The organism is Sulfitobacter sp. F26169L (genome assembly GCF_026410285.1).
Classification (GTDB): domain Bacteria; phylum Pseudomonadota; class Alphaproteobacteria; order Rhodobacterales; family Rhodobacteraceae; genus Sulfitobacter.
In genome coordinates, this window is sequence record NZ_JAPMLP010000001.1 from 457,103 (window position 1) to 903,425 (window position 446,323).

The 446,323-nt window shown below is 56.8% G+C and carries 433 protein-coding genes, 10 tRNA genes, 1 other RNA gene and 3 pseudogenes (1 of these 447 only partly in view); 240 read left to right on the forward strand and 207 right to left on the reverse strand.

Going from position 1 to position 446,323, the window contains the following annotated elements; translation table 11 throughout:
- On the forward strand, positions 1 to 51 hold the final stretch of the coding sequence (locus OS189_RS02130) for a hypothetical protein (protein WP_267165625.1). The gene continues 444 nt to the left of window position 1, outside the view; 51 of the gene's 495 nt are visible here — the last part of the coding sequence; the start codon falls outside the window, past its left edge; its stop codon occupies positions 49 to 51.
- A gap of 121 nt (positions 52 to 172) precedes the next feature.
- Complete coding sequence (locus tag OS189_RS02135; RefSeq protein WP_267165626.1) at positions 173 to 742, forward strand: YceI family protein; 570 nt, start codon at positions 173 to 175, stop codon at positions 740 to 742.
- A 56-nt stretch (positions 743 to 798) separates the two neighbouring features.
- On the opposite strand, the gene OS189_RS02140 is transcribed toward OS189_RS02135, so the two are convergent.
- Positions 799 to 2,001 carry a cytochrome b/b6 domain-containing protein gene (locus OS189_RS02140; RefSeq protein ID WP_267165627.1) on the reverse strand — a complete coding sequence of 401 codons (1,203 nt, stop codon included), beginning with the start codon at positions 1,999 to 2,001 and terminating at the stop codon, positions 799 to 801.
- Between the two features lie 143 nt (positions 2,002 to 2,144).
- Here OS189_RS02140 and fabD point away from each other — a divergent pair, with 143 nt between their 5' ends.
- The 25 genes from fabD to cysE all read left to right on the forward strand — a co-directional run bounded on the left by fabD (position 2,145) and on the right by cysE (position 23,317).
- Positions 2,145 to 3,077, forward strand: a complete 933-nt coding sequence (fabD, locus tag OS189_RS02145) for an ACP S-malonyltransferase (protein WP_267165628.1) — start codon at positions 2,145 to 2,147, stop codon at positions 3,075 to 3,077.
- Between the two features lie 109 nt (positions 3,078 to 3,186).
- Positions 3,187 to 3,924, forward strand: a complete 738-nt coding sequence (gene fabG / locus OS189_RS02150; RefSeq protein WP_267165629.1) for a 3-oxoacyl-ACP reductase FabG — start codon at positions 3,187 to 3,189, stop codon at positions 3,922 to 3,924.
- Between the two features lie 206 nt (positions 3,925 to 4,130).
- Positions 4,131 to 4,364 carry an acyl carrier protein gene (locus OS189_RS02155; RefSeq protein WP_005852881.1) on the forward strand — a complete coding sequence of 78 codons (234 nt, stop codon included), beginning with the start codon at positions 4,131 to 4,133 and terminating at the stop codon, positions 4,362 to 4,364.
- Between the two features lie 165 nt (positions 4,365 to 4,529).
- Positions 4,530 to 5,063: a GNAT family N-acetyltransferase gene (locus tag OS189_RS02160; protein WP_267165630.1), complete on the forward strand. Its 534-nt coding sequence runs from the start codon at positions 4,530 to 4,532 to the stop codon at positions 5,061 to 5,063.
- A gap of 350 nt (positions 5,064 to 5,413) precedes the next feature.
- Positions 5,414 to 6,673, forward strand: a complete 1,260-nt coding sequence (gene fabF, locus OS189_RS02165) for a beta-ketoacyl-ACP synthase II (RefSeq protein WP_267165631.1) — start codon at positions 5,414 to 5,416, stop codon at positions 6,671 to 6,673.
- Positions 6,674 to 7,864 (forward strand): endolytic transglycosylase MltG, encoded by a 1,191-nt coding sequence (gene mltG, locus OS189_RS02170; RefSeq protein ID WP_267165632.1) that lies wholly within the window; start codon positions 6,674 to 6,676, stop codon positions 7,862 to 7,864.
- 160 nt (positions 7,865 to 8,024) lie between these two features.
- On the forward strand, positions 8,025 to 8,375 hold the full coding sequence (locus OS189_RS02175) for a hypothetical protein (RefSeq protein WP_267165633.1): 351 nt from the start codon (positions 8,025 to 8,027) through the stop codon (positions 8,373 to 8,375).
- Entirely contained in the window at positions 8,284 to 9,654 is a 1,371-nt protein-coding gene (locus OS189_RS02180) for a DNA-packaging protein (protein WP_267165634.1), read from the forward strand. The genes OS189_RS02175 and OS189_RS02180 overlap by 92 nt, the downstream gene beginning before the upstream one ends.
- Before the next feature lie 177 nt (positions 9,655 to 9,831).
- Positions 9,832 to 11,001, forward strand: coding sequence for a phage portal protein (locus tag OS189_RS02185; protein WP_267165635.1), 1,170 nt, complete (start codon positions 9,832 to 9,834; stop codon positions 10,999 to 11,001).
- On the forward strand, positions 10,994 to 11,221 hold the full coding sequence (locus OS189_RS02190) for a GTA head formation protein, RCAP_rcc01685 family (RefSeq protein ID WP_267165636.1): 228 nt from the start codon (positions 10,994 to 10,996) through the stop codon (positions 11,219 to 11,221). The genes OS189_RS02185 and OS189_RS02190 overlap by 8 nt, the downstream gene beginning before the upstream one ends.
- Positions 11,222 to 11,242: 21 nt before the next feature.
- Positions 11,243 to 11,872, forward strand: coding sequence for an HK97 family phage prohead protease (locus OS189_RS02195; protein ID WP_267165637.1), 630 nt, complete (start codon positions 11,243 to 11,245; stop codon positions 11,870 to 11,872).
- Positions 11,869 to 13,038, forward strand: a complete 1,170-nt coding sequence (locus OS189_RS02200; RefSeq protein ID WP_267165638.1) for a phage major capsid protein — start codon at positions 11,869 to 11,871, stop codon at positions 13,036 to 13,038. Before OS189_RS02195 ends, OS189_RS02200 begins: the two co-directional genes overlap by 4 nt.
- 180 nt (positions 13,039 to 13,218) lie before the next feature.
- Positions 13,219 to 13,818, forward strand: coding sequence for a head-tail connector protein (locus OS189_RS02205; RefSeq protein WP_267165639.1), 600 nt, complete (start codon positions 13,219 to 13,221; stop codon positions 13,816 to 13,818).
- Positions 13,815 to 14,153, forward strand: coding sequence for a phage head closure protein (locus OS189_RS02210; protein WP_267165640.1), 339 nt, complete (start codon positions 13,815 to 13,817; stop codon positions 14,151 to 14,153). Before OS189_RS02205 ends, OS189_RS02210 begins: the two co-directional genes overlap by 4 nt.
- Positions 14,150 to 14,560, forward strand: coding sequence for a DUF3168 domain-containing protein (locus OS189_RS02215; RefSeq protein WP_267165641.1), 411 nt, complete (start codon positions 14,150 to 14,152; stop codon positions 14,558 to 14,560). Before OS189_RS02210 ends, OS189_RS02215 begins: the two co-directional genes overlap by 4 nt.
- A gap of 62 nt (positions 14,561 to 14,622) precedes the next feature.
- Positions 14,623 to 15,051: a phage major tail protein, TP901-1 family gene (locus tag OS189_RS02220; protein WP_267165642.1), complete on the forward strand. Its 429-nt coding sequence runs from the start codon at positions 14,623 to 14,625 to the stop codon at positions 15,049 to 15,051.
- A gap of 2 nt (positions 15,052 to 15,053) precedes the next feature.
- Positions 15,054 to 15,368 (forward strand): gene transfer agent family protein, encoded by a 315-nt coding sequence (locus OS189_RS02225; RefSeq protein WP_267165643.1) that lies wholly within the window; start codon positions 15,054 to 15,056, stop codon positions 15,366 to 15,368.
- Positions 15,365 to 15,574, forward strand: coding sequence for a rcc01693 family protein (locus OS189_RS02230; RefSeq protein WP_267165644.1), 210 nt, complete (start codon positions 15,365 to 15,367; stop codon positions 15,572 to 15,574). Before OS189_RS02225 ends, OS189_RS02230 begins: the two co-directional genes overlap by 4 nt.
- Positions 15,564 to 16,229 (forward strand): RcGTA-type gene transfer agent tail tape measure protein, encoded by a 666-nt coding sequence (locus OS189_RS02235; protein WP_267165645.1) that lies wholly within the window; start codon positions 15,564 to 15,566, stop codon positions 16,227 to 16,229. Before OS189_RS02230 ends, OS189_RS02235 begins: the two co-directional genes overlap by 11 nt.
- 16 nt (positions 16,230 to 16,245) lie before the next feature.
- Entirely contained in the window at positions 16,246 to 16,878 is a 633-nt protein-coding gene (locus OS189_RS02240) for a DUF2460 domain-containing protein (protein WP_267165646.1), read from the forward strand.
- Positions 16,878 to 17,765 carry a phage/gene transfer agent baseplate hub protein gene (locus tag OS189_RS02245; RefSeq protein ID WP_267165647.1) on the forward strand — a complete coding sequence of 296 codons (888 nt, stop codon included), beginning with the start codon at positions 16,878 to 16,880 and terminating at the stop codon, positions 17,763 to 17,765. Before OS189_RS02240 ends, OS189_RS02245 begins: the two co-directional genes overlap by 1 nt.
- Positions 17,762 to 18,202, forward strand: coding sequence for an NlpC/P60 family protein (locus OS189_RS02250; protein ID WP_267165648.1), 441 nt, complete (start codon positions 17,762 to 17,764; stop codon positions 18,200 to 18,202). Before OS189_RS02245 ends, OS189_RS02250 begins: the two co-directional genes overlap by 4 nt.
- Entirely contained in the window at positions 18,202 to 22,137 is a 3,936-nt protein-coding gene (locus tag OS189_RS02255) for a baseplate multidomain protein megatron (protein WP_267165649.1), read from the forward strand. The genes OS189_RS02250 and OS189_RS02255 overlap by 1 nt, the downstream gene beginning before the upstream one ends.
- Positions 22,134 to 22,472 carry a DUF7742 family protein gene (locus OS189_RS18755; RefSeq protein ID WP_502226659.1) on the forward strand — a complete coding sequence of 113 codons (339 nt, stop codon included), beginning with the start codon at positions 22,134 to 22,136 and terminating at the stop codon, positions 22,470 to 22,472. Before OS189_RS02255 ends, OS189_RS18755 begins: the two co-directional genes overlap by 4 nt.
- A gap of 32 nt (positions 22,473 to 22,504) precedes the next feature.
- On the forward strand, positions 22,505 to 23,317 hold the full coding sequence (cysE, locus tag OS189_RS02260) for a serine O-acetyltransferase (RefSeq protein WP_267165650.1): 813 nt from the start codon (positions 22,505 to 22,507) through the stop codon (positions 23,315 to 23,317).
- A 134-nt stretch (positions 23,318 to 23,451) separates the two neighbouring features.
- Here cysE and OS189_RS02265 read toward each other — a convergent pair whose 3' ends face one another.
- The 5 genes from OS189_RS02265 to OS189_RS02285 form a co-directional block, all read right to left on the reverse strand.
- Positions 23,452 to 24,768, reverse strand: coding sequence for a pyruvate dehydrogenase complex dihydrolipoamide acetyltransferase (locus OS189_RS02265; RefSeq protein ID WP_267165651.1), 1,317 nt, complete (start codon positions 24,766 to 24,768; stop codon positions 23,452 to 23,454).
- A 12-nt stretch (positions 24,769 to 24,780) separates the two neighbouring features.
- A complete protein-coding gene (locus tag OS189_RS02270; RefSeq protein ID WP_267165652.1) occupies positions 24,781 to 26,160 on the reverse strand; it encodes a pyruvate dehydrogenase complex E1 component subunit beta in 1,380 nt (459 codons plus the stop codon).
- 3 nt (positions 26,161 to 26,163) lie between these two features.
- Positions 26,164 to 27,183, reverse strand: a complete 1,020-nt coding sequence (gene pdhA / locus OS189_RS02275; RefSeq protein ID WP_267165653.1) for a pyruvate dehydrogenase (acetyl-transferring) E1 component subunit alpha — start codon at positions 27,181 to 27,183, stop codon at positions 26,164 to 26,166.
- Between the two features lie 132 nt (positions 27,184 to 27,315).
- Positions 27,316 to 27,606 carry an FtsB family cell division protein gene (locus OS189_RS02280; protein ID WP_267165654.1) on the reverse strand — a complete coding sequence of 97 codons (291 nt, stop codon included), beginning with the start codon at positions 27,604 to 27,606 and terminating at the stop codon, positions 27,316 to 27,318.
- Between the two features lie 156 nt (positions 27,607 to 27,762).
- Positions 27,763 to 28,956, reverse strand: coding sequence for a phosphoglycerate kinase (locus OS189_RS02285; protein WP_267165655.1), 1,194 nt, complete (start codon positions 28,954 to 28,956; stop codon positions 27,763 to 27,765).
- A gap of 135 nt (positions 28,957 to 29,091) precedes the next feature.
- On the opposite strand from OS189_RS02285, the gene OS189_RS02290 reads away from it, so the two are divergent.
- The 3 genes from OS189_RS02290 to OS189_RS02300 all read left to right on the forward strand — a co-directional run bounded on the left by OS189_RS02290 (position 29,092) and on the right by OS189_RS02300 (position 31,614).
- Positions 29,092 to 29,598, forward strand: coding sequence for a peptidylprolyl isomerase (locus OS189_RS02290; protein WP_267165656.1), 507 nt, complete (start codon positions 29,092 to 29,094; stop codon positions 29,596 to 29,598).
- The gene (locus OS189_RS02295) at positions 29,591 to 30,145 is read left to right on the forward strand and encodes a peptidylprolyl isomerase (protein ID WP_267165657.1); all 555 of its coding nucleotides are present in this window, start codon (positions 29,591 to 29,593) and stop codon (positions 30,143 to 30,145) included. The genes OS189_RS02290 and OS189_RS02295 overlap by 8 nt, the downstream gene beginning before the upstream one ends.
- 332 nt (positions 30,146 to 30,477) lie before the next feature.
- A complete protein-coding gene (locus OS189_RS02300; RefSeq protein ID WP_267165658.1) occupies positions 30,478 to 31,614 on the forward strand; it encodes a Hint domain-containing protein in 1,137 nt (378 codons plus the stop codon).
- Positions 31,615 to 31,900: 286 nt separating this feature from the next.
- Here the strand turns inward: OS189_RS02300 and OS189_RS02305 are convergent, their stop codons facing one another.
- The 4 genes from OS189_RS02305 to OS189_RS02320 form a co-directional block, all read right to left on the reverse strand.
- Positions 31,901 to 32,410: a bactofilin family protein gene (locus OS189_RS02305; protein WP_267165659.1), complete on the reverse strand. Its 510-nt coding sequence runs from the start codon at positions 32,408 to 32,410 to the stop codon at positions 31,901 to 31,903.
- Positions 32,400 to 33,716, reverse strand: a complete 1,317-nt coding sequence (locus tag OS189_RS02310; protein ID WP_267165660.1) for a M23 family metallopeptidase — start codon at positions 33,714 to 33,716, stop codon at positions 32,400 to 32,402. The genes OS189_RS02305 and OS189_RS02310 overlap by 11 nt, the downstream gene beginning before the upstream one ends.
- 181 nt (positions 33,717 to 33,897) lie before the next feature.
- Positions 33,898 to 34,707 carry a ferritin-like domain-containing protein gene (locus tag OS189_RS02315; protein ID WP_267165661.1) on the reverse strand — a complete coding sequence of 270 codons (810 nt, stop codon included), beginning with the start codon at positions 34,705 to 34,707 and terminating at the stop codon, positions 33,898 to 33,900.
- On the reverse strand, positions 34,704 to 35,165 hold the full coding sequence (locus tag OS189_RS02320; RefSeq protein ID WP_267165662.1) for a peroxiredoxin: 462 nt from the start codon (positions 35,163 to 35,165) through the stop codon (positions 34,704 to 34,706). Before OS189_RS02320 ends, OS189_RS02315 begins: the two co-directional genes overlap by 4 nt.
- A gap of 129 nt (positions 35,166 to 35,294) precedes the next feature.
- Here OS189_RS02320 and OS189_RS02325 point away from each other — a divergent pair, with 129 nt between their 5' ends.
- The 9 genes from OS189_RS02325 (at position 35,295) to uvrA (ending at position 48,684) form a co-directional block, all read left to right on the forward strand.
- Positions 35,295 to 38,690: a YhdP family protein gene (locus OS189_RS02325; RefSeq protein ID WP_267165663.1), complete on the forward strand. Its 3,396-nt coding sequence runs from the start codon at positions 35,295 to 35,297 to the stop codon at positions 38,688 to 38,690.
- A 10-nt stretch (positions 38,691 to 38,700) separates the two neighbouring features.
- Positions 38,701 to 39,765, forward strand: coding sequence for a tRNA preQ1(34) S-adenosylmethionine ribosyltransferase-isomerase QueA (gene queA, locus OS189_RS02330; protein WP_267165664.1), 1,065 nt, complete (start codon positions 38,701 to 38,703; stop codon positions 39,763 to 39,765).
- A gap of 73 nt (positions 39,766 to 39,838) precedes the next feature.
- Positions 39,839 to 41,110, forward strand: coding sequence for an MFS transporter (locus OS189_RS02335; RefSeq protein WP_267165665.1), 1,272 nt, complete (start codon positions 39,839 to 39,841; stop codon positions 41,108 to 41,110).
- Positions 41,111 to 41,266: 156 nt separating this feature from the next.
- Positions 41,267 to 41,851, forward strand: a complete 585-nt coding sequence (locus OS189_RS02340) for a DUF924 family protein (RefSeq protein ID WP_267165666.1) — start codon at positions 41,267 to 41,269, stop codon at positions 41,849 to 41,851.
- A 61-nt stretch (positions 41,852 to 41,912) separates the two neighbouring features.
- The gene (locus OS189_RS02345; RefSeq protein WP_267165667.1) at positions 41,913 to 42,113 is read left to right on the forward strand and encodes a hypothetical protein; all 201 of its coding nucleotides are present in this window, start codon (positions 41,913 to 41,915) and stop codon (positions 42,111 to 42,113) included.
- A gap of 79 nt (positions 42,114 to 42,192) precedes the next feature.
- A complete protein-coding gene (gene lpdA / locus OS189_RS02350) occupies positions 42,193 to 43,587 on the forward strand; it encodes a dihydrolipoyl dehydrogenase (protein WP_267165668.1) in 1,395 nt (464 codons plus the stop codon).
- 410 nt (positions 43,588 to 43,997) lie between these two features.
- The gene (locus OS189_RS02355; RefSeq protein WP_267165669.1) at positions 43,998 to 44,561 is read left to right on the forward strand and encodes a class I SAM-dependent methyltransferase; all 564 of its coding nucleotides are present in this window, start codon (positions 43,998 to 44,000) and stop codon (positions 44,559 to 44,561) included.
- A gap of 13 nt (positions 44,562 to 44,574) precedes the next feature.
- A complete protein-coding gene (locus tag OS189_RS02360; protein ID WP_267165670.1) occupies positions 44,575 to 45,729 on the forward strand; it encodes an MFS transporter in 1,155 nt (384 codons plus the stop codon).
- Positions 45,730 to 45,810: 81 nt separating this feature from the next.
- Positions 45,811 to 48,684 carry an excinuclease ABC subunit UvrA gene (gene uvrA / locus OS189_RS02365; protein WP_267165671.1) on the forward strand — a complete coding sequence of 958 codons (2,874 nt, stop codon included), beginning with the start codon at positions 45,811 to 45,813 and terminating at the stop codon, positions 48,682 to 48,684.
- Here uvrA and OS189_RS02370 read toward each other — a convergent pair whose 3' ends face one another.
- From OS189_RS02370 to OS189_RS02390, 5 genes are all read right to left on the reverse strand, one after another.
- Entirely contained in the window at positions 48,685 to 50,022 is a 1,338-nt protein-coding gene (locus OS189_RS02370; RefSeq protein ID WP_267165672.1) for an MmgE/PrpD family protein, read from the reverse strand.
- A gap of 71 nt (positions 50,023 to 50,093) precedes the next feature.
- A complete protein-coding gene (gene mmsB / locus OS189_RS02375; RefSeq protein ID WP_267165673.1) occupies positions 50,094 to 50,975 on the reverse strand; it encodes a 3-hydroxyisobutyrate dehydrogenase in 882 nt (293 codons plus the stop codon).
- 12 nt (positions 50,976 to 50,987) lie between these two features.
- Positions 50,988 to 52,019, reverse strand: coding sequence for an enoyl-CoA hydratase/isomerase family protein (locus tag OS189_RS02380; protein ID WP_267165674.1), 1,032 nt, complete (start codon positions 52,017 to 52,019; stop codon positions 50,988 to 50,990).
- 12 nt (positions 52,020 to 52,031) lie between these two features.
- The gene (locus tag OS189_RS02385) at positions 52,032 to 53,174 is read right to left on the reverse strand and encodes an acyl-CoA dehydrogenase family protein (RefSeq protein WP_267165675.1); all 1,143 of its coding nucleotides are present in this window, start codon (positions 53,172 to 53,174) and stop codon (positions 52,032 to 52,034) included.
- 114 nt (positions 53,175 to 53,288) lie between these two features.
- Entirely contained in the window at positions 53,289 to 54,788 is a 1,500-nt protein-coding gene (locus OS189_RS02390; protein ID WP_267165676.1) for a CoA-acylating methylmalonate-semialdehyde dehydrogenase, read from the reverse strand.
- A 119-nt stretch (positions 54,789 to 54,907) separates the two neighbouring features.
- Between OS189_RS02390 and OS189_RS02395 the strand changes: the two genes are divergently transcribed.
- The 3 genes from OS189_RS02395 to coaD all read left to right on the forward strand — a co-directional run bounded on the left by OS189_RS02395 (position 54,908) and on the right by coaD (position 56,900).
- Positions 54,908 to 55,864, forward strand: coding sequence for a LysR family transcriptional regulator (locus tag OS189_RS02395; RefSeq protein ID WP_267165677.1), 957 nt, complete (start codon positions 54,908 to 54,910; stop codon positions 55,862 to 55,864).
- 35 nt (positions 55,865 to 55,899) lie between these two features.
- Entirely contained in the window at positions 55,900 to 56,334 is a 435-nt protein-coding gene (locus OS189_RS02400) for a CBS domain-containing protein (RefSeq protein WP_267165678.1), read from the forward strand.
- A gap of 74 nt (positions 56,335 to 56,408) precedes the next feature.
- Positions 56,409 to 56,900 carry a pantetheine-phosphate adenylyltransferase gene (gene coaD, locus OS189_RS02405; protein WP_267165679.1) on the forward strand — a complete coding sequence of 164 codons (492 nt, stop codon included), beginning with the start codon at positions 56,409 to 56,411 and terminating at the stop codon, positions 56,898 to 56,900.
- Positions 56,901 to 57,181: 281 nt separating this feature from the next.
- On the opposite strand, the gene OS189_RS02410 is transcribed toward coaD, so the two are convergent.
- Entirely contained in the window at positions 57,182 to 57,325 is a 144-nt protein-coding gene (locus OS189_RS02410; protein WP_267165680.1) for a hypothetical protein, read from the reverse strand.
- Positions 57,326 to 57,383: 58 nt separating this feature from the next.
- On the reverse strand, positions 57,384 to 58,385 hold the full coding sequence (gene gap, locus OS189_RS02415; RefSeq protein WP_267165681.1) for a type I glyceraldehyde-3-phosphate dehydrogenase: 1,002 nt from the start codon (positions 58,383 to 58,385) through the stop codon (positions 57,384 to 57,386).
- Between the two features lie 188 nt (positions 58,386 to 58,573).
- Between gap and OS189_RS02420 the strand changes: the two genes are divergently transcribed.
- Positions 58,574 to 59,545 (forward strand): DUF808 domain-containing protein, encoded by a 972-nt coding sequence (locus OS189_RS02420; RefSeq protein ID WP_267165682.1) that lies wholly within the window; start codon positions 58,574 to 58,576, stop codon positions 59,543 to 59,545.
- Positions 59,546 to 59,613: 68 nt separating this feature from the next.
- Here OS189_RS02420 and OS189_RS02425 read toward each other — a convergent pair whose 3' ends face one another.
- A complete protein-coding gene (locus tag OS189_RS02425; protein WP_267165683.1) occupies positions 59,614 to 59,790 on the reverse strand; it encodes a hypothetical protein in 177 nt (58 codons plus the stop codon).
- Between the two features lie 296 nt (positions 59,791 to 60,086).
- Positions 60,087 to 62,102: a transketolase gene (gene tkt / locus OS189_RS02430; RefSeq protein WP_267165684.1), complete on the reverse strand. Its 2,016-nt coding sequence runs from the start codon at positions 62,100 to 62,102 to the stop codon at positions 60,087 to 60,089.
- Positions 62,103 to 62,343: 241 nt separating this feature from the next.
- On the opposite strand from tkt, the gene OS189_RS02435 reads away from it, so the two are divergent.
- On the forward strand, positions 62,344 to 62,835 hold the full coding sequence (locus OS189_RS02435; protein WP_267165685.1) for a hypothetical protein: 492 nt from the start codon (positions 62,344 to 62,346) through the stop codon (positions 62,833 to 62,835).
- Positions 62,835 to 63,227, forward strand: coding sequence for a cell division protein ZapA (locus tag OS189_RS02440; protein WP_267165686.1), 393 nt, complete (start codon positions 62,835 to 62,837; stop codon positions 63,225 to 63,227). Before OS189_RS02435 ends, OS189_RS02440 begins: the two co-directional genes overlap by 1 nt.
- Before the next feature lie 112 nt (positions 63,228 to 63,339).
- Here OS189_RS02440 and OS189_RS02445 read toward each other — a convergent pair whose 3' ends face one another.
- Entirely contained in the window at positions 63,340 to 64,194 is an 855-nt protein-coding gene (locus tag OS189_RS02445; protein ID WP_267165687.1) for a DUF481 domain-containing protein, read from the reverse strand.
- Between the two features lie 175 nt (positions 64,195 to 64,369).
- Positions 64,370 to 65,257: a LysR family transcriptional regulator gene (locus tag OS189_RS02450; RefSeq protein WP_267165688.1), complete on the reverse strand. Its 888-nt coding sequence runs from the start codon at positions 65,255 to 65,257 to the stop codon at positions 64,370 to 64,372.
- 152 nt (positions 65,258 to 65,409) lie between these two features.
- Here OS189_RS02450 and OS189_RS02455 point away from each other — a divergent pair, with 152 nt between their 5' ends.
- Positions 65,410 to 65,607: a hypothetical protein gene (locus OS189_RS02455; RefSeq protein WP_267165689.1), complete on the forward strand. Its 198-nt coding sequence runs from the start codon at positions 65,410 to 65,412 to the stop codon at positions 65,605 to 65,607.
- A gap of 87 nt (positions 65,608 to 65,694) precedes the next feature.
- On the opposite strand, the gene grxD is transcribed toward OS189_RS02455, so the two are convergent.
- Both grxD and OS189_RS02465 read right to left on the reverse strand, forming a co-directional pair.
- Positions 65,695 to 66,057 (reverse strand): Grx4 family monothiol glutaredoxin, encoded by a 363-nt coding sequence (gene grxD, locus OS189_RS02460; protein WP_267165690.1) that lies wholly within the window; start codon positions 66,055 to 66,057, stop codon positions 65,695 to 65,697.
- A 141-nt stretch (positions 66,058 to 66,198) separates the two neighbouring features.
- Complete coding sequence (locus OS189_RS02465; RefSeq protein ID WP_267165691.1) at positions 66,199 to 66,435, reverse strand: BolA family protein; 237 nt, start codon at positions 66,433 to 66,435, stop codon at positions 66,199 to 66,201.
- A 152-nt stretch (positions 66,436 to 66,587) separates the two neighbouring features.
- On the opposite strand from OS189_RS02465, the gene OS189_RS02470 reads away from it, so the two are divergent.
- The 5 genes from OS189_RS02470 (at position 66,588) to OS189_RS02490 (ending at position 72,541) form a co-directional block, all read left to right on the forward strand.
- Positions 66,588 to 67,556: an XdhC family protein gene (locus tag OS189_RS02470; protein ID WP_267165692.1), complete on the forward strand. Its 969-nt coding sequence runs from the start codon at positions 66,588 to 66,590 to the stop codon at positions 67,554 to 67,556.
- Positions 67,553 to 68,545: a molybdopterin-binding protein gene (locus tag OS189_RS02475; protein WP_267165693.1), complete on the forward strand. Its 993-nt coding sequence runs from the start codon at positions 67,553 to 67,555 to the stop codon at positions 68,543 to 68,545. The genes OS189_RS02470 and OS189_RS02475 overlap by 4 nt, the downstream gene beginning before the upstream one ends.
- Positions 68,546 to 68,649: 104 nt before the next feature.
- The gene (locus OS189_RS02480; RefSeq protein WP_267165694.1) at positions 68,650 to 69,135 is read left to right on the forward strand and encodes a (2Fe-2S)-binding protein; all 486 of its coding nucleotides are present in this window, start codon (positions 68,650 to 68,652) and stop codon (positions 69,133 to 69,135) included.
- A 103-nt stretch (positions 69,136 to 69,238) separates the two neighbouring features.
- A complete protein-coding gene (locus tag OS189_RS02485) occupies positions 69,239 to 71,602 on the forward strand; it encodes a xanthine dehydrogenase family protein molybdopterin-binding subunit (RefSeq protein WP_267165695.1) in 2,364 nt (787 codons plus the stop codon).
- A gap of 144 nt (positions 71,603 to 71,746) precedes the next feature.
- Positions 71,747 to 72,541 (forward strand): FAD binding domain-containing protein, encoded by a 795-nt coding sequence (locus OS189_RS02490; RefSeq protein WP_267165696.1) that lies wholly within the window; start codon positions 71,747 to 71,749, stop codon positions 72,539 to 72,541.
- 225 nt (positions 72,542 to 72,766) lie between these two features.
- On the opposite strand, the gene OS189_RS02495 is transcribed toward OS189_RS02490, so the two are convergent.
- Positions 72,767 to 73,345 carry a hypothetical protein gene (locus tag OS189_RS02495; protein ID WP_267165697.1) on the reverse strand — a complete coding sequence of 193 codons (579 nt, stop codon included), beginning with the start codon at positions 73,343 to 73,345 and terminating at the stop codon, positions 72,767 to 72,769.
- 96 nt (positions 73,346 to 73,441) lie between these two features.
- Here OS189_RS02495 and OS189_RS02500 point away from each other — a divergent pair, with 96 nt between their 5' ends.
- Positions 73,442 to 74,347, forward strand: coding sequence for an OmpA family protein (locus tag OS189_RS02500; RefSeq protein ID WP_267165698.1), 906 nt, complete (start codon positions 73,442 to 73,444; stop codon positions 74,345 to 74,347).
- Positions 74,348 to 74,421: 74 nt separating this feature from the next.
- On the opposite strand, the gene infC is transcribed toward OS189_RS02500, so the two are convergent.
- The gene (gene infC / locus OS189_RS02505) at positions 74,422 to 74,994 is read right to left on the reverse strand and encodes a translation initiation factor IF-3 (RefSeq protein ID WP_502226660.1); all 573 of its coding nucleotides are present in this window, start codon (positions 74,992 to 74,994) and stop codon (positions 74,422 to 74,424) included.
- A 178-nt stretch (positions 74,995 to 75,172) separates the two neighbouring features.
- Between infC and OS189_RS02510 the strand changes: the two genes are divergently transcribed.
- Entirely contained in the window at positions 75,173 to 76,138 is a 966-nt protein-coding gene (locus tag OS189_RS02510) for a translation initiation factor 3 (RefSeq protein ID WP_267165699.1), read from the forward strand.
- Between the two features lie 52 nt (positions 76,139 to 76,190).
- Here OS189_RS02510 and OS189_RS02515 read toward each other — a convergent pair whose 3' ends face one another.
- The 7 genes from OS189_RS02515 to cysG form a co-directional block, all read right to left on the reverse strand.
- Positions 76,191 to 76,871 (reverse strand): M50 family metallopeptidase, encoded by a 681-nt coding sequence (locus OS189_RS02515; RefSeq protein ID WP_267165700.1) that lies wholly within the window; start codon positions 76,869 to 76,871, stop codon positions 76,191 to 76,193.
- Positions 76,872 to 76,944: 73 nt separating this feature from the next.
- The gene (locus OS189_RS02520; RefSeq protein ID WP_267165701.1) at positions 76,945 to 77,793 is read right to left on the reverse strand and encodes a ferredoxin--NADP reductase; all 849 of its coding nucleotides are present in this window, start codon (positions 77,791 to 77,793) and stop codon (positions 76,945 to 76,947) included.
- A gap of 97 nt (positions 77,794 to 77,890) precedes the next feature.
- Positions 77,891 to 78,292: a DUF934 domain-containing protein gene (locus tag OS189_RS02525; protein ID WP_267165702.1), complete on the reverse strand. Its 402-nt coding sequence runs from the start codon at positions 78,290 to 78,292 to the stop codon at positions 77,891 to 77,893.
- Positions 78,289 to 79,011, reverse strand: a complete 723-nt coding sequence (locus tag OS189_RS02530) for a phosphoadenylyl-sulfate reductase (RefSeq protein ID WP_267165703.1) — start codon at positions 79,009 to 79,011, stop codon at positions 78,289 to 78,291. Before OS189_RS02530 ends, OS189_RS02525 begins: the two co-directional genes overlap by 4 nt.
- Positions 79,001 to 80,665, reverse strand: coding sequence for a nitrite/sulfite reductase (locus tag OS189_RS02535; protein WP_267165704.1), 1,665 nt, complete (start codon positions 80,663 to 80,665; stop codon positions 79,001 to 79,003). Before OS189_RS02535 ends, OS189_RS02530 begins: the two co-directional genes overlap by 11 nt.
- Entirely contained in the window at positions 80,665 to 80,961 is a 297-nt protein-coding gene (locus OS189_RS02540) for a DUF2849 domain-containing protein (protein WP_267165705.1), read from the reverse strand. Before OS189_RS02540 ends, OS189_RS02535 begins: the two co-directional genes overlap by 1 nt.
- Positions 80,961 to 82,355, reverse strand: a complete 1,395-nt coding sequence (cysG, locus tag OS189_RS02545; RefSeq protein WP_267165706.1) for a siroheme synthase CysG — start codon at positions 82,353 to 82,355, stop codon at positions 80,961 to 80,963. The genes OS189_RS02540 and cysG overlap by 1 nt, the downstream gene beginning before the upstream one ends.
- Positions 82,356 to 82,496: 141 nt before the next feature.
- Between cysG and OS189_RS02550 the strand changes: the two genes are divergently transcribed.
- From OS189_RS02550 to OS189_RS02575, 6 genes are all read left to right on the forward strand, one after another.
- Positions 82,497 to 82,958 carry an Lrp/AsnC family transcriptional regulator gene (locus OS189_RS02550; protein WP_267165707.1) on the forward strand — a complete coding sequence of 154 codons (462 nt, stop codon included), beginning with the start codon at positions 82,497 to 82,499 and terminating at the stop codon, positions 82,956 to 82,958.
- Positions 82,959 to 83,118: 160 nt separating this feature from the next.
- Complete coding sequence (locus tag OS189_RS02555; RefSeq protein WP_267166055.1) at positions 83,119 to 84,861, forward strand: sensor histidine kinase; 1,743 nt, start codon at positions 83,119 to 83,121, stop codon at positions 84,859 to 84,861.
- Positions 84,858 to 86,087 carry a sigma-54-dependent transcriptional regulator gene (locus OS189_RS02560; RefSeq protein ID WP_267165708.1) on the forward strand — a complete coding sequence of 410 codons (1,230 nt, stop codon included), beginning with the start codon at positions 84,858 to 84,860 and terminating at the stop codon, positions 86,085 to 86,087. Before OS189_RS02555 ends, OS189_RS02560 begins: the two co-directional genes overlap by 4 nt.
- A gap of 246 nt (positions 86,088 to 86,333) precedes the next feature.
- The gene (locus tag OS189_RS02565) at positions 86,334 to 87,329 is read left to right on the forward strand and encodes a DctP family TRAP transporter solute-binding subunit (protein WP_267165709.1); all 996 of its coding nucleotides are present in this window, start codon (positions 86,334 to 86,336) and stop codon (positions 87,327 to 87,329) included.
- 93 nt (positions 87,330 to 87,422) lie between these two features.
- Complete coding sequence (locus OS189_RS02570; RefSeq protein WP_267165710.1) at positions 87,423 to 88,103, forward strand: TRAP transporter small permease; 681 nt, start codon at positions 87,423 to 87,425, stop codon at positions 88,101 to 88,103.
- Positions 88,104 to 88,107: 4 nt separating this feature from the next.
- Positions 88,108 to 89,484, forward strand: coding sequence for a TRAP transporter large permease (locus OS189_RS02575; RefSeq protein WP_267165711.1), 1,377 nt, complete (start codon positions 88,108 to 88,110; stop codon positions 89,482 to 89,484).
- A gap of 116 nt (positions 89,485 to 89,600) precedes the next feature.
- On the opposite strand, the gene tpiA is transcribed toward OS189_RS02575, so the two are convergent.
- Complete coding sequence (gene tpiA, locus OS189_RS02580) at positions 89,601 to 90,350, reverse strand: triose-phosphate isomerase (RefSeq protein ID WP_267165712.1); 750 nt, start codon at positions 90,348 to 90,350, stop codon at positions 89,601 to 89,603.
- Between the two features lie 116 nt (positions 90,351 to 90,466).
- Between tpiA and OS189_RS02585 the strand changes: the two genes are divergently transcribed.
- Entirely contained in the window at positions 90,467 to 91,372 is a 906-nt protein-coding gene (locus tag OS189_RS02585) for an isopenicillin N synthase family dioxygenase (RefSeq protein ID WP_267165713.1), read from the forward strand.
- A 7-nt stretch (positions 91,373 to 91,379) separates the two neighbouring features.
- Here OS189_RS02585 and OS189_RS02590 read toward each other — a convergent pair whose 3' ends face one another.
- From OS189_RS02590 to OS189_RS02620, 7 genes are all read right to left on the reverse strand, one after another.
- A complete protein-coding gene (locus tag OS189_RS02590) occupies positions 91,380 to 91,709 on the reverse strand; it encodes a TfoX/Sxy family protein (protein ID WP_267165714.1) in 330 nt (109 codons plus the stop codon).
- Positions 91,706 to 92,068: a HesB/IscA family protein gene (locus tag OS189_RS02595; protein WP_267165715.1), complete on the reverse strand. Its 363-nt coding sequence runs from the start codon at positions 92,066 to 92,068 to the stop codon at positions 91,706 to 91,708. The genes OS189_RS02590 and OS189_RS02595 overlap by 4 nt, the downstream gene beginning before the upstream one ends.
- A gap of 54 nt (positions 92,069 to 92,122) precedes the next feature.
- Positions 92,123 to 92,845 (reverse strand): DUF3307 domain-containing protein, encoded by a 723-nt coding sequence (locus tag OS189_RS02600; protein ID WP_267165716.1) that lies wholly within the window; start codon positions 92,843 to 92,845, stop codon positions 92,123 to 92,125.
- Between the two features lie 42 nt (positions 92,846 to 92,887).
- Positions 92,888 to 93,496: a hypothetical protein gene (locus OS189_RS02605; protein ID WP_267165717.1), complete on the reverse strand. Its 609-nt coding sequence runs from the start codon at positions 93,494 to 93,496 to the stop codon at positions 92,888 to 92,890.
- 135 nt (positions 93,497 to 93,631) lie between these two features.
- Complete coding sequence (locus OS189_RS02610) at positions 93,632 to 93,994, reverse strand: SUF system Fe-S cluster assembly protein (protein ID WP_267165718.1); 363 nt, start codon at positions 93,992 to 93,994, stop codon at positions 93,632 to 93,634.
- 81 nt (positions 93,995 to 94,075) lie between these two features.
- Positions 94,076 to 94,375 carry an NfeD family protein gene (locus OS189_RS02615; protein WP_267165719.1) on the reverse strand — a complete coding sequence of 100 codons (300 nt, stop codon included), beginning with the start codon at positions 94,373 to 94,375 and terminating at the stop codon, positions 94,076 to 94,078.
- Complete coding sequence (locus OS189_RS02620) at positions 94,372 to 95,238, reverse strand: SPFH domain-containing protein (protein WP_416237449.1); 867 nt, start codon at positions 95,236 to 95,238, stop codon at positions 94,372 to 94,374. Before OS189_RS02620 ends, OS189_RS02615 begins: the two co-directional genes overlap by 4 nt.
- A gap of 136 nt (positions 95,239 to 95,374) precedes the next feature.
- On the opposite strand from OS189_RS02620, the gene tgt reads away from it, so the two are divergent.
- On the forward strand, positions 95,375 to 96,502 hold the full coding sequence (gene tgt, locus OS189_RS02625; protein WP_267165721.1) for a tRNA guanosine(34) transglycosylase Tgt: 1,128 nt from the start codon (positions 95,375 to 95,377) through the stop codon (positions 96,500 to 96,502).
- Between the two features lie 1,436 nt (positions 96,503 to 97,938).
- Here tgt and OS189_RS02630 read toward each other — a convergent pair.
- From OS189_RS02630 to OS189_RS18685, 3 genes are read right to left on the reverse strand one after another with little or no spacing between them, the layout of a single operon-like run.
- Positions 97,939 to 98,133: a hypothetical protein gene (locus OS189_RS02630; RefSeq protein WP_267165722.1), complete on the reverse strand. Its 195-nt coding sequence runs from the start codon at positions 98,131 to 98,133 to the stop codon at positions 97,939 to 97,941.
- A gap of 8 nt (positions 98,134 to 98,141) precedes the next feature.
- Complete coding sequence (locus OS189_RS02635; protein WP_267165723.1) at positions 98,142 to 98,285, reverse strand: hypothetical protein; 144 nt, start codon at positions 98,283 to 98,285, stop codon at positions 98,142 to 98,144.
- A 22-nt stretch (positions 98,286 to 98,307) separates the two neighbouring features.
- Positions 98,308 to 98,529 (reverse strand): DUF1499 domain-containing protein, encoded by a 222-nt coding sequence (locus OS189_RS18685; protein WP_416237437.1) that lies wholly within the window; start codon positions 98,527 to 98,529, stop codon positions 98,308 to 98,310.
- A 67-nt stretch (positions 98,530 to 98,596) separates the two neighbouring features.
- Between OS189_RS18685 and OS189_RS02640 the strand changes: the two genes are divergently transcribed.
- The 3 genes from OS189_RS02640 to OS189_RS02650 all read left to right on the forward strand — a co-directional run bounded on the left by OS189_RS02640 (position 98,597) and on the right by OS189_RS02650 (position 103,424).
- On the forward strand, positions 98,597 to 99,193 hold the full coding sequence (locus OS189_RS02640) for a TetR/AcrR family transcriptional regulator (RefSeq protein ID WP_267166056.1): 597 nt from the start codon (positions 98,597 to 98,599) through the stop codon (positions 99,191 to 99,193).
- Between the two features lie 194 nt (positions 99,194 to 99,387).
- Positions 99,388 to 100,329, forward strand: a complete 942-nt coding sequence (locus tag OS189_RS02645) for an efflux RND transporter periplasmic adaptor subunit (protein WP_267165724.1) — start codon at positions 99,388 to 99,390, stop codon at positions 100,327 to 100,329.
- Positions 100,326 to 103,424: an efflux RND transporter permease subunit gene (locus tag OS189_RS02650; RefSeq protein ID WP_267165725.1), complete on the forward strand. Its 3,099-nt coding sequence runs from the start codon at positions 100,326 to 100,328 to the stop codon at positions 103,422 to 103,424. The genes OS189_RS02645 and OS189_RS02650 overlap by 4 nt, the downstream gene beginning before the upstream one ends.
- Positions 103,425 to 103,661: 237 nt before the next feature.
- Here OS189_RS02650 and paaZ read toward each other — a convergent pair whose 3' ends face one another.
- The 8 genes from paaZ to pcaF are packed head-to-tail and all read right to left on the reverse strand — an operon-like array spanning position 103,662 to position 111,067.
- The gene (gene paaZ, locus OS189_RS02655) at positions 103,662 to 105,695 is read right to left on the reverse strand and encodes a phenylacetic acid degradation bifunctional protein PaaZ (protein WP_267165726.1); all 2,034 of its coding nucleotides are present in this window, start codon (positions 105,693 to 105,695) and stop codon (positions 103,662 to 103,664) included.
- 10 nt (positions 105,696 to 105,705) lie between these two features.
- Entirely contained in the window at positions 105,706 to 106,773 is a 1,068-nt protein-coding gene (locus OS189_RS02660) for a 2Fe-2S iron-sulfur cluster-binding protein (RefSeq protein WP_267165727.1), read from the reverse strand.
- Positions 106,774 to 106,780: 7 nt separating this feature from the next.
- Positions 106,781 to 107,239, reverse strand: a complete 459-nt coding sequence (gene paaD, locus OS189_RS02665; RefSeq protein WP_416237438.1) for a 1,2-phenylacetyl-CoA epoxidase subunit PaaD — start codon at positions 107,237 to 107,239, stop codon at positions 106,781 to 106,783.
- Positions 107,236 to 107,994, reverse strand: coding sequence for a 1,2-phenylacetyl-CoA epoxidase subunit PaaC (gene paaC, locus OS189_RS02670; protein WP_267165728.1), 759 nt, complete (start codon positions 107,992 to 107,994; stop codon positions 107,236 to 107,238). Before paaC ends, paaD begins: the two co-directional genes overlap by 4 nt.
- Complete coding sequence (gene paaB, locus OS189_RS02675) at positions 107,994 to 108,338, reverse strand: 1,2-phenylacetyl-CoA epoxidase subunit PaaB (RefSeq protein ID WP_267165729.1); 345 nt, start codon at positions 108,336 to 108,338, stop codon at positions 107,994 to 107,996. The genes paaC and paaB overlap by 1 nt, the downstream gene beginning before the upstream one ends.
- A gap of 5 nt (positions 108,339 to 108,343) precedes the next feature.
- Positions 108,344 to 108,820 (reverse strand): DUF3291 domain-containing protein, encoded by a 477-nt coding sequence (locus tag OS189_RS02680; RefSeq protein ID WP_267165730.1) that lies wholly within the window; start codon positions 108,818 to 108,820, stop codon positions 108,344 to 108,346.
- A complete protein-coding gene (gene paaA / locus OS189_RS02685; RefSeq protein WP_267165731.1) occupies positions 108,820 to 109,812 on the reverse strand; it encodes a 1,2-phenylacetyl-CoA epoxidase subunit PaaA in 993 nt (330 codons plus the stop codon). Before paaA ends, OS189_RS02680 begins: the two co-directional genes overlap by 1 nt.
- 46 nt (positions 109,813 to 109,858) lie before the next feature.
- Positions 109,859 to 111,067 carry a 3-oxoadipyl-CoA thiolase gene (gene pcaF, locus OS189_RS02690; RefSeq protein WP_267165732.1) on the reverse strand — a complete coding sequence of 403 codons (1,209 nt, stop codon included), beginning with the start codon at positions 111,065 to 111,067 and terminating at the stop codon, positions 109,859 to 109,861.
- Positions 111,068 to 111,397: 330 nt separating this feature from the next.
- On the opposite strand from pcaF, the gene lon reads away from it, so the two are divergent.
- Positions 111,398 to 113,809: an endopeptidase La gene (gene lon / locus OS189_RS02695; RefSeq protein WP_267165733.1), complete on the forward strand. Its 2,412-nt coding sequence runs from the start codon at positions 111,398 to 111,400 to the stop codon at positions 113,807 to 113,809.
- Positions 113,810 to 113,912: 103 nt separating this feature from the next.
- Here lon and OS189_RS02700 read toward each other — a convergent pair whose 3' ends face one another.
- Entirely contained in the window at positions 113,913 to 114,095 is a 183-nt protein-coding gene (locus OS189_RS02700) for a hypothetical protein (RefSeq protein ID WP_267165734.1), read from the reverse strand.
- A gap of 37 nt (positions 114,096 to 114,132) precedes the next feature.
- Positions 114,133 to 114,336, reverse strand: coding sequence for a hypothetical protein (locus OS189_RS02705; protein ID WP_267165735.1), 204 nt, complete (start codon positions 114,334 to 114,336; stop codon positions 114,133 to 114,135).
- A 25-nt stretch (positions 114,337 to 114,361) separates the two neighbouring features.
- Here OS189_RS02705 and OS189_RS02710 point away from each other — a divergent pair, with 25 nt between their 5' ends.
- The 6 genes from OS189_RS02710 (at position 114,362) to OS189_RS02735 (ending at position 116,292) form a co-directional block, all read left to right on the forward strand.
- On the forward strand, positions 114,362 to 114,694 hold the full coding sequence (locus tag OS189_RS02710; protein ID WP_267165736.1) for an HU family DNA-binding protein: 333 nt from the start codon (positions 114,362 to 114,364) through the stop codon (positions 114,692 to 114,694).
- A 139-nt stretch (positions 114,695 to 114,833) separates the two neighbouring features.
- The gene (locus OS189_RS02715) at positions 114,834 to 115,409 is read left to right on the forward strand and encodes a histidine phosphatase family protein (RefSeq protein ID WP_267165737.1); all 576 of its coding nucleotides are present in this window, start codon (positions 114,834 to 114,836) and stop codon (positions 115,407 to 115,409) included.
- A 41-nt stretch (positions 115,410 to 115,450) separates the two neighbouring features.
- A tRNA-Val gene (locus OS189_RS02720) sits at positions 115,451 to 115,526 on the forward strand.
- Between the two features lie 54 nt (positions 115,527 to 115,580).
- A tRNA-Asp gene (locus tag OS189_RS02725) sits at positions 115,581 to 115,657 on the forward strand.
- Between the two features lie 128 nt (positions 115,658 to 115,785).
- Positions 115,786 to 116,106: a hypothetical protein gene (locus OS189_RS02730; RefSeq protein ID WP_267165738.1), complete on the forward strand. Its 321-nt coding sequence runs from the start codon at positions 115,786 to 115,788 to the stop codon at positions 116,104 to 116,106.
- A gap of 109 nt (positions 116,107 to 116,215) precedes the next feature.
- A tRNA-Asp gene (locus OS189_RS02735) sits at positions 116,216 to 116,292 on the forward strand.
- Between the two features lie 43 nt (positions 116,293 to 116,335).
- Here the strand turns inward: OS189_RS02735 and OS189_RS02740 are convergent.
- A complete protein-coding gene (locus OS189_RS02740) occupies positions 116,336 to 117,139 on the reverse strand; it encodes a hypothetical protein (protein ID WP_267165739.1) in 804 nt (267 codons plus the stop codon).
- Positions 117,140 to 117,217: 78 nt separating this feature from the next.
- Between OS189_RS02740 and OS189_RS02745 the strand changes: the two genes are divergently transcribed.
- Positions 117,218 to 118,090, forward strand: a complete 873-nt coding sequence (locus OS189_RS02745) for a glycosyltransferase family protein (RefSeq protein ID WP_267165740.1) — start codon at positions 117,218 to 117,220, stop codon at positions 118,088 to 118,090.
- 41 nt (positions 118,091 to 118,131) lie between these two features.
- On the opposite strand, the gene OS189_RS02750 is transcribed toward OS189_RS02745, so the two are convergent.
- Both OS189_RS02750 and OS189_RS02755 read right to left on the reverse strand, forming a co-directional pair.
- Complete coding sequence (locus OS189_RS02750) at positions 118,132 to 118,875, reverse strand: DsbA family protein (RefSeq protein ID WP_267165741.1); 744 nt, start codon at positions 118,873 to 118,875, stop codon at positions 118,132 to 118,134.
- 7 nt (positions 118,876 to 118,882) lie between these two features.
- Positions 118,883 to 120,214: a M48 family metalloprotease gene (locus tag OS189_RS02755; protein WP_267165742.1), complete on the reverse strand. Its 1,332-nt coding sequence runs from the start codon at positions 120,212 to 120,214 to the stop codon at positions 118,883 to 118,885.
- Positions 120,215 to 120,238: 24 nt separating this feature from the next.
- Between OS189_RS02755 and OS189_RS02760 the strand changes: the two genes are divergently transcribed.
- From OS189_RS02760 to prfB, 4 genes are all read left to right on the forward strand, one after another.
- On the forward strand, positions 120,239 to 121,381 hold the full coding sequence (locus tag OS189_RS02760; RefSeq protein ID WP_267165743.1) for a pyridoxal phosphate-dependent aminotransferase: 1,143 nt from the start codon (positions 120,239 to 120,241) through the stop codon (positions 121,379 to 121,381).
- Between the two features lie 77 nt (positions 121,382 to 121,458).
- Positions 121,459 to 122,676, forward strand: a complete 1,218-nt coding sequence (locus OS189_RS02765; protein WP_267165744.1) for an N-acetylmuramoyl-L-alanine amidase — start codon at positions 121,459 to 121,461, stop codon at positions 122,674 to 122,676.
- Positions 122,677 to 122,814: 138 nt separating this feature from the next.
- Complete coding sequence (locus OS189_RS02770) at positions 122,815 to 125,358, forward strand: penicillin-binding protein 1A (RefSeq protein WP_267165745.1); 2,544 nt, start codon at positions 122,815 to 122,817, stop codon at positions 125,356 to 125,358.
- A 112-nt stretch (positions 125,359 to 125,470) separates the two neighbouring features.
- A complete protein-coding gene (prfB, locus tag OS189_RS02775) occupies positions 125,471 to 126,595 on the forward strand; it encodes a peptide chain release factor 2 (protein ID WP_267166058.1) in 1,125 nt (374 codons plus the stop codon).
- A gap of 421 nt (positions 126,596 to 127,016) precedes the next feature.
- Here prfB and OS189_RS02780 read toward each other — a convergent pair whose 3' ends face one another.
- Entirely contained in the window at positions 127,017 to 127,790 is a 774-nt protein-coding gene (locus OS189_RS02780) for a VPLPA-CTERM sorting domain-containing protein (protein WP_267165746.1), read from the reverse strand.
- 514 nt (positions 127,791 to 128,304) lie between these two features.
- Here OS189_RS02780 and OS189_RS02785 point away from each other — a divergent pair.
- On the forward strand, positions 128,305 to 129,714 hold the full coding sequence (locus OS189_RS02785; protein WP_267165747.1) for an amidase: 1,410 nt from the start codon (positions 128,305 to 128,307) through the stop codon (positions 129,712 to 129,714).
- An 8-nt stretch (positions 129,715 to 129,722) separates the two neighbouring features.
- Positions 129,723 to 130,499: a DUF2189 domain-containing protein gene (locus OS189_RS02790; RefSeq protein WP_267165748.1), complete on the forward strand. Its 777-nt coding sequence runs from the start codon at positions 129,723 to 129,725 to the stop codon at positions 130,497 to 130,499.
- Here the strand turns inward: OS189_RS02790 and OS189_RS02795 are convergent.
- The 7 genes from OS189_RS02795 to OS189_RS02825 form a co-directional block, all read right to left on the reverse strand.
- Positions 130,496 to 130,714 (reverse strand): hypothetical protein, encoded by a 219-nt coding sequence (locus tag OS189_RS02795; RefSeq protein WP_267165749.1) that lies wholly within the window; start codon positions 130,712 to 130,714, stop codon positions 130,496 to 130,498. The two genes, OS189_RS02790 and OS189_RS02795, sit on opposite strands and share 4 nt — an antisense overlap.
- Positions 130,711 to 131,862 (reverse strand): aromatic ring-hydroxylating oxygenase subunit alpha, encoded by a 1,152-nt coding sequence (locus OS189_RS02800; RefSeq protein ID WP_416237439.1) that lies wholly within the window; start codon positions 131,860 to 131,862, stop codon positions 130,711 to 130,713. The genes OS189_RS02795 and OS189_RS02800 overlap by 4 nt, the downstream gene beginning before the upstream one ends.
- Before the next feature lie 132 nt (positions 131,863 to 131,994).
- Positions 131,995 to 132,555 carry an acetolactate synthase small subunit gene (gene ilvN, locus OS189_RS02805; RefSeq protein ID WP_267165751.1) on the reverse strand — a complete coding sequence of 187 codons (561 nt, stop codon included), beginning with the start codon at positions 132,553 to 132,555 and terminating at the stop codon, positions 131,995 to 131,997.
- Positions 132,556 to 132,629: 74 nt separating this feature from the next.
- A complete protein-coding gene (locus OS189_RS02810; RefSeq protein WP_267165752.1) occupies positions 132,630 to 133,055 on the reverse strand; it encodes a hypothetical protein in 426 nt (141 codons plus the stop codon).
- Positions 133,056 to 133,072: 17 nt separating this feature from the next.
- Positions 133,073 to 134,824 (reverse strand): acetolactate synthase 3 large subunit, encoded by a 1,752-nt coding sequence (locus tag OS189_RS02815; RefSeq protein WP_267165753.1) that lies wholly within the window; start codon positions 134,822 to 134,824, stop codon positions 133,073 to 133,075.
- Positions 134,825 to 135,191: 367 nt separating this feature from the next.
- Positions 135,192 to 135,836: a response regulator transcription factor gene (locus OS189_RS02820; RefSeq protein ID WP_267165754.1), complete on the reverse strand. Its 645-nt coding sequence runs from the start codon at positions 135,834 to 135,836 to the stop codon at positions 135,192 to 135,194.
- Entirely contained in the window at positions 135,833 to 137,263 is a 1,431-nt protein-coding gene (locus OS189_RS02825) for a cache domain-containing protein (protein ID WP_267165755.1), read from the reverse strand. Before OS189_RS02825 ends, OS189_RS02820 begins: the two co-directional genes overlap by 4 nt.
- Positions 137,264 to 137,527: 264 nt before the next feature.
- On the opposite strand from OS189_RS02825, the gene OS189_RS02830 reads away from it, so the two are divergent.
- From OS189_RS02830 to OS189_RS02840, 3 genes are all read left to right on the forward strand, one after another.
- Positions 137,528 to 138,616, forward strand: coding sequence for a TRAP transporter substrate-binding protein (locus OS189_RS02830; RefSeq protein ID WP_267165756.1), 1,089 nt, complete (start codon positions 137,528 to 137,530; stop codon positions 138,614 to 138,616).
- Between the two features lie 138 nt (positions 138,617 to 138,754).
- Entirely contained in the window at positions 138,755 to 139,723 is a 969-nt protein-coding gene (locus OS189_RS02835) for a TRAP transporter small permease subunit (protein ID WP_267165757.1), read from the forward strand.
- A 17-nt stretch (positions 139,724 to 139,740) separates the two neighbouring features.
- The gene (locus tag OS189_RS02840) at positions 139,741 to 142,092 is read left to right on the forward strand and encodes a TRAP transporter large permease (RefSeq protein WP_267165758.1); all 2,352 of its coding nucleotides are present in this window, start codon (positions 139,741 to 139,743) and stop codon (positions 142,090 to 142,092) included.
- Between the two features lie 204 nt (positions 142,093 to 142,296).
- Here the strand turns inward: OS189_RS02840 and OS189_RS02845 are convergent, their stop codons facing one another.
- From OS189_RS02845 to OS189_RS02855, 3 genes are all read right to left on the reverse strand, one after another.
- Positions 142,297 to 143,118, reverse strand: coding sequence for an arginyltransferase (locus OS189_RS02845; protein ID WP_267165759.1), 822 nt, complete (start codon positions 143,116 to 143,118; stop codon positions 142,297 to 142,299).
- Between the two features lie 100 nt (positions 143,119 to 143,218).
- Positions 143,219 to 143,647 carry an RDD family protein gene (locus tag OS189_RS02850; RefSeq protein WP_267165760.1) on the reverse strand — a complete coding sequence of 143 codons (429 nt, stop codon included), beginning with the start codon at positions 143,645 to 143,647 and terminating at the stop codon, positions 143,219 to 143,221.
- 78 nt (positions 143,648 to 143,725) lie between these two features.
- Complete coding sequence (locus OS189_RS02855; RefSeq protein ID WP_267165761.1) at positions 143,726 to 144,148, reverse strand: DUF2852 domain-containing protein; 423 nt, start codon at positions 144,146 to 144,148, stop codon at positions 143,726 to 143,728.
- A 239-nt stretch (positions 144,149 to 144,387) separates the two neighbouring features.
- On the opposite strand from OS189_RS02855, the gene glnE reads away from it, so the two are divergent.
- The 5 genes from glnE (at position 144,388) to OS189_RS02880 (ending at position 150,157) form a co-directional block, all read left to right on the forward strand.
- Positions 144,388 to 147,189 (forward strand): bifunctional [glutamate--ammonia ligase]-adenylyl-L-tyrosine phosphorylase/[glutamate--ammonia-ligase] adenylyltransferase, encoded by a 2,802-nt coding sequence (gene glnE / locus OS189_RS02860; RefSeq protein ID WP_267165762.1) that lies wholly within the window; start codon positions 144,388 to 144,390, stop codon positions 147,187 to 147,189.
- A complete protein-coding gene (locus tag OS189_RS02865; protein ID WP_267165763.1) occupies positions 147,189 to 147,458 on the forward strand; it encodes a hypothetical protein in 270 nt (89 codons plus the stop codon). Before glnE ends, OS189_RS02865 begins: the two co-directional genes overlap by 1 nt.
- A 154-nt stretch (positions 147,459 to 147,612) precedes the next feature.
- Entirely contained in the window at positions 147,613 to 148,356 is a 744-nt protein-coding gene (locus OS189_RS02870) for a DUF6778 family protein (RefSeq protein WP_267165764.1), read from the forward strand.
- Between the two features lie 39 nt (positions 148,357 to 148,395).
- Entirely contained in the window at positions 148,396 to 149,607 is a 1,212-nt protein-coding gene (locus OS189_RS02875) for an RSP_2647 family RNA methyltransferase (RefSeq protein WP_267165765.1), read from the forward strand.
- Positions 149,608 to 149,611: 4 nt separating this feature from the next.
- The gene (locus tag OS189_RS02880) at positions 149,612 to 150,157 is read left to right on the forward strand and encodes an RSP_2648 family PIN domain-containing protein (protein ID WP_267165766.1); all 546 of its coding nucleotides are present in this window, start codon (positions 149,612 to 149,614) and stop codon (positions 150,155 to 150,157) included.
- 35 nt (positions 150,158 to 150,192) lie between these two features.
- Here the strand turns inward: OS189_RS02880 and OS189_RS02885 are convergent, their stop codons facing one another.
- From OS189_RS02885 to OS189_RS02915, 7 genes are all read right to left on the reverse strand, one after another.
- Positions 150,193 to 150,876 (reverse strand): M48 family metallopeptidase, encoded by a 684-nt coding sequence (locus tag OS189_RS02885; protein WP_267165767.1) that lies wholly within the window; start codon positions 150,874 to 150,876, stop codon positions 150,193 to 150,195.
- A 93-nt stretch (positions 150,877 to 150,969) separates the two neighbouring features.
- Positions 150,970 to 151,398 carry an OsmC family protein gene (locus OS189_RS02890; RefSeq protein ID WP_267165768.1) on the reverse strand — a complete coding sequence of 143 codons (429 nt, stop codon included), beginning with the start codon at positions 151,396 to 151,398 and terminating at the stop codon, positions 150,970 to 150,972.
- A gap of 73 nt (positions 151,399 to 151,471) precedes the next feature.
- A complete protein-coding gene (locus OS189_RS02895) occupies positions 151,472 to 152,659 on the reverse strand; it encodes a vWA domain-containing protein (RefSeq protein ID WP_267165769.1) in 1,188 nt (395 codons plus the stop codon).
- Positions 152,659 to 152,826, reverse strand: coding sequence for an apolipoprotein acyltransferase (locus OS189_RS02900; protein WP_267165770.1), 168 nt, complete (start codon positions 152,824 to 152,826; stop codon positions 152,659 to 152,661). Before OS189_RS02900 ends, OS189_RS02895 begins: the two co-directional genes overlap by 1 nt.
- A gap of 22 nt (positions 152,827 to 152,848) precedes the next feature.
- Positions 152,849 to 154,207, reverse strand: coding sequence for a DUF2927 domain-containing protein (locus OS189_RS02905; protein WP_267165771.1), 1,359 nt, complete (start codon positions 154,205 to 154,207; stop codon positions 152,849 to 152,851).
- A 259-nt stretch (positions 154,208 to 154,466) separates the two neighbouring features.
- A complete protein-coding gene (locus OS189_RS02910; protein ID WP_267165772.1) occupies positions 154,467 to 154,754 on the reverse strand; it encodes a hypothetical protein in 288 nt (95 codons plus the stop codon).
- 92 nt (positions 154,755 to 154,846) lie between these two features.
- Complete coding sequence (locus tag OS189_RS02915; protein WP_267165773.1) at positions 154,847 to 155,686, reverse strand: AAA family ATPase; 840 nt, start codon at positions 155,684 to 155,686, stop codon at positions 154,847 to 154,849.
- Between the two features lie 169 nt (positions 155,687 to 155,855).
- Between OS189_RS02915 and dksA the strand changes: the two genes are divergently transcribed.
- Together dksA and OS189_RS02925 are read left to right on the forward strand one after the other, a co-directional pair.
- On the forward strand, positions 155,856 to 156,278 hold the full coding sequence (gene dksA, locus OS189_RS02920) for an RNA polymerase-binding protein DksA (protein ID WP_267166059.1): 423 nt from the start codon (positions 155,856 to 155,858) through the stop codon (positions 156,276 to 156,278).
- 78 nt (positions 156,279 to 156,356) lie between these two features.
- A complete protein-coding gene (locus OS189_RS02925) occupies positions 156,357 to 157,520 on the forward strand; it encodes an FAD-dependent monooxygenase (RefSeq protein WP_267165774.1) in 1,164 nt (387 codons plus the stop codon).
- Here OS189_RS02925 and ocd read toward each other — a convergent pair whose 3' ends face one another.
- A complete protein-coding gene (gene ocd / locus OS189_RS02930; RefSeq protein WP_267165775.1) occupies positions 157,521 to 158,564 on the reverse strand; it encodes an ornithine cyclodeaminase in 1,044 nt (347 codons plus the stop codon).
- Between the two features lie 18 nt (positions 158,565 to 158,582).
- Positions 158,583 to 159,503, reverse strand: coding sequence for an arginase (gene rocF / locus OS189_RS02935; protein ID WP_267165776.1), 921 nt, complete (start codon positions 159,501 to 159,503; stop codon positions 158,583 to 158,585).
- Positions 159,504 to 159,611: 108 nt separating this feature from the next.
- On the opposite strand from rocF, the gene OS189_RS02940 reads away from it, so the two are divergent.
- A complete protein-coding gene (locus OS189_RS02940; protein ID WP_267165777.1) occupies positions 159,612 to 160,037 on the forward strand; it encodes an Lrp/AsnC family transcriptional regulator in 426 nt (141 codons plus the stop codon).
- On the opposite strand, the gene OS189_RS02945 is transcribed toward OS189_RS02940, so the two are convergent.
- From OS189_RS02945 to OS189_RS02955, 3 genes are all read right to left on the reverse strand, one after another.
- Positions 160,034 to 160,486, reverse strand: a complete 453-nt coding sequence (locus OS189_RS02945; protein ID WP_267165778.1) for a disulfide bond formation protein B — start codon at positions 160,484 to 160,486, stop codon at positions 160,034 to 160,036. The genes OS189_RS02940 and OS189_RS02945 overlap by 4 nt on opposite strands.
- Positions 160,483 to 161,061: a YqaA family protein gene (locus OS189_RS02950; protein ID WP_267165779.1), complete on the reverse strand. Its 579-nt coding sequence runs from the start codon at positions 161,059 to 161,061 to the stop codon at positions 160,483 to 160,485. The genes OS189_RS02945 and OS189_RS02950 overlap by 4 nt, the downstream gene beginning before the upstream one ends.
- Before the next feature lie 124 nt (positions 161,062 to 161,185).
- Positions 161,186 to 161,908 (reverse strand): DUF6270 domain-containing protein, encoded by a 723-nt coding sequence (locus OS189_RS02955; protein ID WP_267165780.1) that lies wholly within the window; start codon positions 161,906 to 161,908, stop codon positions 161,186 to 161,188.
- A gap of 276 nt (positions 161,909 to 162,184) precedes the next feature.
- Here OS189_RS02955 and OS189_RS02960 point away from each other — a divergent pair.
- From OS189_RS02960 to OS189_RS02970, 3 genes are all read left to right on the forward strand, one after another.
- A tRNA-Leu gene (locus OS189_RS02960) sits at positions 162,185 to 162,268 on the forward strand.
- Between the two features lie 1,166 nt (positions 162,269 to 163,434).
- Positions 163,435 to 167,625 (forward strand): Ig-like domain-containing protein, encoded by a 4,191-nt coding sequence (locus OS189_RS02965; RefSeq protein WP_267165781.1) that lies wholly within the window; start codon positions 163,435 to 163,437, stop codon positions 167,623 to 167,625.
- A 289-nt stretch (positions 167,626 to 167,914) separates the two neighbouring features.
- Positions 167,915 to 168,643, forward strand: a complete 729-nt coding sequence (locus tag OS189_RS02970; protein ID WP_267165782.1) for a Hint domain-containing protein — start codon at positions 167,915 to 167,917, stop codon at positions 168,641 to 168,643.
- Here the strand turns inward: OS189_RS02970 and OS189_RS02975 are convergent.
- On the reverse strand, positions 168,640 to 169,239 hold the full coding sequence (locus tag OS189_RS02975; protein WP_267165783.1) for a nucleotidyltransferase family protein: 600 nt from the start codon (positions 169,237 to 169,239) through the stop codon (positions 168,640 to 168,642). The genes OS189_RS02970 and OS189_RS02975 overlap by 4 nt on opposite strands.
- Before the next feature lies 1 nt (position 169,240).
- Positions 169,241 to 171,658, reverse strand: coding sequence for a GcvT family protein (locus OS189_RS02980; protein ID WP_267165784.1), 2,418 nt, complete (start codon positions 171,656 to 171,658; stop codon positions 169,241 to 169,243).
- 144 nt (positions 171,659 to 171,802) lie between these two features.
- Between OS189_RS02980 and OS189_RS02985 the strand changes: the two genes are divergently transcribed.
- Entirely contained in the window at positions 171,803 to 173,086 is a 1,284-nt protein-coding gene (locus OS189_RS02985) for a DUF2254 domain-containing protein (protein WP_267165785.1), read from the forward strand.
- A 104-nt stretch (positions 173,087 to 173,190) separates the two neighbouring features.
- Positions 173,191 to 175,614: a GcvT family protein gene (locus OS189_RS02990; protein ID WP_267165786.1), complete on the forward strand. Its 2,424-nt coding sequence runs from the start codon at positions 173,191 to 173,193 to the stop codon at positions 175,612 to 175,614.
- 87 nt (positions 175,615 to 175,701) lie between these two features.
- Here the strand turns inward: OS189_RS02990 and OS189_RS02995 are convergent, their stop codons facing one another.
- The 4 genes from OS189_RS02995 to OS189_RS03010 form a co-directional block, all read right to left on the reverse strand.
- Positions 175,702 to 177,009, reverse strand: coding sequence for an HlyC/CorC family transporter (locus OS189_RS02995; RefSeq protein ID WP_267165787.1), 1,308 nt, complete (start codon positions 177,007 to 177,009; stop codon positions 175,702 to 175,704).
- Between the two features lie 268 nt (positions 177,010 to 177,277).
- Complete coding sequence (locus OS189_RS03000) at positions 177,278 to 178,243, reverse strand: tyrosine recombinase (protein WP_267165788.1); 966 nt, start codon at positions 178,241 to 178,243, stop codon at positions 177,278 to 177,280.
- A complete protein-coding gene (locus OS189_RS03005) occupies positions 178,240 to 179,826 on the reverse strand; it encodes a hypothetical protein (RefSeq protein ID WP_267165789.1) in 1,587 nt (528 codons plus the stop codon). The genes OS189_RS03000 and OS189_RS03005 overlap by 4 nt, the downstream gene beginning before the upstream one ends.
- A 19-nt stretch (positions 179,827 to 179,845) precedes the next feature.
- Positions 179,846 to 179,998, reverse strand: coding sequence for a hypothetical protein (locus OS189_RS03010; RefSeq protein ID WP_267165790.1), 153 nt, complete (start codon positions 179,996 to 179,998; stop codon positions 179,846 to 179,848).
- A gap of 77 nt (positions 179,999 to 180,075) precedes the next feature.
- On the opposite strand from OS189_RS03010, the gene OS189_RS03015 reads away from it, so the two are divergent.
- Positions 180,076 to 180,669, forward strand: a complete 594-nt coding sequence (locus OS189_RS03015; RefSeq protein ID WP_267165791.1) for a shikimate kinase — start codon at positions 180,076 to 180,078, stop codon at positions 180,667 to 180,669.
- Positions 180,666 to 181,781, forward strand: a complete 1,116-nt coding sequence (aroB, locus tag OS189_RS03020) for a 3-dehydroquinate synthase (protein WP_267165792.1) — start codon at positions 180,666 to 180,668, stop codon at positions 181,779 to 181,781. The genes OS189_RS03015 and aroB overlap by 4 nt, the downstream gene beginning before the upstream one ends.
- Before the next feature lie 2 nt (positions 181,782 to 181,783).
- On the opposite strand, the gene OS189_RS03025 is transcribed toward aroB, so the two are convergent.
- Positions 181,784 to 182,089: a hypothetical protein gene (locus tag OS189_RS03025; RefSeq protein WP_267165793.1), complete on the reverse strand. Its 306-nt coding sequence runs from the start codon at positions 182,087 to 182,089 to the stop codon at positions 181,784 to 181,786.
- A 9-nt stretch (positions 182,090 to 182,098) separates the two neighbouring features.
- On the reverse strand, positions 182,099 to 182,617 hold the full coding sequence (locus tag OS189_RS03030) for a single-stranded DNA-binding protein (protein ID WP_267165794.1): 519 nt from the start codon (positions 182,615 to 182,617) through the stop codon (positions 182,099 to 182,101).
- 192 nt (positions 182,618 to 182,809) lie between these two features.
- Between OS189_RS03030 and OS189_RS03035 the strand changes: the two genes are divergently transcribed.
- Positions 182,810 to 183,409 carry a lytic transglycosylase domain-containing protein gene (locus tag OS189_RS03035; RefSeq protein ID WP_267165795.1) on the forward strand — a complete coding sequence of 200 codons (600 nt, stop codon included), beginning with the start codon at positions 182,810 to 182,812 and terminating at the stop codon, positions 183,407 to 183,409.
- Positions 183,410 to 183,631: 222 nt separating this feature from the next.
- Complete coding sequence (locus OS189_RS03040) at positions 183,632 to 184,048, forward strand: hypothetical protein (RefSeq protein WP_267165796.1); 417 nt, start codon at positions 183,632 to 183,634, stop codon at positions 184,046 to 184,048.
- A gap of 55 nt (positions 184,049 to 184,103) precedes the next feature.
- Here OS189_RS03040 and OS189_RS03045 read toward each other — a convergent pair whose 3' ends face one another.
- The 5 genes from OS189_RS03045 to miaA all read right to left on the reverse strand — a co-directional run bounded on the left by OS189_RS03045 (position 184,104) and on the right by miaA (position 190,992).
- Positions 184,104 to 186,197 carry a dipeptide ABC transporter ATP-binding protein gene (locus OS189_RS03045; RefSeq protein WP_267165797.1) on the reverse strand — a complete coding sequence of 698 codons (2,094 nt, stop codon included), beginning with the start codon at positions 186,195 to 186,197 and terminating at the stop codon, positions 184,104 to 184,106.
- A gap of 110 nt (positions 186,198 to 186,307) precedes the next feature.
- Positions 186,308 to 187,774: an ABC transporter permease gene (locus tag OS189_RS03050; protein ID WP_267165798.1), complete on the reverse strand. Its 1,467-nt coding sequence runs from the start codon at positions 187,772 to 187,774 to the stop codon at positions 186,308 to 186,310.
- Between the two features lie 14 nt (positions 187,775 to 187,788).
- Positions 187,789 to 188,835, reverse strand: a complete 1,047-nt coding sequence (locus tag OS189_RS03055; protein ID WP_267165799.1) for an ABC transporter permease — start codon at positions 188,833 to 188,835, stop codon at positions 187,789 to 187,791.
- A 308-nt stretch (positions 188,836 to 189,143) separates the two neighbouring features.
- Positions 189,144 to 189,989 carry a helix-turn-helix domain-containing protein gene (locus tag OS189_RS03060; protein WP_267165800.1) on the reverse strand — a complete coding sequence of 282 codons (846 nt, stop codon included), beginning with the start codon at positions 189,987 to 189,989 and terminating at the stop codon, positions 189,144 to 189,146.
- Between the two features lie 121 nt (positions 189,990 to 190,110).
- Positions 190,111 to 190,992, reverse strand: a complete 882-nt coding sequence (gene miaA, locus OS189_RS03065) for a tRNA (adenosine(37)-N6)-dimethylallyltransferase MiaA (RefSeq protein WP_267165801.1) — start codon at positions 190,990 to 190,992, stop codon at positions 190,111 to 190,113.
- 107 nt (positions 190,993 to 191,099) lie between these two features.
- Here miaA and pyrH point away from each other — a divergent pair, with 107 nt between their 5' ends.
- The 13 genes from pyrH (at position 191,100) to lpxB (ending at position 203,424) form a co-directional block, all read left to right on the forward strand.
- Positions 191,100 to 191,825 (forward strand): UMP kinase, encoded by a 726-nt coding sequence (gene pyrH / locus OS189_RS03070; RefSeq protein WP_267165802.1) that lies wholly within the window; start codon positions 191,100 to 191,102, stop codon positions 191,823 to 191,825.
- A gap of 186 nt (positions 191,826 to 192,011) precedes the next feature.
- Positions 192,012 to 192,575: a ribosome recycling factor gene (frr, locus tag OS189_RS03075; RefSeq protein WP_267165803.1), complete on the forward strand. Its 564-nt coding sequence runs from the start codon at positions 192,012 to 192,014 to the stop codon at positions 192,573 to 192,575.
- Positions 192,576 to 192,726: 151 nt separating this feature from the next.
- Complete coding sequence (gene uppS, locus OS189_RS03080; RefSeq protein ID WP_267165804.1) at positions 192,727 to 193,479, forward strand: polyprenyl diphosphate synthase; 753 nt, start codon at positions 192,727 to 192,729, stop codon at positions 193,477 to 193,479.
- An 8-nt stretch (positions 193,480 to 193,487) separates the two neighbouring features.
- Positions 193,488 to 194,279, forward strand: a complete 792-nt coding sequence (locus tag OS189_RS03085; protein ID WP_267165805.1) for a phosphatidate cytidylyltransferase — start codon at positions 193,488 to 193,490, stop codon at positions 194,277 to 194,279.
- Between the two features lie 3 nt (positions 194,280 to 194,282).
- Complete coding sequence (gene dxr, locus OS189_RS03090; RefSeq protein WP_267165806.1) at positions 194,283 to 195,455, forward strand: 1-deoxy-D-xylulose-5-phosphate reductoisomerase; 1,173 nt, start codon at positions 194,283 to 194,285, stop codon at positions 195,453 to 195,455.
- A gap of 4 nt (positions 195,456 to 195,459) precedes the next feature.
- Complete coding sequence (rseP, locus tag OS189_RS03095) at positions 195,460 to 196,812, forward strand: RIP metalloprotease RseP (protein ID WP_267165807.1); 1,353 nt, start codon at positions 195,460 to 195,462, stop codon at positions 196,810 to 196,812.
- 136 nt (positions 196,813 to 196,948) lie between these two features.
- The gene (locus tag OS189_RS03100) at positions 196,949 to 197,080 is read left to right on the forward strand and encodes a hypothetical protein (RefSeq protein WP_267165808.1); all 132 of its coding nucleotides are present in this window, start codon (positions 196,949 to 196,951) and stop codon (positions 197,078 to 197,080) included.
- A gap of 141 nt (positions 197,081 to 197,221) precedes the next feature.
- On the forward strand, positions 197,222 to 199,579 hold the full coding sequence (gene bamA / locus OS189_RS03105) for an outer membrane protein assembly factor BamA (protein WP_267165809.1): 2,358 nt from the start codon (positions 197,222 to 197,224) through the stop codon (positions 199,577 to 199,579).
- Positions 199,580 to 199,582: 3 nt separating this feature from the next.
- Positions 199,583 to 200,158, forward strand: coding sequence for an OmpH/Skp family outer membrane protein (locus tag OS189_RS03110; protein ID WP_267165810.1), 576 nt, complete (start codon positions 199,583 to 199,585; stop codon positions 200,156 to 200,158).
- A 71-nt stretch (positions 200,159 to 200,229) separates the two neighbouring features.
- Positions 200,230 to 200,700 (forward strand): 3-hydroxyacyl-ACP dehydratase FabZ, encoded by a 471-nt coding sequence (fabZ, locus tag OS189_RS03115; protein ID WP_267165811.1) that lies wholly within the window; start codon positions 200,230 to 200,232, stop codon positions 200,698 to 200,700.
- Positions 200,700 to 201,479 (forward strand): acyl-ACP--UDP-N-acetylglucosamine O-acyltransferase, encoded by a 780-nt coding sequence (gene lpxA / locus OS189_RS03120; RefSeq protein ID WP_416237440.1) that lies wholly within the window; start codon positions 200,700 to 200,702, stop codon positions 201,477 to 201,479. The genes fabZ and lpxA overlap by 1 nt, the downstream gene beginning before the upstream one ends.
- Entirely contained in the window at positions 201,476 to 202,261 is a 786-nt protein-coding gene (locus OS189_RS03125; RefSeq protein WP_267165812.1) for an LpxI family protein, read from the forward strand. Before lpxA ends, OS189_RS03125 begins: the two co-directional genes overlap by 4 nt.
- 5 nt (positions 202,262 to 202,266) lie before the next feature.
- The gene (lpxB, locus tag OS189_RS03130) at positions 202,267 to 203,424 is read left to right on the forward strand and encodes a lipid-A-disaccharide synthase (protein WP_416237450.1); all 1,158 of its coding nucleotides are present in this window, start codon (positions 202,267 to 202,269) and stop codon (positions 203,422 to 203,424) included.
- Here lpxB and mnmA read toward each other — a convergent pair.
- Entirely contained in the window at positions 203,421 to 204,563 is a 1,143-nt protein-coding gene (mnmA, locus tag OS189_RS03135; RefSeq protein WP_267165814.1) for a tRNA 2-thiouridine(34) synthase MnmA, read from the reverse strand. The two genes, lpxB and mnmA, sit on opposite strands and share 4 nt — an antisense overlap.
- Positions 204,564 to 204,695: 132 nt before the next feature.
- Between mnmA and sciP the strand changes: the two genes are divergently transcribed.
- The 5 genes from sciP (at position 204,696) to OS189_RS03160 (ending at position 210,323) form a co-directional block, all read left to right on the forward strand.
- Positions 204,696 to 204,974, forward strand: a complete 279-nt coding sequence (gene sciP / locus OS189_RS03140; RefSeq protein WP_267165815.1) for a CtrA inhibitor SciP — start codon at positions 204,696 to 204,698, stop codon at positions 204,972 to 204,974.
- A gap of 101 nt (positions 204,975 to 205,075) precedes the next feature.
- Positions 205,076 to 205,783, forward strand: coding sequence for a response regulator transcription factor CtrA (gene ctrA / locus OS189_RS03145; RefSeq protein ID WP_267165816.1), 708 nt, complete (start codon positions 205,076 to 205,078; stop codon positions 205,781 to 205,783).
- Positions 205,784 to 205,902: 119 nt separating this feature from the next.
- Positions 205,903 to 208,011: an NAD-dependent DNA ligase LigA gene (gene ligA / locus OS189_RS03150; RefSeq protein ID WP_267166061.1), complete on the forward strand. Its 2,109-nt coding sequence runs from the start codon at positions 205,903 to 205,905 to the stop codon at positions 208,009 to 208,011.
- The gene (gene recG / locus OS189_RS03155; RefSeq protein ID WP_267165817.1) at positions 208,008 to 210,098 is read left to right on the forward strand and encodes an ATP-dependent DNA helicase RecG; all 2,091 of its coding nucleotides are present in this window, start codon (positions 208,008 to 208,010) and stop codon (positions 210,096 to 210,098) included. Before ligA ends, recG begins: the two co-directional genes overlap by 4 nt.
- A gap of 96 nt (positions 210,099 to 210,194) precedes the next feature.
- Complete coding sequence (locus OS189_RS03160; protein WP_267165818.1) at positions 210,195 to 210,323, forward strand: hypothetical protein; 129 nt, start codon at positions 210,195 to 210,197, stop codon at positions 210,321 to 210,323.
- Positions 210,324 to 210,541: 218 nt separating this feature from the next.
- Here the strand turns inward: OS189_RS03160 and OS189_RS03165 are convergent, their stop codons facing one another.
- Positions 210,542 to 210,988, reverse strand: a complete 447-nt coding sequence (locus tag OS189_RS03165) for an iron-sulfur cluster assembly scaffold protein (RefSeq protein WP_267165819.1) — start codon at positions 210,986 to 210,988, stop codon at positions 210,542 to 210,544.
- A gap of 75 nt (positions 210,989 to 211,063) precedes the next feature.
- Between OS189_RS03165 and hisI the strand changes: the two genes are divergently transcribed.
- The gene (hisI, locus tag OS189_RS03170) at positions 211,064 to 211,420 is read left to right on the forward strand and encodes a phosphoribosyl-AMP cyclohydrolase (RefSeq protein WP_267165820.1); all 357 of its coding nucleotides are present in this window, start codon (positions 211,064 to 211,066) and stop codon (positions 211,418 to 211,420) included.
- 3 nt (positions 211,421 to 211,423) lie between these two features.
- On the opposite strand, the gene gluQRS is transcribed toward hisI, so the two are convergent.
- The 5 genes from gluQRS to OS189_RS03195 form a co-directional block, all read right to left on the reverse strand.
- The gene (gene gluQRS, locus OS189_RS03175; RefSeq protein WP_267165821.1) at positions 211,424 to 212,272 is read right to left on the reverse strand and encodes a tRNA glutamyl-Q(34) synthetase GluQRS; all 849 of its coding nucleotides are present in this window, start codon (positions 212,270 to 212,272) and stop codon (positions 211,424 to 211,426) included.
- Positions 212,269 to 212,874, reverse strand: coding sequence for a class I SAM-dependent DNA methyltransferase (locus OS189_RS03180; protein WP_267165822.1), 606 nt, complete (start codon positions 212,872 to 212,874; stop codon positions 212,269 to 212,271). Before OS189_RS03180 ends, gluQRS begins: the two co-directional genes overlap by 4 nt.
- Positions 212,875 to 212,892: 18 nt before the next feature.
- Positions 212,893 to 214,242 carry a methylenetetrahydrofolate--tRNA-(uracil(54)-C(5))-methyltransferase (FADH(2)-oxidizing) TrmFO gene (gene trmFO / locus OS189_RS03185; RefSeq protein WP_267165823.1) on the reverse strand — a complete coding sequence of 450 codons (1,350 nt, stop codon included), beginning with the start codon at positions 214,240 to 214,242 and terminating at the stop codon, positions 212,893 to 212,895.
- Positions 214,243 to 214,558: 316 nt separating this feature from the next.
- Entirely contained in the window at positions 214,559 to 215,881 is a 1,323-nt protein-coding gene (locus tag OS189_RS03190; protein ID WP_267165824.1) for a cytochrome-c peroxidase, read from the reverse strand.
- Between the two features lie 95 nt (positions 215,882 to 215,976).
- Entirely contained in the window at positions 215,977 to 216,762 is a 786-nt protein-coding gene (locus OS189_RS03195; protein WP_267165825.1) for an enoyl-CoA hydratase, read from the reverse strand.
- A 74-nt stretch (positions 216,763 to 216,836) separates the two neighbouring features.
- Here OS189_RS03195 and OS189_RS03200 point away from each other — a divergent pair, with 74 nt between their 5' ends.
- Positions 216,837 to 217,274 carry a PaaI family thioesterase gene (locus OS189_RS03200; RefSeq protein WP_267165826.1) on the forward strand — a complete coding sequence of 146 codons (438 nt, stop codon included), beginning with the start codon at positions 216,837 to 216,839 and terminating at the stop codon, positions 217,272 to 217,274.
- Between the two features lie 96 nt (positions 217,275 to 217,370).
- On the opposite strand, the gene OS189_RS03205 is transcribed toward OS189_RS03200, so the two are convergent.
- On the reverse strand, positions 217,371 to 217,604 hold the full coding sequence (locus tag OS189_RS03205) for a DUF1127 domain-containing protein (protein WP_267165827.1): 234 nt from the start codon (positions 217,602 to 217,604) through the stop codon (positions 217,371 to 217,373).
- Positions 217,605 to 217,701: 97 nt separating this feature from the next.
- Here OS189_RS03205 and OS189_RS03210 point away from each other — a divergent pair, with 97 nt between their 5' ends.
- From OS189_RS03210 to OS189_RS03230, 5 genes are all read left to right on the forward strand, one after another.
- Positions 217,702 to 219,111, forward strand: a complete 1,410-nt coding sequence (locus tag OS189_RS03210) for an aminotransferase-like domain-containing protein (protein ID WP_267165828.1) — start codon at positions 217,702 to 217,704, stop codon at positions 219,109 to 219,111.
- A gap of 189 nt (positions 219,112 to 219,300) precedes the next feature.
- Positions 219,301 to 219,762, forward strand: a complete 462-nt coding sequence (gene rplM / locus OS189_RS03215) for a 50S ribosomal protein L13 (protein WP_267165829.1) — start codon at positions 219,301 to 219,303, stop codon at positions 219,760 to 219,762.
- 2 nt (positions 219,763 to 219,764) lie between these two features.
- A complete protein-coding gene (gene rpsI, locus OS189_RS03220) occupies positions 219,765 to 220,253 on the forward strand; it encodes a 30S ribosomal protein S9 (protein ID WP_267165830.1) in 489 nt (162 codons plus the stop codon).
- A gap of 136 nt (positions 220,254 to 220,389) precedes the next feature.
- On the forward strand, positions 220,390 to 220,749 hold the full coding sequence (locus tag OS189_RS03225; RefSeq protein ID WP_267165831.1) for a hypothetical protein: 360 nt from the start codon (positions 220,390 to 220,392) through the stop codon (positions 220,747 to 220,749).
- Between the two features lie 75 nt (positions 220,750 to 220,824).
- A complete protein-coding gene (locus OS189_RS03230) occupies positions 220,825 to 221,820 on the forward strand; it encodes an LLM class flavin-dependent oxidoreductase (protein WP_267165832.1) in 996 nt (331 codons plus the stop codon).
- On the opposite strand, the gene OS189_RS03235 is transcribed toward OS189_RS03230, so the two are convergent.
- The 8 genes from OS189_RS03235 to guaA form a co-directional block, all read right to left on the reverse strand.
- Positions 221,817 to 222,434, reverse strand: a complete 618-nt coding sequence (locus OS189_RS03235; RefSeq protein WP_267165833.1) for a TetR/AcrR family transcriptional regulator — start codon at positions 222,432 to 222,434, stop codon at positions 221,817 to 221,819. The two genes, OS189_RS03230 and OS189_RS03235, sit on opposite strands and share 4 nt — an antisense overlap.
- Positions 222,427 to 223,296 carry a polyphosphate kinase 2 gene (gene ppk2, locus OS189_RS03240; RefSeq protein ID WP_267165834.1) on the reverse strand — a complete coding sequence of 290 codons (870 nt, stop codon included), beginning with the start codon at positions 223,294 to 223,296 and terminating at the stop codon, positions 222,427 to 222,429. Before ppk2 ends, OS189_RS03235 begins: the two co-directional genes overlap by 8 nt.
- Before the next feature lie 48 nt (positions 223,297 to 223,344).
- Positions 223,345 to 224,304, reverse strand: coding sequence for an alpha/beta fold hydrolase (locus tag OS189_RS03245; protein ID WP_267165835.1), 960 nt, complete (start codon positions 224,302 to 224,304; stop codon positions 223,345 to 223,347).
- 1 nt (position 224,305) lies between these two features.
- Positions 224,306 to 225,223 (reverse strand): homoserine O-succinyltransferase, encoded by a 918-nt coding sequence (locus OS189_RS03250; protein ID WP_267165836.1) that lies wholly within the window; start codon positions 225,221 to 225,223, stop codon positions 224,306 to 224,308.
- Between the two features lie 82 nt (positions 225,224 to 225,305).
- Entirely contained in the window at positions 225,306 to 226,154 is an 849-nt protein-coding gene (locus OS189_RS03255) for an ATPase (RefSeq protein ID WP_267165837.1), read from the reverse strand.
- 29 nt (positions 226,155 to 226,183) lie between these two features.
- Positions 226,184 to 227,092, reverse strand: coding sequence for a DMT family transporter (locus OS189_RS03260; protein WP_267165838.1), 909 nt, complete (start codon positions 227,090 to 227,092; stop codon positions 226,184 to 226,186).
- A 55-nt stretch (positions 227,093 to 227,147) separates the two neighbouring features.
- Positions 227,148 to 228,011: a DMT family transporter gene (locus tag OS189_RS03265; protein WP_267165839.1), complete on the reverse strand. Its 864-nt coding sequence runs from the start codon at positions 228,009 to 228,011 to the stop codon at positions 227,148 to 227,150.
- A gap of 130 nt (positions 228,012 to 228,141) precedes the next feature.
- Positions 228,142 to 229,704, reverse strand: coding sequence for a glutamine-hydrolyzing GMP synthase (gene guaA, locus OS189_RS03270; RefSeq protein WP_267165840.1), 1,563 nt, complete (start codon positions 229,702 to 229,704; stop codon positions 228,142 to 228,144).
- Positions 229,705 to 229,926: 222 nt separating this feature from the next.
- Between guaA and OS189_RS03275 the strand changes: the two genes are divergently transcribed.
- Positions 229,927 to 231,465, forward strand: a complete 1,539-nt coding sequence (locus tag OS189_RS03275; protein ID WP_267165841.1) for a trimethylamine methyltransferase family protein — start codon at positions 229,927 to 229,929, stop codon at positions 231,463 to 231,465.
- Here the strand turns inward: OS189_RS03275 and OS189_RS03280 are convergent, their stop codons facing one another.
- A complete protein-coding gene (locus tag OS189_RS03280) occupies positions 231,466 to 231,768 on the reverse strand; it encodes a DUF6477 family protein (protein WP_267165842.1) in 303 nt (100 codons plus the stop codon).
- A 233-nt stretch (positions 231,769 to 232,001) separates the two neighbouring features.
- On the opposite strand from OS189_RS03280, the gene OS189_RS03285 reads away from it, so the two are divergent.
- On the forward strand, positions 232,002 to 233,105 hold the full coding sequence (locus OS189_RS03285) for a DUF6456 domain-containing protein (RefSeq protein WP_267165843.1): 1,104 nt from the start codon (positions 232,002 to 232,004) through the stop codon (positions 233,103 to 233,105).
- 98 nt (positions 233,106 to 233,203) lie between these two features.
- Positions 233,204 to 234,157 carry a lipoyl synthase gene (gene lipA, locus OS189_RS03290; protein WP_267165844.1) on the forward strand — a complete coding sequence of 318 codons (954 nt, stop codon included), beginning with the start codon at positions 233,204 to 233,206 and terminating at the stop codon, positions 234,155 to 234,157.
- Positions 234,158 to 234,192: 35 nt separating this feature from the next.
- Here lipA and OS189_RS03295 read toward each other — a convergent pair whose 3' ends face one another.
- Together OS189_RS03295 and hpt are read right to left on the reverse strand one after the other, a co-directional pair.
- Positions 234,193 to 234,375 carry a hypothetical protein gene (locus tag OS189_RS03295; protein ID WP_267165845.1) on the reverse strand — a complete coding sequence of 61 codons (183 nt, stop codon included), beginning with the start codon at positions 234,373 to 234,375 and terminating at the stop codon, positions 234,193 to 234,195.
- An 8-nt stretch (positions 234,376 to 234,383) separates the two neighbouring features.
- On the reverse strand, positions 234,384 to 234,929 hold the full coding sequence (gene hpt / locus OS189_RS03300; RefSeq protein ID WP_267165846.1) for a hypoxanthine phosphoribosyltransferase: 546 nt from the start codon (positions 234,927 to 234,929) through the stop codon (positions 234,384 to 234,386).
- Positions 234,930 to 234,997: 68 nt separating this feature from the next.
- On the opposite strand from hpt, the gene OS189_RS03305 reads away from it, so the two are divergent.
- Together OS189_RS03305 and OS189_RS03310 are read left to right on the forward strand one after the other, a co-directional pair.
- On the forward strand, positions 234,998 to 235,441 hold the full coding sequence (locus tag OS189_RS03305) for a type II toxin-antitoxin system RatA family toxin (protein WP_267165847.1): 444 nt from the start codon (positions 234,998 to 235,000) through the stop codon (positions 235,439 to 235,441).
- Positions 235,442 to 235,467: 26 nt separating this feature from the next.
- Complete coding sequence (locus OS189_RS03310) at positions 235,468 to 236,739, forward strand: MmgE/PrpD family protein (protein WP_267165848.1); 1,272 nt, start codon at positions 235,468 to 235,470, stop codon at positions 236,737 to 236,739.
- A gap of 1,023 nt (positions 236,740 to 237,762) precedes the next feature.
- On the opposite strand, the gene OS189_RS03315 is transcribed toward OS189_RS03310, so the two are convergent.
- From OS189_RS03315 to OS189_RS03325, 3 genes are read right to left on the reverse strand one after another with little or no spacing between them, the layout of a single operon-like run.
- Complete coding sequence (locus OS189_RS03315) at positions 237,763 to 238,239, reverse strand: CinA family protein (RefSeq protein WP_267165849.1); 477 nt, start codon at positions 238,237 to 238,239, stop codon at positions 237,763 to 237,765.
- Positions 238,229 to 238,714: a phosphatidylglycerophosphatase A family protein gene (locus OS189_RS03320; protein WP_416237441.1), complete on the reverse strand. Its 486-nt coding sequence runs from the start codon at positions 238,712 to 238,714 to the stop codon at positions 238,229 to 238,231. Before OS189_RS03320 ends, OS189_RS03315 begins: the two co-directional genes overlap by 11 nt.
- Positions 238,711 to 239,841 carry a bifunctional 2-C-methyl-D-erythritol 4-phosphate cytidylyltransferase/2-C-methyl-D-erythritol 2,4-cyclodiphosphate synthase gene (locus OS189_RS03325; protein ID WP_267166063.1) on the reverse strand — a complete coding sequence of 377 codons (1,131 nt, stop codon included), beginning with the start codon at positions 239,839 to 239,841 and terminating at the stop codon, positions 238,711 to 238,713. Before OS189_RS03325 ends, OS189_RS03320 begins: the two co-directional genes overlap by 4 nt.
- Positions 239,842 to 240,049: 208 nt before the next feature.
- Here OS189_RS03325 and dusB point away from each other — a divergent pair, with 208 nt between their 5' ends.
- The 10 genes from dusB to OS189_RS03375 all read left to right on the forward strand — a co-directional run bounded on the left by dusB (position 240,050) and on the right by OS189_RS03375 (position 252,485).
- Positions 240,050 to 241,027 carry a tRNA dihydrouridine synthase DusB gene (dusB, locus tag OS189_RS03330; RefSeq protein ID WP_267165850.1) on the forward strand — a complete coding sequence of 326 codons (978 nt, stop codon included), beginning with the start codon at positions 240,050 to 240,052 and terminating at the stop codon, positions 241,025 to 241,027.
- Positions 241,024 to 242,148: a two-component system sensor histidine kinase NtrB gene (locus OS189_RS03335; RefSeq protein WP_416237442.1), complete on the forward strand. Its 1,125-nt coding sequence runs from the start codon at positions 241,024 to 241,026 to the stop codon at positions 242,146 to 242,148. Before dusB ends, OS189_RS03335 begins: the two co-directional genes overlap by 4 nt.
- A 2-nt stretch (positions 242,149 to 242,150) precedes the next feature.
- Complete coding sequence (locus OS189_RS03340; RefSeq protein WP_267165851.1) at positions 242,151 to 243,527, forward strand: response regulator; 1,377 nt, start codon at positions 242,151 to 242,153, stop codon at positions 243,525 to 243,527.
- Positions 243,528 to 243,680: 153 nt separating this feature from the next.
- The gene (locus OS189_RS03345) at positions 243,681 to 245,870 is read left to right on the forward strand and encodes a sensor histidine kinase NtrY-like (protein WP_267166065.1); all 2,190 of its coding nucleotides are present in this window, start codon (positions 243,681 to 243,683) and stop codon (positions 245,868 to 245,870) included.
- On the forward strand, positions 245,863 to 247,257 hold the full coding sequence (gene ntrX, locus OS189_RS03350; protein ID WP_267165852.1) for a nitrogen assimilation response regulator NtrX: 1,395 nt from the start codon (positions 245,863 to 245,865) through the stop codon (positions 247,255 to 247,257). The genes OS189_RS03345 and ntrX overlap by 8 nt, the downstream gene beginning before the upstream one ends.
- A gap of 175 nt (positions 247,258 to 247,432) precedes the next feature.
- Complete coding sequence (gene trkA / locus OS189_RS03355; protein WP_267165853.1) at positions 247,433 to 248,809, forward strand: Trk system potassium transporter TrkA; 1,377 nt, start codon at positions 247,433 to 247,435, stop codon at positions 248,807 to 248,809.
- A 10-nt stretch (positions 248,810 to 248,819) separates the two neighbouring features.
- The gene (locus tag OS189_RS03360) at positions 248,820 to 250,349 is read left to right on the forward strand and encodes a TrkH family potassium uptake protein (protein ID WP_267165854.1); all 1,530 of its coding nucleotides are present in this window, start codon (positions 248,820 to 248,822) and stop codon (positions 250,347 to 250,349) included.
- A gap of 126 nt (positions 250,350 to 250,475) precedes the next feature.
- Complete coding sequence (gene hfq, locus OS189_RS03365; RefSeq protein WP_007119530.1) at positions 250,476 to 250,715, forward strand: RNA chaperone Hfq; 240 nt, start codon at positions 250,476 to 250,478, stop codon at positions 250,713 to 250,715.
- Positions 250,712 to 252,010, forward strand: a complete 1,299-nt coding sequence (gene hflX / locus OS189_RS03370) for a GTPase HflX (protein WP_267165855.1) — start codon at positions 250,712 to 250,714, stop codon at positions 252,008 to 252,010. Before hfq ends, hflX begins: the two co-directional genes overlap by 4 nt.
- A gap of 70 nt (positions 252,011 to 252,080) precedes the next feature.
- Positions 252,081 to 252,485, forward strand: a complete 405-nt coding sequence (locus OS189_RS03375) for a DUF2177 family protein (protein WP_267165856.1) — start codon at positions 252,081 to 252,083, stop codon at positions 252,483 to 252,485.
- An 85-nt stretch (positions 252,486 to 252,570) separates the two neighbouring features.
- On the opposite strand, the gene OS189_RS03380 is transcribed toward OS189_RS03375, so the two are convergent.
- A complete protein-coding gene (locus OS189_RS03380; protein ID WP_267165857.1) occupies positions 252,571 to 253,137 on the reverse strand; it encodes a pseudouridine synthase in 567 nt (188 codons plus the stop codon).
- Entirely contained in the window at positions 253,134 to 255,602 is a 2,469-nt protein-coding gene (locus OS189_RS03385) for a penicillin acylase family protein (RefSeq protein WP_267165858.1), read from the reverse strand. Before OS189_RS03385 ends, OS189_RS03380 begins: the two co-directional genes overlap by 4 nt.
- A gap of 70 nt (positions 255,603 to 255,672) precedes the next feature.
- On the opposite strand from OS189_RS03385, the gene OS189_RS03390 reads away from it, so the two are divergent.
- Positions 255,673 to 256,575: an NAD(P)-dependent oxidoreductase gene (locus OS189_RS03390; protein ID WP_267166066.1), complete on the forward strand. Its 903-nt coding sequence runs from the start codon at positions 255,673 to 255,675 to the stop codon at positions 256,573 to 256,575.
- Positions 256,576 to 256,630: 55 nt separating this feature from the next.
- Here OS189_RS03390 and OS189_RS03395 read toward each other — a convergent pair whose 3' ends face one another.
- The 3 genes from OS189_RS03395 to hemB form a co-directional block, all read right to left on the reverse strand.
- Positions 256,631 to 257,197: a lipid-binding SYLF domain-containing protein gene (locus OS189_RS03395; protein ID WP_267165859.1), complete on the reverse strand. Its 567-nt coding sequence runs from the start codon at positions 257,195 to 257,197 to the stop codon at positions 256,631 to 256,633.
- 191 nt (positions 257,198 to 257,388) lie between these two features.
- On the reverse strand, positions 257,389 to 257,853 hold the full coding sequence (locus tag OS189_RS03400) for an MgtC/SapB family protein (RefSeq protein ID WP_267165860.1): 465 nt from the start codon (positions 257,851 to 257,853) through the stop codon (positions 257,389 to 257,391).
- 91 nt (positions 257,854 to 257,944) lie between these two features.
- Positions 257,945 to 258,943, reverse strand: coding sequence for a porphobilinogen synthase (gene hemB, locus OS189_RS03405; RefSeq protein ID WP_267165861.1), 999 nt, complete (start codon positions 258,941 to 258,943; stop codon positions 257,945 to 257,947).
- 130 nt (positions 258,944 to 259,073) lie between these two features.
- On the opposite strand from hemB, the gene OS189_RS03410 reads away from it, so the two are divergent.
- Together OS189_RS03410 and mfd are read left to right on the forward strand one after the other, a co-directional pair.
- Positions 259,074 to 259,601: a component of SufBCD complex gene (locus OS189_RS03410; protein ID WP_267165862.1), complete on the forward strand. Its 528-nt coding sequence runs from the start codon at positions 259,074 to 259,076 to the stop codon at positions 259,599 to 259,601.
- Between the two features lie 33 nt (positions 259,602 to 259,634).
- Complete coding sequence (mfd, locus tag OS189_RS03415) at positions 259,635 to 263,129, forward strand: transcription-repair coupling factor (RefSeq protein ID WP_267165863.1); 3,495 nt, start codon at positions 259,635 to 259,637, stop codon at positions 263,127 to 263,129.
- Here mfd and OS189_RS03420 read toward each other — a convergent pair.
- The 4 genes from OS189_RS03420 to OS189_RS03435 form a co-directional block, all read right to left on the reverse strand.
- Positions 263,126 to 264,346 (reverse strand): multidrug effflux MFS transporter, encoded by a 1,221-nt coding sequence (locus OS189_RS03420; protein WP_416237443.1) that lies wholly within the window; start codon positions 264,344 to 264,346, stop codon positions 263,126 to 263,128. The genes mfd and OS189_RS03420 overlap by 4 nt on opposite strands.
- A 99-nt stretch (positions 264,347 to 264,445) precedes the next feature.
- A complete protein-coding gene (locus tag OS189_RS03425; protein ID WP_267165864.1) occupies positions 264,446 to 264,973 on the reverse strand; it encodes an adenylyltransferase/cytidyltransferase family protein in 528 nt (175 codons plus the stop codon).
- A 161-nt stretch (positions 264,974 to 265,134) separates the two neighbouring features.
- A complete protein-coding gene (locus OS189_RS03430) occupies positions 265,135 to 265,776 on the reverse strand; it encodes a DsbA family oxidoreductase (protein WP_267165865.1) in 642 nt (213 codons plus the stop codon).
- On the reverse strand, positions 265,773 to 267,278 hold the full coding sequence (locus tag OS189_RS03435; RefSeq protein ID WP_267166068.1) for a class I adenylate-forming enzyme family protein: 1,506 nt from the start codon (positions 267,276 to 267,278) through the stop codon (positions 265,773 to 265,775). Before OS189_RS03435 ends, OS189_RS03430 begins: the two co-directional genes overlap by 4 nt.
- A gap of 63 nt (positions 267,279 to 267,341) precedes the next feature.
- Here OS189_RS03435 and OS189_RS03440 point away from each other — a divergent pair, with 63 nt between their 5' ends.
- Positions 267,342 to 267,965: a helix-turn-helix domain-containing protein gene (locus OS189_RS03440; RefSeq protein ID WP_267165866.1), complete on the forward strand. Its 624-nt coding sequence runs from the start codon at positions 267,342 to 267,344 to the stop codon at positions 267,963 to 267,965.
- Positions 267,966 to 267,995: 30 nt separating this feature from the next.
- Here the strand turns inward: OS189_RS03440 and OS189_RS03445 are convergent, their stop codons facing one another.
- Positions 267,996 to 269,714 (reverse strand): extracellular solute-binding protein, encoded by a 1,719-nt coding sequence (locus OS189_RS03445; RefSeq protein WP_267166069.1) that lies wholly within the window; start codon positions 269,712 to 269,714, stop codon positions 267,996 to 267,998.
- Positions 269,715 to 270,136: 422 nt separating this feature from the next.
- Here OS189_RS03445 and OS189_RS03450 point away from each other — a divergent pair, with 422 nt between their 5' ends.
- On the forward strand, positions 270,137 to 270,922 hold the full coding sequence (locus OS189_RS03450) for a 3-hydroxybutyrate dehydrogenase (RefSeq protein WP_267165867.1): 786 nt from the start codon (positions 270,137 to 270,139) through the stop codon (positions 270,920 to 270,922).
- A 55-nt stretch (positions 270,923 to 270,977) separates the two neighbouring features.
- Complete coding sequence (locus tag OS189_RS03455; protein ID WP_267165868.1) at positions 270,978 to 272,012, forward strand: patatin-like phospholipase family protein; 1,035 nt, start codon at positions 270,978 to 270,980, stop codon at positions 272,010 to 272,012.
- Here OS189_RS03455 and OS189_RS03460 read toward each other — a convergent pair.
- The 4 genes from OS189_RS03460 to OS189_RS03475 form a co-directional block, all read right to left on the reverse strand.
- Positions 272,009 to 272,749 carry a DUF502 domain-containing protein gene (locus OS189_RS03460; protein WP_267165869.1) on the reverse strand — a complete coding sequence of 247 codons (741 nt, stop codon included), beginning with the start codon at positions 272,747 to 272,749 and terminating at the stop codon, positions 272,009 to 272,011. The genes OS189_RS03455 and OS189_RS03460 overlap by 4 nt on opposite strands.
- Before the next feature lie 79 nt (positions 272,750 to 272,828).
- Positions 272,829 to 273,740: a pseudouridine-5'-phosphate glycosidase gene (locus tag OS189_RS03465; RefSeq protein WP_267165870.1), complete on the reverse strand. Its 912-nt coding sequence runs from the start codon at positions 273,738 to 273,740 to the stop codon at positions 272,829 to 272,831.
- A complete protein-coding gene (locus OS189_RS03470) occupies positions 273,737 to 274,615 on the reverse strand; it encodes a PfkB family carbohydrate kinase (RefSeq protein WP_267165871.1) in 879 nt (292 codons plus the stop codon). The genes OS189_RS03465 and OS189_RS03470 overlap by 4 nt, the downstream gene beginning before the upstream one ends.
- Positions 274,616 to 274,663: 48 nt before the next feature.
- The gene (locus OS189_RS03475; RefSeq protein WP_267165872.1) at positions 274,664 to 275,431 is read right to left on the reverse strand and encodes a DUF4198 domain-containing protein; all 768 of its coding nucleotides are present in this window, start codon (positions 275,429 to 275,431) and stop codon (positions 274,664 to 274,666) included.
- 52 nt (positions 275,432 to 275,483) lie between these two features.
- Here OS189_RS03475 and OS189_RS03480 point away from each other — a divergent pair, with 52 nt between their 5' ends.
- Entirely contained in the window at positions 275,484 to 276,653 is a 1,170-nt protein-coding gene (locus OS189_RS03480; RefSeq protein WP_267165873.1) for a HupE/UreJ family protein, read from the forward strand.
- 4 nt (positions 276,654 to 276,657) lie between these two features.
- On the opposite strand, the gene OS189_RS03485 is transcribed toward OS189_RS03480, so the two are convergent.
- Entirely contained in the window at positions 276,658 to 277,281 is a 624-nt protein-coding gene (locus tag OS189_RS03485; RefSeq protein WP_267165874.1) for a thiamine phosphate synthase, read from the reverse strand.
- A gap of 117 nt (positions 277,282 to 277,398) precedes the next feature.
- Here OS189_RS03485 and OS189_RS03490 point away from each other — a divergent pair, with 117 nt between their 5' ends.
- From OS189_RS03490 to OS189_RS03500, 3 genes are read left to right on the forward strand one after another with little or no spacing between them, the layout of a single operon-like run.
- Positions 277,399 to 278,145: an RNA methyltransferase gene (locus OS189_RS03490; RefSeq protein WP_267165875.1), complete on the forward strand. Its 747-nt coding sequence runs from the start codon at positions 277,399 to 277,401 to the stop codon at positions 278,143 to 278,145.
- Positions 278,146 to 278,205: 60 nt separating this feature from the next.
- Positions 278,206 to 279,357, forward strand: a complete 1,152-nt coding sequence (gene ctaA, locus OS189_RS03495; RefSeq protein WP_267165876.1) for a heme A synthase — start codon at positions 278,206 to 278,208, stop codon at positions 279,355 to 279,357.
- Positions 279,354 to 280,829 carry a carboxypeptidase M32 gene (locus OS189_RS03500; RefSeq protein WP_267165877.1) on the forward strand — a complete coding sequence of 492 codons (1,476 nt, stop codon included), beginning with the start codon at positions 279,354 to 279,356 and terminating at the stop codon, positions 280,827 to 280,829. Before ctaA ends, OS189_RS03500 begins: the two co-directional genes overlap by 4 nt.
- 137 nt (positions 280,830 to 280,966) lie before the next feature.
- On the opposite strand, the gene OS189_RS03505 is transcribed toward OS189_RS03500, so the two are convergent.
- Both OS189_RS03505 and gyrA read right to left on the reverse strand, forming a co-directional pair.
- On the reverse strand, positions 280,967 to 281,767 hold the full coding sequence (locus OS189_RS03505) for a hypothetical protein (RefSeq protein ID WP_267165878.1): 801 nt from the start codon (positions 281,765 to 281,767) through the stop codon (positions 280,967 to 280,969).
- Positions 281,768 to 282,111: 344 nt separating this feature from the next.
- The gene (gene gyrA / locus OS189_RS03510) at positions 282,112 to 284,865 is read right to left on the reverse strand and encodes a DNA gyrase subunit A (protein ID WP_267165879.1); all 2,754 of its coding nucleotides are present in this window, start codon (positions 284,863 to 284,865) and stop codon (positions 282,112 to 282,114) included.
- A gap of 276 nt (positions 284,866 to 285,141) precedes the next feature.
- Between gyrA and OS189_RS03515 the strand changes: the two genes are divergently transcribed.
- Positions 285,142 to 286,206 (forward strand): DUF2855 family protein, encoded by a 1,065-nt coding sequence (locus OS189_RS03515; RefSeq protein ID WP_267165880.1) that lies wholly within the window; start codon positions 285,142 to 285,144, stop codon positions 286,204 to 286,206.
- Positions 286,207 to 286,214: 8 nt separating this feature from the next.
- Here the strand turns inward: OS189_RS03515 and OS189_RS03520 are convergent, their stop codons facing one another.
- The gene (locus OS189_RS03520) at positions 286,215 to 287,162 is read right to left on the reverse strand and encodes a radical SAM protein (protein ID WP_267165881.1); all 948 of its coding nucleotides are present in this window, start codon (positions 287,160 to 287,162) and stop codon (positions 286,215 to 286,217) included.
- Between the two features lie 248 nt (positions 287,163 to 287,410).
- Between OS189_RS03520 and zwf the strand changes: the two genes are divergently transcribed.
- Genes zwf through pgi form a run of 3 tightly spaced genes read left to right on the forward strand, consistent with a single transcriptional unit; the run spans position 287,411 to position 291,137 of the window.
- The gene (zwf, locus tag OS189_RS03525) at positions 287,411 to 288,880 is read left to right on the forward strand and encodes a glucose-6-phosphate dehydrogenase (RefSeq protein ID WP_267165882.1); all 1,470 of its coding nucleotides are present in this window, start codon (positions 287,411 to 287,413) and stop codon (positions 288,878 to 288,880) included.
- Positions 288,859 to 289,551 carry a 6-phosphogluconolactonase gene (gene pgl / locus OS189_RS03530; RefSeq protein WP_267165883.1) on the forward strand — a complete coding sequence of 231 codons (693 nt, stop codon included), beginning with the start codon at positions 288,859 to 288,861 and terminating at the stop codon, positions 289,549 to 289,551. The genes zwf and pgl overlap by 22 nt, the downstream gene beginning before the upstream one ends.
- Positions 289,548 to 291,137 carry a glucose-6-phosphate isomerase gene (pgi, locus tag OS189_RS03535; RefSeq protein ID WP_267165884.1) on the forward strand — a complete coding sequence of 530 codons (1,590 nt, stop codon included), beginning with the start codon at positions 289,548 to 289,550 and terminating at the stop codon, positions 291,135 to 291,137. The genes pgl and pgi overlap by 4 nt, the downstream gene beginning before the upstream one ends.
- A gap of 86 nt (positions 291,138 to 291,223) precedes the next feature.
- On the opposite strand, the gene OS189_RS03540 is transcribed toward pgi, so the two are convergent.
- Together OS189_RS03540 and OS189_RS03545 are read right to left on the reverse strand one after the other, a co-directional pair.
- Positions 291,224 to 292,480: a cation:proton antiporter gene (locus OS189_RS03540; protein ID WP_267165885.1), complete on the reverse strand. Its 1,257-nt coding sequence runs from the start codon at positions 292,478 to 292,480 to the stop codon at positions 291,224 to 291,226.
- A gap of 66 nt (positions 292,481 to 292,546) precedes the next feature.
- Positions 292,547 to 293,020 carry an acyl-CoA thioesterase gene (locus tag OS189_RS03545; protein WP_323380215.1) on the reverse strand — a complete coding sequence of 158 codons (474 nt, stop codon included), beginning with the start codon at positions 293,018 to 293,020 and terminating at the stop codon, positions 292,547 to 292,549.
- A gap of 607 nt (positions 293,021 to 293,627) precedes the next feature.
- Between OS189_RS03545 and OS189_RS03550 the strand changes: the two genes are divergently transcribed.
- Positions 293,628 to 293,960: an arsenate reductase family protein gene (locus tag OS189_RS03550; RefSeq protein ID WP_267165887.1), complete on the forward strand. Its 333-nt coding sequence runs from the start codon at positions 293,628 to 293,630 to the stop codon at positions 293,958 to 293,960.
- A 21-nt stretch (positions 293,961 to 293,981) separates the two neighbouring features.
- Here OS189_RS03550 and OS189_RS03555 read toward each other — a convergent pair.
- From OS189_RS03555 to speB, 3 genes are all read right to left on the reverse strand, one after another.
- Positions 293,982 to 294,055 (reverse strand) — tRNA-Gly (locus tag OS189_RS03555).
- Between the two features lie 100 nt (positions 294,056 to 294,155).
- A complete protein-coding gene (locus OS189_RS03560) occupies positions 294,156 to 296,198 on the reverse strand; it encodes an ASKHA domain-containing protein (protein ID WP_267165888.1) in 2,043 nt (680 codons plus the stop codon).
- Between the two features lie 109 nt (positions 296,199 to 296,307).
- Positions 296,308 to 297,267 carry an agmatinase gene (gene speB / locus OS189_RS03565; RefSeq protein WP_267165889.1) on the reverse strand — a complete coding sequence of 320 codons (960 nt, stop codon included), beginning with the start codon at positions 297,265 to 297,267 and terminating at the stop codon, positions 296,308 to 296,310.
- A gap of 140 nt (positions 297,268 to 297,407) precedes the next feature.
- Here speB and guaB point away from each other — a divergent pair, with 140 nt between their 5' ends.
- The 3 genes from guaB (at position 297,408) to OS189_RS03580 (ending at position 302,463) form a co-directional block, all read left to right on the forward strand.
- Positions 297,408 to 298,856, forward strand: a complete 1,449-nt coding sequence (gene guaB / locus OS189_RS03570; protein WP_267166070.1) for an IMP dehydrogenase — start codon at positions 297,408 to 297,410, stop codon at positions 298,854 to 298,856.
- A gap of 3 nt (positions 298,857 to 298,859) precedes the next feature.
- A complete protein-coding gene (locus OS189_RS03575; RefSeq protein WP_267165890.1) occupies positions 298,860 to 300,023 on the forward strand; it encodes an RsmB/NOP family class I SAM-dependent RNA methyltransferase in 1,164 nt (387 codons plus the stop codon).
- Between the two features lie 127 nt (positions 300,024 to 300,150).
- Positions 300,151 to 302,463 (forward strand): ATP-binding protein, encoded by a 2,313-nt coding sequence (locus OS189_RS03580; protein ID WP_416237444.1) that lies wholly within the window; start codon positions 300,151 to 300,153, stop codon positions 302,461 to 302,463.
- Here the strand turns inward: OS189_RS03580 and OS189_RS03585 are convergent.
- A complete protein-coding gene (locus OS189_RS03585) occupies positions 302,460 to 303,059 on the reverse strand; it encodes a gamma-glutamyl kinase (protein WP_267165891.1) in 600 nt (199 codons plus the stop codon). The two genes, OS189_RS03580 and OS189_RS03585, sit on opposite strands and share 4 nt — an antisense overlap.
- 201 nt (positions 303,060 to 303,260) lie before the next feature.
- Between OS189_RS03585 and recA the strand changes: the two genes are divergently transcribed.
- The 3 genes from recA to OS189_RS03600 all read left to right on the forward strand — a co-directional run bounded on the left by recA (position 303,261) and on the right by OS189_RS03600 (position 307,423).
- Complete coding sequence (gene recA / locus OS189_RS03590) at positions 303,261 to 304,331, forward strand: recombinase RecA (RefSeq protein WP_267165892.1); 1,071 nt, start codon at positions 303,261 to 303,263, stop codon at positions 304,329 to 304,331.
- Between the two features lie 141 nt (positions 304,332 to 304,472).
- Complete coding sequence (gene alaS, locus OS189_RS03595; RefSeq protein ID WP_267165893.1) at positions 304,473 to 307,130, forward strand: alanine--tRNA ligase; 2,658 nt, start codon at positions 304,473 to 304,475, stop codon at positions 307,128 to 307,130.
- 5 nt (positions 307,131 to 307,135) lie between these two features.
- Entirely contained in the window at positions 307,136 to 307,423 is a 288-nt protein-coding gene (locus OS189_RS03600; RefSeq protein ID WP_267165894.1) for a DUF1330 domain-containing protein, read from the forward strand.
- A 127-nt stretch (positions 307,424 to 307,550) separates the two neighbouring features.
- On the opposite strand, the gene typA is transcribed toward OS189_RS03600, so the two are convergent.
- From typA to OS189_RS03620, 4 genes are all read right to left on the reverse strand, one after another.
- Entirely contained in the window at positions 307,551 to 309,368 is a 1,818-nt protein-coding gene (typA, locus tag OS189_RS03605) for a translational GTPase TypA (RefSeq protein ID WP_267165895.1), read from the reverse strand.
- A 71-nt stretch (positions 309,369 to 309,439) separates the two neighbouring features.
- Entirely contained in the window at positions 309,440 to 310,351 is a 912-nt protein-coding gene (locus tag OS189_RS03610; protein ID WP_267165896.1) for a mechanosensitive ion channel family protein, read from the reverse strand.
- Positions 310,352 to 310,387: 36 nt separating this feature from the next.
- Positions 310,388 to 310,720, reverse strand: a complete 333-nt coding sequence (locus OS189_RS03615; RefSeq protein WP_267165897.1) for a DMT family transporter — start codon at positions 310,718 to 310,720, stop codon at positions 310,388 to 310,390.
- A 134-nt stretch (positions 310,721 to 310,854) separates the two neighbouring features.
- Positions 310,855 to 312,069 (reverse strand): NADP-dependent isocitrate dehydrogenase, encoded by a 1,215-nt coding sequence (locus OS189_RS03620; RefSeq protein ID WP_267165898.1) that lies wholly within the window; start codon positions 312,067 to 312,069, stop codon positions 310,855 to 310,857.
- 84 nt (positions 312,070 to 312,153) lie between these two features.
- Here OS189_RS03620 and OS189_RS03625 point away from each other — a divergent pair, with 84 nt between their 5' ends.
- Positions 312,154 to 313,206 (forward strand): glycosyltransferase family 2 protein, encoded by a 1,053-nt coding sequence (locus OS189_RS03625; RefSeq protein ID WP_267165899.1) that lies wholly within the window; start codon positions 312,154 to 312,156, stop codon positions 313,204 to 313,206.
- Here the strand turns inward: OS189_RS03625 and OS189_RS03630 are convergent.
- Genes OS189_RS03630 through OS189_RS03640 form a run of 3 tightly spaced genes read right to left on the reverse strand, consistent with a single transcriptional unit; the run spans position 313,153 to position 314,623 of the window.
- Positions 313,153 to 313,734, reverse strand: coding sequence for an HD domain-containing protein (locus tag OS189_RS03630; protein ID WP_267165900.1), 582 nt, complete (start codon positions 313,732 to 313,734; stop codon positions 313,153 to 313,155). The two genes, OS189_RS03625 and OS189_RS03630, sit on opposite strands and share 54 nt — an antisense overlap.
- Complete coding sequence (locus OS189_RS03635) at positions 313,731 to 313,970, reverse strand: hypothetical protein (protein WP_267165901.1); 240 nt, start codon at positions 313,968 to 313,970, stop codon at positions 313,731 to 313,733. Before OS189_RS03635 ends, OS189_RS03630 begins: the two co-directional genes overlap by 4 nt.
- Positions 313,970 to 314,623: an alpha/beta hydrolase gene (locus tag OS189_RS03640; RefSeq protein ID WP_267165902.1), complete on the reverse strand. Its 654-nt coding sequence runs from the start codon at positions 314,621 to 314,623 to the stop codon at positions 313,970 to 313,972. Before OS189_RS03640 ends, OS189_RS03635 begins: the two co-directional genes overlap by 1 nt.
- Before the next feature lie 174 nt (positions 314,624 to 314,797).
- Here OS189_RS03640 and iscR point away from each other — a divergent pair, with 174 nt between their 5' ends.
- From iscR to OS189_RS03700, 12 genes are all read left to right on the forward strand, one after another.
- Positions 314,798 to 315,256 carry a Fe-S cluster assembly transcriptional regulator IscR gene (gene iscR, locus OS189_RS03645; protein ID WP_267165903.1) on the forward strand — a complete coding sequence of 153 codons (459 nt, stop codon included), beginning with the start codon at positions 314,798 to 314,800 and terminating at the stop codon, positions 315,254 to 315,256.
- Positions 315,257 to 315,289: 33 nt separating this feature from the next.
- A complete protein-coding gene (locus tag OS189_RS03650) occupies positions 315,290 to 316,390 on the forward strand; it encodes a cysteine desulfurase family protein (protein WP_267165904.1) in 1,101 nt (366 codons plus the stop codon).
- A 25-nt stretch (positions 316,391 to 316,415) separates the two neighbouring features.
- Positions 316,416 to 317,942 (forward strand): Fe-S cluster assembly protein SufB, encoded by a 1,527-nt coding sequence (gene sufB, locus OS189_RS03655; protein WP_267165905.1) that lies wholly within the window; start codon positions 316,416 to 316,418, stop codon positions 317,940 to 317,942.
- Positions 317,942 to 318,127 carry a hypothetical protein gene (locus OS189_RS03660; RefSeq protein ID WP_267165906.1) on the forward strand — a complete coding sequence of 62 codons (186 nt, stop codon included), beginning with the start codon at positions 317,942 to 317,944 and terminating at the stop codon, positions 318,125 to 318,127. The genes sufB and OS189_RS03660 overlap by 1 nt, the downstream gene beginning before the upstream one ends.
- Positions 318,124 to 318,411: a hypothetical protein gene (locus OS189_RS03665; protein WP_267165907.1), complete on the forward strand. Its 288-nt coding sequence runs from the start codon at positions 318,124 to 318,126 to the stop codon at positions 318,409 to 318,411. The genes OS189_RS03660 and OS189_RS03665 overlap by 4 nt, the downstream gene beginning before the upstream one ends.
- Before the next feature lie 316 nt (positions 318,412 to 318,727).
- Positions 318,728 to 319,483: a Fe-S cluster assembly ATPase SufC gene (gene sufC, locus OS189_RS03670; protein ID WP_267165908.1), complete on the forward strand. Its 756-nt coding sequence runs from the start codon at positions 318,728 to 318,730 to the stop codon at positions 319,481 to 319,483.
- The gene (sufD, locus tag OS189_RS03675) at positions 319,483 to 320,763 is read left to right on the forward strand and encodes a Fe-S cluster assembly protein SufD (RefSeq protein ID WP_267165909.1); all 1,281 of its coding nucleotides are present in this window, start codon (positions 319,483 to 319,485) and stop codon (positions 320,761 to 320,763) included. The genes sufC and sufD overlap by 1 nt, the downstream gene beginning before the upstream one ends.
- Before the next feature lies 1 nt (position 320,764).
- Entirely contained in the window at positions 320,765 to 321,244 is a 480-nt protein-coding gene (locus OS189_RS03680; protein ID WP_267165910.1) for a YIP1 family protein, read from the forward strand.
- A 5-nt stretch (positions 321,245 to 321,249) separates the two neighbouring features.
- Positions 321,250 to 321,840: a YIP1 family protein gene (locus OS189_RS03685; RefSeq protein WP_267165911.1), complete on the forward strand. Its 591-nt coding sequence runs from the start codon at positions 321,250 to 321,252 to the stop codon at positions 321,838 to 321,840.
- Entirely contained in the window at positions 321,833 to 323,053 is a 1,221-nt protein-coding gene (locus OS189_RS03690) for a cysteine desulfurase (RefSeq protein WP_267165912.1), read from the forward strand. The genes OS189_RS03685 and OS189_RS03690 overlap by 8 nt, the downstream gene beginning before the upstream one ends.
- 158 nt (positions 323,054 to 323,211) lie before the next feature.
- Positions 323,212 to 323,288: transfer RNA gene (locus OS189_RS03695), tRNA-Arg, on the forward strand.
- Positions 323,289 to 323,524: 236 nt separating this feature from the next.
- Positions 323,525 to 324,571 (forward strand): YeeE/YedE family protein, encoded by a 1,047-nt coding sequence (locus OS189_RS03700; RefSeq protein ID WP_267165913.1) that lies wholly within the window; start codon positions 323,525 to 323,527, stop codon positions 324,569 to 324,571.
- 86 nt (positions 324,572 to 324,657) lie between these two features.
- On the opposite strand, the gene OS189_RS03705 is transcribed toward OS189_RS03700, so the two are convergent.
- From OS189_RS03705 to OS189_RS03715, 3 genes are read right to left on the reverse strand one after another with little or no spacing between them, the layout of a single operon-like run.
- Positions 324,658 to 325,737, reverse strand: coding sequence for a methyltetrahydrofolate cobalamin methyltransferase (locus tag OS189_RS03705; RefSeq protein WP_267165914.1), 1,080 nt, complete (start codon positions 325,735 to 325,737; stop codon positions 324,658 to 324,660).
- Positions 325,738 to 325,750: 13 nt separating this feature from the next.
- On the reverse strand, positions 325,751 to 326,674 hold the full coding sequence (locus OS189_RS03710) for a methylenetetrahydrofolate reductase (RefSeq protein ID WP_267165915.1): 924 nt from the start codon (positions 326,672 to 326,674) through the stop codon (positions 325,751 to 325,753).
- A 37-nt stretch (positions 326,675 to 326,711) separates the two neighbouring features.
- Positions 326,712 to 327,008: a virulence factor gene (locus OS189_RS03715; RefSeq protein ID WP_267165916.1), complete on the reverse strand. Its 297-nt coding sequence runs from the start codon at positions 327,006 to 327,008 to the stop codon at positions 326,712 to 326,714.
- A gap of 264 nt (positions 327,009 to 327,272) precedes the next feature.
- Here OS189_RS03715 and OS189_RS03720 point away from each other — a divergent pair, with 264 nt between their 5' ends.
- The 3 genes from OS189_RS03720 (at position 327,273) to OS189_RS03730 (ending at position 332,411) form a co-directional block, all read left to right on the forward strand.
- Positions 327,273 to 328,394, forward strand: a complete 1,122-nt coding sequence (locus OS189_RS03720; RefSeq protein WP_267165917.1) for a Ppx/GppA phosphatase family protein — start codon at positions 327,273 to 327,275, stop codon at positions 328,392 to 328,394.
- On the forward strand, positions 328,394 to 329,131 hold the full coding sequence (locus OS189_RS03725; RefSeq protein WP_267165918.1) for an RlmE family RNA methyltransferase: 738 nt from the start codon (positions 328,394 to 328,396) through the stop codon (positions 329,129 to 329,131). Before OS189_RS03720 ends, OS189_RS03725 begins: the two co-directional genes overlap by 1 nt.
- 1,408 nt (positions 329,132 to 330,539) lie before the next feature.
- Positions 330,540 to 332,411 carry a calcium-binding protein gene (locus OS189_RS03730; RefSeq protein WP_267165919.1) on the forward strand — a complete coding sequence of 624 codons (1,872 nt, stop codon included), beginning with the start codon at positions 330,540 to 330,542 and terminating at the stop codon, positions 332,409 to 332,411.
- Positions 332,412 to 332,791: 380 nt separating this feature from the next.
- On the opposite strand, the gene OS189_RS03735 is transcribed toward OS189_RS03730, so the two are convergent.
- The 3 genes from OS189_RS03735 to OS189_RS03745 all read right to left on the reverse strand — a co-directional run bounded on the left by OS189_RS03735 (position 332,792) and on the right by OS189_RS03745 (position 335,819).
- Positions 332,792 to 332,914 carry a hypothetical protein gene (locus tag OS189_RS03735; protein WP_267165920.1) on the reverse strand — a complete coding sequence of 41 codons (123 nt, stop codon included), beginning with the start codon at positions 332,912 to 332,914 and terminating at the stop codon, positions 332,792 to 332,794.
- Positions 332,915 to 333,851: 937 nt separating this feature from the next.
- Positions 333,852 to 334,889: a GSCFA domain-containing protein gene (locus OS189_RS03740; protein ID WP_267165921.1), complete on the reverse strand. Its 1,038-nt coding sequence runs from the start codon at positions 334,887 to 334,889 to the stop codon at positions 333,852 to 333,854.
- Between the two features lie 12 nt (positions 334,890 to 334,901).
- Positions 334,902 to 335,819, reverse strand: coding sequence for a hypothetical protein (locus OS189_RS03745; RefSeq protein WP_267165922.1), 918 nt, complete (start codon positions 335,817 to 335,819; stop codon positions 334,902 to 334,904).
- Between the two features lie 738 nt (positions 335,820 to 336,557).
- On the opposite strand from OS189_RS03745, the gene OS189_RS03750 reads away from it, so the two are divergent.
- From OS189_RS03750 to OS189_RS03805, 12 genes are all read left to right on the forward strand, one after another.
- A complete protein-coding gene (locus OS189_RS03750) occupies positions 336,558 to 337,841 on the forward strand; it encodes a tyrosine-type recombinase/integrase (RefSeq protein ID WP_267165923.1) in 1,284 nt (427 codons plus the stop codon).
- Positions 337,838 to 338,470, forward strand: a complete 633-nt coding sequence (locus tag OS189_RS03755) for a hypothetical protein (protein WP_267165924.1) — start codon at positions 337,838 to 337,840, stop codon at positions 338,468 to 338,470. The genes OS189_RS03750 and OS189_RS03755 overlap by 4 nt, the downstream gene beginning before the upstream one ends.
- Positions 338,471 to 338,535: 65 nt before the next feature.
- Complete coding sequence (locus OS189_RS03760) at positions 338,536 to 338,724, forward strand: helix-turn-helix transcriptional regulator (protein ID WP_267165925.1); 189 nt, start codon at positions 338,536 to 338,538, stop codon at positions 338,722 to 338,724.
- A gap of 145 nt (positions 338,725 to 338,869) precedes the next feature.
- Positions 338,870 to 339,265, forward strand: coding sequence for a hypothetical protein (locus OS189_RS03765; RefSeq protein ID WP_267165926.1), 396 nt, complete (start codon positions 338,870 to 338,872; stop codon positions 339,263 to 339,265).
- Positions 339,262 to 340,434: a helicase RepA family protein gene (locus tag OS189_RS03770; protein ID WP_267165927.1), complete on the forward strand. Its 1,173-nt coding sequence runs from the start codon at positions 339,262 to 339,264 to the stop codon at positions 340,432 to 340,434. The genes OS189_RS03765 and OS189_RS03770 overlap by 4 nt, the downstream gene beginning before the upstream one ends.
- A gap of 203 nt (positions 340,435 to 340,637) precedes the next feature.
- Entirely contained in the window at positions 340,638 to 342,170 is a 1,533-nt protein-coding gene (locus tag OS189_RS03775) for a terminase large subunit domain-containing protein (protein ID WP_267165928.1), read from the forward strand.
- Positions 342,161 to 342,523 (forward strand): hypothetical protein, encoded by a 363-nt coding sequence (locus OS189_RS03780; RefSeq protein ID WP_267165929.1) that lies wholly within the window; start codon positions 342,161 to 342,163, stop codon positions 342,521 to 342,523. Before OS189_RS03775 ends, OS189_RS03780 begins: the two co-directional genes overlap by 10 nt.
- Before the next feature lie 64 nt (positions 342,524 to 342,587).
- A complete protein-coding gene (locus tag OS189_RS03785; protein ID WP_267165930.1) occupies positions 342,588 to 342,863 on the forward strand; it encodes an HNH endonuclease in 276 nt (91 codons plus the stop codon).
- Positions 342,850 to 344,121 carry a phage major capsid protein gene (locus OS189_RS03790; RefSeq protein WP_267165931.1) on the forward strand — a complete coding sequence of 424 codons (1,272 nt, stop codon included), beginning with the start codon at positions 342,850 to 342,852 and terminating at the stop codon, positions 344,119 to 344,121. The genes OS189_RS03785 and OS189_RS03790 overlap by 14 nt, the downstream gene beginning before the upstream one ends.
- Positions 344,121 to 344,702, forward strand: a complete 582-nt coding sequence (locus tag OS189_RS03795) for an HK97 family phage prohead protease (RefSeq protein ID WP_267165932.1) — start codon at positions 344,121 to 344,123, stop codon at positions 344,700 to 344,702. The genes OS189_RS03790 and OS189_RS03795 overlap by 1 nt, the downstream gene beginning before the upstream one ends.
- A gap of 1 nt (position 344,703) precedes the next feature.
- A complete protein-coding gene (locus OS189_RS03800; protein WP_267165933.1) occupies positions 344,704 to 345,243 on the forward strand; it encodes a hypothetical protein in 540 nt (179 codons plus the stop codon).
- Positions 345,243 to 346,289, forward strand: a complete 1,047-nt coding sequence (locus tag OS189_RS03805; RefSeq protein WP_267165934.1) for a phage portal family protein — start codon at positions 345,243 to 345,245, stop codon at positions 346,287 to 346,289. Before OS189_RS03800 ends, OS189_RS03805 begins: the two co-directional genes overlap by 1 nt.
- 20 nt (positions 346,290 to 346,309) lie before the next feature.
- On the opposite strand, the gene OS189_RS03810 is transcribed toward OS189_RS03805, so the two are convergent.
- On the reverse strand, positions 346,310 to 346,621 hold the full coding sequence (locus OS189_RS03810) for a hypothetical protein (RefSeq protein WP_267165935.1): 312 nt from the start codon (positions 346,619 to 346,621) through the stop codon (positions 346,310 to 346,312).
- 174 nt (positions 346,622 to 346,795) lie between these two features.
- Positions 346,796 to 346,885, reverse strand: a tRNA-Ser gene (locus OS189_RS03815).
- Positions 346,886 to 347,037: 152 nt separating this feature from the next.
- Between OS189_RS03815 and OS189_RS03820 the strand changes: the two genes are divergently transcribed.
- Positions 347,038 to 347,874: a DUF2059 domain-containing protein gene (locus tag OS189_RS03820; protein ID WP_267165936.1), complete on the forward strand. Its 837-nt coding sequence runs from the start codon at positions 347,038 to 347,040 to the stop codon at positions 347,872 to 347,874.
- On the forward strand, positions 347,875 to 348,684 hold the full coding sequence (locus tag OS189_RS03825) for a DUF2059 domain-containing protein (RefSeq protein WP_267165937.1): 810 nt from the start codon (positions 347,875 to 347,877) through the stop codon (positions 348,682 to 348,684).
- Positions 348,685 to 348,830: 146 nt separating this feature from the next.
- Here OS189_RS03825 and OS189_RS18690 read toward each other — a convergent pair.
- A pseudogene (locus OS189_RS18690) lies at positions 348,831 to 349,297 on the reverse strand (Hint domain-containing protein).
- Between the two features lie 640 nt (positions 349,298 to 349,937).
- On the opposite strand from OS189_RS18690, the gene OS189_RS03830 reads away from it, so the two are divergent.
- From OS189_RS03830 to OS189_RS03860, 7 genes are all read left to right on the forward strand, one after another.
- Positions 349,938 to 350,651, forward strand: a complete 714-nt coding sequence (locus OS189_RS03830; RefSeq protein WP_267165938.1) for a 50S ribosomal protein L21 — start codon at positions 349,938 to 349,940, stop codon at positions 350,649 to 350,651.
- Positions 350,652 to 350,662: 11 nt separating this feature from the next.
- Positions 350,663 to 350,932, forward strand: coding sequence for a 50S ribosomal protein L27 (gene rpmA / locus OS189_RS03835; protein ID WP_267165939.1), 270 nt, complete (start codon positions 350,663 to 350,665; stop codon positions 350,930 to 350,932).
- Positions 350,933 to 351,120: 188 nt separating this feature from the next.
- Positions 351,121 to 351,723 carry a LysE family translocator gene (locus tag OS189_RS03840; protein ID WP_267165940.1) on the forward strand — a complete coding sequence of 201 codons (603 nt, stop codon included), beginning with the start codon at positions 351,121 to 351,123 and terminating at the stop codon, positions 351,721 to 351,723.
- Between the two features lie 3 nt (positions 351,724 to 351,726).
- On the forward strand, positions 351,727 to 352,260 hold the full coding sequence (locus OS189_RS03845; RefSeq protein WP_267165941.1) for a GNAT family N-acetyltransferase: 534 nt from the start codon (positions 351,727 to 351,729) through the stop codon (positions 352,258 to 352,260).
- Positions 352,261 to 352,275: 15 nt separating this feature from the next.
- Positions 352,276 to 353,310, forward strand: coding sequence for a GTPase ObgE (gene obgE / locus OS189_RS03850; RefSeq protein ID WP_267165942.1), 1,035 nt, complete (start codon positions 352,276 to 352,278; stop codon positions 353,308 to 353,310).
- Positions 353,298 to 354,404, forward strand: a complete 1,107-nt coding sequence (gene proB / locus OS189_RS03855) for a glutamate 5-kinase (protein ID WP_267165943.1) — start codon at positions 353,298 to 353,300, stop codon at positions 354,402 to 354,404. Before obgE ends, proB begins: the two co-directional genes overlap by 13 nt.
- Positions 354,405 to 354,414: 10 nt before the next feature.
- Positions 354,415 to 355,683, forward strand: a complete 1,269-nt coding sequence (locus OS189_RS03860) for a glutamate-5-semialdehyde dehydrogenase (RefSeq protein ID WP_267165944.1) — start codon at positions 354,415 to 354,417, stop codon at positions 355,681 to 355,683.
- Here the strand turns inward: OS189_RS03860 and OS189_RS03865 are convergent.
- A complete protein-coding gene (locus OS189_RS03865) occupies positions 355,680 to 356,273 on the reverse strand; it encodes a histidine phosphotransferase family protein (RefSeq protein ID WP_267165945.1) in 594 nt (197 codons plus the stop codon). The two genes, OS189_RS03860 and OS189_RS03865, sit on opposite strands and share 4 nt — an antisense overlap.
- Before the next feature lie 33 nt (positions 356,274 to 356,306).
- Between OS189_RS03865 and OS189_RS03870 the strand changes: the two genes are divergently transcribed.
- The 5 genes from OS189_RS03870 (at position 356,307) to tsf (ending at position 360,260) form a co-directional block, all read left to right on the forward strand.
- A complete protein-coding gene (locus tag OS189_RS03870) occupies positions 356,307 to 356,489 on the forward strand; it encodes a DUF3553 domain-containing protein (protein ID WP_267165946.1) in 183 nt (60 codons plus the stop codon).
- Between the two features lie 146 nt (positions 356,490 to 356,635).
- The gene (gene olsB / locus OS189_RS03875) at positions 356,636 to 357,400 is read left to right on the forward strand and encodes an L-ornithine N(alpha)-acyltransferase (RefSeq protein WP_267165947.1); all 765 of its coding nucleotides are present in this window, start codon (positions 356,636 to 356,638) and stop codon (positions 357,398 to 357,400) included.
- The gene (olsA, locus tag OS189_RS03880) at positions 357,397 to 358,230 is read left to right on the forward strand and encodes a lyso-ornithine lipid O-acyltransferase (protein WP_267165948.1); all 834 of its coding nucleotides are present in this window, start codon (positions 357,397 to 357,399) and stop codon (positions 358,228 to 358,230) included. The genes olsB and olsA overlap by 4 nt, the downstream gene beginning before the upstream one ends.
- A gap of 182 nt (positions 358,231 to 358,412) precedes the next feature.
- Entirely contained in the window at positions 358,413 to 359,285 is an 873-nt protein-coding gene (gene rpsB, locus OS189_RS03885) for a 30S ribosomal protein S2 (protein WP_267165949.1), read from the forward strand.
- Positions 359,286 to 359,384: 99 nt separating this feature from the next.
- Positions 359,385 to 360,260: a translation elongation factor Ts gene (tsf, locus tag OS189_RS03890; RefSeq protein WP_267165950.1), complete on the forward strand. Its 876-nt coding sequence runs from the start codon at positions 359,385 to 359,387 to the stop codon at positions 360,258 to 360,260.
- 404 nt (positions 360,261 to 360,664) lie between these two features.
- Here the strand turns inward: tsf and OS189_RS03895 are convergent, their stop codons facing one another.
- Both OS189_RS03895 and aroQ read right to left on the reverse strand, forming a co-directional pair.
- Positions 360,665 to 361,420: a LuxR family transcriptional regulator gene (locus tag OS189_RS03895; protein ID WP_267165951.1), complete on the reverse strand. Its 756-nt coding sequence runs from the start codon at positions 361,418 to 361,420 to the stop codon at positions 360,665 to 360,667.
- Complete coding sequence (gene aroQ, locus OS189_RS03900; RefSeq protein WP_267165952.1) at positions 361,417 to 361,857, reverse strand: type II 3-dehydroquinate dehydratase; 441 nt, start codon at positions 361,855 to 361,857, stop codon at positions 361,417 to 361,419. The genes OS189_RS03895 and aroQ overlap by 4 nt, the downstream gene beginning before the upstream one ends.
- A 284-nt stretch (positions 361,858 to 362,141) precedes the next feature.
- Between aroQ and OS189_RS03905 the strand changes: the two genes are divergently transcribed.
- Together OS189_RS03905 and OS189_RS03910 are read left to right on the forward strand one after the other, a co-directional pair.
- Positions 362,142 to 364,325 (forward strand): dehydrogenase E1 component subunit alpha/beta, encoded by a 2,184-nt coding sequence (locus OS189_RS03905; protein WP_267165953.1) that lies wholly within the window; start codon positions 362,142 to 362,144, stop codon positions 364,323 to 364,325.
- Entirely contained in the window at positions 364,322 to 365,353 is a 1,032-nt protein-coding gene (locus OS189_RS03910) for an ACP S-malonyltransferase (protein WP_267165954.1), read from the forward strand. Before OS189_RS03905 ends, OS189_RS03910 begins: the two co-directional genes overlap by 4 nt.
- A 28-nt stretch (positions 365,354 to 365,381) precedes the next feature.
- Here the strand turns inward: OS189_RS03910 and OS189_RS03915 are convergent, their stop codons facing one another.
- The 3 genes from OS189_RS03915 to OS189_RS03925 are packed head-to-tail and all read right to left on the reverse strand — an operon-like array spanning position 365,382 to position 367,435.
- Positions 365,382 to 365,903 carry a gamma carbonic anhydrase family protein gene (locus OS189_RS03915; RefSeq protein ID WP_267165955.1) on the reverse strand — a complete coding sequence of 174 codons (522 nt, stop codon included), beginning with the start codon at positions 365,901 to 365,903 and terminating at the stop codon, positions 365,382 to 365,384.
- Positions 365,900 to 366,541, reverse strand: coding sequence for a guanylate kinase (gene gmk, locus OS189_RS03920; RefSeq protein ID WP_267165956.1), 642 nt, complete (start codon positions 366,539 to 366,541; stop codon positions 365,900 to 365,902). The genes OS189_RS03915 and gmk overlap by 4 nt, the downstream gene beginning before the upstream one ends.
- A gap of 3 nt (positions 366,542 to 366,544) precedes the next feature.
- Complete coding sequence (locus OS189_RS03925) at positions 366,545 to 367,435, reverse strand: YicC/YloC family endoribonuclease (protein ID WP_267165957.1); 891 nt, start codon at positions 367,433 to 367,435, stop codon at positions 366,545 to 366,547.
- Between the two features lie 311 nt (positions 367,436 to 367,746).
- On the opposite strand from OS189_RS03925, the gene OS189_RS03930 reads away from it, so the two are divergent.
- Entirely contained in the window at positions 367,747 to 368,403 is a 657-nt protein-coding gene (locus OS189_RS03930; protein ID WP_267165958.1) for a PAS domain-containing protein, read from the forward strand.
- Between the two features lie 41 nt (positions 368,404 to 368,444).
- Here OS189_RS03930 and OS189_RS03935 read toward each other — a convergent pair whose 3' ends face one another.
- Positions 368,445 to 369,815, reverse strand: a complete 1,371-nt coding sequence (locus OS189_RS03935; protein ID WP_267165959.1) for a class II 3-deoxy-7-phosphoheptulonate synthase — start codon at positions 369,813 to 369,815, stop codon at positions 368,445 to 368,447.
- Positions 369,816 to 370,000: 185 nt separating this feature from the next.
- Here OS189_RS03935 and OS189_RS03940 point away from each other — a divergent pair, with 185 nt between their 5' ends.
- The 8 genes from OS189_RS03940 to OS189_RS03975 all read left to right on the forward strand — a co-directional run bounded on the left by OS189_RS03940 (position 370,001) and on the right by OS189_RS03975 (position 377,893).
- On the forward strand, positions 370,001 to 371,005 hold the full coding sequence (locus OS189_RS03940) for a GlxA family transcriptional regulator (protein WP_267165960.1): 1,005 nt from the start codon (positions 370,001 to 370,003) through the stop codon (positions 371,003 to 371,005).
- Positions 371,002 to 372,093, forward strand: a complete 1,092-nt coding sequence (locus tag OS189_RS03945; protein WP_267165961.1) for a hypothetical protein — start codon at positions 371,002 to 371,004, stop codon at positions 372,091 to 372,093. The genes OS189_RS03940 and OS189_RS03945 overlap by 4 nt, the downstream gene beginning before the upstream one ends.
- A 151-nt stretch (positions 372,094 to 372,244) precedes the next feature.
- Positions 372,245 to 373,438: an ABC transporter substrate-binding protein gene (locus OS189_RS03950; RefSeq protein ID WP_267165962.1), complete on the forward strand. Its 1,194-nt coding sequence runs from the start codon at positions 372,245 to 372,247 to the stop codon at positions 373,436 to 373,438.
- 113 nt (positions 373,439 to 373,551) lie between these two features.
- Entirely contained in the window at positions 373,552 to 374,334 is a 783-nt protein-coding gene (locus tag OS189_RS03955; protein ID WP_267166072.1) for an ABC transporter ATP-binding protein, read from the forward strand.
- On the forward strand, positions 374,331 to 375,149 hold the full coding sequence (locus OS189_RS03960; protein ID WP_267165963.1) for an ABC transporter ATP-binding protein: 819 nt from the start codon (positions 374,331 to 374,333) through the stop codon (positions 375,147 to 375,149). Before OS189_RS03955 ends, OS189_RS03960 begins: the two co-directional genes overlap by 4 nt.
- 7 nt (positions 375,150 to 375,156) lie before the next feature.
- Positions 375,157 to 375,546: a hypothetical protein gene (locus OS189_RS03965; RefSeq protein WP_267165964.1), complete on the forward strand. Its 390-nt coding sequence runs from the start codon at positions 375,157 to 375,159 to the stop codon at positions 375,544 to 375,546.
- Positions 375,546 to 376,559: a branched-chain amino acid ABC transporter permease gene (locus tag OS189_RS03970; protein WP_267165965.1), complete on the forward strand. Its 1,014-nt coding sequence runs from the start codon at positions 375,546 to 375,548 to the stop codon at positions 376,557 to 376,559. Before OS189_RS03965 ends, OS189_RS03970 begins: the two co-directional genes overlap by 1 nt.
- Positions 376,556 to 377,893 carry a branched-chain amino acid ABC transporter permease gene (locus tag OS189_RS03975; protein WP_267165966.1) on the forward strand — a complete coding sequence of 446 codons (1,338 nt, stop codon included), beginning with the start codon at positions 376,556 to 376,558 and terminating at the stop codon, positions 377,891 to 377,893. Before OS189_RS03970 ends, OS189_RS03975 begins: the two co-directional genes overlap by 4 nt.
- Before the next feature lie 227 nt (positions 377,894 to 378,120).
- Here the strand turns inward: OS189_RS03975 and OS189_RS03980 are convergent, their stop codons facing one another.
- On the reverse strand, positions 378,121 to 379,701 hold the full coding sequence (locus OS189_RS03980) for a helicase HerA-like domain-containing protein (protein ID WP_267165967.1): 1,581 nt from the start codon (positions 379,699 to 379,701) through the stop codon (positions 378,121 to 378,123).
- Between the two features lie 481 nt (positions 379,702 to 380,182).
- On the opposite strand from OS189_RS03980, the gene OS189_RS03985 reads away from it, so the two are divergent.
- Positions 380,183 to 380,827, forward strand: coding sequence for an invasion associated locus B family protein (locus tag OS189_RS03985; protein ID WP_267165968.1), 645 nt, complete (start codon positions 380,183 to 380,185; stop codon positions 380,825 to 380,827).
- 68 nt (positions 380,828 to 380,895) lie between these two features.
- Here the strand turns inward: OS189_RS03985 and OS189_RS03990 are convergent, their stop codons facing one another.
- From OS189_RS03990 to OS189_RS04005, 4 genes are read right to left on the reverse strand one after another with little or no spacing between them, the layout of a single operon-like run.
- Positions 380,896 to 382,104 carry a beta-ketoacyl-[acyl-carrier-protein] synthase family protein gene (locus OS189_RS03990; protein WP_267165969.1) on the reverse strand — a complete coding sequence of 403 codons (1,209 nt, stop codon included), beginning with the start codon at positions 382,102 to 382,104 and terminating at the stop codon, positions 380,896 to 380,898.
- Entirely contained in the window at positions 382,101 to 382,364 is a 264-nt protein-coding gene (locus tag OS189_RS03995) for an acyl carrier protein (RefSeq protein WP_267165970.1), read from the reverse strand. Before OS189_RS03995 ends, OS189_RS03990 begins: the two co-directional genes overlap by 4 nt.
- Positions 382,365 to 382,397: 33 nt before the next feature.
- A complete protein-coding gene (lpxD, locus tag OS189_RS04000; protein WP_267165971.1) occupies positions 382,398 to 383,492 on the reverse strand; it encodes a UDP-3-O-(3-hydroxymyristoyl)glucosamine N-acyltransferase in 1,095 nt (364 codons plus the stop codon).
- A 29-nt stretch (positions 383,493 to 383,521) separates the two neighbouring features.
- Complete coding sequence (locus tag OS189_RS04005) at positions 383,522 to 385,138, reverse strand: L,D-transpeptidase family protein (protein WP_267165972.1); 1,617 nt, start codon at positions 385,136 to 385,138, stop codon at positions 383,522 to 383,524.
- Between the two features lie 357 nt (positions 385,139 to 385,495).
- On the opposite strand from OS189_RS04005, the gene mepK reads away from it, so the two are divergent.
- Both mepK and OS189_RS04015 read left to right on the forward strand, forming a co-directional pair.
- Positions 385,496 to 386,065: a peptidoglycan L,D-endopeptidase MepK gene (mepK, locus tag OS189_RS04010; RefSeq protein WP_267165973.1), complete on the forward strand. Its 570-nt coding sequence runs from the start codon at positions 385,496 to 385,498 to the stop codon at positions 386,063 to 386,065.
- Positions 386,066 to 386,869: 804 nt separating this feature from the next.
- Positions 386,870 to 387,755 (forward strand): annotated as a pseudogene (locus OS189_RS04015) (IS3 family transposase); the annotation flags it as partial.
- A 116-nt stretch (positions 387,756 to 387,871) separates the two neighbouring features.
- Here the strand turns inward: OS189_RS04015 and OS189_RS04020 are convergent.
- From OS189_RS04020 to OS189_RS04065, 10 genes are all read right to left on the reverse strand, one after another.
- A complete protein-coding gene (locus OS189_RS04020) occupies positions 387,872 to 388,036 on the reverse strand; it encodes a hypothetical protein (RefSeq protein ID WP_267165974.1) in 165 nt (54 codons plus the stop codon).
- A 340-nt stretch (positions 388,037 to 388,376) separates the two neighbouring features.
- Positions 388,377 to 388,466: transfer RNA gene (locus OS189_RS04025), tRNA-Ser, on the reverse strand.
- Positions 388,467 to 388,536: 70 nt separating this feature from the next.
- Positions 388,537 to 389,256, reverse strand: a complete 720-nt coding sequence (locus OS189_RS04030; protein WP_267165975.1) for an alanyl-tRNA editing protein — start codon at positions 389,254 to 389,256, stop codon at positions 388,537 to 388,539.
- Positions 389,253 to 391,673 (reverse strand): DUF3772 domain-containing protein, encoded by a 2,421-nt coding sequence (locus OS189_RS04035; protein ID WP_267165976.1) that lies wholly within the window; start codon positions 391,671 to 391,673, stop codon positions 389,253 to 389,255. Before OS189_RS04035 ends, OS189_RS04030 begins: the two co-directional genes overlap by 4 nt.
- On the reverse strand, positions 391,670 to 392,704 hold the full coding sequence (locus OS189_RS04040) for a cysteine synthase A (protein WP_267165977.1): 1,035 nt from the start codon (positions 392,702 to 392,704) through the stop codon (positions 391,670 to 391,672). Before OS189_RS04040 ends, OS189_RS04035 begins: the two co-directional genes overlap by 4 nt.
- A gap of 45 nt (positions 392,705 to 392,749) precedes the next feature.
- Positions 392,750 to 393,856: an NUDIX domain-containing protein gene (locus tag OS189_RS04045; RefSeq protein WP_267165978.1), complete on the reverse strand. Its 1,107-nt coding sequence runs from the start codon at positions 393,854 to 393,856 to the stop codon at positions 392,750 to 392,752.
- A 3-nt stretch (positions 393,857 to 393,859) separates the two neighbouring features.
- Positions 393,860 to 394,300, reverse strand: coding sequence for a TrgA family protein (locus tag OS189_RS04050; RefSeq protein WP_267165979.1), 441 nt, complete (start codon positions 394,298 to 394,300; stop codon positions 393,860 to 393,862).
- Positions 394,301 to 394,331: 31 nt separating this feature from the next.
- Positions 394,332 to 395,540, reverse strand: a complete 1,209-nt coding sequence (locus OS189_RS04055; RefSeq protein WP_267165980.1) for an SAM-dependent methyltransferase — start codon at positions 395,538 to 395,540, stop codon at positions 394,332 to 394,334.
- A gap of 56 nt (positions 395,541 to 395,596) precedes the next feature.
- Entirely contained in the window at positions 395,597 to 397,021 is a 1,425-nt protein-coding gene (locus OS189_RS04060) for a cryptochrome/photolyase family protein (protein ID WP_323380216.1), read from the reverse strand.
- Between the two features lie 69 nt (positions 397,022 to 397,090).
- Positions 397,091 to 398,314 carry an aminotransferase class V-fold PLP-dependent enzyme gene (locus OS189_RS04065; protein WP_267166074.1) on the reverse strand — a complete coding sequence of 408 codons (1,224 nt, stop codon included), beginning with the start codon at positions 398,312 to 398,314 and terminating at the stop codon, positions 397,091 to 397,093.
- A 248-nt stretch (positions 398,315 to 398,562) separates the two neighbouring features.
- On the opposite strand from OS189_RS04065, the gene OS189_RS04070 reads away from it, so the two are divergent.
- Entirely contained in the window at positions 398,563 to 400,404 is a 1,842-nt protein-coding gene (locus tag OS189_RS04070; RefSeq protein WP_267165981.1) for a BCCT family transporter, read from the forward strand.
- A 53-nt stretch (positions 400,405 to 400,457) separates the two neighbouring features.
- Here OS189_RS04070 and OS189_RS04075 read toward each other — a convergent pair whose 3' ends face one another.
- From OS189_RS04075 to OS189_RS04095, 5 genes are all read right to left on the reverse strand, one after another.
- Positions 400,458 to 400,883, reverse strand: coding sequence for a hypothetical protein (locus OS189_RS04075; RefSeq protein WP_267165982.1), 426 nt, complete (start codon positions 400,881 to 400,883; stop codon positions 400,458 to 400,460).
- A 47-nt stretch (positions 400,884 to 400,930) separates the two neighbouring features.
- Entirely contained in the window at positions 400,931 to 401,917 is a 987-nt protein-coding gene (gene acuI / locus OS189_RS04080) for an acryloyl-CoA reductase (RefSeq protein ID WP_267165983.1), read from the reverse strand.
- A 133-nt stretch (positions 401,918 to 402,050) separates the two neighbouring features.
- Positions 402,051 to 402,227 carry a hypothetical protein gene (locus tag OS189_RS04085; RefSeq protein ID WP_267165984.1) on the reverse strand — a complete coding sequence of 59 codons (177 nt, stop codon included), beginning with the start codon at positions 402,225 to 402,227 and terminating at the stop codon, positions 402,051 to 402,053.
- Between the two features lie 123 nt (positions 402,228 to 402,350).
- Positions 402,351 to 402,518: a hypothetical protein gene (locus tag OS189_RS04090; protein ID WP_267165985.1), complete on the reverse strand. Its 168-nt coding sequence runs from the start codon at positions 402,516 to 402,518 to the stop codon at positions 402,351 to 402,353.
- Between the two features lie 637 nt (positions 402,519 to 403,155).
- Complete coding sequence (locus OS189_RS04095; protein WP_267165986.1) at positions 403,156 to 403,584, reverse strand: L,D-transpeptidase; 429 nt, start codon at positions 403,582 to 403,584, stop codon at positions 403,156 to 403,158.
- A 265-nt stretch (positions 403,585 to 403,849) separates the two neighbouring features.
- Here OS189_RS04095 and ssrA point away from each other — a divergent pair.
- The 8 genes from ssrA (at position 403,850) to OS189_RS04135 (ending at position 409,042) form a co-directional block, all read left to right on the forward strand.
- Positions 403,850 to 404,200, forward strand: a transfer-messenger RNA (tmRNA) gene (gene ssrA, locus OS189_RS04100).
- Positions 404,201 to 404,340: 140 nt separating this feature from the next.
- Entirely contained in the window at positions 404,341 to 405,156 is an 816-nt protein-coding gene (locus OS189_RS04105; protein WP_267165987.1) for a chromate resistance protein ChrB domain-containing protein, read from the forward strand.
- Positions 405,153 to 406,397, forward strand: coding sequence for a chromate efflux transporter (gene chrA / locus OS189_RS04110; protein ID WP_267165988.1), 1,245 nt, complete (start codon positions 405,153 to 405,155; stop codon positions 406,395 to 406,397). The genes OS189_RS04105 and chrA overlap by 4 nt, the downstream gene beginning before the upstream one ends.
- A gap of 68 nt (positions 406,398 to 406,465) precedes the next feature.
- A complete protein-coding gene (locus tag OS189_RS04115; RefSeq protein ID WP_267165989.1) occupies positions 406,466 to 406,954 on the forward strand; it encodes an SspB family protein in 489 nt (162 codons plus the stop codon).
- Positions 406,955 to 407,017: 63 nt separating this feature from the next.
- Entirely contained in the window at positions 407,018 to 408,409 is a 1,392-nt protein-coding gene (gene fumC, locus OS189_RS04120; protein WP_267165990.1) for a class II fumarate hydratase, read from the forward strand.
- Entirely contained in the window at positions 408,406 to 408,582 is a 177-nt protein-coding gene (locus OS189_RS04125) for a DUF4169 family protein (protein WP_267165991.1), read from the forward strand. Before fumC ends, OS189_RS04125 begins: the two co-directional genes overlap by 4 nt.
- On the forward strand, positions 408,579 to 408,815 hold the full coding sequence (locus OS189_RS04130) for a ribbon-helix-helix domain-containing protein (RefSeq protein ID WP_267165992.1): 237 nt from the start codon (positions 408,579 to 408,581) through the stop codon (positions 408,813 to 408,815). The genes OS189_RS04125 and OS189_RS04130 overlap by 4 nt, the downstream gene beginning before the upstream one ends.
- 8 nt (positions 408,816 to 408,823) lie before the next feature.
- A complete protein-coding gene (locus OS189_RS04135) occupies positions 408,824 to 409,042 on the forward strand; it encodes an N-(5'-phosphoribosyl)anthranilate isomerase (protein ID WP_323380217.1) in 219 nt (72 codons plus the stop codon).
- 53 nt (positions 409,043 to 409,095) lie between these two features.
- On the opposite strand, the gene OS189_RS04140 is transcribed toward OS189_RS04135, so the two are convergent.
- The 4 genes from OS189_RS04140 to OS189_RS04155 form a co-directional block, all read right to left on the reverse strand.
- Positions 409,096 to 409,989, reverse strand: a complete 894-nt coding sequence (locus OS189_RS04140; RefSeq protein ID WP_267165993.1) for a fructose bisphosphate aldolase — start codon at positions 409,987 to 409,989, stop codon at positions 409,096 to 409,098.
- 79 nt (positions 409,990 to 410,068) lie between these two features.
- Positions 410,069 to 411,421, reverse strand: coding sequence for a cytochrome P450 (locus OS189_RS04145; protein WP_267165994.1), 1,353 nt, complete (start codon positions 411,419 to 411,421; stop codon positions 410,069 to 410,071).
- Entirely contained in the window at positions 411,418 to 412,641 is a 1,224-nt protein-coding gene (locus tag OS189_RS04150) for a hypothetical protein (RefSeq protein ID WP_267165995.1), read from the reverse strand. The genes OS189_RS04145 and OS189_RS04150 overlap by 4 nt, the downstream gene beginning before the upstream one ends.
- Positions 412,642 to 412,711: 70 nt before the next feature.
- Positions 412,712 to 413,464, reverse strand: coding sequence for a cytochrome c biogenesis CcdA family protein (locus OS189_RS04155; protein ID WP_267165996.1), 753 nt, complete (start codon positions 413,462 to 413,464; stop codon positions 412,712 to 412,714).
- Positions 413,465 to 413,556: 92 nt separating this feature from the next.
- Here OS189_RS04155 and OS189_RS04160 point away from each other — a divergent pair, with 92 nt between their 5' ends.
- Positions 413,557 to 413,781: a sulfurtransferase TusA family protein gene (locus tag OS189_RS04160; protein ID WP_267165997.1), complete on the forward strand. Its 225-nt coding sequence runs from the start codon at positions 413,557 to 413,559 to the stop codon at positions 413,779 to 413,781.
- Positions 413,782 to 413,854: 73 nt separating this feature from the next.
- On the opposite strand, the gene OS189_RS04165 is transcribed toward OS189_RS04160, so the two are convergent.
- The gene (locus tag OS189_RS04165; RefSeq protein ID WP_416237445.1) at positions 413,855 to 416,746 is read right to left on the reverse strand and encodes an Rne/Rng family ribonuclease; all 2,892 of its coding nucleotides are present in this window, start codon (positions 416,744 to 416,746) and stop codon (positions 413,855 to 413,857) included.
- A gap of 609 nt (positions 416,747 to 417,355) precedes the next feature.
- Between OS189_RS04165 and OS189_RS04170 the strand changes: the two genes are divergently transcribed.
- Complete coding sequence (locus tag OS189_RS04170; RefSeq protein ID WP_267165999.1) at positions 417,356 to 417,616, forward strand: hypothetical protein; 261 nt, start codon at positions 417,356 to 417,358, stop codon at positions 417,614 to 417,616.
- Positions 417,617 to 417,688: 72 nt separating this feature from the next.
- Here the strand turns inward: OS189_RS04170 and OS189_RS04175 are convergent, their stop codons facing one another.
- Genes OS189_RS04175 through purC form a run of 5 tightly spaced genes read right to left on the reverse strand, consistent with a single transcriptional unit; the run spans position 417,689 to position 422,570 of the window.
- The gene (locus tag OS189_RS04175; protein WP_267166000.1) at positions 417,689 to 419,023 is read right to left on the reverse strand and encodes a sigma-54-dependent transcriptional regulator; all 1,335 of its coding nucleotides are present in this window, start codon (positions 419,021 to 419,023) and stop codon (positions 417,689 to 417,691) included.
- Positions 419,024 to 419,026: 3 nt separating this feature from the next.
- On the reverse strand, positions 419,027 to 420,799 hold the full coding sequence (locus tag OS189_RS04180; RefSeq protein ID WP_267166001.1) for a sensor histidine kinase: 1,773 nt from the start codon (positions 420,797 to 420,799) through the stop codon (positions 419,027 to 419,029).
- A 35-nt stretch (positions 420,800 to 420,834) separates the two neighbouring features.
- Positions 420,835 to 421,503, reverse strand: coding sequence for a phosphoribosylformylglycinamidine synthase subunit PurQ (purQ, locus tag OS189_RS04185; protein WP_267166002.1), 669 nt, complete (start codon positions 421,501 to 421,503; stop codon positions 420,835 to 420,837).
- Between the two features lie 25 nt (positions 421,504 to 421,528).
- The gene (gene purS / locus OS189_RS04190) at positions 421,529 to 421,759 is read right to left on the reverse strand and encodes a phosphoribosylformylglycinamidine synthase subunit PurS (RefSeq protein WP_267166003.1); all 231 of its coding nucleotides are present in this window, start codon (positions 421,757 to 421,759) and stop codon (positions 421,529 to 421,531) included.
- 49 nt (positions 421,760 to 421,808) lie between these two features.
- Positions 421,809 to 422,570 (reverse strand): phosphoribosylaminoimidazolesuccinocarboxamide synthase, encoded by a 762-nt coding sequence (gene purC, locus OS189_RS04195; protein ID WP_267166004.1) that lies wholly within the window; start codon positions 422,568 to 422,570, stop codon positions 421,809 to 421,811.
- 215 nt (positions 422,571 to 422,785) lie between these two features.
- Between purC and bmt the strand changes: the two genes are divergently transcribed.
- The 4 genes from bmt (at position 422,786) to OS189_RS04215 (ending at position 425,532) form a co-directional block, all read left to right on the forward strand.
- Positions 422,786 to 423,799, forward strand: coding sequence for a betaine--homocysteine S-methyltransferase (gene bmt, locus OS189_RS04200; protein WP_267166005.1), 1,014 nt, complete (start codon positions 422,786 to 422,788; stop codon positions 423,797 to 423,799).
- A 156-nt stretch (positions 423,800 to 423,955) separates the two neighbouring features.
- Positions 423,956 to 424,654: a corrinoid protein gene (locus tag OS189_RS04205; protein ID WP_267166006.1), complete on the forward strand. Its 699-nt coding sequence runs from the start codon at positions 423,956 to 423,958 to the stop codon at positions 424,652 to 424,654.
- Between the two features lie 93 nt (positions 424,655 to 424,747).
- Entirely contained in the window at positions 424,748 to 424,900 is a 153-nt protein-coding gene (locus OS189_RS04210) for a hypothetical protein (RefSeq protein ID WP_267166007.1), read from the forward strand.
- Positions 424,897 to 425,532 carry a DUF1638 domain-containing protein gene (locus tag OS189_RS04215; RefSeq protein ID WP_267166008.1) on the forward strand — a complete coding sequence of 212 codons (636 nt, stop codon included), beginning with the start codon at positions 424,897 to 424,899 and terminating at the stop codon, positions 425,530 to 425,532. Before OS189_RS04210 ends, OS189_RS04215 begins: the two co-directional genes overlap by 4 nt.
- A 77-nt stretch (positions 425,533 to 425,609) precedes the next feature.
- On the opposite strand, the gene OS189_RS04220 is transcribed toward OS189_RS04215, so the two are convergent.
- Positions 425,610 to 426,020: a SufE family protein gene (locus tag OS189_RS04220; RefSeq protein ID WP_267166009.1), complete on the reverse strand. Its 411-nt coding sequence runs from the start codon at positions 426,018 to 426,020 to the stop codon at positions 425,610 to 425,612.
- 146 nt (positions 426,021 to 426,166) lie between these two features.
- Here OS189_RS04220 and OS189_RS04225 point away from each other — a divergent pair, with 146 nt between their 5' ends.
- On the forward strand, positions 426,167 to 426,691 hold the full coding sequence (locus tag OS189_RS04225) for a hypothetical protein (RefSeq protein ID WP_267166010.1): 525 nt from the start codon (positions 426,167 to 426,169) through the stop codon (positions 426,689 to 426,691).
- A gap of 41 nt (positions 426,692 to 426,732) precedes the next feature.
- Here the strand turns inward: OS189_RS04225 and rnd are convergent, their stop codons facing one another.
- Genes rnd through purM form a run of 3 tightly spaced genes read right to left on the reverse strand, consistent with a single transcriptional unit; the run spans position 426,733 to position 429,590 of the window.
- Positions 426,733 to 427,890: a ribonuclease D gene (gene rnd / locus OS189_RS04230; protein ID WP_267166011.1), complete on the reverse strand. Its 1,158-nt coding sequence runs from the start codon at positions 427,888 to 427,890 to the stop codon at positions 426,733 to 426,735.
- Between the two features lie 57 nt (positions 427,891 to 427,947).
- A complete protein-coding gene (purN, locus tag OS189_RS04235) occupies positions 427,948 to 428,544 on the reverse strand; it encodes a phosphoribosylglycinamide formyltransferase (protein WP_267166012.1) in 597 nt (198 codons plus the stop codon).
- Positions 428,544 to 429,590: a phosphoribosylformylglycinamidine cyclo-ligase gene (purM, locus tag OS189_RS04240; RefSeq protein ID WP_267166013.1), complete on the reverse strand. Its 1,047-nt coding sequence runs from the start codon at positions 429,588 to 429,590 to the stop codon at positions 428,544 to 428,546. Before purM ends, purN begins: the two co-directional genes overlap by 1 nt.
- 116 nt (positions 429,591 to 429,706) lie before the next feature.
- On the opposite strand from purM, the gene OS189_RS04245 reads away from it, so the two are divergent.
- A tRNA-Ile gene (locus OS189_RS04245) sits at positions 429,707 to 429,783 on the forward strand.
- A 69-nt stretch (positions 429,784 to 429,852) separates the two neighbouring features.
- On the opposite strand, the gene OS189_RS04250 is transcribed toward OS189_RS04245, so the two are convergent.
- A complete protein-coding gene (locus OS189_RS04250) occupies positions 429,853 to 430,305 on the reverse strand; it encodes a DUF4442 domain-containing protein (protein ID WP_267166014.1) in 453 nt (150 codons plus the stop codon).
- 71 nt (positions 430,306 to 430,376) lie between these two features.
- The gene (locus OS189_RS04255) at positions 430,377 to 431,696 is read right to left on the reverse strand and encodes an ATP-binding protein (protein WP_267166015.1); all 1,320 of its coding nucleotides are present in this window, start codon (positions 431,694 to 431,696) and stop codon (positions 430,377 to 430,379) included.
- A 44-nt stretch (positions 431,697 to 431,740) separates the two neighbouring features.
- Between OS189_RS04255 and OS189_RS04260 the strand changes: the two genes are divergently transcribed.
- The 5 genes from OS189_RS04260 (at position 431,741) to OS189_RS04280 (ending at position 434,951) form a co-directional block, all read left to right on the forward strand.
- Positions 431,741 to 432,673 (forward strand): MBL fold metallo-hydrolase, encoded by a 933-nt coding sequence (locus tag OS189_RS04260; RefSeq protein WP_267166016.1) that lies wholly within the window; start codon positions 431,741 to 431,743, stop codon positions 432,671 to 432,673.
- A 58-nt stretch (positions 432,674 to 432,731) separates the two neighbouring features.
- Positions 432,732 to 432,806 (forward strand) — tRNA-Asn (locus OS189_RS04265).
- Between the two features lie 283 nt (positions 432,807 to 433,089).
- A complete protein-coding gene (locus tag OS189_RS04270) occupies positions 433,090 to 433,434 on the forward strand; it encodes a hypothetical protein (protein WP_267166017.1) in 345 nt (114 codons plus the stop codon).
- A 560-nt stretch (positions 433,435 to 433,994) separates the two neighbouring features.
- Entirely contained in the window at positions 433,995 to 434,576 is a 582-nt protein-coding gene (locus OS189_RS04275) for a site-specific integrase (protein ID WP_267166018.1), read from the forward strand.
- An 18-nt stretch (positions 434,577 to 434,594) separates the two neighbouring features.
- Positions 434,595 to 434,951 (forward strand): site-specific integrase, encoded by a 357-nt coding sequence (locus tag OS189_RS04280; protein WP_267166019.1) that lies wholly within the window; start codon positions 434,595 to 434,597, stop codon positions 434,949 to 434,951.
- A gap of 28 nt (positions 434,952 to 434,979) precedes the next feature.
- Here OS189_RS04280 and OS189_RS04285 read toward each other — a convergent pair whose 3' ends face one another.
- Positions 434,980 to 435,213: a hypothetical protein gene (locus tag OS189_RS04285; RefSeq protein WP_267166076.1), complete on the reverse strand. Its 234-nt coding sequence runs from the start codon at positions 435,211 to 435,213 to the stop codon at positions 434,980 to 434,982.
- 43 nt (positions 435,214 to 435,256) lie between these two features.
- Here OS189_RS04285 and OS189_RS04290 point away from each other — a divergent pair, with 43 nt between their 5' ends.
- Positions 435,257 to 435,514, forward strand: coding sequence for a transposase domain-containing protein (locus OS189_RS04290; protein WP_267166020.1), 258 nt, complete (start codon positions 435,257 to 435,259; stop codon positions 435,512 to 435,514).
- 220 nt (positions 435,515 to 435,734) lie between these two features.
- On the opposite strand, the gene OS189_RS04295 is transcribed toward OS189_RS04290, so the two are convergent.
- The 8 genes and pseudogenes from OS189_RS04295 to OS189_RS04330 form a co-directional block, all read right to left on the reverse strand.
- Positions 435,735 to 436,208 carry a protein tyrosine phosphatase family protein gene (locus tag OS189_RS04295; protein ID WP_267166021.1) on the reverse strand — a complete coding sequence of 158 codons (474 nt, stop codon included), beginning with the start codon at positions 436,206 to 436,208 and terminating at the stop codon, positions 435,735 to 435,737.
- A gap of 2 nt (positions 436,209 to 436,210) precedes the next feature.
- Positions 436,211 to 437,602 (reverse strand): MBL fold metallo-hydrolase, encoded by a 1,392-nt coding sequence (locus OS189_RS04300; RefSeq protein WP_267166022.1) that lies wholly within the window; start codon positions 437,600 to 437,602, stop codon positions 436,211 to 436,213.
- A gap of 1,329 nt (positions 437,603 to 438,931) precedes the next feature.
- Positions 438,932 to 439,063, reverse strand: a complete 132-nt coding sequence (locus OS189_RS04305; RefSeq protein WP_267166023.1) for a hypothetical protein — start codon at positions 439,061 to 439,063, stop codon at positions 438,932 to 438,934.
- Positions 439,064 to 439,147: 84 nt separating this feature from the next.
- Positions 439,148 to 440,226, reverse strand: a pseudogene (gene groEL, locus OS189_RS04310) (chaperonin GroEL); the annotation flags it as partial.
- A gap of 201 nt (positions 440,227 to 440,427) precedes the next feature.
- A complete protein-coding gene (locus tag OS189_RS04315; protein WP_267166024.1) occupies positions 440,428 to 440,556 on the reverse strand; it encodes a hypothetical protein in 129 nt (42 codons plus the stop codon).
- Positions 440,557 to 440,665: 109 nt separating this feature from the next.
- The gene (locus tag OS189_RS04320) at positions 440,666 to 441,487 is read right to left on the reverse strand and encodes a phosphocholine cytidylyltransferase family protein (protein ID WP_267166025.1); all 822 of its coding nucleotides are present in this window, start codon (positions 441,485 to 441,487) and stop codon (positions 440,666 to 440,668) included.
- A gap of 34 nt (positions 441,488 to 441,521) precedes the next feature.
- A complete protein-coding gene (locus tag OS189_RS04325; protein ID WP_267166026.1) occupies positions 441,522 to 442,289 on the reverse strand; it encodes a CDP-alcohol phosphatidyltransferase family protein in 768 nt (255 codons plus the stop codon).
- Entirely contained in the window at positions 442,286 to 443,512 is a 1,227-nt protein-coding gene (locus OS189_RS04330) for a pyridoxal-phosphate-dependent aminotransferase family protein (RefSeq protein ID WP_267166027.1), read from the reverse strand. The genes OS189_RS04325 and OS189_RS04330 overlap by 4 nt, the downstream gene beginning before the upstream one ends.
- Positions 443,513 to 444,066: 554 nt before the next feature.
- Here OS189_RS04330 and OS189_RS04335 point away from each other — a divergent pair.
- Both OS189_RS04335 and OS189_RS04340 read left to right on the forward strand, forming a co-directional pair.
- Positions 444,067 to 444,903, forward strand: coding sequence for a TIGR01459 family HAD-type hydrolase (locus tag OS189_RS04335; protein WP_267166028.1), 837 nt, complete (start codon positions 444,067 to 444,069; stop codon positions 444,901 to 444,903).
- Between the two features lie 403 nt (positions 444,904 to 445,306).
- Complete coding sequence (locus tag OS189_RS04340) at positions 445,307 to 445,855, forward strand: 2OG-Fe(II) oxygenase (protein WP_416237446.1); 549 nt, start codon at positions 445,307 to 445,309, stop codon at positions 445,853 to 445,855.
- Between the two features lie 217 nt (positions 445,856 to 446,072).
- Here OS189_RS04340 and OS189_RS04345 read toward each other — a convergent pair.
- Positions 446,073 to 446,323 (reverse strand): hypothetical protein (locus tag OS189_RS04345; protein WP_267166029.1); only part of this gene is annotated, 251 nt, incomplete at its 5' end.

Below are 446,323 nucleotides of genomic sequence, written 5' to 3' on the forward strand. Positions count from 1 at the left end.
GCGCATGCTTCGCTGTTGGGTGCATTGCGCGCCGCCGGCAAGCTTGCTTAAGCGGAATTTTGCAGATTAACCGGTTGTTCACAGGCGCGCACGAGGTGTTGAAGCCTGCGGGATTGAGTTTTTCGATCAATGCGCCATCTATGAGTGATACATTCAACATGGAGTATCCCCGATGAAATCACTTGTACTTGCCGCTTTGCTGTCTGCCTCCGCCTCAGTGGCGATGGCCGCTGACAAATACGTCCTCGATTCAAGCCACAGTCAGGTTCTGTTTTCCTATAACCACCTCGGCTTTTCCACGACCTACGGTATGTTCGGTGGATTTGAGGGCGAAATCATGCTTGATCAGGAGGATCCGGCAAAATCAAGCGTGAGCGTTTCGATGCCGACAAAGTCGATGTTTACCGGCTGGGAAGAGCGCGACAGCCACTTTATGTCTGACGACTTTTTTGGCGCGGACGATGATGACATGATCACGTTCACATCGACCGGCATTGAAATGACGGGCGATACCACTGCAAAAATCACCGGCGATCTGACCATGAACGATGTGACCAAATCTGTTGTTCTGGATGCAAAGCTTAATCAGGCGCAGATGCACCCGATGGCGGGCAAGGAATGGGCCGGTTTTAACGCAACGACGACACTGCTGCGGTCGGATTTCAACGTTGACAAGTTCGCGCCCCATATCGGTGACGAAGTGAACGTGATGATTTCGCTGGAAGCTATGAAGGCCGAGTAAACTTCTGCACTGATCAAATTGGGCCGCGGAGAGATTTCTTTCCGCGGCCTTTTTTGTTACTCGGTCGCGCGTGTCGCTGTAACATTGACGGAAACATCCACCGCAAACCCGAGCGAACTGTCATCGGTCATATTATCCCCGATGCCAAAATTGCGCCTGTCCAGCGTGACATTGCCGCGCATTTCGGCCGTGGTATCGTTAACCGATAGGTGAAACGGCATCTCCAGCGGAACGCTCTGGTCTTTTATGGTAAGCGTGCCTTCGGCGATGTAGCCATCAATAATGCTGATGATATCAGCTTTGAACGTAGCTGTCTCAAAGGTATTCGCATCGAAAAAATCCGGCCCCATGGCCTGATCGGTGACCGAGCCGAGCGTGAGTGACCCGATGGAAATCACAACCTCGACATTGCCGGATTTGCCACTGGTGATATCGGGATCAAAGGAAATATCCGCAGTCCAGTCGGTAAAGCCGCCTTCGACTTCGGATCCGAATTGCACAACTGATATGGTGATATCGCCATCCTCAACGGTCCAGTCCGATTTGACTTCGGCCAGTTGTGCGGCCTGCGCGGGATTTGTGTGTGGCTGGTAAAGGCCGAAAGCACTGCCCGCGCCAAGGGCGACGATCCACAGGGCAAGCGCAGCCACGAATGGTTTGGCTGTATGGCGTGCGGGGGGCAGTGTGCCCAGTTCCGGCGCGCCGGTGATCATGCGGCGCAACGTGGCATCGCGGTCAATAAGCTGGTGTTTGATCGCGCCGGCAATGTGTAACAGAATGGAAACCACCATGATCCTGCCAAATACCCAGTGCGCCCCGCCAAACAATGCGGCGACGTTTTCGGATTTTGGCACCAATGGCAGGTTCTGGCCTAGCGGCCACCAGATTGGTGCAAATCCCGATGTTGCGGCGTGATGCAGCCAGCCTGACAATGGCGTCAGCACCAGCGAGCCGTAGAGAAGCCAGTGCACGGTTTCGGCCAGAAAGGTTTCGACCTTGCGGGTCGGGTGCAGGGGGGCGGGTTTGGCCTGTGTGACTGCCCACAGAATTCGGGCAATCGCGACAAAGAACACCGACACGCCCAGCGTTTTATGCAGCGAAAACAGCCATGCTTTGCGCGCAAGCTGTTCTGATGTGTCGTAGGGCAGATCGTTTGCGATCACGCCGACCGGGATAAGGGTCATCACCAGAAGGGCTGTTAACCAGTGAAATCCGCGCGTGACGCTGCCGTAGCGGGTGTGTGTGTTGCCTTGTGCCATCGCAAAACTCCGTAAAACCTTTGCTGCTGTTCTATAGTGTATTGCGTTCAGGGCAATTGCAGTCTGCGCAGGTTTTGTGTGCGCTCTTGTGAGGCAGAGCATGCTTCGCTAAACCGGACGCCAGATATTTCAGGAGACAGGTTATGAGCATTGCATTCGTTTTTCCCGGACAGGGCGCGCAAACCATCGGGATGGGGCATGACCTTGCGCAGGCCTATCCGGCAGCGCGCGCCGTCTTCGACGAGGTCGATGATGCCTTGGGCGAAAAGCTGAGCGCGATGATCTGGGAAGGTGACATCGAAACGCTGACCCTGACGGAGAACGCCCAGCCCGCGCTGATGGCAACATCTATGGCCGCGATGCGCGCACTGGAATCCGAGGGCATTGATGTGACGCGCGCGTCTTATGTTGCGGGTCACAGTCTGGGCGAATATTCGGCGCTGTGCGCGGCGGGTGTGTTTACACTGGCCGATACCGCGCGCCTGCTGCGCACGCGGGGTCGTGCAATGCAGTCAGCCGTGCCTGTTGGGCAGGGCGCGATGGCGGCAATTCTGGGACTGGGGGCCGAAGATGTTGCGGCACTGGCGGCAGAAGCGGCAGGCGATGGCGTGTGCCAGCTGGCCAACGAAAACGATCCGACCCAGAATGTGATATCCGGCAGCAAGGATGCCGTGGAGCGGGCGATTGATCTGGCCAAGGCAAAAGGCGCAAAGCGTGCGTTGCCATTGCCTGTGTCGGCGCCGTTCCATTGTGCATTGATGCAACCGGCAGCCCTTGAAATGGCCCGCGCCTTGGCGGATGTGCAGATTAATGCGCCTGCCGTTTCGCTGGTGGCGAATGTTACTGCCGAGGGTGTTTCGTCCGCCGACCCGATTGCGCAATTGCTGGTGGATCAGGTCACAGGCCGCGTTCGCTGGAGGTCGTCGGTAGAGTGGATGGTGGCGCAGGGCGTCACGGAGTTTTGGGAAATTGGCGCGGGCAAGGCGCTGTCGGGTATGATCCGGCGTATCCACAAAGAGGCAGTGCTGCGCAATGTGGGTGTGGCTGCGGATGTAAAAGCGGCACTCGAAGCCTGAGAGCGCGAATCGAATGGCACAAACGCCGCTGAGGGTGCCGCGCGCTTGGCGCCGAGCACCCCAATGCCTGCGGCAGTTTGTGAGAATGCAGAATTAAAAAGGATAAGACATGTTTGATCTGACAGGAAAAAATGCACTGGTCACCGGCGCATCCGGTGGAATCGGTGCGGATATTGCGCGCGCGCTTCATGCACAGGGTGCAACCGTGGGTCTGTCAGGCACCCGCACAGACCCTCTTGAAGCTTTGGCAGCGGAACTGGGCGCGCGTGCGCATGTGTTGCCCTGTAACCTGAGCGATATGGACGCGGTTGAATCGCTGCCGAAGCAGGCGGCCGAGGCGATGGGATCAGTTGATATTCTGGTCAACAATGCAGGAATCACCCGCGACAACCTGTTTATGCGCATGTCAGATGATGAGTGGCAGTCGGTTCTGGATGTTAATCTGACCGCTACTTTCAAGCTCTGCAAAGGTGTCATGCGCGGCATGATGAAGGCGCGCTGGGGGCGGATCGTCAATATTTCCAGCATCGTAGGGGCCACGGGCAATCCGGGTCAGGCGAACTATGCCGCGTCAAAAGCGGGGTTGATCGGTATGTCAAAAAGTTTGGCCTACGAAGTTGCCAGCCGTGGCATCACAGTGAATGCTGTCGCCCCCGGATTTATTGCTACTGCCATGACCGACAAGCTGACTGATGAGCAGAAAAGCGGCATTATGGGACAGATTCCGGCCGGTCGTATGGGTACTCCGGACGAGATCGCCAGCGCGGTTGTCTATCTTGCCAGTGCCGAAGCGGCATATATCACAGGGGCGACCTTGCATGTGAACGGCGGCATGGCCATGTTGTAAAAGCGTTTGGATTAGCGTTTGCCAACGCGGTTCCTTATGCTAAAGGGAGCGCAGATTACCCAGACGGGCGCTTGCAAGTGACCCGCGCCTTGTGCAAGCAAGGAGAACGAGCCGCCCCCGTTTGGGGGCACCCTCTGGCCTCTCTTTTCAGTGAGGTGGCAGAAACCCAAAGGGGCCAAATGGCCCGATGAGTGAGGACTAATAGTATGAGCGACGTCGCAGACCGCGTTAAAAAGATCGTTGTTGAGCACCTTGGTGTTGAAGAAGACAAAGTAGTGGAAAATGCTTCTTTCATTGATGATCTGGGTGCAGACAGCCTCGACACTGTCGAGCTGGTAATGGCATTTGAAGAAGAATTCGGCATCGAAATCCCAGATGACGCAGCCGAAAACATCCAGACTTTCGGTGACGCGGTCAAGTTCATCAAAGAAGCCTCATAAGTCAGGCTTTTGTCGGGTTCGCTCGGCGGTAATATTCCTGAACGGCGCCTTCCTTTGCGGAATGGCGCCGTTTTTGATTCCGGCCTCATTTTTGGCTTGTTCTGTGTGCCGTGTCGCGGCAAGTCTGGCAGCCTGAGGCAGCACTGGATAAGAAGGCCGGAACAAATGGCACGTAATGTCCCCACGATAAACACTCCACGGGTTACCCTGCGCGGCATGCGTCGCGAGGATTTTGCGCGCTTTGCCGATATTTGGGCCAAGCCGTCTGTTGTAAGCCATATCGGGGGAAAGCCATGGCCGAAATCGCGAAGCTGGGATGCATTTTTGCGCAATGCAGGGCATTGGCAGATCGCCGGATTCGGCCAGTGGGCTGTTCAAATCCATGGTGATCCCGAAATGGCGGGGCAGACCGGATTTTTCTACGGATCACGTGGTTTGGGAGACGATTTTGATCCGTTTCCCGAAGCCGGGTGGGTTCTTGACCCACAATTTCAGGGGCTGGGATACGGGATTGATGCGGCCTCTGCTGCGCATGACTGGTTTGACAGGGTCGTGGCAGGGCGCACCGTTTGCATGGTGGCACCGCATAACGAAGGATCCCTCAGAATCGCGCAAACGCTGGGGTATGTTCCGCTGCGCGACTCGCAGGTAGAGGGCGAGGACGTGTTATTGATGACGCGAAAAGGCCCGCCTGTATAACGACACTCTCTATGGTGGGGTAGAATGTTTCCCTTACGGCAACCGCGTCGGGTTTTATCCCTCAAATGGGGGATGCGACCCGTTCGGATCGTCGTTAACCTATTTTCATATTGCACGTATTCTATTTTAGCTGCCCATGATCCTACGCCCTATTTGGCTGTTACGGTTTTTCGTCTCCGTGACCGGACAGGTGTCCGTTGACTGATACGGTAAATCCGGTGGATCGTGGGCTCTTTCATTATTGGTCAGATGCGGGGTAATATCGCCGGTGATATCCCAGAGACTTGAATAATGTCCTGTCGGCAAGGTATAGCCGGACCCAAGGAATTTTACACCAAAGGGCAGGGCATATGCGCAGAGTGGTTGTTACGGGATTGGGTTTGGTCACACCGTTGGCAGACGGGGTTGAGGAAAGCTGGAAGCGGATTTTGGACTGTCAGTCCGGCGCGGGGCCGATTACGGGCTTTGACGCAAGCCGTTGTGTTACACAATACGCCTGCGAAGTGCCGTTGGGGGACGGTACGGATGGCACATTTAATGCAGATACCTACATGCAGCCCAAAGAGCAGCGTAAGGTAGATACTTTCATTATGTTCGGTCTGGCAGCAGCCCAGCAAGCGATTGAAGACGCAGGTTGGATGCCCGAGGATCGCGAGAGCCTGGAGCGCACGGGTGTGCTGATCGGGTCCGGCATCGGCGGATTGAACTCCATCGCGAACACGGCTGTAATGATGGCCGAGAAGGGGCCAAAGCGGGTCAGCCCGTTCTTTGTTCCCGGTGCGCTGATCAACCTGATCTCGGGGCAGGTATCCATAAAATACGGATTTAAAGGGCCGAACCATTCGGTTGTGACTGCTTGTTCCACGGGTGCCCACGCGATTGGTGATGCAAGCCGTCTGATCATGTTTGGCGATGCCGATGTGATGGTGGCCGGTGGTGCCGAGGCAGCGATTTGCGAAATCGGGATTGCAGGCTTCAACGCCTGCAAGGCGCTGAGCACCAAGCGCGGTGATGACCCGCAAAAGGCCAGCCGCCCCTATGACACCGACCGTGACGGTTTTGTTATGGGTGAGGGTGCCGGTATTGTGGTGCTGGAAGAATATGAGCACGCCAAGGCGCGTGGCGCAAAGATTTATGCCGAGGTAATCGGCTATGGTCTGTCCGGCGATGCGTACCACATCACAGCCCCGTCAGAGGATGGTGAGGGCGGCGAACGGTCCATGCGCGCCGCGCTCCGCCATGCGGGACTTGAGCCCAAAGACATCGACTATATCAACGCGCATGGCACGTCTACGATGGCCGATACCATCGAACTGGGTGCGGTCGAGCGGATGATGGGCGAACATGCAGGCAAGGTGACCATGTCATCTACCAAGTCGGCCACCGGTCATTTGTTGGGGGCTGCGGGTGCGATCGAGGGAATATTCTCAATCCTTGCAATCCGTGACCAGATTGCGCCGCCGACGATCAACCTCGACAACCCTGCGGTTGAGACAAAAATCGATCTGGCGGCAAATGCGCCGGTAAAGCGCGAAATCAAAGTGGCGCTGAGCAACTCTTTCGGATTTGGCGGCACCAATGCAAGCGTGCTGTTCGGGAAGGTAGAATAAATGTGGCGCCATGTTGCGGCGAACGCAATTACGTTTCTGGTTGTGGCTTTGTTCCTGCTGGGTGGCGTCATCATTTGGGGCAAGTCGGAGTATGACGCGGCTGGCCCGTTGAGCGAAGCCGTTTGTGTGCAGGTCAAAAGTGGCAGCAACATGCGCCGCGTCAGTAAGGATCTGGCGGAGCAGGGTGCGGTGCGTTCTGCCGCGATTTTCCGTATCGGTGCGGATTACGAAGACAAGACAGGCCAGCTGAAAGCAGGCAGCTTTCTGATCGAGCCAGAAGTCAGCATGAAGGAGATTGTGGACATCATCACCCGTGGCGGTGCCAGCACTTGTGGGACCGAGATTGTGTACCGCATTGGTGTGACGCGGGTAAGTGTTCAGGTGCGTGAACTGGACCCTGCGACAAACCGTTTTACCGAACTGGCACAGTTCACACCCGCAAGCGGCGAAGTACCCGCGGCTTATACCCAAACGCGTGACAAAGCCGATGTGCGGTTTCGCGTGGCGATGGCCGAAGGGGTGACAAGCTGGCAGGTGGTCAATGCGCTGAATGCGATGGACATCATGGAAGGCACTGTCACGGAGACACCCGCCGAAGGATCGCTTGCGCCCGACAGCTATGAGGTGCGCAAGGGCGATGACCGTGGTGCGCTGATTGCGCGGATGCAAGCGGCACAGGAAACATTGTTGGCCGCAGCATGGGAAGCGCGCGCGGATGACCTGCCGGTCAACAGCCCTGAAGAACTGCTGATTCTTGCGTCGATCGTGGAAAAGGAAACCGGTGTTGCGGAGGAGCGCCGTCAGGTGGCCAGCGTCTTTGTGAACCGTCTTAATCAGGGGATGCGTTTGCAGACAGACCCGACCGTGATCTATGGCATCACCCGTGGCGAAGGCGTGCTGGGCCGTGGTTTGCGCCGTAGTGAACTGCGCCGCGAAACGCCCTACAACACCTATGTGATTCCTGCTTTGCCGCCTACACCTATTGCCAATCCAGGCCGTGCAAGCCTAATGGCAGCGGCGCAACCGGATGAGACACCCTATATCTTCTTTGTAGCTGATGGCACGGGCGGTCACGCCTTTGCGGTTACACTGGACGAGCATAACAGGAACGTAGCGGCGTGGCGCAAGATCGAAGCAGAGCGCGGCGCGGCGGCAGCTGGTAATGCATCGACGGGTGGCGGCAGCGATTAGGCTGTTGCGGGCACCGTGCCCGAACGCATCAAATAGTTAACCCCGGTCCAGTATACCTGTCTCATGCTAGGAGATTTGGGAGACGGCCCCGACTTCGTAGTCGGGGCCGTTTTTTCATGTCTTTCGATTGGAGGACTCCAAACGAAAGGACCGAGAATAGATGATGATCGAGCCGGTGCCACAACTCGACGAGCTTGCACAGGCGGAGGCGCTGTTTGCCTCCGTACACGCATCACTTGCCGAGTTAAGAGAAGCCTTAGAGAGCCTGAAAGAACGGGCCAAATCCGGAGAGGAGATTGATGCAACCACAACGTCGAAAACCGTCACCCAGTTAGCGGAAACGGTGGTGCGTTGTCAGAAAGCGGGAATGATCTTGTATGACTGCCGAAACAAACATGCCGGAATTGCACGGGGAGGCTATGCCCTCGACCTCGACAAGGCGCGGGCTGATATCGGGTGCAAACTGGATCGGCTCCGCTGCGCCATCGGTTCAGGAGAAATTCCTGAATAAACTGGATGAGGGGGAGCTTCGCGCTCTCCCTTACTTGTTTGAATTCTGGGCAATCGCGCATCAACTGCCGCCGGAGGGCGCGTGGCGGTCATGGGTGATTATGGGCGGGCGCGGTGCAGGTAAGACGCGCGCGGGGGCTGAATGGGTGCGCGCGGCTGTTGAGGGTGCGCGCCCGATGGATGTAGGGCGCTGCCGCCGTGTGGCGCTGGTAGGCGAAACAATCGAGCAGGTGCGCGAGGTGATGATATTCGGCGATAGCGGGATATTGGCCTGCTCGCCCGAGGATCGCCGCCCCGATTGGGAGGCAACGCGCAAGCGGCTGGTCTGGCCCAACGGTGCGATTGCAACGGTTCATTCGGCGTTTGACCCAGAGGGGCTGCGCGGGCCGCAGTTTGATGCAGCCTGGGTGGATGAAATCGCAAAATGGAAAAAGGCGCAAGAGACGTGGGATATGCTGCAATTTGCGCTGCGTCTGGGGACACGTCCGCAGGTTTGCGTGACGACCACGCCGCGCAATGTGGGAGTGCTGAAAGATTTGTTGAAGTCACCGTCAACTGTGGTGACGCACGCGCCGACCGAGGCGAACCGTGCCAATCTGGCGGAATCGTTTTTGGAGGAGGTGCGCGCGCGGTATCGCGGCACGCGATTGGGGCGGCAGGAGTTGGACGGCGTTTTGCTGGCCGATGCCGAGGGGGCGCTGTGGACCAGCGAGATGCTGGAGCAGGCGCGTGTGCAGAATGTCCCACAGCTTGACCGGATTGTGGTAGCTGTTGATCCGGCGACAACGTCGGGGGCCTCGGCGGATGAATGTGGAATTGTGGTGGCGGGGGTGCAGTGCAGCGGGCCGCCACAAGACTGGCGCGCCTATGTGCTGGCCGATTGTACCGTGACGGGCGAGGGCCCGAACGGCTGGGCGCGCGCCGCGATTGCGGCGATGGAGCGGTTTGGTGCGGACCGTTTGGTGGCAGAGGTCAATCAGGGTGGGCAAATGGTGCAAGAAGTTATCCGCCAGGTTGATCCGCTGGTGCCTTACAAAAGTGTACATGCCAGCCGTGGCAAGGTGGCGCGGGCAGAGCCTGTGGCGGCGCTGTACGAGCAGGGGCGGGTGAAGCACATGCCCGATCTGGATGGTCTGGAGGACCAGATGACCCGCATGACACGGCGCGGCTATGAGGGGGGCGGATCGCCGGATCGCGTGGATGCGCTGGTCTGGGCGCTGCATGAGCTGATGATCGAACCTGCGGCCAAGTGGCGACAACCGGGGGTGCGTTCGCTTTAGCGGCGATTTGATGAGGGTTTGAAAGGGGGGCTTCGGCCTCCCTTTTTTGTGTGTGGGGAGGTGTTGCGCGGGGGGCGCGCGGTCTGGTCCGGCAGCATTAGGAATTTAATGGCAAATTGTTTTCAGAAGCGATGGGGCAGCGGATCTGCCACGGGGCAAGAGATGGAGAGAACAGACATGTTTGATTTTCTAAAGCGGGAAGCGGCAGGCGTGGTGGAGGCGAAGGCATCGGCTACGGGGCGTGTTGTTGCGATGCAAAGCTCTGGCCGTGTGGCGTGGAGCCCGCGCGATACGGTATCGCTGACGCGTACGGGTTTTGCGGGCAATCCTGTGGGATTCCGCTCGGTCAAGTTGATTGCAGAGGCAGCGGCGGCCTTGCCGCTGGTGTTGCAGAACGCAGAGCAGCGTTTTGACACGCATCCGGTACTGGGGCTGATTGCGCGGCCCAACGGTGCGCAGGGGCGTGCAGAACTGTTGGAGGCGCTTTATGCGCAGCTGTTGCTATCGGGGGATGGATACATCGAAGCGGTTGGCGGTGACGCCGGCCTGCCGCTGGAGCTGCATGTGCTGCGGTCCGACCGGATGTCTGTTGTGCCAGGTGCAGACGGCTGGCCAGTTGCCTATGAATACGCTGTCGGCGGGCGCAAGCACCGGTTTGACGCGGCTAACGCGTCCCCCATCTGTCATGTGCGCAATTTCCACCCACAAGACGATCACTATGGATTTAGCCCTATGCAGGCGGCGGCAACGGCGGTGGATGTGCATAATTCCGCCTCGCGGTGGAGCAAGGCATTGCTGGACAATGCGGCGCGCCCATCCGGTGCAATCATTTACAAGGGCGCGGATGGTCAAGGCGCAATGAGTAACGATCAATACGAGCGTCTGGTGAGCGAGATGGAGAGCCATCATCAGGGCGCGCGCAACGCGGGGCGGCCTATGCTGCTGGAGGGCGGACTTGACTGGAAGCCGATGGGATTCTCGCCCAGCGATATGGAATTCCAGAAGACCAAAGAAGCGGCGGCGCGCGAAATTGCGTTGGCGTTTGGTGTGCCGCCAATGCTGATCGGAATCCAGGGGGACGCGACCTATGCGAACTATCAGGAAGCGCACCGCGCGTTTTACCGCCTGACGGTGTTGCCGTTGGCAACGCGGGTCACGGCAGTGTTGGCGCATTGGCTGGCGGGTTTCAGTGGCGAGCAGGTTGAACTGAAGCCCGATCTGGATCAGGTGCCCGCGCTGAGCGGCGAGCGGGATGCGCAGTGGGCGCGTGTGGCGGGTGCGGATTTTCTGACTCAGGGAGAGAAGCGCGCGCTGTTGGGCCTGCCTGCGGTGGCTGCGGATGAGTGAGCTGCCGATCGAGCGGTTTCAATGCGCGCCGGGTATGCGGCTGCAGGCGCACGAACGGGTGAGCGCAATCCATCTGGCAAATCTTGATAAGCGGCTGGACCGGATCGAGCAGATGATGGAGCGGCTGGAGCGGCGGCTGTGGCTGGCTGTCTATGGGGTGGCGGGGGTGATTTTGGCAAAAGCGGTGCAGACGTTTCTGGCTGTGACCCCCGTGGGCTGAACGCAACAACAGGAGACTACGATGGATATGAGTGGAAACAACTTCGCGCATGGCGCGGAGAACGGCGGCGGCTTGCCTGCGCTTGAGCGCAAATTTGTGCAGTTTGACGAGGTTGCGAAGGTGGACGGCGGTGTCGAGATAAAGGGCTACGCCAGTTTTTTCGACGCAGTTGATCAGGGCAACGATGTGGTGCAGCGCGGGGCGTACGGTGCCAGCCTGATGGCGCTGAAGGCGGCGGGGCGCGGCGTAAAGATGTTGTGGCAGCATGATCCGGCGCAACCGATTGGCGTGTGGGACGAGGTACGCGAGGACGGGCGCGGTCTGTTCGTAAAGGGCCGGATTTTGCAATCGGTTGAGAAGGGCCGAGAGGCGATTGCCCTGATCGAAGCCGGGGCGATTGACGGTCTGTCGATCGGTTATCGCACGGTGAAGGCATGCAAGAACACCAAGGGCCAGCGGCTCTTGCAGGAACTGGAGCTTTGGGAGGTGTCGCTGGTGACCTTTCCGATGCTTCCCAGTGCGCGGGTGGCGGCGAAGGCGGACGGTTTTGTCCGTATCGGTGACGTCCTGCGCGAGATGGCGGGGGTGTTTGATGCAGCGTGCGCTGACATCGGAGCCCGCCAAGACAACCAAAAGGGGAACGCGAGATGAGCGATACCAACAACGATGCCGCGGGTCTTTCCCCGGCTGAGGATGTGCGGCGGGCTGTTACAGGCTTTGTCACGCAGTTCAAAGGCTTCCAAGCCGACATTGAGACCAAACTTCAACAAACAGAAGAGCGAATGACCATGCTGGATCGTAAAACACTGACTGCTGCGCGTACTCCTTTGGCGGGAGCCACTGATATGGGCGCACCGCACAAGAAAGCCTTTAACGCCTATGTGCGTTCCGGCGATGATGACGGGCTGCGTGGTCTGGAACTGGAGGGCAAGGCGCTGTCCACGGCGGTGAATTCCGACGGTGGGTATCTGGTTGATCCGCAGACCTCGGATATTGTGAAATCTGTTCTGAATACTACGGCGTCGATCCGTGCGATTGCTTCTGTCGTGAATGTCGAGGCGACATCGTACGATGTTCTGGTGGATCATTCCGATGTGGGCGCAGGCTGGGCAACCGAGTCGTCGGTCATCGGGGAGAGTGATACGCCGCAGATCGACCGCATCACCGTGCAGTTGCACGAGTTAAGCGCGCTGCCAAAAGCGTCCCAGCGTCTGCTGGATGATGCAGCGTTTGACATCGAAGGTTGGCTGGCGGGACGTATCGCCGACAAGTTCGCCCGTGCCGAAGCGGGGGCGTTTATCAACGGTGATGGTATCGACAAGCCCAGAGGTATTCTGGCCCACCCCACGGTAGATAACGATGTCTGGGCCTGGGGCAATCTGGGTTACGTGCCGACCGGTGTATCGGGGGAGGTCACGCCGGATGCGATTGTGGATGTGGTTTATGCGCTGGGTGCGCAGTACCGCGCAAATGCGTCTTTTGTGATGAACTCCAAAACCGCCGGACTGGTGCGCAAGCTGAAGGACATGGACGGGCGGTTTGTCTGGTCCGATGGTCTGGCCGCGGGAGAGCCTGCGCGTTTGATGGGCTATCCGGTGCTGATTGCCGAGGACATGCCTGATGCAAATGCAGACGAGATGGCGATTGCCTTTGGTGATTTCGCAGCAGGCTACACGATTGCCGAACGTCCCGATCTGCGCATCCTGCGCGACCCGTTCAGCGCCAAGCCGCATGTCCTGTTCTACGCAACCAAGCGTGTGGGCGGTGATGTGAGCGATTTTGCAGCGATCAAGCTGCTGAAATTCGGCACGTCCTAAGCGGATGCCGGAACCGGAGCGGGGGAGCCTGCTCCGGTACGGGCGTGCGCCCAAATGTACACTTCGCATTGTCTAGCTGCTCCTCCTCCGACCGAGCAATGCGCAGGTGGGGTGTGCGTCCGGCAGGGGAGTGGCCTGTCAGTGCGCGAATATGACGTAAGGTTTGAGAGAGGCTTTGGGATGTTGAAGACAGAAACAAATGTGCCGGATGCGGCCCTGCCGGTTGCGGCGTTCAAGGCGCATCTGCGCATGGGCACCGGATTTGGCGAGGACACATTGCAGGATGCGGTGCTGGGCAGCTTTCTGCGCGCGGCATTGGCGGCGATAGAGGCACGCACAGGCAAGATACTGTTGGAAAAGGAGTTGACGCTGGCGGTGTCGGAGTTGCGTGATCAGTCCGCCCTGTCGCTGACTGTGGCACCTGTCACGGTTATTGCGGATGTGCGTGTGGTGTCGCGCAGCGGTGTGGAGCAGATCATTGATGCAAGCCGCTATTGGCTGGAGCGTGACGGACATAACCCGCGCTTGCGCGCAACCGGTGCCAGTCTGGCGGGGATCGAAACAGGCGGGGAAATGCGGGTGCGGTTTTTGGCGGGCTACGGTCCCGAGTGGGACGATGTGCCAGCCGATATGCAGCAGGCGGTACTGATGCTGGCCGCGCATTATTATGAGTACCGTCACGATACCGCGCTGGCCAACGGCTGTATGCCATTTGGCGTGACCGCCCTGATCGAGCGTTTCCGCTGTTTGCGGCTGGGTCGCACGGGAGCGCGATCATGAGCGCGCCGCGATTGAACCGCCAGCTGGTTCTGGAGACACCGGACATGCTGAGCGATGGAGCAGGCGGCTACGTCAAGGGTTGGGTGCCGCTGGGGATCATGTGGGCGCAGGTCACACCGCGCAGTGGGCGGGAAACGGCGCAGGGTGGCGCCCCCGTCAGCCGCATGGCTTATCGCATCACGGTACGCGGCGCGCCAAACGGCAGTGATAAACGCCCTGCCGCAGAGCAGCGCTTTCGCGAGGGCGAGCGTATTTTTACAATCGAAGCGGTTTCGGAGGCCGACCCGGCGGGGCGCTATCTGACCTGCTTTGCCCAAGAGGAGCAGGTTGTATGAGCTATGCACTTTCAGGGGCGCTTCAATCGGCGGTGTTTGCCTGCCTCAAGGCAGACGCTGCACTGACGGCGCTTGTCGGGGAAGAGGTATATGATGCGGTGCCAGCTGGCAGTATGCCCAACCTTTATGTGCGGCTGGGATCGGAGACGGTGCGGGATGCATCGGATGGGAGTGGTGCGGGGGCTGTGCATCTGTTCACGGTGTCGGTGATCACCACAAACCCCGGTTTCACCTCGGCAAAAATGGCAGCAGCGGCGGTGAGTGATGCGCTGCACGGCGCTGATCTGTCGCTGAGCCGCGGCAACCTGGTTTTTCTGCGTTTTGAGCGCGCGTCGGCAAAGCGGATCGATGCGGCCAGTGCGCGCCAGATTGATCTTCGGTTTCGCGCACGGATGCAGGACGGCTGATGCAAGGAACTCACGGATAACAAATTCTCAACGCCCAAGGGCACACTACAGGAGTACGCAGAATGGCTGTTCAGGCAGGTAAAGATCTATTGGTCAAAGTGGATATGACAACCGATGGCAATTTCGAAACCATTGCGGGGCTACGCGCCACGCGGATCAGTTTCAACGCCGAAGCGGTGGATGTAACGGCGCTGGACAGCGAGGGCGGCTGGCGCGAGCTGTTGGCCGGTGCGGGCGTGCGGTCTGCCGCCATCAGCGGGTCGGGGGTGTTTCGCGATGCCGCCACTGATGAGCGCGCCCGCCAGTTGTTGTTTGACGGTCTAACGCCCGATTTTCAGGTGGTGATCCCCGAATTCGGTGTGGTCGAGGGGCCGTTTCAGGTGACATCGCTTGAATACGCAGGCCAGTTGAACGGAGAGGCAACCTACGAGCTGTCCCTCGCCTCGGCAGGGCAATTGCAGTTCATCCCATACGTCGATCCGGTGATCTGAGTATGGAAAACCGCTGGCGGGGAGAGGTGGGGCTGGTCGTAGATGGCCAGCACCACAGGATGAAGTTGACTTTGGGCGCGCTGGCCGAGCTGGAGGAAGATCTTGCCGAACCCTCCTTGATGGCGCTGGTGCAGCGGTTCGAGACGGGCGGGTTCAGCACACGCGATGTGCTGGCGCTGCTCTGCGCCGGGTTGCGCGGTGGCGGTGTCCAGATGGACCCTGATGCGTTGGCCCGTGCGGAGATTGACGGCGGCCCGATGCGCGCCGCGCAAGCCGCCGCCGAACTGTTGGCGCGCGCGTTTGTGGTGCAGGGGTGAGCACAGGCTTTGACTGGCCTGCGCTGTTGCGCGCCGGACTGCACGGATTGCAGCTGAGCCCGGATGCCTTCTGGGCGCTGACGCCTGCTGAATTGCAACTGATGTTGGGCAGCGGTGGCGGCAATGCCCCCATGCTGAGTGACGGTTTGGCGGCCCTGATGGCAGCCTATCCCGACAAGACAAAGGACCACAATGATGAGAGATGACGAAAGCTTTGACGATCTGGCAGAAAATGCCACTGATCTGAACCAGACGCTGGGGCAGACAAGCGTGCTGGTATCCGGTTTTGACAGTGAGCTTCGCCGGATGAGCACATCACTGGCAGCAACAGGCAAGGACGTGGCCACACTTGAGCGCGGGCTAAGCCGTGGATTGCGCAAGGCGTTTGACGGTGTGGTGTTTGACGGGATGAAGCTGTCGGATGCGCTTAGCACTGTGGCACAGTCGCTGTCCAACAGTGCCTACAATGCTGCAATCAAGCCTGTGACAAACCACTTTGGCGGTTTGCTGACGCAAGGGGTGACGGGGCTGGTGCAGGGCATTCTGCCGTTTGCCAATGGTGCGCCGTTCAGTTCGGGCCGCGTGATGCCGTTTGCCGATGGCGGTGTGGTGTCACAGGCCACCCATTTCGGCATGCGCGGCGGTATGGGCGTTATGGGCGAAGCGGGGCCGGAGGCGATCATGCCGCTGGCGCGTGGCCCTGATGGCAAGCTGGGCGTGCGTGCAGGCGGCGGCGGTGGTGGCGCTGCCACGGTGGTGATGAACATCTCTACCCCAGATGTGGCGGGTTTCCAACGCTCGCGCGGGCAGATCGCCGCACAGATGAGCCGCGCACTGAGCGCCGGTCAGAAAAACCGATAACAAGGGGAGCGATGCGATGAACTTTCACGAGGTACAATTTCCGGCTGATCTGAGCTTTGGCGCGCTGGGCGGACCGCAGCGGCGGGTTGACGTGGTGGCTCTTGCCAACGGGTATGAAGAGCGCAACACGCCGTGGGCTCATTCGCGCCGCGTCTATGACGCAGGGCTTGGTCTGCGTTCGCTCGACGATGTGGAGGCAGTGATTGCGTTTTATGAGGCGCGGTATGGTCAGATGTACGGATTTCGCTGGAAGGATTGGTCCGACTACAAATCGTCCAGACCTTCGGTAGAAATTTCCCGCTCAGATCAGGAAATCGCAACCGGTGATGGGGTCAAAACCGCCTTCCAGATCATCAAGACCTATCGTTCAGGCGGGCATTCCTATGCGCGCCCGATCACCAAGCCCGTTGCCGGCAGTGTTGTCGTTGCGGTTGAGCAGGACGACAAAAAAGAGGCGATTGATTACGAGGTGGACAACACCACAGGGATCATCACCTTCAAACGTGCACCCGACCCCGATACGCGGGTCTACGCGGGGTATGAATTTGACGTGCCGGTGCGATTTGACAGCGATAGCCTACTGACCAATATCGCCAGTTTTCATGCCGGACAGGTGCCCGATATTCCGGTGCGCGAGGTGCGTGTGTAATGGCTGATTTCAATGAAAAGCTGGCCGCGCATCTGGGCGGCGGCCTGACCACTGTTTGTCACGCTTGGGCCATAACCCGCAAGGATGGCGCCGTATTTGCATTCACCGACCATGATCTGCCATTGAACTTCGCCGGATACGAATTTCGCGCCGACACGGGGCTGAGCGCGCTGGCATTGGCACAGTCAACGGGCCTGTCAGTAGACAATACCGAAGCATTGGGCGCGCTGTCAGATGCAAGCCTGCGCGAGGACGAAATCGAGCAGGGCCGGTTTGACGGTGCAGAGGTGCGTGCGTGGTTGGTGAATTGGGCCGATCCGGCACAGCACTGGTTGAACTTTCGCGGCCATCTTGGCGAACTGACCCGCGCAGGCGGCGGGTTTCGTGCAGAGCTGCGCGGTTTGACCGAAGGGCTGAACCGTCCGGTTGGGCGGGTCTATCAAAAACCCTGTTCCGCTGTGCTGGGCGATGGCAACTGCCGGTTTAACCTTGCGCAGGAAGGGTATGCGCACAGCCTGCCTGTCGAGGTCGCGGAAGGGGCGCGGCGTTTCGTTTGGCAGGGCTTTCCCGCCTACGACACCGATTGGTTTACACGCGGTCGGCTGGAGGTGCTGGACGGCCCTGCGGCGGGCCTGTGGGGCGGTATCAAATCCGACCGGACGGAACAGGGCGCGCGTGTGATCGAGCTGTGGGAGCCGATCCGCGGGATGGTCAGCGCAGGCACGCAGGTGCGGCTGGTTGCAGGATGTGACAAGCGGGTCAAAACCTGTCGTTTGAAATTCAACAATTTTGACAACTACCAAGGCTTTCCCGATTTGCCGGGGGAAGATTGGGTGGTGTCTGTGCCCAGCAGCAAAAACGTCAACAGCGGCGGATCACTGAGATGACCGGCGCGCGGATTGTGAATGTGGCACGCAGCTGGATCGGAACCCCGTATGTGCATCAAAGTGCTGTGCGCGGGGCTGGAAGCGATTGTCTGGGGCTGGTGCGTGGTGTCTGGCGCGAGCTTTATGGGTGCGAGCCCGAGGACGTACCCGCCTATTCGATGGATTGGTCGGAACCACAGGGCGAGGAGCGCCTGTGGGACGCCGCCCTGCGCCACCTGACGCCCAAGCGACCGGAACAGGCGGCTGTGGGCGATGTATTGTTGTTTCGTATGCGGCCCGGGGCAGTTGCCAAACATCTGGGCATCCAGAGCCGGTCCGGAACCGACGCGCGGTTTATCCACGCATATTCACGCTACGGCGTGGTTGAAAGTGCGCTGTCCGCGCCGTGGCGCCGCCGTGTGGTGGCGTGTTTTGAATTTCCTCGGGAGGTCATCTGATGGCGACAATTTTATTTTCTGCGGCCGGTGCAGCCGTTGGCGGCTCTATCGGTGGTACGCTTGCGGGGTTATCCTCTGTTGCGGTGGGGCGCGCTGTTGGCGCGACGTTGGGGCGGGTTGTGGACCAGAAAATTCTGGGCAGTGGCGCGCAGGCTGTCGAGACGGGTAAAGTTGACCGTTTCCGCCTGACCAGTGCGGGTGAGGGCGATCCGGTAACGCAGCTTTACGGTCGGTTGCGCTTGGGTGGCCAGATCATCTGGGCCTCGGATTTTGAAGAGGTCAGCAGCACAACCGGCGGCGGCAAAGGCGCGGGATCGCAGCCCAAGACAACCGAGTACAGCTACTCGGTCAACGTGGCGATTGCGCTGTGTGAAGGGGAGATTACCCGTGTTGGCCGCATCTGGGCGGACGGAGAGGAGATCGCCCGCGATGATCTGAACATGACCGTTTATACAGGGAGCAAAGATCAACAACCCGATCCGCTGATCGAAGCGATTGAGGGACCGGGTGAAGTGCCTGCCTATCGCGGCACCGCGTATGTCGTGATGGAGGCGCTTGGCCTGCAACGCTTTGGCAACCGCGTACCGCAGTTTAGTTTTGAGGTGATCCGGCCTGAACAACGCGGTGCAGAGGGCGCAAGCCATGCACTGGCGTATGGTGTTGAAGGTGTCGCGCTTATTCCGGGAACGGGAGAGTACTCCCTTGCCACTACGCCGGTCAGCTACGGCGGTGAGAACGAAGCGCGCTGGAGTGCAAACATCAACTCCCCCTCGGGCAAGACGGATTTTGCAACCTCGCTTGAGACGCTGGACGAGGAATTGCCGGAGTTGAAAGCGGCATCACTGGTGGTTTCATGGTTCGGATCGGACCTTCGTGCAGCTGAATGCCGTGTGCAGCCAAAGATTGAAGATCCCGAAATTGAAGGCGAAGAGATGCCGTGGAATGTGGCCGGAGTGGCCCGCTCTTCGGCAGCGGTTATCTCGCGCGGCGTAGATGGCCGCCCGATCTATGGCGGCACACCTGCCGATGCGGCGGTGGTCGAGGCGATTAAGGCCATGAACGCCGATGGTAAAGCAGTGATGTTTTATCCGTTCATCCTGATGGACCAGATGGAGGGCAACACGTTGCCCAATCCCTACAACGATAACACAGGGCAACCGCCGCTTCCTTGGCGGGGTCGTGTTACGCTGGACAAGGCTCCGGGGCAGGTGGGATCAGCAGATAACACCCCTGCCGCAGCCTTGGATGTAGCAGCGTTTTTCGGGGCCGTGCAAGCCAGCGATTTTCTGATCGAAGAAGGTGTCGTCAGCTATTCTGGCCCACAGGAGTGGACCCTGTCTCGCTTCATTCTGCATTACGCTGCCCTGTGTAAGGCTGCGGGGGGCGTTGATGCGTTCTGTATCGGGTCTGAAATGCGCGCGTTGACGCAGATCCGCGCGGGGCGCACGGAATTTCCCGCAGTTGACGCTTTCATCGCGCTGGCCGCACAGGTGCGCGCCATCGTCGGGCCGGATACCAAGATCAGCTATGCGGCTGACTGGAGTGAGTATTTCGGGTTTCAACCCAATGACGGAAGCGGCGATCGGATATTCCATCTCGATCCGCTTTGGGCTGATCCGAATATCGATTTCATCGGCATCGACAATTATATGCCGCTGTCGGATTGGCGCGAAGGGGTCGATCACGTTGATGCGCAGGAATGGGACAGCATCTATAATCTGGCCTATCTGCAATCCAACATTGAAGGCGGCGAGGGGTATGATTGGTTTTATGGCTCTGCCGATGAACGTGCGGCGCAGATTCGCACGCCCATCACGGATGGAGCGCATGACGAGCCTTGGATTTACCGCTACAAAGACATCCGCAACTGGTGGGGCAACCTGCATTATAACCGTATTTCCGGCGTGCGCGCAGAACAGCCGACAGGTTGGCTGGCGGGGCATAAGCCTGTATGGTTTACCGAGTACGGATGTGCAGCAATTGACAAGGGCACCAACCAGCCGAACAAATTTCTGGACCTGAAGTCATCCGAAAGCAGTCTGCCGCGCCATTCTGACGGTGCGCGCGATGATCTGATCCAGATGCAGTATTTGCGCGCAATGATCGATTACTGGGCGCAGCCGGAAAACAATCTGCAGGGTATCGAATACGACGGCCCGATGATTGACATGCGCCGTGCGTTTGTCTGGGCGTGGGATGTGCGGCCTTATCCGTTCTTTCCAAACAACCGCGATCTGTGGAGCGATGGCGCAAGCTATGCGCGCGGGCACTGGCTGAACGGGCGCACATCCTCGCGCAGTCTGGCGTCGGTGGTGGGCGAGATTTGCCGCCGCTCCGGTGTTGCCGCCTACGACACAACCGGCCTTTACGGTCTGGTTCGTGGCTATGGTGTGTCGGACGTGGGCGATGCGCGTGCTGCGCTGCAACCGTTGATGGTGCGCTACGGCTTTGATGCGATCGAACGTGACGGCGTGCTTCAGTTCCGCATGCGGGACGGGTTGCGCGCAACCAAGCTTGACGCGGAACGCTTTGCCATCAGCTCGGATCTTGACGGAACAACCGTGCAGGTGCGCGAGGCTGACGCGGCCCTATCTGGCCGTGTGCGCCTGCGATTTATTCAGGCGGACGCCAGCTATGACGTGATATCGGAAGAAGCGGTTTTGCCGGACGAGGAAACCCACGCCGTGGCAACAACCGAATTTACCATGCTTCTGACCCGCGCCGAAGGGCGTCAGGTGGCAGAACGTTGGCTGAATGAGGCCCGCATTGCGCGTGAAACAGTACAGTTTGCGCTTCCCCCGTCCAGAATGCCGGTACGCGCGGGCGATGTGGTGTCGCTGCCCGCGGATCAGCAAGAGGGGCCATCGCTTTACCGGATCGACCGCGTCGATCAGGCAGAGTTCCAGCAAATCGAGGCGGTCCGCATTGATCCGCAGGTCTATGATGCCGCGCCGCTGGCGGATGAATTGGTGAGCATTCGCCGCTTTGTCGCGCCAGTGCCGATCTATCCGCTGTTTCTGGATTTGCCACTTTTGTCCGGTGACGAAGTACCGCACGCGCCCCATATCGCGGCAAGCGGTAATCCGTGGCCCGGAAGTGTTGCGCTGTATTCCAGTCTGACGGATCAGAACTATGGCTTGAACGCGATTCTGCCGATCCGTGCAACAATCGGCACAACCCAATCGCCGCTGAGAGCTGCGCCGGCGGGTCTTGTTGACCGTGGCGCGTCGCTTCAGGTGAAGCTGATCAGCGGACGGTTGGAAACTGTGGATCGCGATGCGCTGTTGAGCGGCGCGAATCTTGCCGCGATCGGCGATGGGACCAGCGACAATTGGGAAATTTTCCAGTTCGAGTCAGCAGAGCTGATTGCGCCCAATACCTATCTGCTGCGCAACCGGCTGCGGGGTCAGGTCGGTTCGGACGGGCTGATGCCCGATGTCTGGCCCGAGGGGTCGCAATTTGTGCTGCTGAACTCTGTTCCTGTCCAGATTGAACTGCGGCGCAATTTGCGCGGAGTTGCGCAGAACTTTCGGATCGGCCCGGCACAGCGCCCGGCGGATGATCCATCGTTCCGGCAATTGCAGCGGGCATTTAACGGAAATGGTTTGCGGCCTTATGCACCTGCCCGATTGCGCGCGGGAGAGGATGCGGAAGGAACGCTGGCACTGACATGGGTGCGGCGCACACGCATCGACGGCGATAACTGGGACACACCCGAAGTGCCGCTGGGGGAGGAAACCGAAAGCTATCGTGTTCGAATCGTCAAAGACGGTACGCTGTTGCGAGCGGAGACTGTGTCAGCGCCCCAGTTCACCTACAGCTCAAGTGATCAGGACGCAGACGGCGCTGCGCGTCCCTTCAGTATAGAGGTGGCCCAGATATCGGCCACCTACGGCACGGGATTGGTCAGACGCATCGTGGTTGCGACATCGTGAGACAGGTCGGACTAGCAGACCTGTACCATGCCGCGCGGGCGGTACAGGCTGTACCTGAAAGAGGGCGTTTGGAATTGTGTGACCTGCTTTTGTGGCGCGCGCATGTCGCAGACAAATATGTTAAAAGGCTGAAAAAACTACACCCGTTATGGGGAGATGGAAGTCTGCGCGCAGTGTCGTTGCAAGATATTTATAAACGGGAACAGGTGATTATACCAAAAGAACTGCAACATTGCATGTTGATTGTTTTAAGCGCGCTTGTAGCGAGGCAAGCCGAACACGGACGTAAACTTGTACCCGATGGGTTTGCACTTGGTGAAACTACCATTAAGTAATAAGTGTATTTGCACAAAAAGGAGCATCCTTGATGGCCAGCCCGCAGAGACATGTCACTTCCGTTGATCCGGTCTGGGACCAGATAAAGAGCGATGCCCAAAAAGCCGTTGCAAAGGAGCCGCTGATTGGCGGTTTTGTCCATGCAACGATCCTGCACCATCTTTCAATTGAAAAAGCGCTTTCCTATCGCATCGCGGCGAAACTGTCGTCAAACGAAATGTCGATGATGGTTGTGCGCGAAGTGGTCGAGCAGGCCTATGCAGAGGACCCTGATCTGGTGGAGGCAGCCCGCGCCGATTTGGTTGCGATCTATGAGCGTGATCCCGCGTGCCATAGACTGTTGCAGCCGATCCTGTACTTCAAAGGATATCAGGCTGTACAGGCTTACCGTATTGGTCACCACCTGTGGAAAAACCAGCAGCAGGATTTGGCGTACTTCTTCCAGATGCGTATATCAGAGATATTCGGGGTGGATATTCACCCCAATGCGCGGATTGGCAAAGGTATTATGATCGACCATGCACATTCGATTGTTATTGGTGAAACCGCTGTGGTCGGAAACAATGTCTCGATGCTGCATTCAGTCACTTTGGGAGGGACAGGCAAGGAAGAAGAAGACCGTCATCCAAAGATCGGTGACGGCGTTTTGATCGGGGCAGGGGCCAAGGTGCTGGGTAATATCCGGATCGGTCATTGCAGCCGCATCGCGGCGGGTTCGGTCGTGCTGGAAGAAGTGCCGCCGTGCAAAACCGTAGCTGGTATTCCTGCGCGTATTGTCGGGGAAGCCGGGTGTGATCAACCGGCGATTTCAATGAACCATATGCTTGGCCCTTGGGAAGATTGACCTATATTTCGGGATAAGCGCTTAAAAGCCGGAGCAACGCTCCGGCTTTTGGTTTTGGTAACTATTCCTTTGGAAGTGAAGATGAGGGGCTTTGCCCTTCAAACTCCCCAGGATATTTTCAGCCAAAAGAAATATCAGGCCAGCATGGTCATCGGCGCTTCGAGGTTTTCTTTGATCGCATTCAGCAATTCCGCCCCCAGTGCCCCGTCGATGACGCGGTGATCAACGGATAGAGTCACTGACATAACGGTGGCTACGGTCAATTCGCCATCCTTGCCGACCACAGGCTTTTTGGTTCCTGCTCCAACCGCAAGGATCGCGCCATGTGGCGGGTTGATAACAGCATCAAAGTTATCGATGCCGAACATGCCAAGGTTGGAGATTGCGAAACTGCCGCCCTGATATTCATGGGGCGCAAGTTTTCTGTCTTTTGCACGGGCGGCGAGGTCTTTCATCTCCGCGCTGAGAGTGGAGAGCGATTTCATATCCGCGTCTTTGAGGACCGGTGTGAACAGGCCGCCTTCGATTGCCACAGCAACGGCCACATCCGAAGGTTTAAGTTTGAATATCTTGTCGCCAGCCCAAACCGCATTGGCATCGGGAACCTGTTGCAGCGCGAGGGCGCAGGCCTTGATGATGAAATCATTGACCGACAGTTTTACGCCACGTGGTTCGAGCTGTTTGTTGAGCTGTGCGCGGAAGGCCATCAGATCATCCAAATGGATATCGCGGCGCAGATAGAAATGGGGCACAGTCTGTTTGGCTTCGGTCAAGCGTGCGGCGATGGTTTTGCGCATACCGTCCAGCTTGACTTCCTCGTATTCGCGGCCTTCGTACATCTTGGCGACAGCATCGCTGGACGAACTCTGAGCGGCGGCGACTGGCACGGCCTCTGCCGGTTTTTCCGCGGCCTTAGGGGCATCGGTCTTGTCGAGGTTTTCAACATCAACTTTTATTATGCGCCCGCGAGGGCCGGAGCCATTGATCTGGGCAAGGTCCAACCCTTTTTGTGCGGCGATGCGGCGGGCTAAGGGAGAGGCGAAAATACGATCGCCGTCTGCATCGGTGCCTGCGGCGGGCGCGGTTGAGACGGCTTGCTCCTCTTTGGCGGGGGCTGTGTCTTCTTTGGCGGGTTTTTCGGGAGGCGCTTCGGCCTTGTCTGTTTTGGCTTGTTTGGCGGAGCCATCGGAGATGTCATCCGCGCTTTCACCTTCTTCCAGCAGGACTGCGATAGGCGTGTTTACCTTCACCCCTTCGGTGCCATCGGCAATTAGGATCTTGCCGATGATCCCTTCATCCACGGCCTCGAATTCCATTGTGGCTTTGTCTGTCTCGATTTCGCACATAACATCACCGGAGGAGACTTCGTCACCTTCTTTGACAAGCCATTTGGCCAATGTGCCTTCTTCCATGGTAGGCGATAGGGCGGGCATGAGGATTTCTGTAGGCATTGTGTCCGCTCCTTACTTGTATGTGACGTTTTTCACAGCGTCGATAACTTCGGCAACCGTGATCAAGGCATGTTTTTCAAGGTTCGCGGCGTAGGGCATCGGGACATCCTTACCGGTGCAGTTGATAACCGGCGCGTCAAGGTAGTCAAACGCTTCCTGCATCACGACAGAGCTGATGTAGCTGCCGACAGAGCCTTGCGGCCAGCCTTCCTCAACGGTGACCAGACGGTTGGTTTTCTTCACCGATTTGATGATTGCCGGCGTGTCCATCGGACGCAATGTGCGCAGGTCGATCACCTCGGCCATGATGCCTTCCTCGGCCAGCTTTTCGGCGGCTTCCAAGGCGTAGGTCATGCCGATGCCGAAGCTGACGATCGTCACATCGTCGCCCTCGCGCCAGATGCGGGCCTTTCCAAACGGCACCGTATAGTCGTCTAGGTCGGGGACATCGAAACTGCGCCCGTAAAGGATCTCGTTTTCAAGGAAGATCACAGGGTTCGGATCGCGAATGGCGGTTTTGATCAGGCCTTTGTAATCCGACGCGCAATAGGGCATCGCCACTTTCAACCCGGGTATCTGCATGTACCATGCGGCGTAGTCCTGACTGTGCTGTGCGCCGACGCGCGCTGCTGCGCCGTTGGGGCCACGAAATACCATCGGGGCGCCCATCTGACCACCCGACATATACAGGGTCTTGGCCGCAGAGTTGATGATGTGGTCAATCGCCTGCATGGCAAAGTTGAACGTCATAAACTCGACAATTGGCTTCAATCCGGCAAACGCGGCACCGACGCCAATACCGGCAAAGCCGTGTTCGGTGATTGGTGTATCGATCACGCGCTTGGCGCCGAATTCGTCCAGCATACCTTGGGTGATTTTATAGGCACCCTGATACTCGGCCACTTCTTCGCCCATGATGAAAACATCTTCATCACGGCGCATCTCTTCGGACATACCGTCGCGTAAAGCCTCGCGCACTGTCTGCTGCTTGAGCTTTGTGCCCTGGGGCCAATCGGGTGAGGTATCGACCTGCGGTTTAGGCTGCTTCTTGCCCTCGGTCGGGGCCGCTTGCGAAGGCTCTTCTTTCTTTTCGGTTTTCGGAGTTTCTGCGGGTTTCTCGGCGACATCATCCATTGCCGATGCATCCTCGCCTTCTTCCAGCAGCACGGCAATTGCGGTGTTTACTTTCACACCCTCGGTGCCTTCGGCGATCAGAATTTTACCGATCACGCCTTCATCGGTCGCTTCGAATTCCATCGTCGCCTTGTCGGTTTCGATTTCCGCCATGATATCGCCGGAGGAGACAGTGTCGCCCTCCTTGACCAGCCATTTGGCCAGCGTGCCTTCTTCCATGGTGGGGCTTAGGGCGGGCATTAGGATTTCGGTTGCCATATCTCAAGCCTCCTGTGGAATTGTGTCAGCGTAAATGTCGGTCCAAAGCTCGTCCAGATGCGGTTCGGGGCTGTCTTTGGCAAATTCCGCGCTCTCGTTCACGATGGCTTTGATTTCCTTGTCGACGGCCTTCAGGTCGTCTTCGCTGGCGTGCTTGCCGGTCAGCAGCAGGGTGCGCACCGCCTCAATGGGATCACGCTCGTCGCGGATTTTCTGCACCTCTTCGCGGGTGCGGTATTTTGCCGGATCAGACATGGAGTGGCCGCGATAGCGGTATGTCTTGATTTCCAGAATATAGGGGCCCTTGCCGGAGCGGCAGTGTTTGACCGCCGTTTCGCCAGCGGCTTTCACCGCCAGTACGTCCATGCCATCCACAGCCTCCCCCGGAATGCCGAACGCCTTACCACGCTCGTAGATCTCGGCGCTGGAGGTGGAGCGCTGCTGGGATGTGCCCATCGCATACTGATTGTTCTCGATCACAAATATACACGGCAACTGCCACAGGGCGGCCATGTTGAATGTCTCGTAGACCTGGCCCTGATTGGCCGCGCCGTCCCCGAAATAGGTGAAGGTAACGCGTCCGTTGTCTTTGTACTTGTCCGCAAATGCCAGACCCGCACCCAACGGCACCTGCGCTGCAACGATGCCGTGACCGCCATAAAAATGCTTCTCTTTCGAGAACATATGCATGGAGCCGCCCTTGCCCTTGGAATACCCGCCCTCGCGGCCTGTCAGCTCTGCCATAACGCCGTTGGGGTCCATGCCGCAGGCCAGCATGTGACCATGATCGCGGTAGGAAGTGATGCGTTTGTCGCCTTCTTCTGCCGTTGCTTCCAACCCGACAACAACCGCTTCCTGACCGATGTAAAGGTGGCAAAAACCGCCGATCAGACCCATGCCGTACAACTGGCCCGCCTTTTCCTCGAATCGCCGTATCAGCAGCATCTCGCGATAGTATGTCATCAACTCTTCTGCCGAGACATTGGATGAGGTTGTTTTGGCACTTGGCTTTTTGGCAGCCATAAGGCGATCCTCCCGTCGATGCAGCATGACCGCACCGAATATAGTTTAACGTTAAACTATATCATAGCGGATTCGAATCCGCTTGGCGAGAGAACTTTGCAGGCTTGCAGCATTTCGGAACAGACGAAAAAATTAGCGGATAACGATCTCGTCCGCGCGCACCATCCCAAGAACCGAGCGGGCCTGCTCGTCCAGCAGATCCAGATCCAGATAGTCGTCCGACAGCCGGTGGGTCAGGTTTTCCATTTCGGCTACCTCCGCACGTACCGCGTACAGCTGCGCGCGCATGTCGTTTGCCTCGGCCATGATTTCCGCGCGGCGGAACAGGCCAAAATCACCCTGCACAGCGGCAAACATGAAATAAAGGCTCAGCGCGAACGAGATCGCAAAAAACAATAGGGGGCCGAACGACGGTTTGCTCATGAATAGATGCCTCGGTGCGAATGCCTGTGAATTCTGCTGTTTGGATGCCTCTTGGCGGGCGATGGATGCAGTATGACACAGACGATTCGCAAAAGGAATCCCCTACGATTCGCTCGGCGGAAAATGTTTGGGCATCTGTGGGAGGAAAGGCGCAGGTTATCCCCCCAGCGCCGCCACTCCGGGCAGGGTTTTGCCCTCCATCCATTCCAGAAACGCACCACCAGCAGTCGAAATATAGGTGAAATCATCTGCTGCACCGGCCTGATTTAGCGCCGCAACCGTATCACCGCCACCGGCAACGGAAATCAGCGCGCCATTGCGGGTATGCTTTGCTGCGGCCTGCGCGGCAGCAACAGTGGCGGTGTCAAAGGGGGCAATTTCAAATGCGCCCATCGGGCCGTTCCAGATCAGCGTTTTCAAACCGTCAAAGGCAATCTCGACCTGCGAAACGGTTTCCGGTCCAGCGTCCAGAACCATCTGGTCATCCTCCAGTACAGTATCAGGTCCAAGCAACTCGACGGTGTGATCCGCCCCGGCCTTGAACTCGCGCGCAACCAGCCCGTCCACAGGCAACAACACGCGGCAGCCTGCCTTATCCGCCTGGGCCAGTATATCACGCGCGGTATCCAGATAATCATCCTCGCACAGCGATGCGCCCAGTTGCGCGCCTTGCGCCACCAGGAATGTGTTTGCCATGCCGCCCCCGATGACCAGCAGATCAAGACGGTTCACCAGATTTTCAAGCAATGCGATTTTGGTTGAGACCTTCGCGCCGCCCACCACGGCCCCTACAGGGCGTTCAGGCTTTGACAGGGCCGCTTCCAGCGCCGACAGTTCCGCCTGCATCAAACGCCCCGCACAAGAGGGCAGGTGGTGCGCGACCCCCTCGGTCGAGGCATGCGCACGGTGCGCCGCTGAAAATGCATCATTGCAGTAAACGTCACCCAGCTTGGCCAGACGGGCGGAGAATTCCGGGTCATTTGCTTCTTCACCGGGGTGAAAGCGGATGTTTTCGATCAGGACGACATCCGCCGCCGCCGCTTCGGCGGTCAGGTTCTCGGCGGCGTCCAGCGTCTCCACCAGCGCGACAGAGCGCATCAATGCCCGTTTGAGCGCAGGCAACACCTGCCGCAAGCTCATCTCAAGGTTGACCTTGCCTTTAGGGCGGCCGAAATGCGCCAGCAATACAGGTGTGCCGCCTTTGGACAGAATATCATGCACCGTGGGGACGATACGCTCGATCCGCGTGGCATCCGTGACCATACCTTTTTCGACGGGGACGTTGATATCTACCCGCACCAGCACCCGTTTGCCGTGTAAATCCATATCGTCGAGTGATTTCCAGCCCATGTTATGCGGTCCCTCAAGTCTGTGATCAATGTTCAGGTGTTGTTTTGCCGTTATCTCGCCGAGGGTCAATGCATCGCCTTGGCAATTCTGGCGATGCGCCTTAGGTAACATAACAGATTTACGAAGGAGCGCCCCATGGCCGAGATCAAAGACCCCGAAAATACTATCCTGATAGAACTGAAAGACGGCACCGTTGTCATCGAGCTGCTGCCCGATGTTGCCCCCCAACACGTGGAGCGTATGAAAACGCTTGCGCGCGAAGGTGCTTATGACAACGTCGCCTTCCATCGCGTCATCGACGGCTTTATGGCCCAGACAGGTGATGTACAGCACGCCAACATGGAAAAAGACTATAACCCACGTGCCGCAGGTACAGGCGGTTCGCAGTATCCCGATGTTCCGGCAGAATTTTCCAAGGTGCCACACGCACGCGGCGCATTGGGCGCAGCACGCTCTGCCAACCCGAACTCCGCCAACAGCCAGTTCTTCATCAGCTTCAAGGACAACGACTTCCTGAACGGCCAGTACACCGTTTACGGCAACGTCATCTCCGGCATGGAGCATGTGGACAAGATCGCCAAAGGCGAGCCACCGGCAAACCCTGATCGCATGATCAGCGTGAAAGTTGCAGCAGATGCATAAGGTTCTGGCAGGCGGGCTGTTTGCGGCCCTTTTCGCCGGCCCTGTTGCCGCGTCCGGTCTGAAGATCGAAGTGGCGGGCGAGGCAAACGGCACCGTAATGATCGATCTGTTCGAAGATATCGCACCCCAGCATGTGGCCCGCATTACGCAACTTGCGGCAGATGGCAAATACGACGGTGTTGTGTTCCACCGCGTTATCGACGGCTTTATGGCGCAGACGGGCGACGTAGAGCATGGCCGCAAAGGCAGTGACATGCGCCGCGCAGGCACCGGCGGTTCCGACCTGCCCGACCTTCCCGCCGAGTTCTCGGACACGCCCTTCGAAAAGGGTGTGGTCGGCATGGCGCGCGCCCAAAGCCCCGATTCGGCGAACAGCCAGTTCTTTATCATGTTCGACGAAGCGCCGTTTCTGAACGGCCAGTACACGGTTGTCGGCCGTGTCACGGAAGGGCAGGACGTTGTGGATGCGATCAAGCTGGGCACCGGCGGCAACGGCGCTGTCATCGGTGAACCCGATATGATGGAAACCGTCACCGTAACTGAATGATTGCGCAGAAGTTAGCCCATTAAAAAGGCGTCTCATACGAGGCGCCTTTTTTGTATTTGATAATAGATAACGCGAGTTAACTCGGCCTTGAACACAGCATCCGATATTCCGTGTAAAACCGAATGCCGATGCAAAGATGTGAATGTCATTTTCGTGACTATTTCAAAATTGCGGGTTCATAAACCAACGCTGGTGCGGCGAGAGGTGGAGAATCCCCATCACGAGAAAACCGCTTCAGTCTCGCAAGAATGCCACCTTTGTGCCGTTGTCTGACCATGGTTGACAGGCACTAACTTCGATTAGCTGCAACAGCGCGATCGGGTGCCAAGGAAATGCCAACCTTTAATATAGATAGCGGTAACGCAACGACATTCACCGATGCGACACCCAGTACAGGCCTGGTGATTGATTTCGCGAGCCTGGACAATAGTTTCAGTGTGCAGATCAATGGCGTTAACTTGTTTGTTGGCGGACCAACAGGAGCAGAAAACGAACTGGAGTTCCAGACAAGCGGAACAGCAGGCCAGACTGTTCGATTTGCTGATGGGGACCAATATGCCGTCAACACACCAGAGGTTTGGCAGCTTTCAGGCACTAACGAAAATCCGATAGTCCGGTTGGAAATCAATCCTGACGGAACGATCGCGTTGTATGGTGTTAAGGCAAATAACGGAACGCTAGAGCCGCTGGAACTGTTCAACGGGCTGTCCGTAAATACTGCGGCTATCGACGCGGCTTGGAACGATAGTGGTCCCAATACCATCGTCGTTGATCAGGCTGTGACAGGGCCAACAAACGCAAGTGGTGAGATTGAGGATGTTCCTTGCTTTGCATCGAACACACTTATCCAGACTTTGTCTGGTCCTGTCCCGATTGAAAATCTGAAGGTTGCTGATCAGGTTCTCACTTATGATAACGGCTATGAAGCAATTCGATGGATCGGGTCGCGTAGGTTGAGCAATGCCCAGCTTCAGGCGAATCCGAAGTTAAAACCAATTCTCATACGCGCAGATGCCTTAGGACAGGGACACCCCGCGCGAGATTTGATTGTGTCGCCGCAGCATCGTGTTCTTGTGTCGTCAGCGATTGCTAAGCGCATGTTTGATTGTAAAGAGGTTCTGATACCGGCAAATAAACTTCTTCCCCTGGATGGGATCGACATTTTACACGAAAACCCTGACGGCGTAGAATATTGGCACATTCTTTTGAACAATCACGAAATTGTCTGGTCCAACGGTACACCAACAGAAAGCCTGTTTACCGGTTCGCAGGCATTAAAAGCTTTGCCGCCCGAAAGCCGTATCGAGATACAGACGATATTTCCAAAGATTTTCGAGACAACCTTTGAACCGACTTCTGCACGCTACATTCCGAAGAAAGGCAAATTGATAAAGAAGTTGGTTCAGCGACACGATGTCAACAGGAAGCCAATTTACAGCTCAAAACTACAACAGTGCGCCAGTGTTTAAAATTTGAATTCTTGTCGGTGCCGCGCCCTTCGCGCGAGCTGACGATGCAACTAACTTTAGCGATATCCGATCGAGTCGGCACAGTGGGCAGTCCACAAGCTTATTCGTAAATAGCTAGCAAAGCAGACCAATTTAAAGCGGCCGTACATTCTGGTTGAAATCCAGCAGATGCTCCAAAAGCGCGTGAAACGAATGTGCTAGGATTAAGGTCACAATCCTAAGCACTATAAAAAAACGCCATGAGCGGGGCTCACGGCGTCTTAAAATCTATCTAGCAAACCGGTGCTCAGGAAGCAGGGTTGGCTTTCTGCGCGGGCGCGGATTTGGCACCCGGGTTCAGCGGATCATCCTGACGCTGGACGGAGCCTTCGAAGTGCGCGCCGCTTTCGATCGCGATGGTCTTGTGGATGATGTCACCCTCAACCCGCGCAGTTGATGTCAGGCGTACCTTCAAGCCGCGCACACGGCCTACGATGCGGCCGTTGATGACCACGTCATCGGCAATCACTTCGCCTTTGATGGTCGCTGTTTCGCCGATGGTCAGCAGGTGCGCGCGAATGTCGCCCTCTACTGTGCCTTCAACCTGAATATCACCGGTTGTTTTCATGTTGCCGGTGACGTGCAGGTCGGCTGACAGCACAGAGGCCGGAGGCTTGGCCTTGGGGGCGCTGGCCTTGAATTCACTCGGCTTTTGCGAAGATGCCGACGCCGGTGGCGCAGAGGACGCAGGAACTGCGGGCTTTGCGTTGTCTGTACTACCGGAACCCGGTTCGTTTATTTTGCTCTTAGAAAACATCGTTTGCTGCCTTGATATAGATCATTGGATTGACGGCCTTGCCACCTACGCGCACTTCGTAATGTAGATGCACGCCGGTTACCCGTCCTGAAGCACCCATATCACCAATTCTGTCGCCACGCGACACTCTTTGACCAACCTTGACGCGCATTTTTGACATGTGCGCATAACGTGTTTCGATGCCAAATTCGTGCTGGATTTTGACCAAACGTCCATATCCTGAGCCCCAACCGGCGTGAGTCACAACACCGTCCGCTGTTGCATAGAGCGGGGTGCCAGTGCCTGCGGCAAAATCAACTCCGCTGTGCATCCTGCGTCCGCCGGTTTTCGGGTCGCGGCGGAAGCCGAATTTGGACGTAAAGCGGAAAGCGTCCTTCACAGGATTCGCAAACGGCGCTTTGGAGGCGGCGAGGCGGTAGAGGTTCAGCCGATCCATTTGGTTCAACAAGCGGTTTGCACGCAGCGTGTCAGTGGTCGGCTGCTCACCGCGTGTGGTAAAGCTAAGCGGGGTCAGCGGGCCACCCTGACCGGAATAGCCACGGCGCACGGTTTCCAGAATACGCTCTGTCGGCATGCCCGCCGCGCGGAACATCCGGTCCAGCGGGGCAACAGATACGGTCATCGCTTCCTCTAACTGTCGGAAGATCGCATCGTTCTGTTCCTGCATGACGGTGATTTTCTGGTTCAACTCGTCCGCCATCAACAGCGCGTCTTGCGAATCCAGGATGACTTGATCGCGCTCTTTTGCGGTGCGGGCCAGCGCGTCAGAAAGAAAGTCCATCGGCGCGGTATTTGCCGCGACCTGAACAGAACCGCCATTTTCAGATTGCAACATGGCAACCTGACTGCGTGCTGTTTCCCGGTCTTTCATTGTGTCGCGCAGGGTCGACTGGATCACGTCGATGCCGGTTTCCAATTCGCGGCGGCGTGTCTCGGACGTAAGCAGTTCGGATTGCATGACGGAAATTTGGGCGAGGGCGGCATTGAAACGCTCTTGCGCGGCCAGCGCCTCTTCGGCGCGCGTGTCTCGCTGGGCGCTCAGATCGTTCAGACGGGCCTGATAAGTCCGCTGGTCACGCTTTGCCTGCTCGCGGAAATTGCCAGAGCCGATGCTGTCCATCAGGATAACGGCCGTTGCAATAATAGCCCAGGCAACCAACAAAGATGATCCCGCCAGCGCTACAAGCTGTGTGCCGGGACGCAAGCGGATAAACCGAGTGTCATTGTCAGATTTCAGAAATACGCGCCGTTCCGGAAAATATTGCTCCAGAAATGCAGTGGTTTTAATCGCGAGCTTTGTACGCACGTGTGTTTTTCCCTTCGGTCCCCTCGCGGATTTGTGTGTCCCTCACAACTCCGTTAACGGTTTTGCAATAACTACCGCAGGGGCATCGGGCAACCCTTCCGACCCATCACGACGAACCACCGCCGCTTTCTGTGTCATATGGGCAAAAATCCGCCTACTTCAGTGGATTGAGCCCTTATGTTCAGGCGTCTTGCGCAAGAGGCCAGTAAAAATCGGGCGGAATACCCGCTTCGGCACGTTTTTCCTCGTTGAAGGGTGGTTTGAGATTCCCGTGGAAATACTGTCGCACAAGCGCATGGAATTTTGGCGTGGGGTCCAGGCCGTGACGACCACATAAATAGTGGAACCATTTAGATCCGTAGGCCACGTGATGCACTTCTTCGGCGTAGATAATCTCAAGCGCTTCAACAGCTTGGGTGGCTTTCGCCTGTTTGAATACCTTGATCATATTTGGCGTTACATCCAACCCGCGCGCTTCCAGAACCATGGGCACAACCGCAAGACGGCCCATATGATCATCTGCTGTGTCCTGCGCTGCGCGCCACATTCCTGCATGAGCAGGCAAGGCGCCGTAATGACTGCCCTCCGCTTCAAGGCAGTCACACATCAAATTGAAATGCTTTGATTCTTCATCGGCGGCTTTCACCCAGTCGTCATAATACCCGATGGGCATATCCACATCGCAGAACCGGGCGATGATGTCCCAGTGCAGATCAACTGCATTCAGCTCTATGTGCGCAACCGCATGAAGCATGGCAATGCGTCCCTCCGGTGTGCCGGGTTTGCGGTGGGGTACGTCACGCGGGCTGAGCAGGTCAGGCTTGGCCGGGCGCGCAGGCTGCATCGGCGGTTTGGCGGTGCCGATCTCTGGGCTGTCTCCATCAGCGCGTGCCGCGCGCCATTGCGCTGCGAACTCGTGTGATAGCGCGGTTTTCTCGCGCCCGTCCGCTGTCCTCAGAACCGCCTCCGCCATCTGCGCCAGTGCAATCATAGCGCGCGTACCGCTTCCAGCACTTCTTCGACATGACCCGCTACTTTTACCTTGCGCCAGATGCGGGCAATGTCACCATTGGAATCGATCAGATAGGTCGCGCGTTCGATCCCCATGGATTTCTTGCCGTACATATTCTTTTCGACCCAAACGCCATAGGCTTCGGTCACTGTACCTTCTTCGTCAGACAGCAGCGGCACACTCAGATCATGTTTTGCGGTGAATTTGTCATGCTTGGCCATCGTATCACGCGAAATGCCGAACACCTTTGCGCCCGCGTCCCTGAACGCGTCCAGATGCTGCGAAAAGCCGATGCTTTCCTTGGTGCAGCCGGGGGTGTCGTCACGCGGGTAGAAAAACAGCACAACAGGCCCGCCTTTCAGCGCGCTCAGGGTAATGTCACCACCGCCTGTCACGGGTAGGGTGAAATCGGGGGCGGTGTCGGAAATCTCTGGCATATCAAACTCGCATCTGTGATTGGCGCGCCCTTGGAGGCTGCGCGCACCTCTGTCATAGTGGGGCAGGGTCGAAGCAATTCAACCCATGCCGCATGTGGTGTAACACCCTTTACCAGTGACCGGAACCAGATGGCCGATACATCCCCGCCAACGTCTGCAAAGCCGCCCCGCCGAAAACGCGGCTGGTTTTTGTTGGTGCTGGGGGTGTTTAACGCGATCTGGTCGTTGCTTGTGCTGACGCTTGTGGCGCTGGTGGGGGCCGTCTATTTCTTTTATGATCGCCCTGTTGTCATGCCCAACTGGGTTGAACAGCGCATCGAGCAGCGGCTAGTCACCGAATTTCCGCAGGTTAATATCACCTTTGGTGAATTGCGCCTGCTGATGGAAGAGGGCTGGCGACCGCGGGTGCGTCTGCGCGATGTTGCGGTCGCAACGCCCCAAGGCCGTGAACTGATCCGTTTTTCCGAGGCGCGCGTGCGCCTGTCGATGGAATCTCTGCGCAAGGGCAGCCTGCAACCGGCCGAGGTGGCGTTGCGCGGTGTATTTGCCACATTGATCCGTGAACAGGACGGCAGCATTGCTTTGCAGACCGGCATTGCGACACCCACGCAACAAACGGGAAAAGTAGCAAAACTAGGCGACGTGGTCAGCAGGATGGACGAATTCTTGCAACAACCGGGGCTGGTCGCGCTCGACAATGCCGAGTTGCGCGGGCTGACCCTGCAATTTATTGATCGGCGGGCCGGCCGCGCCTTCACCCTCGACGGGGGGCGCATCATCGCAGAACGAAAAGACGGCGCGCTGGTGGTGAATGCCGATCTTGCCTTGCTGGCAGACGGGGCGGGGGTGACCACGCTTGCGGCGAACTTTACCAGTCCTATCGGCGCGCCGGAGGCCCAGTTCGGCGTGCGCCTTGTGGATGCTTCTGCCGCCGACATCGCCACGCAGAGCCCTGCATTTGCATGGCTGGGCGCGTTGCGTGCGCCTATTTCGGGCGCGGTACGCTCGGGGGTACGCGCGGACGGCACGCTTGCGCCGCTCAGCGCTAGTTTGCAAATCGGTGCAGGCGCTGTGCAGCCGAACGATGGCACGCGTCCGATCCCGTTTGAATCTGCGCGCAGTTATTTCACCTATGATGCGGCACGCGATCTGCTGCGTTTCGACGAACTGTCGGTGCGCAGCAAGTGGGTCACCGCACGTGCCAACGGCTCTGCCACCTTGACAGGTTTGAAGACAGGCGCATTGGAGGCGCTGGTGGGCCAGTTCACCATCAGCGAACTGCGCGCCGATCCGATGGACTTTTACCCCGATCCCGTCGAACTGGACGGGGCAGAGATCGACTTTCGCCTGCAAACAGCGCCGTTCAAGCTCGACATCGGGCGGTTGGATATCTTTGATCAGGGGCAGACACGCCATGCGTCGGGCACTCTCAGCGCTGAACCGGCGGGCTGGAACGTATCGCTGGATGCGCGCGCGGATACCATCACGCCAGCGCGGATCATGGCGCTGTGGCCCGAGGGGGTAAAAGCGAAAACCCGCAAATGGCTGGCTGAAAATCTGATTGCCGGTGATATCAACAATGCCGATTTTGCCTTGCGGATCGAACCTGCGCAAAAACCACGGCTTTTTCTGGCGTTTGATTATCAGGATGCGGAAGTCAGATTTCTGAAATCCCTGCCGCCGGCCAAGCGCGCACGCGGCCACGCAAGCCTTGATGGCACGCGATTTGTCGTTTCGGTTGATGAAGGTGTCGTTCAGGCAGGAACTGGCGGTGAGGTGCGGGTTGAGCGGACCGCCTTCATCATTCCCGATACCAGCGTAACAGGGGGCGCGCCTGCTGTGGTGCGCCTGAATGCAACGGCGCCGGTTACCGCCGCACTATGGACACTGGACCAGCAGCCGATGCAGGTGATGCAGCGCGCGGGCCTGCCTGTTGATCTGGGCGAGGGGCAGGCGGTGGTGTCTGGCACGTTGTCTTTCCCGCTCAAACGCGGCAGCGGCACCAGTGCGGTAGTCTTTGACGTCAGCGGTGATCTGTTGAACCTTGCCAGCACCAAGCTGATAAAAGGCCGCAGACTGGCCTCCGAGCGCATGACGCTGACGGCCAGCAACACAGGTGTCGAGATCGCAGGGCAGGGTACGCTGGACGGTGTGGCGTTTGACGGGCGCTGGCAGCAGCCAATTGGTGAAGGCGCGTCAAAAAGTACCCTGCGCGGCACTGCGCAGATCACCCCGCAAGCATTGGCCGCGTTTAACGTGGCATTGCCCGAGGGCATGTTGAGCGGTTCAACGAATGCGGACATCGGAATTGATTTTGCCCGCGGCACCGCCCCGCAGATGACCCTACGGTCCGACTTGCAAGACGCAACCGTGCAGATCCCGCAACTGGGCTGGCGCAAATCCGCGGGGGCAAGAGGCGCGCTGGATATGAACATCCGCCTGGGGGCAAAACCTGCTGTCACCGCGATCAGTCTTGATGCGGCAGGGCTTTCGGCCAAAGGCAATATCACGCTGGCTGCCGGCGGCGGTCTGGCTGCGCTGGAGCTGGATCGTTTGCGCCTTAACAGCTGGCTGGATGTGCAGGCCGCCCTTGTCGGCCAGGGTGCAGGGCGCGCACCGCAGGTGGTCGTGCGCGGCGGGCGTCTGGATTTGCGCAACGCCACATTCGGCACGGGCGGCGGCAACGGTGCTGGTGGTGTTTCCGGTCCGCCCGGGCCGCCCATGCGTGTCCGTTTGGACCGGTTGCAAATATCCGATACAATCTGGCTTCAGGGGCTGGCCGGAGACTTCAAGACCACCGGCGGCCTTGATGGCCCGTTCGAGGCGCGCATCAATGGCGGCACAGGCATTTCAGGCCGCATTGTCCCCCAAAGGGGCCGCATCGCTGTGCGGGTCAGCTCGGCGGATGCAGGCGGCGTGCTGCGCTCGGCCGGCGTGTTGCAACAAGCGGTCGGCGGCACGCTTGATATGTCACTGTTGCCCGTGGGCAGCGGCGGGGCATTTGACGGACGGCTGAAGGTCGAGGGAATCTCGATCAAGGATGCGCCGTCCATGGCCGCGCTGGTCAATTCATTGTCGGTCGTGGGTCTGGTTAATGAAATGAACGGCGATGGTATCTATTTCGAAGAGGTCGAGGCCGAATTTCGTCTTACTCCCGGTCGCATGACACTGCGCCGTGGCAGCGCGGTGGGGGCATCGCTCGGCCTGTCGATTGACGGGGTCTTTGCCACCGATACGGGCCAGATTGCGATGCAGGGGGTGATCACGCCTGTTTATCTGCTCAACGGTATCGGCTCGCTGCTGACGCGCAAAGGCGAGGGGCTGCTTGGTTTTAACTATACACTGACGGGGGCGGCGAAAAACCCCAAAGTGGCGATCAATCCGCTTTCGGTGCTGGCACCGGGGGGGCTGCGCGACATTTTCCGCGCCCCGAAAACGCAATTGCCCCGCGTGGACGGCGAAACAGCGCCACCCCCACAGCCGCGTGAAAAATCGCCCGTTGATCGCGGCTACGAAGGCCGCTAGGGGCAGGCGCATGAAACTGAGTGATTTTGATTTTGACCTGCCCGAAGAGTTGATTGCCGTGCGTCCCGCGCAGCCGCGCTCGTCCGCACGTTTGCTGGTGGCGCAGGGTGACGTGATCCATGATGCCCATGTGCATGATCTGGTGGACTGGTTGCGCGCGGGCGACCGTCTGGTGCTGAATGACACGCGCGTGATCCCCGCGCGCCTGTCCGGCCTGCGCCACCGCGATACGGCCCAAGGGCGCGTTGCCGCCAAGATCGAGGCAACCCTGCTGGAGCCGCAGGCGGATGCGGGTGTGTGGAGCGCGCTGGTCAAGCCGTTGAAGAAACTGAAAGCAGGCGAAGAGATTGTGTTCTCCGACGATCTGCGCGCCACATTCGAGAACATCAGCGACGGGCTGGCCTATCTGCGGTTCAATTTAACGGATGAGGGTTTTGACACTGCGCTGAATGCGGCAGGCGCCATGCCGTTGCCCCCCTACATCGCGGCCAAACGCCCGGCCGATGCGCAGGACAAGACCGATTATCAAACCGTCTGGGCCAAGACGGCAGGGGCAGTTGCCGCGCCCACGGCCTCGCTGCATTTCGACGCGCCTTTGCTAGAGGCGCTGCGCGACATCGGGGTCGAGTTTACCTATGTCACGCTGCATGTGGGCGCGGGTACATTCCTGCCCGTAAAGGTCGATGATATTGCCGATCACAAGATGCACGCCGAATGGGGGCAGGTCAGCGCGCAGGCCGCAGCCGAAATCGTAGCCACCAAAAAAGCAGGCGGGCGGATCATTCCCGTTGGCACCACCGCTTTGCGTCTGATCGAAACAGCAGGCCAGGGCGGCAGCATCGCACCGTGGGAAGGCGATACAGACATCTTTATCACCCCCGGCTTCCGCTTTAACGTCGCGGATGCGTTGATGACGAATTTCCATTTGCCGCGCTCGACCCTGATGATGCTCGTTTCTGCGCTGATGGGTCAAAACACAATCCGCGCGATTTATTCCCACGCGGTGCGCAACAAGTATCGATTCTTCTCTTACGGAGACGGATCACTCCTGATACCGCCGCGCAAAAGCGACTGAACGAGTCGCCTACAGACCCGACACCGCCGGCGCGCAGCCGTTAGGGGTGATTTGATTTTACAGGAGCCGCATAATGTTTCAGGTCCTCTCAAGCGCATGGGCGCTCTTGTTCGGCATGTTTCTTTTGATGGTCGGTAACGGCATGCAAGGCACTTTGCTGGGTATCCGTGGCCAGATCGAAGGATTCGACACCTTCATGATGTCGATTGTGATGTCGGCTTATTTCGTCGGCTTCCTTGGCGGATCGCGGCTTGCGCCCAAGATGATCCGGCGGGTGGGTCACGTTCGGGTATTTGCGGCCCTTGCTTCGGCCATCTCTGCAGTGATGATCCTGTATCCCACATTTCCCAATGTCGCTTTGTGGACCCTGGGGCGCGTGCTGATCGGGTTCTGCTTTTCGGCGGTCTATGTGACGGCGGAAAGCTGGCTGAACAACGCCGCTGACAATACCAACCGCGGTCAGGCCCTGTCCCTCTATATGATCGTCCAGACCTTGGGCATCGTCGCTGCGCAAGCGCTGCTGCTGTCTGCCGATCCGGGGGGGTTCATCCTGTTTGTTATTCCTTCCGTCCTGGTGAGCATCGCCATCACCCCGATCCTGCTGTCCATCAGCCCAACACCGGCCTTCGAGACGACCAAACCGATGAGCCTGAAAGAACTGATGGGGTTCTCGCCGCTTGGTTGTGTGGGTATGTTTATTCTTGGCGGCATCTTTTCGGCACAGTTTGGCATGTCGGCGGTATACGGTGCCGAGGCAGGGCTGAGCGTTGCACAGATTTCAACCTTTGTTGCGACATTCTTTATCGGCGCTGTTGTGCTGCAATACCCCATCGGCTGGATTTCCGACCGGATGGACAGACGTTTTCTAATCATCATCGTTTCCGTCATCGGCGGGGCGGGATCGGTCATGGGGATGATGCTGGGTCATGTCTTTGGATTGCTGCTTGTCTCTGCCTTTGTCATCGGTGGCATGGCCAATCCGCTTTATTCCCTGCTGATCGCGCACACCAACGACTTTCTTGAGCATGACGACATGGCAGCCGCCTCGGGAGGGTTGATCTTTATCAACGGGCTGGGCGCAATTCTGGGGCCGATGATCACCGGTTGGATGATGGGCACATCACTGGGGCCGGGCGGTTTTTATCTGTTCACGGCGCTATTGTTTGGGGCGATGATCCTTTACGCCGGTTACCGCTCAACCGTGCGCCCTGCCGTGCCTGCGGACGAAACAGGCTCTTTCGTGCCAATGGGTCCGACAGCCACATCTGTGGCAATGGAAATCGCGCAGGAATACGCGATCGAAACCGAAATAGAAGAGGAAGAAGCCCAGGAAGCCGCCACTTGAACCGGCGAATTCCTGCCCTCTAAAGGAAACATGTGGTCATTTACGACAGATGATTGCGCTAAATGTAACCGTTTGTCGTAAAACGTGTGTATTAATATAGTTAAATCTGTCCTTTACTGGTGGAGCTAGGCGCTTTGTAAAGAAGAGGAGATAGCTATGGTTGGTCCTGAAAAGGTACTTGAGTTCTGGTTAGACCGTGTCGGACCGAAGGGTTGGTACGCAGTCGACGACGCCGTGGACAGTGAAATCCGCGAAACGTTTATGGCCGCGTGGGAAGAACTCCGCGATGGCGGGCTGACCGAGTGGCTGACTTCCGCGTCCGGTGCGCTGGCCTATCTGATCGTCGCTGACCAATTCTCGCGCAATATGTTCCGTGGCTCCGGCAAGGCTTTTGCGCTGGACCCGATTGCCCTTGCGACAGCCAAGCAGGCAATCTGCAAAGGATGGGATATGAAGATTGATCCGCCTGCGCGCCAGTTTTTTTACCTGCCGCTGATGCATTCCGAAAGCCTGTGCGATCAGGACCGTTGTGTGCGGCTGATGCACGAGCGGATGCCAGAGGAGGGGAGCAACAACCTGTTACATGCCCAAGCCCACCGCGAGGTAATCCGCCAGTTCGGTCGCTTCCCCTATCGCAACGAAGCGCTTGACCGCGTCGATACGCGCAGCGAGCGTGACTACGCGGCCCGTGGCGGATATTCGCACACAGTGCGTCAGCTAAAAGCCGATCTTGCTGCTTAAGGAACGAACCGGCAGGCTGAACCGTTTTCTTGATAGATAGAACCTATCGAGGAGACGCAAGATGTCTGCATTTTTCCTTCGCTGGCTTTCGGTCGCAGCCCTGATCGTAGGCGCAATCGTCCTTACTTTTCCGAATTTCGGCCCGTGGGCCGATGGAATTTCGGGGCGCGCCCATTTTATGATCCCCATCGCCTATTTCCTGATGGTTGCAGGGGCCGTCGGCCTGTCCGTGGGCTGGTTCCTGAAACAGCGAAAGCGATGATCGCACTCACGCTCACCATTGCCGCGAATTCGGAGATAGTTTAACGATAAACTATAAATTTGTTAGCGCGAGGTGACCCATGGCCGAAACTTCCTATGATCTGATTGTGATTGGTGCAGGGCCGGGGGGCTATGTCGCCGCCATCCGTGGCGCGCAACTTGGCATGAATGTCTGTATCATCGAGCGTGAAAATCTGGGCGGCATTTGCCTGAACTGGGGATGTATCCCGACAAAGGCAATGTTGCGATCATCCGAAGTGTTCCACCTGATGCACCGCGCAAAGGAATTCGGCCTCAAGGCGGATGGCATTGATTATGATCTGGACGCCGTAGTCAAACGCTCGCGCAAGGTGGCGGGGCAGCTTTCGGGCGGGATCGGGCATCTGATGAAGAAGAACAAAATCGCCGTGATCATGGGGGAGGCGACAATACCCGCCAAGAGTAAAGTCACTGTCAAAACCGAAAAAGGCACCGAAAACCTGACCGCGGAGAACATCGTGCTGGCCACTGGAGCGCGCGCGCGCGAATTGCCGGGGCTGGAGGCGGACGGCAAGCTGGTCTGGACCTATCGCCACGCCCTGCAACCCCCACATATGCCCAAAAAGCTGCTGGTCATCGGATCAGGCGCAATCGGCATTGAATTCGCCAGCTTTTATAACACGCTGGGCGCTGATACGACCGTGGTCGAAGTGATGGACCGCGTCCTGCCTGTTGAGGACGCGGAAATCTCGGCCTTTGCGAAGAAGGCATTCGAGAAGCAGGGCATGAAGATCATGCAAAAAGCGATGGTCAAAAAGCTTGATCGCGCCGGCGACAAGGTGACTGCACATATCGAAGTTGGCGGTAAGATCGAAAAGCAGGAATTCGACACGGTGATCAGTGCTGTGGGCATTGTCGGCAACGTCGAAAACCTCGGCCTTGAAGAGCTGGGCGTGAAGATCGACCGCACCCACGTCATCACCGATGAATACTGCCGTACCGGTGTTGAAGGGCTGTATGCGATTGGTGACATCGCGGGCGCCCCATGGCTGGCGCACAAAGCATCGCACGAGGGTGTGATGGTGGCCGAACTGATCGCAGGCAAGCACCCGCACCCCGTCAAACCCGAAAGCATCGCAGGATGCACCTATTGCCATCCGCAGGTTGCATCGGTGGGCTATACCGAAGCCAAAGCCAAGGAGCTTGGCTACAAAATCAAAGTGGGCCGCTTTCCGTTCATCGGCAATGGTAAGGCCATCGCGCTGGGTGAAGAAAGCGGGATGATCAAAACCATCTTTGACGAAAAAACCGGTGAACTGCTTGGCGCGCACATGATCGGGGCCGAAGTGACCGAGTTGATTCAGGGCTATATCGTGGGCCGCCAGCTTGAAACCACTGAAGAAGACCTGATGAACACCGTATTCCCGCATCCGACCCTGTCGGAAATGATGCATGAATCAGTGCTGGATGCCTACGGAAAAGTCATCCACATGTAAGCCATGACAGCGCGCAGTTTACATGTGTGGCCCGCGTGGACAGGGCAGGCGCGCCGGCGCTTGTTCTGGCGAAGCTACGCAGTGGGGATATCTGGGCGACGGTCGATATCTTCCACGCCGCCACCAACCTTTCGTATCACTCGATTGCGCTAGGCGGCGCGCGCGTCCTTGTGCTTGACTAGGATGCGGATGACGCCGTCGCGCTGCTGGCCGATGGACCGCCACTGGCTTCCTCGCGGGTGCGCGGTTGGCGCGCTTTCCTGCTGGTGGTCTTTTTATATAAGGCATGGGTGCCGCCCAGCCCTTTTGCGGTCTATTTGCAACCGGTGAAATCCCACAGTCTGGCCAACAAAGATTAACCAGCCGCGATTGCGCTGGACCCCCCTCCGCCGCACTGACATACTCAACTTATGGTAAGTCTCAATCGCGTCATCATGGGGCCTGCATCACGCAAGATGATTCAGGACCTCGAACCGCAGCGCCTGAAGGCGGCCGAGATTTCGGGCCACTACGGCGAGCAGTTTGATTTCAAAAGCTACGAACAATTCCGCTACCCCGAATATGACATTTGCGCGGGTCCCTACATTGATCCCGAAACCGGCAAGCCGCGCAAATTCGATCTGATCCTTGCCAATCAGGTTTGGGAGCATCTGGACCGCCCCTATTTGGCCACCAAACATGTGCGCCAGATGCTCAAGAAAGGCGGCAAATTCTGGGTTGCGGTACCGTTTTTTGTACCGTTCCACGCAGCGCCGATGGATAATTCACGCTGGTCCGCGCGCGGGCTCAAAAATTTCCTGATCGAGTGCGGTTTCGAGGAAGATCTGATCCAGTCGTTCCAATGGGGCAACCGCCACGTGGCGCAGCGCAACCTGGAGGAAAAGTGGCCGCCGGAATACGACGAAGTGACTGACGACATCGAAGATGATCCGATGATGCCGATCTGCGCATGGGCCATGGCCGAGCGTAGCTGATGACTGTCGAAGCATGAAGGGATCTTGGCCGCTGATGCTGGCGCTTTGGGGGGCGGGCCTGGGCGCGGCGATGCAATACGCCAAAATTTCAGCGATCTATGATCTGCTGGGCGGGGTATATCCCGACGGGGGCGCGGCCTTGGGCTGGCTGGTGTCAGTTGTCGGCGGGGTGGGCATTGTGCTGGGTGTGGTATCGGCCATGCTGGTGGCGCGCATCCGCTATCGCCGCTCGCTGCTGTGGGCGCTGTGGTTGGGGGCTGCGGTATCATTGGGGCAGGCGATGCTGCCACCGCTGCCTGTCATGCTGGCCCTGCGGCTGGTTGAGGGCGTATCACACCTCGCGATCGTTGTCGCGGCGCCCACCCTGATTGCACAGATCGCCACAGACCGGCAGCGCGGTCTGGCGCTGACCCTTTGGGGCACGTTTTTCGGCGTTGCCTTTGCCGTTATGGCATGGGGCGGACGGCCTCTGGCAATAGGGGCGGGGATACCTGCGCTTTTCGGGCTGCACGCTGTCTATATGGCGGTTTTCGCGCTCTACCTCGGCTCACGCCTGCGCCGCCTGCCGGTCGAGGATGCGCCGCCGGAATTGTCGTTGCGCACGGTATTTGCCACCCATTCCACCATCTACCGCTCGGCATATATCTCTGCGCCTGCGATTGGCTGGCTGTTTTACACGTTCTGCTTTGTGTCAATGCTGACCGTTCTGCCGCCCTATCTTGATCCGTCAATCCGCGCGTTGGTGATGGGGGCGATGCCGTTGACCAGTATTGCTGTTTCCATGACGCTCGGGGTCGCATTGCTGCGCGTTTTTCCTGCCGTGCAGGTCGCGATGCTGGGCTTTGGACTGTCGTCGGTGTGTATGCTCTGGCTGTGGCTGGTTCCGGCAGACCCGCTGGCCTGTCTGGCCGTTGCGGGGGCAATCGGGCTGATACAGGGGGCCAGCTTTGCAGCGGTGCCGCAATTGAACACCAACACAACCACGCAGACGCAAGCCAATGCGGCCATGGCGCAGATGGGCAACCTTGGCAACACACTGGGCACGCCGGTGATGGCCATGGCGTTGGTCGGCTGGGGCTATGCCAGCCTGCCGGTTCTTGCGGGCAGCGCCTTTACCCTCGGCTTGATCCTGCACATCTTACTGTCCGCCCTGCGCAGAAAAACCTGATGTTTACTGTTTGTTCACTTTTTCGCATTGGAGAATCCCGCCACCGCCCCTATATCCGATAGGAACCACGGGGGTGCCGGAATGGCTGAGCTGAAGAACATCGAAGTGCGCGGCGCGCGCGAACATAATCTGAAAAACATCGACGTGGATATCCCGCGCGATCAACTGGTAGTGATTACGGGGCTGTCCGGCTCTGGCAAATCGTCGCTGGCGTTTGACACGATCTATGCCGAAGGGCAGCGCCGCTATGTCGAAAGCCTCAGCGCCTACGCGCGCCAATTCCTTGATATGATGCAGAAACCCGATGTGGATCACATCTCGGGCCTCAGCCCCGCGATTTCGATCGAGCAAAAGACGACCTCGAAAAACCCGCGCTCGACCGTTGGCACCGTCACCGAGATTTACGATTATATGCGTCTGCTGTTTGCCCGTGTCGGTACGCCGTATTCCCCCGCAACCGGCAAGCCGATCGAGGCGCAGCAGGTGCAGGACATGGTCGACCGGATCATGGGGATGGAGGAAGGCACACGCGCCTATCTACTGGCCCCGATCATTCGGGATCGTAAGGGCGAATACCGCAAGGAATTCCTCGAATTGCGCAAATCCGGTTTTCAGCGGGTAAAAGTGAACGGCGAATTCCACGATCTGGACGAGCCACCCACGCTGGATAAGAAATTCCGCCACGACATTGATGTCGTGGTCGACCGCCTTGTGGTGCGTGAAGGGCTGGAAACGCGGCTCGCCGACAGCCTGCGCACAGCACTGGACCTTGCCGATGGTATCGCGATCCTTGAAACCGCGCCCAGTGATGGGGAGGCAGAGCGTTTTACCTTCTCGGAGAAATTTGCCTGCCCCGTCAGCGGCTTTACCATCCCCGAAATCGAGCCACGCCTGTTTTCATTCAACGCCCCCTTCGGCGCATGCCCGACCTGTGATGGTCTGGGCAAAGAGCTGTTCTTTGACGAACGCCTTGTTGTGCCTGATCAGAACCTGAAAATCTATGACGGTGCGCTGGCGCCGTGGCGCAAGGGCAAAAGCCCCTATTTCAAGCAAACGATCGAGGCAATCGCTAAGCACTATGGCTTTAGCCAGTCCGCCAAATGGAAAGACCTTGACCCGAAAATCCAGCAGGTTTTTCTGTACGGATCCGGCAAGGAAGAGATTAAGTTCCGCTATGACGAGGGCGGACGGGTGTATGAGGTGAGCCGTGTTTTCGAGGGGGTGATCCCTAATATGGAACGTCGCTACCGCGAGACAGACAGCAACTGGATTCGTGAAGAGTTTGAACGCTACCAAAACAACCGCGCCTGCGGCACCTGCGAGGGCTATCGCCTGCGCCCCGAAGCATTGGCCGTGAAAATCGGCAAGCCCGACAATTTGCTTCACGCAGGGCAGGTTGTGCAAATGTCTATCCGCGAGGCGTACGAGTGGTGCAACACTGTGCCAGAAGCGTTGACGGTCCAGAAAAACGAGATTGCAAAAGCCATTCTGAAGGAAATCAGAGAGCGTCTAGGATTCCTGAATAATGTTGGATTAGAGTATCTTACACTTGCACGTTCAAGTGGTACATTAAGCGGCGGCGAAAGCCAGCGCATCCGTCTTGCGTCCCAAATCGGCTCTGGCCTGACGGGTGTTTTGTATGTGCTGGATGAACCGTCCATCGGTCTGCACCAGCGCGACAATGACCGCCTGTTGCTAACGTTAAAAAACCTGCGCGATCAGGGCAATACCGTAATCGTGGTTGAACACGACGAAGAGGCGATCCGCGAGGCGGATTATGTCTTTGATATCGGTCCGGGTGCGGGTGTGCACGGCGGGCAGGTCGTCAGCCATGGCACCCCCGACCAAGTTGCAGCAGACCCGAATTCTATTACAGGTCAGTACCTTACCGGTGTGCGCCAGATCGAGGTTCCGGCAAAGCGCCGCAAGGGAAACAAGAAGAAGCTGCAAGTGGTCAAAGCCACGGGCAACAACCTTCAGAACATCACCGTAGATTTTCCGCTCGCAAAATTCGTCTGTGTGACGGGCGTTTCAGGTGGCGGGAAATCAACGCTGACCATCGAAACCCTGTTCAAAACCGCATCCATGAACCTGAATGGCGCGCGCCAGACGCCCGCACCCTGCGAGACTATCAAAGGGTTGGAGCATCTGGACAAGGTCATCGACATTGACCAGCGCCCCATCGGGCGAACTCCGCGTTCGAATCCAGCGACTTACACAGGGGCGTTCACCCCGATCCGTGACTGGTTTGCCGGCCTGCCGGAAGCCAAAGCGCGCGGTTATAAACCCGGTCGGTTCAGCTTTAACGTCAAGGGCGGACGTTGCGAAGCCTGTCAGGGTGACGGTGTGATCAAGATTGAAATGCACTTCCTGCCCGATGTCTACGTGGAATGCGAAACCTGCAAAGGCGCGCGGTATAACCGCGAGACGCTGGAAATCAAATTCAAGGGCAAGAGCATTGCCGACGTGCTGGATATGACTGTTGAAGATGCGCAGACCTTCTTTACGGCAGTGCCTTCGATCCGCGAAAAAATGGATGCGCTGATGCGTGTCGGGCTTGGCTATATCAAGGTCGGTCAACAGGCGACAACCCTGTCCGGCGGTGAAGCGCAGCGCGTGAAACTTTCGAAAGAACTCAGCAAACGCTCGACCGGGCGCACCCTGTATATTCTGGATGAACCAACTACGGGTCTGCACTTTGAAGATGTGCGCAAGCTGTTGGAAGTGCTGCATGAACTGGTGGATCAGGGCAATTCGGTGATTGTGATTGAACACAACCTCGACGTGGTGAAAACAGCGGATTACATCATTGATATCGGCCCTGAAGGTGGCGATGGCGGTGGGCAGGTAGTGGCCAAAGGTACGCCCGAGCAGGTCGCCGATGTGCCCCAAAGCTATACGGGCCAGTACCTGAAACCTATGCTGACGGCGCGCAGCGCGGTTGCTGCGCAGTAATCACGGCGCGGTAAGACACAGATCCAGCAGGCGGGCAAATCCGGCGGCACCAAGGCTGTCAAATTTGCCCGTCAGTTCTTTGATCTCTTCCGCACGGGCGCGGCCCAGCACCGGATCGCTGAACAGGTGGAATTTCTGCGATATATCTGAATCGCTCAGCGGTTGGTCACGGTCACCGCGCGGCGAGCGGGGGAGCGATGTGAATGATCGCCCGTCGTGACACGTCAACGTCACCTCCGCCCAGCGTTTGCCGACGGAAATCTTTGTATAATACGGGTCGTCAATCAATTGTGTGGCCGTACTGATCCGCAGGATTTCGGGGTCCGTCAGTGTTTCGGGCTGTAATTCGGTGACGCCGATCTGGCCGCGGACAATCATGCAAGCAACGGGAAAGGCGATCGAATAGCTGAATTCATCCAGCGTCGCGGGTGTGTGTCCCGCCAGCCGCGTGGCATTGTGGAAGGTTTTGATCAAAACGCCCGAAATGTCAGCGGAAGTCAGGCGGTGTTCTGTCATCAGATCCGCAGCAGCATCAATAGACGGGTGCGCCCAGCGACAACACGGGTAGGGCTTGTAACTTGTGTCCTCAACGGTGCGCCAGGCCGTGCCTAAATCCTCCCAAAACGCGGGGGCTTGCTCACAGGTGAGGGCAGGCGCGCCGGTGAACCCTTCGCGCGCCAGATAGGCTGCTGTTACACCTGATGGCGCGCCCCATCCGACACCGTCGCGCAGATTTGTCGGATGATCGATGCAGCGCATCATCTGGCTGCGGGGGCCGTGATATTCGCCTATCCCTGCCGCGTGGCGGATGTGTTGCTGCGTCAGCCCCAATGCGCGCGCAACGGCGGTTGCGATCCCTGTCGACGTCCACGCGCCGGATGTGTGATAATCGTCGCAGGTGGCATGCTGCGCCAGCCCCGCGCGATAGCTGACCTCATAAGCGATGGCGAGCCAGACGGCAAATTCTGCTCCTGTTACCGGACGCTTCACCGCATCAGCGATAGCCAGCAAAGCAGGGAATACGGCAAAGCCTGCATGCCCTTTGCAGGGGGAGGTAGTATCGTGTGCATCTACCGCATCAACGGTGAACGCACCTGCCATGGCGGCTCCCGCAGGGCTTACCACACCGCCATGCAGAATGATGCGCGATGCACCAGCGTTGCCAACACCAAACAAGGCCAGCGCGCCGCGCCGCGCTGAATCCGCCATTTGGGTGGTTGAGGCCACCGCCGCCGTGCCTATCGTATCGGTAAAAGACCGCCGCAACGTCCACAGCAGATCATCCGGCAGATCGTCGTAGTCAAGCGTGGCGGCGAACTGGTCAAAGGGTAGGGGCATGGTGACATCCTCGGGTTACACTATGCTTAACCCTAGAAGCCCCATGCCGCCAAAAATGCCCGTTTACGACATTATGCGCTCCGACTGCGCGCGGCAAACCGCGGCAGCATCGCCGAGAAATCGCGGCCTTTGCCGTCTTCCTCCTCGACGAACTGCGCATAGAGGGCGCGGGCCAGCGCGCCCATAGGCGTATCCGCGTCCACCGCTTCGGCGGCTTGCTGGCTCAGCCCGAGGTCTTTCAGCATCAGTTCAGCTGCAAAGCCCGGCGTGTAATCATTGTCCGCCGGTGATTGTGGTCCGACGCCCGGCGCGGGGCAATAGGCATTCATCGACCAGCTGTACCCGGAGGAGGTGCTGACAACGTCGAACATCTTCTGGCGGTCCAGTCCCAGCTTGTCTGCCAGGGCGAATGCTTCGCAGGTTGCGATCATCGTCGCGCCCAAGATCATGTTATTGCAGATTTTTGCTGCTTGCCCCGCGCCTGCGTCGCCGCAATGAACCGCCTTCTGCCCCATGATGTCAAACAGCGGGTTGGCGGCGGCAAAGGCATCATCACTGCCACCGGCCATAAACGTCAACGTACCGCCAGAGGCACCGCCGATGCCACCGGATACGGGCGCATCGACAAATCCGATACCGGCATCGGCGGCCTGCGCCCCTACGTGGCGCGCGCTTTCAACGTCAACGGTCGAGCAGTCGATCAGTGTCGCGCCCTTCTTCATCGCAGGCAGCACCTCATCCGCGACGCTGCGCAAAATCGCGCCATTGGGCAGCATGGTGATGACAAAGTCGGCCTCCGCACAGGCGTCTTGTACCGTGCTGGCGGCGGCAACTCCCTGTGCCGTAGTGCCAGCGGTGTCAAATCCGGTCACGCTGTGGCCGGCATTGGCCAGATTATGCGCCATAGGGGCGCCCATATTACCAAGGCCGATAAATCCGATTTTGAAGCTCATGTCCGTCTCCTGTCAGAGGTCTAATTTTCCATCAGCCAAAGGCATCAACATTTTGGCGACTGCCGCTGTGGGCACGTCACCGGTTGTGTATTGCCATTTCGGGCTGCGGTCTTTGTCAATGATTGCGGCGCGGACGCCCTCAAGAAAATCGCCGTGTTCCATCGCGCGCGAGGTAAAGCGGTATTCCAGATCAAGCGCCTTTTCCATGGTCAGGGAAGGGCCGCGCAAGCGATGTATCATCTCGATTGTGCACGCCATGGACAGGGGCGCGTTGCGGTCGATCTGTTTGCGCGCTGCTGCGGCGAACGCGCTGTCGTCCTGCGCCAGAAGCCGCCGGATATCGTCCAGCGATTCACCGGCGAACAACGCATTGATCTGATCCACCTGTTCACGCAGCGTTCCTTGGGGCGGTGTCGCTGTCCGGGTCGCGATACAGTCTGTATCGCCCTTTTCTTCCATTTCGGATATCAGGTTTGTCCACATTGACTGCGGGATGTAACTGTCTGCAAAACCGGCAAGAATAGCATCATCTGCATTCATGCGTGCACCGGTTATCCCCAGATATTCCCCCAGCCTGTCAGGGGCCAGCGCCAACAGCAGCGAACCGCCTACATCCGGCACCAGACCGATGCCACATTCAGGCATCGCGATCTGGGTGCTTTCACCTACAATGCGGTGCGATCCGTGGCATCCGATGCCAACACCGCCCCCCATTGTAAATCCTTGCATGAAAGACACCACCGGCTTGGGGTAGTGGAAAATCTTGTTGTTCATGCGGTATTCGTCGGCCCAAAATTTGTGACCGTAGGCATAATCGCCCTTGATGCCTGTGGCATAAAGTTCGGCTATGTCACCACCGGCGCAAAACGCACGATCCCCTTCGGCATCCAACACAATCACGGCAACCGCATCGTCATCGCGCCAGCTGTCCAACGCGGCCTCGATCGCAAGGCACATGTCATATGTCAGAGAATTCAACGCCTTGGGTCGTGTCAGTGTGATGCGCCCGGCGCGGCCCGTGACGCGAATATCAATATCGCCCATTGCTCTGGTCCCTTAACGGTTTTTCAGCATGTCACGCGCAACGATGACGCGCATGATCTCGTTTGTCCCCTCAAGGATCTGGTGTACCCGCAGATCGCGGACCAGCTTTTCGATGCCGTAATCCGCAAGGTAACCATAGCCGCCGTGCAGTTGCAGGCACTGGTCAACCACACGGCTGCCGGTTTCGGTAACAAACTTTTTGGCCATGGCGCAAAACTTGGTTGCATCGGGCGCACCCTCGTCCAGCTTCCATGCGGCCTGACGCAGCAGAACACGCGCAGCGGCAAGTTCGATCTCCATATCGGCCAGACGGAATTGCAGGCCCTGAAACTGGTCAATGGGTTTGCCGAACGCCTTGCGCTCGCCCATATACTCCAGCGTTTTGGTCAGCGCCATCTGTGCTGCACCCAGCGAACAGGCGGCGATGTTCAAACGCCCGCCGTCGAGGCCTTTCATCGCATATTTGAAACCATTGCCCTCTTCACCAACCAGATTTCCGGCAGGAATGTTGCAATTGTCAAACTGGACCTCCGCCGTTGGCTGGCTGCGCCAGCCCATTTTATCTTCATGACCGCCAAAGCTGAGCCCTTTGGTCCCGTCTTCGACGTAAACTGTCGACACACCCGATGCGCCGCCATCAGCGGTGCGGACCATGCAGACATATGCATCTGAATACCCACCCCCCGAGATGAACGCCTTGGTGCCGTTCAGGGTGTATCCTTCGTTGGTGCGCTCTGCGCGTGTGGCCAGTGCGGCGGCATCCGACCCCGATCCCGGTTCGGTCAGACAATAGCTGAGCACGGTGTTCATCGCCAGAACGTCAGGCATGATCCGCGCCTTCAATTCATCGGATGCAAAGCTGTCGAGCATTTTGGCGCACATATTGTGGATCGACAGAAATGCCGCCACGGAGGGGCAGGCCATCGACAGCGCTTCGAACACCAGTGTCGCATCAAGACGCGACAGCCCCGAGCCGCCAGCGTCTTCGGAGACGTAAAGACCACCGAAGCCTAGTTCGGCAATCTGCGGCCATAATTCTTTTGGAATTGTTTCGGCTTTTTCCCACGCCTGGGCGTGAGGGGCGATATGCTCTTGCCCGAAAGCATAGGCCATATCGAAAATGGCTGTTTGTTCTTCGCTTAATGCAAAATCCATGACGTTCTCCGGCGGATGAATATACCCGCACACTAGCTTGGAATTGTTGCGGGATTTTTGCAAGGGCGCGCAGAAAAACGCGCCCTTGGATCTGTTTGCAGGGAAAGCGGGAGCTTACTCCATCACGGGGATAGAGAATTCGCCACCTTCCTTGATGCCCGAGGGCCAGCGCGCGGTCACGGTTTTGGTGCGTGTGTAAAACTTGAACGCATCCGGTCCATGCTGGTTCAGATCGCCAAAGGCGGATTTCTTCCAGCCGCCAAAGGTGTGATACGCCAGCGGCACCGGAATTGGCACGTTCACGCCGATCATACCAACATTTACGCGGTTGGCGAAATCACGCGCCGCATCGCCGTCACGGGTAAAGATCGCGGTGCCGTTGCCGTATTCGTGATCCATCGCCAGACCCAGCGCTTCTTCATAGGTCTGTGCACGCACACAGGTCAGCACGGGGCCGAAGATTTCCTGAGTGTAGATGTCCATATCCTTGGTTGCATGGTCAAACAGGTGAGGGCCGACAAAGAAACCGTCCTCATATCCCTGCAATTTGAAATCGCGCCCGTCGACAACCAGTTTCGCACCCTGATCGATCCCTGTCTGGACCAGACGTTCGATGTTGGCTTTTGCAGCGGCTGTGACCACGGGGCCGTAATCGACATCCGCACCGGCGGTATAGGGGCCGACTTTCAGCTTTTCGATCCGCGGGACCAGTTCCTCGATCAGACGGTCGGCCGTATCGTCGCCCACAGGGACGGCAACCGAAATCGCCATGCAGCGTTCACCCGCCGCGCCGTAGCCAGCACCCACCAACGCATCGGCAGCCTGTGCCATATCGGCATCGGGCATAATGATCATGTGGTTTTTCGCGCCGCCGAAACACTGGACGCGTTTGCCCTGCGCACAGCCGGTTGCATAGATATATTCGGCGATCGGCGTGGAGCCGACAAAGCCCACCGACTGGACCACATCGTTGTAGAGGATCGCGTCAACCGCTTCCTTGTCGCCGTTCACGATTTGCAGGATGCCCTTTGGCAGGCCCGCTTCCTCGGCCAGTTCCGCCAGCATCAGCGGCACGGAGGGGTCACGCTCGGACGGTTTCATGATGAAGGCGTTGCCGCAGGCGATGGCGGGGGCGAACATCCACATCGGGATCATAGCGGGGAAGTTGAATGGGGTGATACCCGCAGTCACACCAAGCGGCTGGCGCATGGAGTACATATCGATGCCCGGACCGGCGGAATCGGTGAATTCACCTTTCAGCAACTGGGGCGCGCCGATGCAGTATTCTACAACTTCAAGGCCGCGCTGCACATCGCCTGCGGCGTCGGGCAAGGTTTTGCCGTGCTCGCGGCTCAGCGCTTCGGCCAGCTTGTCCATATCGCGGTTCAGCAGATCGACCAGCTTCATCAGCACACGTGCGCGGCGCTGCGGGTTGGTTGCGGCCCACTTCGGCTGCGCGGCGGCTGCATAGGCAACGGCCTGATCAAGCTCTTCCTTGCTGGCGAGTGGGCATTTTGCCTGCACTTCGCCAGTGGCGGGGTTCATCACGTCTGCAAAACGGCCTGACGTGCCTTTTACATGTTCACCGTTGATATAGTGGGTAAGCTCTTGCATGAAATTCTCCTTTGCGGTTGTTGGCACTCTAGTCTTGCAAAAAGGCTTGGGGAAGGGGCAAGTTTCCAAAACTGTCTTGCAATTTTGTCGGTATGCGCGGGATTGGGTGAAAATGGAAAATGAAGAGGAGGACGGTTTTGCAAAACTGGGATGATCTGCGGCTGTTTCTGGCTGTTGCACGCGAGCAGAGCCTATCGGGGGCGGGAAAAGTGTTGCGCCTTGACCCTGCGACGCTCGGGCGGCGGATGGCGCGGTTGGAAAAGGCGATGCAGGTTGCGCTGTTTGTAAAATCTCCGCAGGGATATTCGCTGACGCTGGCAGGTGCGCAATTGCTGGAGCGGGCCGGTGCTGTCGAGCAGGCGATGCGCGGTGCGGCGATCGGGGATGCCGCGCAAAGCGAAACATTGAGCGGGCAAATTCGCCTAGGTGCGCCGGATGGATGTGCGAATTTCTTGCTGCCGCAGGTTTGTGAGGCAATCGGGCGGGATAACCCCGCGCTGGACATCCAGATCGTTGCATTGCCGCGTGTTTTCAACCTGACGCGGCGCGAGGCGGATATGGCGATCGGCGTCAGCGCGCCGACGGCGGGGCGGCTGGTGGTGCGGCAAGTGACGGAATACCGCCTACATCTGGCAGCATCGCAGGAATATCTGGCGTTGCATGGTCCGGTGGATGATCCGGCCGAATTAAAGCAGCACCGGATGGTCGGGTATATCCCCGATATGATTTTTGACCGCGAACTGGATTACCTTGCTGATCTGGGGGCGGGGCGGGTTGCGATGGCGTCAAACTCTGTTTCGGTGCAGTTGAACATGCTGCGGCAGGGCGCCGGTGTCGGTGTCGTGCATGATTTCAGCCTGCCCTTTGCGGCGGGGGTGCAGCGTATTCTAACCACCCAGATCAGTCTAACGCGGGCATTTTACCTTATCCGCCATGTAGATGATGCCAGAAATTTACGATTGGCGCGTTTTGCCAATCTGATGGCTGCGGGGCTGCGCGCAGAGGTTGCGCGGCTGGAGGCGATGACGGAGGCCTGCAAGACTATTGACTCAGGCACCCTGAGCGCGCGACCATAAAACACCTACTACACCCGAGCATGGGAGGATGATTAATGCTGGTGTCGCAAATCCTTAAGTCCAAAGCGGATGATCGTGTCGTGACTGCACTGCCCTCCATTACAGTTGCGCAGGCAGCGCAGATGTTGTCGGAACGCCGCATCGGTACGTTGATAATATCACGCGATGACCGTGTGCCGGACGGGATCGTTTCGGAGCGGGACGTTGTGCGCCAGCTGGGCAGTGCCGGTGCGGCCTGCCTTGACCAGCCGGTCAGCAGCATCATGACCTCCAAACTGGTGACATGCACACGTGACATGCGCGCCGACGCTGTGCTGGAACAAATGACTGAAGGCCGTTTCCGTCATATGCCGGTTCTGGAAGATGACGCCTTGATCGGGCTGATTTCACTGGGTGATGTGGTAAAGGCGCGCCTGATGGAACTGGCTATGGAAAAGGACGCGCTGGAAGGAATGATCAGGGGTCATTGATCCAATCGCTTGCATCCGGCCGCTTGGCGTGGTTGCTTGTTTCCCGTTAACATCCAAACCAAGGAGCGCCCCATATGCGCGTTGGCCTATATCCCGGCACTTTCGATCCCATCACCTTGGGGCATCTTGATATTATCCGGCGTGCGGCATCGCTGGTGGACAAGCTTGTTATTGGGGTTGCCATCAACCGCGACAAGGGGCCGCTGTTCTCGCTGGAAGAGCGGGTTGCCCTAATCGAGGAGGAGTGCGCATCGCTTTCGCGTGAGACAGGCGTTCAGATTGTGGTGCATCCGTTTGAAAACCTGCTGATTGATTGCGCGCGCGATGTCGGGGCGGGAATCATTGTGCGGGGCCTGCGGGCCGTTGCAGATTTTGAATATGAATACCAGATGGTGGGCATGAACCGCCAGCTCGACAGTGAGGTGGAGACGGTGTTCATGATGGCTGACGCGCAGCATCAGGCGATTGCCAGCAAGCTTGTAAAAGAGATCGCGCGGCTGCACGGCGATGTCAGTAAGTTTGTCACGCCACGGGTTAATTCCGAGCTTATCGCGCGGTTCAAATAGCGGTGTCAGGCGCGCGCCGGTGCAGTGGCTTATCCGGCGTCCGGTCTGATCTTCTCAATTCGTTCAGTACAATGACAAAACGCGCACTCTTGCGGCTGTCTACAGATCACGTGCGGTTGTAGGTGCATCTTGGCAGGTTTGCGCGGGATCGACGCATGACGCGCCTGGTTTTTACGGCGGTTACGCCTGATGCGCACGGCGCGGGCAGGCCCGATCCGGCGAATCCTGGGTTGTCATGTCGGCGTGCATTCGGACATTCGGATTTGCGCAGCGCGCACGCTTTACCGCCAGAAGGCCAACCATTCGATCAGGTCAGTCATTTTCTTGGCCAGAAATAACATATGTTCGGTGCCGTAATAGACGTAATCTATCACGATGGCGCCAACGATCAGAAACCCGAGTACCAGAGCGATCCGGTTTGTCATATTGCGCCTCTTGTAATTGCCTGCCCCTTCTAGGGCAGGCAACAGTTTGCGACAAGGTTTAGCCGAGCTTTCCCATTGCAGCAGCCACATCGGCCATGCGCACGGAGAACGCCCATTCATTATCATACCACGCCAGCACGCGCACCGTGCGACCACCCACAACGATGGTCTGGTCGGGCGCAAAGATGCAGCTTTCATCGGTATGATTGAAATCAATCGAGACTTTCTTTTCAGGATCATACGCCAACACGCGCTTCATATGACCTTCGGCGGCGGTTTTGGCGGCCTGATTGATCTCTTCCACAGTGACATCGCGCGAAGCAGTGAAGGTCAGGTCAACCGCGCTGACGTTCGGAGTAGGGACGCGCATCGCAGTGCCGTCCAGTTTGCCCTTAAGCTCTGGCAGAACTTCGCCCAGTGCTTTTGCAGCGCCTGTCGATGTCGGGATGATCGCCATTGCAGCAGCGCGCGCGCGGTACAAATCCTTGTGGCGGCGGTCCAGCGTGGGCTGGTCGCCGGTATAGCTGTGGATCGTGGTCATAATGCCGCTTTCGATGCCCACGGCGTCATTCATTACCTTCGCTAGTGGTGCAAGACAGTTTGTGGTGCAAGAGCCGTTGGACACCATGTGGTCGCTGGCAAGCAGCTGGTCGTCATTCACGCCAAAGACGATCGTGCGGTCCACGTTTTTGCCCGGTGCCGACAGCAGCACTTTCTTTGCGCCGCGTTCGATGTGGGTGCGCGCCTTGTCGCCATCGTTGAACTTGCCCGTACATTCCAGCACAACATCACATCCGGACCAGTCAAGCTCTTCCAGGTTGTAGGTCGACATGACTTCGATATCGTTCTGGCCCAGATTAAGAGTCCCCTCACCAATCGTCACCGGATTCGGGAACCGGCCATGTACGGAATCATATTTCAACATATGCGCGGCTGTTTCGATCGGGCCGGTTGCGTTCAGTTTGATCACTTGGATGTCTTCACGCGCGGTCTGTGCGATGTGTGACAGGGTGCAGCGGCCGATACGGCCAAAACCGTTGATCCCGACTTTGATGGTCATGGTAGGCTCCTTTTGGGGGTCTGATTGTGCTTGCTATAGACCCGCGCGGCCATGTTGGACCAGAGCCAATGCCGCCCGTTGATGGCATGTTAGCGTTAAAGTTGGGGGTTAGCGATAACAGCGCCTGTGCATTGGCAATCACGCAAACCTGTACTAGCTGTAAAGTAACAATTTTTCGGAGTGGATAGATGAGCGGATTGATTGCCCTGTTTGACGATGTTGCGGCCATTGCAAAAGTGGCGGCTGCCTCTGTGGATGATGTCATCGGGCAGGCCACCAAGGCATCGGCCAAAGCGGCGGGTGCAGTGATTGACGATGCGGCGGTCACGCCGAAATATGTCCACGGTTTCGAAGCCAGCCGCGAATTGCCGATCATCTGGCGCATTACCAAAGGCAGTTTGCGCAACAAGCTGTTGTTTTTATTGCCCGCAGGGCTTGCGCTGTCGGCGTTTGCGCCTTGGGCAATTGCGCCTTTGCTGATGCTGGGCGGGGCTTATCTGTGTTTCGAGGGGGCCGAAAAGGTGGCCCATGTTCTAGGCTGGAGCCATGGCCACGAGGATCACCCGAAGAAAGAACAGACCATTGCCGATCCTGCCCGACTGGAGGAGGAGAAGGCCAAAGGTGCGATCAAAACCGATTTCATTCTGTCCGCCGAGATTATGACAATCGCGCTGGCGGCTATTCCCGAAAGCGGCTTCTGGATGGAAGCGGCCACACTGGCCGGGGTGGCGATCATCATTACCGCGGTTGTTTACGGCTCTGTCGCGCTGATTGTTAAAATGGATGATGTGGGGCTGGCGATGGCCAACGGCGGACGCTTTTCGGCGACCCGCGCGATGGGGCGCGGTCTGGTCAAGGCAATGCCCGGATTTTTACGACTGCTGACCATTGTGGGGACCGCGGCGATGCTGTGGGTTGGCGGATCGATCATTATTCACGGCCTTGAGCAGATCGGCGTGCCATGGCCTGCGCATAAAATCCATGACATCGCCAGCGCGGTCGGACATCAGGTATCCGAAAGCTGGACAAGCTTGATAGAGTGGATTGTGACAGCGGGTATTGATGGTGTTCTGGGCCTAATTCTCGGCCTGATGTTGATACCGCTGGGTGAAAAGATTGTGACGCCGATCTGGCGTAAGGTGGCATCGAAAAAAGGCTGATAAGGATCAGCGCAAGTTCGCTATAACTGCGTAGTCAACAGGGATACGGCGGCAGGTGATCCTGCCGCTTATCCTTCTTCATTGTCTGTACGATTGTCGAACTTGTTCGCTGCCATGGAAGCCACAGCAAGGCCGCCCATGCCAAGATGGCCATAAATAGCGTAGTTAAGGATGATTTGACCCCAAGTATCACCTGCGAAAAGCGACAGGATCGCGGCCGCGCCACCGGTCATTACTGCTGTCATCAAATAAGCCAATTCGGTTACTCCGCGTCTTGTTTCAGTACCTTACACCATCTGCTCAAATAGTTAACAAAATGATAATTTATCGTTAAAGTTGTATTTTGTTAACGAATAAACGACTTCGTTTAACTAGCAAGCCTTGCCTGTTTTAGCGGCGTGTTGTGGCGGAACATCGCCGCAAATGTGGCGAAACTGGCACAATTTCGCTAGGGTTTGGGATCAAACTGTTTCTGGTCCGGAAACAACAACGGCGGCACCACTTCCGTGGTACCGCCGCATTTTCGAGAAATAGCCCTGATTTACAGGAGCGCTTTCGCCTTTTGTGCCACATTTTCGGCAGTGATGCCAAATTTTATGAACAGCTCTTCCGCAGGGGCGGAGGCGCCAAAGCTGTCCATGCCGACGAAGTCGGCCTTCCCCCATTTGCCACGCTCGCCCAGTAACCACTGGTCCCAGCCCTGGCGTACACCGGCCTCGACGCCGACACGGACCGCCCCACCGGGCAGGACGCGCTTGCGATAGGCCTCGTCCTGTTGTGCAAACAATTCCATACAGGGCATGGAGACGACGCGGGTGCCGATGCCTTCGGCCTGCAACAGATCGCGCGCGTCCATCGCGACTGAGACTTCGGAGCCGGACGCGATTAGGATCACCTGACGTTTGCCTTCTGCATCGGCCAGCGTGTAGGCGCCCTGCGCGGTGAGGTTCTTGGTCTTGTGCTCGGTGCGCACGGTCGGCAGGCCCTGACGGGTCAGCGACAGAACCGATGGGGTGCTTTCCTGTGTCAGCGCAATTTCCCATGCCTCGGCTGTCTCAATCGTATCGGCAGGGCGGAACACCAGCGTGTTTGGTGTCGCGCGGCTGATTGCCAGATGTTCAACCGGCTGGTGGGTCGGGCCGTCTTCGCCCAGACCGATGCTGTCATGGGTCATCACATAGACAACGGGCACCTGCATCAACGCCGACAGACGCATCGCAGGACGGGCGTAATCAGTGAAACACATGAATGTGCCGGAGTAGGGGCGCACGCCACCATGCAGCGCCATGCCGTTCATCGCGGATGCCATGCCGTGCTCGCGGATACCCCAATAGACATAGCGGCCATCGCGGCTGTCGATGTCGAATACACCCAGATCGGCGGTCTTGGTGTTGTTCGATCCAGTCAGATCAGCAGAGCCGCCAACAGTTTCGGGCATGATCGGGTTAATCACTTCCAGCACTTTTTCGGAGGATGACCGCGTCGCCATCTTTGCCGCCGCTTCGGAGGCCTGCTTTTTGAACGCCTTGATCGTCGCGCTCAGTTTTTTGGGGGCTTCGCCTGCCAATGCGCGGTTGAATGTCTCGCGCTTGGCGCGGGGCATCTTGTCAAAACGCTCTTCCCATTCGCGGCGCGTATCCGCACCGCGTGAACCGATGGTTTCCCAGGCGGATTTGATCTCGGCAGGGATTTCGAACGGTCCGGCGGTCCAGCCCCATGCCTCTTTTGCGGCAACCATCTGCTCGGGGTCCGTCAGCGCGCCGTGGCCTTTTGAGGTGTCCTGCGCAGCGTGGCCCAAGGCGATATGCGTCTTGCAGGCAATCATGCTGGGCGTGTTCGTTTTACGCGCCGCGGTCAGGGCGGCGTCAATCTCGTCGGGGTTGTGACCGTCGATTTCCTGCACATCCCAGCCCGCGGCGATGAATCGCGCAACCTGATCGGAATTATCCGACAGGGTGACTGGGCCGTCGATGGTGATGTTGTTATTGTCCCACATCACAACCAGTTTTGAGAGTTTGTGACGCCCCGCAAGGGTGATTGCCTCTTGGCTGATACCTTCCATCAGGCAGCCGTCACCCGCGATCACATAGGTGTAGTGATCCACAACCTTTTCGCCGTAGGTCGCGCGCTGGATTTCTTCGGCCATGGCAAAGCCGACAGAATTGGCGATGCCCTGACCCAGCGGTCCGGTTGTTGTTTCAATCGCATCGGCAAGGAAGTTCTCAGGGTGGCCCGCCGTGCGCGCGCCCATCTGGCGGAAGTTCCTGATTTCTTCAATCGGGAACTGCGTATCGCCCACAAGGTGCAGCAGCGAATACAGCAACATGGAGCCGTGACCCGCCGACAGGATAAATCGGTCACGATCAGGCCACAGCGGGTTTGCCGCGTCGAATTTCAAGTGGTTCTGAAACAATACCGTGGCGACATCGGCCATGCCGATGGGCATACCGGAATGGCCCGAGTTGGCCTCGGCGACAGCATCAAGCGTCAGCGCACGAATGGCGGTGGCCTTGGACCAGTGATCGGGATTGGCGGATTGAAGAGCTTTGAGATCCACGCGCAGGGACTCCTATGCAAAAGGGTGCGTTTTTCGCTGCATATCAGGGCAGGGCGAAAGATCAAGCGCGGGGGCGGCGGTGCAATGTTCATGCGGGGCATCAAGTTTGCGCGCCAAGTCGCTGATCTGAAAGGGGGGCAGCATTTTATTGCGGCTTTGGGTAGGATTGCAGCAATATTATGCGTAAACCGATTCGCAACAAGTAAAGGTCGGTACGCAGATGAGTAACCAAGAGGGGCATATGAGCGATATTGTAGAATTGCAGCGCCGGATCACGGCGGCGATGGATCAGGTCGCGTTCGGGCTGGATAAACTGGGAGCCGCGTCAAGTGGCCCTGATGAAGAAACCCTGCGCCTGCTGGAAGATGAACGCATCGCAAACGCTCAGTTGCAGGAACGTGTGCGCAGCCTGCGCACCAAGTTCGAAAGCGAGCTTGCCACGCTGCGCGCGCAGGTGGACGAGGGCGAAGCGCGAATGGCCCAGCTGGATGTAGAATTGCAGCGCGTGCGCCGCGCCAATGCCCAGCTCAGCGAAGCCTGCGCCGCCCTGCGTGCCGCCAACAGCGAAGGTGTGGGCGATCCGCATCTGATCAACAAGGCGATGATGGCGGAGCTTGAGGCCCTGCGTGCCGCACGCGCGGCCGACGTTGCCGAAGCCTCGGTCATTCTGGCCAGCTTGCAGCCGCTTGTGGACAGCGCCGCAAGCCACAGCACCCCGCAGGAGGACGCATAATGCCGGAGACGAAGATATCGATCGGCGGACGCCACTTCGATGTGGCCTGTCAGGAGGGCGAGGAAAGCTATCTGCACGCTGCCGCCAAGATGCTGGATGATGAAGCTCAGGTTTTGAACGACGCAGTCGGGCGGATGCCCGAGGCGCGGATGTTGTTGATGGCGGGCCTGATGCTGGCGGACAAAACCGCAAGCGTTGAGGACAAGATGGCAGAGCTGCGCGCGGAGCTGGCCGAGCGGGAGGCCGAGCTGGAAGGCCTGCGCAATGTCGTGATAGAGCCCGAACGGATCGAAGTACCTGTGGTGCCCCAGTCGGTAACCGACACACTTGCCGAGATCGCCGCGCGCGCCGAGGCGCTGGCCGCCGAAGTTGACGATAAGGTAGGCGGCTAGCCCGACCTGCAAATAAAAAGGGAGGACGGAATTCCCCGTCCTCCCGATCTGGTTCCCCTTCCGGCTTCACGAGGCCACAAGTGGCCGGAAGGGGCTTTGCTTTTCCGGTCGCTTAGAAGCCGAGAACCAGTGAGACACCCAATGTGTTGTCTGTAGATTTCTGGCCGGCGACCGGATCGGTGTTATAGTCTGTCCGGTAGCTGACGCGGGTGGACAGGTTGTTGGACAGTTTATAGTTGATGCCCGCGTCGTTGGACACCAGTGTGTTTACGTCAGACCCCAAAATATCGGTGTCCATTGTGAACGACATCACATCGTTGATCGCATAGAAGTAGCGTGACGAAGCGATCAGACCAACTTCGGTTTCCGAATTCCCGTTCACGTCTTTGAAGTAACGTGCGCCGGGGCCTGCCTGTACGCGCCATGTCTGGTTTGGCTTGTTCAGGATGCGGTAACCAGGACCAAAGCCGAGGAATGCGTTTGTTTCTTCTCCGTCGATTGCATTGTTGGCAGAATCGGTCAGGTAGCCGTCATACTGAAAACGACCAACTGCAAAGCCGTAGAATTCAGGTGTAAAATAGCGGCTGGCTTCGTAAGTCGCAAAGAATTTCTCTTCGGATTTGATGCCGTTTGCTTCACCGTATTCAACCGCGAAACCGATCAGGTGGTTCCAGTCGCCGATGCCGTATGTCAGACGGCCCGCGCCGGACACTTCGCCATTGTCTGTATTGCCCGATGTACCGGACGCGGACAGCGCGAACGAGCCTTTCCAGCCTTGTGCAACGCCATTGGGGCCAAAACGGTCGTCGTCGGCGCCACGTGCAATATCTTCGTTCACATCGTCGGTGATGTCGTCGATCTGGTCGTTCAGGGCAGTTACGCCGGTGATGCGGTTTTGCGCCATTGCAGGTGCAGCAACCATAAGTGCCAGTGCGGATACAGTGGCGAATTTCATCAATGTGTTCATGGGTTATCCCCTTCCGAGGAGCTATTCCGTCTATCAACACTGTGCTGAAGATCGGGAGCATCTCTGCTGGGACCATGTGTAATTCAGGGAATGTCATGAGTGAAATTCGAATAAATTATAGATAAAACGAGTATTTTGAATTTGAAATTCCGGTACACCGGACAGGGTGATGTCGTTACATCTCCTCGATCTGATCAATCAGATATTCCATATCGTTTTCAGCGTCTTGCACCACTTTTAGCAATGTTTTGCGTGCTACCTCTGCCAGATCGTCCTCTAGATCATCACGCCACACCACCCATGACGGATAGGCAAACCGTGGCGCGTCTGCCACAAGATGCAAGTTTCCCGCATCCATCCGGCGTTTGACAGAACGCGCTGGCAGGTACGCTTTGGCGCGCCGGTACATGATATAATCAGCCGCCAGCGCGCCAAGCCCAAGTGTCAGGCCCGAATTGGTCAGATGGGGCAGGGACAGCGCGTGCGCGTGGGTAAATTCCGGCCCCCATTCGACAAATACATAATCGTCAGGCTCCGACACACTTGCATCGGGATAAGAGGCGACCATCACCAGTTCGTCCTCAAGCGCCCGCTCGACGATCAGACCGGGGCGCAGTTGCGGTGTATAGACAAGCGCGACCTGCACCACACCTTCTATCAAAAGCCGCATAATCCGGTCGGGCATACCCAATTCTGTCCGCAGGCTCAGTTCGGGCATGGCCATCTGTAATTCGTCCAGCCAGCGAAACCCCAGGCGCGGCCAAAGTGAATACTGCCCGCCGATTGTGAGGGTGCGGGTATACCCTTCGGGAATCGCAATTTGCTGGCGCGCTTCTTCCCATATCTTTAGCAGACTGAGGGCATAGCGCTCGAACTGCTCGCCTGTGGGTGTCAGGACGGCCCCTGCTTTGGATCGGGTGAACAACGGGTGGCCCAGACTGTCCTCTAGGCGCTGAATGCGCAGGCTGACAGCGGATTGCGTTACGTACAGGCGGTCACAGGCCGCCACAAACGATCCGGTATTGGCAACTTCCATAAAGGTCTTGATCAGAGTGATGTCCATGTGGCCTATCCATAAGTAAATCCCGCTTCAACCATCAATACTATTCGTTTTTCTATTCTTTGGATAGCCGCTACATCAGTTTCAGCAAGGCCGGACTGACCGCCGGTTGCGGTTCACTCTAAACGGCGCTGCCGCGTTGAAAGGATAAAAAGATGTTTAATACCCGCAAAATGATGATGATCGTCTCCCTGATGGGCGCGCTGGTTGCCGCCTCTGCCTGCACAACAGAGCAGGTTGTCGACAACACCGTCAGCACCACAGGTTTTGTGGCGAAGACAGCCGTGAAAGGCACCATCGGTGCAGGTAAACTGGCCGTCAAAGGTGTGAAAGCCGCGCGCGGCACCGAGTAATCACCATATTCCCGAACGAAAAAGCGCGCCTCCGAAACGGGGCGCGCTTTTGCATTTTCTGATGGATCCCGCCGCGGGGCAGGTGATTTATGCGTTTGCTTCGCGGATTTTATCTGCGGCGGCCTGATCATAGGCGACACCGTTTTCTTCAAACAATGTGTCCAACTCGCCCGACAGCATCATTTCGGTGACGATATCGCAACCACCGACAAATTCACCTTTCACATACAACTGCGGGATGGTCGGCCAGTCGGAATAATCCTTGATGCCCTGACGGATATCCTCGTCGGCCAGCACATTTACGTCGGCGTAATTAATGTTCATGTAATTCAGCACACCGGCAACACGCGAAGAAAATCCGCACTGCGGCATCTCCTTGGTGCCCTTCATAAACAGAACCACATCGTTGGATGTTACGGTGTCTTTGATCTTGGTATTCGCGTCGCTCATGTGTGTTTCCTTACGGTTTGGCCGAACGGTTCGGCCTTGCAGAATGTTTGGGGGCCAGGGCGGGCTGCTTTTTCGGGGTCGATGCGATGTGTGCTACGGCTGCAAGGCTGATTGCTGCAAGGGCTGTAAAGAGTATCATCATCATTCCGGTACCTTTGTTGTGAGGGCAAGTGCGTGCAGATCGCCGTCGGGGCCATCCATCTTGCCTTTAAGCGCGGCGTAGACCGCGCGCTGTTGTTGCACGCGGTTTTTGCCGCGAAAGCTTTCGTCGACCACCATTGCTGCCATATGCACGCCGTCATTGCCTTCGACGACGATCTGCGCATTTGGAAAGCTGCTGCGCAAGAGGTCTTCGATTTCACTGGCTTGCATGGGCATGGCGGTCTTCCTTTTCGCTGTGTCACTCTAGATGTAGTAGGGGCAGGCCCCGCGTGCAAGGGAGCAGAATGTCACCTTGCACTGTTGCGCAGTTTGTCACACGCTGGGCAGGTATACCCCCATGATATTCCACCGCTCAGGAGGACACAGAAATGCAACCCGTAACAGGCGCACCCGAACAGGCACTTGCCTGGATAGAGGCTGGCAAACGTGTGGCAATCGCCACCGTAATCGAGACATGGGGTTCTGCGCCGCGCCGTGTGGGGGCGCAAATGGTGGTTTCGGACGCAGGCGAGATGGAAGGCTCTGTTTCGGGGGGCTGCGTCGAGGGCGCAGTGGTTGTCGAGGCGCTGGAGGCGCTGGACGATCGCGAATGCAAGCTGCTGGAGTATGGTGTTAGTGACGGTGATGCTTTTGCCGTAGGCCTTGCCTGTGGCGGCAACATCCGCGTGCTGGTGGAACCTGTTGGCGAAGGTGGCATGGGTGAAGAAATGCTGCGTATACTGGTTGACCTGCGCGCCGACCGCACACCGGTCGCCTATGAGGTTACGCTAAACGGGTCGCGGCGCGCTCTTGCCACCAGCGGCTACGAAGAGCGTTTTCGCAAGGACCGTTCCGGTCTGGGTGAAGACGGGCACACATTTATCGCTATTCACAACCCGCCCTTGCGGTTGGCTGTGGTCGGGGCAGTGCATATTGCACAGGCTTTGGTGCCGATGGCGCAGATCGCGGGATTCGATCCGGTTGTAATTGATCCGCGAGAGGCATTTGGATCGCCTGCGCGCTTTCCCGATGCGCGGCTGATAAATGATTGGCCCGATGCCGCGCTGGAGGCAGTCGGCATTGATGCGCGCACGGCAGTTGTGCTGCTGACCCATGATCCCAAGCTTGACGATCCCGCGCTCCATATAGCCCTGCGTTCGGGCGCGTTTTACATCGGCGCGCTGGGGTCAAAGCGCACCCATGCCGCGCGGGTCGAACGCCTGTCGGAAGCGGGGTTCGATCCGCATACCATTGCGCGGATCAATGGCCCCGTGGGACTGGACATCGGCGCATCCGGCCCGGCGGAAATTGCGGTTTCAATCCTTGCGCAGATGATCGCCACGTTGCGCACACCATGAAGTTCGGTTCTGTCCCCACGCATTTCGCGCAGGGCAGCGTGCTGGCCCATTCCGTTGCGCTGGCCAAAGGGCGATTGCGCAAAGGCAAGGTACTGGCGGCAGAGGATCTCGCAGCGCTGAAGGATGCGGGGATTGCCGAGGTTGTCGTCGCCACGCTGGAGCCGAACGATGTGCCGGAAGATGACGCCGCGGATGCGCTGGCCGACGCGCTGCTGGAGGGCAGCACGGGGCTCCGCCGTAGCAAGGCATTTACCGGAAGGGTTAACCTGATTGCAGATGGCGCTGGCGTGGCCATGCTGGATGTGGTCGCGCTGCACGCTGCCAACGCTGCCGATCCGATGATCACAGTTGCCACAGTGCCGCCTCATCACCAGTTGCGCGCCGGTGATATGGTCGCGACGATCAAGATCATATCTTACGCTGTGCCCCGATCCGCCCTTGATCAGGCCGCCGACAAGGCGCGCGGCGCCATCAGCCTTGCCGCCCCTGCGCTGAATGCCGCAACGCTGATCATCACCGAAATTGAGGGCGGCGCGGGTGATAAGGGGCGCAAGGCGATCGAGGATCGCCTGACCGCGCTTGATGTCACGCTAGAGGCTGTCGTGACGGTTGCGCATACCGAAACTGCGTTGCAGGATGCTATTGCCGCTGCGCGTACGCCTTTGGTGCTGATCCTCACCGGGTCGGCAACCTCCGATATCGACGATGTGGCCCCTGCGGCGCTTGTGGCGGTGGGCGGGCGGATCACGCGGTTCGGTATGCCGGTTGATCCGGGCAACCTATTGTTTCTGGGGACATTGGGCGAATCTCATGTCATCGGCTTGCCCGGATGCGCGCGCGCACCTGCGCTGAACGGCGCGGATTGGGTGCTGGCGCGTGTGGTTTGCGGCGTTTCTATATCCTCAAGTGATATTGCTGCGATGGGGGTCGGCGGGTTGCTAAAAGAGATCCCGACACGCCCCCAGCCACGTCGCTCACGGCCCCGTTGAATGTAACATATTCCGACTCACAGAATTATTTGTTTCGCAACCCGGCCTTGGCATGTTTAACTCTGAATCAACCACGCACTATTATTACGATCGGGAGGATACGAATGAGCGAAGTGAAAATGACGGTGAACGGCAAGGCCGCATCGGGCAAGGTAGAGGGGCGCACACTGCTGGTGCAGTTCCTGCGCGAGAATTTGAAACTGACCGGCACCCATGTCGGCTGTGACACCAGCCAGTGTGGTGCCTGTGTTGTGCACGTTAACGGCCAGGCGGTGAAATCCTGCACCATGCTGGCAGTAGAGGCAGACGGCGCAGAGGTTTCCACGATTGAGGGGCAGGCGGCGCCTGATGGCACGCTCAACACAATCCAGCAGGCGTTTCAGGACCATCACGGTCTGCAATGCGGTTTCTGCACACCGGGAATGGTGATGTCGGCGGCAGCGCTGCTGAAAGATAACCCCAAACCCACCGAAGCTGATGTGCGCCACTATCTGGATGGCAATATCTGCCGCTGCACCGGCTACCATAACATCGTCAAAGCGATCATGGCGGCATCGGGTCAGGACGTCAGCACAATCGCTGCGGAATAACCGCCGCCGCGCGCGGGGAGGCGCGCGGCGCGCTTTGCGGTATGATCCGCAATACAGAATATGATGCGCTGTGTGACGCGCATCTCTCAAGGGAGGATTTCTAATGCCAAAGGACAGCGGTATCGGCGCCAGCAGCAAGCGGCGCGAGGACATCCGGTTTTTGACCGGCGAAGGCAACTACACAGATGACATCAACGTCAACGGGCAGGCCTATGTTTACTTCCTGCGCTCTGACGTGGCGCATGGCACGCTGAACAGCGTGGATACCACGGCCGCCGAAGGGATGGACGGTGTCGTCAAAATCTTTACCGGTGCGGATTTTGAACAGGTCGGCTCGGTTCCCTGCGGCTGGCAGGTGACGGACAAACACGGCGAAGTCATGCAAGAGCCGCGCCATCCGGTGCTTGCCCATGGCAAGGTGCGCCACGTGGGAGAGCCGATTGCAGCCGTGGTGGCCGAGACACTGGAGCAGGCCCGTGACGCCGCCGAAGCGATCGAGGTTGATATCTCGGAACTCCCCGCCGTGATCGACATGAAAGATGCGGTCAAAGACGGTGCCACAAAGGTACACGACGACCTAACAAGCAATCTGTGCTATGATTGGGGCTTTGTCGAAGAAAACAAAGGCGCGGTGGATCAGGCCTTCAAAGAAGCGGCCCATGTGACCACACTGGAACTGGTCAACAACCGCCTTGTCGCCAACCCGATGGAGCCGCGCGTCGCCGTGGGGGATTTTTCACGCGGGACAGGAGAGCATACGCTTTTCACAACGTCACAAAACCCGCATGTGATCCGTCTGTTGATGGGGGCATTTGTGCTGGGCATCCCCGAGCACAAGTTGCGCGTTGTGGCCCCCGATGTGGGGGGCGGTTTTGGCACCAAGATTTTCCACTATCAGGAAGAGGCGTTTGTTACCTTCGCCGCGAAGGCCTGTAACCGCGCGGTCAAGTGGACCTCCAGCCGCTCGGAGGCGTTCATGTCGGATGCGCATGGCCGCGATCACGTCACAAAGATCGAGCTGGCACTGGATAAGGACAACAACTTTACCGCGCTGCGCACGGATACCTACGCGAATATGGGTGCGTATCTGAGTACTTTCGCCCCCTCGGTCCCCACATGGCTGCACGGCACCCTGATGGCGGGGAACTATAAAACACCGCTGATCTATGTGAACGTGAAGGCGGTGTTCACCAATACGGTGCCGGTGGATGCCTACCGCGGTGCTGGCCGTCCGGAGGCGACATACCAGTTGGAACGTCTGGTCGACAAAGCAGCGCATGAATTGGGCGTTGATCCGATCAAACTGCGCCGCCAGAACTTTATCACTGAATTCCCCTATGCCACGCCTGTTGCGGTGGAATACGACACCGGTGATTACATCGCGACGATGGACAAGCTGGAGGAGATGGCGGACATCGCCGGATTTGCAGCACGGCGAAAGGAAAGCGAAGCAAAAGGCAAGCTGCGCGGTTTCGGGGTAAACTGTTATATCGAAGCCTGCGGCATCGCGCCGAGCAATCTTGTAGGGCAGTTGGGCGCACGCGCTGGCCTGTTCGAAAGCTGCACCGTGCGGGTAAACGCCACGGGCGGGCTGGTTGTGATGACAGGCAGCCACAGCCACGGGCAGGGGCACGAGACCTCTTTCGCGCAGGTTGTGGCGGATATGATCGGGATTCCCGAAGATATGGTCGAGATCGTCCATGGCGACACGGCCAACACACCGATGGGCATGGGTACCTATGGCTCGCGTTCGCTTGCGGTTGGCGGCTCTGCCATGGTGCGCGCTACGGAAAAGATCATCGCCAAAGCGACAAAGATCGCCAGTCATCTGCTGGAAGCCTCGGAAAGTGATGTCGAGCTGAAAGACGGTGCATTCACTGTGGCGGGCACGGATAAGTCCGTGGCGTGGGGGGATGTGACGCTGGCGGCCTATGTGCCGCACAACTACCCGCTGGAAGAGATCGAGCCGGGGCTGGAAGAAACAGCGTTCTATGATCCGTCAAACTTTACCTATCCGTCAGGCGCCTATGCCTGCGAGGTCGAGCTTGACCCCGAAACCGGCGTTGTCACGATCGAGCGGTTCTCGGCAGCGGATGATTTCGGCAATATCGTGAACCCGATGATTGTGACGGGGCAGGTGCATGGTGGTCTGGCTCAGGGGATCGGGCAGGCGCTGCTTGAAAACTGCTCCTATGACAGTGATGGCCAGTTGCTGAGTGCCAGCTACATGGATTACGCGATGCCGCGGGCCTCTGATCTGCCGATGTTTGATGTGGACCATTCGTGCCAGACCCCTTGCACGCACAATCCGCTGGGTGTGAAGGGCTGCGGCGAGGCTGGGGCGATCGGCTCTCCTCCCTCTGTGGTGAATGCGGTTCTGGATGCGATGCGCTCGGGCGGTAGTACTGTCGATCACATCGACATGCCGGTAACACCGCACCGTGTCTGGGAGGCAATGAACAGATGAAATGCACAAGGGGCGGAAGTCTTCACCCCATGCGCATGACGGAATGGAGCAAGGGCGCTGTGCGCGCCATGAGTTTATAGGAAAAATGAAGCAAGGAGACTGTGTCCGAAGCCGGACCGGTCACCGAGCGAGAAGGAGGACGTAATGTATAATTTTGATGTCGAGGTTCCGGCAACGGTTGCGGAGGCTGTTGAGGCGCTGGGCCGTGACGAAGCGCAACCGATCAGTGGTGGGCAGACGTTGATTCCGACGCTTAAAGCCCGATTGGCTGCGCCATCGGTTCTGGTATCGCTGAATGCGATTGCAGAGTTGAAGGGCGTTCGCAAGGATGATGCAGGACTGCTATGCATTGGCGGCGGGACGACACATGCACAAGTTGCCAAAGATGCGGAGGCGGATTATCCGGCGCTTGCATCCCTTGCAGCGCGGATAGGCGATCCGGCGGTGCGCAACCGTGGAACCATTGGTGGGTCGGTTGCCAATAACGACCCTTCTGCATGTTATCCAGCGGCTGTGCTGGGTTCTGGCGGTACTGTTGTGACCAACAACCGCGAGATTGCCGCCGATGACTACTTTATCGGAATGTTTGAAACTGCGCTGGATGAGGGCGAAATCGTAACCGAGGTGAGGTTTCCGGTACCGGAAGCGGCGCATTACGAGAAGCATATCCAGCCCGCCTCACGGTTTCCGCTGGTGGCGGTTTTTGTTGCCAAGTTTGCGGATGGTGTACGTGTCGCGGTGACGGGAGCGTCGGAAAACGGAGTATTCCGCTGGACAGAGGCCGAAGAAGCGTTGAGCGGCAATTTTTCAGCAGATGCGGTGGCCGGATTGAAAGCGGACGGATCACAGATGATCAGCGATCTACACGGATCGGGGGAGTATCGCGCGCATCTGGTGGGCGTAATGACCAAACGTGCGGTGGCGGCGATAACTGGCTAACAGCGCGCAGAGTTTGACCTGTTCGATAGCTGCGTAGCAATGCGCGGCTATCTGCTATCATAGGATGTGTTATTGCATAACAACGGAACCTTGGCCCAGATTGCCGGTTAATCCCCTAAGCACCCGCGCGGTGTCGGGGCGTAACTTGAAGGAACCGCAATGAGCTATATTTTGAAAACCACAACCGGTCTTGGTCTGGCACTAATGATTAGTTTGCCAACAGGATCATTCGCGCAGCAGGCCTGCGGGAACGGAGCGTTCCCTTGCAAACTGGCAGATGGATCGGTGTTTCAGAACCGAATCCAGCTCCTGGAGTTCCGGCAGGAACGCCAAACTGGATTTCTCAATGAAGTTGACCGGAAAATCCAGCAATCGGATAAAGATGTTTCTTTGAACGTCGGCGCGCTGCAAGAAGAGCGTAACAAGATTTTGGCGACGTTGTCGCAGATTGAAACCGCTTTGAAGCGTGAGCGCGCGGCGGCACAAGGCGATAAGGACAAAGCTGCTGCCCAGAAGCAAGCCCAATCCCAGAAAGCCCAGGGTGAAAAGAAGGCCCAAAAAGCCGAAGGAGAAAAGCAGGCCCAAGCTCAAAAAGCCGAGCGTGAAAAGCAGGCGAGGGCGGCTGAAAGAGCGGCGGAAAAGGAAAAGCAGCGCGCAAAACAGCAAGCCGATAGGCAGGCGATAGCCAAGCGTGAGGCTGACGAGCGCGCGGAAGCGCAGGCTGCCGCTGAACGGCAGGCCATCAAAGAACAAAAGCGCGCAGAGTGGCAGGCCGAGCAGGCCCGCCAGCGTGCGCAAGCCCAAGCAGCCCAGGGGTCCGGAGGGGATGCTGTCAGCACCGAAATTGAATCGCTGACGGACAAGGACGTTCGCAAATCTGATCAGGAATTCGAAACAGCTGTGACCGGCACCTCGGAAGACAGTGGTGGCGGGATGAGCAAGTTTGAAAAGGCCATTTTGCTTGGCCTCGGCGCTGTGGCCGTTGGCAAGATTCTGGATAACGGTGACGAAGTCAAAAGCCGTTCAGGCGACCGCGTGGTCGTCGAGCGCGAGGGCGAATTGCGTGTGCTAAAGGACGATGACGCCTTGCTGCGCCGCGCGGGAAACGAGGTGCGCACCGAAACCTTTGATGATGGATCAACACGGACGACTGTTAACAAGGAAGACGGCACCCGCATTGTTACCATTCGCAGCGTAGACGGCACCGTGTTGCGACGATTGCGCGTGTTGCCGGACGGCAGCGAATACGTCTTGTTTGACGATACCCGCGAGGAGCGCAAGATTGTTGCCAGCAAACTGCCCGATATTGTTGCTGCAGAACAGCGTGCGGGCGTGAAAGGCGAGGCCGAGCTGCGCGCGGCACTGGAAGCGCAGGCTGCCGCAGATCGCGGGCAGACGTTCTCGCTGCGTCAAGTGCGTGATATAGCACAGGTACGCGCCATTGCACCGGAGATCGAGCTGGATGCTGTACGCTTTGCAACGGGGTCCGCAGCAATCGCCCCCGAACAGGCGCGCAGCCTTGCGCGGATCGGCAATACATTGCGCGATATGGTCGCCAACGATCCACGGACTGTCCTGTTGATCGAGGGGCACACCGATGCGGTCGGCGATGCAACCTATAACCTCGCTCTGTCTGACCGACGGGCGGAAACTGTTGCACTGGCCCTGACCGAGTATTTTGACGTACCGGAGGAAAACATGATCGTTCAAGGGTATGGCGAAAGCCAGTTAAAGGTGCCGACCCTGAACGCTGAGCAACTCAACCGCCGCGCGGTTGTGCGTAACATTACCGCTCTGCTGCGCTAAACCACTTCGTCACAACGAAAAACGCCCCGACCTTGATGGTGCGGGGCGTTTTGTATTCTGTGACTGACTACAGATTACTTGCTGGGCAGTTGCCCGATCAGCATGACCATCTGGCGGCCTTCCATCTTCGGAAAGTTTTCTACTCTGCCGTGGTCTTTGATGTCTTCTGCGACACGTTCCAGCAATTCACGTCCAAGGCTCTGGTGGGCCATTTCACGGCCACGGAAACGCAGGGTGATTTTCACCTTATCCCCGTTAGCAAGAAACTTGAACACGTTGCGCATCTTGATTTCGTAATCTCCGCTGTCAGTGTTCGGACGGAACTTGACCTCTTTGATGTCGATAACCTTCTGCTTCTTGCGTGCTTCAGCTTCGCGCTTTTGCGTCTCGTACTTGAACTTGCCGAAGTCCATAATCTTACAAACCGGCGGGTTCGCGTTTGGCGAGATCTCTACAAGGTCCAGCCCAGCTTCATCCGCCATTTCCATGGCGCGGGCAGGTGTGACAACACCCACGTTCTCACCATCCGCGCCAATCAGGCGGATTTCTGAAGAACGTATATTTTCGTTGACGCGTGGTCCGGTGTCACGTTGCGGCGGTGCGTTATGTGGTCTGCGAGCGATGATGGTCGTCCTTTGATGGTTGATTTACCAATTATGCTAGATAGACACCAGATGCCTGCCATTCAAGGTGAAAATCATGCATTCAAGACACGTTGTCAGGCGTTTTCCCCTTGAACCTCTCGGAATGCATGCGCATTTGGGCTCTGATAGTTTGTGAAATGGCAATTTGCTGTTTTGCTCCGTTGAAACAGGGGACGTATCTATGAAAAATTTGGTTTGGATTGTTGTAGCTGCAATCATCGCAATCGGCGGATACATTTTGTATTCTGGTCGCAGCGTTCAGGAAATTGCCAGCGGCGTAAGCGCAACAGCGACATCTGCTGTCGAAGCAACCACGGAAGCGGCAAGCGAAGCTGCGGATGCAATCTCAGAAACGGCGTCAGAGGCGGTTGATGCCGCGTCAGAGGCGGTTGATACTGTTAGTGAACCAGCGTCGGATGCAGCAGCGACTGGTGGCGAGGCTGCGCAAAGCGCAGCAGACGCAGTGGCAGATACAGCGAATGATGCTGCAAGCACCACATCCGAAACTGTAGATGCAGCAGCCGAAACCGCCGATGAGGCCGCACAGGATGCCAACGAAACAGTGACCGAAACTGCAGATGCAGCCACCGAAGCCGCTGGCGAAGCAGCAGATGCAGCAGCCGAAACTGCGAGTGAGGCGGCGGATGCAGCGGCAGAAACAGCCAGCGAGGCAGCAGACGCGGCAGCGCAGACCGCTGACGAAGCAGCCGACGCGACAGCCGAAGCCGCTGACGATGCAGCAGATGCGGCTGCAGAGACCGCAGACAATGCTGCGGATGCGGCAACTGAAACTGCCAATGAGGCGGCAGACGCTGTGACAGAGACAACCACCTCAACCGAAGAAATCGCAACGCAAGCGGCTGAAGCGGCAGAAGAGACAGCAGATCAAGCCGCTGAAGCAACAAGCGACACCGCGGCAGAGGCGACAGCAGAAGCATCGGATGCCACCGAGGCCGCAGGCAACGGCATGTCGGAATTGCTGACGGTTGACGGCTTCAACATGGATAAAGTTGCCACAATGTTGGAAGAATCCGATCTGGGTACAATGCAGAAAACGCTTCTGACCAAGGGTCTGAAAGCTGCACAGGACAACCCCGAGCTGTTGGAAACAGCGCTGGAAAAAGTACGCGAAGCACTGAACATGTAAGCTGGATCACATTGCTCGATCCCAAAGCCGCTCCTTCTGGGGGCGGCTTTTTTTACGACCGAGAAGTTGATTTCAGATTGCTGGATTTGCCTAGAATGTGACGCATGCACCAGACTAGGAATGCCCCTGCAACCAGCAACCACAGCCCGCCCCACATCAGCGTTGCACCGCCGAATTCGGCCGCCAGCATACGTGCATCCGAGGGCAGGGCCGAGCGCGCGATTGTATCGTCGAAGATATCGTAGGGCACATAGATCAGACTGGTCAGCCCGATCACCCGCAGCACCATGTCATTTGCCCCGTGGCCCAGAAAACGCGATATGCCAAGCAATCCGCCCCCCGCCGCAACGCAGAACAGCGCTGTAAACACATCACGCACATAAAGGACGGTGACCACTATCATCACACCGCCCAGAACGCCTGTCACCAGCCGGTCTGCCTGACTGCGCAGGGCAAGCATTAGCAATGCCGCACCGATCAGAAGTGAGCCGAGATACCCCGCCGACAGAATGGCAAAGCGGTTGCCGCCACGGGTGACCGCAAAGCCACCCTGCGCCGCCGAGATCGAGATTTGTTCAACAGAGCCGCCTGTCAACCAAGCGGCCAGCGCGTGCGAAAGCTCGTGTAGGAACACGATCAGGATTTTCAGAGGTGCAACTGCGGGGGTCTGCCACAGAGCAAAAACCAGAAGGGTTGTCGCCAGTAACTGCCAGTGCAATTTTAAATAGATCATCCCGTGATGACGCACGGGGAGGCGGCAAATGTCAATTCGCCGTCGCCCGTCTGGATGGTTTTGCGAACGGGTGTCAGCCGACGAAAGCTTTTTCGACCACGTAATGTTTGGGATCGGAATTTGCACCTTCTTGCAGCCCGAACCCTTCGAGGATCTTCTTGATATCGGTGTTCAAGCCTAGTGATCCACAGACCATGGCACGGTCGGTGTCGACGGAAATACCATCAATGCCCAGATCGGCAAACACTGTGCCATTTTCCAGCAATGTGGTGATCCGGCCCATTTTCGGACTTTGTTCGCGGGTGGTGGTCGGGTAATAGCGGATGTTGGCCAGCCGCTCGGCGCCGATCAGCTCCTGCATCATCTCGTCGTTTCGCAACTCTTCAATCAATTGACGCGAATACTCCAGTTCCGCCACATCGCGGCAGGTATGTGTGATGACGACTTCTTCGAATTTCTCGTAGGTTTCCGGATCACGCAGCAGCGAGGCAAAGGGCGCAAAGCCGGTGCCTGTGGCAAAGAACCAGATCCGTTTGCCCGGCAGCAGCGCGTCATGCACCAGCGTCCCAACAGGCTTGGGGCGCAGGATGATTTCATCACCGGCCTTGATATGCTGCAAACGTGATGTCAGCGGGCCGTCCTGCACCTTGATCGAGTAAAACTCCAGCTCTTCGTCCCAGGATGGCGAGGCGATGGAATAGGCGCGCAACAGCGGTTTTACCTTCCCCGTCTCGGGGTGTGGATCCCCCATCAGGCCGATCATCACAAATTCGCCCGAGCGAAACCGCAACGAGGCCGGGCGCGTCACGCGAAAAGAAAACAGGCGGTCTGTCCAATGTTTAACAGAGGTAACAGTCTGCGCATCGGGCAGGGTGGGGACGGCTTTTGCTGTGTCTAGGGTCACGGGAGTTTGCTCGGTCATGGTTTCTTCGCAGAGTGTTGCTCCGCGATCCTTTTCTTAGACAGGGGAAGGGCTGCGCGCAATGCACGCGCAGATGTTAGCGGTTTGCATGTGCGCATTAGCCGCGCAGGCGGGCTTGATAGTTGTGATTTTCCCAATCCGCGCGGAATTGCCACTGGTCTTCGGGCTGGCGCGCTGCAAGCGCCTCGTCGATCTCGACCTCGTCAAAACCGCTGCGCCGCGCCATTGCGTATTGATCGGCCAGCACATGACCGCGCGCGCGCAAACGGCCGCTGTATCCGCGCAACCGCAGCGCGCGTGCAATGGTAAACCCGCGCCCGTCCGCCGACGATGGAAAATCAATGCGGATCAACTGCACAGCAGGGGAAAGCTGCACATCTTCGGGCTGCGTATCGGAGCCGAGATCAAGAGCCACGCAATCATTGGCGGCACCTGTGCCGCAGAACCCCTGTGTCCAGTCATCCGTATGAAAGCCTGTGTCTGTTACCAAAACGCTCATGTTGTTGCTCCTGTGCGTACCATTTTGCCATCCACAAAATGGATGCCGCATTCTTCCTTTTGCTGTCCGCGCCAGCGGCCTGCGCGCGGGTCTTCGCCCTCTGCCACTTTGGTGGTGCAAGGGGCGCACCCGATAGAGGGGTAGCCCTGCGCAACCAGCGGATGCCGCGGGAGGTTGTTTTCGCTCATGTATTCCTGCACGTCCTCGCGGCTCCAGTGGGCCAGCGGGTTCACTTTGATACGGCCTGTGCTTTCTTCCACCTCGAACGCCGGCAGTTCGGCGCGCTGGCCCGATTGAAACCGTTTGCGCCCTGTGATCCAGCCGTCATATCCTGCAAGTGCCGCGTCCAGCACGCGGGTTTTGCGCAGATCGCAGCACGCGTCAGGATCTCGCTGGTGCAATGTGTTGTCAGGATCAACGGCGGCTGTATCGGCGCGAATAACCTCCACACGGCGCAAGCCAAGGTGTTTGGCCACCTCCCGCTGATAGCGCAGCGTTTCGGGAAACAGCAGCATCGTGTCGATAAAGATCACTTGCACATCGCGCTTTACAGTGGCGGCAAGATGCAGCAACGCCACGCTTTCCGCACCAAAGCTGGACACCAGCGCAAGGTTGGGCGCAGCTTTGAACGCGCGGCGCAACACATCTGCCGCCGCGTGATGCTTCAGCGCGGTATTAAGCGCGCTGACCCGTGTTTGCAGCGTTTCATCAAGCGGCATTTGCCTTTTCCTCCGGATAAAGCGCAGCTTTGAACGGGGCGAGGCCAAGGCGGCGATAGGTCTGCAAAAACGTCTCGGTACGCGCGCTGCGCAGATCAAGATATGCCATGACCAACCGCTCGATTGCAGGAATAATCTGCTCTGCCGAAAACCCCGGGCCCGCGCGCTCGCCGATGGTGGCATCTTCTGTACCGTCACCGCCCAGCGTGATCTGGTAGTTTTCCACACCCGCGCGATCAAGGCCGAGGATACCGATATGACCAACGTGGTGGTGACCGCAGGCATTGATGCACCCCGAAATTTTGATTTTCAGCGGTCCGACATCATGCTCGAGCTTCAGATCGTCAAAGCGGGTGGCGATCTCCTGCGCGATCGGGATCGAACGGGCGGTTGCCAGTGCGCAGTAATCCATACCGGGGCAGGCGATGATGTCGGAAATCAGGCCGATATTTGCGGTGCCCAGACCCGCCTCTTTCAGGCGGGCATGAAGGGCGGGCAGGTCGGCGCGGTGAACATGGGGCAGAATCACGTTCTGCTCGTGGCTGATGCGCAGTTCGTCATGGCCGTATTCGCGCGCCAGATCGGCCATCACGCGCATCTGGTGTGATGTCGCATCCCCCGGTGTCGCGCCATGCGCCTTGAGCGATATGGACACAATCGCATAGCCCGCCGCGCGGTGATCCGACAGGTTGGTATCCGCCCAAGCGCGGAACACAGGATCGTTGCTGTAGGCCGCTTCATAGGCGCCCGAAGATTTGCTTGCGAACTGAGGTGCGGCGAAGTCCGCTTCGATCCGCGCCAGCATCTGCTGGTCGACGCCGGTGAACTGCTGCCGGATCAGCGCATAGCGGGCATCGACGCGCGCGCGGATGTCATCGATGCCGTTCTCATGTACGGTGATCTTGATGCGCGCCTTGTACTTGTTATCGCGCCGCCCCAACAGGTTATAGACACTAACGATGGCCTCCAGCGTGGGCAGCAAATCTTCGGATGCGACAAAATCATAGAGCACTTTGCCGATCATCGGCGTGCGGCCAAGCCCCCCGCCAACGATTACCTCAAAACCGCGCACACCGTCACGCTCGACGATTTGCAGACCGATATCATGCGCCTTCAGCACGGCGCGGTCATGGGCGGCACCCGACACAGCAACCTTGAACTTGCGCGGCAGGAACTGGAATTCCGGATGGTCGGTGGACCATTGCCGGATCAGTTCCGCGATCGGGCGCGGATCGGCGACCTCATCGGCGGCGGCCCCTGCGAAATGGTCGGCGGTGACGTTGCGGATTGTGTTGCCGCTGGTCTGGATCGCGTGCAGATTCACCTCTGCCAGCGCATCCAGCATATCCGGCACATCGCGCAATTCGGGCCAGTTGTACTGGATGTTCTGACGGGTGGTGAAGTGGCCATAGCCCTTATCCCATTTATCGGCGATGTCGGCCAGCTTGTGCATCTGCGCGCTGTTCAATGTGCCATACGGGATTGCGACCCGCAGCATGTAGGCATGCAATTGCAGGTACAAGCCATTCATCAGGCGGAGCGGTTTGAATTCGTCCTCTGTCAGGCTGCCGTCTATGCGCCGCGCTACCTGCGCACGGAACTGGGCGTTGCGTTCGATGAGGAACTTGGCATCAAAATCGGTATAGGCGTACATTATGCGTGCTCCTGCTTGCCGTGGTTGTAATTTGACGGGCCGGTTGCGCGGAACGCTTCGCGAAAATGTGTGGTCCTGATGCCGTCTTGGGCAGTGTCCACCGGCGACAGATACACGCCGACAACTTCGGCCGCGCGGGCAGAGGCCTCCAGCAGGCGGATTTCGGCATCGGCTTCATCGGAGAGAACCTCGGCGTCAGCCAGATTGCGCACCCATGTATCGCCTTTCAGATAGACAACATCGCCCTCGATCAAGGCATTGGCGGTGATTACAGAGGGTTGGAAGGATTTAGGCATTATGCAAATTCCTCTTGCTTGAGAGTGGTCGCGGCGCCAAGGGCGGCGCGGGGCGCGAGGCCCAGAAAGGTCAGCGCAGGGCCGGTCAATTGCGCGGCCTGCAGGGCGGTTGGCAGCTCTGCCAATGTGGTTTCCAGCACCCGCTGGTCGGCGCGGGAGGCGTTTTCGATCACTGTGACGGGTGTGTTGCGATCCGCACCGTGCATCAACAGACGGCCCTGCACAAAACGGCCGGATTTCTTACCCATGTAGATCGCTGCAATCTCATTGGGCCGCGCAAGGGCGTTCCAGTCGTGATCGGCAAACCCTTTCATATCATGGCCCGTCAGAAACCGGACAGAGGCGTTACGGTTGCGTTTGGTCAGGCTCTGACCGATCGCAGCAACAGCGGCGGAGGCAGATGTGATCCCCGGCACGATGGACCAGCTGATGTTGTGGGCATCCACTGCGTCAATTTCTTCATCCAGCCGCCCGAATACTGTCGCATCTCCGGATTTAAGGCGCACAACCTGCGCACCGGCCTGTGCATGTTCGACCAACAGCGCATTGATATGCTGTTGGGGGGTATGGGGGCCGAAACCCTCTTTGCCTACATCGATCATGGTGGCTTCGCGGCGCGCCAGTTCCAGAATTTCGGGCGTGATCAGACGGTCATAGATAACAACATCCGCTTCATCCAGCGCGCGCCGCGCCTTTAGCGTCAGCAATTCAGGATCACCCGGCCCCCCGCCGACAAAGGCGATGTGGCCCGCGCGGGCGGTTTTCGCCAGATGGGTATTCAGCAGCGACCGCAGGGCCGGCATCACCTTTTCGGGTGCGACATCTATCGCCTTGGGGCCGGCATCGTAGTAGTACTCGCGCCAGAAATCACGGCGCGCGCGCCCGAAGGGAAGGGCGTTGGCGGCAGCGCGAAAAGTTTTGCCGATGCGTGCAAGCGCGCCCAGCGATTGCGGCAGACGCTCTTCCAGGTCCGCTTTGATGGCGCGGGCCAGCACGGGCGCTGCGCCTTCGGTGCCAATGGCGATTGTCACGGGATCACGATCCACAATGGCGGGGGTGATGAACTGGCTGTCATGCAGGTTGTCCACAATGTTCATCAGCGCACCAGCTTCGGTTGCCAGACGCGCCGTGCGGGCATCTTCGACGGCGTCTTCGTTCGCGCCGTAAAATAGCGTTGCGCAGACGGCATCGCCGTGCTCCATTGCACGGGTAACCAGCGTCAGCTTGCCCGCGTGGTGCCATTGTTCAATTTCCGGTACAGGGGCCGCAGCGAACACCGTAATCTTTGCCTGTGATTTCATCAGCAGGCGCAATTTAGCGAGTGCAGCATCTCCGCCGCCCGACACAATGATACGCGCGTTTTTGGTACTTAGAAAAATCGGGAAGTGGTCCATCGCGGTGAAATCCTCTGCTATGCTGTGGTTTAATATAGAACATTATTCTTCTATTTTGCTATATGTCTGGATTTATAAGGACGTATGTTCTATCACCTTCGAGAACTGGAACGTATGGTTTGCAAATAGAGGAGAAACAGAATGGGTGTCCGGATAGACGAGACTGACAGAAAAATTCTGGCGGCGTTGCAACAGGACGCCAGCCGCTCGCTGGATGATATCGCGCGGGAAATCGGGTCCTCCAAGACGCCGGTCTGGAACAGGATTCGCAAAATGCGCGAGGCGGGTGTGATCGGGCAGCAGACTGTCGTCCTGGACGCTGAATTGCTGGGGTTCGAGGCATGTTTCTTTGTGCTGATCCGCACGTCCGAACATGAAGCCGAATGGCAGGCGCGGTTTCTGAAAGCTCTGCAAGATCGCCCCGAGGTGCAGGAAGCGCATCGGCTGGCGGGGGATATCGATTATATCCTGAAGGTACGTGTAGAGAATGCGCGCGCGTATGACCGGTTTTATCAGGCGCTGATTTCCGAGGTGCGGGTTCATAACGTCACCGCGTTGCTGTCGATGGAACAGATCAAATCAACCACCATGCTGCCGCTTTAGCCGTGACCTGCCGGAGCGCTTGCGCGCATGACATGATTGGCGCGTGGCCCCGACCTGAGCCCCGAACGAGAGATGTGTCATCGGCATTGAGGGGGAGCGACACGCGCGCATCGGGCCGTTGTGCTGGTCAATGTAAACCTAGGCGCATAAATTGGCCCTTATGATACACAGGGTTGGCCGCCGTGGCCTTGGCATTGTTGTTTTTCTGATCTGCGTGGCACTGCTGTCCGCGGGAGTCTGGCGTTATGCGATGCATCAGGGGATGGGCCAACTGTCTGCGCGCGGCAGTGCCGATCTGCAACTAGCCAGTGACCGTCTGGTCGGGCAGTTGCAGCGGTATCGTGATCTGGCGGTGGTAATGGCGGATCACCCGCAGGTGGCGCATGTGCTTTCGGGCGCTGTGCGGGCTGAAGATCGCGCAATGCTGCGCGGTGTCGCGGACCGTGCGGCGGCGCTGGATGTGATGGTGATTGATCGTGCAGGCCGCGTGTTGGCCGCGGCAGATGACGGGGCAGGCAGTGCAGGTGCCATGGCATTTGTGCGCCGTGCGTTGAATGGCGCATTGGGGCGCGGGTACGGCCCCGATGCGGGTACAGGGCGAACGTATTTCTTTGCCGCACCCGTTTTCGGGACACAGGGAAAGGTGCTGGGCGCGCTGGTGGTTTCCACCGATCTGGCCTCGGTCGATTATGCGTGGCGCGGCGACACGCCGCCGGTTTTCTTCACGGATGCGCGCGGCCAGGTGCAAGTCTCCAATCGTTCGGAGTTGATATTCTGGCAGCGACCTTCGGAGCGTGCAGGATTGCGCAGGCCGCAGGGGGAGACGCCGAAATTCAGTTCGCGCTATTTTGGAGCCCATGAAGTCTGGCGTTTGGGCTGGGGGCCGTATCTGCCGCAGAAAGCATTGCATTTGACACAGGATTTGCCCGTGATTGGTATGACCGGAGAGGTGTTGTTAGATGTTGCTCCTGTGGGTAGATTGGCCGCATCGCAGGCCGCGGCGGTTGCTGCGCTATGTCTTGCCTTTGGCGCGTTGCTGTTTCTGGCCACCGAGCGGCGGCGCACGCTGGCGCTGGCAAATGCCCAGCTTGAGGCGCGGGTGCGCGCACGTACGCAGGCGCTGCGCGATATCAACAACGAGTTGCGGCGCGAAGCAGCAGAGCGCACCGAGGCGCAACTGGCACTGGCGCGCGCGCAGGACGATCTGGTGCAGGCCAGCAAGCTGAGCGCACTGGGGCAGCTTAGCGCGGGGATCAGTCACGAGTTGAACCAGCCGCTGATGGCGGTGCAATCGTTTGCCGAAAACGGCGTGCAGTTTATCGAACGGGGCAAGCCCGAGCGTGCAGTCGATAACCTGACGCGTATACTGGATATGGCGCAGCGCATGGGGCGGATCATCAAAAATCTACGTGCCTTTTCCAAGCAGGAGACAGTGCAGCAGGTGCAGGTCGATCTGGGCGCAGTGATCGCGACCGTGCTGGACATGACGCAGGCGCGGTGCGCGGCAATGGGCGTGACGCTTGATTACAACGCACCAAAATCGCCGGTCTGGGTGCGCGGTGGCGAGGTGCGTCTGGGGCAGGTGTTTGTCAATCTGGTGACCAATGCGCTGGACGCCATGGAACATGCGCCCGAGCGGCGATTGCAGATTACCATCACCCAGGACATCGCAACGACCGTCAAAATATCCGACACAGGCCACGGCATCGCGGCCCCCGAACGGGTGTTCGACCCGTTTTATTCCACCAAAGAGGTGGGCGCGGCCAAAGGTGTGGGGCTGGGCCTGTCCATCAGCTATGCCATCGTGCAAAGTGTCGGCGGTGAAATCAGGGCGCAAAATACGGATCAGGGGGCCAGCTTTGCCGTGACCCTGATGCCGATGGCACAGGAGCAAGCCGCGTGAGCAAAACCGTTCTGCTGGTCGATGACGATGCCGCCGTGCGCGAAGCGTTGGGCCAGACGCTGGAACTGGCTGATCTGACCTGCATTGCGGCGGGGTCTTTTGTTGTGGCGGCGGATCATATCTGTGAAGATTTTGACGGTGTCATCATCTCTGATATCCGCATGCCGGGGCGTGACGGTTTCCACCTGCTGGGTCACGTGCGCCGCATTGATCCCGATTTACCCGTAATCCTGCTGACCGGAGAAGGTGATATTCCCATGGCGGTCAAAGCGATGGGTGAGGGCGCATTTGATTTTCTGGAAAAGCCTTGCGCGGCCAAGGATCTGCTGGCGGTGGTGGATCGCGCCCTGAAAACTCGCGCGCTGGTGCTGGAAAACCGCCAGCTTCGTCAACTGGTCGAAAGTGGGGATCCCGCCGCGCGCATGATCTTTGGCACCTCCGATCTGGTGCAAAACCTGCGCGGCCATGTGCGCCGCGTGGCGCAGGCCAGTGGCGATGTTCTGGTGACAGGTGCGCAAGGCGCGGGCATTTCCAAAATTGCCGAGGTCGTGCATCTGAGCTCGCTGCGCTCCAAGCGGCCGTTTTTGAAACGTGCAGCCAGTGATCTGGATGCAGATGCGCTGGCAGCAGCCTTTGCCGAGGGGGATGGAGGCAGTTTGTTTATCGATGAAATCACCATGCTCCCCGCGCAAAGCCAGCTTGCGCTGGCCGAGACGCTGGATGGCACCCCCACCACCCGCCTGATCGCGGGCTCCACCCGTGATCTGGCTGCCGAGATGGAGGCGGGACGGTTTAACGCCGACCTTTACTACCGTCTGAGCGTGATGCCCGTGCGCATCCCCAGCCTTAGCGAGCGGCCCGAAGATATTCCGGTGCTGTTTCGCCGCTATGTCGCCCAGGCGGCAGAGCAAAGCGGGCAAAACGCGCCGGAAGTCACCGCCCAGATGGAAGCCGCGCTGATGGCGCGCGACTGGCCCGGTAATGCGCGCGCGCTGATGACTGAAGCGATGCGTTTTGTGATGGGGATGTCCGACGCGCCGCAAGTGGACGAAACTATGGGGCTGGTGGCGCATTTGGCGCAGATAGAGCAATCCCTGATCGAAGGCGCGTTACGCCGTGCACGAGGGCAGGCCACAGACGCGGCGCGTGCGCTCAAGCTGCCGCGCAAGACATTTTATGACAAATGCGCCCGCTACGCGATCAAGCCCGAGGACTTCCGCAACTGAGTCGTGCAATCGAAGTGTGCGGATTTCCGCACAACTTAAGCAGGCAGGGTGCGAAATCCCGCACTGCGCCGAGTTATATGTGGTGCTTTCAATTTCGATTTTTGATTTAACCTATTGAAGATGGGTGAATATTCCTAAGCGCTGGTGTCCGGTGCCACGCTGCTTGCGATGAAGCAGTCATAGCATAATAGTTATGCCACCGCGGCGGAAAGCCGCCTGGCCACAAGATCTCTGGGAGGAGACACCATGAAATTTGTAACCGCAGCCGTACTGGCAGTGACCCTATCCGCAGGCGCAGTAGCCGCCGCATGTGATGACGGTGAAATCGTAATCAAGCTGAGCCACGTCACGAACACCGACAAGCACCCCAAAGGCATCGCCGCGAGCCTGCTGGAGCAGCGCGTCAACGACGAGATGAACGGCAAGGCCTGCATGGAAGTGTTCCCGCAGTCCACGCTGTATAACGATGATCAGGTTCTCGAAGCGCTTTTGCAAGGTGATGTTCAGATGGCGGCGCCTTCGCTGTCCAAATTCGAGCAGTTCACCAAGCAGTTCCGCATTTTCGATCTGCCGTTCATGTTCAAGAACATCAATGCTGTTGACGAGTTCCAGAACTCCGAAACTGGTCAGGCGATGAAAGAATCCATGACGCGCCGTGGCCTGCTGGGTCTTGCCTTCTGGCACAATGGCATGAAGCAGATGTCAGCCAACAAGGCGCTGAACCTGCCGTCAGATGCCAATGGCCTGAAATTCCGCGTGCAGAACTCGGATGTTTTGAAGGCGCAGATGTCTGCAATGGGTGCATCCCCACAGCCGATGGCATTCTCCGAAGTATACGGCGCGCTGCAAACCGGCGTTGTGGACGGACAAGAGAACACATGGTCCAACATCTATGGCCAGAAATTCTTTGAAGTGCAGGACGGTATCACCGAAACGAACCACGGCATCATCGACTATATGCTGGTCACATCCACAGACTGGTTTGAAGGTCTGCCCGAAGATGTTCGCACACAGCTGAGCACCATCGTCGACGAGGTGACAGCCACGCGCAATGCTGAATCCACTAACGTCAACGCCGAGGCAAAAGCCGCAATCATCGAAGCCGGTGGCACAGTGATCGAACTGGACGCAGCAGGCCGCGAGGCATGGGTTGCAGCGATGAAGCCCGTCTGGGAAGAGTTCACCGCCGATGTTGGCCAGGAGAACATCGACGCAGCACAAGCGATCAACGCCAAACACTAAGGCCGCACCGGTCTGATTTACACCCCGCCCGTTTCACGCAGGCGGGGTGTTTTCTCCTACGCCCGCGCGCGTCCCCCATTGCAGGAGTGTTTTATGGCACATGCTTACGTGGCAAACACAGCCATTGGCCGGATCGTCAACGAAATCGAAGAGACTGCGATTGCGCTGATCCTCGGTTTGATGACGGTGATCACATTTATCAACGTCGTATTGCGCTACGGCTTCAACACCGGATTGATCTGGGGGCTGGAGGCGGTGACGTTCCTGTTTGCATGGCTGGTGCTGTTTGGCGTCAGCTACTCGGTCAAGGTGACCGCGCAATTGGGGGTGGACGCGCTCATTAATCTGTTCACGCCCTCGACGCGCAGGGTTTTAGCCTTGGTTGCGGGAGCGGTTTGTATTGCCTACGCAGCACTGGTGCTGAAGGGCGCGTGGGATTATTGGGCACCGTTTGCGGGGCTTGACGCCACAACGGGGCGCTGGTTTCCCACCGGATTTGCCAACAGCCGCGATCAGGCATGGTACGAGGTGATCGACATCCCGTTCCCCGAATGGCTGCGGTTTATCGAACCGATCATGAACGAAGGCGAATCCTATGAAAAGCTGCCCCGTTTCATCCCCTACGCCATCCTGCCATTCGGAATGGCGCTGCTGCTGTTCCGGTTCATTCAGGCATTTGTGCGGGTCTGGCGCGGCGAGGCGACCAGCCTGATTGTCAGCCACGAAGCCGAAGACGACATTAAAGATGTCCAACACTTGAACGCAGGGGACTGATTGCATGGAAGTTATTGTTCTATTTACCATGGTAATCGGTCTGATGCTGATCGGTGTGCCGATTGCAGTGTCACTGGGCATGTCGTCGATCGTGTTCTTGCTGGTGTTGTCCGACACCTCATTGGCGTCTATTGCGCAGACGTTTTTTCAGGCGATGGCGGGGCATTATACGCTGTTGGCGATCCCGTTCTTTATTCTTGCGTCGTCGTTTATGTCGACAGGTGGTGTAGCGCGGCGAATTATCCGCTTCTCAATCGCGCTGGTCGGGCATTTGCCCGGCGGGCTGGCGATTGCGGGTGTGTTCGCCTGTATGTTGTTTGCAGCGCTGTCGGGGTCGTCTCCAGCGACAGTTGTGGCCATCGGCTCCATCGTGATCGTGGGAATGCGGGAAGTCGGCTATACCAAGGATTTTGCAGCAGGCGTGATTGCTGTTGCTGGCACATTGGGAATTCTGATCCCGCCAAGCATTGTGATGGTTGTCTATGCCTCCGCCACTGATGTGTCTGTGGGGCGGATGTTTCTGGCCGGTGTCATTCCCGGTCTGCTGGCCGGATTTATGCTGATGCTGACGATCTATATCATCGCACGGGTGCGTGATCTGCCCAAAGGCGATTGGAAAGGCTGGGGCGAGGTGCGCCGCAGCGGGATCGAGGCAGGCTGGGGTCTGTTCCTGATTGTCATCATTCTGGGCGGTATCTACGGCGGTATCTTTACCCCCACAGAAGCAGCGGCGGTTGCGGCAGTCTATGCCTTCTTTATCTCGACGTTTGTGTACCGCGATATGGGGCCGTTGCACGTGGCGGGAGACCGGAACAACCTTGCCTTGTGGCAAAAACCCAAGGCACTGTTGACCGTGTTCTTCCACCGCGATGTGCGCGACACATTGTTCGAGGCAGGCAAGCTGACGGTGACGCTGATGTTCATCATCGCAAACGCGCTGATCCTCAAACATGTTCTGACAGACGAGCAGATTCCGCAGCAGATTTCGGCAGCGATGCTGAATGCGGGTTTTGGTCCTATCGTGTTCCTGATTATCGTCAACGTGATCCTGCTGATCGGGGGGCAGTTTATGGAGCCGTCGGGCCTGTTGGTGATTGTCGCGCCGCTGGTTTTCCCGATTGCGATCGAACTGGGCATCGATCCGATCCATCTGGGCATCATCATGGTGGTGAACATGGAAATCGGGATGATTACACCACCTGTAGGGCTGAACCTGTTTGTGACCTCCGGCGTGGCGAATATGCCGATGATGAACGTGGTGCGCGCAGCGCTGCCTTTCCTTGCGGTGCTGTTTGTCTTCCTGATTATGGTGACCTACATCCCGATCCTGTCCACGTGGTTGCCCACAATGATGATGGGGCCGGAGATCATTACGCGGTAGTGTAATGGGCTGATATCGCCGCGCGTAAAGAGGGCGCGGGACTTTTTACGGTCCTGCGCCCTTTGCTATTGTTGGATTGAGTTTATTAGAAAGGTGAAGCTGAAGCCGGTGGGCCTTCAGCTGTTGGCAAGCGCGGTGATGATGGGGGCAAAATCGGCGGCCTTGAGAGATGCGCCGCCAACGAGCGCGCCATCGACATTTGCAGCCTCGAAGATGGTCGCAGCGTTGTCGGGTTTGACCGAGCCACCATAGAGCAGCGGAATCATGTCACCGGTATCTGCGCCAAAGCGGGTGACAATCTTGCTGCGGACGAAATCGTGTACTTCGACGATCTGTTCCAGCGTTGGGATTTTGCCGGTGCCGATGGCCCAGATCGGTTCATATGCGATGACAGTGTTTGCGGCTGACACGTGATCGGGCAGGGACCCTGCAAGCTGGCCTGCGATGATATCAAGGGTGTTGTCGGCCTCTCTGTCCTCAAGCGCCTCACCGATGCAGATGATTGCGGTCAGGCCCGCGGCCCAAGCAGCGGTAGCCTTTTTGCGCACATCGCGGTCATGCTCATCGTGCGCAGCGCGGCGTTCGGAATGGCCCACGATAACATGGGTTGCGCCGGTGTCGGCAATCATCGCGGCAGAGATATCGCCGGTAAAAGCACCGCTGTCCTGCATGTGGCAATCCTGCGCACCGATTTGGATGCCGGTATCGCGCGCCGCTTCACTGGCGCGGAAAAGCAGGGGGGCGGGGGGGCATATCACAACATCGGGCGCATTGGCGGGGAGCAGTGATTTGAGTGTTTCAAGCTCGGCCAGACTGGCGGCTGTGCCGTTCATCTTCCAGTTTCCCGCTGCCAGTTTGCGTCGCATGATGTGCCCCTTTTGATGGTTGCCTGTCTTTACACGCCTTGCAGGGGCAGTTCAACGACAGGCTTGGCCTCGGGCAGGATCGGGGCTAGGAGGGGGCAGCAGCAAAGGAGTGCAGGATGATCCCGTCGATTGATCTGGAAGCATTGGAAGCAGATGTACCCGAGGCCGTTGCCGCGATGCATGAGGCGGCAACCGATATCGGGTTTGCTACGGTATATAACACGGCCCTGTCGCCTGAGAGGGTGCAGGATGTGATCGAAACGTACCGTGCGTTTTTCAAACTGCCCGAAGCGCAAAAGCGCCCCTATGATATGGCTGGTTCGGGCGCAAACCGTGGTTGGGGCGCTGCGGGGTCAGAGCAGGTTGATCCGGATGCAAACCCTGACTACAAACAGTTCTTTGATAGCGGTGTGAGCTTGCCGCCCAACGATCCGCGCTGTGCGATGCCTGTCTATGCGCCCAATGTCTGGCCACAGGAGCCTGCGGGGTTCGAGGCGGTGATCAGACAGTATTATGATGACGCTTGTGGCGTTGCGATGACAGTGCTGCGCGGGGTCGCCCATTCGATCGGCGCGCCGAAAGACGCCTTTGATACAGGGTTTGACACGCCCATGGCCCTGCTGCGGGGAAACTATTATCCGTCACGTCCTGATTGGGCCGGGGCGAAAGATTTCGGCATCGCGACGCACACCGACTATGGCTGCCTGACGTTGCTGGCGACAGACGGGTCGCCCGGGCTGGAGGTGCGCAAGCGCGGTGGCGGCTGGATACCCCTGAGTGCCGATCCCGGCACATTTGTGATCAACTTTGGCGAGATGATGGAAGTGTGGAGCGATGGCAAGGTGCGCGCCACGCCGCACCGCGTTGTCGGCGGCCTGAACGAGCGGATATCGGTGCCGCTTTTCTTCAATCCGGCGCATGATACCAACGTGGCACCGCTTGGTTCTGACAAGTTCGTGCTGGCCGGAGAGCATCTGGCCGCGCGCTTCGAACAGACCTACGTGCATCTTCAGAAGAAATAGCGCGGCTTTAGCGCAGCGCTGCTAGTGCCTGCCGGGCCAGTGCGCAGGCTTCTGCCGGATCGTCCAGATAAGCGTCAGGCAGGGTCCGGTATGGCATGGCGGAAGGCTTGCCGTTTTTGCGGGAATAGGTCCACTCCGTGCTGCCCAGAGCTGCAATGTGATCGGCGAAGGGTCCTTTTGGTGCCTTTAACATCAGCCGACCGTCGGACAGCATGACAGCAAATATTGTCTGGCCACTGTAAAGCCCCATACCGCCGAACATGCGGCGGGTGTTCAGATCGGGAATGTCGGCAAAAAGTTCACGGGCGAAGGCCATATCGGCTTCGCCAAGGCTCATTTAGCGAAGAGATCGTCATCGAATTTGATAGATTCGCCGCAACCACATGCCTCGGAGACGTTGGGGTTGTTGAATTTGAACCCGCTTTCCAGCAGCGAGGTTTCGTAATCAATTTGGGTGCCGAACAGGAACATCTGCGCCATGGGGGCGATCATCACGCAGGCACCGTCCTGTTGCACTACCTCGTCGTTGGGATCTGCATCATCAACATATTCCATCGTGTATTCCATACCGGCACAGCCGCCCTTTTTGACGCCGATGCGCAGGCCCGCATGGCCCTTGGCGGCCATCAGTTTGGTGATCTGTGCTGCTGCCTTGTCGGTCATGGTGACCGCCTGCTTGCCTGGAATGCCGAACATATTGGTGCTCCTTTGCTATTTAGATAGGCGCGCAGGGCGCCGATCTCAAGGGGGTTAGTAGCCCAGTGCGCGCATGGTTGCCATGGTGGCAAAGCTGGCCGCCAGTGCCCAGCCGAAAGAGGCCAGCGTGCCGATGATGACATATTCGCTCATCTTCTGGTCGCGGGACACGGTATCAAAGCGCAAAATTGATTTGGCGGCGATCAGAAAGCCGATGCCGGAGGGTTCGCCGATCATTACCATCAGAAAGATCAGGCCGCGCTCCATCAGGCCGATCATGCGGCCCGCGTATTCCAACCCCTCAGGCTGGGCATCGGATTTGTAGCGCGCCATCAGATGGCCCACCGCAGGCCCGCCCGCCATCGTGGCTGTGATCAATCCGCTGAGAACCAGTGCAATCTGGATCAAATCGGTGCTGAGCGGTGGCCACCACGGCGCAAGAACCGCATTGGGCAACCACATCACAGCCGCCAGCAGAACCGCGAGATGAGCACATTGATCCAGCAGATAACTGCGCAGGGTATCAGGGGCGAGGTGTACCTTGACCGCGTCGATGACAACATGGGTCAAGGCGATGCCAAGGCTCAGCGCCATTGCGCCCCCTGACAGCAGCGCGGTGAGCGCAAAGACGTGAATGCCATGCATCAGCATGATCATCGGGCGCTGTTTGTTCAGCACCATATGGGTGGTTTGAAACACAAAGTCCGCCAGCAGATGCGCGGTGACAAGGGCGATCAACAGCTCGATTGTGAGCAGGGGGATGACCGGAAAGTTCATGCTGAAAGAGTTGCTTTGAGTGAAAGCAATGAAATATGGTTGCTATTTTGCGGTTTCATAGGCCTCACAACTTTCGAGCAGAGCGTGAATACCTGCGGCCTCTGCCTGCTTTTGGGTCATCTGCCGGCTGCGGCCCAATGTCCCGGCCAGCGCCTCTTGGGTAGGGGGCACGGGGGCCAGAAGGGCGTAGGCGACCTGCGCCTGTTTGGGTGTCCAGCCTTGCGCGATGCGATCCGCAAGGGGCAGGGCGGTGCGCAACGCCAGCGGCCCGTCAGGTGCCGCCATAAGGGGGCCGCGTTTGATGGCATCAAGCGCGTGGCCGGACCGCAGGAAAGCGGACCCGTCCGCCGCGGCCAGATCACGGTTTTTGATCACCCCGTCACCAATGCCTATGCCGATGCGGGTATCACGGCCCTTGCCCGTTGTGCGCACGGCGGCGCGCAGCACCAATGCGCCGCGCAAAGCGTAAGCCACAGGCAGCGCCAATTGCCAGCCATCCCCGCGAAAACGCGCAAAGATGGTGTCACTGTCAGGCCAGAGGCCAATCGCGCGCGCAGCGTCTTCCAACGCTGCAAACACATCCCCCAGCGCATCCGCCCCCATATCAGAGGAACGCACGATATCACCTGTGAAAACCGCCCAATTCTGCATGAGTGTCCCTTGTTGCGGATGCCGCATAACGACGCCTGACATATGCCAGTCTGACAGGCCCGCGCGGTTGGGGCAATAACGCAAACGGGCCACCCTGATGTCAAGGTGGCCCGCAAATCAATCGCAGCGATCAGGCTACATAAAGCCCAGTTCAAGCCGCGCTTCGTCCGACATCATGTCCATGCCCCATGGCGGCTCCCAGATCAGGGCGACGTCCACCTGCTTGACACCTGCAATCGGTTCAACAGCGTCGGCAACCCATCCGGGCATTTCGCCTGCAACAGGACACCCCGGCGCAGTGAGAGACATTTTGATGTTCACCTCGTTTTCGTCGTTGATATCGATCGTATAGATCAGACCCAATTCGTAAATATTTACCGGAATTTCGGGGTCATAGACCGAGCGGCACGCCTCCACGACCTGTTCGTACAGCGGATGGTCTGTGCTGGACGGTGCGATCAGCGGGGTGCCTTCGAGGGGGGGAGTTGTATCGTTCATCTGCGCCTCATCCTTAAACTTGACTATTTATATATGGATTGGACGCAGCGGCGTAAAGGGACACGGTGCAAACTGTGACATTCAGCCCTCATTGATGTCACGCTTCACGATCCGCGCACCGCTCGACTGGTTTTTGAAAACCAGTTTCAGAATGATCCATGACACCAGCGATAGTGCAGCAAAGATCGCCAGCAACAGCGCAGTGTTGGTGATGCTTGTGAACACAACCAGACCCGCCATAATCAACGCCCCCAAGGCAAAGCCCAGAAATATCGACGCCGGAATGATCAATTCAAGCAGGCCAAACACCAGCGCAACAGAAATCCACGTCCACCAGAACAACATCAGAACCGGAATGACAGAACCATCAGGCAACATCATTTACGCCCTTGTAGCAGTTTGAACGCGTCGCCAAATGCGGCCAACGCCTCGGCGGGGACGATGACAGTCTGGTTGCCTTGTCCGCTGCTCATCGCGCCCAGGGCCTCAACCTGCTTGAGCGCGATTTGGTATTGCGCGGCTTCCATGCCGTTTTCGTTGATGGCAGTCGCAACTGCCTGCGTTGCGTAAGCTTCGGCATCTGCCAGAATACGGCGCGCCTTTGCGGTCTGCTCAGAAGCATAAAGCTCGGCATCGGCGGCCAGTTCAACTGCGCGTTTGGAACCTTCGGCCTCTGTCACCTGTGCGCGGCGCGCGCGCTCGGCGTTCAGCTGTTGCATCATGGCAGCGCGGGTGGCGGCATCAAGGTTCACATCCAGAATTTCGGCGCGGGTTACTTCGATACCCCAGTTATCAACCGCATCCTCGACAAAGCTTTTGATCGTGGCAATGAGAGCCGAGCGGTTTGCCTGCACCTCATCCAGATCCATTTTGCCGATCTCCGCGCGCACGATGCCGGCCACCGTGGTGGCAATCGCGCTGTCCACGTTGCGAATCCGGTAAACCGTCTTCTCCGGCTCGATAATGCGGTAGAAAACCGAGGTATCGACCTGCACCAGCACGTTGTCGCGGGTGATGGCGTCTTGTGATGCGATGGGCAATTGGCGCTCCAGAATGGAAATCTGGTGGGCGACCTTGTCAAAGAACGGCACAATCAGGTTGATCCCGGGCCCGAGGACGGCGCGCAGGCGGCCAAAGCGTTCAACCACGTGTTGTTCCGACTGGGGCACAATTTTTACCGCTTTGAAAACAAAGACGATCAGCACAATCGCCAGCAGCAGCCAGCCGATATTGTTCTGTAGCATGTTCAGCAACAGGTCTTCGATGTTCACTGCCATATTCCTTTACTGGGGTCCGAGATGAATGTGACGGTTTCACGGGCCGATTGCAAGATAGTGCCGCCTGCGGTAGGCAGCGCAAAACCAGACCGAGGAGCCATCGATGGCCGGATTTTCATACCAGATAACGGCCCGTGACGGGCGCGCACGCACAGGGCAGATCAACACGCCGCGCGGCGAAATCCGCACGCCTGCGTTTATGCCGGTGGGCACGGCTGCCACGGTCAAGGCGATGATGCCCGAAAGCGTGCGCGAAACCGGTGCGGATATCCTGCTGGGCAATACCTACCATCTGATGTTGCGCCCCACCGCCGAGCGGATCGCCCGTCTGGGCGGACTGCACAAGTTTATGAACTGGGACCGCCCGATCCTGACGGATTCCGGCGGGTTTCAGGTGATGTCGCTGGCCAATCTGCGCAAACTGACAGAGCGCGGTGTGACCTTCAAAAGCCACATCGACGGATCAAAACACGAAATCACGCCCGAACGCTCCATGGAGATCCAGAAGCTGCTCGGCAGTGACATCGTGATGTGTTTTGATGAATGTCCCGCACTGCCTGCGGACCGCGACCGGATTGCGCAAAGTATGGAACTGTCCATGCGGTGGGCGGCACGCTCGCGCGAAGCATTTGGCGATCGCCCGGGTCATGCGCTGTTCGGCATCCAGCAGGGCGGGCTGGAGCAGGACCTGCGCCAGCAATCCGCCGAGGCTTTGCGCGAAATCGGGTTTGACGGCTACGCCGTCGGTGGGCTGGCCGTGGGCGAGGGGCAGGAGGCGATGTTTGACTGTCTGGAGTATGCGCCGCAGCAACTGCCTGAGGATAAGCCGCGCTATCTGATGGGCGTGGGCAAGCCCGACGACATCGTCGGCGCTGTAGCGCGCGGGATTGATATGATGGATTGCGTGCTGCCGTCGCGTTCAGGGCGCACGGGGCAGGTGTTTACGCGCAAAGGCGTGTTGAATATCAAAAACGCCCGTCACGCCGATGATCCGCGCCCGCTGGACGAGGACTGCGGCTGCCCCGCCTGCCAAAATTACAGCCGCGCTTATTTGCATCACGTATTCCGCAGTCAGGAAATGATCAGCTCCATGCTGCTGACCTGGCATAACCTGCGCTATTATCAGGACATCATGGCCGGTATGCGCGGCGCCATTGCAGCAGGCACGTTCACACAGTGGCAAAGCGATTTCCACTCGGGCCGCGAACAGGGCGATATTGATCCGCTTTGATGCAGCGGGCGTGTGCGGGATGTGCCGCGCAATTGGATCCCGGCGGGCGTTCATGATGTCGGGTTTGCAAAGTCCTGCGACAATGGGATCGTATTGGGAGAAAAATGCAACTGGCGCGGCAACCTGCTCCGAGCCCAAGTTGTAGCTTTGCTTTCTGGGCTTCGTGCGTTCTCAGCGCCCAAAATCATGACAAGTGGAAAGAACGGCTGTTCGTGCAGTGGCAATGGAAACCGACTCGGCTCCGTCGTTTCCGATACTGATTGACGTTATGGCTTTGCATCAAGCCAGCCGGTGATCCGCGTCCTAAGTATCCTGTATTGTTGCCCGCCAGAATCAACAGTGACGACTGTATTGGCAGGCATAGACAAGACGGAAGGTTGACGACAAACAGGATGGCCACCCCATAGTTTGCTGTCAGATTAAGAACTGTTTCAGTTATCGTGCCCGGCCCGAAAAGCGGCGTGATAAAGGCCACAAAAGCGTCCAGAACATGTTGAGGTGGGTTGGCTGTAGATCAACAATTCCGTATCGCATATTTCGCCGGACCGCTTGCGCGCTTAAGCGGTCAGGCGAAACCTCTTGATCTTGTCCGTCACGCCATGCGTTCTAGAACCTCATCACGCTTGATGAAGTGATGCCAGATGATCGCAGCACCAATATGTTCAAGCGCAAAAGTTGCGAGGATCCATTTCAACGTGCCGTGCCATTCAGAGACCGCCTTTATCCAAGCATTGACAGAATCCCGAGCAGGAGTGATCTGGAGCCAAGATAGCTAAAGCCACGCGTACCGCCCGCTGACCCAATGACCTTGAGGGCAGGAACGATCGCCATCAGCCCATAGAGCGCGCCATGTCCGGCCTTCGCCGCATACCTCATCGGACCGGATTTTGTGGATTGATTTCTGAGGTTCGAAATCGCCCACGAAGCGCGCAACAAAACCAACAGCAACAATGTGACACCTAGATCTTTATGATAGGTCAGAGAGTTTCGCGAAGGGCGTTTTCGCGTGGCAAGGGCCAATGCGGTGCCACGAAAACGAACTACGCGCCAAATAGGGCAGCCACGTCCCAGCGGAAAAGGCGGCTCACCAGACCGTAACGGTCCGGGCTATCGGCTAATCTGGTCATTGGAAATTTCCGTTTACTTAAGATTTCTTGGAATACGTGAACGCCTGCCACTTCCGTCGCGGCAAACCAAATATCTGAATTGCGCAACTTTTTCCGAAGGCATCCCAAAACCACGTGTCATTCCTGAATGGCCCATTGCTTAAAGATTGGCGCCAATTCTTCACAGGCTGCCAAGATCAGATCACGAGATTGGTAACGGCCAGCGTCGTCTATGGTTGTAGCAACGGTCACGCACTTCCTTGTGTTCGCGCTGATACGTATCTCCCGACTAGGAACATCATAAGTAAAGTGCTGCGCTGGCTCTTCTTCTCATCGCATGCGGATCAGTCCGAAGGAATTCACGATGTTGTCAGGTGCGGTGTAGGCCATACAAAGGCCCAGATAAGTCGCAGACTGAATCAATCGGGTATCCGGCGCATAGGTGAACAGCATATCGTCACTGGCCGGTTTGCAGGAGTGCGTCTGCAACTGCTCGCTCAGCTCGCGGCCTGCGCGGCTATGCACTAACCAAGTTAGGCTTCTTCTCCATGGTTGTCCGCGAGGTGGATCGGGCCAGTGGTCTGGATGTTGGGCGCGTCAGCTAATACCGGTTTCGCGATCGACAGCCCCAACGAGGCGATGATCCGCAGCCTGAAATGTGAAGCTTTTGTTTTCATGCCTTAATCTATTCATAATAGCTTAGTTTCGAAATTCTTCTTGAAAGTCGCTAATACGTCCCGCGTTAACGCCTTGGTCGCTGCGGCCAACTCTTGAAACGCTGCGCATATCAACGCGGCTGCCGTTATCTTGGGGCGTCACCACAGCCCCGGTCGTGGCCCCGACAGCAGCAGTGCGATACCCAATGCGCCAATGATTTTTACAAGCAGGGCAATCGTTCCGGTGTGTTTGCTGTCTATCCATTCTCTGTGTTGCGTTTCAGATTTTTGCTTGCTGTGCAGAAATTGCAGACTATGCAAGGACTGGATTGATGAAGCTTCCGTTACGAGAAAAACGCCGACAGGAAACTGCGTTCCAAATTCAGAAAGCGACTTTGGAACTGGCTATGAAAGACGGTCTTGACGGTGTCACAACAGAAGAGATCGCTGCAGCATCAGGTGTCAGTACGAGAACGTTCTTTAATTATTATCCCAACAAAGAAGCCGCCGCGATCGGGCACCCACCGGCATTTACAGAAGAGCAGAAAGACGCCTTGCGCAAAGCAGAGGGCACCTTGGCAACAGATATCAAGCAGCTTCTGGATGGCCACATCGAGGCTTTATCAGAAAAAGAAGATATTCTTCGCATGGTCGGGAAAGTCCTGCGGTCGAACGAGAAAGCGCGCGGAATCCTCGATGGAAACCTCGGGGCCGAACGCAGGGTGCTAACACAGGCGCTGTGTGATCGGGTGAGTAACCGTCAAACTGCGGCATCCCTCGCTAACAGTGTCACTAGCACGATCGGTGCGGCGATATTTTTATGGGAACACGAGGAAGACATGACCCTTGGCGCAGCCCTGGATGTTGTCTGGGAGGGGTTGATCGACGCTTCCCGACTTCTTTCGCCCTCAAATGAGGAAGAGATTTAGACATTAAAAAGATACTCTCCATCTTCGCGTCACTGGCGATTATTGCGGGGGCCTATATCTGGTCCTTTGGTGTTCCTGACGCATTATCGCTCAGCACGCGTAACGAAACACCCGTGGCGCAAGAGCCGAGCGGGCGGGGTGGCCCGGGCAGGCCGGGTGGCAGTGCAACAACCGTCGTATTGACACCACTGGACATGCAACCATTCGAAGACACCTTTCGCGCAATCGGCAACTCCGAGGCGGTACAAAGCGCAACAGTAACCGGTGACGTTTCGGGCAGAATTATCGCAACCAACCTGACTCCCAATGCACAGGTTATGCAGAGGGACGTACTTGTGCAGCTTGACGCCCGTGCCGCGAGCCTGTCCCTTCAGACCGCACAAAGCGAGCTGGAACAGGCCGATGCGACCGTGGCCCGCTACGAACGCCTCCAGAAATCAGGTAACTTGACGGTTACCGATGTGACGATATCCGAAGCACGGCTGACCCAACGTCTTGCAGAGGCAGCTGTCGCGCAGGCCAAACTCGCGCTCGAAGACCTTACCATCAGAGCGCCCATTTCCGGCAAAATCGGGTTAGGCGATGTAAAGGTCGGTGATTTCCTTACCGCCAATACTCCGATTGTCACAATCGACAATGCAAGCGCTTTGCTGGTCGAATTCGAACTTCCCGAACGATCCGTTGCCTTCCTTTCGCTCGGGCGCGAAGTCACCTTGGGCACGCCTTCGCTAACGGGGCGATTTTTCAAGGGCGAGATCGCATCTTTTGACAGCAGGATTGATGCGGTCACCCGCAGCGTGACTGTCAAGGCGCGGGTTGAGAACCCTGATGGAATTCTCTGGCCGGGCATGACGTTTACCGCACGCCTGAGTAACCTGAGCGATCCTTTACTGGTAGTACCGACAACGGCGATCACATGGTCGCGCGATGGTGCGAGCATATGGTTCGAGGAGGATGGCAAAGCACAGAGTATCCCTGTCACGATCCTGCATCGACGAGATGAAAACGTCTGGCTGGATGTCGATTTTCCTGCAGGCACCATGATTATAACCGAAGGCGCGCACAAGTTGCGCGCCGGATCCCAAATTTCTGATGCGAACGCCGCACCCCAGCAGTCTGATCGGGAACCGACATGAGCGCGCCCACCCTCCAACGCGCGGTCACCGGCATGGCCGATCTGTTCGTCGCACGCCCCATCTTTGGCTTTGTAATTAACCTCTTGATCCTTATTGCCGGTCTGGCCGCGCTCACCTCTATTGACGTGCGTGAAATGCCTGACGTTGATCAGCCAGTCCTTTCAATTCGCACCCAATACGAAGGCGCAACGCCTGCAACGGTCGATCAGGAAATCACCCAGGTGCTGGAAGACGCGCTGAGCGCACTCGAAGGCCTGTCCTATATCGAGTCCAGTTCATCCACAGGAACGAGCACCATCACCATCGATCTGTCAGATGGCACCGACGTCGACGTTGCCGCAAACGAAGCCCGCGAAATCGTATCGGCCACCGTGCGCCAGCTTCCCGGTGATCTGGAAAATGATCCAACAGTTTCGAAATCCGACAGCAACGCCAGTGCGATCATTCGTCTGGCCCTGCTGGGCGATGTGACGTTGAACGAATTGACAGCCCTTGCTGAAGGTCCGATTTACAATCGGCTTCCCCTGATTGACGGCATAGCCGAGGTCACAACCCGCGGTGATCGTTCAAACGAGTTCCGTGTCAGCATTGATGACCGCCTCCTGCTCAGTCGCGGCTTGACTGTGTTCGACGTAACGACTGCTCTTGCGGACCTGCGCGATGATACCCCGCTGGGCGAGTTGGAAACCGATGCACAGACAATTGCCTTGCAGGTCGGAAACGCCGACGTGACCGTTGGCAGCATCGGCGATATCCTTATTGGCTCGAACACGAGGATTTCGGATGTCGCGCTGGTTCAACTGATCCCCGAAGACACCCAAGTCACCACTCGCGTGAATGGACAAACCGCGATCGGGCTGGATATTACCCGCCAGTCAGAAGGCAATACCCTCGAAATTTCACAGGCTGTTCAAGGCGCTGTGGAGGACCTGCGCAGGGTGTTGCCGGAGGGCGTAGAGCTTATCATCTCGACAGATGACGGCATCTTCATCGAGGGTGCGCTGACCGAGGTCATCAAGTCCATCGGATTGGCCACGGCAATTGTGATCCTTGTGATCTTTGCTTTCTTGCGATCCGTGCGGGCAACGCTTATTCCGGCGCTCACAATTCCGATTGCTCTGATCGGTACTGTCGCTGCGATCTGGCTGACGGGTTTCTCCATCAACACAATCAGCCTTTTGGCGTTGGTTTTGGCGACAGGGATGGTGGTAGATGACTCTATTGTTGTGGTCGAGAACATCGTGCGTAAACGCAAAGAGGGCATGGGCGCCTTTGCCGCCGCCGCCGCGGGCACGAACGAAGTGTTTTTTGCTGTCATTTCAACAACTGCGACACTGGCCGCCGTTTTTATCCCCATCTCCTTCCTTCCCGGTCAGGCGGGGGGCGTGTTCAGCGAATTCGGCTTTGTGCTGGCCTTTGCCGTCACACTGTCATCTATCGCGGCGCTAACACTGGCCCCCGTTCTGGCAGCTCTTCTGGACCCCGGTAAACACTACGGGAAATCGCAAAAAGCCTTAAAAACATCCAGCGGCCTATCACGCGGTTTTGACTGGCTGGTGGATCGCGCTATCCGCGCGCCGCTGCTTGTGCTTGCCGTTGCTTTTGGCTTTGCGCTTATTGCGGCGGGCGCAGCGAGCACGCTTACATCGACGATCACACCGACAGAGGATCGTGGGTTTTTCCTGATCCAGGCACGCGGTGCATCTGACACGACAGCGGAGTATCTGGACACGCAAATCATACAAATCGAAGAGATCCTCGCACCGTTTCAGAAAAACGGGCAGATTACTTCGGTGCAAAGTATCATCGGCATTGGCGGGGGTACCAGAGCTTTTATTGTCGCGCGCTTGACCGATTGGGCGGGTCGGGACTGGACGCAGCAGGACTTGATGGGGCAGATCAACGGTATGCTCTCGACTGTGCCGGGCGTGCAGGTCTTCGCCATTTCACCAAACAGCCTTAATATTCGCGGCGGCGGCAACGGTCTGACCTTTGCGGTTAGCGGCACAAATGTTGATGAAATGACAGAGGCCGCCAACGCACTTGTAGCGGCCATGGCCCGCGATGACGCCTTTTCCAACCCTCAGGTTTCAGGCGACAGTGTGCAGGCGCAGTTCGAGATCACCGTGGATCAGGAAATGGCCCGCATTTTCGGCCTGAGCGAAGCCGAGATCACCAAAACGATCAGTGCGCTGACCCAAGGTACTGTTGCAGTCAGTGTCTTTCTTGACGATACCGAAACCGACGTGCGTGTTGTTCCCGGCGGGCCGCCCATTAACGACCCCAACGATCTTGAAGATATACAACTTCGGCTGCCTAGCGGCGAATATGTCCCCTTGTCTTCGACGGCCACACTGACTCCGGTTGTCAGTCAATCCTCAATCGAACGTCAGGGCGGCACTTTGGCTGTCTCGGTTCAGGCAAACCTACCCGACGGCGTCGATCTGGGAACCGCTATGGCCCGCGTAGAGGAACTTGCCAGCGAGACCCTCCCCGATGGCATGGGCATCGTTTATACTGGCGAGGCGGCGTCGCTTGGTGATAGCCAGTCGGGGATGTACATGGTGTTTGGCGTCGCGGCGATTGTGGTGTTCCTCGTTTTGGCCGCGCAATTCGAAAGCATTGCAAGTGCAATCGTCATCATGTTGACCGTCCCTTTTGGCCTTGCCGCCGCGTTGCTGGCCATATCGATTACCGGCGGCTCCCTGAACTACTACAGCCAAATCGGTTTGGTGCTGTTAATCGGGGTCATGGCGAAGAATGGTATTCTGATCGTGGAATTTGCAAATCAGTTACGTGAAGCGGGTCAGGACATCGACAACGCTATCCGCGAAGCCCTGCGCCTGCGTATCCGACCAGTGATGATGACGATGGTATCCACCGTCTTTGGCGGGTTACCCCTTGTCATGTCGTCAGGGGCGGGAGCCGAGGCACGCGTTGCGGTCGGTTGGGTCATTGTCGGCGGGCTTGGTTTTGCGACAATCTTCACCTTGTTCCTGACGCCGGTATTCTACCGTTGGATCGCTGTCTGGGGTGCCGAGCCTGGTGTGTCTGCGCGCCGTCTGCAGCAAGAGAGACAGCGGTTAATCGCATAAAAGTAGAAAGATTATTAGGTGCAGTCGCCGAGACCATCTTTCTTCCGCGTCACGGTTTCCAATGTCGTGCGCGGCATAAGACGGTCCAAAAATCACGAAGGTTGACACTATGGAAGGTCCGGTCCGCTGAAACACACCGAACTATCGAAAAGACAATAATATGTCTGCAAACAAACTTCGGGCCACCCGAGACCGTATCCTAGCGGACCTGTTCGACCAGCTGCATGTACCCGTTATCTACGCCGCCGCATAAGCGTTCATGGTGAGCAATTCATATTCCGCGACCACCTCGTTGTTCTGGTTGGTCACAGTAACATGCCAGCGAACCTGACCATACTCTGCCGTACGGGGGGTCTTTTTCTTGACGGTGAGGCGAACCTTGATTTCGTCGTCAGGTGACACGGGCTTCATAAAGTTCAGGTTAGAAAGGCCTGTGTTGGCCAGTACCGGGCCGGGATCGGGGTGGACAAACAGGCCCGCGGCAAAGCTGAGCAACAGATAGCCGTGCGCGACCCGTCCGGGGAAAAACGGGTTCGCTTTGGCGGCGTCCTCGTCCATGTGACCGTAGAATGTATCGCCTGTGAAATGGGCAAAGGTTTCAATGTCTTGCAATGTTACCTTGCGGGATTCGGTATAGAGTGTCTCTCCCAATTGCAGTTCGTGATAGGTGCGGGTGAAAGGGTGCGGTCCGCCGGTGTGTTCGCGCGCGCCTGCCACCCATTGCCCGCCGATTGCAGTCAGGATATCGGGGCTGCCCTGTACTGCCGTGCGCTGCATGTAATGCATCACGCCGCGAACGCCGCCCAACTCCTCACCGCCACCTGCACGGCCCGGACCGCCATGCACCATATGCGGCATGGGTGCGCCGTGGCCTGTTGCCTCGGCCATGGAATCGGCGTTGTTGAAATAAAGCCGCCCGTGCCATGCGGCGGCCCCCATCACCATTTGCCGCGCCAGATCACCGTCACGGGTGATGACAGAGGCCACAAGAGAGCCTTTGCCACGGTTCAGCAACGCAATGGCATGATCCGCGTCGCGGTACGGCATGATGGTGCTGACAGGGCCGAAAGCCTCGGTGTCGTGGAGGCGTTCGGCGCTGTCGGGGTTGGCGCAGTGAAACAGCATCGGCGGCAGGAACGCGCCTTTTTCACGGTCTGCGCCGTGAACGGTGAAATCATCAGGGTCACCAAAGACGCGCTCTGCCTCGGACCCCAGAAGGGCTGCTTTCTCCAGTACGTCATCACGCTGGCCCGTGCTGACCAGTGCGCCCATGCGGGTGGCCGGATCGCGCGGATCACCGATGGTGGTTTTGGCCAGACGCGCCGACAATGCCTCGATCACCGCCTGTACCTGGCCTTCGGGGGCCATGATGCGGCGGATGGCGGTGCATTTCTGCCCCGCCTTGGTGGTCATTTCGCGGTGCGCTTCCTTGATGAACAGATCAAATTCCGGCGTATCGGGCAGGGCGTCCGGCCCCAGAACCGATGCATTCAGGCTGTCTTGTTCCGCCACAAACCGCACCGCATTTTCCAGCAGATGCGGGGTGGAACGCAGTTTAAGCGCGGTCTTGGCAGAGCCTGTGAAGCTGACGACATCCTGTGCATCGGTGTGCAGCAGCAGATCACCGATGCCGCCCGACACCAGTTGCAACGCCCCTTCGGGCAAAATACCGCTATCGAGCATCAACTGCACACACAAATGGGTGACATAGCAGGTTGCGGTGGCGGGTTTTACGATGCTGGGCACACCGGCGAGGAAGGTGGGCGCGAATTTCTCCAACATGCCCCAGACGGGAAAATTGTAGGCGTTGATATGAATGCCGACCCCTTGCAACGGCACACAAACATGCTGGCCTTGAAACGTTCCCGTGCGGCCCAGTTGCTCAAGCTCGCCATCAAGATAGATCTGCGCATCGGGCATTTCGCGCCGGCCTTTGGCGGCAAAAACAAACATCGTGCCGATACCGCCGTCGATGTCGAATGCGTGATCGGATTGCGTGGCGCCGGTTTCAAACGACAGATCATACAGCTTTTGCTTGTGCGCGCTCAGGTGCTGCGCCAGCGCCTTGAGCATCCGCGCGCGGTCGTGGAAGGTGAGGGCGCGTAATTTCGGGCCGCCAACCTCACGGGCGTACGCGTGCATCGCCCCCGTATCCAGAGCATCGTTGCCAGCCTGCGCTATCACATCGCCGGTGATTGCCGACGCAATGGCGCGCGCGCCGCTATCCGGTGCAATCCAGCGGCCTGCGGCAAAAGAGGGGATCATCATCATGGTAGTACCCTTAGTGGTCATAGTCGAATTTCACCGTATCGCTCAGCGGATAGCACTGGCACGACAGAACAAATCCCGCCGCAACTTCATAGTCTTCCAGCGCGTGATTGGTCAGCATCTCGACCTCGCCTTCGGTCACCCGGGCGCGGCATGTCGAACAGACACCGGCCTTGCAGGCAAACGGCGCATCCACGGCGTTTTCGAGCGCGGCTTCAAGCAGGCTCATGTCACGCGGCATACTAAAGCTGCGGGTGGCACCATCCATCCGGACGGTTGCCTGTGTTGTGGCGCCCGATTGTGCAGCACTTGCAGTGATCGCGGCCTTCTTGGCGCGCCCCTGTTGCGAGGCCCCGAACAGTTCGAATTTGATCTGGTCCTCGTCAAGACCGTGGTCGCGTAGCGCAGCGGCGATGCCCAGCATCATCGGCTCCGGGCCGCAGATAAACGCGGTATCGACCGACGTGATATCAATCCAGCGGCTGAACAGTTGGGCGCATTTTTCCGTATCCACAAGACCGGTGAACAGGTCAATGTCCTGCGCGTCTGCCTCCAGCACATGAATGACATTCACACGGCCCATGTAGGTATTTTTCAGATCTTCAAGCTCGGCACGGAACATGATCGTGTTCACTGCGCGGTTGGCATAGACCAGCGTGAAGCGTGAATTCGGCTCCCGCGTCAGCACCGTGCGCAGGATTGACAACACAGGCGTGATCCCCGACCCGCCGGCAAAGCCCAGATAATGGCGGTGTGCGTCCGCGTCGAGTGTGGAGTGGAAATTGCCCATCGGCGGCATCGCTTCGAGCGTGTCGCCGATTTTCAGCTCCTCGTTTGCCCAGGTGGAAAAGGCACCGCCGTCCACCCGTTTGATTCCCACCTGCAAGGTGCCATCATCCAGCCCCGCGCAGATCGAATAGCTGCGGCGCAGTTCTTCGCCGTCGAACGCGCGGCGGAACGTCAGGTACTGGCCCTGGATAAAGTCGAATGCGCCCCCCTCGGGCGGCGCAAGACTGACGACCACGGCGTCGCGGATGGTTTTGTGAATATCGGTTACCGTCAGAGGGTGGAAACGCGCCATAAAATCCTCAGATACATTTGAAATAGTCGAAAGGTTCAAGACAGCTGAGACAGCGCCAATGGGCCTTGCAGGGGGTCGATCCGAACTGGCTGACTTTCTGCAGATCGCTCGAGCGGCATCGGGGGCAGTGTGATGGTCCACCCGCAGGCGAGGGCGGCGCGATGCCGTAGCTTTCCAGCTTTGCCGCACCTTTGGCGGACAGCCAGTCGGTGGTCCATGGCGGCGAAAGCTGCATTTTCAGGCGGATTTTGTCTACGCCATGATCGCGCAGCGCGGTTTCAACGTCCAGATTGATGATGCTGGTGGCAGGACAGCCCGAATATGTGGGCGTGATCGCGACTTCCAGCGTGTCTCCGTCCCAGATCACATCACGGATGATGCCCAGATCAACCACCGATATCACCGGAATTTCGGGGTCGGGCACTTTATCGAGCCAGCCCCAGACGGTTTGCACATCGGGTTTCACCAGTTGGCACCGGGATAGGCCCGTTGCAGCCACTGCATTTGCGTCAGCATGTGGCCCAGATGTTCGGTATGGCGCACGCCTGTGCGGCCCCCTTTATGGGCAAATTCGTCTTCGGGGATGGCCAGCGTCGCCTCTATCAGAGTGGCGCGCACAGTCTGCATCCAGCTATCTTTCAGCGTTTCAGGGGCAGGGACAACACCGGTGGCGGCCATCTGCGCGTCGACTTCGTCGCTTTCGAACATCTCGCCAACGTAGGGCCACAGCAGGGTCAACGCGTCCTGCATTCTTGCATGGCTTTGCTCGGTACCATCGCCCAGTGCGATCACCGTTTCGGCAGAGCGCTCAAGGTGATAGGTTGCTTCCTTGACGGCTTTGGCCGCGATTTCGGCTATCCTGTGATCGTTGGATTGCGCAAGCGCCGCCAGCAACGGGCGGTGCCATGCATCAAACAGGAACTGGCGCATTATGGTATGGCCGAAATCACCATTCGGGCGCTCGACCATCAGGATATTGCGGAAATCCCAAACATCGCGCAGCATCGCCAGATCATCGGCGCTGCGTCCCGCGCTCTCAACCTCGGCAGCGTAGCCAAGCCACATCTGCGTCTGCCCGATCAGGTCCAACGCAGTGTTGGCCAGTGCAATGTCTTCTTCCAACACGGGTGCCTTACCGCACCATTCCGATACGCGGTGACCCAGCACAAGTGTATTATCCCCCAGCCGCAGCAGGGTTTGAAACAGCGCATCCTGTGGCATTACATATGACCCACTTCGTCAGGCACGTCAAAAAATGTGGGGTGGCGGTATACCTTGTCATTGGCAGGATCATACAACGCCTCTTTGTCACCGGGGGCAGAGGCATGAATGGATGCGGCCTCTACCACCCAGATGCTGACACCTTCGTTGCGGCGGGTGTACACATCGCGCGCATTCTTGATTGCCATGGCGGCGTCAGGGGCGTGCAATGATCCGACATGACGGTGTGAAAGCCCGTGCTGGCCGCGGATGAATACCTCGAAGAGGGGCCATTCACCTGTGCGCTTGGGCTCGGGTTTCGGGGCCGCTGTTTTATCGTAGGCCGAGGGGGCAGGGCTGCTCATGTGTATTACTCCGCTGCGAGGGGCGCGCACCGTGCGCTGCGCCATTGTGTTGCATCCTGAAGGTGGTCCCACCCGAAAACGTGATCGCTGGAACCGTGTGCATTGTCGTGATCAAGTCGCGCCTGCGCTTCGCTGATGTCGGGGTGGTGGTCCTCGTCGATCCGCCACATGGCAAATCCCATCCGGTCCATCGCCTGAAACCATTTGTCACGGTTGGCATAGAACTGCTTGTGCAACGTTTCGCAGACAAACCGTTTTAATGCGGCCACATCACGCCACACAGACAGGTTGACGATCACCCTGGGATCATCACCGATCTGCGTATCCGTGGCGTTGCCGCTGGAATCAACATAGTGCCAGATAAATCCCTCCATCCGCTCCGCGATGCCATCGACGCGTTCCAGATAGTCTGTGAACCCCGCCACAGCGGGGTAATCTATCGGGTGGGTCAGATGCGCGATGTTGTTATCTGCCAGACACATTACTCAGCCGCCATTTTGGCAGCGCGCTTTTTCGCGGCGTGCGCCAGCATACCGTCGCGCACCCATGCGCCGTCTTCCCACGCCTTTTTGCGGGTGCTCAAACGGTCCACGTTGCAGGGGCCGTTGCCTTTGAGAACGTCAAAGAATTCGGTCCAGTCCGGTTCGGCAAAATCATAGCCGCCTTTTTCATCGTTCCACGCAAGTGTGGCATCGGGAACGGTCAGGCCGAGATATTCGGCCTGCGGCACGGTCTGGTCTACAAATTTCTGGCGCAGCTCGTCATTGGTGTTCATCTTGATTTTCCACGCCATGGATTGCGCGGAATGGACGCTGTCTTTGTCGGACGGTCCGAACATCATCAGTGACGGATACCAGAAGCGGTTCAGCGCATCCTGTGCCATCTTTTTCTGCGCGTCCGTGCCGGCACACATCTTCATCATGATGTCAAAGCCCTGCCGCTGGTGAAACGATTCCTCTTTGCAGATCCGCACCATGGCGCGCGCGTATGGGCCATAGGACGTGCGTTGCAGCGGCACCTGGTTCATGATCGCGGCACCATCCACCAGCCAGCCGACAGCGCCCATGTCGGCCCATGTCAGGGTCGGATAGTTGAAGATCGACGAATATTTCATCCTCCCTTCGTTCAGCGCCTCGAACATCTCGTCGCGGGTGATGCCCAACGTTTCCGCCGCGCAGTAAAGGTACAGACCATGGCCCGCCTCGTCCTGCACTTTGGCCAGCAGGATCGCCTTGCGTTCAAGCGTGGGGGCGCGGCTGATCCAGTTGCCCTCGGGGAGCTGGCCCACGATTTCACTGTGGGCGTGCTGCCCGATCTGACGGATCAGGTTCTTGCGGTAGCCCTCAGGCATCCAGTCCTTCGGCTCGATCTTGCCGCCCGCGTCGATCCGCTCCTGAAATGCGCGCTCCTGCGGGTCCATTTCTTCCCGAGTTTTAACACCTTGGCCGGTCGATTTGATCATCTGTGCGTACATTGTCTAAATCCCTTTCAAAAATGGCAGTGGTCCAGCGTTGGTCGGCTCAGTCAACGCGCTCAAGGATCAGCGCGACACCCTGACCGACACCGACACACATCGTACACAGGGCATACCGTCCGCCCGTGCGCTGCAACTGATAGGCCGCTGTCAGCACCAGACGCGCGCCCGACATGCCCAGCGGATGGCCGATGGCAATTGCGCCGCCGTTGGCGTTTACGTGGGGCGCATCATCGGCCACACCCAGCGCGCGCAGGGTCGCAATCCCTTGCGATGCAAACGCCTCGTTCAGTTCGATCACGTCCATCTGATCAATGGTCAGGCCAGCACGCTTCAGCACCTTTTCCGCCGCCGGGATCGGCCCGATGCCCATTATACGGGGTGCCACACCTGCGGCTGACATTGCCACCACCCGCGCCATCGGCTTCAGGCCGTGTTGCGATGCGGCCGCTTCGGATGCGATCAGCATTGCCGCCGCACCATCGTTTACACCCGATGCGTTGCCTGCGGTGACCGTTTTGTCCGCCCCATTAATGCCGCGCAACTTGGCCAGCGCGGCGGCGTCTGTTTGGGGGCGGGGGTGTTCGTCACGGTCAACGATCTTTGGATCGCCCTTGCGCTGCGGAATCGTGACGGGCGCGATTTCCTGTTCGAAAACACCCGCGGCATCCGCAGCAGCCCAGCGTTGCTGGCTGCGCAGGGCAAAGGCGTCCTGATCCTCGCGGCTGACGCCGTAATCATCGGCCACATTGTCCGCGGTTTCGGGCATCGAATCGACGCCGAATTGCTCTTTCATTTTTTTGTTAACAAACCGCCAGCCGATGGTTGTATCATAGACGGCGTTGTTGCGGCCAAATGCGGTTTCGGCTTTCGGCATGACAAACGGCGCACGGCTCATGCTCTCTACGCCGCCGGCAATGGCCAGATCCATATCACCTGCGCGGATGGCGCGCGCGGCGGTTCCGACAGCATCCAATCCTGACGCACACAGACGGTTTACGGTAATTCCGGGCACATCGACGGGCAGACCCGCGAGCAATGCGGCCATGCGCGCCACGTTGCGGTTGTCTTCGCCCGCCTGATTGGCGCAGCCCATAACGACATCGTCAATGCGCGCCCAATCGACATCGGGGTTGCGTGCCATGAGCGCTGCCAATGGTGCCGCCGCCAGATCATCGGTACGCACCGGTGATAGGGCGCCGCCATAGCGCCCGATGGGGGTGCGCACCGCGTCGCAGATAAAGGCATCGGCCATGTGAGATCTCCTGATAAGTTTTCCGGTCGAATGGTAGCGCGGGGCATCGCACGGATCAATGATTATGTTACACACTGGGTGAATATGGGATGCATAACGTAACACAAATGTTGAAATCTGCCAACAAGACCATATTTCTGACAAACACATAACAATACGCGGTTGCCGAACATACGCCTTCGCGCCATGTTAAGGAAAACGGAGCGTACAAAGCGCCCCACCATTGAAACAGGCGGGCAAGATGCCCAAGTAACCTACCCATACAGGAAGCGGTCCAAATGTTGCCTCGATGAGGGACAGGCGCCGCTTTGCCAAGATAAGGAATAGAGCATGCAAGAGCCTCTGAACGCGAGTTATCCGGTACTGCCATTGCGCGATATCGTCGTATTTCCCCACATGATCGTGCCTCTTTTTGTAGGGCGCGACAAATCGGTGCGCGCGCTGGAAGAAGTAATGGCCGACGACAAGCAAATCCTGCTGTCCAGCCAGATCGACCCCGGTGTCGACGACCCCGACAGCGACGGCATTTTCAAAGCCGGTGTGCTGGCGAATGTGCTGCAATTGCTGAAGCTGCCCGATGGCACCGTGAAAGTGCTTGTTGAGGGTCAGGCGCGTGTGCGCATCACCGAATACCTTGAAAACGACAACTTCTTCGAAGCCCGTGCAGAGTATCTGACAGAGATACCTGGCGATGCGGCGACAACCGAGGCGCTGTTGCGCTCTGTCGGTGAGGAATTTGCGCGCTATGCCAAGGTGAAAAAGAACGTCCCCGAAGAAGCGTTGAGCGCTGTGGGTGAAGCCACCGATCCCGCGCGCCTTGCCGATCTGGTTGCGGGGCATCTGGGTATCGAGGTCGAGCAAAAGCAGGACCTGCTCGAAACGCTGAGCGTGTCTGACCGCCTTGAAAAGGTTTATGGGCTGATGCAGGGCGAAATGTCTGTGTTGCAGGTCGAGAAAAAGATCAAGACCCGCGTGAAAACCCAGATGGAGAAGACCCAGCGCGAGTATTATCTGAACGAACAGATGAAAGCGATCCAGAACGAACTGGGCGACGGCGAAGACGGTAAGAACGAGGTTGCCGAACTGGAAGAGCGGGTCGCAAAGACGAAGCTGTCCAAAGAGGCGCGCGAAAAAGCCGATGCAGAGATCAAAAAGCTCAAAAACATGAGCCCGATGTCTGCGGAGGCAACCGTTGTGCGCAACTATCTCGACTGGATGCTGTCCATCCCGTGGGGCGTGAAGTCGCGCGTGAAAAAGGATCTCGGTAAGGCTGAGGCGATCCTTGATGCGGATCACTATGGCTTGGAGAAGGTCAAGGAACGGATTGTGGAATATCTGGCCGTTCAGCAACGCTCAACCAAGATGAAAGGCCCGATTATGTGTCTGGTCGGCCCACCGGGTGTGGGTAAAACATCGCTTGGTAAATCTGTGGCCAAAGCAACGGGGCGCGAATTTATCCGCATCAGCCTCGGTGGCGTGCGCGACGAGAGTGAAATCCGTGGTCACCGCCGCACCTATATCGGCTCCATGCCCGGCAAGATCATTCAGGCGCTGAAAAAGGCGAAAACCACAAACCCGCTCATCCTGCTCGACGAGATCGACAAGATGGGGCAGGATTTCCGTGGTGATCCGGCTTCCGCGATGCTTGAAGTGCTTGATCCGGAACAGAACTCCACATTTGTGGATCACTACATGGAGGTTGAATACGACCTTTCGAACGTGATGTTCCTGACTACGTCCAACAGCTATAACATGCCGGGGCCGTTGCTGGACCGGATGGAGATTATTCCGCTGTCGGGCTACACCGAGGACGAAAAGCGCGAGATTGCCAAGCAACATCTGGTGCAAAAGCAGATCAAGAACCACGGCTTGAAAGCCAAAGAATTCTCGATCGAGGATTCTGCGCTGACAGGCATGATCCGCTATTACACCCGCGAAGCAGGGGTGCGGAATCTTGAGCGTGAAATCGCCAAGGTTGCGCGCAAAGCGCTGACCAAGATCATCCGCAAGGAGGTCGAAACTGTCACAGTGACGGGCGATAACCTTCATGAATTCCTGGGCGTGCAAAAGCATCGCTATGGTCTGGCCGAAGAAGAAAACCAGATTGGTGTTGTGACTGGGCTTGCCTATACTTCTGTCGGCGGAGAGCTGTTGCACATCGAAGCGCTGCGCCTGCCGGGCAAGGGGCGGATGAAGACCACGGGTAAACTCGGCGATGTTATGAAAGAAAGCATCGATGCGGCCAGTTCTTATGTACGCTCGATCAGCCCGAGCCTTGGTGTCAAGCCGCCGGTGTTCGACACGATCGACATCCACGTGCACGTCCCCGACGGGGCAACCCCGAAGGACGGGCCAAGTGCCGGTCTGGCAATGGTCACCTCGATTGTATCGGTTCTGACGAAGATCCCTGTTCGCAAGGACATCGCGATGACCGGCGAGGTATCGCTGCGCGGTAATGCAATGCCTATCGGCGGTTTGAAGGAAAAACTGTTGGCGGCGCTGCGTGGCGGCATCAAGACCGTGCTGATTCCGCAGGAGAACGAAAAAGACATGGCCGAAATCCCTGACAATGTGAAAGAGGGGCTGACGATCATTCCTGTTAAACACGTCTCCGAAGTGTTGAAGCACGCGCTGGTATCCGAACCGGTTGCAGTTGAATGGGACGAAGCCGCCGAAGAAGCCGCAGCAGCCGCGGCGTTGGCAGCCAAATCAGGTCAAGGTGACAGCGCTACAGCGCATTGATCACCCGACATTCTGAAACAGAAAGCCCCGCAATTGACTGCGGGGCTTTTTGCATTTCAAAGGCCCTCACCCTGGCAGGGGCGGGGCCGGATCGTTATTAGGATCAGTCTGTGAGGATTGGCAATGCCATCAGCAGTGCCAGAAGCGCGACTGTGACAGTTCCGCTGCTGGAGCTTGATGCTTCCTGAACGATCACCGGCGCTTCGATAATCGGATCCGCCAGCGAACCGGCGGATACAGCAGTGGTGAAGGCAGCCAAGGCCAGCAAAGTTGTAATGATCTTCATGTTATACCCCAGTTAGTGTTGAGCGCTCTGTTTCCCTCTAAATGTTGCGCACGTCAAGGTGGCTGGATTTTTGCGTAGGAACGATATAACGTGAAAAGAAAAAACAAACCTTGAGTGAAAGAGCAGGAAAATCCATGCCACGTTCGTCCAAATCGACGTCAAAATCGTCTTCGTCAAAATCATCGACCTCGAAACTGAATTCGCAAGCGCCACAGGCCGCTGCGGTAACAGGTATCGACACCTCAAGCACTCCAAAGGGGGCACCGGTGCAACCTGCTGTTGTTGATACCCTTTCTCCCGTTGTCGTCAGCAACGAGCTGCGCAAGAAAGAGCTGTTTGATCTGGTGGTTGAGCGTTCCGGCATGAAGAAAAAGGACGTGAAGCCCGTTGTCGAAGCCATGCTTGCCGTGTTGGGGGATGCACTGGCCGAGCAGCGCGAGATGAACTTGCAGCCCTTGGGCAAGATGAAAGTCCAACGCGGTAAAGAATTGGCTGACGGGCGCGCATTGGTTCTGAAGCTGCGCCAGAAATCAGCAAAGTTGAATGCAACGCCGGATACTCCCGAGTCGAATCCATCGATTCTGCCCGCTGCCGAATAATGCACGGCAGCTACGGTTTCCCTGATTGACAGATCCCATCACTGCCGGAGCGGCTTGTCCGGTGGTGGTGTGATCGGGTTGTCAGGCGCGCGCCAATTGCCAGACCACTCTTATTTCCCCATCAGATAGAGGCTCTCACGTGCCGAATTACCCCGAGCTATACGTGCTGCGCCACGGTGAAACAGAGTGGAACGCGCAAGGGCGTATGCAGGGCGGGCTGAATTCTCCGCTGACAGAGGTGGGCCGCCAGCAGGCGATCCGGCAGGGGCAGATCATGCAGTCGAAGTCGCTTGCAGAATTTGTGATTCTCAGCAGTCCGCAGGGCCGCGCGTTTGAAACCGCAGCAATTGCCCTGGCGGGGCAGGTGGCGGAGCTGCATACTGATGAGCGCCTGCGCGAAATCGGGGTGGGCGACTGGGCCGGAGAATTGCGCAGCGATCTATTGATCGGCAAACCATATATCGACGGACCGGACGGTGCGCTGGAGCTTTACGAGGATGCACCAAGGGGCGAGGGATTCGCCGCGCTGGAGCAACGCTGTATGGGTTTTCTGGACAGTCTTACCGGCCCCGCCGTATTGGTGACGCATGGAATTACATCGCGGATGATCCGCGCAATCGTGACAGGTAAAGGGCGCGCAGGCGTTGCAAATATGGGGGGTGGACAGGGTGTTGTGTACCACTTGAAAAATTCTCTGCAAAAACGTCTCGAATGAGGCTTGCCATAGCTGAAATCTTTGACTAAACCGCCGCTATCGGGTCGTTAGCTCAGTTGGTAGAGCGCTTCGTTTACACCGAAGATGTCGGGAGTTCGAGCCTCTCACGACCCACCATTCTCCCTTATCGGGAGAAGATACATATCCTCCGAACCGGAGGCACTCTATCGCGCGGTTGTAGCTCAGCTGGTTAGAGTATCGGCCTGTCACGCCGAGGGTCGCGGGTTCGAGCCCCGTCAACCGCGCCACTTTCACAACACTTCTCAAACCTTCTATTATCGTTGCCCGCACAGGGCTATTTCCTGCCGATTGCAAGACATAACTTGAACAGGCGCGGCGATGGTCTATCCTTAGATTAGTGAGAAGGAGGCAAATTATGCCGGAACTTATCCGTTTCTATATCAAAAATTGCATCATCGGCTTTGGACTCGCTGCTGTGTTTACAGGGGCGATTATGTGGTTCAACGTGGCCAACCTGTGGCATCTTATCAGCACATCAGACATCGGCATACTGGCCGTGATTGTGTTCTGGGTGCTGAACGGGATCGTATTTGCCGGTGTGCAGTTCGCCGTGGCAATTATGTTGATGGCGGATCCTGAGGACAAAGACGAAGGACCACGCAAGGGACTGGGTGTGCCGGTGCGTATCCCCGCGGAAGCCACAAGCGGCGCAGCGCGCGACAACCTGTTCAAATAGCCGCTGCAAAGAAATGTCGTCACAAGCAAACTAACCTCTTGACCCGTTGGGGTGGTTGCAATATCCCGCACAGACACCTCGGCGGCATACGCTGGCGGGGATGCAGTGGGCGGTTGTAGCTCAGTTGGTTAGAGTATCGGCCTGTCACGCCGAGGGTCGCGGGTTCGAGTCCCGTCAACCGCGCCACCGCTGCTTTCAAAAGGCTCCCTTTAGGGGGCCTTTTTGCATTTCAGGGCATGAAACCAAACCCGGCTTCGATCTGCGGATCAAGCTGGCTGTGCATCCACTCGATGTCAGCGGGGTCCCATGTGTCTGGGGCAGGAGCGCGGTCTGCTACGGCGGCGGTCCAGCGGTTGCCCATTCGGCGGCCAACAGGGGTATAGCCCTGCGCCGTGAACGACAGGCCGAAAGTAGCGGCAAGATCGTCGAGAAACGCCTCGGGCGCTGCATTGAACGCATCAAGCGAGACATACACCACGGACGCCCCCCGTTCAGGCAAGCCTAGTAGAGCACGGTGTTTCAGATTGCGCATGGCAAAGATGTTTTCAAACCGTGCGCCTGTTACCGGATGGCGGTCCCACTGCAATTCTTCGCCAAGCGGATGAAGGCGCGGCGCGATCCCGTCGAAATGGCCCAGCTTGTCCACATAGGAATGCCACGGGCTGCGCAGAAAGTCCTGAAATCCGAGCGATTGCATAGAAGGGGCGGCATGCCACGGACGTTTGTAGAGCGAGTGGGCCCATTTCTGCGGCGCGCGCACAGCACAGATGGTGAGAAACGTTGGCGGCAGGGCGATCATGGCGGGGACACCGTGTTTCCATCCCAACGCTTCTGTGCGTTTGATCTGAAGGGCGTCCTGCACTGTCTTGCGGATGATGTTGGTGCCGCAGCCGCGCTCGCCCAGTACCTGAAACCTGTCGAACGGCCCATCGGTCGATTTATGAAAATGCCAGCCTGTTTTTGCCATATCAGCAGACAAAACCCCCAAGAAATCGCTAAAACCTGAGGGGTCGGGGGCGTGGACCATTGTCATCTTGCGTCTCTCGCGGCTAACTGCATGTGCACTCCGCAGTGTGATGAATTTGGCGGGGAAAGAAAAGAAGGAAGAGGCATGCAGACAGTTGCCGCGGTAACAATGGTGCGCGACGACGCATTTTTTCTGAAGGCGTGGTTAAGGCATTATGGCGATCTGTTTGGCCGTCAAAATTGTTATGTGATCAACCACGGCTACGGTGCGGAAGTGGCCGAACTGGCGGTTGGGTGCAACATCATCGGCATCCCCGGTGATCCGCACAAGAATTTCGATGTGAAACGCTGGGGTTTGCTCAACAATCTTGTGGGCGGCCTGCGTAAATATTACCGTCACGTAATTGTGGGCGATGTGGATGAACTGGTTGTCGTTGATCCTGCCAGTGGCAAGAACCTGTTGCAATACCTTGAAGATGCACCGGAAAAACGCATTCTGACCCCGCTGGGGCTGGAGGTGATCCACCGTGTCGACATTGAACCCGAGGAGATCACGGATCACATCATCGGGCCGCGCCGCTATGTGCGCCCTGCGCCGCATTACTCCAAACCCTGCGTTGTGTCCGCACCGGCCAAAATTGCACGCGGCGGGCATTTTACACAATATCCCAAATTGCACACGCCGGATGATCTATATCTGTTTCATCTGAAGTTCTGCGATTTCTCGCAATATGCTGGTGCGATGGATCGGCGTAATTCGATAACGCAGAGTATGGGTGACGATATCAAGGGCACGTCGATCGGGCGCCATTGGTTCGGGGCCGCGCGCGGTGAGGATCGCGAAGTATTCGAGGCGTTTTCAGACCTGAAGCTTGAGGACGGCTTTGATCTGGGCTTTATGCGCAAGCGGATGCAGCGATCATTCAAACCACGCGGCGATACCGGATTTTACGAATTCAACCGCCCCGCCTTTGATACACAGTATCAGTTGCCGGAACGGTTTATCGGTGTGATCTAGGCGGCAGGGCAGGCAACAGATGGCCAGACCTGTCGCTCTATTCAATCGCGTTTTTCGGCCACCAGCGCCTGCATTTGGTCCAGCGGCAGATAACCGCGCAGCAATTCGTCCTGCATAACAAAGGTAGGCGTGCCGGAAATGGCCAGTTTGCCCGCCAGTTCGCGCGTTTGCGCGATTTCAGCGGTGACTTCATCGCTGTCCATCCGCGCTTCTATCGCGTCCATATCCAGCCCAAAGGTATTGCCCAGCCTGCGCAGGGATTGCAGGGTGATATCGCCCTGAAAGCTCATAAGCGCATCGCCTACGGATTTATAGCTGTCGCCGCCTGCAACCTGTTTCACAGCCACCGCAAAGCGTGAGGCCAGCACGGAGGCATCGCCCAGGATGGGCAGTTCTTTTACGATCAGTTTGATGTCGCCGTCGGTTTCCAACAATTCGGCCACTTCGCCATGCGCGCGCTTGCAATAGCCGCAGCGGTAATCAAGGAATTCAACCAGCACGATATCACCCTCGGGGTTGCCACCAACCCAAGAATATCCGTCGTCAAAGATCGCACCCGCGTGTTGCGTGACCAGATCGATATCGGCCTGCGCCTGATTTTGCGCTTCGCGGTTTTGCAGGATTTCAACCGCCTGCATAATCACTTCGGGATTTTCAAACAGATAGGCGCGTACTTCCGCGCGAAACAGGGCGCGCTCCTCGTCGGTCATCTCTTTGAGATCGGCAGCAGAGGTGCCGGTGGCGAGGGCACCCAGCAGCGCAGTGGTGGCAAGAAGGCGTTTCATAGTTGGCTCACTTTCGTTTTGCAGCACGTTGGGACGCAATCAACACATCTTGGGCCCGCTGCCAAGGGCCGGAGCCCTGTGCCAGCAGACCAGATGCGCGTTGGGCATGAATTCCGGCATCTTTCAGCCGTCCGGCCAGCGCATAACGTTCGGCGGTGATCAGGGTGGCCATGCCGGTCTGTCCGGTTTTGGCATAGGCGGTCGCCAGATCACGCAGCATGGACCCGTCGCGGAAATCCTGCCGCCGCGATTTTTCCAACACGCCAAGCGTGGTTTTTATCTGGCCGCTGGCCAGCAGCGCGCGACCATACCCCGACAGAACCAGCGGATCATTGGGTGCGCGTTTGACAGCAGCGGCATAGGTTTGTGCGGCGGCCGCAAAATTGCGGGTTTCTAGCAGTATCTGCGCTTTCTGGTCACGCAGGAACGGATCACCCGGACGGGCAGAAATGGCGCGATCAATCGCTGCCAGCGCCTTTTTGGTGCGCGAATTGCGATGCTGCGCCACTGCTTCGCGCAGAGCGCGCACATCTGCATAGGGTTCCGATTTTAGCCGCCGCAAGGTCCAGCTGGGCGCGCGTTTGTACGCTGTGATCTTGCCTTGAAGGCGGGCAAACCAGTATTCAGCCGCAGGATCAGCGGGCAGGGTGCCGTAGCTTGCCACAAACCCCGCCACCGCACGCACGCGATCCCGGCTCAGCGGGTGCGAGCGCATATAGGGGTCCTGGCGGCCCACACTCAGCGTTTCCTGACCGGCAAAAATCTTTAGCGCGTCCAGTAGCCCTTGGGGCGATGCGCCTGCCGCCTTCATGTAGCGAATGCCGGATTGATCGGCCGATGCTTCCTCGGCTCTTGTGTGGCCCAGAAATGCGCGTTTGGCAGAGCTGGATGTGCCGATTGCGATGCCGCCTGCGGCTTTGCTGTTGCCCGATGCCGCCGCTGCCGCCGCCAGCGCAAGGCCAAGCCCCGAAATGGTGCGCGCATTGGCCATATTTCCCAGCCGCCGCGCGATATGTCCGTTTGCGATATGCGCGGCCTCATGGGCGATGATCCCTTGCAGCATGGCCGCGTTTTGCATTTTGGTGATCAGCCCGTAATGCACAAAAATCGCATCATTACTGACAACAAAAGCGTTCAGCGTGCCTTCATCCACCACCAGCACCTTGACGCGGTTGGGGTTCAGCCCTGCCGCGCGCAGCACAGGTGCGGCGATCTGTTTCAGGGCATGTTCCATATCCGCATCGCGCAACAGGTTTGCGGCCTGCACGGGAAGGGCAAGAAGGGCGGCGAGCAGCATCGCAGCTATTGACGGGGCAAGGCGGATCAGGTGAAAGCGCATAAATGCCAGTGTAGGAGTGCAGACATGCGGAATTCAAGCCGGTCCGAGGTTGATCCCTTTATTGTGATGGACGTGATGCAGGCCGCCACCCGCGCCGAAGCGCAGGGCCGCCACATTATCCATATGGAGGTCGGCCAGCCCGGAACAGGTGCGCCAAAGGGCGCAGCCAAGGCGTTGAGCGCGGCAATGGATGCCGGTCCGCTTGGCTATACCGTGGCGCTGGGGCTGCCCGAACTGCGCGCACGTGTCGCACGTATGTATGGCGAGTGGTATAATGTCGATCTGGACCCGAACCGCGTGGTTATCACGTCGGGATCGTCGGGCGGTTTCATCCTTGCCTTTACCGCGTTGTTTGACAGCGGAGATCGTGTCGGCATCGGCGCGCCGGGGTATCCCAGCTATCGCCAGATCCTCGGCGCGCTGGGGATGGTGCCTGTCGATCTGCCCACCGCTGCCGAGAACCGCTATCAGCCTGTGCCGCAAGATTTTGCAGGCATGGACTTGCAGGGGCTTATGGTTGCCTCCCCGTCCAACCCGACAGGGACGATGCTGGACAAACCCGCGATGTCCGCGCTGATCGGTGCATGTCACGATACCGGCGCATCCTTTATCTCGGACGAGATTTATCACGGGGTCGAGTATGAGAAAAAGGCGGTTACCGCGCTGGAGGTTACAGACGAGTGCTACGTGATCAACAGCTTCTCGAAATACTTCTCCATGACCGGCTGGCGGGTCGGCTGGATGGTGGTGCCGGACGATCAGGTGCGGGTGGTGGAGCGGATCGCGCAGAATATGTTCATCTGCGCGCCCCACGCCAGTCAGGTGGCCGCACTGGCCGCGATGGACTGCACGGTCGAGCTTGAGGCGAATATGGATGTGTACCGCGCCAACCGCGCGCTGATGCTGGATGGCTTGCCGAAAGCAGGGTTCAACCGGATCGCACCGCCGGACGGGGCATTTTACGTTTATGCCGACGTAAGCGAAATCACCAACGACAGTCGCGCGCTTGCCGCTGAAATTCTGGACAAGGCAGGCGTTGCCGTCACGCCGGGGCTGGATTTCGATCCGGCACGTGGGCACACAACGCTGCGGTTTTCCTATGCGCGCAGCACTGCGGACATCCGCGAGGGGCTGGAGCGGCTGGCGGCGTTTATGGCGGCGCGCTGAACCGCTGGACCGGGGGCGGTTTTGAGTGGTATGCATCGCCCAAAGCGCCGCATGATTAAACCGTGGCCGGAGCAGTGATGAAACGATTTTTATTTAGCCTTGTCTGCGCGTTACACCTCACGTCTCATGTGGCGGCGCAGGATTTGACCGCACTGGCCCGTGTTGATCCCGCTGCCAGCCGGATTGAAGACGGCTGGTGGGGGCGCACCGAAATCGTGCTTGCCCTCAGTCAGGGGGTGCCGTTCCGCGTGTTCACGCTGGACGCGCCCGCGCGACTTGTGGTCGATTTTCGCGAAGTCGATTTCAGCACCGCGCGCGCCGCCGATCTGTTGGGCGAGGAGGGCAGCCGTATTTCCGGCTTGCGTTTCGGCGCGTTTCAACCCGGCTGGTCGCGACTGGTCGCTGACATGGCAGAGCCGATGTTGCCGCAGCAAATCGGGATGCCTGTCGATCCGAACTCGGGGCGCGCTACGCTGGAAATTTCATTGAAAACCGTAGGCGCCGAGGAATTCGCGGAACAATCAGGTGCGCCCGAAGACCCAAACTGGACGCCTGCGTTTCTGAAAGCTCCCGCGCCAAAGCGCAAGGCGGATGACCGCTTTACTGTGGTGCTTGACCCCGGCCATGGAGGTATCGACCCCGGCGCCGAGCGTGAAGATACCACGGAAAAACAATTGATGCTGGGCTTTGCCCGCACTCTTGCCGATGCGTTGCGCCGTTCCGGTGTCGATGTGGTGCTGACGCGCGACGACGATTACTTTGTCGCGCTGGAAACACGCGTTGCAATCGCCCATCAGGTTGAGGGTGATCTGTTCATCTCGCTGCATGCGGATGTTCTCAGTCAAGGCGGCGCAAAAGGGGCGACCGTCTATACCCTGTCAGACGCTGCCAGTGACGCCGCGACCGAGCATTTGGCCGCGCGCCATGACCGTTCCGACATTATTGCGGGGGCTGACCTGACCGGATCGGATGATCAGGTCGCGCAGGTGTTGCTTGATCTGGCCCGACAGGAAACGGAACCGCGTTCGCGCGCACTTGCGAAGATGCTGGCGCAAGGAATGGCCAAGGCAGGTGGCCCGATGAACCGCAAACCGCTGCGGGAAGCGGGTTTTTCGGTACTTAAATCTGCCGATATCCCCTCGGTTCTGATCGAAATCGGCTTTCTCAGCTCAAAGCGTGATCTGGCAAACATCAGCGATCCGATCTGGCGCAAAGGCATGGCAGAGGGGATTGCGCAGGCGGTGCTGGACTGGCGCGACGAGGATGCGGCGCGCGCAGCGCTTGTGCGGCAATAGCCGGGTTGGGAATGACAGCCTAAGCCCCGAAATTTAGGCGGCGTTTCGCCTTTATTCCCCGCGCTTGCCTTTTGACCATTTGCACCATTGCGCGTATAGGGAAAGCAATTCAAGCAGCCATGTAGGGAGCTGTCGCGCGTGTTTCGGATCATCCTGTCTTTTCTGGGGGGTATTTTTACCACTCTTACCATGTCTGTGGGCATGGTGGCGTTAACGATCGGCGCAATTTTCTGGATGTACGGACGCGATCTGCCCAGCCACGAATCTCTTGCCTCCTACGCGCCGCCGACGATCAGCCGGATCTATTCGGGGCAGGGCCGCCTGATTGATGAATTTGCCAAGGAACGCCGTCTTTTCGCGCCTGCCGATACGATCCCCGATCTGGTCAAACAGGCGTTTATTTCGGCAGAGGACAAGAATTTTTACGAACACGACGGGTATGATCTGCGCGGCATCGGTGCGGCGGCAATTGATGCGGTGAAATCACGCGGCAGGGATGTGCGTGGCGCCTCGACAATCACACAGCAGGTGATGAAGAACTTCCTGTTGTCCGGTGACCGCCGCGCCGAACGCAAGATCAAGGAAATCATTCTTGCTGCGCGCCTCGAAGAAACGCTCGACAAGGAGAAAATCCTCGAACTCTACATGAACGAGATTTTTCTGGGCCAGAACAGCTATGGCGTAGCAGCAGCCAGCCAGACCTATTTTAACAAAACCCTGAGCGAGCTTGCCCCCCACGAAGCCGCGATGCTGGCCAGCCTGCCCAAAGCACCCTCTGATTATCACCCTGTTCGCCGTAAGGATCGTCTGCTGGCGCGCCGCAACTTTGTGCTGCGGGAAATGAAGGAAAACGGCTATATTACCGAAGCGGCCTATGTGCAGGAGCGTGAAATGCCGCTGCGCTCGGTTCAGAACGGAGATTTCGAAAGCTTCAAGGCCGATCTGCCGCCGCGTGACTACTTCACTGATGAAATCCGCCGCCAACTGTCCGAAGATTTTGGCGAGGGCAAGTTTTTTACCGGCGGTCTGACGGTCCGCGCCACCATCGACAACGAAATGCAGCCTATCGCCGCCGATGCTCTGCGCCGCCAGTTGGAACAATATGACCGCAGCCGCGGCGTGTGGCGCCCCACCGGTGAAACGCTGCCCGAAGCCGCCTTGGCAGACGAGGCGACATGGCGTGAAGCGTTGAGCGACATTCGTGTGCCGCGCGACATCACACTGGAAACGCAATGGTTCCCCGCCGTGGTGCTGGAGGTTTCTGAAATGGGTGCGCGACTGGGCATCGAAAGCGTCGAAACAGCCGAAGGCGGCAATTGGGTACCGCCAAAGGATATGTCATGGGCGCGCAGGCGGCTTGAAACCGGCAAGCTGGGCGCGAAAGGCGATCTAGTCAGGGTCGGCGAAGTTGTACTGGTGCGGCGCATGGTGGCAGATGGTGACGGATCATTCATCCGCTGGACATTGCGGCAGGTGCCCGAGGTGCAGGGTGGTTTTGTCGCGATGGACGTCAACACGGGCCGCGTGATCGCGATGCAGGGCGGATTTTCGTATCAGGCTTCGGTCTTCAACCGCGCAACACAGGCCAAACGCCAGCCCGGATCAAGCTTTAAGCCGTTTGTTTTTGCCGCTGCACTGGACAGTGGCTATACTCCTGCGACAATTATTGTCGACGCCCCGATCGAGATCAACACACCACAAGGTGTATGGCGGCCTAAAAACTCGTCCAACCGCTATTATGGTCCGACACCGCTGCGCACAGGGATCGAACAGTCACGCAACCTGATGACAATCCGTCTGGCGCAAGAGGTTGGCATGAACGTGGTCGGCGATTACGCAGAACGGTTCGGCGTCTACGAAAACCTGTCGCCGGTTCTGGCCAACGCACTGGGATCGCAAGAAACCACGCTTTACCAGATGGTTGCTGCTTATGCGATGTTTGCCAACGGGGGCGAACGTGTGACACCCACACTGGTGGACCGGGTGCAGGACCGTTACGGGCGCACGGTGTACAAACATGACAATCGCATTTGCGAAGATTGCAATTTGCCCTCGCTGGCGGCCGGTCAGGGGCCGCGCATTACCTCCAACCGCGAGCGGGTGATGGATGCGGTCACTGCCTATCAGCTTACGTCGATGATGAAAGGTGTTGTGGATCGCGGGACCGCGCGCAAAACTGTCAATCTAAGTGTGCCCACCGCAGGTAAAACAGGCACCACAAACGATGCAAAAGATGTATGGTTCGTCGGCTTCACCTCAAACATCGTGGCGGGCTGCTACATCGGCTATGACCAGCCCCGCAGCTTGGGCCGTGGTGCCTCGGGGGGTGGCATGTGCGGCCCTGTGTTCCAGCGGTTTATGTCCAAGGCCGTAGAAAAATACGGGGGCGGGAAATTCCGCGCGCCGGAAGAGTGTGAATTTATCAAGATCGACCGTTTCACCGGTGCGCGCCTCAGTTCCAATGCGTCGGGCAGCAATGTCGTTTCCGAGTGTTTCCGTGAAGGCGAGTTCATCAACTTCGGCATTACCTTTGATGGTGGTTTCGCCATGGGCGCCGACCTGCCACTGGTAGAAGAAATCGGCGGGAAAAATGCCAGGGAAGTGACCACTTCCACCGGCAAAAAAGCCATCGTAGGTCCAAAAGCCGGGTTCGGCACGCTAAGCTCGGGCGGGTTGTACTAAGCACTGCATGGGCGAAACGCCAGCGGATGCCTTGTGGCGGCTGTGGCGCTGGTCTATCACATGGGCGGCCCTGCGCGAACGCGGGGGCCGCTTTTTCATTTCGGGACAGATTATGCGCGCAGAAGTACAAAGCACCGTTGATAAAATCCGCAAATCACTGGACCTGTTGGGCCAGCGGCTGAACGTCGAAACGGCGCCTTACCGGCTGGAAGAATTCAACGCGCGCGTCGAGGACCCGACCTTGTGGGACGATCCCGCGGCGGCGCAAAAGCTGATGCGCGACCGTCAGGCACTGGTCGATGCGATGGCGACCTACGATGGCATCAAGACAAACCTGCAAGACAATATCGATCTGATCGAGCTGGGCGAGATGGAAGACGACGCCGAAGTCGTGACCGAGGCGGAAACCGCATTGTTTGCACTGGCCAAAACCGCCGCGCAAAAAGAGCTTGAGGCGCTGCTGGACGGTGAGGCGGATGCAAACGACACGTTCATCGAAATCAACTCCGGCGCTGGCGGCACCGAATCTTGCGATTGGGCCAGTATGCTGGCGCGGATGTATATCCGCTGGGCCGAGAAAAAGGGCTACACCGTTGAATTGCAATCCGAAAGCGCCGGAGAAGAGGCGGGGATCAAATCCGCCTCGTACAAGATTAGTGGCCATAACGCCTACGGTTGGTTGAAATCCGAAAGCGGTGTGCACCGTCTGGTGCGTATTTCGCCATTCGATTCAGCAGCCAAACGGCACACGTCGTTTACCTCGGTAAAGGTCTATCCGGTGGTGGATGACAACATCGAAATCGAGGTGAACCCGAGCGACATCCGTATCGATACGTATCGCTCGTCAGGGGCAGGGGGCCAGCACGTAAACACCACCGATTCGGCAGTGCGCATTACTCACGCCCCCACGGGGATTGTTGTGACAAGTTCGGAAAAATCCCAGCACCAAAACCGTGATATTGCTATGAAAGCTCTCAAAAGCCGCCTCTATCAGATGGAGCTTGATAAACGCAGCGCGCTGGTAAACGAAGTGCATGAAAACGCAGGTGACGCTGGCTGGGGCAACCAGATCCGAAGCTATGTTCTCCAGCCTTACCAGATGGTGAAAGACCTGCGCACCGGCTATGAGACATCGGACACCAAAGGTGTGCTGGACGGTGATCTGGACGGCTTGATGGGAGCGACACTGGCGCAAGCCGTATCCGGCAAAAGCCGCGCACAGGCGCAGGGCGAATAAGGGCAGGCTGATAGTCGATGTTTGGCAGAGGATCATCCCCTTACGAATAACACTTACGGAATGTGTATTTCAGACATTGAGAGTTAGATACGGTCGCTCTTAGAGCCGTGCGCGGATGCCGAGAAAGTCGGCAAAGAGCCCAAAGTGCCAGTTGCTCGCGTTGTTAACTAATGACCGCTTCTGCTGGCGTTATCGAACCACCGTCATTGGTCAAACGTCCGTAGCGACAAATGTCAGCAGGGCGACAAACAGTGCGGCAGCCCAGCTGAAAACTACAAACTTGAATAGCGGCCATTTGTTGCAGCCTCAAGTGCTGTTCAAAGCGTGATGTTAGTGTCTTAGGTGGTCACACGGCAAAAGGGCCAAACAAAAATAGGCCACCCGATTGGGTGGCCTATTGGAAAGTAGTCTTGGTAAAGATTTAGGAGGAGCGTTTGCGTCGAGAAATCAGCCCCAGTCCCCCGAGACCTGCCAACAACAGCGGAAGACCTGCCGGAAGCGGTACAGGGTTAATTGGTGGAGGTGCCACGTCCTCAGTGATGCCAGCATACCGAACACTCGATTGAGAGTAGTTGTAGAACCCAAACGACCCGTCAGTAAACGCGCCACCATACGAAAGCTCTGTTGTGCCATTCACTTTTACTTCAATCAAAGTGGAGGTGAATATCAACTCAAACGAGTTCGTAACGTTGTTACCCCAACCTGTCGATCCCAGAGTCCCAGCGCGTTTCACTTCGTTGACGACACCGCTATGTCCCCAGAAATCCACTTCGCTAGCAGCGCCAACATTTCCTGTAACATGACTAAGCGACAAGCCTGCAAGACCATCTTGCCCACCAAATGGCTGATTGCCTTGCTTCCAGTCGATCAGCCAGAAATCGGCATTGGCGCTACTAAATTCACCATTGTTATATCCTAGAACGAAACCGATGTAATCGTCATCCGCAGTTGTCTCGACAGTGATATCACCAGCCAACGCCAACCCCTGATCATTCGAGCCAGGATTGAAGAACACAGATGGCCTGGAATTCACACTTTGAAATACAGAGTCGTTACTAACGCCCTGAACACCCCAGCTTGCCGCCGGACTACCATTGCCTTCTTCGGAGGTCCATCCAGACAAATCTACTGTTGCCGCGTGTGCAGCCACGGGAAGCAACAGTGATATAGTACAACCTAAAACAAGATTCTTCATAATATTTCTCCTCGCCTAAATAATAAGTATGAAGCTTAACACAACGGACATAAAATTAACACATTCGTTTTTCAGAGGGCACATCGCTTTTCCCGCCATGAGGGCGCAAATCTTATCTGACCTTGATCTAACCCGCGCAGAAAGGTGCGAACGTAAAGCCATTGACTGGCTCCAGCGATGCCCTTTGAACTTGTTCCGCGAATTTTCGAAAGCGGCTGTTGGCGCGACTGCAGCAAATGGCAGCTTCGTCCGCACTGCGGACATCAAATACGCATCGAAGATCTTGCTCAAAGTGTTCGCGGGTGTCGAAATTTTGTTGCTGAAAAATGGGTATCAGCACTTGTTTCGTACAAACTCAGAAAATCCAGGTGTCATTCCAGTTTTTAGGTAGCTGCCGAATAGAATTTCCAATCGTTGGCGGATTTTATGTGTCCGGAATTTATGAAGGCTGGGAATATACTGCTTACAGATCTGCACCCTTGCGCCTCCTATGAATGCTTGATCATAATAAATGATGGATATTCTGAAGATGGATGCGCTTGCCCAATCAGGCGCGCTTGAAAGTGGCGCGGTTAGCGCAGTTGAGCTGATGGAAGCCACGCTGGCGCGTATCGCGGCGGTTAACCCGCGTGTGAACGCCGTTGTCAGTCTGAGTGACGGGGATCGCTTGCTGGCGCAGGCACGCGCAGCCGATAACGCGCCGCGCAGTGGCTGGTTGCATGGAATGCCTATCGCGATCAAGGATTTGGCCAATGCGGCGGGTTTTCCAACCTCTCGCGGATCGCCGCTTTATGCGGGGCAGGTGGCGGAAGCGGATGATCAGATGGTTGCGCGTTTGCGTGCTGCCGGTGCGATTATCATCGGCAAGACAAATACCCCCGAATTCGGCCTCGGCTCGCATACGTTCAACCCTGTGCATGGCGCCACGCGCAATCCCTATGATGTCTCCCGTTCGGCGGGTGGGTCCTCCGGCGGCGCGGCTGCGGCCTTGGCGACGGGGATGTTGGCTGTGGCCGATGGCTCTGACATGATGGGCAGTCTGCGCAATCCGGCTGGATGGAACAACATTTACGGTATGCGGCCCTCGTGGGGCACCGTGCCTGCGGACCCCGAGGGCGATATGTTCATGCACCAGCTTGCCACATCCGGCCCGATGGCGCGCAGCCCTGCGGATCTGGCGGCATTGCTGGATGTGATGACAGGGATTGACCCGCGCCACCCGCTGAGCACGGACAGCCCCGCCACCTTGCCGCATATCGACCGCGCGCCGAAAAACCTGCGGATCGGCTGGCTGGGCGATTGGGATGGGGCGTTTCCCTATGAGGACGGAATTACGGGGATTTCGCAGGCAGCAATGGTGCAACTTGAAGAACTGGGCCACCGGACAGAGGCGTTGAATGCGCCTTTTGATGCGGACGCGATTTGGCAATCGTGGATCGATTTGCGGTCTTTCGCGGTGGCCGCGGGCCTGTCCGCAGATTACGCCGATGAGGCGCGGCGCGCCTGCCTGAAACCTGCCGCGCTTTGGGAGGTCGAACGCGGGTTTGCAATGAGTGCGCAGGAAGTGCAACGCGCCAGCAACATTCGGTCCGACTGGTTCCGCCGCGCGACCCGCCTGTTTGAAAGCCATGATGTGCTGGTTTTGCCGTCTGCCCAGCTTTGGCCATTTGATGTGAGTTGGACCAATCCGGTCGAAATCGCAGGGCAGGCGATGGACACCTATCACCGCTGGATGCAGGTTGTGGTGCCCGCCGGACTGATCGGTCTGCCGGTGGTGAACGTGCCTGTCGGCTTTGGCGCCAACGGATTGCCTGCGGGTATCCAACTGATCGGGCCGCGCGGCAGTGATGGCGCATTGCTCCAACTTGCGCAGCAATGGCATGGTGCAACACACTGGCCCCAACAACGGCCCCCGAAAGCATAGAGAACACGATGTACACTCCAAACCAACGTATTCACGGCGCCCCCGCCCTGCGCACACCAACCCCGCAATTGCTGCGCGCAGCCCTTGCAGCGGGCTGGCGGGACTATCGCGCGGCCCCTGCCTTTGGTCTGTTGGCCGCAGTATTATCCATTGTTGCCGGATGGGGGATGATCGCCCTTACGGCGTGGGCCGGTCATACTTTCTGGCTGGTGGTGGGGGTTTTCGGGTTTCCGCTGGCTGCGCCTTTTGCCGCCTTGGGCACCTATGAGGTATCGCGCCAGAGAGGATTGGGCGAAGTGCCGACAATCCGCCACGTGGCATCTGTTTTGTGGGCCGAACGTGCCGGCCAGCTACCACCGCTGAGCGCATTGATGATGTTTATGCTGCTGTTCTGGTTCTTTCTGGGGCACATGATATTTGCGCTGTTTCTGGGGCTGAAACCGATGACAAATATTATGTCCTCTGCCGAAGTTTTCCTAAGCGCGGATGGCCTGATGATGCTTGGCCTCGGCTCGATTGTCGGGGCGGGGTTTGCCACATTGCTGTTTTCCATCTGCGTTATCGGTCTGCCAATGCTGCTGGACCGCGAGGTTGATTACGTAACCGCCCTGATCACCAGCGTGGGCGTTGTGCAGGCAAATCCTGTGGTGATGCTGGGCTGGGCTGTGTTCATTGCGGTGATGTTGTTTCTTGCGATGTTACCTGCGTTCTTGGGGTTGGTGGTGGTTTTGCCGTGGTTGGGCCATGCGTCCTGGCATGTATACGCGGCGATGCGTATCGACTAATCAGCCAATTCGCGCCCATGGCGGACCAATCGTGCGCGCAATTGCTGTGCGCGGCTGTCGCCAGCTTCCAGCGCAAAAACCAGCGCATGGGTCAGAAAAAAACACGCGGCGTCCACGTCTTCTGCGTGATCGGCTGCCTGTGCATAAAGACCGATCAGCGCGGCGGTATCATTTGCCTCATGCGCTGCCAGCAGTTCTGCATGTAGCGCGTTCATTCAGCGGCAAGCGGCGCGCGGTAACGCTCCATCTGCGCGGCAACCCAATCGTGAAACATATGCGTCGGCCCGTCCATCGCCGGAGAGAACCGCCCCCCGTCAAAGCCGACCGCATGCCTGCCGCGCTGCATTCCCTCGACAACAAAAATATCTTCCTCGAACACTTCCTTCCATTGAACCGTGTTGCGCATCCGCAGGTTCGGATCGGTGTCGGCGTCGGCGTAATAGAGATGCACGTGCTCGACCGTGCGTTCGGGGCCGTGCGGGATGAGGATGATTGCAAAGGTATGATCGCGGTGCACACCCAGCAGTACATTCGGAAAGGCGCTGATGTATTCGGCGGCTGTGTCCCACTTGTCGCTTAGCCCGTCAAAATCAGGAAAGCAGTTGCCGTCCTCATCGCGCAGCTGGCGATAGACCAGCGTGCCCTGACCTGAAAAGCGGCCAACCTGTTCGATGTGATAATGATCCTCCAGCCGTGAATAACTGTTCAGGCCGGGGTGGATCCACGGCAAGTGATAGCTTTCGCAATAGTTCTCTACCGCCAGCTTCCAGTTGCAATTCACCTCCAGCTGGAACCGGCTGTCGGAGCCGCCGTGGTGCAACGGTTTGTCAAACTCTGACCAGCGTGCCAGCAGATCGGCATTCGCGTCCTCGAACGGGGCCGCATTGCCGGATATGTTGATCCAGACGACATCCATCCAGATATGGCTGCGCACTTCGATCAGGCCTAACAGGGCGCGGTCGATGCCTTCGTGGGTGTTGCGGCCCGGTCCGCCAACATGGGGCGTGCTGACCAGCTTGCCCTCGGTGCTGTAGCACCACGAATGATAGGGGCAGCGGATCGCGCCTTCGATCTTGCGCGGCTCGCTCACCAGTATCATGCCGCGATGGCGGCAGATGTTCTGAAATACCCGCACGTTGCCGCCGCGATCGCGTACCATCAGCAGCGGCATTCCAAGGAAGGTGAGGGGGACAGCATCACCGATTTCCGGCACATCGGCACCCACACCAAGACCTGCCCAGTTGTCTGACAGCACCGCCTTGCACTCTTCGTCAAATACGGCGGGATCAATGTAATGGGCGTTGGGCAGGCCATGGGCCGTCACAAGCGCGCGGCGGACGGGGCTAAGGTCTGTACGGTCCATCATGCTCTCCTGTCTTCTGTATCAGAAGCAGAATAGCATAATTCTATTGTTAATCCGGTCCCTGTTGCGACCCCGTTTGCCTGTGGGCGACATCCGTGGGCAGCGCGGCCCGACAGGGGGCCGCACCGTTGTTTATTTGCCGCGCGACAGCGCCGCAACGCCCGTGCGGGCAACATCCACAAGGCCCAGCGGGCGCATTAGATCAGCAAAAGCATCGATTTTTTCCGGCGCGCCGGTGATTTCGAACACAAAGCTTTCAAGTGTGCTGTCCACAACGTTTGCGCGGAAGATATCAGCAAGGCGCAGCGCCTCGACGCGTTTGTCACCGGTTCCGGCAACCTTGAACATCGCCAGCTCCCGCTCGACGCTTGCGCCTTCAACCGTCAGATCATGCACGTCGCGCACAGAAATGATGCGCCCGGTCTGTGCCTTGATCTGCTCGATCACCTGAGGTGTTCCGCGTGTGACAATGGTGATGCGGGACAGATGGCCGTCATGGTCCACCTCGGCCACGGTCAGGCTGTCGATGTTATAGCCACGGCCCGCAAACAGGCCGATCACCCGCGCCAGCACGCCCGGCTCGTTCTCGACCAGCAGGGCGAGGGTGTGACGTTCTTCCACGTCCGAGAAGTTGGGACGCAGGTTGTACGCCGAGTGGCTGTTGGCACCTTTTTTGATTTTCAGGGCTGACATGGGTGGGCCTTTCTATGGTCGGGCGCGTGCGGGGCACGCAGGGTCATTTAGGTTCGGATGTCCGGTAAGGACGGTTATTTCTTTTTCAGGCGGGCAATGGTTTCATCGATATGTTGCAGCATGGCTTTGTTGTCGACCTTCTTGCGAAATGCTTCCATCTGCCGGCGTTGTACCTCGTTGCGGCCACCCACCTCGCGGTAGGTGGCCTGTTTTTCGGCCTGCATCTCGCGCCGTTCGGCGGCGTTGTCACTGCCCCAGTGGCGCGGTTTGTGCCGGTGGGCGATGTTGATCTGGTCAGCGCTGTCTTCGAATTCATCCGCTTCGATGCGCAACGTCTGCTTGTCAGACCGGCGGACATTACGGTTCGCCATCGCCTTTATCCTTGGCGCATTCTTGCGTGAGGCTTTGTCAGAGCTGTTGGTGACGATTTTGCGCTGGCGACCGGTGTTCCGCGCCTTTTCTACAGCGGGATCGCGGTGCTTTTGAAAATCGTCAGCCATCGTCTTGCTCCTGCCGGTTACACCAGCACCTTGCCTTCGGCATCAATCGCGGTACTGGTATCAACCTCGCCCATGATCATGTCGTTATGCGCCTTGCCTGACGGGATCATCGGGAAGCAGTTTTCATGCTTTTCCACCAGACAGTCAAAGATCACCGGACCGTCGTGGTTGATCATTTCCATGATCGCATCATCCAGATCATCGGGATCGGAGCAGATGATACCCTTGGCGCCAAATGCCTCGGCCAGCTTTACAAAATCGGGCAGGCTTTCGGACCAGCTTGAGGAATACCGCTCGCCGTGCAGCAATTCCTGCCACTGGCGCACCATGCCCAGGCGTTCGTTGTTGAGGATGAACTGTTTGACGGGCAGACCGTATTGCATCGCCGTGCCCATTTCCTGCATGTTCATCAACCATGATGCTTCGCCGGCCACGTTGATCACCAGCGCGTCACTGTGCGCCATTTGAACCCCAATAGACGCAGGAAAGCCGTAGCCCATGGTGCCAAGGCCGCCAGATGTCATCCAGCGGTTCGGGTCTTCAAAGCCGAGGTATTGCGCCGCCCACATCTGGTGCTGGCCCACTTCGGTAGTGATATAGCGGTCGTACCCTTTGGTCAGCGCCTCAAGCCGCGTCAGCGCGTGCTGTGGTTTGATCACTTTGCCTTTCTGTTCGTACTTCAGGCAGTCCACGGCGCGCCATGCTTCTATCTTTTTCCACCATTTAGCCACCGCTTCGGAATTGGTTTTGCGGCCCCGTGATTTCCAGACTTTCAGCAGGTCTTCCAGAACATGGCCGACGTCGCCCATGATCGGGATATCAACGCGGATCACCTTGTTGATGGACGAAGGATCAATGTCGATATGCGCTTTCTTTGAATTCGGGCTGAATTTTTCCACAACACCTGTGATGCGGTCATCAAACCGCGCACCTATGTTGATCATCAGATCACAGTCATGCATCGCCATGTTGGCCTCATAAAGGCCGTGCATCCCCAACATGCCCAGCCATTTATCACCCGATGCCGGATAGCAGCCAAGCCCCATCAACGTGGAGGTGATTGGAAAGCCGGTCGCATCCACCAGCTCGCGCAAGAGCTGGCTGGCCGCAGGGCCGGAGTTAATCACGCCGCCGCCTGTATAGAATACCGGCTTTTTGGCGTTCTCGATGGCGTCGACCAGTTCGGTGATCGCTTCCATATCGCCTTTCAACTGCGGCTGGTAATGGGATTTAAGCGCTTGTTTCTGCGTGTAGGCGCCGCTCGCAAACTGTACGTCTTTCGGGATATCTACCAGAACGGGGCCGGGGCGGCCGCTGGTGGCGACGTGAAATGCCTCGTGGATTACACCTGACAGCTTGTCAGTCTCTTTCACCAGCCAGTTGTGCTTTGTACAGTGGCGGGTGATGCCAACCGTGTCAGCCTCCTGAAACGCGTCCGAACCGATCATGAATGTCGGCACCTGGCCCGTCAGAACGATGATCGGGATGCTGTCCATCAACGCATCCGTCAGACCCGTCACTGCGTTTGTCGCACCGGGCCCGGAGGTAACAAGCGCCACACCCGGTTTGCCGGTTGAGCGTGCATAACCTTCGGCGGCGTGCACAGCACCTTGTTCATGGCGTACCAGAATATGTTTGATATGGTTTTGCTGGAAAATCTCGTCGTAGATCGGTAGAACCGCGCCGCCCGGATACCCGAACACGGTATCGACACCCTGATCAATCAGGGCTTGAACGATCATTTTCGCTCCGGTCATCTGGCGTGTCATCAGTATAGTCCTTTTCGTTGGCGTCTTTTGCGTGTGCCCTATTCGGGCATTGGTGATCGTCTAAAGCATCATCCCCAAAATGGAAGCGGGCGCATAAAAAAACCCCCGATTGTGACGGGGGCGCATGGGTGAAGAACTGGTCTACCGTTACCGGCCCATGCGCGCTCTTTCCACAATGACGACTAGGTGCAACATGCACGATACTCCGTTACGTTGTTCGCAGACATTATGGGCGCATTTTGGGAGCGTCAACCGCCAATTTTCAGTATTTGTGTCTCTGGGGTGCGTAATTTTGAAATTTTATTGCGTAATATAAGCGGTGTTGCGACATTTTGGAAAAATCGGAGCGGGTTTTGGGCGGGTCTGCTTACAGATCGACACCCGTGCCCTGCAAAACGCCATGTTCCAGTGCATAGCGGGTCAGACCCGCGGTGCTGGAAATGCCCAGCTTTCGTTTGATGTTCTTGCGATGTGTTTCGACCGTGCGAACCGATATATCCAGCGCCAGCGCAACTTCCTTGTTGGATTGGCCCTGCGCCAGTTGCAAAAGGATCGTCTGTTCGCGCCCCGTCAGGGTTTCGCGCACACCGCCGCCTTTGGGCGTAAGCGAGCCTTGCGCGCCCGTACATAAGTACCGTTCGCCGCGCATGACCGTATCAATGGCCAGCTTGATTTCATCCGTCGGCACATCCTTGAGCAGGTATCCCATTGCCCCGTGATTGAGCGCGGAGGAGATATACTCGGGGCTGTCGTGCATCGACAAGATGACAATACGGGTGCCGGGACGCTGCTCCAGCACGATCTCTGTTGCGGACAGGCCGCCCATTTCGGGCATGTTCAAATCCATCAGAATGACATCGGGGTTCAGGGTATGAAGTTGGTCGATCATCGCGCGTGCGCCGGGCAGGGTGCCAACAACCTCTACATCATCATAGTTTTCCAGAATGCTCTGGATGCCTTCGGCAACCATCGGATGGTCATCGACAATGACAATACGCAGGGTCGGGGTCATGCGGCGGCCTTTCCGGTGTCGGATTTTGCGGTGTCGCTGCTGGCCGGATCAGGCGGCAGCATGTGGGTGAGGGGGGCGACCGCCTCGATATCAAGGCCCTTGCCATCAGCAGGGCGCATGATCAACCGTCCGCCCAGCTGCTCCATGCGTTCTTGCATGTTGCGCAGGCCCAACCCTTGCGGGCTCTCTCCCGCAGGCAGGCCGCAGCCGTTGTCGGTGATGCGCAAGGTGGCACCGTGGCGATGGCCGCGCAAATCAATGCTGACATGGGTTGCGCCTGAATGGCGCTCGATATTGGTCAGCGCCTCCTGAGCGATGCGGTAAAGTGCGATTTTTGCATCGTTGTCCAATCGGTTGCGAAAGACAGCGGTGGAATAGTTGATCTCTATTCCGGTACGCGCGCCGAATTCCTCGGCCAGCATACGCACGGCGGGACCAAGGCCAAGATCATCCAGAATTCCCGGACGCAGATCGCGGCTGATCCGGCGCACTTCCGTGATCGCCTCACCCAGCGATGCAATCCCCTTAGCCAGAGGCGCGCCCGCTTCGGGGTCCCCGCGATCCAGCTTGCGGCGCGCGTTGTCCAATGCGTATCGCACCCCGACAAGGATCTGGCTGATCCCGTCATGCAACTCGCGCGCGACACGGCCGCGCTCCTCTTCCTGCGCATCGAAAACCCGCTGCGTCAGCTTTTTCAGCTTGGCATCTGCCAGACGGCGCTCTCGCAGGTTCAGCCCCATGCCTGTGGCAAATACAATCAACAGGGCAATCAGGGCGATCACGCCAATATAGATAAACGTCCTCTGGACGCGGGCTTCGACATCGGCGCGCGAACTTGCGACCGTGGCCAGCACATCGTCGATAAAGACCCCTGTGCCCACCGCCCAGCGCCAGGACGGGAACGATGTCACATATGCGATCTTCTGCGCAGGTTCCCCTGTTGAGGGTTTAGGCCATGTATAGGTGTGATACCCTGCTCCATCGCGGGCGATCTGGATCAGGCGGTCCACCACCAGCGTGCCGCTTTCGTCGCGTTCACCGCGAAAGTTGCTGCCGATACGCTCTGTCTCGCGGGGGGACACAATTGCCGTACCATCATAGTAATAGACGAAAAACTGGCCTTCCTCGCCGTAGATCATAGCCGATAGAATTTGCGCGACGCGCTGTTTGGCCTCTTTGTCATCGGGCGCGGCGGAGCCGTAGATGAAATAAAATCCGTTGCGGGCCTGTGTAACGTAATTGCGCAGCTCTGCCTTCTTGGCTTCGATCAGCTGTGCCTCCAGAGCGTTTATTTCACGCTCTGCCAGTGCGCGGGACTGGGCAGCAACCACCAATGCAATCGCCGCAACTGCTACGATGAGCGGCACAGATGCCAGCAGCGTCAGTTTTTGCGCATAAGCGATGTGAAAGCGAAAGCGGCGGGTCATTTTGATTCGATACGCCGAATCCGCCGGTTGATCAAAGACTAAGCGCACTTGAATGATAAAATGTGGGGGCGAACTTTCTCCGGTACGCCCCATAATCACAGTTCACGCGTGCAAAAATATATCATAAAACCGGATATTTCGCACGTTTCTACGCAGTACTAGGTATTTTCATACATATCTCTCCCGCTAGTGTGGCGAATACTTGAAACGACCCGCGCGCTGTCTTTTGCGCTGGGGTCCAATAAAATCCGGGAGGATACCCATATGGATCGTCGTTCATTTTTGAAGACATCTGCTCTCGGCGGCACCGCCGCCGCTGCAACAACGCTTGCAGCTCCAGTTTATGCGCAAGGCAAAAAGACCCTGACAATGGTAACATCGTGGCCGCGCGGCTTTGCCGTTCTGGACGATGCAGCCACCTATCTGGAAAACATGGTTAACGAGATGTCCGACGGCACGTTGACCATCGACAAGAAAGCGCCCGGCGAATTGGTTGGCTCGCTTGAAGTATTTGATGCGGTATCATCCGGTCAGGCGGATATGTATCATTCCGCTGATTACTACTATATTAACCAACACCCCGCATTTGCCTACTACACTGCGGTTCCTTTTGGCGGCACGGCCCAAGAGCTGACAAACTGGTATCTGCACGGGGGCGGCCATCAACTGCACACCGAACTGGGCGAAATTTTCAACCTCAAATCCTTCCTCGCAGGTAACTCCGGTTCACAATCCGGTGGTTGGTTCCGCAACGAAATCAACTCGGCAGCCGATTTCAACGGTCTGAAGTTCCGTATGCCGGGTCTGGGTGGCAAGGTGCTGGGCAAACTGGGCGCATCAGTGCAGAACATCCCAGGTGGTGAACTGTATCAGGCATTGTCATCCGGCGCATTGGACGGTCTGGAGTGGGTTGGTCCCTTCGCGGACGAGCGCGCAGGCTTTCAGGAAGTTGCGAAGGTTTACTATACTGCCGGTTTCCACGAGCCGGGTTCGGGCCTCTCGGCTGCCCTTAACCTTGATGTGTTCAACGAGTTGTCACCGGCGCACCAGAAGATCATCGAATATGCTGCGATGGCCACAACCCACACCCAATTGGCCGAAACACTGGCCAACAACGGCGCAGCGTTGAGCCGCCTGCAACAGCAGGGCGTGAAAACCATGCAGTTCTCTGATGATGTGTGGGATGCGTTCGGCAAAGCCTCTGCCGAAGTTATGGACGAAAACATGGGCGATGAACTGTTTGCAAAAACACGCGAAAGCTTTGAAGTATCGCTGACATCATCTGCCGAATGGCTGTCCAAGTCCGACGCATTCTACGTCGAGCAGCGCGAGCGCGTACGCAAAAGCATGTAAGCGATACCAAACCGAACGGGGGCTGCGCATTTGCGTGGTCCCCGTCTTAACGTACGGATGCGCCGGATCACCAAGCGCATATAGCCGCGATAAACGGTGAGACAATAACACCGCAGCGCAACCCGTGGGAGGGGAAACATGGCCGACGAAATTTCATGTTCGGGATTTTTCCGTGCAGCCGAGGGCGCAAAGCTCGGCTGTCTCGACAAGTTCCAAGAGGGCGGTTTCATCCAGTTCGTTCTGGGCAATGTATTGGAAGCTTTCTACAATTTCTTTGCGGCCCTGCTGAGTCCCGGCATGTGGCTGAACTGGTCCGATCCACAGGCGATGATGCGCTTTATCTATTACGGGGCATCGGTCGAGCTGTTTTTCGTGCTGGCAACGTTGCTGGTGATCGTGACAGCAATAGGCATGCGCAAGCGCGCGTTAATGTGGGCCATGGTGCGCGGCCTTGAGGGGTTTGCCAATGGCATGGGCCGCCTTTTTGCGTGGGCAGGTTTGATTATGGTGATCCAGCAGATCATCATCGTATTTATGCAACGTATCTTTACGCGGCCCGACATCTCCATCGGTTTTGGTATTCCGCTGCAATTCGACATCAGTTGGTACGCCGAAGAGTTGAAGTTATTCAATGCGTTGGTAGTCTGTCTTTGTGTTAGCTACACCTTTGTGCAAGGCGGTCACGTGCGGGTTGATTTGTTCTACGCAGGTGCGAAATTCCGGACCAAAAAGATTGTTGATATGTTCGGCGCGGTATTTTTCATGATGCCGTTTGCAATTGTAACGTGGATGTACGGCTGGTTTTTCCTGTGGCGCCACATGGTCACGCCAAATCCGTCAGCTTCTGACCGCCTTGATTTGCTGTTGCGCAAAGCCCGGTTGCTGAAATGGAACGTCGAAACCATCGGATTTTCGCCAAACGGATTCAACGGCTACATCCTGTTCAAAATCTTGCTCTGCATGTTCTGCATCATGGTCATGCTTCAGGCGATTGCAGTGTTCTACCGCTCGTGGTGCGAGCTGCGCGAAGGACCGGACAGCGAAGGTAAATACCTCGACAAGGATACCCTTGGCGACGGCGAAGAAGCCTATGAGGGCACACACTAATTTAAGGAATACCAGAAATGTTTTTTGGTCTGGACGGGGTCGAAGTAGGCCTGATCATCGTGTTCGTGTGTCTCTTCGGCGGCATTTTGTCGGGTTTTCCGGTGGCGTTCGCCATCGGCGGCGCGGGGATCATATCATTCGGGATCATTGCGGCAATGAACAGTGCCGGTCTGTTGATCCATCAGGCAATTGACGAGTCATCGGAGGCGTATCGCGCGCTGGTAAACTCTGGGATAAGTGCAGATACGGTCTCGTTATTCCGATACCCCGATTTGCCCAGAATTGCCGAACCTGTATTCCCGTTAGGGTGGGAAGTGGCGATGGACCGCAACGTTTCGTTTATTGTGAACCGCATGAACGAGCGTGTACTGGCAGGCCAGTCCATCGAGACACTGTTGGCGGTGCTTATGTTTGTTCTGATGGGCATCACGTTGGAGCGCTCGAAAATTGCGAATGATCTACTGACAACCATGGCGCGGGTGTTTGGGCCGCTGCCTGGCGGATTGGCGGTTTCGATTGTGGTTGTTGGCGCGTTTCTGGCTGCATCTACCGGGATTGTGGGGGCCACGGTGGTCACCATGGGATTGCTCGCGCTGCCGACAATGCTGCGCAACGGCTATTCCCCCGAGATCGCAACAGGTGTAATCGCAGCGTCCGGCACATTGGGACAGATCATTCCGCCCTCTATTGTGATCGTTCTGTTGGGGACGTTGGCGGGTGATCTTTATTCTTCTGCCCAAGAGGCGCGGGCAACCGAGCTTGGTTGTACGGATGCGCTGACCTATCTGGGGGAGCCTGCAGTTGTCTCTGTGGGGACATTGTTTCAGGCGGCTCTTTTGCCGGGGATCATGCTGGCGCTACTGTATGCGCTTTATGCGTTTGCCTATGCATTGAAAAATCCCGACAAGGCGCCGGCGGTTCCTATGGGTCCTACAAATGCCGAGCCGGTAACACGCTCCGAAGCGTTCACATGGTTTGCAGGCGCACCTGTGTTGATCATCGTCGGTACTATTTTTCTGGGTAACTTGGGGATTGTCGGTTCGCAAAATACACGGGTGTCGAGCTTTTCCGATATCGGTGAAAGTGCCACGTTGCGCACCAATGTCGGTGAGCAGTGTAAAGCCGCGATGATTGATCTGCACGGACAGGAGCGCTGGGATCTGGCGATTTCCCAGCAGCAGGCAATTGAGGACGCCGGTGGTCTGGCCATCAGTGAAAAGCTGAACGAAGAAGAGTTTGCAGCCGCCCAAGCTGCCAAGATCGAAAATGCGGCCCCAATCGGGACAGGCATTGCGATTTTGATGATCCTGCTCAGCATTATCCTGACAACTGCGCGTGGCGTTTCGCCTTCGGCTGATCCCAAACCGCTGATAATCGGCGGCATCGGTGTGGTGCTGTTACTGCTGGTCGATATTGTGCTGGTGTCACCGACCACGTCACCGGGGACAATGGTTGTGCTGATGGCGCTGCCGTTTGCGGCAGTGATGTACGGCGTCGTTTACGGCACCAAACTCTGCGCTAAAAACGAACTGATCCGCGTGGTGTTCCCGCCGCTTGTATTGATTGTTGCCGTGCTTGGTTCAATCCTTGGCGGTATTACCAACCCGACACCGGCTGCGGCATTGGGGGCAGGTGGTGCGCTGATGCTGGCGGCCTATCGCAAGCTGACGGATCTGGACCGATCCCCCAAGGTGATCATCTGGTCCACGCTGGCGATCATCATTTGCATCCTTGTTGGTGTGAATTTCGACCTGCGGATCAATCAGGACGATGTGGGTTTCGAGAACTGGGTGGCATTTTTTGTGGCCTATGGCGCGTATCTCTATGCCATTTTCGGGCTGTTGTTCAGTTGCTGGATCTTGTTTGCCAACGGTGTGCTGACACCTGTGGTGCGCGAAACGGCAAAGGTGACATCGATGGTGTTCACGATCCTGATCGGTTCGCAGTTGCTGAACCTTGTCGTTATCAGTTTCGGCGGCGAACACTACATCCAGCAGTTCCTGAAATCCTTCGATAACGAACTGACAGTCTTCCTGATTGTGATGTTGGTGTTGTTCGTTCTTGGCTTTGTTCTGGATTTTCTTGAGATCATCTACATCGTCGTCCCGATTGTAGGGCCGGTAATCTACGGTGGATCGTTTGATCCCAAATGGGTGACAATTATGATTGCGGTGAACCTGCAAACATCGTTCCTGACGCCGCCGTTTGGATTTGCGCTGTTCTATCTGCGCGGCGTTGCACCGGCGAGCGTGACGACACAACACATCTACCGCGGGATTATTCCCTTTGTGTTGATACAGGTTGGCGCGCTTGCGATCCTGTGGTTCTTCCCTGCGATTGTCACGATCATCCCCGACTTGATCCCGTAACCACTGCAAATGAAGTACTCATAAAGGAGGGCGTCCCGTAGGGCGCCCTTTTTTGTTAACATTATGTTGGCAGATGGTTGTAGAATTTATCCTAACGCATAGGCGAGGCTGCCCGGCACAGCATGTGGAACTAGCTCAATCGATACTATTGCGTCGAAGCGGCAAGATAGTATGAAATTACGCGATTGTAGCAGGACGCAGATCTTAGCCGCGTTTCGGGGCGAGATCGGGCAGGGAAATGTTGGCGACCTGTTCGGCGATCGGATCATTGTTCAGGGGATGTTGATCAAGTTCAAATCTTTCGGGATCACGCATTGGATGCCAGGAACCACCCATGAATACCTCGAGGCCCGAAAATTTGGCCTTGTAGCCCATCTTGCGGCTGCCGGGCACCCAGTAACCAAGGTAAACATAGGGCAGGCCCGCGTTGCGGGCAATTTGGATATGGTCGAGAATAATGAAATTACCCAAGCCATCACTGGTTCGGTCGGGTGAATAGAATGAATATACCATGCTCACCCCGTCGCCCAACACATCCGTCAGGCAAACGCCGATCAATTCGCCGGTATCGGCATCGGTGTACTCTATGACGCGGGTGCGGATCGGGGTTTCTTCGATCATGGCCGCAAATTCGAACACGTCCATATCGGCCATGCCACCGTCCGCATGGCGGCTGTCAAGGTAACGGCGGAACAGATCATATTGATCTTCGGTGGCCCAAGGCGAAGTGGCGCGGCGCACCAGTGAAGCGTTGCGCCGGAGTGTGCGGCGCTGGCTTTTGCTGGGTTTGAAACGGGCAACGTCAATACGCGCGGACAGGCAAGAGGAACATTCTGCGCAAGAGGGGCGGTAGAGCACGTTCTGGCTGCGCCGGAAGCCTTGCGCTGACAAGCTGTCATTCAGTTTTTCGGAGTTTTCGCCTTGCAACGCTGTGAACAACTTACGCTCCATCCGGTCCTCAAGATAGGGGCAGGGCTGCGGCGCAGTGACATAAAATTGCGGAACGATCGGGAGAGAATGACGCATGAAACAGTCCGGTTGGTTCAAAAGTTACGATAGCGCGTGTAAGAAGTGGGTCAAACCCTAAACCGCAAACTTCGTAAAGCACGCGGGTGCTGCCGTTACGTCATACCGCGCGCCGGTTCAGCGCCACAGTACCCAGCGCCATATCCGTCAGACCTTGGCGGCGGTCGGTGCTGAGCATCAGGACAACCGACACCAGTTGCAGTGGCGCCATTGCGATGGAGAATGAATACCCCAAGGTGTGCAGAAACGCCGTTGGCAAGTCAAAGCGCTGATCATCACGGGTGCGAAGTTCAATCGCCATAAGCTGCATTCCCCAAGTCGCCGAGCCGCGCGAAAGGGTAACTACACGGTAGGCGAAGCTGAGAACCATGAACAGGAACGGCAGGAAAAACAGCCCGATAAACGCGGTAAACGGGATGACCACCATCGTAAGCACTGCGATAATCACCACATCAACAACCCACGCCAAGAGGCGCTTGGTCGGGATGCCATCGTAAAATTGTGGCTGTAGGTCTGGATCAGGTGTCATTGCGGTCTTTCAGTGGTTACGGATTAACGCCTCCCCGAAGTGGGGAGGCGTCTGTGTGCTTTCAACCCGTCGGGCGGATTAGTCGTCTGTCTTGTCTTCATTGCGCGCGGCGCGCTCGTCCATGAAAGCGTCAAATTCGGACTTGTCCTTGGAGGCGCGCAGCCGTTCAAGGAAGCTCTCAAAGTTTTCCTGCTCTTCTTCCAGGCGGCGAAGGGTATCGGCCTTGTAGGCGTCAAATGCGGAGTTGCCTGTGGGGCGGCCCATGGCCATGCTGCGTTGCATTTTACGACCGCAACTGCGGGAAGATGATGAAAACATGCGTTTGCTCCAGATCATATAAGCCAGCAGGGCAAGGCCGACAGGCCAGAAAAAGATAAACCCGATTACCATCGCGGCAATCCATGCGCCCTTGCCGCGCGCATCAAGCCAGTTTTCCGAGCGGGTGAAGATGTTTTCACGGCGTCCGGTCCGGGACGGGTAGGTGTCAGTCATTGTTGTCATTTTAGTCCCCTAAGGTAGCGGCGTGCGGCCACCGGTCTTGGGGCGCTTCGCCGGAGAAAGGACAGTAATGTAAATGCCTTTCACATCACTCAATTTGGCAATGCTACGGAAATATACAATAGGGAATGTAAAGGTTATTTACATTTTTTATATAAGATATTTGTTATCAGTGGGTTGCGGTGCAATATTTTATAGTCGGAAATCATTGACGCGCCGCTGAACAGGCGCAACTGTGGGGTATGAATGATATTTCCCTCGCAAAACAGCTTACCCGCTGCCCCCGCGCCGATACCTCTGTGGATGTCGATATTCCGCTTGATCGTTTTGATAGCGAATTGCACCCGTTGCTGACAGGATGTGCGACACTGGCGCCGTATCTTGCCGCATTGATCACTAAAGAGGCGGACTGGCTGGTAGAGGCAGTCGAAGCGCCGCAGAGAGCGCTGGCAGATATTCTGGCGGCGCCAAAGAGTTTGCAGGCGGATACGCTTAACACGGGTTTACGGCAGGGAAAACGGCGCGTGGCATTGCTTGGCGCGTTGGCGGATCTGGGGGGTGCATGGTCGCTGGAACAGGTCACTGGCGCGCTGACCGATTATGCGGATGCGGCCACCCAAGCGGCCTTGCGGGTGGCTGTGGCGGCGCAGATAAAACGCGGTAAACTGCCCGGTCTGCGCGAGGAAGACGCCGTAACAGGTGGCGGCATGACGGTGCTGGCCATGGGTAAGATGGGTGCGGGGGAGCTGAACTACTCCTCCGATATCGACCTGATCTGTCTGTTCGACGAAACCTGCTATGAAGTGGATGATTTTCAGGAAGCGCGCGCAGGGCTGATTAAGGCCACCCGCGCAATGGCCGCCAGCCTGAGCGAAATTACCGGCGACGGTTACGTCTTCCGCACCGATCTGCGGCTGCGGCCCGATCCTGCAGTCACGCCTGTCTGTGTCGGGCTTGTCGCGGCAGAGCGGTATTATGAAAGCCTTGGCCGTACGTGGGAGCGTGCCGCCTATATAAAGGCGCGCCCTTGCGCTGGTGACATCGCCGTGGGCGAGACGTTTTTGCAAACCTTGCGCCCGTTTGTGTGGCGCAGGCATCTGGACTTTGCCGCGATTCAGGATGCCCACGACATGCGTCTTGCCATCCGCGAGCACAAGGGATTGGGCGGCTCGATCACCTTGCCCGGCCATGATATGAAGCTGGGCCGCGGGGGGATCCGGGAGATCGAGTTTTTCACACAGACGCGCCAGTTGATTGCAGGCGGGCGCGACCCTGATCTGCGGGTGCGCGGCACCAAAGATGGCTTGGCGGTGCTGACGGCGAAAGGCTGGGTGCCGAAAGATGCAGCCGGCGCGCTGAGCGAGCACTACACCTTCCACCGCACTGTCGAGCATCGCCTGCAGATGGTGCGTGATGCGCAGACCCACACCTTGCCGCAATCCCCTAAGGGAATGGCGCGGATCGCTGCGCTGATGGATATGGATGTAGCGGCACTTGAAGGCGAATTGCATACGCGATTAAGCGCGGTTCACGAAATCACCGAAGGTTTTTTTGCCGAAACCCGTGTTACGCCGCAGGTCGAGGTATCGCACGAGTTTGACACATCTGTAACGGATGCTTGGCACAGCTATCCTGCGCTGCGGTCTGAACGGGGAGCGAAGCTGTTCCAAAAGCTCAAGCCTGAATTGCTTGCCCGTCTGGAGCAGGCAGACAAGCCCGATGAGGCGCTGCTGGCCTTTGACGGTTTCCTGTCGGGCTTGCCTGCGGGGGTGCAGCTGTTTTCACTTTTGAAGGCCAATCCGCAGCTGGCTGATCTTTTGATTAACATTGTCTCTGTCTCGCCGATGCTGGCAGCGCATCTGTCGCGCAATGCGGCAGTTTTGGACGCGGTGATCGGGGGGGATTTCTTTGCCAAGTGGCCGGGGCAGGACGCGCTGGCAGAGGCACTGGCCGACCGACTGGCTGCAAGTGACGACTATGAGACCCAGCTGGACGGCACGCGCGCTTGGGCGCGGGAATGGCACTTTCGCATCGGTGTGCATCATCTGCGCGGCCTGACAGATGGCGCGGGCGCCGCCGAGCAATACAGTGATCTGGCGCGTGCGGTGCTGCGTGCCCTTTGGCCCGTTGTTATAGCAGAGATATCGCGCCGCAATGGTCCGCCACCGGGTAAGGGCGCGGTGATTGTCGGGATGGGATCGCTCGGGGCGGGGCGGCTGACGGCGCAATCCGATCTGGATATGATTGTGATTTACGATGCGGACGGTGTCGATGCGTCGGACGGGCCGCGCCCGTTGCCCGCGCGGCAGTATTATGCGCGTCTGACCCAGGCGATGATCACCGCGATGAGCGCACCCATGGCGCAGGGCCGCCTGTACGAGCTGGACCTGCGGCTGCGCCCGTCCGGTAACAAAGGGCCGGTTGCGACCTCGCTGGATGCCTTTGCCAGTTACCAGAAAGAAGAGGCGTGGGTGTGGGAGCATCTGGCATTAACCCGCGCCGAAGTGGTTGCGGGACCGCAGGACTTGGCCGAGGCCGTCGAGGCGCTGCGCGCCGAGATACTGCAAAAACCGCGTGATCTGGCGGATGTCTGTACCCAGACGGCGCAAATGCGCGCACGAATCGCTGCTGCGAAATCATCCGAAGGGATACTGGATTCCAAAATCGGGGCGGGGAGGTTGCAGGATATCGAACTTTTTGCACAGGCCGGCACCCTGATCGGCGGTGTTGTGGCGCGGGATATTCCCGCTGGGCTCGCTGCGGCGCGCGCTGCCGGATTGCTGGACGCCAAGGGAGAGCAGATACTGACAGACGCTTATGCGCGCCTGTGGGCGTTGCAATCGGCGACGCGGCTTCTGTCGTCGCGGCCGCTGGACCTTGGCGCATTGCGCCTTGCCACCCGCCGCTTTCTGCTTCACGCAATGGACCTACCATCAGAAAACGACACCACGGTCGATCTGGAGGCGCAATTGACGCAGACCTATGCAGCCGCCGACGCAACGATCAGCGCAGCACTTGCGCCCTACGCAAACGGAGGTTCCTGATGCGCAAAGCAACTCCCGATGATCCCAAAGGCTTGATCTTTGAGGCTTACCGGATCGAAGGTATTACCAAAGCGGAATGCCGCTCGATTTTTCTGGACTGGGCGCTGAGCCTCAGCACGGATCGTGACACGCACAAAGCGATGCGCAGCCTGCTGGAACTGCACGGTCAGGATAGGTCGCACCCGATGTCCGAAGTACTGGGCGAGGGGTTGCACACCATCGCGACGCCGCGCCGCCGCGGGGGGTGGCGTAGCCGCAAGCGGGATTAAAAAGCACTGAATCAGATTCCCTTACGGCATCTGCTCGGCGCGAATACCTCCAATTTGCACCAAGTCGGGCGCGAATTTGTCTCAAAGCTGCCTCATTCAGCGGTCAAACCAGAATTGTAACAAGTTCTAGGTTCTTTGACCTGAGGAGACAGAAATGAAATTGATGAAACTTGCATGTGCACTGAGCATCGGCGCGATACTTAGTGCCTGTGGTGCCTCCGATATCGTTAGCCGTGATGCCCCGTTTGAAGCGCAACGCCAGGGCGCGGTGTCGTTTTCGCAAAATGACGTTACGTCTGTCGCCCAAACTGAAATCACCCGCAAGGTGCGAACGGTTTCCGCAAAGCAGCAGCCGCCGCGCACCATCCTTCCCGAAGCGATCCTTCGCCAGATCAACGTCGCCCGCATTAACGTCAGCGTGCCTACATCGTTGAAAGTGTCCGAAGCGAACCGCTATTACCCCCACGGGGATATCGTCTGGCGCGAAGACCCGCTGGGCAACCGTCACGCGCAGGTGTCCAAGATCATGCATGATGCGATGACCGCAGGCACAGCAGGCTTTCAGGGTCCGGTGCCGGTTATTCTGGATATCGAAGTCGTGCGTTTTCATGCGCTGAGCGAAAAGGCCCGTTACACTGTTGGCGGCGACCACCATATCGTTTTCAAGATGGTGTTGCGTGATGCAAATACAGGCCAGTTCCTGTCGGAACCCCGCAAGATCACGACTGACCTCGAGGCATTCGGCGGCCAGCAGGCAATCAACGCCGAAGCGCGTGGCTTGACCCAAAAAGTACGTATTTCCGGCCACTTGGCCGAAGTTATCCGTCAGCAAATGACAGAACCGGACGGATATAAGAACGCCTCATTCGGCTTCTACCAGATGGTGAACAGAATCTAGGCTTTCCCTTATCAGCGGAAACCACTAGGGAAGGGCGCTATGACAGCGCCCTTTCCCACATCCGCCCCGCTTCCCGTTGTTCGCCTTATGCCAAAGGCCAACGCGCGCGCCATTCGTCATGGTGCGCCTTGGGTTTATGCAAACGAACTGGTCACAGACCGCCGCACAAAGGCGCTAGCCCCCGGCTCCATGGCGGTGCTGGAAGACAGCCTTCGCCAGCCCTTGGGGGTGGTGACGGTGAACACCAACTCCAAAATCATCGCACGCATGATGGATTCCGATCCCGAAGCAGTGATCGACCAGTCGTGGATTGCGGCCCATTTGCGCCGTGCGCTGGCCCTGCGCGAGCGGATGTATGACGCGCCGTTCTATCGCCTTGTCCACGCCGAAGCTGACGGGCTGCCCGGCGTAATCATCGACCGTTTCGGCGATACCTGTGTGATCCAGCCGAACGCGGCATGGTCGGATGCGATGATCGAACCGCTGAGCGCCGCGTTGATCGAGGTAACAGGTGTGCGCAATGTGCTGAAAAACGCCAGCGGGCGCACCCGCAGCCTTGAAGGGCTGGACGATGCAAGCGGTGTTCTGGCAGGCAGCGCGCCGGATGCGGCTGTGCCTGTCCAAATGAACGGGGCAACCTATATGGCCGATCTGACAGGCGGTCAGAAAACCGGCATCTTCTATGACCAGCGGCCCAATCACGCCTTTGCGGCTTCCCTGTCGCGCGGTGCGCGGGTGCTGGATGTGTTTGCTCACGTCGGTGGCTTCGGCCTTGCCGCTGTTGCGGCGGGTGCATCCTCGGCACTGTGTGTTGACGGGTCGGCGCCCGCATTGGCGCTGGCGGATCAAGGCGCGCAAGCAATGGGCGTTTCCGACCGTGTAACCACCCGTCAGGGCGATGCGTTTGATGTGTTGACAGCATTGCGGGCGGAAGGGGCTGAATTTGATGTGATCATTTGTGATCCACCGGCATTCGCCCCTGCAAAACCTGCGCTTGAGGCCGGATTGCGCGCTTACGAGCGCATCGCACGCCTGGCCGCGCCGCTGGTGGCCGAAGGTGGTGTTCTCGGGTTGTGCTCGTGCTCTCACGCGGCGGATTTGACCGCGTTTCGCGGCGCATCCGTGCGCGGTATCGGGCGTGCAGGGCGGCGGCCATCGTTGATCCACACGGGCTTTGCCGGTGCCGATCATCCGCAGTTGCCGCAACTGGCTGAAACAGGCTATCTCAAATCCTTGTTTTTCCACCTGTAAATCTATGAAAATGCTGCTGGATGCCTGCGTGATCTATCCCACCGTCATGCGGGAGATGCTGCTGGGTGTCGCGCACAAGGGGGCCTACACCCCCCTGTGGTCCGCGCGCATACTGGAGGAATGGGCGCTGGCGGCGCGCAAGCTTGGCCCCCAAGGCGAGGCAATCGCGCGTGGTGAAATTACCATGTTGCAAGCCGCGTTTCCCAAAGCCCAAGTTACACCGCACGCGGGTCTTGAAGCGCGGCTGTGGTTGCCCGATGTGAACGATATCCATGTTCTTGCAGCCGCAGTACACGGCAATGCCGACGGGATTATCACCATGAATGCTAAGGATTTTCCGCGCGGTATCCTGGCCGAAGAAGGATTGAGCCGGAACGATCCCGATGCATTTCTGCTTGGCCATTTCCACGCCGCGCCAGAGGTGGTGGGCAAAGTTGCCGATGCTGTGTTGACAGAAGCGCGGCGGCTGTCGGGTGAGGACTGGACCTTACGGGCGTTGATGAAAAAGGCGCGCCTGCCAAGGTTGGGCAAAGCGCTTGCTGCGGGTTAAAGCATTGCATCAAAATCGACGTGTAACATGTTGATCTAATTATCCCATCTGATCTGCATCTTGTTCAACGCTGCAATCCGGTCTACGGTTTTCGGGTGGCTCATCAGCCATGCCGGCGCGCGGCCATTGTTTGATTTTGTCAGCGCGTCCAGTTTCTCGAACAACGATATCTGCGGCCCGATCCCGATGCCTGCCTTGGTCAACAAGGCCGCTGCGTAGGCGTCTGCCTCGAATTCGTCCACGCGCGATAGTTTCGCTGCCAGAAGGCTGGTCAGCATATTTGCAATCCATACTCCGATGCCCGGAATAATGCGGCTCAGCACCATGCCCAAGGCCGCGCGCATTGCGTTCTGGCCAGAAAAATCAATCATGCGGCGGCGGGAATGTCCGAGAGCCACATGACCCAACTCATGCGCGATCACACTTGCCAGCTCTTCGGCAGTAACTTCGCCGGCACGGAATTTGTTGTAGAAACCGCGGGTGATAAAGATACGCCCGTCAGGTGCGGCCAGGCCGTTTACCGGTTCGATCTCGTAAATGTGGACATTGATGCGGGGGATATCCAATGCCTTGGCCATCTGTTTGCTCATCGCAACCAGTTTGGGGTCTGCCAGCACGCTGGATTGGTCATCCAGTTCCTTTGCGGTGCGATAGACCGAGAACCGGTACATGACCAGCCCGTAGAGCACGGCAAGTAGGATCGGGATTACTTTTATCATACCTCTAATATGGCGGGGAAACCGCCACGTACAAGGTGTTTGTCATGCCTGCGTTGATGGGTAGCAGAGGGGGTGTAACCCCTCTGCAGACGTTTACACCAGCTTGGCGTCCATCGTGATTTCTGCAGTCATCAATTTGGAAATCGGGCAGTTCGCTTTGGCTGCGTTTGTCGCCTCTTCAAACTGCTCCTGCGATGCGTCGGGGATTTTCGCCGTCACATCCAGATGGATGAGTGTCACCGAAAAACCGCCATCCTTCTGTTCAAGATGAACCGTTGCTTTGGTGTCAATGCTGTCGGCAACCAGATCGTGATCCTCAAGGATCATCGAAAGCGCCATAGAAAAGCAAGACGCGTGCGCCGCACCTATCAGTTCCTCGGGGTTGGTGCCCGCGCCGTCCTCGAAGCGGGTATTAAATCCGTAGGGTTGTTCTTTCAGTACGCCGGTTTCGGTTGAAACGGTGCCTTTGCCCTTCTTGAGATTACCTTCCCAGTGGGCGGAGCCTGATTTTTTGATGGTCATGGAATGTCCTTTCATCTTTTAATGATCAAAGACCCAACACCGCGCGCCGCCGGATGTTCCCTGTCCTCCTGCGTCAGCGCGTCAGCGTCTTCATCCCCCGGCTCAATCCTTCCAGCGTCATTGGCACCATGGCCTCTTTCCCGAAGATCTCCTGAATCATGGTGATCGACTGGGTATAGGGCCAATATTTTTCGGGAATCGGATTGATCCACAGATTTGATTTCCACTGTTCGCGCGCGCGGTTCAGCCACACCGATCCGGCCTCGGGGTTCCAATGTTCGTTTGCGCCCCCCGGGTAGGCGATTTCATAGGGCGACATTGACGCGTCCCCGACAAAGATGCAGCGGTAATCAGGACCGTAGGTGCGCAGGATTTCGTGCGTGGGGGTCTGTGCATCCCAGCGGCGGCGATTATCACGCCAGACGCCCTCGTAAAGGCAGTTATGGAAGTAAAAGTACTCCATATGTTTGAATTCGGATCGCGCAGCGCTGAAAAGCTCTTCCACCACCTTGATATGCGGGTCCATGGAGCCGCCGACATCAAGAAACAACAACACTTTTACCGCATTGCGCCGCTCGGGGCGGGTTTTGACATCCAGATAGCCTTGCTCGGCGGTGGACCGGATGGTGCCGTTGAGGTCGAGTTCCTCATTCGCGCCGTCCCGCGCCCAGTGGCGCAGACGTTTAAGCGCGACCTTGATGTTTCGGGTCCCCAACTCGACCGAGTCGTCGAGATTGCGAAACTCTCGCTTGTCCCAGACCTTGACCGCGCGGCCGTGGCGGCCCTCTTTCTGGCCGGCGCGCACGCCTTCGGGGTTGTAGCCATACGCACCGAAAGGTGAGGTGCCGCCGGTGCCCATCCACTTGTTTCCGCCCTCATGGCGGCCCTTTTGCTCTTTCAGCCGCTCCTTGAGCGTCTCCATCAACTTTTCAAAGCCGCCCAAGGCTTCGATCTCGGCTTTTTCTTCCTCGCTCAGATGCTTTTCCGACATTTTGCGCAGCCACTCTTCGGGAATGTCCACAGCCTCAAGAACGGCTTCGGCCGAAATACTCTCAAGACCGGAGAAGGCGGCAGCAAAGGCGCGATCGAATTTATCTATGTTACGTTCGTCCTTCACCATCGAGATACGGGCGAGGTAGTAAAATGCCTCGACATCGTAGGTCGCAAGTCCAGCGGACATGCCATCCAGAAACGCAAGGAATTCCCGCATTGAAACGGGAACCTTATGCGCGCGAAGCTGTTCAAAGAAGGGAAGAAACATCAGCTGGCCATCCTATCGATGATGACCGTAAGAAACATACCCACAATGATAAATGCCAGCGCGTAGCCTACTGCGTACTGGGCAATATCCTTGCGGTTGCCGCGGCGTTTACGGGCGGTAAAGCCCCCGATCAATGCGCCGATTATCGCCAACCCGATTACTATCATAGTCCCGCCTCTATATTACGGGCTATCCTTTCAGCGGGTTCAGCGACGCAATCTCACGCAGCTTGGCCCGAACAGCCCAATCCGAGCCAAATCCGTAGCGCGCCCATCCCAGACTGTCCATACGTACGGCCTGCGCTTCGGAGGGGCGGTTCTCCAGATCCAGCGCTTCTGCACGTAGAAGTAGCAGCGTAGAAAGCAATGCGGCGTTTTCATTCAGGCGGGCTGTTTCCACATGCGGAGCGATCAGTTGCAGCGCCTGCGCGCCTGCACCCTGACTGATCGCAAATGCGGAAAGCTGGGTTGCAACGTACGCCTGATGAAGATGTGTGCCCGGAGTGGCGGCATAGAACTTTTTCGCCGAGCTGTAATGCTGCTGCGCCTGCGCCGGATTTTCACGTTGCAAAACGCGGCCCATGGCATAATGCGCAAATGCGCGCCGCTGGTCCTGCCATCCCATGGCTGTGGCGATCCGCAATGCTTCGGCTGCACCTGCCTTGCGCTCGCCTCTGGAGGAGGCAGGGCCAAGGGCGCTTTCGATCGCGCGTTTCCACTGGATCGGTGTGCGGGTTGCGAAATTGGCGGCGGTCAGTTCGCCGCGCGGGTTAATCTCGCGCAGGATATGGGGCAGGGTGGCGGCGACCTGACCGCGCGACATGCCATTGTACAGCTTGGGCGAGTAATAGGTGCGCAGCATCAACATATCAAATCCGGTCAGAACCGTATGCACATTGTCATCGTTGAACACGGAATCGGGCAGACGGTAAAGATCGTTGAGCGGTCCAAGGGATTGGGCCAGTTCCTCGTGCAGACAATCCCGCACCTCTTGGGGACTGACATCATTGGGCAGGAAGATTGCCAGCCGTTCGCGTTTGCGCAACTGGGCCCAGTTGGTCTTTTTGGTGTTTCGCGCTTTGCGGTACTCTTCCAGCGTGCTGACGTTGGGCGCGACAAAACAGGCGGCCTGCGGCAGCAGCTTGCGGATTTCCTTGCGCGGTACGGCATTGATGGTGATGTTTGCGCGCGGTCCGCTCACTTCCGTAATGTCGATCCGCGCCTCACTGCGCAGCCGTTTGAGTAAACGGGTCAGATCATGCTGAAGCGATGGCGGCTGATCGCCAATCACGGTGACAGATACTGGACCTTCAAAGCGGGTGAAAACCGGCAATTCGCGACCGCTTTCCAGTTTGAACGACAATTCGATAAAATCGAGCGCGAGATCGTTATTCGCGCGCACCGGACCGGCATGATAGCCTGTTCCGAATACTTTTACCGGGGGCAAAGAACTGTCTGCAATCGGTATCGCGCGGGACACATGGCCACTGGAGGAGGGGGTGCACGCATTCAAAGCCAGAGCGAGCAAAAGAGCTACGCGCGCCTTCATATCGAGATGCTCCGCAGCGTTGTTTCACCATAAGATGTTGAAAGAAATTCGAACTGCACGCGCACAATATGTGCGATCTGGATACTCATAACTCTGCCTGCCTGCCCTTTTGAGCTTCAATTGGAGATGTTTTCGCCTCTCAACCTGTCCTCGGTAGGGAGCAATTAAGGCAAAATCAGGGCAAATTTTCTTCAATAAGGCATACCTATGGTTGTAGAGGCGAAAAGGCCACAGTTCATCCGAGAGATATCGTCTGATTTCAACTCGCCGGGCGAGAGCGGATCAACCATACGTGGCATACAATGACAAAAATTGCATTGAGGATCAGGGCTTCATTTACGGTCGAAAAGCCGGAAATGACCAACGAAACCATTAGGACCACTGCCAGAACGGCAATGGTAATGACGACAATCCGTGATGACAGCAGACCGATATCATTGCGTAAAACGCCGGTGCGGCGCTGCAGGGCAGGCACAAGCCACCAAATCGCTGCAACAAACAGCGGTAACGCTATAAAAATGTGCAATAATATATCAGGTGGTAGCAAAATCGCCGCCGGAAGGCTGGCAGCGATTGAAATTGCGTAATGAAGCGGCGCGATGAGGGCCAGATATACCCACGCGCGCCGCTTTTTTACAGTCAGCGCGCGCCTCTTGCCATGAATGCAAGGCGTTCGAATAGATGGACGTCTTGTTCGTTTTTCAACAGCGCGCCGTGTAGTTTGGGCAGGGCCGACGTGCCATCCGCCTTGAGGTCTTTCGCATCCATATCTTCGGCCAGCAGCAGCTTGAGCCAGTCAATCACTTCGGAGGTCGAAGGCTTTTTCTTGATGCCTTGCTGATCGCGAATGCCGTAAAACTGTGTCAGCGCGGTGGTCAGCAGATCGGACTTGATGCCCGGGTGGTGGACTTCGACGATCTTTTTCAGCGTCTCCATGTCGGGGAACTGGATATAGTGGAAGAAGCAGCGGCGCAAAAACGCATCCGGCAGCTCTTTTTCATTGTTGGAGGTGATGATCACAATCGGGCGCACTTTGGCTTTGACTGTCTCGCCTGTTTCGTAGACGTAAAACTCCATTTTGTCGAGTTCTTGCAGAAGGTCGTTGGGAAATTCGATGTCCGCTTTGTCGATTTCATCGATCAACAGAACAACCTTTTCACCGGCCTCGAACGCCTCCCACAGCTTGCCTTTGCGGATGTAGTTGGACACATCATGCACTTTTTCCTCGCCAAGCTGGCTGTCACGCAAACGGCTGACGGCGTCGTATTCATACAAACCTTGTTGCGCACGGGTGGTGGATTTGATGTTCCATTCGATCATCGGCAAGCCCAGCGCGGCGGATACCTGACGCGCCAGTTCTGTCTTGCCTGTGCCCGGTTCGCCCTTGACGAGCAAGGGGCGTTCCAGCTGGACCGCTGCGTTCACCGCAATTTTCAGATCATCGGTTGCGACATAGTCGGCGGTGCCTTGGAATTTCATATCTTGGTCATCTTTCTCATTCAAATTTCTGCCATATTTCAATGCCTATAATAGCGCATCATTGTGTAGTGACAATCGATGATACGTCCTATAGACCCCGCAAAAAGGGAGATGTCGTGAGGGAGTTTTCCACGTGACAATGACGAAAGTGGCCAAAGGGATGGACAGAATGAAGCAGGAAGCTTTTTTGCCAGACGATTACCGTCCCGCCGAGGATGAACCGTTCATGAATGAACGGCAGGTCGAGTATTTCCGCAGGAAACTTCTCGACTGGAAGGCGGAACTGTTGGAGGGCAGCAGGGATACTATCGAAACCATGAAAGACGGCACGCGCAACATTCCTGACGTGACGGATCGTGCTTCGGAAGAAACCGACCGCGCGCTTGAATTGCGCACTCGCGACCGTGCGCGCAAACTGGTCAACAAGATCGACGCGGCCTTGCGCCGGATCGAGGATGAGGAGTTCGGCTATTGCTCGGTGACGGGTGATCCGATTTCGCTGAAACGTCTGGACGCGCGTCCGATTGCAACGATGAGCCTTGAGGCGCAGGAGCGTCACGAGCGCCGCGAAAAAGTGCACCGCGACGATTGATCGCCGGAACTGCACCAGCAAAATTCAGGGCGCTACAGTGAAAGCTGTGGCGCTTTTCTGTTTGAAAAGGAAGCCGGAATGGGCATCAGCAACGCAATTGTAATCGGCGCAGGAATTGGCGGGCTTGCAGCGTCCATCGCGCTTGCGCGGCGCGGCGTTGCGGTCACGGTAATTGAGCAGGCAACGGCCATTCGTGAAGTCGGCGCAGGCCTTCAGATCAGCCCCAATGGCCTTGCGGTTTTGCGCGCGCTGGGTCTGTCAAAGCGGCTGGCCGAGCGTGGCGCAGTGCGCGGACAGGCGGTCGTGATGCGGGCCTATGACAATGATAAAGACGTGGCGCGTCTTGATCTGATGCGCCTGCCAGCGGATCAGGCCTATATTTTTATGCACCGCGCCGATCTGGTTGATGTGCTGGCACGCTCTGCGCGTGAACACAACGTCACATTCCAAATGGGAACACAGGTGCAAAGCATTATCCCAGGTGATACGCCTCAACTGACATTGACAGATAACAGCAGATTGCGCGCGGAACTGATTGTCGGTGCCGATGGTATTCATTCGCGCGCGCGCATCGCGCTCAACGGTGCGGACAATGCGTTTTTCACAGGGCAGGTGGCGTGGCGAGCCACGGTGCCCAATACGGTCGGTCATGAGAACGTTGCGATGGTCACAATGGGTCCCGCGCGCCATCTGGTCAGCTATCCCTTGCGCGGTGGGCGCCTGATTAATCTTGTCGCGGTTGAGGAGCGTTCGGACTGGGCCGAAGAGGGATGGAACCACCCCGATGATCCCGCAAATCTGCGCGCCGCCTTCGCCGGATTTTGCGGCATGGCTGGCGATATGATCAACGCGGTCGAGGCCCCGACGCTGTGGGGCTTGCACCGCCATCCGGTTGCGCCTGTCTGGCAGCGCGGTGGTGTTGCGCTGCTCGGGGACGCTGCACATCCGACCCTGCCGTTCCTCGCCCAAGGCGCGAATATGGCGCTGGAGGATGCATGGGTTTTGGCCGATCACGTCATCAAAGGTGGTGTTGCTGCTTTGCCTGACTATCAAAGCGCGCGTGTGCCGCGTGTGAAACGGGTGATCAAGGCTGCCGAAGGCAACGCGTGGCGTTACCACCTGCGGCCGGGTCCGGTGCGCTTTGCCGCCCATACCGCCTTGCGGCTGGGCAGCAGGGTCGCGCCCATGCGGATGCTGGGCGCGTTTGACTGGCTGTACGGTGTGGATGTTACCGCGCGCTGATTATTTCGCGCGGTTCACCATTCCGAACAGATCACGCGGATCATCGGGATCGGCCAGCATATCGAGCGGCGTAAAAAACGCGGTGTCCCTGATTGCATCACGGACATAGCAGAGCGCCGAGAAATCCTCGATCGCAAAGCCGACACTGTCAAACAATGTGATCTGCCGCGCGTCGGTGCGCCCCTTGGCAGTACCGCTCAGAACCTCCCAGAACTCGGTCACTTTGTGATCGGGATCCAGTTGCTGGATCTCGCCTTCAATGCGGGTTTGTTCGGGGTATTCCACAAAGATATCAGCGCGGTGCAGGATGGCTGGGGCCAGTTCCGTCTTGCCGGGGCAATCACCGCCGATGGCGTTCAGGTGGACACCTGCACCAACCATATTGTCGGTCAGAATGGTCGCGTATTGCTTGTCCGCAGTGCAGGTTGTGATGATTTGCGCGCCAAGGATCGCTTCTTCAGCGCTGTTGCAGCTCACAACCTTCAGGCCGGACCCCGCCAGATTTTTCGCGCATTTGGCGGTGGCCGCCGGATCGACATCAAACAGGCGGACTTCTTCAATACCTGCAATGGCCTGCATGGCGATGCTCTGGAATTCGGATTGCGCGCCATTGCCGATCATCGCCATCACTTTTGACCCCTTCGGCGCCAGCACACGCGCCACCAGCGCCGATGTCGCCGCTGTGCGCAGGGCCGTCAGGATTGTCATTTCCGAAAACAGCACCGGATAGCCTGTCGCCACATCCGACAGCAGACCAAAGGCGGTGACCGTTTGCAAACCCTCTTTGGTATTGGCGGGGTGGCCGTTGACGTATTTGAAACCGTAAACATCCCCGTCCGAGGTGGGCATCAGTTCGATCACCCCAACGTCCGAGTGCGACGCAACCCGTGGCGTTTTATCAAACAGCGGCCAGCGGCGAAAATCCTGTTCGATCCGATCGGCAAGACCTTGCAGCATCGGGGCAAGGCCGACATGGTGGATCAATTGCATCATGTGATCGACGCTGACAAACGGCACAAGCGCCTTGGCGGATGGTTTGGTCATCGGAATTTCCTTTGCAGATCAATAGGGACGGGTGGGGCGGTCAAACACGTTGCGCCCCAGCGCGGATGCGGCCAGATCGACCATCAGTTCGGCGGTACGGCCGCGTTCATCCAGAAACGGATTCAACTCAACCAGATCAAGGGATGTCATCAGCCCTGAGTCGTTCAGCATTTCCATCACCAGATGCCCCTCACGCACGGTTGCACCGCCCGGAACGGTTGTGCCAACGGCAGGGGCCGCCGCGGGATCGAGGAAATCAACGTCGAGCGATACGTGCAACATTCCCTGCGCCGCTGCCACCCGTTCAAGAAATGCAGCCAATGGCGTGGCGATGCCGGTTTCGTCGATTTCACGCATGTCAACGCGGGTGACGGCGGTATCCTGCAACGCGGCACGTTCCGCCGGATCGACAGAGCGCAAGCCGATCATCGCGATGTTTTCATAGGGCAGCGGCGCGGGCAGTGCGGGCCAGCCGGTAAAATCGCTGCGCCCTGTGACATAGCCCATCGGTGTTCCGTGCAAGTTTCCGCTGTCGGTGCTCTCCAGGGTGTGGAAATCGCTGTGCGCGTCCAGCCACAGCACAAATAGGGGCCGCTGTTGGCTCGCTGCGTGGCGCATCGCGCCCAGCATTGTGCCTGCCGCCAGTGCGTGATCGCCGCCCATGGTGATCGGCATGCCGCGCTTGAATGACGCTTCGGTTGTGTCCGCAAGGCTCTGTGTCCACGCGATTGTTTCTGACAGGCGGTGCAGCTTGGGGTGGGGGGTATCGGTGAAAGGCGCAGGCGCCACATTGCCGATGTCGGTCACGGTGTGACCAAGGCTGCGCAACGCCTCGGCCAGTCCTGCGGTCCGGTAAGCATCCGGCCCCATGATACAGCCGCGGCGGATTTTGCCGCAATCAAGAGGCGCGCCCTGAAGAATACAATGTTGAGGTGTCATGCCGGAACTCCGTTATTGATTTTGGGAAGGTATATGTCGTCTATCTGTGCTATGGATAGTCAACAAACTGTCCGTATCGGGCGTTAATTGATCAAAGTGGCGGAATTTATGGACGAAACGGACGACAAGTTGATTGCAACCTTGCGCCATGACGCGCGCGCCTCGCTGTCTGATCTGGCCGCGCGGTTGGGCGTTTCGCGCACGACATTGCGCGCGCGCCTCGCGCGGCTTCAGGCGCGCGGCGAAATTGTGGGGTTTACCGTTATCACCCGCGCGGATGTGGCGCGTGACCCCGTGCGCGGCCTGATGATGATCGGGATCGAAGGGCGCGGGGCTGAGCGGATCAAACGCCAGCTTGCGGGCATGGCAGAGCTACGTGCGGTTCATACCACAAACGGGCGATGGGATCTGATTGTCGAAATCGGCACCGCAACATTGGCAGAATTTGACCGCGTGCTTGAGCGTATTCGCCGCCTTGAAGGGGTGGTCAGTTCGGAGACAAGCCTGCTGCTGAGTACGCAAAAGGCAGGTTAGGCGCGGCGCGCAGCTTCGATCCAGAGGGCGGCGAGCGCGAGCGAAGCGACCACGTTCCAGCCCGCCATACTGATGCCCAGCATCTGCCATGCGATATCGTCACAGCGCACCATCGGCGCGGCAAGGATCTGGTTCATCAGGTCTTGCGCGCTAAGGTTGGAAACACCCGAAGAGGAGCAACTGGTCGGCCCTTCCCACCAGCCCTGTTCGACGCCGACGTGATAAAAGCCGATTATGGCAGTGGTGAGGGATGCAATCGCCCCCAACCAGGCCAGCCTTGCCTTGCCTGTCAGAATGATAATCACACCCATCAGCGCCGCAGCCGCGTGGGGCCAGCGTTGCCACAGGCAAAGCTTGCACGGTGGCATCCCGCCCAGATGTTGAAAGGCAAACGCGCCGAGCAATACAGCGGCCGAGCCGAGGGCCGCAAGATATACAAACCGTATCATAGGAACTTTACCGCAAAAAAGCCGCCGATCAGCAACGCAACAGCAAGAGTGAACATCAGCGGCAACCGCTTTTCGATAAAATCACGCACCGGCGCGCCGAATTTCCACAGCAGCAACGCCACAAGGAAGAACCGTAAACCGCGCGCAATGATCGACGTGATGATAAACGTACCCAGCGGCATCGCGGTCCAGCCCGACATGATTGTGATCACTTTGTAAGGGAAGGGCGTCACACCAGCCGTCAGCACCGCCCAGAACCCCAGATCGTTAAACCGTGTGGCAAACTCTGCCATCGAATCCGCCTTGCCAAGCGCACGCAGGATAGGCTCACCCAGGGCATCATAAGCCAGCGCCCCGATGCCATAACCAAGCAGCCCGCCCAACACAGAAGCCACCAGCGCCACACCGGCAATCACAAAGGCACGGTTGGGTCGCGCAATAATCATCGGGATCATGATGATATCAGGCGGGATGGGAAACATCGAACTTTCAAGGAAAGACACCAGCGCCAGCACCCAAAGCGCATGACGATGCTCTGCCAAAGACAGCGTCCAGTCATAAAGGCGTTGGATCATGTGGATGTTTCCTCTGGCGTGATAGGGCGTTGTTTAGTTTGCCCGGTGCCCGAAGTCGATATGGCGACAGGAATTAACCCAACACAATCCTGTAATTTTTTGCCTGGGAAACGTGTCCTTGGGATCAGGTCAGGCGGGCCGTCATTTCCGAGATGAAATGCTGGTATGTGTTTTGCGCATAGTGAAAGGGCGCTGCGCCCCACTTATGATCGGTATCCGTAGCCAGCGTGCCTTCAGGATACGTGATCAGCGCGTCCGACCCGAACACCGCACCTAACTGGCGATAGGATCGGGCGAGATAGGTGTTCATGTCGTCGTTTTTGTGTGACTTATCAACTTCGGGCGCAAGGGTCGGGGTGTAGTAGACGCAATTCACCAATACCTTCAGTCCGCCGTGTTTAACAACTTCGCTTGCAAGGCGGGCGGCGATTTGGTCCCACAATGTGCGGTATGCCGATGAAGTATGCGCCAGAGTTTGACGCGGTGCAGTCGGCCATACCCTGCGGGCCCTTGAATACTCGGCTGATCGTGTGTGTGCGCTATGATCGGGGAAGATGTCGAGGCGAAACCGGTCATCGATCAGGTCGATCAGAAGGACACCACTGCGATAGTCGGGCAGCGCGTCCCAAAAGTACTTTGTCATGTCACGGTGGACCATCCGCTTTTGAAAAGTCGGACCGATGTGCTCTATTATTCTTGAAACTTCATTTGCCTTGCATGCCAGTGAGGCGAGGCTGGTTCGCGCGGTGTAGTCGGCCAATTCGAACGGTGAGGCAAACGGATATTCAAATGCATCGCGGGTCGCACAACTGCCCAGAATGTGCACGGGTGTTTTAATCGAAACCATTTACAAGTCCTTGAATGTACGCGCCGAACAGATGGGCTATGCTCATATTTTACCAGCAGCCACCGTAAGGGATCCGGTGAACCATGCCACTCCTTTTGATCGATTATCTAGCGAACAACCAAGCCAAATGAAGGGTTACACGAGAATACTCTGTGCCAGCTCGATTTGCCTATGTTCCGTCCCTGATTAGCGGTCATTGGCGGTGTGCCGAATTAGATCATACGGACGCAGTTTTGGCTTGCCCCGCACTTTGTGCCGCGCTACATCCTCTCACGTGCCCAAGTGGCGGAATGGTAGACGCAGGAGATTCAAAATCTCCCGCCGCGAGGCGTGCCGGTTCGAGTCCGGCCTTGGGTACCAGCCTTTTACAGGTTTTCCGTTTATGCGAAGTCTTCTTCAGTGTCATTCTATGACCTGAGTATCGCGAGGAGCGCTGAAGATAAGGGGTTAAGCCTGTCGTCTTCGCGCCATCGCCCGATTGCAAATAGTGGGCCGAATTAAATATCACATAGAAAAATGTTAAACACGCGCCAGTTGTGCGCCTCTGTTTCCTCACTCGTATCTCATATTGAGAGAATCGAGGATATTGCCACCTGCGCGGCAGACCGAAGTTAGAGGGCGACGAGAGGTGCGGTTGCAGATTTCAAAAAGACGCCCTTTATCGATTTTCAACCTTCTCGTTCTTTTGCATCATGATCCGGCTGTAACGGTCGTTTGCCTTAGTCGGCCGGCCGGTTGATTCGACAGATTGTGGCAGAGGTGAGCCAAGCATTGAACTAATTGCCGCAAATTAGGAGGATTGGTTCCGATCTGCTACCTTAATCGGACAGTGCAAACCCGTCATAAGGCCCAAGGCGAGGTAACGATTTTCACCTGCAGCGTCGCTCCATTGGAAACAATCTTGATGAGTTCCAAGCAAAGCGTTGATCAAAAATAGAGATAAATCTTCCAGCAAATAAGGCGTTTTGGTTTTGTTTCAGAACTTTTGTTCTGGAAACAATACCCTCGCGGTTCGGTGTACCGCGTACTGCAAAGTTTACGCCTGAAACAAATTTGGCCGTATCGCTGACACTTTTCAGACACTTTTCCCTTTGTCCTACACAATCCAAACAGTATCTATAGTGCAGCCTGACTGGGGGGTGACGTATATTTGGTCCGGGGGCGGCCGCACATTGACTGCATTCTATTGATGCGGGAGAGGTGCAGCGCCGCGTGTTTGCGACTGCTGCTTTTGATATCTCGGAACAAATACTGTTCCGTTATCAGCCATGTTTTGGCTCGTCTCTCCTCATAATTGGTGCTGATGCGTGCGTGTTGCCCAGGACCGGTGTCCAAGCCTCACGGGGTTTATGAGTTTGAACGGAGAAGACGATAATGATGTCCTGTCTTTCGACTACCCACTGTCCCGAACGGCGTGCTGATGCGCCTGTAACTGCCGCCCATCCGGCTCATAAACAATTGCACTACACCTTTTCCAATCCGGCCGCGTCGCGCGCCGCGCGCATCGCTGCATAGGAGCACATGACATGATCAGAACAATTGATTTCAACAACCTCGCAACAGGTGAAACCGTTACGAACCAATACGAGGATATTGGCGTACGCATTTCGGCGAACGGAAATGCGCCAGGCACCGACAAAGCGATGATCTTTGATTCCAACAATCCCACAGGCGGCGACGATGATCTGGCGACAGACAATCTCGATAACGTTTTGATCATCTCCGAGGACGGAGACGCCTCTGATCCCGATGATAATGCGACAGGCGGCAAGTTCACGTTTGATTTCGACGAAAGTGTTATGATCAAGTCGCTCACATTTCTTGATCTCGAAGAGCCTGCTCGTATGTATTTTTATGGCAAAGACGGGCAGCTTTTGAGCGAGCAGTTTGTGCCACCAAACGGCGACAACGGGCAGAGCGTCGTTCAACTATCCGTTCCGGATACGGTTCGCTTTGATATCGTGATCAAAGGATCAGGCGCGATTGATAATCTGGTTTTTAAAGATAACAAGATTTCTCAAAAGCCACCTGTCGCCGAGGATGATTTTGCCGCGACAGACGAGGATACCGAGGTAATTATTGACGTTCTGGGCAACGACAGCGATCCCGACGGCGATCCGCTGGAAGTGACGGAAGCGACCAGCGCCGATGGCACGGTGGAAATTAACAGTAACGGCACGCTGACCTTCACGCCGGCGCCGGACTTCAACGGCGAAGCGACGATCAACTACACCATCACCGACGGCAACGGCGGCTTTGACGATGCGGTGGTGACCGTGACGGTCAACCCCGATACAGCACCTCCGGTGGAAGGATTCTCGCCGGTGGCGACGGATGATGTAGCGGAAACCGATGAAGAAACGCCTGTTACCATTGATGTTCTTGAAAACGACACGGATCCCGATGGCGATCCGCTGACCGTGACCGAAGCGACATCTGAAAACGGTACTGTAGCGATCAATGACGATGGCACGCTGATGTTTACGCCCGATGAAGACTTCTTTGGCGAAGCGGTGATTGATTACACGATTACAGATGGCAACGGCGGCATTGATGATGCCCGCGTATTTGTCACAGTTAATAACATAAACGATGTGCCGGTCGCGGTAGATGATTGTGTGTCAACGGATGTCGACACGGCTGTAATCATTCCGGTGCTGGACAATGACAGTGATCCAGACGGCGATCCGCTGGACGTGGTAGCCGCAACCAGCCCCGATGGGACAGTTGTGATCAATGAGGACGGAACACTGGAATTCACCCCGGAAGCGGGCTTCATTGGCGAGTCAGAAATCACCTATACCATTTCGGATGGGAACGGTGAGACAGCGCAAGCGATTGCGAAAGTTTCGGTTGGTGAGGAATCCGATGGTCCTGTGGCAAATGACGACACGGCCGAAACGGATGAAGACACACCTGTCACCATCGACGTGCTTGAAAACGATTCCGATCCGGATGGAGATCCGCTGACGGTGATCTCGGCTTCCAGTCCGGACGGCGAGGTAGTGATCAACGACGACGGTACGCTGACGTTTACGCCGGCCGCTGATTTCAACGGTGATACAACCATTTCTTATGAGATCACCGACGGGAATGGCGGAGTGGATACAGCCGAGGTTGCTGTGACGGTGAATCCTGTCAACGACGGCCCGCTCGCCGAAGACGACTTCGCCGTTGTGAACGCAGGCGACACAGTGACCGTGCCGGTGCTTGACAATGACAGCGATCCAGAAGGTGATCCGCTGGAGGTTGTGTTTGCTTCCAGCCCGAACGGCGATGTTTCAATCAACGATGATGGCACACTCAGCTTCACGCCCGAGGAAGGCTTCTTTGGCGATGCGGTGATCAACTATACCATTTCCGATGGTGAGCTGACCGACCCTGCGGTAGTCTTTGTAACTGTGCGTGACGGTATCGTTTCCGGTACAGATGGTGATGATCTGATTGATCAGAACTACACCGGCGATCCCGAGGGCGACATGGTTGATAACAATGATGAGTTCCTTCCGGGCGAGGGGCCGAATGACGACATCATTATCGCAGGTGACGGCGATGACACTGTGCGTGCCGGTGACGGCAACGATGATGTATCTGGCGGTGCCGGTGATGATCTAATCAATGGCGATGCCGGTGATGATATCCTGAACGGTGATGACGGCAATGACACCATCGGTGGCAATGCCGGTGACGACACAATCAACGGTGGCAACGGCAATGACGATCTGAACGGTCATGACGGCGATGATAGCATCACAGGCGGTGAAGGCGACGACATTCTGAACGGCGATGACGGAGAAGACACACTGGAAGGTGGCGTTGGTGAGGATGTTCTTACCGGTGGTGACGGCGACGATCTGCTGAATGGCGGCGATGACAACGACACGGTCTATGGCGGTGATGGCGATGACACGCTGCTTGGGGGGGCTGGCGACGACATCATCAACGGTGACCTCGATGATCGCGTTGACGATCCGACAGGTGACGATCTGATCGACGGCGGTGCCGGTAATGACACGATCGAAGCCGGTCCAGGTTCGGATACGGTTGCTGGTGGTGACGGTGACGATGTCATCGACACCAGCAACGGCGATATCCTGCCCGATCAGGGTTATCCGGGTCTGTTCCCTGATGATCCAGATCCGGACAATGACCGGGACAGCGTGGATGGTGGTGACGGAAACGATACCATTCGCACCGGTGACGACAGCGACACCATCAATGGTGGCGACGGCGACGATGTGATCGACGCAGGCATCGATGACGACATTGTCGATGGCGGTGACGGTGACGACCGGATTGTTGGCGGCGAAGGCAATGACAGCATCCTTGGTGGTGACGGTAACGACACCATCTATGCAGCCAACGACCCTGATCGGGGCCTCGACGATCTTGAGATCGAGGATGACGGTTCTAACCCGTTTGGACCTGATCTACTGCCTGAAAACGGTCGTGATACCGTTGACGGTGGTGCCGGTGACGATGTGATCTATGGTGGCGACGACGACGATCTTCTGATGGGCGGCTCTGGCGACGATCTGCTGGATGGCGGCATAGACGATGACACCCTGCAGGGTGGTACAGGCAATGACACGTTGCTTGGCGATCAGGGCGATGACAGTCTTGCAGGCGGTCAGGGCGAAGACAGCCTTGACGGTGGTATCGGTGACGACACGCTGCGCGGTAATGTGGGTAACGACACGCTGGACGGTGGTGAAGGCGACGATCTGCTGGATGGCGGTCAGGATGATGACCTGCTGAACGGTGATGAAGGCGACGACACGCTGCGAGGCGCGCTCGGCGATGATACGCTGAACGGCGGCGAGGGCGACGATGTGCTTTTGGGCGGATCGGGCAATGATCTGTTCGACGGCGGCGAAGGCGACGACACAATGACAGGTGGCGCGGATCGCGATAACTTCGTCAACGTCAATGCAGGCGATCTGGTTGACGGGTCAGAGACAGGCGATGACTTTGACTGTCTTGATCTCACGGGATCGGCACCGGAAGGCGGCAGCCTGAATGTCACCTACGACCCTGATAACGTCGAGAACGGTGTCGTTAACTATCGTGATGCGGATGGCAACGATGCGGGTGAACTGGTGTTCACCAACATCGAAAAGGTCATTCCCTGCTTCACGCCGGGAACGCTGATTGCGACACCGAAAGGCGAGCGTAAAGTCGAAGACCTGAAGGTCGGTGACCGCATTATCACCCGTGATAACGGGATGCAGGAAATCCGCTGGATCGGTTCGCGCGACATGTCGGGAGAGGAGTTGGCCGCCAAAGAACATCTGCGTCCGGTGCTGATCCGCGAAGGTGCGCTGGGGAACGGTCTGCCGGAACGTGACATGATGGTATCGCCACAGCACCGCGTACTGATCGCCAACGACAAAACCGCCCTCTATTTCGAGGAACGTGAAGTCCTGGTTGCGGCGAAACACCTGACGGATATGGAAGGGGTCGACGTGGTTGACGTATCGCACACCACCTATATCCACATCATGTTCGACCAGCATGAGGTGATCCTGTCCGATGGCACGTGGACCGAAAGCTTCCAGCCTGGTGATATGTCACTGGCCGGTGTCGGTGACGCAGCGCGCGACGAAATTCTGGAACTCTTCCCGGAATTGTCGACCAAAGCGGGCATCATGGCATACGCCGCCGCCCGCAAATCGCTGAAAAAGCACGAAGCAAAGCTGGTCACCAGGAAGATCTGACTTCTCTATAAAGAATCCCCCGAAGCGGGCCTGAACGGGCGCTGCATCGGGGGGCATGTGTATGCAGCATCATTCGGGCGTAGTGATTCCGCGTGTTAAGCGGAGCCCCTTGCGGCTCCGCTTTTTCATCGTTTTGCGGTACTGTTTCCGGCTGCATTACAAAGCGGTTTATCAGTCTGGACTGTTTTTAACTAACTGAAAAATAATAACTATTAACGTGTTGTTGTTGTGTTGCGATGCCTGTGGTCGTGAAATTCAGACGACAGCCAACGTCAGGAAGCAGAATTGAATGAACGTGCAGCCAGACACAATTGCCCCCCGGAACCGCGTCGTAATCCGGCGTGATCGGGATGCGCCGCAAAATGCGGTGGTGCAGTTTCTGGATGGCCGCGGCGCGCTGATGGATGAGGTTGCGATTTGCGATGCCGCCGATGCCTCGCCTTGCTTTACCACAGGTACAATGATCGCAACGCCCCGCGGCGAAGTTGCTATTGAAAACTTGGGCATCGGCGATCGGGTAATCACCCGCGATAACGGTTTGCAGTATGTCCGCTGGATTGGCCAACGCACGATGACACGGCGTGATTTCCTGACAAACATCCACCTTGCGCCGGTACGCATCAGGCAAGGGGCGCTTGGCAATGATGTGCCCGAGCGTGACATGATGGTGTCACCCAATCACCGGATGCTGGTCGCCAATGATAAAACCGCCCTGCATTTCGAGGACAGCGAAGTACTGGTCGCTGCGAAACATCTGACAGGACTGGTGGGGGTTGATGTAGTGCAGGACGTTGACACCACATACCTGCACCTGATGTTTGACAATCACGAAGTCATCCTGTCAGACGGCGCATGGTCGGAGAGCTTTCAGCCGGATGTGCGCGCGCTCGCAGGGATAGGTAATGCGCAGCGTCTTGAATTGTTAACTCTGTTTCCGCAGCTTGCCACGCAAGAAGGGCTAGGGCGCTACACCGCCGCGCGCCGCATTGTCACCCCGCAAGAGTCTGAAATTATTTAGGGTTTTCTGCGTCCCGCGCGCCAAGCAGCCCAAGCCTGCGGTGTATCAAGATCGGTGCGCGCATGATTTTCGGGCAGGGGAATGTGCAGGGTTTTGTCTGCATGGGCTTTTACCACCTCACGCCCGCCGGCATCCCCCCACAGGTTAAGCAGCTCGGGGATCAGACTGCGGTGAAAAACAATAGGGTGGCCTGCGGCACCGGTCTGCGTGGTTGCGCGCCAAATTCTGGTTTCGGCATCCAGATCAATACCTTGCAGGATGGTGTTGAGGTCATTCACGGTAATGTCGGGCATGTCCGCCAGCATCACCATCACGGCCTCTGCGGTATCAGGCAGCGCAGCTAAACCCGCACGCAAGCTTGCGTTCATCCCCTCGGATGGGTCAGGGACAGGCACAAGCGTTACGCCCAAGTCGTTGATCACATCATACCTTTGGTGGGGCGCAGGGGGTAATGTGACCAGCACAGGGCAGGTGGTATCAAGCGCGCGCAGCGTCTGGCGGCGCAAAAGCGGCACACCGTTCACCTCCTCCATCAGTTTGTCACGGCCTTGCATCCGCCGCGCCGCGCCAGCAGCAAGGATGACTATCGCAATCATATCAGCCCCGCATCCGCGTGCCGTCAGGGTCAAACAGCGGTGTCGTGATCAGACGGGCGGGGCGCATCTGCCCCAGTATTTCGATCTCGACCGCCAATCCCTCTTGCGCCTGCGCGACAGGAACAAACCCCTGTGCAACAGATTTTTCTGCATAATGGGAATACCCGCCGGAGGTGCAGAAACCGATAACCGTCCCGTTAAGCCAGATCGGCTCGTATCCCTGCACATCTGCATCCAATGCCTCGACCTCGAACGCTACCAGCTTGCGATCGGGGCCAGCGTCACGCTCGGCTTCGGCTGCTGCGCGGCCGATGAAATCCGCGTTCTTCCTAAAGCTGATAAAGCGGTCCAGTCCGGTTTCCGCCGCAGTATAATCCGGCCCGAATTCCAGCAGCCACGCGCCAAAGAACTTGTCCAGTCGCAGGGACATCATCGCGCGCATCCCAAACGGCGTGATGTTGTGGGGCTGTCCAGCGGCCCGGAGGGTTGACCACAACTGGCGCTGCGCCATGGCGTCGCAATAAATCTCGTAACCCAGATCACCGGTATAGCTGACGCGCTGCACAAGACAGTTGGTCAAACCGACAGTCATCGCGCGGACATCGAGAAATTTCATCGCTGCGACATCATCCAGCGTGCAGGCTTGCAGCACGTCACGCGCTTTCGAGCCGGCAATCTGGAACCCCGTGCGCCGGTCAGAGATGTTTTCGACCTGCACACCGTCTTGCATGTTCTGTGCGAACCAGCGGCTGTGATAGGCTTGCGCGGCGTAAGACGCGGTAAGCTGGAACAGATCATCACCAAGGCAGGAAATGGTGAAATCACCGATCAAGCGCCCGTTGGGAGAAAGCATCGGGGTCAGCGAAATGCGCCCCGGTGCAGGCACACGGCCCGCCATGATCCGGTCCAGCCATACGCGTGCGTTTGGTCCGGACACCAGATATTTGCCGAAATTCTGCACCTCGTTAATGCCCACACCTTCGCGCACGGCGCGCACTTCACGACCTGTCGCCGCAAATGCGTCAGAGCGGCGGAAGGAAGGCGTTTCGTATGTCGGTTCGCTGTCGGTTGCGAAGTAATTCGGCACCTCCAACCCGAATTGCTGGCCCCAGACAGCGCCTAGATCGCTAAAAATGTCATACATCGGCGTGGTGTGGTGGGGGCGCGCGGCGGGCAACTCTTCGTTCGGGTAGGACACGGAAAAACGTTTTTGATAGTTTTCGATGACCTTGGGCAGGGTGTATCCCGGAGAAATCCACTTGCCAAAGCGGGCAACATCCATGGCGAATACGTCACGCTCGGGTTCGCCTTCTATCATCCATTGCGCCAGCGTCAGGCCAACGCCGCCCCCTTGGCTGAACCCTGCCATCACACCGCAAGCCGACCAGTAATTGCGCAACCCCGGCACAGGGCCAACCAGCGGGTTCCCATCAGGAGCAAAGGTGAACGGCCCGTGGATTACGTTTTTCACGCCAGCGCGTTCCAGATCGGGAAAGCGGCGGTAGGCAAATTTGATGCTTTCCTCGATCTTGTCGAAATCATCCGCCAGCAGGTCTTGGCCGAAGCTCCACGGGGTGCCGCCCACCGCCCACGGGCGGCAGGGTTGTTCGTAAAACCCGATGCACAAGCCCATGCCTTCCTGTCGCAGATAGCTTTCGCCGGCGGGGTCCATCACATGGGGGTGCTCGCGGCCATCTGCCATCATTTCCCTAATGAGGGGCACTTCCTCGGTCACCAGATATTGATGCTCCATCGGGTGCAGGGGCAGATAAACGCCCGCCATCGCCGCAACTTCGCGCGCCCAAAGTCCACCGGCATTCACAATGTGTTCCGCGTGAATGGTGCCCTTGTCCGTCACCACATCCCATGTGCCATCCGGGCGCTGGTTGGTTTCGCGCACCATGCATTGGGTTTCAATCGTCGCGCCGCCCATTTTCGCGGCACGGGCATAGGCATGGGTGGTCCCTGACGGGTCAAGGTGACCGTCCAGCGGATCATACAATCCGCCGATAATCCCCTCCAGATTGGTGACGGGGGCGATTTTGGCGATCTCTTCGGGGCCGACGATCTCTGTCTCCAGCCCCATAAAACGGTGCTTGGCACGCTCTGCCAGCAGCATATCGAAACGGTCCTGATTGTCCGCCAGCGTCACACCGCCAACATGGTGCAGACCGCAGGACATGCCGGTGATCTCCTCCAGTTCCTTGTACAGTCTGATGGTATAGCCCTGAAGGGCCGCCATGTTGGTATCACCGTTCAGCGTATGAAAGCCGCCCGCAGCGTGCCACGTCGACCCGGAAGTTAACTCGGAGCGTTCCAGCAGCATCACATCGGACCAGCCAAGTTTGGTCAGATGGTACAGAACCGAAGCGCCGACAACGCCGCCGCCGATAATCACAACACGGGTGGTGGTTTTCATATGCGGGACCTTTCTGTCGCGTACCCTTCGCAGGAAAGGTCATGCACCATCGTGGAGCAAGTGATTTTGCGACACAATCTGTCGAATTCGTATTGTGTGAATTTTGGCGTTGGCCTCGGACGGTGAGGGGACTAACTGTTGGGAATGGAAAATATAAACACCCTTTTCGCCACCGCTTTACGCAAAGCGCGCCGTTATTCCCGCAAACTTTGGGTGCGCGTGGTGATGATGGGCCTGCTGGCGGTTGTCGCGACCGTGCTTAGCCAGTTGATAGAGGTTTATATCCCCGAAAAGCTCGCCCAGAGTTTGAGTGGCGATGCCGCCGACCGTCTGCTGCAGCTCATCGCCTCGGCAATGCTGTCGGTCACTATTTTCTCGATCACGGTTATGGTGTCGGTTTACCAGTCCTCCTCCACCCAATGGACGCCCCGTGTCCACCGCCTGATTATGACGGACAAAACTACCCAGAACACGCTGGCAATCTTCATCGGCGCCTATGTCTACTCCCTTCTTGGGATTATTTTGCGAGAACTGGGCATTTACGTCGACGAGCGGGCATTTGTGTTGTTTTGGATGACGGTTCTGGTTCTGGTGGTGATCGTTGTTTACCTGATCCGCTGGGTTTTACATTTGCAAGGATTTGGGCAGCTGCTGGACACAACCCGTCAGGTTGAGGATGTGACTCGCGCGCAGTTCAAGGACCGTCTTGCGCGGCCCTGTCTGGGCGCGCATCCGCTAACGGGTGATGTGCCGGAGGGCACCAGAACGCTGAAAGCGTGGGAGAGCGGATACATCCAGCAGATATACCCCGAAGCCCTGAATTCGATCGCCGAAAAGCACGATGTTCATTTTTATCTGACGCAGGCGGTTGGTCACTTTGCATTCCTTGATGCGCCGCTGATGGAAGTGGAAAAGATGGGTGGCGAATTGGACTGGGACGCGCTGTACAAAGATGTTCAGGATGCCGTGTTTCTTGCCGATGTGCGCAATTACGAACAAGATCCCCGTTTTGGTCTGATTGTGATGAGCGAGATCGGATCAAAGGCCCTGTCACCGGGGGTGAATGACCCCGGAACGGCGATTGACGTGATCACCCGCATCGGGCGCATTTTATCAGACTACAAAGATGAGACAAAAGGCGAGCCCGAAACACTGTTGGCACATTTGCATGTCCCGCCGATTGATCCGGCGGATCTTTTGCGCGACGGTTTTGGTGCGGTGTCGCGTAACGGGGCCGGAACGCTTGAGGTGCAGCAGCGGCTGCAGCAGACCCTTGCGGGACTGATGCGCCACCCCGATAGCGGATTGTGCCGCGCTGCGCGCGACATGGCGCGCGAGGAACTGGCACGTGCGCTGGAAACGCTCAGCTTCGAGCCGGACCGCAAGGCGCTTATCGCCTCAAGCGATCCCGAAGTTCGCCCGAATTAGGGGCGCTGTAAGGGTTGCGACGGATCATGTCGCAAAATTGCTATCGGTCAGGAAGATAGGCAGCCACCATAGCCGGTACAGTAGCCACGATCAGGACCCGTTTCATGCGCACCCATGCCCAAGCCGTTGTCATCGGAGGCGGCGTTATCGGCTGCTCCATCCTTTATCACCTCACAAAACTGGGGTGGTCCGATGTCATGCTGCTGGAACGGGACGAGCTGACCTCGGGTTCGACGTGGCACGCGGCGGCCAACATTCACGGCCTGCACGACAATAACAACATCACGCGCATCCAGAATTACACAATGGATTTGTACAACGCGCTTGAGGCCGAGACGGGGCAAAGCTGTGGTGTGTTCCAGCCCGGAAGCCTGTATCTGGCGCAGACAGAAGCGCGCGAACACCAGTTACGTCTGCAAGCGGCCAAGGCCAAATACTACGGACTGGGCTTCTACGAGGTCAGCCGTGCAGAGGCCGAAAAACTGCATCCGCTGGTGGATTATGACGGAATCCGCTGCATCATGTACGAGCCTTCGGGCGGCAACGTGGACCCGTCCGGCGTGACAAACGCCTATGCCGCCGGCGCGCGGCAAAACGGTGCCGAGATTGTGCGGTTTTGCCCTGTCACGGGGACAGAGCAACAACCGGATGGCACTTGGATTGTGCGCTCCGGAAAAGGTGATATCCGGACGCAATGGGTGGTCAATGCGGCGGGCCTGTGGGGGCGTGAAGTTGCGGCGCTGGCAGGGATCAAACTGCCGTTGCAACCCACAGAGCACCAGTATTTTGTTACCGAAACCATTGCCGAAATCGAAGGTATGGAGGGCCGCCTGCCTTCTGTCGCGGACCGAGACGGAGAATACTACCTGCGTCAGGAAGGCAAGGGACTGCTGGTAGGGGCGTATGAAAAAAACCTTCGGTTCTGGGCTGAAGACGGCACGCCGCAGGGGTTCGGGCACGAGTTGTTTGCCGATGATCTGGAAAGGATCGAGGAAAACATGCTGCGTGCGATCGAGCGTGTGCCGGCCGTGGGCACCGCGGGGATCAAACGGGTCATCAACGGCCCGATGATCTGGTCCCCCGACAGCAATGTCCTGTTTGGCCCTGTGCCGGAGTTGCGCAATTATTTTTGCTGCAATGGGATCATCCCCGGATTTAGCCAATCGGGGGGCATGGGCCTGCTGGCCGCTGACTGGATTGTCACGGGCGAAAGCCGCTATGATATGTTTGCATGGGATGTCGCGCGATTTGGTGATTGGGCGGACAAGGCTTTCACCAAGGCGCGTGTGGGCGATCAATATGCCAACCGGTTCAAAATTCATTTTCCCAACGAAGAACGCAGTGCCGGACGCCCCGCGCGCTTGCGTCCTGTGTACGATACACAACGTGATATGGGCGCGGTGTTCGGCCTGAATTACGGCTGGGAGCACCCGCTGTATTTCGGCGATGAAGTGGGGGCGCAGGACCAGACCCACGGCTTTACCCGCCAGTCATGGTGGGATGTTGTGGGGAAGGAATGTCGGATGCTGCGCGAACATGCCGGTATCATCGACATATCGAACTTTGCAAAATACATCTGCAAGGGTAGCGGCGCCGAAGCCTGGCTGAACGCTGTGTTTGCCAACACAATGCCGCGCGAAGTCGGGCGGTCGTGCCTGACGCCGTTGATCGGCAAGCGCGGCGGGATCGCGGGTGATTTTACGGTGACCCGTCTTGCAGAGAATGAATTCTGGGTCATCGGCTCGGGCATGGCAGAGCGCTATCACTGGCGGTTTTTCAAAGAAGTGCCGCTGCCGGAGGGCACCACATTCGAGAGCCGTACCAACACCATGTGCGGGTTTAACGTTGCAGGGCCAAAATCGCGCGAGTTGCTTCAGCGATTGACCATCACATCGCTTGAAACGCGTGACTTTCCTTTCATGCGCTCGCAGTGGATCGAACTGGGCGGTGTGCGCTGTCTGGCTTTGCGCGTGTCCTTCACGGGTGATCTGGGGTGGGAATTGCACTGTGATGAAGCGGATCAGAAGCGGCTGTACGACGCGCTTGTTACTGCGGGCGCGCAGGTGGGTGCCGGACCGGTGGGCAGCCGCGCCTTGATGTCGCTGCGGATCGAGAAAGGCTATGGCTCTTGGGGGCGGGAATACAGCCCCGAATACTGGCCGCAAGAGGTTGGACTGGCGCGGCTGTGCAAGCTGGACAAGCCGTTCCTCAATCGTGATGCGGTGACCGAAACAATGGCAAATCCCGCGCGCGAGGAGCTTGTCCTGCTGGCGCTGGATGGGGGGCAAACGGAGGCGTCTTTTGCAGATGCAACAGGCGGAGAACCGGTTTTCAAAGACGGTGTGGGCATTGGGCGGGTGACATCGGGCGCCTACGGGTATTTTGTCGGGCTGTCGCTTGCGCTTGCCTATATCAAAGGGGGCAGTGCAGGGGAGGTTGTGGATGTGATGGTGTTGGGCAAACCACACAAGGCGACGATACTTGCCGAGCCGCCGTTTGACCCTGAAGGCAAACGATTGCGCGCCTAGATTGTGTAGTTCGGGGCGCTGCCCCGTCTTCGGCCTTTGGCCGAAGACTCCCCGGGATATTTGGGGCCAAAAGAAATAACGGGTGTGTTAAAGAGGACGGATTTTCAGGTCTGTGATGCGGTTACCTTCGCGTTTGAGAACTTCGAACCGGAATCCGTGGAACAGAAAGACCTGTCCGCTGGTCGGAATCATCTGTGCTTCGTGGATGACAAGGCCAGCAACGGTGTTCGCTTCGTCGTCGGGCAGGTTCCAGTCGTTTGCGCGGTTGAGATCACGGATTGTCATTGCGCCATCGATCAGGAACTGGCCGTCACTGTCGGTTTTGATGGCGTGTTCGGCGAGGGGGTCAAACTCGTCGGTGATTTCGCCGACAATCTCTTCGAGGATATCTTCGAGAGTGATCAGGCCCTGGAGGGTTCCGTATTCATCAACCACAAGCGCGAAGTGGGTTCTGCGGTGCAGGAACTGGCGCATCTGCTCATCAAGTGTGGAAGTTTCGGGCACGAAATACGGCTCTTTTGCAATTTCGGCGATGTCGAATTCTTTGAGGGCTGCGGCATCCCCTTCGGCGCCGCCGATGAGTTTGTACATCGCCCGCAGCAGGTCTTTTGCGTGGATCACACCGATAATGTTTTCGGGGTCGTCACGGTAAACTGGAAGCCGTGTGTGATTGGAGCGCAGGCACTGTTCCAAGATATCGGAGGGACTGTTACCTGCATCGATCATCTCTATGCCGGAGCGGTGTAGCATGATTTCCTCTACCACACGTTCGCGCAGATCGAGCGCGCCAAGGATACGGTCGCGGTCTTCTTTTTCAACGACACCTTCGGAGTGGCCAAGCTGTAAAGCGCCTGCGATTTCTTCCCGCACAGCGAGGATGTTGCTATCGGGGTCAACAGAAACACCGAGCAAGCGCAGCAGACCGCGCACCAGCAGCCGCACAACGCTGACCACCGGGGCAAACACAAATACAACAACGCTGATCGGTCCGGAAACAAGAGCGGCGGCGCGTTCTGCATTTGTGATTGCGTAGGTTTTTGGCAGGACTTCGGAAAAGATAAGAACAAGGAGTGTCATGACCAAAGTCGCCAAGGCAACACCGCTTTCACCGAAAAGGCGTGTAAACAAGGCTGTTGCCAAAGAGGCTGCGAGGATGTTGACGAGGTTGTTTCCCAAAAGGACCGAGCCGATGAGGCGTTCGTTGTCTTCGGTAATGCTCAGCGCGCGCTGTGCGCCAACCGAGCCTTTATCCGCCTGTGTCCGCAGCTTTCCCCGTGAGGCCGCTGTCAGGGCGGTTTCGGAACCGGAGAAAAAACCTGACAGGATCAGCAGGAAAAGAATGATCGCTGTGGAAATCCAGAACGCGGTATCTGCCGTAGCTTGTGGCATGTCCATTGGGGGAAACCTCTGTGTGATAAGTCTGTATGTTATGGGGCGCGGGGGTGCAGCATTCAAGGAGGGCGTTGCGGGAAAGAGCTTGTTTTGGATGCTTAGGCGCGTTGTTGGCTGCGCTGCTGCGCTAATTTGGCGTGGCAAGAGGCAGATTTACGCAATTTACACAAGACTGACCTAAGTTTTCCGGGATGGGAATGGAGCGAAGGTACTGGGTTTGCACAAATGGATAAGGAGATCCGGGGCCGATGCCGCTTTGCTGTGGAAGCTTCTAGATGCTGTCGGAGGTCTTCTTTTTAATCGCTGTTTCGGACAACGGATGATGATCCAGAACCAGTTCTGACAGGCGCGCCTCTAGTACGTGGGTGTAGATTTCTGTGGTAGCAACATCGGCGTGGCCCAGCATGGTCTGGATGGCGCGCAGATCTGCGCCGCCGGCGAGAAGGTGGGTTGCAAATGCATGGCGCAGGGTGTGCGGTGTAACCTTGGCCGGATCGACGCCAGCTGCGACTGCGATTTCCTTGATGAGAAGGTAAAACCGGTGGCGCGTCAGGTGGCCATCCTTGCCACGGGAGGGAAACAGGAAACGCGATGGTGGCAGTTTTTTCGCCACACGCGCTGCTTCGCTTTCGTCGCGCAGACGTATCCAGAGAGCCAGCGCATCGCGCGCATCCGGTGACAGGGGCACCATCCGCTCTTTACCCCCCTTGCCGAGGATGAGCAGCAGGCGGGGGTCGCCGCGGGTGGCGCTGACCGGTAGGCCGACCAGTTCACTGACCCGCATTCCGGTGGCGTAGAGAAGTTCCATTAGGCACGTGTTGCGCACGCGATCCGTGGTATTGCGGCCCAAGCTGCGTGCAGCAGACAGCAGGCGGTCAACCTCCTGCACGGAAAGGATTTTGGGAAGGCGCTTGTCCTGGCCGGGGCCGCTAATCTGGATGGCGGGATTGTCGCTGCGCAACCCCTCTTCGAACGCAAAGCGATAGAGCTGCTTGACTGCCGACAAACGCCGGGCGCGGGTGGATTTGGCAAGGCCCTGCGCATCGCAGGATACCAGATACGCCTCGACATCGGCACGGCTGGCTTGGTCGAAGGTGCAATCGCGATGGGCCAGCCAGCTGTCAAAATCCTTCAGGTCGCGCCCGTAGGCGAGCAGGGTGTTTGTGGCAGCACCCAGTTCGGCGGCCTGTGCCTCCAGAAACATGGATATCCAGGATGACGGGGGGCGTTTGGTCATGGTGACCGTTCCAGCAGCAGAATTTGCAGAGCGGCGCGGCGGGCGGTGTCTTCTAGTCCTAATGCCCGCAACGTGCCAAGAGATTCGCGCAAGGCACGGCTGTCTCCACGGGCACCGTCGCGCAGGGAGTCGAGCGTGGCCAGCAGCGCCTCACCCAAACGCTGTGTCTTTGCCATCTCAATCCACTCCTGACGGGGGGCGGGAGTGGAAAATGCATCATTGATCGCACGGGGCAGGGCATCCGACGGGGCTTTTGCAACGGCTTCGCCCTGTGCAACGGCACGGATCAACGCCATCTCCGGACCCAGTTTGATCTCATCGCCCAATGCAACAGCGACCATCTCATAAGCGGGCGATAATAGACCCATTCGCGCCTTTATCCGTGCTGCTTTTCCGGTCAGTTCGATTTCTGTGATCCGGTCGTAAAATGCGGTGGCGAAACTCACTTCCAGCTCTGCCTCACGCATGTGATGCCAGGCAGCGGGAAGCGTTTTCGAAACCGCTTCGACGCTGTTGGTGTTAAGGGCTGTGTCAAACCGTTGCACGGCGCGGACGCGGTCCCATATTCCGCCAGATGCAGCTGGCTGGCGATTCGTATAGAGGCCAAGCAGGCGGTTGTCGGGCAGCGCGCCTGCGCGGGTCAACCGCTCGGCCGCTTCGAGTTGGGATTTCCAGCCTGCAATATCACGCAGATCGGCCACGGCGTAGGCGCGCGGCAGCGGTCCGGTCGGGAGCGGCTCGCCTATGGTTTCAAACAAGCGGAACGTCAGCGGGTCAACTTTGCGCGGTGATTTCAACGGGGCGGCATCTTCGAAGACATCGGGGTTCAGGAAGCGGTCAAGGACATCTAGTGTTTCGCGCGGTAACAGAGACAGCGCTTTTGCAGAACCGAAGGTCAGCGCGGCGGTATCCCAGTCGCCCCCGCGGGCGGCACAGAAAATCTGCAAGCCGGCATCGTTTGTCAGATAGCGCGCGCGTGATAGCGCACCGCATGCGGTATCTTCTGTACCCACCAACAATCCAAGCTGCGCCCATAAATCGAACAGGCTGCGGGAGGTAGAAGCCCCCGCCTGTTCCAGTAGCGCCAGCGCGGGATCGACCGCGCCCAGTGCCATCAGTTTTTCAGCGCGCGCAAGGGTCAGTGCGTTTTGCGCAGATGCGGTGCCGTTTGGTGCGGATGCCTCTGTCAGCAGCAGCGTGAACAACAGCGCATTGCTTGCGGGTAACTCAAGATCAGGCAGTTTGTTCAGGCGACGGGCAAGATCGGCCACATCGCTCCCCACCCAGAGATCGGGCTTCATTCCGGTGACGGCGGGGGGCACAAGACCTACGTTTGCAGGCGCACCCGCATCAAGCGAGCGGGTGATGATGTGCGGGGCACTGCCGTTATTGGTGACCGCCGGTTCGTCCACCGGTTTTGCGGCCGGTTTTGATGCGCGCGGGGCAGGTGCGCGGGGCAATTGCCCCAGCGGCGCCGGTTTATCGAGCCAATCGATCACCGACAGGGGCGCAGTGCTCTGCGCGCTTGCGGCAAACGCAAACGGCAGAAACACGCCAATGACGCCGGCGCGTAATCCGCTCATCACGGGGAAAGACATGGCGCTATTGCCCCTCAAGCGTGACGGGCATCCGTATTTCTTCTGCGGGCGGCGCAAAGTCGATCCCGATTTCAGGGCCGACATACGCAAAACCCACAAGCCCGATAAATCCGAGAATCGCAAGGATAAACAGAAGCTTGAAGAGTTTTCCTAACATTTTTACCTGCCTGATTTGCCATTATTTTTCCAAACTATATATGGCCTTTTCGGTAAGATCACGTCATTCAGGAACAAATGCATGAAAATGATCCCTCCACGGCTGACATCCGCCGACCGAACCCCGACTACCGACTGAAAAAGACGGTGGCGTTGGTGGGTATGATGGGAGCTGGCAAGACGGCGGTGGGCCGTGCGGTCTCGGCAAAGCTGGGTGTGCCGTTTCTGGACAGTGATGCCGAAATAGAAACCGCCGCGAATCTTTCCGTGCCCGAGATATTCCAGCGCGATGGTGAGGAATTCTTTCGCAAGCGCGAGACGGAAGTGATCCGCCGCCTGCTGGAAACACAGACCGGTATTCTGTCCACAGGGGGTGGTGCGTTTCTGGCGCAGATCAATCGCGATAATATCAGCGAGAAGGGCGTCGCAGTCTGGCTTGATGCGGATCTGGAGCTGTTGTGGAGCCGTGTGCGCCACAAAGACACGCGTCCCTTGCTGCGCACAGCCGACCCGCGCGCCACATTGGGCGAAATCTTTGCCGCGCGTACACCGATTTACAAACTGTCCGAATTGCGGGTGAAATGCGCCGCAGAATTGTCGATTGATGCCATGGCGGGGCGGGTGATCGAAACATTGCTGACGCGGCCCGATGTTCTGGAGCATAGAAAATGAATGAACGCGTTCATGTCCCCCTGCCAAACCGTGCCTATGACGTAGAAATCGGGCCGGGATTGCTGACGCAGGCGGGGGCGTTTGTGGCCCCCTTGCTGAGCCGTCCCCGTGTGGCGGTGATCACTGATGAAAACGTCGCCGCGCTGCACCTTGAGGCGCTGCGCAGCGGGCTTAGTGCGCAAGGCATCACGATGGAATCGCTATTGCTGCCTGCGGGTGAGGCAACAAAATGCTGGTCGCAGTTGCAGCACAGTGTTGAATGGCTGCTGGACCAGCAGGTCGAGCGCGGCGATGTCGTGGTCGCCTTTGGTGGTGGTGTGATCGGTGATCTGGTGGGCTTTGCAGCGGCGGTGCTGCGGCGGGGCGTACGGTTTGTTCAAATCCCCACATCTCTGCTGGCGCAGGTCGACAGCTCTGTCGGGGGCAAGACGGGGATCAACACCCATCACGGCAAGAACCTTGTCGGTGCATTTCACCAACCCGCGCTGGTGCTGGCAGATACAGCAGTGTTGGGAACGCTGGAGCCGCGCGATTTTCTTGCCGGTTACGGAGAGGTGGTGAAATACGGCCTTCTGGGCGATGCCGCATTTTTTGACTGGCTTGAAACCATGGGCCCGGCGCTGGCGGATGGCGATGGCCCTGCACGGGTAGAAGCGGTGCGCCGTTCGGTACAGATGAAAGCCGACATTGTTGTGCGCGACGAGACAGAGCAGGGCGAGCGCGCGCTGCTGAACCTTGGCCATACCTTCGGTCACGCACTGGAGGCCGCCACGGGGTATTCCGACCGGCTGCTGCACGGCGAGGGCGTGGCGATCGGTTGTGCGCTGGCGTTTGAATTATCCGCCCGGATGGGGCTTTGCGCGCAGGAAGCGCCCAGCCGTGTGCGCGCGCATTTACGAGCGATGGGCATGAAAGTCGACCTGTCCGATATCGAAGGCGATTTACCCGATGCAGACAGTTTGCTGGCGCTGATGGGGCAGGACAAAAAGGTCGTCGAAGGCCAGCTTCGCTTTATCCTCGCGCGGGATATTGGCGATGCGTTTGTGACAGGGGATGTCGCCAAAGCAGATGTTCTGGCCGTACTGAATGATGCACTGGCGCAGCGCCGCTAGGATCAATCGGGCGGTGGATTCAGGTCGACATTCCAGCGTTTGCAGAACCATGCGAAAAATGGTGCTTCGATTACCGAGGTGCAGATCAGTGTAAACGCCCACCATGGTACATCGAAAAACACTAGTGAGAAGCGGACGCCGCTGCCGTAATAAACAGCACCTACTGCCAACATCAGGGCGCAGGTAATGGCAAGATCCAAGCGCAAAATGCTCACAAGGGTCTTATTGGCCATACGGGGGTACAGGCCCATATAGGCGGTGGCCGTAACGGCCCCCGCCACCAGTAAAACCGTAAGTTCAGGTGTCACGGCAGTTCTTCAGAACGGGATTTCGTCGTCCAGATCACGCGCGCCGCCGCCCTGATTGCCACCGCCGGATTGTCCACCGCCAAAGCCGCCGCCCTGATCGTACCCGCCGCCGCCTTGGTCATAGCCACCGCCGCCCTGATCATAACCGCCGCCGCCACCGCCGCTGCCGCCACCGTCGCGACCGTCCAGCATCGTCAGCGTGCCGTTGAAGCCCTGCAACACGACTTCTGTTGAATACCGGTCGGCACCGGACTGGTCCTGCCATTTGCGTGTCTGCAGCTGGCCCTCGATGTATACTTTGGACCCTTTTTTCAAATACTGTTCGGCGATGCGCACCAGACCTTCGTTGAAAATGGCAACCGAGTGCCATTCGGTCTTTTCGCGCCGCTCGCCGGTGTTTTTGTCTTTCCAGTTTTCGGATGTCGCGATGCGCAGGTTGCACACCTTGCCGCCATTCTGGAAGCTGCGAACTTCGGGATCACGTCCAAGATTGCCGATAAGAATGACTTTGTTTACTGAACCGGCCATGCCGCTCTCCTTGTGGGGTCTGTTTCACTCTGCATTGATACCAGCCGAATCCCGCTGGACCATTCCGGCGTCTTTATAACGGCATCACAGGGCAGGGCCACTTGCTTTCTCATCGGGTGCATCAGGGTCTGGTCACGGGCGTGACGTTTGGTATAGTGCACGACAACCACGGTCTTGAGGACGCAAAGCACCATGCGCATAGCAGTAGTAGCAATGATTGCAGGAACAATGTGCCTTGGAGCGCCCGCGTCCGCTGATGTCTTTTCTTCAAAGAACCGCAGCAAACTTTTCACCTCGCAGAAAAAACTGCTCGATAGCCGCGCATCAAAACAATATCATAGTTCCGCGCGTCTCCAGCCGCCCAAGGTTGTAACCCCGACAAAGTGGGACGATGGCAGCGGTTCGGTCAAGAAATACCGAGGTCGCTACAAGGGGCCGTTTCTGCAAATGGCCCGCGCGGCAGCGGATAAGCACGGGATTCCGCAGGATCTTTTCCTGCGTCTTGTCCATCAGGAAAGCCGCTGGAATCCCAAGGCGGTCAGCCACGCAGGGGCGATCGGGTTGGCACAGCTTATGCCGGGAACCGCGCGGCTGTTGCGTGTCGATCCAACAGTTCCCGCGCAAAACCTTGAAGGTGGCGCGCGTTACCTGAAACAACAGTATCAGGAGTTCGGCACTTGGCATCTGGCCCTTGCGGCCTATAACGCTGGTCCGGGCGCGGTGAAGAAATACGGCGGCATCCCGCCTTTCCGTGAGACGAAAAACTACGTTCGCATCATCGCAGGCAGCTGATTCCGCGAAAAAGCGATTCTTTACCTTCGAGTGACCCTACGTCATGAAAATGGTAAATGTGGCAGCGCATTTGCGCCATTTCCCTTATAAATAGCATTGTGGGCTGACCTGATGAAGACCGGTCACTGCTCCGGCCCAATTGGCAGCTTTCTTTTGCCCAATTCTGGCCCCAATGCCCCGCGATACAGTCGGTAGTAACGAGTTAACACGAGAGTTAGTCACATGAGCCAGGACATCTTCAACCAGCGCATCGCACGTATCAACAATCGTTCGGGCTTTGGGAAAGTGGAAATGGCAACAGGTGAGGGCACCCAAACGCCGATGTTCAGCTCTCCGGTTTTACCTGGTGAAACCCCCACGGCGCGCCGCAACATCAAACCGATGTTGATGGGCGCCGTGCTGGGAATGATTTTCGGCACAATCGCGGCGGGCCTTGAAAATCCGGCAATGCCATGGGGTCCGGGATTTGAATATAACGATATGATCACCATGCCGACACTTCTGGCGTTGTGCGCTGGTCCGGTGATGGCAATCGCGGGAAGCGTTTTGCGCAACCGCTTCCCGTCTTTCTTCTTCTTCGCAGCAGCTTACTTCCCCTGTGTGATCACCATGGCGCTGCTTGATCTGCCCCTGTTCTGAACCACAGACAAACCCAAACAGATGAGGGCGATCCGCTTGCCGGACCGCCTTTTCTTTATTCTGCCGCGACGTCCCCCAGTTCGATAACAGGCTCCATGCCATCAAACTCCTGCTGGCTGAGGTGGCATTTGACCTGATGATTTCCTTGCAAGGTCCGCACGGGCGGCATCTCTGTCTCGCACAGATTGCCGGGCACTTTTGCCTTCCAGCGGCAGCGCGTCTGAAACGGGCATCCCGGCGGCGGGTTCATCGCTGAAGGAATGTCACCTTCCAGCACGATGTGCTTTTTCTTTACCCGCGTATCGGCAATCGGTACAGCCGATAACAGCGCCTCCGTATAGGGGTGGTAGGGCGGGCTGAACACCTGATCGGTGGTTCCCAGCTCGACCACATGGCCCAGATACATCACCATCACACGGTCGCTGAGATAGCGCACGATGCTTAGATCATGGGAAATAAACAGCAGCGTGGTTTTCTGCTCGCGCTGGATTTCCATCAACAGGTCGGTCACCGCAGCCTGAACAGATACATCAAGCGCCGAAACCGGCTCGTCCGCCACAACAATGCGCGCATCCCCCGCAAAGGCGCGCGCAATGCCCACACGCTGCTTTTGCCCGCCCGACAACTGGCGCGGCATCCGCGTGGCAAATTCACGGGGCAATTTTACCAGATCCAGCAATTCCAGCATCCGCTGCCAACGCTCTTTTTCGTTTCTGCCGATTTTGAAGATTTCCAGTGCGCGCACAATCTGCCGCCCCACCGTCATGGAGGGATTCAACGTATCAAACGGATTCTGGAAAACCATCTGAATATCGGCCACGTTTTGGGTCGACCGTTCTTCGATCGGCACATCCCCGATACTCTCACCGTCCAGCGTGATTGTACCGTCCGTGGCGGTTTCAAGCCCCATCAGCACCTTGGCAAATGTTGATTTACCACAGCCGCTCTCTCCCACAATCGCCAGCGTCTCGCTTTCCCGGGCTTCGAACGTCAGGGTTTCATTGGCTTTTACCACTTTAGTATTGCCGCCGCCAAACATCGCGTTGGCCGCCACCTGATAGTATTTTTTCAGGTTGTCCATCTTCAGGACAACCTCGCCGATATCGCCTTTCTTCTTCACATCCGCCAGTTCCAGCGGTGCTTTCCAGTCGATTTCCTGAAACTTGACACAGCGCGTTGCGTGGCGTTCGTTTCCGGGGACGTCCTGCATATAGATATGCCCCTGATCACATCGCCCAGCCTCGAAATAATCACATCGTGGGCCAAAATTGCAGCCTTTGGGCCGCTCGTGGGGCAGGGGGAAATTACCGGGGATCGCGATCAGCGGGCGCGCGTTCTTGTCCGCCCCGGGCAACGGGATAGAACGGAACAGCGCCTGCGTGTAAGGGTGCTGCATTTCGTCAAACACGTCCTCGATGCTGCCGCGCTCGACCGCCTCACCGGAGTACATCACACAAATCCGGTCACAGGTTTCCAGAACCAGACCCAGATTATGCGAGATAAACAACATCGATGTGCCGTATTTCTTGCCCAGATCCTTCACCAGTTCCACAACAGCCGCCTCAACAGTCACATCAAGTGCGGTTGTCGGCTCGTCCAGTATCAACAACGACGGCTCGCTCATCAACGCCATCGCAATGACGATCCGCTGTTGTTGTCCGCCCGACAACTGGTGCGGATAGGCCTGCAAAATGCGCTTGGGGTCGGGCAGCTTCACGTCCGTCACCACCTGCAAAGCACGGGCATAGGCCTCCTTCTCCGACATCCCCGCGTGTATCATCGGCACTTCGGCCAGTTGCTTGCCGATCTTCATCGCAGGGTTCAGCGATGCCATCGGCTCCTGATAGATCATCGCAATCTCAGAGCCCCGAATCTTGCGCAACTCGGTATCGCTCATCTCGCCCAGATCCTGTCCCTTGAATTTGATCGAGCCGCCCACAATACGCCCGTTCTTGCCCAAATCCTGCATGACACCCAGTGCAACCGTAGATTTCCCGCAGCCCGATTCCCCGACCAGCCCCACAGCTTCCCCCGGTTTCACCGAAACCGAAAAATCCATAACAGCCGGAATTTCGCGTAACCGCGTAAAGAATGAAATCGACAAGTTGTCGACTTCCAGAATGGGCCCTTCATACGTTGTCTTCGTCATCGTCTGTCTCCTCAGGTGGAGGGCCGCAAAACAGGGCAGACCTATTTCTTTTGGCCATAAATATCCCGGGGGTCCGGGGGCAGCGCCCCCGAAACAGCCCCGACTACAGCTTAGTCCCGCAGGCTTTCTTCGCGCAAACCATCCGCCAGCAGGTTCAATCCCAGCACAAGCGTCAGAAGTGACACAGCAGGCGCAATGGCGGCATGGGGATAAATTGACAGCAACCGGCGTCCGGCATTGATCGTGGTGCCCCAGTCAGGGCTTTCGGATGCCAGCCCCAAACCGAAGAAACCCAGCGTTCCCAGAAGGATCGTGGTGTACCCGATGCGCAGACAGAAATCGACAATCAGCGGACCGCGCGCGTTAGGCAGAATTTCCCACAACATGATATACCACGGCCCCTCGCCACGGGTCTGGGCGGCGGCCACATAGTCACGGGTTTTGATATCGAGCGCGAGGCCGCGCACAATTCTGAACACCGTGGGCGCGTTTACAAACACCACCGATACAAAAACAACCAGCAGGTTGGGGTCGATATCAAACCCGTCCAGCATCGCGGGCAAACCGGGTATGGCATATGTCGGTGTCGCCACTATGGCGCCATCCGTACTGACAAGGCTCAGATACAGCCACGCACCAACGCCCAACACCACAATCAACAACGGTGTGCGGAAACTGGGCTGGGTATAAAATCGCGCATTCAGCAGGATGGCCAGAAATACCAGTGGAAAGACAAACAAAACCAATGCCATGTAATTCGGAATACCCGTCTGAACGATCTCCGGCGTGACCAGCAGATAGAACAGCAGGATCACCGGAAACGCGAGGATCAGATTGGCCAGAAAGCTCAGGATTGTGTCCAAACGGCCGCCGTAATAACCCGCAGGCAATCCAAGGGTGATACCGACCATAAAGGCAAACAAGGTGGCAAACGGCGCAATTTTGACAACCACCCAAGCCCCGTCGAACAAGCGGCTGAATACATCACGGGCCAGATTGTCTCCGCCCAGCAGAAACCACTGGAAATCTCCCGCTTCGGCGCCGCGAAGCGGAGTGCCGGGGGATTTGTTTTTCATGCCGGAATACTGGCTCAGGGTGTCGTGGGTGGTAATCATGTCCAGAACTCCGCCAAAAAAGCCGGCGTAAACCCAAAACATCACAAGCCCGAAACCGATCATGCCGACAGTGCTGTCAAACAGCTTGCCATAAAGGCCCAGCTTGCGTTTGAAAGTGATCGACAAGGCGTAGGTTACGATCAAGGCGATCCAGACCGGCAGCAACTGCTGCGCCATGCCCCCGATGATGCCTGCATCCGTCCCCATAAAGATGCCCGCGACAGCGTACAGCAGTGCAATCGCAAGCGTCACAATCAGCGCGTAATGCACGATCATCCCGATGAAGCCTGACAATCCCCTGTCGGCAGCCATTGATCCATCAGCATATACCGCACGCCCGTCGTCAGAGGGCGCAAAGCTGACCAGAATTTGTGCCACGATCGCGATCACCAGAACGGCAACGGCAAGAGCGAGGAATAGATTGAGCGGCGAAAGCGCGCCGGTCCACGTGAGATGTTCCATTATCCTGCCCTCCTTTATGAAATGCGAATGCGCGGGTTAAGAAAGACGTAGCCGATATCGGAAATAAGCTGCGTCAGCAGCACCACCACAACCGATACAACCGACACAGCCAGCAAAAGCTCGATGTCGTTATTGCCAGCGGCCTGCACCAGCACCCAGCCAAAGCCTTTGTAGTTGAACAGCGTCTCGACAATCACGACCCCGTTCAACAGCCACGGAATCTGCAACATGATCACCGTGAACGGTGCAATCAGCGCGTTGCGCAGCGCGTGTTTGAACACGATGTTGCCAAAACTCACCCCTTTCAGGCGGGCGGTGCGGATATATTGGGCCGTCATAACTTCGGTCATCGAAGCACGTGTCATCCGTGCGATATATCCCATCCCGTAGAGCGATATGGTCAGTACAGGCAGAAAGAAGTTTTCAAAATTCGCGCTCTCCATCGCAGAGGTCGCCGACCCCTTGAACCATTTCAACCCGAACGCGGAGGATGCAAATACCGCGATAAAGATAACACCGGATACGTATTCCGGTGTCGCGGTGCTGACGATTGAGACTGTCGAAAGGGAGCGGTCAAGCTTTGACCCTTCCTTCATTCCCGCCAGTACACCAACCGCAAGCGCCATCGGAACCATCAGCACCAGCACCCAAAACATTAACTTGCCCGTCAGGGCCAATCGCGTGGCGACAATGGCGCCGACATCATCCTTGAAAACGGTCGATTTACCCCAATCGCCCTGCAAGACCCCACAGAACCTGCGGCGTTCGTCCACTGGTGTTTCTTCGTTATAACAACGCGCCAGTACAGTGCCGTCGTCCTTTTGCGTCACCCAACCGGGGGCAACCCCCAACCACTGCGCAAATTTTATCGGCAGGGGCTCAAGATAGCCGCGATCGTCCAGATACGAGGTCACGGCCTCGTCGCTCATGCGGAAGTTTCCTTGGGTTTTGGCAAGCTTTTCGAGGTTCGGATAAAGGTTCGTCAGCCAGAAGACGATGAACGTCAGGCAGAGTGCCGTCAGCAACATCACACCCAGACGTCTGAGGATGAATAGTCCCATGTATGTTAGCCCCTGTCGTTGGCTTCAAACGGGTTTGTCCCGCCTATATGATTTATGGACTTGCGCCCAAGATATGGGAGAAGGCCGCAGCAAAGGCTGCGGATATGCACGCAATGCGAGTGTCGCGTGTTTAATCTCTCCCCGCGATCTGTTGGCCAGATCTATTATATAAAGCGGCCCGCTCGGTGTGTGGCAAACCGTCTAGCGCTATCAGGCACGAACTACCCTCGCGCGTCAATGTCACTGGATCACAATTTTTTGCATAAAACGACGCTGATTGTCGCGATCAGGCAAGGCAGCAGCGCGCGCTAATGGGTGCGGCTGTAGGAATTCACGCTCGCAGTGCCAAGATGTCCCCGCAGGGGCGGCGCTGCTGCTGCGCGCAACTGACTGGGTGAGCGGCCAGCGTGCTGTTGCATAAAACGGGTGAAATACGCTGCACTGCCAAAGCCCAGATGCTGGGCGATGTTGCGCGCGGGGTGGGTTGTGCTTTCCAGCAGGGTGCGCGCAGCATGGACAACCCGTTCCGTTAGAAGGTCGGCCGCGGTTTTACCGGTTGCGGCCTTGACTGCGCGTGTAAGGTGGGTGGGAGTCACACCCAGTTGTGATGCGTAAAACGCCATCGACGCGCCTGTTGTATAATGCTGCGGGATCATCTGCGCAAAGCGGTGGGACAAACGCTCTCCAGCGCTGCGCTTGACGGGAATATGTTCTTCCAGCGTAATCTGGCGGCGCAGCCAGACCGACATCAGCGCGACATGCGCTTCCAGTGCGTCCTGAGCTAGGGGGCGCGACTGCGATTGCTCGCGCGCAGCGGCTTCAATCAGAGACGAAAGCTCCGCCTGAACCTGCACATCACGCACCCGCAAGTGGCGTGGCAGGTCGGGCAGGCGCAGGGGGGTGCCAACAGGTGCAATCACCGCCTGACCCAAACTTTGCGGTCCCGGATCAAGGGCAAACAAGGCTCCCGCAGGCACAAACACCGCGTTATGCGTGCCAATGCCGCGGCGTTGCCCGTCAAGCATGATGCGTCCCTGACCGCGGGTGAACCAGAATAACATGTGATAGGGCCTGTCGTGCGCCAGACCCAACCGCCACGAGCTGTTCCCGCCAAGTTGCGCAAGTGTCTGAACTCTCAGGTTTGTATCACTCATCTGTTCAGGCGACTCCGGTTCCGGTAGGATGAGCGTGCCACAACCTTAGCGCGATTGAAATTAAAGGAAAACACCAAAGTTTGCCGCAGGGGCGCAGTATTCCGCTTACGTTTTATCCCTTTTATTGCGGCAGGGAAATCTTTTGCCAGTCACCCATCTTGCTGCGTATCCATGTGCGCTGACGTTTCGCGTATTGGCGCGTCGCGATGATAGCGGCCTCACGCGCCTGATCGAGTGTTAGCGCGCCGCGCAGATAGGCAATCAACTCCGGAACCCCGATTGCCTTGTGTGCAGGCAGGGCAGGGTTGTAGTGCGGCGCGACGGCGCGCACCTCGTCCAGCGCATCTTGTGCCAACATCTGATCGAACCGTTGCGCAATCCGCTGGCTTAGCCAGTCACGATCCACATCCAGTGCAATCGCGCTGCATTTATGCAGGGGCAGCAGCGGCGGGGGCGTGTCGGCCTGCCATTCTGCCAGCCCACGACCTGTGGCCTGCAACACTTCCCAGGCGCGCTGAACCCGTGCGCGATTGGCCAGATCAATGCTGCCGGCAGTGGCGGGATCAAGAGCCGCGACCAGTGTATCAAGGGGCAGTGAATCAGCGCGGCTACGCATCTCTGGCGGCGTTTGGGGAATTTCTGCCAGCCCTTCTGTCAGCGCTTTGAAATACAGTCCCGTACCGCCCACAATCACCGGGCGCTGCCCCTGTGCGATCACCTGTTCGACTTCCCGCAGCCAATGCCCCGTAGAATAGGGCGCATCCTGTGACACATGCCCGTAGAGGCGGTGCGGCACCTGCGCCTCCTCCTGTGGTGAGGGGCGCGCCGAGATAACGCGCCAGCAGTCATACACCTGACTTGCGTCCGCATTCACAATCACACCGCCCCGCGATGCGATCTCCAATGCAAGTGCCGATTTACCCGATGCTGTCGGCCCCGCGATCAACACGGGGCGGTCCGGGGGAGTGGCGGCAACCAAGGCCGCAGCGCCATGGTGTAACATTTCTTTGCCTCCCGCTCCTGCGTTGCATTGAATTCCGACGCTATTTGCGACATTTTACGCCGAAGCGAAACCCTCGCGTCCTAATACCCTCGAAAGGTCCCCGTGATATGTCAGATATGCCTCAAGTTTCGTTCAAACGGGTGATGCTCAAAATCTCCGGCGAGGCCCTGATGGGCGATCAGGGGTTTGGCCTGAACCCGCCCACGGTTGAACGCATCGCGAAGGAAGTGAAATCGGTCCACGATCTGGGGGTAGAGATCTGTATGGTAATCGGGGGCGGCAACATCTTTCGCGGCTTGCAAGGCAGCGCGCAGGGGATGGAACGTACGACCGCCGATTATATGGGGATGCTGGCCACGGTGATGAACGCGCTTGCCATGCAAAGCGCGCTTGAGGCTGAGGGCATCCACACCCGTGTCATTTCAGCCATTACCATGAACGAGGTCGCAGAGCCCTACATCCGCCGCCGCGCCGTACGCCACCTTGAGAAAAAGCGCGTCTGTATATTTGCAGCAGGCACCGGCAACCCGTATTTCACCACAGATACCGCAGCGACCCTGCGCGCCAATGAGATGTCGTGCGAAGCGATCTTCAAGGGAACCAAGGTGGACGGCGTCTATGACAAAGATCCGGAAAAATACCCCGATGCCAAACGCTACGATACAGTTTCCTATGATGATGTGTTGGCAAAGCGGTTGGGCGTTATGGATGCATCGGCCATCGCGCTTGCGCGCGACAACAACCTTCCAATCATCGTCTTTTCGCTGGACGAACCTGGCGGTTTCAAGGGCATCCTCGCGGGAGAGGGCACCTACACCCGTGTGCAAGGTTAACTCAATCTCGGGTAGGCAAACGATATTTCCGCGATCCGCACAGAAAATGCGCTGCATTTGATACAGATGGGCGGGGAATGGCCCCGATGACCTCGGGCGGAGGAAAGCGTTCTGGTGTTTTCAGGGATGCCGGATTAAAATATCAAGAAACGCCGGAATTCCGGTAGAAGAACAAAAGGATACCGCATGTCAGAAGATTTCATGCTTGATACCGACGATCTGGAGCGACGGATGGCGGGGGCGATTTCGGCCTTGCGCACCGAGTTTGGCTCTTTGCGTACGGGTCGCGGATCGGCCTCCATGTTGGAGCCTGTGCAAGTCGATGCATACGGGCAGATGACGCCGATCAATCAGGTCGGCACGGTGAACGTGCCCGAGCCGCGGATGGTGACGATCAATGTCTGGGACAAGGCGCTGGTCGGTAAGGTTGAAAAAGCTATTCGCGAAAGCGGTCTGGGCATCAATCCGCAGCTGAACGGTACAATCATCATGCTGCCGATCCCTGAATTGAACGAAGAACGTCGCACCCAGCTAAGTAAGGTTGCAGGCAACTACGCCGAAAACGCGCGGGTGAGTATTCGCAACATCCGCCGTGACGGTATGGACCAGATTAAGAAAGCCAAAGCGGACGGCATGTCGGAAGATGACCAGAAATTCTGGGAGGACGAAGTGCAAAAGCTTACCAATAAGATGATCAAGGCGATTGATGACCAGCTGGAGACGAAACAGTCGGAAATCATGCAGGTTTGACTGAGGTCCCCGACATCGTTGACGTGAGGGTGTTGCCCTTATCCGCACAGTGTCCCGTGTTGACTGGATTTTGCCACAAATTCGACGGATCGCCGTTCTATCGCAGGGCAACCGACCCGAACAGCAGGCCTGACACGATGCAGAAGAAACTATGATCAAACGCGCGAAACCCAAAGCGGAACCGCTACCAGAGGCCGCACCGGGCGGGCCACGCCATGTGGCGATCATTATGGATGGCAATGGGCGTTGGGCCACGCAACGGGGGCGGCCCCGCCTGTTTGGTCATCACGCCGGTGCCAAACGTGTCCGCGAAGTAGTTGAGGCCTGCCCCGAAGTGGGGGTCGAATACCTCACTATTTTCGCATTCTCGACCGAAAATTGGAAGCGGACGCAGGTAGAGGTTGCGGGCCTGATGAGCCTGTTCCGCCGCTATATCACCAAAGAAACCCGCAGCCTGAGCGAATTCGGTGTGCGGGTGCGGTTTATTGGAGATCGTGTCCGGCTGGATGACAAACTGATCAAATTGATGAACGAGCTGGAAGAGGCGACTGCGCATAACACCCGTGTCCATCTAACAATTGCATTGAACTACGGGGGCCGTGACGAAGTGGCGCGCGCCACGAAACGGCTGGCACAAGATGTGGCGGACGGGCGGCTTGATCCTGAGAATGTGGATGAAGAAACCCTTCCAAAGTATTTGGATACCTGCGTTCTTCCCGATCCCGACCTTGTTATCCGAACCAGCGGCGAGGCGCGGATTTCGAACTTTTTGCTGTGGCAATCCGCCTATGCGGAATATGAATTTATTGATACGCTCTGGCCTGATTTCACCCGCGAGGAGTTTGCCGCACTCTGTGCGTCATATGGCGGGCGCGACAGGCGGTTTGGCGGGGTCAAAACCTGAGGTGAACAATGAACGGCACTGAGAAATGGACTGATCTGACGGCCCGACTGGGGTCGGCAGCGGCAATGGTGCTTATCGGCGCATTCGGTATCTGGATGGGTGGCCTTGTGTTTCACGTACTGGTTGCCTTGATTTGCGGGATGATGGTTTGGGAACTGGTCGGCATTCTGCGACCCGATTCAACGAAACTTCCACTGTTGTTGGGGGGCGCGACCGGTGCGGCGGTGTTGCTGTCGGTTTATTTGCCTGTCGGCTTTGCGCTGCCGGTGCTGCTCGCACCTGCGCTGATCGGCTTTGGCCAGATCGAGCGGAACCGCACTATATATATGGTCTTCACCGTGATGATCCTGTTGTCGGGTTTTGGTATGATCCAGGTGCGTGACGATATGGGCTTTGGCTGGATGCTGTGGCTGGTGCTGGTTGTGATCGTCACCGATGTGGTCGGGTATTTCGCGGGCCGTGCGTTTGGCGGGCCGAAATTCTGGCCAGCAGTCAGCCCCAAAAAGACCTGGTCAGGCACCGCCGCAGGGTGGGGCGGTGCGGCTGTTGTGGGGTTGCTGTTTTCCATCAACACCGGTGTCGGGCTGCAACTTATCGGCATTTCCGTCGCGATATCAATGGCCTCTCAGATGGGTGATATCGCGGAATCTGCGATGAAGCGGAAGATGGGCGTCAAAGACAGTTCTGACCTTATTCCTGGCCATGGCGGTTTGATGGACCGGTTTGACGGCATGTTGGGTGCCTCTGTCTTTTTGCTGATCATTGGTCAGTCTATCGGGTTCCCCCCCGGATTGGCGTAGCCAATGCGCAAGGTCAGTATTTTCGGCGCGACAGGGTCAATCGGGCAGAACACCATCGATCTGATCCGGCGCGCGCCGGGTAGTTATCAAGTGGTTGCCCTGACAGGTGCCAGCAATATCAAGCAATTGGCGGCGGATGCGATAGCGTTGAAAGCGCAGATTGCAATCACCGCGGATGAAGCCCGTCTGTCAGATTTGCAAGCCGCCCTGAGCGGTACAGGTGTCGAAGCCGCAGCGGGTGCCAAAGCGGTGGAGGAAGCCGCCCATCGTCCTGCCGACTGGATCATGTCTGCGATTGTCGGCGCTGCCGGTCTGGCACCGGGGATGGCGGCTCTGCAACAGGGCACAACACTGGCCCTTGCAAACAAGGAATCGCTGGTCTGCGCCGGCAAACTCTTGCTGGAAACGGGCAGGGCGCATAACGCTGTGATCCTGCCAGTCGATAGCGAACATTCAGCAGTTTTTCAGGCGCTTGTCGGCGAGCCGATGGAGGCGGTTGAACGGATCATCATCACCGCATCGGGTGGTGCATTTCGCGACTGGCCGATTGCCGATCTGGCAGAAGCAACGCTGGATCAGGCATCAAGCCATCCGAACTGGGACATGGGCCAGAGGATTACAATCGACAGTGCATCGATGTTCAATAAAGCCATGGAAGTCATTGAAACGCGTGAGTTCTTTGGCGTTGACCCTGCCATGATAGAGGTTTTGATCCATCCGCAAAGCATGATCCATGCGCTGGTCGGGTTTAACGATGGTGCATTGATGGCCCATGTGGGGCCTGCCGATATGCGACATGCAATCGGCTACGCACTGCATCACCCCGCGCGCCGCCATCTGCCGGTTGAGCGGTTGGACCTTGCCACAATTGGCACATTCGAATTTCGTGCCCCTGATGATGTGCGCTGGCCTGCGCTTCGCATCGCGCGCGAGGTCATGGCGCGCGGTGGTTTGGCGGGGGCCGTTTTCAACGCGGCAAAGGAAACCGCACTGGACGGATTTATCGCCGGACACCTTAAATTCACACAAATGTCGGATGTTGTTGCACAGACACTTGAGGTGATGGATTCACATGGTGGTCATATTGATGCCACCATGACCCTTGATAACGTGCTGGAAACAGACCATCTGGCACGCAAGGCCGCAAACGCGGCTATCAAAAAAAGAGCAGGGTAGAGCATTGGACTTCACAACACTTATTCCGCAATTCGGCGGCTTTATCTGGACGCTTGTTGCATTTGTTATCGCTTTGTCGGTAATTGTGGCGATTCACGAATATGGTCACTATATCGTCGGGCGCTGGTGCGGGATCAAAGCTGATGTGTTTTCGCTGGGCTTTGGTCCTGTGCTCTATTCACGCTTTGATAAACACGGTACGAAATGGCAGATCGCGGCGCTGCCCTTTGGCGGTTATGTGAAATTTGCGGGCGATGCCAACGCAGCATCCGGTAAGAACGAAGCAGCGATGGAAGACGCCGCAGTTGATCCGACCCGTCTGCGCGCAACCATGCATGGTGCACCCCTGTGGGCACGCGCGCTGACTGTTGCCGCAGGCCCTGCGTTTAATTTTGCGATGTCTATCATCATCTTCGGTGCCATCGCGATGAGCCTTGGTACCGTGCGCGATCCGCTCACTGTCGAATCCCTCAAGCCGCTCCCCAACCAGATCGAAGGGTTGCGGAAGGGCGATGTGATTCAGGCCATAGAGGGGCGCAGCTTCCCTTCAAGCATCCGCAGCCCTGAATACCGCACCTATATGGACGAACTGCCGCTCAAGCCCGAGCTTGAATATACCGTGCTGCGTGATGGCGCCTCTGTCACTGTTGACGGGCCTTATCCCATGCCTGCGCTGGTGGGCGGTGTTGGTGCGGAAACAGCCGCGCTCGAGGCAGGGCTTGCTGCAGGAGATGTCATCGTCGGTATCGACGGAGAGCCGACATTTGCGTTTCAGCAGTTGAAGACAGCGGTCGAAAGCTCCGAAGGGCGGCCACTGTTGCTGGACGTTTGGCGCCATGGCGAGGTGTTGAAATTCACGCTGGTCCCGAAATCCACGGACGAGCCGCAGGCGGATGGCAGCTTTATCAACGTAATGCGCATCGGCATTTCCAGCGATAGCGCAATCACCGCCGCCACCGAAACGCCCGGCATCATCGAGGCTGCCAAAAGCGGTGTTGCAGGCACATGGCGGATTATCAAGGGGTCGATCTCGGGTCTTTGGCACATGGCGACGGGTGCGATCAGCAGCTGTAATATGTCCGGCCCCGTGGGCATTGCGAAGGTATCCGGTGCGATGGCAAGTCAGGGCGCGCTGAGCTTCATCAACTTTATCGCTGTACTAAGCACCGCTGTAGGGCTGCTCAACCTGTTCCCCATTCCTGCGCTGGATGGCGGCCACCTGACGTTTTACGCCTATGAGGCCGTGACCGGAAAGCCGCCCAGCGACAAGGCGTTGCGTGTGTTGATGAGCATCGGGATCACGTTGGTTCTTGGCCTTATGCTGTTTGCTTTGTCCAACGATCTGTTCTGCCCGTAAAACTGTTAATATTTCGTTAAGTTAAAAGCAAAAGCAGGGCGAATGCCTTGCTTTTGCCACATTTGGCACCCGTATTTGCCGTAATCCACCGTTAATCATTAGCCTAACGTCGTGTTGTTTGATTAAGGAGCGACCCATGCAGACGATTTCTAAAGGCTACCGGGGACTGAGCGTTTTGATGGACCTCAACTGGGACCGCGCGTTGTATATTTGTACGATTGTTCTTGCGCTATTTGCCGGCGCCTTTGTCGGCACACTTCAGTACTAACAAACCCCAGATTATTCGAAAACAGAGGTCTGCGTGCAACGCAGGCCTTTTTGCCGCGTAAAAACAGCTTCATGGTTTTGACAAGCAAGCCCCCGACCGTTACTCAAGGCACAACAGTGTTAATAAGATTGGGTAACAACCATGAGCCTGGGGTCTAATTCACGTGCCAATAGCACGCTTGAGCAGTACAACCATATTTCAACAGGCCTCAAAGGGCTTGCTTTTTCTCTTTTGATAACAACAGCATATGTTGCGCCAGCGTCTCAAGCGTTTGCGCAGCAATATCAGTTCAACTCGGTTATGATTGAGGGGAACCAACGTATCGGTGACAGCGCGATCCTTTCGCAAGCCGGAATCGGGCGTGGAAAAGCAATTAGCGCGGGGCAGTTGAATGATGCCTACCAGCGTTTGAATAATTCCGGCCTGTTCGAGAGCGTTGCGATTGTGCCGCAGGGCAGTACGCTAAAGATCACAGTGGTTGAGCTACCGACAATCAACCGCATTTCGTTTGAGGGCAACCGCCGGATCAAAGATGATGCGCTGAGTTCTGTGATCAGTTCTACAGCGCGGCGGGTGTTTAATCCGGCACTTGCGGAAAAGGATGCGAATTCCATTGCGCAGGCATATTCAAACGATGGCCGTCTGGCCGCACGGGTGCAGCCCAAGGTGATCAAACGCAGCCAGAACCGTGTGGATCTGGTGTTTGAAGTGTTTGAAGGCAAAAACGTCGAAGTTGAGCGCCTGAGCTTTGTGGGTAACCGCAAATTCTCGGATCGTCGTTTGCGCCGCGTGTTGGGAACCAAGCAGGCGGGTATTTTCCGTCGTCTGGTACGCCGCGACACATTCGTCGAGGACCGTGTCGAATTTGATAAGCAGGTACTGCGCGATTTCTATTTCTCGCGCGGCTACGTCGATATGCGCATCAACTCGGTTAACGCACAGTTGACCGAGGAACGTGACGGCTATTTCGTGGGCTTTAATGTTCAGGAAGGCCAGCAGTTCCAGTTTGGTAACATTACAGTCACATCGGATATGCCGAATGTAGACGGCGATGAATATGCGCAATACGTTAAGGTAAAACCTGGCGTGGTGTATTCTCCTACGTTGGTCGAAGCCGATATCGCCCGTCTGGAGCGGCAGGCCATCCGTGATGGTGTCGATTTTATGCGCGTCGAACCGCGTGTGACCCGCAATGATCGGGATCTCACATTGGACGTCGAGTTTGTTCTGTCTCGCGGCCAGCGAATTTTTGTTGAACGGATTGATATCGAGGGCAACACAACCACGCTTGACCGCGTTGTGCGCCGCCAGTTTGACAGTGTTGAGGGTGATCCCTTCAATCCTCGTGAAATCCGCCAATCGGCAGAACGTATCCGCGCCTTGGGGTATTTCGAAACTGCTGAAGTGAACGCGCGCGAAGGCTCCACGCCCGAGCAGGTTGTGATCGATGTAGACGTTGAGGAAAAGCCGACCGGCTCGCTCAACTTTGGTGGATCGTTTTCGTCAAACGACGGCTTGGGCGTTGCGGTAAGCTTCGCAGAGGAGAACTTCCTTGGTCGCGGTCAGAAGCTGACGTTGAATGTATCAACCGCGTCGGATGCCAAACGCTACGGCTTCCGCTTTGTCGAACCATCTCTTTTGGGCCGCGACGTGAGCTTCGGCCTTGAGCTTGACTACTCCGAGACGAACTCCTCGTTCTCGACCTATGACAGCAACCGCCTGACGTTCCGCCCCAGTCTGACCTTTCCCGTGTCCGAAAACGGCCGGCTGCAACTGCGCTACACCGCAGAGCAAGCAGAAGTGACAGCGCGTGATCCGATTGAACATGGGGTGATGATTCAAAGCGATATCGATGCAGGATCACTTGTCGCGTCCTCTATCGGCTACGAATACAGCTACGATACACGCCGCACGGGTCTGGATCCGAACGCAGGTGTTCTGTTCCGCTTTAGTCAGGATTTTGCAGGTCTTGGCGGCGATCAGAAATATGTGCGCAGCGTTGCCAAGGTGATCGGTGAAAAGAAGTTCCTGAACGAAGAGTTGACCCTTCGTGCAACGCTTGAGGGTGGGGCGCTGGCATGGAGCAGCGGTACAAACCGTGCCGTTGATCGTTTTTTGCTGACCCCGTCACAGCTTCGCGGGTTCAAGCCCGGTGGTGTTGGGCCGCGCGATGCAGCGGGTAAGAACAATGATCCTCTGGGCGGCAACCTCTATCTTGTCGGTCGCCTTGAGGCGGAATTCCCGCTTGGGCTGCCGGAAGAGTATGGCATTCGCGGGGGGGTATTTTATGATGTTGGCAACCTGTGGGATTTGTCGGACGTGAACCTGAACGGCGGCACCGCGCAGGGCGAGAGTGGATCGTTCCGCCATGTCATCGGTGTTTCGTTGTTTTGGGATACCCCGGTTGGGCCATTGCAGTTCAACATCTCTGATGCGATCCGCAAGGAAGATTTCGACCGCGAGCAGAAGTTCGAAATCACCCTTCAGACGCAATTCTAAACCGTGCGGCGTGCGGTTCAGGGCATCGGGCTGGCGTTGGGGCTGCTGTGTGCAGCGCCAATGGCCGCCCAAGACCTGCGCACGCCAACGAACACAGCTATTCTGACAATTGACAGTGACCGGCTGTTTCTGAACAGTGATTTTGGAAAACGTGTCGCGCGCGAGATCGAGGCAAGCGGAAACGAACTTGCTGCCGAGAACCGCCGGATCGAGGCTGAGCTTGCAGAAGCTGAACAGGATCTGACAGATCGTCGCGCCAGCATGACGCCAGAGGCCTTTCGCCCGCTTGCAGATGCCTTTGATACCCGCGTACAGGAAACCCGTCAGGCACAAGCTGCAAAATCCCGTAATCTCAATGCCTTGCTGGATCAAGAGCGCGAAATTTTTCTGAGCGCTGCCGTGCCTGTGCTGCAGGAGCTGATGGCCGAAGTCGGCGCAGCAGTGATCCTTGAGCGACGCACAGTTTTCATCAGTTCAAACAGCAGCGATATAACGTCAGCAGCAATCGCGCGTCTGAATACAAAGCTGGGCGAAGGTGAAAATGTGACCCCGGCGCCGCAAGGCGATTCACAAGACTAGCGCAGTCACGCTTGCCCAGCAGCGGTGCAATTGTTAGCTGTTGCGCCAAAGATTTCGGAAGGACCTCTCCCATGACAAACGACCTCCAGCGCGCGGACATCCAGATGATCCAGCGCATTTTGCCGCACCGCTATCCGTTTTTGCTGGTAGATAAGGTCGAAGAGATCAACGGCACGCAATCCTCGGTGGGGTATAAAAACGTCTCCATGAACGAGCCGCATTTTCAGGGCCACTTTCCTGGAACCCCTATTATGCCCGGCGTTACGATCGTAGAAGCGATGGCGCAGACCGCAGGGGTGATGGTAGGCGTTGCGCTGGAGCAGATGGACCGCGACATGCTGATTTACTTCATGTCGATCGATAACTGCAAATTCCGCCGCAAGGTTGTGCCGGGAGATGTGCTGCGGATGGACCTTAAAACACTGCGCGGTAAACCGGGGGGCAAGATTTGGAAGTTCGCGGGTGTGGCAACTGTCGATGGTGAAATGGCTGCTGAAGCCGAATTTATGGCGATGCTGGATTTGCCCAAAGGGGATGAATAATGTCCATTCACCCCAGTGCTGTTGTTGAAGACGGCGCCCAAATTGATGCCTCCGCTACGGTTGGTCCGTTTTGTGTGATCGGAGCCGATGTGGTGATCGGGGCCGATGTGGTTCTGAAATCCCATGTGGTGATCAGCGGTCAGACAAGTATTGGCGACGGAACGGTGATCTTTCCATTCGCCGTAATCGGTGAAATCCCGCAGGATTTGAAATTCAAAGGCGAGGCGAGCCGCCTGGAGATTGGCAAGCGCAACCGGATCCGTGAACATGTTACCATGAACTGCGGCACCGAAGGCGGTGGCGGTATTACCCGTGTGGGCGATGATAATCTGTTTATGGCGGGCTGCCACATCGCGCATGATGCGATTTTGGGAAACGAAATTGTTGTCGTGAATAATGCTGCTGTTGCAGGCCATTGCGTGATCGAGGATCATGTTATCATCGGCGGCCTGTCGGGCATTCACCAATGGGTGCGCATCGGGCGCGGCGCAATCATCGGTGCGGTCACGATGGTGACCAACGATGTGATCCCCTATGGCCTTGTACAGGCGCCGCGGGGTCATCTGGACGGTCTTAACCTTGTCGGTCTGAAACGCCGTGGTGTGGCACGGGATGACATTACCGCTTTGCGCGCCGCCTTTCAGATGCTTGCGCAGGGCGATGGCACATTCCATGATCGCGCCGCCCGTCTGGGGGCCGAAACCGAAAGTGATTATGTCCGCGAGATCGTTGATTTTGTGATGGCCGACAGTGGTCGTCATTTCCTGACACCAAAATGAGGCTGGCGCTGATTGTCGGGCGCGGTGATTTACCGGCGCTGGTCGTGCAGGCGCTGGATGCGCCGCCGCTGGTCTGCGGCTATGAGGGGATCGCGCTGTCCGGTGTCACGGCAGATCTGACCTTCCGGTTGGAAACCTTGGGTACGCTTCTGCTGGAATTGGGCGCGCGCGGCATCACACATGTTTGTTTTGCCGGTGCTCTGGACCGTCCTGTGCTGGACCCGACAAAGCTTGACGCGGAAACAGCGCCGTTGGTGCCGATGTTCATGCAGGCCTTGCAAGAAGGGGATGACGGCGCATTACGTGTTGTGGTTGATCTGTTTGAAAAGACGGGATTCACCGTATTGGGCGTCCATGAAATTGCGCCCGACCTGCTGGCCAAAGGCACCGTTTATGGCACCCGTTGGCCGGATGCACAAATGCGCAAGGATGCGGCGGTTGGTGCGGCACATCTGCTGAAAATGTCTCCGCTGGACAAGGGGCAGTGCTGTATTGTCAGTCAGGGCCGTGTCGAGGCAATGGAGGACGCGCGCGGCACCGACGCGATGATCGCAGGGCTTGGCCCGTTGAAAGATGCGATACTGTTCAAAGGCCCAAAAGCCCGGCAATCGCGGATCATCGATTTGCCCACGGTCGGGCCGGAAACATTTCATGGCGCGCACCGTGCCGGACTGTATGGCATTGTGGTGGATGCCGGTGATGTGCTGGTTTTGCAGCCGGAAAAATGCACCGAACTGGCTGATAAATACGATATCGTATTCTGGGGACGGACCGGAGAATGAGCCGCCTGCGGGTGTTCATCCTTGCGGGTGAGCCGTCCGGTGACAAACTGGGTGGCGCGTTGATGGCGGGGCTGAAACAGCTGCACCCGGATGTGGTGTTCGAGGGCATCGGCGGTGTGCAGATGCAGGCCGAAGGTTTGGCCAGCCGCTTTGACATGAGCGAGCTGAGCGTGATGGGCCTTGCGGAAATCCTGCCGAAATACCGCCAATTGAAACGCCGCATCGCGCAGACAGCAGATGCTGTGATTGCGCAGCAGCCCGATGTCTTGATCACCATAGACAGCCCTGATTTTTCCCTGCGGGTGGCGAAGCTGGTCAAGGCGCGCAGTGCAGTGCGCACGGTGCATTACGTCGCGCCCAGTGTATGGGCGTGGCGTGCAGGCCGCGCTGCAAAGATGGCGCGCCATATCGATCAGGTGCTTGCGCTGCTCCCGTTTGAGCCGCCCTATATGCAGGCGGTTGGTATGCGCTGTGATTTTGTCGGGCATCCCGTTGTGTCGGAACCCGTGGCATCGCGTGCAGATGCGCAGACGTTTCGCGCAGATCACGGCATCGACGACGCGCCCTTGCTGATGGTATTGCCCGGATCGCGCCGCTCGGAAGTGGGGCGATTGGGTGCGCGTTTTGGCGAAGTCGTGCGGCAGGTGAAGGCGGATAATCCGGCGCTGCGCATTGTCGTGCCGGCGGCAGCCACGGTTGCCGCATCCGTGCTGGCGCTTACTGCTGATTGGCCCGACACCACCGTGCTTGACCCGCGCGAGGGCACATATGATGCCGCGATGACCCAAAAGCGCGCAGCATTTCGCGCCGCCGACGTGGCGCTTGCTGCATCTGGCACGGTGTCGCTGGAACTGGCCGCTGCCGATACGCCCATGGTGATCGCCTATGACATGAGCCCGCTAAGCAGGATGATCATTAGCCGGATGGTGAAGGTAGATACTGTTACGCTGGTCAATCTGGTGTCGCAAACGCGAGTTGTGCCCGAATTTATCGGCAAGGCTTGCGTTGCCTCCGATATCGCCGACGCGATTGGCGATGTGATGGCAAACCCTGATCAACAGCGCGCTGCAATGGCGCTGACCATGGAGCGTTTGGGGCGGGGCGGCGAAGCCCCCGGAGTGCGCGCCGCGCGTGCCGTGCTGGACGGCATCGCGCAGCCTTAGCCGCGATGTATCCAGCCGCCGCCAAAGATGCGGCTGCTGTCTGTATCATAAAACACGCAGGCCTGCCCGGGGCTGATGCCTTCTTCCGCTGCCACCAGCTCTACCTCTGCGGTTGTATCCGACAGCGGACGCAGGATCGCCTCGGTCGGCGGGCGGGTTGAGCGCACACGCACCGACACATTCCATTCCTTGCGCGATGCAAAAGGTTCATCGCCAAGCCAGTTGATTTCTTTCACCGGAACCGTGCGCGTGGCCAGCATGTGTTTCGGCCCGACAACCACTTCCTTGCGGTCGGCATCAAGACGCACCACATAAAGCGGATCGGCAAGCCCGCCGATGCCCAGGCCGCGCCGCTGCCCGATGGTGTAATTGATCACCCCTTCGTGCTGCGCCAGCACACGCCCTTTGGTATCGACAATCTGGCCCGGGGCAGCGGCTTCGGGCCGCAGTTTGCGGATCACCGATGCGTAATCTCCGTCAGGCACAAAACAAATATCCTGACTGTCGGGCTTGTTCGCCACACGCAGTCCGTATTTTTCCGCCAATTCACGCGTTGCTTCCTTGGAGGGAAGATGGCCCAGCGGAAAGCGCAGATAATCCAGTTGCTCGGGCGTGGTGGAGAACAGAAAATAGCTCTGATCCTTGCTCGCATCCGCTGCCGCGTGCAATTCCGCACCCGCTGCACCTATTTTGCGCTGGATGTAATGGCCCGTCGCCATGCAATCGGCCTCAAGGTCTTTGGCGGTTTCCAACAGATCCTTGAACTTCACACGCTCGTTGCAGCGGATGCAGGGTACGGGCGTTGCACCACCCAGATAGCTGTCTGCAAATTCGTCTATCACCGCGTCTTTGAACACATTTTCATAGTCCAGTACGTAATGCGGAAAACCCATATCTTCGGCCACGCGGCGCGCGTCATGGATGTCGATGCCGGCGCAACACGCTCCCTTTTTGGCCAGCGCCGCCCCGTGATCATACAGCTGCAAAGTGACGCCGATAACGTCATAGCCTTCTTCGGCCAGCATCGCAGCCACAACGGAGCTGTCGACACCACCCGACATCGCCACAACCACGCGGGTGTCGGCGGGGGCTTTGGCAAAGCCAAGGGAATTCAGCGGTGGGGTCTGGTCAAGCGGCATGGGGGCCTCGTCATGTCTGGGACAGTTACGGTGGAATATAGGAAAATGCGAACTACTCACAAGGGGTGGCTTCACCTGTCATTAACGGCAAACAGGTCAACTCAATGCAGGTAATGATTACGGTGTTGTTTTATGTATCTCAAAAAAGTTGACGGACCGCGGGCTGTGACCCTCGCGGATGGATCGGTGATGACTTACGCGGATTTGCCGCCCGCCGCCACCCGAAGGTGGGTAGCATCGCGAAAAGCCGCCGTTGTGCGCGGTGTGGTGTACGGATTGATCAGCAAAGACGACGCGCTTGAGCGCTATAGCCTGAGTGATGACGAGTTTATTGAATGGGTCCGCGCGGTCTCAAATCATGGCGAATCCGCATTGAAGGCAACAATGGTGCAAAAATATAGACAACCTTAGGTTGTTGTGCCATTTATGCTGTCAAGATTTACCTGCGGTTAACTATTTTTGTTCACGTTCAGAGCCATAAGTTAAACCCAACCCGGCGGAGATGAACAAATATGCGCGTGCTGCTTGTCGAAGATGATCCCACGACCTCTAAAAGCATCGAACTGATGCTGACCCATGCAAACCTGAACGTCTACGCGACCGATCTGGGAGAAGAGGGGATCGATCTGGCCAAGTTGTATGATTACGACATTATTCTGCTGGATCTGGATCTGCCCGATATGAATGGCCACGAGGTTTTGCGCCAACTTCGGCTAAGCCGGATAGAAACGCCGATTTTGATCCTTTCAGGGGCCGATGATACGGAAAGCAAAATTCGTGGTTTCGGTTTTGGCGCTGATGATTATCTGACCAAACCCTTCCACCGCGAAGAGCTGGTTGCGCGTATCCACGCCATCATCCGCCGCTCAAAAGGGCATTCCCAGTCGGTGATCGATACTGGTTTGATATCGGTTAATCTTGATGCAAAAACTGTCAGCGTTGAAAACAAACCGGTGCATCTGACTGGGAAAGAGTACCAGATGCTGGAACTGCTGAGCCTGCGCAAGGGAACAACCCTAACGAAAGAAATGTTTTTGAACCATCTGTATGGCGGCATGGACGAGCCTGAGTTGAAGATCATCGATGTGTTTATCTGCAAACTGCGCAAGAAACTGACAACCGCAACAGGCGGCACCAACCACATCGAGACAGTTTGGGGCAGGGGATATGTGCTGCGTGATCCTGAACCCGCCGAGATGGATATCGCCGTCAGCGCCTGAAAGCGCGTTCATCCAGTGTGAAAGATGCTAGACCTGCCTCGGGTGGCAGCCTATCTAAAAGCGGATAGGCGGTAAACCAGAGGCGGGTTTTTGTGACTTCCAAAGCGAATATTTCGGAAATGGATATTGATACGCTGACAAGAGCGCAGGCAAATGCCGAGCTTGCCGCACTTGCACAGCAGCTGGCCGGGGCGAACACCTCCTATCACACCGATGATGCGCCGGTGATGAGCGATGCCGAATACGACGCGTTGAAGCGGCGCAATGCGGCGATAGAGGCGCGTTTCCCCGATCTGAAGCGCCGCGACAGCCCCAGCGATGTGGTCGGGGCGGCTCCCGCGGCGGGGTTTGGAAAAATTACACACAGCATTTCCATGCTGTCGCTTGCCAACGCCTTCACCGATGAGGATGTGCAGGAATTTGATGCTTCTATCCGCAAATACCTCGGTCTGGGGGCGGATACGCCGCTGGAATACACTGCCGAGCCGAAGATTGACGGGCTGTCCCTCTCACTGCGCTACGAGAACGGCGTTTTGATACAGGCTGCCACACGCGGCGATGGATCTGTGGGCGAAAACGTTACCGCCAACGCGCGAACAATTGCCGATATTCCCCACCGGATCGAAGACGCACCCGACATCCTTGAGGTGCGCGGCGAAGTTTACATGAGCCATGCGGATTTCGAGGCGTTGAACGGCCGGCAACAGGAAATCGGCGGGAAGACATTCGCCAACCCGCGCAACGCTGCCGCCGGATCGTTGCGCCAGCTTGATGCGGAAGTCACCCGCGCGCGGCCCTTGCGGTTCTTTGCCTATGCATGGGGCAGTCTTTCGGCGCCTTTGGGGCAAACCCAATGGCAGGCGATCAGGGCGTTGGAGGGATTCGGCTTTTCGACCAATCCACTGACCATCCGCTGTGATGGCCCCACTGAAATGGTAGGGCATTACAAAGCAATCGAAGCGCAGCGTGCCGCACTGGGGTATGATATTGATGGTGTGGTGTACAAGGTTAACGATCTGGCCTTGCAGGATCGCCTCGGCTATCGCTCGACGACGCCGCGTTGGGCTATCGCGCATAAATTCCCCGCAGAACTGGCGTGGACCATACTCGAAGGCATCGACATTCAGGTCGGGCGAACCGGCGCGCTCAGTCCGGTGGCGCGGCTGGCGCCTGTGACCGTGGGGGGAGTGGTTGTCTCCAATGCGACCCTGCACAATGAGGATTACATCAAAGGGCTGGACAGCAAAGGCAATGAAATCCGGGGTGGAAAAGATATTCGCATCGGTGATCTGGTGCAGGTTTACCGTGCTGGCGATGTGATCCCGAAGGTCGCGGATGTTGATATAACCAAACGTCCTGACACCGCCGAACCCTATGAATTTCCCGATGTTTGCCCCGAGTGCGGCAGTGACGCTATCCGCGAGCCGGGCGACGCGGTGCGCCGGTGCACGGGTGGACTGATCTGCCCAGCGCAGGCGGTGGAAAAGCTGAAACATTTTGTCTCACGCGGCGCGTTTGACATTGACGGGCTGGGCGCAAAACAGGTCGAACAGTTCTACACCGATGGCTGGATCGCAGAACCTGCGGATATTTTCACGCTGAAGGAGCGCTATGGCACCGGCATGCAGCAGTTGAAAAACCGCGAAGGCTGGGGAGAGAAATCAGCCTCGGCGTTGTTTGCCGCCATCGAGGACAAGCGCAAAATCCCGCTGGCGCGCCTGATATTCGGTCTGGGCATCCGTCACGTGGGCGAATCTGCCTCGAATATGATCGCGCTGCACTACGGCACATGGGATGCTTTGGCGCAGGCGATGGAGGATGCGCGTGGGCAGGAGGGGCCGGCTTGGGAGGACCTGATCGGAATTGACGGGATGGGCACGGTTATGGCCGGATCGCTTGTCGGGGCATTTGCCCAGGAGGCAGAGCGCGCGTCGATCTTGCGGCTGGTCGCACAACTTGACGTTCAGGAAGCCGTGCGCGCGGATACAACGGGATCCCCCGTTGCCGGAAAAACCGTGGTGTTCACAGGCACGCTCGAAAAGATGAGCCGCGCGGAAGCGAAAGCGCGCGCCGAGCGGTTGGGAGCGAAAGTATCCGGCTCTGTCAGTGCGAAAACCGATATTCTGGTGGCCGGTCCCGGTGCAGGTTCAAAGGCCAAGAAGGCGGCCGAGCTGGGGATTGAAACGCTGGACGAAGATGGCTGGCTCGCGCTGATCGCAGAGTCATGAGCACGCGACCCGAACCCCTGTTCCCGCTGTTTGCGGGTCTGGACACGCTGACAGGCGTTGGCCCGAAAACGGCGCAGAACTTTGCGGGGCTGGGGGTGGTTGCGCCGCGGGATCTGTTGTTTACGCTGCCGCAATCGGGGATTGACCGGCGTTTGGTTACCACGGTTCAGGGCGCGGCGTTTCCGACGACATTGACAGTGGCGGTTACCATCGGAAAGCACGCGCCGCCCCGCACAAAAACAGGCGCGTACAGGATTCACGTTGAAGATGCGCAGACGTCCTTTCAACTGGTGTTTTTCCACGCGCGCGGGGATTACTGGCAGCGCCAGTTGCCCGAGGGAAGCCGCCGAATTGTATCGGGGCGGGTTGAGGTGTTTGACAGCATTCCGCAAATGGTCCACCCCGACTTTACTGTGCCCGAGGACGAGGCGGACAGTATTCCGCGATTTGAACCTGTCTATCCGCTTACCCACGGAATTTCGCAAAAGCTGATGTACAAGGCCACGCGCGCGGCATTGGCGTTGATCCCCGAAATGGGAGAGTGGATTGACCACAGCCAGATCGCCAAGACCGGATGGCCGGATTTCCGCAGTGGCGCGCACACCGCCCATGATCCTGCGTTTTTGGCAGATATTGCTGCCACGGCCCCCGCGCGCGAACGTCTCGCTTATGATGAATTGTTTGCCCACCAGATCACGCTGGCGCTGGCCCGACAGGTCGAGCGGCGCAAAAAGGGCCGCGCGGCCCAACCGGACGGGACATTGCAAGCCAAAGTGCTGGCAAATCTGCCCTACACGCCAACGGGGGCGCAGACCCGCGCGATTGCCGAGATCATTGCTGATATGTCGACAGCGCACCGGATGAACCGCCTGCTGCAAGGGGATGTTGGTGCGGGCAAAACGCTGGTTGCATTTATGGCGTTGCTTGCGGCGGTGGAATCGGGTGGTCAGGGGGTGCTGATGGCTCCGACAGAGATTCTGGCGCGCCAACACCTGCAAGGATTACGTCCGTTGGCCGAAAGTGCCGGTGTGGTGCTGGAGATTCTGACAGGCCGGGACAAGGGGGCAGAGCGCGCAGGAAAACTGGCTGCGCTGGAACAGGGGGATATCCACGTTCTGGTTGGCACCCACGCGGTATTTCAGGAAACGGTTGTGTTCAACGATCTGCGCCTTGCAGTTGTGGATGAACAGCACAGATTTGGCGTGCGCCAGCGACTGGAACTGGGGCGCAAGGGGCGACAGGCGGATGTGCTTGTGATGACCGCAACGCCAATTCCGCGCAGCCTTGCATTGGCGCAGTACGGCGATATGGATGTCAGTATTCTGGATGAAAAGCCGCCGGGGCGTAAACCGATCAAGACGGTTCTGATCAGCACAGAACGTTATGACGAGGTGACGGAACGCCTGCGCGCTGCAATGGCAGACGGGCGGCAATGTTATTGGGTGTGCCCGCTGGTAGAGGAAAGCGAGGTCAGCGATCTGACAGCCGCTGAAGAGCGGTTCAAACGGTTGCGCGCCACCTTGGGCGAAGGGGTGGTCGGGCTGGTCCATGGCCAGATGCCGCCGGCTGAAAAAGACGCGGCCATGGCGGCGTTCCAGCGCGGCGAAACCAAGTTACTGGTCGCCACAACGGTTATCGAAGTGGGTGTTGATGTGCCCAACGCCACGATCATGGTGATCGAGCGCGCCGAGAGTTTCGGACTGGCGCAATTGCACCAGTTACGCGGTCGGGTAGGGCGCGGCAGTGCTGCCTCCAGCTGCTTGTTGATGTATCAGAGCCCGCTGAGTGAAACGGGACGCCAGCGTCTGGAAGTGCTGCGTGAAACCGAGGATGGTTTTGTAATTGCCGAAACCGATCTGAAAATGCGCGGCACCGGTGATCTGATCGGCACAGCACAATCAGGTGTGCCGCGTTTCAAGGTCGCTGATCTGGAAAAACAGGCCGCGCTGATGGCGGTGGCGCAGTCGGATGCACGCAAGTTACTTAACGATGATCCCAAACTGGAAAGCCCGCGCGGGCGGGCGGCACGACTGCTTTTGTGGCTTATGCGGCAGGACGAGGCAATCCGTTTGATTTCAGTCGGTTAGGCGAGGTGATCCAGAAAGTTCACAAATGTTCCTAAAAAGTTCTTTACTGCGCGTTAATAGTGTGAGAACAAAGAGGCAACAAGAATGGAGAGAGACATGAGCTTCTACCGCACACTCAAAGCAATCGCCGAACGGTCGCAAGATACGTTGGCGCATGACGCCGCGGGTGCCGCTGCATTGGTTGTGATGTTGGTAGTTGGTTTGCATCTTCCCGGACTTGTCTGATTTTCTGCCTGCGCTCTCATGCCATGGCCGGTTTACTGGCGCATTTGTCCCAAATTGATGCGCTGTATATGTTACGTTCTGCCTGTCCGTAACATTTAGGGGGTGCCTTCCCCAAACCGGCCATTGGGTCCTACATGAGTAACGCTTTTCTTGCGCCGCCATCTGTCCCGGATGTGCGGCGCCTTTTTTTGCGCAATCTCTGTTCGCGGCTTTTCGGTTCACGCCATCTGGAGTGCGGTTTCCATCGCTTCGGCCAGTGCCTCAATGCTCAGCATGATAGAGGCGTGGCGGTTTTTGTACTCCACCGCAGGGGTCAGCACCTCGAATCCGTCAAATGGCGCGTCCGGCACGCCGCCATTGTCTTTCAGCATCGCTTTCAACTGGTCGCGGGCAAGTTTCACGGTTTCCACAGTTGCACCTTGGGCTGCGCTGGCTGTTATCGCCGCCGCGGCCTGACCCAATGCGCAGGCCTTTACGTCTTGCGCCAGTGTTTCCAACCGGTTGCCCGACATTTTGACATCTACCGTCACGCTTGAGCCGCACAGGGGCGAGCGACGGTTTACGCTCGCATCGGGTGTCTCAAGCCGACCCAGATGTGGAATATCCGCCGCCAGCGCAAGAATGCGTGCGGAGTAGAGCTTCATCAAATCGGTATCGTTGGACATGGCATTTCCTTTGGCTGACCTCTACATAAGCTGATAACCACCAGATGCAAAAACTTTTGAACAAGGCGCGGCGCTATGGCTTTTGACCCCTCGACACTCACCTTTAACGACGCCGGGCTGATCCCCGCAATCGCGCAGGATCACGAAAGTGGCGAGGTGCTGATGATGGCGTGGATGAATGCCGAAAGCATTATGCGCACGCTGGAAACAGGGCAGGTGACCTACTGGAGCCGCTCGCGGCAGGAGTTCTGGGCCAAAGGCGCGACCTCGGGGCACGTGCAAAAACTGAAGGAAATGCGGGTGGATTGTGACCGTGATTGCCTGCTGATGCAGGTGAGCCAGATTGGTCCCGCCTGCCATACAGGACGGCGGAGCTGTTTTTATACAGGTATCACGGTGGACGGTGAGAGCGATCTGACACCAGCCGACTAACGGTTAAAGCCCCACCTTGGCGCGAATGTCCTGTGGCGTGGCCCCTTCGGAGCGATAGAGCGAAATCGCGCGCGCGTCGTTGCGTTTGGCCAGCCGTTTTCCCGCCGCGTCGCGGATCAGGCGGTGATGGTGATAGCGCGGGCGCGGTGCGTCAAACAGCATTTGCAAAACGACATGGATGCGCGTGGCATCAAACAGGTCTTTCCCCCGCACGACATCGGTAATGCCTTGCGCTGCGTCATCCAGCACCACCGACAGATGATATGACGTGCCCATGTCCCGCCGCGCCAGAACGATATCACCCACATCGCGTGTAAGGTCAGTCGCGGTAAAGGAAACTTCCTCGCCGCAACTGTCCTCATGAAAGCGCAAGGTTTCCGGCAGGATTGCGCAGGCCTTCGCCATATCCAGCCTTAGCGCCAGATTGCGCGGACGCGCATCCGTTGGGGCCACTGTAGGGCGGCAGGTGCCGGGATATATCAAACCGTCAGGCCCAAGCAGCGGCGCACCTTCTTGCGGGGCGCTTGCCGCCGCAGCGATATCTGCGCGTGTACAGGTGCAGGGATAGAGCAATCCGCGCGCCCACAGCTCATCAAGCGCCAGATCATAGGTGGTTTGCCGGTCCGATTGGCGCATGACAGGTTGTTCCCACGTCAGCCCCAGCCATGCCAGATCGTCATAAATCTGGGCTTCCCACGCGGGGCGTGCGCGCGTCTGGTCTATATCCTCGATCCGAAGCAGAAAACGGCCACCGGCAGCGCGCGCAAGATCATGCGCCAACATTGCGGAATAGGCATGGCCCAGATGCAGCGGTCCTGTCGGAGAGGGCGCAAAGCGGGTGGTAAAGGTCAAGCTTTCTCAATCACATAAACGGTCGCGCCGAGGTCTTTTCCGGGAAGGTGTTCGCCGTGTTCGCTGAACAGCAATCTGGCGGCACCACAATCAAGCCATTCGTTCAGACAGGCTGTGCTGGCCGGATCTTCAAGCGTGTGATCGTTAAACGAAAATACCAGCAATCCGTTGCTGGGAAGTGCGTGCAATAATGTGTTGAGCGTTGAAATGGGGGCCGCTCCCGCGCCGATCACGCCGACCCCACCGATTAGGGGGTATTCACCTTCCAGCGGTGCGTCGGGGTCAATCTGGGTCAACTTGCGGTAGATGTCTTTTTCGCGCGCCTGCGCAAGCATTTCGGCAGACAGATCAACACCGTCTATGGTGTCAAATCCGGCAAGTTTGAAAGCCAGACCGGCGAGACCCGTACCACAGCCGAAATCCAGCAGGGGAAGTGATTTGTCGGGCGCGAATTCAGCCAGCGCTTGCGCGCAGCGCGCAGGTGTTGCGTAGCCCAATGTGCCGACTTCCGCCTCATAAGAGTCAGACCATTTGTCATAATGTTCGCGGGTGCTGCCGGTGTCGCGTTCGGCATATGCCTTGTCGAGAAAAGGTGTTTTCATGCTGCTATGATAAGCAGGTTAACCGTCTTGTCCAGCGGTAAGCCAGTCCTGCCAATCCGCTTTTGCGCGGTCTGTGTAGGCTTTGTAACGGTCCTTGCGGCCGCGCCGCCCGCCTTTCAACCCTTCGACCGGGGGGAACAGGCCGAAGTTAACGTTCATTGGCTGAAACGTCTTTGCTTCAGCGCCACCGGAAATATGTGTGATCAACGCGCCTGTCGCAGTTGTGGGCGGCGGGGTGTCCATTGTTTCGCCCATAATCTCAGCTGCGGCCAGACGTCCGGCAAGCAGCCCCATCGCTGCACTTTCAACGTATCCCTCGACGCCGGTAATCTGCCCCGCAAAACGCACATTCGGGCGGGATTTCAGGCGCATCTGCGCATCCAGCAACGTGGGAGAGTTAAGGAACGTATTGCGGTGGATGCCGCCCAGCCGCGCGAAGCGCGCATTCTCCAGTCCGGGAATGCGTTTGAATACATCAGTTTGCGCACCGTACTTCATCTTGGTTTGAAATCCGACAATGTTGTAGAGTGTGCCCAGTTTGTTATCGCGGCGCAATTGCACAACGGCGTAGGGTTTTACATCGGGCTGGTGCGGGTTGGTTAGGCCTACGGGCTTCATCGGGCCAAAGCGAAGGGTCTCGCGTCCCCGCTCCGCCATCACCTCAATCGGCAGGCAGCCATCAAAATATCCTGCAGTTTCGTTTTCGTGAAATTCGGTCTTTTCCGCGTCGGCCAGCGCGTCAATAAAGGCGTAATACTGCTCTTTGTCCATCGGGCAGTTGAGGTAGGCAGTGCGCTCTTCCTCTGTCTCGCCTTTGTCATAACGCGATTGCATCCACGCTTTGCTCATGTCGATGCTGTCGTGATACACAATCGGGGCGATCGCGTCGAAAAACGCCAGTGCTTCGGCCCCTGTTTCGGCAGCAATCGCAGCGCCCAGATTTGATGAGGTCAGCGGACCCGTCGCGATGATCCAGTGGCCGCTGTCCGGCAGGGATTTGATTTCGCCGTATTCGACGCTGATGTTTGGATGTGCCAGCAGCGCGTCGGTGACCGATTGCGCAAACGGATCACGATCCACCGCCAACGCTCCACCTGCAGGAAGACGGTGTTTTTCCGCCGTTTGCATAATTAACCCGTCGGCCTGACGCATTTCCCAATGGAGCAACCCGACAGCGTTTTGTTCGCTGTCATCCGAACGGAATGAGTTGGAACAAACCATTTCCCCCAGCAAACCCGTCTGGTGGGCGAATGTGCCAACTTCGGGGCGCATTTCATGAATGACAACTTTGATGCCAAGGTGTGCAGCCTGCCAGGCAGCTTCCGATCCGGCCATGCCGCCGCCGATGATGTGCAATGTTTTATCCATAATGGCCAGATAAGCCAGCAGCGTCAGCGGTGCAACCACCGGCAACGGGTATGTTAAGTTGAGCGAAGGGGGATTTTGGGGTCGCTGCTGCGGGAATTAGGAAATCAGATGAGAGTCTGATCTGGAGGGACCTTCCGCGGGCAGCGACCCAAATGGGGCAGCTAACGTTGCCATGTCCTATTTGTGCCTTAATCCTGCCCGATTTGCCAGACGCAAGTTGGCAACACTGCGGTGCCGATTCCGCAACAGTCCCGGTGGCACAAAAAAAACCCGACCGCTGTGCGGATCGGGGCGGGTTTGGCGAGGTTGCGCAGGTTCACGATGGTGGCGCAACGGTATCCTGCGGCAACCCCGAAGGGACCGATGCAGGTACACCAAGACCGCGCTTGCCCGCGGTTTCATCCGTCAAGGCCCCGAGAAAAGACATGATCCTGTCAATCTCGGACTCTTCCAGTGACACGTCGCTGATTTCGATCGCTTCGGCGATGCGCATCACCTCTTCGAAATCATCCATCGCTTCCCAATCGCTGACGGCCAGATCACGTGGCAGTAACGCCTTTTTACGGTCATAGCTTGCCAGACCTTTTACGGCGTTCAGGTGATGGCGCACGATGTCTTCCAGATCGGAGTAGGCTCCGTTGTGCCCGTATGGTCCTGTCTGCATTACGTTGCGCAAGGATGGCGTGCGAAAGCGGTACATGTCCTCCGCCTCTCCGGTGACCATGCCGTGTCCGGTGTCGGCGTAGGCGGCGTGGGTGTTCTTGCCCGGACCGAACTGTGGCAGGCCGATCGCGTGAAAATCATGATCGGTCTGGAAAGCGCCGGAATGGCAGGTGGAGCAGCGCGCCTTGCCGTAAAAAAGATCCATTCCCTCAAGCTGCGCTTCGGTCATTGCGTCCTCACCGCGCAGATAGCGGTCAAACGGGCTGTCGATTGCCCGAAATTCCGAGCCGATGAAAGCAGACAGGGCGGTTCCGATATCGGAGATGTGCAAATCGTCGACACCCACAGCGGCAAATCGTGTGCGGTATTCGGTGATTCCCTCAACCCTTCTGGTCAGGATATCCCACGCACCGCCTTCCCCCATAATACGCTCCGCTGCGACCGCGTCGGCGACAGGGTTTTCACCTGCATTGCCCGCCATTTCTTCGGGCGACAGGATTGGCAATATGTTTTGTGCAGCCAGCGCCGATGGCACGGGGCGCTCCAGCGTGCGCCCCTGCGGCATTCTGATGCCGAACATGGCATGGCGGTCTTTCGCGGTGCGTCCGTCATGGAACATTACCGAAAATTCCCGCGCGCCAAGATTGAAAAGCGCAGGCGCATTGCGCGGGATCCGCGCATGGGGGGTATTGCGCGCATCAACCCGCCGGTTTGCGCCAAGACCGAAACCGCCTTCGCCAATCGCTAGCGACATGGCATCCGAGGTGCCCAACGAGGGGTGATGACAGGTCGCGGAGGCAATGTTTTTGTTTCCGGATAGAATCGGGTCAAAAAACAGATCGCGGCCAAGTTCGATGAGCTCGGGGGGAAACTGATGAAAGTCCTTGTCGCTGACGGCGGCAGGCAGTGGGCCAGCAAAGGCAGCAGCGCTGCACAGCAGGCTTGCCGACAACGCGCCAAGCGTCCATTTGATCATGTTACCATCCTCACGATTTGGTGAGGGGAATAACCCAATTATGGCAATTTTGCGACCTTCGTCATGGAAAAACACCGTGGCGGTTTAGGAAACAGTCACTGTTTCCAATCTGGTGGCCGCTTTTCAATAAATGCCTGCATACCCTCGGCGGTATCGGCAATTGCGAGGTTTTCCACCATCACTTCGCCCGTGTGGGCATATGCGGCGCGGGTATCCATGGCGAGTTGATCGTAAAACGCACGTTTGCCGATTTTCACCGCCGCGCCCAGCTTGCCCGCAATCCTTTCGGCAAGGGCGGCGGTGTGATTGGTCAGATCTTCGGGGGCGCAGACGCGGTTGATCAGACCCAGCTCCTCAGCCCGTTCCGCATCAATGAAATCACCGGTGGTAAGCATTTCAAACGCCTTCTTTGGCGCGATGTTGCGGGTCAGCGCAACCATCGGAGTAGAACAGAACAACCCGATGTTCACACCGTTCACCCCGAACCGCGTACCACGGGCCGCAACAGCCATATCGCAGGTGGCAACCAGCTGGCACCCCGCAGCAGTGGCAATGCCGTGAACTTGTGCAATCACGGGTTGCGGCATGGACTGGATTCGCATCATCACATCGGTGCAGCGCGAAAACAGATCCGCAAAAGCGGCAGCACCCGCATCCTGTTGCTGGCGCATTGCCTGCATCTGGCGCAGGTCGTGGCCTGCGCAAAACGCCTTGCCCGCTCCCGACAAGGTAATTACGCGGCATTCCGGATTTTCGGCGAGCTGATCCAGTATCTCTTGCAGAGCGGCGAGCATCTCGTCGCTAAGCGCGTTCAGCCGCTCGGGGCTGTTCAATGTCAGATGCGTGACTGCGTCCCGTTGCGTTACTTCCAAAATTGCCATCTTGTGCGCTCCTGTTGTTCGGGCAACTCTAGGGCGAACGTTACGTCAAAAACAAGCAGCGCAGGAGTGTAAAAATGGCTGAAACAGGTGAAGTGAAGATGCAGGTACCGGAGTTGATGGCCTTTATGCGTGAGGTTTTCCAGCAGGTTGCGGATGATTTCAACGTCGAGGAGGTCAAACCGAACGAAGTGACCATGCGATTGATCATCACCGAAAAGCACTTGCGCCCCGGTGGCACAGTGTCAGGCCCGTCGATGTTTGCGCTTGCCGATGTGGCGGCCTACATTGCAACTCTGGCGATGATCGGGCCGCAAGCGCTCGCCGTTACGACAAACTGCTCGCTGGACTTTATGCGTAAACCTGCCGCCGGCGTTGATCTTATTGCGACGGCCAAGCTGCTGAAACTGGGGCGGCAACTTTCTGTGTCACATGTATTGGTCTATTCAGAAGGTATGGCCGAGCCCGTGGCCCAAGCCACAATGACCTATGCCATTCCGCCTGTAAGGGTGTGAATGGGTACAATCCGGCAAAGTCAGGGAATTGTATCAAAAAAGGGCAGGGGTGTACCCTGCCCAAGTGAAAGTGTCTGGCCGTGCGCCACGGGGATGTCACGCCTTCCAGAACACCTTACGCGCCTCTGTACGAGCCGCGTGGGGTGTGAGTCCCACGTCATCCAATTGCCAGGCTTCAAGGTGATTGAGCGCAAGGCGGGTTTGACGGCGGGTTGCCCATTTCGTCACGCAGGCCGCAAACTTGACACTGAGAACCGCCAGCAGCGGCAAGCTGCGCGTGGTGTTCAGAACTGCCAGTGAGTCGTTCGCGAAGGTGGCTACGCGTGTCATGGGTAAATCTCCTGTTGAATTGTATTGACACAATTTGGCAATATCGCCATAAATATTGGTACAATACAAAAACACGCAGGACCATTGAAACATTGTAATGGATACAATTTGGACGCCCGAGGTCGATCCGGCCATAAAGCCGAAATACCGTGCTGTTGTTGCTGCCATCCGCAGCGCCATTGCCGCCGGGGCGCTGAACGACGGTGACAGGCTGCCGGCGGTGCGGGATCTGGGCTGGAAACTGGGGATGACACCGGGAACAGTGGCGCGCGCCTATACCGTTTTGACGGACGAAGGCGTGCTGAGCGCCGAGGTCGGGCGGGGCACCTTCGTTGCGGGAACCAAGCCCGAGCCGCCGTTGAACCTGATGGAAATGGATGTCATCGAACACCGCACCGGCGGTGATAATTTCGATGTGAATCTGTTTTCGCCCCATCTGCCAAATTGCGGCCAAGCAGCGCTGATCCGCAAACTGTTGGCCGAGATTGCAGACGATCCGCCTTCGGGGATAATGCATTACCCTTCAAGGCGCGGCGCGCAGCCGGCGCGCGAGGCGATGTTACACTGGCTTCGTGGTACGCCCATAGGGCCGCTGAGCGAAGATGATATTGTTTTGTCCCATGGCGGCCAGAATGCCATCATGCTGATTTTTCAGACGATCCTGAAGGGGCGTCGCCCCGTAATATTTGTTGAAGAGCTATGCTATCCCGGATACCGCCGCGCCGCGACCGCCCTGCGCGCCGATGTTGTGCCTGTTGCGATGGACGGGGATGGTCTGTGCCCGATTGCGCTGGCCGCGGCAGCAGAGCGGTACCCCGAAGCGCAGATGATTTGCACCTCTCCCGAAGTGCATAGCCCAACGTGTGGTTTTACGCCACTGGAGCGCCGGCGCGAGATCGTCGAAGTTGCACGGCGCTTTGATTTGCACATAATCGAGGATGATTGTTATCGCATCGGCTCGGCCCAGGCGCCGGGGTATCGCCAGCTTACGCCGGAGCGTGGTTGGTATCTGACCTCGATTAGCAAATCCATCACGCCCGCGCTGCGGGTTGGCTGCGCGATCAGTCCGCGCGAGTACGCTGCGGCGCTGCACCGTGCTGCTGATCATGGTTTTTTCGGCCTGGCGACCCCGATCACCGATCTGACAGCCGCACTGTTGATGCATCCGCAGATAGACGCGGTAATGGCGCGCACCCGTGAAGGGGTGGGCGAGTACGTTAGGGCAGCGGTAAATGCATTGGGGTCATATGATCTACGCTGGCGCGAGGATGTGCCGTTTTTGTGGTTGAACCTGCCCGAAGGCTGGCGCGCCAGTGCCTTTTGCCGCGCGGCCGAAACGCGCGGTGTGCGCGTGCGCGCCGCAGAAGAATTTGCCGCCCGACAGGCCAGGGCACCCCATGCCGTGCGTATGGCAGTCAATGCCGGAATCAGCCTGCGCAGCTTTGAAGCAGCGATGGAACGGTTGCGCGATCTACTGGACAATCCTACAGAAGAGATCAGCGTTTGAGGGTGCCGCGGCGATAAATCCAATAAGAAACCCGAGAATTATGGGGTATTATAATACCTTAATTTTAACACTTTGTTTTTGCTTGGCTAATTGGGGTTTGTGGCGCTTGACGTGGTCGCAGGCGTGGCTATAACCCGCCCATCACATCGGGGCATCTGCTCCTATCCACCACTAACGGGATTACCGTACATGAAAACCTTTTCTGCAACACCGGCAGACATTGACAAGAAATGGATCATCATCGACGCCGAAGGCATCGTGTTGGGCCGTCTTGCATCAATTGTTGCCATGCGTCTGCGGGGCAAGCACAAGCCCTCGTTCACCCCTCACATGGATTGCGGCGACAACGTCATCGTGATCAACGCTGAAAAAGTCCAGATGACTGGCAAAAAGCGTGATGAGAAGTTCTATTGGCACACCGGCCACCCCGGCGGCATCAAAGAGCGTACCAAGGCCGACATTCTCGAGGGCAAGCACCCCGAGCGTATCGTGACACTTGCCGTTAAGCGTATGCTGCCCGGCAACCGTCTGAGCCGCCAGATCATGACCAACCTGCGTGTTTACGCCGGTGGCGAGCACCCTCATGAGGCACAAGAGCCTGAAGTTCTGGATGTTGCATCCATGAACAGCAAAAACACACGGAGCGCATGAGCATGGCTGACGAAATCAACACACTCGAAGATCTCGCATCTGTAGCCGGCATCGAAGCCACTCCAGAAGTTGAAATGACCCCTCGCGAGCCCGTCCGTGACGAGTTTGGCCGTGCCTATGCAACCGGCAAGCGTAAAGATGCGGTTGCCCGCGTCTGGATCAAGCCCGGGTCGGGCAAGGTTGTGGTAAACGGCAAGCCGCAGAACGAATATTTTGCGCGCCCCGTTTTGCAGATGATCCTTCAGCAGCCTTTCGGCATCACCGGCACCGATGGCCAGTTTGACGTCTACGCGACAGTCAAAGGCGGCGGTCTTTCCGGTCAGGCGGGTGCGGTAAAGCACGGCGTGTCCAAGGCGCTCCAGTTGTATGACCCTTCCCTACGCGACGCACTCAAGGCGGCAGGCTTCCTGACCCGCGACAGCCGTGTGGTCGAGCGTAAGAAATACGGTAAAGCCAAAGCGCGTAAGAGCTTCCAGTTCTCCAAGCGTTAAGTTTTACGAATATCTTGGAAAAGGCCGCGCCGCAGGGTGCGGCCTTTTTCGTTTTGGGGCAAACAGTTGTACGGTTATTGTGTTCGAAAGGGCATACCTATAGATAAAGGTAGGTGTTTGTAGAAAGACGGATGAAATGTTTAGACAAGTTGTGGTAACAGGCGCGTTTGCGATGTTGGCCAGTTGTGGAACACCCGAATACCGGGCAGAACAGAGCCTGTGCAAAACCTCATGGCTCAATAAGATCAAGCCGCGTTTCGAGCAGGAGCTTTATAACCGCACCGAAACCAGACAAGTGCCAACAGGGCAGACAACCTGCCAAACGGTTGGCGCGACCACAAACTGTATTCAGGTCATGCGGACGGAATATTATACGGTTCCCGCTGTGCGCACGGTGGACCGGAACAAGCCGCGACGCGATGCGCAGATTGATTTGTGTACGAAAAACCAGTGTGTGGCAAAATTCGGCAACGCCGAATGTAAGGTCGGCGGATAAAATCCTTTCTGATCTGTGGCCTTTCAAGGTGGGTGTGTCGTACCTATGTTGGTGGCAAGCCTGAAAGGACAACTTATGCACTATTCCATTCTTGATCTTTGTCCGGTGCCCGAAGGCAGCACTGCTGCGGATGCCATGCGCAACACCGCCGATCTGGCCCGACATGCGGAAAGTCTGGGCTATTACCGCTACTGGATGGCGGAGCATCATAACATGGCAGGCATCGCCTCTGCCGCGACATCTGTTTTACTGGGTCATGTAGCGGGAAAAACCTCGACTATTCGGGTCGGCGCGGGGGGTATAATGCTGCCCAACCACGCACCGCTGACGATTGCAGAGCAGTTCGGCACGCTTGCAAGCCTTTATGGTGACCGGATTGATCTGGGTCTCGGGCGCGCACCGGGCGGGGATCATGCGGTCTGGCACGCCTTGCGCCGTGGCCGCACCGGCGAAGATAATTTTCCTGCCGAAGTGCTGGAACTGATGGGTTATCTGGGTGATGCAGAACCAGGCGCACCGGTTCAGGCGCATCCGGGGCAGGGTACACATGTGCCAATCTGGATTCTCGGCTCTTCGTTATACGGTGCGCAACTGGCAGCGCACTTCGGTTTGCCTTATGCATTTGCATCGCATTTCGCCCTCGACGCGCTGGAAGATGCGGCATATATCTACCGGCGTGATTTCAAACCGTCCGCCTCTCTTGCAGCGCCGAAATTCATGTTGGCGGTCAATGTGATCGGTGCCGATACAGATGAAGAAGCGGCCTATCTGCGTACATCGGTACAGCAGGCATTTGCCCGCCTCCGCAGTGGCAAGCCAAGCAAGCTGCCCGCGCCTGTCGATGACATCGACGCCGAAATCGGCGTGGCGCTGCGGCGCGGGGTGGATCAGGCGCTGCGCATTTCGGCGGTTGGTAGTCGCGAAACCGTGCGCCGGCAACTGGCCGAGCTGGTAGCGAAATACAATCCGGACGAGCTGATCCTGACGGGGCAGATCCACGACCACGAGGCGCGCAAAAAATCGTTTGAAATTGCAGCGCAGGCGTTGGAGGAATTGGCGCAAGCGGCCTAGTCGTCCGGTGAAATCAGCCCCAGACCACGCAGGTAAATTCCGATTCCGGTTTCCAGCAAATCCTCGGGCGGGAAGGGTGATGCCCGCCCGGGCGAATTGCGTGCGAACAATTCGACAACGCCATGGCTCATTGCCCAGATATGGGCTGAAAACATTGAGGCAGGCGGGCGCTTGTGCGCCGGAATATGCTGGCTGAGGTCGGTCGCTGCCTGTTCCAGCACAGCGTTTGCGCGGTTTGCCACGCTGGCCAGCGCTGCTGTGCGGTTGACCTGAACGCCGCTTTCAAACATCGCGATATAATGACCCGGATAGCGGCGCGCAAATGCCAGATAGGCGCGGCCCGTGGCCTCGAACGCTTGTAACGCTGAAGGTTGGCCGCTTTCGTACGCAAACTGCATCAAATCGCCAAAAATTTCGTAGCCCTGTAGCGCGGCTTCGGCGATCAAATCCTCGCGACCTTCAAAATGGCGATAGACTGCGGCAGGGGTGACACCCGCCTGCTTGGCTGCTTCTGACAATGTGAACCCTGTGGGTCCGCGCAGTTCGATCAGCTTTAGCGCAGCATCTACCAGCGCCTGACGCAGGTTGCCGTGATGATAGCCGCGTTTAGACATCCCAGATATCAGGCCCGCCGCAAATGGCGCTGTCGATTTCGCCAATCGTATCAGGATCCTTGCGGGTATACTCAAAACGGTGGAGTACGGTGCGGATGGCATTTAGACGTGCGCGGCGTTTGTCATCAGACCGCACGACCGTCCAGGGCGCATGATTCGTGTGACTGCGCGCAAGCGTATCCTGAATCGCGGCGGAATATTCGTTCCACAGGGACAGGCCTTTTACATCGATGCTGGACAGTTTCCACTGTTTCAGCGGATCACTTTCGCGCTTCAGCATCCTGCGCAACTGTTCTGCGCGGCCAACGTTAAGCCAGAATTTGAACAGGTGGACACCGTCCTCGACTAACATCTGTTCAAACGGCTGAACCTGATTGAAGAACTGCGTATGCTCATCGGGTGTGCAGAACCCGAACACCGGCTCAACCACCCCGCGATTGTACCAGGAGCGGTCAAAGAATACCAATTCGCCGGCAGCTGGCAGATGTTTGATATAACGCTGGAAATACCATTGCGATCGCTCTTCTTCGGTGGGCTTGGCGAGGGCGACCACGTGGGCCGAGCGTGGATTGAGGTTCATCCGGAAGCGCCCGATTGTACCGCCTTTGCCAGCGGCATCCCGCCCCTCGAAGACCATCGCGATGCGGATACCGTTTTCGCGCACCCATGATTGGAGCTTCACCAGCTCGATTTGCAGGGCATCCATTTCGCGTTCGTAAGACTTCCTGCCTTTGCGTGCGCGGTGGGGGTACGTCTCGGATAACACTTCCCCTTTTTGCGCCGATTGCACGGCCTTGCGCACATCATCGGGCGCTTCGGTTTTGAAAAAGGCGCTGATTGCGCCGTCAAATGGCAGCTCCATCGCGGCGCTCCTGTTTGTGTTTTTTTGCAATATGCGATGTTAACAAGATTAACGCAAACCCGCACGCGTAGCGGCACGGTCAATTGCATCTTCGACAGCGTCGGGGGCAACATGGTGGGGCATGTGGCCGACGTCTTTTAACACCGTCAGAACGGCGCCCTTGATCTGGCGCGCCAGCGGTTCGGAATGGACGGAGAGGGGCACGATCGTGTCTTTGTCACCATGAACAATCTCGAACGGCATCTGAAGCCCTTCATAGCGTTTAGACATCTTCACAATGTGGGGACGCAGGGAGTTCACCTGCTGGGCATTGGCGCGCAGGCTCTCGCGGCGCAGGACAAGGGCCGCGCCGACATATTCTGCGTATCCATCAGGGGCGGGTTGCGGCGCAAAGATGCTTTCAACGCTATTGTTGATAACCCGCGCGGGAACAAAGGCTGTCAGCAGTGGCACAAGCAATGCACCGCCCCATGTGCTGCCCGTCACGGTATAGGTCCACCCCAGATCGCCGGGCCAAGGGTTTGACACCGCACCCAGCATCACCACGGCGGCGGTTTCATCCGGTTGGGTCAGCGCCCAGGCCATCGCTACCGCACCGCCAAAAGAGTGACCCACAACAACAGGGCGGTCAACGCCGACAATTGCCGCCGCTTTTTGCAGCAACTCTGCCTGTTCCAGTGGCGATTCTGCCCGTTTGTTCCATGCGCCCGATTTGCCGCGTAAACGGCCGGTCCAGCCCAGTCCGGGACGGTCAAGCATGATGACGCGGTAACGATTTGACACACGATCCGCGAAATTGAATGTCCAGTCGCGCACATTGCCGCTGGCCCCGTGGATCAGCACCAGATCGGGCCCGGACCCTGCGATCAGCACATGCACGGGGGTGCCATCCACATCCACCACACGCCCCTGCGGCGGGTAGGTGGCGTTTGCAGAAGCTTCACGCGCGCCGGCACGCCACTGAACCACCACGATACATGCCAAAACAATGGCAATGAACCAAAACATACTAGCTACCGATTTTTTCAATATCATATGGCGTTGCTTGATAAATTTCCTGAATCCAGTTTCCGTAAAGCAGGTGCGCGTGACTGCGCCAGCGGTTGACGGGCGGCAAGCTGGGGTTTTCGTCGGGATAGTAATTCACCGGCACGTTGATCTGTGTGCCCGCAGCGATATCACGGTCGTATTCCTGTTTAAGCGAGTCGCGGTCATATTCGAAATGGTTAAAAACGTAGAGCGCGCGGTGGGCAGCGTCCTCCACCAAGGCCGGCCCGACCTCATCACTTGCCAGAAGCGTCTTCAGATCCGCAACCGCGTCTACCTCATCCTGCCGGATTTCTGTCCAGCGGGACACGGGGATCACGCAATCATCCGAAAATCCGTTAAGGTAAGGCGATGCAGGGGCGCGATTGGTGTGACGGAAACAACCAAACGCCTTGGCGTCCAGCATATGCTTTTTTACGCCGTGGAAATGGTTGATCATGGCCATCCCCCCCCAGCAAACTGCCATGGTGGATTGCACATTTGTCTGGGTCCAGTCCATCACGCGCTCAAGCTCTGCGTAGTAATTTACCTCGTGAAACTCCAGATGTTCGATGGGTGCGCCTGTGATAATCAGCCCGTCAAATTTTTCGTCCCACACCTCGGATACGGGGCGGTAAAAGCTCTCCATATGTTCGGCGGCTGTGTTGCGTGTTTTATGATCCGACATGCGCAGCAATGTCAGTTCGATTTGCAAGGGTGTGGCACCGATCAGGCGGGCAAACTGGTTTTCCGTCTGGATTTTTTTCGGCATCAGGTTGAGCAACGCAATACGCAGAGGTCGGATATCCTGCAACGCGGCCTGATCTTCGTCCATAACGCTGACGCCCTCGCGGGTCAGAACGTCGTAGGCGGGCAAGGCGGAAGGTATCTTGATAGGCATTGGGGGGCTCTTCTTTTCTTCTGGCGAATATCAGAGATAGAGGCAGTGACGTGCGCTCTCAAGTCTGCGCACGCCGATGTGTTCACAGTTTGGCGGTAACAAGGTCGTCAAAATCCTGCGCGCAGGTGACGGCGTGAATTTCATCAGCGCTGACCGTAATGCCGTGGCGCGCCATTGCGGCGTAACGTGGCTGGCGGTGGGCCAGCGCTTGCGCATAGGTCCAGCGGATGAACGAATCCGGATCAACTTCGTCCTCCTGTAGTTTGTTTTCGTTTAGATAATTTTCCCAGACGCGCTCCAGAAACTCGGGTTGGTAAGCCATGGGTTTGGGGGCGCGGTCAAACCGGCGGATCAGTTCCTGGGAGTGTGCCTCGTCCCCCTTGATCCAGACCAGAAGGCATTGCGCAGAAAGGTTTGCGAGCAGCGGGTCATTATCATCCTCCGGATCGATCCATTCGCAGATCGAACCACCCGTGTCACAGATGAAATGAGGATAGCCATACAGATCCTGTGCGCGCTGCCTGAACATCTGCGTGTCGTTCAGGGCGGCAATCTCGGCGGTGCGGAACTGCTGTTGGCGACGGCGGTATTCTTCCATCGGCAGGCCTCCACGCGCCGGATCACCCGGTTTGCCCAGATAGCTGGCAACGGCGGTCAGGTCGTGATTGTGGACGTTGGGTTCAAGATACATCGCATCGGCGCGTAGCAACTCCGCCAGAAACGGATCACGCATGGCATGTGCAATCAGGTTGTCCTTGATGTGCTGGTACATGCCGTTGGTGCCGATGCGGTAGTCAACCGAATAGTGAAACCAGCCGCCCTGTTGCACCAGCAGGTTGGATACATGGGTTTTACCCAAGCCCGACATGCCAAAGAACAGCACGGATTTGCGCGCGCTGGTGTGCCAGCTTTTTGCATCGGGATAGAGCATCGGGGCCTCCGCTATAGGGTTAAACTTCCCTAGCGCGCGCGCCGCAGGCGGTCAATCGCGCGCCCGTCGATGATGACAAGACCAAGGGCCAGCAAGGCGAATCCGGCATAGGCGGAATGGGTCAGTGTTTCATCCAGCACCAGTGCGCCAAGAATGATCGCGATGGGGGCAATCATCAGCGTGACCAACATCAGATTGCCGCTGCCTGCCAGTTGCAGCACACGGTAGTACAGCAAATACGCAAGCGCTGTGGCCAGCAAGGCGTAATAGCCCACGGCCAGCATGGTGCGGGGTTGCAGATCAAGCCGTATCGGGCCTTCGAAATACCACGCCATCGGGACCATGATGCAGGTGGCTGCGGTCAACATACCTGCCGCTGCCACCTGGGGCGGAAGCCCGGTAAGCCGCTTGCGCGCCCAAACCCCTGCAAAAGCATAGGAAAGTGTACCCCCCAAAACTGCAAGCTGGGCAAGCGAGGTGACATCGAAATGGCGCAGGCTGTCTGCTCCGATCGCTATGACGACACCGGCGAATCCGACTGATACGCCAACGGCCTTGCGCGTGGTCAGCCGCTCGTCACTCAGCAGCATTGCAGCGACCAGCACTCCGAAAATGGCAGCGGTTGCGTTGAAGATCGAAGTAAGACCGGTGGGAATATAAAGCTGTCCCCATGTCATCAGGCTGAAGGGCAGGGCGTTGTTCAGCAAGCCCATGCCTGCAAATGCGATCCAGACCTGCCGGCCACGGGGCAGGGGAATGCCGCGCGCGATCACATAGACCCACAGCACCACAGCCGCCCAGCCGACGCGGTGGGCCACAGCCGTCAGGGGCGGGATTTCGTCAAGTGCTATGCGGATCGATAAAAACGATCCGCCCCATAGCGTTGCGAGCAGGGCGAGGAGCCCCCACGCTTGCGGAGAAATTGTGCGTTGTGTCATTAGCCCTGCCTATCGAAATGCGCCGCTGTGGACGATCCGGAAATTGCGCAAAGTGTCAGGCGCGTTTGCGCGTCTCATTCCAGATATTTAGGTAATTGGCAAAGAAGATAATTGCCGCGCCGACAAACACCCAAACCTCCAGTGGTTCATCGTACAGAACCATCGCAACGATCGCGATGACGGGCAGGCGCGCGAAATCAAGCGGGACAACCACCGTGGCAGGTGCGATTGCCAGCGCGTTTGTCAGGCAGAAATGGGCCAGCAATCCTGCGCAGCCGACCAGAAAAAGATAAGGCAGGCTTCCGGAGGTGGGGAGCGCGATGTCACCGTCATAACCAGCCGCAATCAGGCCGAACACCAACTGGATCGAAGTTAGGAAAAACAGGATAGATGTGATGGAGTTGTCGCGCGTCAGGCGTTTAGTCAGCATGTTTGTCATAGCGAAAAAGATCGCCGCTGTGGCCGCAGCAACCAGACCGATATCGAAGGTTTCGATGTCCGGGCGCGCCACGATCAGGATGCCGATAAACCCCATGACCGCAGCCAGCCCGCGTATCCGCGTCATCCGCTCACCCAGAACGAGCGGGGCAAGCACAGCAACCCAAAGGGGGGAGGTGAACTCCAAGGCGAAGACCTGCGCCAGCGGCACCAGCGCCACAGCGTAAAACCACAAGTTCTGTCCGGTAAAATGGAAGATATTACGTACAAAGTGGCGTCCGAACTGATCAGTGCGGATTTCGTGCCAGCGGTTTTTATAAACCGTGATACCGACCACAATCAGCACGCCGACCAGACTGCGATAAAGCATGATTTCGAACGTATCGTAATTGGCAGACAGATCACGGCCCGCGACAGCCATAAATGAAAATGACGCAATTGCGCCTGTCATCCACAATGCCGCTTTGAGAATCACGTTCATGAGACACAGTTAACCTTGTCACCGTATGGACTGGTGGCATCCTTATTCAAAGGATCAGTTGCGCTGCTGGACTGGCGAACTATATTGAGGGCTAGGCTGTACCGGCATCTGTTTCCACATGCCGCGCCGATTATTCCCATTCGATGGTGCCAGGAGGTTTTGAAGTGATGTCGTAGGTCACGCGGTTGATTCCGGGGACTTCGTTGATGATTCGTGTGGCTGTTTCGCCAAGAAATTCATGACTGAACGGATAGTAATCGGCGGTCATCCCGTCCACCGATGTAACCGCGCGCAGGGCACAGGCAAAATCATAGGTGCGCCCGTCACCCATCACACCCACAGTGCGTACAGGCAGAATGGCGACAAATGCCTGCCAGATATCGTCATAAAGGCCGTGTTTGCGAATCTGGTCGATATAGACAGCATCCGCCTCGCGCAGGATGTCGAGTTTTTCACGGGTGATTTCACCGGGGCAGCGAATGGCAAGCCCCGGACCGGGGAAAGGATGACGCCCGATGAACGTTGCAGGCAGGCCAAGTTCACGACCCAAGGCGCGCACTTCGTCTTTGAACAGCTCGCGCAGGGGTTCGACAAGTGATAGCCCCATTTTTTCGGGCAAGCCACCGACGTTATGGTGGCTTTTGATTGTCACGGAGGGGCCGCCCGAGAACGACACGCTTTCGATGACATCTGGATAAAGTGTGCCTTGAGCGAGGAATTTAGCATCCTCGATTTCATTGGCATATTTCTGGAACACGTCGATGAACAGGCGGCCAATGATCTTGCGCTTGGTTTCGGGGTCGGACTGGCCTTCGAGTTCGCCCAGAAACAGTTCGCGTTCATCAGCGTAAATGACCTTCAGATTCATGTTGTCGCGAAACATCGTGACAACCTCGTCGGCTTCGTTTTTGCGCAACAATCCGTGATCGACAAAGACGCAGGTGAGCTGATCACCGACGGCCTCATGGATGAGAGCGGCGGCAACAGACGAATCGACGCCCCCCGACAGGCCGCAGATCACATGGCTGTCGCCAACCTGCTCGCGGATTTTTTCAATGGCTTCCTCGCGGTAGGCCCCCATGGTCCAGTCGCCGGTAAAGCCCGCAAGACGCACGAAGTTTTCGAAAAACTTCAGACCGTTGGGAGTATGGTGCACCTCGGGGTGGAACTGTACTGCGTAAAAGTTGCGGGTTTCATCCGCAGTGATCGCAAACGGTGCGTGCGGCGACGTGCCAAGAACCTCGAAACCCGGTGCGATCGCGCTGACATGATCGCCGTGACTCATCCAGACCTGTTCACGATCGGTCAGGAACCACCCCTCGAGAAGCGCTGATTTTGTGGCTCCCGGCGTCACATAAGCGCGCCCGAACTCTTTGGTGCTGTGACCGGTTTCTACTCTGCCGCCCAGCATCTCCATCATCACCTGTTGACCGTAACAGATGCCCAATACCGGTACGTCAAGTTCAAAAACCTGTTCTGGCGGGCGCGGGGAGGCGATATCGATCACCGAGGCAGGGCCGCCGGAGAGAATGACCGCTTTGGGGGCGAAGTCAGCCAGAAAGGCGTCGTCCACGACGTTAAACGGGTGGATCTCGCAAAAGACGTTAAGTTCACGCAAGCGGCGGGCGATCAACTGTGTGACCTGGCTGCCGAAGTCGATGATGAGAAGGCGGTCATGGATGTGATGTGTCATATGCTCTGATTAGGGGGGCTGGCTGCGCGTGGCAAGGTGGATTTGGGGGCCAGCCCCCGCCTTGGACAGGCCAAGGCGCCCCCGGGATATTTTTGGCCAAAAGAAATAGAGGCTTTGCAATTGTGTGAATGTCGCTTTTCTACCTGCGCCGCCGTAATCCGTGTGGGCGTCGGGGCAGGATTGGCGTAGGTATTGCGCAGCAGATTCAATTGGGAACATGACATGGCAGAAGCAGCACGGCGCGCACGTGGCGGGGGTGGGGCAGCGCGGCGCGCAGCCCGGACAGCAGTTTCATTCGAAACCGCAAAGTATATTGAGCGCAATATCCCGAACTTCGAGGTTCTGACGGAAGAGGCATTGGAAATTATCGAGGCCAACGCCGAAACGGTTTTGGAAGAAATCGGTGTTAACTTTCCTGACAATCCGCGCGCGCTGGAACGCTGGCGCGAGGCTGGCGCGGATGTGCAGGGAGAGCGCGTACGTCTGCCAAAAGGGCTTGCGCGTGAGTTGATCAAGACAGCGCCTTCTTCCTACACGCAACATGCGCGCAATCCTGAACGCAATGTTGTGATCGGCGGTAAGAACCTTGTCCTGGCGCCGGTTTATGGTCCGCCGTTTGTGCGTGATGTTGCAGGCGGGCGGCGCTATGCCACGATGGAGGATTTCCGCAAATTTGTGAAGCTGGGGTATATGTCGAAATGGTTGCACCATTCCGGCGGGACCGTTTGCGAGCCAACAGATATTGCGGTGAACAAACGCCATCTGGACATGTTGCATGCGCATATGACGCTGAGCGACAAGCCGTTCATGGGATCTGTGACCGAGCCGTCACGCGCGCAGGATTCGGTAGATATGTGCGGTGTGCTGTTCGGCGAGCAGTTTGTGCAGGAAAATACGGTGATGACCTCGCTGATCAACATCAACTCTCCGATGACGTTTGATGATGTAATGATGGGAGCGCTGGAGGTGTATGCGCAGAACAATCAAGCCTGTATCATATCGCCCTTTATTGTTGGCGGCGCGATGGCGCCCGTGTCAGTGGCAGGAACGCTGACGCAGGTTTTGGCAGAGGCTCTGGCCGGTATCGCCTATAGCCAGTTGATCAGGCCGGGGGCACCGGTGATTATGGGCGCGTTTGTAACATCGATCGATATGAATTCGGGTGCGCCGACGTTTGGAACGCCGGAAGCTGCGCATATTACTTATGGTGCGGGGCAACTGGCGCGGCGCCTCAACCTGCCGTATCGCTCGTCGGGATCGTTCTGCGGCTCGAAGTTGCCGGATGCGCAGGCTGCCTACGAGACTTCCAATAGTTTGAATATGGGTCTTCTGTCGGGTGTGAATTTCATGTTGCATGCCTGCGGTTGGCTTGAGGGAGGACTGGTGTCATCGTTTGAAAAATTTGTGATGGATGCTGACCAGTTGGGTGCGTTGCACCATTTGGCGCGCGGCGTTGAGATCGACACAAATGCCCAAGCGATGGATGCGATCCGTGAAGTCGGACCGGGTGGACATTATCTGGGCTGTGAACACACGCAGGCGAATTTCAAGGCGGCTTTCTGGAAATCCGATCTGCTGGATTATAAACCGTTCGAGACATGGGAAGACGAGGGCGCGCGTGATACGCAGACCCTCGCCAGTCTTCGGGTTGAAAAGATGTTGGGAGACTACCAGCAACCGCCGATGGATCCTGCGATATCGGAAGCGCTGGATGCATTTGTCGCGCAGCGCAAGGCAGCAGAGCCTGACAGCTTTATGTAACTAGACAAGCTGCGGGCCCGACTGTGCGGCCCGCAGCGCACGTGCTTCCCCAACGATCGCAATCAGAACATCCACGTGGCGGATCAGGTTGTAGGCGGCATCATTTGTGGTGCGCTTTTCTTCCAGATCGGCCTCTAGCGCCACCAGCCGCATCAAGGCATCGCCATAGCGCGGCAATACGCCGTAGCCCAGAAGGCGCGGCAGGTGCCCTGTGCGGCGGTAATCCTGCGCACCGATACGGGCCGCGCGCATCAGCAGGCGGGGGCGGTGTAGTGTGGCGAGTAGGGTATGGATGTCTTGCATTGTTTTTCACTCCGGAAGTGGCCTGCGACAGAAAACAGGGCGGTTACGGGATTACTAAACACGGTTTTTGCGGGTGTTGCGTTTTGCACAAGATGACCGCACGGCTGATTTATGATTGTTTATCTTTTGTAAACAATCATGTCCCTCACGGTTTATCTTAACCGACAGGTAACCAATTCATCTTTAGGTTGCGTTTACCTGTTGTTAATTGCGCTGAGGAGGGACACTCAGAAATGGGACAGACAACACTCGAAATTGAACAAATAGAACATCGCGGTGGAAAAGTCGCGGGTGATTTGCCCTGCTGGGTGCCACAATCCGTGCAAAATTATATCGATCACACAGAAATGGGCGTGCCGATCCGTGCGCTGGCACGTAAACAGGGATGTCATGCCTCTACGGTGCTGCGCCAAATTAGGCGGGTCGAAACGTTGCGGGACGATCCGCTGGTTGACGGGGTTCTAAAAACGTTGGGCGCAGATGTTTTGCCTACACACAATGCTTCAGGCGGCAACGATGCAGAGGGATCCGCGCGATTGGACAGCGTGCCGGATACGGCGCAACTGAGCGCCGAGGGCATTCGTGTGCTGCGCCGCTTGTGTGAAACCGGTGCGGTACTGGCTGTGGCGATGAACATGGAAAAAGGTGTAATTGCGCGCGCAGGGCAGGCGGCGCAAAATTCGCCGACTTGTGTGGTCGACAGATCGATGGCCGAAGCGATGGCCCTTAAGGGATGGATTGCGGTGTCGGGTACGGGCAAGATCACGCGATACCAGATCACTGCATCAGGGCGTAGCGCCCTTGCCGATATGATGGCGCGCGATGAAAGCGCACATGCCAATGGAGAGGCGGACGGCGAAACCGGTTTGCCCGGTGAGGCACCGCGGCGCATCCGGTATGGTATGGCCGAAAGCCCGATTGCCGCCCTCGCGAGGCGCCGTGATCGCGAGGGTGACCGATTTCTCAGCGATGACCTAGTGCATGCCGGAGAGCGGTTGCGCGAGGACTTTGAAATCGCCCAGATGGAGAATGCAGTGGCCCGTAATTGGGAACTGTTTTTGCAGAATATCCGTACCGGTCATGTGCCTGAGCCGGTCGATGCGCCACGCGGCGCGCAACAGGCGCACCGTCGGGTGGTGGCCGCGTTGCAAGATCTCGGTTCAGGCCTGTCGGATGTAACCTTGCGCTGCTGTTGCTTTCTGGAAGGCCTGGAGACGGCGGAAAAGACGCTTGGCTGGTCGGCGCGGTCGGGAAAAATTGTTCTGCGGATCGCGTTGATGCGCCTCAAACAGCATTACGCGAAAAACGCGGATTCCGGAGGCGCGCTGATCGGATAAACCACCGGCAGGAATTAGCATAGCGGCAATGCGCCACGGGAGGCTTTTGTTTAAGCTGTGATGTGTTAGATAATGCGCGTACAGCACATGAGGTTTCCATGCGTGATTTGAAGATACCCGAAATGCGCCACCCTGAAAAGGCGCGCCGCCCCGATATTCCGCAGCCGAAAAAGCCTGATTGGATCAGGGTCCGCGCGCCGGGTGGTGCGGGTTATGACGAAACCGCCAAAATCATGCGTGAAAACAAGCTGGTAACTGTCTGCGAAGAAGCGGGGTGCCCGAACGTGGGCGAATGCTGGTCGCAAGGTCATGCAACCATGATGATAATGGGCGAGGTTTGTACCCGCGCCTGTACATTCTGCAACATCGCCACGGGTAAACCGCCGGAAGCGCTGGATGCATTCGAGCCGGGGCGCGTGGCTGATGCAGTGGCCAAGCTTGGCTTGAACCATGTTGTTATCACCTCGGTTGACCGTGACGACGTCGAGGATGGAGGTGCTGAGCATTTCGCACAGACCATTCGCGCGATCCGCCACCGCGCGCCGGATACCACGATCGAGATTTTGACGCCTGATTTTATCAAGTGTTCGCCGGAAGCGCTTGAAAAGGTTGTGGAAGCGCGTCCTGATGTGTTTAACCACAATCTTGAGACAGTGCCCGGCCTGTACCCCGAAGTACGTCCGGGCGCGCGCTATTTTCACTCGTTACGCTTGCTACAGCGGGTGAAAGAGCTTGACCCGTCCATGTTTACAAAGTCCGGCATTATGGTCGGTTTGGGCGAGGACCGTCAGGCGGTGATGCAGGTGATGGAAGATATGCGCGCCGCCGATATCGATTTTCTCACCATTGGGCAGTATTTGCAGCCGACCCCGAAACACCACCGTGTTGACCGGTTTGTTCATCCTGACGAATTCAATGCGTATGAAAAGGCAGCGTACGGCAAAGGGTTCTTGATGGTATCGGCAACACCGCTGACGCGGTCAAGCTATCATGCGGGTGATGATTTTGCGCAATTGCGCGCGGCGCGGAATAAAAAGCTGGGTATTGCCTGAGGCAATGCATTTGCGTCGCGTTGCAAGGGATTGATTTATCGCTGTATTCCCCTTGGAACGCGTTCCGCTTTTGCCCATTCCGGCCAAAAACCATAATGTTCCAGCCCTACAATGATCAGCGCGATGATAATGGCAGCAAAAACCAGTTTCACACGCTTGGTCGAGGGCGGGTTTTTCGCCCAGAGCCTCGCGCGCATCAGGTGGCGTGGGTCAAGCATCGCCGGTCTTAACTTTCATCGATGAAACGGACCTTGCCGATGTAGGGCAGGTTTCTGTTACGCTGCGCAAAATCGATCCCGTACCCGACAACAAACTCATCCGGTATCTCGAACCCTGTGTGATCGGCGCGCAGGTCCACTTCGCGACGTGACGGTTTGTCCAGCAGCGCAACCGTGCGCAGACGCGCGGGTTTGCGCGCGCGCAGCATTCCCGTCACATGGGCTAGTGTATGACCGGTGTCTACGATATCTTCGACCAGCAGTACATCACGGCCTTCAATTCCGCCGCGCAAGTCTTTGAGAATACGGACTTCTCTTGTGCTTTGCATCCCGTCTCCGTAGCTGGACGCCTCCAGAAAGTCGACCTCGATCGGTAGATCCAACTCGCGCACCAGATCAGCGATAAATACAAATGATCCGCGCAACAGGCCGACGACAATCAATTTGTCCGTATCAGCAAATTCCGTCTGGATTTCCTCGCACAACGCCTCTATCCGCGCCGCAATGGATTTTGCGGAAATCATCTGGTCTATGACATATGGACGCGTGGACATGGCCACCTCTTGATTGTGTCGCCCTGAGGGCTTTGATACAGCGCTAGCTAAACGGATCTAGGAAATCAATGCCCACCCACTCAGAGACACGCGTGCTGCCCTACAGCGCCCAGCAGATGTATGATCTTGTTGCAGATGTGCAGCGGTATCCCGAATTCCTTCCATGGACCGCTGCCGCGCGCATCAAAAGCGTTCAGGACAAGGGCGATCACAGCGTCATGGACGCCGATCTGGTCATCTCGTTTAAAGTGTTCCGCGAGCGGTTCACATCGCGGGTGGTGCTGTGGCCTGAGGCGAAGACGATTGATACAGAATACCTGGACGGACCGTTCAAGTATATGAAATCAAACTGGGCTTTTGCCGATGTCGAGGACGGCTGCGAAGTGCGTTTCTTTGTGGATTTCGAGTTTAGAAACGCGATTTTGCAGAAAATCATCGGTGTGGTGTTCAACGAAGCGATGCAGCGGGTCGTCAAAGCGTTTGAGACGCGCGCTCAAGCGCTTTATGGCTGAGCCTGTCAGGGGAGGACAAAGACGCCATGGGGATTACTGAACAATTCGTTAAACTCGCAGCAACAGACGTGCCCGAAGCGGTTGCAGCAATGGTGCGTCTATCTTTTTTCGACTGGGCGGCCTGCGGCATTGCAGGGGCGGCAGATGACCGGTTCGCGCCGTTTCGCCGCGCCCAGTTGATCGAGGAAGGGCCAGCGCAGGTGTTTGGTGGTGATGCAACAGGTGCCGCTTCGGCTGCGCTGTTGAACGGCACTTTCGGTCATGCACTTGATTTCGACGATATGCATTTTGCTTTTATGGGCCGCCCTTCTGCTGCGGTATTCCCCGCGGTCATCGCCCTGGCGGAAACCCTAGATACGCGATTGACTGACGCGGTCGATGCGGCCGCCATTGGCATGGAAGCCGCAATAATGGCGGGGCTGTGGCTGGGCCGCGGGCATCGGAGTGCAGGATTCGAGCAGACCGCCACGGCGGGGGCGTTCGGCGCAACGCTGGCCTGCGCGCGTCTGCTGGAACTGGACAAGGCACAGATACGCAACGCGCTGGGAATTTGCGCGAGCATGGCATCAGGTCTAGGGGTGCAAGCAGGGACGATGACGCAACCGTTGCACGCAGGGTTGGCGGCGCGAACGGGTGTCGAAGCGGCACTTTGGGCGCAGACGGGGTTAAGCGCCGCGCCGGATGCACTGGACGGGCCAAAAGGGTTTGCGCGGACGCATCAGGGCGATCTGGCAGAGGTAAAGGCGCCGCGCAAAGAATGGTACGTCACCACCATCAGCCACAAGTTCCACGCCTGCTGCCATGGTCTTCATGCCATGCTTGAGGCCCTGAGCGGGTGCGATGTGCAGGCAGACCGGATCAGCGGCATCAGAATTCGTACCCATCCCTACTGGATGGACAAGTGCAATATCGCGGCACCGAAAACGGGGCAGGAGGCGCAAAACAGCCTGACACATGCCGCCGCGATGAAGGTGCTGGGCCATTCAACGCAATCACTGGATGATTTCAGCGGCGCCGTTGCGCGCGACGCGTCTGTTTGTGCCTTGCGCGACAGGATTGATGTTATGCCGGATGAAAAGCTGGGCGTGGCCCAATCACTTGTCACACTCACCCTCGACACCGGCGAAGTGCGCCGCTTGCGCCATGATCTTGATACGCAGGTGACACTCGAAGCGCTGGCCGACAGGTTGTTGAAAAAAGCGCCCGCGTTGATCACTCAAGAGAAGGCGGATAGCCTATGGCAGGCGGTGATCGGCCCTGATCTGGATGCAGTCACGGCTTGTTTCAATGGCGGTTGAGGTAGGGCAGCCAAAACCGGTTGCCCCGACAGATCGATATGTCAACTGGTTAGATCATAGGCCCGTTCGCCGTGCAGGGTGGGGCCACGCCTGTTGACATCGGTTTAATCACTGACGCGCAAGAACGGTATAACGCGCTACTCAGGTATCATTCCCGCAGTTATCATTGCGAATGTTTCCGATAATCAGCGGTGGGGAACCAATCTGGCGATCCACGTGCCAGCGCCCAGTGCTGTAATCATCACCGTGCCGTAAATGCCGCCCTGACCGTGTTTGGCGATATCGTCAATCATATCTTCGACCTTGGATTTGCCGGAGGATCAGAAAAGCCGTTTCCTGACACAGAACGCTCGCCACGCCACCTTTATTCAACGCCGCAATTGACCGTCAGTTGAGATCCCTCGTTGAACCCGAACCGGCAGACCAGAGGTAACAAGCATCAATCATGACAAAGGCGGGGTGGTGATCTGGTCTTTGTGCGCAGCAAGGAAAGGCGCGGGAATTCCGGCAGCTTCATACGCCACTATTCCAGTTGCAAAAACGTGGACGCCTGTCCGCCGATAATAGCATAACAATGACAAAAACGATCCCCTTGGCGGACTCCCCCAAAAGCAATGCAGGGGTGATGATCGCGAGAGCCATCTGAAACGGGAAAAACAGAATCTCGGGCCGTTGCCATTCTAGTTCCGGGGGATGACGCGGCATAATCCGATTTTTGTACAAACAGCCGGCGAGGTTTGTATCGCCATTTCGATAACCGATGGAATACTCCAGTGAAAACCGCAGGACGCGCAACAGACATGCGCTGACGTAGTTATCTCTGGATATTCGGGAGCAGATCACGCTTATCAATCGGCCCACAATCGGAAAATCTTCAGTCGTATCATCAACTTTGCTGTATAAGTACGTTCATATGGTATCTACTCCAATTGATGATTGAGGAAGAGCCTGACGTAAAACAGACCAATAGTGACGCACTATCGCGCATTCTGGATAATAGGCCGTCAGTCAAGACGAGCGGGCCTATTTTTCGGCCAATGCGCAAAGTGCGTTGTGGAGTAGCATCAAGGCATGATCACGCGCAGCGGTACGCACGGCGTTGCGACCAAGGGCGCCGAACTCGACCGTTTGGGTGCTGCACCCTTGCGATCCAGCGATGCCAAAGCAGACACGACCTTCAGGTTTGTGTTCAGATCCGCCGGGGCCGGCAATGCCGGTTACGGATACTGCCAGTTGCGCCGCACTGTTGGCCAGCGCGCCGCGCGCCATTTCTTCGGCCACCTGTTCGGACACCGCGCCGAACGTGTCCAGCGTTTGGGCCCCCACGCCCAGCATTTCGATCTTGGCGGTGTTGGTATAGGTCACAAAACCACGTTCGAATACGGCTGACGACCCCGCCAGATCGGTCAGCGCGGTGCTGACCATTCCGGCGGTGCAGCTTTCTGCGGTGGCGATCATCACGCCCAGCGCTTGCGCGCGTGAAAGGATATCAGAACGCATGGTAAATACCTGCCAGAACAACAACGCCGATGGCGGCGAACACACCTGCAAACACATCGTCCAGCATCACACCCAGCGCATCACCACGCCTGTCGGCCCAGCCGATGATCCAGGGTTTCCAGATATCAAACAGACGGAACAGCGCAAAGGCCGCAATCCAGCCGGGCCACATGACCGTGATGTCGATCCCCATCCGCCAGCTTGCAATCGACAGGGGCAGCAGGGCAATCCATTGGCCGACCAGCTCGTCGATCACAATTTCGGACGGATCGTGGTCTTCCTTGCCCGCCGTCATTTTCGAGGTCGCCCACCAACCCTTCAAAAACGTAGCGACAATGCCCAGCGCTAGCAGAGGGAAGCCACCGATCACATGCACCAGCCACGCCCACGGCAGCGCCACCAGTGACCCCCACGTTCCCGGCGCAGGCCGCAGATACCCCACCCCCAGAACGGTGCCGATCATCCGCGCAATCATGATTTCACCAAGGTCGCTGTGGCAATGCAGGCAATCCCTTCGCCGCGTCCGGTAAAGCCCAGACGCTCGGACGTTGTGGCTTTGACCGATACGCGGTCTGCATCGATTGCAACCATTTCGGCCACGGCGGCGCGCATCGCGGCGGCATGTGGCCCGACCTTGGGATGTTCACAGATCAGCGTGCAATCTACGTGGGTCAGGGTAAAGCCGCGATCGCGCGCAAGCTGCGCCGCGTGGCGCAGGAAAATATGGCTTTGCGCCCCTTTCCACTGCGGATCGGAGGGGGGGAAATGCGTGCCGATATCCCCTTCGGCCAAAGCGCCGTAAATGGCGTCCGTAATAGTGTGCAGTCCCACATCGGCGTCGGAATGGCCCACCAGACCCCGATCATGCGGGACTTTCACACCGCACAGCATTACATGATCGCCCTCGCCAAAGGCGTGTACGTCGAAACCGTTACCGGTGCGTATGTCCATTCTCTTCTCCAGTATCCGCGCCGCGCGGGTAAAATCCGCCGGCGTGGTAATTTTGATGTTATCGGGCTCGCCTTGGGTAATCGCAACCGAAAGCCCTGCCGCGCGTGCAATCGCCACATCATCCGCAGCGATGCCGCGATAGGCCTCATGCGCTGCGATGATCGCTTTGCGGTGAAATCCCTGCGGCGTCTGCGCGGCAAACAGCCCTGTGCGGTCTTTGGTTCCGCTCACCACACCGTCCGCTCCGGTCCAGAGCGCATCTGTCACCGCCAGCGCGGGCGCGGCGCCGCTGTTATGCGCCAAGGCGGCAATGACGTCACTGATCACTGCTTCGCTGACACAGGGGCGCGCCGCATCGTGGATCAACACCCCCTCGCAAGGCGGTAGCGCGGCAAGACCTGCGCGCACAGACAGGCTCCGCTCGGCATCACCTTGGGTGACGGCGATGCCGCGCGCCTTAAATCGGGGGGCTTTGTGCATGTCGTCGGGATGCAGGACAACCAAGATACCAGTTACCTGAGGATGCCGTTCAAAGGCTGCTATAGTATGATCCAGCACGGATTTGTCGCCCAGCAACTGCCATTGCTTGGGCTGCGCGCCACCGGCACGGGTGCCGCGTCCGGCAGCAACAATCAGGGCGCAAGTGTGCATAGGGCTCTCTTTCATCATCTTCCTGCCAGTCTTAGGAAATCCCGCGTTCCGGCGCAATGCGTGGACACATCGGCCCGGCGGCATACAGTGCCCGTTTTTTGAGCACTTCGGCAGAGCGTTACCACCGCAGCTTTACCGAATTTATTGTATGTCTTTGCCGCTTGGGCTATCGGAAGGACGACTGCCTAAGGATTAAGCACCTACCGCTATGACTTTTCCGCTAGACCTGACGCCCCCCGTTTTTCTGGCCCCCATGGCTGGCATTACGGACTTACCCACCCGTAATCTTGTTGCGCGGTTTGGCGCGGGGTTGGTTGTGTCCGAGATGATCGCATCCGGTGAATGGCTTACCAAACGCCCCGGCACCCGCGAAAAGGCGGAACTGGGCCTTGGCGTGGCGGGGACTTCTGTGCAGATCGCGGGGCGCGAGGCTGGGCCGATGATTGAAGCCGCCAAAATGATCGCAGGGCAGGGCGCACGGATCATCGACATCAACATGGGCTGTCCGGCCAAGAAAGTGACGCAGGGGGCCTCAGGCTCCGCGCTGATGAAAACCCCCGATCACGCCCTGCACCTGATCGAGGCAGTGGTTGGCGCGGTTGATGTGCCTGTCACGCTTAAAACCCGGCTGGGCTGGGATGATGCAATGCTGAACGCCCCCGAAATTGCGCGCCGGGCCGAAGCGGCAGGCATTACGATGATCACCATCCACGGGCGGACCCGCTGCCAGTTTTACAAGGGCCGCGCCGATTGGGCCGCGATCCGGAATGTCGTGGATGCGGTGGATATTCCCGTCGTGGCAAACGGCGATATCGTGGATACGGTCACCGCGCGCATGGCGCTGGCCCAATCGGGCGCAAAAGGCGTGATGATCGGCCGTGGGATACAGGGCCGCCCGTGGCTGCTGGCGCAAATTGCGCACGATATTTATGGCACCATAGCGCCCGAGATTCCGCAAGGGCGCGATTTTGTCGACATGGTGCTGGGGCACTATGATGATCTGTTGCGGTTCTACGGCACCAAACTGGGCCTGCGCGTCGCGCGCAAACATCTGGGCTGGTACATGGATCATGCGGGCACGCCGGATGCCGCCCGCCGCGCGGTACTGACCGCGCGCAGCGTGGAAGAAACTACCATTCTGCTACCCGAAGCGCTTTATTCCGCCCCGCAAGGAGCGGCTGCGTGAATCCCGTCGCCCCAAATGTGGCTGAGCGCGCATTGTGGGCGTCGCTGCCGGTTCCGGCGATTCTGGTTGGACCGGACAATCTGGTTATTGACGTGAACGCCGCAGCCGAGGGGTTTTTGAACGCCTCTGCCAAGGCTGTTTTCGGTCTGTCTGTCTGGAACGCTGTGACGATTGATGCACCTCTGGAGGGCGCATTCGCGCGCGCGCGTGACACCCAGACCACGCTTTTCGTTAACGATGTTGACGTCGGCAGCCCCCAGCGCGCGCCGTTGCAATCACAGGTGCAGATTGCGCCGCTGACGGGGGCGACAGGGGTAATGATCCTGATGATCTCGCCGCGCGAACTATCGGGGCGGATGACCCAAAACCACAGCGTAAAGGCAGCCGCAAAATCCGTAATCGGCATGGCCGAAATGCTGGCCCATGAAATCAAGAATCCTCTGGCTGGCATCACCGGTGCCGCGCAACTGCTGGGTATGAACCTGTCGCCCCAAGACCGTGAATTGACCGATCTGATTGTGGTTGAAAGCCACCGCATCGTAAAACTGCTGGAGCAGGTGGAACAGTTCGGCAACCTTACGCCGCCAAATCGCGGGCCGGTTAACCTGCATGACGTGCTGGACCGCGCGCGCCGCTCTGCGCGTTTGGGATTTGGCGCGCATATGCAGATTGTTAAGGATTATGATCCATCCTTACCAATGGCGTGGGGCGATACGGACCAACTGGTGCAGGTGGTGCTAAACCTGATCAAAAATGCCTCCGAAGCGGCGGGGGAGCAGGGCGGTACAATTAGATTGCACAGCTTTTATGAACATTCGTTCCGGTTACGCCGCGCCGATGGACAGGGCGTTGCCCTACCACTCCAGATCGAAATTATCGACAATGGGCCGGGATTGCCCGACCACATCGCGGAAGATGTATTTGAACCATTTGTGTCGGGACGTGAAAACGGCACCGGACTGGGCCTTGCGCTGGTCAGCAAGATCATATCCGAGCATGATGGTTGGGTAACGGTCAGCTCGAAACCGGGCGAAACGGTATTCCGCATTTCGCTACCGCGCGCAGACGCAACTGAGCAGAGCATGAAAACATCGGGCAAAGCCCCCGAACAGAGGAGTTAGGAATGGATGGCACGGTTCTGGTTGCGGATGATGACCGCACCATTCGCACAGTTCTCACTCAGGCTTTGACACGTGCAGGCTGCAAGGTTCACGCAACTTCGAGCCTGACCACACTAATGCGTTGGGTGGGCGAGGGGAAAGGCGATGTGATCATAACCGATGTGATGATGCCAGATGGTAACGGGCTGGAAATGCTGCCGAAAATTGCACAAGATCGCCCCGATTTACCCGTGATCGTGATTTCCGCACAAAATTCGATTATGACTGCAATCAAGGCCGCCGAGGCGCAGGCACATGACTACCTGCCCAAGCCTTTTGATCTGCCCGATTTGTTGAAAAAGACTGCGGGTGCGCTTGCACGGCAAGACTTACCGCGACGAACGCGCGAGCCGATCACATACAATGAACAGGAAGAATTGCCATTGGTGGGTAAATCTGCGGTGATGCAATCGCTTTACCGCATGATAGCACGGGTGATGAACGCTGATTTGCCCGTGCTGATCTTGGGGGAAAATGGCACCGGGAAATCCCTAATTGCGCGCGCGATCCATGATCTCTCCGACCGCCGCGCACAGCCGTTTGTTATTCTGAGCGAGGCGGATTTGCAGGACGCGGACGGCCCTGAGCGTATACTGGCACGTGCGCGCACCGGAACCGTGTTGATCGACGCAATCTGTGATCTGGCCCCGCAAGCACAGGCGCGCATTGCCCGTCTGATGGACAGCGACGGCGACAGTGAAAACCGACCGCGGTTTATTGCGACGTCCCAGGTTGATCTGGCAGATGACACAGGTCAAGGCGCGTTGTTGCGCCGCGATTTGTACTACAGGCTCAGCGGTGCAACCCTCAACGTGCCATCCTTGCGAGACCGAATCGAAGATATCCCACTGCTGGCAAACCATTTTCTTGAAAAAGCAGATGCCGGAAAAGGCGCACCGCATGTTCTTTCCTCCGGCGCGGAGAAGGTGTTTGCGCGCTATCCGTGGCCGGGAAACGTGCGACAGCTTGAACATGCAATTCAGCAGCTGGTCCTGACAAGCCAAGCGAGCGAAATCTCGGCAACCGAGGCGGCGCAGCTTGTGGGGGGCCAATCGGCGGCGGAACCGATCCCGACAGCACCTAGTGCCGAAAAGCTGGGCGAAAGTTTGGAGCGACACCTCAAGCGGTACTTTGAACTGCATGGCAGTGCACTGCCTCCTTCCGGATTGTACCAGCGAATCCTGCGCGAAATCGAGGCACCGCTGATCGAAATCGCACTGGCTGCAACTGCCGGAAACCAGGCAAAATGCGCCGAGCTTTTGGGCATTAACAGAAATACCTTGAGAAAGAAGATATCAGACCTCGAAATAGAGGTTACACGCGGTAGAAAAATGATGTAAAACTGTCACATAACCGTGACCATCAAGGAACATCCTTGGTTAGGATCACAAAATATGGCGGTACGGTGCTTTTGCACCACATCAGGTGAGGATACCCGCGTGGCATCCCGAACACGCAATTCATGGCTTGTCAGGCTGTCGCGTTTGCGACGGATGAAGCGCGCACGCACGATGACGACCCTCGGTCTTGTCGTATTGGGGCCGCTGTTGGCATTGGCCACCTATTTGGCACTTGGTCCGCTGGATCAGGGCAGCACCGATACCCTGCGCCTGATTTTATTGCTTGATCTGGTCTATATTCTTGTACTTGCCGCTTTGGTTATGTCGGAGGTTGCGCGTCTGATCGCAGCGCGGCGTGCGAAATCCGCAGGCTCGCGGCTGCATTTGCGCCTAACGGGGGTGTTTGCCCTGATGGCGCTGATCCCGACAGTATCTGTCGCCGTCTTCGCCGTGCTGACAATCAACGTCGGGATTGAGGGCTGGTTTTCGGAACGGGTGCGCGTGGTAGTAGGCAATTCGCTTCTGGCCGCTGAAGCGTATGCCGATGAAGAACGTCAAGGCCTGCGCGACGATGCCTTGGGCCTTGCGCGCAGTATTGACCGTGCACGGCGCACCGGAACACGGCTCGGCGATAGCGAGTTGCTGAGCGAGGGCCAGCGGCAGGTCCAGCGCGGCCTGCGCGAAGCATATATGATCGACGGCACCGCCGAAATCCGCGCGCGCGGGGATCGATCATACCTGTTTGACTATGATCGCCCCTCACCGGAGGAGATCGCCGCCGCTAACGTAACCGATGTACAAATCATCGAAGACTGGACCAATAATGAATTCCGCGCACTTGTGCGGCTGAATTCATTTGTAGACCGCTTTTTGTACATCACCCGCGAGGTTGATGGCGAAATCCTTAGCCTGCTCGACGATACACAGGAAACCATCCGCCTCTATCAACAACTGGAGAGCGAGCGGGGCCGTATGCTGTTTGAATTCGGCCTTCTGTATCTGGCCTTTGCGGTGATCATTATTCTGGCCGCAGTCTGGCTGGGCCTGTGGTTTGCAGAGCGTCTGTCCGGCCCTGTTGGGCGGCTGACCGGTGCGGCGCAGCAGGTCGGGGCAGGGGATCTGGATGTACAGGTGCGCGAAGATGAAGGTGACGATGAAATCGCCATGCTGGGCCGGTATTTCAACCAGATGACCAAGCAACTGAAGGTTCAGCGCAACACGCTGCTGGACAACACCCGCCAGATCGAACGCCGCCGCCGCCTGTTTGATTCCGTGCTCAGCTCGGTCACCTCCGGTGTTGTGGGCCTTGATCCCGAAGGACGGGTCACCTTTGTGAACCGCTCGGCGATGCGCTTGCTGGATTGGGAGGAAGACCAGCAATCCCTTGCCCTCGCCGTCGCCGTGCCGGAGTTCGGGCCGCTCTACGAGACATTGACAACCACCGCAACGGAAGCAAGCCAGCAGGAAATCAAGGTCTCGCGACAGGGACGCCTAGAAAATCTGCTTGTGCGCATGGCGACACGTCGCACCGATGACGGGCGCCTTGAGGGGTATGTTGTCGCTTTTGATGATGTGACCGATCTGGTCAGCGCCCAGCGCATGGCCGCGTGGGGTGATGTGGCGCGCCGCATCGCGCATGAAATCAAAAACCCGCTGACGCCGATCCAGCTTTCCGCCGAGCGTATCAAGCGCAAATTCGGCCCGAAACTGGGCGATGACCAGGAAAGCCTTGACCAGATGACAGGCGTGATCATCCGCCAGACGGGTGATCTGCGACGGATCGTAGACGAATTTTCAAAATTCGCCCGCATGCCGGAACCCGAGCGTAGGCCACAAAACCTGACGCAACTTGTACGCGATGCGGTGCTGCTGCAAAAAACAGGACGCCCAGACATAAAGCTGGTTTCTGACTTGCCTTCTGAAGAAATCCCCGCGCTCATCGATGGAACAATGATTACACAGGCGTTAACAAATCTTATCAAAAATGCAGGTGAAGCGATCGATACACTTCGTGAAAAAGGCGCACCCGACGGGCTGGAACCGCAGGTGCATGTGGCACTGAAAGCAACCAACGGTTCTGCGCATATTATAATCGCTGACAATGGCATCGGTCTGCCGGAAGACCGTGCGCGCCTGTTCGAGCCTTATGTAACAACGCGCAGCGAAGGCACGGGCCTTGGTTTGCCAATCGTGAAAAAAATTATTGAGGAGCACGGCGGTAGCCTGATCCTTTCGGATGCTCCCGTCTTCGCGGGGCAAAATCACTTTGGTGCCATGGCGGAAATTATTCTGCCGCTAGGTGCTGATAATATTACGGGCGACGAGGAGCAAAACCATGAGTGATATTCTGATTGTAGATGACGAGCGTGATATCCGCGAACTGATCTCGGATATTCTGGAGGATGAGGGTTTTGCTACGCGCCTTGCAGGAAACTCCGACGATGCGATGGCCGCCGTCAATACCGAACCACCGGCGCTGATGATCCTCGATATCTGGCTCAAGGACAGCAAGATGGATGGCATCGACATCCTCAAAACCGTCAAACGGGATAATCCGGACGTGCCGGTTGTCATCATCTCGGGTCATGGAAACGTGGAAATTGCAGTCGCGGCGATCAAACAGGGTGCATACGATTTCATCGAAAAACCTTTCAACATTGACCAGTTGATGGTCGTTATCCGGCGCGCCATGGAAACCTCACGCCTGCGCCGCGAGAATCTTAGCCTTAAGCGCAAGGATAGCTCCAATACCGAAATGATCGGCAACTCAGGCGCCTTCCGCACGCTTGTCAGCCAGCTTGACAAAGTGACCAAATCCAATGGCCGCGTCATGCTGACCGGCCCTGCGGGCGCGGGCAAGGAAGTTGCCGCGCGTTATATCCACGCCAATTCCAACCGTGCCTCGGCCCCTTTCATCACCGTCAATTGCGCCGGTGTCGCACCAGACCGGATGGAGGAAGTTCTGTTCGGCCGCGAAACCCCCGAGCGCGGCGTCGAGCCGGGATTGCTGGAGCAAGGCCACGGTGGCGTTGTGTATTTTGACGAGGTGGCGGATATGCCGCTGGGGACCCAGTCCAAAATCCTGCGCGTGCTGGTAGACCAGCAATTCACCCGCGTCGGTGGCAATGACAAGGTCCGCGTCGATCTGCGGGTCATCTCCAGCACAAACAAGGACCTCGCCGCCGAAATCGCGGCAGAGACCTTCCGCGAAGAACTCTATCACCGCCTCAACGTGGTTCCGATTGCCGTGCCGTCCCTGGCCGAACGGCGCGAGGATATACCGCTGCTTGCCGCACATTTCATATCGGAATTCAACGCCACTCAAGGCCTGCCACAACGCGAAATTACCGATGACGCGCAAGCGTTGATGCAGACAATGGTGTGGCCGGGCAATGTGCGCCAGTTGAAAAACATGGTCGAACGCGTCCTGATCCTAGGCGAAGGCACCGCTCCGATCGAGGCGCGCGAATTGCCCGGAGAGGATGATCACGGCGAAGAGGAAGGCCGCGTCGTTCTGTCCGGCACCATGGCCAGCTTGCCGCTGCGCGAAGCCCGCGAGGCATTCGAGCGCGAATACCTGCTGACCCAGATCAACCGTTTTGGCGGCAACATCAGCCGCACTGCAAACTTCGTCGGGATGGAACGCTCGGCCCTTCACCGCAAACTCAAAAGCCTCGGCGTCGTGACATCCGCAAAATCCGGCACCCGTGTGGCCCACGTCGACGATTAGGCCCTATTTCTTTTGGCCTGAAATATCCCGGGGAATCCCCCCGTCAGGGGGGATGGGGCTGGCCCCTTCTTTATACATTTGAATTGACCGGACCGGTCCCATCTGACATCTCTTGCCCATTCAGGCACCGGCGTCTCGCGCGTGCAGCATAGACCCAGCAAGGAATTTTCCCGTTATGAAAGTTATCATTTGCGGTGCAGGTCAGGTCGGCTGGCAGATTGCGCGCCACCTGTCGGGTGAACGCAACGATGTCACCGTGGTTGACAGCAATACCGATCTGGTGCGGCGCGCCACTGATACCCTTGACGTTCAGGGCGTCGCAGGTTTTGCCAGCTATCCCGATGTTCTGGACCGTGCAGGCGCGCGCGATGCAGACATGATCATCGCGGCAACCCACTCGGACGAGGTAAATATGGTGACCTGTCAGGTCGCGCATTCGATTTTCGGCATCAACCGCAAGATCGCGCGCCTGCGTTCGCAATCCTATCTGGATGCGATCTATTCCGATCTCTACCGCCGTGATCATTTGCCAATTGACGTGGTCATCAGCCCCGAGCGTGAGGTGGCGGCCGCAGCACTGCAACGGCTGGCTGCACCTGCCGCCTTTGATACAGAACTGTTTATGGACGGCCACGCGCAACTGCTGGGTATCAATCTGGACGAGGACAGTCCGGTGCTCAACACGCCGCTGCGCCAGCTGACAGATTTGTTCTCCACCCTGCGGGCCGTGGTCGTCGGTGTGCGCCGCGATGGCAGGTTGTTTGCTCCCGAACCCAAAGACCAGCTTTTTGCCGGCGATGATGCCTACATTTTTGTTCATCTCGATGACATCTCCCGCGCGATGGAGATTTTCGGGAAAAAATCCTCCAGCCAGGAACGGGTTGTGCTGGTTGGCGGCGGTAATGTCGGCCTTTCGGTTGCGCTTACGCTTGAAAAACGGGCAAAACGTATCCGCACTAAAGTTATCGAAAAAAGCCGCCACTCGGCCGAACGCGCGGCGGAAGCGCTGGAGCGTACAATTGTCCTGAACGGTGACGGGCTGGATGCTGCGCTGCTGGCCGAGGCGGGGATCAGCCGCGCGGATGCCATGTTGGCGGTTACCGATGACGATAAAACCAATATGCTGGCTTGTGTGCGTGCCAAGGCCGAGGGCTGCCCCTACGTGATCGCCCTGATCAATGATCCCACACTGGTGCCATTGATGCAGCCGCTGGGCATCGATGCCTATATCAACCCGCGCTCGACAACGGTCAGTTCGATTTTACGCCACATCCGCCATGGCCGTGTGCGCGAGGTCTATTCCATCGGTGATGCCGAAGCCGAAGTGATCGAGGCCGAAGTCCTCTCCACATCTCCGATTGCCGGTAAAAAGATTCACGAGATCGACTTCCCCGAAGGGGCGCTGGTGGGGGCTGTGCGCAAGGGCAACGATATCATCCGGCCGCGCGGCGATACCCGCATCGAGGAGGGGGACGTGATTGCGGTCTTCGTTCTGACAAAGGATGTCGCACAGCTTGAACAGCTGATGCAGGTGTCGATCGACTTTTTTTAATGGGGTCGCTGTGAGCCGTGTTAACAAACTTCGACACGATCTGACACAGCTGCCGCTGTTCCTGATGATGTTCGGGATGGGCGCTGTATCGATGTTTGTGCCCGCCACTTATGCGCTGCTGGCCGACAGGCACGGCGCCAGTCAGGCCTTTTTCTATGCCGGATTGCTTGGAACGGTAACCTGTTTGCTGATCGGTGTGGCACACGCAGGCCGTCCCACACGGCAAAGCCCGCTTGGCCCGCTGTTGTCGCTGTTGTCGGCGTTTGTGTTCTTGCCCGCGGTCTTTGCTGTCCCGGTTGTTGAAACTCTGCCGACAACGCGGTTTTTCAATGCCTATTTCGAAATGCTCAGCGCGCTGACCACCACCGGAGCGACCTTGTTCGACGATCCCGCGCGGCTAAGCCCTACCTTGCATCTGTGGCGCGCGCAGGTTGGCTGGATGGGCGGGTTGCTGATGTGGGTTGCCGCGGTTGCCATTCTTGCGCCGCTCAATCTGGGCGGGTTCGAGGTTACGGCACAGGCCGAGCCGGGCAGGCAGGAAACCGGCCTGTATACAAATGCCCCCTCCAGCCCGCGGCGCCGTATCCTGCGTGCATTGCGCACGCTTGCGCCGCTCTACGCGGGGCTGACAATTTTACTGTGGGTGTTACTGGTGATTTCTGGGCAGGAACCCTTTGGTGCGATTTGTCATGCAATGTCGGTGATGGCGACATCGGGAATCACTGCAGGCGGAGACGCAGCATCCGGAGGGGTGATCGCAGAGATTGTAATGGCCATGTTCATGTTATTTGCGCTGTCCCGCCTGACGTTTTCATCCGACACAATCACCGCCACCCAAGGCGGCCTACGCACTGATCCCGAATTCCGCATCGGTCTTGGCATTATCGCGCTGGTGCCGCTGGTTCTATTCCTGCGCCACTTTTCCGGCGCAATCGATCTGGACAAGGGACAGTCGGTCCTCAGCGCGATCAGGGCGCTTTGGGGGTCGGTCTTTACGGTGATATCGTTCCTTTCAACCACCGGTTTTGTTTCCGAACACTGGAGCGAGACACAAAGCTGGTCGGGCCTGCGCACTCCGGGGATGATCCTTATGGGGCTGGCACTGGTGGGTGGCGGTGTTGCGACGACTGCAGGCGGAGTAAAGTTGCTGCGCGTATTTGCCCTTTACCTCAACGGTGTACGCGAGATGGAGCGGCTGGTGCATCCCAGCTCTGTTTCCGGTGCCGGATTGGTGGGGCGGCGTTTGCAATCGGGTGGCGCGTTTATCGCGTGGATTTTCTTCATGCTTTTTGCACTGTCGTTTGCGGCTGTTACGCTTGCGCTGTCCCTTGTGGGCGTTTCATTTGACGAGGCGCTGGTGCTGTCGATTGCCATGCTCTCGACCACAGGTCCACTAACAGAAGTTGGCGGTGAAAGCCCGATTTCCCTGATGGCGCTTGGCGATTCCGCCAAAGCCATTCTCGCTGGCGCAATGATTTTGGGGCGGCTTGAAACCCTGGCAATTATTGCCCTGCTGACCCCCGATCTGTGGCGTAGCTGACACGGGCGCGCTTTTGGCGCAACAAATCCTTGATTTTGGGGGTGGATACTTGGTTATTGCCACTACATAGTCTCAACAGACTGGCCGATTGCGGCAAACGACAAGAATAAATGAAAGATCAAACTTATGGCGTCTGACAGACAGAACCTACAGGATGCGTTCCTGAACCACGTACGCAAAACCAAAGTGCCAGTAACGATTTTCCTGATTAACGGGGTCAAGCTGCAAGGTGTGATCACTTGGTTTGATAATTTCTGCGTTCTGCTGCGCCGTGATGGCCAATCGCAACTGGTGTATAAACACGCGATTTCCACCATCATGCCAAGCCAGCCGATCAGCTTGTATGAGGGCGAAGACGCTTCTTGAGCAAACCTGATTTCCAGATAGACGAGACAGACGGCCCTGCGCAGACACGCGCATGGGTTCTGCATCCCGACATCAAAAACAATAATGACCGGCGTGATCCCGTGCCAGCACTGGCCGAAGCGGTTGCGCTGGCCGAAGCCTTGCCTGACCTTCAGGTGGTCGGACAGGATATCGTGCCGTTGCGCACGGTGAACGCGGGCCATTTGTTTGGGTCGGGCAAGATAGAAGAAATCCGCAAGCTTCTGGACGAAAACGAGGTTGAACTGGTACTGGTTGACGGGCCGGTTACACCTGTTCAGCAGCGAAATCTGGAAAAAGCATGGAATGTTAAGCTGCTTGATCGCACGGGCCTGATCCTGGAAATTTTCAGCGACCGTGCCGCCACCCGGGAAGGGGTGTTGCAGGTCGAAATGGCAGCGCTGAATTACCAGCGGACCCGCCTTGTGCGCGCCTGGACACACCTGGAGCGCCAGCGCGGCGGACTGGGTTTCGTCGGCGGACCGGGCGAGACACAGATCGAAGCCGACCGCCGCGCCATTGACGACCAGTTGGTACGTTTGCGCCGCCAGCTGGAAAAAGTAGTAAAAACCCGAGCATTGCACCGCGCTGCACGGGCAAAAATACCCTATCCGATTGTCGCGCTTGTTGGATACACAAACGCCGGAAAATCTACGCTGTTCAACCGGTTGACCGGTGCGGATGTGATGGTGAAGGACATGCTGTTTGCCACCCTTGATCCGACCATGCGCAGCCTTGAGTTGCTCGATGGGCCTGAAATAATCCTCAGCGATACAGTTGGCTTCATTTCTGATTTGCCGACTGAACTGGTTGCCGCGTTCCGCGCCACGCTGGAGGAGGTGCTGGCCGCTGACATCATCTTGCATGTGCGCGATATTTCGCACGCCGAAACCGAAACGCAGGCGCGTGATGTGCGCGAAATCCTCACCTCGCTCGGGGTGCCGGAGGATACCCGAACTTTCGAGGTCTGGAACAAAATCGACCTGTTGCCGCAAGAGGCCGCGAATGCAAAGCGCGAGCGCGCCGCACGGGATGACACGGTGATTACGATTTCGGCCATCTCGGGAGAAGGGCTGGATACATTGCAAGCGGTTGTCGCCGAAGCACTGCAGGGAGCGTTGCGCACAGCCGAACTGTCATTGAGCTTTGCAGAAGGGCGAAAGCGTGCATGGCTATTTGCACAGGACATTGTGATCAAGGAAACCCAGACCGACGAGGGTTTTGACATCACCGTGCGATGGTCGGCAGATGTCGAAGCTGCTTACCAGCGCTTGTAAATTTTCGCGCAACTCTCGAAACGCCGCTCCAGCGCCCTAGCTGATGTTCATGCTAACACGGAGCCGCTGAATGTCGTATTTTATTGTTTATATCGTCACGTTTATTGTGTTTCTTTGCGCCGATTATTTCGGTTTAAGTTATTTGATCAAACCGCTGTTCAGCCGGTCTATCGGTCCTTTGATGCTGGAGCAGTTTCGCGTTCTGCCAGCGTTCTTGTTTTACGCTTTCTTGATCTTTGTGGTGATGTGGTTTGTCGCATGGCCGGCACTGAACGAAGGACATTCGCTGCTCTGGGTCTTTGGATCGGCGGCTTTGCTGGGGGCTGCGGCCTACGGCACATATGAGTTTACCAATTTTGCGGTATTGCGCGACTGGACGGTGCAAATGGTGGTGGCAGATTTGACGTGGGGGACGATTTTAACCGGAGGATCCGCTACCGTTGGTGTTGCTGTGACGCGCGCCTTGGGGGGGTGAAAAATAGTGAGGTGATACGGGGGCCAGCCCCCATCGGCCTTTGGCCGATTCCCCCGGGATATTTTTGGCCAAAAGAAATAGGGTGTCAGGCGCCGGTTGCCGCGGCGAAACGCCATGCGCCGGGTTTTAGCTGGTTAAGGTGCCAATTGCCGACCTGAATTCGGATCAGGCGCAGGGTTGGTAAGCCGACATGTGCTGTCATTCGGCGCACCTGTCTGTTTTTACCCTCTGTAATTGTGATGCTGAGCCATGCATCGGGAACGGATTTGCGGAACCTGACAGGCGGGTCGCGGGGCCAGAGATCAGCCGGCGGGGATGCGAGATCGGCAAGGGCTGGTTTTGTTTTACCGTCCTTGAGTGTGACACCTTTGCGCAGGGCGTTCAGGGCGTGCTGATCCGGTGTGCCTTCGACCTGCACGAGATAGGTTTTTTGCAATTTGTATTTCGGATTCGAGATGCGCGCTTGAAGGGGGCCGTGATCTGTAAGGATCATCAGCCCTTCGCTGTCGCGATCAAGGCGGCCTGCGGGGTAGAAGCCTTTTTCATCGATATAGCGCGACAGTGTCGGGCGCGGCGATCCTTCAGTGCCCTTGTCGGTGAATTGGGACAACACACCGTAGGGCTTGTTAAACAGGATGACGCGGGTGCTCATGGGGCTTGCGGGATCAGCAGGGTCACACCAACGGCGGCTGCGCGCGCAAGGTCCTGATCAAGCGACATGGGAATATATTCACCGCGCCGCCAGAGTTGAGCCAGATCGTCATAGTGGCGTGACAGGAAGTGGCCGGACTGACCTGTGGACAATACAAACACCGAGCTGTCGGGATCAGCGAAGTCGTAAACGCCACGGTATCCGGCACCATGTACGTTGTGAAACGGATCGGGATCGGTGCCTTTGGTGCGGCCACGCATCAATGTATGATCCCCCCCCGAAGTGCTTTGACGGATGTTCACAAAATAGCGCAGCACCGGTACCGAGCCGAGAACAGGGTGATCATGGGTGGCTTGATGGGCATCGCCCCAGCGCAGAGACTCAAGCGCGGTGCCGTATTGCTGGGATATCTCCAGCAAAGCATCATCAAGGGCCAGTCGCGCCATATCTGCGCAGGTTTCAACGGGCGCGGATTGAAAGACATCGCACCACGCAGAAGCCCCTTCGACATCACGGAAAACCCGTTCGATGAAAATCGGTTCTACGTGGCTAAATTCTGGGGTAAGTGCGCCTAGTTCGTCACGGATGAGTCGGTCCTGAAGCGCGCGCAGCCATGTGGTGTAGATCAGCGGTTCCGGCAGGTGCTCATTCATTTCACCTGACCATCCTGCCAGCAAGCTAAGGGCGCGCTGGCGAAAGGCTTCGGGCGTGCCATCGGGAGCGGCTTCGCCGGTAAACCATAGTTCGGCACCGATTAGCGGCAGAAGCGAGCGCGCAGTGTAGCTGACCGTATCCAGCTGCGCCTCGATAAAGCTGTCGCGGGTGTGAACCTGACGGCCCTGCATCAAGCGCTGCCAGCGTTTTATTCGCTGCGTGTCCCCCCAGAGGTACGAGATGTGGTTCGGGAAGGGCCGGTCAACCATTTTGTTATTAGTGTTGCCGAGGATGCCGCCGGAAGGGGCCACAAACCCCGGGTTCGCGGTGAAGGGCAGCATACCCTGCCAACGGTTGCTTTCGATCCATCCAGGGCTGGGAAGGCGGCCTTTACTTTGATGGTTGGGGTCGCGCTTGGGCGCGGCGCCGATTGTCTTCATTGCGATGGTGGTGTGGTCGACGAGCGTGAGGTTTTGTGAAGGTGCGATGAAACGCTTCGCCGCAGCAATCCCTTCGCCAACCGTCTTGGCGTGCATCAGTTCCATCGCTGCCTGCAATGTCGTGTCGCGCTGGCTGAGTACAGTCCAGTTGACCGAAGCAACATGGCCGGGCGGTGTGATTGCGCCCAGATTATAGTGGCTGCCCGGCAGGACGGGGCCATTGTCTGTCCAGCGCAGGGTGAGGGTGACGGGATCAAGGTCCTTTACGTTGATGATCGACGCACGGGTGCGGAACTTTTTGAACCCGTCAGGCGTGCGGTATTCCTCCCGGTTGGCGGGGTTCAGTTCTTCGATATAGACATCCTGATCGTCCAGATAGGATGATGTCAGACCCCAGCCCAGATCGGCGGAGCGCCCCGTAAGCACAACAGGAATGCCGGGAATGGTGGCACCGATGACGCCACCGGTGTCCAGTTCAAGGCGTGCAAGGTACCAGATCGCGGGCGCGGTGAACCCCAAATGGGGATCATTGGCCAACAGCGTTCCGCCCGAGGCAGAACGGGAGGGAGCCGCCGCCCAAGCGTTGGAAGCCCCAGCCAAAGCGGTGCGTTTGAACGGCGATAGCGCATGCGGGGTGAAGGGCTTTGTCTCGGCGAAGCGCTGTGCGGTTGGAAACAAGCTGGCGTATTCCGGCAGCGCTGCCACGCCGGTGCCAGGGGCATCAGGCATGATATCACGCAAGCGTTTGTCATCGGGCAGGGCCAGTGACACACGCGCGCGCAAAACTTCGGCATCCATATGCCCTGACAGTTGCAGTCCCATCAATTTGACGAGTGCGATGCTGTCTGCGGGCCGCCACGGGGCCATCGCCGCGTTAAACAGGAACATCTCGGGCGCACCACGGCCAAGTGCCTCGGTGTTGATTTGATCAAGGCGCGCGTTCACGCCGGCGGCGTAGGCGCGCAGCGCACTTTGTGTCGGCGCATCCAGCGCTTCGAAAGAGGCCACCGAAAGCGCATAGATGTCAAAGCGGCGCAGAAGTTTGTCAGTGTCCAGCGTTGCCGCGCCGAAAACTTCTGACAGCCGGCCCTGCGCGGTGCGCCGCATGGTGGTCATCTGCCAGAGGCGGTCTTGGGCATGGGCAAACCCGAGGCCGAAAAACACATCTTCGTCCTGTGCGCCAAAAATATGGGGCACATTTGCGTTATCGCGCACGATCTCGACGGGGCGTTCCAGATTGGGCACCTCGACTTCAGCATTGTATTCGGGCAGCGAACGGGAGGCGAGCCAATAAACCATGCCAACCACCAGCACAGTGACAACCAGCAATGTTGCGGCAATGCGAACAAGCCAGCGGAACACTTTCGCCATAAGATAACCCTCCGAAATCACGCCAACCCGTCTTTGACCCTGCGGACCACGGTGTTAGGTATGCGCAGCAATAGCGCAACATCAAAGCAAGGAAAAGCACATGGCAAAGCTGGCGTTTTTAGGTCTGGGCGTAATGGGCGCACCAATGGCAGGGCATCTGCAAAAAGCAGGGCACGACGTGACAGTCTATAACCGCACTCAGGCAAAGGCGGAGGAATGGGCCAAGACCTACGGCGGCACCCATGCAGATACACCGCACGCGGCTGCACAGGGCGCGGATTTTGTCATGGCGTGTGTCGGCAACGATGATGACTTGCGCTCGGTGACGCTGGGCGAGGACGGCGCATTTGCTGGTATGCAGGCCGGTGCAGTGTTTGTGGATCACACAACCGTGTCGGCGGCTGTCACACGTGAGCTTTATGCGGCGGCGGATGAAGCCAGGATCAGTTTTATCGATGCGCCGATTTCAGGCGGACAGGCGGGAGCCGAAAACGCGGCTCTGTCGATCATGTGCGGGGGAGATGCCGATGCATTAGACCGTGCGTTGCCGGTAATGGAGGTTTACTCCAAAATATGCCGGCGGATTGGTGACAGTGGTGCGGGGCAGATGACCAAGATGTGCAACCAGATTGCGATTGCGGGTGTCGTTCAGGGGCTGTCAGAGGCGCTGCATTTCGCCGAGAAAGCTGGCCTTGACGGGCGCGCGGTGGTCGAGGTGATCTCCCAAGGGGCGGCGGGAAGCTGGCAGATGGCCAACCGCTATGAAACCATGCTGGATGACGAATTTGATCACGGATTTGCTGTTGACTGGATGCGCAAGGATTTGGGCATCTGTCTGGACACGGCAGATGAAACAGGCGCAAGCCTGCCGCTGACCGCGTTGGTTGACCAGTTTTACAAGGATGTCCAGAAACTGGGCGGCGGGCGTTGGGACACGTCCAGCCTGATCCAGCGTTTGCGCAAAATGGGATAGTGTTTGCAACGGTAACTTACGGCGTCACAGTACAGAGTGACGCCGTAAGAAAGAGTTAGGGGATAATGCGGGTGTATTTGCTGCCCTCAAGAGTCGCCCCCACCCGCAGACCTGCACGACCAAAGATCACGGCAAGAACCGGCGATAGAACCGTAGTGGTATCCGCGTTCACACTGTCTCCGCGATCGGAAATCACGTATTCAACATTTGCACCCGCTGCCCAACCGGGAGAGCGGCGGAAATCGCCCAACGCATCATCAGTCATGAAGAACAATACATGGGCGTACTGCTGCGCACCGATCTGTAGTCCGCCCGATGCTTTGGTGACCGAGTAATAATCAACTGTCGTGTCATTTACGCGCAGCGCACCGCGTCCGTATGCGCCACCAAGGCCAAGACCTGCTTCGGTCACGAGCGGCATGACCAGCATTCCGTTCGATTTATCGGCTAGTGTGCGTGTGTTGGGATAGGTGCGGTACATTTCTGCCAGCGTGGCATTGACCCGCGCATCAATTCGCCCCGATCCGGTAGAGCCGATGCCGTTACCACAAGCGGCCAGAGTGCTTGTGCCAGCAACCGCGCCCAACGCAAATGCGCGGCGCGTAAGAATAGAATGGGTCATGTGATTTGCCTGTCTCTTTAAACTGCTCGATTTTTACCGGTATTGTCCGGCTTATTTGCAAACCATAGGCGGTTTTATGCAAGTTGTCATTGGGTTTGCGCGCATGGGCGAAAAGATGCTGCGATGCCGCCACAGACTGATCATCGTTTTCCAAACTGACGAACGGCACCACCTTGCGATCCCAACTCTACCTATTGTTCCAGATCATTGTCCCATTTATCTGTGAACGGTGCGCTGAACACCATGAATGAAAGTACAATTGCTGTAAGAATTAAAGAGATACCGGTCTGGCCCAACCCGCATAACAAGCCGATGACACCCGCGCTCCAGATGCTGGCAGCGGTACCTGCGCCCTTGATAAAGTTTCCATCGCGAAACATCGCACCCGCACCAAGGAAGCCGATGCCGGTAATCACCCCCTGCATCACCCGCGTAGGATCAATCGGCACCTTTTCTGTTGCCAGCTGATCGATCAACTCCGAGGTGGCTATCATAATTCCGCATGACACTACGGAGATCACCACGAAGGGGCGAAAATCAATTGGCTTACTGCGAAAATATCGCTCCAACCCGATGGCAAGGGGCAGGAGGGTCGCCGCGGTCAGGCGAAGCAGCAAATCGGAAAGGCCCAAAGTAGAGAAAGTGAATAGTTCCATAATTGCTTTCCGGAATGATCCCAGCGAGGAGTATCGAAGATATTTTGCGTTTTGCAAGCCAGCTTGCCAAGGCCGGAAGCGTCCGACAGGGTCAGCTCTGCAAAAGCTTCGCCGCAGCGGGCGCAAAATACGTCAGGATACCGTCACAGCCTGCGCGCTTGAAGGCCATCAGGCTCTCCATCATCACGCGGTCTTCATCAATCATGCCTTGGGCAGCGGCAGCCTTGATCATGCTGTATTCACCCGACACCTGATAGGCAAATGTCGGCGCGCCAAAGGTGTCTTTGACCCTGCGGCAGATATCCAGATAGGGCAGGCCGGGTTTGACCATCACCATGTCTGCACCTTCGCCCAGATCACGTGCCACAAGGCGCAGCGCTTCGTCCGAATTGGCAGGGTCCATCTGGTAGGTTTTCTTGTCCCCCGTCAGCGCGCCCGAGGCCCCGACCGCATCACGGAACGGCCCGTAAAACGCGCTGGCGTATTTGGCGGCATAGCTGAGGATCATCACATTCTGAAAATCCTCCGCCTCAAGTGCCGCGCGGATCGCGCCGATGCGCCCGTCCATCATATCGGAGGGGCCGATAATATCGGCTCCCGCGCGCGCTTGCTCTACCGACATTTTCACCAATGCATCGACCGTGCGGTCATTGATGATCTGCCCGTCAACGACAAAGCCGTCGTGTCCGTTGATATTGTACGTATCCAGCGCCACATCCGTCATCACAACCAGTTCCGGCACGGCGGCTTTGATCGCGCGGATGGCACGGTTGACGTGGTTTTCAGGATCCCATGCGCCTGCGCAATCCTCTGTGCGTTCTTCCAAACCGGTGTAGGGGAATAAACAAATCGCGCCGATTCCCAGATCACGCGCCTCGATCGCGACATCGACAATTTTATCCACAGAGCGGCGCATGACACCCGGCATCGCGGGAATTTCCTCAACGATGCCTTCACCGTCACGCACAAACACAGGCCAGATAAAATCGGCCGCCGACAGATGGTTTTCACGGACCAACCCGCGAATCCCTGCGTTCTGGCGTAGGCGGCGCAGGCGGGTGGCGGGATAGGGCGCTTGGATAGGCTGCATGATCGTGTCCTCTGGAAAACTTTTCTCCTAAGGCTGTCATGTATTTTTGCCTTCCTCAAGAGGTCAGTAGGGGTAGGAATCGCCGCGCGCCCCAGCTATGACACTTAGAACGTGATTAACGAGCATTACATTGGACTGGTACCAGACCCTTTTTGAACTGATTGACATGCGCTCATTCTCGAACCTCTGGTTCTGGATTGTGCTGGCTGTGGTGTGGTCGACAACCAGCCACTACGGCCTTGGCGTGCCGTTCGATATGGTGTTGCGCGCCAAGCGCCACGGCGGCCAGTTCGAGAACGATCTCGAAGACCTTGTGCGCATTAACACAAACCGTTTGTTGTTCATCGCGCAGATGTCGGGCCTGTGGATTGCTGGTTTCGGCTGCTTCTTCCTGACCATTCTGGGACTGCTCGGCTTTGTCTACGGCAACGAATTCGCTCAATCGGTGATGCTGCTGGCATTTCCGTTGTCGCTGGTCGGTTTGCTAAGCCTGTCCACAGCGCGTCTAATACAAGAAGAAGACGCCCGCGGCGAGCAGTTGCGCAAACGGCTGATGCGTCACCGTCTGTACAGTCAGATCATCGGCATGATCTCGATTTTCGTGACAGCGATGTGGGGAATGTTCCAGAACCTGAGTGTTGGGCCCTTTGGTGGTTGACAGATACCGACTTCGCACCACATCACGCACCGCATGAAACCAGCCACACATATCACGCTTTCCGGCGCACCCGAAGGGTTTGACGCTAAACTGCTGTTGGCAGAGGTCGCCAAATCGGGCGCGCCGCTGATCCATGTCGCGCGCGACGACAAACGGATGGCCGCGATGAAAGAGGCGCTGGCGTTTTTTGCGCCAGATATGCCTGTCGTTGTCTTTCCCGGATGGGACTGTCTGCCGTATGATCGCGTGTCGCCCAATGCCGATATCTCGGCGCAGCGTATGGCCACGCTGGCGGGGCTGGTTCACGGGATGCCGTCGACGTTTATTCTGCTGACCACGCTGGGCGCGGCAACGCAGCGTGTACCGCCACGCGATATCCTGCGCACCGCCGCGTGGAGCGCGAAAGTGGGCGCGCGTGTGGATGAAAGAGGGCTGCGTGAATTTCTGGTCCGTATGGGATTTGTCCAAAGCCCGACCGTGATGGAGCCGGGAGATTACGCGGTGCGCGGCGGGATCATTGATATCTACCCCCCCGGTGATCTGGGGCCAGTGCGCCTTGATCTGTTTGGCGACGTCCTTGACGGTGCGCGCCGTTTTGACCCCGCTACACAGCGCACCACGGAAAAGCTGGAACTTGTGGAGCTTGCACCGGTCAGCGAAGTAATCCTTGACGAAGCGGCCATCACCCGGTTTCGCCAGAACTATCGCATCGAATTTGGCGCGGCGGGTACGGATGATCCGCTGTACGAAGGGATCAGCGCGGGGCGCAAGCCGCAAGGGGCAGAACACTGGTTGTCATTTTACTATGACACACTGGAAACCCTGTTTGACTATCTTCCCGAAGCTGCTGTTACGCTGGATGATCAACTGACTGCTATGCGCCTTGCGCGCTGGGACAGTGTCGCAGACCAATACGAGACGCGCAAAATCGCCATGGCCAACCGATCGAAAATGGATACGGTTTATAAACCGGCACCAGCATCTGGTCTGTATTTGGATGACGCCGCGTGGGAAGCCGCAGTCGCCGAGCGGCGGGTGTTGCAATTGGCACCATTGCCCCAATCTACAGGCCCCAATGTGTTGGATGCAGGCGGGCGTATCGGGCGCAATTTTGCACCAGAACGCCAGCAGGAATCTATCAGCCTTTTCGGGGCTTTGGCGTCACACATTAAAGCAAGGCTTGAGCAAGGTCCGGTTCTGATCGCGAGCTATTCCGAAGGCGCGCGCGAGCGTCTTACGGGGTTGATTGAGGAAGAAGGACTGGCCGAGGCTGTTCCTGTTCGCAACGCCAAGGGGATCGGTAAACGGGGCCTGCATCTGGCGGTTTGGGCGCTGGAACACGGTTTTGACGCGCCGTTGACCAAATCCGGTGAAGCCGGTCGCCTGACCGTGATTTCAGAGCAGGATGTGCTGGGCGACCGCCTGATCCGGCGGCCCAAACGCAAGCGGCGCGCCGAGAATTTCCTTTCCGAAGTCCAGAGCCTCACGCCCAACGATCTGGTTGTGCACGTGGATCACGGCATCGGCCGCTATCTGGGTATGGAAGTGATCAGCGCTGCAGGGGCTGCACATGAATGTCTCGTGCTGGAATATGCCGAGGGATCAAAGCTGTATCTGCCGGTCGAGAATATCGAACTGCTTAGCAAATACGGACATGAAGAGGGCTTGCTGGACAAGCTGGGCGGCGGCGCGTGGCAATCCAAAAAGGCCAAGCTGAAAGAGCGTATCCGCCAGATGGCGGACAAGCTGATCCGTATCGCAGCCGAGCGCGCCTTGCGCCGGGCACCCGTTCTGGAACCGCCGCCGGGGATGTGGGATGCGTTTTCGGCGCGTTTTCCCTATCAGGAAACCGATGATCAGTTAACCGCCATTGGCGACGTGATCGACGATCTGACCTCGGGCAACCCGATGGACCGTCTGATAGTAGGCGATGTGGGCTTTGGCAAAACCGAAGTCGCCATGCGGGCGGCCTTTGTGGCGGCGATGTCCGGGGTGCAGGTGGCTGTTGTCGCCCCCACCACGCTGCTGGCGCGCCAGCACTACAAAAGTTTCGCAGAACGCTTTCGCGGGTTTCCGATAGAGGTGCGCCAGCTGAGCCGTTTTGTCAGTGCCAAGGAAGCGGCGCTGACGCGGGACGGTATTACCAAGGGTACGGTTGATATTGTCATCGGCACCCATGCGTTGCTGGCGAAATCGGTGAAATTCAAGAACCTTGGTCTCCTTGTCATCGACGAAGAGCAGCATTTCGGCGTGAATCACAAGGAACGGCTCAAGGCGTTGCGCACCGATGTGCATGTACTGACCCTGACCGCCACGCCGATCCCGCGCACACTGCAATTATCGCTGACAGGGGTGCGTGACCTGAGCATTATCGGCACACCTCCCGTCGACCGCCTGAGCATCCGTACCTACGTGAGCGAGTTTGACACGGTCACCCTGCGCGAAGCGCTGCTGCGCGAGCACTACCGTGGGGGACAATCCTTCTATGTGGTGCCGCGCATCAGTGACCTGCCCGAAATCGAAGCATTTCTGAAAGACCAGTTGCCCGAACTTTCCTATGTCGTTGCGCACGGCCAGATGGCAGCGGGAGAGTTGGATGACCGGATGAATGCGTTCTATGACGGGAAATTTGATATCCTGCTGGCAACCACGATTGTCGAAAGCGGGCTGGATATCCCCACAGCCAACACGATGATCATTCACCGCGCCGATATGTTCGGATTGGCGCAGCTTTATCAGATCAGGGGGCGTGTGGGCCGCTCCAAAACCCGCGCTTATGCGTATCTGACAACCAAACCGCGCGCGAAACTGACCGCAACCGCCGAAAAGCGCCTGCGGGTGATCGGCTCGCTCGATACGCTGGGGGCCGGGTTCACGCTGGCCTCGCAGGATATGGATATCCGCGGCGCTGGGAACCTGCTGGGCGAAGAGCAATCCGGCCAGATGCGCGATGTCGGGTTTGAATTGTACCAATCCATGCTGGAAGACGCGATTGCCAAAATCCGGTCTGGCGAGCTGGAAGGCGTGGTCGATGATGACGGCCAGTGGGCCCCGCAGATTAACCTTGGTGTGCCTGTATTGATCCCCGAAGATTACGTACCCAATCTGGATGTGCGGCTTGGTCTCTATCGCCGCTTGTCGGAATTGACGACGAAGGTGGAGCTTGAAGGCTTTGCCGCTGAACTGATCGACCGCTTCGGCAAGCTGCCGCGTGAGGTGAACACGCTGATGCTGGTGGTGCGCATCAAGGCGATGTGCAAACGCGCTGGTATCGCAAAGCTGGATGCAGGGCCAAAGGGGGCCACGATCCAGTTCCACAATGACAAATTCGCCTCCCCCGAAGGGCTGGTGAAGTTCATTCAGGACCAGCGTGGCCTTGCCAAGGTGAAGGACAATAAGATTGTGGTGCGCCGCGACTGGAAGACAGACGCGGACAAGATCAAAGGCGCATTTGCGATCGCCCGTGATCTGGCCGAACATGTTGTCGCCAAAGAAAAAGCGGCCAGGAAAAAGGCGAAACCAGTCTAACCAATGGCATCGCGATGCATTGCACGGGCCATCCGCCACATACAAGCAAACGCGACTGAAGCGAGAACCAGAACGGATGTCGTCAACAACCGCTCGTCACCGCTGAACATGGTCCCAATCGGGCCCGAGATTGCGACCGCGCCGACAGTTGCAATCGCCCCCATCACAGAGGCAGCCATGCCGGCAATATGGCCCATTGGCTCCATCGCGAGGGCGTTGAGGTTGCCAATCGTCAGGCCGGCCTGAAAAAAGATATACATCTGCCAGAAAACAAAGAAATAGAAGCCGTACGTGCCGCCACCCAGATCAAACAGAATATAAGCGCCGGACAGAAAAATCTGAAACCCCAATGCCCAAGAAATCAGGCGGTGCATCCCAAATCGTACAACCAGAAGCGCGTTGATCAGGCTGGCTGATCCCGCGATCACGGCCACGACAAAAAACCAATAAGGAAACTCTTCGCCGCGGTCATACACCTGATCATATACTTGCTGCACCAGCATCAATGTCAAAAACAGCATTGCTGATACCAGCATCTGCGCAATGATTGATAAGCGCACCACAGGATGCAACGCCATCTCGCGCATTGCCGCAAACAGCAGTTTCAGCCGCAGGGGGCGACGATTTTCGACCGGCAGGGTTTCGGGCAAGCGGACCATCATCCAGATGCTAAAGATCATGGCAAACAGGATGAACGCGATAAAGATGCCGCGCCAACTGGACCAGTCAATAATAAACGACCCTAGCATTGGCGCAACGGCTGGAACGATCGTAAAGATCATCATCACAACCGAAACGATCTGCGCCATCTGGCGGCCTGAAAAGCGATCCCGCACCACCGCGATTGAAACGACCCGCGGTCCGGCAGCGCCAAGTCCTTGCAAAACACGAGCGAACAGCACCAGCTCCAGCGATTGACTGGCCCATGCGAGACCTGCGCCGAAGATAAACAGTGCGCTGGCCGCTAAAACAACCCGTTTACGCCCGAAAGCATCCGACAACGGGCCGGTAAAAAAGGTGCCGGCCCCCATGCCGAACAGGAACATGCTGAGAATCAGGGGAGCTTTGTTTGGCGCATCCGGCGAAAGCTCTGCCGCGATCTGGGGCAGGGCGGGTAACATCGCATCAATTGAAAAAGCTACGGACGCCAACATCATGGCCATCAGGGCCACAAACTCGGTGCGGCCCATATTAAACTTATCTGTATCAGCCGCCACGTGTTACTCCGCTGTGTAAGGTGCCGGTGTCCGGCTACGTGCAGAGGGTTATCTGGCGATTAACGCAATGGCAATTGCAAAGAAATTCACGCTTTTAGATCAGTATCCTGAAGCGAGGCGCAGGTCGCTGTCCGGCACCGCATTGAAAGGCGTGCGCGCGCCGATGATTTCCGCACGGGGAACATAGACTACCTGCGTGACATCTTCGAAATGATCGAACTGTCCTTTCCAGTCATCACCCATAGCAAATACGGATACGTTATAATTGATAATGTCAGTGTATTTCTGATCCCATTCCTGCTCGGCGATCACGCGGCTGACGAAACGGCAACTTTCCAGCATCAAACGGCGGTCTGCGTAGGAGGTTACGGACGGCACGCCCATCTTTTCATTGTAGGCATCTGTCGAGCAGCCGACCACCAGTTCAGAGCCCAACATCGACAGCCGTTGCAGCAATCGCGCATGGCCCTGATGGAACAGATCAAACGACCCGTAGGTAAGCACAACACGCGAAGACATCGCAGAAATCATAGACAAGCCCTTTCTCAATTCACCACCTCCCGTGCGGATGCACAGATTGAGCGGTACAGCGGCGCATTTGCCGCCCACAAATTGGAATGGGAGCATCCCGTCGGGGATGAGGTCCTGTTCACTGCCTGCCTACCTGCTCAAAGGTATTATTTTAGATGAGGCTTTGTGCCCCTTGATGACGATTCTAGGTCACCTTCAGGCTGTCGCATAGCGATAAGTGATACATTGGCCAAGATTGCGACGCATTTGCAACAGCGTCAGCTTTCTTTTGTCACTTCTTCGATCACCTTCGCCCAAAGCTCGGGCGGTTGCGCCCCGGGGACGGCATGGCGGCCTGCGACGATAAAGGTAGGGACCGATGAAATACCCATCTCACGGCTGTGCGCGTCTCGGTCGCGGATGTCCTGCACATCGGCATCACTTTCCAGCAGCCGCGCAATCACCGACGCGTCAAGTTCGATCCCGTCCGCAATATCTGTCAGCACTTCGGCATCGCCGATATCGCGCGCATCGACGAAATATGCTTTGAACAGCGCGGATACAGCGGCGGTTTGACGCCCCTCAATCCCTGCCCAGTGGATCAGGCGATGTGCGTTTAATGTGTTGGGGGTGCGCTGCATCCCTTCGAAATTGATATTCAGACCCGCTTTTTGGGCGTTTTCCACAACAGGTGCATAGGCTTGCACCGCCGCTTCCTTACCGCCGAATTTGGTTTCCAGATAGGTGCGCCTGTCCATGCCCTGCGCAGGCATATCTGGGTTGAGCTGGAACGGATGCCACTCAATCAAAAATGGATGATCGGGGTGCGCGGCCAATGCGCGGTCCAGATATGCTTTGCCGATATAGCACCACGGGCAAATCGGATCGGACATAATATCGAGCTTGATCGGGTCGGTCATCGGGATGCCTCATAATGCTGGCGCAACGCGCGGCGCAGGATTTTGCCATTTGCGCCCATGGGCAGCTGCGGCAGATGAATATAAAGGCGCGGCTGCTTGTAGCGCGCCAGATTGTCTTGCGCATAACTGTGCAGGGCCTCTTCGTCCAGTGGGGCAGCGGCGGTGTAAAAGGCGGCGATCACGCTCACATCCTGTTTTACGTTCACTTCCGCCACACCGACAGCGCTTATGCCCTCAAACCGCGCAAGGCAGGCTTCAACCTCGACGGGTGAGACGCGAAAGCCGCCGGCGTTCATCATATCATCGTTGCGTCCCAGATAGGTAATCTGGAAATCCCCGTCCATGCTGCCCTGATCGCCGGTCAAAAACCACTCACCCTGCATTTTGGCGGCGGTTTCCTCGGGGGCATCAAGATAACCCAGCATCAGCCCCGGATCACTGCGATGTACAGCGATTGTGCCTTCGGTTTCCAGGGGCACAGGCCCGTCCGGCCCCAGGACGGCGATGCGGCGGCCTTTTTGCGGTCGGCCCAAAACGGTGGTCGGAGCAGGATGGTCAGGCGCGCCGGAGATAAACGTCGAACATTCCGACATGCCGTAGGCTTCGAACACGGGGGTACCTGTGGCTCTCTCCCACCGCTCGCAAACCGCGGGGGGCAGCTTTTCTCCCGCGCTCAGCCCATGGCGCAGGACAGGCATGGCGGGTAGGTCCGGCTGGTCCAGCAATTGGCGATAAACGCCCGGTGCTGCGGCAAAGATCGTTGCATCGTGTTGCGCAATGAGGTTGGGAAGATCAGGCGCCTGCGTGCCGACAGCAGGGATCAGGGCGGTGGCCCCGATGGTCCACGGGTCCATCAGGCCAGTGCCAAGCGTATAGGTCCAGTTGAACGCACCGGCATGTAAAACACGGTCACTGCTGCGGAGCCCGTACCAGCCATCATGCATCATCAGGCGCGCCCAGATCGCGCGATGGGCGTGAACCACGGCGCGCGGGCTGCCCGATGTGCCGGATGTATAGATAATATAGGCCGGACGCTCCGGATCACCCATATGCCAGTCGGCGGCGGGCAAATTGCGCATGGCGCGCAACCTATCCAGACCGATGATGCGTTGATCGGTCGGGCAGGCAACGGCGGGATCATGCAGGATCGCTGCAGGCGCGAGGGTTTCGATCATCGGTGCGACTTCGCGGTCGGTCAGGGCCGAGGCAGTTGGCACAGGCACAAGACCGGCAGCAATGGCGCCCAGATAGGCAATGGGGAAATCAACCGTATTGCCCAGCCGCATTAAAATGCGATCCCCCGCGACAGCGCCGGTTTCCAGCAGACCGGTTGCCGTGCCCAGCACAGCAGCTTTCAAATCGCGGTATGTCCATTCCTCGGACCCCAGAACAGCCAGCGCCAGCTTGTCGGGCGCATCTTCGGCATGGGCAAGGACATGCGCCGCCATGTTGAACGGTTCGGGGCAGGGTGATGGCGGGCCTTGATCGAAGATTGAGAGCATATGCATCGCTACCCCGCGTTTGTGCGCGTTGCAAGGTGCACAGCATGGCCGTATAGAAACAACATGAATGATGAAGCAGCAAAATCAATGATCCAGATCGCGCGCGAGGACGGTGCCAGCCATAAGGTGCCGCCTGTCGATCTGGGCGCGCGGGTGCGCGAATTGCGCAAGGCGCGCGGCTGGACGCTTGAGCAGGCGGCCACTCAGGCCGGTCTTGCCCGCTCGACCCTTTCGAAAATCGAAAACGCACAGATGTCACCGACCTATGACGCGTTGAAAAAGCTGGCGGTCGGGCTGGAAATTTCCGTGCCGCAGCTGTTCACGCCCCCCGCAGCAGAGCAGATCAACGGGCGCATGGCTGTCACCAAATCCGGTGAGGGTGCCGCGCAAGCGACAGCAACCTACGAGCATGAATTGCTGGCCGACAGCCTGCGCAAAAAGAACATGTTGCCCTACCGCGCCCGTATCCGCGCACGGCAGATGGAAGAATTTGACGGCTGGGTGCGCCACGATGGCGAGGAATTTCTGTTTGTTCTCACCGGCGTGATCAAGCTGTTCACCGAATTTTACGAACCCATCGAAATGCGGCGTGGCGACAGCGCCTATTACGATGCAGCCATGGGCCACAACGTAATATCAATCTCGGATGAAGATGCGACCATTCTGTGGGTCACATCACTGGTTTAACCTGATGTTGCGGCGCGGGTTCGGTGTGCGCTATTCGCTTGCGTCCCACCACCACACCTCCGGCATCCACTGCGCACCGTCGCCGTAGATCGGCAGTGTATCGGGGTACTTCATCTCGCGCACATGGGCGATGCGCCCGTCTGTGTAGGCCCAGAACGGGATCACATAGCGGCCAGCCGTTAGAACACGGTCAAGCGCGCGGGTGGCGGCAATGAAATCGGCACTATCGCGTGCGTTCAGCATCGCATCAATCATGGCATCAATCGCCGGATTGCGCGCGCCCATCAGATTGCGCGAGCCTTGCTGGTCGGCGGCATCACTTCCCCAATAGAACTTCTGCTCGTTTCCGGGGCTCAGCGAGAGCGAGCGGCGGAAAGTGGTGATGTCAAAATCAAATTCGCCGGTACGCGAGAAAAACTGTGCATCGTCGACCGTTTCGATCGTGGCAGCGATTCCCAGACGGTTCAGCCCCCGCAAATATAGATCGGCAATCGCGATATCCTCGGTGCTCCCTTTGGCGATCAGAATGGTGAAGCTGACAGGCGTGCCATCGCCGCGCATCATGGCACCGTCCTTTACCATGTATCCCGCCGCCTCGAATTGCGCCATTGCCGCGCGGATGCCTGCACGGTTACGGGCCGAGCCATCGGACACAGGCAGGGCGTAGCCTTCGATTGTGCCATTGGGCAGGGTGTCCTGATAAGGCAACAGAAGATCTGCAACACGCCCTTGGGCCGGGCCATCCTCTTTGCCCAGTACAGAGTTAGAGAAATACGAGCTGATGCGCGGCTGACTGCTGCCAGTGAGCGTGTCGTTGATGTATTCAAAGTTGAACGCCTGGATCAGCGCATCCCGCACCCGCCAGTCATCAAACGGCGCGCGGCGGGTGTTCATAACAAACCCGGTCATACCGGAGGGTTTCTGGTGTGGAATGACCGATTTCACGATGTCGCCGCGCGTTACGGCAGGAAAATCGTACTGGCTGTTCCAGACTTCGGCGTTGAATTCGCGCACGGCAGACACTTCACCCGCCTTAAAACCTTCGAACAACACTTTGGCATCACCGTAAAAATCTAGCTTTATGCTGTCGTAATTATGCGTGCCCGCGCGAAACGCCAGATCCTTGCCCCAGTAATCGGGGTTGCGGGTAAGCTGCACATAACGTCCGCCTTCATATCCCGTGATCGTATAGGGGCCGGACCCGAGCGGAATTTCCTGAATAGGGGCATTGGCAAAATCGCGCCCTTCCCACTGGGCTTTTGACAACACCGGACGCAGACCCGCCAGCAGCGCCAGTTCACGATTGGGTGTGTTAAAGGTGATCTTGACAGCGCGCGGCCCTGTCTTTTCGATGCTGTCGATCTGGCCATAAAGGCTCAGGTATCGGGGGTGGCCCTGCGTGCCCAGCATTTCAAAACTGAAAATGACATCATCAACGGTCAGAGGGCTACCGTCGGAAAATTTGGTGCCTTCGCGCAGGGTAAATTCGACCCAAGTGCGCTCTTCGTCGGTTTCAACCGATTCGGCTAGCAATCCGTAAAGCGTAAACGGTTCGTCCCATGAACGGCCCATCAGGGTTTCGTGGGTGAAATGCGGTAATTGCCATGGTGACGTGCCTTTGCGCACAAACGGATTGAGACTGTCAAAGCCGCCAGTGTTGCCCAAAGTGATCGCGCCGCCCTTTGGCGCATCCGGATTTGTATAGGGCAGGTGCGTGAAATCCGCAGGCAGGGCAGGCGCGCCGTACATGGCTATCGCATGCTCAGGCTCGGCTTGGGCCGCGAATCCCCAAAGAATCAGTGAAGAAAGGGCCACAAACGTCCGTGTCCTCGGGAAATTATCTAAAGCCATTTTCGAAACAATCCTGCGCTGCCCTTTTTTTTATTACTAAAACCTCTAACGGGGTCTATTGGCGGGCGCAAACTTTATGCTTGGCGTTTGGGCGATTATTGCTTATAAAGGTGTCACTGCTCGATAGGTTTCTTGCCTGTATGAAACCTGCCTCAATAACTTGACGCCCGCCTTGTGCGGGCGTTTTTTTTTGCCCTAATTTTTCGTGGATATCTTTTGACGCTCGGGCAACGGGGAACCCTAAGGGGGGGTAGTGCATTTCCATTCCTGATGGCGCGCGTCATAAGCTATTTAAATATACAATCATCAGGAGAATTCCCATGGCACTTACATACGATCTGTCCGGCAAAACCGCTGTTATCACCGGATCGAATTCGGGTATCGGTTTGGGCATCGCCCAGCAATTGGCGCAAGCGGGTGCAAACGTTGTTCTGAACTCGTTTACCGATAATGACGAAGATCATGCACTGGCCGAAGAAATCGCCAGCGTCACCGGTGTTAAGGCGCGTTATATCAAGGCGGATATGTCCAAAGGTGACGAATGCCGCAAGCTGATCGAGGATGCGGGGGTGTGTGATATCCTGATCAACAACGCCGGCATCCAGCACGTTGCGCCGATTCCCGATTTTCCGGCCGACAAATGGGATGCGATCATTGCGATCAATCTCAGCTCTGCCTTTCACACAACCGCCATAGCCCTGCCCATGATGCGCAAAGCCGGTTGGGGGCGGGTGATCAACATCGCTTCCGCACACGGGCTGACGGCATCGCCCTATAAATCGGCCTATATCGCTGCCAAACACGGGATTGTCGGGCTGACAAAGACCACCGCGCTTGAAACCGCAGAAGAGCCAATTACCGCAAATGCGATCTGTCCGGGTTACGTTCTGACGCCAATCGTTGAAAAGCAAATCCCTGACACGATGAAAGAATACAACATGTCGCGTGAGGAAGTGATCCAGAACGTCATGCTGAAACGCCAGCCGAGCAAGGAATTCGCAACTGTGGAGCAGCTGGGCGGCACCGCCGCGTTCCTTTGCTCTGCGGCGGGGGATCAGATTACCGGCACCACCATCAGCGTAGATGGCGGCTGGACGGCCCTGTAAAATACAGCGCGGCCTGCAATCGGGCCGTGCATTCATTAACCAATAAGGCGGGCTTATGGCACAGACGAAAAAGATCAATCTTGCACTTCAGGGCGGCGGCGCACACGGGGCTTTCACCTGGGGCGTGCTGGACCGGTTGTTGCAAGAAGACGATCTGGAAATTTGCGCCATATCGGGCACCTCTGCAGGTGCGCTGAACGGTGCTGCCCTAAAATCCGGCATGACAACCGGAGGTCGGGAAGGCGCACGCGAGAATCTTGAATGGCTCTGGATGCAGGTCGCGGGTGTGAGCGATCTGCGTCTTGGTGACTGGATGGCGCCGTTCGGCCTGCAATTTCTGAGCAAGCAGATTGAGTATAGCATGCCCTATGCTGTTACCGATGCGGTTTCGCGGGTTATGTCGCCCTATGCGCAAGGGCCGTTTTACAAGAACCCCCTGCAGGACATCGTTGAGCGGTTTGACTACGACCGTGTGTGCAACGCACATGCGCCCCTATTTTATGTAGGTGCAACCCGCGTGCGCAACGGAAAAATTCGGATATTTGAGGGTGATGAGATCGGCCCCGACGCGCTGATGGCCTCTGCCTGCCTGCCGACTGTTTTTCAAGCTGTGCAGATTTTTGACAAAACCACAGATCGGGTCGAGGCGTTTTGGGATGGTGGATTTACCGGCAATCCCGCGTTGTTTCCATTCTTCGTTCCGGAATTGCCCGATGATGTGGTGATCATCAATATTAATCCGCTGGAGCGCGATGAAATTCCCACCTCGCCGCAGGAAATCCAAAATCGCATTAACGAGATCAGCTTCAACTCCAGCTTGTTGCGCGAATTGCGTGCAATTGATTTTGTACAACGGCTGATTGACGAAGGCATGGTCGATTCCGACAGGATGAGCCGGGTGCGCATCCATATGATCGCCGATGATAAACTGATGGCACAGCTTTCGGCGGCGACAAAAATCGTTCCTAATCCGCACGTTATCGGCCAACTAAAGCTAGCGGGCCATGCCGCCGCTGAAGAATTTCTGCGCAATGACGTTGATAATATCGGCAAACGTAGCAGCGTGAACCTGCGAGAGATGTTCGCTTAACTGCGGCTCTGCAGGTCGAGCAACGGCGGCTCGCCGTTGTTCAGCGCTTTTGCGTTCGGGTACACCAGCCCCGCCGAGATCACCAGCTTGGCGGAGTCTTCGACAGACATGTCCAGCTCGATAACGTCGCGCTTGGGGAGGAACAGCAAAAACCCGGACGTGGGGTTGGGGGTGGTCGGCAGAAAAACCGACATCACCTCACCCGATGGGTCCGATTTGCGAGCTATCTCTCCCTTGGCCGTGGTTGAGATAAAGCCGATAGCCCAAATACCCTTGCGCGGATATTCGATCAGGCAGGCCTTGTCGAAACTGCTCTCTGTCTGGGCAAAGATTGTCTCCGAAATCTGCTTGATCCCAGAATAGATCGAGCGCACAACAGGTGTCCGCTCGACGAGGCTTTCTGCGAAGCGGATAAATGAACGTCCAATCAACCCTTTGGCAATGAACCCCACAAGGATGGTGAACAGCAAAAAGATGATCACACCGATGCCGCGCACGTTGATTTGTGACAACGGGTCCAGACCCAGAAGATCCTGTATCCACCTGTCGGGGTGATATTTCAGCGGCACCAACGGCAGGACAAATCCGTCAATCCAGCCGACAACGCTCCAGATCAGCCAGATGGTAAGGCCGACCGGCGCAATCACCACCAATCCAGTCAGAAAATTGCTGCGGGCGCGGCCGATCAGGCCACGTTTTGGCGGCTGAACCGGCTCTGGGTCAAATGGGGTGCTCATCAGGTGGGCTGTTTCCGAATGGTCGTTAAACTACAGGTAGGTGCAAACGCAGGCCATGCAATAGCCTGCGCCGCTATTCTTAACCCTGTGCCTGCAATTCCAGTGCAATCTTTGACGCAAGACGCGCATTATTTCGCACCAAAGCAATATTTGCTGTCAAGGACCGCCCCTCGGTCAGTTCGAAGATACGCTGCAACAGGTAAGGCGTGACGGACTTGCCCAAAATTCCGGCTTTGTCTGCATCGCCCAGTGCAGTGGCAATTACCGGCAGCATCACCTCCGATGAAATTTCGTCCTCTTCGGGAATCGGATTGGCGATCAGCTGACCACCGGGTAGTCCCATCGCAGCACGGGTCAGATGGGCGCGCGCGATCTGTGCCGGATCATCCATGCGCAGGGGCGACTTCAGCGTGGAGCCACGCGACCAGAACGCGGGAAAAGCATCCTGGCCATAAGTAATGACCGGAACACCCTGCGTTTCCAACACTTCCAGCGTTTTCGCCACATCAAGAATAGCCTTTGCGCCAGCGGCCACAACGGTAACCGCGGTTTGTGACAGCTCCATCAGGTCGGCAGAGATGTCGAAGCTGTCTTCGGCACCCTTGTGAACGCCGCCGATCCCGCCTGTGGCAAATACATGGATGCCCGCCATCTGCGCGGCAATCATGGTTGCGGCAACCGTTGTCGCGCCGGTGCCGCCGGTCGCGATGCAAACCGCCATATCAGCACGGCTCAGCTTTGCAACATTTTTGCTTTGCGCAAGGGCGGTTAGCTGATCATCTTCAAGCCCGATATAAAGTGTGCCGTCCATCACTGCGATTGTCGCGGGCACGGCACCGGCTTCGCGGATATCGCCCTCAACCTGCCGCGCGACCTCTACGTTTTGCGGGTAGGGCATGCCGTGGGTAATGATCGTGCTTTCCAGCGCAACAATGGCTTTTCCGCTTTCACGGGCAGCGGTGACTTCGGCGGAATAGACGGTTGGAATCATATTGTGGTTTCTCCGGATACATAAAGGGCTGCGGCTGACAGGGCCGCGTCAAGAGCTGCCTCGGCAGACAGGCCGCGCAGTTCAGCGGCGATATGCGCCGCCATTAACGTATCACCCGCGCCGGTAACACGGGTTACCGAGACAGGTGGTGGCGTTTGCGTAACGGCGCCTTGCGGGCCGGCCATGGTTGCAGGATTGCCGCCATCGGTTACCACGACGCGCGCGGCCCCTCGGGCCAGCATCGCATCAGCCGCCACAGCGGAATCGTCAAACTGCGTCTGGCAGAGAAGTCCTGCCTCTTCGAGGTTAACATACAGCGTTCCGCGCCCTGTTTGCAAAAACGGGCTGAGCCTGCGCGCCTTTCCGGGCGAGGCGGGGGCAACGCGTAAGTCTGCCTGCGCCAGCAACGGGTTGCGGGCCATTTTTGACAACAGATCAAGGGTCAGGTTTCCGTCCAACGCAACTGCACCTGTGTAGGCTATGCCGGACGCCTCTAGCGGGCGCAGGATTTTATCGCCCGCAGCCTCTAGTGAATGGGCGTCGGCGATGGCGGCGATCAATCCGTTGGCACCCTCAATGGCCATATACTGATCTGTCGGCAAGTCATCGGAGCGATAGATCAGATCGGTCACCAAACCGCGCGCATGGCAGGCGTCAATCAATGCATCCCCGTCCGCATCACGGCCGACAGCGCTCAGCAATGCGGGATGCAGGCCGAAACGGCGCAAGGCCATGGCGATATTCAGGGCAACCCCACCAGGAAGGCGGGTAATACGCCCGGGCATATCCGCGCCAAGCTGCATCGGCGTGTCGCAACGTCCGATAACGTCCCACAGGACAGAACCAATACAGAGGATTTCAGGTGTGTTGTTCATGGCAACGGTTTTGACGCCATGTGCGCAGACGCGCAAGCCCATTAAGATCTATTGTGACGGTACTGCAAACGTCATCGACGCCCAGAGCGTTTCCCAAACCGGCCCGTCTTTTTCCGAAGTCGCGCCATCGACCTCGCGCAGCACAACAGCGTCGAGCAAATATTCTATCCCCGCCGTCACCGCGATGCTGGCGCGACCTTCCTGATCTGTACGTGTAATGGTGACTTTCACCTCATCGTTGCTGTCGCGCGCATAAATTTCGATCTGCGCATCGGGGCGCGGCGCATTGTTATACAGCAGCAATACGTGCAGCGTTTCGCCGAGATCAGGGGCGTAGGGGTTATCGAGCGCCACAAATTCTGTCACCATTCCCAATGCGCGGTCCGCGCCGCGTCCATCGCCCACTGCCACAAGGGATTTGGAATGGCGTGTGTAGGTTTCCTTGAAATTCTCCTTTGCCCATCCACGCGCAGTATGGATTGCTTCAACATCGTCGAAGTCTTTATGCTCGGCAAATTTCAGAAACTTGGCCCACTCTTTGTAAACCACGATCGAAGGGGCGGCCTCGTGCGCGATAATCATCAGCCCGTCCTGCGCGGGTGCGGTTAACCGGATTGCCGGACGATCTCCCATGCGGCCTGTCACAGGTGCGCCACTGTCGCCCATGATTACGTCAAATCGCGTATTCCGGTCGGCAAAAAAGGACTGGCGCGTGCCCTCGAAAATCTGTCCGTTTCGCAGATCGGCTACAAACGGCGCGCCTTTTTCCACTTGATATTCCGGTGGTTCAATCCAGAATTCATGTGCAGAGGCCATTTGAGCGCTCGCCAGTGTGGCACACAACAATAAACAAAAACGGATAAGTTTCATGAAACGGTATTCCCTGTTACTACTTTTCAAGCTGACGCTTGTGCTGGCGTTGTCAAGCACACAGGCCACTGCACACGAAGTTGTGCCAACCATTGCGGATTTGACGGTTGCCGAAGGCAAGGCCGAACTGGGGCTTCAGATCAACCTTGAGGCGTTTCTTGCCGGTGTTGATCTGGACACGGTGGACGACACAAACAACGCCCCGCAAGCGCAGGATTATGACGCTTTGCGCGCGCTTGATGCCGCGCAACTGGCCGCCCGTGCGCCTGAATTGCTGGCGGGTTGGAACGCGCTGCCGGTGCTGAGCGTGGATGGCACGCCTTTGGTGGTGGAAAGCATCAACATCACTGTGCCCGAAGGGATCGACCCCGAATTGCCGCGCATCGCCGAATGGCAACTGGCCGCAGACGCGCCCGAGGGCAGCGCTGTCACCGTCGCGTGGCCTGACGGTGGTGGTGATCTGGTGTTGCGCCAGCAAGGGGTTGATGAACCCTATACCGGCCTTATCAGTGGCGGGGCCAACAGCCCGGAAATCTCGCTGGAAGGGGGCAATGCGCAAACCGGATGGCAGACCTTCGTCGGATACATCCCTGTCGGGTTTGATCACATCCTGCCTAAAGGGCTGGACCATATTCTGTTTGTGCTGGGCCTTTTTTTCCTGTCAACGCATCTGCGCCCCCTGATCTGGCAGGTGACAGCGTTCACGCTGGCCCATACCGTCACACTGGCGCTTGGCGCATTGGGTGTGGTCACCGTCCCCGGTAGCATTGTCGAACCGTTGATTGCTGCCTCAATCGTTTATGTCGCGGTCGAGAATATCTTTGCGCGTGGCCTCAATACGTGGCGGCCTGTGATTATCTTCGGCTTCGGTTTGCTGCACGGATTGGGATTTGCCTCGGTTCTGGGCGAGTTCGGTTTGCCGCAGGCGCAGTTCGTGCCAGCCCTGATCGGCTTTAACGTCGGTGTAGAGATCGGTCAGCTGACCGTGATTACTATGGCCTTTGTGCTGATCTGGCTTGCGGTGCTTGCGGCAAGGCGCGCAAGCCTGACAGGCGTTGAAGAGATCGTGACAGAGTATCCCGTGATGTTCCGCGCGGTATCCGTAACCGGATCGTTGTTGATCGCAATTATCGGTATCTACTGGGTGATCGAGCGTACGCTGCTGTAAGCGATCAACCTACAGCAGACCAAAGATCGGAGAGGGCTGCGGCGGGATCGTCGTGGCCCCAGATTTCCTCACCGATGCCAAAGAAATCGGTTTTGGAAGACAGCGCGGCAATCAGCGCCTTGTCCAGACGGCCTTCGGCAACGCAGGGCACTTCGATGACTTCCGACCACCACTGGAACAGCTCTTCTTCGGCAATCTCGCCAGCGTCCAGTGCGGTCTGCTGTACCGGACCAAATGCGACGTAATCAGCACCGGCTTCGCCCGCACTCATCCCGTCATGGCGTGATCCGGCACAAAAGCTGCCGACAATCGCATCCGCGCCCAGCAGTTTACGTGCGTGCCGGACCGAGCGCGCGGCGTCTGATAAATGCACCCCGTCTAGGCCCAGACGTTCGGCCAGCAGCGTGTGATCGGCAATTACCAGCGCCACATCGCGCGCGTCCGTCACCGTACGCAGCGTATCGGCGGCGCGCGAAAGCAGGTCTTCGTCCCGCGTGGACAGCGCAAGGCGCACACAGGCCGTTGCATGGGTGTCCAGAACCCGCGCCAGCGTGTCGCCAAATCCGCCCAGGTCTATCTCGGGCGGCGTGATGAGGTAGAGTTGCGGCTGCTCTGGTGCGTCTTGCATGGGGTCTTGTCCTTTGGCTGCGTGATCTGTGCCTAGCGTAATCCGCTGCGGGATGGAAACTGAAATCCGCGCGTCACATCATATTGGCAAGGGCAGGGGCGCGGGGTAAGAGGACATATGACAGTTCTTCCCCCCACCGCCCCGAGCTTTGTTCTTGTACGCCCTCAAATGGGCGAAAACATCGGGGCCGCTGCCCGTGCGATGCTGAATTTCGGTCTGGATCATATGCGCGTGGTTGCGCCGCGTGACGGCTGGCCCAATCCGGCGGCTGTTGCCATGGCATCGGGTGCGGGGCGGGTGCTGGATCATGCGCTTGTTTCGCCGGACCTGCCCACCTCTCTTGGCGATTGCAGCTTTGTCTTTGCCACCACTGCGCGGGATCGTGATCTGGCCAAGCCGGTCTACACCCCCGAGGCGGCGATGCAACTGGCCGCGCAGAAAATTGCAAATGGTGAACGGGTGGCGGTTTTGTTCGGGCCGGAACGCGCAGGGCTGGAGAATGATGATATTGCCCGCGCCAATGCGATTATTTCGGTGCCGGTAAATCCACAATTTGCCTCTCTTAATCTGGCGCAATGTGTGCTGCTGATAGGCTATGAATGGATGCGCCAGCAGGGCGAACATACCCCCGTTGTGCATGAATTGGCCGGCGGTGAATGGGCCCAAAATGCCGAAATCGAACATCTGGCAAAACATTACGAAGAGCGGCTGGACGAGGCGGGTTTTTTCTATCCCGATCACAAGGCTGCCTCGATGAAAACCAATCTGCGCAATATGTGGAGCCGCCTACCGTTGACCCGTGCGGATGTGCAGATCTTGCACGGCACCTTGCGGCAGATGGTCCGATGGAAAGAACGCGGCTAGCCGCTGTAGATACCGAAACTATCTGATAAACACAGACGACAAACACGGACGGAGAACACGATGGCGAGCAACCGCAAGCTTTTCGAAGAAGTAGGCGCTGAAACGGCAAGGCCTGTGGCGACCAAAGGCGTGATCGACGCAGGGCGCGGCGGCGCGCGCGGGGCGATCCGCATCTGGCTCATAGTGCTGTTTGCACTGGTGTTTCTGATGATTGTCGTAGGCGGCGCTACCCGCCTGACCGACAGCGGCCTCAGCATTACCGAATGGCGCCCCCTGACCGGATCAATCCCGCCGCTGAACGCCGCCGACTGGGAATCCGAATTTGCCAAATATCAGGCGATTGACCAGTTCCGGCTGCAACACGCATGGATGACACTGGCTGATTTCAAAGAGATATACTGGTGGGAGTGGGGGCATCGCCAGCTTGGCCGCGTGATCGGGCTTGTCTGGGCGCTGGGGTTTTTCTGGTTTTTGCTGCGCCGCCAGATCCCGACAGGCTGGACACCCCGCTTGCTGTTGCTGGGTGGTTTGGGCGGTTTGCAAGGCGCGATCGGCTGGTGGATGGTGTCTTCTGGTGTGACCTCGGGCACAACTGTAACAACCGTAGCCAGCACCCGCCTTGCCATTCATCTGGGGCTGGCGTTTGTGATCATGGGATTCATCACGTGGTACGCCCTCAGCCTTGGTCGTACGGAACGTGATCTGATGCAGGCGCGCCGCGCGAAAGAAGGTAAACTGTTCGGCGTCTCCACGGGCTTGCTGCATTTCACCTTTCTGCAAATCCTGATCGGCGCGCTTGTGGCCGGCATTGACGCAGGGCGCACCTATACCGACTGGCCCTTGATGGCAGGGCAGTTCTTTCCCCCCCAAGCCTTTGTGCTGGAGCCGTTCTGGACAAATTTCATCGAAAATCCGGGGTTGGTGCAATTCATCCATCGCATGACCGGCTATGCATTGTTCGCCTTTGCGATTGTTGTCTGGTTGCGCGGACGTAAATCGGCGCATCCCAACACGCGCTACGCATTCAACGCGACCTTTGCAGCAATCACATTACAAGTGGTTCTGGGCATCACAACTGTCCTGTATGAGGCGATCCTGCCGGTCGCCCTTGCGCATCAAGGACTGGCCGTGTTGTGCTGGGTCTTGATCCTGCGCGCGCGTCATCTTTCCCTATACCCAATCGCGACATCGCTCAGAGGAGCCTCCACATGACTGCATATGATGACCTGATGGAATTCACCCGTGACACCATGGCACTGGGGCAGGTGGCAGGCCGCTTGGGCTGGGATCAGGAAACCATGATGCCGCGCGGTGCCGCACCGCAACGGGCCGAAGAAATGGCCGCGATGGAAAGTGTTCTGCACGCGCGCCGCATTGACAGCCGCGTACGCGACTGGCTGGCCGAAATTGACGACGCGTCGCTTGACACCGTGGGCCAAGCCAACATGCGCCACATCCGCCGCAGTTTCGAGCGGACCTGCAAAGTACCAGCCGCCCTTGCCGCGCGCATCGCAAAACTGACATCAGCCGCGCAGGGCATCTGGGCCGAGGCCCGCGCCGCCGATGATTTCATGGCTTTCGCGCCAACACTTGCCGAAGTAATCATGCTCAAACGCGAGGAAGGGCAGGCGCTGGCCGCGGGTGGCGATGTCTATGACGCGATGCTTGCCGACTACGAACCGGGCACAACAGGCGCCGATCTGGAAGCGATGTTTGGCACCATGCGCCCCGTGTTGTCAGAGCTGCGCGCAGCCATCCGGCAGGCAAAGCCACCTGAACCGCTGACAGGCACCTTCGATGAAGGCGCGCAGATGAAACTGACCCGCCAGCTTGCCAAAACATTCGGCTATGACATGTCGCGCGGGCGTGTGGACAAGGCCGTGCATCCGTTTTCTTCCGGGTCCGGCCTTGATGTACGTATCACCACGCGGACCAATCCGGTGGACCCTTTCAACTGCTTCTATTCCACCATCCACGAGGTCGGTCACGCCGCCTATGAGCAGAACATTGATGCCGCGTATTTGCTGACGCCGCTGGGCAGCGGTGTTTCCATGGGCGTGCATGAAAGCCAGAGCCGGATTTACGAAAACCAGATCGGGCGCAGCCGTGCGTTCACCGGCTGGCTGTTTGGCCAGATGAAAGACGCCTTTGGCGATTTTGGCGTGAAGGACGCAGACGCGTTCTATGCCATCGTGAACCGTGTGGGCGATGGCTATATCCGCACCGAAGCGGACGAGTTGCAATACAACCTGCACGTCCTGCTCCGGTTTGATCTTGAGCGCGCCCTGATGGCGGGTGATTTACAAGTGAGCGAGCTTGAGGCCGCGTGGAATGATCGTTTCGAGGCCGACTTCGGCTATGCGGTGGATAGGCCCTCCAACGGGGTCTTGCAGGATGTACATTGGTCTGTCGGGCTGTTCGGGTATTTCCCCACCTACAGCCTTGGCAATGTCTATGCCGGATGCCTCAATGAGGCGATGCGCAAAGCACTGCCCGATCTGGATGCGGACCTCGCCAAAGGTGACACATCGGCAGCAACCGCATGGCTGGGCGCAAACGTGCAAACCCACGGCGGATTGTACCAGCCGCGCGAAGTGATCGAACGCGCCGCAGGGCAGGCGCCAAACGAGGCGCCTTTACTGGCCTATCTGAAAGAAAAGTTCGGCGGGATTTACGGGCTTTGAACTGCGCGACCAGGAAGGTGTGATCTGTTGTGAACAAGCCGATCAGGTTTGATCGGTTACAAACAAAAAAATATGCGCGTTTTGCGAGGTGATAACATAGGGCACTAGCGCTGTTCCAAAAACTGTGGTTTTTGGAACTATCCGAAAGGGGGCTCAGTTTTAGCTTGGATGCTTGATACAAACTGATCAATCTGTCGGAGCTGCAAAATTTTTGGATTATCGTTTATCGTAATCTTCTGTTTTCTGAACATTAGCCAAAAAGCAAATCTGAATTCTTGTTCTTCAAGAAATTTAAGCGGCTTTATAAATGGAATAGATGATTTTAGTTCTCTAATCTTTTCAACGGGATAGCTTCTTTCATCCTCGATAAGAACCTCCCGATTAGTATAATCCACCGCTCTCATATCCATCTGTAGCGCTAGACCCTCACTAAGCTCTTTAAATGTGTATTTTTTTACTAAATCAGGAGGGAGGTCTTTGATTGAAATTTTACTCCAAAGTAACGCGCCTAAAAAATTGCCAAACTCCTGAATTTTTTCCCCAGAAACCATCCATTTACTATCATGTGCCTCGGATATGTTGCCAGCAGCGCTATCGCTTAATGAGACACAGAAGATCCAGCAATTATTGGCTGACCCTTTCAAGGTAACATCCTCGACCGAGATGTTATCTTTATTAAGAGCCATTCTACCGATATGTGCTGATCCACCGGAAGCAAACTCAAATTCTGAAATCCACTCATTTGAAACAGGTGTTAGTCGAGGAAAGCGTATTTTGAAATCGAATTCACCTTCGCCTGCATCCCTAAGAAGTTCATTTTCCTCTTCACGAAAACCCCAAAGAGTGCCGATGCGGAGCGTGTTGCACCCTTTCGTTATATCATACTTCAATGGACAAAGTTTAAAGAGCGGTCTCGGACTAAAATCAATTAATTTCATATTATAACCCCTTCAGTAATAGAAATTTTATGTCTCAATCCCTTAAGTAAAGGATGCTTGCATTGCCATGGTGGTGCGGCCCGAAATGTAGCTCAGTCTGCACAACTGCCATTTGAGGATGTTCCCAAAACCCCCATTTTTGGCACAATTGTAAACGTGCTCTTTTCTCGCTGCCAAAAACTTCGTTCAAAACCTAACAAGTTGTTGAAGGTTTTTTAACAGCTGCAATTACCCTAACCGACAGTAAGACGGAAAAAGGCCAGCGCGCCTAAACGCAAAAGAGCCGCTTCAGCTAGAAGCGGCTCTTTTGTTATTTTCACTAGCGTTGTAGATCAGTCAGCACTCTAAGGTGCGCCGTTTTCATCATCCTCTACATCGTCAGTCGCTTCGGCAATCCAAGCGACCGATACAACTTCCTCGCCTTTGCCGGTGTTAAACACTTTCACCCCACCAGCGGAGCGTGAGCGGAATGAAATCCCCTCGACCGGCACGCGGATCGACTGGCCTTTGGACGTGGCCAGCATGATCTGGTCATCCATTTCTACAGGGAAGGAGGCCACGATCTCGCCCAGCGGCAGACCTTTGGTCCATGCCGTCACACCCATGCCACCACGTCCGCGCAGCGGATAATCATGGCTGGAGCTGAGCTTGCCCGCGCCGCCTGCGGTGATTGTCAGGATCAGGTTTTCAGACGCTGACATTTCTGCATAACGTTCAAGCGAAATTGTAGCATTTGCATCCACATTTTCATCCTCGACCGTGTCGGCATCATCGGCCAGCCCCGCAACCGCGCGGCGCCTCTTGAGATATGCGTAACGCTCGCTACTCTCGGCATCGAAGTGGCGGATGATCGACATGGATACAACCCTGTCATCCCCGGACAATTTGATGCCGCGCACACCAACGGAATTGCGGCTGTTGAAAACGCGCACATCCGTGGCACGGAACCGGATCGCACGGCCCGAATTTGTGACCAGCATCACATCATCATCGTGGCTGGCAATACGGGCATTGATCAGCGTGGTGCCTTCATGCTCGTCCTCGAACTTCATCGCGATCTTGCCGTTGCGCATGACATTGGTGAAATCGGACAGTTTGTTGCGGCGCACGGTGCCGGCAGAGGTGGCAAAGACCACCTGCAAATCGTCCCATTCCTTCTCGTCACGGTCCACGGGCATAATCGCTGCAATGGATACGCCCACGGGGATCGGCAGGATATTTACAATTGCCTTGCCTTTGGAGGTACGTCCACCCTGCGGCAAACGCCATGTCTTGAGTTTGTACACCATGCCATCGGTGGTGAAGAACAGGAGCTGTGTGTGAGTGTTGGCAACAAACAGCGTTGTTACAACATCTTCTTCTTTGGTCGCCATGCCGGACACGCCTTTGCCACCGCGGCGCTGGCTGCGGAAATCGGCAAGGGGGGTGCGCTTGATATACCCACCGGACGTGACGGTTACGACCATGTCTTCACGCTCGATCAGGTCTTCGTCGTCCATATCGCCGGACCAGTCGACAATTTGCGTACGGCGCGGCACGGCAAACAGTTCTTTCACCTCGGCCAGTTCATCGCGGATGATGCCCATGATCCGGTCACGGCTGCCCAGAATCTCAAGGTACTCCTTGATCTTGGCGGCAAGTTCTTCCAACTCGTCGGTGACTTCTTTTACACCGATCTGGGTCAGACGTTGCAGGCGCAGCTCAAGGATCGCGCGGGCCTGGGTTTCGGACAGGTTATAGGTGCCGTCCTCGTTGGCGGTATGTGTCGGATCATCGATCAGGGCGATGTATTCAAGAATACCGGCAGCGGGCCAACGGCGTGTCATCAGCTTTTCGCGCGCTTCGGATGCATCGGCGGAGGCGCGGATTGTTGCGACAACTTCGTCGATATTGGTAACCGCTACGGCCAGACCACACAGGATATGGCTGCGCTCGCGCGCTTTGCGCAGCAGATAGGCGGTGCGACGTGCGACAACATCTTCGCGGAAATCGATAAAGGAGGTGAGGAAGCGGCGCAGCGTCAGCGTTTCGGGCCGCCCACCGTTCAGCGCCAGCATGTTACAGCCGAAGTAGGTTTGCATCGGCGTAAAGCGGAACAGCTGGTTCATCACAACTTCGGCTGTTGCGTCGCGCTTCAGCTCAACCACAACCCGCACACCGTTGCGGTCGGATTCGTCCTGAACGTGGGCAATGCCTTCAATTTTCTTTTCGCGCGCCTGTTCGGCAATCCGCTCGATCATGGTGGCCTTGTTCACCTGATAGGGAATTTCGTCGATCACAATCGCCCAGCGGTCCTTACGAATTTCCTCGATGCGGGTCTTGGAGCGGATGATTACACTCCCGCGCCCCTCAAGGTAGGCTTTGCGCGCGCCCGAGCGGCCCAGCATGATGCCACCGGTGGGGAAATCGGGGCCGGGAACATACTCGATCAATTCTTCTGACGTCAGGTCAGGGTTTTCGATCAGTGCCAGACAGGCATCAATCACTTCGCCCAGGTTGTGCGGCGGGATATTGGTGGCCATGCCGACAGCAATACCGCCAGCACCATTGACCAGCATATTCGGGAAACGGGCAGGCAGCACAGACGGCTCTTGCTGTTTACCGTCGTAATTGTCCTGGAAATCCACGGTATCTTTGTCGATGTCCGCCAACAAATAAGCGGCGGGTTTGTCCATGCGTACTTCGGTATAGCGCATCGCCGCGGCGTTATCGCCATCCATCGAGCCAAAGTTGCCCTGACCATCCAGCAATGGCAACGACATGGAGAAATCCTGAGCCATCCGCACCAGCGCATCATAGATCGCGCTGTCACCGTGCGGGTGGTACTGGCCCATCACATCACCAACGGGGCGCGCCGATTTACGGTAAGGTTTGTCATGCGTATTGCCTGTCTCGTGCATGGCAAAAAGAATGCGCCGGTGAACGGGTTTCAGACCGTCACGCAGATCGGGAATGGCGCGGGACACAATGACCGACATCGCATAATCGAGATAGCTTGTGCGCATCTCGTGTTCGATCGTGACCGAAGGCCCGTCATACACGGGCCGCTCGGGGCGATTTTCGTCATCGTTCTCAGGTGTTTCCGGCGTATCGCTCAATGTCTGTCCCAGCTTTGCTGATGTCTTCTATATCTTGCGGCAAGGTATAGCGCGAAGCCCAGATAAGGTGCAATGCAATTGCGGGAAAACGGCCCGGTCAATTCCCGAAAAACAACGGATTTTGGCGAAAATCCACGAATTTCCTACAAATTCGTTTCAAAATGTCGGGCGCGGTTGGAGTGTTCGAATATATCTGCCGGTTTCTGACGCCACGTCACGCCCCTCTACGTCATATCACTGGCTAAACTGCCACCACCCCCAAAGGAGGAAACGACTATGCAGCGTCTGCTCACCGATCACAAAAACATCACCCTCACCCAGCTTGCGGATATACCGCGCGCCGGTTTGGCAGACGGGCAGGCGCGCTTGAAGCTGGAAAGTTTCGCGCTGACCGCCAATAACGTCACCTATGCTGCCTCGGGATTTGCAATAGGGTACTGGCACTTCTTTCCTACAGAGATCGACGGGCAGGGACTGGTACCTGTGTGGGGCACGGCAGAGGTGGTAGAAAGCAACAGCGATGATTTGAAGGTCGGCGCGCGGCTTTACGGATTTTTTCCGATGGCCGAGGAAGTGGTAATCACACCTCAACCGGACGGACATGGCGGAGTTATAGACGCAGCGCCCCACCGCGCAGAACTTCCGGCGGTGTACAACCGCTACAGCTCTGTAGGCCCCGCAAATGCCATGCAAGATCACATGCGCGCGTTGCTGCAACCGCTTTTGGCAACGTCCTATCTGTTGTTTGACTGGTTGATGGATAACGATTGCTTTGGTGCCAGCCAGATCATCATCGGTAGTGCGTCCTCTAAAACCGGACTGGGGCTTTGTAAGTATCTGGCAGAGCCCGAGGGGCGGGCATACAAGATCGTTGGCCTCACCTCTGCGCGCAATCGCGCCTTTGTGCAGGGATTGGGTGCGTGTGATCAGGTGTTTACGTATGATCAGATTGCGCAGCTTGATGCAGCACCTTCGGTTTATGTCGATATGTCTGGCAATGCTGTTGTGAAAGCTCAGGTGCATTCAACTCTGGGTCCGGATCTCAAACACTCCGCCGCAGTGGGGATCAGTCATTGGGATCAGTTCGACCCGAAAACCCAAGTTGAAGGGGTAAAGCCGGAGTTCTTCTTTGCCCCTGCACAAATCGCCAAACGGCGCGAAGAATGGGGGGCAGGCGTGATCGAAAAACAGATTACCCAAGCATGGAAGCGGCTTGCGGCAGATGCATCAAGCTGGCTGGATATCAAGGTCCACGCCGGGTTGGGGCAGGCGGCAGAAGTGTACCATACGCTGGCGGATGGCACCGCCAATCCGCGGGACGGGCATATCATCACGCTTTAGCAGGCGCGTCAGGCCGAGCAACTTGCCCCGCCAAGCACGCAGAACTTGGCGCAATGGGGGTGGTTCAGCGCAACATCGCGTTCAGCTTCCTCCAGTGTCTCGCCCAGTTCAAACTCTGGCGCGTAGGGCAGCAGGGTACAGGCTAGCACCGCCAGACGGTCTGCACCGCGTCGCTTAACCACCATACGGGAAGTGGCGCACATGACATCATCGGGCGACTTGTCCAGTATTCCCCAACAAGCGGTCGTAATTTCGGGCACATCAACGCTTTCGTCCATTTCGGGAAAGAGCACCGTCATTCCGCTGTCTTGCGCATCGATGTCAAACCTGTGCTCGGCATAAAAGGCTGCGTAACCCGCGCGACTGTCTTCATCGCTGTCCCCGAACACAGACCGCCCCGCAACTGCCAAGCGAAATCCGTTCTCCGAAAGCCACTTCATTCCTGTAACAGTTTTGTCAAACGCTCCCGCGCCGCGCTCGGCATCGTGAAGATCACGGCGATAGTGATCAACCGAAATCCGTAACGTCAACTTGTCGGGGTACGCGGCCTGTACCCGCAACAATCCTTCACGCATCTTTTTGCGCATCATCGGCAACATCGCGTTGGTGAGGATCAGCACATTATAGCCCCGTTCAAGCGCGGCTTCGGTGATATTGATCATGTCGGGGTTCATAAACGGCTCACCGCCGGTAAAGGCGATTTCGCGCACGTTCCATTTGCGCGCCTCTAGCTGGTCAAGATACCTGCGCACCTCTTCGGCTGTAATATAGACAAGTGCGTCATTTGTCGGGCTGGACAGGATATAACAGTTGGCGCATTCGATGTTGCACAATGTACCGGTGTTAAACCAGAGGGTTTGCGGATCATTCAGCGCAACGGTGGCACGTGCCTCGCCAGCGGAGGTAAGTTGAGGGTCTGCAAATTTACCCTGATTTGCCAGTACATTGTCTTTCATCCGCCCGTCTCCGCCTTCCGTTTCCTGTTGCACTAGATGGGGTAGGCGGTTTGCAAAGGCAAGAAAAGACCAACAGGACCAACGCACGCTGTTGTGAACGGCAAGGTTTCCCATATGTTTACGCCGACCGGCAGAGACAGGTTGCATTGTTTCGCGTTATGCTGTGGCATCGCAATGCCACCGCGCTACAACCCGTCGGTATAGGACGTGTTCGTTGCGCGTAAAAATTAAATCAAAGGCAGAATTCCATGGCTTCACGTGTCATTCCCGTTGACGATTTCGATCTTGTAATCTTTGGCGGCACAGGTGATCTGGCGCGCCGCAAGATTTTACCGGGGCTTTTCCGCCGGTTTTGCGCAGGGCAGATGCCGCCCAATGCCCGTGTGATCGGCGCTGCCCGCAGCAATCTGGACTCGGACAGCTACCGCCAGATGGTGCGCGAGGCGATCGGGGAATTTGGCGGTGAGCAGGCGTGTGACGATGCGCATCTGGATGCGTTTCTGGCACGGCTCGAATATCTGGTGATCGACGCGCGCGGCGATGACGGATGGGAAGAATTACAGACCATGATGCTGGGAACCGACCGCATCGAAGCGTATTATTTCTCTGTTTCGCCTGTGTTGTTCGGAGACATCGCGGAGCGGCTGCAAAAATGGGGCATGGCGGACAGCCGCGCGCGCATCGTAGTCGAAAAGCCCTTTGGCCGTGATCTGCAAACCGCGCGCGCACTGAACAAAACACTCGCCACCTATTTCAACGAAGACCAGATTTACCGGATTGATCATTATCTCGGTAAGGAAACCGTACAAAACCTGATGGCTGTACGCTTTGGCAATATGTTGTTCGAGCCTCTGTGGAACAGCCAGTACGTGGACCATATCCAGATTACCGTCGCCGAGACAGTGGGTGTCGGGGGGCGGGGTGAATACTATGACAAGGCGGGCGCGATGCGCGATATGGTGCAGAACCATCTGATGCAGCTGTTGTGCCTGATCGCGATGGAGCCGCCCGCACGGTTTGCCCCCGATGCCGTACGTGATGAAAAGCTGAAAGTGATACGGGCGCTTGATCCGGTCGCGCCCTATCATATCGTGCGCGGCCAGTATCAGGCAGACCCCGAAAACGAGGTTGAGCGCCCCGGCTATCGCACCGCTGTAGACAACCCCAAATCACGCACTGAGTCATTCATCGCCCTGCGCACCGAGATCAGCAACTGGCGGTGGGCAGGCACGCCATTCTATTTACGCACTGGCAAACGTCTTGCCGCGCGGTCTTCCGAAATTACCGTGGTGTTCAAAGATACCCCGCACAACATTTTTGGCGAAGATGCAGGCCGGCACCGCAATGTTCTTTCAATCCTGTTGCAACCCAACGAGGGTATCACATTGGGCGTGACCATCAAGGAGCCGGGACCGGGGGGAATGCGCCTGATTGACGTACCCCTTGACATGAGCTTTGCTGAAACGCTTGGTGATGACGACGTAGATCATGTGGATGCTTACGAAAGGCTGATTATGGATGTCATACGGGGCAACCAGACCCTATTCATGCGCGGCGACGAAGTGGAAGCGGCATGGGCGTGGACTGATCCGATTATTGAGGGTTGGGAAGCACGTAACGACGTGCCGAAACCGTATGACCATGGTAGCACGGGGCCAACAGACGCAACCGATCTGATGCGCAGGGAGGGCCGTAAATGGCAGAAGATAACACAATGAATATAGTTGAATACCCCGATCGCGACACATTGATGACCCAGGTAGCAGAGGTGCTGACAGCAGATCTTGCTACCGCGCTTGAGCGTAAACAGTCAGTGACGCTGGTAGTGCCGGGGGGCAGCACGCCGGGACCGGTATTTGACATCCTGAGCACCGCTGAAATCGACTGGACCCGCGTCCACATCCTGCTCAGTGATGAACGCTGGGTGCCCGAAGATAACGCGCAATCAAATGCCGCCCTGATCCGCAAACGCTTGTTGGTAAACAAAGCAGCTGCAGCACGGTTCACACCCTATTTCCGCCCTGATGATGATATCGAAACGGCTGCACGATCTTTGTCAGGTGAATTAACAGGTTGCACTCCTTTCGATGTGTTATTGCTCGGCATGGGTGCAGACATGCACACTGCATCCTTGTTTCCCGATACATTAGCGCTGGCGGCTGCATTGAAATCAGATGCACAGATGTTTCTACCAGTGACCATAGCGGGGCAGGATACAGCACGTTTCACTTTAACCGCCCCGTCGCTGCGAAGCGCGCGCACAATTCGTTTGCTGGTCACCGGAGAAAACAAACGCAAGGCGTTAGCGCACGCGCTAACCCTGCCAGCAGCACAGGCTCCCGTGCAGATCGTACTGCCCCGGGCGACGATCCACTGGAGCGCGACATGACACATTGGAATACCCTCGCCGCGCAGCACAGTGCAGTGGCGGACCGTCCGATAGTTTCTCTTTTTGACGATCCAGAACGCGCGCGGAACTTCAGCGCGCAGGCAGGAGATCTCTATTTCGACTATTCCAAAACCAATATCGATACCGCGACCCGCAATGCCCTACTGGAACTTGCCCGTGGTGCCGATGTGGAAAAAATGCGCGAGGCGATGTTTTCTGGCGCGCGGATAAACGGGACCGAAAATCGCGCCGTACTACACACCGCCCTTCGCAATCTTGATGGGAGCGCGATGATGGCGAATGGACGCGACGTGATGCCTTCCGTTCTCGATACGCTCGCCAGAATGCGCAGTTTCGCCGATCAGGTCCGCAACGGTTCCTTTACAGATGTGGTCAACATCGGCATCGGCGGTTCCGATCTGGGTCCGGCAATGACCGTGAGGGCTCTAACACCCTATCACGATGGCCCCCGTTGTCACTTTGTCTCGAACGTAGATGGTGCAGATATTGCCGACACCCTGCGCGGACTGGATGCAAAGACTACCCTGGTGATCGTGGCTTCCAAAACCTTCACAACTATAGAAACCATGACAAACGCGCGCACCGCAAGGGCATGGATGATTGATCACGGTGGCACCCCCGAAACCCAGTTTGCCGCTCTTAGCAGTGCAGAGGACAAGACTGCAGATTTCGGAATTGATCCCGCGCGCGTCTTCGGTTTCGCCGATTGGGTTGGCGGCCGCTATTCGGTTTGGGGGCCCATCGGGCTGTCGCTGATGATTGCCATTGGGCCAAAAGCGTTTGATGCGTTCCTGCGCGGCGGGCAGGCGATGGACATGCATTTCCGGGCCGCAGAACTGCATGAGAATATGCCTGTCCTGCTCGCTTTGGTCGGGATTTGGCACAACCAGATTTGCGGATACGCAACCCGCGCCGTGCTTCCCTATGATGAACGGCTGGAACATCTGCCCGGCTACCTTCAACAACTGGAAATGGAGTCAAATGGCAAAGGCGTTCTGCGCGATGGCACACCCAGCCCGCGCAATACCGGCCCTGTTGTATGGGGGGCGGCGGGTACAAACGGCCAGCACGCGTTTTATCAACTCATACACCAGGGGACCCGTGTGATCCCGTGTGAATTTATGATCGCTGCCCAAGGGCATGAACCGGAACTGGAACATCACCACACCCTTTTGATCGCAAATTGCCTCGCCCAGTCCCAAGCACTCATGCAAGGGCGCGCGTTGGAAGAAGCACGCCAGATAGCCTCAGGCAAAGGCTTCACAGGCGGCGAGCTCGAAAAACAGGCGCGCCACAGGGTTTTCAGCGGCAACCGCCCGTCAACGACGCTGCTCTACCCTCTGCTTGATCCTTTTACACTGGGCCAGATCATCGCGCTCTATGAACACCGTGTGTTCATCGAAGGAATAATCCTGCACATCAATTCTTTCGATCAATGGGGTGTGGAGCTCGGCAAAGAGCTTGCCACCTCCCTGCAACCGGTCGTCGAAGGGGCACAATCCGCAAAAACGCAAGACCCGTCTACCAGATCATTGATCGATTTTATTCACCGCCACAGAAACTGAATAATTTCTTTTGGCTCTAAATATCCCGGGGGAATCGGGGCAACGCCCCGATGGGGGCTGGCCCCCTGAACACCGCCAAACACGTGTCACATCATGTCCGGCGCCCGCCCGACCCGATTTGCCAGCCGTGCCACCGTCAATCCCTGCACAATAATTGAAAAGATAACGACAACATAGGTGCAGGTCAGGATCAGCGGTTTCCACTCGCTTTCAGGCAGGGACAGCGCAAGCGCCACCGAGATTCCACCCTTCAATCCGCCCCAAGTCATAATCGGCACCACACCCGCGTTGAAACGCCGGAACGGGCGCAACAAGGTGATCGGCACCGCCACCGCCACAAACCGCGCCAGCAGGGCCAGCGCAATCGCTGCCGTTGCAGTCAGCAAAACATCATCGTCAAATGCAATCGCAAAGACTTCAAACCCGATCAGCAAAAACAGGACAGCATTTAATATTTCGTCGATCAACTCCCAAAAACCCGCAACATAGCTGCGTGTCTGCTCGGACATCCCCTGGGATGTGCCCACATCCCCGATCAGCAAACCTGCACAAACCGCCATGATCGGCGCGGACACATGCAGCCAGACCGCCAGTTCGTATCCGCCAAAAGCCAGCCCGAGTGTGAGCAACACTTCAAGCGGATAGTCGTCAATCCGGCGCATCACCCGAAACGTCAGCCAGCCCAGAACAATGCCAAGAACGGCACCGCCAACAGCTTCCTGAACGAATAATATCGCGGCACCGGTCAGCGGATCACCGGCAGGGCCATGGCCGTCACTCTGGGGAAAAGCCAGACCGACAAGCACCAGAAAAACAACGTATCCGACGCCATCGTTAAACAGGCTTTCACCTGCAATCTTCGTCTCCAGCGCCTGGGGCAGATCCGCCTCGCGCAACACGCCCAATACAGCAACCGGATCGGTCGGAGAGATCAGCGCTCCGAACACCATCGCTACCAGCAACGGCATTCCTGTCAGCCACGAAAAACCGACCCCTACAATCATCGTGGACAGCGCAATGCCCAATGTGGCCATCAAAAACACCGGACGCCACTCGGCGCGCAAATCCCCCAGTTTCACATGCAAGGCACCGGCAAACAGCAAAAGCCCCAACATGCCTTCCAGCAAAGCTTCGGAAAAATCGATACCGGTGACGATGTTGCGCACGGTATCCGCAATTTCCAACGCCGGAACCAGCAGATCAACACCCAAAAGAACAAAGGATGCCACAAGTGACACCACCAGCACGCCGATTGCGGAGGGCAGGCGCAGATAGAGGTGGTTGATGGCACCAAACACGCCGGCAAGCACAATCAGCAGGGAGGTGATCTGGAGAAAATTCACTACATGCATTCCTTTTGGGAGTTCGTCCTAGGTTGCATGGCGTGGGCCTGTGCGCAACAATTTACCTTATGGTGGCGTTGCCCCATCCAGTTCTACAAAACTTTTCCTGAAATTCTGGGGGATCGGGCGGCGGCTGTTTCCGTCAGGCTCCAGCATAACCATGACACAATCGAATGTGGCGCGCAGTGTACCGGCGGCCCAAATTTCCTGATGCAAACTGTAGGAGGTATTGCGAAACGCCTTGCAGCCGCATGTGGCAACATAGGCTTCATCCGGAAGAACTTCCCTGATGTAGTGGACTTCACCGGACCGCACGACAGTGCGCGGGGCATCCGGTGCGGCATCGCTTTGCCAAAGCCCGCGCTGGCGGAAGTATTCCACCCGCGCCCTTTCGAACCATTCGAGATAGGCGACATTATTGACATGTTTTAACACATCAAGTTCGGAAAAGCGGACCCGATCCGCAATGGCGACAGGTTGAGGCGTCTGTAGACCACAGACGCGCTGCTGCTCGGGGCTTAACGGGGTCAGAAAGGGCATATTCATACTCGTGAGTATTAACCTTTGATTTTACAGACAACAACAGCGCAACAGCTGCTACTTAGATCAATATATTTGACTGACTTGGCACGGAGCGTCCAACCAGAGCAAGAGGCCGCATTAAATGATACTCCCTCTATATTCCGGCGTGATTGACGGTTGGGCAACGCCAGCAGGGCAGCACCCTGACAACGCATATATTTACATGACTCTCGCCAAGTGATGTCGGATTTGGTCCGGCACACGGAGGCGGATGGATCCTGACCATGATGGCATATCGGCCTATACGTTTTGAATCACGGACCTTGATGCAACGTGGCCCGGCGACTTGATTACAATCGCCATAAGGGCGGGTCGCGCGCAGAGCCGCTGACAGGTTTTTTCGCCCAATTCAATTATTTTTCCGCGTTCACTGCGATGACGTGGAATTTCGGCTAACCTCCTGCTCGACAATCCGCAGTCTTGCAGCAAAGCGACGGGTCGCTGAATAGCCAAGGCATTGGAGTGATCTATAATTGCCGGATTTACCGGTAGGGGGAAGCCTAACGGTTGCGCCCACAGCCGATTTCGCCGAAGCTCGCACATTGCCACGATATGGGGTCGCAACATGATAATTTATGGCTTGAATACCTGCGCGGTTTGCCAAAAGGCGCGCAAGGCGCTTTCAGCTGCGCACAAGGATGTGATATTTCGGGATGTTCGCGAAACCCCTTTGACCGAGGATGAACTGGAAGAGCTGATCGCCGAATTCGGCGACCGGCTAGTCGACCGCAGCACTAACGACTATCGCGCCCTGAACAGCTGGCTGAAAAATTCTGAAGCCGAAGCGCAGATTTCTGCGAAACCGAAAGTGATGGCGCGGCCGGTCATAAAACATGACGGATCGTATTATCTGGGGTGGGACGACAAGGTTCAATCCGCATTGCTTAAAAGCGGTTAAGGAAGGGAGATGCCATAATTCTGGAGCGGGTAACGAGAATCGAACTCGTAACTAAAGCTTGGGAAGCTGCCGTGATACCTTTTCACCATACCCGCGCACCAGTGAGAGTGGCCTAAGGCCCGCAGGCAAAAGCGTCAAGTAGATTTGCGGCGGATCGTCGTTTGACCCGCCGCGATTAAAGCCGGGCCTGCCCGGTTACCCCCGTCTTCTGCGCCGACCGCCACTGCCACCGCCATCACCGCCGCCGGTGTTAAAGGTTGCCGTCGGCAGGGTGACGATTGAATTAAGGATGGGAAACGGCTCTACCGCGTTGGGAATGGCCGACGCATTGACGAAATGCTCCTGAAAGCGCGGCTCGATGGCGGTTTCGATCTTGTGGATTTGCCGCACCGTTTCTTCGATTTCCGAACGCGCCTCACGGTTCAGCAGGGCGATACGCGCACCGGTTCCCGCCGCGTTGCCTGCCGAGGTTACCTTGTCCAGCGGCGCATCGGGTATCATGCCCAGCACCATCGCGTGTTTGGTCGAAATATGTGCACCAAAGGCACCGGCCAGCACCACACGGTCTACCTTGTCGACGCCGAATTTATCCATCAGCAGACGCGCGCCCGAATATAGCGCCGCTTTGGCCATCTGGATTTCGCGAATGTCACGGTTGGTCACGGTAATTTTTGGGCCGCCGTTATCGGTGCCGTCATACACAAGATAGCTGTTTGTGCGCCCGTCTGCGAAAACCGCCGCCGAACCCGTCTGCTCGGACGTGCCGATCAGACCGGGAGCATCCAGTATACCGTGCATCCGCATTTCAGCGACCATTTCAATGATGCCCGACCCGCAGATGCCGGTTACGCCAGTCTGCGCAATGGCTGCATCAAAACCTTCTTCGGTTGACCACAAATCACAGCCAATCACCTTGAAACGCGGCAGTTTCGTAACCGCATCAATTTCCACCCGCTCGATCGCGCCGGGGGCCGCTCGCTGACCCGAGCTGATCTGCGCGCCCTCAAATGCAGGACCGGTTGGCGACGAGCAGGCCAGAACTTTTTCCTTGTTGCCCAGCAGGATTTCGGCGTTTGTGCCGACATCAACCACGAGAACCAGATCATCCGACGTTTGCGGGCTTTCCGACAACGCCACAGCGGCCGCATCTGCGCCTACATGGCCTGCGATGCAGGGCAACAAATAAACACGGGCAGATTGGTGGATATTCAAATCCAGATCATCGGCGCGCAGGCGCATGGCGTTAGAAGTGGCCAGCGCAAACGGCGCTTGCCCCAACTCAAACGGATCAATCCCCAACAAAAGATGGTGCATCACCGGATTGCACACAAACACCGCATCAACGATCAGGTTCTTGTCAATATTCGCCTCTGTCGCGATCTGGGTGAACAGCCCGCACATCCCCTCCCGTACTGCGGTGGTCATTTCGGCGGCACCATTGGCATTCATCATGGAGTAGCTTACGCGGCTCATCAGATCTTCGCCAAAACGGATTTGCGGATTCATCACACCAGATGACGCGACAACTTCACCGGTTTGCAAATCACACAGATGCGCCGCGATGGTGGTTGAACCCAGATCAACTGCAACGCCGTAGATCGTACCATCGTAGAAGCCGGGCCAGACGTGCATGATACGCGGCTTGTTTTCATCATCCCCGAGGTGAATTGCCACCGTAACCTTCCAGTTACCTTTGCGCAGCACCGGTTGCATGACTTGCAGAATGTGCAAATCGGCGGTGACTTCGGTAATCTCCCATTGCTCCAGCAAAGCCTTTCGCAGGCGCTCCAGATCGCCGGAAGGGTCGTGCATGTCAGGCTCGGCGACCTCGACATAATACAGTTTGGTTGAGGGGTTGAGCGTGATGTCGCGAACCTCGGCACGTTTACGTACCACCTGTTTGTGTACCTGGCTTTCGGCAGGCACGTCGATGATCACATCCTTTTGCACAGTCGCCTGACACCCCAGACGGCGGCCTTTTTTCAGCCCGCGCTTTTCATCATAGCGCGCCTCGACCTTGTTCCATTCCGACAGCGCATCCGCTTCGACATTTACGCCGTGTTTGGCAAATTCACCGTACCCCGGTGTGATCTGGCATTTGGAGCAGATGCCCCGCCCGCCGCAGACGGAATCAAGATCAACGCCCAGTTGACGCGCCGCCGTAAGAACTGGCGTGCCGACAGGGAAACGCCCCCGCTTGCCGGAGGGAGTGAAAATTACAAGTGGATCATCGCTCATGTCATGTGGTCCTGATGTGGCTTTCTACACACAATAGCCTTGCGCGCAGGCAGGGTCGGCCTGCTGGCGTCACAAATTGGTGCAATGGCGTCATTCGAGTGGTTAGGCGTTAGGTACTGCGCCGCGCGTGAAAGATAAATCCCAGAAAATTCAGCAAAATCTGTGCTGCAAGTATCTGTGTGGAGCCTGTGGGATCGTAATCAGGGGCGACTTCGACCAAATCCATCCCGACGACTTCGTGGCGCTCGGCAACCGCTTGCAGCAGCTCCAACACTTCGTAGTAGAGAAAACCACCATGGGACGGCGTGCCGGTGCCCGGCGCAATAGAGGGGCAGAAGGCATCGATATCCAGCGTCACATATACCCGCGCATCCGCAGGAATATGCGCCAGCACGCCACCTGTGCCCATTTTGCGCGCCTGACGAACGCTGATGATATCGGACCCCATGGCGCGGGCATCATCGTAGCCTTCCCTGGCGGTAGAACTGACGTTGCGGATACCCACCTGCGTCAGGCCGGTCACATAGTCATGCTCGATCGCGCGGCGCATCGGGTTGCCGTGGCCATGACGCACGCCGTGGCGTTCATCAACAAAATCCAGATGTGCGTCGATTTGCAGGATATGAATGTCACCTTGCCCGTCAAAGGCGCGGATACACGGGATATTGATGGAATGATCACCGCCGATGACAACGGGCAGGGCCGCGGCCTCAAGTGCGGCGCGCACACCTGTTTCGATGTTGGCGTGGCTTGCTTCTGTGTCCGTGTGCACAATATCAGCATCGCCCATGTCCACGATGTTCACATCACCAGGCAAATAGGTGGCATCGTCCTCGTGGTCATAGGCGCCGCCGTGGCCAAAGCTGAACAGGGTCGATGCCTCGCGCACACCGCGCGGCCCGAACCGCGCACCGGCGCGAAACTGCGTACCCGCATCGAATGGCGCGCCAAGGATTGCCACGTCAGCGTCAAGCTTGGCCCAGTCCGGCTCGTAGGGGCGTTTGCCGAATGTTGAAATCCCGACAAAGGGCAGGTCCAGCCTGCCACCGTCATAGCCGTGTGTTGTCATCGTGCACTCCCGTCATTTTAGTGCACAGCTTTGGGCAAGGGCGCGGGGATTGCAAGGGATCGCGCCATCAACCCTTTTCAAACTGTGATATCCGTGAAATAGGAAACCGCCAAATGATGCCATTCCCCATGGAGGTTGTTATGGAGATTCGTGAGGCCCTGACGTTTGATGATGTGTTGCTGGTTCCGGCTGCATCGTCGGTGTTGCCATCCACTGCAGATACCCGCACCCGCGTGACCAGATCGATCGCTCTTAACATTCCACTGTTAAGTTCAGCCATGGATACAGTGACCGAAGGCCGCATGGCCATTGCCATGGCGCAGGCTGGCGGGATAGGCGTTATCCACCGCAATCTGACAATCGACGAACAGGCCGAAGAGGTGCGCCGCGTAAAGCGCTTTGAAAGCGGCATTGTTTACAATCCGATTACCCTGCGCGCCGATCAAACTCTGGCAGATGCCAAGGCGCTGCAACAACGCTATAATGTCACCGGCTTTCCCGTGGTTGATGAAGCGGGCCGTGTTGTCGGCATTGTGACCAACCGCGACATGCGCTTTGCGCATCGTGACGACACACCTGTTCACCTGATGATGAGCACGGATAACCTTGCCATTCTGCACGAGCCGGCAGACCGCGAGGAAGCGATCAGCTTGATGAAGGCGCGCCGGATTGAAAAGCTGCTGGTTACCGATGGGAATGGCAAGCTGACGGGCCTTCTGACCTTGAAAGATACAGAACAGGCGGTACTGAACCCCACCGCCTGCAAGGACGATCTGGGCCGCCTGCGCGTCGCCGCCGCAACGACAACGGGTGATGCCGGATTTGAGCGCTCGCAAGCGTTGGTGGATGCGGGGGCCGATATGATCGTGATCGATACCGCGCATGGGCACTCCGAAGGTGTGGCTATGGCGGTGGAGCGCGCCAAGAAACTCAGCAACGAAGTTCAGGTTGTCGCCGGAAACGTCGCAACAGGTGAAGCCGTGCGCGCGCTGATCGGTGCGGGGGCTGATGCGGTAAAGGTCGGGATCGGCCCGGGATCAATCTGCACAACGCGGATGGTTGCAGGTGTCGGTGTGCCGCAGTTGACCGCGATTATGGATTGCGCCAAAGCCGCCGGTGAAACGCCGGTGATCGCAGATGGCGGCATCCGCCTGTCTGGAGATTTTGCCAAGGCAATTGCGGCGGGTGCGTCTTGCGCCATGGTCGGTTCGATGATCGCCGGCACCGATGAATCCCCCGGAGAAGTCATTTTGTATCAGGGCCGTAGCTTCAAAAGCTATCGCGGCATGGGCAGCCTTGGCGCAATGGCCAGCGGCTCTGCCGACCGTTATTTCCAGAAAGACGCCGCCAGCGACAAACTGGTGCCGGAAGGCATCGAAGGGCAGGTCGCCTACAAAGGAACTGCCGCTGCCGTATTGCACCAGATGGTCGGAGGTCTGCGCGCTGCCATGGGCTATACCGGCTGTGCAACCGTCGATGAAATGCGCAAGAACTGCTCGTTTGTGAAAATCACCGGCGCGGGTCTGTCCGAAAGCCATGTGCATGACGTGCAGATCACTCGTGAATCTCCCAACTACAGAATTGGTTAAGCCATGACACCTGCCGCACGGGTCGCCGCCGCCATCGAAATACTGGACATGATTGGCGATGGCCAGCCCGCCGAGCAGGTGATGACCCGTTGGGGCCGTAACAACCGCTTTGCCGGATCAAAAGACCGCGCCGCCATTCGTGATTACGTTTTCGATGTCATGCGGGTGCAGCGCAGCGCAGCATGGCTGGGGCGGGCGGCAACCGGGCGCGGTTTGATGATCGGCCTGTTGCGCGGGCAAGGTGTTGATCCTGCGTCACTTTTCACTGGCGAAGGCCACGCGCCGTCCCCCCTTGCCGATTACGAGATCGAAGCACCGGCAGGTGACATGCCAGACGCGGATGCATGGAACCTGCCGGACTGGCTGGTTGGTCGTTTCAAGCACGGCTTGGGCGAGGATGCCAGGAAAACCGCCGAATTACTGCAAGGCAGGGCACCGGTCAGTCTTCGAGTAAATACATCTAAAACAAATACTTCAGACGCAATATTCATGTTGAAAGAGGCGGGCGTAATCGCGGTGGAAAACCAGCTCAGCCCGACCGCTCTGACCGTGGTTGAAGGCGCGCGGAGAATTCGCAATTCCCCCGCCTATCAGGAAGGTTTTGTCGAGCTTCAGGACGCCAGCAGTCAGGCTGTTGTTGATGCCTTGCCACCAGCCGCGCGCGTGCTGGATTACTGCGCCGGAGGCGGCGGCAAGGCGCTGGCCCTCGCCGCGCGGGGCGGCGGGCGTATTTTTGCTCATGATATTGATCCGGCCCGCATGCGTGATCTGCCATTGCGCGAGGCCCGCGCCGGAGCCGAAATTACGCAGCTTGGCACCGGTGATCTGGCCTCACAGGGGCCATATGATGTCGTGCTTGTGGATGCGCCCTGTTCAGGCAGCGGATCGTGGCGCCGCGCCCCCGAGGCCAAATGGCGGCTTACCTCCGATCAACTGGCAAAAACCTTGGCAATTCAGGATGAAATCCTTGACGCCGCGCGTCTGTTGGTGGCCAAAGGCGGCACGCTGGCCTACGCGACATGCTCTATCCTGCAAGAGGAAAACGAAGCGCGTGTAGAGGCGTTTCTCGACCGAAATCCCGACTGGCGTTGTGAATGGCAAAAGACACTTCCTGTCAGTGATCTGGGTGACGGATTTTACACCGCACACTTGACGCAAGCGCGATAATCGCGACACTTCACCCGATACGGGAAGCGCAATCTTCTCCGCGTCGGTTAATCACAGATTAACCCTTCAAGGCAAAAGTGATGGCACGATTCGGATTCATGCTCCGCTCGGCGCTGGAAGGGTAAATATGCAGCAGATTACGAATTTCACACTCGCTGAACGATTGATCTCAGTGTCTGCGCAACGCCTTGTCATTCTGTCAGGGCTTGCTGTGGTTCTGGGTATGGCAGCATGGTTTGCACCGCTTGCGCAAGCACAGCGGATTGCCGGTATTGCCGGAGTCAGCCTTGCATGTGTAGTGATGGTGTTATGGTTGATGCGCACAGGTTATCAGATCGCCGGTATACGCGCGCAAAAATCCCTACTGCAATTTATCTCCAACGATAGCGCGCCCAGTTTCGTTACTCACTCAGATGGCGAGATACTGTGCGCAAACCCAGCGGCTGCCACGGTATTCGGTAAATCGGAGAGCGAAACCATCGCCGCAATTCTGGCCGACCGGATGGTAAATCCATCGGCTATTCTGTTCCGCCTTCAATCGCGCGCAATGGTTAACGGTGCCGCGCGCGAAGAGATTTTTACAAACAGCGGTCAACTGCTCTTAGCAGTGCATCGCGTTGCTCAGGACCGATTTATTTGGCGGATCGAACCGCAAAATGTTCAGTCCGCTGGAAATCTGCCCAGTGATAGCCGGATTTTACCTATGATCATGGTCGGGCGTAGCGGTGCAATTTTATCGATGAACCACGCTGCCAGAAAATTTATCGGTGTGCGCGGCAAATCCCTTGATAGTGTTTTTGTCGAACAGGTTGTCGTCCCTGGTACTGTGATGCAGGTGTCAACAACCACAGGCAACCAGCCGGCTTTAATTGCCCAAACCGATGCAGGCGCAGGGCGGCGCGCGCTGTATTTTCTGCCACCGCCCGCGAAAGGCGATGTCGTTCAAAATCCGGATTGGCAGGTTTTTCAGGACATGCCGATCCCGATGATCAAAATTGCACCCGACGGCACGGTACAGGCGTTTAATAAACGGGCATCAAAGCTGATCGGCGTGGTGCTGGTTGAGGGCGCGCATCTCTCCGCACTGATGGAGGGGTTGGGCCGTTCGATAACCGACTGGCTGGAAGACACGCTGGCGGGCAGGTTGATTCAGAAGTCCGAGTTCCTGCGCCTGACGCGGGGCGACCGTGAGGCATTTGTACAAGTGACTCTCAACCGTGTTGAAGAGGATGAAAAGCCTGCGCTGATTGCTGTGTTGCACGATGCAACAGAGTTAAAATCGCTGGAGGCCCAATTTGTCCAAAGTCAGAAGATGCAGGCGATCGGACAGTTGGCAGGCGGTGTCGCACATGATTTCAACAATCTGCTCACAGCCATCTCCGGCCATTGCGATCTTCTTTTGTTGCGCCACGATCAAAGTGATATCGACTATAGTGATCTGGTCCAGATTAACCAGAATGCCAACCGTGCCGCCGCGCTTGTGGGTCAGCTGCTTGCATTTTCCCGCAAGCAAACGCTACAACCCGAAACGCTGGACATGCGCGATACCCTTGCCGATTTAACCCATCTTCTCAATCGTTTGGTTGGTGAGAAAATCACACTGACACTCAGCCATGATCCGGTTTTGCAACCCATTCGCGCAGATAAGCGACAGCTTGAGCAAGTTTTGATGAATCTGGTGGTGAACGCTCGTGATGCGATGCCTTCAGGCGGGGAAATTCGGATTATCACTGAGTGTACAACCCTGACAGACCCCCTGCAGCGTGATCAGGTCACTCTGCCTGCGGGTGACTATGTTACAATTAGGGTCAGCGATGATGGTATAGGTATTCCGACCGACAAGTTGCAAAAAGTGTTCGAGCCATTTTTCACAACAAAACGGACAGGTGAAGGCACAGGTCTGGGGTTGTCCACCGCATACGGTATAATCAAGCAGACGGGCGGTTATATCTTCGTCGACAGCGCCGAGGGCGTCGGCACATGCTTTATTTTGTATTTCCCCGTACTTGCGCAAAATGCCGCTCTCGCTGTGTCAAAGACGGCCGCTGTTGTGGAAGAAATGACAAGCACTCCCAATGGCGGGGTGATTTTGCTTGTAGAAGATGAAGCGCCGGTGCGTGCTTTTGCAAGCCGTGCCCTACGCCTGCGTGGATATACGGTGCTCGAGGCAGAAAATGCCGAAGTCGCCCTTGACACGTTGTCTGATCCCGCTTTGAAAATTGATGTGTTCGTCACTGATGTGGTCATGCCGGGAATGGACGGTCCCAGTTGGGTGCGCAAAGCCTTGATAGACAGGCCCGGGGTCAGGGTTGTTTTTGTTTCAGGTTATGCCGAGGACAGCCTTGGCGAGGCTCAGAAAAAAATCCCTAATTCGGTTTTTCTACCGAAACCGTTTTCGCTTACCGATCTGACAGAGACTGTGAACAAACAGCTTCACTAACCCCGGGGGATACTATCATAGAGCGCGAACTCGTCGGCAAACTTCCTGCGGAACCGCTCTTCGATATCCTGTGACAACGCAACATCTATTGCAGGCGACACATTCTCCCGCGCAAGATCAAGCTTTACATCAAGGCGGTCCTCAAGGAACCGTTGCAGCCGCGGCTGGTCTTCGTAGGAAAAAAGATGGGTGATTCCCGTCCCGTTCGGCTGGCGTTCAAGGAACTTCATCTGGCTGCCTACCTCTGCAAAACCGGGGCGTTTGCCTTTCATGTAGGCCAGAACAAATTCATCAAAGCTGATTCCGAAGGTATTATTGGGCTTATCCTTCATAAATGGCCTCTGACGGTAGCGATACCAACTGCTTAGCCAGCTTACCGGATCGCGCATCACGGCCATCAACTCCATCTCCGCGTCACAGACATTCAAAAACATTGGCCGGATAAAACGATTGTATCGATACACCGGCGCATGCTTCAAAAGTGGAGGATCGGCAATAACCATGTCTGCTCGCGGTGCAAGAGCGGTCTGATAGGCAGTCGTACCGGTCTTTGGCACAGACAGGAACGCAAGGCGTTCCTTAAAGAAAACAAGCATTTACATCCTCCAGATCGCAAAGCCGTAAAACACTGCTTAGCATAAACATCTTATTAACCAATCCGCAGCAAAGATGGGATAAGAAAAATTCGATTGAAATGTTCTACCTTTGTCCTCATAAGAACATTAATAGAACATACAAACGGGGTGACAGGGCGATTGCCGCCACCGCCCCCCTGTGACAGTAAGGGAAGAACCCAAATGGCAACGGCAGATCTTTTGAATATGGATAAGAAATCGGCAGACAAGCAAAAAGCGCTCGATAGTGCGCTGGCGCAAATTGAACGGCAGTTCGGTAAAGGCTCTATCATGAAGCTGGGCGCCGAAGGTGCGGTTCAGGATATTACGTCCTCATCTACGGGGTCGCTGGGACTGGACATTGCTCTGGGCATCGGCGGTTTACCTATGGGCCGGATTATTGAAATTTACGGCCCTGAATCTTCAGGTAAAACCACGTTGACACTTCATTGTGTTGCGGAACAACAAAAGGCAGGCGGGGTATGTGCATTCGTAGACGCCGAACATGCGCTTGATCCGCAATACGCCAAAAAACTTGGCGTAGATATCGACGAACTCCTTATCTCCCAGCCTGATACAGGCGAACAGGCGCTTGAAATTACTGATACGCTCGTCCGCTCGGGTGCGGTCAACATGGTGATCGTGGATTCGGTTGCGGCCCTTACTCCCAAATCCGAACTCGAAGGCGAGATGGGCGACAGTTCTGTCGGTGTACAGGCCCGCCTGATGAGCAAGGCAATGCGCAAGCTGACCGGTTCCATCTCCAGATCAAACTGTATGGTTATTTTCATTAACCAGATCAGGATGAAAATTGGCGTCATGTTCGGTTCACCCGAAACGACAACCGGTGGTAATGCATTGAAATTCTATTCCTCAGTGCGCCTCGACATCCGCCGCATCGGCTCCCTAAAAGATCGCGACGAGGTGGTTGGCAACCAGACCCGCGTCAAGATCGTAAAGAACAAGGTCGCAGCGCCATTCAAACAGGTCGAATTTGATATCATGTACGGCGAAGGCATCTCGAAAATGGGCGAGCTGTTGGATATGGGGGTCAAGGCAGGGATCGTGGATAAATCCGGCAGCTGGTTCTCTTACGGAGACGAGCGGATTGGACAGGGCCGCGAGAATGCAAAAACCTATCTGCGTGAGCATGAATCGATGGCTATCGAAATCGAGGATAAAATCAGGGCGTCACACGGTCTTGATTTTGACGGCTCTGAAAACAAGGATGATCCAGACATTCTGGACGGCTAAAGTGTCCCTAACAGGTTTCTGAAACCGAAAAGGGTGTATGTCGCAGGGCATACGCCCTTTTTGACGTGCGCCCTGTGGACAGAACCTTGTGCCAGCGTTATCCCGAACAAGTAATTTCGCGTGCCCAAAAGGACGGACATCATGCAGACGCTTAACGAAATCCGGTCAACGTTTCTGAATTATTTTGAAGGCAACGGCCATGCGATTGTGCCGTCCAGTCCGCTGGTGCCCCGCAATGATCCGACCCTCATGTTTACCGCGGCGGGGATGGTCCAGTTTAAAAACCTGTTCACCGGTGTCGAGACACGCGATTACAACCGTGCAACTACAGCGCAGAAATGCGTAAGGGCAGGCGGCAAGCACAACGATCTTGATAATGTTGGGTACACCGCGCGCCATCATACGTTTTTCGAAATGCTCGGCAACTTCAGTTTCGGGGATTATTTCAAAGAAGATGCGATCCCGCTTGCCTGGGATTTGCTGACCAAAGTGTTCGGCATCGATCCTTCCCGCCTGCTTGTCACAGTCTATCATACGGATGACGAAGCCGTTGAGATCTGGAAAAAACACGCGGGTCTGAGTGATGACAGGATTATTCGCATCGCAACGGATGATAATTTCTGGTCGGCAGGTCCGACCGGCCCATGCGGCCCGTGCACAGAGATTTTCTACGACCATGGCGATCATATTTGGGGCGGTCCCCCCGGCTCTCCCGAAGAAGATGGCGACCGGTTCGTCGAAATCTGGAACCTCGTATTTATGCAATACGAACAGTTCGAGGACGGTACACGGCAAGACCTGCCGAACAAATCCATTGATACCGGTATGGGGATCGAGCGCGTTGCAGCGCTTTTGCAGGGCACCAATGACAACTATGCCACCGATCTGATGCGCAGCCTGATCGAAGCATCCGCAAGCGCCACCAGCAGCGATCCAGACGGTCCGGGAAAAACCCATCACCGTGTCATTGCCGATCACTTGCGCTCGACGTCTTTTCTGATGGCCGATGGCGTGATGCCTAGTAACGATGGTCGCGGCTATGTCTTGCGCCGCATTATGCGGCGCGCCATGCGTCACGCGCATTTGTTGGGGGCGAAGGACCCGCTGATGCACCGGCTTGTGCCCGCACTGGTCACACAGATGGGGCAGGCTTATCCCGAACTGGGACAGGCGCAATCCATGATCGAGCAAACCCTTCTTCAGGAAGAAACCCGCTTTCGCCAGACCCTTGATCGCGGCCTGAGACTGCTGGAGGACGAGCTTGTTGCGCTTCCCGCCAATGCTGATCTACCCGGCGCGGCCGCATTTAAACTGTACGACACCTTCGGCTTTCCGCTCGATCTGACACAGGACGCCCTGCGCGAGAAGGGCCGCGGCGTGGATACAGTCGGCTTTGACGCGGCCATGGCCGAACAAAAAGCCAAAGCGCGCGCAGCATGGTCAGGATCGGGCGAGGCGGCAGATGCTGCTATCTGGTTTGACGTCGCCGACAAATCTGGCGTAACCGAGTTTTTGGGATATGACACCGAAACCGCTGAGGGCAAAATCATTGCTCTGGTGCAAGAAGGCAAAGCTGTAACCCAAGCCAATGAAGGTGACGAGGTCCAGATCGCGCTGAACCAGACCCCATTCTATGCCGAAAGCGGCGGGCAGTTGGGCGATACCGGAATTATTCGCACAGAAACAGGCAGCGCGCGTATCATCGATACCCGCAAGGCTGCCGGTGTATTCGTCCACTTTGCGACCATCGAAAAGGGCAGCGTTTCCAACGCACAATCCGCCGTTCTTGAAGTGGATCACGCGCGCCGCACAGCCATTCGCGCAAACCACTCAGCAACCCACCTGCTGCACGAAGCCCTGCGCCACGCACTTGGGGATCATGTGGCCCAACGCGGCTCACTCAATGCCCAGGATCGCTTGCGGTTTGATTTCAGCCATAACGAGGCAATCAGCGCTCTCGATATGTCGCGCGTTGAAGCCGAGGTAAACAGCTACATCCGGCAGAACAGCCCCGTCGAAACCCGTATCATGACACCTGATGACGCGCGCTCTTTGGGGGCGCAGGCGCTTTTCGGCGAAAAATACGGTGATGAGGTGCGTGTCGTTTCAATGGGTCAGCAGACCGGCTCGGGAAGGGGGGCGGACAAGAACACCTATTCAATCGAATTGTGTGGCGGAACCCATGTTGCCCGTACGGGCGACATCGGGGCATTTGTTCTGCTCGGGGATAGCGCCAGCAGCGCCGGTGTCCGCCGGATCGAAGCGCTCACCGGAGAAGCAGCAATTGCCCACCTTCGCGCTCAGGATCAGTTGCTTGCCCAAGCGGCGAAAGACCTAAAGTCTCCCGCTGCGACCGTACCCGAGCGTGTTCGCGCATTGCTGGATGAGCGCCGCGCGCTGGCAAACGAAGTGGCGCAATTGCGCCGCGAGCTGGCGATGTCCGGAGGCAGCGACACGGCCCCCACCGCACAGGACGTCAACGGAATTGCCTTTCACGCTCAGGTTCTCAAAGGCGTAACAGGCAAGGATCTGCCCGCACTGGTAGATGAGCATAAAGCCCGGCTGGGGTCGGGCGCCGTCTTGCTGATCGCGGATACGGGGGGCAAAGCTGCAGTGGCTGCCGGTGTCACAGATGATCTGGTTTCAACTGTCTCCGCCGTCGATCTGCTGCGCGCCGCCGTTGTCGAGTTGGGCGGAAAAGGGGGCGGTGGCCGCCCCGATATGGCCCAAGGGGGCGGCGCATCCGCAGATAATGCAGACGCCGCCATCACAGCCGCAAAAATTGTACTGAAAGGATAATCCCAATGCCCGCACTCTGGATCGCCCACGTAACTGTCTCGGACGAGGAAGCCTACAAGAAATATGCCAAAGGCGCGACTGTCGCCATCGCGGATCACGGCGGAAAATTCATTGCCCGTGGCGGACGTTTTGTGCAACTCGAAGGCAAAGCCCGCCCTAGAAATGTAGTGGCCCGGTTCCCCGATGTTGAAACCGCGGAACGCTGCTATCACTCGGATGCCTACCAGGCGGCGCTCGCCTATGCAAAAGACGCTTCCGAGCGTGAGCTGCTGATCGTCGAAACCGACGAGTAAAACCACCCGCCGCAAACTTCTTTTGGCCCTAAATATCCTGGGGGAATTGGCCGAACGGCCAAGGGGGCAAGGCCCCGTTCCACCTCAAAACAAAAAAGGCGCTCCAGTCAGGAGCGCCTTTTCTTTATCATGCAGATTTTGACATCCGCTTGCGTTCATGGGGATCCAGATAACGCTTGCGCAGCCGGATGGCATTCGGCGTCACTTCAACCAGTTCGTCATCATCGATATACGCAATCGCCTCTTCCAGGCTAAGCGTGATCGGTGTGGTCAGGCGCACCGCTTCATCCGTGCCGGACGCACGCACGTTGGTCAGCTGCTTACCCTTGAGCGGGTTCACTTCCAGATCGTTTTCGCGGCTGTGCTCGCCGATGATCATACCGGTATAAACATCGGTTTGCGCACCAATAAAGAAACGCCCCCGATCTTCCAGCTTCCAAAGCGCATAGGATACTGCAACACCGTTTTCCATCGAGATCAGAACCCCTGCACGACGGCCGGGGATAACGCCTTTATGTGGCGCCCATTCGTGGAAAACCCGGTTCAGAACACCCGTGCCGCGTGTATCGGTCAGGAATTCACCGTGATAACCGATCAAACCACGCGAGGGGACATGCGCCACGATGCGGGTTTTGCCCGCACCCGCCGGTTTCATTTCAACCAACTCACCTTTGCGCACACCGGTCAACTTTTCGATAACCGCGCCAGAGTATTCGTCATCAACGTCAATAGTAGCTTCTTCAATCGGTTCATGACGTACGCCGTCAATTTCCTGAAACAGCACCTGCGGGCGCGAGATTGACAGCTCGAACCCCTCCCGGCGCATGTTTTCAATCAAAACACCCATCTGGAGTTCGCCACGTCCGGCAACCTCAAATGCTTCACCGCCGGGGGTGTCGGTCACTTTGATCGCGACGTTTGATTCCGCTTCCTTGAGCAGACGTTCGCGAATTACCCGCGACTGAACCTTTTTACCGTCACGACCAGCCAATGGGCTGTCGTTGATACCGAAGGTTACGGTAATTGTGGGCGGGTCAATCGGCTGGGCAGGAATCGCATCCACAACAGATTGATCCGCAAGGGTATCGGCAACTGTAGCTTTGGTCATACCGGCGATCGAAACGATATCACCTGCTTCGGCCATATCGATAGCTGTCTGATCCAACCCGCGATAGGCTAGGATCTTCGTGCAGCGGAAATTCTCGATCAGCGTGCCATCGCGTGACATTGCCTTGATGGTCTGGCCCGCTTTCAATGTGCCCGATTCCACGCGACCAGTCAGCAGACGGCCGAGGAACGGATCACCGCCCAGTGTGGTCGCAAGCATTGTAAACGGCTTGTCCGCATCAGCGATCTGCGCGGGCGGCGGCACATGGGCGAGGATCAATTCGAACAAGGCGCTCAGATCCTTGCGCGGTCCGTCCAGTTCCATATCAGCCCAGCCAGAGCGGCCGGAGGCATACATTGTCGGGAAATCAAGCTGCTCGTCCGTGGCGTCAAGATTTGCGAACAAATCGAAACACTCATCCAGCGCGCGGTCGGGCTCGCCGTCGGGCTTGTCGACCTTGTTAATCACCACAATCGGGCGCAGGCCCAGCTTGAGCGCTTTCGATGTCACAAATTTGGTCTGTGGCATCGGGCCTTCCGCCGAATCGACCAGCAGAACAACACCGTCCACCATGGACAGAATACGTTCCACCTCGCCGCCGAAATCGGCGTGGCCGGGGGTGTCAACAATATTGATCCGCGTGCCTTTCCACTCAACCGAGGTCGGCTTGGCAAAAATGGTAATGCCGCGCTCGCGCTCCAGATCATTGCTGTCCATTGCGCGTTCGGTGGTCGCTTGGTTGTCGCGATAGGTACCGGATTGTTTCAGAAGTTCGTCCACCAGCGTCGTCTTGCCGTGGTCAACGTGTGCGATGATTGCGATATTCCGCAGGTCCATGTGATTACCTTGTCTCAGGGGATTGTGCGCGCTCTAACGTGCATCCTTGATAAAGACCAGCAAAAAACCCCTCACGTGGCGTCTTGTTGCTCGGTATCCTCGCTTTGGCGGATAACCAGTGGTTCTTTGAAAGTCATGGTCCGGTATGGGAAAGGAATTTCAATCCCTGCATCATCCAGGGCTGATTTCACCGCAGCCACAACCTTGTCACGGCTGGAGCGGATGTCGATCGGACGCGATCCTGTCCACCATGTCACTTCGAAATTTATCGAACTGTCAGCAAACTCCTGCGCGAAAATCTCAACATCGCGCACGTCATCATGCACTAGGTCTACTGCACGCACCGCATCGGCGATGATCTCGCGGGCGCGGTCCACATCCTCGCTGTAGGCTATACCGCAGATGATTGTTGTGCGGCGCACATCGCGCGCGGTGCGAATGGTAACCGGATTTTTGAAGAACATTGCATTCGGCGCCACCACCAATTGCCCGTCTGTCTGGCGCACATGGGTATCACGAATGGTGATCGCCTCAACCTGCCCGTCGATATCCTCACATTCGATATAATCGTCGATGGAGAACGGTTCACGGATCAGGAGCAAGACGCCCGCTAGAAAGTTTTCGAAGACGTCTTTGAACGCAAAGCCGATCGCAACACCGCCAACCCCCAGCGCGGTCAGCGCACGACCCGGCGTAATTGTGGGAAACGCGATTGTGATCGCAATCAGCGCGCCCATCAGCCAGATACCGACCGTGATCAGCATCATCATCACATCCACCAATCCGCGCCGCATCCGCGCGCGCCTTAATGTACGTGGCAAGAAGGTTTGGATGAGCTTCAGAACACCCCAAACAAACAACACGAACAATAGCGATAGGATAAGCTGAGGAAGGATAGCCCAAAAGCCCGTTGCATAGCCTTCAAGCTGCAAGCGCAGCGGTTCCGGCAGGACGGACCAGATCGCGTTAAATGAATTTTCCATGCCCCCAAACGCATGCGGCGGCTGGATGGTTCCTGATTAATGCGGCGCAGTGGCGGAAAACAGGTGAATGACTGCAATGCCCCCGATGATCATGGCAAGCCCTGCAATCGCGGCAACATCCAGCACCTGACCAAACACACTCCATCCGATAATTGCGATCAGGACGATGCCGAGACCGCTCCACAAGGCATAGACCACGCCCACGGGCATTGTGCGCAGTGTGACCGACAGGAGGTAAAATGAAATCGCATAGGCCACGACGACAATGATCGATGGCCCCACACGGGTAAATTGCTGGCTTGCCTGTAGCGCGGTTGTGCCAATAGTTTCGGCAAGCACCGCAAGTGCAAGAATAAGATATATCGGCATGTCACACCTTTTTCGCAGCAAAACAGCAGAGGTTTCGCGGTTATGCCCCCGTCAGCACCTTCAATGTGGGGGGAATTGTAAAACTGAAATAAGAAGGGCTGCACATATGACAGCCCTTCTTCGGCCTGCTAAAATCAGCCCTTCAACGCGGCATTCAGGTTTCCATCGACTTTTTCTAGGAAACCCATGGTTGTTAGCCAGCTTTGATTAGGCCCGACCAGAAGCGCAAGGTCTTTGGTCATGTGTCCGGCCTCAACCGTGTCTACAACCACCTTCTCCAGCGTTTCGGCAAAACTGGTCAGCGCTTCGTTCCCGTCCAGCTTGCCGCGATGCTTCAACCCGCCTGTCCATGCATAAATCGACGCTATGGAGTTGGTCGAGGTTTCCTCACCCCTTTGATGCTGGCGGTAATGCCGTGTCACAGTGCCGTGCGCGGCTTCCGCCTCAACGGTTTGGCCGTCCGGTGTCATCAGGATCGATGTCATCAGTCCAAGTGATCCGAACCCCTGAGCAACCGTATCGGACTGCACGTCACCGTCATAGTTTTTGCAGGCCCAGACATAACCGCCGTTCCATTTCATCGCGCAGGCAACCATATCGTCAATCAGACGGTGCTCATATGTGATGCCGGCGGTCTTGAACTGTTCTTCGAATTCTTCTTCATAAATCTTCTGGAACAGCTCCAGGAACCGTCCGTCATATTGCTTCAGAATGGTATTCTTGGTGCTGAGGTAAACGGGCCAGCCAAGGTTCAACCCGTAATTCAGCGAGGCGCGCGCAAAATCGATGATTGACTTGTCAAGGTTATACATCGCCATAACTACGCCGGAATCGGGGGCGTCGAACACTTCATGCTCAATCTCGGTGCCATCCTCACCGACAAACTTGATCGATAGCTTGCCAGCGCCTGGAAATTTGAAATCGGTCGCGCGGTATTGGTCACCGTAGGCATGGCGGCCCACAACAATCGGCTGTGTCCATCCCGGAACCAGACGCGGCACGTTCGAGCAGATGATCGGCTGGCGGAAAATCACACCGCCCAGAATGTTTCGAATTGTTCCATTGGGCGAGCGCCACATTTTCTTTAGGCCAAATTCCTCAACGCGCGCTTCGTCAGGGGTGATGGTGGCGCATTTGACACCGACACCGTGTTTCTTGATGGCCTCGGCTGCATCAATTGTGATCTGGTCATCGGTATCGTCCCGCGCCTGAATGCCCAGATCATAGTATTTCAGATCAATATCAAGGTAGGGCAGGATCAGCTTTTTCTTGATGAAATCCCAGATAATGCGGGTCATTTCGTCACCGTCGAGCTCGACAACGGGGTTCTCTACCTTGATTTTGGTCATGGGTTATGACTTTCAGTCAGTTACAATTAAACCGCGTTTACCGTATCGGTGACGAGAATGGAATAATGCACGAAAATGCCTTTAGTGAATTTTCAAACACTTGCCCAAAACACAAACCGCAAGGTCGCGATTGTGGCGGCAGCCCGCAATGAGGCGGCGTATTTGGCGGACTGGATTTTCCACCATCTGTATTTCGGATTTTCGCCCGTATTGGTTTATGTCAACCGCTCGACGGACAGTTCCGCAGAAGTTGTGCGCAGAATAGCGGCGGTGGTGCCGGAGGTACAGCTTCTGTCAGGCGATGGGTTCGAAGGGAAGAACAATGTGCAGCTGGCCGCGTATGGTGATGCGCGCAGGCGATTGCGGTGTGGCCTAACACGGCAAGACTACGTTCACTTTGCGGATATTGATGAATTCTGGACTCCCGCCAACTTTGATGTGCCGGTGCAAGGTGTGCTTGAAAGCGCCGGCTGGCCGAAAATTGCATCTTTTAACTGGTTCCAGCTTCTAAGTGATGGCGAGCCGTTCGCGCCCCCGATGGCACAGAGGCAATATGGCCAGCATCACCACTTGGTCAAAACAACAATTCGGCAGGGCCTGCCTGTCATCAGGCAAAGTGTACATACTGTGCGCACCGCGTGGCCCATGAAGCGCTGGTCAGCAAGCGGTGCGCATATTTCGTCGCGCACACCGTACAGGACGCCAAACGCCCCGCAGAGCTTTGGCCCCGCCTTCATTCTACACCGCCTGTTTCGCAGCCCCATCGAATACCTTGCAATGTTGGGGCGGGGCAGACCCGCTTTTCAGGAAAAGCTGTTCAAGGATAACCGTTACGGTTATCGACAGCTAGAGGGCAAGGCAGAACCGATGCGCGCGTTTCATATCAAATCAGATACGCTTGCGCAGTACGAAGAAGCGCGTATCGAATTTCTCGGGCGCACCGGGATTGCTGAGCTTACTGTGCAGACACAACAAAATGTGCGGCGTGAAGCGCTGCAAGTACTCAATCAATATCAAGCACTATCTGTCGAGGAAAAACAGCGATGGTCACTACAGTTTCGCAATCTTGATCTGGCCGGAATTTCAGAGTCGGGAGGCGAAAAAAGTGGCGATCCGTTCGCGCGCAAAATTCCATAGGGCAGGCGCGCCGATGGCGATCTTGCTGCCTACGCGATCTGCGATGATCTGCTCGGTTACGTCGAAATCAATCCAGCTGCCGCCGCCCGATTGCAGGTTCTGCATCGGCGGTTGAAAGCGATCGAGCGATTTAGCGAATTGCGCTGAGGGGGATTGCGCCGCCTCGAACTCCTCCCATATCGCGCGAAGATCATCGCGCAAGTCATTCGGAAGCAATCCGAATATCCGGTTCGCTGCCTCCTGCTCCTGTGCCGCCATTGCCGCAACATCATGGCTGCCGAATATCGGGTGGTCGCCGGCATCAATCTCTACCAAATCATGCAGGATCAGCATTTTGATTACGCGATTGATGTCTACATCCGGTCCGGCCTGATCGGACAGAACCAACGCGTAAAGCGTCAGGTGCCAGCTGTGTTCGGCAGAGTTCTCATAACGGGAATTGTCACACAACTCGGTTGCGCGCACCACCGACTTGAGCTTGTCCGCCTCGTTGAGAAAAGCGATCTGTTGCTCAAGCCGCTGTGTCATTTATCCGCTGCGGCCGCGCGGTAGCGTTTTAGCTTGGTTGCCAGAAACTGGCGGCCTTTCTGCTCGGCCATGCGCGTGCGCACAGCCGTCAGAAACGCTTCTTCCAATGTCTGGGAAGAGGCGCCGAGAACATCGCCCACTTCCATAAATAGGCGGTCCTCGCCGGTTTCCTTCTGCACAGCCAGACATTCTTCGGCCAGCTTGTTGGCCATTCTGATAACAGCATCGTCAGCCATTAGCGCGTATTCTCCGTAAGGCGGCGACGCACATAATCGGTGGTCGATCCGATCAGCGTGTCCATATGCGGTTCCTCAAAGAAGTGGCCTGCACCTTCGATTTCCTGATGTGTAATGGTGATGCCTTTTTGCTCGTGCAACTTGTTGACCAAATTGACCGTATCGGCGGGCGGTGCCACGCGATCACCGGTGCCGTTGATCACAAGGCCGGACGCAGGGCAGGGTGCGAGGAAGCTGAAGTCATACATGTTGGCAGGAGGCGCAACCGAAATGAAGCCCGTGATTTCGGGGCGGCGCATCAACAATTGCATACCGATCCACGCTCCGAACGAAAAGCCGGCAACCCAGCAGTGCTTGGAGTTATTGTTCATCGACTGCAAATAATCCAGCGCAGAGGCGGCATCCGAAAGCTCGCCGATGCCCTGATCGTATTCGCCCTGACTGCGACCAACTCCGCGGAAATTAAACCGCAGAACGGTAAAGCCCATGTTGTAGAAAGCGTAATGCAGATTATAGACAACTTTATGGTTCATCGTTCCGCCAAACTGCGGATGCGGATGCAGAATGATCGCAATGGGGGCGTCACGCTCTTTTTGCGGATGATAGCGACCCTCGAGTCGGCCTTCGGGTCCGGGAAAAATTACCTCGGGCATGGGTGTTCTCTCTTGCAGGTTCGAAAGGGGCGTACGACTATTCTTGACGAATTCCGTCTGCTACTTTAGAACGGTTCTAATTATGAGGCACCCGATGATGCAGATGCGTCTGAGGGATGTAGGCATTAAGCGCGCCTGCGTCAAACAAAAGCCTGATCTGATAGGGTAATTGCGATGAAACTTTCGACAAAAGGACGTTATGCGATGGTTGCGCTTGCCGATATCGCCTTACAGAAGGGTGATACGCTCGTGTCTTTGGGTGATATTGCCGAACGTCAACAGATTTCACTGCCCTATCTTGAACAACTGTTTGTAAAGCTTCGCCGCAACGGCTTGGTCGTTTCCGTGCGCGGACCTGGGGGCGGTTATCGTCTGGCGCGGCCTGCATCCGATATCCGCGTGGTGGATATACTCGCGGCGGTTGATGAAACGGTTGATGCCATGCACAAGGGTGCAGGTGCTTCTGGCGGGGCGTCCGGCAGCCGCGCGCAATCCCTGACGAACCGCTTGTGGCAAGGACTAAGTGCGCATGTATACGTGTTTTTACACCAAACTCGTCTGTCCGATGTTGTCGAGAACCAGATGACACCGTGTCCGGCGGTGCCGACCCTGTTTGCCGTGGTGGATGAATAGGGCGCTGGATTTGGATATTTTTGGCCAAAAGAAATGAACAGACTGTATCTGGATCATAACGCAACGACCCCCTTGAGGGCGCAGGCACGCGAAGCGATGGTTGCGGCGATGGATATTGCCGGAAACCCGTCTTCGGTACACGCGGAAGGGCGCGCAGCGAAAATGCTGGTTGAACATGCGCGCACTCGGGTTGCCGAATTGGTTGGTTGCAAGCCGCAACAGGTAATATTCACCTCAAGTGCGACAGAGGCGGCGGCATTGGCGGTTGCGCAAAAACACCACCATGGTGGTGTGTTCGGGGCTTTGCCGACCGAGCACGACTGTCTTGAGGTGTGGTCCGACGTCGCTTTGCCCGGCCTGTATGGTAAGAACGGAAAGACCGTTCGTAACGAAGGCGACATATTGCATGGTGGATTGCTGGCGATTTCTGCCGCCAATAGCGAGACAGGTATACTACGCTCCAACGCCCGTGTTGCGGGCAGTGGTGAAGGGTATTCGACCGTATGCGACATCACGCAACTGGTGGGCAAGATGTCGGTCACATATGAAGGCATCGCGCCGTCCTATGCCATCCTGTCTGCCCATAAAATTGGTGGGCCAAAGGGTGTGGGCGCGCTAATCAACTTTACTGCTGATGATCCCGCGCCAATATTGCGCGGTGGCGGTCAAGAGATGAACCGCCGTTCGGGAACCGAAAACGTGATCGGGATTGCCGGATTCGGAGCGGCTGCGCAGGCTGCACGACAGGATATCAGCAGCGGCAGATGGGACGAAGTGGCACAGATCCGAGATATTCTGGAGGATGCTATTGTGGATGCCTCAAAACATACTATTTTTGTCGGGAAAGACGTTCCACGCCTGCCGAATACCACCTGCATTCTAACGCCGAACTGGAAAGGTGAGACTCAGGTTATGCAGATGGACCTTGCCGGATTTGCCGTGTCGGCAGGATCTGCCTGTTCCAGCGGTAAAGTGCGTGCCAGCAAGGTATTGCTGGCAATGGGATTTGACGAGATTGAGGCCGCAAGCGCGATCCGTGTTTCGCTGGGCCTTGAAACAACTAAAGAAGATGTCCTGCGCTTTGCAGATGTATGGGCAGCAAAATTCGAAAAACACCAAAAGCGGGCGGCGTAGGCCAAAACGCGAGAGGAAGATGATCATGGATAATACTATCTTGGACGGTGGCGTAAAAGAAGGCGTCGATCAGGAAACAGTAGACGCGGTGCGTGAGGTAGGCGGCGCCTATAAGCACGGCTGGTCCACTGACATTGAAATGGACTATGCGCCGCTGGGCCTGAACGAAGATATCGTCAAGCTGATTTCCGAAAAGAATGAAGAACCCGAGTGGATGACGCAGTGGCGTCTGGGCGCTTATGCGCGTTGGCAGAAGATGCGCGAGCCGGACTGGGCGATGGTAGATTATCCTGAAATCAACTTTCAGGACCAATATTACTACGCCCGCCCCAAGAGTATGGCCGTAAAGCCCAAATCTCTGGATGATGTGGATCCAAAGCTTTTGGAGACGTACAAAAAGCTTGGCATCCCTTTGAAGGAGCAGGCCATTCTTGCTGGCGTCGAAGGCGCAGAAGAGTTGACGGACGCGCCGCGCAGGGTCGCCGTGGATGCAGTGTTTGACTCCGTGTCCGTCGGTACGACGTTCCGTGAAGAATTGATGAAGGCCGGCGTGATCTTTTGCTCGATTTCCGAAGCGATCAAGGAATACCCTGATCTGGTGAAGAGATACCTCGGATCGGTCGTGCCGGTACAGGATAACTTCTATGCAACGCTGAACTCGGCTGTATTTTCCGACGGGTCGTTCGTTTATGTGCCGCCGGGCGTGCGTTGCCCGATGGAATTGTCGACGTATTTCCGTATCAACGCGGAGAATACCGGCCAGTTCGAGCGCACCTTGATCATTGCCGACAAGGGCTCGTACGTGAGTTATCTTGAGGGTTGCACGGCGCCGCAGCGCGATGAAAGCCAGCTGCACGCGGCTGTGGTCGAGATCATTATCGAGGAAGATGCAGAGGTGAAATACTCCACCGTGCAGAACTGGTATCCCGGTGACGAGAACGGCAAGGGCGGGATTTACAACTTTGTAACCAAACGTGCCGATTGCCGCGGGGACCGTTCCAAGGTGATGTGGACGCAGGTGGAGACAGGTTCGGCTGTGACGTGGAAATACCCGTCCTGCATTCTGCGCGGCGACGATTCACAGGGTGAATTTTATTCGATCGCCATTGCAAACAACATGCAGCAGGCCGACACGGGCACCAAGATGGTGCATCTGGGCAAACGTACAAAGTCGCGGATTGTCTCGAAGGGGATCAGCGCGGGCAAAGCGCAAAACACCTATCGTGGTCTTGTGTCGATGCACCCGAAAGCCAAGGACAGCCGGAACTATACCCAGTGTGACAGCCTGTTGATCGGTGATAAATGTGGTGCCCATACGGTGCCGTATATCGAGGTCAAGAACAACTCCAGCCGTGTGGAGCATGAGGCGACGACATCGAAAGTGGATGATGACCAGCTGTTCTACTGCCGCTCGCGCGGGATGGACGAAGAAGAGGCCGTTGCATTGGTTGTAAACGGTTTCTGCAAGGACGTGCTGCAGGCTCTGCCGATGGAATTCGCCATGGAAGCACAAGCGCTAGTGGCGATCTCGCTGGAAGGCTCTGTTGGCTAATGCAAAACCTGCTCAAGGAAACCGGCATCGCGGCGGTGATTTACTTCGCGTTCAGCTTTACATTTGGCTTCGGGCTTGAGGCGGGTGAAGGCTGGCAGAAAGCTGTGCTGAATGCGGCGGTGTTTGCCGTGTTCTATTTCGTGGTTGGTTTGGGCATTCGCTGGTTCAAAGGACGCAATTCGTGAGTAAGATCGAAACATTCTATGACCGGATCGAAGCGGCGTGGTGCCGTTTGCCGGTTGTGCGGGACAACGGGCGGCTTCAGGCCGCGCCGTTTACCGCTGTTTTGATAGTAACGTTTGTGGCTCTGGCGCACGGAATGCTGTGGATTACAGAGACAGCCGCAGCGGACTGGAGCCAGCCGCACAAGACTGCTCTCTGGCTGCTTGGCGTCATGATCGGCGGCTTTTTCCTGCTGATGACCGCGCTGGTACGGGCAGCAAAACGGCAAGCGGAGTGCAGAACATGATTGCCGCTGTCTCTCGAAACACGCTTTTGCGCCTGCATTGGTCGAACTCGATGCGAAAATTTCGCGATTCAATCAATCGGTTGATTGTCACGCACTTTTCCTTGACGCAAGAGCCTGAATTGCAGGCATTCGCGGTTTCCGATCCGGCCTACCTGCTGATTGATCCGGCAAAGGGCCCCGATAAACTACACCAACGGCATAACCGCTGCGCGCGGAACGCTGCATGACAGCTTTCCCGCGCCGCTGAAATCAATGGCCCGAGGGCCGGACACATCACAGGCGCGCTGCGCCGTAACCAGAATTAAGGAGCACTCACATGCTGAACATCAAAAACCTGCAAGTCGAGTTGGAAGACGAAGACAAGAAGATTCTTAAAGGCGTTGATTTGCAGATCAATGGTGGTGAAGTCCACGCGATTATGGGGCCGAACGGCTCTGGGAAATCGACCCTGTCCTATGTGTTGTCGGGCAAGGGCGGTTATGAGGTAACGGGCGGGACGGCCACGCTTGAGGATGTCGATCTGCTGGAGATGGAACCGGAAGAGCGCGCAGCCGCTGGCCTGTTCCTTGCGTTCCAGTATCCCGTCGAAATTCCCGGCGTGGGCAACATGACCTTTCTGCGTACGGCGGTAAACGCACAGCGCAAGGCGCGCGGCGAAGAGGAGATGTCCGCCGCGGAATTCCTCAAGGTCGTGCGTGCGAAAGCCAAAGAACTGAAAATCGACGCCGATATGCTGAAGCGCCCGGTTAACATGGGCTTCTCCGGTGGTGAGAAGAAGCGTAACGAAATTCTGCAAATGGCGATGCTTGAGCCGAAAATGTGTATCCTCGACGAGACGGACTCAGGTCTTGATGTTGATGCGATGAAACTGGTGGCAGAAGGTGTGAACGCCTTGCGGTCGGAAGGGCGCGGATTTTTGGTGATCACGCACTACCAGCGCCTGCTTGACCATATCAAACCCGACTTTGTGCATATCATGGCCGATGGCCGCATCGTCAAATCCGGTGGACCGGAGCTGGCGCTTGAGGTCGAAAACAACGGATATGCAGATATTCTCGCCGAGGTGGCATAATGTCCGAGGTAGCAATGAAAGAAGATCCGACCGAAGCGATGATCGCATCGCTTTCGATGCCCGACAGCACATGGGGCGCAGCCGCGCGCGAGGACGCACTGGCGCGCTTGCGCACCATAGGCCTGCCACAGCGGCGTGATGAATACTGGAAATACACACGCCCCGACACGTTAACACAGGTCGACGCGCCTAAAGCTGCGGTGCTTCAGTCTGACGAAGAGGCTATGTTTGAGGAAGTTGATCGTCTGCGCATCGTTTTTGTGGACGGCGTATTTGACGCGGATGCATCCGACGATCTGAGCCTTGAGGGAGTGACAATCGAGCGGCTTGCCGCTGCGGACAGCGATCTGCACTGGGCAAAAAACCTTTATGGTGTGTTGGAAGCCCGCGGACAATCGCCCGTTCAGCGCCCGCTTGCGGCCCTGAACACAGCCTTTGCCACTGACGGTGTCTTGATCCATGTCACAGGTAAACCGAGCAAACCTATCAGCCTGATTTACAACCACAAATCAGACACTTCCGACGCAATCTTGCACCACTGCATCAAGTTGGATGCAGGTGCGGAAATGACACTGCTGGAGAACGGTCCGGCTGCCGCACGCTTTAACAAGGTGATGGAAGTTGAGATCGCCGATAACGCATCGTTTCATCATGTTCGCGCGCAGGGGCGCGATCACGAGCGGCGCACAGCCACGCATATCTTTGCCCGTCTTGGCACTGAATCTGCTTTTCATTCCTTCACAATGACGATGAACGGCGTGTTAACCCGTAACGATTGCGTCATCGAACTGACTGGTGATGACGCGATTGCCAACGTAGCGGGTGCGTGTGTCGGTGATGGTGATTTTCACCACGACGATACCGTTTTCATCACCCATGATGCGGTAAATTGTAACAGCCGTCAGGTGTTCAAGAAGGTTTTGCGCAACGGCGCGGTTGGCGTTTTCCAAGGTAAGATCCTCGTGAAAGCCGGTGCGCAAAAGACAGACGGCTACCAGATCAGCCAGGCCCTTATGCTGGATGATGACAGCCAGTTTCTCGCCAAACCGGAGCTTGAAATCTATGCCGACGATGTCGCGTGTAGCCACGGTTCGACCTCCGGCGCGATTGATGAAGACGCGCTGTTTTATCTGCGTTCGCGCGGGGTCCCGACAGACGAGGCGACCAACCTTCTGACGCTTGCCTTCCTTGCCGAGGCGGTTGAGGAGATCGAGGACGAAAGCCTGCGTGAAGGCATGACCGCCCGTCTGGGCGCATGGCTAGAACGGCGCAGCGGTTAAGGTGGCGTTAACACAGGATATATTGGCCACCTACAAGGGGCCGGGACGGGTGGTTTCACGCTTTCTGGCGCAGGGCCGCAACGAGGTACGCGCGCTCTTGTTCCTGCTGATCGCAGGGATGCTGATGTTTGTGGCCACCGCCCCCTTTCAGGCGCGCGAGGCGCAGCTGAACCCTGAGGTTCCGCTGGCCGCGCGCCTGTACTGGAGCGCTTTTTTCTTTGTCTTCATCATGCCGATTCTTGTCTATCTCTTTGCCATTCTGGTGAGGGGGCTGGCGTGGATCGCACGGCGCAAGGTCACTGGCTTTGAAATCCGGTTTACACTGATCTGGGCGCTACTTGCCTCCACACCCGTGATCCTGTTGACGGGCCTCACGGCGGCCTTTATCGGTCCGGGTATTCAGCTACAGCTGCTAGGTTTTGTCTGGCTTGCGGTGTTTGGCTGGTTTTGGGCTTCAGGCCTTTTGCGCGCAGAAGGATGATGCCGATGATGTCACAAGACGCTTTGAAAAGCCTGGCGCTGGAAACCATCCAGAGCCCGCGCTCCGCTGCGCAAAAAATCATGTCGCTTCACCTTAGCCGTGATGTGTTATGGACCGGTCTGGCGCTTGTCGCCGTCATCAACGCAATCATTTACAGTTTTTCGCTGTTTTTGAGCGATACGTCGGTGCTGCCTCCGATATTCAGCAACCCGATCCTGTTCTTCGTGATCATCACCGGCTTGCTGGTGTTGAGTGTTCATGCGTTCTACTGGACGGGGCGCGCTATGGGCGGGCAGGGCGATCTGGGTGATCTTCTTGCCCTGCTTGTCTGGCTACAGGGTCTTCGCGCGGTGGCGCAACTGGTAATGTTTGTGCTGATCCTGCTGTCGCCATTGTTGGCACAGCTGTTTTCGCTGGCGATCGGGGTCTTGGGCCTCTGGATCACCGTGAATTTCATCACCGAAGCCTTGCGCCTGCCCAGTTTGATGTACGGCGTGGGCGTTTTGATACTTGCTGCGGTTGGCCTTATGATCGGCCTGATGATATTTATTGGGCTGATTGGCCTAGGTGCCATGGGAGTACCCGCAAATGTATGATGTTGCAGCAATCAGGCGGGATTTTCCCATTCTGTCGCGTGAGGTGAACGGCAAGCCGCTAGTGTATCTCGACAATGGCGCGTCTGCGCAAAAGCCGCAGGTTGTGATTGATGCGATCACAACGGCCTACAGCCATGAATACGCCAATGTGCATCGTGGTCTGCATTATCTGTCAAATCTTGCAACCGACAAATACGAAGCTGTGCGCGGCAAGGTCGCCCGCTTCCTCAACGCCGCTTCCGAGGACGAGATTGTCTTTAACTCGGGCACCACAGAGGCGATCAATATGATTGCCTACAGTTGGGCCATGCCACGTCTTGAAGCGGGCGACGAAATCATCCTGAGCGTTATGGAGCATCACGCCAACATCGTACCATGGCATTTCCTGCGCGAACGCCAGGGCGTTGTGATCAAGTGGGTTGATGTAGACGCCACCGGCGCGCTTGACCCGCAAGCTGTGATTGATGCAATCACGCCACGCACCAAGCTAATTGCAATCACCCATATGTCCAATGTCTTGGGCACTGTGGTGGACGTAAAAACCATCACCCGAGCTGCCCATGCAAAAGATATCGCCGTTCTGGTTGACGGGTCACAAGCGGCGGTCCACATGCCAATCGATGTGCAGGATATCGGCTGTGATTTCTACTGTGTGACGGGGCACAAGCTTTATGGTCCGTCCGGCTCTGGCGCGATCTACGTAAAGGCTGCGCGTATGGACGAAATGCGCCCTTTTATCGGCGGTGGCGATATGATCCGCGAAGTGACGAAAGAGGGGGTCGTGTACAACGATGCCCCGATGAAGTTCGAGGCCGGAACGCCTGGCATTGTGCAGACCATTGGTCTGGGCGTTGCGCTGGATTATATGTCGGGGGTCGGTCTTGCCAATATCGCCGCGCACGAAGCATCCTTGCGCGATTATGCTGTGACCAAGCTTGCGGGGCTGAACTGGATTCAGGTGCAAGGCACCGCACCGGACAAGGGTGCGATATTCAGCTTTACCATGGACGGTGCGGCCCATGCGCATGATATTTCGACCATACTGGACAAGAAAGGCGTGGCCGTGCGCGCAGGCCAGCATTGCACCGGCCCCTTGATGAACCATCTGGGGCTCAATGCCACCTGCCGCGCATCTTTTGGCATGTACAACACCAAGGAAGAGATCGACATCTGGATTGACGCGCTGGAACTGGCCCACGATCTTTTCGCCTGAAACAAGGGTTTTTGAATTGCAGGCACAGTGAGGTCGCACTATACCGCCACAAACAGCCCGTTGCTTTGGCAGCCGCTGTCCAATACGACACTGAAGAAAAGGATTTTGGCATTTGCCAAGATACCGTAAAATCCCGCTCAATATTGCGGTGACAATACGGTCCCATAGCTCAGCTGGATAGAGTGCTCGCCTCCGAAGCGAGAGGTCGCTGGTTCGAATCCAGCTGGGACCACCATTACCCCGAATTGATATCGTTCCACCTGATGTTGTTCACGGAAATTTAGCATTACCCGAAACTAGGAACAGGCGTTCATTTGGGGCAGCGCATGCAGAACTGTTCATCACCGCAAAACGGACATCAGGAACATTGTTCCGGTTTTCCCTGCACAACGCCGTTTACGTCCTCGCAGGGCAGGTTGACTCTGATCCGACAAAGCACAATGTCCCGTTCTGATATGAAGGGGATTGGCAATGCTGCTGGAAAATTTTGATTGGGGCTATGACGCCCGAACTCTACAGATATTTTTTGCACTTGGTTTAGGCGTTGTGCTGGGTGCTGCGGCGCAGGTTACGCGTTTTTGCCTGCGGCGCGCGATTGTGGGCGAAGCAACTGATCGCGGGCAGGCGGGTGCAATCTGGCTGACCGCCTTTGCCACGGCGCTGCTTGGTTTTTTGTTTGCGAATATGGCCGGATTTGTTGAACTGGAGGGCCATCGTTATCTTGATGCGGATGTTGCGGTTGCCGCAATCCTGATCGGCGGTCTGGCGTTTGGGGCAGGGATGGTTTTGACCCGTGGTTGTGCATCCCGCCTGACCGTTCTGGCCGCAACAGGAAATATGCGGGCGGTTGTGGTGCTGACGGTGTTCGCGCTGGTCGCACATGCAACGTTGAAAGGCGTACTGGCCCCTGTGCGCACAACACTTTCCGCCTTCACAACCGATCTGCCGTTCGGAACGCTTTATGCGATCCCGTTTGCAGCACCTGTGGCCGTGGCACTTGCGGTTGTGGCAGCCGTGCTGATGATACGGCGGCACCGTCCTGCCATCGGGCACGTGATCCTCGGCGCGGTAATCGGTCTAGTGCCGGTTCTGGGCTGGGCCACCACCAGCTTCCTGCTGATGGACGAATTTGACCCGCTTGCAGTGCAATCAGCCGCGTTTACGTTGCCTTGGGCGGATACATTGTTCTGGGTTATCGCCTCCAGTGCGATCCCTGCAGGGTTCGGCACAGGCTTCATCGCCGGTGTGCTGGTGGGCAGCTTCCTTTCTGCAACTCTTCGTAGAGAGTTGAGCCTGCAGGGGTTCGAGGGTGGCAACCAGATGCTGCGCTATATCGCCGGTGCCGGCTTGATGGGTTTTGGCGGTGTGCTGGCGGGGGGCTGCACCATCGGCGCGGGCCTCAGCGGCAGTGCAACGCTCAGCCTTGCGGCATTGCTGGCGTTGGCAAGCATCGTGATTGGTGCCACATTCGCCAGCCGCGTTCCGGCGATAAGCCCGTCCGGTGTGACCGCCAGCTAAGCGCGGCGTCACAATTACAACAAACCGCACAAAATGGAAAAAGGCAGCGCATTGCACTGCCTTTCAACGTTTAGGTGTCTATTTTTTTACCCGCGGCGGCGTCCTCCGGTACGCCCTGCGCGACCACGCCCTTCCTGTCCGGCTTTTGGCGCTACCTTGTTAAATTTGATCCACTCGCCACCGTGCGGGTCTCGGTCAAACAGAAAATTGGCCGCACGGATTGCTTCCATCTCCTTACCCGGACGCGCCATTGTCGATCCCATGCCGAACAGCTGGACAAAGGCTTCGTCGTCCATCCCTTCGGGCAGAACCACGCCGAGGGCGGCCAGCTCTGCTTTCTTCTCGGCGATCTTTTTCGCGTTCACCGGCAGGGCGACAGGGTTCATGATTGCCGATGTCATGCCAGCGCCCATTGCCATGGGCAAAAACGCATTGTTAATTCCGTGGCGGTTGGGCAGGCCAAAGCTGATGTTGGACGCGCCGCAGGTTGTGTTAACGCCCAATTCGTCCCGCAGACGCCGCACCAGCGTAAACACCTGATGCCCCGCAGTTGCCATCGCACCAATTGGCATTACCAGCGGATCAACAACAATGTCATGGGCAGGAATACCAAAATCCGCCGCACGCTCGACGATCTTTTTCGCCACGGCGAAACGTACGTCGGGATCTTCGGAAATGCCCGTGTCGTCATTCGAGATTGCGACAACCGGCACGTTGTATTTCTTGACCAGTGGCAACACCAGCTCCAGTCGCTCCTCTTCTCCGGTGACAGAGTTCAGAAGCGGACGCCCTTCGCAGGCTTCCAGCCCGTTTTCAAGCGCGCCGGGGACGGAACTGTCGATGCAGATCGGGCAATCGGTGACCGTCTGCACACGTTTGATCATTTCCGGCATCAACATCGGCTCGACAAAGTTGTTGTCGGCATAGCGCGGGTCTTCGGCCATCTTGTTGGAAAACACCGCACCCGAATTCACATCAAGGATATTCGCCCCCGCCGCCACCTGCGCGATTGCGTCTGCTTCGACCCGGCTGAAATCGCCGCGCTCCAGCTCTTCGGCAAGGATCTTGCGGCCTGTGGGGTTGATCCGCTCGCCGATGACACAGAACGGCTGGTCAAAGCCGATAATGGCAGTTTTGGTTTTGGATTCGACAATCGTTCTGGTCATAAAGACTGATCCTTCAGGAGGCGTTTGCAGGGACAGCAGCACTGCCGCCGTGTGTATGGGCCCATGTGGCGTTTGTCTTGATCCCGCCCAGCGGGAAAAAATGCACATGGGTGACGTTGAAATCAGGAGTCGCAGCCTTGTGCGCGGCCAGTTCGGCCAGCACATCTGTCGGCTCGTAAGGCAGCAGCAGTTTGGTCACATCCATCGCGCGCTTTTGCAGCACCTTCAGCGACGGACCAACACCGCAGGCAATGGCGAATTTGATCAGGGTTTGCAGCTTGGCAGGGCCGGCGATGCCGATATGAACGGGCAGGGTGATACCTGCATCGCGCAGGCTGGCGGCCCAGGCGATGATCGGCTTTGCTTCAAACGCGAACTGTGTGGCAATTGCCATTTTGGCATCCGTGCGGGTCTGAAAATCGTTCTTCCAGCGCAGGGCTGCATCCACATTGGCGGTGCCGGTCGCGTCAATGTCGCGGTTGCCCTCGGGATGACCCGCAACATGCAAACGGGTAAAGCCCGCAGCATCGAACAGCCCCGTTTCCATCAACTGCATACTGTCCGAAAATTCACCGTGCGGCGCAGTCACGCCACCGGCCAGCAACAGGGCCTGTTTCACATTCGCTTCACCCTGATAGCGCGCAATCCAGTCCGCCAGCGTGGCCTTGTCTTTGATGATACGCGCGGGGAAATGCGGCATCACCTGAAAACCGCCTGCGTTCAGACGCGCCGCTGTGGCGACCATTTCCTCAATCGGTGTACCGTCGATGTGGGCGATATAGACCCGCGTTCCCGCTGGCAGTAGATCGGCGAAATTATCTACCTTTTCAGCTGTGCGCGGCATGACCTCGATCGAGAAATCCTGCAACAGGGCCTCGACTTCGGGGTTTACGTGGATCGGGTTTTCTTCTTTTTTGCGGAAATTCAGCAGTGCCATCGCAAGGCTCCTTCATGGCTCAAGGCGCAGGCGGGGATCAGGCCCGACCGTCGTTTGCAATCAGCGCCTTCAGACGCTCGCGATCATATTCGGCGTCAATGCGCGCAGCTTCGGCATCTGCCACCGCAGCGTCTTCGCCCTCAACCGAATAAGGATCCGCTTTGCGCCACTCGGCAAGGTAGGCATCAGTGTCAACCTCGCCTGTTTTCATCGCGGCACGGTCGATCGCCTGCTCGAAACGCTCTGGCAGAATACGTTTCTGACCACGGCGGCCTTTGCCGACAATTACCTGCGCAGGAATATCCCGCCAGTACACGATCACTACGTCAGCCATGCGCGATTCCTCCCAACCTTAACCAAACTTAGCCTTCTCTACCGGAAGGGCTGCGATACCCGAACGTCGTTTTCGACAATAACACAACCATCCGCGACCTCTGACTACACCATCGCAGCCGCGACAGCACCCGTGTGGCAGGATCGTTTTTCGCATGATCATCTTGAGCTTTACTAAAAAGACCCCGCGTCAACGACGCGAGCGCTTGCGCCAGCGCGGTACAGGAAGTATCCTAGCGCCAACACGTAATGAAAGGCGCAACTCATGGCGCCAAAGCGCTCCAAAGGTGCGGGCGCGCTCGAACGTAAAAAATCGACGGCTCTGAGCCCCGCGCCAGTTTCGTCCAGATCGAACGACCTATATGCGGCCCTTGATCTGGGCACAAATAGTTGTCGCATGCTGATCGCCCAACCTAAGGGGGGCGGCTTTAATGTGGTCGACAGTTTTTCAAAATCCGTGCAACTTGGCGCGGGTCTTGAAAAGACCGGGCGGTTGTCGCGCGGATCGATGACGCGCACCATACAGGCATTGCGCATCTGCCAGCAGAAACTACGCCGCAACAAGGTCAAGCGGATGCGTCTTGTCGCAACCGAAGCCTGCCGCCGCGCCAGCAACGGTGATGAATTCATGCGCCGTATCACCCGCGAGACTGGCCTGAAGCTGGATATCATCGCCCCCGAGCAGGAGGCGCAGCTGGCGGTTATTTCCTGCGCGCCGCTGGTCAGTCCGAAAACCGAAAACCTGCTGGTTGTCGATATCGGCGGCGGTTCCACAGAACTGGTCTGGATAGATGTCAGCAAAGTGCCAAGACGCGACCGCACCCAATCCATCATGCGGTTGCACAACGGCTTTGTTCAGGCCCCCACAGATATACCCGCCGCAAAAGTGGTGGACTGGATCAGCGTGCCCTTGGGCGTGGCTACCCTGCGTGACCAGTTTTCCGACGTAGAGGATGACGCGGCAAGATTTGCGCTGATGAGCTGGTTTTTCGAGGAAAATCTGGCAGACTTCACGCCCTATCAATCCGCGCAGCCGCAGGAACGATTCCAGATTGTCGGCACATCCGGGACTGTCACAACAGTTGCGGCCAGTCATCTGGGCCTGCGCCGGTATGATCGTACAAAGGTTGACGGTCTGCACATGACCAGCCAGCAGATCGACAAGGTCATTCACCGCTATCTTGCGCTGGGGCCGGAGGGCAGGCGGATTGACCCCTGTATAGGCCATGACCGCGCCGCGCTGATCATGTCGGGCGCTGCCATTTTGCAGGCACTCATGCGCTGCTGGCCAACCGACCGGTTGAGCGTTGCGGATCGCGGTTTGCGCGAAGGTCTGCTATACGCACAAATGAGCGCCGATGGTGTGCTCGAAGAAGGAATATTCTAATGGGCAAGACGCCAACAGGAAAAAACACATCCGGTCGCGGGCAACGCGATCTGAAAGTGAAGGTGAAATCCGCGCGGGGTCGCAAGCTAAGCTCGACCCGCTGGTTGCAGCGCCAGTTGAATGACCCATACGTAAAACGCGCCAAGGCCGAAGGATACCGCGGCCGCGCGGCGTTCAAGATCATGGAACTGGATGACAAGTACCGCTTTCTGGTGCCGGGTGCGCGTATTGTCGATCTGGGCGCAGCTCCGGGCGGCTGGTGCCAGGTGGCGGTGAAACGATCCAACGTGCTGGGCGAGCGTGGCGGCAAGGCTGTGGGCACCATTCTAGCGATTGATTTGCAGGAAATGGAGCCGATCGCAGGCTGTGAAATCCACCAGCTTGATTTTATGGAAGACGACGCCGATCTGAAGGTCAAGGAATGGCTGAACGGGAATGCTGACGTGGTGATGTCAGACATGGCCGCCGCATCTTCGGGGCACAAGCAAACCGATCACTTGCGCATCATCGCCCTATGTGAGGCCGCGGCCTATTTTGCGTTTGATGTTCTGGAGGAAGGCGGCACATTCATCGCCAAAACCCTCGCCGGGGGCGCCGAGGGTGAATTGCAAAAACTGCTCAAACAGCGGTTCCGTAAGGTGGCGAATTTCAAGCCCCCCTCCAGTCGTCAGGACAGTTCAGAGAAATTTGTGGTTGCCACAGGCTTTAGGGCGGAGAAGCCCGAAGAAAGCGCCTAGCACGCCATCGGCAACACTTCACTGATGGGCGCAGAAGCAAAATGCGCAGATGATGGGCGACAGTATTCGAGGGAACGCAATGGATGACCCCATCCCGTTAAGGGTCATGGGGAAAAGCTGGCGTCGCACTCAATTAGGCGTAAAATCCAGAAATGTTTGCAGATGCGCGGGTACTCGAAACCAGAAAGGTGAAAAGCCCTTCAAAGACAGCTTGGAAAAGTTTGTCTAATTAGACGGTTTAAAAGGGAAAGCCCGGGGAACGACAGCTTTAACATTTAGAAACTATTTACGATTTATGTATTATTGAGCCTCTGTATCTGCCCCTCGTATTTCTTGATGGGCAGAAACGGCCATACCTTCCAATGCCGTCGAGAAACCGCAACAATCGGAGCAATGGTTTTTGCGAAACGAAATGGCAGACTCTCTTACTGAGGTGGCGGTGGTCCCGATACCAGTCGCGGAACGCAGCATGGCCGCTGGCCGGCGTAAAGTTAGACCAAAAGTACGGTTTAAAGACCAGCAAGACCTCACACATGATTGAGCTCGATAGAGATCCCGTGCGACCTGCTCCTCCTAAGGGGCGTGATGGTAAGCAGATAAATTGTTGAGGGTTGGAATGAATGTTGGACCCGTTCAATGAGAAAAAACCACGCGGCCCCGCTGTTTTAGGGAAGTTCATTACCTACCATATGAAGGACTGCAAGGAACCTGCCATTAATGTGGTACGCGTGTATCGAAAGAAGCAATGAAATCAGAGGCATGTGACGGTTTTGAACTGCTATACCGATCACCGCCTCACGCACGCTCAAGTGACCTGTAAGGGTGTGGTAAACATGTTGGCCTTAAAAACTTCTTGTCACAAATTTATATTTTCCAGTTATGTAGTGACGAGCCGGAACGCTGGCAGAGAGACCATGATTATAACCACCCTGCTAACTATACAGAAAATGTTGAATAATTATTGGAATACTCTCTCATAAAAGCACTACCCAAAGTTTGAAATTTCATGGAAATTATCTTCTCCCCGCTTGTTTGCCTGTCTGCTGCCACACTGTAATCGTATTCTGAAAAGTTTCTAATTTTTATAGATACTTATCATCATATTCTGGGAGTTTTCCTAAGCCAATGAAGATAGGTTTTCTTCCACAGCAGACTCTATCTTCAATGTATCTCCCACCTGCATTTGATCAAAAATAGACGAGAAAAACCTTCTTTAAAACCAGTAACTTCTGAAGGCAGATCAACCTGTTTCAACGTCAGGTTACTTTTTCCCAACGGCTATCCGTTGCATTCATAGATGCTCCGAAAACTTAAAACAGAATAAAAATACTTCAGTCATTTTTTTGACGCACTTCAGTTTCAACCTTGGAGTGTGCTCTCGATTTTATGATAATTGGAAAGGTGACACATGCCCACAGAAATACTTCAAACCTATAAGTACAACGGTACCCTGCTTGGGACCAATCTTATAAGTGACAATCCAAACATTCTGCTGGGGCACTTTTCGGGACCATCGACCGGAGAGTTTGCAGATAATGATGGTATGCTGGAAATTGATGACAGCAGGATCAGCACATTTGACGGACAACCTGTAACCTATATCGGCTCTGGCACGGCAACACCTGGAGTCATTGTAGGCGGAGTTCTGGTAGCACTCGGTTCGCCCGCACAGCTTGTCGCATTTGATGCGAACGGCCAGATCTATTTCTATTATCCAAACGGAACTCCCAACCTGATTGGTGCGGTAGCACTCGCCATCGACATCGAACCAAGTGCCACTGGAATTTTTGATAATCCTTATATCGGCACTGAAATAGATGACAATTTCAACGGTGATCACTTTGACAACTACATGTCCGGAAATGAAGGGGCTGACACAGTTGGTGGTGGTGGGGGCAACGATCAAATCGAAGGAGGAAATGATGCCGATCTGCTGATGGGTAATGAAGGACAAGACACTCTGGACGGGGGGGCCGACATGGACACCCTGTTCGGCGGTGACGGTGACGATCAACTCGGCGGAAACGCAGGTAACGACACCTTGTTTGGCGGCGCTGACAACGATCTGCTTTCCGGTGACGCTGGCGATGATCAACTCGGCGGTGATGCAGGTAACGACACCCTGAACGGAGGCGACGGAGCCGACCGTCTTTATGGAGGTAGCGGCAACGATCGTCTGGACGGAGATGATGGAAATGATCTGCTACGCGGCGGTGAAGGCGCAGACCTTCTGGCGGGGAGCGGGGGCAATGACACTCTGGACGGTGGGAACGACATGGACACCCTGTTCGGCGGTGACGGTGACGATCAGCTCGGCGGAAACGCAGGTAACGACACCTTGTTTGGCGGCGCTGACAACGATCTGCTTTCCGGTGACGCTGGCGATGATCAACTCGGCGGTGATGCAGGTAACGACACCCTGAACGGAGACGGCGGGAACGACCGGCTTTACGGTGGTAGCGGCAATGATCGTCTGGATGGCGATGGTGGAAATGACCTGTTGCAGGGTGGCGAAGGCGCAGACGTCTTGGCTGGTGACAGTGGCAATGACACTCTGGACGGGGGGAACGACATGGATACCCTATTCGGAGGCGACGGTGACGATCAGCTCGGGGGAAACGCAGGTAATGACATCTTGTTTGGTGGCGCTGATAACGATCTTCTTTCCGGTGACGCCGGCGATGATCAACTCGGCGGTGATGCAGGTAACGACACCCTGAACGGAGGCGACGGAGCCGACCGCCTTTATGGAGGTACCGGAGTGGATCAGCTGTCAGGGGGGAATGGGACGGACAAGCTTTTTGGAGGAGACAATGACGACAGCTTGGATGGCGGCAGTGGCGAAGACCTGCTTCATGGTGGTCAAGGTGCCGACTTCCTAGACGGTGGTGGCGACAACGATGTTTTGAGTGGCGGCGATGGGAACGACACCCTGAACGGCGCAGAAGGGGCTGATAGATTGACAGGCGGAGAAGGTACAGACACGTTTGTTTTCAACTTTGTGTCAGAAAGCAATGTTGGCAGCCAAGACACGATCGTTGACTTCGAAGCAAACGAGATTGTCAATCTTGCCGCAATCGATGCAAACACCCTCGTCGCATCGGATCAGGAGTTCAGCTTTATTAATGAAGCCGCTTTCAGCGCTGCCGGTCAGCTGCGCTTCTCAACTGACGGAACCAACGGCACCCTGATGGGAGACGTAGATGGCGATGGTATCCATGACATGAGCATCGAACTGTTGGGCGTGACCTCCATGAGTGCTGACGATTTCATATTGTAATTCATACTTTGAACTCAGCAATATAAGAAAAAATAAGGTATGCCCCCCGAGGGTGTACCTTATTTAATGCATGCATTTCCGCTAGTGGGTCCAACGGCATGCACGTCGTTTAATTTATAATCCGCAATACACGTGTCTTTAAGACCCTTTCTAAATGCCTTCTGCATTTTCTATTAACTTCTCTTTGCGTTGCTGCAGGATAGGCAGGTTTGATCATATCGTTATCCCCTTGTTTTCAAGGCCGAAAGTCATCTCCCAGGACTCGAACTCTTCCACGGTGCTGCAACAGTCATTCGCCACCTTGATCAATGTCGTGCGGAATGGGTGAGGCGTGTATTGGGCTGGTTGCACCATAGCAAAGGCGTTGCGGTTGATCTTGTTCAGCGGGCTTTGGTAGCAAACGGATCACGGGAAAATACCAGCTTTGGAAATCCGCCGGTTGGCGCCAGTCCCCTTTGCGCCTTCGGGAGCACGGCATCGGTATCGTCAAACAACTTTTCCATGCGCAAAAACTCAATCCATACTGTGAAATATCCCAGATAGGCCGGATCAGCGGGAAAGAACGTGGTGTCGATATGTTTTGAATTTAGCCGCCCAACATATGTGAGACCGCTAGAAAGGGCTTGAACTTTTTCGGTTCCTCAAACTTAAGGATCGCTGCCAAAACTTCATCTATGGCCTTGTCATCAAGCCTATCTGTTTCCTCAAAATAGTACACAATTTTGCACTTCATCCGCTCGTTGCATTCTGCAACTTATTCATCCTCTTCTTCTTAATCTGGGAAAAGGTTCTGAACTAATACCTCAAGCGACTTTGCGGGACTCTCAAATGTGGTTTTGAACTGCGTCTGGGAGGCAGGTAGATTGAGAAGAGGCTTTTAATTGCACTCCTCGGCTGCTGTTCCTCAAGAAGTCAGGCTAATTCAGCACCAGAAGTGTATTAGGTTTGGTTGCGGTCATTAGATGCAGCCTACTTGGCCGTCATAATGCCACTTTTTTAGCTATAATTCTGTACGTCGACATCAATTCAAAAGCACATGTTCGACAATATCCATAGCTGATCCACGGACCAACTCTTGTAAATGCTATCCTTGAATTAAAGGTCAGCGAATATTCAACAAGCATCGTCAATTCTGGCAGCTGTGGACTGGTTCCAAAACATAGAAAGCGGCGTATACCCAATGGGTGCAAACAACAGGCAATCTTAACTACGTCGTTTTTGTCCCATTTTCATGACCAGACCAACGTTCCCTAAGCACCCGCCGCTTGTCCGATAGTACAGACCGCCCGCACGAGCTTAAGAAAATTGCAGCGTCTTGCCCTGCCATAGCAGCATTTCAGTACAGAGCATCGATACGACAACTATGAACAACCGTGCAGTTTTCGCATGATCCAATGTCATTCTTATTGCTACGTTGAAATAAATTCGGACTGACCTCAGTCAATCCAACGCATCCTCTAATGTTTCTTCATCGCAAATCAGGTCGAGACTATTCTGTTTCTCGGAAATTGAAGCGCTATTGAATTCTTTAGCAAGAGCACCTGAAAAAAAGTGTTTCATAACGTAATTAACGCCAAACTGGTTAACTGTTCGCTTGTCTGGGTTGAAAAACATTCCATTTGAAGGATGTGAGGAAATGATTTCGTAGGATGGAAAGTAGGTGACATCCTGATAATCATCAGCCATTTCGCCAGCAACTCCACGCAGGACCGATTTGGAATAAATGGTCGCTGGTAAAACGTGGGCATCAGTGGCCGTAGCTGTCAACGGTACAGGTGACACAGTAAGTAATGTTTGTGCGGTGGGATTGATATCTCTGAGACGCGTACGCATTTCGGTGAGATCGCTTAGGATTTCAGCGTGTCTAAGGTTTCGAAACCGGTATTTTGCCGGATCATACGATCCGGCAAGCGTGCCCGGAGCCATAGGGTACATGGTATTGTCTCTGACACTTTCCCAACCTTCGGTCAGTCCGAGCGTAAATACGAAAAGGTCTAGAGTTTCAAACATCTCGCGAACCTTGGCCAAGTGCTTTTCGCGCAAAGCCAGTACTGTCTCAACACTTTCCTGCCCTACAGGGTCAACGCTTGGGCGAAGCGCATCATAAAAGCGACCATCCTTTTCCCAGACCTGTTCCGTCGGCGTCCGTTTACCAAAGGCTTCGTCAAAAAGCTGGATCAACTGACGGGTTGTATAGATGTTGCCGTATCGGCACGAAAAAACTCCAAACCCCCAGCGTCGCGCCTCGGTTTCAGACTCAAACATCGAGGGGGCAGGCTCCATATCCATAAAATTCGCACCGCGAATGGCAAGATTGTTCCCAATGTGCTGAGCAAAACAACTGCCCGCAGTGGCAACCTTATGTGATTTCTTTAGTTCCGGCGGCAACCATAGATCTTTCAAATCTGCGTAGTGCCGCTCAGCGACGGCAGGACGCCAAAAAGCAGTGATGGGTTGCGACTTGTAAGGATTTATCATCAAAGGCTCCGATCAGGAATTTAACATGCTGTCGCGTAGCTGCTTGGCCCGCTGCAAATCACGCGCATCGGGTTTGGCCGTGTCTTGTTTTTGCGAAGGTCGCGCTTGTGCGCGTGCGATATTCTGTTCAGTCAACGCATAATGCGTTTTCAACAATGCATCCGCCTGAAAAGTAGGCGCCGTAAGGGCGGTTCTAACCCATGGTATCCACGCTCTTGGTGGCGCTGAGCCGCTGTGGCCGAGAATATCCCAGAAACCGACATCGAACAAAACGCTTCTGCGGTGATTGGCGTCAATCGCGGCCATAAATGGGGTAAGCTGGCTTTGGACATGCCCATAATCGCCAGCACTTTGCACGTAAATAACTCGGTTTCGGAACCCCTTGCTATAAAATTTACACATATTTATGGGCGCGATATCTGCAAGTTCGTGCAGGGATTTGGCAGAAGGCCAACATTTTTCACGGAAGGCCTCCGCACTAGCACTGCCGTAAGCTAGAAGATCTGTCTGTGGATTTGCCGCAACTGCGATGCTTCCAGCGTCAAGGAAAGAAAAATGCAATGCCGCAAATCCTCCAGAAGATCCCCCCACGTAAACCCGCCTGCTAGCGCCGAGGTGTTTTACGAGACCATCAATCAGCATTTTGATTTTTTCTGGTAGTCCGCTATTTTCCGAACCTATGTACCAACCAACGCTAAGATCGTCATGTTCAGCGAGCGTCACATCCGCGATTGCGATCTGGTGCGCATTAATAGGCAAAAACGGCTGAAAAAACGGGAATGGTCGGGTCTTGCGGTTAAGTGCTCCATGGAAAAGTACGATTAGACTGTTCATACCACCTGCCTTGTAAGCAACCGGGATTTTTTGACCATCAATCTCAATCTCTACAGGTCCGTCGGAAAGAGTTATTTTCTTATAATCGACTGCCATCAGATCAATTCCTGCATTTTCATTAAAATCACTACCTGACTATAAGGAGCCGATGTTCTCATACTGGCCCGGAGTCTGATTTTCGCTCAATCTCAACTGCTTGGCGTTCTATATTAACAAATTTTTCTGAATACAACATTGGTTGTTGCAAAGCCACCAACCAAGAATAACTAAGGACCCACCAGGATTTCGACAACATTGAACACGCCAGTGAGGTCACCTTGTTGGCCAACCCACCTTCGCATACGTTCTGGCTTCAAAGGGATGCTTGATCAAGACGAGGAAACTCCGCGCGCCCACCGCTGCTGCCAAGTGCAACACCTACCGCGTTGCCGACTACAAAGAGTACGTTATTGACCTGCAAAATCGTGACGATCCTGCAAAGTGATCTAAAGCACCATCACTAACCAATTCAACAACACCCTGACGGGTGTAGTCGGCGTGTATGTAGGGCGAAAGCCCCGCCTAAAATAACTATTTATACTCAGCCACTTAAACTGCATCTGATCGGCTGGCGGAGAGACAGGCGGCCAATGTGCCGTAACGCCCCGTAACGGGCTGCACCATATCACTATGTAAATAAAGGGTTTAGCGGATTTTCATGTAACATGCTGTTGCTTTCAATTCGGTGCAATGTTATTTCTTATGGCGGGTAGGTTAGGCGGTAACTGTGGCGGAGGTTCTTGGACCTTACCGGATGAACGCGAAAACCCACCCGCCATAAAGTGGGGATCGGCTATGCCTAGAAAAGCAAGAGAACTGTCGGCAATCGAAGTGAAGCGACTGGAACACTCTGGCAAGGGCGGCAATCAGACTGTCGCGGTCGGCGGTGTTGATGGTCTGTTGCTACAATTGACGCCAGTGAACGGGCGGTCATGGCTGTTGCGCTGCAAGATTGGTGACAAGCGGCGACATATCGGACTAGGTGGCTATCCTGACGTGACTTTGGGGCAAGCACGTGATCGGGCGAGGGAGGCGCGGGATATGATCTGGCAAGGCATTGATCCAGTGGAGCACCGCAAGGCCAACCGTGCGGCTTTGGTCACTGCGCAACGGCGGGGCCTGTCTTTCGATGATGCGATGGAACGCTATCTTGAGGGCAAGCTGCAAGAATTTGACAATGAGAAACACCGCAAGCAATGGCGGGCCACGCTGGACAAGTATGCGGTCCCGACTTTGGGCAAGATGCTGGTCGCGGATATTGACGTGTCCGACATCAAGCGAACGCTGGAACCTATCTGGGCCACCAAAACGGAAACCGCGTCACGTCTGCGCGGACGTATCGAGGCGGTGATGGCGTGGGCTACGGTTGCGGGGCATCGGTCCGGTGACAACCCGGCGCGGTGGAAAGGCAATCTTGATGCGATCCTGCCCAAGCCGTCCAAGTTAGCAAAGGTGGTGCATCATCCGGCCTTGCCGATGGATGAGGCGGCAAGTTGGTTTTCTGATGTGCAGGGCCGTGACGGGTTCGCCACGCGGGCGCTGGAATTTATGGCAATGGTCGCGGCACGATCCGGCGAGGTGCGCGGCGCGGTTTGGTCTGAAATGGATTTGGACAAAGCAGTCTGGACGATACCGTCTAAGCGGATGAAAGCAAGGGCAGAACACCGTGTCCCTTTGACGAAAGAAGCCGTTGACCTGTTGAAGGGTCTGGACCGGCTTGCGGATTCCGAATTTGTATTCCCTGCACCACGCGGCGGTGAGTTGTCCGATGCGGCGCTGTCGGCCTGTATGAAGCGGATACACGCGGCCAAGCCTGACAAGTATATGGACCGCCAGTCAGGGCGTCCAGCGGTCCCACATGGCTTGCGCAGCACGTTTAGGGATTGGGTGGCTGAGCGCACCGAATACCCCCGTGATATGGCAGAGATTGCGTTGGCGCATACTGTTGGCTCTGAGGTTGAACGGGCCTACAGACGCGGCGATATGGTGGAAAAGCGGCGGGCGATGATGGCGGCATGGGGGCGGTTCTTACGTGGTGAAACTGGCGCAAAGGTTGTGCAGATTGGGGCAGCGGTATGAACGAACGTTGGTTTAAGCGATCAGATTGGCCGATGGATTGGGAATTGGAACGGCGTTCTGAACTCATGGGCGCTATAGCAGAACTTCCGGGTGCTGATATGCTGAGTGAAGAAGAGGTAGAGCAGAAGGCTCTATTTCTGTGGAGCCACGTGGAGTTTGCTCGGGGTAGGGCAAAAAACTGCTCTAGACCAGCATCGCAAAAGGTAAGCGATGATGAGTTGCGAAAATTTGCTGATCTTTGCGAAAACTTGGCGCTCCACATTAACAAGATGCACGAACCCGCAATTTCAGCTTTAGGGCTTGAGGGATTTGGTGCTTTAGAATTTTCTGAAAAGCTGATTGATGCCAAAGAGGCTGCACGCTTTGCTTTTGGCATTGTTGAAGGAAAGCAAGTGCGCGGACGCAAGCCTGAGATCGAAGCATCAGAGATCAGCGATTTTGCGGGCCAGATGTATCATCATATTACTGGCAAATTGCCGACGCTAACCACGAACCCACTGACGGGAAATGTAAGTGGCATCTGGTATGACTTCCTACACAGAGTTTTCAAAGTGGCCTATATCAAGGCAAGCGTGGCAGCACAGGCTAGAGTGGTAAGTGAGAAAATGCGACCTGAAAAAGTCGATTAACTCCTTTTGAACGGATTGGCGCTCTGAACTCATAATCAAGCATCTTGTAACAACGAGGTGCTTAAATGCCTGATACATATCTTGCCGATACGACCCTTGCCGAACGCTACGGCATCGCTCGCAACACTGTCTGGCGCTGGCATCGGGAACGTCCCGATTTTCCCCGCGCTGTCAAACTTTCCCCAAACTGCACCGGCTGGAAGCTGAGCGAAATTATCGCTTGGGAAGCCTCACAAGTTGAGGTGGCGGCATGAGCAATATGACAAATGAAAACGCCGGGGCAGCGGTAACTGCGCCCGACGTTCAGAGGACTTATGAAGCGGCTCAGCTTCCCGTAAACAATAGCGCAACGTTAGCGGCGCGTCACCCCATTTTGTCTACACATTGGGGGCTTTCCGCATGAGCAACACTCTCAGCAAATATATGCCTGACGCTTACAAGCGCGTTGCCCGCACGGTGGGCTATTCGCTGCTGTTGACTGACGCTGACGCATGGCACGGCCTGACGGTGGTGCTGACGGCACGTCTGACGCCGCAAGAGCGCGGCGCTATGGCATGGGCGGTTCTGCGGTCCCTGACGCCTGAGCAAGTTGTTGCCGTGGCTGAAACGGTCCTGCCCGAAGGCTCAATCGCACCGATTGCCCCCCTGCTCAATCACATGGATGAGGCGGCTTTCTGGGCTGACATGGCCGAACCTGAGGCGCTTGAGGCATATTGCCTTGCCAGCTTCAACGCAATGCCAGCCCAACGCAAGGCGGCTTTCCTTGAGTTTGTGCAAGGGAGGGCAGCGGCGTGACGTATATCCGACCAGCACACATGGGCGTGCGTGATCCGCAAACATTCGAATTTCCGCCCCGTGATTTTGCAGACATGGCAGACCAGCTTGGCGCGCACCGTGATGAGTTTCCGCAAGAGCGAGTGCATGGGCAGCGGGCGGGTGACATCAAACGCCGCCTTGTGAGCCTTTCGGTAATCGACGCGGTATTAACCAGTAACTACATGGTCAAAGGTTGGCTGGATCGTAATTGCCTATCCATGCTCTACGGCCCGTCCAACGCGGGCAAGACGTTCGTGGCGCTGGATATTGCCATGCACATCGCGGCGGGCAAACCGTGGCGCGGTCTGCGCGTGAATGGCGGGCCTGTTCTCTACATCGCGGCTGAAGGTGGCGCGGGTATCCGCAACCGCCTTGCAGCAATCAAGCATGAACGCCCTGAAATGGCGTCTGCACCCTTCACCCTGTTGCCTGTCGGGCTGGACCTGCACGGGCAAGGGGATGCTCTGGCGGTCTGTCAGATCATGCCCGACGAGGCCCCGGCGCTGGTGGTGGTGGATACACTGGCCCGCTCTATGGGGGCGGGTGATGAGAACACGGCCAAGGATGCGGCATTGTTCGTTCGCAACTGCGACTTGATCCGTGAGGCCACGGGTGCGCACGTCATGGTGATCCATCACACGGGTAAGGATGAGGACCGTGGGGCGCGTGGTTCGTCTGCACTGCGGGCGGCGGTGGATAACGAAATCCAAGTTACATCGGAATGGGAAATCCTATCGCGCAAGCAACGCGATCAAGAACCGCCTGAGCCGCTGCACTTCAAATTGCGTTCGGTCACGCTTGGCATGGATGAGGATGGTGAGCCTGTCACAAGCGCCGTGGTGGACGCCACTGAGGCACCAGCACCCACACGCAAGCCACTGAGGGGCAAGAACGAGGTGGCTATGCAGGCGCTTCATGACGCGCTGCGCGATCACGGCACGACCAAGAGCGGCAACACATGGCCTGCTAACCGCAAGGTGGTCGAGGTGGATCACTGGCGCGAAGCGTGTGGCGTCCACGGGCTGACAACTGGAGTGAGCGATAGCGCCGCACGAACGGCATTCATGCGGGCAAAGACAAAGCTAATGGACATGGATGAGGTCCGTGAGTTTGGCGGCCATGTTTGGAGGGTTCAGGATGATGAATAGCCCAAGCCGTCACATCCGTCACAATCCGTCACTGTGCGTCACTTGTGCGGGTCAGACTTACCGTCACAAACGTCACACACCTTTAGAAGGTGTGACGACTGTGACGCTGACGCAAATGGTCCCAATGCCCCCTTTTAACAGTGGGCATGGGACCGACGATGGGACTCTTTCTTTCTCTCTCCCAAAAATTCGGGGGAAAGATCATGGATAGGGCATCAAAAGAGGCATCGGCGGCTCTGCGTTTCCTTCCCAAGCTGGTTGTTCCTGAGGGTCGGCTTGCTGGTAAACGGGTGAAGATGGCAACATATCAAAAGCAATTTGTTCGCGGTGCCTTTGCCAAGGGTATCGAGGCCGGGGTTTTGTCGATTGGTCGCGGCAATGCAAAGACAAGTTTGAGCGCGGGCTTGGCCTTGGGGCATCTGATGGGCGAGATTGCCCCTCAACCAAAGCGTGAAATCATCTTTGCAGCACGGAACCGCGACCAAGCCAAAACGGCATTTGGGTTCCTGCTGGGCTTTATCGAGGGCTTGCCTGAGGACGAACAAGAACAATTCACGATCCGGCGCGGGTCCAAGCTGGAAGTGGAAACCTTAGAGAATGGCGGCGGACTGGCCCGTGTTATCGCGGCAGACGGCAAATCAATTCTGGGCGGTGCGCCAACGCTGGCAATCTTGGACGAACGGGCCGCATGGGAACGCGAAAAAGGCGACGCGTTGGAAAATGCTATCTTGTCCGGTCTGGGCAAGCGCGATGGTCGCGCCCTGATTATCTCAACATCTGCCCCCGATGATGCGAACACCTTTTCACGGTGGATGGATGAACCGCCCCCCGGCACATACGTTCAAGAACATCGGCCCAACGCGGGCTTACCCCCTGACGATCTGGAAAGTCTGCTTGTGGCAAACCCCGGCGCGGCTGAGGGGATTGGCCCCTCTGCTGAATGGCTTGTAGCACAAGCCCGCCGCGCAATTGCGCGGGGCGGTTCCGCCCTTTCGAGTTTTCGCAACCTTAACCGCAACGAACGGGTGGCGTCCGACAATCGGTCTGTGCTGCTGACGGTGGATGAATGGCTATCTTGCGAGGTGTCGCCTGACGATCTGCCCAAGCGTGACGGGCCTGTTGTTCTGGGAATCGACCTTGGCGGGTCACGGTCCATGTCTGCGGCGGCGCTCTATTGGCCGGAAACTGGGCGGCTGGAATGTGTCGGGGCTTTCCCGTGCAATCCCGGCTTGGCGGATCGTGGACAAGCTGACGGCGTGTCCGGGCGTTATATTGAAATGGCTGATCGTGGTGAACTGGTGACGATGGGTGACGCAACGGTGCCTGTTGCCCGCTTCATGGCTGACGTTGTGGAAAAAATGGACGGGCAAACACCTGCTGCGATCTGCGGCGATAGGTTCCGACATGCTGAATTTGTCGAGGCGTTGCGCGATGCTGGCCTTGAGCGGGTTCCGTTCATTTGGCGCGGCTTTGGCTGGAAAGATGGCTCTGAGGACTGCGAACGGCTACGCCGCGCTGTTTTCGAGGGCGATGTAAAAGCCATGCCGTCGCTGCTGTTGCGCTCTGCATTTTCCGACGCAATCACGCTGGTTGATCCGGCTGGCAATCACAAGCTGGCCGCTGGCCGTTCTACGGGCCGAATTGACCCTGTTGCGGCAACGGTGCTGGCCGTGGCTCAGGGCGTCCGTATGCGCCGCGCACCCTCACAAACAAAAGGGAGACTGGCATGGGGCTGACACAAACTGCATCGCGCCTGATCAAGAAACATGGGCAAGCCGCAACGCTACTGCGGCCCCTGCCACCTATAGACGATGGGTTCGGAATGGTTCCAAACCCTGACCCGCCAACGCCATATCCCTGCACGGCACTTGTCGCCACCTTCACTGTGAATGAGGAATTTATTGCCGCTGGCCTAATGGACGTGGGCGATCAACGCGTTTTGGTTTCCATCGAGGGTCTGACGATCACGCCGGAAACAACCGACAAAATCAAGATCGGCACAATTGATCTGGGCATAGTTCGGGTGGTTCCACACGCCCCCGGCGGGACGCTGTTTTTCTATGAAATTCAGGGCCGTGATTATGTCTAAGCGCAAGGAACATATCCGCCATTCTAAGGCCGTCACACGCGGCCCCCGGTGGCGGGCTTTGCGGATGCAGGCGCTTGAGCGTGACGGCTGGGCTTGCGTCCAGTGCGGCACTCACAAGCGGCTTGAGTGTGACCACATTCAACCCGTCCGAACGCACCCTGAACTGGCCTACACGCTGACCAATTTACAAATTCTCTGCGGTGCCTGCCACACGCGGAAAACCCGAATTGAGGTGGGGCACAAGCCCCTGACCCCAAAGCGCCAACAATGGCGTGACCTGCTGCGCGACATGCAGCGAAACCCTGTCGAGCATGAAAGGAAATTAAATGCTGACATCTAAAAAACTGGAACTGCGACGTTCCGAAATCCGCCAGAACCTTGCCGAACTGGCAAACATCGAAACCCCATCTGAGGACGAAACCCGCAAGATGGGCGAACTTGATACGGAATACCGTGCCAAGGAAGCACAATACCGCGCTGCGCTTATCTCTGAGGATGAGCAACGCGACGCGGCAAAGAACGAACTTGAAACCCGTTCCGGTTCCGAATGGGCCGAAATGATGGGCAATTTTGAATTGCGCCAAGTCGCGCTTGCCTTGGATGAAGGCGCGGCGCTTTCGGGGCAAACTGCTGAGATCGTGCAAGAATTGCGCTCACAAGGCGGCTATCGCGGAATCCCAATTCCCTATCAGGCTCTTGAGCAACGGGCGGGTGAAACTATCGCGGGTGACAATGCTGACCCAATGCAAACTCGCCCTATCATTGAACGCTTGTTCCCCGGATCGGCTGCGGCCCGCATGGGTGCGCAATCAATCAGCATCCCGCACGGTTCTGTTGAGTGGCCAGTGACAACTGACGGCGCAACAGTTGGCTGGCAATCGACCGAAACGGGCAATGTTGGTGGCACGTCTGCTTACAAGACGGCTGACAAGGCGCTGTCACCTGATAACACTCTGGGCGTACAAATGAAGATCACCCGCAAGGCGCTCAAGCAATCCGGCGCGGCTCTGGAAGCTGCTGTTCGCCGCGACATGAACAGCGCAATCGGTGCGGAAATGGATCGTGTTGTGTTCCTTGGATCGGGCGCGTCTGGCCAGCCTTTGGGTGTTATGACCACACCCGCAACCTACGGCATCACGTCAACGGCTGTCACGGCGACGGCGGACTGGGCGGCGTTCCGGGCGGCTGTGGTTCGTTTCATGGCTGGCAACGCGGCGGGTTCGCCCGATGCTGTGAAGCTGCTTATTCGTCCCGAGGTTTGGGCATGGATGGATAGCGCCTTAATTAGCGGCACGGCTGTTTCCGAGTGGGACCGGATGCTGGCAAACATCCCGGCGGGTAACATTGTGATGACCACAAACGGCCTAGCGGCCCCAACTGGCGCGATGAAACCGACTAACGCCTTGATGACTACAAACGCGGGCGGCGTGTCGCCTATCTTTGTCGGTATGTGGGGCGCGGTGGATCTTATCCGTGATCCATTCAGTGACGCACAATCCGGCGGGCTGCGCGTCACTGCGCTGGCGACTATGGACGTGACTGTTGCGCGTGGCTCTCAGCTTGAAATGCTGACGGCTGTTCAAACGGCTTCAAGCTAATGCTCTGGGGCGGTTCCAAAGGCGGGCTTGAAGTCCGCACCTCTGCGGACGGTTCTACCGTCCTCAGGGGCCGCTTTCCCTACGCAATCCCGACTGTCCTTAGCGATGGTCGGGAAAAGCGGCGGGAAGTATTTGAAGCGCGGGCGTTTGGCGCGTCTGTTGCCGATGGTGGTGACGTTCACTTGCTGGTGCATCACGACATGAACAAGCCGCTGGCATCCCGTGGGGCCGGTTCCCTGACCCTTGAGGATACTGACGACGCGCTGACATTTGAGGCTATTCTTGCGCCTGAAATGCGGTCTGTCGGCTATGTCCAAGACTTTCTTGGCACTTTGGCGGCGGGGCTGGTCGGTGGGATTAGTCCAGGCTTTCGGGTTTCCCAAGGCGGCGACTATGTGAAGCGATCTGGCACGGGGATCATGCGCGTGGTGCGATCTGCTGACCTGATCGAGATTAGCGCAGTTACAAAACCCGCGTATCCGGCGGCGCAGATCGAGGCCCGGAATTGGGGGCCGCTGGTATCGGTGCCAATGGTGAAGCCTGCAAGCGCGTGGGCGCATTGGGAAAGGTGGAGGGCATAATATGACTGACCTGTTAGACGAAATTGAGGCGACCCCGGCAACCTATCCGGCAAGCCCCATTGGAATGTCTGACCCGGCGTCTTGGATTGACGCGGCAATCATTTGGGAACGGATCGAGGCTTACACCCGAACCCGATACACGCCGCGCGAGGTGGTTTGGAAAATTCAGGGGCAGGCGGGTTCTGAGTGGAAACCGCCCCTGTCGCCTTTGGTATCCCGTGACGCCCATTTCTGGGGCGATCAATGGGAAGGGCTGGCCCTTTTGGACGGCCCTGTAGGCATCTGTTTTCCTTTCGATGGTGTCTACCGGATCACGGCGCAAGTGGGTTACGGCACCCCGCCTAAGGCCGTCACTGAGGCGTTCCGGCGGCTTGCTGAATACATGGCTGACGATACCGACCGGGCGGGCGTGTCCAGCTACAGCGTGAACATGGGCGGGGCCATTCAGGAAAGTTATCAGCGCAATGCGGCCCACGCGGCCCGTGCGCTTCAAAATAGCGGGGCGGCTGACATGCTGCGCCCATATCGGAGGCAGAAATAATGTGGCCATTCAAAAGCAAAACTGAAACGCGGGCAACATCCGGCACCGGATACACCGCGCAAATGATCCAAGCCCGCACGGCCTACATCACAGGCACAAGCGGGCGGGCTGAATTGACGGCCACGGTGCAAGCGGCGGTCACGCTCTGGGAAAACGGCCTTTCTGTCGCTGACGTGGAAGGCACGGACCTACTGAACCGGCGGGCGCTGGCAATTGCGGGCCGGATGCTGGCGCTTCGTGGTGAGGCGCTTTTCTATATCACGGATGAGGCTCTTATTCCGGTGTCTGATTGGGATTTGTCCACACGGCTTTCCCGTCCAACGGCTTACCGCCTGACCTTGCCGGATATTGGCGGCGGCAAGACTGTTACGGCCCTTGCGGGTGAGGTGCTGCACTTTCGTATCGGGGCCGATGCAATCCAGCCTTGGTTTGGCACCGCGCCCTTGAAGCGGTCCAGCCTGTCGGCTGATCTATTGGAAATCATCGAGCGGGCGCTTGTCGAGGTTTACGGTGACGCGCCTTTGGGTTCGTCTATCGTGCCAATGCCTGAGACGCCGGAAACCGACCTTGCAGACATAGCGCGGGGGTTCCGTGGATCACGGGGCAAGGTGCTGGTGCGTGAATCGGTGCAAGTGCAGGCGGCGGGTGGACCCGCCCCGGCGCAAGATTGGCGGGCAAACGATTTGACGCCTGATCTTTCCAAGGCTCTGCTGGACAAGACGCTGGACCAAGCCCGCGACCAGATCAACGCGGCTTTCGGCATCTTGCCCGGTCTAAACAACAAAGCAACCACGGGGCCGATGGTGAGGGAAGCGCAGCGGCATCTTGCAAGCTGGACTTTACAGCCAATGGCTGAGGGCATGGCAGAGGAGGCCACGGATAAGCTGGGCAACGCAGTCACACTGGACGTTATGCGGCCCCTACAGGCGTTTGACGCGGGCGGACGCGCAAGGACCGTCACCGCGCTTGTGAAGGCACTGGCAGAGGCCAAAACAGCGGGCGTCGATCCTGCGATGGCACTAAACTTAGTTGATTGGAAGGAATAGCTATTGGTTAGTTGATCTAGTCATTCGCCGCGCCTCGCCTTGGAAATAGTTGTCATGTTCGAAGCCTTGCGTTGAGCTCTCTTCTTCCAGCCGGGATATGCTAGGAAAGGGGCCAATAGTATGCCAAAACCAAGCGTTACAACGCAAATTGCGAGTAGTAGGAATCCGCGCCCAATAAAACCGTGGACCCAAAAATACATTGGGCCGAACATCATCGACCATAGCCATGTAAGTCCGGTGCTTTCATTAAATGTGTCTGTCAAAAGTTCGACTTCGGCTTTATCGGCCTGCGCCTCTGTGACCAGATTTCTTCTACGCTGCTCAATTTCCAAGTTTCTCAGTCCTGTTTAAAATGATATTTCAAGACCGGACCATAAGCGGAAATTCGCTAACAGCAATTGAAATTCCTAAAACAAAAGAAAACTTTAGGGATGGCAGGTAGGTTGGGCGGCACTATTTAGGTGATTGTAAAAAATCGTTACAAAACAATATGTTGTAAGACTTAATGGCGGAGAGACAGGGATTCGAACCCTGGGTAGGCTTGCACCCACAACGGTTTTCGAGACCGCCCCGTTCGACCACTCCGGCACCTCTCCGCGCTGGGGTCTTGGAGGCGATCGTTTAAGCGGGATTATCGAGTTGGGCAAGTGGGTGTTTGCGCATCTTTGCCGGTTTACCGAATTTTCATTGCAGCGCGATACAGAACAGCTAGTTTGTCGGCGAACGCAACAAAGGAAACCATATGCAAATGATCCGGCACACCCTGATAATGTCTGTGGCCGCCGTGATGCTGGCCCTGTGCGCAACTGTGGCAAAGGCAGATACGCCTGAACGTGATGACGTCGAGGCATTTCTGGAGGTCACGGGTTTTGATGTCGCATTGGACAGCATTCGACTGTCCGCAGACGCCGCGCCGCAAATGCTGGGGCTTGAGGCAGATGATTTCGGTTCGGAGTGGAAGCGGCTGGTGGCCGAAGTGTTCGATACGAATTTGATGCACGACATGGCCATTGATCTGCTCGAAAAGACCCTGTCAAAAGAATTGCTGACCCACGCTGCGGGATTTTATGCATCCGATCTGGGTCAACGGTTGGTCGCGGTTGAAAATCGTTCCCACATGATTGAGGAAGACGGACTGAAATCGGAGAGCGGCGGCCAGATCATTGAGGGACTGAAAAGCATCGACTCTCCGCGCATTGCCATATTGGAACGGTTGAATAAGGCCAGCGGGGGCGAGGAAAGCTCGCTCAGGTCAATACAGGAAGTGCAAATCAGGTTTTTGATGGCCGCAGCAGGTGCCGGTGTGATCGAATTGCAAATGGAAGAACCGGACCTTAGGGAAGCCATGCGTGCGCAGGAAGAGGAGTTGCGCAGGAACCTGCGCAAAAGCGCGCTGGAGGGTTCGGCCTATACTTATCAGGCGTTTTCCGATGCTGAAATGATCGCCTATGCTGAGGCATTGGAACACCCCGATATGAAAGAGGTCTACAACCTGATGAACGCTGTTCAATACGAGATCATGGCTAACCGTTTCGAAGCGGTGGCAGACCGTCTGCGCCTGATGCAGCCCAGTCAGGATCTGTAAATGCGCCGGTTTCTAGCTGCCTTCCTGATGGTTCTTATGGCACTGCCGCTGTGGGCGGGAGCGCGCCACACTGTTTTGATGGACGTCCTGAAAATTCAGGAACTGAGCGGGATCTTACACGCCGAAGGCGTGAAGTTCGGCGCGACGTTGAACCGTGACTGGCTAGAGGGGCAGGGTGGCCCTGCGTGGTCACAGCAAGTGATCCGCATTTATGATCCTCAACGCATCGCAGAAGGTATTCGCGCCGGACTGGAACCCGCGCTTGAAGGGGAAACTCTAGAGGCTGCGATCACTTTCTTTGGTTCCGATCTGGGAAGCAGGATTATCACGCTGGAAAATGCCGCGCGCCGCGCGATGGCTGATCCGGCAGTAGAAGAACAGGCCCGCGAACAATATGCTGCGCGCGAGGGCAGTGATGATCCGCGACTTGTACAGATCAATCGGATGATTGACGCTGGTGATCTGGTCAACCGCAATGTCACCTCAGCGCTAAATTCAAATTACCAATTTTTGCGTGCTTTGGTGGATGGCGACATCTACGTGATGAGCGATGCCGAAATTCTGGAAGACGTTCAAGCAGAGCGTGAAGACATCACAGCCGACACCGCGAACTGGCTTGGCGCGTTCCTGACACTTGCCTATAGTCCGCTCAGCATCGAAGAACTGACTGCCTATGCCGACTTTGCGCAAACCCCGGCGGGCAAATCGCTGAACGCGGGATTATTTGCAGGGTTCGATCCGCTGTATGAAGATATTTCATATGCACTTGGGCGCGCAATGGCACTGAACATCGCCGCAGAGGAGTTATAGCCAGAGCACAGTTGCCCAAAGCCTGATAAATAAATGCGGCAATATAAGCTATGGTTTCAGGTCGGGAAACACCGTCCTGATCCCCTTCCATTGGGCCATATCCAGTGCGTCACTGTATGATCCCCTAAAAAGACGCTCTCGCATTTTTACCACTGTGTAATGATGATCTGGTGCCGAGCAAACTTCACATGCGTGTAAGGGACCAAGCCGCAGATTTTTCGGGTGACAGACCGGCTGTTGACAAAGTTTTTGGCCGCGACAAAAACGCTACCAAATCTTTCAACAAGTTCGGCCACAGTCCCGTCGAATAGAATGCTGTGACCGAAAGAAACAGGTACGGGGCTTGTCGCGCCAATTTTACTTCGTGAATTATTACCGGTTCTATCGCTCTGGCTCCGCGTTCCGTGCGCCAACTGAACCAGCGCACAGGTTTTAGCCCAGGACATTCATTCATCATCACATCACCAGCTTTCAGCGCTTCTATCCGCTTGGGGCCTTGTGAAGGATCGACAAGCGTTCCGGCAGTGAAACAGGCAAACGGGCTGTAGGGGTCGGGCTGTTTGTGGCCAATACTGCGTTCGGAGGTAAAGACATGCGTCTGACCCGGCACCATATCCTGACCGATGATACAAAATTTGTTGCGTCGCTGCCGCTGTTGTATTGCCCAATGGTGATTGAAAATCCTTTAAGTCAGTTATTGTCGGTCAGGCGATAGTTAAACAATAACTTGACTGCACGCGGCATGCATCAAGCCGTCGATCGTGACCGGATCTGCCAGTTCCTGCTAACGGTGCGTCCTGCCGATTTCGTGAAACAGTGCATCATCAGTGAAATCCCGTTGCACCACAGTATTTGACAGCAAGGTCATCGAAAGTGGCGGGTCTGCCTATGTTGTCGAAATCACTGAACTAATAGAAATACCAAAGGTCGTATAGAGCCATTTGTGTTCACTCATTATTAATGCGATGTTATTCGCAATAATAGTGACTGCTAGAAGACGCAGCGGTTTTCATTGTGGCGGGTACCCCGCGTGACGCATGGTGACAAACAGAATGTTGATAACAGCATCTAGCTGCTTGACTTACCGCGCCGATCACCCGATAAGCCGCCAACCCGACATATCACTGATGTGTTCGGGTGTATTTTTAATGACGCCCCAAGGGCGCGCTGTTCCAGGTGGATCAAGGCAGAGCCCGATCCGAAACACCCGTAGTAGGGGGCCAAAGAACGCGGCAAAATGTGAAGGAAGACCTATGTTTGCGGTCCTGAAAACAGGCGGTAAGCAATATAAAGTTCAGCCCGGCGATATGCTGCGCGTAGAACGTATTGCGGCATCTGCCGGTGACACAGTTCAATTTAACGAAGTTCTGATGCTGGGCGGTGACAACCCTCAGGTCGGCGCACCAATGATCGAAGACGCCGGCGTTCAGGCCGAAGTTGTCGACCAGATCAAAGGCGAAAAAGTAATCCACTTCGTCAAGCGTCGCCGGAAGCACTCCTCCAAGCGCACAAAAGGCCACCGTCAGAAACTGACATTGGTCAAGATCACAGATATCCTCGCCTCGGGCGCAGGCAAATCCGGTGTTGCAGCCGCAATTGGCACAGGTTCCGTATCCGCAGCGGCCGTAGCAGCGATCACAGGCAAATCTGTCGACGCAGCTCCTGCTAAGAAGGCAAAGCCGGCGAAAGCCGCGAAGCCTGCCAAGGACGCAGCACCAGAAGCAAAAGCTGAAAAGCCTGCCAAGGCAAAGAAAGCCGCAAAATCCGACGGTGACGATCTGTCCGAGATTTCTGGCGTTGGCCCCGTTATTGTTGGCAAGCTGCACGCCGAAGGTGTGACCACATTTGCACAGATTGCTGCATGGACAGACGCAGACGTGGAAGCTATTGAAGAGAAACTGTCGTTCAAAGGTCGTGTGGGTCGTGAAGACTGGATCGCACAGGCCAAAGAACTGGCAAAAGGCTAAGGAGAGACCTAATGGCACATAAAAAAGCAGGCGGCTCGTCACGTAACGGCCGCGACTCAGCTGGTCGCCGTCTTGGCGTGAAGAAATACGGTGGCGAAGTTGTCGTTCCTGGAAACATCATCGTGCGTCAGCGCGGAACACAGTTCTGGCCTGGTCAGAATGTGGGCATGGGCAAAGATCACACGATCTTTGCAACAGTTGACGGCAATGTGCAGTTCCACAAGGGCCTGAAAAAACGCACATTCATCTCGATCGTACCGGCAGCGGAAGCTGCTGAATAAGCCGTACCCGAAGATGATACAAAATCAGGGACCGGCGGAAACGCCGGTCCCTTTTTCTTTTTGCCGCTACTTTTCGAATACGGGAGGGCCACGATGGTTGATGTCATAAAACGATTGTTCTTGCCCACCTGTGTCGGGCAGTGGCGTGGGCGAAACACCTTTACGCCACTACAAGAACAGCGTGCCACATGAGCATCGCCATACTTCCGCTTGCGGTTTTTGCAATCAGTCAGGTTGGCACACCCGGCCCTGCGAATATGGCGCTGTTGGCGACCGGTGCGCGGTTCGGTTTCCGTGCGGCGTTGCCCTTTGTGGCTGGTGTGGCGCTTGGAAAGCAATTGATCATCTGGCCGATCGGCTTTGGCCTGATGGAATTGGCAGAAACAGCTCCTGCTGTGTTTAAGGCGCTCAAGTACATCTCGGCAGCCTATATCATCTGGCTGGCATGGAAAGTGGGAAATTTACGTTTGGGGCAGGGTGCAGCCAAGGCGACAGCACCAGGATTTCTTGCTGGTCTAATCGTGCATCCTCTGAACCCCAAGGCATGGGCGATGATTGTCGGCAGTTTTACCGGCTTTGTCGGGGCCGGTGTCGCGCCCCTGACAGCTACTGCAACTGTGGCAGCCGTGTTGTTGGCGTGCCAAATGGTCTTGCATCCGTTATGGACGCTTGGCGGGCAGGCTATCGCGCAAACGGTTGCAGGCACGCGCATTGAACCTTATCTGATGTGGACACTGGCAGCGATGACCGTCGCCTCTGTTTTATTTGTTTTATTTGCCAAAGGAACGTGATCCATGGCCACCCTGACGCAGCAGCCAACCCTCCATACGTCCCGCTTTGTTTTGCGCCCTGTTCGCCAGTCTGATCTGACGCGGATCACCCATTACGCAAGTGACAGCCGCCTTGCGATGAGCACAACGCGCATTCCGCATCCCTTGCCCCCGGGGGTGATCGAAGCATTCATCGAAAGGGCGATCCAGCCAGAACGGGACGAAGATGTCTGGGTGATGGATGGCGGGAGCCATAACGGCGATGAAGTGATGGGCGTGATCAGCCTGATGCGGCTGGACCGAAACCAATCCGAGGTCGGGTATTGGGTGGCACCGCCGTTCTGGAACACCCATGTGGCATCCGATGCGGTACAGGCGTTGGTGGCGGGAAATCCGCTGGAGAATGACACAATGTTCGCATCGGTCTTCCATGACAATCCGGCCTCTGCCAAAGTGTTGATCAACGCGGGTTTTACCTATCTGGGTGACGCCGAAACATATTGTCTTGCGCGCGGTGCAACTGTGCCGACATGGACCTACAGCCTCAAGCTGCGGTAACCCTTAGGATAGAAAATGAAATTCCTCGATCTTGCCAAAGTCTATATCCGCTCCGGCGCCGGTGGCGGCGGTTGTGTGTCGTTCAGACGTGAAAAATACATTGAATTCGGCGGCCCCGATGGCGGCGACGGGGGCGGTGGCGGCTCGGTCTGGGCCGAGGCGGTCGACGGGCTGAATACGCTGATTGATTTCCGCTATCAGCAGCACTTTTTCGCTAAAAACGGCCAGCCTGGAATGGGCAAACAGCGCACCGGTAAGGATGGCGACGATATCATCCTGCGGGTGCCGGTGGGGACAGAAATCCTCGACGAAGATCAGGAAACGGTGCTTGCCGATATGACGGAACTCGGCCAGCGGATCCAACTGGCGCGCGGCGGAAACGGGGGCTGGGGCAACCTGCATTTCAAATCCGCAACCAATCAGGCGCCGCGCCGCTCCAACCCCGGGCAGGATGGCGTAGAGCGTACGCTGTGGCTACGCCTCAAGCTGATTGCCGATGTCGGTCTGCTGGGTCTGCCGAATGCGGGAAAATCCACTTTTCTGGCAGCCACATCGAATGCGCGACCCAAGATCGCGGATTACCCGTTCACCACATTGCACCCCAACCTTGGCGTTGTGGGGGTGGATAATACCGAATTTGTGGTCGCGGACATACCCGGTCTGATTGAGGGCGCCCATGATGGTCGCGGTCTTGGGCACCGGTTTCTGGGCCATGTGGAACGCTGCGCCGTATTGCTGCATCTGATCGACGGTACGTCGGAAACGATCACCGAAGACTATGAGACAATCATCGGGGAACTTGAGGCCTACGGCGGCGCATTGGCCGACCGTCCACGCATCACTGTATTGAACAAAATTGATGCACTGGATGAAGAGCGGCTTGCAAGCGCCTCTTCTGAATTGGAAAAAGCCGTTGGCGGACCCGTGATGCACATGTCAGGCGTGGCCAAAACCAACACGGTCGAGGTTCTGCGCGCCCTACGTGCGGAAATTGATGATGACCGTATCCGCCAGAAACCTGCCGAGGAGGAAGCGCCTTGGCAACCCTGACCGGCGCAAAGCGCATCGTAATCAAGATCGGTTCGGCCTTGCTAGTAGATCGCGCTACGGGTGATCTACGCGCCGATTGGCTCGCCTCTCTTGCGCGCGATGTTGCATGGTTGAAAAGCTGCGGTATTGACGTGGTTCTTGTGTCTTCCGGCTCTATCGCGCTAGGGCGGGGCGTTCTGGGCCTCGGGCTGGGTGCATTGGCGCTGGAACAGTCGCAGGCCGCCGCCGCCGTGGGCCAGATCAGGCTTGCGCGCGCCTACGAAGAAGTTCTGGCACCGCATAACATTACCACCGCACAAGTTCTGGTCACGCTTGAGGACAGTGCAAACCGGCGCCGCTACCTCAACAGCCGCGCCACTTTGGAAACGCTTCTCGGCCTCGGGGCGGTTCCGATTGTGAACGAAAACGATACCGTCGCCACAGATGAGATCCGATTTGGCGACAACGACCGCCTTGCAGCACAGATCGCCGTGACTGTCGGGGCCGATCAGTTGATTTTGCTGTCCGATGTTGACGGCTTTTATAACGCCAATCCGGCGGATGATCCGACGGCAAAGCGATTTGATGTAGTCGACCGCATCACGCCTCAGATTGAGGCGATGGCAGGTGATGCAGGGTCGGGCCTCAGTAAAGGCGGCATGAAAACCAAGCTGATGGCAGCGAAAACGGCTGTATCCGCCGGATGCGCAATGGCAATTACCGAAGGGTTTGTGATGCGCCCGCTGACAGCATTGGCCAATGGCGCAAATGCCACGTGGTTCACCGCGCAGACAGATCCGCAAGCGGCGCGCAAGGGCTGGATTGCAGCGATGAAACCGATGGGTACGCTGATCCTTGATAGCGGTGCAGTCGCGGCATTGCAGCGTGGAAAAAGCCTGCTGCCTGCTGGCATCACCGCCGTATCCGGCGGGTTTGAGCGCGGCGATGCGGTTGCGCTGATCGGGCCGGATGGTGCTGGCATCGGCTCGGGACTTGCGCGCTATTCTGCGGCGGAAGCATTGCAAATCAAGGGCCATCACAGCGCAGAAATAGAGGCGCTGTTGGGCTATCCCGGTCGTGCAGCACTGATCCATCGCGACGACATGGCATTGTAAGGACATCGTTATGACCCGGACCACAGATGACATTCCCGCCCTGATGGCAGATATCGGCAGCCGCGCAAAAGCAGCGGCAGCTATTCTCGCCACCGCAAATTCGGAGCGCAAACACGCCGCCCTGATTGCTGCTGCGGAGGCCGTCTGGGACAACCGCGAAGCGATTTACGCCGCTAACGCCGATGACATGGAATACGGCACGCAAAAAGGGCTGAGCCCTGCGATGCTTGACCGGCTGAAGCTGGACGAAAACGGGCTGCGCAGCATCATTGACGGCTTGCGCGCCATCGCAGAGCAGCCTGATCCGGTCGGAGAAGTTCTGGCCGAATGGGACCAGCCCAGCGGTATCCACATCCGGCGTGTGCGCACACCTTTAGGTGTCATTGGTGTGATCTATGAATCGCGCCCCAACGTGACCGCCGATGCGGGCGCGCTGTGCCTCAAGGCCGGTAATGCGGTGATCTTGCGAGGCGGTTCGGAAAGCTTTCACAGCAGTCGTGCGCTGCATGGCTGTCTGCAACAAGGTCTGCGCGCTGCCAACCTGCCGGAGGATGCTATCCAGTTGGTGCCAACGCGGGATCGCGCAGCCGTGCAGGAAATGCTTACCATGACCGACACGATTGACGTGATTGTTCCGCGTGGCGGCAAGGGGCTGGTCGGGTTGGTGCAGCGCGAGGCGCGGGTGCCGGTTTTTGCCCACCTGGAGGGCATTGTACATATCTATATCGACAAGGATGCCGACCCCGAAAAGACATTAAAGGTCGTGTTGAACGCCAAGACACGCCGCACCGGCATTTGTGGAGCCGCAGAATGTTTGCTGGTCCATAAGGACATTGCCAAGACAATCGGTACAGGCGTGATCAGCGCCCTGATTGATGCGGGTGTAGAAGTGCGAGCAGACGGTTCACTATCCCGGATCAAGGGGACCGTGACCGCACAAGCCGATGATTGGGGGCAGGAATATCTGGACATGATTATCGCCGCGCGCGAGGTTGACAGCATTGATCAGGCGATTGAGCACATCCGCCGCTATGGCTCCAACCATACAGACTGCATTATCACCGAAGATGCACAGGCGGCTGAAACCTTTATGAACACGCTCGACAGCGCAATTCTGATGCACAACGCCTCCACCCAATTTGCCGATGGCGGCGAGTTTGGCATGGGGGCCGAAATCGGCATCGCTACCGGAAAAATGCACGCGCGCGGCCCGGTGGGTGCGGCGCAACTGACCAGCTTCAAATACCTAGTGACCGGGGATGGCTCGGTACGCGCCTAAATCCTGATCGTTATGCTGTCGCCTGACACATCTACGTCAAGGCGGCGCTCCTCATCCTCGGCGATCAAGGGCAATAGGGCAAATTGCACCTGCGCGGGGCGCAACTCCTCCTCACGCGGGGCACCGTTCAGCAGCCCCCAAAGATCAGCGTCAATATTCAGCTTGTCTGCGTGTCCGGTCAGCAGAAGGTGATCGCCATCTTGCGACACCTCTATCCGGCCCCCGTATGGCATGCCGCTTTCCATACACATCAGCGCGAGGAAGGTCAGGCGCACCATCCGGCGCTGCTGCCCCTCCAACGGGCCCCAGACGACTGTTAGGCGGGACGTGGCGTAAACATCATTCAGGATCGATACCACCTCGGGCCGCCCGACCAGTTGCGTACCCGCAGCCCCGAAAGCGATGCGGAAAAACCTGATCCGCGCGCTGGCATTCATCACACTTTCAGACACCAGCGCCATTTCTGGCCCGACCGATGGCATGCTCATCTCCATCAACTCAAGGCCGTTGTTGATCGCGCCGATCGGCGATATCAAGTCATGGCAAATCCGGCTTCCGATGAGGGCAGCCAAGTTGGTGTTCTGGCCCATTATGCTGGCCTCCGTCTGGTTAAGGGAATGATAATGGAAGATTTCAACGCAATCCTGACGCCGGGAATGTTGGTGCGCCATCCAGATATGCCCGATTGGGGGGTCGGGCAGGTACAAAGCAATATCGGTGGAAAACTCACTGTGAACTTCCGTGACGTTGGCAAGATTGTAATTGACAGCAGCCGGATCACCCTGCTCCCTGTGTTTGATGGTTAACCATTACAAATTTGTGTTAACAAAGTGTAACGAAAACCGGGGCAACTCCAGATAGCAACCTTAGGTTGCGCCTTGATACTTCCTGGCACGTTGCCAATATGCACCGGAAAACCTATCTAGACGACAGATCACACATGGGGAGCGTCATGACCCGTCAGGGCAGGGCAGAATTCAGCGTCAGGCTGGCAAAGACTGCGGAAGAACTGCACGCCGCGCAGCGGCTGCGTTACGATGTTTTTGTGCGTGAATTGGGCGGCGGCGGTGATCTGGTAGACCATCATCAAAAGCTTGAGCGCGACCGCTTTGATCCGTTTCTTGATCATATGATCCTGACCCGAAAAGACGATGATACCGTAATTGGTGTTTACCGTTTGCTGCGCGGCACCCGTGCCCAGCAGGCTGGCGGGTTTTATTCCGAAAACGAATACGATCTGGACAAGCTGAAAACCTCGGGCCGGCGGCTACTGGAATTGGGGCGATCCTGCCTGCACCGTGATTATCGTGGCGGGATTGCCATGCACTGCCTCTGGGCGGGGCTGGCCGATTATGTCGCCGAACATGAAATCGAAATACTGTTCGGTGTCGCCAGCTTCCACGGTACTGACATTGAAAAACTTGCCGCGCCTTTGTCGTTGCTTCACCAGCGTCACCTTGCACCGCCTGAACTACGCGTGCGCGTGCATGAACAGTCGTTTCAGCGCATGGATCTGATCGATACCGATACCTTGGATCGCCGTGCCGCGATGGTGCTGGTGCCCAGCCTGATCAAAGCATATTTACGCCTTGGCGGGTGTGTGGGCGAGGGGGCATTTATTGACCATGAATTCAACACAACCGACGTTTGTCTGATCATGGACACCGCAAAGCTGAATTCAAGGCAGGCAAAAATTTACGGCGGATCAAACAAATGAATCCGACTTGGGACAAAGGTAGCCACCCTGACATGCCAGCCATCGGCGGCGCTGACTGGCTGCGCGTGGGGGTGCGAGGTAGTGCGCTGGCCTTGCTTGTGTTCGGCGGGCTGGTCATCCTGCTGCTCACACGCTTGATCGAAAGGCCATTTTACAGGGTTCACCGCCCCGTAACGCCCCACATTACACAGTTTGTCTGCCGCAACGCTTTCCGCATTCTTGGCATTAAGTTTTCAGTGACCGGCGTGCCGATGACCGCGCGCGGTGCCGTTGTGGCCAATCACTCCAGCTGGCTGGATATCTTCGCGCTGAACGCCGCCAAACGGGTGTATTTTGTATCAAAGGCCGAAGTAGCCGCATGGCCTGCCATCGGATGGCTGGCCCGCGCCACCGGCACCGTCTTTATCGAGCGTAACCCGGCACGCGCGCGCATGCAGACCGAAGCATTTCAGAACCGCCTGCTGGCGGGGCACAAACTGCTGTTTTTTCCAGAAGGCACCAGCACGGATGGTCAGCAAGTTTTACCTTTCAAAACCACGCTGTTTCAAGCATTCTTTGCGCCACAGCTCCGCGACGAAATCCAGGTGCAGCCGGTGGCCGTGATCTATCATGCACCAGCGGGAATGGACCCGCGTTTTTATGGCTGGTGGGGCAGTATGGAGTTCGCCGCGCATCTGCTGGCCATCCTTGCGCCCGCCAGACAGGGCGCTGTTGAGGTTGTATATTGCACACCTTTGAAGGTGGCCGACTTTGAAAACCGCAAAGCGCTGGCAGCGGCCTGTGAAACTGCCGTACGCACCGCCCACGGCACGGCCTTGCCGAAAGCCTGAGAGCGGGGCAAATCCTGCGTCTTTTGCACTTGCGGAATGGCCCTGCCTGCGGTAAGCGCACCCTACTTAATCCCGCAGTCGGGGATGGGACATTTCGGGGAGACATCCCGAAGGTTCCGCCGGTTGGCCCACATTCCGTGTGTCATACCCCCGACGAGGCTAAACCGGAAAGGTATAAAGACATGGCTCTTCCTGAGTTCTCCATGCGCCAACTGCTTGAAGCAGGCGTACACTTCGGCCACCAGACACAGCGCTGGAACCCGCGTATGGCACCGTACATCTACGGCGCGCGCAACGGCATCCACATCATGGACCTGACGCAGACCGTTCCTATGTTGGACGATGCGCTGAAAATTATCCGTGACACCGTCGCCAAAGGCGGCAGCATTCTTTTTGTAGGCACAAAGCGTCAGGCAGCACAGCCGATCGCCGACGCCGCAGAAAAATGCGCACAGTATTACATGAACCACCGCTGGCTGGGCGGCACGCTGACCAACTGGCAGACCGTGTCCAAATCCATCCAGCGCCTCAAGCACATCGACGAGCAATCCGAGCAGGGCTTTACTGGCCTGACAAAGAAAGAACGTCTGGGCATGGAACGTGACCAGGGCAAGCTTCAGGCATCGCTTGGCGGTATCCGCGAAATGGGCGGCCGTCCCGACCTGATCTTTGTGATCGACGTGCGTAAAGAGCAGCTGGCGATTGCCGAAGCCAACAAGCTGGGCATTCCGGTTGTGGCCGTGGTTGACACCAACTGTTCCCCTGACGGCATCGATTACATCATTCCCGGCAACGATGACGCGGCACGCGCGATTGCGCTTTACACCGATCTGGCTGCCCGCGCTGCGCTTGACGGTATGTCCGCACAACTGGGCGCTGCCGGTGTTGATCTGGGCGCGATGGAGCAGGCACCTGTTGAAGAGGCTGTTGAGCCTGTTCATGACATGCCATTGGGTGGCGCATCCGAAGAAGCAGCATCAAACGATGCAATGTCCAAGGATGCCGTTCTGGATATCGAATCCAAAAAAGAGACAATGGAAAAAGCCAAGTCCTGATGCGCGCGCGACTGCGGTCGCGATATCTGCACACGCTTGGACGCGGGGCAGGGTAACCTGCCCCAACGCAATTTACACATAGATGAGGGAACCAAAGCGATGGCAATTACAGCATCCATGGTCAAAGAACTCCGCGACTCAACCGGCGCGGGCATGATGGACGCCAAAAAGGCGCTTACCGAAACAGATGGTGACATGGAGGCAGCGGTTGACTGGCTGCGCACCAAAGGTCTGGCAAAAGCCGCCAAGAAATCCGGCCGCACCGCGGCAGAGGGTCTTGTCGCTGTGAAGGTTGAAGGTGGCCGCGGCGTTGCGGTTGAAGTCAACTCCGAGACCGATTTCGTCGGCAAAAACGCCGACTTCCAGAAAATGGTTGCAGGCATCGCAGATGTCGCTGTTTCCGTGGCTGACCTGGACGCGCTGAAAGCGGCTGACATGAACGGTAAAACCGTTGAACAGACCGTAACAGATGCAGTTGCCGTGATCGGTGAAAACATGTCTGTACGTCGCATGGCCGCTGTCGAAGGTGATGTTGTTGTGTCTTATGTTCACAACGCAGCTGCACCTGGCATGGGTAACATCGGCGTTCTGGTTGCAATGACCGGTGGTGACGAGGCATTTGGCAAGCAGATCGCGATGCACATCGCAGCGACCAACCCTGCGTCCCTGTCCGAAGATGATCTCGATCCGGCAGTGGTTGAAAAGGAAAAGCAGGTTCAGATGGACATCGCACGCGAATCTGGCAAGCCGGAAGCCGTGATCGAAAAGATGATTGTTGGCCGCATGAAAAAATACATGTCGGAAATCACTCTGGTGAACCAGCAGTTCGTGATCAACCCTGACGTGACCGTTGGCGAAGCCGCAAAAGAAGTGGGCGCGACAATCACAGGTTTTGTGCGTCTTGAAGTTGGCGAAGGCATCGAAGTGGTAAAAGAAGACTTCGCAGCAGAAGTAGCAAAAGCCGCCAAAGGCTAAATTACCTTAACATGGTTCAAGAAGAGGCGGGGCTGTTCAAGCTCCGCCTTTTTTCGTGAAAATCGGCATTTGATATATTCTAGTTTACATCCAAGCACCGCGCTTTTGTGCGAGAAATGTTACAGCGCGATTTCCATAGGGACATAGAAACCGCGCTGTTAGCCAAGACCCCAAATGTCGACAGCTCCGGGGAGAGCAGGGGCCTTGGGTGCTCCGGCCAGTGGGATATAAAAACAACCCCACTGGTACCGGCAACCTGACAGAGCTCTGTAATCACAAAGGTTTTTCAAGTTGTCCGCCAGACCAGCTAAGCCTTAATGACCTGACAAGGTTATTCTGCACTGAAATTTCCCCTACGGAAAGTACGGAATTCCGTACCCCTGTAGTAGCCTCTCAAATTGCGGCTAAACGTCCAGCACAAACATCTGGTTGGCAAATGCTGCTTTCATCACCGCTTGGGCAGTGGTTTCAACATCCAGCGACACGCGCGCAAGACGCAAATGCTTTTCAACGGTCGCCGCTGTCAATCCCATGATCACGGCAATATCCTGAATCGTTTTGCCATCGCCGACCCATTCCAGCACCTCAAGTTGGCGCGCGGTCAATGTACGATTTGGGGCTGTATAGGGCAGGGTAAGTATTTTGAGATGAACGATATTGTTCATCAACGTAATATCGGTTCCGTGCTTGGCCCAGATACTATCCACTGCGTTTTGATCCAACCCTTGCCGCGCCGTGAGCGCAATCGCCCCCTTAGAACGTGCCGAAATCGATTTGAAACTAATGGAATAACCTGCCGTAACGCCCATATCACGGTTAAACTCCAACACACGCCGCTCCGACGGGCTAAGCGTTTTGGATTGATCCATCTCGGAAAGCAATTTCCAGCTTTTCGCACCTTCATTGGCAAGCGCCCAGTGAACCATGGGCGCGTGAAAATAATGGCCTTCGTCTAGGAATACATCAACATAATCGCGGCTGTGATTGGTAAGAATGATGAAATCACTCGGATCTCCCAAAGATGTCGACGTCCGGTAGTGAGTGAAACCGTAAAGCAATCTGTCAAATCCGTATTCGGCCATCTTAACAACATGCGCTTCCCACAGATCTTCGATGCTTTTACTGTTGGCAACGCCTAAAAGATAGCTGCGCAAACTCATTTGGGCGTTATCCTTTCAGCCAGCGCATCAAGCGCCATCAGATATCCCTTCGGACCGAAACCGCAGATCTGCCCGATTGCGACCTTCGAAAGGTAAGACACATGGCGAAACGCCTCACGCGCGTGAATATTGCTGAGATGAACCTCAACCATTGGCAGCTCAACCGAGGCGACCGCATCCATCAGCGCAATCGACGTATGGGTATAAGCACCGGCATTGATCACAAGCCCGTTGTGAACACCTTTGGCGCCATGGATCACGTCGATCAGTGCTCCTTCGTGGTTGGATTGGGTGCACGAAATGTCCAGTCCAAGCGTTTCTGCATGCCGAGCGCAGGCCATCTCAATATCAGCAAGGGTGGTCGTGCCGTAAACTTCCGGCTGGCGTTGGCCCAGCAGATTTAGATTGGGACCGTTAATTATTAGAACCGAGGCCATAAATTTTCCGATACGTTAAGACGTAAAACCCTGCCAGCGTTATTGCGCGCTGTCTAGCCGTGGTGTGCGCGTTTTACCTCATCTAACGCAAACAGCAGGTTGTAACCGATAGTGAATTCACACAATCAAGACCATTACCCTCCTATCTGGCAATCTAATTTAATTACATAATACTGATTATACATATTGTATATTCAATTGCCGGAACCACCCTTAATCGGCATTGACCTTTCCATGCGTGTTATAGAACCTGCCCCGAAACCAACCCTCGACTGGAGTCTTCCATGGATCGCGCTGCCATTGTCCACCAGAATTTTCTTCGTCGTTTGGCTGCTGATGATCTGCCCGATGGTGCGGCACCTGATCCGTCCATACCGCACACCAAACTGGTTGAAATCTTCCGCTCCCAGACGCTCAGCCGTCAGTTGGACCGCACCAGCCGTATGATGCAAGCCCAAGGTAAAGGCTTTTATACAATTGGTTCTTCGGGCCACGAAGGCATGGCAGCCGTTGCAGAAGCTTTGCGGCCGACAGACATGGCGTTCCTGCATTACCGTGACGCAGCGTTCCAGATACAACGCGCGTCGCAGGTAGATGGGCAAAGCCCTGTCTGGGACATGCTGCTCAGCTTTCGTGCTGCTGCGGCTGATCCCATTTCTGGCGGGCGTCACAAAGTTCTCGGCTCGCGCGCGCTCAATATTCCGCCGCAAACATCAACCATCGCCAGCCATTTGCCCAAGGCTGTTGGTGCGGCTTATTCTATCGGCCTTGCGCGCCGTACCAAGCCCGAGCATTGCTGCCTGCCCGATGACAGCATTGTTATGTGTAGTTTCGGCGATGCGTCATCTAATCACTCCACAGCCCAAGGCGCGATCAATACTGCCTGTTGGACCAGTTTCCAGTCGGTGCCGCTGCCGCTTCTATTTGTGTGCGAGGACAACGGCATAGGCATCTCTGTTCCCACGCCGCGCGGCTGGGTTGCAGCCAATTACGCCAATCGCCCCGGGCTGCGGTATTTTGCCTGTGACGGTCTGGACATGGCGCAGACGCTGCGCGTATCACAAGCCGCTTCCGATTACGTGCGCCGCACCCGCAAGCCTGCGTTTTTGCACATCAGCACTGTGCGTCTGTACGGTCATGCCGGATCGGATGTGGAGATGACATACCGCGACAAGGCCGCAATTGAGGCATCGGAGGCGAACGATCCGCTGTTGCACTCGGCACGCATCCTGCGCGACAGCGGTGCGAGCACTCCTGCGCAATCACTTGAAATATATCACGAACTTGAAGAAACCTGCCGTCGCGTGGCAGACGAGGTTATGCAGCAGGAAACGTTGACGACTGCCGAAGGCGTAATGGCCAGTATCATTCCCCCTGCCCGCGATTGCGCGCCAACAAACGGCCCGTCTGCGGAAGCGCGTGAAGCCATCTTTGGCAACGATATCAAACAGATGAAAGAACCACAGTCGATGAACCGCCTGATCGGTTGGGCACTGACGGACCTGATGCTTGAACACGGCGAGATTATCGTTGCAGGAGAGGATGTTGGCCGCAAAGGTGGTGTTTATGGCGTGACCCAGAAACTGCAAAACCGCTTTGGCCCGGACCGTGTAATCGATACCCTACTGGACGAGCAATCTATCCTTGGCCTGTCCATCGGCATGGCGCACAACGGCTTTACCCCGATCCCCGAGATCCAGTTCCTTGCCTATCTGCACAACGCCGAGGACCAGTTACGCGGTGAAGCAGCCACGCTCAGCTTTTTCTCGGACGGGCAATACACCAACCCGATGGTGCTTCGCATTGCGGGGCTGGGCTATCAGAAAGGGTTTGGCGGCCATTTTCACAATGACAACTCCCTCGCAGTGCTGCGCGACATTCCGGGGCTGATCATCGCCTGCCCGTCAAACGGCGCCGACGCTGCGATGATGCTGCGCGAGGCGGTGCGCCTTGCGCGTGAAGAACAGCGGGTTGTAGTCTTTGTCGAACCGATCGCGCTCTACCCGATGCGCGATCTGCATGACAGCGGCGATGGCGGCTGGCTTACACAGTATCCCGCACCAGACAGGCGGATTGCATTAGGCGAAGTTAACGTCACTGGAAAGGGGACCGATCTGGCAATCATCAGCTATGCCAACGGATATTTCCTCTCAACACAGGCTGACAAGGCATTGAAAGAAAACGGGATTGATACGCGGTTAATTGACATGCGCTGGCTTGCGCCCATGCCCGCCGATGCGCTGCTGGAGGCGACAAAGGACTGCCGCAATGTCCTGATTGTTGACGAATGTCGCAGTACCGGCAGCCAGTCCGAAGCACTGATGGCCCTGTTCGCCGAGGCGGGACGCAGTCGCGTGGCGCGGGTCACCGCGCAAGACAGCTTTATCGCGACCGGCCCCGCCTATGCGGCCACCCTGCCCTCGACCGATGAAATCACCGCCGCGGCGACCGCCCTGGTGGCGTCATGAGCCGCCCGACCGCCGTTCTTATTTGCCCGGGCCGTGGGACCTACAACAAGGGAGAGCTGGGCACCCTTTCACGCACCCATCAGGGCAACGACCTGATATCACAATGGGATGCCATGCGTACCGATGCCGGTCAGGAAACGCTTAGCGATCTGGACAGCGCCGCGCGCTTTTCCGCCAAGCGCCATACCACGGGTGATAACGCCTCGGCATTAATTTATGCCTGCAGCTATCTGGATGCGCGCGCCGCATTCAACAGCCACAACATCGTCGCGGTGACAGGCAATTCGCTGGGTTGGTATATCGCGCTTGCTGCCGGTGGCGGTGCAGACGCATTGAACGGGATGCGGATTGTGAACACCATGGGCACATTGATGCATCTGCACGGGCGCGGCGGGCAAATCCTGTTTCCGTTTGTCGATGACAGCTGGCACCCGATTGAAGGCGAACAGGCACGTCTGATAGATCTGATCCGCGAGATTGATGACAAACCCGATCATCAGCTGGCGCTGTCCATCCGCTTGGGTGGGATGCTGGTTGTGGCCGGTAATGACGCCGGGCTGACAGCTTTCGCACGTGGCGTTGGCGGGAATGATACCCGCACCCCGCTTAATTTGCCCAATCATGCCGCATTCCACACCAGCCTGATGGGAGATGTGGCCCAGATGGGCCGTGATGCGCTACCAGAATCCTTGTTCAGTGATCCACACACAGCACTTATTGACGGACGCGGCTCGGTCTGGAATCCGCAGGCGTCCGATCTTGCAGCGCTGCGAAACTACACGCTGGGCCACCAGATCACGCAAACCTATGATTTCACTGCTGCTGTGCAATCTGCCGCGCGCAATTTTGCGCCTGACAGGTTTATCATCACCGGCCCTGGCACCACGCTGGGCGGTGCGGTGGCACAGGCGCTGATTGCGATCAAATGGCAGGGTATCGACAGCAAGAACGCGTTTATGCAGCGGCAGAAAAAATCACCGCTGATTGTCAGCATGGGGCGTGAAGACCAGCGCGAACTGGCGCTGTAGCGCCATCTTTCTGTTGGCTGGCGAAAAGTTACGCCGGTTTCAGATCAGACGAAAACCGTGCCGCGTTTTCCTGATAGTGCAGCGCGCTCATCGTCAGGCCCTTGATTGCGGCCTCGTCCAGTGTGCGCACAACCTTACCTGGTGCGCCCATCACAAGGCTACCGTCAGGGATCACCTTGTTTTCCGTAATCAGCGCCCCTGCCCCGATCAGGCAGTTTTTGCCAATCTTTGCACCGTTCAGAATGGTCGCGCCCATCCCGACAAGCGAATTATCGTCGATGGTACAGCCGTGCAACATGACCTTGTGACCTATTGTGCAATTCTTGCCAATTGTCAGCGGATAACCGACATCAGTATGGAAAACGCAGTTTTCCTGCACGTTCGATCCCGCCCCGACAGTGATTGTTTCGTTATCCCCGCGCAGCGTGCAGCCGAACCAGACAGATGATTTTTCCTCCAGCACAATATTTCCAATCACATTGGCATCCGGTGCGACCCATGCGGTATCGGCAACTGTGGGGGCGACGTCGGCAAGAGCGTACAGGGTCATTTCAAATCCTCGAATTCTGATTGCAGGCGGCGCGCAATTGCACTCAGCTGGGGTTGCTGGGTGCGCTTCAGGCGCTCGGCGGTGATAATAGTCTTCAGCTTTTCTTCTGTGGCGTCCAGATCATCATTTACCAGAACATAGTCATACCCGTCCCAGTGGCTGATCTCGTCCCAGCTTTTTTGCATACGTTTGGCGATTGTAGGCGCGTCATCCTGACCGCGCGCTACCAAACGGCGGTGCAATTCACTAATGGACGGGGGCAGGATAAAGATTGACAGCGTATAGAGCCCCAGCGGAGAGTTGCGAATTTGCTGCGCACCCTGCCAGTCGATATCAAACAAAACATCGCGCCCGGCGTTGATGCCCTGCTCAACCGGCTCTTTGGGGGAACCGTAAAAGTTGCCGAACACATGGGCGTGTTCCAGCATCTCGCCGTCCGCGACCCATTTGCGGAACATTTCCTCGGATACAAAGCGGTAGTCTTTGCCGTCCACTTCGCCCTCACGTGGCGAACGGGTGGTTGCCGATACAGAAAAGCTCAGCGTGTCATCCCAGAGCATCAGGCGCTTTGCCAAGGTGGATTTGCCAGCCCCCGACGGGGACGACAGGATAATCAATAGGCCGCGGCGGTCGCTCATATTCTACTCCACATTCTGGACTTGTTCGCGCAACTGGTCGATCACGGCCTTCAATGCCAGCCCGACGCGGATCAGATCCGTGTTTTGTGCTTTGGCACACAGGGTATTGGCCTCGCGGTTGAATTCCTGCATCAGGAAATCAAGCTTGCGCCCGATTGGCCCGCCCTGTGCCAGCAAATCCCTTGCGGCTGAGACATGGGCTTTCAGGCGGTCGATCTCTTCGGTGATATCGGCTTTGACCGCGATAAGGGCCAGTTCGGCGGCAATTCGGTCAGGCTCTATCCCGTCGACGTTTTCCATCACCCGCGCCAGGTTACGTCTGAGGGTTTTTGCCATCTGTTCCGCCCGCGTCTGTCCCAATGCTGCGGCCTCGGATGTCAGCGTTTCAATCTGGTCCAACTGGTTGTGCATGACTGTCGCCAATGCGGACCCTTCTGCGGTGCGCATTGCGTTGAAATCCGCAAGCACCGTTTCGAATTCCACCACCAGTGTTTTTGCAAGCGCTTCGTTGTCGTCCTCGATCGCGGCCTGTTCCAAAACGCCACGCATGGTCACGATGTCAGTCGCCTTGGAGGGGGCGAGCGACACACCAGCATCCATCGCCGCAGCTTCGATCCGGCCCAAGGCCGCCAGTACGGTGGCAAGCTGGTTTTCGTTTACAGCCAGATCACCGGCACCTTCCTCGCGCACGATCCGCAAGCCCAAGGTTACATTGCCCCGCGCCACACCTGCTCCAAGCGCTTTGCGCAAGGCAGCCTCAAGTCCGGGAACCCAGTCAGGCACACGGATGCGCAGATCAAGACCTTTGCCATTCACGGCGCGCAACTCCCAGCTCCAGCTGTGGGGTGACAGCGCACCTGATTTGGCTGCAAAGCCCGTCATTGACCTGATCATCGCGCGCACCTCCGGATATGCTCGGGGTTGGGATAGGGGTTTTCCCCCCTTACCTGCAAGCCCTTCACGGCGATATATCGCCAAAACTTCCGTTCATTTCATTAACCTTTATGACTGAAATATGACCATTGCGAGGCAACAGATGATAAAACCTCCACACGGACGGACAGCGTCAGAACGGCGCAAACAGGGAGTATTCAGCCCAAAATCACATAAATGTGCGTGTATCCGCCTATTTCACAGTGTTACCTTTCAACCGAGCGAGAGCAACAATGGACAATTCAAAGCAAAACCAGCAAAAAGTGGTTACCATGTCTGATTACAAGCCTCACACCGGATACGTCCCACTCTCTCTTGTTGAGGCCTATTGGGATGCGCTGCGCGCGGGTCGTGAAATGCCCAAGCGCGCAGAGATTGATCCGCGCGGGATCGAAAGCGCGCTGGAGTTTGCCTTTATTCTAGAACGTGTCGCCCCGGGGGTAGCGCGGATGCGGATTGCCGGCAGCCATTTAAATGACATCATGGGGATGGAAGCGCGCGGCATGCCGCTGACCGCTTTTTTCGAACAGCACGGACGCACCCGCATTGCGAGCTTACTGGAAGAAGTGTTCCAGACCCCTGCAACTGCCGAAGTACGGATGCAGGCCACCGGCGGCCTTGAATTGTCAAAGCTCGAAGCACGCATGGTCTTGCTGCCCCTGAAAAGCGATCTGGGCGATGTCAGCCGTATTCTGGGCTGTCTGGTCAGTCAGGGTGATCTGGGCGATGCGTCGCGGCGTTTTGAAATACGCGATGTAAAGCTGCGTCCGCTGGGCATGGAGCCGATCCCGCACCCCGCGCTAAACCAACAGCCACGGACCGAAGGATTTGCCGATCCGCAGGCCGCTTTTACCCGCCCCGAACCACAGACAACGGCGTCACGAAAGCGGCGTCCGCCCTATCTGCGCTTGATCAAAACCGATACCTGAACCGAGGGCGAGGCACCCTGCCCCGCCCGTAGATTGCCAAGCTATACAGCCGCTTGGGCTGCTGTCTTATTACGGCGCGCCGAGAGTTCCTCGGCCACCAGAAACGCCAGTTCCAGCGACTGGCTGGCGTTCAGGCGCGGGTCACAGGCTGTGTGGTAACGATCCGACAGATCTTCGTCGGATACCGCGCGCACACCGCCGGTACATTCTGTTACGTCCTGTCCTGTCATCTCGAAATGCACACCACCGGGAACAGTGCCTTCTGCGCTGTGAACGCCAAAGAACTCGCGCACTTCGCGCAGGACGCTTTCAAAGGGCCGTGTTTTGTAGCCCGAGGACGACTTGATCGTGTTGCCGTGCATCGGATCACAGGTCCAAACCACATTCGCGCCCTCTTCCTGCACCGCCTTCACAAGGCGCGGCAGGTGGTCACCCACAGCGCCCGCGCCAAAGCGCGCAATAAGCGTCAGGCGGCCCTCTTCGTTATCGGGGTTCAGCTTGGTCATCAGCTTTTTGAGATCGTCCACTTCCATGCTTGGACCACATTTCAGGCCAATCGGGTTCTGTACACCCGATGCAAATTCCACATGCGCACCGTCAGGCTGGCGTGTGCGGTCACCGATCCAGATCATGTGGCCCGATCCTGCCAGCCATTTGCCTGTTTCCGCCTCCTGGCGGCACAGTGCCTCTTCGTATTCCAGCAGCAGGGATTCGTGGCTGGTGTAGAATTCTACCGATTGCAGCGTATGGGCATTATCAGGCGACACACCCGCAGCGGCCATGAAATCCAGCGTGTCGGAAATACGTGCAGCTAAATCGCGGTATTTCGCTGCCTTCTCCCCATCGGTAAAGCCCAGCGTCCAGCCGTGCACCTTGTGTACATCCGCATAACCACCGGTCGAGAACGCACGCAGCAGGTTCAGCGTGGCCGCTGACTGCGTGTAGGCGCGCATCATGTTTTCGGGATTGGGAATGCGGGACTCGGCGGTGAAGGCGAGATCATTGATGATATCACCGCGATAGCTTGGCAACTCGACGCCGTCCACAACCTCCATGTTGGCCGAGCGCGGCTTGGCGAACTGGCCTGCCATGCGGCCCACCTTGATCACGGGCACTTTGGCACCGTAGGTCAGCACCACCGCCATTTGCAGCATCACCTTGAAGGTGTCGCGGATCATATCGGAACTGAACTGCTCGAAGCTTTCGGCGCAATCGCCGCCCTGAAGCAGGAACGCATCGCCGCGCCCTGCGGCTGCCAGATGCTTGCGCAGGCGACGTGCCTCTCCTGCAAATACCAGAACGGGATAGCGTGACAGTTGCGCTTCAACAGCCTCCAGGGCCGCCTGATCGGGGTAGTCGGGCATTTGAATCCGCGGCTTTGCGCGCCAGCTTGATTTGCTCCAGGTCGTCATGTCATCGCTCCGGTCTTTGGCGTTGGCGCAGGGAAGACGCGCGCAAACGCTGGGTAGATGCCCCGTATACAAAACCTGCTCCTACATGACCATATGTCAATTCCATCCTTGACCTCGCTTTTGTCCTTATGCCCTAGTGACGCACCGTTTGTCGTTTACCTTATATCTACTGTGGATTTTGCACTATGGCCCAACCTCCTCACGCACAGCGCATCCCCGAAGATCCCGACAAACCGCGCCGCTTTATGTTTGTGCTGCTGGACAAATTCAGCCTGCTTTGTTTTTCAACAGCTGTGGAAAGCCTGCGGATCGCTAACCGGATGGCCGGGCGGACCTTGTATGAATGGCAAACAATCGGTGAAGGCGGTCAACATGCAGCCTGTTCTGCCGGAATCGTTTTCCAGCTTGATAACGATCTGGTCGAGATGAATCGCGAAGACACGATCATGGTATGCTCCGGTATAGATGTGCAGTCGGCCACTTCGAAAAAGGTTCTTTCATGGCTGCGTCGCGAATCCCGCAAGGGGTTGATCATAGGGGGCCTGTGTACGGGGGCATATTCACTGGCCAAGGCCGGTTTGCTGGATGGGCGGCGGGCAACCATCCACTGGGAAAATCAGGACAGCTTTGGCGAGGAGTTTGAAGAGGTCACACTGACCAAATCGGTTTTCGTTGTCGACAATAACCGGATGACCACTGCCGGCGGCACCTCCTCCATCGATCTGATGCTCAAACTCATCGCTGATGATCACGGCGAAGATCTGGCGAACGCGGTTGCAGACCAGCTTATCTATAGTTCTATCCGCACCGATCAGGACACCCAGCGCCTGAGCGTGCCAACCCGCATCGGCGTGCGCCACCCGAAACTGTCGGCGGTGATCCAGATCATGGAAACCAATATCGAAGAACCGATAAGCCCCTCGATCCTTGCGCAGGATGTGGGCATGTCGACGCGACAGCTTGAACGTCTGTTTCGCCGTTACCTCAACCGCTCGCCCAAGCGCTATTACATGGAACTGCGCTTGCAAAAAGCGCGCAACCTGCTGATGCAAACGGACATGAGTGTGATAAACGTGGCGCTGGCCTGCGGCTTCGCCTCGCCCTCGCATTTCTCCAAATGCTACCGCGCGCATTATGATACCACCCCGTACCGCGAACGCGGCAGCCACGCGGCACGCCTGTCCATTTGAGCATTGTCCTACGTATCCTTGCGATATTTCTGGCGTTGGTCACGGGGCTGGTTCTGGCACTGACGCTTTATTTCGGCGCGCCAACATTCTACGGCTTACGCCCTCATGCCGTCAGCCCTGATCTGGATCACTACGAAGTAGGCGAGCTTGTTGCACTGGCACAGGACGGGCCGCCTTCGGGCATTCTGATCTATGATGAATGGTACAAGGATCGCGACGGGAAAACAGGCTGGTTTGTCCTGCCGTTGACCCAGCCGCAAAACATCGACTTTGGCGCGCATGGCGTTCTTGATCCGGCACTGTCCAAGCTGTTTGGCGCCCGTCCGCGCCAGTGTAACGGCACGGGGTTGCCCGAAAAAATGATCCGCCTGATCGAACCCGACCGCACCCGCCCCGGTTTTGCGGGTCGTTCCACCTGCGCACGCGCGCGCATGGATCTGGGCGCAGTCATCGCTGCCGCTACGCCCGCAATCAGGCACAAAACTGATATGACACACGCAGCGCTGTCTGCCTTTGATGCCGCGCCCCCATCAATGGCGCTGCGCGACAACGTTCGGTTATGGCCAACGCCCTATGCCTATCACCGCACCATTTCATCACCCGTTATCTGGACCCAAACCACACCCACCGGCAGAGAAAGGATGTATCAACTGACCCGTGAAATCACCGATCTGGTAGAGGCAAATACCGTTGATGGCCACGTCGGGCTGCGCTTGCGCGTAGAGGATTGGCAGCCCGCGACATCGGATAGCTTGGCGGAACCGCAACTGCCGATCAGGCGAGACAGCGGCGAAATATTGATCAGCGGCATCGAATTTCGCCGCTTTGATATCGTTGTTCTCTTTGCGACGGATCCGCGCGCAGCCTGTGATAATGTGGCTGCCGAACCCTTCTTCCAAGGCATTTCCGCGTTGCGGAATCCCCAGATTCTAAAGACAGCACTGGCGGCTGCCAAACCGATGAGCGATGAACTCAAGGGGATAGGTGATGTCCTGCACGAGCGCGATCTGGCGCGTGAAGCAGCGCTTTCCCCAACGTCAAAAGAACGCCGCTTTCCAGTGACTTGGTACGAAACATCAAACCCTTAGACGGGATTTTCAACCCCGGTTCCGGCTTGGGAACCAGTATACACCGCGCCACAAAACGCGGCGACAAATCATGGGAAAAATCTGCTTCTCTTTTGTGCCCCTCCCGCATAGTCTTTGCTGCGAACATTACGTTCCAATTTGGGAGAAACACATGAAAAAGATGCTTATGGCCACAACGGCCGCAGCACTTGTGGCAACAGGCGCATTTGCTGAAAGCCACGCAAACGAAGTCAAACTCGGTATCCTGTTCGGATTTACCGGACCAATTGAATCGCTGACCGGCCCGATGGCTCAGGGCGCCGAACTGGCGATGAGCGAAGTAACAGACAGCGGCAAGCTACTGGACGGCGCCAAAGTCAGCCCGATGCGCGCAGACACCGGCTGTATCGACAGCGGTCTGGCAGCATCAAACGCCGAACGTCTGATCGCGGACGGCATCAACGGCCTGATCGGCGCGGCATGTTCAGGCGCAACAGGTGCGGTTTTGCAAAACGTCGCTGTGCCAAACGGCATGGTTATGATTTCGCCCTCTTCCACTTCGCCCGGTCTGACCACAGTCGAAGACAACGGTTTGTTCTTCCGTACAGCACCATCCGATGCGCGCGAAGGTCAGGTCATGGCAGAGCTGCTGATCGAACGCGGCGTAAAATCCATCGCGTTGACCTACACCAACAACGACTTCGGCAAGGGCCTGTCGGATGCGATCGAAACCTCGTTCAAAGAGCTGGGCGGTGAAGTCACTATCGTTGCAGCACACGAAGACGGCAAAGCAGACTATTCCGCCGAAGTAGGCGCGTTGGCTTCTGCCGGCGGTGATATTCTTGTTGTTGCAGGTTACCTTGACCAAGGTGGTGCTGGCATCATCAACGCCGCACTTGACGCAGGTGCATTCGACACATTCGGCCTGCCAAACGGCATGGTCGGCGATGCGCTGCCAGAAGCAATCGGCCCTGATCTGAACGGCTCTTACGGCCAGATTCCGGGTGCCGAAGGCAAAGGCATCGAGGTGTTTAGCAAAATGGCAGAAGATGCCGGCTTCCCCGGAAGCTCTTCCTACGCGCCAGAATCATACGATGCCGCCGCACTTTTCATGCTCGCGATGCAGGCTGCAGGATCCTCCGATCCGGCAGACTATGTTTCCAAGATAATAGATGTTGCAAACGCACCCGGCGAAAAAATCTATCCAGGCGAGTTGGGTAAGGCGCTGGATCTGTTGAAAGACGGTCAGGATATCGACTATGTCGGCGGCTCCGCTGTTGAGCTGATCGGGCCGGGTGAATCTGCGGGTTCCTACCGGATCATCGAGATTATCGACGGAAAAGTTGAAACTGTAGGTTTCAAATAAGCCTTTACCGCTCTATCCGGAGCGATTAGGACGCAGCAGCCCGACCACCGTGTCGGGCTGTTTGCACAACCAAAAGAACCGCACAGCAGATGCGGCAAACGGGGATGGGACATATGATCGTCGTCGACGATTTACACAAACATTTTTCGGGATTTCATGCTGTGGACGGCGCAAGCCTGACCATCAATGAAGGCTCTATTACCGGATTGATCGGGCCTAACGGTGCGGGAAAAACGACACTTTTCAATGTGATCGCCGGTGTTCTTAAACCAACATCGGGACGTGTGACGATGGGCGGCGAGGATATCACCGGCCTGCCGCCGCATACGTTGTTTCACAAGGGTCTGCTGCGTACTTTCCAGATCGCCCATGAATTCCACTCGATGACCTGCCGAGAGAATCTGATGATGGTTCCGGGGGGGCAATCGGGTGAGGTGTTGTGGAACACGTGGTTCGGGCGCAAGCGCATCGCCAACGAGGAACGCGCCCTGCGCGCCAAGGCCGATGAAGTGCTGGAGTTTCTCACCGTCGAGCATCTGGCGGACCAGAAAGCCGGACAGATATCCGGCGGGCAGAAAAAACTGCTGGAACTGGGCCGGACCATGATGGTGGACGCCAAGATTGTGTTTCTGGACGAAGTCGGCGCAGGCGTGAACCGGACCCTACTCAACACTATTGGCGATGCCATTTTACGACTCAACAAAGAGCGCGGGTACACATTTGTCGTGATCGAACACGATATGGAATTTATCGGCCGCCTTTGTAACCCGGTAATCTGCATGGCCGAGGGCCGTGTGCTTGCCGAAGGCACGTTGGACGAGATCAAAGCGAACGAACAGGTCATCGAAGCCTATCTGGGCACCGGCCTCAAAAACAAAGAACAGGTGGGCGCATGAGCGATCCATACGGCGACCGCGGTAATAAAGACCGCTCGATTGCAAACGCAGACGGACAGGGATCGGTCCTGCCCAAAGCCAGCGGAAAAAGCTACGCGGCAGCTGGCGGTCCGTTTCTGATCGGAGACAACATGACCGGTGGCTATGGCAAAGGCCCCGACATTTTGCACGGTTGCACCATCGCTGTCGACAAAGGCGAGATCGCTGTGATCGTCGGCCCCAACGGCGCTGGCAAATCAACGGCCATGAAGGCGGTGTTCGGGATGCTTGACGTCCGCTCCGGCTCGGTCCGCCTTGATGGCGAAGATATTACCGGCCTCAGCCCGCAGGCGCGTGTGGCCAAGGGGATGGGGTTTGTGCCGCAGACCTCCAATATCTTCACCTCTATGACGGTCGAGGAAAACCTGGAAATGGGCGCGTTCATCCGCCGCGATGATTACCGCGCCACGATGGAGCAGATATATGACCTGTTTCCAATCCTGCGCGACAAACGCAATCAGGCCGCCGGAGAGCTTTCCGGTGGTCAACGCCAGCAGGTTGCCGTGGGCCGCGCGCTGATGACACAGCCCAAAGTACTAATGCTCGACGAGCCGACAGCAGGTGTTTCCCCCATCGTCATGGACGAGCTTTTTGACCGCATCATCGAAGTGGCCCGCACCGGTATCCCGATCCTGATGGTAGAACAGAACGCCCGACAAGCGCTTGAAATCGCGGACAAAGGATATGTTCTGGTCCAAGGTGCCAATGCCTATACTGGCACGGGCAAGGAACTGCTGGCCGATCCCGAAGTGCGCAAATCGTTCTTGGGGGGCTGAGGCGTTGATGATCAAACACCATTTCCTGCCAGCTGTATTGTGTTTCTGTGCCAGCACCGCGCTGGGCGCGCAGGAAATCACCTGCACTTTTATCAGCGAGTGTATTGATACCGAAGCCTGCGAAGACTCCAGTTACACCATTTCGATCACCCACAAGGACTTTGCGCACCCGCAGGACGGAATGGATGCAAGCGCTGTCTGGACCGATGATGCCGTGACACGCAATGTCCTGCTGCGCAGCAGGCCCGATATCGTTTTTGCGATGTGGGCAGAACACGATGGCCGCCAATTCGGCCGTTTGATGACCGATGGAGCAGGACAGGCCAGATATGTCGTGATGGATTCAACGACACCCCTGATGATCAGCTATCATGGTACTTGTAAGGACGCGGAATAATGGAATTTCTTAACGCAATCGTTGCGCTTGCAAACTACGTCCTTATCCCCGGCATCGCCTATGGCAGCCAGCTGGCGCTGGGGGCGCTGGGGGTGACGCTGGTTTATGGTATTCTGCGCTTTTCCAACTTTGCCCACGGTGACACGATGGCCTTTGGCACCATGCTGGTGATCCTGGTTACATGGTGGATGCAATCGGTTGGCATTAGTCTTGGGCCTGTACCAACCGCCCTGCTGGCCCTGCCCTTTGGCATTTTGGGCTGCATCGCGCTGGTGCTCCTGACCGACAGGGTTGTTTACCGTTTTTACCGCGAACAAAAGGCAAAGCCCGTGATCCTTGTGATCGTTTCCATGGGTGTCATGTTCATCATGAACGGCATCGTGCGATTTATCATCGGGCCGGATGATCAGAGCTTTTCTGACGGGCCGCGTTTCATCATTTCCGCGCGTGATTTCAAACGCCTGACCGGACTGGAGGAAGGTCTGGGCATCCGCACAACGCAGTTGATAACAGTTATCACTGCGATCATCGTGGTTGCACTGCTGTTCTGGTTCCTCAACAAAACCCGCGCCGGAAAATCGATGCGTGCCTATTCCGATAACGAGGATCTGGCGCTGCTGTCGGGCATCAACCCCGAGCGTGTGGTGATGATGACGTGGATCATTGTCGCCGGATTGGCGACCATTGCAGGCACGCTTTATGGTCTGGACAAGTCGTTCAAGCCGTTCACATATTTCCAGCTGCTGCTGCCGATCTTCGCCTCGGCTGTTGTCGGCGGTATCGGCAGCCCGCTGGGCGCAATCGCAGGCGGATTTGTGATCGCCTTTTCCGAAGTGACCATTACCTATGCATGGAAAAAAGTGCTTGGCTATCTGATGCCCGAAAGCCTTGAACCTTCGGGCCTCGTGCAACTGATGTCCACCGACTATAAATTCGCGGTCAGCTTTGTGATCTTGCTGATCGTGCTGCTGTTCAAGCCAACGGGCCTCTTCAAAGGGCAATCAACAACATGACCGATACTGTAAAAAACACAGCCCTCTTTGCGCTGGTCTTTGCGCTGATCCTGATTTCGGGGTTTTTCCAGGGGTGGAACAACGCGCTGTTTATTCTCAACATGGGGATCATATCCGCCATCATGGCGCTGGGGGTGAACCTGCAATGGGGCTTTGCGGGGCTGTTTAACGTCGGTGTTATGGGGTTTGTGGCCTTGGGCGGTCTGGCGGCGGTGCTGATCGGTATGCCCGCCACCCCCGGCGCATTTGCTGCCGGCGGGCTGGGCGTGATCCTTGCGTTGGTGCTGGGATCGCTAACGATTGTAGCGGCGGTACTGGTTTACAAACGTATGGCCGCAGGGCGCACCCGCAACCTTGTTATTGCCGCGGTCCTGATCATCGGCTTTTTTGTGTTCCGCGCCATTCTTGACCCTAACGTAGCCCTGATCGAAGCGGTGAACCCCGCCTCCACAGGATACCTTGGCGGGTTGAACCCCGGCACGGAAGAAACCTATCGCACCTACGGCTGGATGATGATGATCGCATGGCCGGTTGGCGGATTGTTTGCCGCCGGTGCAGCGTGGCTGATTGGCAAGGCTGCACTGGGCCTGCGCTCCGATTATCTGGCGATTGCCACACTTGGTATTGCCGAAATCATCATTGCCGTTCTCAAAAACGAGGACTGGCTGACGCGCGGTGTGAAAAACGTGGTCGGCCTGCCCCGCCCAGTCCCTTACGAACTGGATTTGCAGAGCTCCGCCGCATTTATAGAACGTGCCGCGTCGATGGGTCTGGATCCTGTGGAAGCATCAACCCTCTGGGTGAAAGTGCTATACGCGCTTCTGTTTGCAGCGGTTTTGGGGGTGCTGTTCTGGCTCACCCAGCGCGCGCTTAATTCCCCTTGGGGCCGGATGCTACGCGCTATTCGTGATAACGAAGTTGCCGCCGAAGCAATGGGCAAGGACGTTACCGCGCGTCATCTACAGGTGTTTATCCTCGGCTCTGCCATCTGCGGGATTGCAGGCGCGATGATGACCACGCTCGACAGTCAGCTGACACCGGGCACCTACCAACCGCTGCGCTTTACGTTTCTGGTATGGGTTATGGTGATTGTCGGTGGTTCGGGCAGCAATCTGGGCGCGATTCTGGGCGGATTTCTGATCTGGTTCCTTTGGGTGCAGGTAGAACCGATCGGCCTGTTTGTGATGGAACTTATTACTTCCGGCATGGCCGAGGACAACTGGCTGCGTCTTCACCTGATCGACAGTGCCGCGCAGATGCGTCTGATGACGATGGGGATTATAATGATCGTTGTTTTGCGGTTCAGCCCCCGTGGCCTGATACCGGAGAAATAGGGCGAGGTATGCTCACCGCTACGGCGGGTCTGTCAACGGCTCATCCGGCACGCTGTATCCGGCCCTGAGTGTTGCGGCCCCACGAGCGCCGGCAGAGCGGCAGAGCGGCAGAGCGCGACGCAGGGGATTGGCGGCGGCTGGTCCAAGCATTCCGGCAGTGCGTTTCACCCTGCCGGAATGGTTCCTTTCGTTGCTGACAGGCGGTCCGGGCCTGATCCGACAAAAGCTCAGCGGCCCTTGAACAATCCGCCCAGAATACCGCGCACGATGCGGCGGCCTGTGGTGCCTTTCAGCTCCTTGATCACGACATCCGCAATTGCGCCGCCAAAGCCTTCACCGGCTGGTGCACGGCGGCTGGTGGTGCGCCGCGGAGTGATTGACGCACCTTTTCCGGCGTACCGACGCGCCTTTTTGAACTCCCGCAGGGACGGGGTTTGCGGCGCGGCGTTTGCCTCGGCTTCTGCCTGTTCGATGGCGGCTTCCGATGCTTCCGCGTCGGCGGCGGCCTTTTCAGCACGGCTGCGCAGGATTTCGAACGCGCTTTCGCGATCCAAAGGCGTATCGTATTTCCCCGCCATGTCGGATGCCGCCATTAGCGCACTACGCTGCGCATCCGTAATCGGCCCTAACTGCGAGGATGGTGGCCGGATCAGCGTCCGCTCAACCACGCCGGGCACGCCTTTGGGTTGCAACATGGAAGTCACCGCCTCACCCACACCCACTTCGCGGATCGCTTCTTCGGTGCTGAAGGCGGGATTATCGCGGTAGGTCCGCGCGGCGAGCCGCAGTTCCTTCTGGTCTTTGGCAGTAAAGGCGCGCAGCGCGTGCTGGACGCGGTTGCCAAGCTGGCCCAAGATGTCTTCCGGTACATCGGCGGGGTTCTGGGTGATGAAATAGACACCCACACCCTTGGAGCGGATCAGCCGCGCGACCTGCTCTACCTTGTCCACCAGTGCCTTTGGCGCATCATCAAACAACAGGTGCGCTTCGTCAAAGAAAAACACCAGCTTGGGCTTGTCCGCATCCCCGACCTCGGGCAGTTCCTCGAACAGCTCCGAAAGCAGCCACAATAGAAAAGTTGCATAAAGCTTTGGCGCGCCCATCAACTTGTCCGAGGCCAGAATGTTGATCATTCCTCGGCCGTCCGCATCTGTACGCATCAGGTCCGACAGTGCCAGCGCAGGCTCCCCGAACAGCTTGTTACCGCCTTGGTTTTCAAGAACCAGCAACCGCCGCTGGATCGCACCAATCGACGCAGAGGACACGTTGCCATAGCGCAAGGAAAGTTCCTTGGCGTTTTCACCGATCCACACCAGCAGCGCCTGTAAATCTTTCAAATCCAGAAGCGCCATGCCGTCTTCGTCGGCGACGCGAAAGGCGATGTTCAGAATACCTTCCTGCGCTTCGCTTAGCCCCAGCAACTGGCCCAGCAGCAGCGGCCCCATTTCGGAAACGGTGGTGCGCACCGGATGGCCCTGTTCGCCAAACAGATCCCAGAAGGTGACAGGAAAGGCATCGTAGCTGAAATCAGTGAAGCCGATTTTTTCAGCGCGCTCTGTGAATGGGTCGTGAAGTTTGTGATCGGGGTCACCCGCAGCGGCAAGACCGCTGAGATCACCTTTGACATCCGAAAGGAAGACCGGAACGCCCGCATTTGCAAACCCTTCCGCCATGATCTGTAGCGTGACCGTTTTACCAGTGCCTGTGGCACCCGCTACCAGACCGTGACGGTTGGCATATTTCAGCGATAAATATTGTTTTATGCCGTAATCAGGTCCGCCGCCGCCAATAAAAAGGTCTGAACTCACCGTTAAACTCTCCTGTAAATCACTGCGCCTAAACGCTCCGGCAGAGCATACTTACTTAACCTTTAGGCGCCATAGTGAAATTGTTCACTCACCTTGTCCAAGGTGTGTGGATAATTCCTCCCTGTCAGACTAGCCGCACCTTCGGGTGCGGCCTTTTTCCAACCAAACAACTGTATTTGTTAATCAATTATTTTATATTAGCTGTTGACCGAATGCCAAGGCCTGCCTAGTCTGGCCTCAATAAGTCGGCACAGTCCGACGGGGAGAGACTGAAGAACCGGAAAAGAGAGCTTTTTTGAGCTCTCTTTTTTTATGTTAACAGGCATTTTTGATTGGCAGTTCAGATATTCAACGATGTTGCAGATTGTGAAACGCTAAGCAAAAAATCGCTCTATATTACCGGTTTGGACGTTCAATCCACCTGACATCCGGTCCACGGAATGTTAGAGCAAGGCAACTTCAAACAAACGACGGATTTCACATGACCAAATTCTCGACAACCCTTACTTTTTGTGCAGCGCTTGCAATTTCTGCCCCCGTTGTAGGGTTTGCACAAACAGCGACGCCGCAAACCGATGAGACTGTAACAGTCCAGACAGACGAAACGGTCGAACCTTCCACTTCTGTAGAGGATCAATTGAGCCTTGGCGAGGAAGCGGAAAACACGTCCGAGGTAGGCAAACCCTATACGCGCGAGACAATCGGTGCGTGGGAAATGCGCTGCATCAAGGTAGAAGAAGGCGAAGAGCCCTGCCAGATGTATCAGCTGATGGATGACGGACAGGGTGCGCCGGTTGCCGAGGTGTCGCTATTCCGCCTGCCGTCAGGCGGCAAGGCTGTCGCCGGTGCGACAATTATTGTGCCGCTGGAAACTGCATTGCCACAACAGTTGAACATCTCGATCGACGGCGGCAAGGCGCGCCGTTATCCTTATGCATTCTGTAACCCAGTCGGCTGTTATGTTCGCTTGGGCCTGACGAATGAAGATGTAGCATCCTTCAAACGCGGCAAAGAAGCCAAAATGACGATCGTTCCAGCACTTGCGCCCGATCAGAAAGTCATCCTGACGCTGTCGCTTAACGGATTTACTGCATCCTATGACAAAGTGTCCGTTCTGAACCAGTAATCCGGAACATATTTTTATGCCAAGATAGCCGCTCCTTCGGGGGCGGCTTTTTTGTATCCGACGCGAGATTAAATTTTTCGCAAAGCGATCACGGCATTCATCCCGCCAAAGGCGAACGCGTTACTGATTGCAACATTTACGGCTGCATCGCGCGCCTCGTTCGGGACGACATCAAGCGCGCATTCGGGGTCAGGCTCCTGATAGCCTATGGTGGGGGCAACCACCCCGTCCCGCAGCGCCATGATACAGGCCAACAGCTCAACAGCGCCGGTGCCGCCGATCAGATGCCCGTGCATTGATTTCGTCGAGCTGATCATCAGCCTGTCGGCATGAGGGCCGAACACATCCGCCACGGCGGCACATTCGGTTTTGTCGTTCGCCGCTGTGCCTGTACCATGGGCGTTGATATAGCCGACGTCAGCGGCATCTATGCGCGCGTCCTTCAACGCGCCTGCCATCGCGCGGGCTGCACCGTTTTTCGACGGCATCACGATATCGGACGCATCCGAGGACATGGCATATCCTGCGACTTCGCACAGTATCTCCGCCCCGCGCGCGCGGGCGTGTTCATATTCCTCAAACACAAATATGCCGGCCCCCTCGCCCTGCACCATGCCGTTGCGGTTGGCGGAAAACGGACGGCAGGCGTCTTTTGACATCACGCGCAGCCCTTCCCACGCTTTCACACCGCCAAAGCACAGCATGGATTCCGATCCGCCCGTCACCATCGCGGGCGCCATGCCTGAACGGACCATCGCAAACGCCTGCGCCATCGCGTGATTGGAGGATGCACAGGCCGTGGATACCGTAAACGAAGGCCCCTTCAGGTTCCACTCCATGCTGACATGACTGGCGGCGGCATTGTTCATCAGTTTTGGCACCACAAAAGGATGCACACGGTTTTTACCCTCTTCATAGACGGCGCGGTAATTGTCATCCCATGTGCTGACGCCGCCACCTGCCGTGCCCAGTACCACGCCCGACAGCGCGGCAAGCTCTCCGGTAAAGGTCAAACCGGATTGTTCAATCGCTTCGCGTGCGGCCGCAAGGGTGAACTGGGTGAAGCGGTCATAGAGTGACATTTGCTGGCGGTTATAACGTCCCTCTGCCTCAAACCCTTTGACCTGACCCCCGATCCGGATTTGCAGGCGATCCACATCGCGGATGTCCAGCGGCCCGATACCGCAAACCCCGTCCCGCATTGCAGTAAATGTATCGGCAACACTGTGGCCAAGCGCGTTGATCGTGCCCGCACCTGTGATGACGACACGCTTCATGCGCCCGACTGCTCCGCGCGCAGGCGTTCTATTCCCGCGATGATGCTGGCAACCGTTGAAATGTCGAACTCGGATTCCGTCGGGTTATTGGCGTTGAACGGCACGGTGATGTCGAACGCTTCTTCTATTGCAAAAATGCTCTCAACCAGTCCCAGACTGTCGATGCCAAGGTTCTCAAGCGTGCTGTCCGGTGTGACATCTTCCGGTTCCAGCAAGGCCTGTTCAGCAATGATCGCAATCACCTGATCTTTAACGGTCATTTTCGTTTTCCTCTTTGCACTACAAAAGGCGCATCATTGATCCGGCGCACGTTTGAATACAGCATTTTTCAGTTCCGCGACATCTCGCATCAGGCGCGGCAAACGGCGCAGCGCCTTATAGCCTTCAACCTGCTTGTCCATCTGGGTGGCAGGATAGCCCAGCATCGTCCGCCCCGCAGGCACATTCGACATCAGCTTGGTTCCCCCGCCCGCAATCACGCCATCTCCGACAAAGATGTTATCGTTCACGCCGCACTGACCGGCCAACACCACATTGTCGCCGATCGTTGCAGAACCGGCAATTCCGACCTGCCCGCAAATCAGACTGTTGCGCCCGATCACAACATTATGGCCCAAATGAACCTGGTTATCGAGCTTGGTTCCGTCCCCGATGACCGTGTCACGGATGGTGCCGCAATCAATGGTGGAGCCCATGCCGATTTCGACATCGTCACCGATACTTACCGCGCCGAGCGAATGGATGCGCGTCCACTCTTGCGCCTTGGCCTCACCCTGATCCCCCAGCGTTTTACGCACGGATTCTACGCTGGAGGGTTCGGCCGTGACAAAGGAAAACCCGTCACCGCCAATGCGCGCGCCCGGTTGGGCAATAAAATTTTTGCCGATGCTTACACGCGCACCGATGCTGACTGCCTCGCGCAGATAGGCACCTGCGCCCAGCGTCACATTCCAGCCGATAAAACACTGCGGCCCAATCACACTGCCTGCGCCGATTTTTGCACCCTTTGAAATCACCGCCAGCGGCCCGACACTGACGCCCTCGCCCAGTTCGGCATCGGGATCGACAAAGGCTGTGGGATGGATGCCGGCATCAAACCCCTGCCCTGCATCCAGCATTTTGGTCAGCCCCGACATGGCATAGCGCGGACGCGGCGCGATAATCGCAGCGTCCAGCCCCATTGCTTGCCAGTCGGCACCCTGCCAAAGCATCGCAACACGGGCCGCGCCTTGCGCCAGCGTTTCGGCGTATTTCGGGTTCATCGCCAGCGCCAGATCGTCCGGCCCTGCCATTGCGGGTTCGGCGGCGCGTTCGATCGAAATATCAGTGGCACCGAAGGCCTCGGCCCCCAATGCCACTGCAATGTCTTTTACGGAATGAGTGGTCATGTCACGCTCCCCTGAGGTTGCGCGCAGATTTACCCCTGAACGCTGTTGAGTGCCACCCCTGCCTTTTGCAATGCATCCCAAATGCGCGCATCACGGCCATAGATGTCACGACGGAAATTCAGATTTCCGCGCGCATCAGTGAAGGCAGTCCGGTATATGATGTGGATCGGCACCTTCGTTTCAAGGTTCACACGAGATTCACGCCCTGTGCGCAATTGCGCTTTGAAAAAGCCCATAGGGTCCGCTTCCTGCCGCGACAGCAGCGCCTCGGCGAAATCGAATGGATCGCTCAGGCGGACACAGCCATGGCTGAACGCGCGCACCTCGCGGTTGAACAGCGATTTTGACGGTGTGTCATGCAGGTAGATGTTGTATTTGTTCGGAAACATGAACTTTACCAATCCCAGCGCATTCGAGCGGCTGGGCGGCTGGCGCATGGAATAAGGAAAATTGCGCGCTGAATACCTGGCAAAATTCGCGGTCGAGCGGTTGACCTTGCGGCCTCTGCTATCTGTGATCTCGATATGGCGCACTGCGTTGGGATTGTTCCGAAGCGCCGGAAGATATTCGTTCACGACGATCGAACGCGGCACATACCAGCTGGGGTTGATGACCATATGGCTCATCATGTCGGAAAATTCAGGTGTAGGACGGTCCGAGCGATTGGCTCCCACAACCGAGCGCGTTTCGAATGTTACGCGGCCGTCATCCACAATTTTCGCTGTGAAATCAGGAATGTTTACCAGAATGTGACGCGCACCGCGCTCTTTCTTCAGCCAACGTTCGCGCTCCATTGCAACCAAAACAGATTTCAAACGCGATTCGATGCTTTCGTTCAGTTCCTTGATCGTACCGCTGCCTGCAACGCCATCTGCTTCCAGCCCGTGCGCTTTTTGGAATGCCTCTACGGCGGCACTGATCGACTTATCGTATGTCTTTGCGTTGGACCGTTCCAGATAGCCCATGACCATCAACCGGTTGCGCAGCGCAATCACCGCTGCGTCGGACTGTCCCGGCTCGACCGAGGATGCATTTACTGTCGGTCCCCATCCGCCGCGCAAGGCCTGTTCTTGCAACAGCATCTTTTGCTTCATCAGATTACTGTATTCGATTGTGCGTGGCGCAAGACTGCGCAGATACGCAGCGGGGCGGGCGGACAGAAGACCGGATATAAGCTCGGCGCGATCTGTGTAGGACACCTCACGCTTAATTGCGGATACCACCTTTTGCGGGACAAGCGCACCGCTTTGGATGTCACGGGCGTACTGCAGGAACATGCGGGTCATCTCGACCTCGATCATGCCCAGATCACGGGCTGAACGGGCATTCCGCATCTGCCGCTCCAGCGCGTCGGCATCATAGCGGGCAACCGGTAAACCGTGATCCCCCGCGCGGCGAAGCGCATCCAGAAGTGCGGCGCGGCGCGCCTGATGGATTTCATCCGGGCCTGTCCAGACCCCTTCGAAGTTCTGCGCGCGATAAAACTTTGCGATATCATCATCGCGCGAACCTGTTTCGGCCACCGCCTGTTTGAAGGCCGTGACCTGCGCGCCGGCCTGCTGTGGCGACGCAACAAAGAGTGCCCCCAAAGCCAGTGCGAAAGCGACCGATTTCGGCGCGTTGAAAATATGAAGTCTCGGCAACATCAGATATCCTCTGGGAATAGAAATAGTCTTGGTGTTCAAGACACTATTCTTGAACGGATCAAGGTAAGTCCACTCACAAAACCGAGAAAACAGGGGATTTTTTGCGAATTGATCGCAAAATGGTGCGCAAATGTAACCCGGAAACGCATTGCCTTTGCCATTTCGACAGATGCGCAAGAAATTGCCGAAAATTGTACTTATGATATAACGCAGTGATTCACCTCTTGGTTCCTTTTTTCCTCTATGCAATAGAGAACGGGCATCTGGGGAGATGATAATACAGTTCGTGTAACATCTCGGGCACATTGGCAGTATCCACAGGCACGCCTCACTTGGGCAAGAAACGGGACAGACAGTATGACAGCTAACAGTTCAATCGGCATGACGCGCCGCGGCCTTCTTGGCGCGTTTGCGGCAACAGCCGTCACAGCCGCACCAACATTCGCAAATGCCGCAGGTTTCTTACGCGGCGCTGGCGATATCCGGCGCATCAAGATGTACTCCGGCCGGACTGGCGAGCGGATCGATATGATCTACTGGATCGAAGGCAAGTATATCAAAGACGCCGTGAAAGAGGTAAACTATTTCATGCGCGACTGGCGGACGAATGATACGATCAAGATGGATCTGCGAACCGTAGACATCATGGCAGCAGCACATAACTTGCTGGATTCCGACGAACCTTACATGCTGCTCTCCGGTTATCGCAGCCCTAAGACAAACGCGATGTTGCGCTCGCGCTCGCGCGGTGTTGCCAAAAACTCGCTTCACATGCGCGGTCAGGCCGCCGATCTGCGCCTCAATTCCCGCTCGGTACCTCAGATGGCGAAAGCCGCAGCAGTGTGCCGCGGTGGCGGTGTTGGCCGGTATTCAGGATCAAACTTTGTACATATGGATTGCGGCACAGTTCGCACTTGGGGCAGATAACCCCCACCATATAGATACTGACGAAAGCGCTCTTTAACGAGCGCTTTTTTTATGTCCGGCAAGTCCGCAGCAGGCGGCGAACAGATAGATGCTATCTGATGAATGACGAAGGGAGAATAAAGAGGTAGTGTTGGGCTAATCGAGAGAAGAGCGAACACCACGATCACATTGAAATCCAAGGTTCTTTTCCATAGAAATCCCGCCCCCCTCCGTCTTTTTCACCACCGCGCATTCGAGCAGAGCAGCTTGCTAACGAGCGAAAGTCCGATTTTCGAGACGACAGAATCTCCGAATTAAAGCGGCAGATACGTGATTAAGTAAAATTCGAGACCGGAGCAACTAACCGGGAAGCATACATTGCCGTCGATAAAGCGGTGAAGATCATCGTTTTCAAAGGATGCGACAAAATGGGTATCTCCACCAGCCTTTCATCCCAACGTCGACGTAGGGAAAGGCTCCGTGTATCTTAGATCACATACACGCGCGTCCTGACATTTGCCAATTGGAGCAATTTTTCCGAGTTTACCGAAGCTAAAGTCAACCTTTGAAGGTCGCCCTCTGAGGAAGTTCCAACATATCCAAACTTTCCGGCCCCATTACTTTTCTAAGTAAGTGGACGTTTCTTAAAGGGACTTTGGCAGTGAGTAAGCTTCAATGGGAACAGTTATCTCACGGGATGTGTGAGCTTGCAGGACCTTGGCTTGGACCTGTCGCGGTTTGATGCCGCTCCTTTGATAGCATTTATTGCAATAAAGGAGACGAACTACGAGCACGGGAAGAACGGATGAACTCCGCAAGGATGCAGTGCGAATTGCGCTGACCAGCGGGCTGACACGGCGGCAGATTGCGGATGAATTAGGCGTTGGGCTTTCGACACTGAACAAGTGGGTGACAGCGCACCGCGACACGGATGTGGCATTGCCCGAGGATCGTGAGTTGAAGCGGGAGAACCAACGGCTTCGCCCGAGAACCGCATCCTCAAGGAGGACAGGGACATCTTGAAAAAAAGCCACCCAGTTCTTCGCGAGCCAAAAGCCATGAGATTTCGGTTCGTCCACTGCCCGGCAGTGCATGTTTACATGCACGAGCGGGTTGCTGGCTTTTCGCAGCCGCCCGGCCAGTCGCAGGCAGCGCACGGATATCGTTGTTCCGGCGCACATCAAGGAACGGTCGCGTCTGAGTCCAGGGCAGCTACGGCAAGCCACAAATGACCGAGGAACTGAAGGAGTTCGGTGTCGATGTTGGTCATCGGTGTGTCGGTCGCCTGATGCGCGAAAACGGGGTCACGGTTGAAAGAACGCGCAAGTTCAAGGCGACCACAGTCAGCGATCATCCGTTCAACATTGCCCCGAACCTGCTGGATAGCGACTTCAGTGCGGTCGGGCCAAACCAGAAATAGGCGGGCGACATCAGCTATATCGGAGCCCGTGAGGGTTGGCTGTATCTGGCGGTCATACTCGATCTGCATTCCCGGCGTGTCATTGGTTGGGCCCCCTCTTGTGACATTGCTGCGCAATGCACTGCCGGGCAGTGGTGCAGCAATCGCATGAAGCGTGGCTTAGCGATCCGGGCCCTGAAAATGGCCATCGCCTTCCGAGAGCTACCCGAGGGCTGCATCTTCCACAGCGACCGGGGCAGGCAATACTGTTCGCATGACTACCAAAAGATCCTGCGCCAGCAAGGCTTTAAGCCTACATAGCCTAGCGCACGAGACATAAGGGGCTGGGTGCGTTTGCGTCACTGCGCACCCCACCGATGATCTGTGTCGTTATCAGGCCAGCCCAAGCGCCAATCTGTTCTGCCTTTTTAATTAAAGGTATCGAAAACCTGATCGTGCGCGAGAAAGGCATTGCCTATCACGTATTGGCCTAAATCCTCACTGGGCCGTTCGATCTGCGCGATCATGCTGGCCAGTGTTGTTGCAGGAGTGGAAACGAGAAGAACACTCAGGGCTTGTGCAGCCTCTTTCAAGGTGGTCTTCCTCTGATGTGTCGTCGGGTGCGTCACAGATCGCTTGCCGTAAGTTCCACCATTCTTCCAACTACTGAACGTGGTGTTAGCTTTGCAGATGTTCTTCGTCTTGTTCAATCACAGCCACATTCTCAGCGCGCTTTGCGTCCGAAAGGCTATTCATTACGGTGTAGAGATCTTCGACATTCATGTTTTTCTGTCCTTCCATAGTATTGAGCCCAATGACTGGGTCGGAAGAAAAATTGACAGTGGACCGAAAGCTTAGTGATGGGAAAATAGATGGGAAGCACTTTTATCAAACGCCAAAATCTTATATTTATCTGATAATATGGAATATTTATGGCGGATCGACAGGGATTCGAACCCTGGAGACGGTCTCCCGCCTACACACTTTCCAGGCGTGCGCCTTCGACCACTCGGCCACCGATCCATTGAGGCGTCTTTAACAAGGGTTTGTGCGTATGTGCAAGCCCGAAAGTGCAGCTTGGGCAAGCATTTGTTCAACTATCCAAATGCAGGTAAATCCGCCGGTTCATACGGCCCTTCTTCTCGATCTTGCCAAGACGCAATGCGCCGATCTCTCCGGTGCGCGCGACATGCGTCCCGCCACAGGGTTGCAGATCGATCCAGTCGTCTTCTTCGCCGATCCGCACCAGCCGGATATCCCCCGCCCCGCGCGGCGGCTTTACGGCCATTGTTTTTACCAGTGACGGGGCAGCGTCCAGTTCTGCTTCGGTTATCCAGCCGTCACTAACCCGCGCATCCTGCTCCACAAACAGCAATAGAGACTCCTCCAAAGCTGCGCGATCTTCCGGTGCATCGGGCATGTTAAAGTCGAGCCGCCCGTGCGTGGCCGAGATCGAACCGCCCGTAACAGCAAACGGTATCGCGACGGAAAGCAGATGCAGCGCCGTGTGCACACGCATGTGTTTGTGGCGGCGGTCCCAGTCAAGTTGCTGCACTACATGGGCCCCGAGCGGCGGCAATGGCCGGGGTTCGGATGGAACAAGAACAATCTGCTCGCCCTTTCCCTTCACGGCAGTCGCAATAGAGAGCCGTTTACCGTCCCATTCCAGCCAGCCGCTGTCACCGGGCTGGCCACCGCCGGTCGGGTAAAACACGGTTGCATCCAATACAATGCCGCCTTCGTCGGTATGGGCAACAACGCGTGCCTTTGCATCGCGCAAATACGGATCCTCCCGGAACAACATACGTGTCATCGCTCGCCCTCTCCCTTTGCAGCAGCACTCAAGTGGGTGGGTTCCGCCTCCTGTTGTTGAACGGGTTCGCGAGCCTTCTTGGCAGGCTGTCCAAGTGTTTCGGGATTGCGGAACCAGATATCCTGCTGCGGATAGGGCATTTCAATCCCTTCTTCTGCAAACCGTTTGGCGACAGCGTGATTTACATCGTTTTTGACTGCCATCATCCAGTTTACATCCCGCAAAAACATCCGGATTTCAAAATCGAACGAACTGGCCCCGATGTTTACAAACAGGACTGACGGGGCGGGATTGGCCAGCACCATCGGCTGGGCGGTTGCGATTTCCAACAATATCCGCTCCACCTCTTTGGTATCGCTGTCGTAGGCCACCCCGATAGGTACGATCACGCGCCCCAACGTGTTGCCACGGGTGTAGTTGGTGACGGTGTTACTAACCAGATCGGCGTTAGGTACAATGACATCTGTGCGGTCAAACGTCTCGATCCTTGTCGAGCGTACAGAGATGTCGCGAACATAACCCATCTGCCCGCCGCTTACCTCAATCCAGTCACCTTCGGAAATCGGTCGCTCTATCAGTAGGATAATGCCGGAAACGAAGTTTGATACGATGGTTTGCAGACCAAAACCGATACCAACAGACAACGCACCAGCGACGATCGCAAGCGAGCTGAGATCAATGCCCGCGCCAGTAATTGCCGCAAGAGCAGCGAGGAAAATACCGACATAGCCAATACCGGAAACAATTGCGTTCTGTCCGCCTTTGTCGATCTTTGTTTTTGGCAGAACGTTTATCTTCAACGCTCCCTGCGCCAGCCGCGTAGCCAGATATCCGACGGTAAAGATGATCGCAAATGTCAGGAAGTCGGTCGGAGAAATGCGTGAATTACCGATGGCAAATCCGCGCCGGAACGCCGCCCAGACCTCGGTCAGATCGGCGACACGTGCACCCCACACCAGCGCAAGAACAGGCATCGCCAGTATCAGGAAAACAAGCCCGAAAAAGATCGGAAGCAAAGCCTCGCGCGCAAGCGTCCCCTGCCCTGTGACCGCGCCGTACACATCGGCGCTGAACCGTTGTAGCGCCAGAACCAGCCCCAGAATAATCAGCGTCAGGACTGTTGGATGCAGCAGGAAGGTACTTGCATTGTAATACCCTGCCGCTTGCAAAACGGGGGCCATAATCGCAACTGCCACCGCGCCTGTACCAAGACTGCGCACGAGGCGACCCAACGTGCTGGCGCGCGTCAGATCGTCATCTTCCTGTTCAACGGCTTCGATCCCGAAATGACGCAGCAACCGGCCAATCCGGTACACAGCGTAGGAAATCATTAAAGTGAAAGGAAAAGTAACAACTGTTTTGGCAAGACTGCCGCCGCCGTCAAGTTCGATGATCCGCAGAAGCAGGAGGTTACAAACCAGCAGAACTGTGATCGCACTGACCACAAAACGTGCTTCTGCTCGGTCCTTATCGCTCAGTTCGATGAGGGCGTCTTCTTCATCACGGGCGAACACTTGTTCGGCGACCCAACGAAACCCCAGCATTACACCGCCCAGAACGGGAATCAGGATGACAAGCTGATCGGCCCGCTCTCCCAGATAACCTGTCGTCAAGGCAGCATATGCCAACAACGACAAGCCGATCAGCGGAAATACAATACGCAATAACGAGATGATAAACTGCCAGACACCAAGCCCCCGCGCGCCCGCCTTGCGCATCCGCCCCACAATCATCGTTGACCAGCGGCGTCCGCGCACGATCAAGACCAGACCGGCGATGGTGGACAGCAATATCCCCGGAAGGTTCGCGCGGAGGTCTGCTCTGCGGCTAATTGCTTCTTCCGGAGTGACCTCTATCAACAACTGCGAGACAGCGCTCTTTATCTTAACGAGCGCCGCTGGCCAGTGGACAGGATTTAGCGGGCTTTCGACGACCTCGAAAAGCGCTTTTGCCTGTCGGTTGCGCAGAACCGTATCAATTTCGCCAATCAGACCGTCCGCGCGCGCATAGGCACTATCGGCTACCTTCACCGGCGCAGTCAGAACCGACAGTTGCTCCTCAAGCTCCTTGCGCTTCTCGGCAACCTCAGCTGCTTCCGGTGCGGCCTCGCCATCCGGCGAGGGTTCGGTAACGAGCAAGGCCAGCTGATCGCGCAAATTGGTAATTCTGTTTGAATTTATCCCGCGCGCTTCGTTGAATTCTTCGCGAAACTCGGCAAGCTGTGTGCGCAGCGCTTCAAGCGCCTCGCTTGCGGTATCGTCACTATCCACCGCCGTTTCTGCACGGTTGGCCAGATCCTGCCATTGTGCCATGTCCACGCCGGGCAATTCCTGCGCGACAAGCGCACCCGCGCACCACACCAGCCAACAGACAAGTGCAGTAACACGGGCCGCAGAGCGGTAGAGTCTGTGAATCATACGTCCTCGAACACCGCCGGAATTTCCGCTGCCTCGCGATCCAACCAATCAGGTACAGGCAACCCTTTTTCACGCAGGAAAGACGGATTGAATAGTTTGGACTGATATCGTGTCCCGTAGTCACAAAGGATCGTTACAATCGTGTGACCGGGGCCCATCTCACGCGCCATACGGATTGCACCGGCCACGTTCACGCCCGAGGAAGCGCCAAGGCACAACCCCTCGTGTTGCAGCATGTCAAACACCACCGGCAGCGCCTCGGCGTCGGGGATGTTGTAGGCAAAATCAGGCGTGAATCCCTCAAGATTGCGGGTGATGCGGACCTGCCCGATGCCTTCAGCAATCGAACCGCCTTCCATCTCCAGAACGCCTTTGGTGTAATAACTGTAAAGCGCGGCACCATCGGGATCGGCGATACCGATTTTCACACCCTTGGGCTGCAACGCCATCGCCGTGCCTGCCAGCGTTCCGCCGGACCCGACAGCGCAGATAAACCCATCTACCTTGCCATCTGTCTGACGCCAGATTTCCGGCCCTGTTGTTTCAATATGGGACTGTCGGTTTGCAACGTTGTCAAACTGGTTGGCCCAGATAACGCCCTCGTTACTGGTGCGTGCCAGCGCAGTGGCCAGCCGCTCGGAATAGCGCACAAAGTTATTGGGGTTGCGGTAGGGCGCGGCAGGCACCTGCACCAGTTCCGCCCCCGCAAGGCGCAACATCTGCTTTTTCTCTTCTGATTGCGTTTCAGGGATCACAATCACCGATTTGAACCCCATCGAGGCACCCACAAGCGCCAGACCGATGCCTGTATTGCCTGCTGTCCCCTCGACAATCGTACCACCCGGCTTCAAATCACCGCGCGCGATGGCATCACGTATGATAAACAGCGCCGCACGGTCTTTTACCGATTGGCCGGGGTTCATGAATTCGGCCTTGCCGTAAATCTCGCAGCCTGTCAGCGCGCTGGCACCGCGCAACTTGATTAGGGGCGTGTTGCCCACTGCTTGTTCCAGATCGCGCGCTACATGCATCAGAGGACCTCATAAATTATTCCCCTTATGTCTAGCGGCCTGCCTTCAAGACCTCAACCTGCTTCGGTGTCGGGCCAGCCAATAAGCCAGCAAGGTCAACGGTGTGTTGGCGATGGCCTGCCGGTCGGCCATGGCGAGGAATTCATCAAACGAAATCAGGCGCGAACGGATGTCTTCATGCTCTCCGTCAAGACCGCCAATTCCTGCGCAGCCGTCGGGCAGATCGGTGACACCCACAAAAATGTGAAAATACCCGGTTGAATCGCCGGGGCTGGGATACCCGCGCGCCACAGTTTCCAGAGCGCGCAACTCTAGGCCCGCTTCTTCAGAGGCCTCACGCCGCGCGGCTTGCTCTGCGGTTTCGCCGGGGTCAATCCTGCCGGCCACCGGCTCCAGATGCCAAACCTCCGGGTCACCGCGCCCCAGTGGGCCCATGCGCATCTGCTCCACCACCAGCACACGGTCGCGCACCGGATCAAAGGGCAGAACAAGTGCCGCATCCCCCGCGATGAAATAGGAACGTGCGAGTTCGGGTGACAGGCTGCCATCAAATCGTTCATGTCTAAGGCTGACCTCGTCCACCGCGAAATAGCCGGTGTAGGCGCGTCGTTTGCCGGTAATCTCTATTTTTCCGCCAAAGACACCCTGCCCCGCATCTGTCTGGCCACCCAGCGTTTTTGACCATGCACGCCCGCGGATCTGGCCAAAGATATCGGCCACTTCATCGCGACTGCGCTGGCCGTAATGCCCCATCACTTCGACCGCCGCGTGGCATGACATTTCCGCCCAGTCGGCGGCCCATTTGTCCAGATCCCACGGCTTTGTCGCGGTCCAGCGATCGGGGGCGCAGATGTAGACCTGTGCGGCTTCGCCACTTTCGACCTGCACATCTATCAGGTCATAATCAAATCCGCCCTCGTAATAGTCAAGCCGCGCGATATCCTCTGCCGTCAGGCCCCGCACAAGCACGCCTTGCGCATAGCCGCCTTTTGTGGCGATCAATGTCGGGAACGGCCCTTCTGCTGCGGCACAAGCTGTGTAGTTGGCCAGCACTTCTTCCGTTAGCTGAATGGTATCAAGCGACCGTCCGAGGACAATTTCCAGCAGCGGCAGGTGCCGCAACGTGCCGTAGAAAAACAAGGGGGGCGTCATAGATCAGTGCCACCGCTCTGCGGCCATGTCCACAACCGGCCCGATGATTACTGCACCGGCAACTGCTGTCAAAATCACAGCGGGTGTCGCTATCATCAACCCGAATTCGGAAGCGATCAGAAAAATCGCGGTTAACGCCTCCATCGCGCCATCATAGCGGTTGCGCATAGCGAGGCGGAACATCTCGAATGCCGAATGGATACCGATGCAGTAGATAAACAATACGGCAGTTCCAGTTAGCCCGTTGTTCAAACCGTTTACAAACCCACGCCCCGCACGGCGGCCCATAACGATCCATCCGACAAATAAACCGACACCAGCGTTAACGTAATTGAACCAGCCGAAATCGGTTCCCTCAGGCATTAGCGGACGCACCAGATCTGATAAAATCCATCCCAGAATGGCGAGTAATATTGCCGCGACAAGGCGTGCAGCTGTGGGCATCGTGGTTTTCCTTCGGTGTCTTCATACCGGATCACGCCGGTTTTCGCACCGTAATCTGCGTTACGTCACAATTTCCACTATCAAATGTCGCTGCGCAAGAAGTGAGGTAAAAATTCCACATCCTTTTGAACCGCTCGTCAAAGCCCATTGCCGCGATCTGGTCCCATTTTTCGTTAAAGGTTTCATGCCAGCGGCGCAGGGTAAGATCATAGCTTTTGCCGAACTCGACCGATTTTTCAACAGCAAGTCCGGCCTTTTCGATCTGTTCGCGCAGTGCTGTCGGGCTGGGCAGCATACCACCCGGAAAAATGTATTTCTGGATGAAATCGACACCGCGTTTGTAGACTTTCCAGCGGCGATCGGCCACCGTAATGATCTGGAATGTAGCTGCCTTTCCCGGTTTCAGACGATCACGTACCGTCTGGAAATAAACGGGCCAGTACTGCTCGCCCACCGCCTCGAACATTTCGATGCTCGCGACCCCGTCAAACTGGCCTTTTTCGTCGCGGTAATCTTGCAGCTTGAATGTTACCTTATCAGATAATCCTGCCTTTTCAATGCGATCCACAGCATACTTGAACTGCTCCTCGCTGATGGTCAGACAGGTCACGCGCAATCCGCGCTCGGCGGCGGCGTATTCGGCGAACCCGCCCCAGCCGCAGCCGATTTCCAGAATATGATCACCCGCCTGCACACCCATCTGGTCCACCATGGATTTGTATTTCTCGGTCTGGGCAGCTTCCATGCTTTGCTGTGGGTCGCGGAAAATCGCGCTGGAATAGCTCATCGTTTTGTCCAGCCAAAGGCTGTAGAAATCATTCCCCAAATCATAGTGATACGAGATGTTCTTGCGGGCCTGCGCCTTTGAATTCCGCTGAAGCCAGAAGCGAAGCTGCTCAAACCGGCGCACAAGCCCCATACCCGGAAAACCGTCGTAGATGTCTTCGTTATCGGCATGAATGAAATCCATAAACGCCTGCAAGTCCGGCGTGCTCCACCAACCGTCAAGATAGGCGTCACAAAATCCCAGATCGCCCTCGCGGATCAGGCGGGAAAACAGATCGTTGTTGTGGACATGCAGCTCGGCGATGGGGCCTGCCTGCGGCCCCTCTGCACGAAACCGCCGCCCGTCGGGCAGGACAAAATCAATGCGGCCATAGCGCAAGGATGACGCCATTCCCATGACCCGTGAGAAATAGCGCGGCAGGTTTTGCTGGCCGTCTGTCGTTGTTAAAATCATGTCGCTTTCCCGTTCAGCGGCATTGTCGCCGGTTCATATTTAACATTAGAAGACACCTAGAACCCTCTGTTTTCATACGCATCCAGTGCGCGCTTGCGCCCTTCGGAAACATCTACAACCGGACCGGGGTACGCATCTGTCGGGGCCATGTTCCACCGCTGCGGTATGGCATCGAAATAGGCAAGCGCGTCCTGATGCGGATTACTTTGCCCCTCGGCAATCCAGCGGCCGGTATAATCATGGTTCTTGTCGAACTTGTCCAACTGGGTCACCGGATTGAACACGCGAAAATAAGGCGTGGCGTCAGGGCCTGACCCTGCCGACCACTGCCACCCCATTGCATTCGACGCCGGATCCCAATCGATCAGGCAGTCCTCGAACCATTTTTGCCCGATCCGCCAATGACATAGCAGGTGTTTCGTCAGATAGCTTGCCACAATCATGCGGCCACGGTTGTGCATCCGTCCGGTGACGTACATCTCGCGCATAGCCGCATCCACAAAGGGAATACCCGTGCGTCCCTGCTTCCACGCCTTCACCTCGGCGCGCCGCTCGTCCTCGTTCCAGTCGAACTCTTCCCACTCCTCGCGCCAATTCGAAGTGAGGATGCGGGGGGTGTGATGCATCAGGTGATAGGCAAACTCGCGCCAGACCAGCTCTTTCAGGAAAGTTTCGGCGCCGGATTTACCTTCGTGCAGCGCGCGTTGGCCTGCGTGCCAGCACTGGTGCGGGCTGATTTCACCCAGCGCCAGATTTTCGCTCAGGTTTGATGTGCCATCTACTGAGGGAAGATCGCGGTTTGCTTTATAGTCGGCCACTTTATGCGCCAGAAACGCCCCAAGGCGCGATTGCGCAGCTTTTTCGCCCAATTGCACAAATGGGCGCACCACATCGGCACCGCGCCGCATACCAGCATCCATCTGCCAATCGACCAGATTGTCGGATTGCGGCCAATTACCAGGTGCGGTGATCTTGTCAGGCGCGCCCAGCGGCGCCTCGACGTCACGCCCCTTAACCTTGCGCCAGAAAGGTGTGTAAACCTTGTAATACCCCCCTGTCTGGGTCTCGACAGTCCAGGGCTCAAACATCAAATGGCCACCGAAAGAGCGCGCTTCGATCCCCTGCTCTTTTAGCGCGGACTTTACAGCGCTGTCACGGCTAACCGCTTCGGGTTCATATTGGCGGGTCCAATACACCGCGCCCGCGCCTGTTTCCTCGATAAGGCTTTGCAACTGTTCAAGCGCGCTATCACCTTTGCGAAAGATCAGGCGGCTGCCTTTCTCCTCCAGAACCTGTGCGAAATGTTCCAATCCCAACCCGAGACGGAATTTCGGCGCGGCTGCAAGCGCGTTATACTGTTCATCAAGGATATAGACTGGAATAACAGGCCGCCCTGTTTCACAGGCAGCGTTCAGCGCCGGATGATCGCTAAGCCGCAGATCACGGCGCAGCCAGAGCAGGATTGGGGAAGTATCACTCAAGATGTGTCGCCCTTTAAGTATCGTTGATGAACGATTTAGACCACACACGCGCGGATCAAGGTATAGGTTTCACAAAACATCGTCCAAAGCGTTCAAAAGATGATTTATTTCGTCCTGTGACGTGTAATGCGTAAAGCTGAGCCGCAAAACACCGCGATCTGCATCAACGCCCATGGCATCAAGCGCGCGCACCGCGTAAAAATCGCCGCCCCCTGCCATAACTCCCAGTTCCGTCAGTTCGCGCGCCACCTCGCCACCGCTGCGATTAAGGGCAAGTGCCACAGTGGGCGCGCGGTTTTCGGCGCGGTCAGGCCCGATCAGACGCACCGAATTGCGGTCCTTAACAGCATCCAGCAATTGTTGTAGCAGCACGGTTTCATGGCCGCGCATCAGGTCATGGACCATTGCGCCCCGCTCAGTTGCGCCACCCTCAGCCCCGCCGTGGTGGGTAAAAAGCATATCGACATAGTCAGCCATGCCCGCACAGGCCGCAACCTGCGCATGATCCGGCCCCGCAGGCGTGAACCTTTTGTACAAGCTGGAGGCGTTGAAATAATGCCCCTGATTTGGCAGCAGTTCCCCCAACGCACGCCGGATCACCATCAACCCCTGATGCGGACCGTAGGTTTTATAGGCGGAAAACAGATAAATGTCCGGCCCCAGCGCGCCGACATCCACAAACCCGTGCGGCGCATAAGATACCCCGTCCACACAGACAAACGCCCCCGCCGCGTGGGCAAGCGCTGTGATCTCCGTCACGGGGTTGATCTCGCCCACGACGTTCGAGCAATGGGGAAAGCAGACAAGGCGCACCTTGTCATCCAGCAAAGCCTCAAGCTTGGCTAGGTCAAGATGGCCTGTGTCCGGATCAATCTGCCATTCGCGCACTTCAATTCCTAGGTCCGCCAACCGCCGCCACGGACCGGTGTTTGCCTCATGGTCCTGATTGGTGACGATGATAGCTTCGCCCGCAGTCATCATCTGACCAAATGCCTGCGCCAGAACATAGGTGTTCTGCGTCGTGGACGGACCGAAGGACAGTTCGTCAAACGCCACGCCCAATAGCGCAGCCATGCGGGTGCGCGCTTCGTCCATCTCAGCGCCGCCCAGCGTGCTAGCTGCATATGGCGCATAGGGTTGCACCTTCCGCTGGGTATAGAAACGCATCAAACGGTCAATCACAGCCCCACAAGTATAAGAACCCCCGGCGTTTTCAAAAAAGGCTTGGTTCTGCAAAACAGGTTCTGCAAAGGCAGGAAACTGGCTGCGCACAAATTCTGTATCTAGCTTCATGGCCTCATCGTGCATGAAGTGGCCCACTCTCTCAAGCACAAGTTTCAATCCGTTATCCTCCGTAGCGATGTCGCATTCGGGATCATCGGGTCGCATCATGGCACATTACCTGCGACACATTGACTAGGCTGATTCTATAGACCGTCTCATTCGCTAGTTCTCCGACCGCAATGTGCGGGTGGACTGCCCGTGTCATCGACTCGACACAGCGGGCTTGTACAAAAATAACAACAGGGAAACATTTTCACATGGCTGTTAAACCACCATTTACCGATGTCGACATCGGGACCCAGGATTCGGGGTTTTACGAAGGCTATAGCCTTCCGATCGCATTGATCTCCAAAGTCGGCATGGCATTGCTGGTCATTTGGGCGTTGGTCTTTCCAAGCAAGGCAGGGGTCATGCTGGCCTCTGTGAACTCCTCGTTATTGCTGGGGTTCAACGCATTCTACATCATTGCGGTTGGTGCATTTGCATTTTTCCTGTTTATCATCGCCGCCCTGCCAGCAACCGGCAAACGCGTTCTCGGCGCGCCGGGTGAAGCACCGGAGTTTGGCAATTTCAGCTGGTTTTCGATGATGTTCGGTGCCGGTCTGGGTGTGGGTCTAATGACCTTCGCCACAGCCGAGCCGCTGGGCCTGTGGGGTTCAAACCCGCTCACCGTTTCCGGTGAAGTCGCCGGTAACACACCCGAAGCGCTGCAATCGGCGTATCGTTATACCTTCCTGCACTACGGCTTTCACGCTTGGGCAATCTATGTGGTGACCGGCCTTTCGCTTGCCTATTACGCTTATACCCGTGATATGCCGCTGACCATCCGCTCTGCGCTGACGCCTCTGATCGGGCGATTTGCCAACGGTTTTCTGGGGCACCTGATCGATGTTCTGGGCGTTGTCGCAACCATTCTGGGCGTGTCCGTAACAATCGGCTTCGGCGTAAGCCAGCTCGTCGACGGGATCTATTCAATTACCGGATGGAGCTGGATGATGGACACAACAGGTGACACGCCCGCCGCGACCAAAACCGGACTGATCGCTGCACTGATCGCGATCATGGGCATGTCGATCGTGTCGGCTGTGTCCGGGGTCGGGCGTGGGGTGAAATACCTGTCAAACCTCAATCTGGTGCTGTCGCTGATCCTGCTGCTGACGTTCATTATCTTCGGATCATTCATGTTTGCAATGACAACCTATGCGACAGCATTGGTCGACTATATCCTGAACTTCATCCAGATGAGCTTTGGCGCCTACGGCCCCCTGGCAGCAGATAGCTTTGCTGCAAATGCCCCTGCCGCAGTTCAGGCGCTCGGCGCAGATCAGCAAACCATCGTCTACGACTCAGCTATAGCCGCCTACGGCTCTCCCGCCGGTTTCGCCACAGCGTTGAGCGAAGCAGGCATCACCCTGTCCGCCGCCGATCTTGGCGCAGCTTATGAAGCAGGTACACAGGGTCGCCAATTCGGTTGGCAGGCAAGCTGGACAACGTTCTACTGGGCCTGGTGGATAGCATTTTCACCGTTTGTGGGTTTGTTCCTTGCGCGTATCTCACGAGGACGCACCATTCGTGAGTTCGTGCTGGGTGCGGTTATTGCGCCGTCACTGGTGTGCTTTGCATGGATGGCAATTCTCGGCGGTACAGCGATTGATCTGGAACTGACTGGCGCGGCTGACGGGGCCATTCTTGCGGCGTCAAACTCGGGCAAACTGTTCGTCACGCTTGAGCAGATGCTGTCCGGTGCGTTCTTGCAGGCCATGATCATCATGTGCGTTGTTCTGATCATGACATTCCTCGTCACCTCGGCAGACTCGGGCATTCTGGTCATGAATACGATCATGTCCGGTGGGGCCGAAGAAACAGGCATCCTTCACCGCATCATCTGGGGCGCGATCCTGACGTTAGTGATCGGAACACTTCTTCTTGCGGGCGGCGGCGGGTTGTCCGCGCTGCAAAACGCCATGATCATCGGTGCGCTGCCGTTTACGATTGTAATGGTCGCAATGGTGATTTCACTCATCAAGGCGCTGTTCAATGATGGCCGCCGCGAACGTGAAGGCGAAACAGTCACACAGGCGGCGCACCCCGCAGAATAATAAAGCCAGCAAGGCGCCATACCAGCGGCGTTCGGGCAACCGGACGCCGCTTTTCATTGACGACCGATCCGCCGCACCGCCGCGCGCAGCAATGCCCGTGAATAGAGCCGGTGAAGCGGAGTTGTCAGCTTGATGAAAATGCCCGGTCCCTGCCCCTGTCTGGCAACAACAGCCGAACCGAATACCAGCCGGTGCGCTTCAACCCGCAAGCAGGAGCGCGTGTGCCCAACAGCGTCACACAACAAAATCTCCCGCAGTCGACGCGCCTCAACCCGCCAAACCGCAAAAACATCCGCATCCCCCATTGCAAGCAAATGAACCTGCGCATCACTGATCCGCCGCTGCAGGAAAAGTTGCAAAACCTGCCGCTCCAGCCGGAACAATGGGCTGGTGTAGAACGAAACGAAAAATTCGGACAGCGTGACAGTGTCCGCCAACGCTGTCTCGAAACAATCGGTATAGTTTGCGCCCTGCCCCACTTAGCGTTGCAATAGTGAATCCTGCGGGACAGGGCACGCCTTGACCGTCACACGTTTACATCAACCACAACGCGCCCCTTTACCTTACCGTGCAGTATATCGGCGGTAAGATCGGGCAAATCCGATAATGTCGCCGGCACAACCATCGCTTCCAGCTTGTCCATCGGCAGATCTTTCGCCACCCGTTCCCACGCGCGAAGTCGGTTTTCGTAGGGCTGCATAACACTGTCGATCCCCAACAGATTCACACCGCGCAGCAAAAACGGAATGACGGTCGCAGGCAATCCGGCTCCGCCCGCCAGGCCGACACTGGCAACTGATGCGCCATACTGCATCTGGCCCAGAATCCGCGCCAACATGGCCCCCCCGACGGCATCAATGCAGCCACCCCATGTCTCGCCCTCAAGCGGCCTCTTCACAGTCTCGTTGATATCTTCACGCGCCACAATCTGCGTAGCCCCCAAGGATTTCAGATAGTCTGCCGTTTCTGGCCGCCCCGTCACACCGGCAACTTCATGTCCCAGATGTGCAAGGATCGCCACAGCAACCGAGCCAACCCCACCTGCAGCCCCGGTTACCAATACAGGACCGGACTTTATCCCGTGATCCTCCAGCGCCATAACTGACAACATTGACGTGAAGCCTGCGGTCCCAACAGCCATCGCCTGTCGGGTATTCAGCCCCTGCGGCAAAGGCACAAGCCAGTCTGCCTTCACACGCGCCTTTTGCGCATAACCGCCCCAATGGGCTTCTCCCACACGCCACCCCGTCAGAACAACTTTGTCGCCAACCTGATAGCGCTCGTCCGAAGACGCCTCGACAGTGCCGGAAAAATCGATACCCGGCACATGCGGATACTTCCGCACCAATCCGCCGCCGCTCGGGCTCATACACAGACCGTCTTTGTAGTTCACAGTGGTATATTCCACCGCAACCAAAACCTCTCCGTCGGGCAGTTGATCCTCCGATATCTGCGTAATCGCCGCCGAAGTTTCGCCATCTTCGTTCTTGGTTATCATCAAAGCATCAAACATTTGTCTCTCCTTCAAAGGGCATTAGCCCTATTTCTTTTGGCTCGAAATATCCCGGGGTCCGGGGCTGGCCCCGGTTCAACCTATCTACATTCCACGCGGATTCCAGTTGTTACTCCACATCGCAACTCTCAAATTACGTCCGCGTAACGACCAGATCGGGCATCTGCAGCGCAATGCCAATTTCGTTCGGGAACTGGCTCAATTGACCGCGGTAATGGGTCTGTTGGGTGAACAAATGCCCAACGCCCAGCCCCGTGAGCCCTTTCACCTGTCGTCCCAATACTACCGAGCACCACATCAAAACCCGCATAGACCAACCTCGGATAGCGCTTCCATCCAAATCCAATACGCCCGCCCTGACAAATACCTACCCCTTCCTAGACGCCGGCACTCCACGCAGAAGAGAGCTAGCAGGAATGGACGAAGCAGGCGTTTAAGCGTCACTGTACCACCGACTCATCCGGACCGTAACGGCCCAGAACAGATCGTTCAACGTCGCGTGCATCAATCCGAAATACGCATCGGGTTCTGCGGTCAGAGTATTCCTGTTCTGCCACGCGTGGTACCGGACAACCTGAACGACATAGGCAGACCAGATCATCCGATTATTTCCTCCTCGCAACGCCTGTCAGAGATGGGCTGAATACACAGTCCTGCACCAGCCCGCCATCTTGAACGCCTGGAAAATCCGGCCATTGAATTTCAACAATCGCGCGGCCTATTCGGTAGCAATGCAACCGGTTTAACAGACAAGCTTGGTTCGCTCCGTTTTCCGACCGATTGATACCGTTATAGATTACCTTCAAGATTCTCACGCCGACCAGTTTCGAAAGTGCGTCAGCGATTGCTGTCGCAGTCGACACAATGTACGCGACGTCAGGCAGGATCATTCTGGTTTCGAGGGCAACTATCAGCACGGATAGGCATAAGGGTAAGATAAAATCACTTTTTGCCAGACGCCTGCAATGGCGGCTGTCGCCGCGATTTCGCCCGCTTGCGGTCTGGTCAGGTTCCACGCACGGCGCAGCCCCCTTGCTGCTCCAATCCCAGATCCGGCAACGCCACACCAAAGCTAAACAAAAGAAATATAACCGCAATGATCGGCAAAAAATCTGTTGGATCATCCATAAAAACAGCGCGGTGCCCGCCGACAGCGATAACCGCCGTTGCGCCACACACCACATCATGACGCGCGGCGTGAAGCAGAATATTGTGGCATCGCCAGAACCCAGGTTTCCCTAGTTCTGCACAACAACCTTCATGTTGCGCAGCCCGACTTGCTGCGTCATTGCAAACAGTCTGGCAGCGTTGGACGGATGCAAACGGATACATCCCGCAGATGCAGGGCGACCAAGCCGCCTGATCTGGTTCGTCCCGTGAATGGCATAGTTTCCGCGAAAGAAAATCGAATGTGGCATCGGTGCATTGTTATAAAGGCTCGACTTATGGTTCTTGGATAGCCATTTAGCCCGCCACGCCCCGCGCGGCGTAATTTTACCTTTGCGCGCAGTGGACACCGGCCATTTGTGAATTTGTTTGCCATTGCGGTACACCCGCATAGTCTGTTCCGAAATATCGACCTTGGCAATCAGTTGACCCGCGCTAACCGCGGAAGGAATTGTATAAATCAATGATGCACAAAGCATCGCTGTAGCAAAAATTTTCATGTGGCAGCATTCCCAAGTTTAGAATGGCATAAATGAATCCACTTCTTGTGGTGGTGTCAAAGATTAACTACCTCATCTTGTGCAAAACTATGGTTTTCCTTACTGCCGTGACAGCAAGATCGCGCGCGACGGTGCGCATGCGAACAATAGCGCCTTATTCTGGGGCTCGCTATCTCTCTGCTCGGTACTGTGATTCGACTGTTGGGCCTTCTACCGCTGATATGCTTATCAGCCAGGCTATGCCTGCCAATTGTTCCCGAACACACCCCTTGAAATGTGCCCGACGCCCGTCTATCTATGAGGTGTCCTTCGGGACTATGGATATAAACGCGCTCGTAATAAGCGGTTCGGACCCGGGGGCGGTACCCGGCGACTCCACCAATCATCCGTCATTTGCGGATCATGGGGTCGAAACAGGATCGACGAACGTCTAAAGGGGTTATGCTTTATCTCGGCTGACTGCCACCGTTATCGGCGTAAAATGTACAATTGCAAATGACAATCGTGCTCCAATGGCGATGGCCGCGTAAGCGACCGGAACTATTGAAAACTTAAGTCCTTGGGCCTAGCAGCGTAAGGCGGGGTTCGCAGGTACCTGGCAACAGAAACCTGCACTTTTCCCATCATTGCGTTTTGTACTTCTCTTGACCCGCTGTGATGCGCGTGCAACTTATTGTGCATGGGGACCCGACTGCGAACGCCCCGTGAGGCGCCAGCCAGAGGTTCGCATGTTTCCAACATTTAAGGATGCATGCCATGGCTGGCCCCAATGAAATTACTGTTTCCCAATTGCTGCGCCTGATCGGCCTGCCCGATGCACCTGCCATCGTGGATATCTCGATCGATGGTGACTTCAACGACGATCCTTTCCTCATCCCCACGGCGTTTCGCCATCCTCATACCGATATTGCGGACCTGAAGACGCGCCTTGCAGGGCGCTCATGTGTTGTGGTCTGCCAGCGGGGCATCAAGCTAAGCCAGGGACTGGCCGCGTGGTTGCGCGCTGACGGGATTGCGGCTGAATATCTGCAAGGTGGCAATTTTGGCTGGCGTGAACACGCTCAAGCTCCGCGTTTCCCTGCCGCCGCAGTGCCACAGCCGGTTGAGGGCGCAACGCTGTGGGTCACCCGCCATCGGCCCAAGATCGACCGTATCGCCTGCCCATGGTTAATCCGCCGCTTTGTGGACCCCGACGCGCGGTTCCTTTTTGTCTCTCCGTCAGAGGTTGCAGGCGTGGCAGACAGATACAGCGCAACACCATTTGATGTTGAAGATGTGTTCTGGTCGCATCGTGGTGACGGATGCACTTTTGATACCATGCTGGAAGAGTTTGGTTTGCAAACCCCTGCGCTGACGCGACTTGCCACTGTGATCCGCGCCGCAGACACCAACAGCCATGAATTAGCACCGCAAGCCGCCGGACTGCTGGCCCTGTCTGTCGGACTGTCGCGCCAGTACCGCGACGATCAGCGACAGCTTGACGCGGGTATGGCGATTTACGATGCACTCTACCGCTGGGCGCGCGATGGAATTGATGAGGGTCACGACTGGCCTGCGGGACACAAGGCATGAGAACGCCAGACTGGCCCGAAATGGCCCGCGTTTTTGGCCGTATTGGTGTTTTGTCATTCGGCGGACCGGCCGCGCAAATCGCACTGATGCACCGCGAACTGGTTGAGACGCGCGGTTGGTTAAGCGAGCAAAGTTATCTACGCGCCCTAAGCCTGTGCATGCTGCTGCCCGGACCCGAAGCGATGCAGCTGGCAACCTACGCCGGATGGCGGTTGCGTGGAACGGCAGGCGGTCTGCTGGCAGGGCTGTTGTTCGTCATTCCGGGTGCGATTGTGATCGCCTTGCTGGCATTGCTTTACGCCAGTTACGGCCAGGTGCCGCTTGTGCAAGCCACATTCCTCGGGATCAAGGCTGCCGTTGTCGTTGTGGTATTTCAGGCCTTGCGAAAGGTGGCGGCAAGGGCGCTGGCGGGTGCGTGGGGGTGGGCGCTGGCACTCATGTCGTTTATAGGGCTGTTCGTTTTTGGCCTGCCCTTCCCGCTGATTATCATTGCCGCGGGCCTGTGCGGCATGTGGAGGGCGCAGCCGCTCGATGAACCGGTTGCGACCGCGCCCACGGGCGCGCGCCCTCTGCGGGCATTGGTAATGTGGGCCGCGCTATGGTCGGCGCCCCTGTTTCTGGTGTGGATGCTTGACCATAGCTTTTTACTGCAACTCGGTCTGTTTTTTTCGAAACTTGCGATTGTAACCTTTGGCGGCGCCTATGCAGTATTGGGGTATATGACACAAACAGTGGTGAGCGATCTGGGCTGGATTACAACCGCCCAAATGATTGACGCATTGGGCCTGGCCGAAACCACGCCCGGCCCGCTGATACTGGTGACAGAATTTGTGGCACTTCTGGCCGGATTTGCACAGGGCGGGATTACAGGCGCATTTGCAGCGGGCCTGCTGGCCCTCTGGGTGACATTTACACCATGTTTCATGTGGATATTTCTGGCTGGCCCCTATCTAGACCAACTCAGCGCGCAACCCCGCCTTGCGGCGGGACTTCAGGCGATAACAGCCGCTGTTGTCGGGGTAATCGCAAACCTGACGCTGTGGTTTGCGATACATGTGCTTTTCCACAAGGTAGGCACTTTTGCCCCCCTCGCCCTGCCCGTGCCCGATTTGACCAGCTTTGATCCTGTCGCCGCTGCGCTGACCCTTCTAGCGATGATCTTGATGCTGGCACTGCGAATGGGTTTTGTCAGCACCATGACGGTTTCGGGCGTCTGTGCGCTGGTGATCGCACTGATCTGAGTTCTGCTCTTTTATCCCCTTCGGAATCGCCTATGATGCAGATGAACGTTATACCCGAGAGAGATGACATGAGCGGCACTATTGATTACGGCAACCTCATGCATGATGCCATGCGCAGCCTGATACGCAACGTCCTGCTGGACGTGGCAGACAACGGACTTCCCGGTGCACATCATTTCTTTATCACCTTTGATACTTCCCACCCCGATGCAGAACTGGCCGATTGGTTGTCAGACCGCTATCCCGACGAAATGACCGTTGTCATGCAGCACTGGTATGACAATCTTGAAGTCACCAACGACGGTTTTTCCATCACGCTCAATTTCGGGGATGCGCCAGAACCACTTTACGTGCCCTATGATGCCATCCGCACTTTTGTCGATCCTTCCGTAGAATTTGGGCTGCGGTTTGAACAGAGGGAAGAAGAAAGCGACAACATCAAATCTGCTGGCAAAGACAAACCGCTCTCCCAGACCGAAGAATCAGAGTTGGAAGTGGAGGAAGAGCCTACCAAAGAGGCCGAAATCGTCTCTCTGGACAGTTTTCGTAAAACATGAGGTAGCGCGGCGCGGCGCCAAAGGCTAAACAGCCCTGAAACCAATACTTCAGGAGTGCCCGCAATGGCCGATACCCGTACCGAGACAGACAGCTTTGGCCCCTTGGAAGTTCCTTCCGACAAATACTGGGGCGCACAGACGCAGCGCTCAATCATGAATTTCCCGATCGGTTGGGAAAAGCAGCCTATCGCAATTGTCCGCGCGCTGGGCGTCATCAAACAGGCCTGTGCCGAGGCCAACATGGCCCAAGGCACGCTAGACGAAGACCGTGGCAAGGCCATCGTGCAGGCCGCCAGCGAAGTTGTAAGCGGCAAATTTGACGACAACTTTCCACTCGTCGTCTGGCAGACCGGATCGGGCACCCAATCCAACATGAACGCCAATGAAGTGATCGCCAACCGTGCAATCGAAATTATGGGCGGCGTCATCGGGTCAAAAGACCCTGTCCACCCCAATGATCACTGCAACATGGGTCAATCGTCAAACGATACGTTTCCGACCGCTATGCACATCGCCACCGCGCGCACCGCACATGACGTGCTGCTGCCCGGATTGCGCAAACTTCATGCTGCGCTGCAAAAGAAGGTCGAAGAGTTTGACGGCATTATCAAGATCGGTCGCACCCATACGCAGGACGCAACCCCGCTGACGCTGTCTCAGGAATTTTCCGGCTACACACATCAGGTTGCGATGGGAATCCGGCGTGTAGAAGACGGACTTGGCCGCGTTTACGAACTGGCGCAGGGCGGCACCGCTGTCGGAACCGGCCTGAACACGCGCAAAGGCTGGGCCGAAACGGTTGCGGCAAACATGGCACGTATCACCGACCTGCCCTTTGTCACCGCCCCCAATAAATTCGAAGCGCTGGCCGCACATGACGCCATGGTCGAAATTTCCGGCCACCTGAAAACAGTGGCGGCAAGCCTTTTCAAAATCGCCAATGATATCCGCTTGCTCGGCTCTGGCCCACGCTGCGGTTTGGGCGAATTGATCCTGCCCGAAAACGAGCCGGGATCATCGATTATGCCTGGTAAGGTCAACCCGACACAGTGCGAAGCGCTGACGCAGGTTTGCGCCCATGTGTTCGGCAATGACGCCGCCGTGGGCTTCGCCGGATCGCAAGGCCATTTTGAGCTTAACGTTTACAAACCCATGATGGCCTATAACGTCCTGCAATCCATGCAACTTTTGGGTGATGCCGCATCGGCGTTTACTGACAATCTGATCGTTGATCTGAAAGCTGATCCTGTCCGCATTGAAAAACTGCTCCATGAATCCCTGATGTTGGTGACAGCGCTTGCGCCCGAAATCGGCTATGACAATGCAACCAAAGTCGCAAAAACAGCCCATAAAAACGGCACAACCCTCAAGGAAGAGGCGATTGCGTTGGGGTTTGTGGATGCCGAGACATTCGACCGCGTGGTGCGGCCAGAAAATATGATCGGACCAAAATGAGCGCCCCGATAAACCTGAACAAGGCCCGAAAAGATCGTGACCGCTCTGCCCGTAAATCACATGCCGATGAAAATGCTGTGAAATTCGGGCAGACAAAGGCACAAAAGGAGGCGCTCAAGGCGCGGGCTCAACTGATTGCGCGCAATCTGGACGGGCACAAGCGGGACACATGAAAAACGCGCGGCCCGTCAAGCACTCGGTAACCTTGCGCGGGCACCGCACGTCAATCTCGCTGGAAGCACCGTTCTGGGCAGAATTACGCGCGATCGCACGGGAAAAATCGATGCCAATCAACGCATTGGTGGCCGAGATTGATGCCGCACGCGGCCTGGACAGCGGATTGGCCTCGGCCATCCGCGTCTTTGTCCTAGAGTCATTAAGGGACCGTTTACCTTCATCTGAATAAGGTAGGGTATGACGATACCCTCACCTCTTTCACCCGAAGCGTGGATGACCCACCTGTTCAGTGCTCAAGCTGCCTGTAAAGGTCAAGTGATACGGCGCAAGCTACGCGATGTGGAACGATATGCAGGCCGCGCCAAGTTCGAACAGGAACTGCGACGACGCGGCTTTCATGCCGTGGAAAACGCGGGCCAGATCAAATATTTTGCAATCAGGAGCCAATCCGCGTGATTTTATAGCCGATTTTTTCAAAATCGATCTGGAATTTTCAAAAATTCCAACGCTTACGCAACCGAGGCGTTGTAAATCTTGGCGATGTTCTGCCCCAGTGCTGCATTAAATTCGGCATCGGACATTTTCACATTCAAACCTTCGGCCAGCGCACGGCTGAAACTTGCGATCATCTTGTGGTTCTGGCTCAGCAGGTCACAGGCCACATCCGTTGAATACCCTCCCGACAGCGCGACAACACGCAACACACGCGCATGATCGGCTGCCGCATCGTAAAGCCCTGCTTTCGACGGAATCGTCAGCTTCAGAATTACGTTCACATCCTCTGGCAAGTCATTCAGATGCTTCATAATTTCAGATTCAAGAATTTCCTCTGCTTCGGCCTTTGTGGCGCTGTCGATATGCACTTCGGGCTCGACAATCGGAACCAAACCCGCCGCTGCCACTTGCCTGGCTACGTCAAATTGTTGGGCCACAACATCTGAAATTCCTTGCGCGTTCGCCTCAAGGATCAAAGAGCGCTCCTTCGTGCCGAAAATACCCTTTTCGTTTGCCTTGCTCAGTAATGCATCCAGTTCCGGCATCGGCTTGAGCAGTTGAACGCCGTTGGCCTCATCGGCCAGACCTTTGTCGATCTTCAGAAACGGAACAACGCCACGATCTTCCCACAACAACTGCGCCGTTGGCTTGCCGTTGATATCGCTGTCCATTGTACGTTCAAACAGGATCGCGCCCAAAACCTTCTCGGAGGTAAACTCATCCGCCAGAATGATCCGGCTGCGCATCGCATGCACAGCAGCATACATTTCAGCATCACCCGAATAATCCGCAGGCTCGACACCATATTGTGCAAGCGCTTTGGGGGTTGAGCCGCCGGACTGGTCCAATGCAGCGATAAAGCCGTCGGCGGATGCGATACGGGTGCGTTGGGCGTCTTTTTGGGACATGAATAATGCCTTTTTATCTGGGAAACGGTTTGCCCTGTCTAATAGGTTCAGTGGCACAGCACCAGTTGAATTGCCGCTGTTAACGCTCACGGCGGGCGATCGTCAGGTAAATGCCGTTTTTGGCCCTTACCGTCAGATGTGCCACCGGCACAGGCACCGGACCGGTGCTCACCCGAAAATCACGCAAAATCCGGCTCAGGATCAGCGGGCCTTCAATCATGGCAAACCCCGCACCGGGACAGACCCGCGCACCCGCGCTGAACGGGATGAAAGCATCACGTTGGCAGGTTTTGCCATTGTCCGTGTGCCACCTGTCAGGGTCAAAACCGTCCGGGTTGTCCCAAAGCCGCGTATGTCTATGCAGATGCCACGGGCTGATCACCAGTTGCGAACCCTTCCGCACCGCGCGATTGCGCATATCCTCCGGACAGGTGTTTTCGCGTACCATCATAGGAACAGGCGGATAAAGCCGCAGCGTTTCGCGAAACACGTCGCGGCTGTGGCGCAGTTTGCCCATGACACTGAAATTGCACTTGTCCAGCACTTGCGCCTCGGCTGCCAGTTTATCTTGCCAGTCGGGGTAAAGCGCCATCAGATACAACGCCCACGCAAGCGTAGACGCGCTGGTTTCATGCCCAGCCAGAAAAAAGATCGCAACCTGATCAACCATCTCTTCGGTGCTGAACCGCTCTCCGCTTTCGGGATCGGTTGTGGTCATGATTTTGGTTGCCAGATCATCCGGCGCGGTTCCGGCGGCAATCTCGCGGGCGCGTGCCTCTGTCAACCGGGCGATCAGTGCGCGGATACGGGCAGCGCTGCGTTTTGTATCACTGCTGAATAGGCGCGGCATCCAGCGCGGCAGCGGCACAAGCGCCGCCAGATTAAGGATCGGTTGACTGCGCTGATATATGCGGAATTCGTCAAACACATCACGGGCAAGATGATGCTCGATGGGCAGTGAAAAAAGCGTTCGAAAAATCACGTCCGCCGCCGCGTGGCTGCACTGCTGTTCAATTTCCACTTGCTGGCCGACCTGCTTGTCAAATCGCGCGGCGGCAGCTTCGGACGCGTCCCACATCGCTGCAAATGTCTCGCGCAGGCGCCCCCCTTCGAAAGCCGGATCAATAATGCGTCGCTGCCGTTTCCATGTCTCACCGTTTGTCACAAACACAGAATTGCCCAGCAATGGGCGCAACCCTTCATTTACACGGGTGGATTTGGGAAAATCGTCGGGCCGCTCTTTCAGCACGCGTTTGACCAATTCGGGTTGGTTAATCAGATAGCTACGAAAGAAAGGGGTGCGAAATTCGGCCATCCACGCCCGGTACAGGCGTGCAGGTTGTGCGGACAGGATATCGGCGCGGAACAGCTTTGCGTAGTGCCACAGTGAGACCTTATCCGGCCTGCTGGGCGGTTTGGGAGGCTGGGTCATGGTAGGGTGCTTGTAAATTTGTTCACCGGCAATTCGATGCGCGATTTGGATGGAGGGCGATTGCGATATCGCTCTGCCAATGTCAGCGGGCCTGCGGTGATCTGGAAATAATCGTAGTCACGCGGCTGATCGAACGCGCACATATATTGGAAATGCAGGCGGAAAAACCGCCAGCGTAGCGCCTGCCAGCGTGCGGCGCTGAGGGATTTTGTGAACGCCGCCGAAAACACCAGCGGCCAGCGTTTGTCCGCAGGTGCCACACCGCTTACTGCAACAGGATCACATAGCGCAAAAGCACAGCCATCACCGGGGGCTGTTACATCAACCCATGTAAGCGCATCAGATGCGCTGAGATACGCAAGATCAGACCGCAAACGCTGCGCATCGGGCAGAAAGGATACCATCGGCACCACCTGCCCCAAGGTCAGAAATGCCAGCGCCGGACCATCCTCCGGCACACGGCCTGCGCGGATCAGATCGGCCAGAACCGAAACGCCCAGATGCGCACCAGAGGAGTGACCGACCACCAACACCTCGTCGACCTCCGACAGTATCGCCTCCGCGACAGCGTTTTCAAATTGCGCTATGCGCATTTCAAGAGCTGCGGTATTGGCCCCTCGCGTCGCTGCTCCGTATGCGTAATCATGCATCAAGTAGTAGGCAAAGAATTTGCCATCTTTGGCCTTGAACCATTTCAGGGTTTCCCAACCAGCCAAAGCCGACAAAACGCCCGAGCACACACGTAACAACCAGTGATCCCCGGCCAGTGTGCCAAGCTTGAACAACACCAAGGCGGCCACAATCGCCAACAGTAATTGCGCCAAGAGCATCCCGACCGGATAAAGCGCGGCAATCACAGGCCCCTTGCGCAAACGCATCAGCCGCCACAGCGCCCCCGTGCCGATATAGACCCAGGCAGTGCGCACAAGCTGCGCGTAAGTAGCGGGAACAGAGGTATCCATGCTATCGCGCACAATATCGGACCACACCAATACATCCACTGATGCATCCACATGCGCCCCGTCTATCAAGCTTTTGACATCCCAGCCATATCGCTTTCCCCCTTGCCGCGCGGACAGGGTTATACCGTAATCGGAAATCGCTGCCTGTGCGGCAGATTCCTTGCGGTAAAGCTCGCGGTAGCGGCGCGGATGGATTGGGTCATAGCCCGGAATGTAAAACACCTGACGACGCGTGACCGGTGACGATAGGACCGTCATTGAACTGCATAGGCCTCGATTTGTTTTTCCCATGCTAGCGCGGCTTTCGGGCCAAAGTAAGGCTTTTGCCCTAGCCCAGATTACCCAGTGCGGGGAAATTCTCCAGCAACCAGAAGCTGAAAGTAGAGAACGCGCCGGTCAGCATTGCGACGCCTACAATCAACAGCAGCACCCCCATCACACGTTCGATGGCTTTCATGTGCCGTTTGAGATGGTTCATCACCCCCATTGCGCGGGTCATGAACATCGCCGCCAAGAGAAACGGAATGCCGAGCCCCAACGCGTAGATGCCCAGCAACACCGTGCCCCGCGTCACCGATGCCTCGCCCGCGGCCAGTGACAGGATCGCGCCCAGTTGCGGCCCGATGCAGGGTGTCCAGCCGAATGCAAAAGCGAGACCAAGCACGTAGGCACCGAAGGACGATCCGCCCTTGTCTCCCGCATCCATCCGGGCCTCGCGATCAAGGAACGAAATGCGGTAAATACCAAGGAAATGGATACCAAAAATAATCACGACCACGCCCGATATTTGCGAAAACAAAATCTGGTTTTGCAGGAAAAACGCCCCGAATGCCGAGGCGGTAAAACCGAGGATCAGGAAAACCGTGCTCAGCCCCATGACAAAGAACAGCGCAGCGATAATCGCGCGCCGTCTTGCAGCGCTTTCAGAACTCATGTCGTTCAGGCTCACACCGCTCATATAGGCCAGATAGGGCGGCACAATCGGCAAAACGCAGGGCGACAAAAAGCTGACAATACCCGCGAGCAGCGCAACGGTCATCGCGGGCAGAAGGCTCGCGTCTATGATATCGATTCCAAACATAGCTCACTGCTATACGTTGACGCAGGCGCCGTCACGCGACATGAGGTCACAAGGCTGTGGACAGGGTGAATCATGCAGCCTAAATCGGTCCTATGATACATGATCTTGATGCCACAGGGCTGCTGTGCCCCCTACCCGTGTTAAAAGCCCGCAAACGGCTGGGCGCTTTGGCTGCCGGGGATCGCCTGCGAATGCGGGCGGATGATCCCGCCGCTGTGATCGACGTGCCGCATTTTTGTGCGCAGGCGGGTCACACCCTCTTGGAACGCACACAGGACGGTGATGTTCAAATCTATCTGATTGAAAAATCAGTCTGAATTAGGAGGTGTTATACCTCAGAATACAAAAAGCAGGCCCGAAGGCCTGCCTTTTTCTCAATTTTATTGCGCGTTAGCCGCGACCTAAAGACCACCATCCCTTGCGGCGTGGTTTTGCCTCCTCGTTCGCTTCAGCGGCGGGTTCGGGCTTTGGCGCAGGCTCGGGAGAGATATCCACCTTGGCTTCCGGTTCTGCCTGTTGCGCAGGTTCCGCCTTTGGCTCGACTTTTGCCTGCGCTGCAGGCTCTGTCTTTGCCTCTGGTTCTGCTTTCACTTCCAGCGCGGCCATTGTCTCAGGCTCTGCTTCGGTTGCAGAAGGTGCTGCTTCCTCTGTCGCCTTCGCGGCTGCCGCAGTTTTGGAAGACGCGCGCGGCTTGCGGGGTGCCTTTGGCTTGGGTTTCGTGGTTGCTACCGGATCGGCGGCAACCTCTGCTGCAGCAGGTGCGGCTTCATCCGCCGAAGCATCCGCATCCGCTACGGGTGCTGCCTTGGGCTTGCGCGGTGCCCGTGTGCGTTTAGGCTTTGGCTTGTCTTCCTCTGCTGAAGGAGCTTCTTGGGATGTATCAGCCGCCTTTTCCTCTGCCGGAGCATCATCAGATGCAGGTGTTTCCGCTACTTCTTCCTTGGGCTTGCGGGTGCGCGAACGGCTGCGTGATTTCGGCTTTGGCTTGTCCTCGCCAGTATCTTTACCTGCATCGACATCCGCGTCGGCCTTGTCTGCACTCGCTTCTTTTGCGGGCTTTTGCGATGAACCGTTGTCCGCATCGTCCTGCGCGCCGTCTGACGAAGTGTCATCAGATTGACCGTTGTCACCGTTGTTCTGCTGGTCGTCCCCGTTGGAACGGCCTCCACGGCTACGCCGACGCCGCCGGCGCTTGCGCTTTGGCTTGTCATCGGAGTCGTCATCGGATGCCGAACCGTTCGACGTTGTCTGCGATTTATTTTGCTGTTCGTTCTGATCTTCTTGCGCCGCGGCGGCCTCAGCCGCTTCTGCTGCGGCTGCGTCTGCTTCGTCGATCTTGTCCATCAGGGCAATGTCAGCCGAAACAACCTGCTCAGACTGCTGCACAACCCGCGTGGCGGTTTTAAACTTCTCGACAGAGAAATCAGGGCTGACCAAATGCGGATCACCTTCGATGCGCACGCTAAGCCCGTAGCGGGATTCGATGTTGGCGATGTGCTCACGCTTCTCGTTCATCAAAAAGTTGACGATTCCTACAGGCGCCTTGATCAGCACCTCGCGGGAGCGGCGGCGTGTGCCTTCTTCTTCGATGGTGCGCAAAATCGCCAGCGCAAGGTTGTCATCCGACCGGATCAACCCTGTTCCGTGACAGGCCGTACAAGGCTGTGTCGTCGCCTCGATCATGCCAGGACGCAGACGCTGGCGCGACATTTCCATAAGACCAAAGCCCGAGATACGGCCGATCTGGATGCGCGCGCGGTCGGTCTTGAGCTTGTCTTTAATCATTTTCTCGACCGCGGCGTTGTTTTTCCGCTCGTCCATGTCGATGAAATCAATGACAATCAGCCCCGCCAGATCACGCAGACGCAACTGGCGCGCCACTTCGGCTGCGGCCTCCAGATTTGTCTTGAGCGCGGTTTGCTCGATCGAGCCTTCTTTGGTGGCACGGCCCGAGTTCACGTCAACCGCAACAAGTGCTTCGGTAGTGTCGATCACGATGTAGCCGCCAGAGGGCAGTTGCACCGTGGGGTTGAACATCCCTGCAAGGTAAGCCTCTACCTGATAGCGGGCAAACAGTGGCAGGGTTTCTTCATACCGCTTCACGTTTTTGGCGTGGGACGGCATAATCATTTTCATAAAGTCTTTGGCGATCCGGTAGCCGCGCTCGCCCTCGACGAATACCTCGTCGATGTCGCGATTGTACAAATCGCGGATCGAACGTTTGATCAGGTCGCCTTCTTCATAGATTTTTGTGGGCGCAATCGATTCCAGTGTCCGCTCGCGGATACGTTCCCACATGCGTTGCAGGTATTCATAGTCGCGCTTGATCTCGGCCTTTGTACGTTTTGCACCGGCGGTGCGTACAATCAGGCCCGCGCCTTGCGGCACCTCGATCTCTTGCGCGATCTCTTTGAGCTTCTTGCGGTCGGCGGCATTGGTAATCTTACGTGAAATACCACCACCGCGCGCAGTGTTGGGCATCAGAACGCAGTAGCGCCCTGCCAGCGAAAGATACGTTGTCAGCGCCGCACCCTTGTTGCCACGCTCTTCCTTGACGACCTGCACCAGCAATATCTGGCGGACTTTGATAACTTCCTGAATCTTGTAGCGACGCGGGCGCGGCTTGCGCACGGGGCGAATATCTTCGCTGTCGTCCTCTTCGGCCACAGATTCGATGCTGTCATCCTTGTCGGATGCATCGGTTGCGTCATCGTCACCTGAATCATCACCATCCGAGGAATCGTCAGAACTGTCATCATCCGCATCCGGCGTTTCAACAGGCGTTTCCTGCACACGCTCCATCGGCGACGATGCCTCGTCCTCCGGCACGGTCACTTCGTCATCTTCCAGATCAACAGTTTCCATTCCGTCAATCTCAGACGATGTCGTTGCATCATCAGATACCGCGTCCTCGGCTTTGGATTTGCGAGAGCGGCTGCGCGTACGCCGCTTTGGTTTGGAATCTTCTTCATCTTTTGCGGCCTGCGCTTCGGCATAGGCACGCTCTTCGGCCATCAGCGCCTCACGGTCCGCGATGGGAATCTGGTAGTAATCGGGGTGAATTTCCGAAAAAGCGAGGAATCCGTGGCGGTTGCCGCCGTAATCCACAAAAGCCGCCTGCAACGACGGCTCTACGCGGGTTACCTTGGCGAGATAGATGTTGCCAGCAAGCTGGCGTCTGTTTTCGGATTCGAAATCGAATTCTTCGACCTTGTTTCCGTCGACCACGACAACGCGGGTTTCTTCCGCGTGGGTGGCATCGATAAGCATTTTCTTTGGCATATTACTCTTTTGCACGGGCGCAGACGCGCCGACCTCCCTGGGGGGGTCGCGCGGTGGGCCAAGTGTCTTGTCAGGGCGATGTATGACGGCACAGCGGCGCGGCCCTGTAGGCCACCCCGGAAACTGTATTCAGCGTTTGCGCGCGTCATCGCGGTTCTTCTCCGATACGGGGGCACAAACCTGCAAGGCAGGGCGCGCCGCGCATCCATTAAAAACTGTGTTATCTCGGGCGGTTGGCCTTCAACTTCCATCAGCGTCTCTTTGCCGTTTCCGGCATGATCGGTCTGTTGCACATCAGCGGACTGCCAGCGGCAACAGCGAAACTCTTGTACGGGCGGCGGATTCCACGTGCTATCGCGGCGCACCCATCCCCCTAAGTAAATGCACGCAGGCCCCAAACACAATGGGCAATCACGTCCAATCAATTCTATTTTCACATCCGCAGGGAAAATCAGTCTAAAATTGCCGCCTAAAAGGAGGGTGCGACATGTTGCCGTGTGGCGGCTTTGACAGTAGTGTTGCCTTCAACAATCACGGTGTTTCATCACCCGTTGCGTCACATTAGGAGACAATATGCGAAGTTTAACGCGCCCTGCCCTCATTCTTATTATGGCTACCATGGCATTGGCAGCCTGCGATCCGGCAGAGTTTGATCCCGATCCCGATGTGCGCCGCGATGCGCGTGCCAACCGCAAATGTGTGGTGTCAGTCAAGGAACAAACCGGCGACGCTGCGTCACGGCTTAACACTACTTTGCCAATTGTCGAGATCAACCAGTATATCATCGACGCGCCAACACTTCAGGAACGCTGGATGTGCCGCACCGATGACGAAGGCAATCCAACACAGCTTTACAAACTCGGCGGCTGAACTTTCCGTCACAAGCCTAAAAAAGGGGCGCAATTTTTGCGCCCCTTATTCATGTACACGCTGCTTTAATCCTTACAGATAGTCAGAGCGTGCTAACTGGTATTTCGCCATCTTCTCGTTCAGCGTCCGGCGTGGCAGGCACAGCTCGTCCATCACACTGGCGATAGAGCCTTTGTGTCGGCGCATGGTGTTGTCAATCAACATCCGCTCGAACGCTTCGACGTACTCTTTCAGAGGCTTGCCTTCGGTTGTCATCACCGGTTGCATTTCGTCATGATCCGACATCAGCAGCGAGGCAATAGTCCCCGATCCGCGGCGCGACTGTAGCACCGCACGCTCTGCTACATTGATCAGCTGGCGCACGTTGCCCGGCCATGGCGCTTGCAGCAGCTGCGCCGCTTCCTGCGCTGTCACCTGCGGCGCATCGCAGCCGTATTCATCGGCAAACTGATCGCTCAGCCGTGTGAACAATGTCAGAATATCCTCACCACGCTGGCGCAGGGGCGGCACGGTAATCCGCAACGCGGCCAGACGGTAAAACAGATCAGAGCGCAAAACATCTTCCGAGGTGCGACCCGCCTCTTGCAGGTTCGAAATTGCCACAATCCGCGTCTCCGCTGGTGTGCCTTGTTCGTTGATCACCGACAGCAGCCGCGCTTGCAATGTCTCGCTCAACGCCTCGACGTCCTCCAACACCAGCGTGCCGCCACGTGCTTCCTCGATCGCAGGCAATTGTGCATCTTCAGGTTGCATGGGGCCGAACAACCGCTTGCTTAACGCGTCTTCCTCATAGGCAGAGGCACTGACCAACACAAACTTCTTGCCCGCACGGCTGCCCACAGCATGTAGCGCGTGGGCCACCAGCGTCTTGCCTGTGCCTGTCTCACCATCAATCAGAACGTGGCCATCGGCCTGTCCCAGATCCAGAATGTCCTCGCGCAGACGCTCCATCACCGGGCTTTGGCCAATCAGCTTTTTCATCAATTGGCCACCGTCCGATAATTCACGACGCAGCAAACGGTTGTCCATTACCAGACGGCGGGTGGCTGTGGCCTTTTTGGCAAGCTCGCTCATCCGGTCGGGGTTGAACGGCTTTTCCAGAAAATCAAACGCGCCGACCCGCATCGCTTCAACGGCCATCGGCACATCACCATGACCTGTGATCATGATGACCGGCAATGCGCTGTCGCTGCCCATCAGCTTTTTCAGAAATTGCATCCCGTCCATGCCTGGCATTTTGATATCCGAAATCACAATTCCCGGATATTCGGGGCCCAAAACCTTCAGCGCATCTTCTGCACACGCAAATGTCTCTGTGTCATACCCCGAAAGCGCCAACCACTGGCTGATCGACTGACGCATATCCTGTTCGTCATCGACAATCGCAATTTTCATCGCCTGTGCCATATCTTACTCCGCCGCCTGTGTTTCTTTTGTACCGTCCTCAAGGATCGGCAATTGCATCTCAAATACCGCGCCGCCGGACTGACCATTGCGCGCCGTCAGCCGCCCGCCCAGATCGCTCACAATCCCTGACGAAATGGCCAGACCAAGCCCGACACCGTCGCCCGGTTGCTTGGTAGTATAAAACGGCTCGAACAGCGCATCCAAGTCTTCAATCCCCGGACCGTTGTCGCGCACTGTCAGTGTTACGGTCTCCCCAGCGGTCAAGATAATCTCGACCGAGGGGTTCCGCTCTGATTTGGTGGCATCAAGGGCGTTGCGCAAGAGGTTGACCAAAACCTGTTCGATCCGCATCCGGTCGCCCAATGTGTAAACCGGCGTGTCGGGCAGAACACGCGCAATCTGCACCTGTCGCTGGCGCAACTGCGGTTCCATCATCGTCAGACTGGACGCCAGCGCATCCGCCATATTTACCGGCGAAAATGTCTCTTGCCCCTTGCGCGCATAGGATTTCAGCTGCCGCGTGATCGCGCCCATCCGCTCGATCAGGTCGTCGATCCGCCCGAAACTGCTGAGCGCTTCATCAGGTCGATTGCGCCGCAACAACAGGCGCGCACCGGCCAGATATGTCTTCATTGCGGCCAGCGGCTGGTTCAACTCGTGACTAACAGCAGCCGACATTTCACCCAACGCCGCCAGTTTGCTAGACTGTTCCAGCGTCTGTTCCGCGACTGCAAGCGTTTCCTGCACGCGCTTGCGCTCGGCTATTTCCCGCTGCAACGCGGCGTTCAATGCGCGAAGCTCTGCCGACTCGCGTTGAAAGATCGCCGCACGCCACGCGGTTCGACGGCTAAGAAAGTAGAAAGCCAGCGCCAGAAGAATAGCGAATCCCATAACTTCAAGCGCAAGAACACCGTTAACCCGCTCACGCACGCTTGCGTAGGTGGTATAGCTCACCATGCGCCAGCCGCGAAAATTCACGCGCGCATCCAGCCGCATCACTGCTTCACCCTGCAAATAGGCGTCAGGCGGCAGTGCAGTCCAATCGGCTGTGGCCTGTATCGCACGCTCTATCGCGCCTTGGGGAGTCTGGTTGGCTAACGCTTCTTCTTCGGTTTTGCCGCGCCAGCGCGGTTCGGTTGCGAGTAAAATCTCACCGTTGCTGTTGGTTACAATCACTGCATCAGAAATACCGGCCCACGCGCGCTCGAATTTCTTCAGATCGACCTCAACCGCGATCACGCCCACCGTTGTGCCGCCGTTCTGGATACGGCGGGAATAGAAGAACCGGTAATCGCCGGTGTCCTGCGGGATCACACTGAAGATCGTCGCGTTGGAGCGGATAGCATCGACAAAATATGATGCTGATTTATGCGCCGCCCCGATCCGGTTACGATCGGTCGCTGCTACGGTACGTCCATCCGTATCCAGCAACATCAGCGACGCGGCACCGATTTCCTCTACAAATGAGATCAGCCGCTGGGTCGACAGCGAATAATCCGCAGTTTCCAGCGCTGCAATCAACGAAGGGTCACGCCCCAACAGTTGCGGCACGATCGCGTTCTGGCGCAATTCCGCCAGCAGGTTCCCGCCATAAAGAGCGATCCGCAGTTCGGCCCGGTTACGGGTGCTTTCGGTGAAACGGTCCGTCAGCAACCGGTTGGTGATCGAAATGACCACAATTGCAAACACCAGCATTACCGCCAACGCAATTCGCACCCGCCAGCTTATCGCCGCAGGTTGCCAAGGTGTCTCTGTCAGACTTCGGTCATCGTTCATCGCAACACACTACCACAGTGCAGCGCGCGCTCAAGTCAGGCGGTTGCCAATGCCCCAGCCAATGCGCGGAACAGCGCCACTCCGTCAGTGCCACCATGACCGGCGTCTGCTGCCCTTTCGGGGTGTGGCATCATACCCAGTACACGACGGTTCTGTGACAGGATACCAGCAATGTCCGCCTGCGCCCCGTTGGGGTTATCTGTGTAGGTGAAAGCAATACGGTCTTCACCCTCAAGCATCGCGATCGTGTCTGCGTCAGCGAAATAGTTACCATCGTGATGCGCAATCGGAATATCGATGGTTTCACCCGCATTATAGCCCGCCGTGAAATCCGACGCAGATGTTTCGACCTTCAATCCGACAGTTTTGCAGATGTATTTCAAGCCCGCATTGCGCAACAGCGCGCCTGGCAACAATCCGGTCTCGGTCAGCACCTGAAATCCGTTGCATATCCCCATCACATAGCCACCACGTCCTGCGTGGGTCGCAACAGATTTGCAGATCGGTGAATTCGCGGCAATCGCGCCGCAACGCAAATAGTCACCGTACGAAAATCCGCCGGGAATACCGACAATATCAATGCCTTCGGGCAATTCGCTATCTTTATGCCACACCATAGTGACATCAGCACCCGCCCGCTCGAACGCGACCGCCAGATCGCGGTCACAGTTAGAACCGGGAAAAACTACTACAGCGGCGCGCATTACACTTCTCCCCACAGACAACCCATCACGACATTTCCACCGTGTAGCTTTCGATAACTGTGTTCGCCAACAGCTTCTCGCACATCCGCGTCACATCCGCTTCGGTTGTACCTTCGGCCAGATCAAGCTCTATCACCTTGCCCTGACGTACACCCTGAACACCGGCAAATCCCATTGCGCCCAATGCATGGCGCACAGCCTCGCCCTGCGGATCCAAAACACCAGCCTTCAACATCACATGAACCCGTGCCTTCATGGCGCGCCCCTCTTCTTCATTTTTCAATAAACCCAATCCGACACGCGCGTCAGTTGATCAACGTCGGCTTTGTAATCGGCGTCGAATTTTTCGGCATCACACCCAAACGCTTGGCCACCTCGGTATAGGCATCCGTCAGCGACCCCAGATCACGGCGGAACACATCTTTATCCAGCTTCTGCCCTGTTTCGATGTCCCACAACCGGCAACTGTCGGGTGAAATCTCGTCCGCAACAATCAGCCGCTGGAAGTCACCGTCGTAGACCCGACCGATCTCGATCTTGAAATCGATCAGCTTGATCCCGACGCCATACATCACACCGGACATGAAATCATTCACCCGCAAGGCAAGGCTCAGGATATCATCCATATCCTGTTGGCTGGCCCAGCCGAAGGCGGCAATATGCTCTTCGCTCACCAGCGGGTCACCCAGAGAATCATCTTTGTAGCTGTATTCGACAATCGGGCGCGGCAATTGCGTGCCTTCCTCTAGCCCAAGCCGCTTTGACATGGTGCCGGCGGCATAGTTGCGCACAATCACTTCCAGCGGCACAATCTCCACCTGACGGACAAGTTGCTCGCGCATGTTCAGACGCTTGATGAAATGTGTAGGCACACCGATCTGGTTCAAACCGGTCATGAAGTACTCAGACAAGCGGTTGTTCAGAACACCTTTACCGTCGATGACGGCTTTCTTCTCCGCGTTGAATGCTGTTGCATCGTCTTTGAAGTATTGCACGATTGTCCCCGGCTCGGGGCCTTCATACAGGATTTTCGCTTTACCTTCGTAAATCTTCTTGCGGCGGGCCATGGGCGTCCCCTGTCTCTTAAACGGCGCGGGAGAGTCCCGCCGCCCTGTTGCGCTTCTCTTAGTGCACAGCGGCCCGTGCTGCAAGCATCGTGCAAAACCCGACCAACACACCCTGCCTCTAGGCCTGCTCATAATCAACATGAGTATTTTGCGCATTGCTACAGACCCAGTGACATGAAAAGAATACGGACCACTACAATCTGGAGAACCGCCATATGTCGAACCTGTTTACCGAGATGCTGGCGGAAAAAGGTGTTTTACTTGCGGATGGTGCAACCGGCACCAATTTGTTCAACATGGGACTTATGTCCGGTGATGCGCCAGAACTCTGGAACACCGACCATCCGGAAAAAATCCTGACCCTCTATCGCGGTGCGGTTAATGCGGGGTCCGATTTGTTCCTCACAAATACCTTCGGGGCAAACGCCTCCCGCCTCAAGTTGCACAACGCTCAAAGCCGCGCACATGAGCTTAGCCGCGTGGCGGCGGAGCTGGGGCGAGAAGTCGCCGACACAGCGGGTCGCAAAGTGATCGTTGCAGGATCGGTAGGACCTACAGGTGAAATCATGGAACCCGTCGGTACACTGTCCCATGCCAGCGCGGTTGAGATGTTTCACGAAACGGCCGACGGGCTGAAAACCGGTGGCGCCGACATTGGCTGGCTTGAGACAATCTCGGCGCCCGAAGAATACCGCGCCGCCGCCGAGGGCTTTGCATTGGCCGGATTGCCGTGGGTCGGCACAATGAGCTTTGACACCGCCGGACGAACGATGATGGGCATGACCTCTGCCGGAATGGTCGACATGGTGCATGATCTGGACAATCAGCCGCTGGCGTATGGTGCCAATTGCGGCACAGGTGCATCCGATCTGCTGCGCACCGTGTTGGGGTTTTCTGCCAAGAATGCCACGTTGCCCATCGTTGCCAAAGGCAACGCCGGCATCCCGAAATACCACGAAGGTCATATCCACTATGACGGCACACCGGAACTGATGGCAAAATACGCCGTCATGGCGCGCAACTGCGGTGCGCAGGTGATCGGCGGATGCTGCGGCACAATGCCTGTCCATCTGGAAAAGATGCGCGAAGCTCTCGACACCACCGCCAAAGGAGCAGCCCCCGAACTGGAAGAGATCAAGGCAGCCCTTGGCGCGTTTTCCTCCGATAGCGACGGCACAGACGGTGCAGGCCCCACTCGCGCACCGCGCAAAGGACGCAGACGCCGCTGATATAGAGGCGCATAAATCGCCCCAAACAGTCTCAATACCGCAGCATCAGGTCGCGCCTTGCGCCTTTGTTGTCGCAATTGCTTTAGTATTTTAATTGCGGTCTGACAAACATGAGTGAACGTCAGGCCCACAAGCCCGCCAAGAAAAGGGAAAGCTATGTCAGAAGAAGATGAAATCATCCTGTCGGAACTTGACGATGAAGAACTTGTTCAGCAAATGTTCGATGATCTGTATGACGGCCTGAAAGAAGAAATCGAGGAAGGCGTCAACATCCTGATCGCGCGCGGTTGGGCGCCCTACGATGTCCTCACCAAAGCGCTTGTTGGTGGCATGACAATCGTGGGGGCCGATTTCCGCGATGGCATCCTGTTTGTGCCCGAAGTGCTGCTGGCCGCCAACGCCATGAAAGGCGGGATGTTTATCCTCAAACCCCTGCTCGCCGAAACCGGCGCACCCCGTGTGGGCAAAATGGTGATCGGCACGGTCAAAGGCGACATCCACGACATCGGCAAGAACCTTGTGTCGATGATGATGGAGGGCGCAGGCTTCGAAGTCGTCGATCTGGGCATCAACAATCCTGTCGAATCCTATCTTGAAGCGCTGGAAAAGGAAGGCCCTGATATCCTCGGGATGTCAGCCCTGCTCACCACCACAATGCCCTATATGAAGGTGGTCATCGACACGATGGTCGAACAGGGTATTCGGGATGATTACATCGTACTGGTCGGCGGTGCCCCCCTGAACGAAGAATTCGGCAAAGCGATCGGTGCAGACGCCTATTGCCGTGACGCCGCCGTGGCCGTCGAAACCGCCAAGGAATGGGTCGGGCGCAAACACAACAGCGCAAACGCTTGAGCGGGCACATCGCTCTTCACCAAGGCCCTGCACAGTCAGGGCCTTTTTTTGTGTACCCGAAGTTCCCATCTATTGGTTAGAAAAGGAACCGCCATGCCAACACTGACTTTCACATTGATGCTCGCCACCGTGATCACCGCCGCCGCTGGTACCATCTGGATGATCACATACGCGAACGGCCTTTCGCTCGCTGTGGCACCTATCCTTCTCATTGCCACTCTCGCACTCCGGGCATGGCGCAGATGACACTGGATGATTCAAAGCTCACCGAAGTCGGGCTGCCGCTGAAAGCAAAACAGGGCAAAGTCCTGATTATCGCCTGTGGCGCCCTTGCCCGCGAAATCCTTGATCTCAAGGCCGCCAATGGCTGGGCACATCTGGACCTTACATGTCTGCCTGCCAACTATCATCTCTATCCGGAAAAAATTACCGAGGCCGTGCGCGATGCGGTCGCAAAACACCGTGCCACATATGATGATATCTTCGTCGCCTACGCCGATTGCGGCACCGGCGGTCTACTACAGGCTGCCTGCGCCGAACTCGACGTCCGGATGATCGCAGGCCCACACTGCTACAGCTTCTTTGAAGGAAATAACCGTTTCGCAACGATCAGCGAAGACGAGATCACAACCTTCTATCTGACCGATTTTCTGGTCCGCCAGTTTGACGCATTCGTCATCAAACCAATGGGCCTCGACCGCCATCCGGAATTGCGCGACATGTATTTCGGAAATTACAAAAAACTTGTATATCAGGCTCAGACAGACGACCCCGCCCTTACCGCCAAGGCCCGCAAATGTGCAGACCGCCTCGGCCTCATTTTCGAACGCCGCTTTACTGGCTACGGTGATCTAAAAACCACCCTGACCGAACTCTAGACCAGCCGGCTTCTTTTGGCCCCAAATATCCCGGGGGAATTGGCCGCAGGCCAAGGGGGCAGCGCCCCCAACCCCTCTCAAACAGCGCGCGCTGCCGTTTCCCGCACCCGCTCGATCATCGCCGTCAACCCGTTCGAGCGTTGCGCAGACAAATGTTCGTTCAACCCCAACCGCCCCAGTTCCGCACGCGCATCCACTGCCAGCACCTGTGTAGGTGTCAGGCCGTTATAAAGCGTGCGTAATACCGCAATCAGACCCGACACAATCATTGCATCCGAAGCGCCGTCAAAATGCAGCTTTCCATCCTGCATTTCCGCATGCAGCCAGACCTGACTGGCACAGCCATTCACCTTTGTGGCAGGCACACAAAGCGCTTCATCCAGCGCAACCATCGCCTTGCCCTGATCTATCACATGGCGATACCGGTCTTCCCAATCTTCCAGAAATTCAAAATCTTCGACAAGTTCTTCAAATTCGGCAGTCGCCATCAGATACTCCTGTGATGCGGGTTTGAAACCGAGGTAGGCTGTGACAGTGAAAACGTCCAGCCCCACATCATGGCAAACGCACCTCTTCCCAACTGCGCAGGGATGCGTTAGGTCATATCCAACAGCAGTATTTCACGGCAGGTCCCATGCGCATTTCCCTTTCCGTTCTTCTGGTTGCATCCATGTCATTGGGAGCTTGCGGTTTTGTGCGTGACAGTGCGCTCAATCCTTCCAACTGGTTTGGCCGCTCTACGTCCGAAACCTTGCAAACAGCAGACGCAAAGCCCGCAAATCCGCTGATCCCGAAAAAATCCGGACTGTTCGCGCGCCGCGGTGCCGATGAAATTTCATATGCAGGCAGACCGTTTGAAGAGATTATTGATCTTACAGTTGAACGCGTTCCCGGGGGAGCAATCATTCGCGCCACAGGTCGCGCAGACCGGCAGGGGCGCTACGCTGTTCAACTCACACCGCAACAGGAAGATGAAACTCCCGTCGACGGTGTGCTGACATACCGCTTTGAAGGGGTTGAGCCTGCCCGCAACACCGCCATAGGCGGCCCTGTGACACGCGAAGTAACCGCAGCGCGCAAGCTGACCGATCAGGATTTGCGCGGCGTGCGCAGCATCCGCGTCGAGGGTGTGCGCAACGCCCGTGTCGCGCGGCGCTAATTTCCCCTCGATAAACTATCTCGTTGCATGAAGGCGGCGGGCTAGACCCGCACAACCTTTACGTCATTGCCAACGGCGGTCAGGGCAATCTTGCCGTCGCACAGCGCTACAGCATCATCGCCAAACACATCCTTGCGCCAGCCGCTCATCGCTTGCACGTCGCGCACGCCGCCTGCAATGGCATCCAGATCAGCAGCGCTGGCTATCAATTTGGCGGCAACACCGGCGCTTTCGGTTTTCGCTTTCAACAACACCCGCAGCAGATCCGCAAGCGCCGGATTTACCTGAAGCTTTTCGCGGCTGCGATCGGGCTGGGGAAGATCCCCACTCGGGCAGGACACACCCTTTGCGACTGCCTTGAGTATACCATCCGCAATTTCGCCCTTGCGCGCGTCTCGCAATAGCAAACGCGCCCTCCCCAGCTCCTCGTGATTCTTTGGTTTGTTCGAGGCAAGTTCCACCATGGCATCATCTTTGAACACACGGTTGCGCGGAATATTACGCTCCTGCGCATAAGCCTCACGAAAGGCTGCCAATTCACGAACAATTGCCAAAAACCGCGCCGAATTTGTCCGCGTTTTCACCCGTTTCCACGCATCACGTGGCGCTGTGACATAGGTGTCGGGATTGGTGAGAACTTCCAGTTCTTCCTCCACCCATTTGTCACGGTTGGACTGCTCAAGCTTTGCAGCCAGATATTCATAAACCTGACGCAAGTGCGTTACATCGGCCAAGGCATAGGTTTTTTGCGCATCCGTCAGCGGGCGGCGCGACCAATCGGTAAAGCGCGAGGTTTTATCCACTCCCGCCTTGGCTATCTTGCGCACCAGCGTTTCATACCCCACCTGCTCGCCAAAACCGCAGACCATCGCGGCTACCTGGGTGTCAAACAAGGGTTCGGGAAAAACCTCTGCATCCACAAAGAAAATTTCCAGATCCTGCCGCGCCGCGTGAAATACTTTGACGACAGAGGTATCGCGAAACAGATCGTACAGCGGCTCCATCGACATATCGTTCACCAGCGGATCAACGAGCACCGCGTTGCTGTCATCGGTTCCCGGCATGGCAAGCTGGACAAGACAGAGTTTGGAGTAATACGTCCGCTCGCGCAGAAATTCTGTATCAACAGTAATATAGGGATGTTTCGCAGCCTCTGTGCAGTAGGAGGCCAGTTCGTCAGTCGTCGTAATCGTACGCATATGGTAAAAATCCTTGGGCTTGACCTAGCGGTACAGAAACCGCAGCGGTTTGACCAGTCAGCTTGGCAAAATCAACAGGCTGCGATCCCCTGCAGCAAAACGGCGCAACACAGCAGGGTAAAGAATATGTTCCTGCACCAATACACGCGCCGCAAGGGTTTCGGGTGTATCATCCTGTCGCACCTCCACCACCGCTTGCCCCAGAATCGGCCCATCATCCAGCGCGGCGGTCACTTCATGGACGCTGCATCCGTGAACGTGATCCCCCGCCTCCAGCGCGCGGGCGTGGGTGTTCAGGCCCTTGTATTTGGGTAAAAGAGAGGGGTGGATATTGATCATCCGCCCCGCCCACTGATCGGCAAATTCGGCCGTCAGCTTTCGCATAAATCCCGCAAGGCAGATCATATCGGGTGCAAAAGGATCCAACGCGGCGGTAATCGCGGCCTCGAACGCGGCACGATCACCGGCAAAGGGGCGATGATCGACAACAACAGTCGGCACACCGCGCGCTGACGCATGTGCCAGCCCCCCTGCATCCTCGCTGTTGGCAAGCACCACACATGGGATGCCTGCATGTCCGCTGCGCGCCATATCATCCAGCAGCGCCACCATGTTGGACCCACCGCCCGAGATGAAGATCGCAACGCGAACCATTAGACCAGGCTGCCCTCATAACTGACACCGTCCTGCGCAATAACGGTACCGATGGTAAAGACGGTTTCGCCTTTCTCCTCCAGCAGTTTCGCCGCGGCTTCTGCCTTGTCGGCCGGTACAACCAGAATCATCCCGATCCCCGCGTTGTAGGTTTTGAGAAGTTCGGTTTCATCCATGCCACCGTGCGCCGTAAGCCAGCGAAACACCGGCGGCAGTTCCCAAGCGCCCAGATCAATCCGCGCGCCCAGACCATCAGGCAGCACCCGTGGCAGGTTTTCTGTCAGCCCACCGCCAGTGATATGGGCCAGCGCATTCACCATGCCTTCACGCGCCGCTGCCAAAGCGGGTTTGACGTAGAGGCGCGTCGGTGTCAGCAGAACCTCGCCCAGCGTACCCGCATCCCATGGGCACGGATCGCTCCATTGCAGGCCGGAATGTTCGACGATAACGCGCACAAGACTGTAACCGTTGGAATGTACTCCGTCGCTGGCCAGCCCCAGCAGCACGTCCCCCTGAGCCACATCGCGTGGCAATGCGCCGCCACGTTCCATCGCGCCAACGCTAAAGCCGGCCAGATCGAAATCACCTTCGGGATACATCCCCGGCATTTCGGCGGTTTCCCCGCCGATCAGCGCACAGCCCGACATCTCGCACCCTTTGGCGATCCCCTCGATAATGCGGGTGGCTGTATCTAAATCCAGCTTTCCGGTTGCAAAATAGTCAAGGAAAAACAGCGGTTCGGCGCCTTGGCACACCAGATCGTTCACACACATGGCAACCAGATCAATGCCCACACCGTCTACATTTCCGGTGTCGATTGCGATCCTGAGTTTGGTACCCACACCATCCGTGGCCGCAACCAGTACCGGATCATCATATCCTGCCGCCTTGAGATCAAACAGCGCGCCAAAGCCACCAAGACCGGACATAACCCCCGGACGGCTAGTACGCTTCGCAGCCGGTTTGATACGTTCTATCAATGCGTTGCCTGCATCAATATCCACACCTGCATCCGCATAGGTGATCCCGTTCTGTCGCTCGGTCATTTTAAAAAGCCTCTGGCTGGGTAATCCTGTTGCACGCGACCTAAATCATATCACCCAAAGTCGCAACGCAAACCCTTGACGAAAGGCGCGATGCACAATACGCAATCGCCCATGGTGGGCCTGTAGCTCAGTTGGTTAGAGCAGAGCGCTCATAACGCTTTGGTCGTAGGTTCGAGTCCTACCGGGCCTACCAAACATCACCACCATCCGGAAAATACAGCGCTGCTGCTGCCAGCTTCGCGCCCACGGATGGCCTTGTCGGTCAGGTACGAGTCGGGCTGACGTACCAGTTGACCTTCATTTCAACGACGGTTTCATCCTCGGCATCCCGAATATCGATCACGACATCGAACGCCACCTTCCCGTCCGCTTTGATCGCTGCCATCAGCTCCACGCCGCTTTGCGAGGTGCGCGCCGTGGCCGTCAGCGTACCCTGTGCGAGTTTTCGATAGGTGATTTCTGCCATTTCCGCGACCGGGCGCATTTGCAGGATGACTGGCGCCAGGGCGCCTGCAACAGCCGCGCCCGATGCTGTCTCGCCCAATGTAAACATCGCGCCTGCGTGCTGGCCCTTGATATGGTTTTCCGTTTCGCGGCGCTGTTCCAGACGTGCTACTGCTGTACCATCGGCAACCTCAAGCAGCTCGACCCCTGTCTGAGTCGCATAAGGCACTGCTTGGCCCAGATGGGCTTTGATCATCTCGTAGGGGTCCATGGCGATGCTCCGGCTGACTGGTTTTTGGCACAGTGCATAGGGACTCTGCCTGCATCAACCCTGCCCCGCGGTCAGCGTGCCATGACAATATCCGCACGCAACCCGCCCAGCCGCTCGGATGTGCCCAAACGCAGCACGCCGCCGTGGCTGCGCGCAATATCCACTGCAATGGCCAGCCCAAGGCCGACCCCGCCGCCCTTGTCCTGATTGCGGGAGGGGTCCAACCGGGTGAACGCCTTGGTTGCCTGTTCGCGCTGGTCCTCGGGAATACCGGGGCCGTCGTCCTCTACGCGGATACGCAGGGTTTTATCTGTCAGCATCACCGACACCTCCGCACGCGACCCATAGCGCACGCCGTTGGATATCAGATTGTCCAGCGCACGCCGCATCGCCCCTTCACGCAGGCGCACAGTGCCCTGCCCGACGCCCTCGCGCAGCAGAAGGGTCACGTTGCGCCCTGCCCTGCGTGCATCGTTCACAACATCCTCAACCATCGCAATCGGGTCCACATGCTCGGGCTCGCCCTCGGCGGCGCCTTTGGCAAAATCAAGGAATTCATCCAGCATCCCTTGCATATCGTCTACATCACGCAGCAACGGCTCCGCGTCTTCTTCGTCCAACATCGCAAGCCCCAGGCGCATCCGCGTAAGCGGCGTTCGCAAATCGTGGCTGACCCCCGACAGCATAAGCGTGCGTTGCTCTATGTGCCGCTCGATCCGGTGGCGCATATTGACAAACGCATTACCGGCCGCGCGCAACTCTACTGCACCAGCGGGTGTATAGGGCACGTGCCGCCCGCGGCCGAACGCCTCTGCCGCGCGCGCCAACCGTTTGATCGGTCGCAATTGATTACGCAGATAGATAATCGCGATGAGTGTCATCACAATGCCGAACGCGATGGTATAGACAAACAACTGATGAGGATTGGCCGCCGAAATACGCCGCCTGTCAAATTCGATCCGCACCAACCCGTGCCTGCTGTTAACAAAAACCGATACCGCGCTCTTCTCCGACAGATCCACGGCCTCGAACCCGGACAACTGATCCGAAAGCCGTCTGGTCAACACGGAACCGGAATAATCATACCACAGCCGCTGGTTCACGGCATTCGCGGTATTGGCTGGAGAAACTGCAATGCTGAGTGGGGCAAGCTGCGTCTGCACGTCCTGCGCGCCTTGCGCCAGTGTAGGCGCGCTTTCCACCACCTGCATCACCAGCGCCAGTTCACGCAGAACCGTATCCGTCATTTGGTGGGTCACCCCCTCAAAATGGCGCTGAGCAAAAATAACGGTGACAACCAATTGCAAAAAGACAACCGGCAACAGCAGAATCAGCGCTGCACGCCCGTAAATTCCGCGCGGCATATAGCGTTTGATCAGGTTCCATGACATGCATAAAACCTAAAGGCTCAGCGCCCCAAGCGAAAGGTCAAACCATGCAGGCACCCGATGACTTTGATCCGCCAATCGGCATCCCGCAAACGCTGGAACCGGATTTGCGACGGATAGTGGCACCAAACCCCTCACCGATGACCTATCGTGGCACGAACACCTATCTGCTGGGTCAGCGTGGTCTGGCTGTCATCGATCCCGGCCCGCAGGTCGACTCCCATTTACAAGCGATTCTGGCCACCGTTGGTCCGGACCAGCACATAAGCCACATCATCGTAACCCATACGCATCTTGATCACTCGCCGCTTGCACGCCCTCTGGCAGAGCGCACAGGCGCCCCGATTCTCGCCTTCGGCGGTCCCGACGCCGGTCGCTCCGACATTATGCGCCAGCTTGCGAATGCAGGCACCGTTGGCGGTGGTGAGGGTGTGGATTGCGATTTTACGCCGGACGAATTTGTCGCAGATGGCGCGCAGATTAAAGGTGACGGCTGGCAGCTCGACGTCATCCATACCCCGGGTCATATCGGCAATCATATTAGTCTGGGTTGGAACGCCGCGTGCTTCACAGCCGATCACGTTATGGGATGGGCTTCTTCACTGGTATCGCCCCCAGATGGCGACCTGACCGATTTCATGACGTCATGCGCCAAATTGCAGGCGCGCAACTGGCGTGTATTCTATCCGGGTCATGGCGCGCCGGTGGACCAACCGGCACAGCGGCTAGAATGGTTGGTTTCCCATCGTAAATCCCGTGAGACATCCATTCTCGACGCATTGGCCCAAGGCCCGAAAAGCGCCCCCGACATAGCACGCATGATCTACACAGAGACACCCCCGTCCCTGCAAGGCGCGGCCACCCGCAACGTCCTCGCGCACCTTATCGATCTCCACGGTCGCGACCGCGTCAGCTTTAATGCCCCGCTCAACGAAAGCGCAATTTTCAGTCTTTGTTCAACTGCGGAAAAAATTTCCTAAAAACAGGTCAAATCGGTCTGGACGAACGAAATTCCCGCCGCTATACGATGCAGACCGTTCCGACGTAGCTCAGCGGTAGAGCAGTTGACTGTTAATCAATTGGTCGTAGGTTCGATCCCTACCGTCGGAGCCATTTTACCCCTAAGCGCATTAATTCATTGAAGCTTTTTATTTTTCCTCGATGGTATTCGGCTGTTATGTGCAAAAGTTGCACACGGGGTCACGCAAATCCCTCTGCCCTCGGCTTTCAGCGTTAATCGTCCCCAAGCCAAGGACGACTAATGAGCCATCAATAATATCTGTTTAAGAAGGGCAAAAACTTCTACTTCAGACGCCGCATTCCGGGTTTATCCACAATTCTTTCACCCGTTTTCCTGTTTTTAGAGACGAAAAGCTAATTTTTTGCGCATACATGCTTGTCGAAGCTGACCATGGAATTCGACGATATGCTTGAAGCCTTTTTACTTGCGGCAGGTGAACTGCCTGAAGATTTGATCGCACGGTACATGCCCGTTCGGTTACAACATGCTGTTACCAACATCCGCCGTCAGTACAGGATGGAACGCCGCACAGGACGTGGCACTGCGACAAATCCGACGTCAATTGAGGCAAAGAAGATCGTTCTGGAAATTTTTCTTAAGGACGGAATTCGGAAATCTTTTCCGTTGCACCTTGTCCAGCAAGACTGGGGCCTTCACCAGCTTGGGGCCGTCATGGACGCTTACGTTTCGAGGCGGACCTTGCTGCTTCCCCTGCCCTGAACGGCCAGCTTGTGGCCTAATTCACATCAGCTACGGGAGTTGTGCCTGCTTCCCTCGAGCATCATGCCCAAATTCTCGAAATTTAGTTTCATGCAAAAATCGCAAGCCTTGAAACTTCTGACGATCAACGCCTTCAACGATTAAGCGCCTTTCGCGATATGTCTGCGAAGCTCATCGAGCAGGCTGCCCCGACCATCGGTGATGGCAAGTTTGGGAAAACACTCGATGGAGCGAGTGTTGGAGCGCACGTGAAAGCTAAGGACACCAAACTGCCAAACACTTAAAAAGCACCGACGAGGCCTGATCAAACGCTTATCCTGACGCCGGGTGTCGAAATTATTACAGAACCTCTGACAAAGTGCCTCTTGAATGGACAGTTCGCAGCTGCAGGTGAACGGTCAAAAAATGTCGCACTTGAGGCCGGTCATATCGATCAGAAAACTGCTGTTGGACGCCGCGCAAAAACAAAGCTGTTTTGCCTTCTGACCGGCGTTCAAACGGTGACAGAGATCGAGCAGTATCACCTTCGCTGATTCGAGGAGAGACTGGCAAATACCCCGTTGAACTTCAACCGATCTTACAAGGATGCAGAACTTACGCTGACAGAGATCAACATCCGAGCTGACGGGCTGACCGATGAAGAGCTGGGCTGCTCTGTCTCCACCTTCAATTCGCATATCGATACGATCGGAGCAGTCCTGCGTCATGCAAGAGCGTTCGACCACAGTGCAGTTCATCCTGGAGTCGACACCAGGCTCGTGAGACGCCGCGAAAAAACGCGGGGGCGCAAAAAACGCAATGCATTTAAACCCACAGAAATCAAAAAATTATTTCAGCACCCTGTCTGGCATGGATGCAAATCCCCCGACCGTCGGCATGAGACCGGCCAGCTTATCGAGAAAGACGGCCTCTATTTCGTACCGCTGATCGTTGCCTACACCGGTAGCCGGATGGAAGAGATCGCAGGGCTGGCCACAGATGCTATCCTCCTTACCGATGGAGGCTTCGGTTTTGATATTTATCCACATGATCAACGGCGCCTCAAAAACCCACAAAGCGAGCGTCTGGTGTCTATCCCCGAACACCTTATCGCATTGGGATTGCTTGAACTTCAGGCAAACATGGAAAAAGACGGGGCATAAATACCTTTTCCAGAACTGATGCCTAAAAGCGCAAAGAAGAAATTTCACTCGGCGTTAAGGCACAATTGGCGGAAGCTGAGAGAAATCCAGCTCGACGGAAACCCACGCGATCTGGATGCACATAGCCTGCGTTATGCTTTCAACCAGGCATTGAAGCTTGAGACATCCGTGACCCGCGAGGTCCGCCTCGATATCCTTGGACATGCGGGTGTCGTCATCAATGAGGAAGTATACGGGGACGAGGATGGAATGCCTCTTTGCCTAAAAAAGCAGGCCATCGATCCGCTGCCAAGGGTATTCTGGGCGACAGCAATACTTCGCTTTCTCAGAAAGCGGCTGCATTTAGGAAAGCTTGAAAACCGGCGTCTTGAATAGTTTCCGGACGCAAGACCTGGCGATCGGTTCAAAAACATCGCCAGAATAGCTCGAAGGTGATTTCCTTCCCGCGCACCCCGGCCAAAACAATGCGGATCTTCTCCTCCGCCGAGTAGGTCTGGCGGGTCTTGCGGCGGATGTTTTTGACCAGCTTGTCAGCTGCGTCTTCCGATGTTCCGGGCTTCTTGTTCGTCTTCGTTCCAGAACGGCTACGATGAACCAGAAACCCTCCATTGTTCAAATTATTAAATCTGTCCCACAAGTGCTGACGTCAGACATATCAGGATACCGATCTGGTCGGACGCATGTTCAAGCCGACAAATTTGCTGCGCAAGAATGCTTTGTTCACCGGCAACTTCGAAGGCGGTCAGGCATGGGGGATACTGTGGTCCATCATCGAAACTTGCAAACTCAACGGAGTGAACCCGGAACCGTATCTGAAGTGGGTTTTGAATCAAATTATGAATAAGCTGCCACGCAGTGAATACGAAAAGCTGCTGCCATGGAATGCTCCCGCAGAGTTCCTGGTTGGCCGGTGGACGGGGCGGAAAACCGGACCTTAGCTGCGATTTAACGGTGCAGCTTTGGGGTCCGGAAAAGCTGTCGCCCCTGCTCAAGTAGCTGAAAAGGGCCGATTTGGTTGAGAGCCGACGCGCGGGCCAGACAATCTCTTACAGCATCGAAGGGCATGAGGCCGCCTCAGTGCTGGCAAGCCTGTATGCGCATAATTGCGCCCGCGAGAGAAAACCAGCGCGCTCAGACAGGCTCGAAGCTCTGGTCATACTATTTTCCGCCTTTTTCGTCCGCATAGGACTTCACGAATCCACCGATCTTCTCATCCGTCAGGTCGATGCCTCGGGCTCTCCCTTCTTGCAGAGCCGTATCACCGTCCCAGCCCTTGTCCGCGGCCAGAGCCATCAGCGTCATCGCTCCGGCCCGCTTGCCTGAGGCGCAGTGCAGGAAGACCGGTTGGGGGAGATCATCCAAGGACCGCCGAAAGTCATCGACAGTCGCCGCGTCCAGACTGTCAGCGGTGACCGGGTGGTGCAGATAGTTCAGTCCCAGCTTCTCAGCCTTCTGCCGCTCCTCCTCTGGCGTGAACCCTTCTTTCTCCCCTTCCGCGCGAAAGTTCACCACCGTCCTCGCACCGGCCGAAGCCACTTGTTCCAGCGTCCCCGCATCGGGGGTGAACAGCGCCACGGAATGGCTCGGGTCGATCGTTGCGATCATCTTTTTTTGGTCATTGGTATCGGTCATTCTTATTTCTCCTTTTCGGTGGGATAGTCGGCGGCAGTCCAAGCCTTCCAGCTTCCCGGCACATTGCGAACGTTGGTAAACCCATTGGCCGCGAGCAGGCTTGATGCGATACTGGCGCGAAAACCACTTGCACAATAGGTGGCGTAGGGTGCGGATTTATCGAGGTTTTTCATTTTTTCTCGCAGCTCGCCGAGAAAAGCATGGGTCGCACCGGGGATATGCCCGCCGTTCCATTCATCAGGCTTGCGCACGTCAAGCGGGGCTAAGTCATCCGCGTCTTTCAGATCATGCACCGAAATTTGCGGGATTTGGGCCAGCTTGTGCCCAGCCTCACGCCATGCACCGATACCGCCTGCCAGATAGCCGCCAAAATCGGTAAACCCGGTGCGCCAAAGCAGGCGCAGCACGTCGCTCACCTGCCCATCATCCTCTGTCACCAGATAGATCGGGCGCTCGGGGTCCAAAAGCCAACCGGCCCAGACTGACAGTTCGGGCTGCACACCGATGTTTAGGCTGCCGCGAATGTAGCCCCCGCCGAAGGCCATCATATCCCGCACGTCCAGCAGTTGCGCGCCTTCTTCTGCAACCGTTGCAAAAGCCTCAACCGTCATCGGAGGAATGCGCGGCAGGTTGCCCTGTACCTCTGGTCCCTTTGCATTTATCTTCTTCATACGGGGATAATGCGTCGGCACCGGTGGCGCGTCGTTCAGCATCGTCTCCTTGAACTCATCCAGATCCTTGATCTGCGCATACCTGTTGAACCGCCGTTCATAGCCAATGGTCGAAGACATCCGGTCCCCAATGTCCGGCCCGCAGGCCGAGCCAGCGCCATGGCAGGGATAGATAATCACATCATCCGGTAGCGCCATGAAGACATCGCGCACCGTATGGAACAGCTTCTCTGTCAGCTCCTCGGTTTCGTCATCACCCAAAAGGTCCGGGCGGCCCACGCTATCAACGAAGAATGCATCGCCCGACAGCACACCCCAAGGCGTATCTTTGTGGCCGTCATAAAGCATGTAAGAGATATGTTCAGGTGTATGGCCGGGGGTGAACCGCGCCTTCATCCGCATGCCGCCAAAGTTGAATTCATCCCCATCGCGCACCGTTTCATGGACAAAACCATATTCCGCGCCGCCCTCGGTGCTGACATACAGCTTGGCCTCTCCGCCCAAACGGTCCACCAATTCGCGCGCGCCGCTAAGGAAATCGGCATGGATATGGGTTTCAAATACATGGGTGATCGCCATGCCAAAACGTCGCGCGGTCTCGATGTAGATCTCGACATCGGGGCGCGGGTCGATCACGGCGCAGACATGGGCAGCGTCATCGCCTAGCAGGTAAGAACACTCGGCCACGCCATCGGCGAGAATTTGTTCAAAGCGCAGGGTCATATCGTCCTCCTTTGCGAGAACAACAGAGGAACCATAAGAGAAGTTCCAATCGGCTAAGGGCCGACCTGCCATATTGAGCGCGGATTAGTCCATGGGGACCTGCTAAAAAATATTAATCCGTACGGCCACGAAGCTCATCGAGTGTCGCCTGTATTGACTACAGACCTTGATGAATTATTGGCAATAAGAGCCTTCAGGTCCTTCGCAGTACATGAGTTGAAAAAGCCATTGGCCGGGATAAATACACAGGTCCAGATCACCTCAATCGCGCCACTCGAAGCGACCCGAAAGAACGCTTTGGCTCAGATTCAGAATGACATCGGACGGACCGACAGGATGGTGCTGCAATGTCCGCTATGCGGTCTATCAGCTGCTAGAAATGCTGCGCCGTTCACGAACGGCCTGTCTGGGGAAGCCGCGCTACGGCATTGGAAGGCTGATTCTATGACCGGTTAGGGCCGTCCTTGCAGGTGGTGGCGGGCCTAAATATGATCATGCTCCAAACGATCAAACGGCGGGTGCAAGCCCAACCTTACCAGATGCTGAAAAAGGAACGAACGTCAGCTTTCTTTCGTTCCTGTTTCGGGCTTCCGAGGCGGCACGCAATTCTACGATGAGGTCAAAGTCAAAGACATTCGTAAAGTTCTAAGGACACATTTCATCTGTTTCCGTCCATCGAAGCTATCTGAACGCAGACTTCAAACAGACCTTTTGTTTATCAATCTTGAGTCGAAGGGATGGTTTGTGAAAGACGCACAGCAAGGCAATGTGTGGAACATTTTACGCCTCACACACATTATTATGGATTACTGGGTGCTTGTTGATCGAGAAGGAACTCGAAAAACGCGACCACAGACAAGATGACTTGAATAACTGCGGCATTTCCGGTTGCCGATTTATTGGCGAATTCAGCAAGCCATGGTGCAAGAAACACACCGAGCCCCAGAACAAGGCCCAAGTACGGCGGCATCAGATTATGTCCGCTACAACCGTAACCCGCAATGAGGAGAGTCGGTGAGCCTGAAATCCTCAGCAGCCCTGCCTCATTGACGAAAAGATCGCTTTTGCCCGCCTCGCCCGGAAAAAAGCAAAAATGGGGATAAGTCAGCCATAAGCCGGATGCAGGAAAGGTTCATCTGAACACTGCACGTTGCTGCAACGGGCGTACTCTGAAATCAGGCATCATGCGTCGATGGCCGGATCGGCAAATATGCCAAGATCAACAGCATTGGCCATCTCTTTGACATCTATTAAACCATCATCAACTGTGTCCATTTCGCGGAAAAGTTCTTCAGTGAGTTCCGGGTAAAAAACCAACAGCTCCGAAAGCTACGCCATCCCTTCTCCATCGGTATCAATCTCGGTTGTCATAGCATTTGCAGAGAAAGCAACAAAAGCTGCAAGCGCGGCAACAAGAGTTACATTTTTCGTGGGTTTTCCAATTGAAACAGTGCCGTCCATTTTTGACAGCACCTATTAAGCTATATACGCACGCAGACGAAACGGCCCGCAGACACATGCCTGCGGACCTTGTTTGCGGTTGGTTTACATTATGCCGCCCATGCCATCCATGCAGGACATCGCGCTCCCGCCAGCTTTCGCTGGTTTTCCTGCAACGACCGCCTCAATGGTAATCAACAGCCCTGCAACTGACGCGGCATATTGCAGTGCAATCCGGACGACCTTGGTCGGGTCGATGATGCCAGCTTTGAGCATATCGCAGTACTGTTCTGACTGCGCATCCTAGCCAAACGTCCTGCTGGTGTTCTCGACTATCTTTCCAGCAACGACTGAACCATCAACACCGGCATTTTCAGCGATCTAGCGCAGCGGGGCCTGAAGCGCTTTGCGAATGATCGCGATATCGGCCGACTGATCCGGGTTGTCGCCTGTGAAGTCTTTCAAGACCTTGCCCGCATGGACCAGTGCGACACCACCACCCGGCACAACGCCTTCTTCGACAGCGGCCCTTGTGGCGTTCAATGCGTCGTCAACACGGTCTTTGCGCTCCTTCACTTCAATCTCGGTAGCGTCACCGACCTTTATTACCGCGACACCGCCCGCAAGTATGGCGAGGCGCTCTTGCAGTTTTTCTTTGTCGTAATCGGAATCCGTGTCTTCAAGCTGTGCGCGGATCTGCGTGACCCACGCTGCGATTTCCGACTTTTCGCCAGCCCATCAATGATGGTCGTCGTATCTTTGGTAATGTTGATCTTCTTGGCGTCGCCGGGCATGTCCATCGTAACATTCTCAAGCTTGATGCCCAGCTCGTCCGAGATCACTGTGCCGCCTGTAAGAACGGCAAGGTCTTGCATCATCGCCTTGCGACGATCCCCAAATCCGGGTGCTTTGACCCCAGCGACCTTCAATCCACCACGCAATTTGTTTACAACAAGCGTTGCAAGCGCTTCGCCATCGATGTCTTCGGCGATGACCAAGAGCTGCTTGTGCGCCTGCATGACGGCTTCAAGCAAAGGCACCATTGGCGCCAGCGATGTTAACTTTCTCTCGTGAAGCAGGATGACACAGTCTGCGAGGTTTCCCGTCATTTTTGCAGGTTCCGTGACGAAGTATGGGCGGAGGTAGCCGCGATCAAATTGCATGCTCTCAATAACTTCGGTCTCTGGTAAACAGCATGGAAATAATCCTTTTGAAGATTTCCGGATAGGGGTGGCATACTTAGAGACGCATTGGCACTCGCCACACCTGAGTGCCAATATTGTTGATTTGGCTATGATGAGAGGCGACTACAACAAGGGCAAGAAGTATAGTTCATCGAAAATGTTTTCTCGAGAATAGACCTCGTTGCAGTCGACCTCAAAGCGTTACTTCACCTTTTTACCACCAATAGAAAGATCAGATTTTCCCGCGTTGGAATTCGATGTCGCCAACACTTTCGGCTTTTCTTGCTTTGGCTTTTTCGCCTCTTTGTTGCTGTTTTTACCTTTGGCCATGGAATGTCCTTCCAGAATGCAGCGATCCGGTGCCGGAATGGCAGCAGCTTGACTGCGGTCGTCCGCCCTTTGCCCTTACAGGACGCGGGATGGTGTTGACTTTGTTGGGCTACGCAGACGTGCCTGCCTTTTCGGCGGCCTCGTCTATCGCTTTTTGTTGCCCACGTGAAATGGTCGAGATCGGCGTTCCAAACATCGCGTTAGCCGCGGCGTAATCCTCTGCAGTATCAATCTCGGTCCAATTTAATCCGGTGGTATCCAGCGCACGAAAGACTACCCCTTTCTCCACAAGCCGCGCATAGGCGGCCTCGTAATAGTCCTGAAGGTGCTCTCTTTTTTCCATCATCTCAGCAAGTTCCGCGAAAAGCAGCGGACCGGTCTTGGCGCTGACTTTTTCGATGCCGATAGACTCGCCCAGTGCCAGTTTTGGATCAACGGACTTGCCGACTTCGAGCACCTGCATCTGGTCATCTGTGATGACCTTAACCTCTTCGTCTTCAAGGGCGATATTTTGGTCAATGCACAAGACGTTTGCATGGTCGCTATCAACAAGCTGGCGCAGAATTTTCACGTCAAACACGACGTCAGCATCGAACTTGATGAACTCGGACGTGCCAATGGCGGGTGCGGCAAGCATCAGTGAATAACCCGTGTTTGTATCGCGGTAGCGGTCGTTAATCACATATGTGACGCGGATGCCGCGAAAGGTTTTGTCGACGAATTGTTTAATTTCATCCGCGCGGTGACCCAACACCAACACGAACTGGGACATGCCGCAACTCAGGCAATTGCGGATCATCCGTTCTAAAATGACAGAACCGCCAACAGGCAGCAGGCTTTTTGGGCAGTTGTCGGTCAGCGGGCTGAGCCGCGAGCCGATGCCTGCGGCCAGAATGACAGCCATGGGTGGGCGATTGATTTCGTGTTTCATATCGTGTTTCCTATATGCAGCGGAATGAGAGATGCTATTTTGGGAGGGCCAGCTTTTGGTTTTCACCGATGTTCTTGCCTCTGAGCCAGGACTTGTAGATGCCCCAAAACACCTGACTAAGCGCAAAAACCCACAGCATCGGGATAAGCTGGTCGAATACGAGAGCGGCAGAGAGCATGAAGATGAACACACCTTCATCGAAAGCGAGTACTTTGCGTTGTTCGCGGAGAAACCACGCGAGATTGGCGCGCAGGCCAAAGCTCAGCCCTGCTGTGAGTTCACATCTTTTCAACCGCGCCATATCTGCGGGGTAATCGGGATCAACTGCGGTTTCGATCTCAAGGGCGATGTATTTCGCATAGCCGCGCACCCCATAGAAGGCGATGCCTATCATTGCGAGGAAGGCGGGGACCACGCTGGCTGTTTGGACAAAAGCGGCGTAACCGGCTGCTCCGAACCAAAGCGTGACCTGCACTTGATCTGTCAGGCGGTCATAATAGCTGCCTTCAGGTGAGGATACGCGGCGATACCGCGCCATTTGTCCGTCCATGCAATCAAGGGTGTGGCTGAGATGGATCAGAATTGCCGCCGCAATGAAAGATGCGGTGCCTCCAACGAGAATTCCAACCGTTGCCACCACAGCCACCACAAACGACGCCGCCGTTAAGCGATTTGGCGTTATCCACGGCACGTCAACGGCCCAATAATTGGCAAGAATGGCCAGCGGTGACGTGACAAACGATGACCACCATTCATCATTTTTGGTCTTGGTCGCCCAAAGCCGTGTCAGCTTGTCGCTCATGACACCACCTTCGCTTTCAGGCGATCTGGCGTAGGTAGCATGACCAAGGTTGCCCCCTTAGGCCGGACGGGGGCGATAAGTTCAGCCGCTTCAGCCTGTAACGTCAACAAAACCTCTTTGAGCGTGGCGAGGAAGAACCGAATGTCATAGTCGGACAACTCACCGATATTGCCCACCTGAAAGACTTTGCCCGCAAAGCAGCCTTTGCCTTCGTATATGATGATGGATTTCTCGCGGAGGCGTTCACGCAAGTCCCGCACGGAAATCGACGGCGGCACCCGCACCGTGGTCAGGATCGAACACATGTCCGCCTCGTCAATCAAGAAGTCTAGGTTGAGCCTGCGCATGCCTTCCCGCAACAGGTCCGCACGCGCCTTGATCACCGCATAGCGTTTCATCACACCGACCCGAAGGATATCCGTCAGCGCTTGTTCCAGAGCAAAGAACAGTGGCACGGCAGGTGTATTCGGTGTCTGGCTGTGGTGCTTCAGAAAAGCATAGAAGGTCGCCAGGTTCAGGTAAGTCGTCTTTGCCGCGTGTTGCTTTAACCGTTTGAAATGTTTCTTGCGGCCCACAACGAACGATAGGCCAGGATAAGAACCGATGGCCTTGGAACTGGAGCTGGAGACAAACGCGATGTGGCAGGCCTCCATGTCGATCACTTCCGCGCCCACAGAACTGACACCGTCGACCACAAACAAGGCCCCCGCCGCTTTGGCCAAAACACCAATTTCTGCCAGCGGGTTCAGCATACCCGAACAGGTCTCATGATGAACCATCGCCACAACGTCAATCTTGTGGGTTGCCAGATAGGCGGCGATCTGGGCCGGATCGAACGGCGCACCCCATGGCATCTCGATCAAATGGGTGTGCTTGTTGTGAATGCACGATGTCTTATGCAGCCGCCCACCGAATTCACCATTCGACAGGATCAGGATTGCACCTTTGCCCACCACAGACGATAAGATCGCCTCGTTGGCTGCGGTGCCGGAACCCGTGATCACCACGGCGCGATAACGTGCGCGATTTCTGATTTGAAACAGCGAAATCAGTTTGTGTTCGATACTGCGCAAAAGGGTATCAAAATCTGGTTCGCGGTGGCAGATGTCTTCTCTGCAGATTGCCGAACGTAAACTTTCTGCCACATTTACGGGACCGGGGGTGAATAGCAGGTACTTATCTAACATTTGATCATGCTCCAACGGCACGATGACAAGTGTCATCGCGCTGCCATGCCCATGATACGTCCGCGCACGAGAGTCGGGCGGGAACATCGAGAGGACACAAATCGAATTCGAAAGCGCAGCACCAACCGAGGGCTGTCGTTACATCGTTCCAAAATTGAACGTTTGCAGAAATAATCCAAAAACACCTGATCCCGATTATACGTGGGGATCAGGCAGATCTCATGTGCTGTAAAACAGCCTCAGAACAGTAGTAGAGCGAAATCGAAGGCCGCAAGGGGTGGCCAACGCGCGACATTTTTGGGTGGCGTTGGGTCTTGACCGGAAACATCCGGTAGCAGTGTCAGACATCCAGTTCTGCTACGATTGACCTTAGAAGAACGTGTCATTGCTTTGATAGAGCGTCTGAAGATAAATCCCTAAGGTTAAACCAATCAGATAGCAAGGAATAGATGCGCTCTAACCGATGATCTGCTTGGCGAGAGCTCGCTGGCTTCAAGGTTCCGCTTGACCAACGGTCTGCTGAAACCTACCTGATCTTATCCATGGATCACGCCCGCCACCACTTGCGCCCTTGTCTCGGATTGACTCCGTTGAGTGAGCTTATCGGTAGCTATGATGGCCTACTCTGCGACATTTGGGGAGTACTTCACAACGGCGAAGCTGCGTTCAGCCATGCCGTCGATGCGTTGTACAGGGTCCGTGCCTCTGGCCGAGTTGTCATTCTGATCACCAATGCTCCGCGTCTGTCCAAGGAAATCTATCCCCAATTGGCGCGTTTTGGCGTTCCGCGTGAAGCATTCGATACCGTCATTACATCTGGCGATGTCACCGCCCAGTTAATTGCACGACAGCCCAACGCGCCACTGTTCCACTTTGGTCCGAAGCGGGACAAGTCCGTTCTGGAGGGCCTTACGAACCCCATTGTAGATCACTCAGACGCCAAGCTTTGCCTGTTGACCGGTCCGCTGGACGACACAATTGTAACTGCTGAGGTCTACCACGCCCTTCTCGAGAAAATGCACAAGAACGCCGTTGAATTGATTTGCGCAAACCCTGATTTGGTCGTGCGAAGCGGTAACCGAATGGTCATCTGTGCAGGCTCTATCGCACAACGTTATGCACATATGGGTGGCAAAGTGAGTTTTGCAGGAAAACCGGAACCGTCAATTTATGACGAGGCGTTGAGAAGAGCAGCTTCCTTGACAGGTCGGGACATCCCGAAAAGCAGATTGCTGGCCATCGGTGATGGTTTGGCAACGGATATCAAAGGCGCTGCTGACAACGGGTTTGATGCCTACTTTGTTTTTGGAGGCATTCATGCAAGTGAGTTTGAAGAGCTGACTGCACAGGAGGCTGTGAACCGCATCAAGACCAAATTCCTCGGTCTTAATCTCGTCGGGGTCACCGATCGGTTAAGCTGGAACTGAACTTTTCTGAGCCTGATCGGACATGCAATCAAGCAAAGTCTGACATGGTACGTCCTTTGGCTCAGGAAAATGCCCACCTGTCAGGATTGAAATGGCAATGGGTCTGTTTAGAGCTACTCAAATTTTCTGACAGCTACCGGTTTTTGTGTTGCCTATATCGGATGCCATTTCTCTCAGGCAAGAATTCTACAAAGATAATCTTTATTTCTAAATGCGGTCGTTGGCGCGGGTGCAGCGAAAGCCCGGTTTGTCCGCTGAGCTGACCTTCACCTGCTGCGCATCTTCGGGACGGTTGAATTTTCGGACAAGGGCGTGGCGCGGTGCTACGTTGGGCGACCGATCGTTTGCCCCTGTCCTGGTGGCTTGGGGCCGGAAGTCACTTTGTTTGAAAGACTCAATTATTATGTTTATGCATGCGATGCCAAAGGCCTTCAGCGTCGGGGAATGCGACACAATCGTGGCCGCCATATCCCGAGCCCCAACTGATCCGGCGCTGCTGGTGGGGCGCAACCGCGACCACAACATGCGCAGTGCCGATCTGGTGTGGACCGACGAGGTGGACGGGCTGGGCTGGGTGATGGACCGGCTGATTGATTTGGTTCGGGTGGCGAACCGCGATCACTTTGGTTTTGATCTGACCGCATTTGAGGAAAGCCCGCAGGTGGCGATCTACCGCGCCAGCGCTGCGGGTCATTTTGTGTGGCATTCGGATATTGGCGGCGGGCCGATTTCGGCCAAGCGCAAGCTAACGCTGGTGCTGCAACTGTCGCCGTCAGGCGATTATGAGGGCGGCACGTTAGAGGTGATGCCCGGTGCGCAGGTGCTGGAGGCCAGTCGGGAGCAAGGCTGTGTGACCGTGTTCCCCAGTTTTATGCTTCATCAGGTGACACCGGTGCGCAGGGGCGTGCGCCATTCGCTGACCGTCTGGGCGCACGGGCCTGCGTTCCGGTGAATTTGGGTAGTGGCAGATGCGTTGGATATCAGATGATTTTGCGGCTTGTGTCGCAACATTGATCCAGGACGGGAAACCGGACTTCATTGGGAGGGGGCGTGAAATGGCGGGTTTGAGGCATCTTCACCCGATGCTGCTAGCTCCCCGCTGTTCTATGCATCAGTGGTTATCCGACCGCCTTTTTCACACCGATAGAGCCGTGCAACTGACTAAAGCTTTATGCGCTTTTAACCGCGATCAATTCGACAGGTGAGATGCGCCCTGCAGCCAAATTTCCTACCATATTTTGGATTTTTTCTGCAGTCGTCTGCTGCATGAGAACATGCAAACCCAAAGGGGGCAATCCTCCAGCGGCTCCGCTTGCGGCCTTCATTTTCTTAAAGAAATCCATAGCAAATTCGCGGCGGTCATTTTCCTCAGCTATGACAAAACCATTGGTTTCAAGTGCCATTCGATAGTCATTAGGCT

Bases quoted from the DNA above. Each gene is read 5' to 3' on its own strand.
- OS189_RS03925 (WP_267165957.1), bottom strand. From the start codon at position 367,435: ATGATCAGGTCAATGACGGGCTTTGCAGCCAAATCAGGTGCGCTGTCA.
- OS189_RS02880 (WP_267165766.1), top strand. From the start codon at position 149,612: ATGAAAATGCTGCTGGATGCCTGCGTGATCTATCCCACCGTCATGCGG.
- gmk (WP_267165956.1), bottom strand. From the start codon at position 366,541: ATGAGCGACCGCCGCGGCCTATTGATTATCCTGTCGTCCCCGTCGGGG.
- OS189_RS03500 (WP_267165877.1), top strand. From the start codon at position 279,354: ATGACTGCATATGATGACCTGATGGAATTCACCCGTGACACCATGGCA.
- OS189_RS02585 (WP_267165713.1), top strand. From the start codon at position 90,467: ATGATCCCGTCGATTGATCTGGAAGCATTGGAAGCAGATGTACCCGAG.
- guaB (WP_267166070.1), top strand. From the start codon at position 297,408: ATGGAGATTCGTGAGGCCCTGACGTTTGATGATGTGTTGCTGGTTCCG.
- OS189_RS03635 (WP_267165901.1), bottom strand. From the start codon at position 313,970: ATGGCTGACGATGCTGTTATCAGAATGGCCAACAAGCTGGCCGAAGAA.
- lon (WP_267165733.1), top strand. From the start codon at position 111,398: ATGCAAGAGCCTCTGAACGCGAGTTATCCGGTACTGCCATTGCGCGAT.
- OS189_RS03725 (WP_267165918.1), top strand. From the start codon at position 328,394: ATGGGCAAGACGCCAACAGGAAAAAACACATCCGGTCGCGGGCAACGC.
- OS189_RS04150 (WP_267165995.1), bottom strand. From the start codon at position 412,641: ATGACGGTCCTATCGTCACCGGTCACGCGTCGTCAGGTGTTTTACATT.
- OS189_RS03255 (WP_267165837.1), bottom strand. From the start codon at position 226,154: ATGCTCTATCCCGATGCAAAAAGCTGGCACACCAGCGCGCGCAAATCC.
- OS189_RS03250 (WP_267165836.1), bottom strand. From the start codon at position 225,223: ATGCCTATCAAGATACCTTCCGCCTTGCCCGCCTACGACGTTCTGACC.
- aroQ (WP_267165952.1), bottom strand. From the start codon at position 361,857: ATGGCCTCGGTTCTAATAATTAACGGTCCCAATCTAAATCTGCTGGGC.
- recG (WP_267165817.1), top strand. From the start codon at position 208,008: ATGAGCACGCGACCCGAACCCCTGTTCCCGCTGTTTGCGGGTCTGGAC.
- OS189_RS02540 (WP_267165705.1), bottom strand. From the start codon at position 80,961: ATGCCTAAATCCTTCCAACCCTCTGTAATCACCGCCAATGCCTTGATC.
- OS189_RS02180 (WP_267165634.1), top strand. From the start codon at position 8,284: ATGCCCTCGACCTCGACAAGGCGCGGGCTGATATCGGGTGCAAACTGG.
- OS189_RS02520 (WP_267165701.1), bottom strand. From the start codon at position 77,793: ATGACCGAGCAAACTCCCGTGACCCTAGACACAGCAAAAGCCGTCCCC.
- OS189_RS02320 (WP_267165662.1), bottom strand. From the start codon at position 35,165: ATGCCAGAGATTTCCGACACCGCCCCCGATTTCACCCTACCCGTGACA.
- OS189_RS02220 (WP_267165642.1), top strand. From the start codon at position 14,623: ATGGCTGTTCAGGCAGGTAAAGATCTATTGGTCAAAGTGGATATGACA.
- OS189_RS03840 (WP_267165940.1), top strand. From the start codon at position 351,121: ATGAGCATCGCCATACTTCCGCTTGCGGTTTTTGCAATCAGTCAGGTT.
- OS189_RS03340 (WP_267165851.1), top strand. From the start codon at position 242,151: ATGGATGGCACGGTTCTGGTTGCGGATGATGACCGCACCATTCGCACA.
- OS189_RS02255 (WP_267165649.1), top strand. From the start codon at position 18,202: ATGGCGACAATTTTATTTTCTGCGGCCGGTGCAGCCGTTGGCGGCTCT.
- OS189_RS03260 (WP_267165838.1), bottom strand. From the start codon at position 227,092: ATGACACAACGCACAATTTCTCCGCAAGCGTGGGGGCTCCTCGCCCTG.
- OS189_RS03160 (WP_267165818.1), top strand. From the start codon at position 210,195: ATGAGCTTCTACCGCACACTCAAAGCAATCGCCGAACGGTCGCAAGAT.
- OS189_RS03425 (WP_267165864.1), bottom strand. From the start codon at position 264,973: ATGCTCCCATTCCAATTTGTGGGCGGCAAATGCGCCGCTGTACCGCTC.
- sufC (WP_267165908.1), top strand. From the start codon at position 318,728: ATGCTGAACATCAAAAACCTGCAAGTCGAGTTGGAAGACGAAGACAAG.
- OS189_RS03165 (WP_267165819.1), bottom strand. From the start codon at position 210,988: ATGTCCAACGATACCGATTTGATGAAGCTCTACTCCGCACGCATTCTT.
- typA (WP_267165895.1), bottom strand. From the start codon at position 309,368: ATGGACCTGCGGAATATCGCAATCATCGCACACGTTGACCACGGCAAG.
- dusB (WP_267165850.1), top strand. From the start codon at position 240,050: ATGACTTTTCCGCTAGACCTGACGCCCCCCGTTTTTCTGGCCCCCATG.
- hemB (WP_267165861.1), bottom strand. From the start codon at position 258,943: ATGCAGCCTATCCAAGCGCCCTATCCCGCCACCCGCCTGCGCCGCCTA.
- OS189_RS02965 (WP_267165781.1), top strand. From the start codon at position 163,435: ATGATCAGAACAATTGATTTCAACAACCTCGCAACAGGTGAAACCGTT.
- OS189_RS02635 (WP_267165723.1), bottom strand. From the start codon at position 98,285: ATGAAAACAAAAGCTTCACATTTCAGGCTGCGGATCATCGCCTCGTTG.
- OS189_RS03950 (WP_267165962.1), top strand. From the start codon at position 372,245: ATGAAAAAGATGCTTATGGCCACAACGGCCGCAGCACTTGTGGCAACA.
- OS189_RS02160 (WP_267165630.1), top strand. From the start codon at position 4,530: ATGGCACGTAATGTCCCCACGATAAACACTCCACGGGTTACCCTGCGC.
- OS189_RS02940 (WP_267165777.1), top strand. From the start codon at position 159,612: ATGGACGAAACGGACGACAAGTTGATTGCAACCTTGCGCCATGACGCG.
- OS189_RS04250 (WP_267166014.1), bottom strand. From the start codon at position 430,305: ATGGACCCCTACGAGATGATCAAAGCCCATCTGGGCCAAGCAGTGCCT.
- OS189_RS03825 (WP_267165937.1), top strand. From the start codon at position 347,875: ATGCGCCGGTTTCTAGCTGCCTTCCTGATGGTTCTTATGGCACTGCCG.
- iscR (WP_267165903.1), top strand. From the start codon at position 314,798: ATGAAACTTTCGACAAAAGGACGTTATGCGATGGTTGCGCTTGCCGAT.
- OS189_RS02155 (WP_005852881.1), top strand. From the start codon at position 4,131: ATGAGCGACGTCGCAGACCGCGTTAAAAAGATCGTTGTTGAGCACCTT.
- OS189_RS02390 (WP_267165676.1), bottom strand. From the start codon at position 54,788: ATGCAAGAGCTTACCCACTATATCAACGGTGAACATGTAAAAGGCACG.
- OS189_RS02490 (WP_267165696.1), top strand. From the start codon at position 71,747: ATGTATAATTTTGATGTCGAGGTTCCGGCAACGGTTGCGGAGGCTGTT.
- OS189_RS02740 (WP_267165739.1), bottom strand. From the start codon at position 117,139: ATGACAATGGTCCACGCCCCCGACCCCTCAGGTTTTAGCGATTTCTTG.
- OS189_RS03320 (WP_416237441.1), bottom strand. From the start codon at position 238,714: ATGATTGCGCGGATGATCGGCACCGTTCTGGGGGTGGGGTATCTGCGG.
- OS189_RS03045 (WP_267165797.1), bottom strand. From the start codon at position 186,197: ATGACGAAGACAACGTATGAAGGGCCCATTCTGGAAGTCGACAACTTG.
- OS189_RS02850 (WP_267165760.1), bottom strand. From the start codon at position 143,647: ATGACACCTGATCCAGACCTACAGCCACAATTTTACGATGGCATCCCG.
- OS189_RS03790 (WP_267165931.1), top strand. From the start codon at position 342,850: ATGCTGACATCTAAAAAACTGGAACTGCGACGTTCCGAAATCCGCCAG.
- OS189_RS02765 (WP_267165744.1), top strand. From the start codon at position 121,459: ATGAAACGATTTTTATTTAGCCTTGTCTGCGCGTTACACCTCACGTCT.
- olsB (WP_267165947.1), top strand. From the start codon at position 356,636: ATGACCCGTCAGGGCAGGGCAGAATTCAGCGTCAGGCTGGCAAAGACT.
- OS189_RS02225 (WP_267165643.1), top strand. From the start codon at position 15,054: ATGGAAAACCGCTGGCGGGGAGAGGTGGGGCTGGTCGTAGATGGCCAG.
- OS189_RS03400 (WP_267165860.1), bottom strand. From the start codon at position 257,853: ATGGAACTATTCACTTTCTCTACTTTGGGCCTTTCCGATTTGCTGCTT.
- speB (WP_267165889.1), bottom strand. From the start codon at position 297,267: ATGACAACACACGGCTATGACGGTGGCAGGCTGGACCTGCCCTTTGTC.
- OS189_RS02280 (WP_267165654.1), bottom strand. From the start codon at position 27,606: ATGAGCAAACCGTCGTTCGGCCCCCTATTGTTTTTTGCGATCTCGTTC.
- OS189_RS03275 (WP_267165841.1), top strand. From the start codon at position 229,927: ATGGCAGAAGCAGCACGGCGCGCACGTGGCGGGGGTGGGGCAGCGCGG.
- OS189_RS02875 (WP_267165765.1), top strand. From the start codon at position 148,396: ATGACAGCGCCCTTTCCCACATCCGCCCCGCTTCCCGTTGTTCGCCTT.
- tsf (WP_267165950.1), top strand. From the start codon at position 359,385: ATGGCAATTACAGCATCCATGGTCAAAGAACTCCGCGACTCAACCGGC.
- OS189_RS02615 (WP_267165719.1), bottom strand. From the start codon at position 94,375: ATGATGTTGCCTGATGGTTCTGTCATTCCGGTTCTGATGTTGTTCTGG.
- OS189_RS03280 (WP_267165842.1), bottom strand. From the start codon at position 231,768: ATGCAAGACATCCATACCCTACTCGCCACACTACACCGCCCCCGCCTG.
- OS189_RS02660 (WP_267165727.1), bottom strand. From the start codon at position 106,773: ATGGCGCGTTTCCACCCTCTGACGGTAACCGATATTCACAAAACCATC.
- OS189_RS02410 (WP_267165680.1), bottom strand. From the start codon at position 57,325: ATGACAAACCGGATCGCTCTGGTACTCGGGTTTCTGATCGTTGGCGCC.
- OS189_RS03450 (WP_267165867.1), top strand. From the start codon at position 270,137: ATGGCACTTACATACGATCTGTCCGGCAAAACCGCTGTTATCACCGGA.
- OS189_RS02215 (WP_267165641.1), top strand. From the start codon at position 14,150: ATGAGCTATGCACTTTCAGGGGCGCTTCAATCGGCGGTGTTTGCCTGC.
- aroB (WP_267165792.1), top strand. From the start codon at position 180,666: ATGAATGAACGCGTTCATGTCCCCCTGCCAAACCGTGCCTATGACGTA.
- zwf (WP_267165882.1), top strand. From the start codon at position 287,411: ATGGCTTCACGTGTCATTCCCGTTGACGATTTCGATCTTGTAATCTTT.
- OS189_RS04305 (WP_267166023.1), bottom strand. From the start codon at position 439,063: ATGGACGGCACTGTTTCAATTGGAAAACCCACGAAAAATGTAACTCTT.
- OS189_RS02440 (WP_267165686.1), top strand. From the start codon at position 62,835: ATGCCGGAGACGAAGATATCGATCGGCGGACGCCACTTCGATGTGGCC.
- OS189_RS02190 (WP_267165636.1), top strand. From the start codon at position 10,994: ATGAGTGAGCTGCCGATCGAGCGGTTTCAATGCGCGCCGGGTATGCGG.
- OS189_RS02790 (WP_267165748.1), top strand. From the start codon at position 129,723: ATGTACACTCCAAACCAACGTATTCACGGCGCCCCCGCCCTGCGCACA.
- OS189_RS03960 (WP_267165963.1), top strand. From the start codon at position 374,331: ATGAGCGATCCATACGGCGACCGCGGTAATAAAGACCGCTCGATTGCA.
- OS189_RS02530 (WP_267165703.1), bottom strand. From the start codon at position 79,011: ATGCCGCTTGATGAAACGCTGCAAACACGGGTCAGCGCGCTTAATACC.
- OS189_RS02575 (WP_267165711.1), top strand. From the start codon at position 88,108: ATGGAAGTTATTGTTCTATTTACCATGGTAATCGGTCTGATGCTGATC.
- sciP (WP_267165815.1), top strand. From the start codon at position 204,696: ATGTATCTCAAAAAAGTTGACGGACCGCGGGCTGTGACCCTCGCGGAT.
- OS189_RS03295 (WP_267165845.1), bottom strand. From the start codon at position 234,375: ATGCTTGACCCACGCCACCTGATGCGCGCGAGGCTCTGGGCGAAAAAC.
- OS189_RS02175 (WP_267165633.1), top strand. From the start codon at position 8,025: ATGATGATCGAGCCGGTGCCACAACTCGACGAGCTTGCACAGGCGGAG.
- OS189_RS02510 (WP_267165699.1), top strand. From the start codon at position 75,173: ATGAAAAATTTGGTTTGGATTGTTGTAGCTGCAATCATCGCAATCGGC.
- OS189_RS03455 (WP_267165868.1), top strand. From the start codon at position 270,978: ATGGCACAGACGAAAAAGATCAATCTTGCACTTCAGGGCGGCGGCGCA.
- OS189_RS02360 (WP_267165670.1), top strand. From the start codon at position 44,575: ATGAAGGGATCTTGGCCGCTGATGCTGGCGCTTTGGGGGGCGGGCCTG.
- OS189_RS03015 (WP_267165791.1), top strand. From the start codon at position 180,076: ATGCATGAAAATGATCCCTCCACGGCTGACATCCGCCGACCGAACCCC.
- OS189_RS03970 (WP_267165965.1), top strand. From the start codon at position 375,546: ATGGAATTTCTTAACGCAATCGTTGCGCTTGCAAACTACGTCCTTATC.
- OS189_RS03710 (WP_267165915.1), bottom strand. From the start codon at position 326,674: ATGGCACTGCTGAATTTCCGCAAAAAAGAAGAAAACCCGATCCACGTA.
- OS189_RS03560 (WP_267165888.1), bottom strand. From the start codon at position 296,198: ATGAGCGATGATCCACTTGTAATTTTCACTCCCTCCGGCAAGCGGGGG.
- OS189_RS02420 (WP_267165682.1), top strand. From the start codon at position 58,574: ATGAGCGGATTGATTGCCCTGTTTGACGATGTTGCGGCCATTGCAAAA.
- OS189_RS02395 (WP_267165677.1), top strand. From the start codon at position 54,908: ATGAAGAGGAGGACGGTTTTGCAAAACTGGGATGATCTGCGGCTGTTT.
- ctrA (WP_267165816.1), top strand. From the start codon at position 205,076: ATGCGCGTGCTGCTTGTCGAAGATGATCCCACGACCTCTAAAAGCATC.
- OS189_RS04220 (WP_267166009.1), bottom strand. From the start codon at position 426,020: ATGGCGACTGCCGAATTTGAAGAACTTGTCGAAGATTTTGAATTTCTG.
- OS189_RS03485 (WP_267165874.1), bottom strand. From the start codon at position 277,281: ATGCAAGACGCACCAGAGCAGCCGCAACTCTACCTCATCACGCCGCCC.
- OS189_RS03190 (WP_267165824.1), bottom strand. From the start codon at position 215,881: ATGATCAAATGGACGCTTGGCGCGTTGTCGGCAAGCCTGCTGTGCAGC.
- OS189_RS04160 (WP_267165997.1), top strand. From the start codon at position 413,557: ATGATACATGATCTTGATGCCACAGGGCTGCTGTGCCCCCTACCCGTG.
- OS189_RS03490 (WP_267165875.1), top strand. From the start codon at position 277,399: ATGACAGTTCTTCCCCCCACCGCCCCGAGCTTTGTTCTTGTACGCCCT.
- OS189_RS03445 (WP_267166069.1), bottom strand. From the start codon at position 269,714: ATGTACGGCGCGCCTGCCCTGCCTGCGGATTTCACGCACCTGCCCTAT.
- OS189_RS03010 (WP_267165790.1), bottom strand. From the start codon at position 179,998: ATGTTAGGAAAACTCTTCAAGCTTCTGTTTATCCTTGCGATTCTCGGA.
- lpxA (WP_416237440.1), top strand. From the start codon at position 200,700: ATGTCCATTCACCCCAGTGCTGTTGTTGAAGACGGCGCCCAAATTGAT.
- ligA (WP_267166061.1), top strand. From the start codon at position 205,903: ATGGATATTGATACGCTGACAAGAGCGCAGGCAAATGCCGAGCTTGCC.
- OS189_RS03085 (WP_267165805.1), top strand. From the start codon at position 193,488: ATGAACGGCACTGAGAAATGGACTGATCTGACGGCCCGACTGGGGTCG.
- OS189_RS04170 (WP_267165999.1), top strand. From the start codon at position 417,356: ATGGCTACCATGGCATTGGCAGCCTGCGATCCGGCAGAGTTTGATCCC.
- OS189_RS03055 (WP_267165799.1), bottom strand. From the start codon at position 188,835: ATGGGACTATTCATCCTCAGACGTCTGGGTGTGATGTTGCTGACGGCA.
- OS189_RS03440 (WP_267165866.1), top strand. From the start codon at position 267,342: ATGAATGATGAAGCAGCAAAATCAATGATCCAGATCGCGCGCGAGGAC.
- OS189_RS03965 (WP_267165964.1), top strand. From the start codon at position 375,157: ATGATCAAACACCATTTCCTGCCAGCTGTATTGTGTTTCTGTGCCAGC.
- OS189_RS04065 (WP_267166074.1), bottom strand. From the start codon at position 398,314: ATGAAGCTAGATACAGAATTTGTGCGCAGCCAGTTTCCTGCCTTTGCA.
- OS189_RS03985 (WP_267165968.1), top strand. From the start codon at position 380,183: ATGACCAAATTCTCGACAACCCTTACTTTTTGTGCAGCGCTTGCAATT.
- OS189_RS04035 (WP_267165976.1), bottom strand. From the start codon at position 391,673: ATGATTCACAGACTCTACCGCTCTGCGGCCCGTGTTACTGCACTTGTC.
- OS189_RS03800 (WP_267165933.1), top strand. From the start codon at position 344,704: ATGACTGACCTGTTAGACGAAATTGAGGCGACCCCGGCAACCTATCCG.
- OS189_RS04125 (WP_267165991.1), top strand. From the start codon at position 408,406: ATGAGCGCCCCGATAAACCTGAACAAGGCCCGAAAAGATCGTGACCGC.
- OS189_RS03315 (WP_267165849.1), bottom strand. From the start codon at position 238,239: ATGCGTTCTGATATCCTTTCACGCGCGCAAGCGCTGGGCGTGATGATC.
- gap (WP_267165681.1), bottom strand. From the start codon at position 58,385: ATGACCATCAAAGTCGGGATCAACGGTTTTGGCCGTATCGGCCGCTGC.
- OS189_RS02895 (WP_267165769.1), bottom strand. From the start codon at position 152,659: ATGTTTCTTCCCTTCTTTGAACAGCTTCGCGCGCATAAGGTTCCCGTT.
- OS189_RS03515 (WP_267165880.1), top strand. From the start codon at position 285,142: ATGCAGCGTCTGCTCACCGATCACAAAAACATCACCCTCACCCAGCTT.
- OS189_RS02475 (WP_267165693.1), top strand. From the start codon at position 67,553: ATGAAGTTCGGTTCTGTCCCCACGCATTTCGCGCAGGGCAGCGTGCTG.
- OS189_RS03795 (WP_267165932.1), top strand. From the start codon at position 344,121: ATGCTCTGGGGCGGTTCCAAAGGCGGGCTTGAAGTCCGCACCTCTGCG.
- OS189_RS04205 (WP_267166006.1), top strand. From the start codon at position 423,956: ATGTCAGAAGAAGATGAAATCATCCTGTCGGAACTTGACGATGAAGAA.
- OS189_RS04325 (WP_267166026.1), bottom strand. From the start codon at position 442,289: ATGAGCGACAAGCTGACACGGCTTTGGGCGACCAAGACCAAAAATGAT.
- OS189_RS03740 (WP_267165921.1), bottom strand. From the start codon at position 334,889: ATGATAAATCCTTACAAGTCGCAACCCATCACTGCTTTTTGGCGTCCT.
- OS189_RS04340 (WP_416237446.1), top strand. From the start codon at position 445,307: ATGTTTATGCATGCGATGCCAAAGGCCTTCAGCGTCGGGGAATGCGAC.
- OS189_RS04255 (WP_267166015.1), bottom strand. From the start codon at position 431,696: ATGTCATGGAACCTGATCAAACGCTATATGCCGCGCGGAATTTACGGG.
- OS189_RS03310 (WP_267165848.1), top strand. From the start codon at position 235,468: ATGGGGATTACTGAACAATTCGTTAAACTCGCAGCAACAGACGTGCCC.
- cysE (WP_267165650.1), top strand. From the start codon at position 22,505: ATGGCCAGCCCGCAGAGACATGTCACTTCCGTTGATCCGGTCTGGGAC.
- OS189_RS02835 (WP_267165757.1), top strand. From the start codon at position 138,755: ATGGCCGACGAAATTTCATGTTCGGGATTTTTCCGTGCAGCCGAGGGC.
- OS189_RS02570 (WP_267165710.1), top strand. From the start codon at position 87,423: ATGGCACATGCTTACGTGGCAAACACAGCCATTGGCCGGATCGTCAAC.
- OS189_RS02825 (WP_267165755.1), bottom strand. From the start codon at position 137,263: ATGACCCGCCGCTTTCGCTTTCACATCGCTTATGCGCAAAAACTGACG.
- OS189_RS02925 (WP_267165774.1), top strand. From the start codon at position 156,357: ATGGGCATCAGCAACGCAATTGTAATCGGCGCAGGAATTGGCGGGCTT.
- OS189_RS04130 (WP_267165992.1), top strand. From the start codon at position 408,579: ATGAAAAACGCGCGGCCCGTCAAGCACTCGGTAACCTTGCGCGGGCAC.
- OS189_RS02640 (WP_267166056.1), top strand. From the start codon at position 98,597: ATGAAGCTTCCGTTACGAGAAAAACGCCGACAGGAAACTGCGTTCCAA.
- OS189_RS03650 (WP_267165904.1), top strand. From the start codon at position 315,290: ATGAACAGACTGTATCTGGATCATAACGCAACGACCCCCTTGAGGGCG.
- OS189_RS02455 (WP_267165689.1), top strand. From the start codon at position 65,410: ATGTTTAATACCCGCAAAATGATGATGATCGTCTCCCTGATGGGCGCG.
- fabF (WP_267165631.1), top strand. From the start codon at position 5,414: ATGCGCAGAGTGGTTGTTACGGGATTGGGTTTGGTCACACCGTTGGCA.
- OS189_RS03505 (WP_267165878.1), bottom strand. From the start codon at position 281,767: ATGAAATTAATTGATTTTAGTCCGAGACCGCTCTTTAAACTTTGTCCA.
- OS189_RS03285 (WP_267165843.1), top strand. From the start codon at position 232,002: ATGGGACAGACAACACTCGAAATTGAACAAATAGAACATCGCGGTGGA.
- OS189_RS03480 (WP_267165873.1), top strand. From the start codon at position 275,484: ATGAAACGGTATTCCCTGTTACTACTTTTCAAGCTGACGCTTGTGCTG.
- mfd (WP_267165863.1), top strand. From the start codon at position 259,635: ATGAAACCAGCCACACATATCACGCTTTCCGGCGCACCCGAAGGGTTT.
- OS189_RS02480 (WP_267165694.1), top strand. From the start codon at position 68,650: ATGAGCGAAGTGAAAATGACGGTGAACGGCAAGGCCGCATCGGGCAAG.
- OS189_RS03915 (WP_267165955.1), bottom strand. From the start codon at position 365,903: ATGACCCTGTACGCTCTTGCCGACGTCGCCCCCACAGTTGCCGATACC.
- OS189_RS02885 (WP_267165767.1), bottom strand. From the start codon at position 150,876: ATGATAAAAGTAATCCCGATCCTACTTGCCGTGCTCTACGGGCTGGTC.
- OS189_RS02335 (WP_267165665.1), top strand. From the start codon at position 39,839: ATGTTTCAGGTCCTCTCAAGCGCATGGGCGCTCTTGTTCGGCATGTTT.
- OS189_RS03585 (WP_267165891.1), bottom strand. From the start codon at position 303,059: ATGCTTGTTTTCTTTAAGGAACGCCTTGCGTTCCTGTCTGTGCCAAAG.
- OS189_RS03615 (WP_267165897.1), bottom strand. From the start codon at position 310,720: ATGCCGATATATCTTATTCTTGCACTTGCGGTGCTTGCCGAAACTATT.
- OS189_RS03845 (WP_267165941.1), top strand. From the start codon at position 351,727: ATGGCCACCCTGACGCAGCAGCCAACCCTCCATACGTCCCGCTTTGTT.
- OS189_RS03715 (WP_267165916.1), bottom strand. From the start codon at position 327,008: ATGGCTGACGTAGTGATCGTGTACTGGCGGGATATTCCTGCGCAGGTA.
- OS189_RS03730 (WP_267165919.1), top strand. From the start codon at position 330,540: ATGCCCACAGAAATACTTCAAACCTATAAGTACAACGGTACCCTGCTT.
- OS189_RS03775 (WP_267165928.1), top strand. From the start codon at position 340,638: ATGGATAGGGCATCAAAAGAGGCATCGGCGGCTCTGCGTTTCCTTCCC.
- OS189_RS03660 (WP_267165906.1), top strand. From the start codon at position 317,942: ATGCAAAACCTGCTCAAGGAAACCGGCATCGCGGCGGTGATTTACTTC.
- purQ (WP_267166002.1), bottom strand. From the start codon at position 421,503: ATGCGCGCCGCTGTAGTAGTTTTTCCCGGTTCTAACTGTGACCGCGAT.
- OS189_RS03820 (WP_267165936.1), top strand. From the start codon at position 347,038: ATGATCCGGCACACCCTGATAATGTCTGTGGCCGCCGTGATGCTGGCC.
- OS189_RS03225 (WP_267165831.1), top strand. From the start codon at position 220,390: ATGTTTAGACAAGTTGTGGTAACAGGCGCGTTTGCGATGTTGGCCAGT.
- OS189_RS03870 (WP_267165946.1), top strand. From the start codon at position 356,307: ATGGAAGATTTCAACGCAATCCTGACGCCGGGAATGTTGGTGCGCCAT.
- OS189_RS02810 (WP_267165752.1), bottom strand. From the start codon at position 133,055: ATGGCTGACGATTTTCAAAAGCACCGCGATCCCGCTGTAGAAAAGGCG.
- OS189_RS03755 (WP_267165924.1), top strand. From the start codon at position 337,838: ATGAACGAACGTTGGTTTAAGCGATCAGATTGGCCGATGGATTGGGAA.
- mepK (WP_267165973.1), top strand. From the start codon at position 385,496: ATGACAGCTAACAGTTCAATCGGCATGACGCGCCGCGGCCTTCTTGGC.
- OS189_RS03235 (WP_267165833.1), bottom strand. From the start codon at position 222,434: ATGTCTAAACGCGGCTATCATCACGGCAACCTGCGTCAGGCGCTGGTA.
- OS189_RS02515 (WP_267165700.1), bottom strand. From the start codon at position 76,871: ATGATCTATTTAAAATTGCACTGGCAGTTACTGGCGACAACCCTTCTG.
- rocF (WP_267165776.1), bottom strand. From the start codon at position 159,503: ATGACACCTCAACATTGTATTCTTCAGGGCGCGCCTCTTGATTGCGGC.
- OS189_RS04050 (WP_267165979.1), bottom strand. From the start codon at position 394,300: ATGCCCACAGCTGCACGCCTTGTCGCGGCAATATTACTCGCCATTCTG.
- OS189_RS02185 (WP_267165635.1), top strand. From the start codon at position 9,832: ATGTTTGATTTTCTAAAGCGGGAAGCGGCAGGCGTGGTGGAGGCGAAG.
- mmsB (WP_267165673.1), bottom strand. From the start codon at position 50,975: ATGAGCTTCAAAATCGGATTTATCGGCCTTGGTAATATGGGCGCCCCT.
- OS189_RS02465 (WP_267165691.1), bottom strand. From the start codon at position 66,435: ATGCCCATGCAAGCCAGTGAAATCGAAGACCTCTTGCGCAGCAGCTTT.
- OS189_RS03245 (WP_267165835.1), bottom strand. From the start codon at position 224,304: ATGTTTTGGTTCATTGCCATTGTTTTGGCATGTATCGTGGTGGTTCAG.
- pgi (WP_267165884.1), top strand. From the start codon at position 289,548: ATGACACATTGGAATACCCTCGCCGCGCAGCACAGTGCAGTGGCGGAC.
- OS189_RS03200 (WP_267165826.1), top strand. From the start codon at position 216,837: ATGGCTGAAACAGGTGAAGTGAAGATGCAGGTACCGGAGTTGATGGCC.
- tgt (WP_267165721.1), top strand. From the start codon at position 95,375: ATGGCCGGATTTTCATACCAGATAACGGCCCGTGACGGGCGCGCACGC.
- rnd (WP_267166011.1), bottom strand. From the start codon at position 427,890: ATGCGTACGATTACGACGACTGACGAACTGGCCTCCTACTGCACAGAG.
- OS189_RS02955 (WP_267165780.1), bottom strand. From the start codon at position 161,908: ATGGTTTCGATTAAAACACCCGTGCACATTCTGGGCAGTTGTGCGACC.
- OS189_RS04070 (WP_267165981.1), top strand. From the start codon at position 398,563: ATGGCTGTTAAACCACCATTTACCGATGTCGACATCGGGACCCAGGAT.
- glnE (WP_267165762.1), top strand. From the start codon at position 144,388: ATGAATGATATTTCCCTCGCAAAACAGCTTACCCGCTGCCCCCGCGCC.
- OS189_RS03210 (WP_267165828.1), top strand. From the start codon at position 217,702: ATGGATACAATTTGGACGCCCGAGGTCGATCCGGCCATAAAGCCGAAA.
- OS189_RS04225 (WP_267166010.1), top strand. From the start codon at position 426,167: ATGCGCATTTCCCTTTCCGTTCTTCTGGTTGCATCCATGTCATTGGGA.
- OS189_RS03785 (WP_267165930.1), top strand. From the start codon at position 342,588: ATGCAGGCGCTTGAGCGTGACGGCTGGGCTTGCGTCCAGTGCGGCACT.
- OS189_RS02785 (WP_267165747.1), top strand. From the start codon at position 128,305: ATGGATATTCTGAAGATGGATGCGCTTGCCCAATCAGGCGCGCTTGAA.
- OS189_RS03465 (WP_267165870.1), bottom strand. From the start codon at position 273,740: ATGATTCCAACCGTCTATTCCGCCGAAGTCACCGCTGCCCGTGAAAGC.
- ctaA (WP_267165876.1), top strand. From the start codon at position 278,206: ATGGCGAGCAACCGCAAGCTTTTCGAAGAAGTAGGCGCTGAAACGGCA.
- OS189_RS02600 (WP_267165716.1), bottom strand. From the start codon at position 92,845: ATGAACTTTCCGGTCATCCCCCTGCTCACAATCGAGCTGTTGATCGCC.
- OS189_RS02265 (WP_267165651.1), bottom strand. From the start codon at position 24,768: ATGCCTACAGAAATCCTCATGCCCGCCCTATCGCCTACCATGGAAGAA.
- mnmA (WP_267165814.1), bottom strand. From the start codon at position 204,563: ATGCCGCTTGACCAGACCCCACCGCTGAATTCCCTTGGCTTTGCCAAA.
- trmFO (WP_267165823.1), bottom strand. From the start codon at position 214,242: ATGGATAAAACATTGCACATCATCGGCGGCGGCATGGCCGGATCGGAA.
- OS189_RS02235 (WP_267165645.1), top strand. From the start codon at position 15,564: ATGAGAGATGACGAAAGCTTTGACGATCTGGCAGAAAATGCCACTGAT.
- OS189_RS03760 (WP_267165925.1), top strand. From the start codon at position 338,536: ATGCCTGATACATATCTTGCCGATACGACCCTTGCCGAACGCTACGGC.
- OS189_RS03035 (WP_267165795.1), top strand. From the start codon at position 182,810: ATGCGCATAGCAGTAGTAGCAATGATTGCAGGAACAATGTGCCTTGGA.
- OS189_RS02140 (WP_267165627.1), bottom strand. From the start codon at position 2,001: ATGGCACAAGGCAACACACACACCCGCTACGGCAGCGTCACGCGCGGA.
- OS189_RS02900 (WP_267165770.1), bottom strand. From the start codon at position 152,826: ATGATAGTAATCGGGTTGGCGATAATCGGCGCATTGATCGGGGGCTTT.
- coaD (WP_267165679.1), top strand. From the start codon at position 56,409: ATGCGCGTTGGCCTATATCCCGGCACTTTCGATCCCATCACCTTGGGG.
- purS (WP_267166003.1), bottom strand. From the start codon at position 421,759: ATGAAGGCACGGGTTCATGTGATGTTGAAGGCTGGTGTTTTGGATCCG.
- OS189_RS02620 (WP_416237449.1), bottom strand. From the start codon at position 95,238: ATGCTACAGAACAATATCGGCTGGCTGCTGCTGGCGATTGTGCTGATC.
- fabD (WP_267165628.1), top strand. From the start codon at position 2,145: ATGAGCATTGCATTCGTTTTTCCCGGACAGGGCGCGCAAACCATCGGG.
- OS189_RS02985 (WP_267165785.1), top strand. From the start codon at position 171,803: ATGGAAAATATAAACACCCTTTTCGCCACCGCTTTACGCAAAGCGCGC.
- pyrH (WP_267165802.1), top strand. From the start codon at position 191,100: ATGTCAGATATGCCTCAAGTTTCGTTCAAACGGGTGATGCTCAAAATC.
- OS189_RS02290 (WP_267165656.1), top strand. From the start codon at position 29,092: ATGGCCGAGATCAAAGACCCCGAAAATACTATCCTGATAGAACTGAAA.
- OS189_RS02980 (WP_267165784.1), bottom strand. From the start codon at position 171,658: ATGAAAACCACCACCCGTGTTGTGATTATCGGCGGCGGCGTTGTCGGC.
- dxr (WP_267165806.1), top strand. From the start codon at position 194,283: ATGCGCAAGGTCAGTATTTTCGGCGCGACAGGGTCAATCGGGCAGAAC.
- OS189_RS02285 (WP_267165655.1), bottom strand. From the start codon at position 28,956: ATGGGCTGGAAATCACTCGACGATATGGATTTACACGGCAAACGGGTG.
- bmt (WP_267166005.1), top strand. From the start codon at position 422,786: ATGTCGAACCTGTTTACCGAGATGCTGGCGGAAAAAGGTGTTTTACTT.
- OS189_RS03385 (WP_267165858.1), bottom strand. From the start codon at position 255,602: ATGGCGAAAGTGTTCCGCTGGCTTGTTCGCATTGCCGCAACATTGCTG.
- OS189_RS04030 (WP_267165975.1), bottom strand. From the start codon at position 389,256: ATGACACGTATGTTGTTCCGGGAGGATCCGTATTTGCGCGATGCAAAG.
- OS189_RS02240 (WP_267165646.1), top strand. From the start codon at position 16,246: ATGAACTTTCACGAGGTACAATTTCCGGCTGATCTGAGCTTTGGCGCG.
- OS189_RS03640 (WP_267165902.1), bottom strand. From the start codon at position 314,623: ATGCCCGAGGTAATTTTTCCCGGACCCGAAGGCCGACTCGAGGGTCGC.
- mltG (WP_267165632.1), top strand. From the start codon at position 6,674: ATGTGGCGCCATGTTGCGGCGAACGCAATTACGTTTCTGGTTGTGGCT.
- OS189_RS04145 (WP_267165994.1), bottom strand. From the start codon at position 411,421: ATGACCCAGCCTCCCAAACCGCCCAGCAGGCCGGATAAGGTCTCACTG.
- ntrX (WP_267165852.1), top strand. From the start codon at position 245,863: ATGAGTGATATTCTGATTGTAGATGACGAGCGTGATATCCGCGAACTG.
- OS189_RS02565 (WP_267165709.1), top strand. From the start codon at position 86,334: ATGAAATTTGTAACCGCAGCCGTACTGGCAGTGACCCTATCCGCAGGC.
- OS189_RS02340 (WP_267165666.1), top strand. From the start codon at position 41,267: ATGGTTGGTCCTGAAAAGGTACTTGAGTTCTGGTTAGACCGTGTCGGA.
- OS189_RS04260 (WP_267166016.1), top strand. From the start codon at position 431,741: ATGCAGGCACCCGATGACTTTGATCCGCCAATCGGCATCCCGCAAACG.
- OS189_RS04090 (WP_267165985.1), bottom strand. From the start codon at position 402,518: ATGATCTGGTCTGCCTATGTCGTTCAGGTTGTCCGGTACCACGCGTGG.
- OS189_RS02525 (WP_267165702.1), bottom strand. From the start codon at position 78,292: ATGAGCGTTTTGGTAACAGACACAGGCTTTCATACGGATGACTGGACA.
- OS189_RS03690 (WP_267165912.1), top strand. From the start codon at position 321,833: ATGTATGATGTTGCAGCAATCAGGCGGGATTTTCCCATTCTGTCGCGT.
- OS189_RS02800 (WP_416237439.1), bottom strand. From the start codon at position 131,862: ATGGACCGTACAGACCTTAGCCCCGTCCGCCGCGCGCTTGTGACGGCC.
- OS189_RS02975 (WP_267165783.1), bottom strand. From the start codon at position 169,239: ATGATTGCGATAGTCATCCTTGCTGCTGGCGCGGCGCGGCGGATGCAA.
- OS189_RS03520 (WP_267165881.1), bottom strand. From the start codon at position 287,162: ATGAAAGACAATGTACTGGCAAATCAGGGTAAATTTGCAGACCCTCAA.
- pdhA (WP_267165653.1), bottom strand. From the start codon at position 27,183: ATGGCTGCCAAAAAGCCAAGTGCCAAAACAACCTCATCCAATGTCTCG.
- OS189_RS03205 (WP_267165827.1), bottom strand. From the start codon at position 217,604: ATGACACGCGTAGCCACCTTCGCGAACGACTCACTGGCAGTTCTGAAC.
- OS189_RS03735 (WP_267165920.1), bottom strand. From the start codon at position 332,914: ATGGAAAAGTTGTTTGACGATACCGATGCCGTGCTCCCGAAGGCGCAA.
- OS189_RS04055 (WP_267165980.1), bottom strand. From the start codon at position 395,540: ATGATTTTAACAACGACAGACGGCCAGCAAAACCTGCCGCGCTATTTC.
- OS189_RS02750 (WP_267165741.1), bottom strand. From the start codon at position 118,875: ATGAAACGCCTTCTTGCCACCACTGCGCTGCTGGGTGCCCTCGCCACC.
- OS189_RS03460 (WP_267165869.1), bottom strand. From the start codon at position 272,749: ATGAGCACCCCATTTGACCCAGAGCCGGTTCAGCCGCCAAAACGTGGC.
- OS189_RS03050 (WP_267165798.1), bottom strand. From the start codon at position 187,774: ATGGAACATCTCACGTGGACCGGCGCGCTTTCGCCGCTCAATCTATTC.
- OS189_RS02950 (WP_267165779.1), bottom strand. From the start codon at position 161,061: ATGATCCAACGCCTTTATGACTGGACGCTGTCTTTGGCAGAGCATCGT.
- OS189_RS02400 (WP_267165678.1), top strand. From the start codon at position 55,900: ATGCTGGTGTCGCAAATCCTTAAGTCCAAAGCGGATGATCGTGTCGTG.
- OS189_RS03620 (WP_267165898.1), bottom strand. From the start codon at position 312,069: ATGACCAAAATCAAGGTAGAGAACCCCGTTGTCGAGCTCGACGGTGAC.
- OS189_RS03195 (WP_267165825.1), bottom strand. From the start codon at position 216,762: ATGGCAATTTTGGAAGTAACGCAACGGGACGCAGTCACGCATCTGACA.
- OS189_RS03265 (WP_267165839.1), bottom strand. From the start codon at position 228,011: ATGAACGTGATTCTCAAAGCGGCATTGTGGATGACAGGCGCAATTGCG.
- fabG (WP_267165629.1), top strand. From the start codon at position 3,187: ATGTTTGATCTGACAGGAAAAAATGCACTGGTCACCGGCGCATCCGGT.
- purM (WP_267166013.1), bottom strand. From the start codon at position 429,590: ATGACCGAGCGACAGAACGGGATCACCTATGCGGATGCAGGTGTGGAT.
- OS189_RS02645 (WP_267165724.1), top strand. From the start codon at position 99,388: ATGCAACCATTCGAAGACACCTTTCGCGCAATCGGCAACTCCGAGGCG.
- paaB (WP_267165729.1), bottom strand. From the start codon at position 108,338: ATGAGCAGCCCTGCCCCCTCGGCCTACGATAAAACAGCGGCCCCGAAA.
- rpsB (WP_267165949.1), top strand. From the start codon at position 358,413: ATGGCTCTTCCTGAGTTCTCCATGCGCCAACTGCTTGAAGCAGGCGTA.
- OS189_RS02250 (WP_267165648.1), top strand. From the start codon at position 17,762: ATGACCGGCGCGCGGATTGTGAATGTGGCACGCAGCTGGATCGGAACC.
- OS189_RS03100 (WP_267165808.1), top strand. From the start codon at position 196,949: ATGCAGACGATTTCTAAAGGCTACCGGGGACTGAGCGTTTTGATGGAC.
- OS189_RS03700 (WP_267165913.1), top strand. From the start codon at position 323,525: ATGCTGCTGGAAAATTTTGATTGGGGCTATGACGCCCGAACTCTACAG.
- acuI (WP_267165983.1), bottom strand. From the start codon at position 401,917: ATGTTTGATGCTTTGATGATAACCAAGAACGAAGATGGCGAAACTTCG.
- pgl (WP_267165883.1), top strand. From the start codon at position 288,859: ATGGCAGAAGATAACACAATGAATATAGTTGAATACCCCGATCGCGAC.
- OS189_RS02435 (WP_267165685.1), top strand. From the start codon at position 62,344: ATGAGCGATATTGTAGAATTGCAGCGCCGGATCACGGCGGCGATGGAT.
- ocd (WP_267165775.1), bottom strand. From the start codon at position 158,564: ATGACCAAACCATCCGCCAAGGCGCTTGTGCCGTTTGTCAGCGTCGAT.
- OS189_RS02205 (WP_267165639.1), top strand. From the start codon at position 13,219: ATGTTGAAGACAGAAACAAATGTGCCGGATGCGGCCCTGCCGGTTGCG.
- miaA (WP_267165801.1), bottom strand. From the start codon at position 190,992: ATGTTACACCATGGCGCTGCGGCCTTGGTTGCCGCCACTCCCCCGGAC.
- OS189_RS03705 (WP_267165914.1), bottom strand. From the start codon at position 325,737: ATGACCAGAACGATTGTCGAATCCAAAACCAAAACTGCCATTATCGGC.
- chrA (WP_267165988.1), top strand. From the start codon at position 405,153: ATGAGAACGCCAGACTGGCCCGAAATGGCCCGCGTTTTTGGCCGTATT.
- OS189_RS03685 (WP_267165911.1), top strand. From the start codon at position 321,250: ATGATGTCACAAGACGCTTTGAAAAGCCTGGCGCTGGAAACCATCCAG.
- OS189_RS02325 (WP_267165663.1), top strand. From the start codon at position 35,295: ATGGCCGATACATCCCCGCCAACGTCTGCAAAGCCGCCCCGCCGAAAA.
- prfB (WP_267166058.1), top strand. From the start codon at position 125,471: ATGCGCGCAGAAGTACAAAGCACCGTTGATAAAATCCGCAAATCACTG.
- OS189_RS04095 (WP_267165986.1), bottom strand. From the start codon at position 403,584: ATGAAAATTTTTGCTACAGCGATGCTTTGTGCATCATTGATTTATACA.
- OS189_RS02450 (WP_267165688.1), bottom strand. From the start codon at position 65,257: ATGGACATCACTCTGATCAAGACCTTTATGGAAGTTGCCAATACCGGA.
- OS189_RS02355 (WP_267165669.1), top strand. From the start codon at position 43,998: ATGGTAAGTCTCAATCGCGTCATCATGGGGCCTGCATCACGCAAGATG.
- OS189_RS02995 (WP_267165787.1), bottom strand. From the start codon at position 177,009: ATGGACATGCCACAAGCTACGGCAGATACCGCGTTCTGGATTTCCACA.
- olsA (WP_267165948.1), top strand. From the start codon at position 357,397: ATGAATCCGACTTGGGACAAAGGTAGCCACCCTGACATGCCAGCCATC.
- OS189_RS02385 (WP_267165675.1), bottom strand. From the start codon at position 53,174: ATGGATTTTGCATTAAGCGAAGAACAAACAGCCATTTTCGATATGGCC.
- OS189_RS03040 (WP_267165796.1), top strand. From the start codon at position 183,632: ATGAGCCAGGACATCTTCAACCAGCGCATCGCACGTATCAACAATCGT.
- OS189_RS04115 (WP_267165989.1), top strand. From the start codon at position 406,466: ATGAGCGGCACTATTGATTACGGCAACCTCATGCATGATGCCATGCGC.
- OS189_RS02485 (WP_267165695.1), top strand. From the start codon at position 69,239: ATGCCAAAGGACAGCGGTATCGGCGCCAGCAGCAAGCGGCGCGAGGAC.
- OS189_RS02870 (WP_267165764.1), top strand. From the start codon at position 147,613: ATGAAATTGATGAAACTTGCATGTGCACTGAGCATCGGCGCGATACTT.
- OS189_RS04295 (WP_267166021.1), bottom strand. From the start codon at position 436,208: ATGACCGATACCAATGACCAAAAAAAGATGATCGCAACGATCGACCCG.
- tpiA (WP_267165712.1), bottom strand. From the start codon at position 90,350: ATGCGACGCAAACTGGCAGCGGGAAACTGGAAGATGAACGGCACAGCC.
- OS189_RS04280 (WP_267166019.1), top strand. From the start codon at position 434,595: ATGCCTAAAAGCGCAAAGAAGAAATTTCACTCGGCGTTAAGGCACAAT.
- OS189_RS02990 (WP_267165786.1), top strand. From the start codon at position 173,191: ATGCGCACCCATGCCCAAGCCGTTGTCATCGGAGGCGGCGTTATCGGC.
- OS189_RS02300 (WP_267165658.1), top strand. From the start codon at position 30,478: ATGCCAACCTTTAATATAGATAGCGGTAACGCAACGACATTCACCGAT.
- frr (WP_267165803.1), top strand. From the start codon at position 192,012: ATGTCAGAAGATTTCATGCTTGATACCGACGATCTGGAGCGACGGATG.
- paaA (WP_267165731.1), bottom strand. From the start codon at position 109,812: ATGTACGCACAGATGATCAAATCGACCGGCCAAGGTGTTAAAACTCGG.
- OS189_RS04165 (WP_416237445.1), bottom strand. From the start codon at position 416,746: ATGCCAAAGAAAATGCTTATCGATGCCACCCACGCGGAAGAAACCCGC.
- OS189_RS02245 (WP_267165647.1), top strand. From the start codon at position 16,878: ATGGCTGATTTCAATGAAAAGCTGGCCGCGCATCTGGGCGGCGGCCTG.
- OS189_RS02270 (WP_267165652.1), bottom strand. From the start codon at position 26,160: ATGGCAACCGAAATCCTAATGCCCGCCCTAAGCCCCACCATGGAAGAA.
- OS189_RS03865 (WP_267165945.1), bottom strand. From the start codon at position 356,273: ATGGGCCAGAACACCAACTTGGCTGCCCTCATCGGAAGCCGGATTTGC.
- OS189_RS03435 (WP_267166068.1), bottom strand. From the start codon at position 267,278: ATGCTCTCAATCTTCGATCAAGGCCCGCCATCACCCTGCCCCGAACCG.
- OS189_RS02555 (WP_267166055.1), top strand. From the start codon at position 83,119: ATGATACACAGGGTTGGCCGCCGTGGCCTTGGCATTGTTGTTTTTCTG.
- OS189_RS04045 (WP_267165978.1), bottom strand. From the start codon at position 393,856: ATGACGCCCCCCTTGTTTTTCTACGGCACGTTGCGGCACCTGCCGCTG.
- OS189_RS02970 (WP_267165782.1), top strand. From the start codon at position 167,915: ATGAACGTGCAGCCAGACACAATTGCCCCCCGGAACCGCGTCGTAATC.
- OS189_RS03550 (WP_267165887.1), top strand. From the start codon at position 293,628: ATGATAATTTATGGCTTGAATACCTGCGCGGTTTGCCAAAAGGCGCGC.
- pcaF (WP_267165732.1), bottom strand. From the start codon at position 111,067: ATGGCCGATGCCTTTATCTGCGACGCGGTGCGCACCCCCATCGGGCGC.
- OS189_RS03895 (WP_267165951.1), bottom strand. From the start codon at position 361,420: ATGAGTTTGCGCAGCTATCTTTTAGGCGTTGCCAACAGTAAAAGCATC.
- OS189_RS04155 (WP_267165996.1), bottom strand. From the start codon at position 413,464: ATGTTTGGAATCGATATCATAGACGCGAGCCTTCTGCCCGCGATGACC.
- OS189_RS02855 (WP_267165761.1), bottom strand. From the start codon at position 144,148: ATGACAACAATGACTGACACCTACCCGTCCCGGACCGGACGCCGTGAA.
- OS189_RS03610 (WP_267165896.1), bottom strand. From the start codon at position 310,351: ATGGAAAATTCATTTAACGCGATCTGGTCCGTCCTGCCGGAACCGCTG.
- OS189_RS02650 (WP_267165725.1), top strand. From the start codon at position 100,326: ATGAGCGCGCCCACCCTCCAACGCGCGGTCACCGGCATGGCCGATCTG.
- ilvN (WP_267165751.1), bottom strand. From the start codon at position 132,555: ATGTCAGCCCTGAAAATCAAAAAAGGTGCCAACAGCCACTCGGCGTAC.
- OS189_RS03395 (WP_267165859.1), bottom strand. From the start codon at position 257,197: ATGACCCATTCTATTCTTACGCGCCGCGCATTTGCGTTGGGCGCGGTT.
- OS189_RS02425 (WP_267165683.1), bottom strand. From the start codon at position 59,790: ATGACAGCAGTAATGACCGGTGGCGCGGCCGCGATCCTGTCGCTTTTC.
- OS189_RS03600 (WP_267165894.1), top strand. From the start codon at position 307,136: ATGCCCGCACTCTGGATCGCCCACGTAACTGTCTCGGACGAGGAAGCC.
- OS189_RS03780 (WP_267165929.1), top strand. From the start codon at position 342,161: ATGGGGCTGACACAAACTGCATCGCGCCTGATCAAGAAACATGGGCAA.
- OS189_RS03580 (WP_416237444.1), top strand. From the start codon at position 300,151: ATGCAGCAGATTACGAATTTCACACTCGCTGAACGATTGATCTCAGTG.
- OS189_RS02680 (WP_267165730.1), bottom strand. From the start codon at position 108,820: ATGTGTCTGGCAGATAACAACATCGCGCATCTGACCCACCCGATAGAT.
- queA (WP_267165664.1), top strand. From the start codon at position 38,701: ATGAAACTGAGTGATTTTGATTTTGACCTGCCCGAAGAGTTGATTGCC.
- OS189_RS03750 (WP_267165923.1), top strand. From the start codon at position 336,558: ATGCCTAGAAAAGCAAGAGAACTGTCGGCAATCGAAGTGAAGCGACTG.
- OS189_RS02470 (WP_267165692.1), top strand. From the start codon at position 66,588: ATGCAACCCGTAACAGGCGCACCCGAACAGGCACTTGCCTGGATAGAG.
- purN (WP_267166012.1), bottom strand. From the start codon at position 428,544: ATGGTTCGCGTTGCGATCTTCATCTCGGGCGGTGGGTCCAACATGGTG.
- cysG (WP_267165706.1), bottom strand. From the start codon at position 82,355: ATGGACCACTTCCCGATTTTTCTAAGTACCAAAAACGCGCGTATCATT.
- OS189_RS02760 (WP_267165743.1), top strand. From the start codon at position 120,239: ATGCGGAATTCAAGCCGGTCCGAGGTTGATCCCTTTATTGTGATGGAC.
- sufD (WP_267165909.1), top strand. From the start codon at position 319,483: ATGTCCGAGGTAGCAATGAAAGAAGATCCGACCGAAGCGATGATCGCA.
- OS189_RS02295 (WP_267165657.1), top strand. From the start codon at position 29,591: ATGCATAAGGTTCTGGCAGGCGGGCTGTTTGCGGCCCTTTTCGCCGGC.
- paaC (WP_267165728.1), bottom strand. From the start codon at position 107,994: ATGCCACAGGATGCGCTGTTTCAAACCCTGCTGCGGCTGGGGGATAAT.
- OS189_RS03860 (WP_267165944.1), top strand. From the start codon at position 354,415: ATGACCCGGACCACAGATGACATTCCCGCCCTGATGGCAGATATCGGC.
- lpxD (WP_267165971.1), bottom strand. From the start codon at position 383,492: ATGACCACTCATTCCGTAAAAGACATTGCAGTGGCATTGGGGGCCGAG.
- OS189_RS04135 (WP_323380217.1), top strand. From the start codon at position 408,824: ATGACGATACCCTCACCTCTTTCACCCGAAGCGTGGATGACCCACCTG.
- OS189_RS02890 (WP_267165768.1), bottom strand. From the start codon at position 151,398: ATGACCATCAAAAAATCAGGCTCCGCCCACTGGGAAGGTAATCTCAAG.
- OS189_RS02755 (WP_267165742.1), bottom strand. From the start codon at position 120,214: ATGCGCTTTCACCTGATCCGCCTTGCCCCGTCAATAGCTGCGATGCTG.
- OS189_RS03995 (WP_267165970.1), bottom strand. From the start codon at position 382,364: ATGACCGTTAAAGATCAGGTGATTGCGATCATTGCTGAACAGGCCTTG.
- ppk2 (WP_267165834.1), bottom strand. From the start codon at position 223,296: ATGGAGCTGCCATTTGACGGCGCAATCAGCGCCTTTTTCAAAACCGAA.
- OS189_RS04330 (WP_267166027.1), bottom strand. From the start codon at position 443,512: ATGACACTTGTCATCGTGCCGTTGGAGCATGATCAAATGTTAGATAAG.
- OS189_RS02815 (WP_267165753.1), bottom strand. From the start codon at position 134,824: ATGACACGCCAGATGACCGGAGCGAAAATGATCGTTCAAGCCCTGATT.
- OS189_RS03930 (WP_267165958.1), top strand. From the start codon at position 367,747: ATGTCTGATTACAAGCCTCACACCGGATACGTCCCACTCTCTCTTGTT.
- OS189_RS03935 (WP_267165959.1), bottom strand. From the start codon at position 369,815: ATGACGACCTGGAGCAAATCAAGCTGGCGCGCAAAGCCGCGGATTCAA.
- hpt (WP_267165846.1), bottom strand. From the start codon at position 234,929: ATGTCCACGCGTCCATATGTCATAGACCAGATGATTTCCGCAAAATCC.
- OS189_RS03005 (WP_267165789.1), bottom strand. From the start codon at position 179,826: ATGAGCGGATTACGCGCCGGCGTCATTGGCGTGTTTCTGCCGTTTGCG.
- lpdA (WP_267165668.1), top strand. From the start codon at position 42,193: ATGGCCGAAACTTCCTATGATCTGATTGTGATTGGTGCAGGGCCGGGG.
- OS189_RS02200 (WP_267165638.1), top strand. From the start codon at position 11,869: ATGAGCGATACCAACAACGATGCCGCGGGTCTTTCCCCGGCTGAGGAT.
- OS189_RS03380 (WP_267165857.1), bottom strand. From the start codon at position 253,137: ATGAGCACCCGCGTCATCCTGTTTAACAAGCCCTACGGTGTGTTGTCC.
- OS189_RS03030 (WP_267165794.1), bottom strand. From the start codon at position 182,617: ATGGCCGGTTCAGTAAACAAAGTCATTCTTATCGGCAATCTTGGACGT.
- OS189_RS02905 (WP_267165771.1), bottom strand. From the start codon at position 154,207: ATGAAGGCGCGCGTAGCTCTTTTGCTCGCTCTGGCTTTGAATGCGTGC.
- OS189_RS02195 (WP_267165637.1), top strand. From the start codon at position 11,243: ATGGATATGAGTGGAAACAACTTCGCGCATGGCGCGGAGAACGGCGGC.
- OS189_RS04005 (WP_267165972.1), bottom strand. From the start codon at position 385,138: ATGTTGCCGAGACTTCATATTTTCAACGCGCCGAAATCGGTCGCTTTC.
- OS189_RS02210 (WP_267165640.1), top strand. From the start codon at position 13,815: ATGAGCGCGCCGCGATTGAACCGCCAGCTGGTTCTGGAGACACCGGAC.
- rpsI (WP_267165830.1), top strand. From the start codon at position 219,765: ATGGCTGACGAAATCAACACACTCGAAGATCTCGCATCTGTAGCCGGC.
- OS189_RS03805 (WP_267165934.1), top strand. From the start codon at position 345,243: ATGTGGCCATTCAAAAGCAAAACTGAAACGCGGGCAACATCCGGCACC.
- OS189_RS04040 (WP_267165977.1), bottom strand. From the start codon at position 392,704: ATGCATGTAGCGCGCGATCTGGAACAAGCAGTGGGCAACACGCCCCTA.
- OS189_RS03375 (WP_267165856.1), top strand. From the start codon at position 252,081: ATGTCGTATTTTATTGTTTATATCGTCACGTTTATTGTGTTTCTTTGC.
- OS189_RS04290 (WP_267166020.1), top strand. From the start codon at position 435,257: ATGTTCAAGCCGACAAATTTGCTGCGCAAGAATGCTTTGTTCACCGGC.
- OS189_RS02780 (WP_267165746.1), bottom strand. From the start codon at position 127,790: ATGAAGAATCTTGTTTTAGGTTGTACTATATCACTGTTGCTTCCCGTG.
- fumC (WP_267165990.1), top strand. From the start codon at position 407,018: ATGGCCGATACCCGTACCGAGACAGACAGCTTTGGCCCCTTGGAAGTT.
- purC (WP_267166004.1), bottom strand. From the start codon at position 422,570: ATGGCCCGCCGCAAGAAGATTTACGAAGGTAAAGCGAAAATCCTGTAT.
- OS189_RS03910 (WP_267165954.1), top strand. From the start codon at position 364,322: ATGAGCCGCCCGACCGCCGTTCTTATTTGCCCGGGCCGTGGGACCTAC.
- OS189_RS02945 (WP_267165778.1), bottom strand. From the start codon at position 160,486: ATGATACGGTTTGTATATCTTGCGGCCCTCGGCTCGGCCGCTGTATTG.
- uvrA (WP_267165671.1), top strand. From the start codon at position 45,811: ATGGCTGAGCTGAAGAACATCGAAGTGCGCGGCGCGCGCGAACATAAT.
- guaA (WP_267165840.1), bottom strand. From the start codon at position 229,704: ATGACACATCACATCCATGACCGCCTTCTCATCATCGACTTCGGCAGC.
- OS189_RS03765 (WP_267165926.1), top strand. From the start codon at position 338,870: ATGAGCAACACTCTCAGCAAATATATGCCTGACGCTTACAAGCGCGTT.
- OS189_RS03630 (WP_267165900.1), bottom strand. From the start codon at position 313,734: ATGACACAGCGGCTTGAGCAACAGATCGCTTTTCTCAACGAGGCGGAC.
- hisI (WP_267165820.1), top strand. From the start codon at position 211,064: ATGGCTTTTGACCCCTCGACACTCACCTTTAACGACGCCGGGCTGATC.
- OS189_RS02795 (WP_267165749.1), bottom strand. From the start codon at position 130,714: ATGAACGCGCTACATGCAGAACTGCTGGCAGCGCATGAGGCAAATGAT.
- OS189_RS03230 (WP_267165832.1), top strand. From the start codon at position 220,825: ATGCACTATTCCATTCTTGATCTTTGTCCGGTGCCCGAAGGCAGCACT.
- OS189_RS03345 (WP_267166065.1), top strand. From the start codon at position 243,681: ATGAAGCGCGCACGCACGATGACGACCCTCGGTCTTGTCGTATTGGGG.
- OS189_RS03305 (WP_267165847.1), top strand. From the start codon at position 234,998: ATGCCCACCCACTCAGAGACACGCGTGCTGCCCTACAGCGCCCAGCAG.
- OS189_RS02595 (WP_267165715.1), bottom strand. From the start codon at position 92,068: ATGTTCGGCATTCCAGGCAAGCAGGCGGTCACCATGACCGACAAGGCA.
- OS189_RS02745 (WP_267165740.1), top strand. From the start codon at position 117,218: ATGCAGACAGTTGCCGCGGTAACAATGGTGCGCGACGACGCATTTTTT.
- OS189_RS02315 (WP_267165661.1), bottom strand. From the start codon at position 34,707: ATGATTGCACTGGCGCAGATGGCGGAGGCGGTTCTGAGGACAGCGGAC.
- OS189_RS03720 (WP_267165917.1), top strand. From the start codon at position 327,273: ATGGCGCCAAAGCGCTCCAAAGGTGCGGGCGCGCTCGAACGTAAAAAA.
- OS189_RS03975 (WP_267165966.1), top strand. From the start codon at position 376,556: ATGACCGATACTGTAAAAAACACAGCCCTCTTTGCGCTGGTCTTTGCG.
- grxD (WP_267165690.1), bottom strand. From the start codon at position 66,057: ATGAGCGACGCGAATACCAAGATCAAAGACACCGTAACATCCAACGAT.
- OS189_RS03060 (WP_267165800.1), bottom strand. From the start codon at position 189,989: ATGAGTGATACAAACCTGAGAGTTCAGACACTTGCGCAACTTGGCGGG.
- OS189_RS02550 (WP_267165707.1), top strand. From the start codon at position 82,497: ATGGGTGTCCGGATAGACGAGACTGACAGAAAAATTCTGGCGGCGTTG.
- OS189_RS02830 (WP_267165756.1), top strand. From the start codon at position 137,528: ATGGATCGTCGTTCATTTTTGAAGACATCTGCTCTCGGCGGCACCGCC.
- OS189_RS03545 (WP_323380215.1), bottom strand. From the start codon at position 293,020: ATGCCCTTTCTGACCCCGTTAAGCCCCGAGCAGCAGCGCGTCTGTGGT.
- OS189_RS03745 (WP_267165922.1), bottom strand. From the start codon at position 335,819: ATGGCAGTCGATTATAAGAAAATAACTCTTTCCGACGGACCTGTAGAG.
- OS189_RS04210 (WP_267166007.1), top strand. From the start codon at position 424,748: ATGCCAACACTGACTTTCACATTGATGCTCGCCACCGTGATCACCGCC.
- uppS (WP_267165804.1), top strand. From the start codon at position 192,727: ATGATCAAACGCGCGAAACCCAAAGCGGAACCGCTACCAGAGGCCGCA.
- OS189_RS02820 (WP_267165754.1), bottom strand. From the start codon at position 135,836: ATGACCCCGACCCTGCGTATTGTCATTGTCGATGACCATCCGATGGTT.
- OS189_RS03180 (WP_267165822.1), bottom strand. From the start codon at position 212,874: ATGAAAACACCTTTTCTCGACAAGGCATATGCCGAACGCGACACCGGC.
- OS189_RS02845 (WP_267165759.1), bottom strand. From the start codon at position 143,118: ATGCGTCATTCTCTCCCGATCGTTCCGCAATTTTATGTCACTGCGCCG.
- trkA (WP_267165853.1), top strand. From the start codon at position 247,433: ATGAAAGTTATCATTTGCGGTGCAGGTCAGGTCGGCTGGCAGATTGCG.
- OS189_RS18685 (WP_416237437.1), bottom strand. From the start codon at position 98,529: ATGGATAGACAGCAAACACACCGGAACGATTGCCCTGCTTGTAAAAAT.
- lipA (WP_267165844.1), top strand. From the start codon at position 233,204: ATGCGTGATTTGAAGATACCCGAAATGCGCCACCCTGAAAAGGCGCGC.
- hfq (WP_007119530.1), top strand. From the start codon at position 250,476: ATGGCGTCTGACAGACAGAACCTACAGGATGCGTTCCTGAACCACGTA.
- OS189_RS04175 (WP_267166000.1), bottom strand. From the start codon at position 419,023: ATGGCACAGGCGATGAAAATTGCGATTGTCGATGACGAACAGGATATG.
- OS189_RS03475 (WP_267165872.1), bottom strand. From the start codon at position 275,431: ATGGCCTCTGCACATGAATTCTGGATTGAACCACCGGAATATCAAGTG.
- OS189_RS03325 (WP_267166063.1), bottom strand. From the start codon at position 239,841: ATGCACACTTGCGCCCTGATTGTTGCTGCCGGACGCGGCACCCGTGCC.
- recA (WP_267165892.1), top strand. From the start codon at position 303,261: ATGGCAACGGCAGATCTTTTGAATATGGATAAGAAATCGGCAGACAAG.
- OS189_RS03575 (WP_267165890.1), top strand. From the start codon at position 298,860: ATGACACCTGCCGCACGGGTCGCCGCCGCCATCGAAATACTGGACATG.
- OS189_RS04215 (WP_267166008.1), top strand. From the start codon at position 424,897: ATGACACTGGATGATTCAAAGCTCACCGAAGTCGGGCTGCCGCTGAAA.
- OS189_RS02380 (WP_267165674.1), bottom strand. From the start codon at position 52,019: ATGGGCGATATTGATATTCGCGTCACGGGCCGCGCCGGGCGCATCACA.
- OS189_RS04140 (WP_267165993.1), bottom strand. From the start codon at position 409,989: ATGTCCCAAAAAGACGCCCAACGCACCCGTATCGCATCCGCCGACGGC.
- OS189_RS02610 (WP_267165718.1), bottom strand. From the start codon at position 93,994: ATGAACGATACAACTCCCCCCCTCGAAGGCACCCCGCTGATCGCACCG.
- OS189_RS04180 (WP_267166001.1), bottom strand. From the start codon at position 420,799: ATGAACGATGACCGAAGTCTGACAGAGACACCTTGGCAACCTGCGGCG.
- paaZ (WP_267165726.1), bottom strand. From the start codon at position 105,695: ATGATGATGATCCCCTCTTTTGCCGCAGGCCGCTGGATTGCACCGGAT.
- OS189_RS02865 (WP_267165763.1), top strand. From the start codon at position 147,189: ATGCGCAAAGCAACTCCCGATGATCCCAAAGGCTTGATCTTTGAGGCT.
- OS189_RS03470 (WP_267165871.1), bottom strand. From the start codon at position 274,615: ATGAACAACACACCTGAAATCCTCTGTATTGGTTCTGTCCTGTGGGAC.
- OS189_RS04315 (WP_267166024.1), bottom strand. From the start codon at position 440,556: ATGGCCAAAGGTAAAAACAGCAACAAAGAGGCGAAAAAGCCAAAGCAA.
- OS189_RS03830 (WP_267165938.1), top strand. From the start codon at position 349,938: ATGTTTGCGGTCCTGAAAACAGGCGGTAAGCAATATAAAGTTCAGCCC.
- OS189_RS03955 (WP_267166072.1), top strand. From the start codon at position 373,552: ATGATCGTCGTCGACGATTTACACAAACATTTTTCGGGATTTCATGCT.
- OS189_RS02135 (WP_267165626.1), top strand. From the start codon at position 173: ATGAAATCACTTGTACTTGCCGCTTTGCTGTCTGCCTCCGCCTCAGTG.
- OS189_RS02370 (WP_267165672.1), bottom strand. From the start codon at position 50,022: ATGCCCCTACCCTTTGACCAGTTCGCCGCCACGCTTGACTACGACGAT.
- OS189_RS03000 (WP_267165788.1), bottom strand. From the start codon at position 178,243: ATGACCAAACGCCCCCCGTCATCCTGGATATCCATGTTTCTGGAGGCA.
- OS189_RS02840 (WP_267165758.1), top strand. From the start codon at position 139,741: ATGTTTTTTGGTCTGGACGGGGTCGAAGTAGGCCTGATCATCGTGTTC.
- OS189_RS02535 (WP_267165704.1), bottom strand. From the start codon at position 80,665: ATGTACGCCTATACCGATTTTGATGCCAAGTTCCTCATCGAACGCAAC.
- dksA (WP_267166059.1), top strand. From the start codon at position 155,856: ATGAAGCAGGAAGCTTTTTTGCCAGACGATTACCGTCCCGCCGAGGAT.
- OS189_RS02305 (WP_267165659.1), bottom strand. From the start codon at position 32,410: ATGTTTTCTAAGAGCAAAATAAACGAACCGGGTTCCGGTAGTACAGAC.
- OS189_RS02345 (WP_267165667.1), top strand. From the start codon at position 41,913: ATGTCTGCATTTTTCCTTCGCTGGCTTTCGGTCGCAGCCCTGATCGTA.
- OS189_RS02730 (WP_267165738.1), top strand. From the start codon at position 115,786: ATGCCGGAACTTATCCGTTTCTATATCAAAAATTGCATCATCGGCTTT.
- OS189_RS02590 (WP_267165714.1), bottom strand. From the start codon at position 91,709: ATGAGCCTTGGCGAAGCCGATATGGCCTTCGCCCGTGAACTTTTTGCC.
- rpmA (WP_267165939.1), top strand. From the start codon at position 350,663: ATGGCACATAAAAAAGCAGGCGGCTCGTCACGTAACGGCCGCGACTCA.
- OS189_RS04320 (WP_267166025.1), bottom strand. From the start codon at position 441,487: ATGAAACACGAAATCAATCGCCCACCCATGGCTGTCATTCTGGCCGCA.
- obgE (WP_267165942.1), top strand. From the start codon at position 352,276: ATGAAATTCCTCGATCTTGCCAAAGTCTATATCCGCTCCGGCGCCGGT.
- OS189_RS04105 (WP_267165987.1), top strand. From the start codon at position 404,341: ATGGCTGGCCCCAATGAAATTACTGTTTCCCAATTGCTGCGCCTGATC.
- bamA (WP_267165809.1), top strand. From the start codon at position 197,222: ATGAGCCTGGGGTCTAATTCACGTGCCAATAGCACGCTTGAGCAGTAC.
- sufB (WP_267165905.1), top strand. From the start codon at position 316,416: ATGGATAATACTATCTTGGACGGTGGCGTAAAAGAAGGCGTCGATCAG.
- OS189_RS02700 (WP_267165734.1), bottom strand. From the start codon at position 114,095: ATGAAGATCATTACAACTTTGCTGGCCTTGGCTGCCTTCACCACTGCT.
- OS189_RS04300 (WP_267166022.1), bottom strand. From the start codon at position 437,602: ATGACCCTGCGCTTTGAACAAATTCTCGCCGATGGCGTGGCCGAGTGT.
- OS189_RS03940 (WP_267165960.1), top strand. From the start codon at position 370,001: ATGGCCCAACCTCCTCACGCACAGCGCATCCCCGAAGATCCCGACAAA.
- OS189_RS03125 (WP_267165812.1), top strand. From the start codon at position 201,476: ATGAGGCTGGCGCTGATTGTCGGGCGCGGTGATTTACCGGCGCTGGTC.
- OS189_RS02445 (WP_267165687.1), bottom strand. From the start codon at position 64,194: ATGAACACATTGATGAAATTCGCCACTGTATCCGCACTGGCACTTATG.
- OS189_RS02915 (WP_267165773.1), bottom strand. From the start codon at position 155,686: ATGAAATTCCAAGGCACCGCCGACTATGTCGCAACCGATGATCTGAAA.
- OS189_RS02605 (WP_267165717.1), bottom strand. From the start codon at position 93,496: ATGCAGAATTGGGCGGTTTTCACAGGTGATATCGTGCGTTCCTCTGAT.
- OS189_RS03430 (WP_267165865.1), bottom strand. From the start codon at position 265,776: ATGACCGACCCGATCAAGCTCGATATTATGTCCGATCCGATTTGCCCG.
- OS189_RS04085 (WP_267165984.1), bottom strand. From the start codon at position 402,227: ATGCGGGTTTTGATGTGGTGCTCGGTAGTATTGGGACGACAGGTGAAA.
- OS189_RS03990 (WP_267165969.1), bottom strand. From the start codon at position 382,104: ATGAAGCGTGTCGTCATCACAGGTGCGGGCACGATCAACGCGCTTGGC.
- OS189_RS03905 (WP_267165953.1), top strand. From the start codon at position 362,142: ATGGATCGCGCTGCCATTGTCCACCAGAATTTTCTTCGTCGTTTGGCT.
- fabZ (WP_267165811.1), top strand. From the start codon at position 200,230: ATGACAAACGACCTCCAGCGCGCGGACATCCAGATGATCCAGCGCATT.
- alaS (WP_267165893.1), top strand. From the start codon at position 304,473: ATGCAGACGCTTAACGAAATCCGGTCAACGTTTCTGAATTATTTTGAA.
- rplM (WP_267165829.1), top strand. From the start codon at position 219,301: ATGAAAACCTTTTCTGCAACACCGGCAGACATTGACAAGAAATGGATC.